A 452,094-nucleotide genomic window follows, 5' to 3' on the forward strand; every position below is an offset into this window, starting at 1 on the left:
AGCAGCAAGTGATGATTCACTCAGACCAAGGCAGTCAGTTCAGTAGCTCAGATTGGCAAAGCTTCCTGAAGGCCAACAATGTGATCAGCAGCATGAGCCGACGGGGAAACTGCCACGACAATGCCGTAGCCGAGAGCTTTTTCCAGCTTTTGAAGCGGGAGCGAATCCGACGAAAGATCTACGCAACGCGTGACGAAGCCCGAAGTGATATTTTCGATTACATCGAGATGTTCTATAACCCCAAGCGTCGACACAGCAGTGCTATGCAGCTGTCTCCAGTAGAGTATGAGAAACGCTATTTCCTGAGCTTGGAGAGTGTCTAGGAAACCAGGGGCGATTCAAATCGCCGGTTTTTTTCACCAAGCTTTGGATCAATTGATTGCTCGCGACGGGTGTAAATCAGCCAAGATTCGGCGATAGACACTTTATCGCGAGGTGCATAATCTAGGCTTCGAAGCCACGATAGGGAAAAGGATATGGCAGGAGGGAACATCATCTGCGGCACCTTCCAAAGTGCCGACAAATCGGGATCAGCCTTGGAGGCAGTGTTAGATGCACTCCCATTGCAGGCTCACGAACTGGTCGAAAATGTCAAACAGCAACTCGATACAGCCGAATTTGTCCTTATAGAAGTAGAGCAGGCGAAACGCTTGCTTCCATTTTTAAAGGTCTACCAGGCGCAATTGATCGTTGAGATCGGGCACGATGATTGGGCTCGGGCAACGAAGGAGGAAGAGTCTTCGCTTGAAACTGTCGAGGCAAAGTGGGGATCGGGTAAGGGATGGAGACTTTACTGCGTGCGAGATCTCGTAGGTGCTTGTGAAAATGCGCAGATAGAGATGGAACCAGTGTGCATTGCGTTTAGTTAACTGCCTCCAGCCCGTTTTCACACAGCCTGGGTCGAAAGCGGCCAACTGAGATTTACCATTTGCAATTCAGTTGGTGCGAGCAACTGACCATCAAACCATAGACGTAAACGGCTCTGAACAACCCGCAGTCACGGATTTCGATGTACTAAGCAGCCCACCAAATCTAATCAACATCTCGGTGGCGCAAAAAGTGGGGTAAATTTCTATCAGCGGCAAAAAACGAAGGCATAAAAAAATCCAGCCACCGCTAAGTGACTGGATTCTTTGGAGTATTTTGGTCGGGACGGAGTGATTCGAACACTCGACCCCTTGCACCCCATGCAAGTGCGCTACCGGGCTGCGCTACGCCCCGACATCATTCTCAATACCGCTGAGAACGTTGAAGAATGTAACCTAACCTTTTGAATAATGGAAGCTTTTTTTCAAAAATTTCCACTCGTCGCCAACCAGGTCACTTCTTCAACACCACCAACACATCCTCCAACTCCGCAATCATCTGCCGAATCAGCTGCTTGTACTGGCTGGACTCATCCTTGACCTCATCACTGGAGAGCCGTAACCGCGCTCCGCCAATGGTAAAGCCCTGGTCATACAGCAAAGCGCGGATCTGGCGGATCATCAGCACATCCTGGCGCTGATAATACCGCCGGTTGCCACGGCGCTTCACCGGGTTGAGCTGCGGAAATTCCTGCTCCCAGTAGCGCAGCACGTGCGGTTTTACCGCACAGAGCTCGCTGACTTCACCGATGGTGAAGTAGCGTTTGCCCGGGATGGGGGGCAGCTCGTCGTTATGGCTTGGTTCCAGCATAGGCCTCTACCCGGGCTTTCAGCTTCTGCCCTGGACGAAAGGTGACGACGCGGCGCGCGGTGATCGGGATCTCTTCCCCTGTTTTAGGGTTGCGGCCCGGCCGCTGGCGTTTGTCGCGAAGGTCGAAGTTGCCGAAACCGGACAGCTTGACCTGCTCGTTGTCTTCAAGCGCGTGCCGAATTTCTTCGAAAAACAGCTCGACCAGCTCCTTGGCCTCACGCTTGTTAAGCCCCAGCTCCTCGTACAGCCTTTCGGCCATCTCAGCTTTCGTCAGAGCACCCATGCCGTTATTTCCTTAACGTGGTGTTCAACCTTTGTTCAAGCGAGGTGAGGATGGTTTGCAGGGTTTCATTCACCTCATCGTCGTTAAGAGTGCGCGATGGATGTTGCCAGGTCAAGCCGACGGCCAGGCTTTTTCTATCAGGATCAATGCCTTTACCCTGGTAGACGTCAAACAGCCTGAGGTCTGTGAGCCATTCGCCTGCATTGTCACGAATTACTTCAAGCACGGAGCTCGAAGCTACATCACGACCTGCGATCAAGGCCAGGTCACGGCGGGTTTCCGGGAACTTGGACAGCTCGCTGAACTTCGGCAGGCGGCCTTCGACTACATCACCGAGCACCAGCTCGAAGACGAACACCGGGCGGTCGAGGCCGAGGGTCTTGGCCAGCTCCGGGTGGATGGCGCCGAGGTAGCCGACTTCCTTGCCGTCGCGCTCGATGCGGGCGGTCTGGCCTGGGTGCAGGGCTGGGTGCTTGCCGGCGACGAAGCTGAAGTCGCTCAGGGCGCCCGAGTAACCCAGCAGGGCTTCCACGTCGGCTTTGACGTCGAAGAAGTCGATGCCGTCGCGACCGTTGGCCCAGCCTTCTGGCAGGCGGCTGCCGGTGACGACACCGGCGATCATCGGCTGCTGCTTGAGGTCACCGAGCTGGCCGACGAAGCGCAGGCCGCTTTCGAACAGGCGCACGCGGTCTTGCTGGCGGTTGAGGTTGTGCTGCATCGCCTTGACCAGGCCCGGCCACAGCGAGGCGCGCATGGCGGCCATGTCGCTGGAGATGGGGTTGGCCAGCAGCAGCGGCTCGACGCCTGGGGTGAACAGCTCGAACAGTTTCGGGTCGATGAAGCTGTAGGTGATGGCTTCCTGGTAGCCGCGGGCGACCAGCAGACGGCGCAGGTTCGGCAGCTCGCCGCGGGTTTCCGGGCGGGCTTGCGGGGCCAGGCGGGCCTGCGGGTAGCGCACCGGCAGGTTGTTGTAGCCGTACAGGCGGGCCAGCTCTTCGATCAGGTCGACTTCCAGGCTGACGTCGAAGCGGTGGCTTGGGACGGTGACCGTCCACTGCCCTGCCCCATTGGCGCTGGTCTTCAGCTCCAGGGCGTTGAGCAGCTGCTCGACCTGGGCGGCGTCCATCTCCATGCCGAGCATCTGGGTGATGCGTTCGGCGCGCAGGATGATCGGCGCGATATTCGGCAGGTGCTGCTCGCTCACGGTCTCGACGATCGGACCGGCTTCGCCGCCAACAATCTCCAGCACCAGGGCGGTGGCGCGCTCCATGGCTTCGCGGGCCAGTTGCGAGTCCACGCCGCGCTCGTAGCGGTGCGAGGCGTCGGTGTGCAGGCCGTAGGAACGGGCCTTGCCGGCAACGGAAATCGGCTCGAAGAAGGCGCTCTCGAGGAACAGGTCGCGGGTCTTCTCGGTGTTGACGCCGCTGTGCTCGCCACCCATCACGCCGGCAATGGCCAGGGCGCGGGTGTGGTCGGCGATCACCAGGGTATCGGCGCGCAGGGCGACTTCCTGGCCATCCAGCAGGACGAGCTTCTCGCCCTCCTCGGCCATGCGTACGCGGATGCCGCCGTTGATTTCGGCGAGGTCGAAGGCGTGCATCGGCTGGCCGAGTTCGAGCATCACGTAGTTGGTGATGTCGACGGCGGCGTCGATGCTGCGCACGTCGCTGCGGCGCAGGCGCTCGACCATCCACAGCGGGGTCGGCTTGCTCAGGTCGACGTTGCGGATCACGCGGCCCAGGTAGCGTGGGCAGGCGGCCGGGGCGCTGACTTCGACCGGGCGCACTTCGTCGTGGGCAGCCGGTACGGCCGGCACGACCGGGCGGGTGACCGGCACGTCGTACAGGGCGCTGACGTCACGGGCAAGGCCGGCCAGGGACAGGCAGTCGCCGCGGTTCGGGGTCAGGCCGATCTCGATGCTGGCGTCGTCCAGGTTCAGGTACTTGCGAATGTCTTCGCCAACCGGGGCGTCAGCCGCCAATTCCAGCAGGCCGTCGTTCTCTTCGCTGATCTGCAGCTCGGAAGCCGAGCAGAGCATGCCGAACGACTCGACGCCGCGCAGCTTGGCCTTCTTGATCTTGAAGTCGCCCGGCAGTTCGGCGCCGATCATGGCGAACGGGATCTTGATGCCTGGGCGGGCATTCGGGGCGCCGCAGACCACCTGGAAGGTCTCTGCGCCGTTGCTCACCTGGCATACGCGCAGCTTGTCGGCGTCCGGGTGTTGTTCGGTGGTGAGGATCTCGCCCACCACGATGCCGCTGAACTGGCCGGCAGCGGGGGTCACGCTGTCGACTTCGAGGCCGGCCATGGACAGGCGGGCAACCAGTTCGTCACGGGAGACTTGCGGGTTTACCCAACCGCGCAGCCACTGTTCACTGAATTTCATGCTGTTCTCCTGAAAGTTGCGTCGATTGGGCCTAGCGGAATTGAGCCAAGAACCGCAGGTCGTTGTCGAAGAACAGACGCAAATCGTTGACGCCATAGCGCAGCATGGCCAGGCGCTCGGCGCCCATGCCGAAGGCGAAGCCCTGGAACTCTTCCGGGTCGATGCCGGACATGCGCAGCACGTTCGGGTGGACCATGCCGCAGCCCATCACTTCCAGCCAGCCGGTCTGCTTGCACACGCGGCAGCCCTTGCCGGAACACATCACGCACTGGATGTCGACTTCGGCGGAAGGCTCGGTGAAGGGGAAGAACGACGGGCGGAAGCGCACGGCCAGTTCTTTCTCGAAGAACACCCGCAGGAACTCTTCGATGGTGCCCTTGAGGTCGGCGAAGTTGATGCCACGATCGATCAGCAGGCCTTCGACCTGGTGGAACATCGGCGAGTGGGTGATATCCGAGTCGCAACGGTACACACGGCCTGGGCAGACGATGCGGATCGGCGGCTGGGTGCTTTCCATGGTGCGCACCTGTACCGGCGAGGTGTGGGTGCGCAGCAGCATGTTGGCATTGAAATAGAAGGTGTCGTGCATCGCCCGGGCCGGGTGGTGGCCGGGGATGTTGAGCGCTTCGAAGTTGTGGTAGTCGTCTTCGACCTCGGGGCCTTCGGCGATGCCGTAGCCGATGTGGGTGAAGAACTGCTCGATGCGCTCGAGAGTACGGGTGATCGGGTGCAGCCCGCCGGTGGTCTGGCCACGGCCTGGCAGGGTCACGTCGATGCATTCGGCGGCCAGGCGAGCGTTGAGCTCAGCCTCTTCAAAACCGGCCTTGCGTGCGTTGAGCACGTCGGTGACGCGTTCCTTGGCGTCGTTGATCAGCGCGCCGACCTTGGGGCGCTCTTCGGCTGGCAGGTTGCCCAGGGTCTTCATCACCTGGGTCAGTTCGCCTTTCTTGCCGAGGAATTGAACCCGGATCTGTTCCAGGGTAGTGATGTCTTCAGCGCGTTCCACGGCCTCGAGGGCTTGGGCGACCAGCGCGTCCAGGTTTTCCATGTACAGACTCCAGATACGAAAATAGGGGAAGAGCTTTTGAAGGCTCTTCCCCTATCCGATGACGTTTTACACCCGACGGCGCAGGCGCCGCCGGATGATTGTCGTGGGTACTTAAGCCAGTACGGCTTTAGCCTTCTCGACAATCGCAGCAAACGCCGCTTTTTCGTTCACTGCCAGATCGGCCAGAACCTTACGGTCGATTTCGATCGACGCCTTTTTCAGGCCAGCAATCAGACGGCTGTACGACAGACCGTTGGTGCGGGCACCGGCGTTGATACGAGCGATCCACAGTGCGCGGAACTGACGCTTCTTCTGACGACGGTCGCGGTAGGCGTATTGGCCTGCCTTGATGACCGCCTGCTTGGCAACGCGGAATACGCGCGAGCGTGCACCGTAGTAGCCTTTAGCCAGTTTCAGAATTTTCTTGTGACGCTTACGAGCGATGACGCCACGCTTTACACGAGCCATGAGTAACTTCCTCTATCTTTGACCGAAATTAACGTACGCGCAGCATGCGCTCGACTTTTGCCACGTCAGACGGGTGCAGCAGGCTGGCACCGCGCAGTTGACGCTTACGCTTGGTCGACATTTTGGTCAGGATGTGGCTCTTGAAAGCGTGCTTGTGCTTGAAGCCGGAAGCGGTTTTCAGGAAACGCTTCGCAGCACCGCTCTTGGTTTTCATTTTTGGCATGTTGGAACTCCGCATTCGATAAAATTACACAATAATCATCAGGCCTGCCGTGCCCGGGAGATTACTTCTTCTTTTTGGGGGCGATGACCATCATAAGCTGGCGTCCTTCCATCTTCGGATGCTGCTCAACGGTGCCGTATTCGGCGAGGTCGGTTTCGACCCGCTTCAACAGCTCCATGCCCAGCTCCTGGTGGGCCATCTCACGGCCGCGGAATCTCAGAGAGATCTTGGCCTTGTCCCCATCGCTAAGGAAACGTACCAGGTTGCGTAGTTTTACCTGGTAATCCCCTTCTTCCGTCCCTGGACGAAACTTGATTTCTTTGATCTGGATCTGCTTCTGGTTCTTCTTGGCTTCGTTGGCCTGCTTCTTCTTCTCGAAGAGGTGCTTGCCGTAGTCCATCACCTTGCAGACGGGCGGTTGCGCGTCTGCAGAGATTTCCACCAGATCCAGCTTCGCTTCATCAGCGATACGCAGCGCTTCATCAATCGAGACGATGCCAATCTGCTCGCCGTCAGCACCAATTAACCGAACCTCGCGTGCCGAGATATTCTCGTTGATCGGGGCTTTCGGTGCAGTTCGTTTATCGTTTCTCATTTCACGCTTAATAGTCATTACTCCGATTCTTGGCGACCACGCCGGGAAACCGCTTGCGACAGCAGCTCAGCGAACTGCGCGACGGGCATCGAGCCCAGGTCTGCGCCTTCGCGGGTGCGCACAGCGACGGTTTGCGTTTCGACTTCGCGATCCCCTATAACCAAAAGGTAAGGGACACGCAGCAACGTATGCTCGCGGATTTTAAAGCCGATCTTCTCATTTCTCAAGTCCGACTTGGCACGGAATCCGCTACCGTTCAGGGCTTTTTCCACCTCGAGGGCGAAATCGGCCTGCTTGTCGGTGATGTTCATGATCACGGCTTGGGTCGGGGCGAGCCAGGCCGGGAACACGCCGGCGTAGTGCTCGATGAGCATGCCGATGAAGCGTTCGAACGAGCCGAGGATGGCGCGGTGCAGCATCACCGGGCGCACGCGGCTGTTGTCTTCGGCGATGTAGCTGGCGTCCAGGCGCTCCGGCAGGTTCGGGTCGTACTGCAGGGTGCCGCACTGCCAGTTACGGCCGAGGCAGTCGCGCAGGGTGAACTCGATCTTCGGACCGTAGAACGCGCCCTCGCCCGGCTGGTATTCCCACTCCAGGCCCGACTCGTTCAGGGCGTCGGCCAGCGCGCCTTCGGCGCGGTCCCACAGCTCTTCGGAACCCACGCGCTTGGCGGGGCGGGTCGAGAGTTTCATGGCGACCTCGGTGAAACCGAAGTCCTTGTACACATCCAGGGTCAGCTTGATGAAGTCGGCGGCTTCTTTCTTCACCTGGTCTTCGGTGCAGAAGATGTGCGCGTCGTCTTGCACAAAGCCACGCACGCGCATGATGCCGTGCAGGGCGCCGGACGGCTCGTTACGGTGGCAGGCACCGAACTCGGCCAGGCGCAGCGGCAGGTCGCGGTACGATTTGAGGCCCTGGTTGAACACCTGCACATGGCACGGGCAGTTCATCGGTTTTACCGCGTAGTCGCGGTTTTCCGACGAAGTGGTGAACATGTTCTCGGCGTAGTTGGACCAGTGGCCGGAACGCTCCCAGAGGATGCGGTCGACGACCTGCGGGGTCTTGATCTCCTGGTAGCCGTTTTCACGCTGGACCTGGCGCATGTACTGCTCGAGCACCTGGCACACGGTCCAGCCGTTGGCGTGCCAGAACACCATGCCCGGGGCTTCTTCCTGCAGGTGGAACAGGTCGAGCTGCTTGCCGATCTTGCGGTGGTCGCGTTTTTCGGCTTCTTCGATGCGCTGGATGTAGGCGGCCAGCTGCTTCTTGTCGGCCCAGGCGGTGCCGTACACGCGTTGCAGCTGCTCGTTCTTGGCATCGCCGCGCCAGTAGGCGCCGCTCAGCTTGGTCAGCTTGAATGCCTTGAGGAAACGAGTATTCGGCACGTGCGGGCCACGGCACATGTCGACGTATTCTTCGTGGTAGTACAGGCCCATGGCCTGTTCATCCGGCATGTCCTCGACCAGGCGCAGCTTGTAGTCTTCGCCACGCTGGGTGAACACGTCGATGACTTCGGCGCGCGGGGTCATCTTCTTGACGACGTCGTAGTCCGTGTCGATCAGCTGCTGCATGCGCTTTTCGATGGCGGCGAGGTCGTCCGGGGTGAAGGGACGCTCGTAGGCGATGTCGTAATAGAAGCCTTCGTCGATCACCGGGCCGATCACCATGCGGGCGGTCGGGTACAGCTGCTTCACCGCGTGGCCGATCAGGTGGGCGCACGAGTGACGGATGATCTCCAGTCCCTCTTCATCTTTAGGGGTGATGATCTGCAGGGTGGCGTCGTGGTCGATCTTGTCGCAGGCATCGACGAGCTTGCCGTCGACCTTGCCGGCCAAGGTGGCCTTGGCGAGGCCCGCACCAATGGATGCGGCGACTTCGGCTACGGATACCGGCTGGTCGAACGTGCGTTGACTGCCATCGGGAAGAGTAATAACGGGCATGGCGCCTCCTCTCCTAGTGGTGACCCCTACCAAAGGTCACGTGGGTTGGGATGAGCCAGTACAAGATCCGCCCTGCCTTTCCCGCGGGAAAGCCTGCCTCACAGTGGCAGAGACCTTTCGGCCTGCCAGGGTCGAACCAGAGTGACTGGAAGGTAAAAGTTGCAGGCTGCCGGTGGCGAGCCGCAAGCCGAGCATGCTAGCACGCGGGTTGCACCGGGTCGCGGAAATATTTGGAAATTACGCCGCCGGGGTGAACTTGTACGGAAAATTTCCTATCAGACCTTCTGAAGCAACCTACTCTTGATGAGACCTTTACCCAAGGAGTGTCCGGTTATGCGACTTCAGTCCCTTCTGGCTGCCTGCGCCGCAAGCGCCCTGCTGCTGCCTTTGGCTGCCAATGCAGGCAATTTCCCCGCCGGTAAGGAAGCGCACTACATGACCCAGTGCCAACAGGTGGCGAGCGGCCAGGGCGTGGACGCGGCGATGGCGAAGAAGCACTGCGAGTGTGGCGCCCAAGCCATCAAAAAGAACTTCAACGATAAGGAGATCGAAGACCTCGACAGCCAGGACGGCGTTGACGCCAAGCTGATGCAGAAGGCCCAGCAGGTGGTTCAGGCCTCCTGCAAGCCGAAATAACCAGGGTTAGCGGGCCATTTCACGCATCTTTTGCGCTGGATCAACATCCTGCGAAGGTAAAAGGCGCTAGATGCGTAGAAATGGACTATAGTGTCGTCGGTGCCACTGAAGCTTCGCGACATTGCACCCCGATAAAAAATCATGTTTCTGGAGATTCACCCCATGTCCAATCGCCAAACCGGCACCGTCAAGTGGTTCAACGATGAGAAAGGCTTCGGCTTCATCACTCCTCAAGGCGGCGGCGACGACCTGTTCGTACACTTCAAGGCTATCGAAACCGACGGTTTCAAAAGCCTGAAAGAAGGCCAAACTGTTTCCTTCGTCGCCGAAAAAGGCCAGAAGGGCATGCAGGCTGCGCAGGTTCGTCCGGAGTAATTTTCGGATAGCTGCAAAAAAACCCGCCACTTGTGGCGGGTTTTTTATTGCCTGCCAGAATCACGCAGTACCTTTGTGGGAGCGGCCTTGCGTCGCGATAGGGCCGCAAAGCGGCCCCGGCGATCTGTGTTGTGGCGACGAACTTGGGGCCGCTGCGCGCCCCTATCGCGACACAAGGCCGCTCCAACAGGGCGCCAATTCTGGGCTTGGATCAACCGCAGTTGACGCGGGTAACCACACCCTTGTCGTCGACATTCAGGTTCAGCCGCTCGGAGCGGTATTCCAGGGTGATCATGTCGTAAGGCTTGAGGATGCGCGCCATCTGCGAGCCACTAGCCTTGCGCGCCTGCTCCAACAACTCTGGCGAGGCCAGCTTGCCGATGGTGAAGTCGGCGCCACTGGCTTCGCAGCGGCCATCATTGCCGGCCGGGGTGGCCTGGGTACTGCTGCCGCCCGAGGAGCCACCGGTGCTGCAACCTGTCAGAACGGAAGCCACCAGCAAGGTCGCCAGGGAAGCGCGGGTACGGAACATGAATCCTCCTAAATAAATCCGGGAACTGCCTGATGCGACAATTCCTCCAGGCATTTGTTGCACAACCGCACGATTCTGCCTGACTCGGCCACTTGACGCGAAAGGCAATCGTCACCGGATTTTGCACCGAACCGTCGGTTCGGCCAACCGCGCCTCTTATGCTTAAGTCGCAGGTGCCGTCACGCAAAGGCATGATTTACTGCAAGAAGCGGAGCGCGAAACGCCTCCCCTTCGAACGCCAGGACGCGGTATTCGACCTTTCACCCAGGCCCAGCGAGAACCGCCCCATGAGCAGCCATAGCATCGACGCCGATATCAAGGTCAAGTGGGACGAGGGCCAGAGCGCCTACAGCCCGAGCACACCTGAAGAACTGATGCTGATCGCCGTCGACCTGCTAGTGCGCGACCGCGGGGGTGACGCGGCGCGCAGCTTCATCGAGCAAGTGCTCGAGCGCCACGCGCCGCACGAGGCTATTTCAATCGCGCCAGGCGGGCGCTGAGCAGGTCGAAGAAGCCCTGGGCGTCGCCCTCCTCGATCCACATCACGTTGGCCGGCTGCTTGAGCACGCCGTACCAGTCGGCGATGGTCTGACCGAAGGTCGGGCCTTCACGGCTGTCGACTACCATGTGCACCTGGCGGCCCTTGAACAGTTCGGGCTTGAGCAGGTAGGCGATGACGCTGGCGTCGTGCACCGGGCCGCCGGGCATGCCGTAGTTGTCCATGTCGAACTTGATGTAGGCGTTGAGGATGTCCACCACCAGCTTGCTGGCATTGTTGTTCACCGCCGCCAGCTGCTTGAGGCGGGCGTCGCTGGTGAGCACCTTGTGGGTGACGTCCAGCGGCAGGTAGGTCAGCTTGACGCCGCTGGCCAGCACCACTTCGGCGGCGTGGGGGTCGGCGAACAGGTTGAATTCGGCGGCCGGGGTGATGTTGCCGCCGTTGAAGTGGGCGCCACCCATCACCACCACTTCCTTGATGCCGTTGACGATCTCGGGTTTCTGGATCAGCGCCAGGGCCAGGTTGGTCTGCGGGCCGAGCATGGCCACGGTGATGCTGTGGGGCTCAGCAGCGCTCAGGGTGTCGATCAGGTACTGCACGGCATTGCCGTTGGCCAGGGGCTTTTTCGGTTCGTGGACCTGGACGCCGGTCAGGCCTTCCTCGCCGTGGACGTTGGCGGCGTAGATCGGCGTGCGCACCATCGGCCGCCCTGCCCCGGCGTACACCGGGATCTCTTCGCGGCCTGCCCATTCGCGGGCCAGACGGGCGTTGCGCGAGGTCTTTTCCAGACGCACGTTGCCAGCCACGGTAGTGATGGCGCGGATCTTCAGTTCCTCGGGCGAGGCCATGGCCAGCAGCAGGGCCACCACGTCATCGGCGCCGGGGTCGGTATCGATGATCAGGTCGCGGGGCGCGGCCATGACGGCAGTGGCGGCTAGCGCGGACATGAGGACGGCTCCTTGGAGCAGGGATTTGAGGGACATTTAGCACTCCTTGTTGCTAGGGGATGGTTTCAACGGGAGCCGCTTTGCGGCCCTTTCGCCGGCAAGCCGCCCCCACAACCCAACCCGTGGGGGCGGCCTTGCGCTGCGACCGAGGGCAAAGCCCTCGCATTCGGTCTAAAAGGTAACGCCCGCCACCAGGGCAATATTGCTGTAGGGCTTGCACTCCCCCGTACGCACCACGGCCCGGGCCTGGCGACACAGGGCCTTGAAATCGGCATGGCTGAGCACCTGGCGCTGGCCCAGCTCGCCGCCGGCATGCAGCCGCTCGACCTCGGCCAACCCTGGCGGCAAAGCCTGGAACACCTCCTCGGCCAGCACATGGCGCTCGACCTGCATTTCGCTCAGCACCACGCGCAGCACGCTGGCGAAGTCCGGGATGCCCGGCGTCAGCGCCAGGTCGATCAGCTCCACGCCCGACGGCACCGGCAGACCGGCATCACCGATCACCAGGATGTCGCCATGGCCCAGCCCGGCGATGGTCCGCGACAGGGCGATATTCAACAGTGGCGTCTTCTTCATGGCGCCAGCTCCTTCAGGTAAGGGATCGAAGGCTGCGCGCCGACACGGGTCACCGACAACGCGGCGGCGCGCTGGCCGAAGGCGATCGCCTCGCCCTCGGGCAGGCCGCGCGCCAGGCCAGCGGCAAAGCCGCCGACGAAGGTGTCGCCGGCCGCCGTGGTGTCCACCGGCTGCACCCGCGGCGCCGGGAAGTGCCGGCTGCCGGCGGCATCGACCAACAGCGCGCCGTCACCGCCCAGGGTGACAATCACCTTGCCCGCGCCCAGCTGACGCAGACGTTCGGCCGCCCGGCGGGCGCTGTCCTGATCCTCTACCTGCACCCCGGCCAGGGCCTCGGCCTCGCTCTCGTTGGGGATCAGGTAGTCGATGTAGGCATACCACTCCGCCGGCAGCGGCCCGCTGGCCGGCGCCGGGTTGAGGATCACGGTCTTGCCCAGCTCGCGGCCACGGGCCAGGGTCCAGGCCACGGTGGCGGTGGGCACCTCAAGCTGGCAGATGATCACCTCGGCGCCCTGCAGCAGGTGGTCGAAGCGGCTCACCGACTCGGGCCCGAGCAGGCCGTTGCCGCCGGGAATGACGACGATGGCGTTCTGGCTGGCGGCATCCACCACGATCAGCGCCACACCGCTGGACACGCCCTCGCACAGGCTCACGCCCTGGCAATCGACACCCTCGCGCTTCAACGCCTGGCGCAACTGCTGGCCATATGCGTCATCACCGACGTTACCGACCATTGCCACGCTGGCGCCCAGCCGCGCGGCGGCCACCGCCTGGTTGGCGCCCTTGCCGCCGGGCGCGGTGAAAAAGCTTTCGCCGGGCAAGGTCTCGCCGCCCCGGGGCAGGCGCTGGGCGCGGGCCACCAGGTCCATGTTGAGGCTGCCGACCACCACCACCTTGGCATCCATGGGTATTCCTTAACGGTAATCGTTGAACAGGTCCGGGCGCGGCCCGGTGGATTCACGCAAAACGATGCGCGGGGCGACGATGCGCTGCTCGGCGCCGCCTTCGCGCCGTGGCGTGACGATGCGCGACAGCAACAGGCCGGCGGCGCTCTCGCCCAGTTCACGGATCGACTGGCCGACCGTGGTCAGCGCCGGGTACACATAGCGGCTCAGCTCGATATCGTCGAAGCCGATCACCGACAGCTCCCCGGGCACGTCGATGTTGCGCTCGGCGGCGGCGCGCAAAACGCCGAAGCCGATCATGTCGTTACCGGCGAAGATCGCCGTGGGCCGCTCGCCGTCGAGCAGGCGCGCCGCGGCGGCATGCCCGCCAGGGCTGGTGAAGTCGCTGTGCAGCACATGGCCGGGGGCAACGCGCACGCCGGCCTCGGCCATCGCCCGGCGGAAACCGGCCATGCGCAGCTGGCTGACACCGGTGTCCACCGGGCCGCCGATGGTGGCGATCTCGCGGTGCCCCAGCTCCAGCAGGTGGCGGGTGGCCAGGTAGGCGCCCTGCTCGTGGTCGATGCGCACCAGGTCGGCCTCGACGCCGTCCAGGGCGCGGTCGACGATGACCATCGGCGTGCGCACGCCGCTGAGGCTGTCGAGCAGGTCCTGGTCCTCGCCCACCGAGGCGACGATCAGCCCGTCGATGCGCTTTTCCAGCAACACACGCAGGTAGCTGCGCTGCTTCTGCGGGTCGTCGTCGGAGTTGCACAGGATCACGCAGTAGCCATTGCGCTCGCAGGCGTCCTCGATGCCCCGGGCCAACTCGGCAAAGTACGGGTTGACGCTGTTGGGCACCAGCAGGCCGATGGTGGCGGTGCTGCGCGCCTTGAGCGAGCGGGCCACGGCGCTGGGCACGTAGTCGAGCTCGGCGATCGCCGCCTCGACCTTCAGGCGCACGTGCTCGCTGACCGGGCGGGTCTTGTTCAGTACATGGGACACGGTGGTGTAGGAAATCCCCGCCAGTGCCGCGACGTCTTTGATGGTTGCCATGGTTTCAGTTCCGCCGGTTCGCGCGCCGGCTGCGGTAAGTGTCGAGTACCACGGCGATGACGATCACCGCCCCGGTGATGATGCGTTTGGTCGGCTCCGAAGCGCCGATCTGGGCCAAGCCTGCGGCCAGCACCGAAATGATCAGCACGCCGAAGAAGGTGCTGATGACCGAGCCGCGGCCTCCCATCAGGCTGGTGCCGCCGATCACCACGGCGGCGATCACCTGCAGCTCGAGGCCGGAGCCGGCGTTGGGATCGGCGGCTTCCAGACGGGAGATCTGGAACAGCGCGGCGAGGCCGGCGAGCACGCCCATCAGGGCGAATACCAGGATCTTGTACGGACGCGGGTCGATGCCGGCCAGGCGCACGGCCTCTTCATTGGTGCCGATGCCGATCAGGTAGCGGCCGAACACGGTGCGGGTCAGCACCAGCTGGGCGGCAACGATCACCAGCAAGGCGATGATGAAGGCCGGCGAGATGCCGAAGGCGATGGGGTTGGAGAACCACGCAAAGGCGTCGCCGATGTAGGCGGTACGCGAGTCGGTGAACTGGTAGGCCAGGCCACGGGCCATCTCCAGCACGCCCAGCGAGACGATGAACGAGGGGATGCGCCAGGCCACAGTGATGCTGCCGGTGACGGTGCCGGCCAACGCGGCCACGGCCATGCCCAGCAGCGCGGCAGGGAGCACGCTCCAGCCCCAGCCGAGGATCGCCACGCTGACCGTCGAGGCGGCCAGAGCCAGCACCGAGCCCACCGACAGGTCGATGCCGCCGATGATCAGGACGAAGGTCATGCCCACCGCCAGCACCATCAAGTCGGGGATCTGGTTGGCCAGGGTGCTGAAGGTGGCGTAGGACAGGAAGTGGCTGCTCAGCATCGAGAACAGCACGATCATCGCCAGCAAGGCGCCGGCCAGGCCCAGGTAGGTGCCCAGGCCGAAATAGGTGCCGCTGCGGCGCACGGGCGCGGCGCCCGATGTATTTGTTGTGGTTTTCATGCGTCCATCCTGGGGGCTGCGTCGTGCAGCAGGGCATCACGTTTCTGGTAGCCGGCGAAGGCGGCGGCAAGCAGTTGGTCCTGGGTCCAGTGATCACGGTCGAAGGTGTCGATCAGACGACCGGCGCTGAGCACGGCAATACGGTCGCAGATCAGCATCAGCTCGCGCAGGTCGCTGGACACCACGACGATGGCCTTGCCCTGGCGGGCGAGCTCGGCGAGCAGGCCATAAATGTCGAACTTGGCGCCGACGTCGATACCGCGGGTGGGCTCGTCGAACAGCAGCACCTGGCAGTTGCGCTCCAGCCAGCGGCCGATCACCACCTTCTGCTGGTTGCCGCCAGACAGCTCGCCCACGGCTTGGGCAGGGCTGGCACTGCGGATGCGCATGGCGCCGATCTGGCGCTCGGCCAGCGCGCGCTCGGCGTCGCGGTCGAGCACGCCGGCGCGGGACACGGCACCGAGGTTGCCCAAGGCGATGTTGGCGCTGATCGACTGGCTCAGCAGCAGGCCTTCGCCCTTACGGTCCTCGGTGATCAGCGCAATGCCGGCCTTGACCGCGGCCTTGGGCGAATCGATGACCACCGGCACCGGCGGCTGGCCGAGGGCGACCTGGCCGCTGTCGGCGCGGTCGGCGCCGTAGATCAGGCGCAGCAACTCGGTGCGCCCGGCGCCGATCAGGCCGGAGATGCCGAAGATCTCCCCTGCCCTGACCTCGAACGACACCTCGCGCACTTTGTCGCCACGGCTGAGCTTGTCGACCTTGAGCAGCGGCGCGCCGATGCTGCGCTGGCCGAGGTCGATATGCTCGCCCAGCTCGCGACCGACCATCAGGTTGACCAGTTGCTCGCTGTTGTAGCGCTGGATCGGCTCGGCGCACACCAGCTTGCCGTCGCGCAGCACGGCGATGCGCTGGGCCACGCGTTGCAGCTCTTCGAGGCGATGGGAGATATAGACGATGGCCACGCCGCGCTGGCGCAGGCGCTCGACCTGGGTGAACAACAGCTCCACCTCGCGGGCGGTGAGCATGGCCGTGGGTTCGTCGAAGATCAGCACATGGCAGTCGCCGATCAGGTTGCGGGCGATCTCGACCATCTGCTGGTGGCCGATGCCCAGCTCGCCCACAGGGGTGTCCGGGTCGATGGCGTCCAGGCCGACCTGGGCCATGGCCGCGCTGGCCAGCTGGCGCAGGCGCTTCTGGCTGACCCAGCCGAGGCGGCTGGGCAGGTTGTCGAGGAACAGGTTCTCGGCCACGGTCAGGGTGGGCAGCAGGTTGAGCTCCTGCATCACCATGCGCACGCCAAGGCGCTCGGCCTCGGCGCGGTTGCCGGGGCTGTAGGGCTGGCCGCGATAGCGCATCTGCCCGGTGGTGGGGATCTCCAGGCCGCTGATCAGCTTGGACAGGGTCGACTTGCCCGCGCCGTTCTCGCCGGTCAGGGCCAGCACCTCGCCGCCGCGCAGCTCGAGGGTGACATCACCGAGCACGGGCTGGGCGTAGGTCTTGCCCAGACCGCTGACGGCTAGCACGGTTTCATTGGCCGATACTGACATGGCCATACTCTCCTAGGTTGGCACAACACCCCGGTAGGCGCGGGCTTGCCCTGCGAAGCCGTCGACGCGGCGCATGGCACCGGTCAGGCCGGTGATCACGGGGCAAGCCTGCTCCTACAGGGATCACAACATCACTGGGTAATCAGCTCGACCGGCGTCTGGATGACATTGTCGGCATCCACGCCCGGCTGCTCGCCCTTGAGCATCTTCAGCGCCGCCTGGATGCCGAACACCGCCTGCTGGCTGGCCGCCTGGTCGAGGGTGGCGAGCACACGGCCATCCTTGAGCATCGGTTTGATGGCGTTGATGTTGTCGTAGCCGACCACCTGCACCTGGCCGGTCTTGCCGGCGGCGCGCACGGCCGAGACGGCCCCCAGGGCCATGCTGTCATTGCCGGCAAGCAGCGCCTTCAGCTCGGGGTATTCGTTGAGCATCGAGGCGGCCACGGCGTTGCCCTTGTCGATCTCCCAGTTGCCCGACTGCACCGAGACGATCTTCATCTGCGCGGCTTCCATGGCGTCCTTGAAGCCGGCGGTGCGCTGCTGGGCGTTGGTGGTGGTCGGCACGCCTTCGATGATGCCGACCTGATCGCCGGCCTTGAGCTTCTGCTGGGCCAGGTAGTCGCCGACCAGGCGCGCGCCCTTGCGGTTGTCCGGGCCCACGAACGGCACGCTGATGCCCTTGCTCTTGAGCACGGCAGGGTCGAGACGGTTGTCGATGTTGATCACGGTGATGCCGGCGTCCATGGCCTTCTTGATCACCGGCACCAACGCCTTGGAGTCGGCCGGGGCGATGACCAGGGCATTGGCGCCGGTGGCGATCATCTGCTCGACGATGCGGATCTGGTTGCCGGTGTCGGTCTCGTCCTTGATGCCGTTTGCCACCAGGGTGAAATCGTTCGGGTGCTCTTTCTGGTAGGCCTTGGCGCCGTCCTCCATGGTGCGGAAGAACTCGTTGGCGAGGGATTTCATCACCAGGGCGACCTTGGGCGCTTCCTCGGCGTGGGCAGTGGAGAGGGCGAAGATCAGCGAGGAGAAAACGGCGAGGGCCAGTGGACGGCCGGGGAACGGCAGTTTCATGGAAATGACTCCGAATCTTGTGGTTTTTATCGGATCGCAAACGTTTGCGGTGATCAACTATGGAAACAGCCGTAGGTTTTGTCAAATCCATTGCGTAGGCAGCCACAGCTCCACGCGTCGGATTATCCGCAATCCATCCGAAAAACCGAACATTTTTCCTACATAAATTCGGCCAGCCGAACAAAGACTACCTTCCTGACCCTGCGGTCGATTCGAGTACCCCCAGTCAAAACAGGGGTTTCAAGATGAAATTCGACGAACGGTAGTTGCTGGTACGAAATCTGCCTTATCCCAGTGCGACATAACGCACATCTCCTCCAGGAAGAGAGAAGCAGAAATGATGAAAACCGCTATCAAGACCTTCGCACCGAGCGCCCTGGCGCTGCTACTGGTACTGCCGACCACCGTTTCCGCCAAGGAAGCCGCGCAACAACAGAAACTCGCCAACGTGGTGATCCTGGCCACCGGCGGCACCATCGCCGGCGCCGGCGCCAGTGCCGCCAACAGCGCCACCTACCAGGCCGCCAAGCTGGGCATCGACAAGCTGATCGCCGGCGTGCCGGAGCTGCAGGACCTGGCCAACGTGCGCGGTGAGCAGGTGATGCAGATCGCCTCGGAGAGCATCGGCAACGACGACCTGCTCAAGCTGGGCAAGCGTGTCGCCGAACTGGCCGACAGCAAGGACGTCGATGGCATCGTCATCACCCACGGCACCGACACCCTGGAAGAAACCGCCTACTTCCTCAACCTGGTGGAAAAGACCGACAAGCCGATCATCGTGGTCGGCTCGATGCGCCCGGGCACCGCGATGTCCGCCGACGGCATGCTCAACCTGTACAACGCCGTGGCCGTGGCCAGCAGCAAGGACGCCCGCGGCAAGGGCGTGCTGGTGACCATGAACGACGAGATCCAGTCCGGTCGTGACGTGAGCAAGGCGGTCAACATCAAGACCGAAGCCTTCAAGAGCCAGTGGGGCCCATTGGGCATGGTGGTGGAAGGCAAGTCGTACTTCTTCCGCCTGCCGGCCAAGCGCCACACGGTCAACTCCGAGTTCGACATCAAGACCATCAGCAAGCTGCCGGCCGTGGACATTGCCTACGGCTACGGCAACGTGACCGACACCGCCTACAAGGCGCTGGCCCAGGGTGGCGCCAAGGCGATCATCCACGCCGGCACCGGCAATGGCTCGGTATCGTCGCGCGTGGTACCGGCGCTGCAGGAGCTGCGCAAGGACGGCGTGCAGATCATCCGTTCGTCCCACGTCAACCAGGGCGGCTTCGTGCTGCGCAACGCCGAACAGCCTGACGACAAGAACGACTGGGTCGTGGCCCACGACCTGAACCCGCAGAAGGCGCGGATCCTGGCGATGGTCGCGATGACCAAGACCCAGGACAGCAAGGAGCTGCAGCGGATCTTCTGGGAATATTGATCGGCCTGCGCCTCGGGCTGGTGTGTTGAACATAGCGGCCCTATCGCGGGGCAAGCCCGCTTCCACAAGTCTGCAACGACTTTGTGGGAGCGGGCTTGCCCCGCGATGCTTTCGATGGAACCAATCCCTCTACCACGGTCTTATACGGCTTTCATCCTACCTGCTGTTGCGAAACGGCTTACAGTGAAATACTGTATGCACATACAGCAAAACAAGGAACAGCCCCGTGGCCAAACCCGCCTCCGCGTCGCCAAGCAGTTATGAACTCCTGGGTCAGCGCATCCAGAAGATCATCAACAGCCCCACCGCCCAGCGCAGCCGCGCCGCCTTGATCTTCCGCCTGGAGCACGAGTCGCCCGACGACTGGGCAACCCTGCTCGAGGAAATCGCCGAGAACGACAACGTCACCCTCGCCCACCGCGACGATGGCGGCGTACAGATTTTCTGGACCGTGCCGAAGGAAGACTGACCGCGCATGAGAGTTTCGCTTTTCGCCGCCTGCCTGCTACTGCTTGCCCCCCTCGCCCACGCCGACGCCCCGCGCACCTTCCAGGAGGCCAAGAAGGTCGCCTGGAAGCTGTACGCGCCGCAGTCCACGGAGTTTTATTGCGGCTGCAAGTACAAGGGCAACAAGGTCGACCTGGCCTCCTGCGGCTACGCGCCGCGCAAGAACCTCAACCGCGCCTCGCGCATCGAATGGGAGCACATCGTCCCGGCCTGGCAGATCGGCCACCAGCGCCAGTGCTGGCAGGATGGCGGGCGCAAGAACTGCTCGCGCCACGACAAGGTCTACCAGCGCGCCGAGGCCGACCTGCACAACCTGGTGCCGAGCATTGGCGAGGTCAACGGCGACCGCAGCAACTTCAGCTTCGGCTGGCTGCCCGAGCAGCATGGCCAGTACGGCAGCTGCCTGACCCAGGTCGACTTCAAGGCCAAGAAGGTCATGCCGCGCCCATCGATCCGCGGGATGATCGCGCGCACCTACTTCTATATGAGCAAGCAGTATGACCTGAGGCTGTCCAAGCAGGACCGCCAGCTGTTCGAGGCCTGGAACAAGACCTACCCGCCACAGGCCTGGGAGCTGCAGCGCAACCAGCAGGTGGCATGCGTGATGGGCCGTGGCAACGAGTTCGTCGGGCCGGTCAATCTCAAGGCCTGTGGCTGAGCAGGGTCAGGCCAGCGTCTGCAGGTAGGCGCTGGCCTGCCGGTACCGGGACAGCCGGGCCAGGTCGGCCGGGCCAGGATGGGCAATGCGCGAGAGGTCGCTGTTGTCGGCCAGGTCGGCGAGCTTGACCTGGCGCGCCAGGGGGTCGACGCCAAGTCGGATGACGAAGGCCTCGTAGCTCTCCCCTTCGCGGCGGCTCAGCGCCAGCAGCGCGGCGAGGATCTTCAGCGGGAAACCTTCGCGGGCGAGGTCGGACAGGGTCAGCGGGGTGTCTTCCAGCACGTCGTGCAGCACCGCGACGATGCGCTGTTCCGGGGTGATCACTCGCTCCATCACCCGCAGCGGGTGGAGGATGTACGCCGCACCGCCTTTGTCGAACTGCCCTTCATGTGCCTTGATGGCCATCGCGATGGCCCGCTCCAGCGTCGCCATGAAGTCATCCCCTCTTTGAACCCCCGCACTAGACAGCATAGCCGCTGTGCGCCCTCACTGCAGCGGACTGCCAACGGGAGCGGACGTGCCGCGTGATCACCCACGCAGCCAGTGCCATGTTATTGCGCAGCGCGCACCACAATGGACCTTTCACGACCCGAAGGCGCTGTGCAGCCCCCGCCCGCCAAGGCCTCCGGCCACCTGGCATCCTCCTTGCTGCCGTCCCCCGCTTAACCTTTTGCCAGCCTTAGGTTTTTTAAGGTTCATGAGCACAAATTTACTAATTTCTCGATACCCGCCCACCCCGCATCATCGCTCCAACAAGAACGCGTCGCCCCTTGCCGGCACGCACCCGGGCTTCCCCCGATGCCCCACCTTGCCTTGGAGTCAGTCATGACCAGTGCAGCCAATTCGGCACCCCTCATCGAGAAACACACAATCGGCTACGTGCCGCCGCAAGACCGCCATGGAAAGGTAAGGGATCTGTTCACACTGTGGTTCGGCGGCAATATCGCGCCGTTGCCCATCGTCACCGGCGCGCTGGGCGTGCAGCTGTTCCACCTCAACCTGGTCTGGGGCATCGTCGCCATCCTCGTCGGCCACCTGGTCGGCGGTGTGCTCATGGCCCTGCACTCGGCCCAGGGCCCGCAGATGGGCATCCCGCAGATGATCCAGAGCCGTGCCCAGTTCGGCTCGCTCGGCGCCCTGCTGGTGGTGGTGATCGCCGGGGTCATGTACATCGGCTTCTTCGCCTCCAACATCGTGTTGGCCGGCAAGTCGCTGCACGGCGTGGTCGACAGCGTGCCGGTGCCGGTGGGCATCGTCATCGGCGCCCTGGGCTCGGGCATCATCGGCATCATCGGCTACCGCTTCATCCACGTGCTCAACCGCATCGGCACCTGGGTGCTGGGCATCGGCATCGTGGTCGGCTTCGGCTACATCTTCAGCCATGTGCAGAGCGACGACTTCCTCACCCGCGGCGGCTTCAACCTGGCCGGCTGGCTGGCCACCGTGTCGCTGGCGGCGCTGTGGCAAATCGCCTTCGCGCCCTACGTTTCGGACTACTCGCGCTACCTGCCGGCCGACGTCAAGGTGTCCTCGACCTTCTGGACCACCTACCTGGGCTCGGCCCTGGGCTCGAGCCTGTCGTTCATCTTCGGCGCGGTCGCGGTGCTGGCGATCCCGGCCGGGATGGACACCATGGACGCGGTCAAGCTCGCCACCGGCACCCTTGGCCCGCTGATGCTGGTGCTGTTCCTGCTCAGCGTGATCAGCCACAACGCCCTCAACCTGTACGGTGCGGTGCTGTCGATCATCACCCTGGTGCAGACCTTCGCCTACCGCTGGATCCCCACCGCCAAGAGCCGCGCCGTGCTGTCGCTGATCGTCCTGGCCGCCTGCTGTGTGGTGGCGGTGTTCGCCTCGGCGGACTTCATCGGCCACTTCGTCGACATGGTGCTGGTGTTGCTGGTGGTGCTGGTGCCGTGGACGGCGATCAACCTGATCGACTTCTATGTCATTCACAAGGGCGACTACGACATCGACTCGATCTTCAAGGTCGACGGCGGCATCTACGGCCGCTACAACCCACAGGCGCTGATCGCCTACGCGGTGGGCATCGCGGTGCAGATCCCGTTCATGAACACGCCGCTGTATGTCGGGCCGGTATCCGTACACATCAATGGCGCCGACCTGTCGTGGCTGGTGGGGTTGGCGATCACCTCGCCGTTGTACTGGTGGCTGGCCACTCGCGACAGCGCATATCGCCGTCGCCAGGTGAGTGCAAAGCTGGCGGCGGGGGTCTGAATCCGCCGGGCTGATGATCGACAGGAAGACCCGCCACGGCGGGTCTTCTGCCCTTGCCAGGCCTACTCAAGGTTCATCAAGAAACGTCCTACATCGCAAGCGGACCCAGCTGACTACTTCAGGCAAAACACCTTGGCGAGCATGCGCACTTCCCGCACAAGGAGTGTCCCATGCAAAAATTGCCAGCCCCCGACTTCCCGGTCCAACAAGCCAGCCCCGCATTGGGAGTTTCAGGTACCAATGCGGGGACCAGTGGCCAGATTTTTACTCAAGGCGTCTTGAGGTCCAGCACCAGATCCCTCGCCGCCTTGGTCGCGAGCACGCTTATCAGTTTGCCCATCTCGTCCTGACGCCCAAGCCCCGCGTCGGAGCCTCCCATCATCACGCTGGGCACCGGCGCCTGGGCTGCTGCGTTGGCGTGGGTCATCTGGCCCGCTTCGTTGTAGAAGAACACTTCGTTGAACACGGCAGCGATGGCGCCGAGGGTGAGCCCGTTCAGGCGTGCAGCCGAACCTGAGCGGGCGGGTCACGATGTTCTTCAGTGCCCGCTACGCAACATCTCCTTCGGCACATACTTGCCAATCTCATACTTGCCGATCGCCGCCCGGTGCACTTCATCCGGCCCGTCGGCCAGGCGCAGGGTGCGTTGCATCGCATACATGTACGCCAGCGGGAAATCACCGCTCACCCCGGCCCCGCCATGAATCTGGATGGCCCGGTCGATCACCTTGAGCGCAACATTCGGCGCCACCACCTTGATCTGGGCGATCTCGCTGCGCGCCACCTTGTTGCCGACGGTGTCCATCATGTAGGCGGCCTTGAGGGTCAGCAGGCGGGCCATGTCGATCTCCATCCGCGAGTCGGCGATCTTGTCGACGTTGCCGCCCAGCCGCGCCAGGGGCCGGCCGAAGGCGGTGCGCTCGACCGAACGCTTGCACATCAGCTCCAGGGCGCGTTCGGCCATGCCGATCGAGCGCATGCAGTGGTGGATCCGGCCTGGGCCGAGGCGGCCCTGGGCGATTTCGAAGCCGCGGCCCTCACCCAGGAGCACGTTTTCATAAGGCACGCGCACGTTCTCGAACAGCACCTCGGCATGGCCGTGGGGCGCGTCGTCGTAGCCGAACACCGGCAGCGGGCGGACGATCTTCACCCCGGGCGCGTCGGTGGGCACCAGGATCATCGAGTGCTGCTGGTGGCGCTGGCCGTCCGGGTTGGACAGGCCCATGAAGATCATCACCTTGCAGCGCGGGTCGCAGGCGCCGGAGGTCCACCACTTGCGGCCATTGATCACCCATTCGTCACCGTCGCGCACGGCGGTGGCGGCCATGTTGGTGGCGTCCGAGGAGGCCACGTCCGGCTCGGTCATGGCGAACGCCGAGCGGATCTCGCCGCGCAGCAGCGGCTCGAGCCACTGGCGTTTCTGCGCCTCGCTGCCGTAGCGCACCAGCACTTCCATGTTGCCGGTATCCGGCGCCGAGCAGTTGAACGGCTCGGGCCCCAGCAGCGAGCGGCCCATGATCTCGGCCAGTGGCGCGTATTCGAGGTTGGTCAGCCCTGCGCCGTACTCCGATTCCGGCAGGAACAGGTTCCACAGCCCCTCGGCGCGGGCCTTGGCCTTGAGTTCCTCGACGATCGCGGTGGGCTGCCAGCGGTCGCCCTCGGCGACCTGGCGCTCGAACACCGGCTCGGCCGGGTAGACGTATGCATCCATGAATGCGCTGACGCGCTCGCGCAGTGCCTGGACCTTGGGCGAATAGGCGAAATCCATCGGGGCTACCTTCAGTCAATGAAGAACATGGGCCTGAGCCTAGAACAGCCACCCTTCATCCACCTAGTCTATTTTCTACGTGTATAAACATTCATAACCAATATATGATCACCCGATAATTCCAACAAAGAGCGGCGCCCATGAACCTCAGCAAGGTCGACCTCAACCTGTTCATCGTCTTCGACGCCATCTACACCGAAGCCAACCTGACCCGCGCCGGGCAGATCGTCGGCATCACCCAGCCGGCGGTGTCCAACGCCCTGTCGCGCCTGCGCGAGACCTTCAACGATCCGCTGTTCGTGCGCACCGCCCAGGGCATGGTGCCCACGCCCATGGCGCAGAACATCATCGGCCCGGTGCGCAACGCGTTGTCGCTGCTGCGCACCTCGGTGCAGGAAAGCCGCATCTTCACCCCGCTGCAGGCCAGCAAGACTTTTCGCATCAGCATGACCGACCTCACCGAGGCGGTGATCCTGCCGCCGTTGTTCCAGCGCCTGCGCCGCCTGGCCCCGGCACTGGTGATCGAGAGCTTCCTGTGCAAGCGCCGCGAGACCACCAAGGAACTGGCCGCCGGGCGCCTGGACTTCGCCGTCGACGCGCCGCTGAATACCGACCCACAAGTGCGCCACGTCAAGCTGATGCAGGACCGCTACGTCTGCGCCATGCGCCCCGGCCATCCGCAGGCCGACGGCAAGCTGACCCTGGACAGCTACCTGGCCATGACCCACATCCATATTTCCAGCCGCCGCAACGGCTTGGGCTATGTCGACCTGGCCCTGGGCAAGATGGGCGTGCAGCGCCGTGTCGCGCTGCGCTCGCAGCACTACCTGATGGCTTCGCAGGTGCTGCAGCAGACCGACATGGTCATGACCGTGCCCGAGCGCTTCGCCCGCCGCCATCAGCTGCGTCACCAGCCGCTGCCGGTGGAGGTGCCGGCGCTGGAGACCCACCTGTACTGGCACGAAAGCACCGACCAGGACCCGGCCAACCGCTGGATGCGCGAGCAGATCATCGAGCTGTGCGAACGGGTGGTGGCCCAGGATGAGCAGGAGCAGGCGGATTCGTCCATAGCCTCGGCCTGAGTCGCCTACACTGTGGGGGATTGCCTCTGAACCCGGGAGCCACTCATGGACGACCACCAACACGGCAAGCCACCGACCTTCTGGCAGATGCTGCAAAGCATCCTCGCCGCCGCCTTCGGCGTGCAGAGCGGCAAGAACCGCGCGCGCGACTTCACCTACGGCAAGGCCAGCCATTTCATCGTGATGGGAACGCTGTTCACGCTGATCTTCATCTTCGTGCTGATTGGCCTGGTGCAGCTGGCGCTGCACCTGACGGCGCGCTAGCCGCGCCAGGGCCAGCCCCTGCACAAGGCCGCTCCTACAGGGGTATGCATTAGCTGGCCCAAACGCAACCCGCCCGCGGATATCCCTTCCGCGGGCGGTTCAGGTGTTACTCACGGTCTCGAGCAGTTTTACGCTACGGGCTACTGATGGCTGACCCAATACACCGCAGTGACCACCACCAGCACGATCAGACACAGGATCGCCCAAGCATCGACACTGCTGTCAGCTTTGCGGACCTTGGTAGAGTTTCCCATTGCATTGCCTCTTGTAGTGGTTATGGGAATGCACTTCACAAGCAGCAGTTAAGTCCAGCAATGCCCTTCCCTCAAGCAGGGGTTTTCAGTAGTCGACGGGTGACGTGAGAAAGGGGTAGCGAAAGTCCGTCGGCCTGCCCTCGGCACTGAAGCGGTGGAAGTCGATGCCGTGGTTGTCCTGTTCCAGCAGCTTGAGCCAGCGCCGGGCCTTGTCCGCGTCGATCAGTTGCAAGGCCGGCACGCTATGTTCCCGCTGGCCGTCGCGCCCCACTGCCAACCCCTGGGCATCATCATGCAACATGACCATGGCCCAGCCGCCGAGGGTGAAATGCCCGCCCATCAGCACGCTCAGACGCCCGTCGATCCGCGCCCGCAGGGCCTCGGGCGAGCTGTTGACCGCGCTGAACAGGGCATCGCGCCCCGGCACCTTGCCCAGGGCCTCGAACGCTTGCATGGCGCCGAACGCCATCTGGTCGTTGGCCGACCACACCAGGCGCGTGTCGGGGTAGCGCTCGAGCAGCATCTGCGCCTGCTCGAAGGCGCGTTCGCGGCGCCAGCCGCCATACACCACCTGGCGCAGGCGCACCTGGGGGGACTCCGCCAGCGCCCGGCGCATGCCCTGCACCCGCAATTGCGAGGCGGGCGTGGTCTTGATCCCGGCGAAGGCCAGCAGGTCAACCGGCCCTGCGTCAGTCGGCACCTGCGCCACCATCGCCTTGAGCATCTGGTAACCGGCCTCCTCGTCGTTGCTGACCAGGGTGCCGAGCACTTCAGGATACTTGTCGGGCTGTGCCTGGACGCTGTGCGCCTGGCTGTCGGTGAGGCCGTTGTTGACCAGAAAGAGCTTGACCCCGGTGCCCCGTGACAGGCGGATGATCTCTGGCGCGACATACTGCTCGTTGACCAGCACCAGGTAGTCCGGGCGCTGCGGTCCTTGCAGCACTTCGCGGGCCTGGGTCAGCGCGAGGTCGGCGCGGCGCTCGCTGTACTGCACGCGCAAGGCCATGCCCAGGTCCTGGGCGGCGGCCTGCATGAAGCGCGAATAATCGACCCAGAACGTCTCATTGGAATAGCCCGGGTTGAGGAACACCACGGACGCTGCCTGTGCGCTCGCTGCCAGTGGCAGGCTCAGGCACAGGCTCTGGCACAAGGCCTTGAGCATGCTGATACTTCCCTGCGGAGCAAACCCCGGATTATAGCGCCGCGATGTACTGGCGCGGACAAATGCCAGTCAGTCTCACTTAGTCCAAACGGTTCTTTTCATATGCAAAAACATCACTTTAGCGCATAAACCCACTCTGCTATCGTGCCTCGGCTCCGACCTGGAGTGCGCGGCCGTGCGCGCGATTAGCTGCATGCTAGCCTGAGACAGGACTTATATGTACGTATACGACGAGTACGATCAGCGGATCATCGAGGACCGCGTCAAGCAGTTCCGTGATCAGACCCGCCGCTACCTGGCCGGTGAGCTGAGCGAAGAAGAATTCCGCCCTCTGCGCCTGCAGAACGGCCTGTATATCCAACGTTTCGCGCCGATGCTGCGTGTCGCCGTGCCCTATGGCCAGCTGAACGCCCGCCAGGCCCGCATGCTGGCGAAGATCGCCCGCGACTACGACAAGGGTTACGCGCACATCAGCACCCGCCAGAACGTGCAGTACAACTGGCCGGCGCTGGAAGACATCCCGGAAATCCTGGCTGAACTGGCCACCGTGCAGATGCACGCGATCCAGACCAGCGGCAACTGCCTGCGCAACGTCACCACCGACCAGTTCGCCGGTGTCGCCGCCGACGAGCTGGTGGATCCGCGCCCGTGGTGCGAGATCGTCCGCCAGTGGACCACCTTCCACCCGGAATTCGCCTACCTGCCGCGCAAGTTCAAGATTGCCGTGAACGGCTCCAGCGACGACCGCGCCGCCATCGAAGTGCACGACATCGGCCTGGAGCCGGTGCGCAACGCCGCCGGTGAGCTGGGCTTCCGCGTGCTGGTCGGCGGCGGCCTGGGCCGCACCCCGGTGATCGGCTCGTTCATCAACGAGTTCCTGCCCTGGCAGGACCTGCTCAGCTACCTGGATGCCATCCTGCGCGTGTACAACCGTTACGGCCGCCGTGACAACAAGTACAAGGCGCGGATCAAGATCCTGGTCAAGGCCCTCACCCCGGAAGTGTTCGCCGAGAAGGTCGAGGCCGAGATGGCCCACCTGCGCGGTGGCAGCACCACCCTGACCGAGGACGAGGTGCAGCGCGTTGCCCGCCACTTCGTCGACCCCGAGTACCTGGCCCTCGACAACGTCGACTACAGCGCCCTGGACGCCGAGCACCCAGGCTTCGCCCGCTGGCGCTCGCGCAACACCCGCGCGCACAAGAAGCCGGGCTACGTCGCCGTGACCCTGTCGCTCAAGCCCACCGGCGTCGCCCCGGGCGACCTGACCGACAAGCAGCTCGACGCCGTCGCGGACTTCGCCGAGCGCTACAGCTTCGGTTTCCTGCGCACCTCCCACGAGCAGAACATCATCCTCGCCGACGTCGAGCAGCGCCAGCTGCACGCGCTGTGGCTGGAACTGCGCGAGCAAGGCTTCGCCACTCCGAACATTGGCCTGCTGACCGACATCATCTGCTGCCCGGGCGGTGATTTCTGCTCGCTGGCCAACGCCAAGTCGATCCCGATCGCCGAGTCCATCCAGCGCCGCTTCGACGACCTGGACTACCTGTTCGACATCGGCGAGCTCGACCTGAACATCTCCGGCTGCATGAACGCCTGCGGCCACCACCACGTCGGCCACATCGGCATCCTTGGCGTGGACAAGAAGGGCGAGGAGTTCTACCAGGTCTCGCTGGGTGGCAATGCCGCACGCGACGCGAGCCTGGGCAAGATCCTCGGCCCCTCCTTCGCCCAGGACGACATGGCCGACGTGATCGAGAAGCTGATCAATGTGTACGTCGAGCAGCGCACCGAAGACGAGCGCTTCATCGACACCTACCAGCGGATCGGCATCGACCCCTTCAAGGAACGCGTCTATGCAGCGAATCATTAAGAACAACCAGATCGTCGACGAAACCTGGCACCTGCTGCCCAAGGACGTCTCGATCGACGAGCTGACCAACTGCGACGACTACATCGTGCCGCTGCAGCTGTGGCGTGACCATCCGAGCCTGCTCAAGGCCCGCGACGGCGGCCTGGGCATCTGGCTGGACAGCGACGAGGAAGCCGAGGAAATCGGCGAAGACGTCGAGCACTTCCAGGTCATCGCCCTGAACTTCCCGGCCTTCACCGACGGGCGCAACTACTCCAACGCGCGCCTGCTGCGTGACCGCTACAAGTTCAAGGGCGAGCTGCGCGCCATCGGCGACGTGCTGCGCGACCAGCTGTTCTACATGGCCCGCTGTGGCTTCGACGCGTTCGCCATCCGTGCCGACAAGGACCCGGAAGACGCGCTGCAGAGCCTGAAGGACTTCTCGGTGACCTACCAGGGCGCCACTGACGAGCCGCTGCCGCTGTTCCGCCGCCGCTGATCGCTCCTGGCCCTACGCAACAGCCCGCCAATCGGCGGGCTGTTGCGTTTGGGGCCGACCGTGCTTTAGCGCAACGGCACGTAGATATCGGTCTGCCACTGCTCCAGCGGCGTCTGCGGGTAGATGCTCAGGTAATGGAAGAACAACGGATGATCGCGCAATTCCTCGCCACTGGCCGGCAGCCAGTCGCGGTAGAGCGGATAGATCGTCTCGCCGATATGGTCCGGCGAGCCGACATGCCGCACCACCGCGCAGCGTCCGGCGGGCAGGCTCGACTCCCGCACGCCCTGGGCGTTCGGCGCCACCGCCTCGTGGATTTCCCCGCAGATGGCGAAGCGGAAGTCTTCCGGCGCCGTGGTGTCCGGGTTGTTGTAGGGAATGCCGAAGCTGCGGCTGCTGGCCACGGGCGACTGCCCGCTGCTCATGCGCCAGTCGATGAAGTGGCGCACTGTCTCGCTGACCCGATTGGCCGGCCCACGGTGCTCGAGCGCCGCAAGGCGCACGGCAGCGAAATCGACGATTCGTACCTGCATGGTGATGCTCCTGGAAAAATGAGGAATGGCAAACACCGTATTCCATACCTGCCAGTCAGGCCGGCGGCGGAACGCGCTGGGCGCATGCCCGAAGGCCCGGCGGAACGCCCGGCTGAACGCTTCCGGGCTTTCGAAGCCCGCCTCCAGCGCCACCGCCAGCACCGAGTGGCCTGGCTGGCCGAGCAGCCGCTGGGCCGCGCGACGCAGTCGCATCAGTTGCACGTAGCGGGCAACCGGCACGCCCACATAGGCGCTGAACTGGCGATGGAAGTGGAACACCGAAAAGTGCGCCACCGCGCTCAGGGCCTCCACCGACAGGTCGCCTTCCAGGTTGTCCTGGATATAGGCGAGCACGGCGTCGAAGCGGGTCTTGTAATGAACGTTGACGGGCAAGGTCAGTGTGCTCCTGGAAATACGGCAGGCCACAGCTTCGTCGATCCGCGCTCGGGCCTGCCTAGCCGCATTTGCTCAATCACAACCACCTGCAGGTTTGCCATGATGCCGGATGCATCCCCCTGCTTGATACCCCTATTGCCTAGCCACCAATCACAACCCACCCTCCCATTCATGACTCCAAGTCAAAGGACCTTGACTCACCGGCGTCTTAATCAATCCCGCCGAACAGCGCAAACTGCGCTCACTTGTTCGAACCCGCACCCCACTGTCCGGGCTTCGATCCCCTCACTAGACAGGAGCAAATCCATGAGCATTCCAACCTTCGGCCTGGGTACCTTCCGCCTCACCGGCCAGGCCGTCATCGATTCGGTCAAGTCGGCGCTGGAGCTGGGCTACCGCGCCATCGACACCGCGCAGATCTACAAGAACGAGGCCGAAGTCGGCCAAGCCATTGCCGAAAGCGGTGTGCCGCGCGACCAGCTGTTCATCACCACCAAGATCTGGGTCGACCACTACGCCGCCGACAAGCTCATCCCCAGCCTGCGCGAGAGCCTGGCCAAGCTGCGCACCGACCATGTCGACCTGCTGCTGATCCACTGGCCGGCACCAGGCAACGGCGTCGAGCTGCCCGAATACATGCAGGCCCTGGCCGAGGCCAAGCACCAGGGTCTTACCCGCCAGATCGGCATCTCCAACTTCAACATCGAGCTGACCCGCCAGGCCATCGCCGTGGTCGGCCAGGGCGAGATCGCCACCAACCAGATCGAGCTCAGCCCGTACCTGCAGAACCGCAAGCTGACTGCCTTCCTCCAGGAGCAGGGCATCACCACCACCTCCTACATGACCCTGGCCTACGGCAAGGTGCTGAAGGATCCGCTGCTGGCGCAGATCGCCGCCAAGCACAAGGCCACCGTGGCCCAGGTGGCCCTGGCCTGGGCCTTGCAACTGGGCTACGCGGTGATCCCGTCGTCCACCAAGCGTGAGAACCTGGCCAGCAACCTGCTTGCCCAAAGCCTGCGCCTGGACGCCGACGACATGGCGCGCATCGCCCCCCTGGAACGCAACGGCCGCGAAGTCAGCCCGGACGGCCTGGCGCCGAACTGGGACTGATCTGCACCGGGCATGGAAGCCCACCCCCGTTCTCAACCGCTTTTTCGGAGCTCCCAATGAGCACGCTTTCCCCCAAACGGGTGCTGTTCGCCCTGGCCATCGGCGCCTTCGGCATCGGCACCACCGAGTTCACGCCCATGGGCCTGTTGCCGGTGATCGCCGATGGTGTCGGCGCCAGCATTCCCAGCGCGGGCATGCTGATCACCGCCTACGCCATCGGCGTGATGGTCGGCGCGCCGATCATGACGTTGCTGTTCAGCCGCTTCGGCAAGCGCGCCGCACTGATGATGCTGATGGGCATCTTCACCCTCGGCAACCTGCTCTCGGCCCTGTCGCCGGACTACTACACCCTGCTCCTTTCACGCCTGATCACCAGCCTCAACCATGGCGCCTTCTTCGGCCTGGGCGCGGTGGTGGCCGCCAGCGTGGTGCCCCGGGACAAGCAGGCCAGTGCCGTGGCCACCATGTTCATGGGCCTGACCATCGCCAATATCGGCGGCGTGCCGGCCGCCACCTGGCTCGGCCAGCAGGTCGGCTGGCGCATGGCCTTCGCTGGCACCGCGGTGCTCGGCGTGCTGGCCATCGCGGCGCTGTGGTACGCCCTGCCCAAGGGCGAGCGCGGCAGCGTGCCCCATGTGCGCAAGGAACTGGCGGTGATTGCCCGCCCCAACGTGCTGCTGGCCATGGCCACCACGGTCCTGGGTGCCGGCGCCATGTTCACCCTGTACACCTATGTCGCCCCGGTGCTGGCCGAACTGACCGGTGCCTCCGACAGTTTCGTCACCCTCGGCCTGGTGCTGATCGGCGTCGGCTTCACCCTCGGCAACAGCCTGGGCGGCAAGCTGGCCGACTGGTCGCTGGACGGCGCCGCGCGGATCTTCCTCGGCGCGCTGGCGGCGATCATGCTGCTGATGCCGCTGGTACTGGGCAGCCATGTCGGCGCCGCCCTGGCGCTGCTGGTGTGGGGTGTGTTCACCTTCGCCGTGGTGCCGCCGCTGCAGATGCGGGTGATGACCGCCGCCGCCGAGGCGCCGGGGCTGGCCTCATCGATCAACGTGGGTGCGTTCAACCTGGGCAATGCCGTCGGCGCCGCCCTGGGTGGCGCGGTGATCAGCCTGGACCTGGGCTATGCGGCGGTGCCAATGGCCGGTGGCCTGCTGGCCGCGACCGGCTTGCTGCTGGTGTGGCTGGGCGGGCGCGGCAAGGCCAGCGACCAGGCATTGGGCAGCACTGCCTGATCGCTGTCGCCGCAGCGGGTCGGCTCCGCTATCACTCATACCCTGGGTGATGCGTGCAGGCCCGGCTCGCGACGGCGGCAGTGATTGCTTAAGCCCGACGCTTTACCTAGGCTAGTGGCCTTTTCCTCGCAACGAGACAGGGCCATGTCAGAACACGAAACCATCGGCGAAGGCCGTTTCAGCAGCATCGAGATCCGTGTGCTCGGTTCGCTGATCGAGAAACAGGCCACCAGCCCGGAAACCTACCCCCTGACCCTCAATGCCCTGGTCCTGGCCTGCAACCAGAAGACCAGCCGCGAACCCGTCATGAACCTGACGCCCGGCCAGGTCGGCCAGGCCCTGCGCAACCTGGAAAGCCAGGAGATGGCGCGCCTGCAGATGGGCAGCCGCGCCGACCGCTGGGAGCATAGAGTGGACAAGGCCCTGGAGCTGGTGCCGGCGCAGCTGGTACTGATGGGGCTGATGTTCCTGCGTGGCCCGCAGACCCTCAGCGAGCTGCTGACTCGCAGCAACCGCCTGTACGCCTTCGAGGACGTCGATCAGGTCCAGCACCAGCTCGAGCGCCTGGTCTCGCGCGAGCTGGCCCTGCACCTGCCGCGCCAGGCCGGCCAGCGCGAAGACCGCTACACCCACGCCCTGGGCGACCCGGCCGAGATCGAGGCGATTCTCGCCGCCCGCCAGCAGGACGGCGGCCACCGCTCCACCAGCGCGGCGGACGAGCGCATCGAGGCGCTGGAAGCCCGAGTGGCGGCGCTGGAAGCACGCCTGGCCCAACTCGAAGGTTGACTCAGGGCTTTTCGGCATCGGGAAAGTGACGGCAGCTCTTGCGTTCGGCCAGCTCCCGCTCACTGGGGCGCTGGTCGACGAACACGGTGCGGCCGTCGGCGTAGATTTCCAGGTAGCCCCAGTGCAGGTCCTGCTCGGTCTGCCCGGGCTTGGGCGGGACGAGCCACCAGGGTTCGCGGCTGATCAGGGTCATGAGTGGGCTCCAGTGGGGCTGGGGGTCGCTTGTGCGGTAACTATAGACAGCCAGGCCTGACACTCCCGCCCGGATTGTTCCTCCGAGGACAATTATGAAGTGCCCGGTATACCGATTCTCCCTGCCCTGCGATGGGTCTAATCTCGGTCCTGCAAACCCACTCCCTGCAAGGAACGACCACGATGTCCCGCCCACCACTGCCCCCCTTTACCCGTGAAACCGCCATCGAGAAGGTGCGCCTGGCCGAAGACGGCTGGAACAGCCGCGACGCCGCCAAGGTGGCCCTGGCCTATACCCTCGACACCCACTGGCGCAACCGCGCCGAGTTCTGCACCAGCCGCGAAGAGGCCCAGGCCTTCCTCACCCGCAAGTGGAACCGCGAGCTGGAATACCGCCTGATCAAGGAACTCTGGGCCTTCACCGACAACCGCATCGCCGTGCGCTACGCCTACGAGTACCGCGACGACAGCGGCCAGTGGTACCGCGCCTACGGCAACGAGAACTGGGAGTTCGCCGAGGACGGGTTGATGCGCAACCGCCACGCCAGCATCAACGAACAGCCCATCAGCGAGGCCGAGCGCAAGTTCCGCTGGCCGCTGGGGCGCCGCCCGGACGATCATCCGGGGCTGAGCGAGTTCGGTTTCTGAACAGTGACGCCGGATTTGCGGGGCCGCTCAACGGCCCCGAACAACCGGCGGGCACATAGCGGGATTACCGAGCAGACGAGACAGGTCGTACGCAGCCTCCAGAACTTTTTCCGTTTTCCCGGTCTATTGGGTGAGTGCGCTCCACGGTTGTTCCAGCAACCACCGAACGCACCTTCAATTGCCAATCAGAGGTTGTCTTCACTCATGAACTTCCCTGCCCCATGCCTGCTGCTCGTTGGCCTGTTCGCACTTGTGGCCGCAGGCTCGGCATCCGCCGCCCCCATGAAGACTTCGACACCTCCCGCCCACAGCCTCGACCTGGCGGACCGCCAGGCCAGCGAACGCCCTTGGCCAAGCCTGGCCAGCACGCCGTCCGCACCGCTGCTGGCCCACGACGAACGCTACCGGCACGACGAACGCTGGCATGACCACCGCGACGACTGGCGTCGGGAACAGTGGCGGCGAGAACAATGGCGCCGGGAACAGCACCGTCGGGAAATGCAACGGCAACGCTACTGGGAGCGCCATCACGAGCGTGCCCTGCGTCATCGCTATGACGACGACCACCGCTACTATCGTCGCTGAACAGTTCACAGGCTGCCTGCCTCGGGCAGGCAGTACCTTCGCCTCTCTCTCCTGAACCACACCCCTGCCATCGCGCAGACGGGCTTGCTATTTACATATGGGAATCCGCATATTCGGCCTTCCACATGTATAGACCATCATCATGCTCACGCCCCGAGGTATTCAAATGCTTCGCCGGCGAGACCATCGGTGCCCTGTCGATCCAGGCCAGCGATGCCCAAGGCCTGGTGCGCGAAGCGATGATCTACGCCAATGTCATCGGCTGCGACCTGGGGCCCAAGCCCCCCCATCGGCAGCCTCGCCACCCTGCTCTGGCTGCACGTACTGGAGCGCAAGGGCATGTGCGTCACCTGGGGCGACTACTTCAAGGTCGGCATCCTGAACGCCGGAGAAAGCCTGTAGGCGCTCAAAAGCACCTGGCCTCATCGGTTCGCTCAACTACCGTGGGCTGATCATCTTCGGCCCACTGGACGAGTAGCCAGAATCGCCCTAGCATCGGCGCCCCCACGGCCTCACTCACGGACGATCATGCCCTCCGCCACCCGCCTGCTTGCCCTGTTCGCCCTGTCCACCCTGGTCAGCGCCTGCAGTATCAATGGCACCTACATCGACAGCACCCGCCCTGATGCAGCCAAGCTGCGCTACATCTCGGGCAATGGCAGCGCCACCCTCGACCTGTTCGACAGCGCGCGCTGTGAAGGCCGGACCAGCGGCATCCTCAACAACCTGTTCGTGCCCGACTCTCGCCGACGGGCCGACATGAGCGTGCCGCCGCCGGCAAACAGCAACAGTTACTACGAGATCCGCCTCGAACCCGGTCAGCCGATACATGTTCGCGCCAACACCCAGAGCGCCAACACGGTCTGCTCGGCCTCGTTCACCCTGACACCGCAGGCAGGCTCCGAATATGAACTGCGCTTCGACCAGTCGCCTGGCTACTGCCAGGCAACGCTGGTGCGCCTGCAAAGGGTCGAGGGCAAGGACCAACGCCTGCCCTATCCGATGATCGACACCATCCCGAGCGCCTGCTGGGGTACCTCGGCGTTATTCCCGAAACAACCCACACCGCTGCCCGACACCGCCCGGCGCACCGCGTTGATCGACAGCATCATCCGCGACAGCGTCACCCCGGAGATGGAGCAATTGACCACGTTGCGCAAAGCCGTCGCCCTGACTCGGCAAGCCTCCCCCGAAGTCCAGGTAGCAGCGCGCAAGCGGGAACTGGGCCTCGATCTGCCAGAGGCCTACTGGCAGCAGTACCAGCAGAACCTGCAAACCTTCGCCGAGGCGCTCGCCAACCTCAAGGCACGCACGCTGGAACGCTACGACGCCGACAGCCGCGCCTACCTGCGCAGCGTGCGCGACGAGCAGTTGCAGGTCTGGGCCGGTGGCACCAACGATGCGCGCCTGCCGAGCAAGGCCCAGCGCATGCGCGACATGGCCTACTACTACAACTATGTCCTGCAGGAGACGATCGCGCAGATCAGCCTCGAACACTTGCGCAACATGGCTGAACTGGATCAACGCGAAGGGGTTTGCAAGCGCTTCGCCGGATGCTGGAAACTCTAGGCCGTCACCGAGCGACGGTCTGCCCCATGCTATCGGGGCATGACGGTCACGGTCTGCGACCCGGACCTGGCAGGGGCGCTGAAGCTGCCGACGGTTTGCTTGTCCGCAGGTAGTGTGCCGCGCCCCCGAGCCTGTGTATGCTGCACGGGCGCGGCGAGCGGCCCCCGGCGGCTTGCAGGACCTCGCGCGGCCGCCCTGCGTGATCGGACCATGACCGGGCTACCCGTTTCGGACACTTCTGCCCTATGCCCGTCGATCTGCAAGCGCTCTACCCCAGGCTGATCCACCTGATGCTGGACACCGTGTTCGTGGTCGACCGGGACGACACCATCGCATTCGTGAGCAACGCCTGCGAGGCCTTGCTCGGCTACCGCGCCGACGAACTGACCGGCACCCCGATCACCCGCTACATGCACCCGGATGACCTGGAAACCACCCGCGCCTCGATCGCCCGGGTCATGGACGGCACCCCGCACTTCGACTTTCGCAACCGCTATGTACGCAAGGATGGCGAGATCGTGCATATCCTCTGGGCGGCCTTCTGGTCCGACGAGGTGGGCGCGCGGATCGGCGTCGCCCGCAACATCACAGCCCTCACCCAGGCCGAGCAGGAACTGCGCTTTCTCGCCCATCATGACCCGCTGACCAAGCTGACCAACCGCTCGCTGTTCAACGACCGCCTGGCCACCGCCCTGCGCGCCGCCCGCCAGCAGCAGCGCCGGCTGGCCCTGCTGTTCCTCGACGTCAACGACTTCAAGGGTATCAACGATGTACACGGTCACGCGGCCGGCGACCGCGTGCTGTGCACCATCGCCCGACGCCTGCAGGACAGCGTGCAGGAAGCGGACACCGTGGCGCGGATCGGCGGCGACGAGTTCATCGTGCTGCTGACCGATGTACCGTCGGAGGACGCCGTGTACGAGGTGGTCGAGCAGATCGCCATGGTCATGGAGGAGCCGCTCGGCGCCGAGTTCGGCGACGTCAGGATGCCGTCCTGCAGCATCGGCGTGGCCTGCTACCCCACCGATGGCGAGGATGCCGACACCCTGCTCAGCCATGCCGATGGCGAGATGTACCGCAAGAAGCGGCGGCGGGCGCGGGTGGGGTGATGGCCAGGTGTTATCTGGTCTTGCCCGCGATGTGGCCCGCACACTTGCTCAGCCCTTCCAGGCTTCCACCACCACCCGCGTCGCCGCCGCGATCGTCTCGCTGTTCCACGGCGCATCCTGTTTCGTGCCACGGCTGAACACCACCAGGATCCACGGCGCCCGGCCCTTGGGCCAGATGACCGCGACATCGTTGGCCACGCCATAGTCGCCCGAACCGGTCTTGTCGCCCACCACCCAGTCCTTCGGCAGCCCGGCGCGAATACGGGCATCACCCGTGGTGTTGCCCTTGAGCCAGGCCTGCAGCTGTTGTTGCGCGCCGGCGGGCAGGCCATCGGTGAGCAGCAGGCGCTGCAAGGTCACGCCCATGGCCAGGGGCGTCGTGGTGTCACGCGGATCGCCCGGCAAAGCGGTGTTCAGCGTCGGCTCGTTGCGATCGAGGCGGAAGGTCGGATCGCCCAGGCCACGGACGAACGCCGTCAGCCCGGGCGGGCCACCGACCAGCTCGAGCAGCAGGTTGCCAGCAGTGTTGTCGCTGTACTGCACGGCGGCGGCGCACAGTTCGGCGACGGTCATGCCGGGCCCGACATGCTTTTCGGTGACCGGTGAATAGACCACCAACTGCTCGGCGCCATAGGCGATGCGCCGCGCCAGCAAGCCCGGCTCGGCCTCGTTGCGGTGCAGGACGGCACCGGCGAGGACGGCCTTGAAGGTGCTGCAGAAGGCGAAGCGCTCTTCGCCGCGCCAGGCCAGCTGCCGACCGCTGCCGGTGTCCAGGGCCCACAGGCCGATGGTACTGCCGCTGGCCGCCTCGAGCTGTTGCATCGCCTGACGCAGCGGATCGTGCGCCCAGGCGGGCAAGGTCAACAGGGCCGAGCAGCCGAGCGCGCCCTGGAGCACGCGGCGGCGGCTGAGGGTTGAAATCATGCAGGCATCCCTTGTGAAAATAAGCAAAACGCGAAGGCTAGAACGTTTTAGCACCCGAGCCAAGCACCTCCTTACCGCTCCGGCAGGCGAGCATAGGCCGTGGGCAAGCGGATTCTTTTCGCGCCACTGCCCTGGCCACCCTTGCGTTGACCGGCAAAAGGCAGGACAGTAACCGGGTGTTCCCGCAATGAAACGGAGATTCGCCTTGACTACCGATCGCCTGAGCCTGCTCCAGTTCGAGCAACTCAGCCTGAAGCCCGCCGCCGCCAGCCAGTTCGCCCTCTCGCTGAAGGAGCTCGAACAGCTGACACTCCCCGAGCGCTACGCCTATCGTGCAGCCCACTACCTGGGCGACATGGCCGAGGCAGAGAACAACCAGCAGCTGGCTGTCGCCAAGGACCAGGGCATCGGTTTCACCCAGGGCCTGCTCACTGCAGCGGCCATCGAAGATGCCCTGGCGAAAAGGCTGATCGAGGTCTTCAATAACGCGAGCGAGCGCGCCTCCAAGCTGCTGCCACAGTAACGGTAGTTGCCTTCCCGAGCCCGGCGCCTGTCCGGGCTCATACCTGATCCTGCCGTACCAGCTTCTGCGTCTCGCCTGGCCATCGTCCAAGGAGTCCACATGCCACTGGTACGCATCGATATCAAGCGCCACCCCGACCCTAACCATCTGCGCACACTCGGCCAGATCGTCTACGCCTGCATGCGGCGCACGATCAATGTGCCCGAGCACGACAATTTCCAGATCCTGACCGAACACGACGGCGACGGCCTGGTGAGCGACCCACAGTACCTGGGCATCCAACGCTCCGACGGCCAGGTGTTCATCCAGATCACCCTCAACGAAGGCCGCACCCTGGAGCAGAAGAAGGCGCTGTACCAGGCCATCGCCGAAGGTTTCGAGCACGATGCCGGGGTGCGACCGCAGGACGTGTTCATCAACCTGGTCGAGGTGCGCAAGGAGAACTGGTCGTTCGGCAACGGTATCGCCCAGTACGCCAGTTGATGTAAGGCCGCGCCCGGACAACGGCAAGGACAATGCTCCGGCTTCGCTAATCGCCAACGTAGAATTCAATCCTCCGTTTGATCGGTGAACCCTTTCATGGCAAGCGCGCCATTTTTCCCCTTGCAAGCCCTGGCGGCCCAACTGCTGTCCTATCTGCCCGCCGACGGTAACGACGGCTCCCACGACCTCGCCCATCTGCAACGGGTCTGGCGCAATGTCCAGCGTATCCAGGCCAAGGAAGGCGGCGACCTCGACGTACTGCTCGCCGCCACCGTGCTGCACGATTGCGTGGCGGTGGAAAAGAACTCGCCCCTGCGTGCGCAGGCCTCGACGCTTTCGGCCGAACGCGCCGCCGCGATCCTCGCCGACATGGGCTGGCCGCTACCGCGCATCGAACAGGTGGCCCATGCAGTGATGACCCACAGCTACTCGGCAGGTTTGCCGCCACAGAGCCTGGAAGCGAAGATCCTCCAGGACAGCGATCGCCTCGACGCCATCGGTGCCGTCGGCATCGCCCGCTGCTTCTATGTGGCCGGGCGCACGGGGTCGGCGCTCTACGACGTCGAGAACCCCACCGCCGCAGACCGGGACTATCGCGACAACCGCTTCGCCATCGAGCACTTCCCGACCAAGCTGCTCAAGCTCGCCTCAGGCTTTCAGACCGGCGAAGGTGCGCGACTGGCCGCGCTCAGGCATCAGCGGCTGGCGTCGTTCCTCGCCGAATTCATGGAGGAAATCGGGGTAGACTGACAGCCTTTGCGCCTCCCACCCTTGCCATGGACAGCAAACCCGATGCGACTGCTCTATCCCTGCGAACCCTTCAACCTGAAACAGCCCGATGAACAGTACGCCGAGGAGTACAACGCGGCGCTGGCGGCCGGACTGGACACCCTGCTGTTCTCATTCGAAGCCCTTCAAGCCGGTCTGCTCGAAACCTCCCGCGCCCTTAATCCGGGCGATTGCATTTTGTACCGGGGCTGGATGCTGACGCCCGAGGCCTACGCCGTGCTGGTCGACCTGCTGCATGGTTGTACCGCGGTCGCGCTGACCAGTCCCGAGCAATACCGGCAGTGTCATCACCTGCCGCAGTGGTACCCGTTGCTGGCCGCGCATACAAGCGAAACGGTGATACTGCCCGACGACGCCGATTTCGAGCAGGCGCTCGCCGGCCTGCAATGGCCGGGCTATTTCATCAAGGACTATGTGAAATCGCTGAACACCGGCAACGGCAGCCTGGTGGACAGCCCTCGGGAGATCGCGCCGCTGGTGGCCCAAATGCGCCAATACCGCGGCCAGGTCGAGGGCGGTATCTGCGTCAGGCGGCGGGAAAGCTACCTCGAGGAAACCGAGCGTCGTTACTTCGTACTCGATGGATGCGCCCACGGTGCGGATGGCAAGGTGCCCGAGCTGGTGCGAGAGTGCGCAAAGCGGATCGACAGCCCGTTCTTCTCGGTCGACACGGTGATGCGCGCCGATGGCGTGCTGCGGCTGGTGGAGCTGGGCGACGGCCAGGTATCCGACCTCAAGGAATGGCCCACAAAGCGCTTCGTGGGCCTGTTGAAGAGCCGCTGAGAAAACATCCTTCAAGAGCACGCCGGCGCTGCCTGTGATCACAGGCAACCCCGATCTCAAGAAACGCCTGTTTCTTTAGAAACCCGCTTTACCTGTCTATAGCTTCATAGTTCATCATCGCCCCACTGCATGAGGGGAAGACCGGTGTATCGCATCTCCGAATTGGCGGCGAAGGTGGGCCTGAGCCGCTCCACGCTGCTCTATTACGAAAAACTCGGACTGGTGTCCTCGCGGCGCCAGGCCAACGGTTATCGCACCTACGGCGAGCAGGACCTGCAGCAACTGCGGCTGTTGCAGCAACTGCAGGCCGGCGGGCTGAGCCTGAAGGAGTGCCAGGCCTGCCTGGAGGCGCGCCTGGACCGCGCGGCCCTGCTCGAACGCCTGCACACCCTGGACGAAGAGATCGCCGCCCGGCAACGCTCGCGTGACCTGCTGGCGGCGATGCTCGGCATGACGTCCATGCGCCCCTGGCACGAGGCCCTCGAGCAGCAGGCGCCCGGCGCCCACCTGGCGTGGCTGCGCCGGCAAGGATTCAATGAGAAGCAGGCCCTGCGCCTGAAATGGCTGTCCCGCGACATGAACGAACACGACCGCTACATGGCCGACTTCGAACGCCTCTTCGATGGCCTCGAGTACCTTGGCCCGGGCTCGCCAGAGGATTCGCTCAAAGCACTGCACGCCCTGCCCCACGCCCCCGCGACACTGCTGGACATCGGCTGCGGCCGTGGCGCCTCCAGCGTGCTGCTGGCCGAACACAGCCAGGCGCACATCACTGCGCTGGACAACGACGAGCACAGCCTTGGCTGCCTGCGGGCGACCCTGTTCGACAAGGGCCTGCAGGCACGGGTCACGCCGATTGGCGCGAGCATGACCCAGCTGCCGTTCGCGCCTCGGCACTTCGACGCGATCTGGGCCGAGGGCTGCGCCTACATCATGGGCTTCGACAACGCCCTGGCGTACTGGCGTACCTTCCTCAAGCCCCAGGGTTACCTGGTGGTCAGCGACCTGGTGCGGGTGGCCGACAGGCTCGCCCCTGCGGCCGAGGCGTTCTGGCAGGCCGCCTACCCCGACCTGCACAGCGTCGACACGCGCCTGGCCGCAATCGCCCGCCTGGGCTATCGCACCCTGTCGCACTTCCCCTTGAGCGCGCAGGCCTGGGCCAACTATCTGGAGCCGCTGCGCGCACGCGTGGCCAGCCTGGCGGACGAGGACTTCGCCTCCCAGGCCCTGGCCGACATCCGCCGCGAACTCAAGATCCACGAAAACCACCTGGGCGAGTATGGGTATCATCTGTTCGTCATGCAGACGCGCTGAACCCGCCCCAGGACATGGAGCCACCATGAACATCGAAAAACTGCAGAACCGCCTTGCCTTCCTGCGCCAGGCCGAACAACTCAAGAGCGTGATCCGCAGCGCCCACACCTCCAGCGGCCGCGCCGAGAGCACCGCCGAGCACACCTGGCGGCTGTGCCTGATGGCCATCACCTTCGCCGACGAACTGGGCGACCTCGATCTGCTCAAGGTGTTGAAGATGTGCCTGGTCCACGACCTGGGCGAGGCCATCAGCGGCGACGTCCCGGCCGTCAGCAAACAGGGCTTCCCCGACAAGAGCCGGCAGGAACGCGAAGACCTGCTGCAGCTGATGGCGAGTCTGGACGCCGCCCTGCGCGAGGAGATCATGGCGTTGTGGGAGGAGTACGAGGCCGCCACCTCGGCCGAGGCACAGGCGGTCAAGGCCCTCGACAAGCTGGAGACCCTGCTGCAGCACAACCAGGGGCGCAATCCTCCGGGCTTCGACTATGCCTTCAACCTCGACTACGGCAAGCGCTACACTGCCGCCACGCCGCTGTTCGAGGCCCTGCGCGGCCTGATCGACGCCGACACGCGCCGGCATCTCGACAATGGCATCAGCCTGCGCGACGAGCGCCCGGAGGACGCCACCACGATCGGCCAGCTGACCGAAGCCGCCTTTGCCAACGCCGAACACAGCAGCCACACCGAGCAGTTCATCGTCAGCGCCCTGCGTCAGGCCGGAGCGCTCACGGTATCGCTGGTGGCCGTGGAGGCCGGCGTCATCGTCGGCCATGTGGCGATCTCCCCGGTGACGCTGTCGTCGGGTGCCGAGGGTTGGTACGGGCTGGGGCCGGTCTCGGTGCTGCCGCGGCGTCAGGGCCAGGGCATCGGCTCGGCGCTGATCAACGCCGCGCTGGCCCGCCTGCACGGGCTGGGTGGCCAGGGCTGCGTGGTGTTGGGCGACCCGGGGTACTATGGCCGCTTCGGTTTCAAGGCCCAACCGGGCCTGAGCTTGCCGGGCGTACCGGCCGAATACTTCCAGGTCCTGTCCTTCAGCGGTGATGTGGCGCAGGGCAGCGTGCAGTACTGCGCGGCGTTCGAGGCAACCTCCAACGCGTAAAACGCGGTCACTGCAGGAGCGGGCTTGCCCCGCTCCCGGAGGTTGCGCATCACCCCGCGAGCCGACACGAACAAATGTGCTCCGCAGCCAGCGACCATCGTCTACCTGAACGTTTCGAACGCGCCTTTCCTTCGCACCAGGTTCCCCGATGCAAGCACTCCTGCAAGAGATCCTCGACCACGTCCGCCCCCTGCTCGTCCAGGGCCAGGTGGCGCAATACATCCCCGCCCTCGCCCAGGTCGACCCGAACCAGCTGGGCATCGCCGTGCAGAGCCTGGACGGCCAGTTGCACTGCGCGGGCGATGCGCACACGCCGTTCTCGATCCAGAGCATCTCCAAGGTGTTCAGCCTGGTGCAGGCGATCAACCACAGCGGAGAGGACATCTGGTCGCGGCTGGGCTACGAGCCGTCGGGCCAGGCGTTCAATTCGCTGGTGCAGCTGGAGGTGGAGAAAGGCCGGCCCCGCAACCCGTTCATCAATGCCGGGGCGCTGGTGATCTGCGACATCAACCAGTCGCGCTATGCCACCCCCACCCTGTCGATGCGCGACTTCGTCCGCCGCCTGGCGGCCAACCCGCGCATCGTCAGCGACACCGTGGTGGCCGAGTCGGAATACCAGCACCGCGCGCGCAACGCGGCCATGGCCTACCTGATGCAGGCCTTCGGCAACTTCCACAACGATGTCGATGCGGTGCTGCGCAGCTACTTCCATCACTGCGCGCTGTCGATGAGCTGCGCCGACGTGGCCCGCGGCTTTGCCTTCCTGGCCAACAGCGGCTACTGCCCGCACAGCGGCGAGCAGGTGCTCAGCCCGCGCCAGGCGCAACAGGTCAATGCGATCATGGCCACCAGCGGGCTGTATGACGAGGCCGGCAACTTCGCCTACCGGGTCGGCCTGCCAGGCAAGAGCGGCGTGGGCGGCGGCATCGTCGCGGTGGTGCCGGGGCGCTACAGCATCTGCGTGTGGTCGCCGGCGCTGAACGCCTCGGGCAACTCGCTGGCAGGGCTGCGGGCGCTGGAGCTGCTGAGCGAGCGAATGACCGGGTCGGTGTTCTCGGCGGTCTAAGCGAGGGCGTTGCTGGCAAGCGCCTGGTTACACACATAACCTGCGTGGGAGCGGGCTTGCCCTGCGATGACGCCATGCCGAGGACTCGCCCCGCCCAGCGCTTGTTCGTACAAAGCCTAGAGTTCAATGTCCACAAACAGATCGTTAGACCGAGGAAAGACAGCGTTAAACCTCCAGCTGAGCGGCTTGTTTCGCCACTCTCCAGGCCAATGGCCCTTGCCATAATTGAAAATGATGTCTGGACAGTTATTTCTGCTCAGCAACAAAGCGATCAGATCAAAGTCAGGGTGGTTATGCTTCGCGCCACTCGTGCTGATCAAGAATCGCCGACAGTTGATCCTGTCCAGCAAATCCCGGTCTGTGTTGCGCTTGCTGCCATGGTGGGAAACCTTCAAAAGGTCAATGGGTCTTAGACCGGGCAGATGCATCTTGAGACCGCTGGTGACCACTGAAGCTAATGCATCGGCCGCCAGCAATACCCGCTTGTTGTCGAAGGTCAGAAGCAAAGCAATGCTACTTCGATTGGGCGTCGATCCATCAGCGGTGAACCCCCCGATGCGGTAATCACGATAGTCATTCAGCGGCCAGCGATCATTCGGGCCTAATCTATCACCGTGCACTACGCCCTCATCGGGCGGCGGTGATTGAGGGTTCGTCCATACTCTGGCGAGCGCTTTCAAACCTGGCTCATCGGGAGAAAGCACACGCACTTCAAGCCCTCCTGGCAGGGTTACTGGCAAGACGCCCTGGTGGATCGCCCCTCCTTCGCCGCCCGCCCTGTCATTTGGAAAAGATGCATTCCAGGGTAATCCAAGGGATCGAATCAACCTGCTCAACTTATCGCCCTGCGCAGGGCCAAGTTTGTCCGCGGGCTGCAGGTGCTCGTAACCGTTGAACCAGACATCACCGATCTCAAGCCAGGACGGTTTCTGCTGCAACAGTTCGATCACGCCTTCGATGTGGTCAAGGTCATAATGCGTGACAACCAGTGCCTCAAGGCGAAGCCGGCCATTCACACCTTCTTCCCCGAGTACCTTTTTCAACACCTTCTGCAAGGTCTTAGAGGGATTTGCCGGACCACCGTCCACGAGAAGATGACGGACATGGCCATCGCTGGTGTAGCTGACCAGCAGCGAATCACCGTGGTCAACCTGTATAGACCTGACTCTGAACATGCTCATCTGACCTCCTTGCCCAGGGCGATATCGGCATCACCGAAGGCGACCACGGCAAGCCCCAGCGCCACGCCTTCGATCAACAACTGGCGGCGCAACGCACTGATGATCTCTCCAATATGAATGGTGCCCCATGCGCTGGCCGCCTGACGCAAGTGCTTGGCCAGATCACGGGCCACGCGGTTGGCATGGCGGCCGAGCACGCTGGTCATGGCCGCGATCACTACACTCGCACCACAGTTGCGCAAAATTGCCGGCAAACTGCTCCCGGGCATTTCGCCCAACCCAGTCGAGCACCCAATTGCGATCACCAGGGGAGCACCGCCTACATGCTGCTCGCTCATGCCGCCAAGTGAGAGTGAATCTTCCGCTCCTGTGTACAGCCAGTTTTTGTCCTTGTGCAGAATCATGAGCAACATCGAAGGTGATTCCAGCTCCAGCCTGTAAGTCCAATCCTCCCACGTTGCCACTCGCTTGACCGCAAGTGCTGTTTCAATCGTCTGGAGCCGCACGACCTCTTGTTCGACATCACCGTCCCAGAACTCATCGGCCCGGTCACTCGCCGTAAAGACCACCTTCGACAGGTCATCGATCCGATGCCTTCCGGGCTGTTCAACGGGAGGTCTGTTCCATAGGTTCGGCGCTTGTCCCGGCGTCCAGGAGTGCCGCTCAATGATGCCCGATATACCCAGGAACCCCATTGGGCATAGTTGCTCACGGGCCTTTCGGATTCCACAGCCTGGCTCGGCACTTCCTCGTTTGAGGCACGTCACGCGTTGACTACACAACGGAGCCTTTCTGGACGGTGGGATGGGCCCATCGTATAGATACTCGATCGGGAAGAACGCGTGATCTTGCGAAACCAGCTGCAAGCGCCCTTCACTGCCCGGCCACTGCGGTTCGCGCTCTATCAAAAATCGCTGAAGCAGCGCGCCGTCGTTTGCCAGGTCCATCATTAGTGGGGCCAGATCTGCATTGGCGTTATCCACTGCACTCTGCAACTTAAATAGCAGTTCTTTACGGGCCTCTGCGATTTCATCATCGCCCAACGGCACAAATAGCGGTTTCCCTGCTTGGGTGATGATAGAAACGCTGGGCTGATTCCCCAGACTTTCGTTGACCAGCAAGGCAAGGTCGAACGTCTTCTTTTCACGATGCAGCGGTGTGACCACATTCTCGATAAAGAAATTGATGGTTTCATTCGGCTTGGCCTGCAACCGGGCGGTTTGAAGGATTTGCGCGCCGTCGCATACCACAAAGCGCAGGTCGACCTCGCCACATCTCCCCTCCCGGATAAAGGTAACGACTCCTGACTCATCAGTCTTTGGCAAGTACAGCGAACGAGTCACGGGGGCTTGCCCAAACTCGAACAAATGGATCTGCAGCCCCTTGTAATCATCTACCCACTCGATTCTGTCTTCAGGGAATGTCGGGGTGCCGGATTGCAACGGCGTCTTTACCACAATCGCAAGATCCAACTCGACCTGGCCTGTTGTCGGCCAGTAATCGACTGGGTTCTGGCCCTGTCGGGCCGATGCAGTCAGCACCCTTTCGATCGGCGGGGACGGCCTCGGTTTCACTGTACGCCGAGGCCGAGAAACGGCCTCACTGGAGGGAGAATGCGGCCGAGTATCAGTCATTGGGCGCGAAACAGGAACGCGGTATTCCTCGACTGGCCGCTCTGTAACCTCCGGCGGCAACACCTTTGGCGGGGGCTCCTTGGGCGGCACGATGGGCGGCGTCTCCTTGACGAGCTCTTTCGATACGGAATCGATAACCCCAGGCGTAAGTTGATCCGGACCTGGATCGCGACGTACAGGGTCAGGAACCCTCCGTGCCTTGATCATTGAGTCTTCGGGAAAACCACCACGAACATTCATGAAGGATTGCGTAGAAGAAAGAACTTGGAACTGCAGACCACGCTCATCCGTTGCCTGCCTGACTGCCTGGACGAAGGTCATGCCTGCATAGGACCATAACCACAGCACACTATGTAGCCAACGAATGACGCCGTGGTTATCAGCGTTAATCTGCAACACACACTGTGCACTCAGGTCATCACGCAAACGGCTGACATGTGCGAGCACGCTACCCAGTGGATTGCCCTGAATGATGACCAGCCTTGCAGCAGTGACCGCACGCAAGGACTCGAGATTGCTGACTACGAGAATGTCGACCGCATCGTCACGACGCGTGGCCAGCTCCCAGGACAGTTGCTCCGACTCCCCCTCCAGTAGATTCTCTAAGGGTAAATCAGGACCAGCGGCCATATAGGATAGTGGTCGCTCCTTGTGAATACGCGGAAACCGAGGTTTGGCATTACGCTGCCATTCTGGAAAGACATAGCCCGGCCCCAACAGCAGGGAAAGCTCGCTTAAGACCGAGGCGATGGTGTCGGCTCCCCCCTCCCAATTCCATACCGATCTTGAAAGCTTGATCGCTGGCATCTCTCGCCACGACAAGTTCTCAAAAGCCCGACCAAGTGCGATGGCCCGCAGAGGATCGATCCACTGCTCCGCATCGAGCACGCTGGCATCGCCCCCCCAACTGACCGGCCCGTTGCGCCGAACAGCTTTCTCCAGGTGGACCGGTATCAGCGCTCGAGCATCCCACCACCCCCACTCACCGCGCTCCAGCAGGATACCCAATGCCGCACGTACTGCCGGCCCAAGCGAGGCGTACTCCTCTCCCAACCACAGGATGTCTTTTTCCTTTCGATTCATTCCTGGCGTCCTTCCATTCGACGCAACGCCGTGCCGTATCGAGTCGGCGTGGGTCGCAAAAGCAAAATTGGAGAGGAAGATAACGCTTAACGCTGGCCTAAAGCCATCTCTGCATCATTGATCGGACTACAAGCACCGCGCCCAAATGCAAAGCAACAAAAAGGGGCGCAAAGCGCCCCGGACCTCATTGGTGTGAATGGAAGACGTTCAGCCTTCGATACGCCCTTCGACCGTCACCGGCCCAACCTTCAGCTTGCCACCCTCCAGTGACGCGCTCGGCAGGCCAGCCTCCGGCAGCTTGGGCAGGTCGAGGGTGGCCTTGACCTGGTAGCCGAGCGGTTTCACATCGGCACCGAGCGTGGTACCGCCCTGCTCCACGCCCTTGACCTGCAGACCCAGCCCACGCTGTGCCGAGATGCCCGAACCCTGCGTAACCCCGGCCTTGCGCACGAACTCGCCCTGGGCATTGAACGACGGCGTGTAGTCGAAGCCTGGTTTCTCCTGGCCCTCCTTCGCCTCGCCCGGCTTGCCGGCCAGGCCCGCGCCCAGGTCGACCCGTACCGAGGTGGTGGTGTCCTGGCGTTCCGCGACCGTCAACCCGCCCGCCAGCTTGCCGCCGACCTGCTGGCCGTCGACCCGTGCGCCGCTGAGTTGCGCCGCACCGGCACTGTTCAGGGTCACATCGCCAGCGGTGATATGGCTGTTCTGCTGGGTGGTGGCCTGCAGATGGTCAACCTGCACCTTGCCGCCCAGGTCGAAGTCATGGGACGAGCTGACCTCTTGCCCCGCGTCCGCCGGCGTAGTGCGGCTCAGGTTGCTCCCGGCCTTCACCTCGACGCCCCAGTTGGTGCGGGCCTGAGTGGACTGCGCCGACTCCAGCGCCAGGCCACCCTCGCCTGCGCTGACGTTGACGCCCGTGGCACCGACCTGCGTACCCTGCAGATGCACCGACTGGCCGGCCAGGTCCACGTTGCCATGGCTGTTCAGCTGGCCGCCGGCCAGGGTCTGCGCGCGTTCGCTGGTCTGGCCCACATTGAAGTTGCCGCCCAGCTTGCCGCTCAGATCACGGCCTTGCTCACCGGTGGCAGCCTTGCCGCCGAGGTTGAGGCCGCCGCCCAGATGGCTGCCGCTGACAGTCCGGGTGTCGCTGGCGGCCTGCAGGTCGAGGGCGCCACCGGCCTTGAGTTCGACCGGGCCGTTCGCGTCGATGCGCGTGCCCTGCAGGGTCTGGTCGCCACCACTGCCCAGTCGCACCGGGCCGTTGCCGCTGATGCTCGCCACCTGGGCCTTGCTGTCGACACTGTGCTCGCCGGCATGGTCGAGCTGGAACCCGGCGCCCAGGTCGACCTTGTCGCCCACCGGCAAGGTGCCCACGGTCAACGAACCGCTGCCACCTAGGCTGCCGGTGTCGCGACGCGCCTGGTTGCTGGCCTGGTCCAGTGCCAGCTTGCCGCCAGTGTTGACCGCCACCGCGCCCTGGCCACCGTCGAGGCGGCTGCCTTCGAAGCGGGCATCGCCACCGACCTGGATGTTCAGGCCCTGGCTGCCACTGAAAGTACCGACCACGGCAGTGGATGTATCTTCGCTCAAGTGCTTGCTGCCACCGGAACCATTGGCGGTCACGTTGAGGTCTTCGCCGGTCTTGGTGTAGATCCGGGCGGACACATCGGCGTTCACCTGCTGCTCGCTGCGGCTGTGGGTGTTGCTGGCCGCGTCGGCCTGAAGCGAACCGGCCTTGATGTCCAGCGCGCCGCCGTTGGCGTTGTAGCGGGTGCCCTGGTCCTTCAGCGCACCGGCCACGTCCAGTTGCACACCCTGGCCATTGAACTGGCTGACCACCGCGGTGCCGGTCTGCTCGCCCTGTTGCTGGCTGGCATGGCCCACGGCCAGGTCGACGCCCAGGTTCGGCGTGCCAAGCTTACCCAGGGCGGCGGTCAGCGAAGTCTTGCCGTCCAGCACGTCCTTGACGTCATTAAGCGGCAGCTTGCCGTCGAGCGCATCCTTGACCGACACCTTGCCGTCCACCACATCCTTGACCGCCCCGGCGATCGGCCGGGCAATGTCCTTGTACTCGACGTTGACACCGACATCCGCCGTCCAGCTGCTCTGCTGATGGCTAGTGTTGGTGGTGTCGCGGGCCGCGCGGTTGTCCACCTGGCCTGCGCTGATGCTCAGGGTACCGGCGCTGTTCACCTGCGCGCCTTCGCTGGCCAGTGTGTCGGCCTTGATTTTCAAGCTGCCGGCGCTGTCGAGGCCGGTGGTCTTCGCCGTGGTGCTGCTCGAGGCGTCCTGCTGGGTGCCATGGGCGAAGTCGACCCCGGCGCCGGCACGGTCGAGGCCAGCGGTAAGGTAGACGCCACCGCCGGTGTGGCTGCTGTCGCGGGTCTCGCTGCGGCTGTCCTGCTCGGCCAGCAGCGACACCTGCTTGCCGACCAGGATGGTATCGCCCGCGGTGGACTTCACCGCGGCACCCTTGACGGTCAGGTCACCGCCGGCGGTCAACTGAACTTCGCTGCCGCTGAGGCTGGAACCCTGCTGGCTGACCTGGCTGCCACTGGTGCTCTGACGATCGCTCGCATAGCCGACGCCAGCACGATACTGCCCGGAGCCCGGCGCGGTTTCCTTGGCCGACGCAACGAAGCCACGGCTGCTGCTGGCGCTCTTGTGCTCTCGGGTGTCCTGGGCCGAGGCGACCTTCAGATCCCCCGCCGCATCAGCGTTCAGCGCACCGCTGGCCTTGACCGTCGAGCCGACCACGTCGATGCCCTCGGCGCTGCTCAGGCCGACGCTGCCACCGGCCACCAGCTCGCTGCGCACCGCGGTGCTTTCCCGGCTGTTCTGCTTGGCTTCGTTGTGGCTGACGCCGAAGAACTTGCTCTGCTGGTTCTGGCTGTCACGCTGGTCGGTGCGCGAGGCGTTGCTGATCTGCACCTGCTTGCCGGCGATGCGGATGTCCTGGCCACTGGTCAGCTGGGCACCTTCGGCCAGCACCGAGGCCTTGGCGTGCAGTGCGATGTCGCCACCCTTGAGCTGGCTGGTGACGCTGCGCTGGGTTTCGTTGCGGTTGTCCCAGTCGGCCTTCCAGAAACCCTTGGTGTGCTTGCCCTGGTCGGTCTGCACCTGGCGCTCGGTGGCGGCGGTCAGACGCAGGTCGGCGCCGCTGTCCAGGCTCAGCTTGCCGGGCGCCTCGAGGCTGGCGGCGCTGAGGGTGAGATCCTGGCCGGCGTTCAGCCCGGCATCACGCTGGGCCACGACCCGGGTGGCGTGCTCGCGGGTGTCGCTGTCGGTCTGGGTGCGCTGGTAGGTCTCCCAGTCGATGCCCAGCGCGCCGCTGCGCCAGTTCTCGCGTTTTTCCTGGAGCTTGCGGCTTTGCACGGTGCTCAGGGTGAGGTTGCGTCCGGCGTCGAGCTTCACATCGCGCCCGGCCACGTCGGCGGCGGCCAGGGTCAGGTCCTGGGCGCCACGCAGTTCGACATCACCCTGGCTGCTGCGCACGCCGGCACGGGTCGCTTCCAGCGAGTCGGCCACTGCAGCGCCGCTGACGTTCAGGTCTCCCGCCGAGTCGATGCGCACGCCGTCGCGGCCGTCGACCTGCCCCGGCCCAACCCGCACCCCGGCACCTTGCGCGGTGCTGACGATATTGATGCGTCCGGCCTGCATCGCGCCGAACAGGCTGGCGTCAATATGCTGCTCGCCACTGGCCGCGCCGCGGTCGACGACCTGGACTTGGCCACTGGCGTAGTCCACCTGGTTGCGGCCCACGGTGAGGTTGAGCTGGTCACGGGCATCCAGACGGCCCTGGCTGTCAATGCGCGGGGCGATCAGGTTGACCGAGCCGCCATCGTTGCGCAGGCCGGCGCCCTGCACCTGCAACTGGCCGCTGGCGTCCTGGGTGCCCAGGGCCTTGAGCCGGCCCGCGTCCAGTTCAGGGCGGCCCACCACCAGGCTGGCATTGGGCGCGTTGATGAAGCTGGCGCCGTTGACCGAAATGCCGTTGGGGTTGGCCAGCACGTAGTCGGCGGCGCGGCCGAAGATTTCCTGTGCGCCATTGATGGCGGAGGCGTTGCGGCTGACCACTTCGTTGAGGATCACGCTCGCCGCCTGGCCCTGGAACTGCGGGTTGGCCGCCAGCTCACCGGCCAGCTGCGAGTGGCCGGCCTGCAGGGCGTTGTTCAGCACCAGGCCCTGGCGGTCGACGTTGTAGTCGAGAAACTGGTTGTGCGACAGGCCCGCGCCGTTGGGCGCGACGATATTGACGATGGGCACGCCGCCCTGGGTCTGCAACTGTGCCGTGCCCCCGGGGCCGGGGGCGACCACGACGCCGCCGGCCAGCGCCTGGGGCAGGCTCGTGGCCAGGAACAGGCTGGCTATCGCCCAGCGCAGCTTGCCTTGCGGGGACAGGTTGAAGGTAAAAGGGGTCTTGGGCATAGGTCACTCTCCATGTCGGTACTGCTAATTCGGTGCGCTCAAATCTGCACGGCGGCCCTGAACAGCCAGACTTCGGGCTCGCGGTGGTAACCGCTGGGGGTGGTCAGGCTGCGCTGGTAGTCGACATCCAGCTGCAGGGCCTTCCAGCTCAGGTTCAGGCCCAGGCTCGCGCCGCTCAGGCGCTGGCTGGCAGCGCCGTGGTCGGCCTTGATCCAGCCGTGGTCCAGCCCCAGCCGCGGGGTGATGGTCAGCGGCCCCTGGGGCTGCAACGGCAGGCGCAGGGTGTTGCGCCACACCGCTCCGCTGGCCCCGGACAGGCTGCTGAGGCGGTAGCCGCGCACGGCGGAATCGTCGGTACCGAGCAACTGCTCGATGGCCGGCAGCGGGTCGGGGCTGTACTGCAGGTTGAGCTGGCTCTGCCACTGCCAGGCCTGGCCCAGCAGGTGGCCATTGCGCCACTGGCCGAGGCCGGCGCGGTACTTGCGAAACTGCGCCATGGGCAGGTCGGGCACTGGCCGATCGGCATCGTCGTCGGCGCCAAACCAGTGCAGTCCCTGGGCGTAGTTGAGGTCCAGGTTCCACACCGCGCTGTCGAGCCAGAACAGGTTGAGCCCGGCTTCGGCCACCGTCAGCGTCGGGCTCTGCACATCCAGGCGGACCTTGGCGAATTCGCTGTCGACGTCCTTGTGCGCCAGTTGCAGGCTGGCGCTCAGTTGATGGCGCTGGTCGCGCCACAGCACGCGCTCGCCGCGCAGGCTGAGCTGATCGGTGATGCCGGTGCTGTGCAGGGTCAAGGTGCTGAGCTTGATCGGCGAGCGGTACTCGGCATGGCTGGCGAACAGGCTGAAGGTCCAGTACCCATAGGGAATGGCGTAATACAGGCTGGCATTGCGGCTGTAGCGATCGCCCTGGTTGAGGGTATCGCTGGCCGACAGGCTGAGCAGGTCGTTGAGCGCCAGCGGGTTGTCCAGGCTCAGGCTGAGCACGCTGCGGTCGCGCCCCGTGCTGGCGCTGCCGAGATTGTCCAGGCCCAGGCCCACGGAAACCCGCGGTTGGCCGGCGCTGCGTGGGCGCAGGATGATCCGTGAGGCACCCGGCTGGCTGCCGGGGGCGATGTCGGCACTGAGGTCTACCGAACGCAGGCGATTGAGCTGGTCCAGGCCCTGCTCCAGGTCGCGCAGGTTCAGCGGCTCGCCGAGCATGCCGGGGAAGGCCCCGGCCAGGGACACCGGCAGGCGCTGGTCGGCCAGCTCGATGGCCTCCAGGTAGCCTTCGTCCACCAGGATGTCCAGCGACTGCCCGGCCGTCGGGGCGCTGCTCAGGTAGGGGCGGCTGGCGATATAGCCCTTTTCCAGGTACAGCGCGGTGATGCCCGCCAGCAGCTGGTTGATCTGCCCCACGCCCATGCACGCGGCCACCAGCGGGTCGATGCGGGCATCGAGGGTGGCACGGTCGATCAGCGTGACACCGCCGATGCGCACCCCGGCCAGCGGCCAGCAGCGCGCATCCGCAGCCGAGGCCTTGGGTGTCTGCGCAGTGTTGTCGGGTGCGGTGAATGCACCGCGTTGCAGTTGCCGGCGGCGTTGTTCCAACTGCAGTTGCTGCAGGTCGTGTTGCTGCTGTTGTTGTTGGCGCAGCACTTCCTGACCGGGCGTAAATGTCTCGGCATGCAGGTTGCCAACACACAGGCAAGCCAATGCGACAGACAGCGTTAATTGACGACGATCAACAGCAGACAGGTACGACATACAACACCCATTCGCAGGCAAAGGCACAGCGAGAATCGCAGTACTTGGAACTTCCCAGCACGGTCACCGAGGGTTATCGGCACACGCGCAATAACTTTAGAAAGTTGAGCGTTGTTTGTTGAAACGCTCGCGGAAAAGTTAACGACTGCTAATTACCACATGGCGCCAGGCATGACCGCATGGTCACTGGCTAGCCCGTGGCAGAGCGGGTAAAGGGGTTGACGAGATCTAATTGTCCAACAATCGAACTTGATGACTGTCTGGCCCCACGGTACTTGTAGACACGAACGGGAGACACCGGACTTTAGTCGTACGGGCGGGAGTGGAACAAGATTCTGCTTTGTCGGTAGATTGACCGAGAGACAAGTGGGTTGAAAATTGCGCAAAAGTTGCGCCATATAATTAAGAGCGATTTGCTCTGGAATGTATGTTTTCCAGGTGTTCGACGAGCGTATTGCAGCGCCTGCAAGATGGAGCGCCGCCCGCGCGGCGCATCGCGGGACAAGCCCGCTCCCACATCTGTTTCGGGCCAATCAGTCCTGTGCCAGTACCTGATCCGCCTTGTTGGTACGAAGCTGTTTCAGCATGGGCATCACTGACGTTTCACCTGTTTCAAGGTATGCGCCAAGGCGAACAGCGATAACCTAACAGGATTGGCTGGCCCGAAACAGATGTGGAAGCCTCCTTGCGCTGATCGGGTCGATCAACCATCCATACTCTTGGTCAGCGCTTCGCTGCCCTTGGGCGGGTAGACCACCTCTCGGGTGTCGAGGTCGCGAATCTCGGAGGTGATGGTGATGGTCATCGTCTCTCGCCCGGGCGGGCCGTTGATGGCATCGACGGTATCAAAGTCGACGATGTAGCGCTTGCCTGCACGGAACTCGACGTCGCGCGCGGTGAAACCGCATTTGCCGCCACCGGTCCCCAGCGCATTCATCGAGGCCCAGCACCAGCTCAGCGAGTGCTTGCCCGGCGTCAGCCGTAGCGCCTGCTTGCCCGCGATATCGAGGATCGAGCGGCGCCCGGCGCCTTCGAGCAACTGGTCATCGACATGGGTGGCCAGCAGCAGGCGATGGAACGGCACGCCCAGGGCGCGGTAACGGACGGTAGCGAAGTACACGACCGGTGCGTCGGCCTGGTTGCCGGACAGATCATAGGGCGTCATCGTCTCAGGCGCCCAGTCACCCTGGTACTCCTTGTAGTGGTAGTTGGAGCAGGCACCGAGCAGGCTGGCAAGTGACAGGGCTACAAGCGATTTGAGGCGGGACGACAGACGCATGGTTCTTCCTTGATGAATGCAGGCGCGAGGATAGCGGCTGCGTGCCCTTAAAATCAAAACGCTATCATCCTCGTCGATCACGCACTGCGGTGTATGCTTCGCGCAAAGCTCCACCCCTCCTGCCCCTGAAAGGACATCGTCATGCTCCGCCTGGACTGGCTGAAACACCATATGGCCCACAGCGACACCCTCGCCAAGTGGCTGCACCAACAGTTCCACTATGAGTACGCGGACGTGCCGCTGGCCGACTGGCAACGCGAATTCGCCGAAGGTCAGCACAACGGTCAATGGCAATGCCTGGTCGCCCTGGACGGCGACCGCCTGCTGGGCAGTGCCGCCCTGGCCAGCGACGACCTGCCCGGGCGCAGCGACCTCGGTCCCTGGCTGGCCTGCGTGTTCGTCGCCCCAGAGGCGCGCGGGCAAGGCCTGGCGGAGCGGCTGATCGAAGGTGTCTGCGAGCATGCCCGCAGCAACGCAGTCACCACGCTCTACCTGCATACCCACGACCAGGACGCTTACTACGCCAAGCGCGGCTGGACGCGCATGGAACCGTTCGAGGCCTGGGGGCATAGCCATTGGTTGATGTCTCGCACGCTCTGACCAGCGCCGCTCCTACAGAAATCGCGCATGGTTTACCCACGCAAATGACCCCGCAGGGAATTATTTAGCGCGCCGTTGTATCTGACCCTAGGTACAAGGCTGGCCAAACCATGGCCACGCCCCAAGCCTTCAAGGACAACGGCCCATGAAATCACGCAGGAAACCCGTCAAGCCCATCGGTTTGAAGGACATCACCATCGTCGACGACGCCAAGATGCGCAAGGCCATCACCGCCGCCGCCCTGGGCAATGCCATGGAGTGGTTCGACTTCGGTGTCTACGGCTTCGTCGCCTACGCCCTGGGCAAGGTGTTCTTCCCCAACGCCAGCCCCGGCGTGCAGATGATCGCCGCCCTGGCCACCTTCTCCGTGCCGTTCCTGATCCGTCCGCTGGGCGGGCTGTTCTTCGGCGCCCTGGGCGATCGCTACGGACGGCAGAAGGTGCTGGCCGCGACCATCGTGATCATGTCGCTGAGCACCTTCGCCATCGGCCTGATCCCCTCCTACGCCAGCATCGGCATCTGGGCGCCGATCCTGCTGTTGCTGGCGAAGATGGCCCAGGGCTTCTCGGTGGGCGGCGAATACACCGGAGCGTCGATCTTCGTCGCCGAGTACGCCCCGGACCGCAAGCGCGGCTTCCTTGGCAGCTGGTTGGACTTCGGCTCGATCGCCGGCTTCGTCCTTGGCGCCGGGGTGGTTGTGCTGATCTCGACGGTGCTTGGCGAGGAACAGTTCCTCGAATGGGGCTGGCGCCTGCCGTTCTTCCTGGCCCTGCCGCTGGGCCTGATCGGCCTGTACCTGCGCCACGCCCTGGAAGAAACCCCGGCGTTCCAGCAACACGTCGACAAGCTCGAACAAGGGGACCGCGAAGGCCTGGCCAGCGGCCCGAAGGTGTCGTTCAAGGAAGTCGCCACCCAGCACTGGCGCAGCCTCTTGACCTGCATCGGCGTGGTGATCGCCACCAACGTCACCTACTACATGCTGCTCACCTACATGCCCAGCTACCTCTCGCACAACCTGCACTACAGCGAGGACCACGGCGTGCTGATCATCATCGCGATCATGGTCGGGATGCTGTTCGTGCAGCCGATCATCGGCCTGCTCAGCGACAAGTGGGGACGCAAGCCGTTCATCATCATTGGCAGCGCTGGCCTGTTCCTGTTGGCGATCCCGGCGTTCATGCTGATCACCAGCGGCAAGCTGGCGGTGATCTTCGCAGGGCTGTTGATCCTCGCCGTGCTGCTGAACTTCTTCATCGGCGTGATGGCCTCGACCCTGCCGGCGATGTTCCCCACCCATATCCGCTACAGCGCCCTGGCCAGTGCCTTCAACATCTCGGTGCTGATCGCCGGCCTGACCCCGACCCTGGCCGCCTGGCTGGTGGAGACCACCGACAACCTGTACATGCCGGCCTACTACCTGATGGTCATTGCCGTGGTCGGCCTGCTCACCGGCCTGACCATGAAGGAGACCGCCAACCGCCCGCTGCGCGGCGCCGCCCCGGCCGCCTCGGATATCGAGGAAGCCCGCGAGTTGCTGCAGGAGCACCACGACAACATCGAGCAGAAGATCGAGGACATCGACGCACAGATCGCCGAGCTGGAGGCCCGGCGCCAGACGCTCGCACAACAGCATCCGCGCATCGATTGAAGGCTACTTGCGCATTCCGCCGGATTGCTTGCCTGATCCTCTGAATCTGTGGGGTGTATCGGTTGCGCAATGGGCCTCTGTGCTAGCGTTTCCGGATTGGGGAACAGCGTATTCCCCGCTTCCACAACCGATGATCAGCAGGTGAGCCCATGGAATTACGAATCAACCAGCAGACTTACCAGGTCGAGGCTGACGCCGACACGCCCTTGCTCTGGGTGATCCGCGACGATTTGGGCCTGACCGGCACCAAGTATGGCTGCGGCCTGGCCCAGTGCGGCGCCTGCTCGGTGCTGGTGGACGGCAACGTGGTGCGCGCCTGCGTCACCCCGGTGGCCGGCGTGGTCGGCCGCGAGATCACCACCATCGAGGCCATCGAGCACGATGCCGTGGGCAAACGCGTGGTCGCCGCCTGGGTCGAGCACCAGGTCGCCCAGTGCGGCTACTGCCAGTCCGGCCAGGTGATGGCGGCCACCGCGCTGCTCAAGCACACGCCCAAACCCAGCACTGCGCAGATCGACGCGGCGATGGTCAACCTGTGCCGCTGCGGCACCTACAACGCCATCCATGCCGCCGTGCAGGATCTCGCCGAAGGGGGTAAAGCCTGATGAGCACACGCATCGATACCCCCGAAGACTTACTCAAACTGCCCGCAGGTGAAACCGTCAACCTGTCGCGCCGGCGCTTTCTGGTCGGCACCACCGTGGGCGCGCTGGTGCTCGGCTTCGGCCTGCCAGTAGGCGCACCACGCGTACAGGCCGCCAGCGCCCCAGAGCGCGGTACCCAGGTGCCGGCCTTCCTGGAGCTGCGCCCGGACGGCAGCGTGCGCCTGCTCAGCCCATTCATGGAGGGCGGGCAAGGCGTCAACACCGCCATGGCGCAGATTGTCGGCGAAGAACTGGACCTCGATCCTGCCCGCTTCCTGGTCGAAAGCGCGCCCGCCGGCGAAGCCTACGTGGTGATGGAAAACGGCCTGCGCATCACCGGTGGCAGCATGTCGGTACGCATGAGCTACCCGACCATGCGCCGCCTCGGCGCCCTGGCCCGGGCCATGCTGCTGCAGGCCGGCGCCCAGCGGCTGGGCGTGCCGGTGAGCGAGCTGACCACCGAGCCGGGCAAGGTAGTGCATGCCGCTTCGGGCCGTTCGCTCGGCTACGGTGAACTGGCCGAAACGGCCATGGACCTGCCGGTGCCGGACCCCGCCAGCGTCACCTTGCGCGACCCCAGCCAGTTCCGCTGGATCGGCAAGCCGGTAAAGCGCCTCGACGCCTACGACAAGTCCACCGGCAAGGCCCTCTACAGCATCGACATCAAGGTCGACGGCATGCTCCACGCCGCCGTGCAGCATGCGCCGCGCCTGGGCATGAGCGTCGGCGGCCTGCGCAACGAGGAACAGGTCAAGGCCATGAAGGGCGTGCATTCGGTGCATCAGCTGCCCGGCGCGGTGGCCGTGGTCGCCGAACGCTGGTGGCACGCCAAGCGCGCCGTCGAAGCACTGCAGGTGGACTGGAAGGAGGCGGCTGCCGACAGCCAGGTGCGTGCGATGCCCGCCGATTTTTCCAGCGACGGCTGGCGCGACCACCTGGCCGCCCAGACCGGGCCAAGCCGTGACGAGGAAAACCAGGGCGACGTGGCAGGCGCCCTGGCAGGCGCCAAGACCACGGTCGAGGCCACCTACCACAACCAGTACCTCAACCATGCGCAGCTGGAGCCGCCCTCCGCCACCGCCCGTTTCAATCCCGACGGCAGCCTGGAGGTGTGGCTGCCGAACCAGGCCCAGGACATGTTCCGCGACGACATCGCCAAGCGCACCGGCCTGGACCCGGCGCGGATCACCCTGCACTCGCCGCTGCTCGGCGGCTTCTTCGGCCGCCACTTCCTGTACGACTCGGCCAACCCCTACCCACAGGCCATCGCCCTGGCCAAGGCCGTGGGTCGGCCGGTGAAGCTGATCTGGAGCCGCGAGGAGGAGTTCCTGCGCGATGCCATGCGGCCGATGGCCGTGGTCAAGTTCCGCGCCGGCCTGGACGAAAAAGGCCTGCCGGTGGCCATCGAGGCGATCAGCGCCACCGAAGGCCCGACCGAGTCGCTCGCCGGCAAGCAGGGCGACAAGGTCGACCCCACCGCCCTGGAAGGGCTGTCGGGCAAGGCCTACGCCATCGCCAACAAGCGCACCGCGCAGATCTATGTCAAAGGCCCGGCCATGCTCGGCTACTGGCGTTCGGTGGGCAACTCGCTGAACGACTTCTTCTACGAGTCGTTCCTCGATGAGCTGGCCGACAAGGGCGGCCACGATCCCTTCGAGCTGCGGCTGCAACTGCTGCAGGGCAACCCGCGCCTGACCACCCTGCTGCAGGCGGTGGGCGAGTTGTCCGGTGGCTGGAAACGCGGCCCGTTCACCGCCGAGGACGGCAGCAAGCGCGCCCGCGGCGTGGCCATGGCCTCGCCGTTCGGCTCGGAGGCGGCGGTGATCGCCGAAGTGTCGCTGGAGGGCGGCCAGGTCAGGGTGCACGACATCTGGCAGGCCATCGACCCGGGCAGCATCGTCAACCCGGCGATCATCGAGGCCCAGGTCAACAGCGCGGTGTCCCTGGGCCTGTCCCAGGTGCTGCTGGAGGAATCGGTGTGGCTCAACGGCATGCCACGGGCGCGCAACTACGACCTGTACCCGGTACTGCCGCCGTCGCGCATGGCCCGGGTGCATGTGCGCATCGTCGAGAGCGGGGCGAAGATGGGCGGCATCGGTGAGCCACCGCTGCCGGCGGTGGCGCCCGCGGTGGCCAACGCCGTGGCGCAGCTCACCGGCCAGCGCGTGCGCAGCATGCCCCTGAGCCGCCATACCTTCAGCTGACACGACAAGGACAGCCCATGAACAACCGCCGATTCGCAAGAACCGCAGGCTGGCTGGCCTTGCCGTGCCTGGTCGCGGCAGGCCTGCTGGCCTGGTACGTCACCCGCGAGCCCGCCTCGCCCTTCAGCGCCACGGACAGCGCCGACGCCGCCCTGGTCAGCCGCGGCGAATACGTCGCCCGGCTCAGCGACTGCGTGGCCTGCCACAGCCTGCCGGGCAAGGCGCCGTTTGCCGGCGGCCTGGAAATGGCCACGCCGCTGGGCGCCATCCATGCCACCAACATCACCCCGGACCGCGAGCATGGCATCGGCGCCTACAGCCTGGCCGACTTCGACCGCGCCGTGCGCCAGGGCGTCGCGCCGGGTGGGCGACGGCTCTACCCGGCCATGCCCTACCCGTCCTACGTCAAGCTCAGCGACGACGATGTGCGGGCGCTCTACGCGTTCTTCATGAAGGGCGTGCAGCCGGCCGCCGAGGCCAATGTCCCCAGCGACATTCCCTGGCCGCTGAACCTGCGCTGGCCCATCGCCCTGTGGAACGGCCTGTTCGCGCCGACCAGCGCCTATGCGCAGAAGGCCGACCAGGACCCGCTGTGGAATCGCGGCGCCTATATCGTCCAGGGCCCCGGCCACTGCGGCAGTTGCCACACGCCTCGGGGCCTGGCCTTCAACGAGAAGGCCCTGGACGAAAGCGGCGCGCCGTTCCTCGCCGGCGCCCTGCTCGATGGCTGGTACGCGCCGAGCCTGCGCCAGGACCACAACACCGGGCTCGGGCGCTGGAGCGAGCCGGAGATGGTGCAGTTCCTCAAGACCGGGCGGAACAAGCACGCGGTGGTGTACGGCTCGATGACCGAGGCGTTCAACAACTCCACGCAGTTCATGAGCGACGACGACCTGAACGCGATCGCCCGCTACCTCAAGTCACTGCCCGGCGACCCGGGGCGTGACGGTGCACCCTGGCAGTATCAAACGACTGCTGCGCAGCCCGACACACCGGGGGCGCATACCTACGCGACCCGCTGCGCCAGCTGCCATGGCCTGGACGGCAAGGGCCAGGCCGAGTGGATGCCGCCACTGGCGGGCGCCACCTCGATGCTGGCCACGGAGAATGCCTCGGCGATCAACATCACCCTCAACGGCTCGCAGCGCATCGTCGCCGCCGGGGTGCCGGACGCCTACCGCATGCCGGCATTCCGCGAGCAGTTGTCGGACCAGGAGATCGCCCAGGTGCTGAGTTTCGCCCGCAGTGCGTGGGGCAATCACGGCGGCGCGGTAGAGGCCAAGGCGGTGGGCACGTTGCGCGGGCATACCGACCCGGCCAGCAGCAGCCCGATCATCCTGCATATGCGCTGATACCGCTCCCACGGGTAAAGCGCGAGCTACGGACTCACGAGGACACCATGGAAAGCATCGACCTGCTGGTCCTGCGCACCACCCATGACTGGCTCCAGGCCGGCCATCGCGTGCTGCTCGCCACCGTCGCCCGCACCTGGGGTTCGTCGCCGCGCCCGGTCGGCTCGATGATGGCCCTGCGCAACGACGGCCGGGTGGTCGGCAGCGTGTCCGGCGGTTGCATCGAGGACGACCTGATCCACCGCTACACCACCGCCTACGGCGGCCCCGGCCTGCTCGAGGGGGCGCCCGAGGTGATCCGCTACGGCATCAGCGCCGACGACGCCCACCGCTTTGGCCTGCCATGCGGCGGTACGTTGGAACTGATTCTCGAGTTCATGCCCGCCATCGCCTCGTTGCGACACCTGCTGGAGCAGCTCGACAACGGCCAGCTGATGCGTCGCCAGCTGACCCTGGCCGACGGCGCGGTCGAGCTCGAACCCACCGCCACCCCGGAACAGTTCTGCTTCGATGGCCGGCAGATGACCAACACCCTCGGCCCCGGCTACCGCATGCTGCTGATCGGCGCCGGCGCGCTGGCCGAGTACCTGGCGACCATGGCCCTGTTCAACGGCTTCCGGGTGGCGGTGTGCGACCCCCGGCCCGAGCACATGGCCACCTGGTCGGTCGCCGGCGTCGACTACCTGAAGGGCATGCCGGACGATGTGGTACGCGACTTCAAGGCAGATCTGCGTACCTGCATCATCGCCGTCAGCCACGACCCCAAGCTCGACGACCTGGCGCTGCTCGAGGCCCTGCACGGCCCGGCGTTCTACATCGGCGCCATCGGCTCGCGGCGCAACAGCCAGCTGCGCCGCGAGCGGCTGATCGAGCACTTCGGCGAAACCGAACAGTCCCTCGAGCGCCTGCATGGGCCCATTGGCATCTACATCGGCAGCAAGACCCCGGCGGAAATCGCGGTGAGCGTGATGGCCGAAGTGCTGGCGGCGAAGAACGCCGTGAGCTTGCCGGGGGCGGTGAGTGTGTCCGGGGCCAAGCGCCAGCGTGACCATCAACCTTTCTAGTGCCTGAACCTGCCGCACACCTGCCAACCAGTGTCTATGCTTCCTCTCGCATGCACCCTCGACCACAAGGAAGACAGGCCAATGAACCCGATCCGCGCCATCGCTCTCACCTCGCTCATCTTTGCCGCCAGCCTCACCGCCCACGCCGCCGAACTGCCCATCGCCAGTGAGGCGCTGGAAAGCCATGTCACCACCGAAGTGACCAAGATCGACCTGACCAATCGCCAGGTCACGGTGAAGGGTCCCCACGACAAGGACGTGACCTTCCAGCTCACCGAACAGGCCAAGGCCCTGCCCAACCTCAAGGTCGGCGATCAGGTCGACATCTACGTGACCCGCGCCGTGGCCTACGTGCTCAACACCAAGGAAGGCGGCGCACCGAAAGCATCAGAGGAGTCCGGCACCATCCGCGCCACCAAGGACAACCCCAACCCCGGCGGCGAAGCGTTCCGCCAGGTAAAGGTCACCTCGCAGATCAAGAAGATCGACCTTAACACCCATGAGGTCACCCTGCTGCCGCCTGAAGGCAAGGTACAGGTCGTCAAGGTCGAGGACCCGGACCTGCAGGCACGCATGAAGAGTCTCAAGGTCGACCAGACCGTCGACGCCATCTATACCGAGATCTTGCGCGTGGAAACCTCGCGCCCAGCCCAGTAAAACCTTTGGCCGGCCCGCGCATCGAATATCATGTGAGCCCTTTCCCCCTTCAGGAGGTTTTCCATGACGATGCGCCTGGCCGTGCCATTTTACTGCTGCCTCACCCTCGCGTTCACGGGCTGCACCAGCGCCCGCGACGAGCCGCCGCCTACCACGCAACAGATAGAACTGCAGCGCTACCAGGGCACCTGGTACGAACTGGCGCGCCTGCCGATGTTCTTCCAGCGCAACTGCGTGCAATCCGAGGCCCATTACGGCCTGCGCGAGGACGGTCGTATCGATGTGACCAATCGCTGCCTGGAGAAGGACGGCCAGTGGAATGAGGCCCACGGCCTCGCCGAGCCACAGGTGGCCGGACGCACCGACAAGCTCTGGGTGCGCTTCGACAACTGGTTCAGCCGCCTGGCCCCCGGCCTGACCAAGGGCGAGTACTGGGTGCTCTACCACGACCCGGACTATCGCGTGGCGCTGGTCGGCCATCCGAACCGCGAGTACCTGTGGCTGCTGTCGCGCTCACCGACCGTCAGTGCCCAGACCCGAGAACAGCTGCTGGAGCTGGCACGCCAGCAGGGCTATCCCACCGACCAACTGATCTGGCGCCAGCCAGCCCCCCAGTGACGGCCGCCATCCGCCCCTGTAAGGTGAGCCACCCGGCTCACCCAAAGGATTGCGTGCAATGATCACCTGCCACCTCAAGTACATCATCGACCCCTACCAGATCCCAGCCTTCGAGGCCTATGGCAAGCTGTGGATCGGCCTGGTCAACCGCATGGGCGGCACCCACCACGGCTACTTCCTGCCCAGCGAAGGCGCCAACAATGTCGCCTACGCCCTGTTCAGCTTCCCCAGCCTGGCGGCCTACGAGCAGTACCGCACTGCCTCGGAAACCGACCCGGAATGCATCGCCGCCTTCGCCCTGGCCAGCGAGCAACGCTTCATCCTCAGTTACGAACGCAACTTCCTGCGCCCTGTGCTCGACTGAGCCAGGGTCATTTGCGCCACATCACAGCTCTTTTATCAGTTGGTCGGGGCGTGTGCCGCCGTGAACCATGCCCTGTGCCGGGCTTGCTTCATGGCGGCAGCCGACCAGGTTCACAAAACAACAGAATCTCCCAGCGAAACCGGTATTTTTTCTGTAACGAAAATGTAAAATTCGTTTTCGCATACCTATAACAAGTTGGGAGCTTCACATGTTTGCCTTCTTCCGCCCTGCCGCGCACCAGGCGCCGCTGCCCGACGAGCGCGTCGACAGCACCTATCGCCGCCTGCGCTGGCAAATCTTCGCCGGGATCTTCTTCGGCTACGCCGGCTACTACCTGCTGCGCAAGAACTTCTCACTGGCCATGCCCTACCTGATCGAGGAAGAGGGCTACACGCGCGGCCAGCTGGGCGTGGCGATTTCCGCCATCGCCATCGCCTACGGCCTGTCCAAGTTCCTCATGGGCCTGGTCTCGGACCGCTCCAACCCGCGCTACTTCCTGCCCTTCGGCCTGCTGATCTCGGCCGGGGTGATGTTCATTTTCGGTTTCGCGCATTGGGCCACATCTAGCGTGACGATCATGTTCGTGCTGCTGTTCATCAATGGCTGGGCCCAGGGCATGGGCTGGCCGCCGAGCGGGCGAACCATGGTGCACTGGTGGTCGCAGAAGGAGCGCGGTGGCGTGGTGTCGGTGTGGAACGTCGCTCACAACGTCGGCGGCGGCCTGATCGGCCCGCTGTTCCTGCTGGGCCTGGGCTGGACCAACGACTGGCATGCCGCCTTCTACGTGCCCGCCGCCGTGGCCGTGCTGGTGGCTGTGTTCGCCTTCGCCACCATGCGCGACACCCCGCAGTCGGTCGGCCTGCCGCCGGTCGAGCAGTACAAGAACGACTACCCCGAAGGCTACGACGAGAGCCACGAGCAGGAATTCAGCGCCAAGCAGATCTTCGTCGAGTACGTGCTGCGCAACAAGCTGCTGTGGTACATCGCCATGGCCAACGTGTTCGTCTACCTGCTGCGCTACGGCGTGCTCGACTGGGCGCCGACCTACCTGAAGGAAGCCAAGCACTTCAGCGTCGACACCACCTCGTGGGCCTACTTCTTCTATGAGTGGGCCGGCATTCCCGGCACCCTGCTGTGCGGCTGGATGTCCGACAAGATCTTCCGCGGCAACCGTGGCCTGACGGGGATCGTATTCATGGCCCTGGTGACCGTCGCCACCTTGGTCTACTGGCTCAACCCGCCAGGCAACCCGACCGTCGACATGATCGCGCTGTTCGCCATCGGCTTCCTGATCTACGGGCCGGTGATGCTGATCGGCCTGCAGGCGCTGGAGCTGGCGCCGAAGAAAGCCGCCGGTACCGCAGCCGGCTTCACCGGGCTGTTCGGCTACCTGGGCGGTTCGGTCGCGGCCAGCGCGGCGATGGGTTACACCGTCGACCACTTCGGCTGGGACGGCGGCTTCGTGCTGCTGGTGAGCGCGTGCGTGCTGGCGATCGCGTTCATGGTGCCGACCCTTTGGCACAGCAAGGCGGCAAGTGCAGGTCGCGAGGCGATCGCCTGATAGCCCCCTGAATCGGCGACACGTACCGTAACGACACTGCCTGGACGACCAGGCGGTGTCGCGGTCGCCTCCTGAAGGAGCGTCCTTACTCCGCCCGGAAACTCCAGACAATCTCGACCACTCGCGACGCCAGGATGAGATAGAGCAGGCACAGGATGACCTGCAGTACCGTGTGGTATGGCAACTTCGCCAGACGATGCAGCGTGTCGCTGATGTTCAACAGCAACAGCAACGCCGACACCAGGATCAACCCCCAGCCGGTGAAACTGGACACCCACAAACCCAACAGCATCTGCTGGTTGCCATGGATCGCCTCGGTGCCCGCGGCGAACAGCAGCGCGCACACCAGCAGGTTCTTGAAGTTGTCGAAGACCTTGTTACTGAGGTCCGCATCCAACAGTGCGAGGTACCTTCGCCACAGTCTGCGCATAGCTTCCCCATGAATTCGGATCATCAGCAGGTGTCAGGGACACGCAAGCGCGCCTGACGCCCGGGCCAGGCCGCAACGGCGTCTTGCCCTAGCGCTTGGCGTTCTTCTTGACGATAGCCTTCATTCGCGAAGCCGCCCGCTGCACGGTCGCCATCTTCTCCGGGCGCTTCATGCCCCGCCATTTGCGAATCTCATCCCGGGTTCGGCCACAGCTCACGCACAATTCGCCATTGAGTTGGCACAGCGAGACGCAGGGGTTGTCGATGTCCTTGGCCATGGGGCGCTCCAATATCGGGGGGCGCATGATAACGGTTCGACAATCGCCCTTGAACCGGCCAGTCCCGAGGGCACGGCTCCCTGCGCGCCGATTAATCGCTACTTCCCATCCAAAGCCTCTACAATGCCGCTTCCAGCCTGAACGGAATCAAGCGATGCCCGCCTCCCTGATGCGCCCCTCTCACGCCCCTCTGCTCGCGCCAGGGGAAACCGTGCTGCTGTTCGATGGTGTATGCAAGCTGTGCAACGGCTGGGCGACGTTCGTTATCCGCCACGATCGCCACCAACGTATCCGCCTGGCCACGGTGCAGTCAGCCGAAGGCCAGGCATTGCTGGCCTGGGCAGGCCTGCCCGTGATGGCGTTCGACACCATGGCGGTCATTCGTGACAACCACTACTGGGTGCGCTCCGAGGCATTCTTCGAGGTAGTACGCCAACTGCCCGGCGCCTGGCCACTGCTGCGCATGCTGCGTCTCTGCCCTCGCAGGTTGCGGGACGGGTTGTACGATCGTGTGGCGCTCAACCGCTATCGGCTGTTCGGCCGATATGAGCAATGCCTGATGCCCAGCCCAGACCATCAACGTCGTTTTCTCGGGCAGCAGCCATGAACCGTCTTCACCAGGTCCACTGGCTGGCCCGCGCCAGCCTGGCCTTTGTTTTCGCCTATCACGGGCTGGTGCCCAAGCTGATCGTCCTGAGCCCCGGTGAGCAAGTACTGTTGCAAGCCCACGGCCTGGCACACGCCACCTGGTTGTCACAGGTTGCCGGCGTGGCCGAGCTGGCGCTTGCCGCCCTGCTGCTGATGCCACGGCTGGCCTGGCCGTTGCTGGTCGCAGCCGCGGTGCTGCTGGGCCTTCTGGTGGATGTGGCGGTCATGCAACCGGCAATGTTGGTGGATGCCTTCAACCCGGTCTCGCTCAATGTGGCGGGGATGGCGCTGTGTGCCGTGGCCTGGCTTTCTCGCCAGCCCCCAGCAGGCCAGCAAGCATGAGCAGCCCGAGCCACCATAGGACAGTGGCTGCCGAGGGCGCGAGACAGCCCGCTCACCCCAGCCAACGCACCAGGGCAAAACCGGCGAAGGTCATCAACAGCGAACCGAGCACATGGGTCAGCACCGTCGCCATCGCCCAGCCAGCGCGGCCGTGCATGAGCATCGACAGCACTTCGGCGCAGAACGTCGAAAAGGTGGTCAGCCCGCCGCAAAAGCCCGTGGTGATCAGCAGCCGCCAGGCCGGATCGAGATTGGGGAAGCGCAAAAAGAAGGCCATCGCGCCGCCGATGACGAAACCACCGACGAGGTTGACCAGCAAGGTGCCCCACGGCATCCCGGGAAACAGCGAGTTCAGGCGCAGGCCAAGGATCCAGCGCAATACGCAACCGGCACTGCCACCGACGACAACGGAAATCAACGAGAGGTTCATCGACTAGCTCCAGGAAAGGTCCGAAAGACCCCCATGGAGAGAGACAGGCACAGGCCTACGCGCCCTCCAATGGGGTTGCGCAGGCATCATCAGCGCTGAGGCGGTTCAAGGAGGAATGCCATCTCCTGAGGAGCGATGCTACGGGTCGAAACCTTCGCTTGGCAACATTTCGATGCAAAAATGCAACACAAACCTTCGACTGCACAGCTAGAATGGCCGCCTGGCGTGTGCTGCGTGCGCCCGGGAGCCTTCCCGAATACGGAGAACATTCATTTGTTTTCCGTGAGATCCGTCCATGTTGCACGCATGCCTCCATTCCTCATGGCCCTTCCTGCCCCGTGTCCTCACGGCGTGGGTCGCTGCGCCGCATTTTCCATCCTTCTTCTCGCCCTTCGCCGCAGTGGCCCGTCTTGCCCGGAGCCAGCGTCCCGCCGTGCCCGTTGCCCGTCGCGACACTGCCACCGCGAGGGTGATGCCATGAACGAGGAGCGTTATATGACCGCACCCCTTCCACCCCTCAAGCCGCGCTCGATGCTGCGGCACCTGCTGGCCACAGAGGCGGCCGGTGGCGTCTTGCTGATGTTCACCGCCGCGCTGGCCATCGTCATCGCCAACAGCCCCTGGGCCAGCGCCTACCAGCACCTGCTGCACCTGCCCGTCGGCCCGGTGCTGACCGACAAGCTCGGCCCAATGACCGTGCACATGTGGATCAACGATGGCCTGATGGCGATCTTCTTCCTGCTGGTGGGCCTGGAGATCAAGCGCGAGCTGGTCGACGGTCGCCTGGCCAGTTGGGAGCAGCGCCGCCTGCCGGCCCTGCCGGCACTGATGGGCATGGCCGTGCCGGCGCTCATCTACCTGGCGGTGTCCCGTGGCGAGCCGGGCCTGGCCGACGGCTGGGCGATCCCGGCCGCCACCGACATCGCCTTCGCTGTCGGCGCCCTGGCCCTGCTCGGCCGGCATGCGCCGCTGTCGCTCAAGGTGATGCTGGTGTCGGTGGCGATCATCGACGACATGGGTGCGGTGGCGATCATCGCCGTGTTCTACACCTCGTCGCTGAACCTGCTGGCCCTGGCCGGCGCCGCCGGCATCGTCGCGGTGCTGCTGGCCTGCAACCGCCTGCGCGTGGTCAGCCTGTGGCCCTACCTGATCGGCGTGGCCGCACTGTGGTACGTGACCCTGCTGTCGGGCGTTCACGCCACCATCGCCGGCGTGGTCGGCGCCCTGCTGATCCCCTACAGCACCGGCGGCAGCGAGGCCCGCGAAGCCAGCCCGCTGCTCAAGCTGGAGCATGGCCTGGCGCCCTGGGTCGGCTTCCTCATCGTGCCAGCCTTCGGCTTCGCCAACGCCGGCGTGTCGTTCGGCAATCTGGGCCTGAGCGACATCTTCGCTCCATTGCCACTGGCCATCGCCCTGGGCCTGCTGCTGGGCAAGCAGCTCGGCGTGTTCGGCGGCGTGCTGCTGGCGGTCAAGACCGGCCTGGCCAGCAAGCCCCATGGCGCCAGCTGGCTGCAGATCTACGGCGTGGCGATGCTGTGCGGCATCGGCTTCACCATGAGCCTGTTCATCGGCGAGCTGGCCTTCCCCGGCCAGGCCGATAAGATCGACGCAGCCAAGATCGGCATCCTGCTGGGCTCGCTGCTGTCGGCGGTGATCGCCTGCCTGATCCTGCGCTTCGCGCCCAAACCGGCGGATTGATGCAAGCGCTCGGGGCTGCCTGGCAGCCCCGTTCAATCTACTGGTAACTGAACTTGCGTGTAGTAACTGGACTTGCGTGGGCTTGCCCCGCGATCATTTTAAAGGGCCACGCGGAACCTGCAGCCCACCTCACCCCCGCACCACCGACACCCCGCCATCCACCAGCATGGCCGCCCCGGTCATGAAACTCGATGCCTCCGACGCCAGGAACAACGCCGCCTCGGCGATCTCCTGCGGCCGGGCCAGACGCTTGAGGGCATGCAGCCCTTCGACATGGGCCCGGGCCTCGGGGCTGTTCATCGCACTACGGCCCATGGGCGTATCGGTACCGCCGGGCAGCAGCGCATTGGCGCGTATGCCACGGCAGCCCTGCTCCGCCGCAATGACCTGGACCAAGCCGACCAGGCCGGCCTTGCTCGCCGCATAGGCGGCCATGCCCGGCATGCCCACGCTGTGGCCGACAAAGGTTGAGGTGAAAATCAGCGAGCCGCCACCACGGGCCAGCAACGCCGGAATCTGCGCCTGGGCGCAGAGGAAGGCGCTGGTGAGGTTGGTGTGCAGGGTGTGTTGCCAGCCCTCCAGGGACAGCTCGGGGACGGCGGCCAGTTCACCGAGGGTACCGGCATTGTTGAAGGCGATATCCAGGCCACCGAAGCGCGCCACCGCCACGTCCACCAGTTCCCTGACCAACGCCGCATCGGTGATGTCGCCAGCCACGGCGATAGCCCGGCCTTGCCCGGCCGCCGCGATGTCCGCCGTCAATTGCTCGAGTTCGGCCTGGCGCCGGGCCGTGAGCACAAGGTTGGCGCCGTGGCGGGCGAACAATGTCGCCGCGGCTCGGCCGATACCGGAGCTGGCGCCGGTGATGATTGCCACTTTGCCGGCCAGTTGCATGATGAGTACCTCGTCCTGAAGATGATTTGCAGGGTGCGCGGGTACTATCGGGTGCGGTACAAGGGGGATGCTCTCCGTTTCTTGCGGACTGTGGTCAGCCGACAGCAAGATGAGGATTCGACGAGTCAGCGGGAGCACTGGTCAAGGGCGAGGCAAACTGATTGCTTCAGGTGAAGATGGGACACGGCGAACACGAGCGCTGTGCCCCCCTGGTAGGGCCACCATCTGGCGCCTGCGCAAGCTTGCATGCAGTCATCGAACCCATGCCCAGATATCGGTGGCACCGCTACCGACACTTCGCTACGAACTGCCGCGCGAATCTCTTCGAAGAGCTTCTTTGTAAGAAGGCACTTAGCATGGCTCACGAACAATGCTTGTTCGGATAGCGGGGTCACCTCTTCTTCCATCACTTCTCCTCCTGCGACGATCGGATTGCGCACGGTGCGCATCCCAGCCTCAAGTTGTTCGATGGCCTGGGTGCAGTAATGCAAAGCTTGAACTCGCCCTTCCTTTTGTATCGCCCACTCCTTACATGACAGGTGCGATCGTCTGTCCGACCAGAGCCACACTGGATGTCTGTTGCAGCAACCCGCGCGGCAAGCGGAAGCCTTTGAACGGTTGTTGAGTAATTGGGTTGAAGGCCTTCTCTGCGCTGAGTCGGTAGCGCATCACACCATCACCAGTCCTGAAACTCAGATCCACGCTGGTCGCCGTCCGCCCATTGAGCGAACCGCGACTGAGCAGGCGAAACATGGACCATGGCCCTCGGTACTCCAGGCTGCTGCTGTTGCCGTTCTGCCTGAGCAGTGTCAGGTTGCTACGCACATGTTGCCCAAGCGTATTGGGCCAGATAATGCCGGTGATCTGGCTCGTGCCATGGGTGTAGGAAATCAACTGACCGTCCAGATCCAGCAGGCTGGTGCGCTGGTTCGCACTCAGCCCTAACGGCTCGATACTGAACTGCACACTCAAGTTGCCGCGTTGATCGAAGAACGTTTCGCGAATGCGGTCTGCCAGTTCCAACTGCTCGATCACATCGCTGCGGATCAGGGACTGCCCCTGCTGGCCGGTTTGCAGGGCTTCGAGGTTGTCCTTCAGGAACACCTTCAGATACTGCTCATTGAACTGCTTCAGCCGGCCCTTCGGCCCGAAGAACGCCTCGAAGTCATCCAGGGACGCGTCGGGCGCCCTGGCCACGAAGGGGTATCGACCTGCCAGGCGCTGCTGGAAGAAGCTGTACACCTCGGCGTCCCAGCGCCGTTCCAACTCGCGCAGGGCTTCAACGTTCAATACCTGCGCCGTTTGATCAGCCACCTTTCGGACCTGGTGGTTGATCGGCTCAGGCAAGCCGGTGGATACCCGTTGCAAGGTGCCGATGGGGTCATGCCCGATCATCGAGAAACGCTGATGCACGGCCTGCAGAGCAGCCTTGCCTCGGTCCGGGCTGTCCTGCACCGCCTTGGCGTAGTCGTGCACGTCTGCGATAGCAGCCAGGGTTTCATCGTAGTAGCTAGGCTTCTCTGCCGTTGCCTGCAGCATCGCGCTCAGCCCGGCAAAGGCCCTTTGAATAGTCCACGCCTGCTGATGCCCAGGCTTACTACTTGTCGGTGGCACGGTCTTGGCTTCATCTGCCACCTCAACAACACCAGTCGATGAGAGCGACGTGTTGTCCCTTACCGTATCGAGCAATCGATGCAGCGGCGCCGCAGGCCCCGTCAACTGCTGCAGGATCGCGACAGCATGGTCCAGGTCACGGAAATCAGCCACGCTGAAAGCGTTGAGGGCACGGCGCCAACTGTCAATGTAATCGGCGCTGTACAAGTTGCGCAGCCGTTCGCTCAGCGCCTCCCTGTCGGCGTCCGAATAATCGAGCTGGCTACGCTCGCCCAGCGCCCATTGGTCAATCATCGCCAAATCGGCGAAGCTCTGACTGCGTGGCTCGAAGTACTCCTTGAAACCTTTGGCAGTGAGCATCGGCGCTAACAGCACATCATTACCCATCCTGGCGCCCATGGATGGCTGATACACCACGTCGAAGGCAGGCCCAACCTGATGACGCAAGTCCAGCCCGGTGTGCAACTGCTCCCCAGCCTGTTGTTTCAGGCCGGCGTAAACCCGCTCGGGTAGCGGCACCTTGCGCAGCGCTGCCTGCGCCACCGCGACACGTTGGTTGTACTGCGGCAGGTCGGTATCGGCGTAGGCCAAGGCGTACTTAAGGTGACGCATGAGGTCACGCTGCAGTTGCCCCTGGCCAGGGAATTTCTGCTGCCATTGTCGGGCCATCCACTCTTCGACCCATTCGGTGCGGCGGTTCTGACGGTCTTCCAGCATGCGGTAAACCCTGAGGGCAGCCATTTGCTGCTCACTGCCTGGCGGCGCCGCATCCATGGCATCGATCACACCACTGGCCAAGGCCGGCAGAAACCGCTTGGAGAGCAAGCTGAGATATGCCTCATCGACACGCGGGCCTATAGCGCGCCCCTGATACAGGCCAAAATCGGAAACACCCGGCCATGCAGCGCGGTAGTCGCCAAAAACCGATACCGCATCGCGAATCTGGTCCAGCGGCTCCAGCAGGTTGCGTCCGGTAGGATCTAGACGTTGGTCCACCTCGTGATGGCTGTACTCCCTGCTTTTGGCAAGCACGTTGGCGGCTTTGTCGCCATTGATGTCGAAAAAGCGCTGCCAGCCGGCGATGGCGACACAAAAAGCCAGCATGCCTACCCCTGAGCCCACCCATAGGAGTTGGCGCTTGCTGCGTGCCACCTTGATGTTATCCCCAGCAAGTCCGGCTTCCTTATAGATGACGCGCCCGAACGCATGCTGGATGAAGTACGGCAGCGCCTTGGTTTGCGCCTTACCCTCGAGCAGAGGGAGCTTCGTCTTGTAGGGTTGCGCGGCCTCGCGCACGAACGCATTAATCATGTCACCTTGCTGGATGACCGAGGACCAGTACACCCCGCGTACCAAGGCTGGCGTGGTGTAGCGATCACTGGCCAGCGCTTCTTTCAGGAATTCCAGCAGTATTGGGCGCAAGCCGATCAATTGGGCATGCAATGAGAACAGGCGCGCGCGCTGCGCAGCACTGTCCAGCGCATCGAGCCGATCCACCACCTGCTCGAACAGCTGGCTGATCAACTGTTCGTAGTGATCGCCATACTCCTCCAGCCAAGCGTCGAACGTACCGATCGCATCCAGCTTGAACGTGAAACCGAGCATTTTTTCCCGCATGGGGACGGAAAGCCCGGCATAGAACTGGTCGAACCCGTCCAACAGGTCGAACTTGGTCAGCACCACATACAGCGGCAGCCGCGAACCCAATTGACTACTGACCTCGTACAGACGGGCGCGCAACACATGCGCCAAGGCAATGCGCTGCTCGGGTGTGCCATGCAATAGCGCGGGTAAGTCGACTACCAGCAATATGCCATTGAGGGCTCTCTGGCTGCGGCTGCGCAACAACCAGTCCAGCAGGTGCTGCCACAGCCTGGCCGAGGTTGCAGGTGGCACTTGCTGTGTGGCTGATTCGTCGACGGGCGAGCCTGCCAGCGACTCCTGCCGGATGAACGCCCCTGGCGGATCGATGATCACCGCATCATTGCTGACCCACCAACCTATCGGAAAGGCTAGCGTTTGGGCCTGCCTGCCCCGAGCCTGTGCCTTGTCGATGCGGGTCAGGGAAAAGCTTTGTTCTGTGCGATCGATGAAGCTGGTCTTGCCAGCATGCTGGTCACCTATCACCAAGTACCAGGGCAATCGATACAACGCACGTCGCCCGCCTGCGCCATCGAGAAATCGCGAAAGTCCTTGGTCCAAGGCTTTCTCTTGCGCCTGAACCAGCGGCAATACGCTGTCCAGCTCAGCGTCCACCGCCTGCTTGCGCTCAGCCTGCAGGCGAACGTATCGCCTGCGCAGCACCACTAGCCAGCATAACAGCGGCACCAGCACGAGCACCAGGCTGGCCAAGCTGCGATGCGCCATGCTGGCCAGCGGGTGCTGTTCACGCCACGTCCACTGCGGCCCGAGCCACCAGATGGCGACCAGCATCAGCATGGTACCCAGCACAAGCAGCAGCGGCATGGCCAGGCCGATCCGAGTCATCAGGGGCAAACCCCAACGTTTCAATAGCTTCCATAGTTGATTCACGGGGGGCCTAGTCCTTGTTCTGATCAGCCAACACATGGGCAGAGGCATACTGTTGCAGTCGTCGAAACACCTCTGGCTCCCAAACGGCGGCCGTGGTGTGCTGCATGGTCCGTGCGACGCTGGCGCACAGGTCCTGAGCCAGCCAGGACACGCCTCGCGCTGCCAAGAGATCGGCCGCAATGACGGTGGTATGGCTGCGCTCACGCGGAGCACGAAGGTCCGCCTGCATGGCCTGCAACTTGAGCAAGACCGGCTCTACCCCACCTGCGTCCAACTGACCGGCCAACTCTTCGCGCAGGCCTGCGAACTCGTGGGCAGATTCGGCTTGCGTTTGCCCAGCTGCGCCTCTGAGCCAAGCCATGCTTTGATCGTCCACGAACGACCTGCCGTCGCTGAAACACAATTGCTGGAGCGCGGGCATGCGCTGGACGAATCGGGCAGTCGCTGCGCGGATTGCCTCAGCTACCTCCCCCATCGCCAGTCGTGTCGCCGCACTGGCCGCGAGGAAACTGCCGCGTACCCAAAAGGGGCAAGCCGTCACGCTCTTTTCGATCCGCTGAAGCAACACCGCGTCGATCGCGGTGCCAGCAATCGCCTCTTCATAGTCGCTGGCGATATCCAGCGGCACCGCCATCAGTTCCGTGCGATTGCCTTGCTTGATTTGAGGCGCCGCCTGGATATGGGACCACAGGCCGAATCGACGCAACTGGTAGCCCGTCGGGTCGTAGGGGTCTTGTTGATTGATCATCTCGGCCATGGCCAGCACGGCCCGTCGTGATTCACGCTCGTTGCCTAACGACACACGAGGCATTGGGGTGGCAATGACCTCGGCCAGCGGTGCAGACTTGGCCGCCGCCGACGACTTCGCCGCAGCAGGCTCGCCAGCGCCACTCGCCTGCTCCGCCTGCTTGCGCAGCAGTCGGTCGACAGCATTCAGAATGGCTCCATCCAACTGAGCAACGGCTTGCTGCTGTCGCAGGCGCTGCAATGCCTCTTGAGCTACGGCCGCATGAGCAGGGCTGAATGTGTAGCGGTCCAGGCGCGGCAGCGCTTCGTTCAAGCGATCGAGCACAAGGCCAACCAGCTTGCGCTTGCCCAGGAAACCTTTGGGGCCAGGCTTTGGATGCGCAACCTCCCAATAGCGCTCGACCATGCCGGCCAGCAACGCCAAGGTAAAACCCCATCGCTCCCAACATCCACTGCGAAGCCACGCAGCACTCAGGTGCGCGACGATACGCAAGTGCTTGCACTGCTGCGCCAGATACTGTCGTGACGCTTCCTCGATATAGGCCCAGTCGATGGTGGATGCCTGCAGCCCGCCCAGCTTGACCATTTCCTGGTCAATGGCCTGATAGGTTTCGTCCTCCACATCAAACAGACCGACCGGTGCCTGCGCATCGATGGGTGCGAGCAGCCGGGCAATTTCCTGTGCGTTGACCTCTGCTACCAGCGACATGTTTTGCGCGCCTCGTCGATGAGCGGGTCCAGGCCTTGGGCATCGAAGACCAATCCATCAATGGAAGGGTTGTCGCTTTGGACCTGAATGCGATGGGCCCCAATAAGTTGCTTGATCTGCTCGATTCCGGGCAAGCCCCGGCCCGCATCGAGTACCTGACCGTTCTCCGTCACCTGCCAAGGGGTTGCGACGGTGGTGCTCTGCTCCCCCTGCAATCGCACCGTCACCCGACCAGCATCAATGGGTTGCGCGGCGACCAGTTGCAGCCTGGAGATGTTCTGCAAACAACTGATCACCAAGTAGGGATGCGACACGGCCGAAGCGATTGCAGGTGCAGAGATCGTCAGCCCGTCGTCTTCAGGCGTGAGTCGAAACGTTAGGTCGTCGGGATGGCGTCCTGCTTCGTGAGTCAGCACCCGGCGCACCGTGGGTGAGTCCTGTTCTGGCGGCGACCACTGCATGGGCACCGAGTGTGCAGGCGTTCCGGCGGCCTCATCAAAACACGCCAAACGCTCAAGGTTGGACACGATCCGCGAACAATCCTGATCGGAATACACGGGTGTTGGCATACACCCGAGCACCAGCCAAAGACTTACGCCACAATTTTTATTACCAAGCATCGCAAGTAAATACCTTTCATATAGTGCATATGACCTATTCAAATCAGTGGATCTGAAACAGCCCTCCCAGGCACTCAAATTCCCGCAAACAGCAAGAGCCTAGCCCATCGGGACAGCAACAAACAAAAAAATATTTTTTTACATTTTCATACTCGACGACATGATAAAACCAAGCGCAATGTTTTTACGCGACGCACAACCAATCCCGCACCTTGTTTACACCTCCAACAAGTAATTAGGAAATTTCCCACACACTAATTTGCAAATAAAAACTCAATACGGACAACTCTTACTAGAACACGGAGAGATTCTGCGATGGCAAAATCCACAGGATCGGTTGCACCCAAAGAACGCATCAACATCAAATACGTACCCGCCACCGGCGATGAACAGGCCGAAGTAGAGCTGCCGCACAAGATGTTGGTAATGGGCGACTTCGGCCTGGATGACACCCGTGCGCTGGAAGACCGATCGGTCATGCGCATCGATAAACACACCTTCAACAACGTGTTGAACGACGCCGATGTCAGCTTGGCCATGTCGGTACCGTCCATGCTCAGCACGGCCATCGACGCGGAGCTGGCGGTCAATCTGCAGTTCAGATCGATCAATGACTTCGGGCCAGACGGCATCGCCCGCCAAGTACCAGAGCTCAGCAAGCTTCTGGAGCTGCGTGAGGCGCTGGTGGCACTGAAAGGCCCGCTGGGCAACGTGCCCGCTTTCCGCAAGCAATTGCATCACCTGTTGAACAACGAGCAGGCCCGCAAACAACTCGCCGAAGAATTGGACCTGGTGCTTGAGGCGCCAAAAGAAGACTGAGACAACGGAGCGTCCCCATGCCAAAGCCAACCAGCACCTCCCTCGCCGCTGAACTATCTGGCGAGACATTGAGCCATGCCACTCTGCTCGATCAGATCATGGCGCAAACACAACTAGTGCCCACTCAAGAGGGCTATCAAGTCGCTCGTCAAGGCGTATCGGCTTTTATTGCAGAAATACTCAAAACTGGTGATCCAGATCAACTAATCAATAAACATCGCGTCGACCAGATGATTGCAGAACTGGATCGAGTGCTCAGCAAGCAAATGGATGCCATTCTTCATCAGCCGGAATTCCAGGCGCTCGAATCATCGTGGCGCAGCCTCAAACTTCTGGTGGACCGCACGGACTTCCGCGAGAACATCAAGCTTGAAATCCTGCATGTCAGCAAAGAAGACTTGCTCGACGATTTCGACAATGCCGCCGATATCACCTGCAGCGGTATGTACAAACACGTTTACACCGCAGGCTATGGGCAGTTCGGTGGTGAGCCGGTGGCGGCCATGCTGGGAAACTACAACTTCGGCCCCTCTTCGCCAGACATAAAGTTACTGAGCTACATGGCCTCTGTCGGTGCCATGTCGCATGCCCCGTTCCTGGCCGCCCCCGCCCCCGATTTCTTCAATCTGAGCAGCTTTGAAGAGCTGCCAAACCTGAAGGAAATCAAAGACATTTTCGCAGGGCCGCGACATGCCAAATGGCGCGCCTTCCGCGAAAGCGAAGATGCCCGCCACACAGCGCTGACCGGGCCACGCTTCATGCTTCGCTCGGCCTACCACCCCCAGGAACAGCCGATCAAAAGCTTCAACTACGAAGAAAGTATCGACGGGCGACACGACAATTACCTGTGGGGCAATTCCGCCTTCCTGCTGGCCAGCTGCATCAACGACAGCTTTGCCCGCTACCGCTGGTGCCCGAACATCATCGGCCCGCAGTCCGGTGGCGCCGTGGAGGATCTGCCAGTGCATCTCTACGAGGCGCTTGGGCAGTTGCAAGCGAAGATCCCAACCGAGGTGCTGATTTCCGACCGCAAGGAATTCGAGCTGGCCGAAGAAGGCTTCATTGCGCTGACCATGCGCAAGGACAGCGACAACGCCGCGTTCTTCTCGGCCAATTCGGTACAGAAACCGAAGAACTTCCCCAAGACCCCGGAAGGCTTGCAGGCTCAAACCAACTACAAGCTGGGCACACAGTTGCCTTACCTGTTCATCGTCAACCGGCTGGCCCATTACATCAAGGTGCTGCAACGCGAGCAGATCGGCAGCTGGAAGGAGCGCCGCGACCTTGAGTCCGAGCTGAACAAATGGATCAAGCAGTACGTCGCCGACCAGGAAAACCCCTCGGCCGACGTGCGCAGCCGCCGTCCCCTACGTGCCGCGAAGGTCGAGGTTTCAGACGTTGCCGGCGATCCGGGTTGGTATCAGGTTTCGCTCGCAGTACGCCCGCACTTCAAATACATGGGCGCGAACTTCGAGATCTCCCTGGTAGGCCGGCTCGACACCCAATGAGCGGATTTTTCGACCGCTTGGTTGCCGATCAGTCCGTGATCTGGGCGCCGTCCAGGCAAGAGAACGCGTCCCACAAGTTCGCCGCCATCAAGCGCCACTTGGAAACGCTGCTCAACGCTCGCCAGGGTTGCTCACAGAGCAGCCCTGAGCTGGGCCTGCGCGATTTCAACGGGCATGACGTGAGCAGTGGCGACCTCCTGAAACTAGTGAGCGCCGACATACGCCGCACCATCCAGCGTTTCGAGCCTCGCGTGCAGGTACGTTCACTCAAGGCCGTGCCCGCTTGTCACGCCCCTCAGGAGCTGCATTTCAGGCTGGACTGCCAAGTGCAGGTGAATAACCACACGGAGCAGTTGCAACTGGAGTTGCTGGTCAACGGCCATAACCGCCATACCCGAGTGAGGTAATCGATGTCGCTCAAAGATCGATTCAGCGAAGAGTTGCGCTACCTCCATGAACTTGGGGACGACTTCGCCCAGGACAATCCACAACTTGCCCGGCTGCTGGGCAAGAGGGGTAGCGACCCCGATGTGGAGCGCTTGATGGAAGCCTTCGCCTTCCTGACGGCCAAGCTGCGCCTCAAGTTGGAGGACGACCTCCCAGAGCTGACGCACCCCATGTTGCAACTGCTGTGGCCCAACTACCTTCGCCCGCTGCCGAGCGCCACGATCATCCAGTTCACACCGTGCAAACAGGCGCTCAGCCAGTCGCAACGCGTGCCAAGGGGGGCACGCCTGTTCTCCAAGCCTGTCGACGGAATTCCCTGTGAGTTCCGCACCTGTACCGCCGTGGACATTCATCCGTTCGAGATCGACGCGGTGGGCTCAACCCAAACGCTCGACAGTTCAGTGGTTCGCATCGACCTACACACGTTGGTCGAGCGCCCATTGAATACGCTCGAATGCACCAGCCTCGACTTTCACCTGAGCGGTACCACCCGAACAGCGCGCACACTGTACCTATGGATCGCTCACTATCTCAGCCATGTCAGCGTGACCATCAATGGTCAGGCTCGCCGGCTGCCGGCCAGCAGCATCGTCTTCCCAGGCTTCAGCCCGGACGACGCGTTGTTGCCTTATCCGCAGAACGTCTTCGACGGTTACCGGATCCTGCAGGAATACTTCATTTTTCCTGAGCGCTTTCACTTCTTCGCCCTGACAGGCCTGGAGAAGATCTGGCCTGGTCAGACGACTCAGCAAGTGGGTCTGGAATTCCACTTCACCCGTCAGCTACCAGACTCGCTGCGCATTGGCAAAGCGGATTTCAACCTGTTCTGCGCCCCTGCGGTAAACCTGTTCAAGCACAGCGCCGACCCCATTGACCTCTCCAACGAGGCCGCCCAGGTCGAACTCACACCCAAAGGTGCCGAGCGCCACGCCTACGAAATCTTCAGTGTCGATCAGGTGATCAGCACCCGTACGACAAACGACGGAAGTACTGGTAAACACCTGCGAACCTTCCGCCCCTTCGAATCGTTCGCCCATGAGATCGAGCATGTTCAAGGGCGCACGGCGCTGTATTACCGCTACACCCTCGAAGACTCACTGCGAGGTGATGGCGTCACGCATCGCATCGCCTTCGTGCGTGCCGACGCCAATACCTATATCGGTGAGCTGGAAACGGCGTCCATCGACCTGACCTGCACCAACCGCGATCTACCCCTGGCTCTGGGCATCGATGACATCAATGTGCTCAGCGAAGTCACCCCGCCACTGACCACCTACACCAATATCTGTGCACCGACCCGTCCCTTTCGGCCGGTGCTGGACGGCCAGTTGCAATGGTCCTTGATATCCAACATGTCGCTCAACTACTTGTCGCTGCTCTCAGCCGAGCCATTGAAGGCGGTTATTCGCGCTTATGACTTCGCGGCATTGCACGACATCCAGCAGACACGCACCACCCGCAAACGCCTCGACGGCATCCGGGATATCCAAACGGCGCCTCTGGATTGGCTGATCAAGGGGCAGCCCATTCGCGGCCTGCGCACGCAACTGAAGCTCGACCAGGCTGCATTCCTCTGCGAAGGCGACCTGTACCTGTTCGGCTGTGTGCTCGCGCACTTCTTCGCCTTGTACTCCAGCATCAATTCCTTCCATCAGCTGGAAGTGATCAACATCACCAACAACGAGCATTACACATGGCCCATCCAGACCGGCAAGCAACCGCTGATCTAGCCGACAAGTTGCTCGCGGGCGCGCACCGGTACAACTTCTACCAGTTGCTCGAGCGCCTCCACGGGCTTCACGGAGACGATCTTGAACCCCGTTGGCCCAGCAAAGAAGCCCGCCTGCGCGTGCGGCTTGGCAGCGACCCACGCCTGAGCTTCCCCGTTTCGGATATCTGCAAGGCCGAACGCATGCCCGAAGCACAAGATCGCTATCGCGTGTGCACCACGTTCATGGGCCTGCACGGCACTGATTCGCCTTTGCCCTCCTATTACCTGGAGCAGGTGGCATACGAGCATGCACAGGGGATCGGCGTGCGTCCGGCGTTCTTCGACTTCTTCAATCACTACCTGCTCAGCCTGCTACACCGCATCTGGCGCAAGTACCGCTACTACATTCGTTTCCAGCCGGGTGCCAGCGATGGATTCTCCCAATACATCTTTGCCCTGCTCGGGTTGAATGACAAACAGCTACGCGGCGACACGGCGTTGCCCTGGAGCCGGCTGCTCAGCTTCGCCGGCGTCATCGCCAGCCGCAGCCGCGCACCGGGTACCGTCGCCGGCATCATCGCGCACTGCTTCGACCTGAAGCAGGTGCAGATTCGCGAGTTCGAAACCCGCTTGGTACCTACGACAATCCAGCAACAGGTAAGCCTTGGCCGCAACAATGGTGAGCTGGGCAATTCCTTCATGGTCGGCAGCCGCACGCGAACTCGCAGCAGCAAGTTCACCATCGTGATCAGCGAGCTCGACCAGGCACAGCTGCGTTACCTGCTGCCCAGCGGCATCAACTTCAACCGCTTGCGTGCTCTGATCGACTTCCTGTTGCGCGACGGCTTGGCCTACGACCTGGAGCTGCGGCTGAAGCAGCACGCGCTGTCGCCCTTCTGCCTGCACCCCAGCCGTGGCGCCCAGTTGGGCTGGACCAGCTTCGTCGATGACCGCCGCGGCCAGATCAGCCCCGTCGTGCGGTTCCGGGGGCGCTCATGAGCACGTTGATCTTGAGCATCACCAACCTCGACCAGTTGCAGCACAACGTCACCGCCCGGCACGAATTCGATCGTGCAGGTGGCACCGTCGGCAGCGCGGGAACCACGTGGCTGATCAATGATCGTGAGCAGGGCGTGGCGCCGATCCATTGCGAGATCCGCTGGATCGAAGGCGGCTTCTGCGTGATCGACCGCTGCGAGCGCACCTACCTGAACGACAACCTCGATAGCCTGGGGCCGCTATCGGCCAGGCGTTTGCTCGAGGGTGACCGGCTACGTGTTGGCGCTTATCGACTGTTGGTTCAGCTTTCACAAGCTGATGCCCGTTCGCTGGAAGAGCTGTTCAACACTGACTTGCGGGTGCTCGAGCGACTCATCATGGATGCACCCGCGCAGCGTTGGCTGCACAAGCCCACGGCTGCCCCAGTCGTCGCTGAGATCTGCTCGGCCTTCGATCCGGGCATGGGCAACGATCCCTTGGCGGCCCTGGAAGCAGTGACGCGGCCAGTGCAAGAGAACCCGCTGGATCGACTGATCTCAGGAGAACGCTCATGACGCGCCATTCACTCATGGCCGGCCTTCTGGCAACACTGATCGGGTCCTCGGGCTGCACCGCCCTGAGCAAGATGGGCCAAGTGGCGATGGACCCCTCGATACCCGTCGGCGCGACCAAGGATCAGCCCACCGAAATCGCGTTCAGCATCAACGCGAGCCCCACGCTCAACAGCAACCCCAACAGCCTGCAAGCAGCGACTGAGCAAGAAAGCAGCCTGGAATACAGCCCCTACGCGGTCAGCTTGAGCGCGGGCGACCCCTATGCCCTGACCGAGAAAGTCGAGACCCTGCTCGAGTTTCTTAACGAGCAATTCCCGGCCTTCTCGCCCGTCGAACTGCCAGAGGACGAGGCCGATGAGCCGGCTCGTTCTCCCTTGGAGGAAAGTACGCCGGGCCACTACGAAGACTCGAATGTGGTGCTGACCTTACCGCGTACAACCACAGTGGCCTCCGAGCCGGCCGCCACCCCAATGGCCATCAAGATCCTGCAACTGCGCGACGACTCGCTGCTGCGCAACAGCATTTATGAGCTGTTGGACAAGGATCCCGCCAAGGTGCTGCGCAGCACCTACATTCGTGATGACGACTATCTGCTACGCCCCGGGCAATTCAAGTTCATTCCGTTTGCCGCTATCGAGGCCGAGACCCGGTTCATCGCGGTGATCGCCGACTACCGCCACCAGGAAAACGCGACCTGGAGCCAGGTACTGCGCATTCCACCGCGCGGCCAACACATGATCTTGTCGGTCTTGCTCAACGACACGCAGATCCTGCTCAAGGAGGAGGACTGATGGCGCCTGCAACCCTGCCCTTCTCACTTACTCACGCTGACATGGAGCGCTCATGAGTTCACGTAATCCCGTCCTGTGGCCTGAAGGTCTGTTCGTCAAACCGCAGCATTTCCAGCAGGCTGGCCGTGCCGCTGAAGCGGCCCTGCATCAACGCCTTGGCAGCCTGAACGCAGCTTTCTATGGATTCAGCGAACTGCAACTGAACGACGAATATTTGAGCCTGGGCAAGATCGCCATCACCCGCGCACGCGGCATCATGCCGGACGGCACCGTGTTCGATATCCCGGCAGATCTGCCACCGCCGCCGCCGCTGGAAATCGAGGACAACGGCGCGAAAGACAGCGAGATCTATCTCTGCCTGCCACTGCGCACCGAGGGTGGCCGAGAGGTGAGCTGGCCCGACAATGCCGCCAACTTCCGCTACAGCGCACAGGCTCAGGAAATCAAGGACACCCATAGCGCCGACGGCGACTTGGCGCAGGTCGATCTGGCAGTGCCCAACCTTCAGCTCAAACGCAAGGCCGATGACAGCAGCGCTTACACCCGCCTTGCCATGGCGCGCATTCTGGAGCGCCGGCCCGATGGCAGCCTGCAACTTGATGAAGGGTTCTACCCGACCAGCGTCTCGGTACGGGCGGTGCCGGCACTCCACCGTTACCTCGAGGAGATCACCAATACCCTGCGCGAGCGCTCGCGCAACCTAGCTAGCCGGATAGGCGCATCGGGCCAGTCCGGTATTGCCGACATCCGCGACTTCAACCTGCTGCAGGCCATGAACCGCTGGTGGCCGTGCTTCCAGCACTTGGCCAGGCAGGGGCAGACACACCCCGAGCAGTTGTACCTGCATATGAGCCAGGCCTGTGGCGAGTTCGTGACCTTCACCGACGAAAGCCGGCTGCCTCCAGAATTCCCCGCCTATCAGCACACGGCTCTGCGCACGTCATTCAAGCCACTGCAGGACACCTTACGCCGCGCCCTGGGTACGGTCCTGCAACCGCGGGCCATCTCGCTGCCGCTGGACGCGCTGGATTACGGCGTGATGACGACAACGCTCGAAGACCGCCGCCTGATCGATGACGCGGACTTCATTCTTGCCGTGCGCGCGGACCTGCCGCCGCCAACATTGCGCCGGCTGTTCCTGCAGAAAGCCAAGGTCACATCCCTGGACACCTTGAATGACCTGGTGCACAAGCAGTTGCCCGGCATTGCGCTAAATCCGCTGCCTGTTGCCCCTCGCGACCTGCCCTTCCATGCAGGGTTCAGCTACTTCGAGCTCGACCGCCGCGACCCGGCCTGGGTCTGCATGAAGACGGCCAACGGTTTCGGGATTCATATCGCGGGGGAGTTCCCTGGGCTTGAGTTGCAGTTCTGGGCGATCAGGAGTGAGTGAGATGCAAGAGAACCACCTCACACGCAATGAAACCGCATCAGCTCAAACTGAGCAGTTGCCATCGAAGCTTGGAAAGGCTTTACCCACTGGCGCCGAGGCCTGCGAGGCAACCACACCAAAGCCCGCCCCTGTTGACAAAGGCTACCCCGCCGATCCCGACTTTCAGCTACGGGGCGGCTACGACAACCTGATGCTGGACGCAGCCACACCACTGCTTGGACTGGTCATGCGTCTACGCACGCTCGATGCGCTGCCCAACATCGAGGAAGTGCACCAACAGGTACGCATCCAGATTGAAAACATCCAGCAAGAGATGCGTCAGCATGGCTACGAGACCACGCAACTTCTGGCGTATTCGTACGGCCTTTGCCTGTTCATCGATGAAGCTGTGATGGAGCGCCCCTGGGGGCAGACCAGTTACTGGAGCCAAGAGCCCCTGCTCAGCATTTTCCACAGCGAAACGTTCGGCGGCGAAAAGATCTTCACCGTTATCTCGCGCCTGATGCAAGAGCCCCAGCGCTACAAGGACGTGCTGGAGTTCATGTACTTCATCCTGTGCCTGGGACTCAAAGGCAAGTACGCCCTCGCGCCCAAAGGCGAAGAAACGCTGAATACCCTCATTCACCAACTCCACGGAATCATCCGTGAACTACGAGGGCCCACGCCGACAACGGTCTCTGACCCCTACACCAACGTTGCCCCGCGCAACTTCCGCATGAATCGGCAGTGGCCCTGGTGGAGCCCATTGGTGATTTCCGCCATCGCCATGGCCACCGCCTACGGCATCTACAGCTACCGCCTGCACCTGATCACCAGCGAGGTGCTGCAGTCGCTCAACGGCATCTTGCAGCAATGAACAGCCGGCAGTCGGCACAACCGTATTCAACGAATTGACGCGGCGTTTGCTGCGTTGAAAAAGCCCATCGATTCCGATGGCCACGCTGCCGCTCATGCGCGTGCTTATCCACATGGACGCAGGAGAAACTGCCATGCCAACACCCGCTTACATCAAGATCGAAGGCCAGACCCAAGGCAACATCACCGCGGGCGCCTTCACCTCCGATTCGGTCGGCAACGTGTTTGTCGAGGGCCACGAAGACGAGATTCTGGTGCAAGAGATCAAGCACCAGGTGACCGTACCCACCGACCCGCAAAGCGGCCAACCTGCAGGCCAACGGGTCCACAAGCCTTTCATCTTCACCAGCGCCCTGAACAAGGCGACACCGCTCATGTATCAGGCCCTGTCCAGCGGCGAAATGCTGCCGACCGTTGAAGTCAACTGGTACCGCACTTCGGTAGAGGGCAAGCAGGAGCATTTCTTTACCACCAAGCTGGAGGACGCCACCATCGTCGACATCAACACCACCTTGCCTCATGCACAAAACAAGGAGAACGCTGACTTCACCCAGTTGATCGAGGTCTCGATGTCATACCGCAAGATCTCCTGGACACACGTCACCGCTGGCACCGAAGGCTCCGACGACTGGCGTAAGCCGGTCGTCTAACCCGGCTGAACATCCCTGGCAGGCAGGCCCTGCCGGGGGCGTTTGAACTCTCGGACGGCGGAAGGACATTTCATGCCCAGCCAATCTGATTTTCGGTACACCTTTGAGCCACTCGTTGGCAATGCCGAGTTTGAAGTGGTGTCGTTTGAACTCCAGGAAGAAATCAGCGCGCCTTTCACGCTCGAGCTGGAATTGATCAGCTTCGAGCCCGACATCGATTTCGGCCAACTGCTGGATAAACCCATCGTATTCACAATCTGGGATGGCAAAGGTCCGCTGCGCCACGTGCATGGGCTGGTCAGCCGATTCAGCCAGGGTGAAAGCGGCTTTTACCGTACCTACTACCACGCCTTGGTCGAGCCCATCCTGGCCCGCGCTGGACTGCGCTCGAACTGGCGCATCTTTCAGCAAAAGACCGTCCCGCAGATTATTGAACTGATGCTCCAGCGTCAGGGCATCGATCAATACGAGCTTCGCGCGAGCCTGAACCACCAGGTGCGCGAATTCTGCGTGCAAGCGGGCGAGACCGACCTCGACTTCATCGCCCGGTTGGCGGCTGAAGAGGGCTTCGTCTATCGCTTCGAGCACAGTGAAAAACTGCATAAGTTGATCATTACGGATCAACTGCAATCCCTTGGATTGATCAGCCATGGCGCGCTCGAGACCGACAACAATGACCTCTTCGATAGCGAGGACGTTATCGATCCCAACACCGTCCTGTATCAATCCAACAGTGGCGGCGATCAAACCAGGCCTTGCCTACGGCGCTTGCGCTACAGCGAGCAGGTCCGAACCTCGCGACAGGTCCAGCGCGACTACACCTTCACTCACCCGGCGTATCGCCAGGAACACCGTGCTTACGGCCCTTTCCTGGAACACCAGTCCACCGAGTACGAGCGTTTCGACTATCCCGGCCGCTACAAACGCGATGCCGTGGGCAAACCGTTTACCGAAAACCGGATCACTGCCCTGCGTCATGATGTGCGCATTGCACAAGTTCAGGGCGATGACGTCAGGCTGCAGCCTGGGCTCAGCTTCACGCTCACCGGCCACCCACGTGATGATCTGAATGCGCATTGGCGCGTGAACAGCGTGTTGCACAAGGGCAGCCAGTTCACCAGTCTGCAGGAAGAAGCCGCTGGCCTCGACCAGAGCACGCACTACGAGCAAACCGCTCAGCTGGTACCCGGCAGAACCGAGTGGCGCCCTGCTCCGCTCAAAAAGCCCCGCGTCGACGGTCCCCACATGGCCACCGTGGTCGGCCCGCCAGGTGAGGAGATCTATTGCGACGAATGGGGCCGGGTCAAGGTCAGTTTTCCCTGGGACCGGGAGAGCAACAACAACGAGTTCAGCTCCTGCTGGGTCCGGGTATCCCAAGGCTGGGCAGGTGGCAGCTGGGGCTCGATGGCCATCCCGCGGATCGGCCAGGACGTGATCATCCAGTACGTCAACGGCGACCCCGATCAACCCATGATCACCGGGCGCACCTATTGCGGTAACCAGTTGCCGCCCTACGACCTGCCCGATCACAAGACCCGCATGACCATCAAGAGCCAGACTCATAAGGGGGATGGGTTCAATGAGTTGCGGTTTGAGGATGAGCTGGGCCGGCAGGAGGTGTTCATCCATGCGGAGAAGGACCAGAACAACGTCGTCAAACACAACGAAACCACTTTCGTCGGCAATGACCGCAGTGAACAGGTCGATCATGACGAGACGCTCAGTATCGGCCATGACCGCAGCCAAACGGTGGGCAATGATGAGCGGGTCCGGATTGGCCAGGATACGTTTGTCGATATAGGCCGAAATCAGAAAATAAACATCGCCAAAGACCGTATAGAAGCCGTCGGCAACCATCGCCACGACAAGATCACAGCCAATCACCACATCAGCGTCGGCGGCAATCTTGAGCAGCAGGTCGAGGGCCATGCAGAGCTGGAGGCGGGACTGGAAATCCGCAGGCGCACTCGACGCTACGACCTTCGAACAGCGGAAGCTGTGATCATCCAAGGGCCTGGAGGCTCCATCCGGATTGATGACACGGGCATCACCCTGGACAGCCCGAACCTACACATCAACGGCGTCCTGCTCCAATCTCCAAGCGGTAGCACCAACCCCTTTTCCATCAGCAGCACACCCATCACTGGCAAACCTCTGGACCGCCTATGCGGGCGGCGCCCCGATGGCACCTGCCCGTTGCCCGACTGCCGCTGTATCAAAGGGCCAGTCCAATGAATACAACACCCTCGTATCTGTCCGGCGAACCTCTCGGACATCCCTATCGCTTCATGCTGCTCATGACCCGCGAGCTCGAGTACTGGGCCTACCGGCCCATACCGCAAGAAGGCGAATTGGTGCCGGCCTATGCCCCATCAGTACTCGACCTCATCCATAACGTCAGCCGAAATACTCAACATGCATGGCTATGGAAGCGCAGCGCGCTGGACGACCGCCACGAATTTGGCCCTTTGCTGGTCGACGTTTCAGAAGCGCCCGAACTCCTTGCCCATGCAATCACCACCTGGATGCCCGTTGGAGGGGCCATAGCACTGGATAGCGAAGCGTGCCTCGCCGTGCTAGCGGACCATTTCACCAGCCTTACTCAGGTCACGCTCCCGGATCAGGGAGCAGCCACTTTTTATTTAAAGCCGGATCATCTTGCAGCCTGGCTCGATGCCTTGGACGAGGATCATCGCGCCACCTGGCTTGGGCCTGTGTCGTCACTAGCCTGGCGAGTCAACTGGGGGCCGGCCCATGAATGGAAAACACACGAACACATCCCGACCACTGCCCGCCTGATATCGCAAGTACCGCTGCGCCTTCGCGTACATGAACTGGACCGGCTGCACGCAGGTATACGCGAGCACTTCATCCTCACGCTGGCGCACGAAGTCTTGGCCATGCCACCCCATGCCGCCCAAACGTTAGCCGCCATTAGGAAATGGATTGAAGCCCTGTTGCCGCAGCTGGAATCCCTCAACTTTCGCGACGAGGAAACCGCAGGTCAGTTCATTCGGCTGATGGCCGGGCACATGTGGCTGATGAGCAGTGACCAGGCTACGAAGATCTACACCAACCTCAACGAGTCGCCCCAGGCCCGTCTTCGCGAGCTACACGCACTGGTCCAAATCAAGGAATCCACCCATGACTAGCCCCGCCGTCGGCAGCGCCACCTCCGGCCCCGCCTGCAGCCCACGCGTGCCCATCCTGCCAGTGCGTTATGCCATCGTGCCGCGTACGGGCGATGCCCCTGCCTGTCGCTACGCAGGCGCAGGCTTCAATCTGGAACAAGGCTTCGCCCCGCTGCAGCACTCATCCTACACCCTGCGCGCGCTGCGCCCAGGCTACATCTACGTGTTCATGAAAGGTCCTCAGGGCGAAAAGCTGATCATTCATGAGTACGACGGCGAAGGACATTACCGGGAGCTGCGCTACCATGGCCTGGAAGGCTACCACTTGCGCGAACGCTACCTGGCCAGCCAGAGCATGGGCTGGGTATGGGCCGACACCTGCCCGGATACCGCCAAGGAAGTGTGGATCGGCTACAGCCCGCACCTGTGGACCAACGCCACGACTGCCCGCATCACCGCTTCAGCAGCCCTGCGCAAACGGCATATGCGCCAGCTGGACATGGCCGAGCTGATTGACGGCAACCCGGCCCGCTCCACCCAGCCTCATGTACTGCCGCTCAGTGCGCTGCAAAACTGGGTCGAAGACTACAAACCGGCAAGCCGGCGTATGTCCCTGACCTGGAGCAGCCACGCGTCCACAACCACCTTGTCCGTCGGCAGGCTCAACGCCATTGCCCGGGACTATCCCAGCACTCAGCCGAAAATACCGGTGGTGGCGCTGGCTGATGCTGAAGGCGTGGCCCTGGACCTGAGCCTGTCGGTCTCGGCCTACCAGCACCAACTGCACGACCTGATGCCCGCCGAACAGCTGGAACACACCAAACCTGCACAAGGCTCCGAGCAGGCATGCGTACCGGCGTGCTACCAGCTGGATGCCGAACGGCTCAGCCAGCAGAGCCGCGATTTTCACCATCGCAACCTGGTCGCCCTGTTGCTGAACAAAACCCTGGAGACGATGTATCCGGCGGATATGCCCGCTACCGAAGTGGTCGAGATAAGGCTGCAGTCCACCCGCACCGGACGCCCTTTCCCCCCGGCCGAGGCACGTTATCGGGCCCTCACTCACGAGGACTATTCCCCAAACGGTGCGCGTTTGGCGCTGCGCATCGATACCGACAAATACCTGCAGTTCCTCGCCGAACGCGATGAGCTGGAGCAGCGCATTGCAGGCCTGCGCAACCTTGCCCTGCAAGCCAGTCATGATCACGACGCGTGGCTGGCCACGGCCGAAGCTGCGCATATCGATGACCCCTACAGCCTGGCCGCCGCACTGGCGTGCTATGACCGCAACGAACGCATCTCGGCCCGTGGCCTGGAAATCGCCCTGGCCCTGCTGATTTACCCGATGGGCCAGCCGACACCCGGTACCGAAGACCGAGACCTGCGCTTCAAACGCCTGGAACAGTGGCTGGACCAGCACGACAGCCCGCTCTACACCGCCCTGGCGCCGTTCAACCCCTTCAAGGACAAAGCCGATGCGGCCGGCGGTGTGCTGGGGGGCAGCGACAATGTCATCGAAGGGCTGGCCGGGCGTTTTCCGGCCATTGCCGACATCACCGATCTCACTGCCCAGTCCGTCAACGCCGTGGTGCTCAAACGCCTGCGCGGCCAAACCCGCTGGGATGCCAGCCATACCCTGCGTCAGCAAGTGCTGCTGGCGGCGCGTGAAGCCAATGCCGAGAAAGCGCTGGGGCTGTTGGCGGCGCGTTACCAGATCACCGACCAGGTCATCCGTGAAAACCCGTTCAGCCAGGAGGTGGAGCGGTACTTGAAGAGCGGCATGGCGCAGGTTGAGGAAATGAAGCAGCTGCGTGTTTCGGGCAATCGGACGGTGGCGGTTGAGTTGACCACCACTGCGCGGGTTAAACCCAACTTGCTCGGGTTGCTTACGTCGGGCGGAGGCGGTGGTCTGAACGCCGGGATGCTGTGGTTCAACGTGATCTCGCTGAAGACGGCTTACAACAGCCTGCAGAAAAGCAATGCGCCGGAATACACCTTGGGGTTTGCGGCGTCGATTTTCGGGGTGATCGGTGCGGCTGCGGCGACATTGGTTAGCGTGAGAAAAACGCAGCAAGCAGCAATGCTGCGATTGAGTTCGACGGCGCCGGGGATGGCGTTTGGTAACGGCGTAATCAAGTTCTTGGGGAGCAATCTGTTTGCACGATTATCCGGTTACCCTGCAATTTTTCTAGGACTCGCTTCAGACTTTCAAAAATCAAAAAGACAAAAACGACACGGCAACACGGAAGCATCTGACTTGACACTTTATGGCGGAAGCGCTGTCGCGGCAGGCTCCGTTTTAGTACTGGAGGGCGGACTCGCGGTTGCGGGAGTTACATCAGTTGTACCCTTTGCCGGGTGGGGCGCAGCAGCGCTTGTACTCCTGGGAGCAGTGATTATCGCTGGAGGCTTATACCTTCACGCCAAGTCGTATGAACACCTCCATACCCCTATTGAACTGTGGGCAGCAAGGAGCATATTCGGCAATCGTAAAAACGATGGAGAGGTGCATCCCGAAGTCGTTCTGGATCATGAAAAAAAAACTTCCTACATTCCCGTCTCTGCAAGACGAACTTAAAGCCTGGCATGATGAGCATTACGGACCAAGGTTAATAACCGCAGAAGAAGCGCGATCCTTTGGTATAACCGGGGTCGACAGTGGCTGGCATGAAAATAAATATTGGGCACCAGCAAACTGGACTGCCATCACCCATAACGAAGTCACCACTACACAACCCACCGTGGAATTCACAGTATTCCTACCGGGTTTCATCGTAGGTACAAGCGAATGGTCAGGTAGCTTGAGCAGTCTTCGTGAAGACGGAGAAATGGTCGTCTTTCCACTTACCACTATTTGCTACGTTATAGGCGCCGGCTTAATTCTGAACTTTAAAAATACGATAAACAACCAAAACCATGCCTCACTGCATCTAGCCTATATTTCCAACCAAGGCTTGAGTGAAGACAACAAGGTTAATTCAATTTTTCGTCTCGAGCGCTAATCATGGCAGTCATATGGATATTCAATAAAAACTCAAGCTCTGGATACAAGCCAGCAATTAATGGACAGCTAGAAAACTTGTCCACAGACACATTAACCTTGCGAAACCCGTGGGTATCCGATTCTATATTCATGGCAAAACTATACACCGCCATGACATTAGCCCTGGCTCTTTCTTTCTACCCAGACATTGCAGACCCCGAATACAGACCCATACTACTAGAACGCACCCAGTCCGTGATCCAGTATATTTTTGCACCACTAATATTTACACCTTTCCTCGCCTATAGAATCTATTTCATAAAAAAACTTTCAAACTTCCACTTCATCCGATCAACCAAAAAAATTTACTACCAGCGCGGCAAAAAACTTATCACTTTTGACTGGAACAAGACCCATGGTGGCGTATTCAAACGTACCGAATTTGGAGGCTCATCCTTTAGCACCAGTTATGCACTTGCCTTCGCCCCACCTAGAGAGGATGGCAGCCTGCACCAGAAAGATTGCTTATGGGTCGACAGCAACGAACCCACCGAATCCGACATCAAACACGTCGCCGAAGTCTGGGAATACATTCGCCAGTTCATGAACCACGGCCCATCCAAACTCCCTCCTCCCGGCGACCCCAACTGGTGGCACCGGCCGCTTCATGCCATCTGCCTGACCCCGGCAGAAGCCTGGCGCCACTACGCCCCTTGGCGAACCGGCGAGCCCGGTGAAATGCAGGGCAAGAAAAACTGGCAACTGCCGTTCTGGGCCGTGTTGTTCCCCTACAACCTCGGCCTCGCCATCGGCTGGTACGCCGTGTGCCGCCTGTTCAATGTCCGGGCAGCACCGCCTCCGCCAGAGGCTTTCGACGAAGCCCCTGTTCAACTAAAAAAAGGAAAGCGCAAATGAAACCCATCGTACTCGTAGGCCATCGTCATAGTTGCCCTATCCATGGCGAAGGCACCGTAGAAACAGGCGCAAGCGCAGCATTCGTGGATGGCAGGGCAATAGCACGCGTCGGCGACCGAATCAGTTGTGGCGCTGTCATCGAAACCGGTGCTGGCAGCACGATCATCGAGGGCCAACCGGCGGCAAGGGAGGGAGACACCACCAGCCATGGCGGAACCTTGGTCGAGGGTGATCCGGGTTGGTTGATTGATTGACAGCAAAGCCGGCAGATGGCTTTGACAATGTCTAGCCCTGAAATAGATTTACACCTGTTCAGGTAGGCCGATAGGCCTTAAAACGCCCGATGCACCGCATCGGGCGTTTTGTTTTTCAGGGCCATGTTAGGCCGATCTGTGTTGTAGATCTGCACGGCTCAGCAACCATCTTCCTTGCCTGTTCCAGACTTTCAGGGCTACTTAGCAGCAGCTCTGTTTTGAGGATTCCGTTGATGCGCTCAGCTAGGTGTTCTGTTCTGCAAGGTTTTGGGTGCGGCGCTGATGCCGGCGATGCGTGCAAGGGTTGGTGCCTTGGGCGATCAGCCGCCGCGCTTCATAGCGCAGTGAGCGCGCCTGACACAGGCCGACGTCGGGGTAGGTACCGAGGCATGCGATCGGAGTGGCTTTGACTGGAACGAAAAAAGACGCCGAAGCGTCTATTTTCAATGATCTAAAGAATCCCATGAAACTCTGTAGATCTATATTTGGAGCGGGAAACGAGACTCGAACTCGCGACCCCGACCTTGGCAAGGTCGTGCTCTACCAACTGAGCTATTCCCGCGTCGTGATGGGTGCCATTCTAGCGATTTCCAGAACGGCGTCAACCCCTTGATTCAAAAAAACTTTTACTTCTGCTCCGAACCTTCGCGCAGGTGCGGCCAGGCGGCCAGCAGGTAGTGCACCATCGAGATCAGGGTCAGGCCCGCCGCCACCAGCAGCAGCCCATAGCCCAGCACCACCCAGAAGGTCAGCAGCGGCGGGTTGGCCAGCAGGATCACCAGCGCCAGCATCTGCGCGGCGGTCTTCCACTTGCCCAGGTTCGACACCGCCACGTGGGCGCGGGCGCCGAGCTCGGCCATCCACTCGCGCAGCGCCGAGACGACAATCTCGCGGCCGATGATCACCGCCGCCGGCAGCGTCAGCCAGAAGTTGGCGTGCACCTGCACCAGCAGGACCAGGGCCACGGCGACCATCAGCTTGTCGGCCACCGGGTCGAGGAAGGCGCCGAACGGGGTGCTCTGCTGCAAGCGACGCGCCAGGTAGCCGTCGAGCCAGTCGGTGGCGGCGGCGATGGCGAACACCGTGCTGGCGGCCATGTAGCTCCAGTGATAGGGCACATAGAACAGCAGGATGAAGATCGGGATGAGCAGGACGCGTAGAACGGTGAGCAGGTTTGGAATATTCATCGGTACGACTGGCTGCGAGTTGAACCCGGCATTCTACTCGCTATGCAGGCTGGCATAAATCGACTCGGCAAGCTTTTTACTGATGCCGGGGGCTTTGGCGATCTCGTCGACACTGGCGCGGTTGAGCTCCTGCAGGCCGCCGAAATGTTTCAGCAGGTCGCGACGGCGCTTGGGGCCGACCCCGGCGACGTCCTCCAGGCTCGATGTGCGCCGGGCCTTGCCGCGCCGGGCGCGGTGGCCGGTGATGGCAAAACGGTGGGCTTCGTCGCGAATCTGCTGGATCAGGTGCAGGGCCGGCGAGTCGCCCTTGAGGGTGAACTCGTGGGCCACGTCGTTCAGGTACAGGGTCTCGAAACCGGCCTTGCGGGTCACGCCCTTGGCCACCCCCAGCAGCGTCAGGTCAGCAAAGCCCAGTTCCTGCATCACGTCGCGGGCCATGTTCAGCTGGCCCTTGCCGCCGTCCACCAACAATACGTCGGGCAACTTGCCCTCGCCGTCCTTGATCCGCCCATAGCGGCGCTGCAAGGCCTGGTGCATGGCCGCGTAGTCGTCGCCAGCGGTAACGCCTTCGATGTTGAAGCGGCGGTAGTCGGACTTGAGCGGGCCTTCGGGGCCGAACACCACGCAGCTGGCCACGGTGGCTTCGCCGCTGGAGTGGCTGATGTCGTAGCACTCCAGGCGTTGCGGCACCTCGTCCAAGTCGAGCACCTGGGCCAGCGCCTCGAAGCGCGCGGCCATGTGCTGGCGGTTGGCCAGGCGGGCATTGAGGGCCTGCTCGGCGTTGGTCACCGCCAACTGCTGCCAGCGCGCGCGGGTGCCGCGCACCCGGTGGCTGATGCTGATTTCGCGGCCGCGCAGGGTCTGCAGCGCCTCGCTGATGGCGGCGAAGTCGTCGTGCACCACGTTGACGATCAGCTCGCCCGGCAGCTCGCGCTCGGCGTTGCCCAGGTAGTATTGGGAGAGGAACGCGGCCATGACTTCGGCCACCTCCTCCTCGATGCCCACCTGGGGAAAGAAGTTCTTGCTGCCCAGCACCCGGCCGCCACGCACGCTGATCAGGTGCACGCAGGCGCCGCCCGGGTTGACGAAGGCCGCCACCACGTCGACGTCGCCGGAGCCGCCCTCCATGTACTGCTGGTCCTGGACCCGGCGCAGCAGGGCGATCTGGTCGCGCAGCTCGGCGGCCTTCTCGAAGTTCAGGGCCATGGCGGCCTTTTCCATCTCGGCGCTGAGCTCGTTGCCCAGTTGCTGGCTGCGGCCTTCGAGGAACATCACCGAATGGCGCACGTCCGCGGCGTACTCCTCGGCGGCGACCAGCCCCACGCACGGACCCTTGCAGCGCTTGATCTGGTACTGCAGGCACGGGCGGGTGCGGTTGGCGTAGTAACTGTCCTCGCACTGGCGCACCGAGAACGCCTTCTGCAACAGGCTCAGGCTCTCGCGGATGGCACCGGCGCTGGGGTAGGGGCCGAAATAACGGCCCTTGGCCTTCTTCGCGCCACGGTGGATGCCCAGGCGCGGGAATTCACCGTCGGACAGGAACACGTACGGGTAGGACTTATCGTCGCGCAGCAGGATGTTGTAGGGCGGCCGCCACTCCTTGATCAGCGTCTGCTCAAGCAGCAGCGCCTCGGTCTCGTTGGCAGTGATGGTGGTTTCGACCTGGGCGATGCGCCCCACCAGGGCAGCCGTCTTCGGCGCCAGCCCGGTCTTGCGGAAATAGCTGGCCAGGCGCTTCTTGAGGTTCTTGGCCTTGCCCACGTACAGCAGCCGGGCCTCGGCGTCGAACATCCGGTACACGCCCGGGCGACCGCTGCAGGTCGCCAGGAACGCGCTTGCATCAAAAGGTTGTGACATGAGGTGTGCTTACAGACTTGCGTCGACCATACCGTGGCGGACGGCCAGCAAGGTCAGTTCGACGTCGCTGGTGACCGAGAGTTTTTCGAAGATTCGATAACGGTAAGTATTGACGGTCTTGGGGGACAGACACAACTTGTCAGAGATGATCTGCACCTTCTGGCAGCCGACGATCATCAGCGCAATCTGGATTTCCCGCTCGGACAGCGCGTCAAACGGCGAGCCCTGGGGCTGGAACGACTTGAGCGCCAGCTGCTGGGCAATCTGCGGGCTGATGTAACGCTGGCCGGCGAAGGCCAGGCGAATCGCCTGGACCATTTCGTCGAGCCCGGCACCCTTGGTGAGGTAGCCCGCGGCACCCGCCTGCAACAGGCGGGTGGGGAACGGGTCTTCCTCGCACACGGTTACCGCGACCACCTTGATGTCCGGATGGCTGCGCAACAGCTTGCGCGTGGCTTCCAGACCACCGATCCCTGGCATCTTCACGTCCATCAGGACCACATCCGGCTTGAGCTCGCGGGCCAGCTTGAGGGCGGACTCGCCAGAGTCCGCCTCCCCCACCACCTGCAGCCCGTCGATGTCGGCCAGCATGCGTGTGATGCCGGTACGCACCAGATCGTGATCGTCGACCACCAGGACCCTAATCAAGCAGACACCTCGTCAGTGGGGCGATTGGATCCGCCACCTTAACAAAATTTTTCACAACGAACCTAGCGCAAAGCGTCATGGAAATATGCCTGCCGGTCAGGCCGCCGAATGCGCAGCACTTGCGCCCCCCCCTCCTCGCCCGCCAGGCGGTTGAGCAGGTGCCAGACCGCGGCTTGGTCGGCCGAAGGTAGGCGGCGGAACGCGTCGAGCAGACGGTTTTCGTCGGACGTGAGGCTGTCCAGCGGCGCGGGGGTGTGCACGCCGCTCAGCACATAGAGCGCATCGACGCCCTTGCTGGCGACGGCCGCGAGGTAATCCATGCGCGGCGTGCGTTCGCCGCTCTCGTATTTGCCCTGGGCGTTGGGCTCGACACCGCCGATATCGCCAAAGATACGCTGGGTCAGCCCCAAGCGTTCGCGCTCTTCTCTGAGTCGCGGACCGAATCCGTTCATCTGCTTGCCTCCTTTGCATGAATGGAAGACGGGTGCATCCCGCACCCGAGTGAATGCTTGCGCAGTCGTCCGGCACTATGCCAATTGGATCCAATCCTTGCAAGCCATCATTGCGCCACAGCCGGACGGCTGGTGGACATGGAAGCGCCCGACGACAGACGAAAATAGCACTTCCAAGAATCAGAAAAATCACCCAAGTCAGTAAGAAAGCGTACATCGAAGCACGACTGAAACGGCGGGAAAAGTGTCGAAAAACGCCATTTTGGCGTCATTTTATCGGCACAAACAAGCATATCATTTTTTTGACGCCCAACTTTTATCTAACTTTAACTAATTGTTTTGCAAGTAATTTTTAACTTTCTCACAGCACACTTAGAATTTATCAAAACAACAACACAACAAAGCTTGCCGAACTATCAGAAAACTCCTTAGGATGTAAAAAGACCACCAAGAAACAGCCTGCATCGCTATATATCTAGCGCGGCCTGATCCTGCGCGTCTGGCATTTTCACAACTTCTTGAACTGAGTATCTCGGCCGGCCTTGCGCCGCGCCTGGGGAGAGGGATCTATGAACATCAGTATCTTCGGACTTGGCTATGTGGGGGCGGTCTGCGCCGGCTGCCTGTCGGCACGCGGGCACCAGGTACTGGGGGTGGACGTCGCCCAGGCGAAAATTGACATGATCAACCAGGGCCGCTCGCCCATCGTCGAGCCAGGCCTGGAACAGCTGCTGCTCGACGGCGTGCGCCAGGGCCGCCTGCGCGGCACCACCGATGTCCAGGCGGCGATCCTGGCCACCGAACTGTCGCTACTGTGCGTCGGCACGCCAAGCAAGGCCAATGGCGACCTCGACCTGGTGTACATGGAAGCGGTGTGCCGGGAGATCGGCGCGGCCCTGCGCGACAAGGCGAGCCGTCATACCGTGGTGGTGCGCAGCACGGTGCTGCCGGGCACGGTGAAGAACGTGGTCATCCCGCTCCTCGAACAGGCCTCGGGCAAGCAGGCCGGGCGTGATTTCGGCGTGGCGGTCAACCCGGAGTTCCTGCGCGAGAGCACGGCGATCCAGGACTACGACTTCCCCGCCATGACCGTGATCGGCGAACTCGACAGCCGCTCGGGCGACCTGCTCGCCGCGCTGTACGAAGGCCTCGACGCCCCGGTGATCCGCAAGTCGATCGAGGTCGCCGAGCTGATCAAGTACACCTGCAACGTCTGGCACGCCACCAAGGTCAGCTTCGCCAACGAGATCGGCAACATCGCCAAGGCCTCGGGGGTCGACGGCCGCGAGGTGATGGACGTGGTCTGCCAGGACTACAAGCTCAACCTGTCGCGCTACTACCTGCGCCCGGGCTTCGCCTTCGGCGGCTCGTGCCTGCCCAAGGACGTGCGCGCCCTCACCTACCGCGCCAGCCAGCTGGACGTGGCGCACCCACTGCTGGCCTCGATCATGGACAGCAATCGCAACCAGGTAGAGAACGCCTTCGACCTGGTGACCCGGGCCGGCAAGCGCCGCATCGCCCTGCTCGGGCTGGCCTTCAAGGCCAACAGCGACGACCTGCGCGAAAGCCCGCTGGTGACCCTGGCCGAACAACTGATCGGCAAGGGCTACGACCTGCGCATCTTCGATGCCAACGTCGACCACGCCCGTCAGTTCGGCGCCAACCGCCAATACATCGAGCAGCAGATTCCCCATGTCAGCGCCCTGCTGCGCAGCGACCTGCAGCAGGTCATCGACGAGGCCGAGGTGATCGTGCTGGGCAACAACGACGAGCGCTTCGTCCAGGCCCTGGACGTCGGCAACGGCAAGCAGGTGATCGACCTGGTCGGCTTCATGGCCGGCAGCAGCGACGCCCAACGCCACGGCATCTGCTGGTAAGGCACGCCGCCGCCCGCCGTCACGGCGGGCCCCGACCCAAGGAGCTACAACGCCATGGAACGACAGCAACAGCGGCCTTTCGCGGCCCCGGCGTACATGCGCGCGGCGGCCGGCTTCTGCGCCTGGGCGCTGCTCGCCGGGCTGATCGCCCTGGCCGCGCAGATGGTCGCGCCACAGTACCTGGACCCCAGCCACCACCAGTTCATCTTCATCATCGGCACCCTGGGCATGTGGCGCTACGGCAACGCCATCGTCCACTACCTGCGCGGCATGTACTTTTTGCACTGGCGCTTCCCACGCCTGCGCCGCCGGGTCGAGCGCCTGGGCGACGCGGCCTTGCCGTCGCACATGTTCATGGTGGTGACCAGTTTTCGCATCCCCACCCATACCACCTTCAAGGTGTACCAGTCGGTGTTCCAGGAGGTGCAGCGGCTCAAGGTGCCGTGCACGGTGATTGCCTCGATCGTCGAGAAGGGCGACGAGCAGTTCATCAAGGACATCATGCGCGACGAGGTGCAGGGACGCGACGACATCGACCTGGTGATCGTCCGCGCCCGCGGCACCGGCAAGCGCGATGGCCTGGCCCATGCGTTCCGCGCGCTGTCGCGGCAGATGCCGCTGGACGACGCGGTGGTCGGCGTGGTCGACGGCGACACCATGATGCTACCCGGCTGCGTCGAGCGGGCGGTCAAGCTGTTCGCCGTGCTGCCCGACGTCGGCGGCCTGACCACCAACGAGTTCTGCGAGGTCGAAGGCAGCCGCTGGATGCGCCAGTGGCACTCGATGCGCTTCGTCCAGCGGCACATCAACATGTGCTCGATGGCCCTGTCGCACCGGGTGCTGACCCTCACCGGGCGGCTGTCGTTCTTCCGCGCCAGGGTGATGACCGACCCTGGCTTCATCCGCGATGTCGAGGCGGATTTTCTCGAGCACTGGCGCCTAGGCCGCTTCCAGTTCCTCACCGGCGACGACAAGTCGAGCTGGCTGAGCCTGATGCGCGCCGGCTGGGACACCTTCTACGTGCCCGACAGCCACACCCTGACCGTCGAGCACCCGCCCAGCGACAGTTTCTGGGTGGCCACCCGCCAGCTGATGTTCCGCTGGTACGGCAACTCGCTGCGCCAGAACTTTCGCGCCACCGCCCTGCTCGGCCGCGCGCGCCTGGGACTGTTCACCCTCTATGTACTGCTCGACCAGCGGGTGTCGATGTGGACCTGCCTTATGGGCCTGACCGCCTCGGTGGTGGCCGGCCTGGTATTCGGCATCCAGTACCTGCTGGTGTACCTGTTCTGGGTGCTGGTCTCGCGCAGCCTGGTGACGGTGCTGTTCGTCTTCGCCGGGCACCCGGTCAGCCCGATGTACCCGTTCGTTCTCTATTACAACCAGATCGTCGGTTCGCTGATGAAGGTCTACGCGATGTTCCACATGGACCAGCAACGCTGGACGCGGCAGAAGACCACCCTGGCCACCGGCAGCGTCGACTTCGACGCCAGCCTCAACCGCTGGTCCTCGAAGGCGATGCTGTGCTCCTCGATCGCCATCTTCTTCGGGGTCATCACCGTTCTCCTGGAACTCACGCAACGTTAAGGAAAGGCGCCTGCACATGAGTACTTCGAATACCCCGGCGGCCCCGGGCAAGACCGCGGCCAACATCGTCCACGAGGCCATCGACGAGCGTCAGTACGTGCGCACCCGCATGCACGCCCGGGTGCGCCTGTCCGGCGCCGGACGCGAACCGTTCGAGGCCGACCTTGCCGATATCTCGCTGGGTGGCATCGGCCTGCTGCACGAGGCGCCACTGACCGTCGGCGCGCTGTACGACGCCTCGATCCAGCTGCGTCTGAACCAGGTGGACCTGTCGATCGACGGCAAGGTGCGCATCGTCTCCCAGCGCGGCAAGGAGGTCGGCGCGCAGTTCGTCGACCTCGACGCGCAAAAGCGCGACATCCTGCGCTACCTGATCAGCGCTTATCTGTCGGGCGAAGTCGCAGACATCAATGGCCTGTTCAACGTGATGCAGCGCGAGAACTACATCAAGGCGCGCAAATACCAGCAGGCCAGCGCCCGCACCCCGGCCGAGCGCCTCAAGGCCGTGGCCGGCACCGCGCTTTACGCCGCCGCCGGCCTGGCCGCCCTGGGCTTCGTTGGCTACAAGGGCTACCTGCTGTTCTTCCGCATCCCGGCGCTGCAGGCCACGGTCGCCGGCAATGCCCAGGTCATCAGCATGCCGGACAACGGCTACGTGAAGTACCTGCTGCCGGACGGCGCCAGCGAGGTGCAGGCCGGCCAGCCGCTGGCGAACATCTCCACCCAGTTGGCCACCAGCTTCACCAGCCCGGCGGACATGAAGGCCCTGGCCGACCTCGCCCCGGGCGACCTGCAGGCGCTGCTGGGCCGCGCCAGCGTCGAGACGGTGATCAACAGCCCGTGCGACTGCCAGGTCTGGTACCCGTCGCCGCCGCTGAACGGCTATGGCTACAAGGCCGCGCCGATGATGCACCTGCTGCCGAAGAACGAGGGCTTGTTCGTGCGCGCCAACGTGCCGTTCGACAAGCTCGCCGATGTCGGCCGCGTGCGCTCGGTGGACATGCAGGTGTTCGGCCTCGACCAGCACTTCAGCGGCACCGTGGTCGACGCCCGCTCCGACGAGCTGAACCACAACCTGGCGCTGACCATCCAGCCGGACAGCCCACTGCCGGCGGCGGCCTACCAGAAGGCCGTGGCGGTCGACCTGTACCTGGGCCTGCCGTTCGGCAACGGCAACTGAGGGCCGCTCATGAACGCCAAGAACGCCCCGCGCCTGTTGCTGGCCGGTCTCGGCCTGGCCTGGGCCGGCAGCGGCTGGGCCGGGCAGAGCCTGGAGCAGATCCGCTACGCGCTGTACAAGGACCCAAGCGCCGACGTCACGAGCGACCTGCGCGCCCTCGCCGAGCGTGGCGACCTGGCCTCCAAGCAGCTGCTCGGCGATGTGCTGGCCAACGGCGACAGTGTCAACCGCCAGGACATCGTGAGCCTGTACCAGAAGGCCTTCGCCGATGGCCGCGGCCAGATCCCGGCGCTGGCCTCGCTGGCACGCCTGCTCGACCGCACCCCGCGCCTGCAGCGCAGCCACGAGGCGTGGGTGCGTCAGGCCCTGGCCCGCTACCCCAACGACCGTGATCCGCGCAGCACCAGCACCAGCCTGGAGGTGTTCCTGGTCTATCCGCAGCTGTTCCCCGGCGAGCGCGCCGCCGAACTGCTGGCGCTGTACGAACAGAGCTGCCTACTCAACTGCCGCCCCGAGCTATACCGCGCCGTGGTCGCCGAGCGCCAGGGCGACCGAGCCGCCGCCGAGCGCTGGTACCAGCAGGCGGCACGCATCGACCCGCGCGGCATCGAGCGCTACTACCGCTTCCTCGGCGAGCGCCAGGACCCGGCCTTCCTCGCCTTCGCCCGCAGCCTGGAGCCAGAGATGGCCAGTCTGCCGGTGGAGGTGGTGCAGCGCATCGGCGCGCTGCTGGACAGCATCCACGGCACCACCCGCGCCGAGCTGGATGCCGAGCGCGAGCAGCGCCAGAGTCGCGCCATGGGCCCCAAGGTCGAGCCGACGCCCGAGCAACTGGCCCGCGACAAGGCCGACGACCAGCTGCGCGCCGACGGCATCGCCGAAGCCCAGCGCTGGCTGGACAACGCCGTCGCCCGCGGCTACCTGCCGGCGCAGGTGTCCAAGGCCAACTTCATGATTTCCAACCCCACCGAGCACAACGCCGAGCAGGCCCAGGCGCTGATCGCCCAGGTGCGGGCCAAGGACCCGACCCGGGCCAAGGCGCTGGACGCGGCGTTCTACATGGTCAACAACTGGCTGACCCTGGATCCGCAAAAGTCCCAGGCGCTGATCGACGAACTGATCGCCGCCCATTACCCCGACGCGCAACTGCTGCTGGGCGACCTGTACAGCAAGGGCGGCCTCGACCAGCCCGACCAGGAACGCGCCCTGGCCATCTGGCAGCGACTGGCCGAACAGGGCTCGACCGCGGCCTGGTACCGCATGGCCACTGTGCACCTGCGCGGCCGGGCCATCTGCCACGACCCGGTCAAGGCCTACACCTACGCCCGCATCGCCCTAGACCTGGGCGAGACCCGTGCCCGTGGCCTGATCAAGCGGTTGGACAAGACCTTGCCCAAGGATGACATCGAGCGCGCCCTGGCCGCGCGCAACGATCTGTTGAAGGAGGCCACCCTGTGAAAGCCCATCCACCCCTGCTCGGCGCCCTGCTCGCCCTGGCGCCCCTGACAGTGCTGGCGGGCGAGGAAGTCACCGGCCCCGAGGCCGACAACAGCGCACCGGTGCGCGTCGCGACCGTTGACGGCAGCGAGCCGGTGATCACCTCGGAGTTCTTCAACAAGCTCACCGTGCAGACCGGCTACGGGCCTCAGGACGCCCAGGTCGGCCGCGAGCGCGAAAGCTTCTACAGCCTGCGCTACGAGCCGTCGTTCGCCTGGTACTCGCCGGAAAAACGCTGGGCCAGATGGATGGTCTACGGCCGCCTGTGGCTGAACTACGACTCCAGCCAGTCGAGCAACCTGGCCAACGAGTCGACCAACAACAATGAACGCGAGCAACCCGAGGGCTGGTACGCCGAGCTGCGCGAGCTGTACGTCAAGCGCAACCTGATCGGCGATGACCCGCGTTTTTCGCTGTCGTTCGGTCGCCAGCGCTTCTACGACGACTACGGTATCTGGTGGGACGACAGCCTGGAGTCGCTGCGCTTCAACTACCAGGACACCTTCAGCGATGCCTTCGTCGCGGTCGGACAGAAATTTCGCAACTACAACACCGACGTCAATTCGCTGGCCGCAAGCGAAGCGCGCACGCTGTACCTGATGGGCCAGTACGCCTATCGCTGGAGCCCGAACAACCAGGTCGGCATGCGCCTGATGCAGGAGAACGACCGCAGCGGCCACGACGTCGACGACCGCTACGACTTCAAGGGTTGGCGCTACGGGTTGTTCTTCAAGGGCGACAACCTGCCGCTGGCCAGCGACTACCACCTGGAACTGGCGGCACTGGACGGCACGATGGACAACACCGCCGGCAACGGCGTCACCAGCACCGGCCACGGCAGCCGCGGCTGGGCAGCGCTGGGCGAGGTCGGCAAGCGTTTCGAGACCTTGCCCTGGACCCCGCGCGTGGCCCTGCGCGGCGGCCTGACCGACAAGCCGGACGACGACAACGACGGCTTTCGGCTCAACCCGATCCAGTCCGACCGCATCACCCGCCAGGGCTCGTACAGCACGCGCCTTGCCAGCTCGTTCGTCGCCCTCGACCTGCGCAACCTGAGCTACTACGGCTTGGCCCTGGAGACCCGGCCCACGGCGCGCAGCGCCCTGGACCTGCGGGTGACCCAGCTCAACCTGCGCGATGAAGGCGGCGCCCTGCCGATCCGCATGGCCGCCGATGCCCGCGCCCGGCGCCAGAGCGAACTGAACGCCGGCCTGCATGGCAAGGGCGACAACGTCGGCCAGATGATCGACCTCAACTACTACTGGAAGATGTTCCCGGTAGCCCTCGACGGCAAGCACCTGGACGTCAACACCCTGGTCAGCGCCAGCTACCTCAACGCAGGCAGCGCGCTGGACAGCGGCGACGACTACCAGCTGAGTGTCGGCGTGGTGATCAGCTACTAAGGACCGGCCAGCATGATCTTCGCCTCCAACGTCTTCCTGTTCCTCTACCTGCCGCTGTTCCTGGTCATCTACTACCTGGCCCGGCCGCAGTGGCGCTCGCTGGTGATCGTCGCCGCCAGCTACGTGTTCTACGCCTGGTGGCGCCCGGACTTTTTGCTGCTGTTCGTCGCCATCACCGCCTGGAACTACGGCTTCGGTCTGCTCATCAAGGCGCGCCTGGACGCCGGCGACAAACGCCGCGCCCTGCGCCTGCTGTGGCTTGGCGTGGTCGGCAACCTGGCCACGCTCGGCTACTTCAAGTACGCCAACTTCGGCGCCGAGGTGCTGGCCCTGCTGCTGGCGCCGCTGGGCATCAACACCTGGACCCTGGAAAACATCTTCCTGCCGCTGGGTATCTCGTTCTACGTGTTCCATGCCCTGAGCTACATCGTCGACATCTACCGCAAGGATGCCACGCCCACCCGTAGCTTCATCGACTTCGCCGCCTTCGTCGCGCTGTTCCCGCACCTGGTGGCGGGGCCGATCCTGCGCTACAGCCAGCTCGCCCCGCAGCTGCGCCAGCGCAGCCACTCGCTTGAGCTGTTCTCGCTGGGGGTGTGCCGTTTCATGCTCGGCTTCATCATGAAGGTGCTGATCGCCGACCGCCTGGCGCCGATCAACGTGCTGTTCGTCGGCGAAGGCACCCTGCAGTTCAGCGATGCCTGGTTCGGCCTGGTGGTCTCGACCCTGCAGCTGTACTTCGACTTCGCCGGCTACAGCCACATGGCCCTGGGCCTGGCGCTGATGATGGGGTTCCGCTTCCCGGAAAACTTCAACCAGCCCTATGTGTCGCAGAGCATCACCGAGTTCTGGTCGCGCTGGCACATGACCCTGGCGCATTTCTTGCGCGACTACGTGTACCTGCCGCTGGTACGCAAGCGCGTGGCCGGCGCCCTGCCGGCGCTGGTGTGGACCATGCTGCTGTCGGGCCTGTGGCACGGGGCCAGTTTCGCCTTCATCTGCTGGGGGCTTTTCTTCGGCATCGGCATGGTGCTGGAGCGCAGGTTCAACCTCGCGACCAAGGTCACCACGCCCTATCACCTGGGTCGCAACCTGCGCACCGCGCTGCTGATCATCCTGAGCATGCCGCTGTTCTTCACCATGGACCTGCGCCACAGCCTGCAGATCTACCAGGCGCTGCTGGGCTTCAACGGTTTCGGTTCGCTGGAGCTCTACGTGCTCGGCGCCTCGAAGATGGCCATGGCCTTCGCCCTGGTGGCGGTCGCCTGGCTGATCCTGGCCGGGATCAACAACGTGCGCTTCTACGCCGGCAACAAGGAAGGCTACTTCATGCGTCACGTCGGCGTGCTGCACAGCCTGCTGCTGTGGGGCGGCTTCCTGCTGGCGCTGAGCAGCCTGGCGGCCAGTTCGTTCTCGCCGTTCCTGTATTTCCAGTTCTAGGAGAGTGCCATGTACCCGGTGATGAATTCGGCCGGCAAGGCCAACGGTGTGGTCTTCGCCCTGGCGCTGGCGGCGATGTTCGTCTATTCGCTGCCGCCTGTGCTGAGCTTCGCCCGCGCCCAGACCGACAGCTGGAACCTGTTTGTCGATGGCAAGCTGCTGCGCAAGTTCGAACAGGTCTACGACAAGCGCCTGTTCCTGCGCGCACCTTCACAGCGGCTGTGGGCCGACGCCCAGTTCCAGCTGTTCGGCGAAGGCACCAAGGGCGTGGTGCTGGGCAAGGACGGCTGGCTCTACACCAACCAGGAATACCGCGTGCCCAACGACCTGGACGCCAGCCTGGCGAGCCAGCTGGAGCAAATCGTCAAAGTCCAGAGGCAACTGGCCGAGCACGGCAAGCACCTGGTGCTGCTGCCGCTGCCGATGAAGCTGGATATCTACGCCAGACACGCCGAGCGCGCCTTCGATCCGCGGGTGCACAGCCTCTACGACCGCTTCGTCGCCGACCTGCAGCTACGCCGGCTGGACGTGGTGCCACTGCGCGACGCCTACCTGCGCCACCTGGCCGGCCCACGGCTGTTCCTCAAGTCCGACACCCACTGGAGCCCGGACGGCGCGCGCCTGTCGGCCTATGAACTGGCCCGCCAGCGCCCGCAGCTGCTCGGCGACCAGGTGTACGTCTCGCACAAGGCCGGTGACAAGACGGTCAAGGGCGACCTGATGAACTACCTGCAGTTCGACCATGCGCGCCTGGCGCCGCAGTTCGGCCCCAACCCGATCGAGCTGTACGAGACCCTCCAGGCCGAACAGGACAGCGACGCGCTGTTCGCCGAACAGTCGCAAAGCCTGCTGCTGGTAGGCACCAGCTACAGCAAGATCGACGACTGGAACTTCGTCGGGTTCCTCAAGGAGGCGCTCAAGCGCGACCTGCTGTCCATCGCCGTGGAGGCCCGCGGGCCGTTCGAGGCGATGAACCAGTTCCTCGCCGGCGACCAGTTGCAGAACCCGCAGATCGATACCGTGGTCTGGGAGTTCCCCCTGCGCACCCTGTTGGCCCATCGTCCCGGCGCGCTGACCCGCAGCGCCCAGCCCGGGCATTTCTGACGTCCCTAGGAGAACCTGATGAAGCTTTCACCCCTGTTCACCGCCCTGGCGCTGGCCGCCGCCAGCCACACTGCCCTGGCCGCCGAAGGCAACGCCGACCTGTACGACGCCGTGGCCCCGGCCGATTCGGCGTTCGTGCGCGTACTCAACCTGTCCGACAGCAATGTCGAGGTGGCCCTGAGCGGCAAGCTCAACGCGCAGAAGGTCGCCCCCGGTCAGCTCAGCGGCTACCGCTTCGTGCCGGCCGGCGTGCACAGGATCGGCATCGGCGCCAAGGCCATCGAACCGAACCTGGCGGCCAACGCCGCCAGCACCGTGGTCTATGACGGCAAGCAGTTGCAGTTGATCGCCGACCAGTACGTCAACGAGCCGAAGAAGGCCCAGGTGGCCTTCTACAACCTGACGCCAGCCCAGGCCACGCTGCGCACCGCCGACGGCAAGCACGAGGTGGTCAAGGCCCTGGCCAGCGGCCAGACCGGCGCGCGCATGGTCAACGAGATCAAGATCGACTTCGCCGCCTATGTCGGCGACCAGGAAGTGGCCAGCTTCGACGAGCTGTTCCTCAAGAAGGGCCGCTCGTACAGCTATGTGCTGCTGCCAGGCAACCGCAGCCTGAGCCTGGCCAACAGCATCGACCCGACCGAGTGACGCCGTGCCGCACGCAAGGATGACTGGCCCATGAACACCCTCCTCCCCCTCGGCCTTGCGGCCACCCTGGCCCTGCTCGGCACGCAGGCAAAGGCCGCCGAGCCCGCCCGGCCCGGCTGCGAAAACCTGCAGTGCATGGTCTGCCCGGCCCTGGCCGAACCGCAGCACTATGCCGAAGGGCGCATGAAGCTGATGCGCCAGATCGTCCCCGGCAAGGAGCGCTGGCTGTTCCGCTCGATGGTCGACCTGACCAATGACTTCGGCATTCCCGCGCCCATGCGCCCGGAGTTCGCCCGACTGATGAACGCGTTCCACCGCCAGGGCATCCAGGTGGCCATGGCGATCCAGCCGACCCGCGGCCTGATGCACCGCGACAAGCTCTACCCCGATCAACTGCACGGATTCGACTACCCGCGCGCCAGCCGCAACCTAGACAGCTACCTGGGGCAACTCCGTCAGGCCGGTGCGGTGGTGGCGCCGATGATGCAGTTGGTGCGCCAGCCACCCCAGGCTGAGTACTTCTTCCGCCGCGACCACCACTGGACGCCGAGCGGCGCCGAGGCGACGGCCAAACTGATGGCCGAAGAGATCCGCCGCCAGCCGTTCTACGACAGCCTGACCAAAAAGCGCTACAGCACCGAGCCCGGCGTGATGGTGCCCAAGGACGGCACCCTGAACCTGGCCCTGAGCTACATCTGCGGCAACAACTACGGTTTCCAGTACGTGCGCGGCTACCAGACCGTGCCGCTGACCGACAGCAGCGACGCCCTGTTCGACGAGGCGCCCGACCCCGAGGTGATCCTGGTCGGCGACAGCAACGCCGCGGCTCGCGAGGACGAGAGCAAGCAGTTCAACTTCGACGGCTACCTGAAACAGTACCTGGAGGCGGATGTCCTCAACTACGCCCTGCCCGGCGTGGGCGAGGACGGCTCGCTGCTGGAGTACCTGCTGTCCGCCGACTACAAGCCCGAGGCGCCGCCCAAGCTGATCGTCTGGGAACTGCCGGCCAACTACCGCCTGGATTCGCCGTTGATGTACCGCCAGTTGGTGCCGGCGATACACGGCGGCTGCAAGGCGTCCAGGGAAATCCTTGGCACGAAATTGCAGCGTCCGCCACTCAAGGTCGGCGAGCGCATAGAGTTGCTGAGCAATGCTGGCGGCGCCCGGCAGGCCGTGTCCAAGGGCTTTCTCGATATCCGCCTGAGCGACAGGAGCGTCAAGGACTTCTACATCATCGTCTATTACGACAATGGCGCCCGCGACAAGGTGTGGTTCCGCCGCGAGGCGGCCGTAAGCGGCGGCCAGTACTACCTGGAACTGAGCAAGGCCCCCGAGTTCGCCGGCGCCAACCTGCTTTCGGTGTTCCTCGAACCAACCAAGGCCGGCACCGCCGCCACCGATGTGGAGACCCGCCTGTGCCTGTGAAACCGGCCCCTGGGGTGCTCCTGCTACTTGCAATCGCCCTGCTGCCCCTCCCCACCCACGCAGCTCAATCGATCTGGCCCGCCCGCGCCACCGCGCAATCGGCCATGATCGGCGACTACCGCACCCTCACCTGCAGCAAGGCGCCGCCACCGCCCTACACCGCCAGCCTGCACCTGCAAAGCAAGTACGACCCGCGCGACGCCAGCAAGTCCACCCTGCGCGCCAGCCCCGATGCCGACAGCGAGCGCGTCGCCCGGCAGATCAAGCAGTTCGTCGGCGGCCTGATCCAGGCCGGCAAGCGCTTCCAGAACGCCAGCAAGCCGCAGCAGGCCAACATGGCCCTGGCCTGCCAGGACCAGTGGCTGGAACACTGGGCGCAAGCGGGCGCCCTACTCGACCCGGACGCCAGCAACACCGGCATGGCAGCGCGCAAGTGGGCCCTGGCGGCCATGGCCGGCGCGGTGCTGCTGACCCAGGCGGCAGCCGACGGCAAGGCGCCGCTCAGCCCCGCGCAACGACGCTGGTTCAACCAGCTCGGCGAGCAGGTGATCCGCGAATACGACCCGCGCCGCCAGTCCACCACGGTCTACTTCAACAACCACGACTACTGGGCCGCCTGGGCGGTGGCCGCCGCCGGCATGCTGGTGGACCGCGACGACTTCATCCGCTGGGCCGACGGCAACCTGCGCCGGGGCCTGGCCCAGGCTGTGCGCAGTGGCGACCAGGCCTACCTGCCGCTGGAAGTGGCGCGCAGCAAGCTGGCCGCCAACTACAGCCAGTACGCCTTGGTGCCGCTGGTGCTTCTTGGCGAGTCGGCCCGGGCCAACGGCCTGGCCTGGAGCGAGGACGACCAACGCACCCTCGACCAGCTGGCCACCTTCGCCGCCCGCAGCGTGCTCGCCCCGGACTCCCTGCCCCAGCTCAAGGGCCAGCGCCAGGCCGACGTCGCACCCTACAAGCTGGCCTGGCTGATCCCGTTCCTGGCCCGTCGACCCGAGCATGCCCTCGCCCGCCAGCTCTACGACAGCGAGGACGGCGAAGTGGACAACTACAGCCAGATCGGCGGCCCGCTCAAGCCGGCCTACCCCAACCTGCCTTGATCAAGGACGCTCCCATGGCACCGTTCAGCCGCTTTTCTTTCACCTGCCTGGCCGCCCTGCTGCTGGCGACAACCACCCAGGCCGCGCCGGTGCTGGACACGTTGCCCCAGGCGCAGCACCAGCAGCAGCTGGAGCAACTGCGCCACCAGGCCCGTCAGGCGGTGACCTTCGAGCAGGCGCGCCGCCCGCCACCTGCGGGCCGCGCCAGCGTCAGCCTGCAACCGATGTTCTCGTCCCAGGCCGGCAGCTGGCCGTTCGAGCCGTTCGTCAACAACGGCCTGTTCCGCGCCATCGCCGGCTACCAGGCGCATCACCCCCAGGCCGTGGTGCTGCGCGGTGGCAGCATCACCCTGGCGCAGCTGTACGATGCGCTGCACGACCCACGGGTGCTCAAGCGCTACAAGGACGGCTACCTGCTGAGCTACCCGTTGATGATCGGCGCCGATGCCGGGCTGCGGCTGGAGGGCACGCGCCTCTACCTGTACAGTTTCTCCGGTACCGCACTGATCAACCAGGGCTGGCTGGGGCTGAACCAATCGACGCTGGAAAGCGTCGCCGGCGACAAGCCCGGCAACACCGACCGTGCCTGGCGGCCCTTCGTGGTGGCCTGGGCGGGCAGCCATACCGAGGTGATCGGCTCGACGCTCAAGCGCCTGGGCTACAACGCCAACCTGTCCCGCGGCCTGAGCACCGCGCTCAGCACCCAGCAGGCGGCCAGTACGCGTCCCGCCACGCTGCTGGTGGAAGCCAGCCATTTCAGCGAGCTGTCCAGCGCGGTGGAGCTGCAGCACAGCCAGGCGACCATCATCGACAGCCGTTTCGAAGGCTCGCAGCAGTATGCCATCGACACCCGCGACAGCCAGCTGAGCCTGCGTGGCAACCAGTTGCGCGGCGTCGACAACAACAGCGGCGTGCGCCTGCGTGGCCAGACCCGGGCATTGATCGAAAACAACCTGATCCTCGGCGCCGCCAAGGCCGCCATCGAGATCAGCGACCAGCACGGCACCGTGCTGCTGGCCGGCAATCGCATCGGCGACAGCCGTGGCCATGGCATCCAGCTGCGCAACCTCGCGCCGACGGCCGAAGCCCAGTTGCTGATCGACGACAACCTGCTGGCCAGCAGCCAGGGCAGCGCGGTGGATGCCAGCGAGGTCACGGGCCTGACGCTGGTGGGTAACCGGATCGGCAATACGCCGGAGTACGCCATCAGCTTGCGCAATGCCACGCCGCAGCCCGGGCCGCTGGTGATCAGCGGCAATCGCCTGGGGCAGGTGGGCAAGGCCGTGGTGCGGGTCGAGGGGGTGCGCGAGGTCGAGTTGGGGGGCAATCGCTTCAATGGCAAGGCACTGCTGCAGAACCTGCTGGCCGGCGACCTGCTGGCGTTGCAGGGGCCGGTGCTGGAGGCAATGCTGGTTCAGGAACAGATGGTCAGGGTGCGCCAGGACTGAAAAATACACGGCCCCTGAGCGGCCTTGTGTCGCGAAAGGGGCGCGGAGCGGCCCCAGGACTTCAGCGTAAAAGCAAAGATCGCCGGGGCCGCGTTGCGGCCCTTTCGCGACGCAAGGCCGCTCACACAGGATGGTGTCAGGGCACCGGGCGCTGCATCCGCACAAAGCACTCGTCCATCCCGACCTCGACGAACCCTCGGCGCTGATACAGGCGCCGCGCCGGGTTGCTGCTGAACACCATCAGCCGCAGCCACGGCAACCGGCGCTGTACAGTCCAGCCAGCCAACTGCTCCAGCACCCAGCCGCCCACGCCCCGGCCACGATGCTCGCGCAGCAGATGCAGCTCGCGGATATACAGCGCCTGGCGGTCCTGGCTGAGGCTGCAAAAGCCCAGCACCCGATCGTCCTCGACCACCAGCCACTGTTCGCGCCAGCACCAGGCTTCATCGAAGGCTTCCTCGATCCACAACAGGTCGAATTCGCGGTAATACGGCAGCATGGCGCGGCGCGTGAGGTCACGGGCAAACGTGAGGTGTTCGTCGGTCGCAGGGATCAGTTCAAGGGGCATAACACACCGGCGAACTGGCCGGCCCACGGCGCTCCAGTTCGTCCTCAAGCCACCGGGCCAGCACCTGGGCGTTGTTGTGCTCGGAGTCCTTGCCGGCGTACAGCAAGGTCAGGTCGCCTTTGCCGGCCAGGTCCAGCAGCGGATACCAGTGCTCGGGGTGGGCGGCCAACTCCTGCTGGTAGCGCTGGGTGAAACCGGCAAAGTCGAGCTCGCCGGCGTGAAACGCCTTGCGCAGTGCGTCGGACGGCGCCACTTCACGCAGCCACTGCCCGTGCAGGTCCTCCTTGCGTTTGTTGCGCGGCCAAAGACGATCGACCAGCACGCGTTGGCCATCCCCGCCCTCGAGCGCCTCGTAGACGCGTTTACAGCGAATCATGCAGCACTCCTGCGACATCGTTCCCCAGACAGCCTAGGGCCTTCATTGATCGAGGTCACGCCCTGGTAACGAATTGTTTCTATGCTGAAGACCTTCGGCACCACCGCCCGACGCCAACCGGAGCCCTCATGGCAACCCCGTCCCTGGCCAGCCAGTCCGACCTGACCCTGCCCAGCCCGCGCCCTCACCTTGCCCACAAACCCGGACGCGCCACCCTCACCCTGTTCTTCGGCCTGCTGCTGGCCGGCCTGGCCTACACCTTCTGGAGCCTGAAGCAGGATGTCAGCGCCAGCGGCACCGTGGTCACCACCGTCACCCCCTTCCTGCTGCTGGGCCTGGCCCTGCTGATCGCCCTGGGCTTCGAGTTCGTCAACGGCTTCCACGACACCGCCAATGCCGTGGCCACGGTGATCTACACCCATTCGCTGCCGGCGCCGGTGGCGGTGGTCTGGTCGGGGTTGTGCAATTTCCTCGGCGTGCTGCTCTCCAGCGGCGCGGTGGCCTTCGGCATCATCGCCCTGCTGCCGGTGGAGCTGATCCTGCAGGTCGGCTCGTCGACCGGCTTCGCCATGGTCTTCGCCCTGCTGCTGGCGGCGATCATCTGGAACCTCGGCACCTGGTGGCTGGGCCTGCCAGCGTCGTCCTCGCACACCCTGATCGGCTCGATCATCGGCGTGGGCGTGGCCAACGCGCTGATGCACGGGCGCGACGGCACCAGCGGCGTGGACTGGACCCAGGCCAGCAAGGTCGGCTACGCCCTGCTGTTCTCGCCGCTGATCGGCTTCGCCTGCGCCGCCCTGCTGCTGCTCGCCCTGCGCGCGCTGGTCAAGCGCCGCGAGCTGTACCAGGCGCCAGAAGGCCAGACGCCGCCGCCCTGGTGGATCCGCGGCGTGCTGATCCTCACCTGCACTGGCGTGTCGTTCGCCCACGGCTCCAACGATGGCCAGAAAGGCATGGGCCTGATCATGCTGATCCTGGTCGGCACCCTGCCGATGGCCTATGCGCTGAACAAGACCATGCCCAACGAGCAGGCCCTGCAGTTCTCGGCGGTCGCCGAGGTCACCCGCCAGGCCTTGGCGCGCGCAGTACCGTCCCCTGCCCCGGCCGATCCACGCCAGGTCCTGACCACGTTCATCGGCGAGCCCAAGGCCAGTGCCGAGCTGATCCCGGCGCTGGCCGCGCTGACCGGCATGATTGGCGAGGAAGTCAAAGGCTACGGCTCGCTCAAGCGCGTGCCGGCCGAGGCCATGGCCAACGTGCGCAACGACATGTACCTGACCAGCGAGGCCATCCGCCTGATCGACAAGCACCAACTGGCCCGCTACGACGCCGATACCCGCCGCCATGTGCAACTGTTCAAGCGCCAATTGGACGACGCAACCCGCTATATCCCGCTGTGGGTCAAGGTGGCGGTGGCCATCGCCCTGGGCCTGGGCACCATGGTCGGCTGGCGGCGCATCGTGGTGACGGTGGGCGAGAAGATCGGCAAGACCCACCTGAGCTATGCCCAGGGCGCTTCGGCCGAGGTGGTGGCGATGTGTACCATCGGCGCCGCGGACCTGTTCGGCCTGCCGGTGTCGACCACTCACGTGCTGAGTTCAGGCGTGGCCGGGAGCATGGTGGCCAATGGCTCGGGGATTCAACGCAAGACGCTGGTCAACCTGCTGATGGCCTGGGTATTGACGTTGCCGGCTGCAATGTTGCTGGCGGGTTGCTTGTACTGGTTGCTGAACCAGATCCTCTGAGGACTCGCGACGGGGGCGCCTTGCGCCCCCAGCAAGGTTATTCCGGGATCTTCAGGCCACGCTGTACAGCCGGGCGTTCAAGGAACTTCGCCAACACCCGCTGTACTTCCGTGAAATCATCGAACCCCACCAGCTCGCGCGCGTTGTAGCGCTCCACCAGGTTGCGCACCCAGGGGAAGATGGCGATATCGGCGATGCTGTACGCATCGACCATCCACTCCCGCCCCTGCAGGTGCCGGTCGAGCACGCCCAGCAGGCGCTTGGACTCATTGACGTAGCGATCCCGGGGCCGCTTGTCCTCGTACGCCTTGCCGGCGAAGAAGTGAAAGAACCCCACCTGGCCGAACATCGGCCCGATGCCGCCCATCTGGAACATCAGCCACTGCAAGGTCTGGTAGCGCTGGGCAGGGTCCTGGCTGAGCAACTGCCCGCTCTTCTCGGCCAGGTACTGCAGGATCGCCCCGGACTCGAACAACGGCAGCGGCTGGCCACCAGGGCCATCGGGGTCGAGGATTGCCGGAATCTTGTTGTTGGCGCTCAGGGAGATGAACTCGGGGCTCAGCTGGTCGTCGTTGTCGAAACTGATCTTGTGCACCTCGTAAGGCAGGCCGATCTCTTCGAGCATGATCGAGACCTTGACGCCGTTGGGCGTGGCCAGCGAATACAGCTGCAGGCGCTCGGGATGCCGGGCCGGCCATTTGCAGGTGATGGGGAATACGGAAAGACCGGTCATGTTCGCGCCCTGAAGGTAGAGGGACTCAATTTAAAGACTGTCGGGCGTCCTGACCATCACCCAGTCTCGGTGTCGCTCGTCACCGCAGGGAAAGATCGCCTCGCCCACCTTGCGAAAGCCATTGCGCCCGTAGAACCGGATGGCCCTGGCGTTGAGTTCGTTGACGGTCAGGCGGACCGGGCCACGGGTATGGGCCAGGATAGCCTCGAGCAGTGACTGCGCGGCACCCGTGCCGTGGGCGGCGGGCAGCACATAGCAACGGGAAATCTCCACCAGATGATCGGCCGCGGCGATCCCCAGCTCACCGGGCGCCAGGTCGAGCATGCTGTAGCCCAGCACCTGGCCTCCCTCCTCGACCACCAGCAGGCGCTTGTGCGGGTGGCGCAGGTGCGCCTGGAAATGCTCGGGCTGCAGGTTGTGGGCGATGTAGTGCTGCTGCGCCGCCGGAGCGCTGTCGGGCGGGCTGGCCAGGGCGAAGGTGGCCTGGCCGATGTGGCTCAAGATTACGCAGTCGTCGCTGCGCGCCGGGCGGATCTGGTAAGGCATGACAACATCCTGTCGGGCAGCCGGTTCGCCCTCGACAATGCCAGCCTTGCCCGGCCCTGTCCATGTGCCGCCAGACAACAAGGTTTTCCCTATGGCCTGTTATTTTTGCCAGTAGACGCCCTTGCAGCGGCCCTCCATCTTCGCAGGACGAAAATCATCCGCGCAGCCCATTGGAGAAAAGATATGACCACCGAATCAGCTCAGGAGATCGGCGTCACAATCTATGGCCAGAACAGCACCTCAGCCAGCGTTTTGAAGGTGTATCGCCAGGATTGGTTCGATGATGATTTTGGCTTTACCATCGAAGCCGTCAGCGACGGAAATCCAGCGCATGCACAATATTGGCTGAAGTTAACCGGCTACTGGAGTCCCAGAGCTGGCGACTACCTGCTAACCGCTGAAGATCAAGGCGAAAAACCACATATCCTGGTCGAATTCGGTTATTTCGAGAAATCTATCAAGGCTATTGAAGCAGGAACGTTCGAACTTCATATGATTGATTACAAAGAGCGTTCGTTGACCGGCCGATTCGAATTCCCGGTGGAACTGGACGATGCTGAGTTTGACATCGAAAGCTGGGAGTTCGACGTAGCAGCCGGTACCTGATCATCCCTGCTGATGAGCCTGGCGCTTGAGTTTCTCGGTATCGACCCGCACGAACACCGAGTCAGCGGTGACAGTCAGCACATCCCCGGCCCAGACCTCGCAGATCACCCGGCTCTTGCGCCCTACCTCACCCTCGACCCGTGCCTTGAGCAGCAGCTCGACGCCCATCGGGGTGGGTTTGAGGTAGGTCAGGCTCAGTTGGCCGGTAACGCAGTCGATACGCGGCAGGCTGCCGGGCTCGCGGCCTTCGGCGCGGTAGTGGTGGGCCATGGCGGTCCAGTTGGAATGGCAATCGACCAGCATGGCCAGCAGGCCGCCGTAGACCAGGCCGGGCCAGCCGATGAAGGTCGGGTCGGGGGAATGACGGCACAGCAGGTGGACGCCGTCGTCATCCCAGTGACTCTGCACATGCAGGCCGCTGGGGTGGGAGCACCCGCAACCGTAGCATGTGCCATCAGGGGCGGCGAGTTGTTGCAGGGAGGGGGCTTGTTCGGTCATACACGTCCTTGGCTTGTTGGAATTGGGAAGGAGGCTGACTGCCGATGGTAGCCCCATGCTTCCCGGCCGCCAAATGGAGGGGGCCGCCATATGCCCCCTGAGCGTATCAGGCCGCCTGCCACGCCGAGCCCCGCTTGCGCCGCTGGGTCAGCGAAACCAGCAGGATGAACAGGGTCACCCCCGCGGTCATCAGTGTTTCATAGCGGTAGGCATCGCTGAACAGCATGTAGCCCAGCACCATGACGATGGTGCCGATCACCAGCCAGGTCAGCCACGGGAACAGCCACATCTTCAGCTCCGGCGTGCGCCCCTCGCGCTCGGCACGGGCCCGCATGCGCAGTTGCGACACGGCGATCACCAAGTACACCAGCAAGGCGATGGCGCCGGTGGTAGATAGCAGGAACCCGAACACCTTGCCGGGAAACACGTAGTTGACCAGGCAGCCGGCAAAGCCCGCCAGGGTCGAGAGAACGACCGCCACGGTGGGCACGCCCGCGCCGGAGATCCGCCTGGTCATAAGCAGTGCCTGGCCACGGGCCCCCAGCGAGTAGAGCATGCGCGAGGCGGTGTACAGCCCTGAGTTCATGCAACTGGTGACCGCCACCAGCACGACGATGTCGACCAGCAGCTTGGCGCCGGGCACGTTGAGCACTTCCAGCACCCGCTGGAACGAGCCCACCGCCTTGAGCCCCGGATCGTTCCAGGCCACCAGCGACACCACCAGGAAGATCGACGCCAGGTAGAAAATGGCGATGCGGTACACCACCAGGTTGGTGGCGCGGCGGATCTTGTCCTTGGGGTTGGCTGTCTCGTCGGCGGCGATGGTGACGATCTCGGCGCCGAAGAACGAGAAGATGGTGATCAGCACGCCGCCGAGCACGGTGCCGAAGCCATTGGGCATGAAGCCGCCGGCGTCCCACAGGCGACTGACGCCGGAGACGTCGGCCAGTGGCCAGACGCCGAACACCGCCAGGCTGCAGACCACGATGAAGGCAATGATGGCCAGTACCTTGACCAGGGCGAACCAGTACTCGAACGCGCCGAAGTTCTTCACGCTGACCAGGTTGGTGCCCGACAGCACGATCATGATCAGGAAGGCGAACAGCCAGGACGGCACCTGCGGGAAGTAGGCATGGAGGATATCCGCGCCAGCGATGGCCTCGACCGGGATGATCAGCACCCAGAACCACCAGTACAGCCAGCCGATGGTGAAGCCGGCCCAGGGGCCGATGGCTTCGCTGGCGTAGGTGGAGAACGAGCCGCTGTTGGGGTTGGCGATGGCCATTTCACCGAGCATGCGCATCACCAGCAGCACCAGCAGGCCGGTCATGGCGTAGGAGATGAGAATAGCCGGGCCGGCGGTGGCGATGGCGTTGGACGAGCCAATGAAAAGGCCGGCGCCGATGATGCCGGCAATAGAGATCATCGATACCTGACGTGAAGTCAGGCCATGCTGTAAGGACCGCTGTTTTTTGTTGTCTGGCGATGCCATGGAGAACCCTCGAGTGGGTCGGCCGCAACGAAGGCGGCTGAAAGTGGCGGCAGCGTTCCTGTGGGGGCGGGCATGCCGGCAAGGGCATCGGCACGCGTCTCCCACACGTCTCGGACTTGTTGCGGGAATTGGCTACCGGCGTATTTTTGTATTGATGGACCTGTCGGTTGCCAGGGTCCAGCCAGGCCAGTATTCATCTCCAGGCAGGTCACAACAAACGACCTTTTCGCAAAACATCATTCCAACTAGGAATCAATACGCTTCACATCCTGCTCAGAATCTTCTGTCATGAAGCTTGCAGAGAGAGCCTTCAGACATCAGGAATTAAACGAATGAGAGCAATCGAATAATTCGTTTGCGCCACCGATTCCCGACGCGCTTGGATACGACCTGACTCGAACAACAGGCCGCGTGCAGATGAATCAGGAAAATATCAGCCAGTCCATCGCCATCGTTCACCCGATCACCCTTTCCCATGGACGCAACGCCGAAGTCTGGGACACCGCCGGCAAACGCTACATCGACTTCGTCGGCGGCATCGGCGTGCTCAACCTGGGCCACTGTAACCCGGCGGTGGTCGAGGCGATCCAGCAGCAGGCCGCGCGCCTGACCCACTATGCCTTCAACGCCGCGCCCCACGGTCCGTACCTGGAACTGATGGAGCGCCTGTGCCAGTTCGTCCCGGTCAGCTATCCGCTGACGGGCATGCTGACCAACAGCGGCGCGGAAGCGGCGGAAAACGCCCTCAAGGTCGCCCGCGGCGCCACCGGCAAACGGGCCATCGTCGCCTTCGACGGCGGTTTCCACGGCCGTACCCTGGCCACCCTCAACCTCAACGGCAAGGTCGCCCCGTACAAGCAGCGCGTGGGCGAACTGCCCGGCCCGGTCTATCACCTGCCCTACCCCAGTCCGGACACCGGGGTGAGCTGCGAGCAGGCGCTCCAGGCTATGGAGCGCCTGTTCAGCGTGGAGCTGGCGGTGGAGGACGTGGCCGCGTTCATCTTCGAGCCGGTGCAGGGCGAAGGCGGTTTCCTCGCCCTCGACCCCGCCTTCGCCCAGGCCCTGCGCCGCTTCTGCGACGAGCATGGGATCCTGATCATTATCGATGAGATTCAGTCCGGCTTCGGTCGCACCGGCCAGCGCTTCGCCTTCCCACGGCTGGGTATCGAACCGGACCTTCTGCTGCTGGCCAAGAGCATCGCCGGCGGCATGCCGCTGGGCGCGGTGGTCGGGCGACAGGCGATCATGGGCGCGCTGCCCAAGGGCGGGCTGGGCGGCACCTACTCGGGCAACCCGATCGCCTGCGCGGCGGCGCTGGCGAGCCTGGCGCAGATGACCGACACGAATATCGCCACCTGGGGCGAACGGCAGGAACAGGCCATCGTGGCGCGTCACGCGCGCTGGAAAGCGTCGGGAAGGTGTGCCGCGCTCGGTCGCCTGACCGGTACAGGGGCCATGCGCGGGCTGGAGTTGGTCAACCCGGACGGCAGCCCGGCGCCGACGCAACTGGCCAAGGTGCTCGAGGCGGCGCGTGGCAAAGGCCTGCTGCTGATGCCCAGCGGCAAGGCGCGGCATATCATCCGCCTGCTGGCACCGCTGACCATCGAGCCCGAGGTGCTCGAGGAAGGGTTGGATATCCTCGAGCAGTGCCTCATGGAGCTGGGCTGAGGGTTACAGGCCCAGCTCTTCGGGGGTGGGCATGTCGCATTCGAAGGCGATCCAGCCGCCTTCGAGCTCGGCGTGGCCGTTGACGATCGGGCCGTAGTAACTCAGGCCGTTCTCCAAGGTGACGCAGATGTGCGTGGCGCCTTTTTCCGGTGCCCCGAGGGTACCGACGAAATGCACTTTCTTCAGCACCTCGGTCACCGCCTCAAGGCCCACGCGCATGTTGGTGTTCTCCGAGGCCTCGGTATCGCCCCCACGGTCTTCGGCGCTGATGGTCACGGTGGCGGTGTACGGGTACTTGGTACTCAAGCGGGGTTACCTCAACAGGTGTATTAGGCGTATGGGCGCGTAGAGTACGGCAGGCGTTCCCGGTTGTCTCTACCGACCTCATCGCGGGGCAAGCCCGCTCCCACGCTGGCCATCGAGCATGGCCTCCCCTGCCCCGATCTGTTAGGGTGCCCGCCGATGCACGCCATACCACGCGAGGATACCGAGTGAGCGCCGAACAACCCCTGATCGCCGACCTGTTCGAGGTCGACAAACGCCTGACCCTCAAGCCCGTCGTGGACTTCAACGCCTACCTGCGCAACGCTTTCGGCGACGGCCCCTGCCGCTGCCACCGCTGCGTCGAGGGCAGTGGCGACGAAAACGGCTACGAACACCGTCACAGCTTCGAGCTGGAAGGCCGCACCCTGCACAGGCGCTTCGCCAGCACCGCCGGCAGCGACGTGCTGATGGTGCTGAAAAAAGCCTGGTTGTCGTACACCAAGGCCGAGCTGATCACCGTCGGCGTGCTAGACATGACCACCCTCAAGTCATTCACCGAAGCCGCCCTGCACGAACGCCTGCTGGCCCTGCTGCCGGCCAGCGGCCTGGCCCGCGAAAGCGAAGGCCAGTGGCAGTTGCAGGTGCTCGCCGACTGACGGTCGCCCCGGCAGGATTCTCCCGCTCTGCTACCTTGGGAGAATCCTCACCCACAGGTGACCGACCATGGCCCGCACGACCCCCATCGAGCTGTACCGCAACATCGGTATCGTTGCCCACGTGGATGCCGGCAAGACCACCACCACCGAGCGGATCCTGTTCTACACCGGGGTCAACCACAAGATGGGCGAGGTGCACGACGGCGCCGCGACCATGGACTGGATGGCCCAGGAGCAGGAGCGCGGCATCACCATCACCTCGGCGGCCACCACGGCCTTCTGGCAAGGCTCGACCAAGCAGTTCGAGCACAAGTACCGCTTCAACATCATCGACACCCCCGGCCACGTCGACTTCACCATCGAGGTCGAGCGCTCGCTGCGCGTGCTCGATGGCGCGGTGGTGGTGTTCAGCGGCGCCGACGGCGTCGAGCCGCAATCCGAGACCGTATGGCGCCAGGCCAACAAGTACCATGTGCCGCGCCTGGCCTACATCAACAAGATGGACCGCCAGGGCGCGGATTTTCTGCGGGTGGTGAAGCAGATTGACCAGCGCCTGGGCCACCATCCGGTGCCGATCCAGCTGGCCATCGGCAGCGAGGAAAACTTCATCGGCCAGATCGACCTGGTGAAGATGAAGGCCATCTACTGGAACGACGCCGACCAGGGCACCAGCTACCGCGAAGAAGCCATTCCCGCCGAACTGCAGGATCTGGCCGACGAATGGCGTGCCCATATGATTGAGGCTGCGGCCGATGCCAACGAAGAGCTGACCCTGAAATTCCTCGAAGGCGAAGAATTCACCACCGAGGAAATCAAGGCCGCCCTGCGCCAGCGCACCATCGCCAACGAGATCGTGCCGACCATCCTCGGCTCATCGTTCAAGAACAAGGGCGTGCCGCTGATGCTCGACGCCGTGATCGACTACCTGCCCGCCCCCAGCGAGATCCCGGCGATCAAGGGCACCGACCCGGACGACGAGGAAAAACACCTGGAGCGCCACGCCGACGACAACGAGCCGTTCTCGGCCCTGGCCTTCAAGATCGCCACCGACCCGTTCGTCGGCACCCTGACCTTCGCCCGGGTGTATTCCGGCGTGCTCAGCTCCGGCAACGCCGTGCTCAACTCGGTCAAGGGCAAGAAGGAACGCATCGGCCGCATGGTGCAGATGCACGCCAACCAGCGCGCCGAGATCAAGGACGTGTGCGCCGGCGACATCGCCGCGCTGATCGGCATGAAGGACGTCACCACCGGCGACACCCTGTGCGACATGGACAAGCCGATCATCCTCGAACGCATGGACTTCCCCGACCCGGTGATCTCGGTGGCGGTGGAGCCCAAGACCAAGAGCGACCAGGAGAAGATGGGCATCGCCCTGGGCAAGCTGGCCCAGGAGGACCCGTCGTTCCGGGTCAAGACCGACGAGGAGACCGGCCAGACCATCATCTCCGGCATGGGCGAGCTGCACCTGGACATCATCGTCGATCGCATGCGCCGCGAGTTCAACGTCGAGGCCAACATCGGCAAGCCGCAGGTGGCCTACCGCGAGAAGATCCGCAACACCTGCGAGATCGAAGGCCGCTTCGTCCGCCAGTCCGGCGGGCGTGGCCAGTATGGGCATTGCTGGATCCGCTTCGCCCCGGGCGACGAAGGCAAGGAAGGCCTGGAGTTCATCAACGAAGTCGTCGGCGGCGTGGTGCCACGCGAGTACATCCCGGCGATCCAGAAAGGCATCGAGGAGCAGATGAAGAACGGCGTACTTGCCGGCTATCCGCTGATCAACCTCAAGGCGGCGGTGTATGACGGCTCGTACCACGACGTCGACTCCAACGAGATGGCCTACAAGATCGCCGCGTCCATGGCCACCAAGCAGTTGTCGCAGAAAGGCGGCGCGGTGCTGCTGGAGCCGGTGATGAAGGTCGAGGTGGTGACCCCCGAGGAGTACCAGGGCGACATCCTCGGCGACCTGAGCCGGCGCCGGGGGATGATCCAGGATGGCGACGAGACCCCGGCCGGCAAGGTGATCCGTGCCGAGGTACCGCTGGGCGAGATGTTCGGCTACGCCACCTCGATGCGCTCGATGACCCAGGGGCGGGCCAGTTTCTCGATGGAGTTCACCCGCTATGCCGAGGCGCCGGCGAGCATTGCCGATGCCATCGTGAAGAAGAATCGCGGGGAAGCCTGAAACTTCGCGGTGGAGCCTAATGAAAAAAGGGGCGATCCTTGCGGATCGCCCCTTTTTTGATTTGGTAGGCACAATTGGACTCGAACCAACGACCCCCACCATGTCAAGGTGGTGCTCTAACCAACTGAGCTATGTGCCTGTCGTGTGGGGCGCATTCTACGCGATCCAAATGCCCTGTCAACCGTTTTTTTCACGCTAAGCTACTGAATCTTAAAATATTTATAGAAGGCCAGGGTTCAGCGTCAGGTAAAGGATTTTCACCGGACGACTAGCGGGTGTTTATTATTATTGATAGCATCGGTACATTCGTTAAAAATATAAAACACGAGGTTCCTCGAGCATGGCCAACACCCCCTACCCCCAGTCCTACTACGCCGCCTCGGCCAACCCGGTGCCGCCACGTCCGGCGCTGCAGGGTGAGGTGGAAACCGATGTGTGCATCATCGGTGCCGGCTACACCGGCCTGTCCAGCGCCCTGTTCCTGCTGGAGAACGGCTTCAAGGTGAGTATCGTCGAAGCCGCCAAGGTCGGCTTCGGCGCTTCGGGCCGCAACGGCGGCCAGATCGTCAACAGCTACAGCCGCGACATTGACGTCATCGAACGTACCGTCGGCCCCAAGCAGGCACAACTGCTGGGCCAGATGGCCTTCGAGGGCGGGCGCATCATCCGTGAACGCGTGGCCAAGTACAACATCCAGTGCGACCTGAAGGACGGCGGCGTATTCGCCGCGCTGACCAGCAAGCAGATGGGCCACCTGGAATCGCAGAAGCGCCTGTGGGAACGCTTCGGCCACACCCAGTTGGAGCTGATGGACCAGAAGCGCATCCGTGAAGTGGTGGCCTGCGACAACTATGTGGGCGGCATGCTCGACATGAGCGGCGGCCATATCCATCCGCTGAACCTGGCCCTGGGCGAAGCTGCCGCGGTCGAGTCCCTGGGCGGCATCATCTACGAGCAGACCCCGGCCGTGCGCATCGAGCGTGGCGCCAACCCCGTCGTGCACACCCCGCAGGGCAAGGTCCGCGCCAAGTTCATCATCGTCGCCGGCAACGCCTACCTGGGCAACCTGGTGCCGGAACTGGCGGCCAAGTCGATGCCGTGCGGCACCCAGGTCATCACCACCGAGCCGCTGGGCGACGAACTGGCGCGCACCCTGCTGCCGCAGGACTACTGCGTCGAGGACTGCAACTACCTGCTCGACTACTACCGTTTGACCAGCGACAAGCGCCTGATCTTCGGTGGCGGCGTGGTGTACGGCGCGCGCGACCCGGCGAACATCGAGGCGATCATCCGTCCGAAGATGCTCAAGGCCTTCCCGCAGCTCAAAAACGTCAAGATCGACTACGCCTGGACCGGCAACTTCCTGCTGACCCTGTCGCGCCTGCCGCAGGTCGGCCGTATCGGCGACAACATCTACTACTCCCAGGGCTGCTCGGGCCACGGCGTGACCTACACCCACCTGGCGGGCAAGGTGCTGGCCGAGGCCCTGCGCGGCCAGGCCGAGCGCTTCGACGCCTTCGCCGGCCTGCCGCACTACCCGTTCCCGGGTGGCCAGATGCTGCGTGTGCCGTTCAGCGCCATCGGCGCCTGGTACTACAGCCTGCGCGACCGCCTGGGCTTCTGATCCAGCGCCATCCGGAAAGCCCGCTCCCCTGAGCGGGCTTTTTCGTTTCCACACGGCACGCTCTCAACCCGCTTCACGGTAGGGATTGCGCGGATCCTGGGTCCAGTTCATGTACGGCTTGCCGGTCTCCTGCGCCTGCATGTCGATGCAGCCCTCCACCGGGCAGGTGATCTGGCACAGGTTGCAGCCGACGCACTCAGCCTCGATCACGCTGTAGGCGTGGGTGCCGTCAGCCTTCGGGGTGCTGGCGATGGCCTGGTGCGAAGTGTCCTCGCAGGCGATGTGGCAGCGCCCACAGCCGATGCAGGCGTCCTGGTCGATGCGAGCCACCGTCTTGTAGTTGATGTCCAGGTACTTCCAGTCGGTGGTGTGCCCCACGGCCTGGCCGCGAAACGCCTCGAGGCTGCGATGGCCGTGCTGGTCCATCCAGCGCGCCAGGCCGTCCTTCATGTCGTCGACGATGCGAAAACCGTGCAGCATCGCCGCCGTGCACACCTGCACCGCGCCACTGCCCAGGGCGATGAACTCGGCGGCATCGCGCCAGGTGCCGATACCGCCGATACCGCAGATCGGCAGGCCGTGGGTCTCGGGGTCGCGGGCAATTTCGGCGACCATGTTCAGGGCGATCGGCTTGACCGCCGAACCGCAATAGCCGCCATGGGTGCTCTGGTCGCCGACGATGGGGTGGGCGACCATGCGGTCGAGGTCGACGCTGGTGATCGAGTTGATCGTGTTGATCAGCGACACCGCGTCCGCCCCGCCCCGGTGCGCGGCGCGTGCCGACTGACGAATATCAGTGATGTTGGGGGTGAGCTTGACGATCACCGGCAGCGCGCAGTGGGTCTTGCACCAGCGGGTGACCATTTCCACGTACTCCGGCACCTGGCCGACGGCCGCGCCCATGCCGCGCTCGGGCATGCCGTGGGGGCAGCCGAAGTTGAGCTCGATGCCATCGGCACCGGTGGCTTCCACCAAGGGCAGGATGAACTTCCAGGACTCTTCCACGCACGGCACCATCAGCGACACGATCAGCGCACGGTCGGGCCAGTCCTTCTTCACCTGGGTGATCTCGCGCAGGTTGATCTCCAGCGAGCGGTCGGTGATCAGCTCGATGTTGTTGATGCCCTGCACCTGGCGGTTGGCGCCGAAGTGCGCCGAGTAGCGCGACGACACGTTGACCGCCGCCGGGTCCTCGCCCAGGGTCTTCCACACCACCCCGCCCCACCCGGCCTCGAAGGCGCGGACCACGTTGTAGGCCTTGTCGGTGGGTGGCGCGGAGGCCAGCCAGAACGGATTGGGCGCCTTGATGCCGGCGAATTCGATGGACAGGTCGGCCATTTACGCAGCCTCCACGTTGAGCATGAGTTGGGCATGGATGGCTTCGGCGGCCAGCTTGCCATGTTGCACGGCCTGGACGGTGAGGTCCTGGCCCAGCGCGGTGCAGTCGCCGCCGGCATAGATACCGGGGATGGAGGTCTGCATGTGCGCGTCCACCTGGATGCGCTCACCGTCGCGGGCCAGTTGCGCCGCCAGCGGGTCGGCCAGGCTTGCGTCATCGAAGCCTTGGCCGATGGCCTTGAAGATCGCGTCGGCGGCCAGCTCGAAGGTTTCGCCGGTATCGCCCAGGCGCCCATCGACCAGTTGCGTGCGCGCGAAGCGCATGCCGCGCACGCGCCCGGCATCATCCAGCAGCACGGCCTCGGGCCTGGCCCAGGTGTGCAGACGCACCTGGTTGTGCTTGGCGATTTCCTGTTCATGAGCGGTGGCGCCCATGTCGGACACGCCACGGCGGTAAACCAGGTTGACGTCGCGGGCCCCCAGGCAACTCATCTGCACGGCCATGTCGATGGCGGTGTTGCCGGCGCCTAGCACCAGGCAGCGGTCGGCCAGCGGCAGCTGGGTGAGGTCGTCGGCCTGGCGCAGCTCGCGGATGTACGTGGTGGCGGCGAGCAGGCCCGGGGCGTCCTCGTCCGCCAGGCCCAGCTGGCGCGCGGCATCCAGGCCCAGGCCGAGGAACACCGCGTCGTGCTGGGCATGCAGCTCTCCCAGCGACAGGTTGGCGCCCAGGCGCTGGCCATGGCGGATCTCGATACCGCCGATGCCCAGCAGGAACTCCACCTCGCGCTGGGCGTAGTCGTCCACCAGCTTGTAGCGGGCGATGCCGTACTCATTGAGGCCACCGGCTTTCTCCCGCGCCTCGAAGATCACCACGTCGTGGCCGTGCATGGCCAGGCGGTGCGCGCAGGACAGCCCGGCGGGGCCGGCGCCGACCACGGCGATGCGCTTGCCGCTGGCCGGCGAGCGCTGGAACGGATGTTCGGTGAAGCCGGCGTGGTCCAGGGCGTAGCGCTGCAGCTGGCCGATCAGCACCGGCGCGCATTCCTGGGCGTTGTTGCGCACGCAGGCCTGCTGGCAGAGGATCTCGGTGGGGCACACCCGGGCGCAGCTGCCGCCGAGGATGTTGGCCGAAAGAATGCGTTCGGCGGCGCCCTGCAGGTTCTCGTCGCTGATGCGGTGGATGAACGAGGGGATGTCGATCTCGCTGGGGCACGCATTGACGCAGGGCGCGTCGTAGCAGTACAGGCAGCGCGCGCTCTCGACGGCGGCCTGGCGGGCGGTGAGTGGGGGCGCGAGGTCGCTGAAGGCCTCGGCCAGCTGGTCGGCGCCGGCCCGGGGGCGCGGCAAGTGGTTCAGGGCGTCGATCACGGTTGTAGCCTCTCGCTTTTTTATGGGCTCAGGCGGCGGTCACTCGCCTGTCCGTTCTGGGGGATGGCAGTCAACAGGAGCATGGGTGTTGTTATCAGGGGGCGCTTGCGCCCCTTTCGCGACACAAGGCCGCTCCCACAGCCAAAGCACCGATCCCTGTGGGAGCGGCCTTGCGTCGCGATGGGCTACGAAGCGGCCCCAATGGCCTCAGCGCTGAACCGGTGTCGGCCGCTGATGCTCGGCACGCCGCTCCAGCACCTCGTACACCGACGGGTACGCCGGCCGCTCCACATAGCGCCCCGCGCCCGGCTCGGCGCGCAGGTCGCCATCGGCCCAGAGCACCTTGCCCTGGCTGATGGTATGGCTGGGGATACCGCGCACGGTGCGGCCTTCGAAGATGTTGAAGTCGACCCGCTGGTGATGGGTCTGGGCGCTGATCGTGCGCGTGCCCTGCGGATCCCACAGCACCAGGTCGGCGTCGGCGCCGACGCGGATGGCGCCTTTGCGCGGGAACAGGTTGAAGATCTTCGCGGTGTTGGTGGAGGTGAGCGCGACGAACTCGTGGATCGACAGGCGCCCGCTGTTCACCCCGGCATCCCACAGCACCGCCATGCGGTCCTCGATGCCGGCGGTGCCGTTGGGGATGCGGCTGAAGTCGTCGCGGCCCATGGCCTTCTGCTCGGCGCAGAAGCAGCAGTGGTCGGTGGCGGTGGTGTGCAGGTTGCCCGACTGCAGGCCGCGCCACAGCGCCTCCTGATGCTCGCGCGGCCGGAACGGCGGGCTCATCACGTAGCCGGCGGCTGTGGCCCAGTCCGGGTCGCGGTAGACGCTGTCGTCCAGCAACAGGTGGCCCGGCAGCACCTCGCCGTACACCGGCTGGCCCTTGGCCCGGGCATAGGTGATCTCATCCAGCGCCTCGCGGCTGGAGACATGCACCAGGTACAGCGGCGTGCCAAGGGTCTCGGCGATGCGGATGGCGCGGCTGGCGGCCTCGCCCTCGACCTGCGACGGGCGCGACAGCGGATGCGCCTCGGGCCCGGTCAGGCCCTGGGCCAGCAGCTTCTTCTGCAGGTGATAGACCAACTCGCCGTTCTCGGCGTGCACTGTCGGCACCGCGCCCAGTTGCAGGCAGCGTTCGAAGCTGGCCACCAGGGTGTCGTCGGCGGCCATGATCGCGTTCTTGTAGGCCATGAAGTGCTTGAAGCTGTTCACCCCGTGCTTGGCCACCAGCTCGCCCATCTCCTCGGCGACCTGCTCGCTCCACCAGGTGATGGCGACATGGAAGCCGTAGTCGCTCGCGCTCTTCTGCGCCCAGCCACGCCAGGTATGGAAGGCCTCGAGCAGCGATTGCTGCGGATTGGGGATAACGAAGTCGATGATCGAGGTAGTGCCCCCGGCCAGGCCTGCGGCGGTGCCACTGAAAAAGTCCTCGCTGGCCACCGTGCCCATGAACGGCAGTTGCATGTGGGTGTGCGGGTCGATGCCGCCGGGCATCAGGTACTGGCCTGAGCCGTCGAGGACTTCGCAATCGGTGGGGGTTTCGAGGTGGCTGCCGATGGCGCGGATCAGACCATCGACACACAGGACATCTGCACGGTAGCTCTCTTCATGGGTAACCACGGTGGCGCCACGGATCAACAGGGACATGCCGTTTTCCTCGCAGGCTGACCGGTCTTCTGGCCGGTTCTTGGAATAGTTTCGGGCCGGGCGCTGGAGGTGACGCGTTCAATCCTGTCAGGCCTGACAAGAATCGAGGCTAGTATCTGATCGGATATTCATCAAGAAAAAATATATGCAAATATTATATTTTGTAACTGTTTGATTTTTAATAAAAAATTTAACAATTAACCAAAATGTGACACCCCTTCACCATTTTGACGCACTTGACAGGAAGCCAAATTGGTCAAGATTTTCTACGCAAAATCAGCAATTTGTTTCCTGGCTGGAAGGCGCAGGCCGCGCCAGTGGTTTTCCAGGTTGCACCCGTTTGAACCACGCGGGTGGCGGACCTGCCAGACAGACGGCGCACCAGGGTGCCCACCCCACCCTCGTCGTCGCGCTGAAGAATGCCCTTGCAAGACAGTGAGTTACCTCCGTTTGGCGGCGGCCGCCGGGAAGGCGCGGGCTTTCCCGGCACGTTTGTTGAAAACGCAGGCCACAACCGCCTGGCCGGACCGGAGGAGCAGTACTGCTGGTGTGTGTACTCCGGCCATCGCGGCAGCCCGATGAGCGACAACTACAAGAAAAAAGACCTGGAGAACCCCATGCAACAGAGCAGATCGCAAGTGGTCGAGCAGCATGGCCTGTTCGAGCTCGACGCCGGCAGCGACGTCCTCGACAGCCCCCGCTACAACCACGACATCGCCCCGACCAAGGTGCACCAGCGCACCTGGAACAAGTGGCACATCACCGCGCTGTGGGTGGGCATGTCCATCTGCGTGCCCACCTATACCCTCGGCGGCGTGCTCACCGCCTACTTCGGCCTGAGCGTGAGCGAGGCGCTGCTGGCGATCCTGCTGGCCAACCTCATCGTGCTGATTCCACTGACCCTCAACGCCTTCCCCGGCACCAAGTACGGCATCCCCTTCCCGGTGCTGCTGCGCGCCTCGTTCGGCATCTTCGGCTCCAACGTGCCGTGCCTGATCCGCGCCGTGGTGGCCTGTGGTTGGTTCGGCATCCAGACGATGTTCGGCGGGCTGGCCATCCACCTGTTCCTCGGCTCGCTGTTCCCCGAGTGGAAGGCACTGGGCGGCACCGGCGAGGTGATCGGCTTCATGCTGTTCTGGTCGCTGAACCTGTGGGTGGTGCTGCGCGGCGCCGAGTCGATCAAGTGGCTGGAGACGCTATCGGCGCCGCTGCTGGTGGCGGTGGGTGTCGGCCTGCTGTTCTGGGCGCTGCCGCACATGTCGATGAGCGAACTGCTGGCGCAGCCGCCCAAGCGCCCCGAGGGCGCCAGCGTGGTCGGCTACTTCTGCGCCGGGCTTACCGCGATGGTCGGCTTCTGGGCCACGCTATCGCTGAACATCCCCGATTTCAGCCGTTACGCGAAGAGCCAGAAGGACCAGATCCTCGGGCAGATCTTCGGCCTGCCGCTGACCATGTTCCTGTTCGCTTCGCTGGGCGTGATCATGACCGCCGCTTCCGCCTCGCTGGTGGGCCAGACAGTGTCCGACCCGGTGAGCCTGATCGGCCATATCCAGAGCCCCGGCTGGGTGGCCCTGGCCATGGCGCTGATCATCATCGCCACGCTGTCGACCAACACCGCGGCCAACATCGTCTCGCCCACCAACGACTTCCAGAACATTGCCCCGCGGCTGATCGGGCGCAGCCGCGCGGTCTGGCTGACCGGCTTCATCGGCCTGGCGCTGATGGGGCACGAGCTGCTCAAGAAGCTCGGCTGGATCGTCTCCGACCTGAGCCTGGAGAGCGTGTACTCCAACTGGCTGCTGGGCTACTCCAGCCTGCTCGGGCCAATTGCCGGGATCATGGTGGTGGACTATTTCCTGGTCCGCCGCCAGCACCTGGACCTGGCCGGGCTGTACCGCGACGACGTGTACCCGGCCTGGAACTGGGCCGGGTTCGTCGCCTTCGGCGTGCCGGTGGCGCTGACCGTGATGGCCATCGGCAACAGCAGTTTCAGCTGGTTCTACGACTATGGCTGGTTCACCGGCTCGCTGCTCGGCGGCGGGCTCTACTACGCCCTCGGTGGCCTCGCGGTGCGCGGACCGGCGCGGCTGGCCAAGCCGTTGCCTTGATGCACTGCAGCTCCCACGTGATGCCAAAAACAACAGCCTGAGGAGATACCCATGACCACCCTCGCCAAGGAAGTCCTGCAATCGAGCAAGCAGCACATCGACAGCGCCCGCCTGTGGCAGTCACTGATGGACCTCGCCCGCCTCGGCGCCACGGCCAAGGGCGGCGTCTGCCGCCTGGCGCTGACCGACCTCGACCGCCAGGCCCGCGACCTGTTCGTGCAGTGGTGCGAGGCGGCCGGCTGCACGGTGAGCATCGATGCGGTCGGCAACATCTTCGCCCGCCGCCCCGGGCGCAACGCCAAGCTGCCGCCGGTGATGACCGGCAGCCATATCGATACCCAGCCCACCGGCGGCAAGTTCGACGGCTGCTTTGGCGTGATGGCCGGGCTGGAGGTGATCCGCACCCTCAACGACCTGGGCGTGGAGACCGAGGCGCCGCTGGAGGTGGTGGTGTGGACCAACGAGGAAGGCTCGCGCTTCGCCCCGTGCATGATGGGTTCGGGGGTGTTCGCCAACAAGTTCACCCTCGAGGAGACCTTGGCCAAGCGCGACGCCCAGGGCGTGAGCGTCGGCGAGGCACTGAACGCCATCGGCTACGCCGGCAGCCGCGTCGCGACCGGCCACCCGGTGGGCGCCTATTTCGAGGCGCACATCGAACAGGGCCCGATCCTCGAGGACCAGCACAAGACCATCGGCGTGGTGCTCGGCGCCCTCGGCCAGAAGTGGTTCGACCTGACCCTGCGCGGCGTCGAGGCCCACGCCGGTCCCACGCCGATGCACCTGCGCAAGGACGCCCTGGTCGGCGCCGCCGCCGTGGTCGAGGCGGTCAACCGCACCGCCCTCGCCCACCAGCCCCATGCCTGCGGCACGGTCGGCTGCCTGCAGGCCTATCCAGGCTCACGCAATGTGATCCCCGGCGAAGTGCGCATGACCCTGGACTTCCGTCATCTCGAAGGCGAGCAACTGGACGCGATGATCGCCGAAGTGCGCCAGGTGATCGAGGCTACAACTGCGAAACACGGGCTGAGCTACGAGCTGGTACCCACCGCCGACTTCCCGGCCCTGTACTTCGACAAGGGCTGTGTCGAGGCGGTGCGCGACTCGGCGCGCAACCTGGGCCTGGCGCACATGGACATCGTCAGCGGCGCAGGCCACGACGCGATCTTCCTCGCCGAGCTGGGCCCGGCCGGGATGATCTTCGTGCCCTGCGAAGGCGGCATCAGCCACAACGAAATCGAGAACGCCGCCCCTGGGGATCTCGCGGCCGGTTGCGCGGTGCTGTTGCGGGCGATGCTGGCGGCGTCGGAGGCGATTGCCGGCGGGCGTTTGGCGGCCTAGCAGGCGATAAAAGGACCGCGCGGGCTTGGCCCGCGACGCAGGCAACGAGGTGCATGGCACAGGCGGTGCCGGTGTTGGCGGGGCAAGCGCGTGTTACACATGCACCTTCCAAGAACCTTGGCTGAGCCCGGAGCAGGCCACTGGCCGCAAAATTCCCGCGTGCGGCGGTATACTCGCCAGCTTTCGAACCGCGCCCGGGAATCCGCCATGCAGCAAGTCCTGCTCATCGTCGATGTGCAATCCACCTTCAGCCCCTCCGAGAAACTGGTGGATGGCATCCGCGTGCTGTCGGCGCACATTCCCACCATCGCATCGATCGAGCTGCACGACGAGCAGGCCACCCCGTTCCAGCGCCAGCTCGGCTGGCACCCGGCCGCTGAGGATGTGGCCCTGGTCGAGGCGGACAAGGTGTTCATCAAGCATGGCTATGGCCAGACCGCCGAGACACTGGACTACATCAAGCAGCTGGGCGTCGAACGCGTGCTCGTGTGCGGGCTGCAGACCGAAACCTGCGTGCTGGCTGCCGGCTTCGCCCTGTTCGATGCAGGCCTGACGCCGACACTGGTCACCGACCTGACCATGGGCTCCTCGCTGGACCGTTCCGGTCAGCTGGGCATCGACCTGTGGAAACACCACTTCGGCCACGTCACCACCGCCGCCGAAGTGCTGGCAGGGCTGCGCGCCCCGCGAGACAACCCATGACCCCCAAGCGCGTATTGATCGTCGAGGACGACGCCGATGGTGCAAGCATCCTGGAGGCCTACCTGAAGCGCGACGGTTTCGAGGTGGACATCGCCGAGGACGGCGCCCGCGGGCTTGCCCTGTTCCGTCAGCGCACGCCGGCGATCGTGCTGCTGGACATGATGCTGCCAAAAATGTCCGGCCCGGAGCTGCTGACCGAGATCCGCCGCAGCGCCGACACCCCGGTGATCATGGTCACCGCCATCGGCGACGAGCCGGACAAGATCGGCGCCCTGCGCTACGGCGCCGACGACTACGTGGTCAAGCCTTGCAACCCCAAGGAGGTGGTGGCCCGGGTACACGCGGTGCTGCGCCGCTACGGCACGCCGGCAGACAATCGCCAGCGCCTCGAGTGCCAGGGCGTCTGGGTCGACGCCGAGCGCTTCGTGGCCGGAGTACGGACCTGCGATGGCGAGGAGCAGGTGCTCGACCTGACCCGTTCGGAACTGCTTCTGCTCGCCGCGCTGCTGCGCACACCGACCAAGGCCTTCAGCCGCGAGGAACTGCTTGAGCTGTGCATGCCCGAGAGCGATGCGCTGGTGCGCATCATCGACACCCACGTGCACAACCTGCGGCGCAAGCTCGAAGCCCTGGGCATCAGCGGCGTGCTGGTGACCGTGCGCTCCGTTGGCTACCGGTTCCGCTGACCGCTTATGCGCAAACGTCCGCTGTGGCTGTGGGTCGGCCTGAGAATGACCCTGCTCGCCGTCGGCGCGGTGATCACCATTACCGTGTGCATGTACCTGTACTTCTGGATCAGCGACTACCTGGTGCTGCAATCGATGCGACCCGAGGACCGCGCCGCGCTGGTGGCCGGCCTGGCCGATGTGCCGCGCAACGAGTCCAGGCTGTGGCACTTGCTGCAGACCTACTACGACATCCACGACTTTCTTCCCGGCCCCGGTAACAGCATCGACTGGCTGGTGCTCTACGGCTTCGTCATCGTGATCATTCCGTTCACCTTGATGGTCGGCCTGTACCTGTCCAGGCCGCTGTCCCGGCAGTTCCGCCAGATCGCCGTAGGGGCACGGCGGGTGGCCGAGGGCGACCTCAGCGTGCGGGTCAGCCAGCACCCGCGCCAGCCCAAGGAAATGCAGCGCCTGTGCACCGACTTCAACAAGCTGGTCGAACGCCTGGCGCTGTATGAAAGCGAAGTGGCCGAGTCGAGCTCCAACCTGGCCCATGAACTGCGCACCCCGCTCAATGCCGCGCTGGGTCGGGTGCAGGGCATGCTCGACGAGGTGTTCCCGCTGTGCCCTGAGCAATTGCGCCTGGTGCAGAACCAGCTGTACAACCTCAACACCCTGGTGGGCGACCTGCACCTGCTGTCCCTGGCCCATGCCGGGCAGCTGCCCCTGCACATCAGCCTGTTCTCCCCGGCCAGGCTGGTCGAGGAGCGTCTGGCCTGGTTCGCGCCGCAATTCGAGGCCGCCAGGATGCAGTTGCACACGGCGCTTGCCGATGACGTGGTGATCGAGGCCGACCCGGCGCGGATCGGCCAGTTGATCAACATCCTGATCGAGAATGCCCTCAAGTACGCCTCCGACGGCCGCGAGCTCAGTGTCGCCGTGCGCCAGGCCAAAGACTGCGTGCAGCTGGAATTCCTCGATCGTGGGCAAGCGGTCGAGCAGAAGGACCTGGGCAACATGTTCGTGCGCTTCTGGCGCGCCGAACAGTCGCGGGCGCGGGTCAGCGGCGGCGGCGGCCTGGGCCTGTCGATCGCCCAGGCGATCTGCGAGGCCCATGGTGGCCGCATCACCGCACATCGCCGGAGCGAGGGCGGGCTGGCACTGCAGGTGACATTACCTCTGGTCACGACAGCCTGAAGGCTTGACACGTTGTCGTGTAGAAGCAGCCTTGCACCGCGAAAGAGCTGCGCAGCACCGCAAAAACGCACCCGATCACCAACGCAGCAGTCGAGGCCCTGCCACCGCCCCGACGACGGTCGGCAACAACATCCCCAACAGGTACCACAGCCCCCAGAACGGTACACCCATTTCCGGGCAGTGCAGGCAGTACACGAGGGTCGCGGTGGATCCAGCGAGCAGCCCGCCAGCTGCGCCGGCCTGGCGCAGCCGGGTCGGTGCCAGGCCGCGCAGGGCCCAGAACACGGCGGCGAATACGGGTGCCGAGAGCAGGGCTATGTTCAACGCGCAGGTGCGCCAGGTGCGGCCGAAGATAAGGTCGGCGCGGGCCTCCACCGGCGCGCCGGCCAGGCTGACGGCTGCCCCCAGCCACACCAGCAGCAGCGGCAGGCCGAGCAATCCCCACAGCGCGCCACCGCGCACACCCGGCCTGGCCAGGCGCTGGGTCAGCCACAGGGCCAGCAGGCCCAGGCTGGTGGGCAAGGCCAGCTTGGCCCAGAACAGCGGCGTGCGCGCCACCTCGGCCAGATCGCTGCGCACGCCGTAGATGGCAGCGGTCATCAGCAATGCGCCCAGCATGCCGGCCAGCAGCGCCAGCAGCAGCCGTCGCGCCAGCACGTGACGATCCACCGGCTCTGCGGCGGTCGCCAAAAGGCTGATCAGCTCATCGGTCTTCATGGTCGTCTTTACCTCGAATCAACCTTCCCAGGGCCTTGAGCCCCCGGTGTATGCCCACCTTCACCGCCGAACTGGACAGCCCGGTAAGACGCGCGGTTTCCTCCACCGACAGCCCTTCCAGCTTGACGTGGACGATGGGCAGTCGCTGGCGGTCGGGCAACTGTCCGAGCAGCTTGTTCAAGTCCCGGCGGGCCTCGGCCGGCTCTTCGTCGCCACAAGCGAACAACTCGCTGTCATCCTCCAGCAGCTCGTGACGCGACTCGCGCCGGGCCTGGCCGCGCCAGTGGTCGGCCAGCTTGTAGCGGGCGATTGCCTGCACCCAGGCGGTCAGCGGTTGCTGCGCCTGGTAGGTGTGACGGGCATTGTGTACCGCCAGCAGCACCTCCTGCAGCAGGTCCTCGACCTCGGCCGGTCGCTGCGCCAGGCGCCGACGCAAGAAACCACGCAGGTGCACCGCCAGCGCCGCGAGAAATTCGCGATAGGCCCCGGCGTCACCGGCCAGCCCAAGCAACAGCAGGGCCTGCAAGTGTGACTCGCGTGCACTGAGCACATCCTGTGGGTTAGTTCGTTGCATCGGCCGCCAGGGTTACACCGTCTGTGGGTTTCTTTTTTATCCAACCATCGCCGCAACGCCCTACGCAAGCACCGACGCCACCTCCTTACCTTAGGAGGCCGGCGCAGGTGGCGAAAAATATTTTCGCAGGCGCTGTAACCGCCTCGCCCATCACCGCGAACTACTCCATGAGCCGCCGGTACATCACCACGGCCCCACCTTCTGGAGACGACCCCATGAAAACCCTCGCCCTCGCCACCGCCGCCCTCGCCCTCGCCTCCCTGGCAGGGGCAGCCGTGGCCGACGACACCACCAAGGCAGCCACCATGGAGAAATGCTACGGCGTGGCCATGGCCGGCAAGAACGACTGCAAGGCCGGCGCCGGCACCACCTGCGCCGGCAGCGCGAAAAAGGACTACGACGGCATGCACTGGAAAAACGTGCCGACCGGTACCTGCACCTCGATCAAGACCCCCAACGGCATGGGTTCGCTGACCCCGGTCAAATCCTGAGCAGAGGCCATCGACCATGAACGGGAATCAGCCGATGGGCGCAGGGCTCGGCTTGAAGGCCGAGCACTATGACCAGGCCTGGGCCTGCCACGCCGAAGGGTTGTGGTTCGAAGTCCATCCGGAGAACTACATGGTCGGTGGCCCTCGCCTGGCCTGGCTGGAGCGGATGGCCGAGCGCCATCCGCTGTCGCTGCACGGCGTGGCACTGTCACTGGCGGCGGATGCCGAACCTGACGCCACGCACCTGCGGCGCCTGCGTACCCTGATCGACCAGGTACACCCGGCCCTGGTGTCGGAACATCTGGCCTGGTCGACCTGGCGCGGCCAGTACCATCCTGACCTGCTGCCCTTTCCACGCAGCGACGAGGCCCTGGCCCGTATTGCCGACAACATCCAGCGCACCCAGGACGCTTTGGGCTGCCGCATCTCCATCGAGAACCCCAGCCACTACCTGCATCTGCAGGGTCATGACCTGGATGAGATCGACTTCCTCGCCGAGCTGGTGCGACGCACCGGCTGCGGCCTGTTGCTGGACGTCAACAATGTGTACGTCAGCGCCCACAATCTCGGCTTCGATGCCGCCGACTACCTCGCCCGCTTCCCTGCCCAGGCCATCACCGAGATTCACCTGGCCGGGCACAGTCACGACGACCAGGGCGCACTGCTGGTCGATTCCCACGATGCCGCCATCGCTGCGCCGGTGTGGTCGCTGTACCAGCAGTTGATCGCCCGCATCGGTCCGCGCCCGACCTTGATAGAACGCGACGGCAACATCCCGGCGTTCGACGAACTGCTCGCCGAACGCGCCTTCGCCCAGGCCACCCTGGACCTGGCAGGAGCCTTGCCATGAACCTCAGCCTCGGACAGTTCCAGAACGCCTTCATCGACGCCCTCTATCAGCGCCCCGCGCCTGAGCTGGCGACACTGACGGCGCAGCCCGCGTTCGCGGTGTATCGCAACACGGTGCTGGCCGGTTGCGTCGAGGCCCTGCGCGCCAACTTTCCCAGCGTCGAGACCCTGGTCGGGCAGCAATGGATGCACGACGCCGCCGCGGAATATGCCCGGCAATCGCCGCCCTGTGATGTGCGGATGATCCGCTATGGCGCGGCGTTTCCGGCATTTCTCGAGGCGTTGCAGCCCGTCCATGGACTGTGCTACCTGGCGGATGTCGCACGGCTGGACTTCGCCTGGTGCGAAGCATTCAGCGCCGACGACGATCCCTGGCTGAGATTGGCCGACCTGGCCGGCATGACCGCCTCGGACCTCGAACACAGCCAGTTGAGCCCGCGCTCCGGCGTGCGCTGGCACTGGTTCGACCAGCATCCTGCCTACAGCCTCTGGCAGCACGGCCGCGATGGCAGGCCCTGGCCCGAGGACCAGCCCTGGGTGGCCGAAGGCGCCCTGCTCAGCGGCGACCGCGAAGGCGTCGTCCACCAGCCGTTGAGCCTGGGGGGATGCATCTTCCTCGATGCCTGTGCCGCCGGCTACCCATTGGACAAGGCCTCGCAGTTGGCCCTGCACGCCCAACCCAACCTGGACTTCAGTGACCTGCTGGGCAGGCTGCTGAATGCCCGGGCCTTGCGCCCGCTCGCCTTCACCTGAGGAAAACGCCATGGACATCAGCCACGCCAGTTCATCGCCCCACGGCCTGCGTTTCTACTGGAACCGCCTCGCCGAACAGCTGCAACGCCTGCTTGGCGACAGCGTCCTGTGCCTGGTCGCCCGCCTGGGCATCGCCTCGATCTTCTTTCTGTCCGGTCGGACCAAGGTCGAAGGCCTGCTGAGCATCACCCCCGGCACCTACGAGCTGTTCCAGAGCGAGTACGCCTTGCCGCTGGTGTCACCCTGGCTGGCGGCGCACCTGGCGACCTACGCCGAGCACCTGTTCCCATTGTTGCTGGTGCTCGGCCTGTTCACCCGGCTGTCAGCCCTGGCCCTGCTGGGCATGACCCTGGTGATCGAGATCTTCGTCTATCCGGACGCCTGGCCCACCCACCTTTCCTGGGCCGGCCTGCTCCTGCTGCTGATCGCCCGGGGCGGCGGTGCACTGTCCCTGGACCGGGTATTGCGCTTGCGTTAAGAAAAAAGGGTCGCCAAGCGACCCTTTTCATTCATTCGAGCGACTCGGCTCAGAGCCCTGCCGCCCGCGCCCGCGCCGCGTGCAGCTTCTTGTAGCTCTCCACCAGGCGCAGGTGGCGATCCAGTCCCTCGAGCTGCAGGTTGGTCGGCGTCAACCCATGGAACCGGACGCTGCCGTCCACCGAGCCCAGCACCGCGTCCATCCGCTCATTGCCGAACATGCGACGGAAGTTGTGCTCGTAGTCGGCCATCTCCAGCTCATCGTCCAGCACCACCTCCAGCACCACGTTCAACGCCTGGTAGAACAGCCCGCGCTCGACAGTGTTGTCGTTGAACTGCAGGAACATCTCGACCAACTCCTTGGCCTCCTCGAAACGCTGCAGCACCAGGTGGATCAACAGCTTCAGCTCGAGGATGGTCAGCTGGCCCCACACCGTGTTGTCGTCGAACTCGACGCCGATCAGCGTGGTGATGGTGGTGTAGTCATCCACCTCGGCGTTGTCCAGGCGCTTGAGCAGCAGCTTCAGCGAACGATTGTCCAGCTTGTGCAGGTTGAGGATATCGGCACGGAACCCCAGCGCGCGGTTGGTGTTGTCCCAGATCAGGTCCTCGACCGGGTAGATCTCGGAATAACCCGGCACCAGGATACGGCAGGCAGTGGCGCCAAGGTCATCGTACACGGCCATGTACACCTCCTTGCCCAGGTCCTCGAGGATGCCGAACAGGGTCTGCGCCTCCTGCTGGTTGGAGTCCTCGCCGTGGCCCGAGAAGTCCCACTCGACGAACTCGAAGTCGGCCTTGGCGCCGAAGAAGCGCCACGACACCACGCCGCTGGAGTCGATGAAGTGCTCGACGAAGTTGTTCGGCTCGGTCAGCGCGAGGCTGTCGAAGGTCGGCTGCGGCAGGTCGTTCAGGCCCTCGAAGCTGCGGCCCTGGAGCAGTTCGGTGAGGCTGCGCTCCAGCGCCACCTCGAAGCTCGGGTGGGCGCCGAACGAGGCGAACACGCCGCCGGTGCGCGGGTTCATCAGGGTCACGCACATCACCGGGAACTCACCGCCCAGCGACGCGTCCTTGACCAGCACAGGGAAGCCCTGCTCCTCCAGCCCCTGGATGCCGGCGACGATGCCCGGGTACTTGGCCAGCACCTCCTGCGGCACGTCCGGCAGGCACAGCTCGCCTTCGAGGATCTCGCGTTTGACCGCTCGCTCGAAAATTTCCGAAAGGCACTGGACCTGTGCCTCGGCCAGGGTGTTGCCGGCGCTCATGCCGTTGCTCAGGTACAGGTTCTCGATCAGGTTGGACGGGAAGTACACCGTCTCGCCGTCCGACTGGCGCACGAACGGCAGCGAGCAGATGCCACGCTCCTTGTTGCCCGAGTTGGTGTCGTACAGGTGCGAGCCGCGCAGCTCGCCGTCGGGGTTGAAGATCTGCAGGCAGTGCTCGTCGAGGATCTCGGCCGGCAGCGCGTCCTTGGGTCCTGGCTTGAACCACTGCTCGTTGGGGTAGTGCACGAACGCCGCATTGGCGATGTCCTCGCCCCAGAACTGGTCGTTGTAGAAGAAGTTGCAGTTCAGCCGCTCGATGAACTCGCCCAGCGCCGAGGCCAGCGCCGCTTCCTTGGTCGCGCCCTTGCCATTGGTGAAGCACATCGGCGACTGCGCGTCGCGCACGTGCAGCGACCAGACATTGGGCACGATGTTGCGCCAGGAGGCGATCTCGATCTTCATCCCCAGGCCCGCGAGGATCGCCGACATGTTGGCGATGGTCTGCTCCAGCGGCAGGTCCTTGCCCGGAATGTAGGTGCTGGTATCCGACACCGGCATCAGCAGCGCCTGGGCGTCGGCGTCGAGGTTGTCGACCTGCTCGATGATGAACTCGGGGCCGGTCTGCACCACCTTCTTCACGGTGCAGCGGTCGATGGAGCGCAGGATGCCCTGGCGGTCCTTCTCGGAGATGTCCTCGGGCAGCTCGACCTGGATCTTGAAGATCTGGTTGTAGCGATTCTCGGGGTCGACGATGTTGTTCTGCGACAGGCGGATGTTCTCGGTCGGAATATCGCGGGTCTGGCAGTACAGCTTGACGAAGTACGCCGCGCACAGCGCCGACGACGCCAGGAAGTAGTCGAACGGCCCCGGGGCCGAGCCGTCGCCCTTGTAGCGGATCGGCTGGTCGGCGATCACCGTGAAGTCGTCGAACTTGGCTTCGAGACGAAGGTTGTCGAGAAAATTGACCTTGATTTCCATGCGCAGGGGTACCAAAAGCGGGCGGGAACGGATAAATGGCGGGCATTATCCGGGATTTTTGCCGGAAAGTGTTGGCCTGCGACGAGCTGGGGATTGCTGCCCCTCGCAAAAGCCAGCCGTGCTTACTACGCTGGGTCATCGACAGGGAGAGCGAGACGACAATGCCCCATCACGCGACACTTCAGCAGGCCGGTTACGTCCTGCTTCGCCAGGCCGTCCCCCAGGGATGGCTGGAAGAACTGCGCCATGTGTTCGAGGCCGGGGTGAAACCTGCGCGGCAGTGGCCAGTGCCGCGCGCCGGCGACTGGCGTCACTCGCAACTGGACTGCGCCAAGCGGGTCCAGGCGGTCTGCCGCCTGCCGCAGTTGCTGGCAGCGGTGGGCGCGCTGATCGGCGAACGGTTCTTTCTCTACCAGGTGGAGGGCCGTGCCCCCGTGGCGGGTGGCGGCCACCAGGCGCTGCATCGCGACCTGTCGATGCAGCGGCCGGGCGACCTGGTGGGTGTCATGGTCTATCTGGACGACTACGGCCCGCACAACGGCGCCACCCGCATTGTCCCTGGCAGCCACCGGCCTGAACCGGGCGAGACGCCCTTCGACTACAGCGACGAATCCCGGAGCCTTCACCTGTCGGGGCGCGCGGGGGATGCCCTGGTGTTCGATGTAGACCTGGTGCATGCCGCCAGCCTGAATGCCAGCGGCGCGCCGCGCCGCGCCTTGCTCATCGGCTATGCCGCCGAACCGCTCCAGGTGGCACTTCAGCAAACCGAGCATTTGCGCAATGTGCACATGAACACGCAGGAATGCTTCGAACCCTCGGACTACGTGTTCACGGCACCATGACCGGGAGCCTGCCATTCACCCGACCGATCCTCGCGATGTAGGGGCTGTAGGCCGCTGCAACCAGGACGGCAACTTCATCGGCGTCGTCGAGCATGGCCCGGCGCAGGCGGATTGCAGCATCCATGTCCGTCTCAGTCCCTGACTACCGGCCACAGCACCGCTTGAGCAGCCACTACATGTCCCTTGCTGCTATCGAAGGTCACACTGGGCGACCCATGAAGCTGATAGCCCAAGGCCAGGCTCTCGGAAATACGCTGGCAGAAACTGGCGTCGTCCTTGCCGGTGATCAGGCGATAGACCGGCAGGCCGTTGGGTGGGGTCGAGGGCATCTGAGTATTCCTTTCATGGCAGGCGTCTATCGCGTGCGAGGCCGGGCATCATGCCATAGCTATCGTGTTGATTCGCTTCGGTGTGGGCTGAGCGGGCATGCTCCATAAGGATGGCACCGGCTGCGCCGGTTCGGCCATGAGTGGTGTTTCTTAACCAACCCCTGCTGAAAAGAGTGTTACCGAAACGCAGAGTGAACCCTCGAATAATGCAGAAGATCGCATTCAAACCACAATGGATGAGTTGAAGGCTCACACGCCACCCCATTAACTCATTAGACGACATCTACGAATTCGCTGACCAATTAAGGGACACCGTGGGCTACTACGAGTAAAGAAAAGACGCCCTCGCCACTGGAGTGCCGCCGGAGCAAGGATAACCCTACCGTCTCACCATCAACTGCCCCCCGCCCGATCCCGCACCGGACACTGCGCCCGGTGCAGGTTCAACGCCGTATTGATGATCCCGATATGGCTGAACGCCTGCGGGAAATTCCCCAGCATGCGCTTGCCCGCCGGGTCGTACTGTTCGGCCAGCAGCCCCACGTCATTGCACAAGCCCGTCAGTCGCTCATACAGCACCTGCGCCTCGTCCTGCCGCCCCAGCAGCACATACACATCCGCCAGCCAGAACGAACACACCAGGAACGTCCCCTCCCCCGGCGTCAGGCCGTCGCTGCAACTGTCGCTGTCGTAGCGCAGCAGCAGGCCGTTGCGCAGCAGGCGCCTTTCGATCTGTTCCAGGGTGCGCAGAAAGCGTGGATCGTCGGCCGGCAGAAAGCCGGTCAGGGCGATCTGCAGCAGACTCGCGTCCAGCTCCGTCGAGCCGTAGGCCTGGACGAAGTGCCGGCCGCCGGCGTCCAGCCCGCGCCGGCAGACCTCGTCACGGATCTCGTCCGCCACCTGGCGGTAATGCCGACTGCGCTCTCGCCCCTCCTCGGTGGTATCGGCCAGGCCCGCCGCCCGGTCGAAGGCAACCCAGGCCATGACCTTGGAGTGCACGAAGTGCTGGCGGCCGCCCCGCACCTCCCACAGCCCCTCGTCCGGCTCTCGCCAGATGCCTTCCAGGTACGGCAGGATCGCACGGGCGATGGCTGCGCCGCGCGAGTGGCGCGGCAGCCCGCCCTTGATGGCCTGGGTCATGGCGTCGGCCAGTTCGCCGTAGATGTCCAGCTGCAACTGCCCGGCGGCGGCATTGCCGACCCGAACCGGTTGCGAGCCCTCGTAACCCGGCAGCCAGGGCAAGGTGAACTCGGGAAGATCCCGCTCCCCCGCCAGGCCGTACATGATCTGCATCTGCTCGGGGTTGCCGGCCACCGAGCGCAGCAGCCATTCGCGCCAGGCCTGGGCCTCGTCGAAGTAGCCCAGGTTCATCAACGCCAGCAGGGTCATGGTGGCGTCGCGCAGCCAGCAGTAGCGGTAGTCCCAGTTGCGCTCGCCGCCGACGCGCTCGGGCAGCGAGGTGGTGACGGCGGCGACCATGCCGCCGGTGGGCGCGTAGGTCATGGCCTTGAGGGTCAGTAGCGAACGACGTACCCGGTCGGTGTAAGGCCCGACATCAGGGCAGCGGGCGGCGAAGGCACGCCACTGCTCCAGGGTCTGTTCGAAGTCGTGGTCAATGTCGCAATCGGGCTGCACGGGCAGGTGCGAGGCCTGGTGGCAGAGGCTGAATACCTGGCGCTGCCCCGCGCCCACGCGAAAACGGGCGACGCTGTGGTGGTCGCGGCCATGGATTTCGGTGCTGCTGCGCAGGATCAGCCGATCGGGACCGGCGACGGCGCTCAGGGTCAGCGGGTCGATCTTTTCCACCCAGGGCACACTGCGGCCGTAGTCGAAGCGCAGCACCAAGTCCATCTCGAAGGCCGTTTCGCCGGCCAGGCCCTCGACGATGCGCAGCACGGCGTTGCGCTCGCCTAGGGGCATGCAGTCGAGCACCCGGGCGCGGCCACTGGCGGTGGTCCAGGTGGTATCCAGTACCAGGGTGTCGTCGAGGTAGCGGCGCGCACTGTGCTCGACCGGGTCGCTGGGGGCGATGCGCCAACGGCCGTTTTCCTCGTTGCCCAGCAGCGCGGCGAACACCGCGGGAGCATCAAAGCGTGGCAGGCACAGCCAGTCGAGGGCGCCGTCGCGGTTGATCAGGGCGGCGCTACGGCAGTTGCCGATGAGAGCGTAGTCTTCGATGTGGGCGGGCATCTCGGAGCCTCGGGAGGGAGGTTGAGGTTGGATGCCGGAGAGGGATTCAGGGTTCCGCTGAAGTGCTCTCGGGGTGGAGTAGAAGTTGTCGATATCGATGCCCAGGAACATTGATCCACGACATTGAGCCACTCTTTTCCTGTGCTAGAAATAGCGGGCCAGAGGCTGCTTACAGGAATGAGCATGCCTCTGCCAATGCGTAGCCATTACGCAGGATCAATCCCCTCAACAAGGACGTTATATGAAGATCGTCGGACTTTCCGCAATACTGCCGTCACGCCAAGTCACCAACCAGGACGTCATCAACCTGGTCGAACAACACTCCAGGGACACCTTCCAGGAGGACTTGCCGAAAACCTTGAAGACCATCGGCAAGTTGCTGGAGAAAAGCGGCAGCGACACCCGCCATTGGCTGGCGGCTGACGAGACGCCGATGGCCCTGATGGAAGCGGCGTTCGACGCGGCGCTGGCCCAGGCCAATATCAGCAAGGCCGACCTGGACCTGCTGATCTATCCCAACGTCACCCGTGGTTTCATCGAACCGGCCAACAGTACCTTCATCGCCAAGGCGCTGGGCCTGAACTGCCGCAACTTCGATGTGGTCGATGCCTGCAACGGCTGGGTGACGGCCATGGACGTCATCAACAGCAAGATGCAAGCCGGTGAAATCCGCTACGCCGCCATCGTCAACATGGAGTTCGGCATGTCGGAAGGCGGGCCGGTGATGCCCAAGAACTTCTCGTTGCAGTCGCCGGCCGAACTGGCCTACAAGTTCCCGAGCTTTACCATTGGCGAGGCCGCCGTCGTCACCATCCTGAGTAACGAGGCACCGGGGAACTTCAAGTTCTCCTATATCAACCGACCTGATCTGAGTGACTTGTCGACGATCTCCTTGCCGGACTGGAAGCTGTTCTGCAACGAGGCCGATATCGCCAAGATAGAACCGACCGGTGGCCAGTACCAGTTCAACTCCTATGCCGCCGCCTTGCATGAAGACGGGCGCAACGAAGCGATGAAAGTCTTCAACATGCAGAACCTCACCGCGGACGACGTGCACAAAGTGTTCATCCATACCGGCTCGCCAAAGATGTGGGAACACATTGGCCAGATGATTGGCGTCGATCACAAGTTGCATCACGTCGGGCACAAGACCGGCAACATCATTACCGCGTCGATCCCCTTCGGCATCTTTGATGCCATGAGCCGCGGCGAAGCCGAGCCAGGCCAGTTCTGCATGGGCTGGGCGGGCAGTGGCGGGATGGTGTTCTCGGCGCTGTCGTTTACCTTGTAGGGCTGCTCTGAAGACCTGCCGCCGTGCTGCAACGGCGGCAGGTTGCTATCCCCGCTGGCGTCACCCCAGCGTGTGCCACTCGCGCTTGTCCCGCGCCAGCAGCTCGTCGCCAGCCTCGGGGCCATCCTCCCCCGCCGCATACCCGTGCACTTCACCGCCCTCGGCCGCCCAGGCATCGAGGAACGGTTGCACCGCGCGCCAGCCGTTCTCGATGTTGTCGGCTCGCTGGAACAGGGTCTGGTCGCCGGTGAGGCAGTCGTAGATCAGCGTCTCGTAACCGGTCGCCGGGGTCATCTTGAAGAAGTCCTTGTAGGCGAAGCCCATCTCGACATTTTCCATCACCAGCTCCGGCCCTGGGCGCTTGGCCTGCAGGTCGAACCACATGCCTTCGTTGGGCTGGATCTGGATCTTCAGGTAGTTCGGCTTGGGCCGCTCCAGCTCGCTTTCGCGAAACTGCGCGTAGGGCGCCGGCTTGAAGCAGATGGCGATCTCGGTGTCGCGCACGCTCATGCGCTTGCCGGTACGCAGGTAGAACGGCACCCCGGCCCAGCGCCAGTTGTCGATCATCACCTTGAGGGCCACGTAGGTCTCGGTCTGGCTGTGCGGGGCGACGTTGGCCTCCTCGCGATAACCGGGCAGTTGCTTGCGGCCCTGCTTGCCGGCGCTGTACTGGCCACGCACGGAATTGCGCAGGGCCATCTTGTGCGACCAGGGGCGGATGGCGCCGATCACCTTGGCCTTTTCACCGCGCACGGCGTCGGCGCCGAAGGCCGCCGGTGGCTCCATGGCGACCATGGCCAGCAACTGGAACAGGTGGTTGGGCACCATGTCGCGCAGGGCGCCAGTGTTGTCGTAGAACGCCCCGCGCGTCTCGACGCCGACAGTTTCGGCGGCGGTGATCTGCACGTGGTCGATGTAATGATTGTTCCAGAACGATTCGAACAGGCCGTTGGAGAAACGGCTGACCAGGATGTTCTGGACGGTCTCCTTGCCCAGATAATGGTCGATACGGTAGATCTGCCGCTCGTTCATCACCTTGAGCAGGCGGGCGTTGAGCGCCTCGGCGCTGGCCAGGTCAGTGCCGAAGGGCTTTTCCACCACCACCCGGCGAAAGCCACCGCCCGACTCGTCGAGCAGGCCGGCATCGCCCAGGCGCTGGGCCACCTCGGGGAAAAAGCGTGGCGAGGTGGCCAGGTAGAAGATGGCGTTGCCGTGGCGCGTCTTGTCGATGCGCCGGGCCAGGGCCTGGTAAGTCTGCGGATCGAGGAAATCGCCGGTCTGGTAGTCCAGGCGCTTGGCCAGGCGTGCCCAGAGCTTCTCGTCCAGGCACTTGCCGGCATCGCGCTCGGCCATGAAGGCATGCAGGCGCTCGGCGAAAGCCTCGGCCGTGGCGGCATTGTGGTCGACTCCGACGATGCGCATGTTGCGATCGAGCAGGCCGTCACGGCTGAGGTTGTACAGCGCCGGCATCAGCAGGCGCTTGACCAGGTCGCCGCTGGCGCCGAACAGGAATAGGGTGCAGGGCGGCGCAGCGGGGATGGTCGATTTGCTCATTCAGTCCTTCTTCTTCTCGACGTGGCCGCCAAAGCCCAGGCGCATGGCGGAAAGGATCTTGTCACCGTAGGTGCCCTGCTGCTGGCGCGAGCGGAAGCGGGCGAACAGCGCGCTGGACAGCACCGGCACCGGCACGGCCTGCTCGACGGCGGCGTCGATGGTCCAGCGGCCTTCGCCGCTGTCGGACACCGAGCCACTGAACTCGGTCAGTTGTGGGTCGGCGACCAGCGCGTCGGCGGTCAGGTCCAGCAGCCAGGAGGTGACCACGCTGCCGCGGCGCCACACTTCGGCGATCTCGGCCACATTCAGGTCGAAGCGCTGGTCCTCCGGCAGTTCCGGGCCGCCCTTGCTGCGCAGCAGGTCGAAGCCTTCGGCGTAGGCCTGCATCAGGCCGTACTCGATGCCGTTGTGCACCATCTTCACGTAGTGGCCGGCACCGGGCGGGCCGGCGTGGATGTAGCCGTGCTCGGCGCGCTCGTGCTCGCCGCTGCGGCCCTGGGTGCGCGGAATGTCGCCGACGCCCGGGGCGAGGGCCTCGAACAGCGGTTCCAGGCGCTCGAACACCGCCTTCTCGCCGCCGATCATCATGCAGTAGCCACGGTCCAGGCCCCACACGCCGCCGGAGGTGCCGACGTCGAGGTAGTGCAGGCCACGCTTGCCCAGCTCGGCGGCGCGGCGCACATCGTCCTTGTAGAAGGTGTTGCCGCCATCGATGATGGCGTCGCCCGGCTCGAGCAGGTCGGCCAGCTGGGCGATGGTCTGCTCGGTGATTTCGCCCGCCGGCAGCATGACCCACACTGCCCGCGGCGCCTTGAGTTTCTGCACCAGCGCACCGAGGTCGTGGGCGCCCACGGCACCTTCGCCTTCCAGGGTGGTGATGGCTTCGCGGTTGCGATCGTGGACCACAGTGCTGTGACCTGCGCGCATCAGGCGCCTTGCGATATTGCCGCCCATGCGGCCAAGCCCGATGATTCCCAGTTGCATGTGACGACGCTCCCGTTGGTTTTGCTTTACAACAATTGACGATTTCAGATTAGTCCAGCGTTCTGGCGGAGGGTTCACCGACGAACGGGGCGACAACGATAAACAAAAAAGTTCCCAAGGGCCTGCGAAGAATTCAGAATGCGCGCCGCGCGAAGCGACTACGCTTCAAATTGTCACCAGCCATGCGAGGTGTGCCATGGGTACCCTGATGCCAGCCACTCCCACCCAGACCCTCTATGTCACCGTGCGCCGCGACGAGCTGCGCCAGTTGAAGGACGAACGTGACCAGTTGCGTCAGCAGGTCGCCCAGCTGAACCTGCTGCTCGAGCAGGCCCGCGTGCACGGCAAGGCCGCCGGTCTCTGATTCACCCTTCCTGTGTGGGAGCACCTTGGCTCCCACCCGCTCACTGACGCCCTTCCTTGTTGCCGTATCGCGCCCGTCGCGGGTCGAACCCGTAACGTAGCGCTGCGACCCTCATATTTTGCAACAACTCGCCAACGTTTGCGCGGGCAAACGTCCGCGAGAAACATGACCAACGGGTCACTTTTCTTGCATTTGGTCTCCTACACTGCAGTTTCGGCCCGCGTTTTGCTCATAAAAAAAGTGACGTAAAAAAGTCGAACTTTGCAAAGCACGGGCAGGTCAGGACTTAAGTGGGCCGGTGCAAAAGGACTTCCTCACGCCAGGCCCGCCCACCCCAACCAGTCAATACGTCTTTCGGCCGGAATGCCGAACGTGCCGTGCCTGCGCGCACGAATCTGGGGCAAGGACCGCACTACGAAGATGCAACAACGATCAGAGAGCACACCCACGAGCCAACGTTAAGCACACACCAGAACAAGGGACGGAGAGAAGTATGATCAGTGCCGCTGTCGAACCTCACGTAGAATCATTCAACCCGGATAGCCGCGAGCCGCTGCCAGCGGCGCTCGCTCCGACAGTCAAGGCACCCGGCGCCCAGCGCCAGCACAATCCGAACAAGCGCAAGATCCTGTTCGTCACCTCGGAGATCGCCGACCTGGTCAAGACCGGCGGCCTGGGCGACGTGTCCTCCGCCCTGCCCCGCGCCCTGGCGCATTTGCACGATGTGCGGGTACTGATCCCCGGTTACCGGCAGGTAATGGAAAGCGACAACCCCATCCATATCGTCGGCGAACTGGGTGGCCACGCAGCCCTGCCACCGTGCAGGATCGGCCGCATGGACCTGGCCGACGGCCTGGTGATCTACGTGCTGATCTGCCCCGAGCTGTACCAGCGCGACGGCACGCCCTACGGTGCCAACAACGGCCGCGACTGGCCCGACAACCATATCCGCTTCGCCCGCCTGGGCTTGGCGGCGGCGGAAATCGCGGCTGGCGAAGGCATGGCCCACTGGCGCCCCGACCTGGTGCACGCCCACGACTGGCCGGCCGGGCTGGCCCCGGCCTACATGCACTGGCGCGGCTTGAGCACCCCGACCCTGTTCACCATCCACAACCTGGCCTATCAGGGCGTGTACAGCCGCGGCTGCAGCCCGGAGCTGGCGATCCCCGACCACGCCATGCAACAGGAAGGCATGGAGTTCTACGGCAAGCTGTCGTTCCTCAAGGCCGGCCTGGCGTACTCCAGCCACATCACCACGGTCAGCGCCACCTATGCCCGGGAGATCACCACCCCCGAGTTCGGCTGCGGCCTGGACGGTTTCCTGGCCAGCAAAGCGCAACAAGGGCTGCTCGGCGGCATCCCCAACGGCATCGATGAAAGCTGGGACTCGGCCACCGACCAGCACCTGCACCACAATTTCAGCCTCAACGACTGGGCCGGCAAGGCGCGCAACGCCCAGCAGGTACGTGAGCTGTTCGAACTGGAGCCGTCGGACGGTCCGCTGTTCGCCGTTGTGTCGCGGCTGGTCTACCAGAAAGGCCTGGACCTGACCCTGGGGGTGGCCGACTACATCGTCCAGCAGGGCGGCCAGATCGCCATCATCGGCCGCGGCGAACCCGAGGAGGAACAGGCCATGCGCGAGCTGGCCCTGCGTCATCCGGGCCGTATCGGCGTGCGCATCGGCTTCAACGAGACCGACGCCCGGCGCATGTTCGCAGGCAGTGACTTCCTGCTGATGCCGTCGCGCTACGAGCCTTGCGGCCTGAGCCAGATGTACGCCCAGCGCTTCGGCTCGCTGCCAGTGGCGCGCAACACCGGTGGGCTGGCCGACACCATCGAGAACGGTGTCACCGGCTTTTTGTTCGACGATTCGACCGTCGACAGCTACCGCGAGGCCCTGGCCCGCGCCTTCTACGTGTACGGCAAGAAGAGCCTGTTGAACGCCATGCGCTGCCTGTCGATGACCCAGCCGTTCAACTGGTGCCAGGCGGTGGAGCCCTATGCACGCCTGTACGAGGACTTGGTCAAGCAGGCGCAGCACAGCCACTACTGAGCGGGGAATTGAAGATGCACAGGCATGGCGCACACCTGCTGGACGCCACGTCGGCGCGCTTCGCCCTCTGGGCGCCGGATGCGCGCAGCGTGAGCGTGGAACTGGAGCAGCAGCCGGCGATCGAGCTGTTGCCCGACGGTGACGGCTGGTACACCGGCGTGGCCCCGTGCCGGGCCGGTGACCGTTACCACTACCGTATCGACAATGCACTGAAGGTGGCCGACCCGGCCTCGCGCTATCAGCCCGATGGCGTACAGGGGCCGAGCCAGGTGGTGGATGTGGCCAGCTACGCCTGGCGACACCCCTGGCAGGGCCTCCCCTGGCACGAAGCGGTCATCCAGGAGCTGCATGTCGGCTTGCTAGACGGCTACGTCGGGGTGGCCCGGCACCTGCCGCGTCTGGCCGAACTGGGCATCAGCGCCGTCGAACTGATGCCGCTGGGACAGTTCCCTGGCGAGCGGAACTGGGGTTACGACGGCGTGCTGCCCTATGCGCCGCAAAACACCTATGGCAGTCCCGAGCAATTGTGTGAGCTGGTCGACCAGGCACATGGCCAGGGGCTGATGGTGCTGGTCGATGTGGTGTACAACCATTTTGGCCCCGACGGCAATTACCTGCAGCAGTACGCCAGCCCGTTCTTTCGCGAGGACCGGCAGACTCCCTGGGGTGCAGCCATCGACTTCCGTCGCCCGCAGGTGCGCGAGTACTTCATCCAGAACGCCCTGATGTGGTTGTGCGACTACCGCATTGATGGCCTGCGCCTGGATGCCGTGCACGCCATCGATCAGCCCGACTTCCTGGTCGAGTTGGCGCAACGGGTACGCGCGGCCGTGGAGCCGGGCCGTCACGTATGGCTGGTGCTGGAAAACGAGCACAACCAGGCCGCACTGCTGCAGCAAGGCTTCGACGCGCAGTGGAACGACGATGGCCACAACGCCCTGCATGTGTTGCTGACCGGCGAGACCGAAGGCTACTACGCCGACTACAAGGACCGACCGATCAACCAACTGGCCCGCTGCCTGGCCGAAGGCTTCGTGTTCCAGGGCCAACCCGACCGCCACGGCACGCCCCGCGGCGAGCCCAGCGGCCACCTGCCACCGAGCGCCTTCGTGCTGTTTTTGCAGAACCACGACCAGATCGGCAACCGCGCCCTGGGTGAACGCCTCACCCGCCTCTGCCCACCGCCGGCCCTGCGCGCCGCCACCGCGCTGCTGCTGCTGGCGCCGATGATCCCGCTGCTGTTCATGGGCGACGACGACGGCAGCCGTGAGCCGTTCCTGTTCTTCACCGATTTTCACGATGAGCTGGCCGACGCCGTGCGTGAGGGCCGCCGCGGCGAGTTCGCCCATTTCGACGCCTTCGCCGATCCGCACAAGCGCGAGCAGATACCCGACCCGAATGCCGAGGCGACCTTCGCCTCATCCAGGCCCCGGCAACGGAATGTACTGGCCGGCTGGCACGGTCTGTACCAGCAATTGCTCGACCTGCGCCGGCGCCATGTCGTACCGCACCTGCCCGGCGCACGCGCCCTCGGCAGCGAGGTGCTCGGCGACCAGGCGCTGACCGCCCGCTGGCGCCTGGGCAATGGCGACGAGCTGCGCATCGACCTCAACCTCGCCGCCCAACCCCAGCCGGTCGCGCTGCCCGCCCTTCAGCGGCGCCTGTACGACAGCAGCGACAACGCCCACCCCGACTCGGCCCTCGCCGCGCACAGCTGCGTGGTCAGCCTACTGCCCCCCGACCAGGAGACGCCATGAGCGAACAGCCCCTCCACCGCCTGGCCGCGCGGGTCGGCCTGGCCCGCGACTGGATCGATGCCAACAACCGCCCGCAGCAGGTCAGCGACGAGGTATTGCGCCGAGTGCTCGCAGGCCTCGGCCACCCGGCCGGCGATGCCGCCGCCATCGCTGCCAGCCTGCGCGCCGTCGAGCAAGCCGAGGACAGCGAGCACCTGCCGCCACTGCTGACCGTCGATATCGGCCAGCCCCTGGACCTGCGGCGCTATTTCACCGCCGACCGCCAGGCGCACTGCACACTGGAGGACGGCAGCCTCCGCCACCTGGCCCTGGACACCCAGGCGCGGTTGCCGGGCGAGCTGCCGCTGGGCTACCACCGGGTTGACATCGATGGCCGCAGCTTCAGCGTGGCCGTGGCGCCGCCGCGCTGCCATGCCCTGGAGGACCGCGTCGAGCAGCAACCGCCGCGCTGCTGGGGCATCGCGGCGCAGCTGTACAGCCTGCGCCGCCCCGGCGATGGCGGCTACGGCGACTGCCTGGCCCTGGAGCAACTGGCGCGCAACGCCGCAGAGCGCGGCGCCGATGCCTTGGCGATCAGCCCGATCCACACCCTGTCGGCGTTCGATCAGCACCACTTCAGCCCCTACTCGCCCTCCAGCCGGCTGCTGCGCAACGTGCTGTACGCCAGCCCCGGTGTGGTCTTTGGCGAGCGCGAGGTGCGCATGGCCATCGAGGCCTGCGACCTGCAGGCGACCCTCGACACGCTGGAGCAGCAGGCGCTGGTGGACTGGCCACGGGCCGCCGATGCCCGCCTGCGCCTGCTCGAGGCGCTCTACCGGCAGTTCAGCCAGGGCGAGCATCCATTGCGCGAGGACTTCGAGAGTTTCCGCGCCAGCGCCGGCGAGCGACTGGAGCACCATTGCCGCTTCGAAGTGCTGCAGGCGGAAGCTGTCAGTACGGGCCTGGGCGCCGACTGGCGCCGCTGGCCCAAGGCCTGGCACGACCCCTACCACCCCGAGGTCGAAGCCTTCGCCAACGCCTATCCGGCGCGGGTCGAGTTCCACGCGTTCTGCCAGTGGCTGACCGAGCGCAGCCTGCAGCGGGCCCAGGACGCGGCGCGCGGCAACGGCATGGCGGTAGGCCTGATCGCTGACCTGGCGGTGGGGGCCGACGGCGCCGGCAGCCAGGCCTGGAGCCGCCAGGACGAACTGCTGGCCGAGCTCAAGGTCGGCGCGCCACCGGACATCCTCAACCGCTCCGGCCAGGATTGGGGCATCTGCGCCTTCTCCCCCGAAGGCCTCAGGCGCAACGGCTACCGCGCGTTCATCGAGATGCTGCGGGCCAACCTGGCCCATGCCGGTGGCCTGCGCATCGACCATGTGATGGGCCTGCGCCGACTGTGGCTGATCCCCCGCGGCGCCAAGCCGAGCGAAGGCGCCTATCTGGACTATCCGCTGGACGACCTGCTGCGCCTGCTGGCGCTGGAATCGGCGCGACACCAGGCGATCATCCTCGGCGAGGACCTGGGCACCGTGCCCGAGGGTCTGCGCGAACGCCTGGCCGACAAGGCCGTGCTGGGCATGCGCGTGCTACCGTTCGAGCAGGCCGCGCCCGGACAGCTCAAGCCGATCCTCGACTGGCCGGACAATGCCCTGGCCACCACCGGCACCCACGACCTGGCGCCCCTGGCCGGTTGGCTGGCGGGCCGCGACATCGACTGGAGCCATCGCCTGCAACTGATCGACGCCGCCACCGAGCTGCACTGGCGCCACACCCGGGCCCTGGAACGCGACGGCCTGCGCCGCACCCTGGAGCAGAACTACGGGCCACTGCGCGGCGACGACGCGCTGATCGACGCGGCGATCCGCTATGTTGGCCACACCCGCGCCCCCCTGGTACTGGTGCCGCTGGAAGACCTGCTGGGCAGTGACGAGCAGGCCAACCTGCCCGGCACCACCGAAGGCCACCCCAACTGGCGCCGGCGCTTCAAGGCGCCAGCATGCGACCTGCTCGACGACGAGGACGCCGCCCGCCGCCTGGAGCTGCTGGCCCAGGCTCGCGAACAGGCCTGGGAGCGTGACCGATGAAACCGTTGACCGCGACCCTGCGACTGCAACTGCACAGCGACTTCACCCTGGATGACGCGGTGCCGCTGGTGCCCTACTTCGCCCGCCTTGGCATCAGCCACCTGTACGCTTCGCCGATCCTCACCGCCCGCGCCGGTTCCCGGCATGGCTACGACGTGGTCGACCCGACCCGGGTCAACCCGGAGCTTGGCGGCGAGGCGGCGCTCGAACGCCTGGTGGCCGCGTTGCGCCAGCACGGCATGGGGCTGATCCTCGACACCGTGTCCAACCACATGGCCGTCGGCGGCGCCGACAATCCCTGGTGGCAGAGTCTGCTGGCCTGGGGCCGGCGCAGCCCCTATGCGGAATTCTTCGATATCCAGTGGCATTCCAGCGACCCGTTGCTGGCCGGGCAACTGTTGCTGCCGTTCCTGGGCAGCGATTACGGCGCGGCCCTGCAAAACGGCGAGATCCCGCTGACCTTCGAGGCGCCACAGGGGCGTTTCGAGGTGGCCCACCATGAACATCGCTTCCCGATCTGTCCGCTGGACTACGGGCGCATCCTCGATCAGGCCGAGGATCCGCGCCTGCAGGCACTGGCCGCGCACTTCAGCGCCCTCGGCGAGGCCGACGACCCACTGGCCGCGGCCCTGTCCCTGCAGCACGAGCTGGCGCGCCTGGCCGCCGCCGGCGCGGACCTGCAAGCGGCCCTCGGCGCCTTCGACAGCCGCACCGAGGCCGGTTTCAAGCGCCTGCACCTGCTGCTGGAACGCCAGACCTACCGCCTGGCCAGCTGGCGCACCGCCGCCGACGACATCAACTGGCGGCGCTTCTTCGACATCAACGAACTCGGTGGCCTGCGCGTCGAGCGCGCGGTGGTGTTCGAGGCCACCCATGCCAAGCTGTTCGAGCTGATCGAACGCGGCCTGGTGGACGGCCTGCGCATCGACCATATCGATGGCCTGGCCGATCCGCGACGCTACTGCCGCAACCTGCGCCGCCGGGTCGACCGCTTGCTGGCGCGACGGCCACTGGATGCCGCACTGGCGCACTTCCCGATCTATGTGGAGAAAATCCTCGGCACCGACGAACACCTGCACCGCGACTGGCTCACCGACGGTACCACCGGCTACGAGTTCATGAACCAGGTGTCGCTGCTGCAGCACGATCCCGCCGGCGAGGGGCCGCTGGGCGAGTTGTGGAACAGCGTCAGCGAGCGCCCCGAGTTCGCCGAGGAGGTGCGCACTGCCCGCCACCTGGTACTCAACGCCAGCCTGGCCGGCGACTGCGAGTCGGTGGCCCAGGCCCTGCTGCAAGTGGCTCGCGACGACCTGATGACCCGCGACCTCACCCTCGGCGCCATTCGCCGGGCGCTGCAGGCGCTGGTCGAGCATTACCCGGTGTACCGCACCTACATCAACGCCTGTGGCCGCCCCGCCGAGGACGAGGCGTTTTTCCAGCAGGCGTTGGCTGGGGCGCGGCAGTCACTGGGCGAAGCCGACTGGCCGCTGCTCGAGCAGCTAGAGCGCTGGCTCGGTGGCCAGCCGTGGCGCCGCTTGCCGCCGGGCCGGCCGCGCAAGCACCTGCGCCATGCCTGCGTGCGCTTCCAGCAACTGACCGCGCCCAGCGCCGCAAAGGCCGTCGAGGACACCGCGTTCTATCGCTCGGCCCGCCTGCTGTCGCGCAACGACGTGGGCTTCGACGCCGAGCGCTTCAGCGCCGCGCCGGCCTGGTTCCACAACGAGGCCCAGCGCCGCCTGCGCGACTTCCCCGACAACCTGTTGGCCACCGCCACCCACGATCACAAGCGCGGCGAGGATTGCCGGGCGCGCCTGGCCGTGCTCAGCGAGCACGGCCCCTGGCTGGCCAGCCGCGTCGAGCACTGGCGCGAGCTGGCCGCGCCGCTGCGCGAAGCACTGGACGATGGCGAGGCCCCCAGCCCCGCCGACGAACTGCTGCTGTTGCAGACGTTGGTCGGCAGCTGGCCGCTGACCCTCGACCTGCATGACCCAACGGCCCTGCGCGCCTATGCCGAACGCATCCGCCAATGGCAGCGCAAGGCCCTGCGCGAAGCCAAGCTGCGCAGCAGCTGGGCCGCGCCGAACGAGCGCTACGAGCAGGCCTGCGCGGCCTATGTCGACGGCCTGCTGCTGAACGACGAAAACCAGCAGTTGCGCCAGTCCCTGCACGAAGCGGCGCGCCTCCTGGCCTGCCCCGGCGCCTTGAACGGCCTGGTGCAGTGCCTGTTGCGCATGACCACGCCCGGCGTGCCGGATCTTTACCAGGGCAACGAGTACTGGGACCTGTCGCTGGTCGACCCGGACAACCGCCGCCCGGTGGACTACCCTGCAAGACGGGCCAGCCTGGACGACGCAACGCCCCTGGCCGACCTGCTCGCCCACTGGCGCGACGGCCGCCTCAAGCAGGCCCTGGTGGCCCGGGTGCTGGACGCCCGCCAGGCCCACCCCGAACTGTTCCAGCGTGGCGCCTACCTGCCGCTTGCCGTGCGCGGGCGCCATGCCGACAAGGTGCTGGCCTTCGCCCGCCTGGGCGAGGACGCCCGCGCCATCATCGTCGTACCGCGGTTGGCCAGCGCCCTGCTGGGCCCGGCCACCACCCCGTTGATCCCGGCACAGAACTGGGACGACACCCGGCTTGTCCTGCCGTTTGCCTTGTCGCCTGCCAACTGCTCGGGACTTTTCGGCGGCGGTGCTGTCACCCCTTCAAGGGAACTGATGTTGAGCGCCGTGCTGATGGAGTTTCCAGTCAATGTGTTGATTGAACATGCCTAACTGCATTCAGGAGTGTCGAGATGAGCGTCGAAGAAAAACGAATTCGCGAGTTCGCCTATCAGATCTGGGAGTCGGAGGGTAAGCCCGAGGGGCGCGAAGAGGAACATTGGGACAAGGCCCGCAAGCTGGCCGAAGCCGAGGCGCTGGCCCCCAAGGCGCCACCACGCAAGAAGACCGCGGCCAAGCCCAAGCCACCGGCAGACCCCAAGGTGGCGTCGTTGGCGGGCGTGAAGCCGGCTGCTGCGGCTAAAAAACCGCGAGCGGCGAAGAAGCCTGCTGCTGGTTGAGGCTTTTGCAAGCCTGTACCGGCCTCATCGCGGGGCAAGTCGCATCGGCGCACCGCCGCTCCCACGCCTCAGTCACTGAGTGCTCTTGCATGAGAGCGGCGGTGCGCCGATGCGACTTGCCTCGCGATCCCTCCCTACATACACCACAAGGATCGCCATGAACCCCCGCACCCCGAAGAAAACCCGTTCCGTCGCGCCGTCACGCATCCGCGAAGGCCTGCCTTTCCCCCTCGGCGCCACCTGGGACGGCCTTGGGGTCAACTTCGCGCTGTTCTCGGCCAACGCCACCAAGGTCGAGCTGTGCCTGTTCGACGCCAGCGGCGAAAACGAAATCGAGCGCATCGAGCTGCCCGAGTACACCGACGAGATCTACCACGGCTACCTGCCCGACGCCCACCCGGGCCTGGTCTACGGTTACCGGGTGTACGGTCCCTACGAACCGGAGAACGGCCACCGCTTCAACCCCAACAAGCTGCTGATCGACCCCTATGCCAAGCAATTGGTGGGCACGCTGAAATGGTCCGAGGCGCTGTTCGGCTACACCATCGGCCACCCCGATGCCGACCTGTCGTTCGATGAGCGGGACAGCGCGGCATTCGTGCCCAAGTGCAAGGTCATCGACCCGGCCTTCACCTGGGGTCGCGACCAGCGCGTGTCGATCCCGTGGGAGCGCACCATCATCTATGAAGCCCACACCCGCGGCATCAGCATGCGCCACCCGGCGGTGCCCGAGCACCTGCGCGGCACCTTCGCCGGGCTGGCCAACGACGAGCTGCTGGCGCATATCAAGGAACTTGGCGTATCGAGCATCGAGCTGCTGCCGATCCACGCCTTCGTCAACGACCAGCACCTGCTGGACAAGGGCCTGAACAACTACTGGGGCTACAACAGCATCGCCTTCTTTGCCCCCCATCCGCGCTACCTGGCCAGCGGCAAGATCGCCGAGTTCAAGGAGATGGTTGCGCACCTGCACGACGCCGGGCTCGAGGTGATTCTCGACGTGGTCTACAACCACACCGCCGAAGGCAACGAGCGCGGACCGACCCTGTCAATGCGCGGCATCGACAACGCCTCGTACTATCGTTTGATGCCCGACGACCGGCGCTTCTACATTAACGATTCGGGCACCGGCAATACCCTCGACATGAGCCATCCACGGGTGCTGCAACTGGTCACCGACTCGCTGCGCTACTGGGCCGGCGAGATGCACGTGGATGGCTTTCGCTTCGACCTGGCGACCATCCTCGGCCGCTATCACGACGGCTACAGCGAGCGCCACGGCTTCCTCGTCGCCTGTCGCCAGGATCCTATGCTCAGCCAGACCAAGCTGATCGCCGAACCCTGGGACTGCGGCCCGGGCGGCTACCAGGTGGGCAACTTCGCCCCGGGCTGGGCGGAATGGAACGACCGCTTCCGCGACACCGTGCGCAGCTTCTGGAAAGGCGACGAAGGCATGCTCGCCGACTTCGCCGCGCGCATCACCGCCTCGGGCGACCTGTTCAACAACCGCGGCCGGCGGCCCTACGCCTCGGTCAACTTCGTCACCGCCCACGACGGTTTCACGTTGCGCGACCTGGTGTCGTACAACGACAAGCACAATGAGGACAACGACGAGAACAACCAGGACGGCACCGACAACAACCTATCGTGGAACTGCGGCGTCGAAGGCCCCACCGACGACCCGGCGATCAACGCCCTGCGCATGCGCCAGATGCGCAACTTCTTCGCCACCCTGCTGCTGGCCCAGGGCACGCCGATGATCGTCGCCGGCGACGAATTCAGCCGCACCCAGCACGGCAACAATAACGCCTACTGCCAGGACAGCGAGATCGGCTGGGTGAACTGGGACCTGGACGAGGACGGCCAGGCGCTGATGGCCTTCGTCAAGCGCCTGACCCGGCTGCGCCTGGCCTATCCGATCCTGAGGCGCTCGCGCTTCCTGGTCGGCGACTACAACGAGGCGATTGGCGTCAAGGACGTCACCTGGCTGGCCCCGGACGCCAGCGAGATGACCGTCGAGCAGTGGGAAGACCCGCACGGGCGCTGCCTGGGCATGCTGATGGACGGTCGCGCCCAGGTCAGCGGCATTGCCCGGCCGGGCGCCGAGGCGACCATGCTGCTGATCGTCAATGCCTACCACGACGTGGTGCCGTTCACCCTGCCGGCGGTGCCGGAGGGCGACTACTGGAGCTGCCTGGTGGACACCGACCGGCCCGAGTTGCGCAAGCCGCAGCACCTGGCGTTCGACACGGTGTTCGAGGTCACTGGACGGTCATTGCTGTTGCTGGTGCTGCAGCGCGAGGAGGACTGAACCCCAAAGGGGAAGGCCTGTCCTAGACTGTGTTGTGTCAGTAAAAACCTGGGGTTGCTGCGCAGCCCATCGCGACACAAGGCCGCTCCCACAGAGGCCGCGATCTCCTTTGGGAGCGGCCTTGTGTCGCGATGGGCCGCAAAGCGGCCCCGTCAGCCAGGAGCACCCGTGAACCTCGAAGCCGGCAGTCCAGGTTTCGCCAACGTCAACCAGGCGCCGGCCGTGCACCGGGTCAAGGTACTGACGGTCAACACCCACAAGGGCTTCACCGCCTTCAACCGACGCTTCATCCTGCCAGAGCTGCGCGAGGCGGTGCGCAGCACCGGGGCCGACATCGTGTTCCTACAGGAGGTGCTCGGCAGCCATGACCGCCACGCCGCGCGCTACCCCGGCTGGCCGCGGACCTCGCAGTACGAATTCCTCGCCGACAGCATGTGGAGCGACTTCGCCTATGGCCGCAACGCGGTCTACCCCGACGGCCACCACGGCAATGCGCTGCTGTCGAAGTACCCGATCATCGAGCACCGCAACCTCGACGTGTCGATCACCGGCCCCGAGCGCCGCGGCCTGCTGCATTGCGTGCTGGACGTACCCGGGCGGCGCCAGGTGCATGCCATCTGCGTGCACCTGTCGTTGCTCGAGCGCCACCGCCAGCAACAGCTGCACCTGCTGCGCCGGCTGCTCGACGCCCTGCCCGCCGACGCCCCGGTGATCATCGCCGGCGATTTCAACGACTGGCGGCTGCGCGGCAACCACACCCTGGGGCTGCAGCATGGTCTGCACGAGGCCTTCGAGCGCCACCATGGCCTGCTGGCCCGCACCTACCCCGCGCGCCTGCCGCTGCTGCGCCTGGACCGTATCTACCTGCGCAACGCCGAAAGCCACGCACCGAGAATCCTTGGCAACAAACCCTGGACCCACCTCTCCGACCATCTGCCGCTGGCAGTGGAAGTGCGGTTGTAGCAACGATTCGGCATAGCCGCCGCACGGCAAATCACCATTTTCGATATGCACGCTTAAAAATCACATAAATTCAATAGGTTGAGCTGTCAAACAGTAATTTTGCAATCCATTCACGCTTTCTTGACGCAAGCGCTGTCCTCTCCTTAGCTGAACAGTAATCACCAGACGTAAAAACTCGTGCCGGGCCTCTAGCGCGCGCCTTCGTGCGCTCTCCAGAAGGTTGGTGCGCTGGTTCGTGTCGCCCCTGTTCTTGTCGTACAGCACGTGACATCAGGCCAGGTCTTGGGCTGTTCACTTCACACACCAACAGGAGATCCGCCATGAAAAGCACCTCGAATCCTTCGCGCTTCGACGCTTTTTTCTGTGCGGTTTCCACGTCGCTGCTCTTGGCAACCCCGGTGGAAACCTTCGCCTTCGAAACCCAGGAGGGCGAACCCTTCGCCCCCGTCCTGGCGCAGCCCGAGGTGCCGCGATTGTCGCTCGATCCGGTCAGCGTCAGCGGCCTCAACCAGGGCCTGCTCAGCGCCTTCTCCGAGCGCATGGATGAACGTCATGGCCAGCCCGACACCAACCCTATCGCCAGCCAGTGGGCGCAGTTCTTCCCCGGCACGCCGCGCCCGGGCGCCCAGCCGCCAGCGCAGGTGGAGGCACCCAGCCAGCAGATGCTGATCGGCCCGGACCTGTTCGTGCGTGAAACCAGCGGCGGCAACGTGCACCGCGCGGGGATCTTCGTCGGTCACAACAACCTGCAGAGCAGCTTCAACGGCATGCGCCCGCTGCTGGGCGACAAGCAGCGTGACGCGGTAAACCTCAGTGGCGAGAGCCTCGGGGTGTACTGGAGCATGACCCATGAACAGGGCTGGCACGTGGATGCACTGGCCATGGGCACACGCATCGATGTCAACGGCCGCTCACAGGCGGGGCAGCGCGTCGACGACAGTGGTCATGCCATGACGCTCTCGGTGCAAGGCGGCTATCCCATCGGCCTGGGCGCCGGCTGGGTGATCGAGCCCCAGGCGCAGTTGATCAACCAGCAGTTCTTCCCGGGTAGCCAGGTACAGGAGGAAACCCTGCAGGCCTTCGACAGCCAGCCCAGCTGGAGTGGCCGGGTCGGTGCCAAGCTGTCGGCGCGCTACGAAGTGCGCGGCATGCCCATCGAACCCTATGTGCGCACCAACGTCTGGTACGACTTCAGCAATGCCGATTCGGTGAAGCTCGACCAGGTCGACAAGATCTCCAGTTCGCGCAGCGCCACCACGGTGGAACTGGGCTTGGGCCTGGTGGCCCGGGTGACGCCGAACGTGGCGCTGTTCGTCAGCGCCGACTACAGCTCCGACGTGGATGACAACGACCTCAACGGCTTGATCGGCAGCCTTGGCGTGAGAATGCGCTGGTAGACGGGTTCGGCCTCATCGCCGGTTTGCGATGAGGCCGTGCGTCGCGTTGTCGATCAGGCCTGGTCCACCTTGTGCCGCGCCGCATACAGGCACAGCATCTCCATCGCCAGCGTTGCCCCGGCCAGCGCGGTGATATCGGCATGGTCATAGGCCGGCGCCACCTCCACCAGGTCCATCCCCACCAGGTTGATCCCGCGCAAGCCGCCGAGAATTTCCAGTGCCTGCACCGTGCTCAGCCCGCCGCATACCGGCGTGCCGGTGCCAGGCGCGAAGGCCGGATCCAGGCAGTCGATATCGAAGGTCAGGTAGACCGGCCTGTCCCCCACCCGCTGACGGATCGCGGCGATGATCGCCTCGGTGCCCTGGCGATGCACCTGACGGGCATCGAGGATGGCGAAGCCCTGGCTGTCGTCATTGGTGGTGCGCAGGCCGATCTGCACCGAATGCGCCGGGTCCACCAGGCCTTCGCGCGCCGCGTGCCAGAACATGGTGCCGTGATCGATGCGCTTGCCCTCCTCGTCCGGCCAGGTGTCGCTGTGGGCGTCGAAGTGGATCAGCGCCAGCGGACCGTGCTGGCGGGCATGAGCCTTGAGCAGCGGGTAGCTGATGAAGTGGTCGCCACCGAGGGTGAGCATGGCGCAGCCGGCCCCGAGGATGTGCTCGGCGTGTGCCTCGATGCTGTCCGGCACCGAGGCTGGCGTGCCGCTGTCGAACGCGCAGTCACCGTAGTCGATCACCGCCAGGTGATCGAACGGGTCGAACGTCCAGGGCCAGTGGCGGGCCCACGCCTGCTGCACCGAGGCGGCGCGGATCGCCCGCGGGCCGAAGCGCGCGCCGGGGCGGTTGCTGGTGGCGGTGTCGAACGGCACCCCGTTGACCACCACGTCGACACCGCGCAGGTCGCGGCTGTAGCGGCGCCGGGAAAAACTGGTAATACCGGCGTAGGTGCTCTCGGCGGCGGTGCCGTAGAGGCTGTCACGGGTCATGGCCTGGTCGTTGTCCTGGGCGAGGTCCACGGTCTGTCTCCTGTCGTTGTTGTTCACTGGCGGCTGCGGAAGGTGGTCCACAGGCGGTTGCGCTGGCGCAGGTCGGACAACGCCATGCTGCGGTCGGCAAACAGGCGCTGGCGCACCTCGGCCGATGGGTAGATGTCCGGGTCATTGCGGATTGCCGCGTCCACCAGCGGCGTGGCGGCCTGGTTGGCGTTGGCGAAGAACAGCGTGTTGGTCAGTGCCGCCACCGACTCGGGGCGCAGCATGAAGGCGATGAAGGCGCGGGCCGCCTCGGGGTGCGGCGCGTCCTTGGGGATCACCAGGTTGTCCTGCCAGACCAGCGTGCCCTCGCGGGGAATGCGGTAGATCAGCTCGAACGGCTTGCCGGCGCGTCGGGCCTGGTCGGCGGCCATGGCCGCATCGCCGTTGTAGGTCAGCGCCAGGCACACGCTGCCGTTGGCCAGGTCGTTGATCTGGCGACCGTTGGCCACGTAGCTGATCGATGGCTGCAACTGCTGCAACAACGCCTGGGCGGCGTCCAGGTCGGCCTTGCTCTGGCTGTACGGGTCCTTGCCCAGGTAGTTGAGGGTCACCCCGATCACCTCCTGGGGCGAGTCCGGCATGGCGATCCCGCAGTCCTTCAGGCGACTGGCGTATTCGGGCTTGAACAGCAAGTCGAGGCTGTCCAGCGGCACGTCACCGAGGCGCTGGCGCACGGCCTCGACATTCACCCCCAGACCCAGCGTGCCCCAGGTGTACGGCACGGCATGGCGGTTGCCGGGATCTGCCTCGGCCAGCTTGGTCAGCAGGTCCGGGTCAAGGTTGGCATAGCCGGGCAGCGCCTGGGCATCGAGCGGCTGCAGGGCACCGGCCTTGAGTGCCCGGGCCAGCACCGTGGCCGACGGCACCACCACGTCGTAGCCACTGCCGCCGGTGAGCAGCTTGGTTTCCAGCACCTCGGTGGTATCGAAGGTGTCGTAGCGGACCTTGTAGCCGGTCTCCTGCTCGAACCGCGCCAGGGTTTGCGGGGCGACATAATCGGCCCAGCTGTACAGGTTGACGACCTTCTCCTCGGCCTGCAGTGGCAGGGCGATCAGCAATGAAAGCAGGCACAACGTTCGACGCATGGCGGGCACCTCGGCTTGGGGGTGGATGCCGCCAGCATGCCTGCCGGGTTACATTGTAAAAATGACAACTATTCAAAGCTGACATTCACCAGGATCAATGTAATGCTCGGACAATTGCACGACCCCGACCTGCACCTGCTGCGGCTGTTCGTCACTGTAGTCGAGGCCGGCGGCTTCAGCGCCGCTCAGGGCGTGCTGGGGCTCAGCCAGCCCAGCATCAGCCAGCAAATGGCCAGGCTCGAGACCCGCCTGGGTTATCGCCTGTGCAGCCGTGGCAAGGGCGGCTTCCGGCTGACCGAGAAAGGCGAGCTGCTGCTCCAGGCGACCCGCGGCCTGCTGCTGCAGATCGAACAGTTTCGCCAACAGGCCAACGGCGTGGCCGGGCGTTTGCTCGGCACGCTGCGCATCGGCCTGGCCGAGAACCAGGACCGCGAGGTCACCTTGCGCCTGGCCCGGGCCATCGCCCGGTTCCGTCAACGCGACGAGCAGGTGCGCCTTGAATTGACCAGTGCGCCACCCGCCGAGCTTGAGCGGCTGTTGCTGGAGCAGCGCCTGGATTGCGCCATCAGCTACTTTTCCGGCAACCAGGCGGCGTTCGATTACCTGCCGTTGTTCGAGGAACGCCAGCGACTCTACTGTGGCCTGGGGCATGAACTGTTCGACCGGTCCCTGGTCAGTCGCGAGCACTTGCTGGAGGCCGACCAGGTCTGTCATCCCTATCGTTTTCTCAAGCAAGGTGAACCCTTCCAGAGCCGCCACAGCCTGGCGGTGGCGGAGCAGATCGACAGCGCGCTGACCCTGATCCTGTCAGGCCAGCATATCGGCTACCTGCCCTGCCACTGCGCCGCGCCCTGGGAAGCCCAGGGACTGTTGCGGGCACTGGACCCGACACTGGATTTCGTGGTGCCGTTTACCTTGGCGCGGCACCGTGGGCAGGAGCCCGGTGAGGCGCAGCAGGCGTTCATGGAGGATCTGCACCGTGTCTTTGTCGAACAGGGAACGCACTGAGCCCCGCTTTCCTCGCCGCCGCGCATTTGCCACACTGCGGACTCGCCCGTGCCCCGAGGTCCCGATCACCATGCATGCCCGCGTCTGTCTGATCCTGCTGCTGACCCTTGGCCTGAGTGCCTGCGCCCTGTTCCAGGCGCGTGATCCGCTGAACATCAGCGTGATCGGTATCGATCCTCTGCCCGGCCAGGATCTGGAGCTGCGCATGGCGGTGAAGATCCGCGTGCAGAACCCCAACGAAACCCCCGTGGACTTCAATGGCATCGCCCTCAACCTGGAAGTCAACGACCAGCCCCTGGCCGCCGGGGTGAGCGACCAGCGCGGGCATATTGGCCGCTACGACGAAGCGGTGATCGTGGTGCCGGTGAGCATCACCGCCTTTGCCTTTCTGCGCCAGGCCTATGGCCTGAGCCGGGTGGAGTCCCTGCAGGGCCTGCCCTATGTATTGCGCGGCAAACTGGCAAGCGGCCCGCTGGGCACCGTACGCTTCACCAACAAAGGCAAACTGGACCTGCCCGCAGCCACAAGCGCCGGATGGTGAACCTGTTGTCGAGCAAACGAACGATCACTTGCCAGCAGTGGCTTGACCGACAAAGCGCACGCCGGGACGCGGACACTCGTCCACGCTGAGCTCGAACACGTCCGGCCGCGCATAGTGGCCGACCACATCGAAGTCGTAGCGCGCACGCACCAGCTCGTCGGTATCGATTTCGGCGCAGAGCAGGCCGCGCTCGCCCACCAGCGGCCCGGCCAGCACCTCGCCGAGGGGGCCGACGATCACGCTGCCACCGTTGATCAACGGCCGCTCGGCCGGCCAGTTGGCCACCTCAAGACCCAGCGCCGCCGGAGAATCCTGCACCTGGCAGGCGCTGATGACGAAACAACGCCCTTCGGCGGCGATGTGGCGCATGCTGATCTGCCACAGTTCGCGCTCATCCACCGTCGGCGCGCACCACAGTTGCACGCCCTTGGCGTACATCGCGGTGCGCAGCAGCGGCATGTAGTTCTCCCAGCACACCGCCGCGCCGATGCGCCCGGCGCGGCCCTCCACCACCGGTAGCGTGGAGCCGTCACCCTTGCCCCAGATCAGCCGCTCGGTGCCGGTGGGCATCAGCTTGCGGTGCTTGGCCACAAGACCGCCCACGGGCTCGAAGAACAGCACGGTGCAGTACAGGGTGTTGCCGCTGCGCTCGATCACCCCGAGCACCAGGCTCGCGCCGGTCCGTGCCGCCAACCCGGCCAGCGCTTCGGTCTCGACGCCCGGTACATCGATGGCGTTGGCGAAATAGCGGGCGAAGGCTTCGCGCCCTTCAGGCAGGCGATAACCGAGCTGGGTGCCAAACCCCTCGCCTTTCGGATAACCGCCGAGCAACGCCTCGGGCATCACCACCAGGCTGGCGCCGGCCTCGCGGATGGCCTGCTCGTAGTCGAGGATCTGCGCCAGGGTAGCGGCCTTGCCCGCCGGCAGCGAACCGATCTGCAAGGCGGCAACGATGGATCTTGGCATCTTGGAGACTCCTGTCAGAAGAAAGCCGAAAGGTGCGCGCCGCCTCAGCGCAAGTGTTCGCCTGACTCAGCGGTTGGCGCTGGCGGCGGCCATCATCTTGTTCACTTCACTGCGTACCAGCTGGTTGAACTCCACTGGCGACATGCCGTCGAGTTCGGCGCGCACCCATTCGGCCCACTTGCCCTTGCGCCGCGGTTTCTCCGCGATCAGCCGCGCGGCCTCGCCCTTGGCCTTGGCCAGGTTGTTCTGCCAGTACTCGAACAAACGCGCCTTCTCTGCCTCGATCTGCGCCCGTTCCTGGAAGCTCATGTTGGCCAGATTGAAACTCATGGGGGTATTACCTGCCGCTGGAAAATGGACGCTATCTTACACTTAGCGACGGGCCATCGGTACGCCGCTGCAACTTTCCCGGCGCCGTGGCATCCACTGTTCAACGCCCAACCCTTCATGAGGATGTGTACATGGCCAGGAAAACCGCCGCGCAAGCCGACAACGACCAGATCAAGGATCAGGTATTCAGCGAACTGCAGGCATTGATCGAGGAGTCGGAGAAACTGCTCAGCGACAGCGCGTCGCTGGTCGGGGAAGAAGCAGAGGGCCTGAGGGCGCAACTGGGGCTGAAACTGCGCCAGGCACGCGAAGCCACTGGCCGGCTGGGGGAGAAGGCGCAGCCGGTGGTCGAGGCGACCCAGGAATACATTGGCGGCCATCCCTGGCAGACGGTGGCGATCTCCGCGGGCTTCGGCCTGGTGGTCGGCCTCTTGCTCGGACGCCGGCAATAGCTCAGGCGGCTTGCGCCATCGGGATCCCACTGTGGAAGCGCAGTTCCTGGTCGGGTGAGGTAATCAGCCCGGCCTCGGCCTCGCGCACCTGCTCCACTACTTTGGCGATATCCGCCTCGTCACCGTACTGGTGAGCCAGTTTCAGATAGCCCTGATAGTGCCGTGCCTCGCTCTTGAGCAAGCCGTGGTAGAACGTGCCGAGCTCTTCATCCAGGTGCGGCACCAGGGCGGCGAAGCGCTCGCAGCTGCGCGCCTCGATGAAGGCGCCCACCACCAAGGTATCGACCAGCTTGACCGGCTCATGGGCACGCACCAGCCGCCGCAGGCCCGAGGCATAGCGCCCGGCCGAGACCGGACGCAGCGGCACGCCACGGCGCTTCATCAGGCGCAGCACCTGCTCGTGGTGCACCAGCTCCTCGCGGGCCAGGCGCGACATCATGTTGATCAGGTCCAGGTGGGTGTTGTACTTGGCGATCAGGCTTAGCGCAGTGCTGGCGGCCTTGAATTCACAGTTCTTGTGATCGATCAGCAGCGTCTCCTGGTCGGCCAGCGCCGCCTCGATCCAGGCATCAGGGGTACGGCAACCGAGGAAGGCGTCGATTTCGGGAATCAGGGACATGGCACTCACAATCACACAGGACATCGGCAGGACCGGCGATTATACCGGCGACCGCGTCGAGCACCAGTGACTATGCTTGATACATATCAAGCGGCGGCGGCAGCGGCGCCGTCTATAGTCAGGCATTGGCCGCCATTCTGAACGGAGTTCACGCCCATGCAAGCCGTACGCAGCATTCTTGTCGTCCTCGACCCCGAGCACGCCCACAGCCGTGCCCTGACACGGGCCAAGCTGATCGCGGGGGTGACCGGCGCGCGCCTGCACCTGCTGATGTGCGACAAGAAACAGGATCATGACGCGCTGCTCAGCCTGCTCAGCAGCCAATTGCATGACGACGGTTACGACAGTGTCACCCACGAGCAGCACTGGAAGGACAACCTGCACAAGTCGATCATCCATGTGCAGCAAGCCGAAGGCTGCGAACTGGTGATCAAGGAGCACCGGCCGGACAATCCGCTGCGCAAGGCCTTGCTCACCCCCAGCGACTGGAAACTGCTGCGCGAGTGCCCGTGCGCGGTGCTGATGGTCAAGAGCGAGCGGCCATGGACGGGGGGCAAGATCCTGGCGGCCGTGGATGTCGGCAACCAGGATGAAGCCCATCGCCTGCTGCATGCCAGCATCATCGACCATGGCTATGACATTGCCAGCCTGGCCAAGGGCGAACTGCACGTGATCAGTGCCCACCCCTCGCCCATGCTGTCGGCGTCCGACCCGGTCTACCAGCTGACGGAGACCATCGAGAAACGCTATCGTGAGGCATGCCTGGCGTTCCAGGCGGAGTTCGATATTACCGATGACCGACTGCATATCGCCGAGGGGCCGGCGGATGTGTTGATTCCCCATACCGAGAAGAAGCTCGATGCCGTGGTGACCATTATCGGCACCGTGGCACGAACAGGTATCTCGGGGGCCTTGATCGGTAACACCGCGGAGGTCGTGCTGGACTCGCTGGAAAGCGATGTACTGGTGCTCAAGAGCGAGGAGGCCAAGTCGCACCTGGCCGAGCTGGCGCGGGGCTAGACCCGCTTCGGGCAGAAGCCTCCAGGGTAGTGGCGAAATGCCTGGCATGCGCAGTCATCCAGGCATCGGTCGCCCCATCTCGGTGCAAAGTCACTAGAATGGGCGGTCTCTCCAGCCACAGAACCTTCCCATGGACATCGATCAGGCCCGTACCTTCCTGGAAATTGTCCGCTGCGGCAGCCTGGTCGCCGCCGCCGAACGCCTGTTCGTGTCGCAGACCGCGATCACCGCCCGGGTCCAGCGCCTGGAGCAGCAACTGGGCTGCCAGCTGTTCGTGCGCAGCCGCAATGGCGCCAGCCTCACCAGCGACGGCGAGGCGTTCGTCCCTTATGCCAACCAGCTGGTGCAAACCTGGGAAGCAGCACGCCGTGACCTGCCGCTGCCCCAGGGCTGCCAACAGGTGCTGCACGTGGGCGCCGAAGTGAGCCTGGGCAATCCGATGCTGCTCGACTGGGTCAGCGCCCTGCATCACGAGCTGCCCAGCCACGCCATCCGCAGCGAGGTCAGCGACGGCGAATCGCTGCTGCGCAAGGTGCAGATGGGCCTGCTCGACGCCGCGCTGGTCTACCAGCCGACCTATGGTCCGGGCCTGCAGGTCGAGCAGTTGATGGAAGAGAAGCTGATCCGCGTGCGTCGGGCCGATGCGCCCGATCCCTATGTCTACATCGACTGGGGCGAGGCCTTCCGTCGCCAGCACGATGCGGCCCTGCCCGAGCTGTCACGCCCGGCCCTGAGCTTCAACCTTGGGCCGCTGGCTCTGCAGTTCATCCTCGACCGTGGCGGCAGTGGCTATTTCCGTACGCGCGTGGTGCAGGCCTACCTGCAGAACGGCGTGTTCGAGCGCGTGCCCCAGGCGCCGGAGTTCACCTACCCGACCTTCCTGGTGCATGCCCGCGAGCGCGACAGCGAGGCTTTGCAGCAGGCCTTCAACGTGCTGCGCCGGCTGGTGGCCGCTGGCGAAAGCGACTGGTCACAACGCTGGGATCCGTTGATCTGAGCCCGACGCGGCGGCGCTAAGCAGGTGTCGCTTGAGGCCGGCGATCAGGTCGGTCTGGGTGATCACCCCCACCAGACGCTCGCCGTCGAGCACCGGCAGGCAGTGCAAGCCTTGCTCGCCGAGCAACGGCAACAAGCGCTCCAGGGGCTGCCCGCAGTCGACACTGACCACCCGGCGACTCATCACCTGTTCCAGACGCACGGGCTGGCGACGGAACAGGCCACGCCAGCTGAATCGCCCACGGGCCATGGCCGCGCCGACCAGGTCGCTGAGGCTGACCATGCCGACCAGGTGGCCATCTTCCAGCACCGGCAAGGTCTTCAGGTGGTGATCGGCCAGCATCCGCCAAGCCTGCTCCAAGGTGGTGGCCGGAGTGGCGGCCTGAATATCGCGGGACATCACCAAGCACGCGGTGATGCCGCCCAGGCTGCGCTGCAGGGCATGCTGCTCGGTGGCCAGGATGATGCGTTCCAGCTCATCGCGGGTGACATCGACGAACTCGCCAATCTCTGCCAGGGCCTGGTCTAGGTCTTCGCCCCGGATACCGACCCGCTCGCCCGGCAGGGGATCGTGGGTATGGTGCGGGTCCTTGCGCGGCGCCGCATTCTTGGGATAGCGCACGCCGGTCAGGCGGTTGTATAGCACCGCCACCGCCACCAGCACCAGCGCGTTGAGCAGCACCGGTTCGAGCAGATGGTCCCCCATGGCCACAAGGCCCGGATCGGCCAGCACCGCGCTCACCGCCACGCCGCCACCAGGCGGGTGCAGGCAGCGCAGCAGGCACATCGCCAGGATCGCGACACCCAGCGCCGCCGCCGCCACCCACAGGCCATCACCGAAACCGTGGCGCATGGCCAGGCCCACCACGCCAGCCAGGGCATAACTGCCCAGCACCGGCCAGGGCTGGGCCAGGGGCCCGGAGTGCACGGCGAACACCAGCACCGCCGAGGCCGCCAGCGGCCCGAGCAGGTGCAGGGCGATGGACGGGCCGTAGGCCAGGCTGCACAAGTAGCCGGCGAGAAACAGGCCCAGCAGCGCGCCGAAGCCAGCGCGCAACCACTCTTTGCGAGGAATGTTCAGGGGCGCCGGGAGCAGGCGCTGCAAGCGGGATTGGGGACGCGAGGCAGGCATCGAGGTATTCGGATCGTGTTCTTGTGCGAAAAAAGAAAGCCCAGCGCGACCGGCCTGGGCCCTGTGTTGCGCAGTGCAATCGCGCAAGGGGCTCCGTCCATGGAGAGATGGAAACCGCAGGGTTTCGTGGGGAATGATTGTGCCGGGCGCGGGTGACCATGGGCCAATTCAAAAAACTGCGGCTGTACTGCAATTTTTTTGCAGGGTTGATCCGCCTTTCTTCAAGGCATACGCCATCCCTGTGGGAACGGCCTCGCCGATCAACGCCCCTTGCGCGGCAGGTCAATGCTGACCCGCAACCCGCCCTGGGGGCTTTCCAGCAGCGCAATCCGCCCGCCCCAGGCCTCGACGATATCGCGCACGATGCCCAGCCCCAGGCCATGGCCATCGACCTGCTCGTCCAGCCGCGAACCGCGTTCAAGCACCTGCAGGCGCTGCGTCTCGGGGATGCCCGGGCCATCGTCGTCCACCCACAGCCGGTAACCCTCGGCGGTCGGCGCGATACCCAGGCGCACCTCGCTGTCGGCCCATTTGCAGGCGTTGTCCAGCAGGTTGCCGAGCAGTTCCAGCAGGTCTTCGCGGTCCCAAGGCAACAACAACCCGGGCGGTACATCGCGCTCGAGCAGCAGGCCCTCGCCATGGATCATGCCCAGCGTCGCCAGCAGCCCGGGCAACTCAGCGTCGCAGTCGAACTGCGCCCCCGGCAGCGCATCGCCGGCCAGGCGCGCGCGGTTGAGCTCGCGGGCCAGGCGCTGCTGGATCTGCTCGAGTTGCTCGCGCATCTGCGCACGTACCTCAGGCAATCCTTGGAGGCGCTCGCTGGCGGCCAGGCTGAGCAGGACCGCCAACGGTGTCTTCAAGGCATGGCCGAGGTTGCCCAGGGCATTGCGCGAGCGGCGCAAACTGTCCTCGGTGTGGGCCAGCAGGTGGTTGATCTGGTCCACCAGCGGTTGCAGCTCGCTGGGCACCTCGGCGTCCAGTTGCGAGCGCTGGCCCTGCTGCAACTGGGCGATCTGCTGACGCGCCCGTTCCAGTGGACGCAGCGAACGGGTCACGGTGATGCGCTGCAGCACCAGCACCAGCAGCAGCGCCACCAGGCCCAGGCCCAGGCCGATCTGCTGCATGCGCCGAAAGCCCTCGCGCACCGGCGAATAGTCCTGGGCCACGCTGATCGAGATGTCCTGCCCCAAACGCCGGTAATCGCCGCGATAGGCCAGCAGCTGCTGGCCCTCGGGCCCCAGCTCGTGACCATCGTCCAGCCCCGGCTTGCCGGGCTTGGGCATGTCCATGTCCCACAACGAACGCGAGCGCCAGGTGCCCTGGTCGAAATCGATGCGAAAGTAGTAGCCCGAGAATGGCTGCTGGTAGGCCGCCGACAGCCGTCGCTCGTCCAGTTGCAAACCGGACGGGCCGCGCACCAGCGCCACCAGCAGGTTCTCGCTTTCCTTGCGCAGGCCGGCTTCCAGGTAGCGCTGCAGGCCGGCTTCGAACAGCCACAGGGTCAACTGCGCCAGGACCAGCCCCACCACCACCAGCACCGCCACCAGGCCCAGGCTCAGGCGCGCCTGGATCGACTTCACGCGGTGCTCCCGGCGTACACGTAGCCCTGACCGCGACGGGTCTCGATCACGCTGCGCCCAAGCTTGCGCCGCAGATGGTTGACGTGAACTTCCAGCACATTGGAATCGCGCTCGGTTTCACCGTCATACAAGTGCTCGGCCAGGTGGCTCTTGGACAGCACCTGCCCCGGGTGCAGCATGAAGTAGCGCAGCAGGCGGAACTCGGCGGCGGTGAGCTGGACATCGACGCCTTCGCGGCTCACGCACTGGCGCGATTCGTCCAGGTGCAGGCCGGCCGCTTCCAGCTTCGGCTGGTTGGCCACCCCCTTGGCCCGGCGCAGCAGGGCCTGGATGCGCAGTTGCAGCTCCTCGGGGTGGAAGGGCTTGCTCAGGTAATCGTCGGCGCCAGCCTTGAGCCCCTCGATCCGCTCGGCCCAGGAACCGCGGGCGGTGAGGATCAGCACCGGAGTGGCCAAGCCGCCCGCCCGCCACTGCGCCAGCACCTCGAGCCCCGGCAGACCGGGCAGGCCGAGGTCGAGGATGATCAGGTCATAGGGTTCGCTCTGGCCCTGGTACACCGCGTCGCGGCCATCGGCCAGCCAGTCCACGGCGTAGCCCTGGCGTTGCAGGGCGGCGGTCAGTTCATCGGCCAGGGGGACATTGTCCTCGACAAGCAACAGGCGCATCTCAGTCGTCTTCCTCGTCTTTGAGCAACTCGCCGGTGCGGGCATCGAGCTTGATCTCGCGTACCACGCCGGCCGGGGTCAGCAGTTCGACCTCGTACTCGTAGCGCTCGTGCTTTTCTTCCAGCTCCGCCTCCAGCAGCCGCGCCCCGGGGTAACGCCCCAGGGCGGACTCGAGCAGTTGCTCGAGCGGCAGGATGATGCCCTGTTGCCGAAGCGCCAGGGCTTCATCCTGATCCAGGTCGCGCGCGGCGGCCAGCGAGCAGACGGTCATCAATGCGAAGGCAAGATAGCGCGTCGTTCGCGGTAGATCGCTCATCAGTTGTCCCGGGCGTCTCGCAGCACTTCACCGGTCTTGGCATCGACGTCCACGTCCCACTCTGCCTTCTGCGCATCACGCAGCTCGACCTTGAGCACGTAGCGGCCATAGGTGTTTTCCAGCTCGGAATCCGTGATTGTGGCGTCTGGGTGTTTGGCCTTGGCGATGTCTGCGATTTTTTGCAGCGACTGAACGGTACCCGCCTTTTCCAGGGCACTGATCTCGTGAGCCGGCACATCGGCCAGGGCAACACTGGCGCCAAGTGTCAGGGCGGCGGCAGTAACAATGGCAGTCAAAGTTTTCATGAGGTTCTCTCCAGCGAGATGTGTAATTTGTCTACGGGGTTAAGATTAACCACCGGCCCTTAACTCAACCTGAAAACAGCTGGCCGCATGATAGCGCAGCTCTTGATGCCCATGCGCAGCCCCTTGCAGGAGCACCTCGGCAAGGCCGCCAAATCCCCTATACTGCCCGCCTGCCCCACCCGAGACCCCGCCATGAGCGCGATTCACATCAAGTACCCCGCCCTGACATTCAAGGCCGGCCAGCGTGCCCTGCGGCAGATCCGCGAACGCGGCCTGCGGGCCGAAGATGTCGGTGTGTTGCCGGGCGCCGCCGGTGGCCCCAAGCCGCTGGGGATCCAGGGCCTGGACCTGGCGTTGTTCGGTGAATGGCTGACCAGCGCGCCGCGCCAGCGTGCGCTGATCGGCGCCTCGATCGGTGCCTGGCGCTTCGCCAGCGCCTGCCTCGACGATCCGGTCGCCGGCATCCGCCGCCTGGGCGAGCTGTACACCGAGCAGGACTTCGCCAAGGGCGTGACACCCAAAGAGATCAGCCAGAGCTGCCAGCGCATGCTCGACGACCTGCTGCAAGGCCGCGACGGGCAGGTCCTGGCCAACCCGCACTACCGCCTGAACATCCTGGTGGTGAAGAGCCATGGCCAGCTCGCCCACGACCACCGCGGCCGTCTGGGCATGGGCCTGTCCTCGGTGATCGCCAGCAACCTGCTGGGACGCGCGCGCCTGGGCCGGCATTTCGAGCGGGTCATCCTCCACGACCAACGCGCCGCGCCGCCGCTGGAGCCACTGACCGACTTCCCGTCGCGCAGCCTGCCGCTGGACCTGGCCAACCTGCGCCACGCCCTGCTCGCCTCGGGCTCGATCCCCATGGTCATGGAAGGCGTGCGCGACATCCCCGGCGCCGGGGCCGGCACCTACCGCGACGGCGGCCTGCTCGACTATCACCTGGACCTGCCCTACCAGGGCGACGACCTGGTGCTCTACCCGCACTTCACCGACAAGGTGGTGCCCGGCTGGTTCGACAAGGCCCTGCCCTGGCGCAAAGGCGACGCCACGCGCCTGCAGAACGTGCTGCTGATGACCCCGTCACCGCAGTACCTGGCCGCCCTCCCCTACGGCAAGCTGCCAGACCGCAACGACTTCAAGCGTTTCATGGGCGATGCGTCGGGCCGCAGGCGCTACTGGTACCAGGCCATGGCCGAAAGCCGGCGCCTGGGCGACGAACTGCTGGAACTGATCGCCACCGGGCGGTTGCAGGATCGGTTGCAAGCCTTGTAGCGGGCATGCTGGTAGACTGCGCGCATCGTTGATTCACACAGAGTTATGCCAGCGTGGAAATCTTTAAGGAATTTACCTTCGAATCGGCTCACCGCCTGCCCAACGTCCCTGCCGGCCACAAGTGCGGTCGCCTGCATGGCCACTCGTTCAAGGTTGCCCTGCACCTGACCGGCCCGCTCGATCCGCACACCGGCTGGATCCGCGATTTCTCCGAGATCAAGGCGATCTTCAAGCCGATCTACGAGCAGTTGGACCACAACTACCTGAACGATATTCCAGGCCTGGAAAACCCCACCAGCGAAGTGATCGCCAAGTGGATCTGGGACCAGGTCAAGCCGCTGCTGCCGGAGCTGTCGAAGGTGCGGATCCATGAGACCTGCACCAGCGGGTGCGAGTACACCGGCGACTGATCTGCACCGACCTTTTCGCGGGTAATCCCGCGAAGAGGCCAGCACCGTTACCCCAGAGCTTCAGCCCTGCCCGCGGTCCAGGGCGTCTCGCAAAAAGCTCGGCGCGATATAGCGCTGGTAATGCGCCTCCGACAACAGGAAAAACTCCCGGTCGATGGCATCGCGCAACTGCGGCAGTTCCCAGTCGCGAAACTCCGGCAGCAGCGCCATCCCGTACGCCTCCAGGTCACGGATCATCCGCGCCCCACGGGCGATCAGCTGATACGCCCAGCAATACTCGGACTGGTGCGCGACGAAGCGGACCGAGCGCTGCTCCAGCTGCTGGCGCAGCAGCGCTTTGTCGAACACTTCCAGCTTGGCCATCATCACCTGCACCAGCAGTTGCTCCAGGCGCAGCCACACCGCGCGCTTCTGCTCGTCGTCGTAGCCGTTCCAGTGGATCACTTCGTGGTGAAAGCGCTTGCAGCCGCGGCACACCAGGTCGCCGTAGACCGTGGAGCACAGGCCGACGCAAGGGGTCTTGATGGATTGGTTGGACATGTAGAAACAACAGCTTGGCGGTGGAACACCGGTTCATGTTAGCCCTTTGTCTAACCAGGGTCACCCGTTAAAGTCATCTACGCCGCCTTACTTTCGGCTTATTTTTGCCGTAGAATCATCCCGCCTTTTCAAGGCAACAATGTCCGTTGGAAGCTGTTTTCAAAGCGTCACGAGCACAGTTAATCCGGTAGAACGGCGTTGGCCCTGTCCATGCAAGCGTGCATGGCCATGGCCAACCCCTCATCAGCCTTCCGTTCTACAGGCGTAAAACTTTGAAAGCAGCTTCTGTAAGGATTCTCTGCGACCCTGGCTTGCCGGCCCAAAAAGCCGTCTTGAGCGCATGGGTGCATGGGAATGCTGGATGAGCGTCCCGGACTCCCTTTAGGGACCACTGATGAGGGTAATAACTGTGCTTGAAGCCTACCGCAAACACATCGAAGAGCGTGCCGCTCTGGGTATCGTGCCCCAGCCGCTGAACGCCGAACAAACTGCAGGCCTGGTCGAGCTGCTGAAAAACCCGCCGGCCGGCGAAGAAGCCTTCCTCGTAGACCTGATCACCAACCGCGTTCCGCCAGGAGTGGACGAAGCCGCCTACGTCAAGGCCGCGTTCCTCTCCGCCGTCGCCAAGGGTGAAGCCAAATCCCCGCTGATCGACCGCAAGCACGCCACCGAGCTGCTGGGCACCATGCAGGGCGGCTACAACATCGAGACGCTGGTCGCGCTGCTGGACGACGCCGAACTGGGCGCCGTCGCGGCCGAACAGCTCAAGCACACCCTGCTGATGTTCGACGCCTTCCACGATGTGGCCGAAAAAGCCAAGGCGGGCAACGCCCACGCCAAGGCCGTGCTGGAATCCTGGGCTGCCGGCGAGTGGTTCACCAGCCGTCCGGCGATCGCCGACAAGTACACCCTGACCGTGTTCAAGGTGCCTGGCGAAACCAACACCGACGACCTGTCCCCTGCTCCGGACGCCTGGTCGCGCCCTGACATCCCGCTGCACGCCCTGGCCATGCTGAAGATGGCCCGCGACGGCATCGAGCCTTCGCAGCCAGGTTCGGTCGGCCCGCTGGCCCAGATCGAAGCCATGAAAGCCAAAGGCTTCCCGGTTGCCTACGTCGGTGACGTGGTCGGCACCGGCTCCTCGCGCAAATCCGCCACCAACTCGGTGCTGTGGTTCTTCGGCGACGACATTCCGTACGTGCCGAACAAGCGCGCCGGTGGTTTCTGCTTCGGCACCAAGATCGCCCCGATCTTCTACAACACCATGGAAGACGCCGGCGCCCTGCCGATCGAGTTCGACTGCACCAACCTGGCCATGGGCGACGTCATCGACGTCTACCCGTTCAAAGGTGAAGTGCGCCGCCACGGCAGCGACGAACTGGTCACCCACTTCGAGCTGAAGACCGAAGTACTGCTCGACGAAGTCCGCGCCGGCGGCCGTATCCCGCTGATCGTCGGCCGTGGCCTGACCGAGAAGGCCCGCGCCGAACTGGGCCAGGCCCCATCGGACCTGTTCAAGAAACCCGAGCAGCCAGCCGCTTCGACCAAGGGCTTCACCCTGGCGCAGAAGATGGTTGGTCGCGCCTGCGGCCTGCCGGAAGGCCAGGGCGTGCGTCCAGGTGCCTACTGCGAGCCGAAGATGACCACCGTCGGTTCCCAGGACACCACGGGCCCGATGACCCGCGACGAGCTGAAAGACCTGGCGTGCCTGGGCTTCTCCGCCGACCTGGTGATGCAGTCGTTCTGCCACACCGCGGCCTATCCGAAGCCGATCGACGTCACCACCCACCACACCCTGCCAGACTTCATCCGCACCCGTGGCGGCGTGTCGCTGCGCCCGGGCGACGGCATCATCCACAGCTGGCTGAACCGCATGCTGATGCCTGACACCGTGGGTACCGGTGGCGACTCGCACACCCGCTTCCCGATCGGCATCTCGTTCCCGGCAGGTTCCGGCCTGGTGGCCTTCGCCGCCGCCACCGGCGTCATGCCGCTGGACATGCCAGAATCCGTGCTGGTGCGCTTCAAGGGCAAACTGCAGCCAGGCATCACCCTGCGTGACCTGGTCCACGCGATCCCTTACTACGCCATCCAGAAGGGCCTGCTGACCGTCGAGAAGAAAGGCAAGAAGAACATCTTCTCCGGCCGCATCCTCGAGATCGAAGGCCTGAACGAGCTGACCGTCGAGCAAGCCTTCGAGCTGTCCGACGCCTCGGCCGAACGTTCCGCCGCCGGTTGCACCATCAAGCTGCCAGAGAAGGCCATCGCCGAGTACCTGCAGTCCAACATCACCCTGCTGCGCTGGATGATCGGCGAAGGCTACGGCGATGCCCGCACCCTGGAGCGCCGCGCCCAGGCCATGGAAGCCTGGCTGGCCAAGCCTGAGCTGCTGTCGGCCGACGCCGACGCCGAGTACGCCGAAATCATCGAGATCGACCTGGCCGACGTCAAGGAGCCTGTGCTCTGCGCGCCGAACGACCCGGACGATGCCCGCCTGCTGTCCTCGGTACAAGGCGAGAAGATCGACGAAGTGTTCATCGGCTCGTGCATGACCAACATCGGTCACTTCCGCGCTGCCGGCAAGCTGCTGGACAAGGTCAAGGGCGGTATTCCGACCCGTCTGTGGCTGGCTCCGCCAACCAAGATGGACGCCCACCAGCTGACCGAAGAAGGCTACTACGGCATCTACGGCAAGGCTGGCGCGCGCATGGAAATGCCAGGCTGCTCGCTGTGCATGGGTAACCAGGCACGTGTGCAGACCGGTTCGACCGTGGTCTCCACCTCGACCCGTAACTTCCCGAACCGTCTGGGCGACGCCACCAACGTGTACCTGGCCTCGGCCGAGCTGGCTGCTGTCGCTTCGATCATCGGCAAGCTGCCGACCGTCGAGGAGTACATGCAGTACGCGAAAGACATCGACAGCATGGCTGCCGACGTCTACCGCTACCTGAGCTTCGACCAGATCGCCGAGTTCCGCGAAGCGGCGGCCAACGCCAAGATCCCGGTGGTTCAGGCGTAAGCTGAGCAGGACGTTGTAGAAGAAAGCCCCGGTAGCGATACCGGGGCTTTTTTGTTGGATTTACGATCCTGTCGCGGGGCAAGCCCGCTCCCGCGTCAACATGAATTTCCCCACGCGGGAGCGGGCTTGCCCCGCGATTGTCGTCAGATCACGAACAGATCAACGAACCTGTGCACCGGCATCACCTCCAGCGCCTGCTGATCCTTGCACACGTCCAGGATCGCCTCACAGCGCTGCCGCGCGAACCGCGTCGCCAGGTTCTCGCGGAACTTGGCCTCGAGCAACGGCATCCCCTCCTCCCGCCGCCGCCGATGCCCGATCGGGTACTCCACCACCACCTGCGGCGTGTGCGAGCCATCCCTGAAGAACACTTGCACGCCATTGGCGATGGAGCGCTTGTCGGGCTCCAGGTACTCGCGAGTGAAGCGCGGCTCCTCGACGATCACCATCTTCTCGCGCAGGCGGTCGATGCTCGGGTGCGCGGCGTGGAAGGCATCCTCGTAGTGCTCCGCCACCAGGTCACCGAAGATCAGCGGCACGGCGGTCATGTACTGCAGGCAGTGGTCGCGGTCGGCGGCGTTGGCCAGCGGCCCCTCCTTGGAAATGATGCGGATCGCCGACTCATGGGTGGTGATGACGATCCGGTCGATCTCGTGCAGGCGGTTGCGCACCTGCGGGTGCAGGGTCACTGCAGCCTCGCAGGCGGTCTGGGCGTGGAACTCGGCGGGGAAACTGATCTTGAACAGCACGTTTTCCATCACGTAGCTGCCCAACGGCTGCGGCAGGCGCAGTTCACGCAGCGGCTCGGGCTTGAGCGCCAAGTCCTTGTTGGTGTGGCTGAACGACACATCGTAGAAGCCCCACTGTCTGGCGGTCAGCGCACCGGGCACGCCCATCTCGCCACGCAGGGCAATATCGGCCAGGCGCACGCCGCGACTGGAGGCATCCCCCGCCGCCCACGACTTGCGCGACCCGGCGTTGGGCGCGTGACGGTAGGTGCGCAGGGCCTGACCATCGACGAAGGCGTGGGACAGCGCCGACAGCAACTGCTCGCGATTGGCGCCCATGAGCCTGGCGCAGACCGCCGCGGAGGCGACCTTGACCAGCAGCACATGATCCAGGCCGACCCGGTTGAACGAATTCTCCAGCGCCAGCACGCCCTGGATCTCGTGGGCCATGACCATGGCATCGAGTACCTCGCGCATGACCAGGGGCGCCTCGCCATTGGCCACACGCTTTTGCGAGAGGTGGTCGGTGACCGCCAGGATGCCGCCGAGGTTGTCCGAGGGGTGGCCCCACTCCGCCGCCAGCCAGGTGTCGTTGTAGTCCAGCCAGCGGACGATGCAGCCAATGTCCCAGGCGGCCTTGACCGGATCGAGGCGATAGCTGGTACCAGGCACGCGGGCGCCATGGGGGACAAGGGTGCCCTCGACCAGCGGGCCTAGGTGCTTGGTGCATTCAGGAAAGCGCAGGGCCAGCAGGCCGCAGCCCAGGGTGTCCATCAGGCAATAGCGGGCGGTGTTCAGGGCTTCGGCGCAATCGACGCGGTAGCCAAGCACGTAGTCGGCGAGGGTCTGCAGGACCTGGTCGTAGTCGGGGCGGGTGTTGAGGTCTACGTTTGCGCTCATATACAGCTCCCTTCTGGATTGCCGGGGCCGCTTTGCGGCCCCAACCAACGAAAGCCGAACGCTAGATGCCTTAGAAACTATCACCGGGCACGCGCACCCAGCCCTCCATCAGCACCCGAGCGCTTCGGCTCATGATTGCCTTGGTCACGGTCCACTGCCCATCCACCTGACGCGCCTCGGCCCCGACCCGCAACGTCCCGGACGGATGACCGAAACGCACGGCACTGCGTTCACCGCCACCGGCGGCAAGGTTGACCAGCGTCCCCGGGATCGCTGCGGCGGTGCCGATGGCGACCGCCGCGGTGCCCATCATCGCGTGGTGCAGCTTGCCCATCGACAACGCACGCACCAGCAGGTCGACGTCCTCGGCTGCGACAACCTTGCCACTGGAGGAGGTATAGCCGGTCGGCGCCGCGACGAACGCGACCTTCGGCGTGTGCTGGCGCCCGGCGGCCTGGTCGATGTGCTCGATCAGCCCCATGCGCACCGCGCCATGGGCACGGATGATCTCGAAACGCTGCAATGCCGCGGCATCGCCGTTGATCGCGTCCTGCAGCTCGGTTCCGGTATAGCCGATATCGGCGGCATTGACGAAGATGGTCGGTATGCCGGCGTTGATCAGGGTCGCCTTGAAGGTGCCGACACCCGGCACCTCGAGGTCGTCGACCAGGTTGCCGGTAGGGAACATCGCCCCGCCGTCACCGTCCTCGTCGGCGGCCGGATCAAGGAATTCCAGCTGCACCTCGGCGGCCGGGAAGGTCACGCCATCGAGCTCGAAATCGCCGGTTTCCTGCACCTCGCCTTCGGTGATCGGCACATGGGCGATGATGGTCTTGCCGATATTGGCCTGCCAGATCCGCACGGTGGCGATACCATTGCGCGGAATCCGACTGGCATCGACCAGCCCGCTGCTGATGGCGAACGAGCCGACCGCGGCGGACAGGTTGCCGCAGTTGCCGCTCCAGTCGACGAAGGCCTTGTCGATCGACACCTGGCCGAACAGGTAGTCGACGTCGTGGTCGGGCTTGATGCTCTTGGACAGGATCACCGTCTTGCTGGTGCTGGAGGTGGCGCCGCCCATGCCGTCGATCTGCTTGCCGTACGGGTCGGGGCTGCCGATCACCCGCAGCAGCAGGGCGTCGCGGGCAGGACCAGGAATCTGCGTCTGCTCGGGCAGGTCCTGGAGGCGGAAGAACACGCCTTTGCTGGTGCCGCCGCGGATATAGGTGGCGGGAATTTTGATCTGGGGTACGTGAGCCATTGTCTTGGGCATCCTGATAGTCCGGTGAAGTACCCTGGGGCTGCCCTGCTGCCCTTTCGCGACACAAGGCCGCTCCCACAGGTACTGCGCCGCTCGTTGTGGGAGCGGCCATGTGTCGCGAAAGGGCCGCAAAGCGGCCCCCGTTTCATGCTCAGGCCGCCCCCTCCAGGAAGTCCTGGGCAAAGCGCTGCAACACCCCACCCGCCTCGTAGATCGATACCTCTTCGGCGGTATCCAGGCGACAGGTCACCGGCACCTCGACACGCTCGCCATTGCGCCGCGTCACCACCAGGGTCAGCGTCGCCCGTGGCGTGCGCTCGCCGAGCACATCGTAGGTCTCGCTGCCGTCCAGGCCCAGGGTCTTGCGGTCGGTGCCCGGCTTGAACTCCAGCGGCAGCACGCCCATGCCCACCAGGTTGGTGCGGTGGATACGCTCGAAGCCTTCGGCGACGATGGCCTCGACACCTGCCAGACGCACGCCCTTGGCCGCCCAGTCACGGGACGAGCCCTGGCCGTAGTCGGCACCGGCGATGATAATCAGCGGCTGCTTGCGCTCCATGTAGGTCTCGATGGCCTCCCACATGCGGGTCACCTTGCCTTCCGGCTCGAGGCGCGCCAGCGAACCCTGCTTCACGCTGCCGTCGTCCTTGCGCACCATTTCGTTGAACAGCTTGGGGTTGGCGAAGGTGGCGCGCTGGGCGGTCAGGTGGTCACCGCGGTGGGTGGCGTAGGAGTTGAAGTCCTCCTCCGGCAGGCCCATCTTCGCCAGGTACTCGCCGGCGGCGCTGTCGAGCATGATGGCATTGGACGGTGACAGGTGGTCGGTGGTGATGTTGTCCGGCAGCACCGCCAGCGGGCGCATGCCACGCAGGGTACGCTCACCGGCCAGGGCGCCTTCCCAATACGGCGGACGGCGGATGTAGGTGCTCATCGGGCGCCATTCATACAGCGGCGCGACTTTCGGCCCCTTGTCTTCCTCGATGGTGAACATCGGGATGTACACCTGGCGGAACTGCTCAGGCTTGACCGAGGCGCGCACCACGGCGTCGATCTCTTCATCGCTCGGCCAGATGTCCTTCAGGCGAATCTCCTTGCCGTCGACCACGCCCAGCACATCCTTCTCGATATCGAAGCGGATGGTGCCGGCGATGGCGTAGGCCACCACCAGCGGCGGCGAAGCCAGGAACGCCTGCTTGGCGTACGGGTGGATGCGCCCGTCGAAGTTACGGTTGCCCGACAGCACGGCGGTGGCGTACAGGTCGCGGTCGATGATTTCCTGCTGGATCACCGGGTCCAGCGCGCCGGACATGCCGTTGCAGGTGGTGCAGGCGAAGGCGACGATGCCGAAGCCCAGCTGCTCCAGTTCCTGCTCCAGCCCTGCTTCCTTGAGGTACAACTGCACGGCCTTGGAGCCCGGCGCCAGCGACGACTTGACCCATGGTTTGCGGACCAGGCCGAGCTTGTTGGCGTTGCGCGCCAGCAGGCCGGCGGCGATCACGTTGCGCGGGTTGCTGGTGTTGGTGCAACTGGTGATGGCGGCGATGATCACCGCGCCATCGGGCATCTGCCCAGGCACTTCTTCCCATTGGCCGGCGATGCCCTTGGCCGCCAGGTCGCTGGTGGCCACGCGGGCGTGCGGGTTGGACGGGCCGGCCATGTTGCGCACCACGCTCGACAGGTCGAAGCTCAGGGCGCGCTCGTACTCGGCCTTGGCCAGGCTGTCGGCCCACAGGCCGGTGGCCTTGGCATAGGTTTCCACCAGCTGCACTTGCTGGTCATCGCGGCCGGTGAGCTTGAGGTAGTCGATGGTCTGCTGGTCGATGGCGAACATCGCCGCGGTGGCGCCGTATTCCGGGGCCATGTTGGAGATGGTGGCGCGGTCGCCCAGGGTCAGCGCGCTGGCGCCGGCGCCGTGGAACTCCAGGTAGGCGCCTACCACCTTCTGCTTGCGCAGGAACTCGGTGAGCGCCAGCACCAGGTCGGTGGCGGTGATGTTCGGCGCCAGGCGACCGGTCAGCTCGACGCCGACGATCTCCGGCAGGCGCATCCACGAGGCGCGGCCGAGCATCACGTTCTCGGCCTCCAGGCCGCCGACGCCAATGGCGATCACACCCAGGGCATCCACGTGCGGGGTGTGGCTGTCGGTGCCGACACAGGTGTCCGGGTAGGCCACGCCGCGATCGTTGTGGACCACCGGCGACATCTTCTCCAGGTTGATCTGGTGCATGATGCCGTTGCCCGGCTGGATCACGTCGACGTTCTTGAAAGCCTGCTTGGTCCAGTTGATGAAGTGGAAACGGTCTTCGTTGCGGCGATCCTCGATGGCACGGTTCTTCTCGAACGCCTGCGGGTCGAAGCCGCCGCACTCCACGGCCAGCGAGTGGTCGACGATCAGCTGCACCGGCACCACCGGGTTGACCTGGGCCGGGTCGCCGCCTTTATCTGCAATGGCATCGCGCAGGCCGGCCAGGTCGACCAGGGCGGTCTGGCCGAGGATGTCGTGGCAGACCACGCGGGCGGGGAACCAGGGGAAGTCGAGGTCGCGCTTGCGCTCGATCAGCTGTTCCAGCGAGGCGTTGAGCGTGGCCGGATCACAGCGGCGCACCAGGTTCTCGGCCAGCACGCGGGAGGTGTACGGCAGGCCGTCGTAGGCGCCGGGCTTGATCGCCTCGACCGCGGCACGGGCGTCGAAGTAGTCCAGGGCGGTGCCTGGCAGGTTCTTGCGGAATGCGGTGTTCATATCGTTATCGGGCTCGGTCACGGTGTTCAGTAGGCAGGTCTGGCCTTGGGGGGCGCTGCGCGCCCCTTTCGCGACACAAGGCCGCTCCTACAGGGACTGCGCCGCACCTGTGGGAGCGGCCTTGTGTCGCGATAGGGCTGCACAGCAGCCCCAGCGCTCTATCAGTCAACGCTGCTCGATCGGCACGAACTGGCGTTGCTCGACGCCGACGTACTCGGCGCTCGGGCGGATGATGCGGTTGTTGGCGCGCTGTTCGAACACGTGCGCGGCCCAACCAGTCAGGCGCGAGCAGACGAAGATCGGGGTGAACAGCTTGGTCGGGATGCCCATGAAGTGGTACGCCGAGGCATGGTAGAAGTCGGCGTTGGGGAACAGGCGCTTCTGCTCCCACATGGTCTTGTCGATGGCCTCGGAAACCGGGTACAGGACCTTGTCGCCGACTTCATCGGCGAGTTGCTTGGCCCAGCCCTTGATCACCTCGTTGCGCGGATCGGACTCTTTATAGATGGCGTGGCCGAAGCCCATGATCTTGTCCTTGCGCTCGAGCATGCGCAGCAGCTCGGCAGTGGCTTCCTGCGGAGTCTGGAAGCGTTCGATCAGCTCCATCGCCGCTTCGTTGGCGCCGCCGTGCAGCGGGCCGCGCAACGAGCCGATGGCCGCGGTCACGCAGGAGTACAGGTCGGACAGGGTCGAGGCGCAGACCCGGGCGGTGAAGGTCGAGGCGTTGAACTCGTGCTCGGCGTAGAGGATCAGCGAGACGTTCATCACCTTGACGTGCAGCGCGCTCGGCTTCTTGCCATGCAGCAGGTGCAGGAAGTGGCCGCCGAGGGTGTCCTCGTCGCTGGTGCAGTCGATGCGCACGCCGTGGTGGGTGAAGCGGTACCAGTAGCACATCACCGCCGGGAACAGCGCCAGCAGGCGATCGGTCTTCTCACGCTGGGCGTCGAAGGTCAGTTCCGGCTCCAGGGTGCCGAGCACCGAGCAGCCGGTGCGCATCACGTCCATCGGGTGGGCATCGCGCGGGATGCGCTCGAGCACTTCCTTCAGCGCTTGCGGCAGGTCACGCAGCCCCTTGAGCTTGCGCTTGTAGTCGGCAAGCTCCGCCTTGCTCGGCAGCTCGCCGTACAGCAGCAGGTAGGCGACTTCCTCGAACTCGGCGCCGGCGGCCAAGTCGCGCACATCATAGCCGCGGTAGGTCAGGCCGGCCCCGGCCTGGCCGACGGTCGACAGCGCGGTCTGGCCGGCCACCTGGCCACGCAGGCCAGCGCCACTGAGTACTTTTGCTTCGGCCATGGTGTTTCTCCTTTCTTGAATTTGTTATCGAAGTCTTTTCTGGCTAATCGGGTATCGGGCCTGTTCGCCGGCAAGCCGGCTCCTACAGGGCGACGTGCGCTTGAATCATCCCTTCTTCTGCGCGAACAGCGCATCGAGGCTCTGCTCGAAGGCGTGGTAGCCGATGGCATCGTAGAGCTCCATGCGGGTCTGCATGGTGTCGATCACGTTCTTCTGCGTGCCGTCACGGCGCAGTGCGGTGTAGACGTTCTCGGCCGCCTTGTTCATGGCGCGGAAAGCCGACAGCGGGTAGAGCACCAGCGACACGTCGACCGAGGCCAGCTCCTCGGTGGTGTACAGCGGCGTGGCGCCGAACTCGGTGATGTTGGCCAGGATCGGCGCCTTCACCCGGTCGGCGAAGGTCTTGTACATCGACAGCTCGGTAATGGCTTCCGGGAAGATCATGTCGGCGCCGGCCTCGATGCAGGCGGCAGCGCGGTCCAGGGCGGCGTTCAGGCCTTCCACCGCCAGCGCGTCGGTGCGCGCCATGATCACGAAACTGTCGTCGCTGCGGGCATCCACGGCGGCCTTGATGCGGTCGACCATCTCCTGCTGCGAGACGATCTCCTTGTTTGGGCGATGGCCACAGCGCTTGGCGCCGACCTGGTCCTCGATATGAATGGCCGCGGCGCCGAACTTGCTCATCGACTTGACGGTGCGGGCGACGTTGAAGGCCGAGGCGCCGAAGCCGGTGTCGACATCCACCAGCAGCGGCAGGTCGCATACATCGGTGATGCGCCGTACGTCGGTGAGCACGTCGTCCAGGCCGCTGATGCCCAGGTCCGGCAGGCCCAGGGAGCCGGCGGCGACACCGCCGCCGGACAGGTAGATGGCCTTGAAGCCGGCACGCTTGGCCAGCAGGGCGTGGTTGGCGTTGATGGTCCCGACCACCTGCAGCGGATGTTCGGCGGCGACCGCGTCACGGAAACGCTGGCCGGGCGTGCTCTTCACTGTCATGACTCACCTCGTGGGCTATTGTTGTCGGCACCTTGGTAGTGGCGCTCGATATTGCGTTTGGACGCGCCGATGTGGCGGCGCATCAGGAGTTCTGCCAGTTCGCCGTCGCGGGCTTCGATCGCATCGAGGATGCGGTGGTGCTCGGCGAAGGCCTGGCGCGGGCGGTTGGGCGTGCTGGAGAACTGGATGCGGTACATGCGCACCAGTTGGTACAGTTCGCCGCAGAGCATCTTGTACAGGGTCTGGTTGCCGCTGCCCTGGATGATCCGGTAGTGGAAGTCGTAGTCGCCTTCCTGCTGGTAGTAGCCCTGGCCGGCCTGGAACGCGGCGTCACGCTCGTGGGTGTCGAGCACATGGCGCAGCTCGTCGATGGCCGCCTGGCTCATGCGTTCGGCGGCCAGGCGGCAGGCCATGCCTTCGAGGGATTCGCGGATTTCGTACAGCTCGATCAACTCGGCATGGCTGAGCGACACCACCCGGGCGCCGACATGGGGCACGCGCACCAGCAGGCGCTGGCCCTCCAGGCGGTGGATCGCCTCGCGCAGCGGGCCGCGGCTGATGCCGTAGGTGCGCGCCAGCTCCGGCTCGGAGATCTTGCTGCCGGGGGCGATCTCGCCCTTGACGATGGCGGCCTGGATGCGCCGGAAGACGTGCTCCGAGAGGGTCTCGGTCTCGTCCTGAGGCAGCGTGGTGGCCGGGGCTGTGTCCAGCATGATTGTCGACACCTTCAAAATCAGTGACGCCAAAACTAGCCAAATAGAGGAATGAAGTCAAAGACAAAAAGAATATTGTCGACAATCGTCTAATAACGAACTTACCCCGCCTTCATGGGGTCTGATCGCGGGCGCGCTGGCGTCAAGACATCGGCGTGATAGAATGCCGCGCTCCTTCGGGAGCATGGATAGTGTGTCTGTCATCATTTCATGTTGTTGACAGATCAATGAGGACGCTTGGCCAGTCGCCTTGCCCTGAAACCTGCACAGCACCGCGCCAGGATTATGAGACTCAAACCCGCTTTATTGCTGCTCTGCCTGACCCTGCTGCCGGCGCTCGCGCCCGCGGCCGAGAAAACCGTGTACGGCCTGAACGAATATGCCCGCCTGGGCGACCTTGACCTGGAAGTGGCGGCCAAGCTCGACACCGGCGCCAAGACCGCCTCGCTCAGCGCCCGCGACATCAAGCGTTTCAAGCGCAACGGCGAGAGCTGGGTGCGCTTCTACCTGGCCATCGACGCCGCGCACAAGCACCCCATCGAACGCCCCCTGGCCCGCGTCAGCAAGATCAAGCGCCGCGCCGGGGACTATGATGCCGACTCGGGCAAGGCCTACACTGCCCGCCCGGTCATCGAACTCGAGATCTGCATGGGCCAGACACAACGCACCATCGAGGTCAACCTCACCGACCGCAGCGCCTTCCAGTTCCCGCTGCTGATCGGTTCCGAGGCCCTCAAGCACTTCGGTGCGCTGGTCGACCCAAGCCTTAAATACGCGGCCGGCAAACCTGCCTGCGCCACCGAAGCTCCCAAAGCAGAGTAATTCCGATGCGCTCTCTTACCCTTCACCTGAAAGTCCTGATCACCGTCCTGGTGCTGCTGGGCATCGCGATCACGGCCTACCAGATCTTCGCCCTCGGCATCCCGGTGACCGAGGACGAGACCGACGACCTGTGGAACATCGACGCCAAGGTCGAGTTCGTCGCCAGCGCCAAGGACCCGGTCAAGGTGCAGATGTTCGTGCCCCCGCTGAACCGTGACTACGTGAGCCTCAACGAGAGCTTCATCTCCAACAACTACGGGGTCAGCGTCAACCGCGCCGACGGCAACCGCAAGGTGACCTGGTCGGCCCGTCGCGCCAGCGGCAACCAGACCCTCTACTACCGCCTGGTGCTGACCAAGCGCTACAGCAACGAAAAGACCAAGATCAAGGGCCCGACCTTCCGCGACAGCCTGGCCGTCGAGGGCCCGGAGAAGATCGCCGCCGAAGCGCTGATGGCACCGATCCGCCAGCACTCGGCCGACGTCGAGACCTTCGTCAGCGAGACCATCAAGCGTGTCAACAATGTCAACGACGACAACGCCAAGCTGCTGCTGGCCGGCGACAACTCACCGCTGAAGAAGGCCCAGGTCATCGACCTGCTGCTGTCCATCGCCCACGTGCCGCTGGAGAAGGTTCACACCATCCGCCTGGTGGCCGACACCCCGCAGAGCCCCGAACTGTGGCTGCGCAGCTTCAACGGCAACGACTGGCTGTACTTCAACCCGGAGACCGGCGAGCAGGGCCTGCCCAGCGACCGCCTGCTGTGGTGGACCGGTGACGACAACCTGATCACCGTCGATGGCGGCAAGAAGGCCACCGTCACCTTCAGCATGAACAACAGCGAGATGAACGCCATCCGCCTGGCCAAGCTGACCGACGAGAACACCGACGCCGACTTCCTCGAATACTCGCTGTACGGCCTGCCGCTGCAGACCCAGCAGACCTTCATGATCATGGTGATGATCCCGATCGGCGTGCTGGTGATCCTGGTGCTGCGCAACCTCATCGGCATCCAGACCCTGGGTACCTTCACCCCGGTGCTGATCGCCCTGGCCTTCCGCGAGACCCAGCTGGGCTTCGGCATCATCCTGTTCACGGTGATCACCGCCCTGGGCCTATCGCTGCGCTCGTACCTTGAGCACCTCAAGCTGCAGATGCTGCCGCGCCTGTCGGTGGTGCTGACCTTCGTCGTGGTGCTGATCGCCGCCATCAGCCTGTTCAGCCACAAGCTGGGCCTGGAGCGCGGCCTGTCGGTGGCACTGTTCCCGATGGTGATCCTGACCATGACCATCGAACGCCTGTCGATCACCTGGGAAGAGCGTGGCGGTGGCCATGCCATGAAAGTGGCCGTTGGCACCCTGTTCGCCGCCTCCATCGCGCACCTGCTGATGACCGTGCCGGAAGCGGTGTACTTCGTCTTCACCTTCCCGGCGGTACTGCTGATCCTGGTGGGCTTCATGCTGGCGATGGGTCGCTATCGCGGCTACCGCCTGACCGAGCTCGTGCGCTTCAAGGCATTCCTGAAGAAGGCTGACGCCTGATGTTCGGCCTGATCAAGACGTGGAAAGCCCTGGAGGCCCGGGGCATCATGGGTATCAACCGGCGCAACGCGGACTACGTGCTGAAGTACAACAAGCGCCACCTGTACCCGATCGTCGACGACAAGATCATCACCAAGGAGCGTGCCCTGGCAGCCGGCATCCATGTGCCGGAGATGTACGGCATCATCGAGACCGAGAAGCAGATCGAGAAACTCGACGAGATCATCGGCGGGCGCAGCGACTTCGTCATCAAGCCGGCCCAGGGCGCCGGCGGTGACGGCATCCTGGTGATCGCCGACCGCTTCGAGGACCGCTACCGCACGGTCTCCGGCAAGATCATCAGCCACGAGGAGATCGAGCACCAGATCTCCAGCATCCTTACCGGCCTGTACTCGCTGGGCGGGCACCGCGACCGCGCGCTGATCGAGTACCGGGTCACCCCGGACCAGATCTTCAAGAGCATCAGCTACGAAGGCGTGCCGGACATCCGCATCATCGTGCTGATGGGCTACCCGGTGATGGCCATGCTGCGCCTGCCGACCCGCCAGTCTGGCGGCAAGGCCAACCTGCACCAGGGCGCCATCGGCGTGGGCGTTGACCTGGCCACCGGCCTCACCCTGCGCGGCACCTGGCTGAACAAGATCATCAGCAAGCACCCGGACACCACCAACGCGGTGGACGGTGTGCAGTTGCCGAACTGGGACGGTTTCATGAAGCTTGCCGCCAGCTGCTACGAGCTGTGCGGCCTGGGCTACATCGGCGTGGACATGGTTCTGGACCAGGACAAGGGCCCGCTGATCCTCGAGCTCAACGCCCGCCCCGGCCTGAACATCCAGATCGCCAACGACTGCGGCCTGACCCAGCGCACCCACGCCATCGAGGCGCACCTGGAGATGCTGGCCAAGGAAGGTCGCAGCGAGGATGCCGAGCAGCGCGTGAAGGTCTCGCAGGGATTGTTCGGGCACGTCAATCCGCTATAGCCCAGGCCCTGCGCAATCCCTGCAGGAGCGGCCTTGTGTCGCGAAAGGGCTGCAAAGCAGCCCCAGAATTTCAGCGTTTATGCAGAGATTGCCGGGGCCGCTTTGCGGCCCTTTCGCGACACAAGGCCGCTCCTACAGGGGGACTGCGCAGAACCGGACGATGAATGTCGTTGCCAGTGCTAGGCGCATTTCCCGCACGGGTCTACAATCGCCCACCTCGCTTGTTCATCGCCGTCCATCCTGATGCCGACCTGTACGCTCCACCCCCTGCCTTACCAGCCCGACCCCGCCTTCTACTTCGAACGCCTGCGCCGCGCGCCCGGTGCGATCCTGCTCGACAGCGCCCGCCCAGGTGCCGAACGCGGTCGCTACGACCTGCTCAGCGCCTGGCCTTTGCAGCAGTTGCAGGCAAATCCCGAGGAGGACGGTCGCGACTACCTGCAGCGCCTACGCCAGGCCTTGGCCGAGCTGGGGACGGCACAACTGCCCGAGGGCATCGAACTACCGTTCGCCGGTGGCCTGATCGGCTACCTGAGCTACGACTTCGGCCGGCGCCTGGAGCAGTTGCCGACACACGCGGTCGACGATCTCGGCCTGCCCGATGCCCGGCTGGGGCTGTATGCCTGGGCACTGGTGTCCGACCATCGGCTAAGCAGCAGCCAACTGGTCTTTCACCCGAGCCTGCCCCAGACCGAGCGGCAACGGCTCATCGCGCTGTTCGACGCCAGCGCCCCGGGCGACACCGGCGACTTCCGCCTGCTCGCGCCCATGACCGGCGATCTTCGCCCCGAGCATTACCGGGCGGCGTTCGACCAGGTGCAGCGCTACATCCAGGCCGGCGACTGCTACCAGATCAACCTTACCCAGCGCTTTCGCGCCCCCTGCCTGGGCGACCCATGGCGCGCCTACCTGGCCCTGCGCGCTGCCTGCCCGACGCCGTTCTCCGGCTACCAGCAGTTGGATGAAGGCACTGCGCTACTGAGCTTTTCCCCCGAGCGCTTCATCCGTGTCAGCCAGGGCGAGGTCGAGACGCGCCCGATCAAGGGCACCCGCCCGCGCGCCGCCGATCCGGTGGAGGACGCACGCAACGCCGCCGAGCTGCTGGCCAGCCCCAAGGACCGCTCGGAAAACCTGATGATCGTCGACCTGCTGCGCAACGACATCGGCCGCACCTGCCAGACCGGCTCGGTGAAGGTACCGGAGCTGTTCAGCCTGGAGAGCTACCCCAACGTTCATCACTTGGTCAGCAGCGTGGTCGGCCGCCTGGCCGCCGGCAAGGACGCCCTGGACCTGATCGCCGGCAGCTTCCCCGGCGGCTCGATCACCGGTGCGCCGAAGATCCGCGCCATGCAGATCATCGACGAGCTGGAGCCGGCGCGCCGGGCGCTGTACTGCGGCTCGCTGCTGTATGTCGACGTGCGCGGCGAGATGGACAGCTCCATCGCTATCCGCAGCCTGCTGGTCAAGGATGGCCAGGTCAGTTGCTGGGGTGGCGGCGCGGTGGTGGCCGACTCGCACTGGCAGGCCGAGTACGAGGAGTCGATCGCCAAGGTGCGGGTGCTGATGGAAACGCTGCAGGCCTTGTAAGACTCGGTGGGAGCGGGCTTGCCCCGCGATCGCCAGGCGTCTGCCCCGCCATTTTTTGTTACCATCTGACCACTACGAGCGCACAGCGCCACTCAACCGATGGAAACCGCCTGATGAGCCAACCCTTCGACGTCGCCGCCCTGGCCGCGACCTATGCCAGCAAGTCCCCGCAGGAGATCCTCAAGCTCGCCTTCGAGCATTTTGGCGACGACCTGTGGATCTCCTTCAGCGGCGCCGAGGATGTGGTGCTGGTGGACATGGCCTGGAAACTGAACAAGCAGGTCAAGGTGTTCAGCCTCGACACCGGCCGCCTGCACCCGGAAACCTACCGGTTCATCGACCAGGTACGCGAGCAGTACAACCTGCCCATCGAGATCCTCAGCCCGGACCGCGACAAGCTCGACCCGTTCGTCAAGGAAAAAGGCCTGTTCAGCTTCTACAAAGACGGCCACGGCGAGTGCTGCGGCATCCGCAAGATCGAGCCGCTGCGCCGCAAGCTGGCCACCGTCAGCGCCTGGGCCACCGGCCAGCGCCGCGACCAGAGCCCCGGTACCCGCAGTCACGTGGCTGCCCTGGAGATCGACAGCGCCTTCTCCACCCCGGAGCGCACCCTGTACAAGTTCAACCCGCTGGCGCAGATGACCAGCGAGGAAGTCTGGGGCTACATCCGCATGCTCGAGCTGCCCTACAACAGCCTGCATGAGCGCGGCTTCATCAGCATCGGTTGCGAGCCGTGCACCCGCCCGGTGCTGCCGAACCAGCACGAGCGCGAAGGGCGTTGGTGGTGGGAAGAGTCGACGCAGAAGGAGTGCGGGTTGCATGCCGGCAACCTAATTACCAAGGCTTGAAATAGCCGGGGCCTGTAGGAGCGGCCTTGTGTCGCGATGGGCCGCAAAGCGGCCCCGCTATTTCAAATCAGTGCACCGGCAGCTCGACACCCTCGAACAGCTCTTCGAGCTCCTGCTTGTTATGGCACTGGATCGCCTTGGCCATCACCTCACGGGTCAGGTGCGGCGCGAACTTCTCGATGAAGTCGCACATGAAACCGCGCAGGAAGGTGCCGCGACGGAAGCCGATCTTGGTGATGCTGGCCTCGAACAGCTCGCTGGCGTCCAGGCACACCAGATCGCTGTCGAGCTTCGGGTCGACCGCCATCTTGGCCACGATGCCCACGCCCAGACCCAGACGCACATAGGTCTTGATCACGTCGGCGTCGGCGGCGGTGAACACCACCTTCGGCGTCAGGCCACGGTGATTGAACGCCTCGTCAAGCTTGGAGCGACCGGTGAAGCCGAACACGTAGGTGACGATCGGGTACTCGGCCACCGCTTCCAGGGTCAGCTTCGGCAGCTTGGTCAGCGGATGGCCCTGGGGCACCACCACGCAGCGGTTCCACTTGTAGCAAGGCATCATGATCAAGTCGCCGAACAGCTCCAGCGCCTCGGTGGCGATGGCGAAGTCGACGGTGCCGTCGGCCGCCATCTCGGCGATCTGCATCGGCGAGCCCTGGTGCATGTGCAGGGCGACTTCCGGGTACTGCTTGATGAAGTTGCTGATCACCGGCGGCAGCGCGTAGCGCGCCTGGGTGTGGGTGGTGGCGATCGACAGGGTGCCCTTCTTCTCGTTGGAGAATTCCTGGGCGATCTGCTTGATGCTCTCGACCTTGCGCAGGATCTCGCCGGCGGTGTTGATGATGCGCTCGCCGGCCGGGGTGACGCGGGTCAGGTGCTTGCCACTGCGGGCGAAGACCTCGACGCCCAGCTCATCCTCGAGCAGGCGGATCTGCTTGCTGATACCTGGTTGGGAGGTGTACAGACTCTGCGCCGTCGCGGAAACGTTGAGGTCATGGTGCGCCACTTCCCAGATGTAGCGCAGTTGCTGAAGCTTCATAGATTTCCCTCAAAGGCGGTAGGTCACCGGCGCGCCGGCAGCGACGAGTTATAACTATATTAGTGGCTTGAGAAATAAATCTAGAACTATTTTGTTACGTTAGCTGTAAAAAGTCCTACCGTGAGGCTCACGATTTCCTACGCCCAAGATGGTGAGCCAATGGCACCATGTACACCGGCACCGGTGACAGCTGCAGCAGCCGCACCGCCGTGCGGCCGATCGGCACATCCACCCCCGCGCCGGCGCTGTGGCTACCGAAGATCAACAGGTCAACCGACAACCGCTGGGCCTGCTCGAGGATCACCTGGGCCGGGTCGCCCTGGCGCACCCGCACCGCGCGGATCAATGCCAGGTCGGCCGGTTCGGTCATCTCGTCGCGAAAGTTCTCCAGCACCCGCTGCTCGATATTGGCCATGACCGTGTTGACGCCCTCGCTGTGCAGCGCATCGAGGGTCTGCTCGTCGAGGTAGCTCTGCAGCAGCGATTCGGCGAACTGCCCCATGGGCTCCACGGCGTGGATCACATACAGCTCTGCGTTAAAGGTCCGCGCCAGGGCCAGGGCGTGCTGCATGACAAAGGGCGCATAGACACCGAGGTCAGTGGCAAACAGCATGGAACGGATCATTCGACCTCCTCGACTGCCGCGACGGCAGAGCAAGCTTGAGCTTAGCAGCGCCATAGCCGGTCGCCTGGCCGTCCGGCGCACAGCCGCCGCGGGCTTCAGGCCTGCCGGCTACGCCGGTCGATGAACGCCAGGGCCTGGTACAACGCCTCCATGCGCGGCAGCGCGCAACCGGCCGCGCGGGCGCGGGCCAGGGGTTCGGCATAGATCGCTTGCAGCTCCAGCGGCCGCTGCTGCACATGGTCGTGGTACATGCTCGGCCAGTAGTCCGGCATCTTCTCGGTGATGCGAAACAGGTGCTCGGCATAACCCGACGGCAGCTCGCGGCCACAGGCCTTGGCGCCCGCCACCACTTCGGCCATCAGCGCCTGGATCAGCGCGCGGCTGTCGGCATCGCCCATCAAGGGCGTGGTGCTGGCCTGCAGCAACACCGAGAGGCCGTTGTAGGGCACGTTCCACACCAGTTTCTGCCAGCGCGCCTGGTCGAGGTCGGCCATGGCCTGGGAGTCGATGCCCGCAGCCCGGAACAGCCCGGCGCCCTCCTCCACCACGGCGGCCCCGCCGTCCTGCGCCGGGCCACTGTGATAGCCCAGGTTCACCGCGCCCAGCGACTGGTGGCGGATTTCGCCGGGCCCCTCGCGATTGACGCAGATGAAGCACAGGCCGCCGAGCAGGTGCAGGTCCGGGCGCAAGGCCGGGCGCAACTGCTCCTCGACCCCAAGGCCGTTCTGCAGCAACACCACCCGGGCCTCGGGCGCCGCTGCCTGGACGATCAAGGGCGCCAGCTCCGCGTTGCTGGTGGCCTTGGTCCCCACCAGCAGCCAGTCGCAGGGCAGCATGTCGGCGGCACGGGCGTATGCCTGCACCGGCATGTGCACCTGACCATGCACCGCGCTGTCCAGGCGCAGCCCCTGCTCGCGCACGGCCTGGTATTCGCTGCGCAGCAGGAAGTGCACGTCGTAGCCGGCACGGGCCAGCATCAGGCCGTAGAAGCCACCGATTGCGCCGCTGCCGATGATGCCGATGCGGGGATTGCCACTGCGAGAGTCAAGGGACGCCATGCCGTGCTCCTGGTCGAGAGTCATTATTGTGAGTCAGCCACTATACCCGCGTGCCGGCCATCGCGGCCAAATCCTCCCCATAGGCGCGGCGCTTGCCCGCAAATGCCGTCAGATGGGTAAAAACCCCGTATCGACGGGCCCCAGCCCATTGTCGCGCCCCTGCTAACGCGCTAAGGTTCGGCCTCCCCGCTGCGAATATTCTGCTGCTGGGCCGCACGGGGAACGCTGGCGGCCGGCACCCGTGACCTGACGAGTAACACGATGGCTGATTTACCGATCGATGACCTTAACGTTGCCTCCAACGAGACCTTGATCACCCCCGATCAGCTCAAGAAGGAAATCCCCCTCAGCGCCAAGGCCCTGCAGACCGTGACTGCCGGCCGCGAAGTGGTGCGCAACATCCTCGACGGCAAGGACCATCGCCTGTTCGTGGTGGTCGGCCCCTGCTCGATCCACGACATCAAGGCCGCCCACGAGTATGCCGAGCGCCTGAAGGTGCTGGCCGAGGAAGTCTCCGACACCCTGTACCTGGTCATGCGCGTGTACTTCGAGAAGCCGCGGACCACCGTCGGCTGGAAAGGCCTGATCAACGACCCGTACCTGGACGACTCGTTCAAGATCCAGGACGGCCTGCACATTGGTCGCCAACTGCTGCTGGACCTGGCCGAGAAGGGCCTCCCCACCGCCACCGAAGCGCTTGACCCGATCTCCCCGCAGTACCTGCAGGACCTGATCAGTTGGTCGGCCATCGGCGCCCGCACCACCGAATCCCAGACCCACCGCGAGATGGCCTCGGGCCTGTCCTCGGCGGTCGGCTTCAAGAACGGCACCGATGGCGGCCTGACCGTGGCCATCAACGCCCTGCAGTCGGTGTCCAAGCCGCACCGTTTCCTGGGCATCAACCAGGAAGGCGGCGTGTCCATCGTCACTACCAAGGGCAACGCCTACGGCCACGTGGTACTGCGCGGCGGCAACGGCAAGCCCAACTACGACTCAGTCAGCGTTGCCCTGTGCGAGCAGGACCTGGTCAAGGCCAAGATCAAGCCCAACATCATGGTCGACTGCAGCCACGCCAACTCCAATAAGGACCCGGCCCTGCAGCCCCTGGTCATGGAGAACGTCGCCAACCAGATCCTCGAAGGCAACCAGTCGATCATCGGCCTGATGGTCGAGAGTCACCTGAACTGGGGCTGCCAGGCTATTCCGAAGAACCTCGACGAGCTGCAATACGGCGTGTCGGTCACCGATGCCTGCATCGACTGGGCGGCCACCGAGAAGACCCTGCGCAGCATGCACGCCAAGCTCAAGGACGTGCTGCCCAAGCGCCAGCGCGGCTGAAATCCTGCGCAAACGAAAACGCCGGGCAATGCCCGGCGTTTTTCATGTGTACGGCCGTTCAGACCTTGCTCGAGTGGCGCTGCTGGCGCTCCATATAGCGCTCGACGTAAGAGCAAGAGGGAATCACGGTATAGCCCATCTGCTCGGCATAGGCCAAGGCCTGCTCGGTGAGCGCCGCGGCGATCCCGCGACCGCGCAGGGCATTGGGGACGAAGGTGCGATAGATGTCCAGCGTCTGCTTGCCCAGGTCCATGTACGTCAGATAGGCCCGGTGACCGTCCACGGTGGTCTCGAACTGATGACCGGCCTGGTCATGGTGGATGGTCAGCGTTTCGCTCATCACTACTCCTCGTAGGTCTTGTCGGCAGACCCTTACCTTACCGATGTGGTTTATCCGGCGGAGGAACCTCTACGCCACCTGTTGCCCCTTGGACAGCAGCCCGACCGGGATCGTTCTGCGTCGAGGCACCCTCAAATAGTAGGCGGCGCCAGCGAGAATGCTCAAGCTGCGCAGAATGAAAATACTGACAGCCACCCGCCCGAGGCCCGGCAACAGCAACCGGATGTTCTTGGGCTATGACGCTCGTCGACAGTTAAAGTCACCCTTAGTTCAACAAAAAGTTCCTGTACTACAATCGCTTGCGAACGCTGCTCAGGATTTTCACACTTTGTTTACAAACCCCGTCGCCGGGGCCGCCCAGAGCATTTTTTTTGCAGTTCTTGCGCTCAGTCAGTTTACTTACTACAAGTAATGGGTACTATGTACGCCGGCCAGTTTCTCTTTTCCGAGAGATGGCTATTTAATAGAAAGTCCTTGAAGGGGAACACGATGAACAACGTTCTGAAATTCTCTGCTCTGGCTCTGGCCGCAGTTCTGGCTACCGGTTGCAGCAGCGTATCCAAAGAAACCGAAGCTCGCCTGACTGCTACCGAAGACGCAGCAGCTCGCGCCCAGGCTCGTGCAGACGAAGCCTACCGCAAAGCTGACGACGCTCTGGCAGCTGCTCAGAAGGCTCAGCAGACCGCTGACGAAGCCAACGAGCGCGCTCTGCGTATGCTGGACAAAGCCAGCCGCAAGTAATAATCCTCACGGATTGTTATGGAGCCGACCCACTTGTGGGTCGGCTTTTTTATTGCCTGGGAGAAAAGCAGACGATGCCGGCCAAACAACTGGGGCCGCCTTGCGACCCATCGCGGAACAACCCTGCACCCAAAGGCATGGCGTTCGCCGTACCTGCAGGAGCGGGCGTGTCCAGCGATGGGCCGCCGGGCGGCCCCAAAGTGCACCGCTAGTTGCCAGCGGGCAATCGCTTACTGCAATTCTGGCGGAATGCTCGACACCATCGGCGCACTCGAGCCATTGACCGGCACGGCAATTTCGACTGGCATGCCGTCTTCGGCCGCCACCACATCGCGAACCATGTCCCAGTTCATGCGCAAGTTGTTGGCCAGGTCTTCACGCTTGAGCAAGGCGTTGATGACCGCAGTATGCTTGTCGACCACCGACGGGTTGCCGTGATCGTCCAGCGGCGTGTGCGCCTCGAGGTAGACCTTGCCGGCGCTGATGCCAAACTTGTAGGGCTCGTTGATGATGCGCACCGGCGTGCCCACAGGGACCATCTTCGACAAGGTCAGCACGTTGTTGTTGAGCATGCGGAAGCAGCCGTGACTGGTACGCATGCCGATGCCGAACTTCTTGTTCGAGCCATGGATCAGGTAACCCGGTACCCCCAGGGTGAACTTGAATGGGCCCAGGGGGTTGTCCGGCCCGGCCGGGACCACGGCCGGCAAGATGTCGCCATCGGCGGCATGCTCGGCGCGGATCGAGGCCGGCGGCGTCCAGGTCGGGTTCGGCGTCTTGGCGGTGATCTTGGTATTGGCGATCGGCGAACCCCAGCCCTCGCGACCGATGCCCAGCGGGAAGGTGTGCACCACGTTCTGCCCTTTCGGGTAGTAGTACAGGCGGTACTCGGCCAGGTTGATGACAATGCCCTCACGCGGGCCTGGCGGCAAGATGTAGCGGGTCGGCAGGACGATCTCGGTGCCGGCGCCTGGCAGCCAAGGGTCGACGCCCGGGTTGGCGGCGATCATCTCGAGGTAGCCGAGGTCATTGGCGGTGCCGATGTCGGCGAAGGTGTCCTCGTACTTGGCCTTGATGGTATGAACCTGGCCGACGACGTCTTCACCGGGAGGTGGCAACGGCAGTTCCAGCGCAACAGCGGGGCCTGTCGCCAGCATGGCGGCCAGGGTCAGGCTACGAGTGACGGCGGGAAAGCGCGGCAACATCCGGGAAATCCTTCGAAAGATCAGTCAAGAAAACGATTGTACACCCGCGCCGAAACGAGCGGGAGGCGCATGCGTTTCAGATGATGAAAGGCGCTCAGAGTTCCGGCCATACCGGGCGCATGCCGCGCCGCTGGGCATCGAGGATCGCCCGGCACAGCGGGCACAGGCGCTCGTCGCGGTAGATCGCGCGCTCCACCCCCGACCAGCGCGGCTGCGCTGGCAGCAGGCCACCGCACAAGGTACGGTCGACCGGCACGCCCAGTTCGAGCTGGCGGGCGGCCAGGTGGATGCGCACTTCCTGGCAGGCAAACAGGTCGAGCTGCTCATCAGGCTCGATCAGTTGGTAGGCGTACAGGGACCAGGCGGGGCGCGGCATCGGGGGCACTCGAAACGGGGGGCGCAACATTAGCCGAAAGCGGCCCCCGATAAAAGCGTCACAGCAAGGGTTTTATCGTCGGCCAGGCATTTTCCAGCAGGCGCTGCTGGGCGGCCGCCGCCGGGTGGATGCCATCGGCCTGCATCAACTCCGGCACCCCGCCCACGCCATCGAGGAAGAACGGCACCAGCGGTACCTTTTTATCGGCGGCCAGCTGCTCATAGACCTGGGCGAACGCCGTGGTGTAGCGCACGCCGTAGTTCGGCGGCAGGCGCATGCCCAACAGCACCACCTTGGCACCGGCCTGGCGGGACTGGTCGATCATCGCGGCAAGATTCTGTTGCAATTGTTGCGGCGATTGCCCGCGCAGGCCGTCGTTGCCTCCAAGCTCCAGCACCACCAGGTCCGGCTTGTGCGCCGCAAGCAGCGCCGGCAGCCGCGCCTGGCCACCTGCGCTGGTGTCGCCGCTGATCGAGGCATTGACCACCTGATCGTCGAAACCCTCCTTCTTCAGCTGCTGTTGCAGCAGGCTGACCCACCCCTGGCGGGTATCCAGGCCAAAACCGGCGCTGATACTATCGCCGACGACAAGCAGCGTTCCCGCCGCCGCGCCCTGGGCCAGGCAACACAGGGCCAGGCCGGCACTCAACCACCACATTCGCATCGGATTCTCCATGGGCCCCAGCATTCTCGTTGCGCAGAACCTTAGCAAAGTGGTCCCCAGCGCGGAAGGCGACCTGACCATCCTCCACGCCCTCTCCCTCGATCTCGCCCAGGGCGACAGCCTGGCCATCGTCGGTGCCTCCGGCTCCGGCAAGTCCACGCTGTTGGGCCTGCTCGCCGGGCTCGACCGCCCCAGCGCCGGCAAGGTGATCCTCGCCGGCCACGATCTCGGCCCCCTCGACGAGGACCAGCGCGCCCGGGTGCGCGCCGAGCACGTGGGTTTCGTGTTCCAGTCGTTCCAGTTGCTCGACAGCCTCAATGCCCTGGAGAACGTCATGCTGCCGCTGGAGCTCGACGGTCGCCGCGATGCCCGCGAGCACGCCCGCGGTCTGCTCGAACGGGTCGGCCTGGGCAAACGCCTGAGCCACACCCCGCGCCAGCTCTCCGGCGGCGAGCAGCAGCGGGTGGCGATCGCCCGCGCCTTCGCCGCGCAACCGGCCGTGCTGTTCGCCGACGAGCCCACCGGCAACCTCGACAGCCACACCGGCGAGCGCATCAGCGACCTGTTGTTCGAACTGAACCAGGAGCGCGGCACCACCCTGGTGCTGGTGACCCACGACGAACGCCTGGCCAAGCGCTGCCGCCGCCTGATCCGCCTGGATGCCGGTCGCCTGGTCGCGCCCCTGGAGCCTTGATGACTCGCCTATCGTTCCCGCGACTGTGTGTCCTGGCCCTGCGCCAGTTGCTGCGCGATGCCCGCGCCAGCGAAGTGCGCGTGCTGTTCTTCGCCTTGCTGGTGGCGGTGGCGGCGAGTACCGCCATCGGCTACTTCGGCGCCCGCCTCAACGGTGCCATGCAACTGCGCGCCAGCGAGTTCCTCGGCGCCGACCTGGTCCTGCAGGGCAGCGCCCCGCCCAGCGCGCAGCAGATCGCCGAAGGCACGGCGCTGGGCCTGGGCCATGCGCGGGTAGTGGAATTCACCAGCGTGGTCGGCGGCGACAGCGGCATCCAGCTGTCCAGCATCAAGGCCGCCGACCCCGCCTATCCCCTGCGCGGCCAACTGCGCAGCGCGGCAGCGCCCTACGCCGAGGAAACGCTTGGCGGCGGCCCCGCGCCGGGCGAGGCCTGGGTCGAGCCGCGCCTGCTCGCGGCGCTGGGCCTGGCCATCGGCGACAGCATCGACGTGGGCATGAAGACGCTGCGCATGAGCCGCGTACTGACCTACGAGCCCGACCGCGCCAACAATTTCTACAGCCTGACGCCACGGGTGCTGATGAACCTCGCCGACCTCGACGCCACGGGGGTGATCCAGCCCGGTAGCCGGGTCAGCTACCGCGACCTGTGGCGCGGCGATATTGATGCCCTGCAGCAGTACCGGCAGACGGCGGAAAAAAGCCTTGCCGCCAACCAACGCCTGCTCGATACCCGCGACGGCAACCGGCAGATCGGCGGCGCCCTAGGCAAAGCCGAGCGCTACCTGAACATGGCGAGCCTGGTTGCGGTGCTGCTGGCCGGCGTCGCCGTGGCCCTGTCGGCCAGCCGCTACGCCGCGCGGCGCCTGGACGCCAGCGCCCTGCTGCGTTGCCTGGGGTTGTCCCGCCACCAGGCCCTCGGCCTCTACAGCCTGCAACTGGCCATGCTCGGCGTTGTCGCCGCGCTGGCCGGCGCCCTGCTCGGCTGGCTGGCGCAGCTTGGGCTGTTCCGTCTGCTCGAGGGCCTGTTGCCCAGCCAGGTGCCGCCCGGTGGCCTCACCCCGGCGCTGGCCGGCATCGGCACCGGATTGGTAGCCCTGGCCGGCTTTGCGTTGCCGCCACTGGCAGCCCTGGGTCGCGTGCCGCCGCTGCGAGTGCTGCGCCGCGACCTGCTGCCGCTGCCACCGAGCAGCTGGTTGGTGTACGGCGCCGCCCTGTTCGCCCTGGGCCTGATCATGTGGCGCCTGAGCCTGGACCTGCTGCTGACCTTCGCCCTGCTCGGCGGGGGGCTGATCGCCGCCTTGCTGCTGGGTGGATTGCTGTTGCTCGGCCTGCGCAGCCTGCGCCGGTTGCTGGCCGGCGCGCCGCTGGCCTGGCGGCTGGGGCTTGGCCAGTTGCTGCGTCACCCGCTGGCCGCCGCCGGCCAGGCCCTGGCCTTCGGCCTGATCCTCCTGGCAATGGGCCTGGTCGCCCTGCTGCGGGCGGAACTGCTCGACACCTGGCAGGCGCAGTTGCCCAAGGACGCACCCAATCATTTCGCCCTGAACATCCTGCCCGACGAGCGCCAGCCGTTCGCCGAGCGCCTGGCCCAGATCAACGCCACCGCCGCGCCGCTGTACCCGGTGATCCCTGGCCGCCTGACACATATCAACGAGCAGCCGGTGCGCCAGCTGGTCAGCAAGGACTCCACCGGCGAGCGCGCCATCCAGCGCGACCTCAGCCTGACCTGGGCCGCCGAGCTGCCCCAGGGCAACGCCCTGAGCGCGGGCCAATGGTGGCAACAGGCGCCCGCCAGCGATGACGTGCCTGGGGTTTCCGTGGAGGCGGAACTGGCGCAGAGCCTGCACCTGCAACTGGGTGACCTGCTGACATTCGATATCGGCGGCCAGCAGCGCCAGGCCCGGGTCAGCAGCCTGCGCAGCGTGCACTGGGACAGTTTCCAGCCCAACTTCTACATGATCTTCCAGCCAGGAACGCTACAAGGCCTGCCCACCACCTACCTCACCAGCTTCTATCTGGCACCGGGCCACGACCAGGAGATCGTCGCGCTGTCCCGCGCGTTCCCGGCGGTGACCGTGCTGCAGGTCGACGCGTTGCTGGCGCAACTGCGCAGCATCCTCGCCCAGGTCACCCTGGCGGTGGAGTACGTGCTGCTGTTCGTGCTGGCGGCTGGGCTGGCGGTGCTGTTCGCCGGCCTGCAGGCAACCCTCGACGAGCGCATCCGCCAGGGCGCCCTGCTGCGGGCGCTGGGGGCGGCGCGCCAGCTGCTGGTCAAGGCTAGGCGCATCGAGTTCGGCCTGCTCGGAGCGGCAAGCGGCGTGCTCGCGGCACTGGGTTGCGAGCTGATCACCTGGGCGCTGTACCGCTATGCCTTCGACCTGCACTGGGCACCCCATCCGTGGCTGCTGGCGCTGCCGCTGGCCGGGGCGGTGCTGGTGGGCGGAGCCGGGGTGATCGGTACACGTCGCGCGCTCAATGCCAGTCCGTTGGCGGTGTTGCGCGAGGGGTGAAGAAATGAAGCATTGCGAATGATCGAGGGTTTGCGCTTTTCCCTGTAGGAGCGGCCTTGTGTCGCGAAAGGGCCGCGCAGCGGCCCCAGCAATCGTTGCCTTGATGCTGATATCCCGGGGCCGCTATGCGGCCCTTTCGCGACACAAGGCCGCTCCTACAGGGATCGAGTATGGCCTTGAGTTCTGCGCCAGCTAGAGGTTGTAGCGGATGCTGTTCACATACCAGGTCGCCTCACCGGTGGGCGTGTGCACCACCACCTCGTCGCCCTCCTCCTTCTTGAGCAAGGCCCGGGCCATGGGCGAGTCGATGGAGATGTAGTCGTTGCGCCCGTGGATCTCGTCATAGCCGACGATGCGAAAACGCAGCTGCTCGCCGTCATCGTTCTCGATTTCCACCCAGGCACCGAAGAACACCTTGCCTTCCTGCTGGGGCGAGTACTCGACGACCTTGACGTCTTCCAGGCGCTTGCGCAGGTAGCGCACGCGGCGGTCGATCTCGCGCAGCAGCTTCTTGTTGTACTGGTAGTCGGCGTTCTCGCTGCGATCGCCCAGCGAGGCCGCCCAGGTGACCTTCTGGGTGATCTCCGGGCGATAGACCCGCCACAGGTGATCAAGCTCCTGCTTCAGCGCTGCATGGCCTTCGATGGTGATGATGTTGGTGCTCAACGACTGTCTCCTCAGTGCATCCGCGGCGGACGACAGGCGCCCACCGGGAGACCGAGCTTAGCGAAAAACGGCTGGACGCGACACGCCGCTCAACGGCGGGTAATCAGGCCCTGGCGGGCAATGCGGGTGAGCTGGCCGATAACCTCGGCGGCCACTTCGGCCTCAGGCGCCTGGATCACGGCCAGGTCGAAGCGGTCGTTGCCGTACTGGTCGAGCTGTTCACAGCTGTCGGAGAACTGGATAAGGAAGGCACAGGCCTGGCCCTTGCGTCGGGAAAAGCCATCGAGATTGCGCAAAAGCGTGGGTTGATGCTGGCCGCCGAGCAGGATGCGCGGGGTACGGGAAGCCTGGTTCTTGGCCAGGGGGGTCAAGCAGACACTGGTACGTGGGCAACTCATGGAGTCTCTCTCCGCCTCGCTGTTCCCGCTGGGCAGCGGTGGGAGGCGTCACCGAACCAGCGCTTTAGCGGTATTTCGGATGACCCGTCGGGGCCTCTCCTGCGCCCCGCAAGTAGCTGTTTAAATCGGCGCAATCGGTATGCTAGAGGCTGACGCTTGAAGTTACAAGCGCTTGTGCAAAAGCAATCGCGGGGCCAGCCCACTCCCACACGCTTCGTGGGATTGGCCTGGCCCCGCGATTGCCGATCAGCGTGCGATCAGACGGTCCAGCGACAGCCGGCCCGCGCCCTCGATCAGCACCGCCACGGTACCGGCCATCAGCGCCAGGGCGAACTCATAACCGTTGTTGGACATGAACAGCCCGTTGCCGATATGCACCGAGAAGATCGCCACCACCAGGGTCACGCTCAGCGCCAGCGCCGCCGGGCGGGCCAGCAGGCCGACCACCAGGGCCAGGCCGCCGAAGAACTCGGCGCTGCCGGACAGCAAGGCCATCAGGTAGCCCGGGGTCAGGCCGATGCTTTCCATCCACTGGCCGGTGCCTTCCAGGCCGTAGCCGCCGAACAGGCCGAACAGTTTCTGCGCGCCGTGGGCCATGAAGATGACCCCTACCAGGATACGCACGACGCTTAGGCCATAACCGGCGCGGGTAGTGAACAGGGCTTTGAGGGAGTTGTTCATGTTTGCTTCCTTGTTTGAGCAGGTGTGTGTTGGATGAGCGCCATCTTAATCAAATCATCGAATAAGAAAATCGCAATAATCACGTAAATTCTATCGAATTATTGGATTTATCTAGCGCTTCGCCACACGCTCCAGGGAAGCCCGCTCGCGGTTGAACGCGAGGAAGTACTTGTTGACGCTATTGACGAAGTTCACCGGCCCCATGCCCACCTGCTCCATGGCGATGCGTTCGGTCTGGAAGAACCACTGGTTGCCATTGAGCCCACGCCGCCGGGCCTCGGCACGCATGGCCTGGACCCGCTCCGGCCCGAGGTTGTAGGCGGCCAGGATAAACGCCATGCGCTCACGCTCGTTGAGCTGGGGGCTGGCGAAGAACTTGCGGCGGATCAGCGCCAGGTAACGGGCGCTGGCCTGGACATTGCCGTCCACCGTGGCGGTGTTGCTCACTCCCACCTGCTGGGCCGCCGACGGGGTGATCTGCATCAGCCCGTGGGCGCCACCGGTGCCGCGCGCCTTGGGATCGAGGGTCGACTCCTTGAACGCCAGGGCGGCCAGGTTGAGCCAGTCGAACTGTTGGTCGCCACCGTGCTTCTGCAGCACCGAGCGCACCGACTCCAGACGCTGGCGGTCCCCGCGGGCCAGCGGGTTGTGCACCCTGTACTGGCGCCGGTAGATGCGCTCGAAGGCCGCGTCCTGGTTGTCCGGCGCGCGATAGGTGGCGAGGAAACGATCCACCGCCGCCTGCAGCATCGGCGCATCCTGGCGCACATACCAGCGCATGGCCTGGGGCTGGGCCAACTGCAGCTTGCTGTCCACCCGCAGACGCGGCATCACCCGCGCCCAGCGCTGGGCGATCGGCCGCTCAACTACTGTCAGCGGGTAGATACCGGCCTGGACCATTTCCAGCACATCCTCCACCGCCAGCGTCGGGTCGACCCACTCCACCTTGATCGGTGCCCGCTTGCGCAAGGCCAGCCGCTGGTTGATCGCCTGGATCGCCGCGCCCGCGGCACTGGCGGTGGTCAGGGCGACGGTACGCCCGGACAGCTGCTCGGGGCGGCTGTAGCCGCGCTCGCCCTTGCGCCCGACCAGTTGCAGCGGCACCTGGTCGACCACCGGGGCGCTGACGCCGACTCCGCGCACCACGCTCGGGTCGAGCAGCTCGCCGGGGGCGGCGAGATCACCCTCGCCGCGTTGCAAAGCCGCAAGCAGCTGCTCCTTGGCGCGGGGGATGATCTTCAGGGTGATTTCCTGGCCGTCGGCGACCCGGGCATTGAGGGCGTGTTCCAGGGCGCGCAGGCGATAGTACTCGACGCCTACCGGCTCGCCCTTGACCTCGCCGGAGCTGTTGCGGCTCTGGTTGACCAGCACCCGCAGCACCTTGCTCGAGCGGATCTGCGCCAGGTCGCGCACCTGGCTGGCCGGCACATGCTGCTGCGGCCCGGCTTCGCCGGCAGCGACCTGCCCGGCGGCCAGCAGCCCGGACAGCAACAGGCACGTCAAAAAGGTTCGCAACATGGGGAAAAGGGTCCGAGAGCGGTTGGCGGGCACCATGGTGCTGTGATCGATCCGTGACAAATGACCGCAACAGACCACGGCAAACGTTTGAAGTTCTTGGTTTTTTCTCGATATCCCGGTTTTTGCTATGCTGGCCGCCCCCGCGGCACGAGGTAGCACCATGCAACTGATCGATATCGGCGTCAACCTGACCAACAGCAGTTTCCACGACCAGCAGGCCGCCATCGTCGAGCGCGCCGTGGAGGCCGGCGTGGCACAGATGGTCCTTACCGGCACCAGCCTGGAGGTCAGCGCCGAGGCCCTGAAACTGTGCCAGCACCTGGACGAACCCGGCCAGCGCCTGTTCAGCACCGCCGGCGTGCACCCTCACGACGCCAGCCACTGGAACAGCGGCAGCGAACGCCAGCTGCGCGAACTGCTCGCCCAGCCACGGGTGGTGGCCGTGGGCGAATGCGGCCTGGACTTCAATCGCGACTTCTCCCCACGCCCGGCCCAGGAAAAGGCCCTGGAAGCGCAGTTGGCGCTGGCGGTCGAGCTGCGCCTGCCGGTGTTCCTCCACGAGCGTGAGGCCAGCGAGCGCCTGCTGGCAATCCTCAAGGACTACCGCGACCAGTTGCCCGCCGCCGTGGTGCACTGCTTCACCGGCGAGCGCCAGGCGCTGTTCGCCTACCTCGACCAGGACCTGCACATCGGCATCACCGGCTGGATCTGCGACGAGCGCCGCGGCACCCACCTGCATCCCCTGGTCGGCAACATCCCCGAGGGTCGCCTGATGCTCGAAAGCGATGCGCCCTACCTGCTGCCCCGCAGCCTGCGGCCCAAGCCGAAGAACGGCCGCAACGAGCCGGCCTTCCTGCCCGAGGTGCTGCGCGAGGTGGCCCTGCATCGCCATGAAACCGCAGCGCACACCGCCGCCCACACCAGCGCCTGCGCCCGCGCGTTCTTTGGTCTGCCTGAGGTTTCTTGACGCATATCAACAAGGCCCCTGGCGTTGGCGGGCACAATGATGGCACCTTGCCAATAATGTTTCCGCCAACTCAGAGAAGACCTACCATGGGTGCCTGGCTTAGCAACGTTTCCCTCAAATACAAGTTCTGGGCCGTCAATGCCGTGGCCTTCGTCACCACCCTGCTGCTGGTGCTCTACGCGGTGTACCTGGAGCAACAGGCCCGCGCCACCGGCGCCCAGGCGCAAGCCCAGGCCCAGGCCGAACTGCTGGCGGCATGGCCCGCCGGGCAGGCCCTGCCCACCCAGGCCAACCTGATCACCTGGCGCAATGGGCAAACGCCGCAGTTCGCCGGCGAACCCCTCGAGGCCCTGCGCGATGGCCAGGGCTGGGTCGAACTGTCCGGTGCCTGGATCCTCGGCGACAACCCGCTGCGTGGCGCCCAGGTGCTGCGCCGGGGCGACCAGCAGCTCGCGGTAATCGCCCAGTCGCCGAGCCTGCGCCAGGTCTATTTCGATCGGTTCAGCAACTACGCCGTGTGCGTGCTGATCCTGATGCTGGCGATGCTCTGCGCTTCACAGTTGTTGATCCGTTTCCTGCTCAGCCAGCTCAACACCCTCAAGGATGTGATGCTGCACGTGGAGAAGACCGGCGACCTCTCGGCCCGGGTGCCCCTGGCCTGCGGCGACGAAGTCGGGCAGATGGCCGGCGCGTTCAACGCCATGCAGACCACCTACCACCGCGTGGTCAGCACCGTGGCGCGCACCGCCGCGCAGTTGGACTCCGGCGCCGCGCGCCTGGCCGGCAGCATGGATGAAGTGCGCCACGGCATGATCGGCCAGCAGAGCGAGACCGACCAGGCCGCCACCGCCATCAACGAAATGACCGCCACCGTCCACCATATCGCCCAGCATGCCGGCGCCACCCGCGACCTGTCGCAGACCGCCGACACCCTGGCCGGCAGCGGCCAGGCCGTGGTCAGCCGCGTGCAGGACTCGATTGCCGGGCTCTCCAGCGGTGTGCAGCAGACCGCCGAGATGATCCGCCAACTGGCCGACGACAGCCAGAAGATCAATGGCGTGGTCGGCGTCATCCACAGCATCGCCGAACAGACCAACCTGCTCGCCCTCAACGCCGCCATCGAGGCGGCCCGGGCCGGTGACCTGGGCCGGGGCTTTGCCGTGGTCGCCGACGAGGTGCGCAACCTGGCCAAGCGCGTGCAGACCTCCACCGACGAGATCACCACCATGGTCGCCGACCTGCAGGCCGGCACCCGCGACGCGGTGGATTTCATGCAGGAAAGCTCATTCAAGGCCGACGATTGCGTCAAGCAGGCCCGCGAGGCCGGCGAGGCCCTGGCCGAGATCACCAGCGCCGTGGCACAGATGCGCGAAAGCAACACCCAGATCGCCGTGGCCGCCGAGCAGCAGAGCCAGGTGGCCGAGGAGATGAACCGCGCCGTGGTCAGTATCCGCGACGTGACCGAGGAGACCGTGCAGCAGACCGTCGGCTCGGCCACCACCAGCAGTGAGCTGGCGACCCTCGCCGGCGAGCTGAACAAGGCGATCGGCCAGCTCAAGCTGTGACCGGCGCCGGCTATGGCCACCATAGCCAGCCTCGATTGGCCCCCGCCCGGGGGCCGCACTAAGCTTTGGACAAGCCCCAGAGGATCTGTCCATGAGCAAACGACTGCCCAATCTGCCCGCCTGGCAATGGCGCGGCTACCACCACAACCATCGCCACCCCGCCAATCTGGTGCTGCACCTGATCGCCGTGCCGCTGTTCATCCTGGGCGCGCTGCTGGTGTTGTCGGGGCTGTTTGGACTGGACCTGTCGCAGATCGCCGTGGGTATCATCGCCCTGGTGGCCGGGCTGGGCCTGCAACGCCAGGGGCACCGCCTGGAAGCCGAGCAACCCGAGCCGTTCACCGACCGCAAGGATGCCGTACAACGCCTGCTCACCGAGCAGTTCATCACCTTCCCGCGCTTCGTGCTGAGTGGTGCCTGGTGGCGGGCCTGGCGCGAGCGCCACAAGCACCGCCACTGACTGAAAACATCACCCGGCGTGGGAGCGGGCTTGCCCGGCGATTGGCTTGATGAAGATGGCTCAGGCGAACACAGTCACCGTCTGCCGGCTCAACGCCAGCAACTCCCCTTCAGACGTCCACAATGCCGCGGCCGCATGGCCATAGCCATCACGGGCATACTCGGTCTCGACCACATAGCGGCACCAGTCGAGGGTTGACAGCTGCGGCGTGGGCTGCACGAACTCGATGGTCCAGGTCAGCGTGCTGCCGGCGGCGGGCTGCTTGAGATAGGGAAGCAGACTGGGCGGCCAGGCATCGACCAATGCCAGCAGGTGCGCCACCCCGACCGGCTCCTCGGCGACATCGCGCAGGCGTACCCAGCCCCCCATATGGCGCGAGTCGTTGCCACTGAACGGCAGGCCGCCCACCGCCCAGCGAAACGCCACATGCTGCATGAACGCCGGTGTAATGCCCTTGATAAAGGGCAACTCCGGCGCCGCCTCCTGCAGCGGCTTCATCGGCATCGCGGCAGGCGCGTCGACCGCCACCACCGAAGGGCGACCAGCACCGAAGCTGCCCTGCACCAGGGTCACCACCTGGCCATCCTGCACGGCGCGCCCCAGCAAGGTGCTGACCGCTTTGCCCTCGCGCAGCACCTCCACCTCCAGGCTGATTGGCATATCCGGCGCCGCCGGGCCGACGAAGGTGATGGCCAGCGAACGCACCGGGCGGTCTTCGCCCAGCTTCTGGCGCATCGCTTCGTGCACCATTGCCGCCATCAGGCCGCCGAACACCGCGCGTCCCTGGGCCCAGCCGGCGGGTACGCTGATCGCCTCGGGGTGTGTGCGGGCGGCAGTCAGCAATTCTGTGAAGTTCATATGCCAGGGCTCCTGCGCAAAAAAGAACCGATAGTAACCAGCGATCACGCCAGCCACAGCCCGCATATCGGTCATTTGCCGGGACTAACGGTGCGCCAGAGCCTTTTGCAGCGCTTCGAGGGTGAGGTCGGAACGCGCCTCGGCAGCATGCAGCTCATGCTCCCAGGCCACCTTGCAGCCGAGCAGGTCGCTGTGCTCGCGCACCTGCAGCAACCACTGTACGCGGTCGTGCCAGTCACCCAGGTCACCCTGGGCCGACTTGAGCAGGCGCTGCAGCTTGCTGCCGGCGTGTTCGAGTTGCGGGTAGGCCTGGTCGCCATAGCGCACCCGCTTGATCAGCAGGCGCAGGCGGTGGCGGTCGTGGCCAGGGTCCGACAGGGCCACCTGCAGCTTGTGCCATTGCTTGTGCAGGCGCTTGTCGATGCGCTGCCCCAGCTTCTGCGCCAACCCCTCACGGCCGGCGGCACGCAGGAACATCGGGAACGCATCGAGAATCGCCAGCACGCGATTGAGCTGGGCACTGGCCGCGACACTGGCATAGGTGCGCGCCCTGCCCTCCTGGCGACGCTGGCCTGCCTGCGCACGCCCACGGCCGATCAGTTGCGCCGCCAGCACCTCGCGGTCACGCAGCGGCGTGGTCAGCGTACCCAGCGCCCCAGCCGCCTGCTCGAGCTGTTCGACGCCCGGCAAGCCACGCAACGGCCGCAGCAGGCTGCGCAGACGCCGCAAGGTGATGCGCAGGTCGTGCAACGCCTCGCGGTCGGTGTCGGCGGCCAGGCGTTCGCGGCAGGCCAGCAGGCGCACCTGCAGCGCCAGAACCTGGCCGACCACATGATCGAGCATGGCGGACATGGGCAGCTCCTCGGTCAACGCCCGGCGCGGGATTCACGAATGTAGAAACGGGCCTTCTCGGCCTTGTGGGTACAGCCTTCGAAGCCTTCGAACTGCTGCTGGGTCTTGGCGCCGGTCAACAGCGACAGCGCCTTGGAATAACTCACGGTACCGGCAAAGCCTTCGGCCTTGGCCAGGTCCAGTTCCTTCCAGGCGGCATCGAGCTGGGTCGCGCAACTGTCACGATAGGCCGTCTTGCCCGCGCAGCCGACCAAGGCCAGGGCAATCAGAGGAAGGGTGATCCAGGCTTTCATCGGTAATACCTCGAGGGTGAAAAACTAAGGTGGCCGTTCGACGGCAAAGCAAACGAAAAGTGCCCTGCTCAGCGTAGCCCAGCACGGGCTACATTGAAGCACAGGTGGCAATGGGTGCATTGTTGGACCATGGTGGCACAGCCACAGGGGGAAAAGTCATGGGCAAACGCGTGGCATTGGTGCTGGGCTCCGGTGGCGCCCGAGGGTACGCGCACATCGGCGTGATCGAGGAAATCGAACGGCGCGGCTACGAGATCGGGTGCATCGCCGGCTGCTCGATGGGCGCTGTAATCGGTGGCATCTACGCCGCCGGCAAGCTCGACGAATACCGCAGTTGGATCGAGAGCCTGGACTACCTCGACGTGCTGCGCCTGGTGGACGTCAGCTTCCGCCTGGGAGCGATCCGCGGCGACAAGGTGTTCGGTCAGATCCGCAAGATCGTCGGCGAGATCAACATCGAGCAGTTGCGCATCCCCTACACGGCGGTCGCCACCGACCTCACCAACCAGCAGGAGATCTGGTTCCAGGAGGGCTGCCTGCACCAGGCCATGCGCGCCTCGGCGGCCATTCCCAGCCTGTTCACCCCCGTGGTGCAAGGCAACCGCATGCTGGTCGATGGCGGCATCCTCAACCCGCTGCCGATCGTGCCGGTGGTGTCCAGCCACTGCGACCTGATCATCGCCGTCAACCTCAACGCCACCAACCAGAAGCAGTACCAGTTGCCGGTGATCGAGCGCCCGGCGGCGTTCAAGATGCGCTTCGATGCCTTGATCAGTTCGCTCGGCTCGCGCCTGCCGTTTCGCCGCAAGCCGGCCGAACAACTGATTCGCCTGGAGCAGGAAATCACTGCCGAGGGACTGGCCAGTCCCAATCCGTGGCTCGCGGACAGCGCCGCCCCCGAGGGCCAGCAGCCGGCGGCTGCGCCGCAGAGCGAGGGAGCGCCGAAGTCGGCCACCGGGTCGTTCATCGTCGACAACGTCGGCCCTGCCTCCCTGCTCGACCTGATCAACCAGAGTTTCGAGGTGATGCAGACGTCACTGGCGCAATACAAGATCGCCGGCTATCCGCCGGATGTGCTGATCAACGTGCCCAAGCGCGTGTGCCGGTTCTTCGAGTTCTACAAGGCACCGGAGCTGATCGCCCTGGGGCGGGAGATTGCCCGGGATACACTGGACAATCATGAGGGGGTTCAGCGATAGGTCTCTCTTCAGGCCGCGTGCAGTCCCTGAGGGAGATATGCGAAGGTCTTGATCATCGGAAACGAAACAGGCCGCATACGCGGCCTGTTTCGTGATCAGCGCGCCACTCAGTAGCGCGTGATGTCGGCACTGCCCTCAAGCAGCTTGCGATAGGCCGCGAAGTCCTGCGAACCGGCACGCGACGCGAGGTAGCGACGGATCTGCGCCTTCTCTTCGTCGGTGGCGGCGGCGCCCTCGTTGACGCCCTTGAGCTGCAGGACCACCAGGCTGCCGTCGCCCAGGACCACGCTGCCGTAGACCGGCTTGTCCTTGGACGCAGGCTTGCCGAGACGGAACACCGCCTGCAGCTCGGCCGGGTCGATACCGTCCTGGCCACGGGTGACCGCTTCGTGGACCTTCCAACCCTGACCTTCGGCCTTGGTCGAACCCTCGCGCAGGCCGGCGATCAGCTTGTCAGCCTTGGTCTTGAGCTCGGCAATCGCCTTCTCCTTGGCCAGGTGCTGGCTGATGTTCTTGGCCACGGCCTCCAGCGGCAGTTGCTCAGGCTTGCGATGCTCCTTGACGCGCAGTACCACCACGGTCTCCGGATCCAGCTCGATGGCGTTGCTGTTGGCGCCCTCTTCCAGCACCTGCTCGCTGAACGCGGCCTGGATCACCGCACGGTTGGCGGTGATGCCTTCACCACCCTCGCGACCGAAGGCTGCCGAGGTGTGTACCTTCAGGCCCAGGTCCTGGGCCGGCTGGGCCAGGTCGGAGGCTTCGAAGGCGGTATCCTCGAGCTGCTTGGTGGCCTCGACGAAGCGCTGCTCCACCTGCTGGGTCTTCAGCTCGTGGGTCAGCTTGTCCTTCAGGCTGGCGAAGCTCGGCACGTCCGGCGCCTGCACACCCAACAGCTTGATCAGGTGGTAGCCGAACTCGGTGCGCACGGGTGCGGACACCTGGTCCTTGTTCAGCTTGTACAGCGCGTCCTCGAAGGCCGGGTCGTACACGCCGGGGCCGGCGAAGCCGAGGTCGCCACCGGTATTGGCCGAACCCGGGTCCTGGGAGAATTCCTTGGCCAGCTTGGCGAAGTCCTCACCCTTGTCCAGGCGCTGCTGTATCTCTTCGATACGGGCCTTGGCCTTGGCATCGTCGGTCTTGTCGTTGACCTCGATCAGGATGTGCGCGGCATGGCGCTGCTCGCCAAGGTTGGCGATCTCCTTCTCATACAGGGCCTTGAGCTCGCCGTCATCGACCTTGACCTGGTCAAAGAAAGCCGACTTCTTCAGCTCAAGGTAGTCGATGACCACCTGGTCCGGGGTCATGAATTCCTTGGCGTGCTGGTCGTAGTGCGCCTTGACCTCCTCATCGCTCACCTTGACTGCGGCCGGGTCGGCCTTGAAGGTCTGCGAAGCGAAATCACGGGTCTGCTTCTCGAGGCGGGCGAAGGCCTCGACCTGCTTGTCGGTGACGAAGCTGCTACCGGCAAGGCCGGTGCGCAGCTGGCCGATCAGCATTTCCTGGGCGAGCATCTCGCGGAACTGCATGCGGCCGTAACCCATCTGGCGGATGACCGAGTCAAAGCGCTCGGCGCTGAACTTGCCATCGACCTGGAATTCAGGCGTCTGCAGGATCAGCTGATCCAGCGCAGCCTCGGAAAAAGCGAACTTGGCGTCTTCGGCACCCTGCAACAGCAGCTTGCGATCGATCAGCCCCTTGAGCGCGGCTTCGCGCAGCATCTTCTCGTCCAGCAGCGCAGGGTCGAAATCCTTGCCCAGCTGTTGCATCAGCTGGCGGCGCTGCATGTCCACGGCCTGACTCAGCTCGTTCTGGCTGATGGTCTGGCCGTTCACCTTGGCGGCGTCCTGGCTATGGCTGGCGGCCTGGAAAATGGCCTCGAAGCCGGTCAACGCCATCAACACGACGATAAGGCCGATGATGGTCTTGGCAATCCAACCTTGTGAATTGTCCCTGATATTCTGCAGCATGCGTCCCCCAGAAACGGCTGTACCACTGCGTCGACAACCGCGGAGCGTGGGTAGAATCCTGATAGAAGAAAGGCGCATCCAGTGGATGCGCCTTTTCGAAGCGAGCGTGCCAGCGGGAACGTTTGCGACCCGCCGTCACGCGGTCGGCCCTGACGATGCCCGGGCCGGCTGAAAGACGACTTAGTTGACGGCGTCTTTCAGGCCCTTGCCAGCCTTGAAGCCTGGAACCTTGGCGGCAGCGATCTTGATCGCCTTGCCGGTTTGCGGGTTACGGCCGGTGCGCTCGGCGCGCTCCTTGACCGAGAAGGTACCGAAACCTACCAGTACCACATCGTCACCTTGCTTCAGGGCGCCGGTGACGGATTCGATGACTGCGTCCAGCGCACGGCCGGCTACAGCTTTCGGGATGTCAGCAGATGCGGCGATAGCGTCAATCAGTTCCGACTTGTTCACTCTAAGTCCCCTTATTTCTCTATTGAGTTTGTTTCTAAGTATGTAATGAAAAGCTTATGAAACGAGCGCTGGGTGGCCTGTTGACACTGGCGTGCCGTTTTATAGCAAGGGCCGGAAAATACTGTCAACCAACGCCCCCCAGCGAAATACGTACTAGTGCGTGCTGATTCTTTCCTTAGCATCGCCGTCGCGCTTCTCATCTTTCGCGACAATCTCCGGAGCCACATCTGGCAAGGGCTCCGGGGCGTATTGCAGCGCAATTTGGAGGACTTCGTCAATCCATTTGACCGGTTTGATCTGAAGATCCTGTTTGATATTTTCCGGAATCTCCTTCAAGTCGCGAACATTCTCCTCGGGAATGATCACCGTCTTGATCCCACCGCGGTGTGCCGCCAGCAGCTTTTCCTTGAGGCCACCGATGGCCAGGACTTGGCCGCGCAGAGTGATCTCACCGGTCATCGCCACATCGGCGCGCACCGGGATCTGGGTCAGGGCCGACACCAGCGCGGTACACATGCCGATACCGGCACTCGGGCCGTCCTTGGGCGTGGCGCCTTCGGGCATATGGATGTGAACGTCGCGCTTCTCGTGGAAATCTGCAGCGATTCCCAGACTCTTGGCGCGGCTGCGCACCACCGTCTGCGCGGCGGTGATCGACTCGACCATGACGTCGCCGAGCGAGCCGGTCTTGATCAGTTGGCCCTTGCCCGGGATCACCACGGCCTCGATGGTCAGCAGTTCACCGCCCACCTGGGTCCAGGCAAGACCGGTGACCTGGCCGATCTGGTCCTGCTGCTCGGCCAGGCCATAACGGAACTTGCGCACGCCCAGCAGTTGCTCGAGCTGCTCGCCGCTGACCTTCACCTTCACCTGTTTGGCCCCGGTGTGCTCCTTGACCACCTTGCGGCAAACCTTGGCGATCTGGCGCTCCAGGCCACGCACGCCAGCTTCGCGGGTGTAGTAACGAATGATGTCGCGGATGGCCGATACCTCGACCTCCAGCTCGTCCTTCTTCAGGCCGTTGGCCTTGACCTGCTTGGGCACCAGGTACTTGACCGCGATGTTGATCTTCTCGTCCTCGGTGTAACCCGGCAAGCGGATGACTTCCATGCGGTCGAGCAGCGCCGGCGGGATGTTCATCGAGTTCGAGGTGCACAGGAACATCACATCCGAGAGGTCGTAGTCGACTTCCAGGTAGTGATCGTTGAAGTTGTGGTTCTGCTCGGGGTCAAGCACTTCCAGCAACGCCGAGGCCGGATCGCCGCGCATGTCGCTACCCATCTTGTCGATTTCGTCGAGCAGGAACAGCGGATTGCGTACACCGACCTTGGTCATTTTCTGAATCAGACGACCGGGCATCGAGCCGATGTAGGTGCGGCGGTGGCCACGGATCTCGGCCTCGTCACGCACGCCGCCCAGGGCCATGCGCACGAACTTGCGGTTGGTGGCGGCGGCGATCGATTCGGCCAGCGAGGTCTTGCCCACGCCGGGCGGACCGACCAGGCACAGCACCGGACCGCGGATTTTCTTGACGCGTTTCTGTACGGCGAGGTACTCGAGAATGCGCTCCTTGACCTCTTCCAGGCCATAATGGTCGGCATCGAGGATCTCTTCGGCCTTGGCCAAATCCAGGCGTACCTTGCTCTGGGCCTTCCACGGCACCTGTACCAGCCAGTCGAGGTACGAACGCACCACGGTGGCCTCGGCCGACATCGGCGACATCTGCTTGAGCTTGTTCAGCTCGGCCTGGGCCTTGGCCAGGGCGTCTTTCGGCAGGCCGGCGGCGTCGATGCGCTTTTTCAGTTCCTCGACTTCGTTGTGGCCTTCGTCGCCATCGCCGAGCTCTTTCTGAATGGCCTTCATCTGCTCATTCAGGTAGTACTCGCGCTGGCTGCGCTCCATCTGCTTCTTCACCCGGCCACGGATACGCTTCTCGACCTGCAGCAGGTCGATCTCGGCGTCCAGCAGCGCCAGCACGTGTTCCACGCGGGCCTGCAGGTCGACGATCTCGAGGATCTCCTGCTTCTGCTCGATCTTCAGCGCCATGTGCGCGGCCATGGTGTCGACCAGGCGGCCTGGCTCCTCGATGCTGTTGAGCGAGGACAGCACTTCGGCCGGGACCTTCTTGCCCAACTGCACGTACTGCTCGAACTGCGACAGCAAGGTCCGCACGAACACTTCGGACTCGCGCTCGGCGGTCTCGGTTTCGTCGATCAGGCTGACTTCGGCGCGGATATGGCCGTCGACTTCGTTGAAACGTTCCACGGCGCCGCGCTGTTCACCCTCGACCAGCACCTTGACGGTGCCATCGGGCAGTTTGAGCAGTTGCAGCACGGTGGCGACGGTGCCGACGCGATACAGGGCGTCTTCGCCCGGATCATCGTCAGCCGGATTCTTCTGGGCCAGCAGGAGGATCTGCTTCTCGCCCGTCATCGCCGCCTCGAGGGCTTCGATGGACTTCTCACGCCCCACGAACAGTGGGATGACCATGTGCGGATAGACGACGACGTCGCGCAATGGCAAAAGAGGCAAGTCGAGGGTGGTCTTCATGATTTCGCCTCTACAGCGGCCTTGGTGGCCGGAAACCGTTGGAAATTGTGCTTGGGGCTAATGTGGGGGCAGGCCTGGCAAATTACAAGCGCCCAGGCCATGAAATGCAAAAAGGGGCCAAAAAGGCCCCTTCGTGCGTGCTGCCCCTTGCCCGATCAGGCGTCGGGGGCGGCCTTGGCCTGCGGCTCGCTGTTCTCGTAGATGAGCAGCGGCTGCGACGAGCCTTCGATGACGCTTTCGTCGATCACCACCTTGCTGACATCCTTCTGCGAAGGGATCTCGTACATGGTGTCGAGCAGCACGCCTTCGAGGATCGAACGCAGGCCACGGGCGCCGGTTTTGCGCTCCAGTGCCTTGCGCGCGACGGCCTTGAGTGCATCGCTGCGGAACTCGAGGTCGACGTCTTCCATCTCGAACAACTTGGCGTACTGTTTGGTCAGCGCGTTCTTCGGCTCGGTGAGGATCTGCATCAGCGCAGCCTCGTCCAGCTCGTCCAGGGTCGCGAGCACCGGCAGGCGGCCGACGAACTCCGGAATCAGGCCGAACTTGACCAGATCGTCCGGCTCGACCTCACGCAGCGACTCACCGACCTTCTTGCCCTCTTCCTTGCTGCGTACTTCGGCACTGAAGCCGATGCCGCCTTTGGTCGAGCGGTTCTGGATGACCTTTTCCAGGCCCGAGAAGGCGCCTCCGCAGATGAACAGGATATTGCGGGTATCGACCTGCAGGAACTCCTGTTGCGGGTGCTTGCGGCCCCCTTGCGGCGGCACGGAGGCCACGGTGCCTTCGATCAGCTTCAGCAGCGCCTGCTGCACGCCCTCGCCCGAAACGTCACGGGTGATGGACGGGTTGTCCGACTTGCGCGAGATCTTGTCGATCTCGTCGATGTAGACAATGCCCATCTGGGCCTTTTCCACATCGTAGTCGCACTTCTGCAGCAGCTTCTGAATGATGTTCTCGACGTCCTCACCGACATAACCAGCTTCAGTCAGGGTGGTGGCGTCGGCAATGGTGAACGGCACGTTCAACAGGCGCGCGAGCGTCTCGGCGAGCAGCGTCTTGCCCGAGCCGGTCGGCCCGATCAGCAGAATGTTGCTTTTGCCCAGTTCGACTTCGTCGCCTTTCTTGTCACGCTGGTTCAGGCGCTTGTAGTGGTTATACACCGCTACTGCCAGGACCTTTTTCGCGCGCTCCTGACCAATCACGTACTGGTCCAGGATGCCGCTGATTTCTTTCGGCGAGGGTAACTTGTGCGCGTTGCTCTCGGCCTGGGCTTCCTGCACCTCCTCACGGATGATGTCATTGCACAGGTCGACGCACTCGTCGCAGATAAATACCGAGGGGCCGGCAATCAATTTACGCACTTCATGCTGGCTTTTGCCGCAGAAGGAGCAGTAGAGCAATTTGCCGTTGTCCTCGCCGTTACGGGTGTCAGTCATTCGATCGATCCAATCCGGTAGGCTTGAAACACAAGATGAAGGCAATCGCTGGCTTTTTCAAGTCCGCGCTCGGGCGCAATCCGCGCCCGAACGCTCTGGCGCATTGCTTCAGGATGCCAGTTGCCGCTTGTCGTAGACCGAGTCGATCAGGCCGTACTCGGCCGCGCGCGCGGCGCTCATGAAGTTATCGCGCTCGGTGTCGCGCTTGATGGTCTCGAGGTCCTGACCGGTGTGATGGGCCAGCAACTCGTTCAGGCGCGCCTTGATGTTGAGGATTTCCTGGGCGTGGATCTCGATGTCGGTCGCCTGGCCCTGGAAGCCGCCCAACGGCTGGTGAATCATTACGCGCGAGTTGGGCAGGCAGTGGCGCTTGCCGGCGGCACCGGCCGCGAGCAGGAAAGCACCCATGCTGCAGGCCTGGCCGATGCAGATGGTCGAGACATCCGGCTTGATGAACTGCATGGTGTCGTAGATCGACATGCCGGCAGTTACCGAGCCGCCCGGGGAGTTGATATAGAGATGGATATCCTTGTCCGGGTTTTCCGCCTCAAGGAACAGCAGCTGCGCCACCACCAGGTTGGCCATGTAGTCTTCTACGGGGCCAACCAGGAAGATCACGCGCTCCTTCAGGAGGCGCGAATAGATGTCGTAGGCGCGTTCGCCACGGGCGGACTGCTCGATAACCATCGGGACCAGGCCGCCTGCGGCCTGGATGTCAGAGCTCTGCTGAATATAAGAATTGCGGGACATGTCCTGCACTCACTCCCAAATAGTCATGGCTTGAATACGCACAAGCCAGCGCGAAGGCTGGCTTGTGGGGGTTTCCTACGAGAGTAGCCTGTTACTCAGCGTCGGCAGCAGCCTGTGCTGGCTTGACGGCTTCTTCGTACGAGACCGATTTGTCAGTCACAGTCGCTTTCTGCAGGACAGTATCTACAACTTGCTCTTCCAGCACAACCGAACGGACTTCGTTCAGTTGCTGGTCGTTCTTGTAGTACCAGGCGATGACCTGCTCAGGCTCCTGGTAGGCCGAGGCCATCTCTTCGATGACTTCGCGAACCTTGGCTTCGTCCGGCTTCAGGTCGAACTGCTTGACCACTTCGGCGACGATCAGGCCCAGCACGACACGGCGCTTGGCTTGCTCTTCGAACAGTTCGGCTGGCAGTTGGTCAGGCTTGATGTTACCACCGAACTGCTGGACGGCCTGCACGCGCAGACGATTGACTTCGTTTTCCAGCAGGGCCTTAGGCACGTCGACCGGGTTGGCGGCCAGCAGACCGTCCATGACCTGGTTCTTGACCTTGGCCTTGATGGCCTGGCGCAGTTCACGCTCCATGTTCTTGCGAACTTCGGCGCGGAAACCTTCCAGGGTCGATTCCTTGATGCCGAACTGGGCGAAGAAGGCTTCGTTCAGCTCAGGCAGCACAGGGGCGGAAACGCTGTTGACAGTGATGGTGAACTCGGCGGCCTTGCCGGCCAGATCCAGGTTCTGGTAGTCCTCTGGGAAGGTCACGCTGACCACGCGCTCTTCACCGGCCTTGGCGCCAACCAGGCCTTCTTCGAAGCCCGGGATCATGCGGCCGGAACCCAGCACCAGCTGGGTGCCCTTGGCCGAACCGCCGGCGAAGGCTTCGCCGTCGATCTTGCCAACGAAATCGATGTTGACCTGGTCATCGTTGGCAGCAGCGCGCTCGACGGCCTCGAAACGGGTGTTCTGCTTGCGCAGGACTTCCAGCATGTTGTCCAGGTCGGCGTCAGCCACTTCGGCGCTCAGGCGCTCGACGGCGATCGACTCGAAACCGGCAACGGTGAATTCAGGGAAGACTTCGAAGATGGCGACGAACTCGAGGTCCTTGCCTTTCTCGAACGATTTCGGCTCTACGGCAGGGGCGCCAGCCGGGTTCAGCTTCTGCTCGACAATGGCTTCGTAGAAGGAAGCCTGGACCAGGTCACCGAAAGCCTCTTGACGGGCATCGGCTTCGAAACGCTGGCGGATCACGCTCATCGGCACCTTGCCCGGACGGAAGCCGGCAACCTTGGCGCGCTTGGCAGTCTGCTGCAGACGCTTGTTGACTTCGTTCTCGACGCGCTCGGCCGGAACGGCGATGGTCATGCGGCGCTCGAGAGCGGAAGTGTTTTCAACAGAAACTTGCATGGATATTCCTCGTTGCACAGACGTTAGCCGGCGATAGCCCGACTCCAGAATCAAGGGCAAACATTCTAGTGACTCATCAAGCAGAAGTCACCCCACCCGGATTGTCGGCGAGCCGCGCCGGTCGATTTCCTTGAAAGGCCCGCCCGCCTTGGCGTCGAGCCTGTTTCATTCACGGCCGCGCAGGCCCTTGTGGCCCGCACGGTTGTAAAACCTTGTCAAACAAACAACAGCCAGAAAGATCGTCCGGCTTACTGCGGATCGAGGTCGTTGAACTGGCAGTATTCTTCCCAGGCCATGCCCAGCGCCTCGGCCACCTCGCGATGAGTCTCCAGGCGCATGGCCTGCAGTTGTTCCGGCGACTCGGCGATCAGTTGCAAGGCATACTCCCAGGGCTCGACGCCCTGCTCCTGCGCCGCATCCTCGAACGCCCACTCGATCTGCTGGGCCTGCTCGCGGGCATCCAACTCGCGGATCTCCTCGAGCAGTTGCGGATTGGCCTCGGCGAAACGTTGCAGCGCCAGGGCCTGGCGCGCTTCTTTTGCAATCATCTGCGCTATTCCTCTGCCGGCATCTCGGCCAGCCCTTCAACCGGCTGAAATCTATCAGCTTTTATTGCTCCGCCACCAGTAGCCACAAGGCCCGTACGGCAGAAACGAAAAAGGCGCCCGATCATCCGATGCGGGCGCCTTCTTCAAATATGGGGTGGACGATGGGAATCGAACCCACGACAACCGGAATCACAATCCGGCGCTCTACCAACTGAGCTACGCCCACCATAATGCAGTGTTGCGGTACAGCCTTACAGAAACATGGTGCGGACGAAGAGACTCGAACTCTTACAGCTTGCGCCGCTGGAACCTAAATCCAGTGTGTCTACCAATTTCACCACGTCCGCATGAAACTCAAAAACAAAGGCGCCGGATCATTCAATCGAGGCGCCCCTGCAGAATCTGGGGTGGACGATGGGAATCGAACCCACGACAACCGGAATCACAATCCGGCGCTCTACCAACTGAGCTACGCCCACCATATTGCGGTACTGCTTACTTGCCCAGGCCTTAATGGCGCACCCGGCAGGACTCGAACCTGCGACCATCCGCTTAGAAGGCGGATGCTCTATCCAGCTGAGCTACGGGCGCTTAAGCTTACAGTCCAGCCGAACAAACGAACCGCTTATTCTGCCCGACTTTGCCAACCCGTGCCAGGCAGTGCCCGACAAGTGCGGCGAATCTTATAGGCGACCCTGCAGGTCGTCAACACCTTTCGCAAAAAAATTTAAATTATTGAAGGGGTTAGGGGATTTGCCCGACCACTCGCCTTTGCCCTTGGGCCGTGTCGTGCGAGAATGCGCGCTTCTTATATATGTTCCCTTCTCGATGGTTAATCACGCGTCTATGACTGCACACCTAATCGATGGCAAGGCGATCGCCGCCAACCTGCGCCAGCAGATCGCCCAACGTGTCGCCGAGCGCCGCCAGCAGGGCCTGCGCACGCCTGGCCTGGCGGTGATCCTGGTCGGTACCGACCCGGCCTCCCAAGTCTATGTCTCGCACAAGCGCAAGGACTGTGAAGAGGTCGGTTTCATCTCCCAGGCATTCGACCTGCCCAGCGAGACCACGCAGCAAGCCCTGACCGACCTGATCGATCGCCTCAACGATGACCCGGCCGTCGACGGTATCCTGCTGCAGCTGCCGCTGCCCGAGCACCTGGACGCCTCCCTGCTGCTCGAGCGCATCCGCCCGGACAAGGACGTGGACGGTTTCCACCCCTACAACATCGGCCGTCTGGCCCAGCGCATCCCGCTGCTGCGCCCGTGCACGCCGAAGGGCATCATGACCTTGCTGGAGAGCACCGGCCAGGACCTGTACGGCATGAACGCGGTGATCGTCGGCGCATCCAACATCGTCGGCCGGCCAATGGCCATGGAGCTGCTGCTGGCCGGCTGCACCGTCACCGTCTGCCACCGCTTCACCAAGGACCTGGCCGGCCACGTCGGCCGCGCCGACCTGGTGGTGGTCGCCGCCGGCAAGCCGGGCCTGGTCAAGGGTGAATGGGTCAAGGAAGGCGCCATCGTCATCGACGTCGGCATCAACCGCCAGGACGACGGCAAGCTGGTCGGCGACGTGGTCTACGAGACCGCCCTGCCCCGCGCCGGCTGGATCACCCCGGTGCCGGGCGGCGTAGGCCCGATGACCCGCGCCTGCCTGCTGGAGAACACCCTGTATGCGGCTGAAGAGCTGCACAAGTAGGTTGTTCCGGCAATGACGCAACGGCGCCTCTCGAGGCGCCGTTTTCGTTTGAATGCCCGTCTCCACGGAGCCGCAGCCGATTCGGCTGGCAACCCATCCATTTCAGCTGGACCGGCTGCCCACCTCTCACGCTTCAGCCGGGATTGCCTCGCGATCCCCCTGACAATGGTCACACAGCCCACCCGTGGATGCGTGCCCAATGCAAACAACAAATACCGTCCTCATGATTCGCCCGGCGCGGTTCGCCTTCAACCCCGACACCGCCGCCAACAACCGCTTCCAGCAGGCGCCGTCGGACCCTCAGGCCGCCAGCGAAAAGGCCCTGGAAGAATTCGACGGCTACGTCGACACCCTGCGCCAGCATGGCGTCGATGTGCTGGTGGTGCAGGACACCCCTGAACCTCACACCCCCGACTCGATCTTCCCCAACAACTGGTGGAGCAGCCACGCCGACGGTAGCCTGGTGCTGTACCCGATGGAGGGCGAGAACCGCCGCCTGGAGCGCAGCAAGGGCGTGCTGGGCGTGCTGCGGGAGCGCTTCGCCATCCAGCGCACCATCGACCTGAGCCCGCTGGAACAGCAGAATCTGTTCCTCGAGGGTACCGGCAGCATGGTCCTGGACCGCGAACACCGCATCAGCTACGCCTGTCACTCCGGGCGCACCCACGAACACGCCCTGCGCCAGTTCGCCGAGCGCCTGGACTATCGCCTGTGCCTGTTCCACGCCGTGGACCGCCACCAGGCGCCGATCTACCACAGCAACGTAATGATGAACGTCGGCCGCCAGCTCGCCGTGGCCTGCCTCGACGCCCTGCCCCACCACGATGAACGCCGTGCCCTGGAGCATTCGCTGCGCGATACCGGCAAGCAGGTGCTGGCGCTGAACTTCGACCAGCTGGAGAACTTCGCCGGCAACATGCTTGAAGTCCACGACCGTGACGGCCGCTCCCTGCTGGTGATGTCTCGCAGCGCCTGGAATGCGCTCGACGCCGCCCAGCGCCGCCAGGTCGAGCGGCACAGCCATCCACTGGTGGTGAACATCGACCATATCGAACGCATCGGCGGCGGCAGCGCGCGCTGCATGCTCGCCGAAGTCCACCTGCCCTCGCGTCACTGACTCGACAAGGAAAATCATCATGACCCGCTACATCGACGTGCACGACCTCGCCCACCTGGTCAACCGCAAGGGATTGCCCACCTGCCTGGCCGAGATGGCCGAGTACATCCGCCAGGACTACCTGCGCTGGCATGACTTCGAGAAATGCCCGCGCCTGGCCAACCACTCGGCGGACGGGGTGATCGAGCTGATGCCGGTATCCGACGCCAACCTGTACGCCTTCAAGTACGTCAACGGCCACCCGAAGAACACCCATGACGGCCTGCTGACGGTCATGGCCTTCGGCGCCCTGGGCGATGTCGACACCGGCGCGCCGGTGCTGCTCAGCGAGATGACCCTGACCACCGCCATCCGCACCGCCGCCACCTCGGCCCTGGCCGCCCGCTACCTGGCGCGTCCGGACAGCAAGCGCATGGCGCTGATCGGCAACGGCTCGCAGAGCGAGTTCCAGGCCATCGCCTTCCATGCCTTGCTCGGCATCGAGGAAATCCGCCTGTTCGACATCGACCACAAGGCCTCGGCGAAACTCGCGGCCAACCTGGCCGGTTTCCCGCAACTGAAGCTGATCATCGCCAACAGCGTGGCCGAGGCGGTGCGCGGCGCCGACATCGTCACCACGGTCACCGCCGACAAGGCCTACGCCACCATCCTAACCCCGCAGATGATCGAGCCGGGCATGCACCTCAATGCCGTGGGCGGCGACTGCCCGGGCAAGACCGAGCTGCACCGCGACATCGTCGAGCGGGCGCGGGTGATCGTCGAGTACGAACCGCAGAGCCGGATCGAGGGCGAGATCCAGCAGATGCCAGCGGACTCGCCGACCACCGAGTTCTGGCAGGTGGTCGAGGGGATCGCCGCCGGGCGCGAGAACGCCGCGCAGGTAACGCTGTTCGACTCGGTCGGCTTCGCCCTGGAGGACTACTCGGCGCTGCGCTATGTGCTGGATGTGGCCAGGGCGCTGGACATCGGGCGCGACATCGCGCTGGTGCCGCAGTTGGAGAACCCGAAGGACCTGTTTGCCCTGCTGCAGCCGAAAGTGGCGCAACGCAAAGCCAGCGCCGCCTGACCGGCTATACGCAACCCTGTGGGAGCGGCCTTGCCGAGGCGTCGGACCGGTCGGAAAGGGCTGCGCAGCGGCCCCAGGGTTTGAGCTACGCAGCCGATATTGCCGGGGCCGCTCTGCGGCCCTTTCCGACCGGTCCGACGCCTCGGCAAGGCCGCTCCAGGGCCCGCGTAAACAGCGACCGACAAGCATGGCAGCCTCTCGGCCTGACAGAAACCGCTGTCGCACTTCCATAAAACTTTGTCGCAGCAGCCGATTCGGCTGCAGAAAGAAACTTTACAGCCGAATCCGGCAGCCCATGCGCAGGCAAACGACACAAAAAACCTGTCTATCTCGCGCATTCTGAGCCCGACCCATGAGTCACCGACGGACCTACACGCGCTAATCGCCCTACTACCAATAACAACACCCAGGGACCAAAGACCATGCCCTCCATGCGAAAACGCCTCGGCGTGCTGCTGTTCTCGTTGTGCGCCACCACCCTCACCCAGGCCAAGGAGTGGACCGAGATCCGCTTCGGTGTCTTCCCCGAATACCCACCGTTCGAATCCGTCGCCGCCGATGGCAGCCTGCAAGGCTTCGACATCGACCTGGGCAATGCCATCTGCGCCAAGCTGCAGGTCAAGTGCACCTGGGTGCACAACGAATTCGACGGCATGATCCCCGCCCTGCGCGCGCGCAAGTTCGACGCCATCATGTCGTCCATGGCCGTGACCCCGGCGCGGCTGAAACAGATCGATTTCAGCAACCGCCTGTTCCTCAGCCCCACCTCGGTGATCGTGCGCAAGTCGGCCGACTTCGGCGACAGCGCCGAATCGCTCAAGGGCAAACAGGTCGGCGTGCTCCAGGGCTCGCTGCAGGAGGCCTACGCCCGCGCCGTGCTGGCGCCGCTGGGCGCGCAGGTCAAGGCCTACCAGAGCCAGGACCAGAACTACGCCGACCTGCTCAACGGCCGGCTCGACGCCACCGTCACCGACAAGCTCGAAGCCCAGTTGAACTTCCTCTCCAAGCCCGAGGGCGCCGACTTCAGGAGCGGTCCGGCGATCAAGGACCCGACCTTGCCGCTGGATATCGCCATGGGCCTGCGCAAGACCGACCCCGAGCTCAAGGCCCTGCTCGACAAGGGCATCGCCATGATCCACGCCGACGGCACCTACGCCGAGATCCAGAAGAAATACGTCGGCAACCTGGACATCTACAACGAGTGACCCGGCAGGCCGCCCCTCCCTGTGGGAGTGGGGCGGCCCCGCGATAGCCTCCCCGCGAGACCCCTCTCATGCACGACTTCCTCACAAGCGGCCTGCAAGGCTTCGGCCCGCTGCTGGCCCAAGGCACCTGGATGACCGTCAAGCTGGCCTTGCTGTCACTGGCGTTGAGCCTCGCGCTCGGCCTGATCGGCGCCAGCGCCAAGCTGTCACGGTCCCGGCTGCTGCGCTTGCCGGCCACCCTCTACACCACGCTGATCCGCAGCGTCCCCGACCTGGTGCTGATCCTGCTGATCTTCTACAGCATGCAGATCTGGCTCAACGACCTGACCGAGGCGCTGGGCTGGGACTATGTCGAGATCGATCCGTTCGGCGCCGGGGTCATCACCCTGGGCTTCATCTACGGCGCGTACTTCACCGAGAACTTTCGCGGCGCCATCCTCAGCGTGCCCGCCGGCCAGCTGGAGGCCGCCACCGCCTACGGCCTGAGCCGGGCGCAGCGGTTTCGGCTGGTGCTGTTCCCGCAACTGATGCGCTTCGCCCTGCCGGGGCTGGGCAACAACTGGCTGGTGCTGCTCAAGTCCACCGCGCTGGTGTCGATCATCGGCCTGGCCGACCTGGTCAAGGCCGCGCAGAACGCCGGCAAGAGCACCAACGACGTGTTGTTCTTCCTGTGCCTGGCGGGCCTGGTGTACCTGGTCATCACCACCTTGTCCAACCGCCTGCTCAAGCACCTGGAGCGGCGCTACAACATCGGCATCAAGGAGCTGGCGCGATGATCGAACTCCTTCAGGAATACGGCCTTGCTTACCTGTACCACGATGGCAGCGGCCTGTCGGGCCTGGCCATGACCCTCTGGCTGTTCCTGGCCAGCATGGTGCTGGGCTTCGCCCTGTCGCTGCCGCTGGCCCTGGCACGCACCTCACGCCACGCCTACCTGCGCCTGCCGGTGCAGCTGTACACCTTCGTGTTCCGCGGCACGCCGCTCTATATCCAGCTGCTGATCTGCTATACCGGGCTCTACGGCCTGCAAGTGGTGCGCGAGCATGCGCTGCTCGACCAGTTTTTCCGCAATGCGCTCAACTGCACCCTGCTGGCGTTCGTGCTCAACACCTGCGCCTACACCGTGGAGATCTTCGCCGGGGCCATCCGCAACCTGCCCGCCGGCGAATTGGAAGCGGCCCAGGCCTACGGTCTGCGCGGCTGGAGGCTCAACCTGTTCCTGGTCCTGCCGGCGGCCCTGCGCCGTTCGCTGCCGGCCTACAGCAACGAGTTGATCCTGATGCTGCACGCCACCTCGCTGGCCTTCACCGCCACCGTCGCCGACATCCTCAAGGTGGCCCGCGACGCCAACGCCGCGACCTTCCTGACCTTCCAGGCCTTCGGGGTCGCCGCCCTGCTGTACATGCTGCTGTCCTTCGCCCTGGTCGGCCTGTTCCGCGTGGCCGAACGTCGCTGGATGCGCTTCCTTGACCCTGCACGAGGCTGAACCCATGACCGCTACCGCACTGCCACTCACCACCTTCGAACAGGCCCCCAAGGTACGTGCCCATGCCGGCACCCTCAAGCTCAGCGTCGACGGCCTGCACAAGCACTACGGCGAGCACCAGGTGCTCAAGGGCGTCTCGCTGCAGGCGCGCAAGGGCGACGTGATCAGCCTGATCGGCGCCAGCGGCTCGGGCAAGAGCACCTTCCTGCGCTGCATCAATTTCCTCGAAAAGCCCAACGCCGGCAGCATCACCCTCGACGGCCAGACCCTCGACCTGAGCAAGGGCACTCCGCCAGCGGCCCAGTTGCAGAACCTGCGCACGCGCCTGGCCATGGTGTTCCAGCATTTCAACCTGTGGAGCCACCTGACGGTGCTGGAGAACATCTGCCTGGCGCCGCGCAAGGTGCTGGGCATCAGCGCCGGCGAAGCCGAGGCGCGGGCGCGCAAGTACCTGGACAAGGTCGGCCTGCCGGCCCGCGCCGCCGACCAGTACCCGGCGTTTCTCTCCGGCGGCCAGCAACAGCGCGTGGCCATCGCCCGGGCGCTGGCCATGGAGCCGGAGATCATCCTGTTCGACGAGCCCACCTCGGCGCTGGACCCCGAGCTGGTCGGCGAAGTGCTCAAGGTGATACAGACGCTCGCCGAGGAAGGACGTACCATGCTCATGGTCACCCATGAAATGGGGTTCGCCCGCCAGGTGTCGAGCCAGGTGCTGTTCCTGCACCAGGGCCTGGTCGAGGAAAGCGGCAGCGCCGAGATCCTCGACCGGCCACAGAGCGAGCGCCTGCGGCAGTTCCTCTCCAATCGTCTGAAGTGAAGTCACGCCGCCTATGGATAACAAGGCCATCACCCCCGCAGCTACACCGCTGGATCGCATCGACGAAGCGATCATCGACGTGCTGCGACACCAAGGAAGGATCACCTACGAGAAGCTCTCCACCCTCGTGCACCTGACCCCCAGGCCCTGCCTGGAACGGGTGCGCAAGCTGGAGCGGCGCGGGGTGATCCGCGGTTACGGGGCAATCATCGACCTGCAGCAGGTCTCCCCCGGGTTGTCGTTGCTGGTGCTGGTGGCCTTGTCCAACCAGAGCGGGCGCTCGGCGCAACGTGCCTTCGAAGCCACCGTGCGCGCCTGCCCGCAGGTCTACGAGTGCCAGCTGATCAGCGGGCACTTCGACTACAGCCTGCGTATGCGCTGCCGCGACATGGAGCACTACCGGGTGCTGACCGAGACCTGGATGAACAACGACGAGCTGCATATCGACAAGCTCGTGGCCCATCCGGAGCTGGCGGCGGTGAAGAGCACGGCGCCGCAGGCGTGAACAGGCACGGCCCCTGCAGGAATGGGTTAGTCCGTTCCTGCAGGGAGCAAGCTCAGCGCCACGCCTGTGGCTGCCGGTAGCCCGCCACCCACTGCGCCACCGCCTCCACCGGCATCGGCCGGGCAATGCCATAACCCTGGGCCAGTTCGCAGCCCAGCCCCATCAGCACCCTTCCGTGCTCGACAGTCTCCACGCCCTCGGCGATCACTTCGCGCCCGAACGCCCGCGCCAGGCCGATCACCGCGCCAGTAAGAGTCAGGTCGTCATGGTCATGAAGGATGTCGCGCACAAAGGACTTGTCGATCTTGATGGTCTGCGCCGGCAGGCGCTTGAGGTAGCTCAGCGAGGAATAGCCAGTACCGAAGTCGTCCAGCGAAAAACGCACGCCCAGGGCTCGACAGGCATCCAGGCAACGGCCGACCCGCGGCAGGTTGTCGATCGCCACCGATTCGACGATCTCCAGGTCCAGGCGCCCGGGCGACACCCCGGGATGACGCGCCAGCAGGCGCTCAAGGCGCTGGGCAAAGTCGCCGCGCTGCAGCTGGCGGGCGGCGATGTTGACGCTCAGTGACCAATCGCGCCCGGACAGTTGCCACTGCTGCAACTGGGTCAAGGCCTGGTCGATGACCCACTCGCCCAGCTCGACGATCAGGTCGGTCTGCTCCACGAAGGGCAGGAACTCCCCCGGCGGCACCGGCCCCTTGGATGGATGCATCCAGCGCAGCAAGGCCTCGAAGCCGATCACCTGACCGCTGCGCATGTTCACCTTGGGCTGGTAGTGCAGGCACAGTTCGCCCTGGCGCAGGGCCTGGCGCACCCGCGCCACGGTCTGGTGGGTGGCCTTGAGCTCGAGCTCCTGGGACACGTCGAACAGGTGGTAGCGGTTGCGTCCGCGCTGCTTGGCCACGTACATGGCCTGGTCGGCGTGGCGCACCAGGGTGTCGGCATCCTCGTCATCCTGCGGGAACAGGGTCACGCCGATGCTCGCGCTCAGGCTCAGCGACTGCTCGCGCACCACATAGGGCGCAGCTAGCGCCTGGAGGATACGCTGCAACGCGGCATGCAACTGCTGCGGGCCTTCGATATGGCGCAAGATCAGCACGAACTCGTCACCCGACAGCCGCGCCACCGCATCACCGCCACGCAGGATGTCCTGCAGGCGTTGGGCGACCTCCACCAACAGCAGGTCGCCGGTGGCATGGCCGTAGCCGTCGTTGACCGCCTTGAAGCCATCGAGGTCGAGCATGCATACCGCCAACGGAATACTTTCCCGCCGGGAGAACGCCAAGGCCTGGTTGAGCAGGTCGGACAGGTAGGCGCGGTTCGGCAGGCCGGTCAGCACGTCATGCCCCACCCGCCACTGCAGGGTGTGCAGCAACTGGCGCTTCTCGGTGACGTCGAAGCGGATCGACACGTATTTGCGCACCCGGCCGGTGTGCGGGTCGATCAGCGGCACCATGGTGCTGTCCACCCAGTACAGCGAACCGTCCTTGGCTCGGTTGCAGATCTCGCCTTTCCACACCCGGCCGGCGGCCAGGGCGCGCCACATTTCGAGGAAGAAAGTCGGCTCGTGCAGCCCGGAATTGAGGATGCGGTGGTTGGCTCCCAGCAGTTCCTCGCGACTGTAGCCGGAGATGCTGCAGAACTGCTGGTTGACGTAGGTGATGCAACCGCGCAGGTCGGTCTCGGAAAAGATCGCGGCCGCATCGACGGCCGCGCGGTAGTTGTCGTCCATAACCCTCGCAACCTAGCGGTTGAAGCGCTCCACCAGGGCGCGCAGCCCGGCGCACACTTGCTCCAGTTCTGCGCCGCGCACGGCTGCGGCATTGGCGCGGCGGGCGCTCTGCTGCACCGTGCCGGCCACACCGTTGATCTGCCGCGAGACATCCTCGGCCACGCTGGACTGCTCCTGCGAGGCCGCGGCCATCTGCTGGCTCATGTCGCTGATACGCTGCACCGCGTGCTGGATGCCCTGCAGCGCCTCCTGGGTCAAGGCAACCTGGGCCACACCCTGCTGCGCGCCCTCCAGGCCCTGGCTGGCGATGCTTACCGCCTGCTCGGCACCGCCGCGCAGGCTGTCGATGATCGACTGGATATGCAGGGTCGACTGACGGGTCTTGTCGGCCAGGGCGCGGACCTCGTCAGCGACCACCGCGAAGCCACGCCCCTGCTCGCCGGCGCGCGCCGCCTCGATGGCGGCGTTGAGCGCCAGCAGGTTGGTCTGCTCGGCGATGGCGCGGATCATTCCGGCTGCCTCGGCAATTGCACCGGTCTGACCGGCCAGGTCGTTGACCGCCTGGTTGATCTGCCCGACCGTGCCGGCCAGGCTCTGGATCGCCGCGCCGGTGGCGTCAGCCACCTGACTGCCCTGACCGGCCAGCAGGTGCGCGGTATGCGCCTGCTCGGCGGTCAGTTGCACGTGGCCGGCGACCTCGCCAATGGAAGCGGCCATCTCGGTCATGGCGGTGGCGGTGAGGTCAGTCTCGGCACGCTGTTCGAGCAGCGCCGACTCGGTACTGCGCGACAACCGTCCGGCATCCTGGGCGGCGCCGGCCATCTGCACCGCGAGGTCGCTCAGGCGGGTGAGCGCGGTCTTCAAGCGCGCCTCCTCGCTGACCAGGATCAGCTCCAGCTGCCCGGCGGCACCAGGCAGGTCGCTATAGGTCAAGGCCGCAACCGGGTCGCTGAAGGTGTTGTCCGCAACCTGAACGATGCGCCGCAAGTGGCGCCCCATGCGGCTTTGCGCCCACAGGCCGACGCCGGCGAACAGCGCCAGGGTCAGACCTTGGGCGGGCAGGTCCGGCAATACCTGGCCGGCGCCAATGGCGACGGCCCCCGCCAGCAGCGGCAACGCCATGGCCCGCCCCAGCAGGGCCAGGCGCCGGGTCGGCGATAGCGCCGCCTGGCCCTCACGCAGCCGGGCGTACAGGGCTTCGGCACGGGCCACCTGCTCGCGGGTCGGACGCACGCGCACCGACTCGTAGCCGACCACCTGGCCGTTGTCGAGCATCGGCGTAACGTAGGCGTTGACCCAATAGAAGTTGCCGTTGCTGCAGCGGTTCTTGACGATACCCATCCAGCTGCGACCGGCCTTGAGGTACTGCCACATCAGCTCGAACACCGCCTCGGGCATGTCCGGGTGACGCACCAGGTTGTGCGGGCTGCCGATCAGCTCCTCCTGACTGTAGCCGCTGATGGCGGCGAACTCGGCGTTGCAGTAGGTGATCAGGCTGGCCGTATCGGTTGCCGAAATCAGCCGCTGGTGCTCGGGGAAGCTTTGCTCGACCGGATTGACCGGCAGGTTCAGACGCACGATGAGACTCCATTCATATACGGGCCGACGCATGGCCTGACAGGAGGCCAGGTGCGCCGGAACCGGTCATCCTGGATCAGTTCCAATGTCCGACAACGCTTGCACACGGGCCGGCAAATGGCCGGATCGCCTTGGACGACGACTTGAATGACTGATCAATCAAAGCGGCGAATTCTACGAATTCCATCACATTTTGCAAATAAAGGTGACGAATCATGGCGTTGCGCCATATCGACATATATCGTTAAGTGCTTGATTCTAAATGGGAATTGAGCGATGACGAGAACAGGTCTAGGTCCAGCCCTGCGCCGCTACCGCAAACTGGCGGGCCTCACTCAGGCGCAACTGGGCGAGCGAACCGGCTTCGACCCCAAGACCATCAGCCGCTTCGAGACCGGCACCTATACCCCCAGCGTCGAGTCGTTGGTGGGCTTCGCTGATGCCCTGGGGGTCAAGCCAAAAGTGTTCTTCAGCGACCCCGAAGACGAAGAAGAACAACGCGCCTACCTCTTCGGCGTGATCCATAACGCCCCCCCCAAGGACCTCGGCAAGCTGATCGCCGCCGTCGATCAGGTGCTGGCAAAGCCATGAAATCTCCCCCGGCACCACGCTAGAGCAGAAGCCGCGTCAGTGCACCTCAACTGGTAAGACCGGTAAGGCCAAAATCGCTTGCATTGTAGGAAATTTCGGAGTTTTATGGCTCGGCAGTGAACAAACCGGTAAGACCACAATAATTAAGTCCTGCGCTCTTTCGCTCCGTGTGGCTTGGGGGGCAAGGACACCGACCAGAGACTCCTCCCATGCTCAAATGGTGTTCGCGTTCGATCTTCCTCCAGGTTGTGCTCGGCCTTGCCCTCGGCATTGTCTGCGGCCTGAGCTTCCCCGACCTGTCCCTGCAACTCAAACCCCTGGGCGACGGCTTCATCAAGCTGATCAAGATGCTCATCGGCCTGATCGTGTTCTGCGTGGTGGTCAGCGGCATTTCCGGCGCCGGCGACCTGAAGAAGGTCGGGCGCATCGGCCTGAAATCGGTGATCTACTTCGAAGTGCTGACCACCCTGGCCCTGGTGATCGGCCTGGTGTTCGCCTTCTCCACCGGCATCGGCAGCGGCGCCAACATCCACCTCGACCAGCTGTCCAGCGCCGACGCTGGCGCCCTGGCCGAGCGCGGCGCGCACATCCACAACACCACCTCCTTCCTCATGGACCTGATCCCCACCTCGGTGGTGGGCGCCTTCGCCGACAACAACATCCTCCAGGTGCTGCTGTTCTCGGTGCTGTTTGGCAGCGCGCTGAACCTGGTGGGCGAGTCGGCCTCAGGCATTTCGCGGCTGATCAACGAGCTCAGCCACGTGATCTTCCGCATCATGGGCATGATCGTGCGCCTGGCGCCGATCGGCGTGTTCGGCGCCATCGCCTTCACCACCAGCAAGTACGGCCTGAGCTCGCTGCAGCACCTGGGCGGTCTGGTGGCGCTGTTCTACCTGACCTGCGCCGGTTTCGTGCTGATTGTCCTCGGCACGGTGATGCGCCTGTCGGGCCTGAAACTGCTGCCGTTCATCAAGTACCTGCGCGAGGAGCTGTCCATTGTCCTCGGCACCGCCTCCTCCGACGCCGTGCTGCCCCAAGTGATGCGCAAGCTCGAACACCTCGGCATCGGCAGCTCCACCGTCGGCCTGGTGATCCCCACCGGCTACTCGTTCAACCTCGATGGCTTCTCCATCTACCTGACCCTGGCCATCGTGTTCATCGCCAATGCCACCGGCACGCCGCTGGCGATGACCGACCTGTTGACCATTCTTCTGGTGTCGCTGGTGACTTCCAAAGGTGCCCACGGCATCCCAGGCTCGGCCCTGGTGATCCTTGCCGCCACCCTGACCGCGGTACCGGCGATTCCGGTGGTGGGCCTGGTGCTGGTACTGGCCGTGGACTGGTTCATGGGCATCGGCCGGGCGCTGACCAACCTGATCGGCAACTGCGTCGCCACCGTGGCCATCGCCCGCTGGGAGAAAGACATCGACCTGGAACGCGCCCACAACGTGCTGGCCAACAAGCCTGGCTTCGCCCCGATCACCCGCAAGCAGGGCCAACCCCATCAACAGGAATTCTAAGCCCAAGGCCGCCGGCGCCCAGCGCCGGCCGGCCAAGCGCAAAGATGCCGCGTCAACCAAGGAGCGAACCGTGATCAGCTCTTCGACCGTAGTCAATTCAGTGGTGGAGAAACTCCGCCAGGCCCTGGCCCGTGGCCAGTGGCGCAGCGGCGACATGCTGCCCGGCCAGCGCGAGCTGGCCGAACAACTGGGGATCAGCCGGCCAAGCCTGCGCGAGGCGGTGATTGTCCTGGAAACCCTGGGCCTGGTGCGCTCGATGCCCGGCAAGGGCGTGCTGGTGCTGGATGCCGACGTCACCCAGGCGCAGGAGGCGGACACCGTCGCCGAGGCCAGCCTGGCCGACGTGCTCGAGCTGCGCTACACCCTTGAACCCTTCATCGCCGGGCTGGTGGCGCAATCGGCCGGCAGCCAGGACATCGGCCAGCTGCGCCTGACCCTGATGGACATGCGCGAAGCCCTCGAGGCCGGTGACAGCGAGGCGGGGATCAACGCCTACATCACCTTCCACGAGGCGCTGTTCGCCCTGACCACCAACCCGATCTTCCAGAGCGTGGTGCAGCAGACCGGCAATGCCCTCAAGCAGAGCGCCGCCATGCTGCGCAACTCGCCCGAGCACCTGGCCGCGCGCCTGAGCGAGAACGAAGCGGTGGTGCGCGCCATCCGCGAACGCAACAGCGCCAAGGCCAGCCAGCAAATGCGCCAGCACATCCTCGCCGAGGGGCAGCGCATGGGCATTGCCCTGAACATCCCGGACGACCAACCAGGCACCTGAACAAAGAAGGAGAGCGACCATGACCGCCTGCGCCCCAGCCGCCCCCCGCCTGCCTGCCCTGCTCGGTGCCGGCGAGACCCGCCTGTCGGCGGAGCAGATCTATCCACGGCTGTTCGACGCCATCCTAGAACAGCGCCTGCCGCCCGGCAGCGCCCTGCCCGAGCAGGCGCTGGGCAATGCCTTCGGTGTCAGCCGCACGGTGATCCGCCGGGTGCTCGGGCGCCTGTCCGACCAGCAGGTGGTGGTGCAGCGCCCCAGCCATACCGCGCACCTGGCCGCGCCCGACCCCGAGCAGGCGCGCCAGGTACTCAGCGCCCGGCGCCTGGCCGAGACCACCTTGATCGGCCTGGCCACCCAGCGCGCCCGACCGGCGCAGATCCGCCAACTGCGCCAGCTGGTCGAGCGCGAGCGCCAGCACCATGAGCGCGGCGAACGCTGCACGGCGATCCGCCTGGGCGGCGAGTTCCACATGAAACTGGCGCAGATGGCCGCCAACGCACCACTGGCGCGCTTCCTCAACGGCCTGGTGCCGATGACCTCGCTGATCATCGCCCGCTATGAGTCACCATGCTGCGAGCACTGCGCGTGGCAGGAGCATGCGGCGATCATCGATGCGGTGGAAAGCGGCGACGGCGAGGCTGCGCTGGCGCTGATGCATGATCATCTGGACCGCCTTGAGGCCAAACTCGATCTGGATCCGACTGGCTGAATCGGGCGAACGCCACCGCCTCGACATCCGGCAGGACCACCACTTCATCACCCAACGACCATTCCGCCGCCCGCGCCGCCAAGGCGGCGGACACGCCGGGTGAACCGCCCGGGCCGGGCGGCACGTCGTACGTGGCGTGGGCATCGTGCGCCAGCAACACTTCGAAGCCCCGTTGCAGCGCGGCGCGGGCGGTGGCGGCCAGGCACATTTCCGAGAGCAAGCCGCACAGGGCCAGGCACTGGACACCCAATTCGTGCAGCAAGGCCTGCAGGCCAGTCTCGACGAAACCATCGTCCTCGGTCTTGAACAGCACGTACTCGCCACGACCCGCCGGAAAATACAACTGCCAGCCGGCTGTGTGCGGGGCGTCCGGGGTGTCGGGCGCGCCGTCGTTCTGCAGGAAGATCACCGGCACGCCGGCCTGCCGCGCCCGCGCCAGCAGGCGGGCGATGCTCGTCTGCAGGGCGAGGTGACCGGGGACGGCGTCGGCCCCTTCCATGAACGCGCATTGCACGTCCACCAGCAACAGGGCCTCGGCCCGGGGGATCGGTTCAGCGGACATGCGACGTTCCAGGACGCGGGATGAAACGTCGAGCATAGCGCAGCACCAGGGCACGCCGTACCATACCCGTCGAATCATCACAGTGCCCCGGAGGCCAACATGCAGCACACTATCGCGCCAGCGGGCGCGGAACACTTCGATCGGCTGGCCGATCTGTGGGAAGCCTCGGTACGGGCGACCCATGATTTTCTTCCCGACGGCTACATCGAGCGCCTGCGTCCGCTGGTGCGCGAGCAGTACCTGGGCTTTGTCGAGCTGCGTGCCTGGCGTGACCAGGAAGGCCATATCCGGGGGTTTGCCGGGGTGCATGACGGCAAGCTGGAAATGCTCTTCGTCGACCCCGCCTGCCGCGGCCAGGGCATCGGCAAGGCGCTGCTGGCCAGCGTGGTCGAGGAGCTGGGCGTGCGTGAGGTGGACGTCAATGAACAGAACCCGCAGGCGGTGGGGTTCTACCTGAAACAGGGGTTCGTTCAGGTCGGCCGCTCCGAGGTGGATGGTCAGGGCGATCCGTACCCATTGCTGCATTTGAAGCTGGAGGGGTGAGCATGTCGTCATTCACGCCTGCAAAGGGGGCCGCTCTGCGGCCCATCGCGGTGCAAGCCCGCTCCCACAGGTACTGCGTGGCGGTCCCTGTGGAAGCGGGCTTGGCCAAGACAAACCTATACTTCGGGTAATCACCCAGCCTCTCGCCAAGGGGGCAATCCGCGTGAAATCAATCCTCGTGATGTTTGCGCTCTGCCTCCTGCTGGCCCTCGCCGGCTGCGCAGGCAAACGTCCCCCGGCCCCGCCACCCCCGCAGAATCTGCCCCCCGCCGCCTGGCAACGCATCGACCAGGACATCATCGAAGCTTCGGTCGCCGCAGCGGACTCGGCCAACGACTACGCCCGGCGCTCCATGCGTGTGTGGAAGGAGCAGGTACAGCAGCGTACCGAGAACGATTTCATCCCCTGGTTCACCGGCTACTGGACCCAGCAATGGCTCACGCTCAAGGTGGCCTGGTACACGATGAACAGCGGCAACGGCAACGAGCCGCCAGAGAAGCGCCTGGGCCTGTACCTACAAGCGCAATACCGCGAACGGGTGATCGACCCGGTGGCCGAGCAGATCAACCCCGAGGGCATCCGCGACCGCGCCAGCGAGCTGTACCTGCAACTGCTCGGCCAGCAGCTGGCGGCGATCATCCAGCGCTACAACGCGCCGCCCGAGCAGTTCAGCCAGCGCCTGAATCGCATCCCGATCATCGCCCTGGGGCCGCCGGACGCACGCAACGCGTCGCTCTATCAACTGCTGCGGGCCAAGTCGCTGGACCAGCAACCGGCCTGGCAATCCCTGCGCCAGCACCTGCACCAGCAGGCCGCCAAGGCCCCCGGGCAGACCGAGGCAGGGCTGTCGTCGGTGGCCACCCAGGCCAGCGAAAAACTCGGCGCCACCCTGGCCCCGCGCGGCGCCGCCAGCGCGATCGCGGCGGCGGTGGGCAAGGCGGCGGGGGCGTTGATCTCGGTGGCGGCAACTGGCTACGGCATCATCACCCATGACCGCGAACAGCCGCAGATGGTCGAGCAACTGCGGGTGATCCTCAATGTGGCGCTGAACCAGGAATGGCAGGAGCTGATGGAGAACCGCCAGAGCGGGGCCATGGCCGGGGTGTACTACCTGTCGGGGCAGGTGGAGGACAGTTTGCTCGGCTACCGATCCCCCTGAAGCGAAGTCGACGCGCGCCTGCAAAAGGCTCAGGCCGTCGCCATTGCCGAGGTCGGCAAGCCAAAAATCCGGTCGAACGCCCAGTTATAGAGGAACGTGTAGCACGGCACCAGGATGATGAACGCCAGGTCCACCAGCAACGCCTCAAGCAGCGTCATGTCCAGCCACCAGGCGATCAGCGGGATCAAGTACACCACCAGGGTCAGCTGGAAGCCGATGGCATGCGCCACCCGTCGGCCCAGGCTGCGGCCGCGCTTGGCCTGGCGGCTCTCCCAGCGCTCGAACAAGGTGTTGTAGATGAGGTTCCAGAGCATGGCGATGGTGGTGATCATCACCGCCAGGGGCCCGGTGTGCGAAGCCTGGGTGTCGGACAGGTAGGCCAGGCCCAGGGTCGACATGCACAGGCCGATCAGTTCATAGAAGGTCACGTAGACCAGTTTGCGTTTGAGTCCTTGCACGAAGTTACCTTGCTGCGGGTATGACGAAGGCGCGCAGGATGAATCAATAAATTTGACAGGAAAAGTAAGTAGCCTTCAGATTTGCTGAAAGGAGACTGCCATGAACTTTTCCAGCGATACCATCCTGCTGTTCCTTGCCGTGCTCGACCGCGGCTCGTTTTCCGCCGCCGCGCGGGCCCTCGGCCGCGTGCCTTCGGCGGTGAGCATGGCTATCGGCAACCTCGAGGCGGAGCTTGGTTACCCGTTGTTCGAACGCGGCTCGCGCGAGGCGCGCCCGACCGCGCAGGCCCAGGCCCTGGAACCCCATGCCCGACTGATTGCCGAACAGCTCGGGCTGCTGGAGGTGCACGCGCTGGAGCTGTCGCGTGGGCTCGAAAGCAGCCTGGCCATCGCCGTGGTCCCGGACATCGACCAGCGCCCGTTGCTCGAAGCCATTACCCGCCTTGGCGAGCGCTATCCGCTGCTGGACATCGAACTGCTCGCCGCGCCCCAGGAAGAGGCCCTGCAGTTGCTCGACAGTGGCCGCGCCGGCCTGTGCCTGGCCTTCGCCGGATTGCAGGTGGATCCGCGGCGCAGCTTCCAGCACATCGCCATCGAATCGCTGGTGGCCACGCTGTCGCCGCAGCACCCCGCCCTGCGTGAAGGGCGCATCCGTCACCTTGAAGACCTGGTAAACCTGCGACAGATCCTGGTACGCAGCCGCGACCTGCCACTGTCCGACCCGCGCTCGCTGATCGGCACCTCGCACTGGCGCACCGACAGCCTGGACCTTGCCGTGCAGATGGTCGAGGCGGGGCTGGGCTGGGGTGATTTGCCCCTGTCACGGGTCGCACCGCTGATCGACGCCGGGCGCCTGGTGCGCCTGGAATTCCACAACACCCGCAACGAACTGCAACTGCCGGTGAATGCCTTCTGGCTCAAGCAGCAACCCCTCGGCCAGGCGGCCAGGATGTTGGTGAGCCTGTTGGCTTCGAAATGATTTGTCACCCTGTTAGGGCAATTGCGCCAAGCATTGCGACATTTAGTCTTTCAACATTTTTCAGACTCGGCCGATAGCGTTGCAACAGGCTCCGCCATCCGTGCCACAAGCACGCGGCGCCCTCCTTTCACTGGCTCAAGGTCTCGAAACATGAACCTGAAATTCCGCCACAAGATCCTGCTCAGTGCCTGCGCCGTCGTCGTACTGGCCTTCGCGCTGTTCACCCTCTACAACGACTACCTGCAACGCAACACCATCCGCCAGAACATCGAGTCCTCGGTGCGCCAGGCCGGCGCGCAGACCGCCAGCAGCGTGCAGAACTGGATGAGCGGCCGCATTCTGGTACTGGAGAACCTGGCCCAGGACATCGCCCAGCAGGGTGCCGGCAGCAACGTGCCGGGCCTGGTCGACCAACCGTCGTACACCAGCAACTTCCAGTTCACCTATTTCGGCCAGAACACCGGCCTGTTCACCCAGCGCCCCGACGCCAAGATGCCCGATGGCTATGACCCGCGTCAGCGCCCCTGGTACACCCAGGCCGTGGCCGCCAACCAGACCATGCTGACCCCGCCCTACATGGCGGCGGTAGGTGGTCTGGTGGTGACCATCGCCATGCCGGTCAAGGCCAAGGGTAGCGGCGAGCTGATCGGTGTGGTCGGCGGTGACCTGAGCCTGAACACCCTGGTCGACATCATCAACGCCGTCGACTTCGGCGGCATCGGCCACGCCTTCCTGGTCGACCGCAATGGCCAGGTGATCGTCAGCCCCGACAAGGACCGGGTGATGAAGAACCTCAAGGACATCTACCCGGGCTCGCCGCTGCGCGTGGAAACCGGCATCCAGGAAGTGAGCCTCGACGGCAAGGAGCGCATCATCTCCTTCGCACCGGTCGACGGCCTGCCGTCGGCGCAGTGGTACATCGGCCTGTCGATCGACAAGGAAAAAGCCTACGCCCCGCTGAGCCAGTTCCGCACCTCGGCCATCATCGCCATGCTCATCGCCGTGGCGGTCATCGCCGGCCTGCTCGGCCTGCTGATCCCGGTGCTGATGCGCCCGCTGACCACCATGGGCCGCGCCATGCAGGACATCGCCGAAGGCGAAGGCGATCTGACCCGCCGCCTGACTGTCGAGCAGAAGGACGAGTTCGGCGAGCTGGCCATCTCGTTCAACCGTTTCGTCGAGCGTATCCACGCCTCGATCAGCGAAGTGTCCTCGGCCACCCGCCTGGTGCATGACCTGTCGGAAAAGGTCGTGGTCGCCTCCAACGCCTCGCTCACCGGCTCCGAAGAGCAGAGCATGCGCACCAACAGCGTCGCTGCCGCCATCAACGAACTGGGCGCCGCCACCCAGGAAATCGCCCGCAACGCCGCCGATGCCTCGCAACACGCCAGTGGCGCCAGCGAACAGGCCAACGGTGGCCGCCAGGTGGTCGAAGAGGCCATCAGCGCCATGACCGCCCTGTCCGAGCGCATCAGCGAGTCCTGCGAGCAGATCGAGACCCTCAACGCCAGCACCGACGAGATCGGCAAGATCCTCGACGTGATCAAGGGCATCTCCCAGCAGACCAACCTGCTGGCGCTCAACGCCGCCATCGAGGCCGCCCGTGCCGGTGAGGCCGGCCGTGGCTTCGCCGTGGTCGCCGACGAAGTGCGCAACCTGGCCCACCGCACCCAGGAGTCGGCCGAAGAGATCCACCGCATGATCACCAGCCTGCAGGTCGGCTCGCGCGAGGCGGTGCACACCATGAACACCAGTCAGGTCTCCAGCGAAGAGACCGTGCAGGTGGCCAACGAGGCCGGTGAGCGCCTGGCCAGCGTCACCCAGCGCATCGGCGAGATCGACGGCATGAACCAGTCGGTGGCCACCGCCACCGAAGAGCAGACCGCCGTGGTCGAGAGCCTGAACCTGGACATCACCCAGATCAACGCGCTGAACCAGCAAGGGGTGGAGAACCTCAACGAAACCCTGCGCCACTGCGACGCCCTGAGCCAGCAGGCCGGGCGCCTGAAGCAACTGGTCGGCAGCTTCCGTATCTAAGGCGTGCTCTTCGCCGACAAGTCGACTCCTACTGCAGGAGCCGGCTTGTCGGCGAACCGGCCGCTCAGGCCACCTCAATCTCCCCTGCCCCGCCGCATCAGCCCATCGTCCTGACCGCCTAGGACGGTGCCGCTGTCATTCCTGCCCGACGAAGGCCTGCACCTCGATCTCCACATCCACGCCCAGGGCCAACGCCGAGGCCACCGTGGAGCGCACCGGCAACGCCGCGCCGAAGAACGTCTTGTACACCTCGTTGAAACCCGCGAAATGACTCATGTCCGACAGCCATACGGTGCACTTCACCACCTGGTCGAAGCGCGCCCCGCAGGCCGCCAGGCTCTCGCCGATCCGCTCGCAGGCCGCGCGGGTCTGTTCCTGAATATCGCCCTTGACCACCTCGCCGGCCGCATTCATCGGAATCTGCCCGGAGAGGAACAGGAACCCTCCAGCCTTCACCGCACGTGAAAATGGAAACGGCAGGCTGCTGGGAAAACGCTGGATGTCATTGCTCATGGAACACTCCTTTCAGGGTTGGTTGGAACGTGCCGCCGGACAGCGCGCGAACTCATCGAGATTGCAGCACGCCCGTCGCACATCTTGAACAGGCCAGCGGTTATAACCTAATAACGAACAAGTCTATTTGGCTATAAAAAAATCTATATGCTGGCAGCATCCGATCACGGGCAAGCTGGGCAGTCGAGTAGCGTATGGATGTAGGTTCTTTCGGTTTCACCATTGCGGGCCTGGTTGTGGGCTTCATCGTCGGCATGACCGGCGTCGGCGGCGGTTCGCTGATGACCCCGATCCTGCTGTGGTTCGGCATCAACCCGGCCACCGCCGTGGGCACCGACCTGCTCTATGCCGCCATCACCAAGGCCAGTGGCGTCTGGGTGCATGGCCGCAACAAGAACATCGACTGGAAGATCACCGGCTGGCTGAGCCTGGGCAGCGTGCCCGCCGCCGCCCTCACCCTGTGGTTCCTCAGCACCCTGCACACCGATACCTCGGCGCTGAACGCCATCATCAAGCAAGGCCTGGCGGTGGTGCTGATCCTCACCGCCCTGGCGATCCTGTTCAAATCGCGCCTGCAGGCGTTCGCCAGCAAGCATGCCGGCGATCACTACCACCTCAGCGACCGCACCCTGAACATCCTCACCGTGATCACCGGTGTGGTGCTGGGGGTAATGGTCACCCTCACCTCCATCGGTGCCGGCGCGCTGGGGACCGTGGCGCTGTTCCTGCTGTACCCGTTCCTGGTCACCCGCCGTCTGGTCGGCACCGAGATCGCCCACGCCGTGCCATTGACCCTGGTGGCTGGCCTCGGTCATGCCGGCATGGGCAACATGGACTGGTCACTGCTGGGCTACCTGCTTCTGGGTTCGCTGCCGGGGATCTACCTGGGCAGCCACCTGACCGGGCGCATCTCTGACCGCGTGCTGCGGCCTTGCCTGGCGACCATGCTGCTGCTGATCGGCTACAAGCTGGCGTTCTGAACCACACCTCGCGCCCTTCTGAGCGGCCTTGCCGAGGCGTCGGACCGGTCGGAAAGGGCCGCAGAGCGGCCCCGGCAATATCAGCTTGATGCACAGATCTGGGGGCGCTTTCAGCCTGCGCGGCCAGTGGCGCCATGAGCGCCAGCAGCAGTGCCGCACGGTAGTGTTTCATCCATTGCATGGTGTTGCCCCGGACGTCCCTTTCACGCTTTCAGCCTTCGCTGCGCCATAGTACCGGCCAACTGTCAGTGCCCACTTCGGCGCACCGGTCCATCCGCGCCAACCTGACCAGGCGCATGCGCATGCCGTCGTAGCGCCAGCTTTCCTCGACCCCGCAACTGCCGGGATAGTCGTCCTTGGCATAGCTGTGGAGCTCGCCTTTTTTGGGGTAGAACTCGATGGCATCGCGCATCCGGCTGATCAGCACCGGGCTGGACGGTGCCTCGAACTCAAGCGGCCCAAGGGTGTAAGGCGCCTTACGCGACACCTTGTACAACGCGTAGAGGCAATGGAAGTCGTTGCAGTTGTAGCTGAGCAACGCCAGGGCGTGCTGGCCGTCCAGGGCGTGCAGCTCAAGCTTGGGAGCGACATCGTATTCGTTCTTCAACTGGTCTTCGGCGGCCGCCTTGGCCATCACTACCGGGTTGATGCCCGCCAGTTCCTGCTCGCTAAGCGGCGTTGCTGCCACAAAGGCCGGCCCCTTGGGCTTGGCCGGGATGGGCAACTGGGTGTCGGCGACGCTGTCACCGGGTCGCATCAGCGCGCTGTAGTGACCGACCCGGCCCTGCACCGCATCCATCAGCAGCAAGACGGCGCTCAGGCCCTGCAGCGAACTCACGCGCTCCCCTGGCCGGGTGTCGTCCACCAGGCGCTGGCCGTTACGCAATTGCTGCAACACGGCGTAGGCATCGGCGCCCTCCAGTTCCAGGGTGGTCTCGGCGCCGCGGGTCATGCGCCAGGGGGCGACCAGCAGTTGGCCGTCGAGCAGGGGTTCGCCCGACCAATCGGTGCTGCCCACCAGGGTCAGGTGCAGGTTGCCCCAGGCGCCCGCCTCGCGCTGCACCAGCATGCCCACCCGCATCTTCTCCGGATGATCGGCCAGCACCGCGGTGCAGAAACGCGTGTTGTCGCAGCCCACCACCCAGTCCTTGATCTCCCGGTACACCGGTACCGGCTCTGGCTCCGCCGCGCCGACCAGGCCCGGTAGCAACGCCAGCCCCAGGGCCAGCCAGTTCCTTGTTGTTGCGCGCATCGTGCTGCATTCCTGTCTTAGCCGTGAAAGCCCCACTCCAGAGGCGGCGCAATGATTCCACAGATCAAATGCCAGGTGCGGAAAATCGGCAGTGGTGATTGCGCCATGGGATCTGGCAGTATCGGTGGCGTCCTGTTCAGAGCCTGCGCCATGTCCGCTACCGTCAGCCCGCTGTTGCTTGCCTTGCGCGAGGGTACCCGCGCCTGCCACGAAGGGCTGGAGGCGCGCCTGCCGTTCTTCAGCGAAGGTTTCGACCGGGCGGCCTATGCGCGCCTGCTCGGGGCCTACCATGGCTTCCACGCGCCGCTGGATACCTTGCTGGCCGAGTACCAGGGCACCGAACGCAACAAGACACCCGCCTTGTCACGCGACCTGGGCGCCCTGGCCATCGATGTCGAATCGCTGCCCTTGTGCCACACCCTGCCTCGTATCGACGACGAAGCCAGCGCACTCGGCGTGATGTATGTACTGGAAGGCTCCACCCTGGGCGGCCAGGTACTCAAGCGTGCCATGGCTGAACGCCTGGGGATCGACGCCGACAACGGCGGTGCGTTTCTCGATGTCTACGGCCCGCAGACCGGCGTACGCTGGCGCAGCTTCCTCGATCGACTGGCTGGCGCCGATCCGGAGCCTGCCGCTCAGGCCCGGACGGTAAAGGCAGCGGTCGAGACCTTCACCTGCTTCGAACGATGGCTCGAAGAGCGACGCGTGCTGGTCTGCTGATCCTCTGCGCTTGGCCACTCACCTGCGGCACCTGTTCAACAGCGATGTCACCGTGGGCGTCATGCTGATCGCCGCCCCGCACAAACCAGCGCATAGCAGCGCGAAGCCCAGCGCCCGCAACGGGTGCAAGGTATTGAAGAACGCCAACACCAAAAGCACCAGCAACAACGCCAGCGCGTAGCGGATTGACGCTCTTGGAATGGCCACCATCAGCAGGTTGAAGAGCACGAAGGCGTAGAACACCATCATCGTCGCCAAGCCGGCGCTGACGCCTCGCGCCATGGGCGGGCCAACATGCTGCCGATAGAAATCGAAGCCCTGGCTCAAGAGGAAGGGAAACGCCACACAGGCCAATGCGTGCAGCAGGAAACGGGAAAGCAACGGCAACATTCGTCCTTGATCCTGGAGCCGGCCGCAGGGCCGTGAGTGAGGAAAGCGGATGCTAATGGCCTGAATGGACGCCAGCAAGCCGCAGCATTGGCTGGCAACCCCTCGTGACCGAAGCCGCAGAGTCCCGGAGCAAGACCGGTTTGTCCCAGCTGAAGTTCGCCGAGCTGCTCGGCGTCTGCGTACGTACATTGCAAGAGTGGGGAACCACGCCGGCGCACGCCTTCGGGAGCTGCACATACGCTACTGCATATCGCATCTGTACGGCCGGATGTGTTTCATGAAATCCTGCAGGATCGCCCCACATAGCAAGGGCGCTGGACAGCCTGATAGCGAGCCCCGACATGAACGTCATTGCCTGTGATCTGCACCACCTGGACGCCGCCGCGGACCTCTTCAACCAGTACCGGATGTTCTACCAGGAAGCGGATGACCTCCCCGCTTCCCGCGCATTCCTCAAGACCAACCTGGAGACCGGCAACTCGCGCATCTACCTGCTGCTGGACACCGACGGCCAGGCCATCGCCTTTGCCCAGCTGTACCCGGCCACCTGTTCGCTGGCGATGAAGCGCTTCTACTGGCTGTATGACCTGTTCGTTGCCCCGCACGCCCGCAGGGGCGGCCATGCCCGCTTCCTGATGCAGCAACTGACCGATATTTTCCAGGCCGAGGGCGCGCAGCGGTTGAGCCTGGACACCGCCCGGACCAACCTTGCCGCCCAAGCGTTGTATGAATCGCTGGGGTATGTGGCCGAGCAGGACTTCGTGACCTATCACAAGATGCTCGATCACTGACGGGCAGGTGCAGGGTCGGGCCGCACAGGGGGCCCTCGCTGCCATCGACTATCCTCGCTCTATCCCGTCCAGCACCGCCGACGCCAAGGCCAGCCCTTTTTCCAGGGAGTTCTCCGTCGCCACCAGCAGGCTGCGCAGTGGTTCGCTGGCTTTCTCCAGGGCCATGGCATTGGTTTCGTAGGCCGCCTGCAAGGCCGCTACCGCGCACACCAGCGCATCCTCGCCATCAATACCAGCATGCACCGAGAACATCGGTGGATGGGCGTCGTGGCAGGTGCCAAAATGGGCGTGGGCCGTGGTGGGGCGGGAGGTTCGAGGGGTCGTATCGAGGGTCATGGGCGAACCTCCCGGGGCAAGACACGGGGTGGATCGGGCACGATTTTCAGCATGGTTCAGCACTCCTACATAGCCAGTGGAGCTGCCGATATCCGCTTGCACTCGGAACGATGGAGGCAGCTGTACGTGGGTGTGCAAGACCGTGGATGTAGGAACCCGGCAGGCCCGAAGGCCTCCCACGTACAGCCGCCATTGAGCGACTTGAACCACATCCTCGGGCTTGCACACCCGGTCGTTGAATCAGCAACGACAGGGCGAGACTAAGGAATGCGACTGGCCAGAACAACAGCTAAAAGGCCGTAAAAGCATGCTTGGGAAACGTCCCACATGAAATAGGGAAAGTCTTAGTAATCCGCTTGAAACAACTGTCCTGGACTTATCGCGGGGCAAGCCCGCTCCCAAGCACCTCCTCCTATTTGCCCCACTACTTGCCCTGAAAGTCAGGACAATTTCTTATTTTCCTGTACACGAAACATCTACTAAAGGTTTATATTCCGCCCGCTGAAACAAAAAAGGTAGCAAGTGGCCACCAATCCATCGAAGCGGCCATGTACACCCTTCACTCTCACGGATGGGCGTCACCATGAAAATAAAAAACAAACTGATCCTGGCCTTCGTACTGGTGGCCTTCATCCCAGTGGCGTTGGTTGGCGGGATCTCGGTGCTGAACATCCGCAGCGAGGCGGTGGACCAGTTCCTCGACGGCAGCACCCGGGAAATCCGCCAGATCGACGGCAACATGCGCCAGTTCTTCGATGGCACGCTGCAGAACGTCGATCAAATGGCCAAGGATCCTGTATACACCTCGGTCACCTCGCTCAAGGACTACACCGGCGCCGACGCCGCCAACCAGCCGATGCCCGAGGCCGCGCAGCGGGTGATCGACGCCTTCGCCCGCTACGGCACCACCCACCCGGCGGCGGCGATCCTGTCCATCGGCCTCGAGGACGGCAGCTACGCCAAATGGCCGGACGACCCGCAACTGGCCAAGTACGACCCACGCACCCGCCCCTGGTACAAGGCCGCCATGGCCAGCCCGGACAAGACCGTGCGCACCACCGCTTACTACTACGACAAGGACGATGTAGCCCTGGTCGGCACCGCCCGGGCGCTGCTCGATGAGGCCGGCAAGGCCAAGGGCGTGTTCGTGGTCAGCGTGTCGCTGAAGAACCTCACCGAGCTGGTCAAGAGCATCAAGCTGGGCGACAGCGGCTACGTGATGCTGATCGAGGACGGCACCGTGCTGGTCGACCCGCGCAACGCCAGCCACGGTTTCAAGCAGCTCAAGGAGCTCGGCGCGCCCTACGCGCAACTGGCCGCCACCACCCAGGGTTCCACCGAGGTGGTGATCGACGGCGTGCGCTACATGGCCAACGTATGGACCTCACCGGGCCTGGGCTGGCGCTTCGTCGGCCTGATCGAATACGACGAGGTAATGGCCGCGGCGACGCGCATGACCTATGTCACTGCGCTGATCGTGATAGTGCTGGCTCTGGTCTTCGCCCTGGTCGCCGCAGCGTTCTCGCGGGTGATCGTCAAGCCGATCGGCCAGGTCAGCATCGGCCTGCAGTCGATCGCCGAGGGTGAAGGCGACCTGCGCCGCGACCTGCAGGTCCTGGGCAAGGACGAAACCGCCGAACTGGCCGGCTGGTTCAACAAGTTTCTCGCCGCCATTCGCCAGCTGATCCAGCGCATCGGCGCAGCCTCGACCAACCTGCATGAAGCCTCGCGCAGCAACAGCGAGATGGCCGGCAACATGAACGAGGCCGCCGGGCGCCAGCGCGAGGCGGTGGAGCTGGTGTCCACCGCGTTCAACGAGATGGTCGCCACCGCCAACGAAGTGGCGCGCTCATGCAGCAGCGCCGCCGACGCCGCCGAGCATGGCCATCGCCGGGTGGCCGAGGGCAAGCAGCAGATAGAGGCGACCACCGACAACGTCAATCGCCTGGGCCGGCGCCTGAGCGAATCGTCCCAGGCCATGGTCGAGCTGGAAGAAGGCAGCCGCAGCATCAACCAGATCCTCGGCACCATCCGCGCCATCGCCGAGCAGACCAACCTGCTGGCGCTCAACGCCGCCATCGAGGCGGCCCGGGCCGGCGACCAGGGCCGTGGTTTTGCCGTGGTGGCGGACGAGGTGCGGGCGCTGGCCAAGCGCACCGCCGACTCCACCGGCGAGATCGACCAGTTGCTCAACACCCTCGGCGGCAAGACCCAGGAGGTCTCGCAAAAGATGGAAAGCTGCCTGGACCTGTCGCGCGCCAGCGTGTCGTCGATCGAGAGCGCGCGGGACAGTTTCGAGGGCATCCAGCTCTCGGTGAACGAGATCCGCGACCAGAACCTGCAGATCTCCGCCGCAGCCGAGGAGCAGCACAGCGTGGCCGAGGAGATCAACCGGCATATCCAGCAAATCTACGACGAGGCACGGCTGGTGGAGGGGCTGGCCAGCTCCGCCCAGGCTGACTCCGGCAGGTTGGCGCAGTTGTCGGATGAGTTGAATGGGCTGGTGGGGCGGTTCAAGTCGTAACTTTTGGCTTGAGCCTGTACGCGGGCCCTGTAGGAGCGGCCTTGTGTCGCGAAAAGGGCTGCGCAGCAGCCCCAGGATTTCAGCGTTGATGCAAAGATTGCCGGGGCCGCTTTGCGGCCCTTTCCGACCGGTCCGACGCCTCGGCAAGGCCGCTCCACAGAACTTGCGCATGGCTCGACTACAGTGAACTTGACGCCATCCTCGAGAGCACCATGCCCAACCAATGAATACGGTTTGTATTCAGGCGCCCTCTACGCATCAACGCAGGGCGTTCACTGTTCGCTAACTTTCAATCTTAACCGTTAAGCGAAAAGTGCACCGAAACGTGTACAGATTTATTTTCCCTACTCTAATTTCGACCTACCCTGCCTGACAGCTAGATCCCTACGCTCCAGGAACCGAATGTAAATCAGCTCGCGGAAATCGGACTTCACTTGATTGCCGACAAACCCAGGGATTGGTGAAAAATACGCTCCAGCGCCGAAGATCATAGGGTGGCAGACTGAATTCGATCTCGCTCGCGGCCAACTCGGAGAAGTCCCGCTCGGCCCTGCACAGCTCCTCGTCATCATGAATACCGAGCCGATTGCGCAAAACCGAGGTGCCGGCATAGCAATATGCATCCTGCCCGACCCCGTATTTATCCAACGTCAGCTCTGCTTACGGTATTTACGCAGCAGTTCCTCCCGGGTGGGAAGCTCTCGCTCAGCCGCGTCCGGCGACACGGTGAACCCCTCTAGCCGCAGGCTGGCCACATAGTTAGAGCGACGTGTCTTGGCACAGTAAGCCTTCTTGGTTTCCAGGCTGATCCCTTTCACCTTTACACACCTTGATGGGTGAACACATCGCGATTATAGCGGATCGAAAGAAGCATCGTGCTACGTATAGACGCTAGGCAGGCACCTCCGTCGCAGGCTGCTGCTCCAGCAACGACCATCCCCCCTGCCCGTCCACCTCCAGCCGATGGGAATGGAACCCCGCCAGGGTGCTGCGGTGCCCGACACTGACCAGCAGCGTCGCCGGCAGCTCCGCGCGCAGCAGCGAATACAGCGCATGCTCCAGCCCTTCGTCCATCGCCGAGGTGGACTCGTCGAGGAACACCACCTGTGGCCGGTTGAACAGCACCCGGGAGAACGCCAGGCGCTGCTGTTCGCCCAGCGACAAGATCCGCGACCAGTCGCGCTGCTCGTCCAGCCGTTCGGCCAGATGAGCGAGGTTGACCTGGCGCAGGGCCTGCTGCATGCGCGCATCGTCCCCGGGCGCACCCTGTGCCGGGTAGGCGATGGCGGTGCGCAAGTCGCCCAGCGGCAGGTACGGGCGCTGCGAGAGGAACAGTGCCTGCGTCCCCAACGGCCGCCTGACCTCACCCTCGGCATAAGGCCACAGGCCCGCCAGGGCACGCAGCAAGGTGGTCTTGCCGCTGCCCGATGGTCCTTTGATCAGCAGCGCCTGGCCGCTGTGCAGATTCAGGTCGAGATCGGCGATCAGCGCGTGGCCGTCGGGGCGACGCACCTGCAAGCCCTGAATCCCCAATGCGTGTTCCTGATCCACGCTAACTACGCGCGGCAACTCGCTGGCCTGCTGGTTGGCATCGAGGAAACCGGTCAGACGGTCGAGGGTGGCGCGGTACTGGGCGAAGGTGTCGTAGGACTCACGGAAGAACGATAGCGAATCCTGCACCTGGCCAAACGCCTGGGCGGTCTGCATCACGTCGCCGAGCTTGATCGCGCCGCTGAAGAAACGCGGCGCCTGGAGGATGAACGGGAATACCACCGCCACCTGGCTGACGCCCAGGTTGAAGCCGCTGAACTTGAGGTTCCGGAACACCAGCGCCCAAGCGTTGCCGATCAACGCGAAGAAGCGCCCGAGCAAGGTGCCCCGCTCCACCTGCGCGCCCTGGTAGAAGGCAATGTTCTCGGCGTTCTCACGCAGGCGCATCAAGGCGTAACGGAAGTTGGCGGTGAGTTTCTCGTTGAGGAAGTTCAGCCGGATCAACGGCTGGCCGAGGCGGAAGGCAATCCAGGTGGCGATCAGCACATAGACATACACGGCGAACACCATCGCCCGGGGGACTTCGATGCCGGCCACCGCCAGCGGCGCCGACAGGCCCCAGAGGATGCCGGTGAAGGCCACCAGCGACACCAGCGCGCTCACCGCCCCCAGCGCCAGCGACACGGAGCCGGTGACGAAGGCGTTCACATCCAGTTCGATACGCTGGTCGGGGTTGTCCACCGGCTCAGCGAGGAACTGCCCACGGTAGTAGGCATCGCCGTGCATCCAGTCGGCGGTCAGGCGCTCGGTGAGCCACACCCGCCAGCGGATGTTGAACGCCTGGGTGACGTAGAAGGCGAACAGCGAGCGCAGCACATGAATGGTCGCCAGTACCGCGAACACCCCGAGCAGGTACCAGAACGCGGTCTGGTCCAGTGCCTGCAAGGCGCTGTAGAAGCCGTTGTACCAGAACGAGAACAGCACGTTCAGGCGCACCGCGAACAGCGTCAGGACCAGCAGCAGGGCGAAGGCCAGCAACGGTCGCCAACTGCGGCGCAAGCTGAAATAGGGTCCGGCCAGTTGCCAGAACTGCGCCCCCCAACGGGTGTAGCGCACCGCCAGCAAGGCGGTAATGGTGAAGCAGACAAGGGTGACCAACGAGGCGATTGCCAGCCAGCTCAGGCTCTCTTGCAGGGCCTGGTGCCAGTTCATGTCCATGGTGAGATTCCGTGACGGTGTTTTCGCGAGCGTAGCACCGGCCCAGGATTAACCTTGTAAGAATGAAGGACATTTCATCTTGAATCTGTACCGCCCCTTCGCTGGCAAGCCGGCGAAGGGGCGGTACAGGCAGCACTCGGAACGCCTAGCCCAATGCTTCCCTTACCTTCGGGTCCAACCCCTCCCCTGCATGGGCCTCGCTCCACGCCTGCAACTGCCGGCGCATGCCCGGCGTCCAGAAGCTCTGCAGGTGCTGCCTCACCCCCTGCACCGCCTTGGTGTGATCCGGTTCGCTGTCGAAGTAATGGGCGATCTGGTTGGCCATCTTCACCAGGTTGTCGCTGCTCATCGACGCACCTCCGCCGTTTCCGCTTGCCGGCGCTCCTTGAGCAAGCGCCGCTGCTCGTCACTGAAGCGCTGGTAGCGTTTCTGCCACTCCGACGGCTCGAACACCTTGGCCACCTCCACCGCAGTGACCTTGTATTCCGGGCAATTGGTAGCCCAGTCGGAGTTGTCGGTGGTGATCACGTTGGCGCCGGACTCAGGGAAGTGGAAGGTGGTGTACACCACCCCCGGCGCCACCCGTCCGCTGACCCGGGCACGCAGCACGCTCTGCCCGGAGCGGCTGCCGATACCTACCCAGTCACCGTCGCAAATACCTCGACTCTCGGCATCGCTGGGGTGGATCTCCAGACGATCCTCGTCATGCCAGGCGACGTTTTCGGTGCGCCGGGTCTGCGCGCCGACGTTGTACTGGCTGAGGATGCGCCCGGTGGTCAGCAGCAGCGGGTAGCGGCCGTTGACCTTCTCGTCCGTGGGCACATAGCCGGTGAGCATGAAGCGCCCCTTGCCGCGCACGAACTGGTCGATGTGCATGGTCGGCGTGCCGTCGGGCGCGGCGTCGTTGCAGGGCCATTGCAGGCTGCCGTGACGGTCGAGCTCGGCATAGCTGACCCGGCGGAAGGTCGGGGTCAAGCGGGCGATTTCGTCCATGATCTCGGAGGGATGCCGGTAGTGCATGGGGTAACCCAAGGCACCGGCCAAGGCCACGGTGGCCTCCCAGTCGGCCTTGCCGGCCAGCGGCTCCATCACCTTGCGCACCCGCGAGATGCGCCGCTCGGCATTGGTGAAGGTGCCGTCCTTCTCCAGGAACGAGCTGCCCGGCAGGAACACATGGGCGAACTTGGCGGTCTCGTTGAGGAAGATGTCCTGCACCACCACGCACTCCATCGCCAGCAACGCGGCGGTGACGTGCTGGGTGTTGGGATCGCTCTGGGCGATGTCCTCGCCCTGGCAGTACAGCGCCTTGAAGCTGCCGTCCAGCGCGGCCTCGAACATGTTGGGAATGCGCAGCCCCGGATCGGGCTGCAAGGTCACGCCCCAGGCCTGCTCGAACTCGGCGCGCACGCTCTCGTTGGAGATATGCCGGTAGCCGGGCAGCTCGTGGGGGAACGAGCCCATGTCGCACGAGCCCTGCACGTTGTTCTGCCCGCGCAGCGGGTTGACCCCCACCCCTTCGCGGCCGATGTTGCCGGTGGCCATGGCCAGGTTGGCGATGCCCATCACCGCGGTGCTGCCCTGGCTGTGCTCGGTCACACCCAGGCCGTAGTAGATCGCCGCGTTGCCGCCGGTGGCATATAGCCGCGCGGCGGCGCGGATCTGCTCGGCGGGCACGCCGCACACCGGGCCGAGCACTTCGGGGGCGTTGTCGGGCTGGGCGACAAAATCGCGCCAGCGGGCGAAGTCCTCGGGCTCGCAACGGGCGTCGACGAACCGCTGGGCCAGCAGGCCCTCTGTGACGATCACATGGGCCAGGGCGTTGAGCATGGCCACGTTGGTGCCCGGACGCAGTTGCAGGTGCAGCTCGGCGCGGGCATGGGGCGAATCGACCAGGTCGATGCGCCGCGGGTCGATGACGATCAACCGCGCGCCCTGGCGCAGCCGGCGCTTGAGCTGCGAACCGAACACCGGATGGGCGTCGGTGGGGTTGGCGCCGATCACCAGCACCACGTCGGCCTGCATCACCGAGTCGAAGCTCTGGGTACCGGCGGACTCGCCCAGGGTCTGCTTGAGGCCATACCCGGTCGGCGAATGGCAGACTCGCGCACAGGTGTCGACGTTGTTGTTGCCGAAGGCCGTGCGCACCAGCTTCTGCACCAGGTACGCCTCTTCGTTGGTGCAGCGACTGGAGGTGATGCCACCGATGGAATCGCGCCCGTACTTAAGCTGGATCCGCCGGAACTCGCTGGCGGCATAGGTGACCGCTTCGTCCCAGCTGACCTCCTGCCACGGGTCTTCCAGGCGCTTGCGGATCATCGGCTTGGTGATGCGGTCCGGGTGCGTCGCGTAGCCCCAGGCAAAACGCCCCTTGACGCAGGCATGGCCATGGTTGGCACCGCCGTTCTTGTCCGGGACCATGCGCACCAGCTGCTCGCCCTTCATCTCGGCGCGGAACGAGCAACCCACGCCGCAGTAGGCGCAGGTGGTGATCACCGCCCGCTCGGGCTGGCCGAGCTGTATCAGGCTCTTCTCGCTCAGGGTGGCGGTCGGGCAGGCCTGCACGCAGGCGCCGCAGGACACGCATTCGGAACTGAGGAAATCGTCGCCGCCGGCCGCCGCTACCCGCGAGTCGAAGCCACGCCCGGTGATGGTCAGGGCGAAGGTGCCCTGGATCTCCTCGCAGGCGCGCACGCAGCGGTTGCAGACAATGCACTTGCTCGGCTCGTAGTCGAAGTACGGATTGGACACGTCCTTCTGTTCGCTCAGGTGATTGGCGCCGTCGTAGCCGTAGCGCACCTCGCGCAGGCCAACCTGGCCAGCGACGGTTTGCAGCTCGCAGTTGCCGTTGGCCGAGCAGGTCAGGCAGTCCAGCGGATGGTCGGAGATGTACAGCTCCATCACGTTGCGCCGCAGGTCGGCCAAGCGCGGTGTCTGGGTGCGCACCACCATGCCTTCGCTGACCGGCGTGGTGCACGAGGCCGGGTAGCCGCGCATGCCGTCGATCTCGACCATGCACATACGGCACGAGCCGAAGGCCTCAAGGCTGTCGGTGGCGCACAGCTTGGGAATGCTGGTGCCGAGCATGGCGGCGGCACGCATGACCGAGGTGCCGGCGGGCACGCTGATCGAACGGCCATCGATGACCAGGCTGACCTGCACTTCGCTGATCCGTTCCGGGGTGCCCAGGTCTATGTCGTTGCGGGGATCGAAGTAGTTGATCATTGCGCGGCCTCCAGGCCGAAATCGGCGGGGAAGTGCTTGAGGGCGCTGACCACGGGGTACGGGGTCATCCCGCCCATGGCGCACAGCGAGCCGTACTGCATCGTGTCGCACAGGTCGCGCAGCAGGCCGGCCTGGCTGGCGCGGTAGGCCGGGTCGGTACTGGCGATCAGCCGATCAACCACCTCAACACCGCGGGTCGAGCCGATCCGGCAGGGCGTGCACTTGCCGCAGGATTCCTCGGCGCAGAACTGCAGGGCGAAACGGGCCATGCCCGCCATGTTCAGGGTGTCGTCGGCCAGCACCACGCCACCGTGGCCGAGCATCGCGCCCAAGGCGGCGAAGGCCTCGTAGTCCAGCGGGGTGTCGAACTGCGCGGGCGGTACCCAGGCGCCCAGCGGGCCGCCGACCTGCGCCGCCTTGATCGGCCGACCACTGGCGGTGCCGCCGCCGTAGCCTTCCACCAGCTCGCGCAAGGTCAGGCCGAAGGCGCGTTCCACCAAGCCGCCATGGCGGACATTGCCGGCCAGCTGGAACGGCAAGGTGCCCGTCGAGCGGCCCATGCCGAAATCGCGGTAAAACGCCGCGCCCCTGGCCAGGATGATCGGCACCGAGGCCAGGGTGAGCACGTTGTGCACCAGCGTCGGCTGGCCGAACAGGCCTTCGAGCGCCGGCAGCGGCGGCTTGGCCCGGACGATGCCACGCTTGCCCTCAAGGGATTCGAGCAGCGCGGTTTCCTCACCGCAGATGTACGCGCCCGCCCCCACCCGCACCTGCAGGTCGAAGGCCACGCCGTTGCCGGCGACATCCAGGTACCCGGCCTCGCGGGCCAGCAGGATGGCTTCGTTCAAGGTCCGCACGGCATCCGGGTATTCCGAGCGTACATAGATGTAGCCCTTGCTCGCCCCCACGGCGAGGCCGGCGATGATCATGCCCTCGATCAGCAGGAACGGATCGCCCTCCATCAGCATGCGGTCGGCGAAGGTGCCGGAGTCGCCTTCGTCGGCATTGCACACCACGTATTTCTGCTCCGCCGGCGCCTGGCGCACGGTGCGCCACTTGATGCCCGCCGGAAACGCCGCGCCGCCCCTGCCGCGAAGCCCGGAGTCGAGCACCGCGGCGACCACTTCATCGCCGTCCAGCAGCGTGGCCTGGCGCAGGCCATCGAAGCCGCCGTTGGCATGATAGTCGTCCAGCGACAGCGGCCGGGTGATGCCGGCGCGGGCGAACAGCAGGCGCTGCTGGGACTTCAGGTAGGGAATCGCTTCCACAGGCCCCAACGCCAGGGCATGGCTGCCGGGATCGCCTGCCAGGGCGTCGAGCAGCCCGGGCACATCCTCAGGGGTGACCGGCCCGAAGCCCACGCGGCCTTGGGCGGTGTCCAGCTCCACCAGCGGCTCCAGCCAGTACAGGCCACGGGAGCTGGTGCGCTTGATATGCAGCGGCAGGCGCCGCTGCGTGGCTTCGCGGGTAAACGCCTCGGCCACCTCGTCGGCACCGACGGCGCGGGCCAGCGAATCGCAGGAGATGCACAGGTTCAGCATGCCTTCACCTCCTCGCGGCAAGCGTCCACCAGCGCTCGCAGGCGTTCGGGGGTGACGCGGGCGTACAGCCGGCCATCAAGCTCCAGGGCCGGCGAGCAGGCGCAGGCACCCAGGCAATACACCGGGCGCAGGTCGAGCGCGCCATCCTCGGTGCGACCGAGATCATCCAGCCCGAGCTGCTCGCGCAACTGCGCGGCCAATGCCTCGGCGCCACGGCTCTGGCAGGATTCGGCGCGACACAGGCGCAGGGTATGGCGGGCCGCCGGCGTGGTGCGAAAATCGTGGTAGAAGCTGATTACCCCGCGCACCTCGGCCTGGCTGAGGTTGAGCGCGTGGGCGATCTCGGCGACGGCGCAGTCGGGGATGTAGCCGGCGCCGGCCTGGATGGCGTGGAGGATCGGCAACAGGGCGCCGGCGGTATCCTGCTCACGGGCCAGGACGCGTTGGATCAAGGGCAGGTGGTTCAAGTCATCAGGCATACAGCAGACCTCGGCATCCCGGGGCAGCCCGTTGGCGGGCGGCGGTCCGGCGGTGTTCAGCTGTGGTGCGCGGGCCAGCTCACGGTGGCGGCAGGCCGGGCACCTTCCTTGTCCATGGCCGGGCGTCTAGCTGCGCTCGGTCCACGGGCATCCTCAGAGCATGGCAGTTATTGCACGAGGGGGTTGTGCGCGGGCGACCCGGCGCGTCCTGAAACCGACCACCGGGAAGTGCCATCATCGAAGGTACAAAACGTAACTTTGTGATCAGGCTGGAACTGCGTGGGAGCGCAGCCGATCAGTCCAGCACTACATGGGGCAGGAAACGCGAGCTGTCCTTGGTGATCAGCGTGTCGTCTTCACGAATGCCGATCCCCGAGGCCAGGTCACCGATCACCCAGGAGCCGATCAGGGTGTAGCTGTCGCCGAACTTCGGCAACGGCGCAAAGCCCTGCAGGATGTACGGTGCATCGTCGTAGGGCCCGTCCTCGAACACCCGCTGGTCATCGGCGGTGCGGATATCCACGTTGGCACCCTCGCGGGAGAAGTACGGCTTGCGTACCCAGCCCTTGGGCACCGGGCGTCGCGGGTCTTGGTCGAGAAACGCCGGCAGCAGGTTCGGGTGCCCTTCGTGCCATTCCCACAGCAGCGGCAGGATGCCCTTGTTGGAGATCAGCGCCTTCCACGCCGGCTCCACGAACTGGGTATCGCAGCCGGCGATGGCCTGGCCGAAGTCCTCGTGGAAGATATGCTCCCAGGCGTGCAGCTTGAACAGGCGCGGGATCGGCCGGCCTTCGAGATCGACGAAGCGCCCTTCGCCGTTCAGGCCGATGTCCTCCAGGTCGATATGCCGGGTGCTGATACCCACGTGCCCGGCCATCTTGCGCAGAAAATCCGTGGTGCCACGGTCTTCGACGGAACCGGCGATGGCCGAGAAGTAGAACGGGCTTTCGCGCTCGAAGGCGCCGAAAGCCCGCACCAGGTCCTCGGCCAGGGTGTTGAACTGGCTGGCATGGGCCGGCAGCACGCCGCGCTCGATCTGCTGCTCCAGCCAGATCAGCTGGAACGCCGCCGCCTCGTACAGCGAGGTCGGCGTGTCGTAGTTGGCCTCGATCAACTTGGCCGGGCCGTGGCCGTCGTAGCTGAAATCGAAGCGCCCGTAGAGGTGCGGATGCCCCTCTTTCCACGAACGGCGCACCAGGTCGAAGAACGCCGGCGGGATCGCCAGGCGGGTCATCAACGCCTCGCTGTCGACGATGCGCTCGACCGCCTCCAGGCACATGGCATGCAGCTCTTGCGTGGGCGCCTCCAGGTCACGGCTGACCTGGGCCTCGCTGAACTGGTAGTAGCCGCGCTCGTCCCAGTAGCGCTCGCCGTCGATGGTGTGGAAGGCGAAACCTTCACGTTCGGCGGTGGCGCGCCAGTCCGGGCGTTCGTCGATGCTGATCTTGCGCATGCTCAACCGCCGAAGCTGAAGCCGCCGCTGCTCTTGCCGCCCCAGCCGCTGCGCGCAGTGGCCTGGCTGCCGAAGCCGCCGCGGGAGATCGACGAGGACACACTGGAGCGGGTCGAGGTGCTGGATTTGTAGCTGCGCCCGCTCGAGCTGCCGGAGTAGTAGCTGGAATAGCTGCCGCCGCTCTGCTGGGCCTGGTCGGAGCGCTCGAAGCGCTTGCCCTGGTCGATCTGCTGGCCGAGCGTGGTGCTGCGGTATCCGCCGCTGCTGTCACGGTACTGGTAGACCGGCTGCGAGTAGTACTGGCGATTGCCGCCGCTGAGCACTTGGCCGAGCAACAGGCCGGTAAGCAGGCCGTTGAAGTTGCTGCCGCCGCTACTGGCCTGGCCGCTGTTCTCGACCTGGGCGCGGGCCGCGTCGACCTGGGACTGGCTGACCTCGCCCGACACCGCCAGCTCGAAGCCGCCGAGGCGCGGCATGTAGCGGCCGTCGCTGGTGACCTGGCAGTAGTCCGGCACGAAGTCGGCCTCGCAGGCGGCCTTGTCGCCATAGGTCGGGGCGATGCGGCGGTGGTCGGCCAACGCCTGCATGTAGGCGTCGGAACACACGTCCACCGGCATCTTGTCATCGACGCAAGCCTGGACGGTGGTGTAGTTGCTGCGCTTGCTGACCGTGTAGGTCTCCTCGGGCGCGCTGCACGCGGTAAGCGCCAGCGGCAGGGAGCTGGCCAGCACCAGCTTGACGGAACTTCGTCTCATGTAGGGCTCCTTGCGCGCAAACGGCTCAGACCGACGGGGTCATGCAGGCCGAGTTGAGGAAGCCCACGCTGATCGCCACGGCGGCGGCGTAGATCGCGGCGGCCATCTCGCCCTTGGCGATACGGCTGGCCAGGCCCTTGAGCACCAGGCTGGTGATGCCGAAAGCCAACAGCTGCACCACCGCGGCGATCACCACCCAGACCACGAAATCGAGCAGGCTGACACTGTAGGCGATGATGTTGCTGGCCGGCAGCGAGAAGCCGATCAGCGCGCCGCCCAGGGCGATGGCCGCGGCGCTGTTGTTGTCGCGGATCAGGGCGAACTCGCGGTGCGGGGTGAGGTGCGTGTAGATGAACTGGAATACCCAGAACAGCACCAGCGCCACGCTGATGTAGAGGATGAAGCCGATCACTGCCTGGGCGTTGAGCGACATGCGAAGAGCGTCGAGCATGGTGAATCCTTGTCAGATGACGTTGAAGTCCGTTGATTGCAGGGTGACACCCACCGAAGTGGTCAGGCTGACATTGCCTTGTTCGTCCTCCTCCACCGACAGCAGGAGGAACTCGCGGCGATCGGTCAGGCCGGTCTCGCGGGCATACAGCATGGACAGGTGCTGGATGCGGTAGCTGGTCTCGGGGCTGGTGACCCGCTCGCTGATCGGCGTCAGCTCGGTCTGCCCCTCTTCGCTGCCCCACTGGCGGACGAACTCATAGCCTTCGTGCTCGTAGTACGGCAGGCCGATGGTCGACTCGGGGCCCACCAGGCGCTTGAGTTCGGCGTCACTGTTGATCGGCAGCACGCTGTAGTAGCCGAACAGGATGATATCGCGCACGTCCTCGGCAGACGTGCCGTTCATCACCACCTGCAGCCAGTAGTCTTCGTCTTCCATGTAGAAGCGCGCCAGGCGCACCGACTGGCCGAGGTCGACCTCGCCGACAGCCCAGACCACTTCCTGCTCGGGGACTTCCAGTTCAGAGTGACCGTCGAGCAGCAGCTTGAGCGAGGGGTCGAGCTTGAGCATGCGCCCGCTGCCCAGGCCAAACGGCAGGTTGCCTTGGGCCTGGCTGCCGGCGGCAGGTTTGGGGGCTTCGAAGCCCATGAAGCGTTTCAACCAACCCACGGGGCATCTCCTGGGTGAGAGGGTGACGGAACCGGAGCCAATGCAGGTGCTGAAGCGAACAGGCAGGGCCTGTGGGGAGAAGGCGACATTGAAGATCCCTTGGGTCGCGGCAGTCCTTTGGCGGGGGCGACACGATACTGCTTTTCGTGCGCCCCGCCAACGGGTCTGGGGCAAGGTTTTGCGCCAGCCGGACCGGCCTCATCGCGGGGCAAGCCCGCTCCCACAAAGCCGCTGCAGATTTTACCCGTGGGAGCGGGCTTGCCCCGCGATGAGGCCGGCCCGATCAGCGGATCACTCCGCCGGCTTCGCCGCCTTGGCCTTCAAGCGCGCCAGCACATCATCGGCGCCGCTGTTGCTGGCGCCGATCCCGGCCGCCTTCAGGCGTGCCTCCAGGTCGCTGCCATCGGCCTTGCCGGCCAGCTCCGCCGCCGCTTCCAGCTCGGCCGCGCGTTCGCTCTGGCGCTTCTTGATGCGGTCCAGCGAGCCGACCGCCGTCTCCAGGCTGCCATTCGCGCCGCCGGTGGCCGACGCCGCGCTCACCTGGGCGCGCTGCACGCTCTCGCGGGCCTTGACCAGGTCCACCTGCTGCTTGAGGCCCTTGATCTGCGCCTCGGTCTTGCTCACGGTGGCGGTCAGGGTCGCCACCGACGCACCGAACTGGTCGGCCAGCGCCTGCTCGGAATCGCGCTGGTTGGTCAAGTCGGCGATGCGCGCCGCGCACTCGTGGGCAAGCCCTTCCTCGCCCTTGTCCAGGGCGGCGATGGCCTTCTGCTCCCAGTCACCGATGGTCTTGTCGAACTCGGTGATGCGCTGCTGCGCGGTCTTGTGCTTGGCCATGATCTTGACCAGCTGGTTGCGCGCATCGATCAGGTTGTTGTCCGCGTCGCGGATCTCCTGGTCGAGGATGCGCAGGGCCTGGGAGTCGACGATCGCCTCACCGACTTCCGAAGCGCCGCCACGCAGGGCGGTGACGATCTTTTTCAACAGGCTCATGGGGCAATCTCCGGAATCAGTGGGTGAAGTAGTCTTCGAAGTCTTCGGCGGCGGTGATGACGTTGTCGGCCAGGGTGTGGATCTCCTGGACGATGTTGTCCAGCGACGAGGCCGCGCTCAGGGCGCCGAACATGGTGTACACCGACTCGCCCGAGGGCAGCCTGTGCAGGCCGATGGACGACAGCGGGAACACGTCGCGGGTGCGCAGCACCGCATCGTTGAAGGCGGCCGCGTCCTTCACCTGGCTGGCTTCGACCAGCAGCGTGTCGACCAGGATCTGCTCGCCGGCCACGGCGATGTACAGCGGCAGGCCGTCCAGCTCGTGCATCACCAGCTTCAGGCTGGGTTCGGCGCCCTGTTGCAGGGACAGGCCGATCGCCCCGCCACGCACATCCTCCAGGCCCTGGAGGGCGCCGTGCAGCGATTCGATCGTCCAATGGTTGTGCTCGGTCATGAAATCCTCCGTTCTGACCTGTTTGCCCGCGAGGGGCTGACGTAAAGCCTTCTCGATACCGCGCAAGGCGGCGGCATGCTCTGGCAGGATCCACAGCTCACGCTTGACCAGGCCGGCGGCCTTGAGCCGGGCACGCATGTCGCGCATGTAGTCGGTGGAGCTTTTCTTGCCTGCCATCGAGGGGTGTCCTTGTCTCACATGTGAGGTACGTTACGCCTGGATTATGACGTTCGCAAGTCTCACATGTGAGCCACGATGCGACCGCTACCCCGCCACTCGCACCAACCGCTGCAACACCTCGATCACCTGGGGATCGCGCACTTCGAGCACATCCATCTGGATCCGCGCAATCACCGCCTTGAGCAGCTCGGTCTGGCTCATCCGGGTCTGCTGCAGCAACGCCAGAAAATCCTCGGCCATGTGCGGATTGACCTTCATCGACAAGCGCCGGGTGGCCCCCGATGCCTGCAACCCACGCTGACGCCGCTGCGCCTCCAGGGCCGTCACGAAGGCCTCGTGGCCGGGCTGCAATCCCATGCCCTGGCGCGCCTGCACCAGCCACTGGAAGTAATGGGCCAGGAACAGCTTGCGCAGGTGCGCGCCCGCCTCGCTGCACACGGCCTGCATCGCAGCATCCAGCACATCGAGATAGACCGCCGGCAGCCGCGCCTCGATGGACTTGAGCTGCTGCTTGCGCGCCTCGCGGATCGCCGGGGTGGACTGCGGCGGGATGGCCACCACCGTGTCGCAGCCATCGCACACGCCCACCAGGATGTCCCGCGCAATGCCCTGGCCATCGCTGAAGGGCACATCACGCCGGATGTAATGCATGCCGACGAGCGCCTGGCAGTGCTCGCACAGGGCCTGGCCGGTATCGCCTTCGAACAGGATCTTCATGGTCGGAATACTCACTGGTGAACGCTGATGAACCACGTCTGGGGTTCGATGAAATAGAACTTGATGTACCAGCCAAGGCGCTTGAGCACATGGACCTCGATGGCCGGCACGGCATGATGCGGACTGCTGCTGTAGTGGCTACCGTCGCAGGAATGGATGATGTCGATGACTTCACCTGCGCCGACCTCTCCAATGGCCAGCAGGTTCTTGACCTCGATATCGCCCCTTGAAACATGCAGATAATTGCCGGATTCGAGTGCGGCGACTACCGCGCTCCTGACTGCCCTGAAACCTTTTGGCATGATCCTTCCCTGCTATTACGAAAATCATCGTACAAAACCTCGACAGAATCCACCCTTGCAGTTGATTCAGCCGACCGGCGGCGCTGCTGTTGCTCCGGGATGCGGAAAACGCCTGGGTAAGCACTATGGCTTGCCAGGGAAAGGCGTGTCGGTTGAGGGTGTAACAGGTACTTTCAGGAAGGAGATGGTTCCCACGCATGGGAACCATCGGACGCCACAACGCTAGAACGCGTAGACCAACGTCGCCGTGGCACTGCGCGGTGTGCCATACCAGCCACGTGCGCCGATCGCCGAGTAATACTTCTCGTCCAGCACGTTGTTGAGGTTCAGCGAAACGCTGGTCTGCGGCGTGATCGCGTACTGCGCCATCAGGTCGACCACGCTGTAGGCGTCCTGGGTGAACGTCTCGCCATGGGGCCCCGCTTTCTTCTTGTACTCCATGCCCTGCCAGCGCACGCCGCCGCCGACTTTCAGCTGCGGCAGGGACTGCAGTTGATAGCTGGTGAACAGCTTGAAGGTGTCGCGGGGTACTTCGGTGAGCAGGCGCTTGCCATCGGCGTCCTCGGCCTGGGCATAGGTGTAGCTGGCAGAGACTTGCCAGTCGGGCAGGATCTGCCCGGCCGCCTCCATCTCGAAACCACGGGTCTTGGTGCCGGACTCGGCGCGGTAGGCCTGGTCGCCGTTCGGCGCCAGCTTGTCGCCGTCGGCCACGGCCAGGTTGTCCTGCTGCACTTCGAAGACACTGAAGGCAGTGGTCAGGCGCTTGTCCCAGAACTCGCTCTTGATACCCAGTTCGTAGTTCACCCCCTCCAACGGTTCGATATAGCCACCACTGGCATCCTGGCTGCTCTGCGGCTTGAAGATGGCGGTGTAGCTGGCGTAGGCCGACCAGTTCTCGGCGAAGTCGTAGACCAGCCCCACGTAGGGCGTGACCACTCCGGTCTCGCTGCGCGAGGTGCGTGTGGTCGCGCCGGTCGACAGGGTCGTCCCGGTTTCATTGCGCTTCCAGTCGATCACCCGCGCACCGGTAATCAGCGACAGGTCATCGTTCAGGCTCCAGCGCACCGACGCCACCAGGCCGTCCTGGGTTTCGTCCAGCGCGTCTTGCGAATACTTGGTGTGGATGGCATCCGGGATCGCCAGCGAACCGTCCCAGGTATGGATGTTGTCGATCGGCTGGATCGTCCACAGCTGGTAGCCGGGGTTACGGTAGTAGGCCCGGTAGTGGCTGGCACCAAGGTACGCCTGGTGCTCACGGGACAGCAGCTCGAACGGGCCGGTGGCCGAGAGGTCGAACGACGTCTGCCGCGGCTCGCCCGCCCAACGGCCGGTCCAGGTGCTGATGCCGCTGCCATCGGGATTGACGGTGCCGCTGGCGGCGGTGGCGAAGGTGTCGTCGTAGCTGCGACGGCTGTGCTCGGCGTTCAGCTTCAGTTGCCAGCCGCTGTCCAACTGATGCTCCAGGGTGGTGAACAGGGTTTTCGTGCGGCGCTTGTGGTAGCTCCAGTCCGAGGCCGAGTTGAACGAACGCGACGGGTTGAAATGGCTACCATCGGCGTTGTACATCGGGAAACCGTGGTTGCCCGCGCCATCGTTGTCCATCTCCTGGTATTCCGCGCCCACGGTCAGCATCGTGCTGTCGGTGACGTCCCATTCCACCACGCCGTAGGCCACCTGCCGCTCCAGCGACTGGCGGTCGACGTTGCTCTGGCTGTCGGTGGTCGAGGCCACGAAACGGCCACGCACATGGCCGCTTTCAGACAGCTTGCCGGACAGGTCCAGTTCGGTACGGTAGCTGTCCCACGAGCCGGCCTTGAGGGTCAGCTTGCGCTGGGTTTCGACGGTCGGCTTCTTGCGAATCAGATTGACGGTGGCACCGGGATCGCCGGTGCCCGACATCAGGCCGGTGGCACCGCGCACCACTTCCACGCGGTCGTAGGACACCATGTCGGCCAGGTCGTCGCGAAAGCCGAAGGTATCGGGGCGGTTGACGCCGTCGACCTGGATGCTGCCGACCTGGAAGCCCCGCACGTAGATATGGTTGGCGTCGCTACCGGCTGGCCCCATGCTGTCGACGACCACGCCCGGCGTCTGCTCGAGCACCTGGGTCACATCCGTGAGGTTCTGGTCCTCGATCTGCTGGCGGGTTACCACGCTGACGGACTGCGGCGTCTCCCGCGCCGACAGGCGCAGACCGGTCGCGGTGTTAGCGGAGCCCGTGGTGTAGCTGCCGGTGCCTTCGGTGGTGCTGCCCAGGCCCAACGCATCGATGCTGGTGGCGCCCAGCTCGACGGCGCCGTCGTTCTGTACCTTGCTCAGCACATAGCGCTTTTCGCCCACCTGCTGTACCCGCAATCCGGAGCCCTGCAGCAATGTGGCAAAACCTTGCTCCAGTTCGAAGCTGCCCTGCAGCCCCGATGAATGCAGCCCGGTTGTTTCGTCGTTGCTGAAGCTGATGGTCACGCCGCTGGCGGCGGCGAACTGGCTGATCGCAGCAGCCAGGCTGCCGGCCGGGATATCGTAGCGCTGCGCGGCCGCCCAGGCGGTCGAGGTGGCCAATGCGGCACCGCAAAGGCCAAGCGCAAGGGTCGCCTGGCGAATGCTGCAGGCTAGCGAGGTACGGCGTGCGGACATGAAAAGGGGTTCCTGTGCTGGTTGGCTTGGGCACGCTTGAAGCGCGCGCCCTGAAGAGCCGAAGCAGCGCGAAAAATCTGCTACCCCAAATGCGAAAAATTCTCGAATGTTGAGAAAGGATGAGCAATCACCCACGAAAAAATTTCAGAAGGGTGTGTTCTACCTACCCCATCCCAAGTGGCTCCAGGCGCACCCAATAGCGCGTCACGCGCCGCGCTCGAACCGGCAACGCGTCTTCCAGACTGGCCAATGCGACATCGGTATCATCAAGATTGAACGCCCCCGACAGGCGCAATCCGGCAACCTCCTGCGCGCACCCCAGATAACCAGGTCGATAGCGCGCCAGTTCACGCACCACATCGCCCAAGCACCAATCGACGCTGACCAGCATGCCCTGCGCCCAGGCTTGGGCGCCGGCAGCCAGGGGACGCAGCGGCCCGAGGCTGTCGGCGCCGAAGCTCAGCCCATACCCGGCAACGATACGCACCACTCGCGACGTTTGCCCTGGCCGCACCTCCACGGCATGGGCGGCCACCGCCACATGGCTCATCCCGGCGTCCTGGCGCACGCTGAATCGGGTGCCGAGGGCAAGGATCACGCCTTCAGCGGTGCGTACGCTGAGCGGACGCGGGTCCTTGGCGGTTTCCACCAGGATCTCGCCCTGGCGCAGGTGGATCAGCCGCTGGCCAGCGTCGAAGCGGATATCGACGCGGCTGTTGGTATTGAGGTCCAGGCGCGTGCCATCGGCCAGGGTCACTTGGCGCCGCTCGCCGGTCCGGGTCGAGTAATCGGTGCTCCACGGCGAGCTCCGGTAACCCCGCCAACCCACCACACCGGCCCCCAGCAACAGCGCCAGGGCCTTCACGGCATGGCGCCGATCCCGTCGGGCGATTTCCAGGGTCTGCGCGGCGCCGCTGGGGGCGTTGCCCAGGCGGCCTTGCAGCGCCTCCAGCCGCGCCCAGGCGGCGGCATGGCGAGGATCGGCGGCGCGCCAGGCTTGCCAGGAGGCGCGGGTGGCGGCGTCGACGTTGCTGTCGTGCAAGCGCACGTACCAGTCCACGGCCTCGGCAAGAATGGCCTTCATGCACCCTCGACCAGCAGGCAGTGCATCAGCCCGCGCGCCAGATGCTTGCGCACGGTGCTCACCGAAACACCGAGGCGTTCGGCAGTCTTTTCGTAGCTCAATCCGTCCAATTGCACGGCGAGGAAGATCGCCCTCGTGCGCGGACCGAGGCCGTCGAGCATCCGGTCGATGGCCATCAGGGTATCGAGGATGACGGCGTGGGTCTCGGCGGAAGGTGCGTAGTGCTCCGGCTGCAGCGCCAGCGCTTCGAGATAGGCGGTTTCCAGGCTGCGGCGGCGATAGAGGTCGATGACCAGGCCACGGGCGATGGTGGCCAGGTAATGACGTGGCTGGTTGAGGGTGCCGGCGGTGCGCGCCAGCAGCACGCGGATGAAGGTGTCCTGGGCCAGGTCGGCGGCATCGGCGGAGCTGTTCAGGCGTTGGCGCAGCCAGCCGTGGAGCCAGGTGCTGTGCTCGCGGTAGAGCGTTTCCAGGCCGCAGTGGACAGTGCTGGCGGGAACAACGGTGGACATCACGCCCTCCCCCAAAAGATTACCAGGTGCAAATAAGAATTCGTCGCAAGTGTACTCAGTGAGGGCGGGATTGGGAATGGTGGCAGGTACGCTCACATTGCTGGATAGCCTTTCATGAACGGATCGATTGCCTGCTTCAGCTGCGCATCAATTGATCCGCCCATGATGGATCGTCGTCAGTTGTGAAATGACTGCGCCAGAAACTCGGTGATCTGCAAGGCAATCTGCTGCTGGATCAACGCCCGTGGTCGAGCGTTATCGCCATCCCGGCATATGACGCCATTCCCATAAGCCAGTTGCTCTCAATCGGCTCACGCAGGATCGCCGCTCAGAACAGCCCGCCCAAGGTAAATGTCCCACCTACCCCAGCCTGCAACCCCGCGTTCACGCCGCCTGTGAGGATCACACCCTTGGCCGAGCGCAGCAGGCGCTCGGTGGTGTCTTGCGGAAGGAGCAGTTGGCCCACCGGAATCACCGTGGCCGCAGTCATGGCCAGCAGCTTGGTGTCCAGACCGAACAGCATGCCCGAGAAGCTGGCGCCGCCTATCAGCCCTAGCCCCCCTTCGATGAACACACAAGCACCCTTGAAGTCCTCGCGGTTCAGGCCGCGCGCCGCGATCGAGTCAGCTACCAGCACTTTGCCCCTGGCATAGAAGCCTTCAGTCGCGCCTGCCGCCCCGACGCTCTTGCCCCGCACCTGCAAGTTGACCTTGCCGTACCGTGGCAGGCGGGCACCGGCACCAGCGCCGACGCCGGCCGAGCCATAGCGATACTGATGCAGGGCACCGGTGGGATCTTTCAAGGTAAGCATGCCACCACTGGCCGCTGCGAACATCACCGTCAATCCGCCACTGCTGGCAGTCTCGTACTCCCAGTCGCTGGTACTGAGGGTCAATGGGAATTGCAGTCGCATCAGAATCTCCTTGTATGGGGCCGCGCCGGGTAGCGGCGGCAAGTCCATGCGACCCGCTGATGGCCGCTCCCTGGGATGGGCACGATGACTGGCTGAGGCACCAGCAGGCTTGCGCCACACGCTTCTATGGGTGCAATGCTGGAAAGTCCGGACAGGAAAGCGGAGCCGGTCCTTGACCAGCCAGCGGAGAAACAGAGCAGATTGCTCTGGGCGAGCGATAGCGTCCTGGCCATGACAAGTCCCTTGCATCGTCCGTGACATGCCGGGCCATTGCAACGAACCTCTGGGGTAGTGTCAACCCTGTCGAATCTGTGAGGCACCCGGTTCAGTCAGAAACCTGAACGTCGCAGTCGAGCGCCGAAGCTGCCAGCTTCGCCATCTCAAGTCTGCTGTCCGGCTCGACACCGTCCTCGATCATCCAGGTCGCCCACAACCCTGCCCATGCCAACACCCATTGCAAAATCCTGCGCCGATCAATACCGGCAGCCGTCGAGATAATCGCTATCCGACGCGCAAAGGCCCCCGGTGCCAACGCGCTTGCATCGTCGGGGTTGCAGAGGATGTTGGCGTAATCGAAGCCGCGCTCGCCGTACAGCCCCTTGGGATCGATGGCGAGCCATCCAGCCGGCCCGAAATCCAGCACGTTGCCGTGATGGATATCGCCGTGCAGCACTGCCACATCCTGCGGTTCGGCCGAAAGCGCCCTCGCCGCCCTGGCACTGTGTTCCAGCACCCCACCGTGAGTTGCCGCCGCACTCCACAATGCTTCGAACCATTGCGCCAGCGGAACCAGCGCAGGCATTGGCTCAGCGCGTGGGGCGTGTAGGCGGGCTACCACCGCGCAGAGGATGCGCGTGGCTTCATCATCCCGGCCATCGGCAACCATCTGCGCCAGGGATGCCGAGCCTTGCGCCCGCTTCATCAACAATGCCTCGCCATCGTGAGCCAGTACCGAGGCCGCACCATCACCGCTCCACCAGGCCATGAGCTGGTTGCCGGCCTGCTCTTCGGGTGAATGCGCGATTTTCAGCATGGCGGGTGTATCGCCCTGGCGAACCGGGAGAAGATGGCCGTTCAACGAAACGAACGCGTCCCCGTCGAGGGTAAGCGCCCATCGTTTCAGGTAGTGGTCAAACATGGTTTCATTACTCGCGATTCACTTGTGAACGGGGCTCTATGAGCCGGTGAACATCCATCGATGCCGTTCATTCGGAAATGACTATCCTGACGCGACGATTACTCGAGTACCAGTAGATGCTATCCGCACACCAAGCCAGCGCCATCGTCCTCGACTTTCTTAAAGACGTCATCCGAGACGGCCGCCCGGAACGGTTCGTCATTCAGTCCTGTGAACTCACTGCGAAGGGTGACTACTGGGTAGTTCGTTGCAACAGCGAGGACTGCGTGGTGCATGGCAAGACCGAGTATTGCTATGTCGGCGTCAACGCCCATCTGGTCGATGTGGAAAGCGGCGCGCTCGAAACGGTCGCCAACTGCTTCACTATCGAGGAGTACCTACAGGACAAGGACGATCTCCATGCCGCAGCGGGCAAAACCTATGTGCTGGCGCCTTCGTTTACTCGTGAAAACAGAACGGCGGTGATCAATCTGCGACAGAAGCTCGCCTACTCCTATCCCGATACTCTGTTCCTTCTGAAGGGGGCAGGCAGGCTGTGGTTCAAGGGTATCCGCCGGCATCTTGAGGATGCCCGGCAACTGCTCGCCAGCGAAGGTATCACGACACAGATCGAGCTACATGCCGAACCTCTGGACGCCATCCTGATCGGGCCGGAAACCTGGCACACCGAGGCGGTATTCAATGCGCTGCGCAGGAAGCCACTTCACCATGGCGAAGCTGCTGAATGACGCCAGCCCTGCAACTGCCTCAACGGGAGAAGTCTGCCAGTAACGTCTTGACCGTCCCAGGCCCCATGGCACTCAAAACCTGCGTGGCTGCCTCGCGCATCGGTTGCCAGTGGCCGCGCTGAAAGATCGACCGATCATGGCAAGGCAGGTCGCCGTCGCCCATCGACGCATAGAGCGCCCATACACGGTTCAATGGCGCCGCAATCGAATCAGGCAAGGCATTACCGACGACCTGAAGCGCGTCCTGTACATGACGCATCCTGGCGCTCCACACCTCGCAGGCCAGGCAACCCGGCAGCGCTTGCTCCTGCTGTGTTGCGGTCATGGCAACGAACTCCAGCGCCGGAATCAAACGCGCTATCGCGTCGACAGACTCAAGTTCGTCTGCGCCATACCACTGGCAAATCAGGTCGACAAAATCAGGCATCTCGCTGCCCTCTGAGGTTGAGGTGTATCAGCAGGAACACGGGTGTTCGGCATGGAACACTACATTGCATGCGATGTACACCCATTGCCCAAGCCCTTTGCCAGTCACTACTTATAGAACGCTCAGAAATGCAGCGAGAATCAGATTAAGCCCCTTCCTTGTAGTCCATTTCCCAAACATACTGCTGCCCGCCATTTTCCGTTGCGACCACCCTGCCAGGGCTCTAGTCTCGGCCTGTCGTTGCCTATCAACGACACAGCTTTGACAGGCTGTGACGGTAGAATCACGCAGGCAGTCTCCGCTCAATGGTGGCTGTACGTGTGGGCACGCTTGCGTGCGCCGGAACTTTTGCGTGATTTACCACCGGTCTGTCAACCCACGTACAGCTGCCGCCCTTCTGTTTGACAGCAGGCTGGTGGTGGCACCGCCAACGGTAAATCACCATGTTAAAGATCGTCCCCGACCCACCCCACAATCACCACTCCCTCGAAGACACCCTCATCCAGGCCACCGAGTACGCCCTGTGTGCACAGAGCGTGGCGCATCAGGCCGTGTTACTGCAGCCCAAGTCACCCGCCTCGATTCTGATGCTGGCCTCCATGCATGAGATGGATGCACTGCGCGTGCTACTGGAGTCGGCGCTGATCCAGGTGCAGATCCCGAACGCGCAGCCGCGTCCGTTGCACTAGATCACAAGGCATGTGGCGCCTGAGCTGACGTCATCGCCTCCCACCGTGGGAGCGGGCTTGCCCCGCGATAGCGTCAGACCAGGCAGCGGAACACTTCAGGGAGATTCAATGATGACCACAGATACCACCACACCCCACACCACCGTGGGCAAGACCAAGTTCTACCAGGGCGAAGGCCAGACCGACCCGCTGTTCTGCATCGAACCCGGGATCCCTTGCCAGCATGCGCGGGACCAGGCCTCGGAATTGATGGGTTGCGTGCGCGACCTGACCATCACCGGGATCATGGAGGAGAAGCCGCAGATGCTTTGGGCGGCGTATTACCTGAGTGCATTGGCCAAGGCGCTGATGGATGATGCGGAGTTGGGGATGAGCCGCTAGGCAAAACGGCTGATCGGCCGGTGCCAGAAAGCCAAGGCACCGGCTTCGCTGAGTTCGCGCCCCACACTTTTGCATTCTCAAGTAGCCCCGCCACCCCGAGCCGCTCCGCCGCTTCTCCGTGGCGCCGATGATGGATTGGGCATATTTTTCTTGAAGCCTTCAATATACAAAGTCTAAGGGTGGTCGCCTAACGGCGCGTACCATTTTCGTACCAACCACTCCCAATTTCTCCCAGCCAGCGATGCCCAATCCAGCCTTGGCCACGGAGCATCAGCATTCGGCCGGGGATGAGGGATCACTCATCAAGGGAACCCTATCATTCTCACGTCATCCTAGTAGATGAAGCTGCGAGCCCCTTGTGGACGCCCCGCGCCCAGTGCCATCATCGTGCCTGCCTCGAATTTGTAGCCCCGCAGCTAGGTACCACGGATGACACGAAAGCGAATTGCCAGCCTTGTGCAACTAGATTATAGTTGCTTAGGTGAGGTTCGGAGTAACCTCCTGTGAGCCAGATCGACAAGCTTCTCGAGAAGCTCACCAAAACCCCGGCGCCCAGGGATTTCGCATGGGCGCAGCTTCAAAAGGTGATGAAGCATTTTGGTTACAAGGAGTTGGAAGGTAATGGATCAAGGAAAAAATTTGTGCATCCGGAGACCAAACACAAGGTTTTGCTGCACAAAAGGCACCCAGATAGCACGCTGATCGGTGCGCAAATCGAAGATATTATTGAAGCATTGAAATCACAAGGCTACCTAAAATGACTATTAAGACACTTGAGTACAATGGATTTCAAGGGTCAGTCGAGGTTGACACACAGACTTTTGAAATGCATGGCAAGATATTGCATATCAACGACTTGGTAACTTACGTAGCTGATAACCCAAAAGACCTCAACACCGAGTTCCAGTTAGCGGTCGACGACTACATTGAAACTTGCCGCGAGCTTGGCGTTGAACCCGAGAGGCCTTATTCCGGCTCATTCAATGTCCGCATTGGCATACAGCTACATAAAGACCTTGCGAGATTCGCAAGCAAGCATGATCTATCTATCAATGAAGTGGTAAAAGACGCGATTAATTGCCATATCAATGGCAAGCACAACGAAGTGCATCACCACCACTACCCTGATAGCGATTATCGCTCTGATGTGATTACAATTAAGCCCGCGCTTCCAAAGCCAAAACTGGCGGTAGTCAAATGAGCTTGCAACTTGTATCTCTGAAATACATCAGCATCAGAAATATTCACGGCGATTCGTTTGGCCCGGACCAAGTAAGCGAAGAGAATGCCTTTCAAGCCCGATTTGGTCTATCAATCGAAGTCCCCGAAGATCAAGCGGACCCTGAAGAATTCGAATTCCTCATCGGTCAACGTTTTGAAGCCATTTTACCAAACAATAAAGATGAGCCATTTTTCAAGCTGGAAATTGTTGGTCATTTTTCTTCAACCGAAAAAGAAACCATATCACAGTGGATCAACACTACCGACGGGGCATACGCACTTGGGGCAACACTATTCCCTTACTTACGCGGATATGCCAAACCGTTGCTAGAGGGGCTCGGCGCATCTCAAATTGACTTCCCTTGGAGCACCCCTCCGATTGCTAAAGTTGGTCTCTCAAAAAAAAGAACAGTACAACGCAGGAAGAGCCCGAAGACCAAGTAAGACTTAGAGCCACTGCCAAAACTCAATGCCCGGTCAACCATTGCGGAACTGGGCTTTTTTTTGCCTAAAGGAGGAGCGAGGGAGACAAGGTTAGCCCACGCCGCAGGCATCATAGAAGACACACATCTTATCCAAGATGAACTCATCAAAATTAAAATCATCTAAAATCTAAAAGCCAACATGAAAAAGCACATCTCAACATTCGGTATTGGCATAGCTTTCCCAGTCCTATTATTTTTGGCATCTCCCTACTGGAGCAATTTTTTTTCAGATACGAAAAAGCTTGAATACAAGGTAGTCAGAAGCACAAGCATTTCTCAAATTGATAGTGAAGACCCACTTAAAAATGAACTAAAGATCGAATACAAAGGCAAGGAAATTGCCAACGGAACCTCCACAATCATCGCCATATCCAACACGGGAGAAGTCCCGATAAAAAGAGAAGACTTTGACACCCCTATAAATATTGATTTCAAGGGGGGAACATTAATTGCTGGACGAGTAATCAGTACAAACCCTCCAGACCTCAATGTCGACATCAGCCACAGCGGCAATCGAGCTATTATTCAGCCCTTACTGCTCAACCCAAACGACTTAATAGTCCTCAACCTGCTTTCTGACAATGACACTGAGCTTGACAGAGTTACTTCACGGATCGCTGGCATTGCTTCAGTAGATAAAATCTCAGAACGCATGAATGAAGGTTTTGCAATAAAATATATCCAGCCAGGAGATCGAGAAGGTAGCACCATAGAGTTACAAGTCATGAAGATTTCAAAGAGTGTCGCCACCATATTAAGCATGGTCCTTCTTATTGCATCATGTTACTTATTTTTTACAGTATTCAAACAAGACTCTTTACTAAAGAAAATATTACAAGCACTCTTGGCACTAACATTAGAATTACTAGCAGCCACTATTCTTGAGATCCCAGCAACGTATCTGGCAGAGAATCTCAATCTAGCATCATGGGTAATTTTTTCTCTCAAGCTCTTAACTCTTGCCGCATCCATGATCTTTGCATTAAAGCTTCGACGCATTTTAGAAAATAAAAGCATTGAAGCGAGCGTCAACAATTTATCCAAAGCCGGACGCCTATAAATTTTTATCAGCCACTCATAACGGCAGCCGTCCCAGCTATCTTTATGAGTGGCTTTCTATCGCGAACAGACCTTCCACAGCTGATCAATCCGCGTCGTATACGACTGGCTGATCATTTCACGGCACATACCCCGATTGTGCTGGAGTATTGACGAGAAGATGCGCCCAAGCCCCATACGCAAAGGGCTTGGGCGTATTTCTCTACCTACCGGTGAAGAGTCCAAAGGGCATAGAGGGGCATGTAATGGCGCTCAGTTTGCCCCATTTTTGCCCCATGACCTGGGCTGCCTTCCTACCGGACTCGCCATAGCTGATCGATCCGCGTGGTGTACGAACGACTCATCATCTCGCGCCGCATCCCCCAGTCAGGAGCGTCGGGGACGCTGGCCGTACGCATCGTCCCTCGGCCGTACTTGCCGTTGATTTCGTCCAGCATCGACATCAGCCGATCGCAAGCCACCGGCTGCGTCACGGCGAACAGATCATCGCTGAACTCCCCCGGCTGCCGCAGATCCATCAACAAAACTTCGGCCTTGCTATAGCGGAAACCCGAGCGGTAGACCTGCCCCGCCGCTTCGGTGGCGGACCTGGTGAGCAGCAGCGTGTCGTTGGTTGGGTATGGCAGCTCGACCAAGGCCCCCTTGGCATACTTTGCTTCGTCCGGATTGAACATCCCAGTACGGATGCTGACTCGCATGCGCTTGCATACCGATCCCTGGGCGCGAAGCTTCTCCGCTGCACGCGCCGTGTAGGTGGCCACCGCCTGCTTGATCGGTGCCAGCTCCGTCAACCGCTTGCCAAACATTCGACTGCAGCAGATCTCCTGCTTCGGCGGGTCAGCCTCATCCAGCTCGAGGCACGGTGTGCCGGCGAGCTCGCGCGCGGTCTTCTCCACCACCACGCTGAACTTGTCGCGCAGCATCCGCGGTTCTGCCTTCGCCAGGTCCATAGCCGTGTGGATGCCCATTGCCTCGAGGTGCGCCGTCATTCGCCGGCCAATGCCCCACACCTCTTTCACCTCCGTGTTGCGCAGCACCCAGTCGCGCTTGAAGTCTTCGGTGATATCGACCACCCCACCCGTATGCGCCTGCAAGCGCTTCGCGGTGTGATTGGCGAGCTTTGCCAGAGTCTTGGTGCGGGCGATCCCAACACCCACGGGGATGCCGGTACAGCGCAGCACCTTGGCGCGCACATCCCTGCCGAACTGGGTCAGGCTCCCCTGCACGCCCGTAAGGTCAGCGAAGCATTCATCGATCGAATAAACCTCGGCCGCAGGCACCATCGACTCGATCAGCGACATGACCCGCTCGCTCATGTCGCCATACAGCGCATAGTTGGGCGAGAACGCCACGATGCCATGCCGGCGCAGCTTCTCCTTGGCCTGGAAATAGGGCTCGCCCATCTTCACGTAGGGCTTGGCGTCGTATGACCTGGCGATCACACAGCCGTCGTTGTATCTGAATGGCACTAACCATTAGTTACCAGTAAAACACTGATTTATAAATATTTTCTCTAACTAACATTTTTTCGAATTCACACGATATTGGTCAAAACCCGGATCAAAAACGGGAGTCCTGGCCAGGACATTCACAGACGCCTAGGCTCTGTACGAAAAGAGATGTCGCAAACACCGCATGGAGCAAGCCAGTGAGACCATCGCGGCATAACTTTTCGCGAGCTTGTCGAAGCGGGTCACTATCCGGCGGTTCTCTTTCAGCCAGCCAAACATGCGCTCAATGATGTTGCGCTGTCGGTATTTGGGCCGGTCAAACAGTCTTGGTAAGCCAGGCTTGGGCTTGCGCTTCATCGAGCGCAACGGGATGACGGGCTGCATTCGATATTGATCGCAGTAGCGGCGTAGTGCTTCGGCGTCGTAACCCTTGTCGGCGAGCAGCCATTTGCAGCGCTTGCGCGGGCGGCCACGTTGGGTCGATGGAATGCTGACCTCGTCCAACAGTGGTTGCGCATGCCGGCAGCCAGCATGAACAATCGGATCAGCCAGGCGAACAGGCCCAACGCCGCGACACTGCCAGCCCAGATCAACGCCAGCCAGGCCAGTCTGCGCCACAGAGGCTGCTTCACGCTCGAGGTCATCACCTTATGCTCCTAGTGGTAGCCGTCTTCATGGGTTACCTTGCCGCGGAACACGTAGTAGCTCCAGAACGTGTAGCCGAGGATGATGGGCAGGATGAACAGCGTGCCCACCAGCATGAAGCCTTGGCTTTGCGGCGGCGCTGCGGCATCCCAGATGCTGACCGAAGGCGGGATGATGTTGGGCCACAGGCTGATGCCCAGCCCGCTGTAGCCCAGGAAGATCAGCGCCAGGGTTAGCAAGAACGGCGTGTAGTGCGCGTTGCGTGCCACGGCACGTAGCAGCCCGTAGAACGTCACCAGTACCAGGATCGGCACCGGTATGAACCAGAGCAGGTTGGGCATGCTGAACCAGCGGGCGGCGATTTGCGGGTAGGCCAGCGGTGTCCACAGGCTGACCACGGCGATCACCACCAGCAGCACCAGCGCCAGGGGCCTGGCAACATCGTGCATGCGCTGCTGCAGCGCCCCCTCGGTCTTCATCACCAGCCAAGTGCAACCGAGTAAGGTGTAGGCGACCACCGGGCCCAGCCCGCAGAACAGGCTGAACGGCGTGAGCCAGTCGAGCGCACCTCCAGCGTACTTGCGCTCGACCACCCTGATGCCTTCGATGAAGGCGCCCAGGGCAACACCTTGGGAAAAGGTCGCGACCAGCGAGCCCCAGATGAAGGCTTTGTCCCAGAGATGGCGCTTGGCGGGTTTGGCCTTGAAGCGAAATTCGAAGGCTACGCCCCTGAAGATCAGCCCGATCAGCATCAGGATCAGCGGCAGGTAGAGCGCTTCGAGCACCACCGCATAGGCCAGGGGAAAGGCACCGAACAGTGCCGCCCCGCCGAGGATCAACCAGGTCTCATTGCCGTCCCAAACCGGGGCGACCGTGTTCATCATCACATCACGGTCACGCTCGTCCTTGACGAAGGGGAAGAGCATGCCGATTCCCAGGTCAAAGCCATCCATCACCACATACATCATCACGCCGAAGATGATGATCACCGCCCAGATCAGTGGAAGGTCGATGCCCATGTCAATTCACCTCTGCCTGGTAATCGTCGGCGGCGGACAGCGGCCGCGCCGGGGTATGTTGCTGGCCGGGACCACCTGGGGTGTGATGGTCGCCCTCGCCAGGTTTTGGCCCTTTGCGCACCAGGCGCATCATGTAGCCAAGGCCGGTACCGAACAGGGCGAAATACACCACCACAAACGCCACGAGGGTAATGCTGAGTTGGGTGGCGTCATGGTTCGAGACCCGTCGGCCGTGCGCAGCAGGCCGTAGACCACCCATGGCTGGCGGCCGATTTCGGTGGTGAACCAGCCGGCGAGGATCGCCACGAGCCCGGACGGGCCCATCCACAGGGTGAGGTAGAGGAACGGGCGCGAGGTGTAGAGCGTGCCGCGCTTGCGCAGCCACAGGCTCCAAAGGCCGACGAAGATCATCAGCAAGCCGAGGCCGACCATGACCCGGAACGACCAGAAGACAATGGTCGAGTTGGGCCGGTCCTCAGGCGGGAACTCCTTCATTGCCGGTACCTGCTTGTCCAGGCTGTGGGTCAGGATCAGGCTGCCGAGGGCAGGGATCTCGATCTTGAAACGGGTGGTTTCACCGCCACGGCACCGGCGTGATCGCGGGCGAACGACATCAGCAGCTCTTGAAACCGCTCCAGTTCACGCGGCATGGCCAGTCTCCTCGGCGAGCACTGGGAAACCCAGCCTTTGGAACACGCCGGCTCGGGTCAGGGCGTCGAAGCTATAGCCGATGTTTCCGGCGAATACCTGGGGGCGTTGATCGTAATAGCGACCCCACTGGCCCATCTGTCCCAGCAGGCGGCCGGGATCGGCTGAGGCCAACACACGGGGCGTCAGTCCAAGCCGTTGAAAGCTGTTTATCAATGTCGCCGCCCCAGTGAACGTGACCCACTCAAGGCCACGGTTGGCCAACAACCATGTGACCGCGATGATCATGATGGGAGCACTGCCAGCGCTGAGGGAGGCCAGGTTTCCTACTTCGACTATGCAGGTACGATCCAATGAAATGCCCGCAACTTGAGAAACGGCGGTTTCCAAAGGCACGTCCAGGTACCGTTCGAGAAATACTGGACCCTGGCTGGCCGGGCGCATGCCGGCCGCGGCGATCAGGCGGCCGTGGCTGTCATGCAATGCCAAGAGTTCTGGTAGGTCATGCTGCACATTCGCTTGATGCACGGCGGCAAAGCACGCGTGGATGAATTGCTCAAGATCCTCACGTGAAGCATCTCCCTCCAGATGAAGCGAAAGCTGCGCGCGGTGGTCGGCATGGCTACCGATTGGTAGCGGGAGCATAGAATCTGAAGTGACGTTTTCGACTTTAGGTGAATTCGGCCTGACGGCTAAATGCTGCAAACACCCACCTTTGTGGGCGTTCGAATTCGAAAACCTGTCGCTCGGCAACAGGCTGTGGGCTGATCAAGCACCGGCAGCACGATGTTTATCCTCCAGGCGCTGGGACTCATGTCCCTCAGAACGGCCCTGTGCCGTTTTGGGTGATTCAAAATACTGCTCGATTTGCTCGAAGCATCCTTGGATCACCTGGACCAAATGCGGATCAAAATGCTGCCCTGACTGCTCCAGGATGAAGGCTTGGGCGCGTTGCGCGCTCCAACTGGGTTTGTAGGGGCGGGGCATGCGCAAGGCGTCATACACATCGCAAAGCGCCACGATGCGCGCTTCAAGAGGGATTTGCTCACCAGACAGCCCACGCGGATAGCCGGTGCCATCCCATTTTTCGTGATGGCAGTATGCGATTTGCGCCGCCATCTCGGTCAGTTCATCCATCGTGCCATCATGCAGGATGCTATAGCCAATTTCTGGATGGCCCATGATCACTTGACGCTCTTGCGCCGTAAGGACGCCCTCCTTGAGCAAGATGTGGTCGGCAATTCCGATTTTGCCCAGGTCATGCATCGGCGCCGCCATTCTCAAGCGCTCGCACCAGTTGGCCGGCTGCCCCATAGCTTGAGCGATCAATGCCGATGCGTCGCCGATGCGCTGAATGTGCTCGCCCGTTTCGTTATCCCGATAGCTCGCGGCTCTGCCCAGGGCACGGATCGCCGCACGATAGCTTTCTTGCAACTGCATCGTGCGTTGCAGTACCTGTAACTCAAGATCCAGGTTGGACTCCTGCAGACGGCGCGTCGCCTGTGCCAGTCGCAGGCAGTTGCGTACCCTGAGCACGAGTTCCGGCAGATCCAACGGCTTGGGCAGGTAATCGTTAGCACCTAGCTCCAGCCCTCGGCGTCGACTGGCAGCGTCGGTCAAAGCGGTGAGTATGATGATTGGCTGCCGAGACCGATCACGCCCACTCAGGTGTTCAAGAATCTGAAAGCCATTCGGCTCTGGCATGTCTAGGTCCAGCAACAGTAAATCCCACGGCTTTTCGTTTAACCACCGTAAACCTTCTGCCGACTCTGAAAAACACACAACATTCGAAAGTCCAAACGCTTTCAGGCTCGAAGTGAGCAAGCGCAAGTTGGCGGCAACATCATCAATCACCACAATGCGCACATCATCCGGGATATCAGTGAACATTCGTAGGCTCCTGTTCCAGCAATGCGCTCAGCAATTCGGCGAGTTCTTCACGGCTTACGGGCTTTGAGACCACACCTTGGAATTCGATCCCCAGCAATGCCAGTTTGCGTGGTTCACTGCCGATCACAATCAGTGACATCAGTTCCGATCCAGAAGTCCGACGGATTCGGCCCAATAGGCTCAACCGCTGCTCCTCATCCTCGTCACAATCAAGCAGCAGCACGTGTGGCGCTCCACGTTCGCGGGCGTGTATGAGACACGCCTCCAAGGTGCCGTGGTCGAATTGGACACGCCGGGCGAGCAACATTGGCACTTGCGCAACAATCTCGGCATCACGCCCTGCATAGAACACATACGGATCGACCTCGTCCACGGGGAACTCCAACTGCGCAACGTCGAGTAATTCGATCCAGAAGCGACTGCCTTCTCCGGGCACGCTGCGCAATCCCATCGACCCGCCCATCAGCCCGGCCAACTCGCGGCACAGGGCCAGGCCAATACCGGTGCCCTGAATCGATGTGTTTTCCTTGCCCAGGCGCTGGAAGGGCTCGAACAGCTCCGCTTGCAATTGGGGCTCGATGCCCATGCCACCATCTTCGACGTACAAACGCACTACACCCGGCAGCGCTTCAGCGCCGACCAGCAATTTGCCCTCGGGTCTGTTGTACTTGATGGCGTTGGACAGCAGGTTAAGCATCACCTGCCGCAAACGCCTGGGCTCGGAGCGCACCCATAATTGCTGTGGTACCGGGCACAAGCTCAGCTTCAGCCCGGCTGCCTGAGCTTGAGCGGCCATCATCTCCGAACACTCCTCCAGCACGCTGGAGACCTGAACCGGCAACAGGGTGAGGTTTTGGGTTTCTGCCTGCAGGCTGGACCAGTCGAGCAGGTCATCCACCAAATTGGTTAGGTGGCTGCTGGCACCCAAGATCTCCTCAACCTGATCTTTGGCCACCGCATCATGCACCTGCATATGCAGGAGTTGCCCAAAACCATGGATGGCGTTGAGCGGGGTTCGCAATTCGTGGCTGATACTGGAAATGAAGCGAGACTTAGCCTGATTCGCGGCCTGCGCCTGATGGGTGCGCGCTTTGAGGTCAGCCTCAGCCAACTTGAGCATATCAATGTCGACCAAAGTGCCAAGTGCCACTCGGCTGGTCTCGGCTGAGACGTCCAGCATACGGCCTTGGCACAGCACCCATAAGGCGTGGCCATCGGCTTGGTACACCCTCAGCTCCAACTCGATACGCTGGGTATTTCCTGAGCGAAGGCCGTCAAGCACGTTCTGGAATTGCCGGGCGCTCGTCAAGTCAAGCCTTTCCAGGAAGGCTTCCCGGGAAATCTGGTTACCCGGCCAGCCCAAGCGTTCGCACAAACCGCCGTGCAGGCTCAGGCAGTCATCGTCCGGGTGATACTCCCACATGCCCGAGGTTGGGTAGTCCATGATCTGCATCAACCGACGCTGCGCGATACGCCGATGCAAATCGCTGGTCGCCAATTGCGCCCCCATGGTCAACACATCACCAGCTATCTCGTCCAGCTCTTGAATCTGCGATTCGGCGCGTTGTGGCTGCCAATGGCCTCGACCGATTTCACTGAGCATACCGCTGATATCAGCAATGGTTTTGCGCAGGCGTTCACTGAGCTTTTGCGAGCGTATCCAGAGCACGCTGAAATAGCCCAGGTAGAAAATCACCAGACCGGCGATCATGAGATAGCCAATGTCGCGGTAGTGCTCCGCCAAGGCATTGGTCGCGCTCATGACCATTTCCTTGTCGACCACCGCCAGCAGGTGCCACCCCGTGCTGCCAATGGCACTCCAGGCAATCAGGTGATCACGCCCCTTCAGGGCCAGTTGCGTATTGCCCGAGCTGGACGTATTCAACTGCTCAGCCAGTTGGCGTGTGTCGTCGCGCCCCCCTAGGTTGAAGTTCTGTGGCTTAAAACGTTCACTGCTGATTTTGTTCTGGCTAGGGGCATGGAGCAGTTCCCGCAGATCGAAGTCGTGCTCGGCTTTTTCGGGCATGGCCATGATCGTCCCGTCGCGCCCGACAAGCAGCAGGTATCCATCCCAAGGGACTTTCAATTTCTCAAGCTGTGGCAATACCCCGCCGATGGTGACATCAATACCGACGACGCCTTCGAGAAAGTCTCCGGTGTAGACTGGAGCCACCGCCGACATCATCCACCCATGCCCTGCCGGATCTAGGTAGACGTCGGTCCAGCGTGTGCGGCGTTCCGGATTATGGGCCGCATCCGCCAAGTAGTAAAAGTTGAATTCTGGAATGCGCATGTCGGGCGGATACTGCTCGTCAGTACGGAACCAGGGGTAGATTCGGTTATAGCTGTCCCAACTATTGAAATACAGGCTGGCAATGATCGGGTCATTGTTCTTGATTTCCATGAACAGCGGATCAAGGGAAGCCAGCCGGTTTACCTTGTTCAGGTCCTGATGATCCAGCGGCGTCGCAGAAGAGTAGAAAGAGGCTGCACCGCCTCGGTCCACCGGGCTGAACCTGGCGCCCTGCGCAGACACCGACAGGTTTTCCACGGCACCTAGGGCTGGCCCCTGCAAGGCACGCTCTGTCAACCTCGCCAGCAAGCTCGCGGTATCGCCAATGTGGTCGAGCTGGTTCTGGATGATCAGTGCATTCTGTTCGGCGCTAGCCGCCAGGCTGTCGATTGCACTGCGGTCGAGGTAGCCCAGTTGCGCATCGCGGATGGCCTGATTGCTCAGCAGGTAGCAACCGACCAGAACCGTCTCGACCAGAATCAAGGGAATTAGCGCGCTGCGCATGAAAGCCCGCCACATCCACTGTCGCAACAGGATCCGGCTCACCGCTTTGCTCATTTGGCCTCCGTGCATGCCCCAGGTCTCAACCAATAGTGGCGTTAAGGCACTACTGGTTTATAGCCCACCGGCTCAAAACACAAACTCCCTTCATCGCTTCAGTTTAGAAAAATATTGGGCGTTGCCAAATAACCGTTTAGATGAATCGCGATCGCACAAATAGCAATTCACTGCAAATTTAAATTGTTCTCAGCAGCATTTGAGTGGCAACTGAAAGTAACTCTCCTTTACCAGTCATTAGCCCGCTAAACACTGATCCAGATCATGGACTAAAGCGAAAAAGACACATGTAACAAGATTCTTCTGTCCGGCCGATTGACATCAAAGAGCCACCAATTAGCCTGCAACTCATCACTGACCTGAGTACAGGTTCCCACGCCCAGACCAGCCCCCCGGACCGACTCGCGAAGACAGCAGGACGCTGCGATTAGCTAATGGACAGCCATTAACAAAAAATTGCCTACAGCGTTCACAGAGGTTTGCATCATGCGGACTAATCTTCCGGTCACTCAAAAAGAACTCGAATTTTCGGCAGGCCAGCGCCTGATCTCCGCCACTGATTTGCACGGTAAGCTTACCTACTGCAACGATGAGTTCGTGGCGGTGAGCGGCTACACCCGCGAGCAGTTGCTCGGCAGTCCGCACAACATCGTTCGTCATCCGGATATGCCTAGCGCGGTGTTCGCGCACATGTGGTCCTACCTCAAGGAAGGCAAGAGCTGGATGGGCGTGGTGAAAAATCGCTGCAGCAATGGCGACCACTACTGGGTTAACGCCTATGTCACGCCCATCTTCTCTCAGGGGGCCCTGACCGGCTATGAATCGGTACGGGTCAAGCCGGATCGGGATCAGGTCCAACGTGCGATCCAGCTGTATGCCCGGCTCAAAGACAACAAGCAGAGCCAACCTTTTCGCGAGCGCCTGGGCTTCTGGGTACGCATGACCTTGCCACCGACTTTGGTCGCCGCTGCCAGTGCCGGGGTCTTCGAGTTGGCAGGTACACTGCCAGGCGCACTCACTGCCGCCGTGGGGATGTTCGCGCTGCAAGGGTTGGCCGAAATGTTGACTCGCAAGACCCTCAACGCGATCCGCAGCGTCTCGGCGGGGAGTTTCGACAGTGAGTTGATCGCCCGAACTTATACCGACGAGCGTGGTATGGCCGGGCAACTGCAGATGATCCTGATCAGCGAACAAGCCAAGATTCGCACCGCACTGAGTAGGCTGGGCGACTTCGCCAACCAAACCGCAGCCCTTGCCACACAAAGCCAGTCACTTTCGCGTCAGTCGGAGCAAGCCCTGACCAAACAACGTGACGAAGCCGATATGGCAGCCACCGCTATGAACCAGATGGCGATGTCGATTGCCGAAGTGGCGGTGCACATCAATCACACCGCCAAGGCGGCCGATGAAGTGAACCTGTTGACCCAGACTGGTTCGCAGGAAGCGCAGAAGACCCGTCACGTGATCGAGAAACTGGCCGAAACGGTCGAGGCGGTAAGCCATTCCGTGGAGGGTCTGGCCAACGAAACACAGACCATACAGCAAGCGGCAAACATGATCCGCTCAATTGCCGAGCAGACCAACTTGCTCGCGCTCAACGCTGCGATCGAGGCTGCACGGGCAGGTGAACAAGGCCGAGGCTTCGCGGTGGTGGCAGACGAGGTGCGCGCCTTGGCCTCCAAAACTCAGGAGTCCACCCAGACCATCCAGCGCATCATCCAAACCCTGCAAGATGTAGCAAACCAAGCGGTGGCCGTTGCACGCCAAGGAAGTGGCGAAGCGGTCAGCGGTGTGGCTCAGGTAATCAGCACCCAGCAAGCGTTGGACGGCATAAACACGGCCGTCAGCCGTATCCATGAAATGAGTCAACAAATGGCCACGGCCTCCGAAGAGCAGGCACACGTCGCAGAGGAAATTTCTCGGCAGATCACCAGCATCGCGCACGTATCGGACCAGAACGCCGACATCGCCGAAAACTCTTGCGCTCTGGGCGGAGATCTTGAGAACACGGCTCATGCACTTAACGCATTGGTCACGCGGTTCAACGGCTGAATACGCGCTCTGAGAAATCGATGAGGTGAAAAATGGCTGGTCTATTGGAAACCGTCGACAGTCGGACGCAGCTGGCTGGCAAAAATCGCCTGGAACTATTGCTGTTCCGCTTCGACGAAAAGCAGCTGTATGGCATTAACGTGTTCAAGGTACGGGAGATTCTCAAGTGCCCCCCTATGTCGCGACTACCAGGATCCCATCCAGTGGTATGCGGCGTAGCAAACGTACGCGGCAAATCGATCTCGATCCTCGACCTAGCGTATGCCACCGGGCTGCCAGGGCTCCGAGACCGCGAAGCGGCCTTTGTGATCATCACCGAATACAACGGCCGCACCCAGGGCTTTTTGGTCAGCGAAGTCGAGCACATCGTCAACTTGAACTGGGAAGGGATTCACCCTCCACCTCGGGGGAGCGGTCGACACCATTATTTGACGGCGGTCACGAATGTAGACGGTGAGCTGGTTGAGATTATCGATGTCGAAAAGGTTCTCAACGAGGTGTCACCCATCTGCGAGCAACTCAGCGAAGGCACCCTGGATGCAGACATCCGTCGACAAGCCAGCCATTTCAAGGTGCTGATCGTGGATGACTCTTCGGTGGCTCGCCTGCAGGTCAGTCGTTGCCTGCAAGCCGTGGGGGTTCAAGTGCTGGCATGCAACGACGGCAGCCAAGCACTGTCTTTGCTGGAAACGATGCTAGAGGACGGAAAACAGCCAAGCCATGAGCTGCTGATGATGATTTCAGATATCGAAATGCCGGAAATGGACGGCTATACGCTGACGTCCGAGATTCGATCAAATCCCCTTATGTCCAGTCTACATATTGCGCTGCACACATCGCTGTCCGGTGCGTTCAACGAAGCTATGGTAAAGAAGGTTGGCGCGGACGAGTTCCTAGCCAAGTTTCGCCCCGATGAGTTAGCAGGGTTGGTGATGGCCCGAATCAGGACATTTGCTCTACATGCCTAATCGAAAACAAGCGCCAGGAATGTCTGAACCTCCAAGACGCATTCAGGCGCTGTAAAAGGGGATCAGCTCGGGTTGCTAAGGCTGGCTGCGACACAATGACGCCGACGGGAACTTTTACAGACCACCGTCAATGCGGCTTAATGCGCAGCTTACTTCATGGGGCGGTCCATGCTGGCACACGTACGCACTTACCTCTGGCTGCTCGCCTGCTTCGCAGTGTTGTTCAACCTGCTGGCGATGCCGCTCGACCGTTCGTTGCGTGCCCCCGTTCTCGATGAATCCCTTATCCTTGGCAGTTTCTGCAGCCTGCACGGCACGCAGAGCCTGCCCAAATCGCTGCTGGCACAACTGAAACTCGACCAGCCCGAGCTGGCGGACCATGCCGACAGCAAGCTTCAAGCCGGTGATTGCTGCTGTGGCCACGCTGGGCAGGCTCTGTTGGCCGGCGACTATTTCAAACACCTGTTCCCGCGTTTCTGGCCTGCAGAGCTGTTGCACGGCCATGCCCCACGCTTGCCACTGCCCCGTGAGCAGTGGCCGAACCTGAATCCACGCGCTTCCGGGGTACGGCTGTCGCACACCGCACCCTGGCTTCGCTAGGTTGCGGCCCTTCGGGCTTCCATCCTCACGCCTCTGGCCCGTCCGGGGCCGGCGCGCTCCGCTTGCTTGGGACTGCTCCATTACAACTGAAGCCAAGAGACTGGTGATTAATCCGCACGGGGTTCACGAGGGCTAGGATAAGGGGGCGTTATCAGGTCAAGATCAAGAAAGCCGCTCAATCAACGGCAATCCATTCACCTGCGGTCGAGCGAACAGATACCCTTGCATCAAATCAATCCCCAGCGCCAACAGCGCTTGGCACTCTTCGTCAGTCTCAATCCCCTCGGCAATAAGCGTAATGCCCAACCGCTCGGCCACCAAAACGATACCGGCGACGATGGCCTGGCGAACCGAGTCCTGGTTGATTCCCCGAGTGAGAGCCATATCCAGCTTGAGTACAGCAGGCTGAAATTCTGCGAGTAGATTCAGCCCTGAGTACCCCGAGCCGAAATCGTCTATTGCAGTGGTGAAGCCCTGCCGCTCGTACTCCTTGAAGATCGATTTCAAGTGTTCAGTGTCTTCTATCCGCTCGCCCTCGGTCACTTCGAACATGAGCAGATTGGCGGGGAAGTCGAATCTTCGAGTAGCCTCTAAGGTAGCCCGGATACAGGTGCTAGCACGGTAGACGGCGTTGGGCAGAAAATTGATGCTCAATTTACACTCTTTCTGCCGACCCAAGCCCAGCCCAGCCGCTTGTTCGATGGCCTTCACGCGACAGGCCTGATCAAAACGGTACAGATTGTCGGGCGATACCTTGGCCAAAATGTCCGCAGCGCTTTCACCGTTCACTCCGCGAACCAGTGCCTCATAGGCAAACGGCCTACCTGAAGGCACATGGATTATAGGCTGGAACGCCATGGTAATTTCGAAATTCAGGCTAGCAAGGTCACGACATTGGGAGCATCCAATCGCTAAAAAGGGCTGAGGGAAAACAGGTTTGCTCATGGGATATCGTCGAGGTTACGGAGTATGGCTTTGCAGAATGCTTGAATCTGCATCTCAAGCCAATCTCCCCCTACCCAATCCATCTCAGTGGATTGATCGGCCTAGCGTACCGGCCTTGTGTAACAGGTAATCGATGACGGTTTGACACAGATGATCAGCCTCGTGACGGAGCGTTTCGATCTCCTCGGCTGGCCTCCCTTCATCCACCGCATGCTGATGGGCCCGGATCGCTTGGAGAGCCTGCTGCAATAGCGGCTAGCCAGGGCGCTTGTGCTCAAGGAATGTAGACATCCAACCACTACACGCGGAAGCTTGAGCGGTGTAATGGCGGACGCCCAATCCAAGATCTACAGGTTTACTGCATTGTCCTGTAAAATAACGCTTCCGCGCTTTCCTCTCGCTAAAAGCAACGATAAAAGCTAGTCCGTTAAAACTTGACGGGCTCTCTTGTCTTCCAAAGCGACAGCAATACACCGCCAATCAGAAGACCAATTGTAACGCTCAGAGAAATCTCTGCGGGTACCTTGCCCACGATATCGTGAAGGAAAATCTTCGTACCTATGAAGACAAGCACCAAGGCCAAGGCATACTTAAGATAAGCGAAGCGGCTTATCATCGCCGCCAGCGCAAAATACAGCGCCCGCAATCCGAGTATGGCAAAAATGTTAGAGGTATAGACAATGAAGGGATCCTGAGTGATAGCAAAGATTGCGGGAACGCTATCAACAGCGAAGACCAAGTCAGCACACTCAATAAGAATCAAAGCAAGAAATAGCGGTGTTACCCACAACACCTTTTTACCTGAGGCATTGGGCAGCCGCACCAAGAAATTCTGACCATGCAACTCCTTGGTTATGGGCAAATGACTACGGAGATACTTGACGAACCGGTTATTCTCCAGATCAGGTGCATGATCCACACGAGCGAATAGCATCTTTATCCCAGTGAAAACCAAGAAAGCTCCGAAAACGTAAAGTATCCAGCTGAACTGCGCAATAAGCGCGGCCCCCAGGCCTATCATAATGCCCCTCAAGACGATGACTCCCATAATCCCCCAGAACAGCACTCTATGCTGAAACTCTCTAGGGATGGCCAGGAAGCTAAATATTAATGCGATAACGAATACGTTATCCATCGACAGGGACTTCTCAATCAGGAAACCAGTCACATAGTCCATACTTGCGTCGCTGCCTTTCTGGAAGTAAACCCAAACAGCGAACAGTAGGCCCATGCTGATGTAGCCAGCTGACAGCAGCAAACTCTCTTTGACGCCAATCTCTCGATTCCCTCGATGGAGAACCCCTAAGTCAAGCGCTAGCAGAGTTAAAACCACAGCAAAAAAGGAAAGCCAGAGCCACAGATCAGTGCCCAGGAAATCCTGAGCGAGATACGCATTTAGGGCAGTCATGAGCCCCTCCTATATAGTCGTAGTTCAACAACTATGACTCCGACATGGCGGCTAATTAACCGTCAGAGGGGCCCGGCGTCACACATTAAGATTTTATCCAATCAAACAACCTTGCAAGAGGAAAAATTTTACTAATTATTTCTCCAGCATACTCGGCATTGGATCATCCCGAGCTGCCGAATTACACATCAAAGGTAACTCATTGATGGGCTGCAAGCCCGCCAAGAGCTAGACCGATTAGTTAGCAAGCGCCTCTGGCAAGCGAAAGCCCTAAAAGCCGTCACGCACAGGGCTGACCTAGTCTAGGTGGTACCGCCTCAACGGTTGCCCAGCAGCTGCCATCGGGATAATGAGCTCAATCAAAAAAAGACAGTACAAGCGCACCAATTAGCAAACACACACTTGCGACTATGGTTAAACGTACTCGCATAGGCCAGTACCACCCAGGCAAAATATTGACCAATTTGCGATCTTGCCACAGATGTACAATGAAGCCACAGGCTAATACCAAGCAGCCCCATGACACAGGTAGCAACATGCTAACCCAACCGATGAGGGCGGGAATAACACTCCACACGAGCCTCTCCTGTCGCCCATTTGCAGAAAAGCCCTGTAACGTCATAGCGAAACCCCAATGCAAGGCCCCGACAAAGCTCAGTATCACAGCCCCATAGCCCACCAAAGCAACAGATAGAAAATCTCGGTAATCAGTCGCTAAACAAATCAGCAGTGCCACACCAACAAACGGCAGCAAGCCACTATAGCCAAATACTTTAAAACGACTTGGAGATAACGTATTGAAAACTGCACTCATGACCACGTTCTTCCTATGCGGCTAGTATCATATTTCAGATATGTCGCCCAATGAGGTTAAGGAATTCGTGCCGGGTAGTCGGGGAGTCTCGGAACTCACCTAGCATTACCGATGAAATCATCACTGAGTTCTGCTTTTCTACACCTCGCATCATCATGCACATGTGCTTGGCCTCGATAACGACGCCAACACCTGCCGCATCAGTCACTTCCTGCATGGCACATGCAATCTGTCTAGTCAAATTCTCTTGAATCTGCAAACGGCGGGCAAACATATCAACTAAACGCGCCACTTTGGAAAGCCCTAATACTCGTCCTGTTGGCAGATAGGCGACATGCGCTTTCCCAATAAACGGCAACATGTGATGCTCGCACAATGAGTACAACTCAATATCGCGAACGACCACCATCTCATCATTCTGACTTTCGAACAAAGCGCCATTGACTATCTCAGCTAGGCTCTGGGTATAGCCATTGCATAGATATTGCATCGCTTTGGCAGCACGCTGGGGTGTGTCCAAGAGCCCTTCTCGCTGAGGGTTTTCACCAACGCCAACAAGGATTTCACGATAATGCTCGGCTAGCGAATGTGACATTGGGATTCCTCACCTTTGCAACGTTGCCTACCCTCGGGATGGGGTAACCAGGCCAAATTTGGTCTCAAACGACAGAAAAACCTGTACAAAACTGAAAGCAAAGGACGTAGCGGACGCCAAGCCAGTGGAGCGGCCCACATCCCAACACCGGCAGCACGCCAGCTACAAAGGGTAGCGTCCAAGCCTGTTACCCAATGATCGTTCGCGAACCTTGCGTGCAAGCACGATCTCATTTGCTCAATCGACAGGCCAAGCGCTATGGGATCGAAGTCATCGCAATCAATATCGATCAGGATGAGCTTTGCTGCAGTTGAACGCCTGCGCAGGAAGGCCACCTCCCTGGCGCACAATGGGCAGGCACCGTCAAAATAAAGGGTCAAAGGCCACTGGCAATACATGTACAACACCTCGATCTTGTACAGGTTTTGTATAAGTTAGCGGAACCCGCGAAATTAGCAATGGCCTCGATGAGGGATCACCTCGGAAGCGCCCATCCGCCTGACGCTGGCGGGGTCTGTGCCGTTTACAGATTGCGGTAGGCGGCTGGAGTCATCAGATGTCAGTCGAGATCGGAACGTGCTGGTTTACACCAGGGTGCGATAGTTGCATCGCTTTTGAGACGTTGCGAAAGCCAGCTAGGGGAAACGAAGATTGGAGGAGTGGTCTAGAAACGGAGTGATAGAGGAATACACCTTAGGCAGGAGGGTGTCAGAAATTTTGTGTTCGGGCATAATACGTTGTTCACTTGAAAGATCCGCACGCGTCTTTGCATTGCATTCTTGTATCCTTCCCTGAGGTCGTAATCTTGCCAAAAGCCGTCGTATGCTGGCATGGATCCGATGGCTGCCCCGCATCGCCTACGTCGGCTGGGCAGCCGCATCTTGCATTGATGGCGCCTTTGGTCCGTCTCTGGGGTTGCTGTTTTCAGAAAGCCAACGCACGCATGGCCCGGCGCTCATGGGCGCAGTCACGCCAGCCGCGTGAATGCACCCATCTTCTCACAGTTTCATGTTAAGAGAGACGAAGGCCGAGCGCCCGGGCGCCGGAGAGAACATCGGCTGGTCGTCACCGCCCCAGAAGAAGTTGTCATACCAGACGTATTCGTACTCGCGATCCAGCAGGTTTTTCACCTGCAGGTCGACGCTGGTGGTGCTGGTTAGGCGGTAGCTGACGCTGGCGTCCATCACCACGAAACCGCCGTACTTGCCCTGCTCGTTCACCTCGTCGATGTAGTAGCTGCCCTGCGCGCGGCCCTGCAGGCCGAACTTCCAGTCATCGTTGTAGCGGTAATCGACGCCGACGTTACTGATGTACCGCGGCGTAGAGAAGACCTCCTTGCCCGACAACGACTGGCCGGTCGCAGTGTAGGCCTTGACCACCTTGGCTTCCTGGATCGCATGGGAGGCCCATACTGTCCACTTCTCGTCCAGTTGCGCGGTGATCTGCATGTCCACACCGCGACGACGGGTTTCGCCCAGGCCCACCGTGGTGCCAGTGCTGGGCATATTTGCCACCTCGTCGGTGGCGTCCTGTTGCCATACCGCGACACGCGCTTGCGCGCCCTCGAACGGACGGAACTTCCCCCCTACTTCTTTGCCGGTATTGATCGACGGGTCAAACGAACCCTGCCCTTGGGTCAAATAGGCCGGCGCGGTCGAGCCAGTGAGAATCTGGAAAGTCCGGCCCCAGTTGGCGTAAAGGTCGATCTCGGGGGTGAGGCTATAGACCACGCTCAGCTTCGGCTGACGGATCCAGCCATAGTCCTGCAGTGACGCCTTGACGCCATTTTGCAGCTCGGTGGTGCCGGAGAACTTGTCCACCCGCATGGCCGGGATGATCTTCAGCGACTCGATGGGTTGGATGACGGCCTGCACGTAGCCACCGATGGTGCGAAGGGTGTACCGGTCATCGTTCTGCACCCGCGCCGGGGCGATATCGAAGTCGGTCGGAACGCTGTAGTTGTAACGCAGGCGGCGGTAGCTGTTGTTTTGTTCCTCGTAGTTGATGCCGCCGTCGAGGGTCAGCAGGTTGTTGGCGCGCCAGGTCAGGTTGCTCAGCACACCAGTCTGCTGTTCGTCCCACTGGCGGCGCTGACGAGGTGCATTGCCTGGCTGATAGTCGGTGAAGGTGATGGTACGGTCATCGTTGTAGCTGTTGTAGTACAGCTTGCTGCTTAGGTTTAGGTCATCGTTGAGCTGCCAATCGGTGTGCAAGCTGAGGTGCTTCATGTCGCGATCATCGCCATCGTTGGCGTTCTTCGCTGGTGACTGGGTACGGCTGTCGTGCATCTGCTCGCGGGTAAGAAAGCCGGACTCCTGCGCCTGATGATGGTACAACCGGGCGATCAGTCCGACCCGGAAATTCTGTTCGTCGTTGCTCACGAACCACTTGCCGCCGAGCGCGTACTTGTTGGACTCGCTGTGATCGCGGTAACCGTTGCTGTCCTGTTTGGCGAGGAAGTAGTTCTGGGCGATGTTGCCCTCCTCGTGACCGATTGCCAGCTGCACCTCCCTGGTGTCGAAGCTGCCATAGGTCAGGCGGCTATCGAGATAGTTGCCGCCTTGTCGGGTTGCGAAGTTGATGTTTCCGCCAATGTTGTGCAAACCATAGCGTGGATCGTTGGTACCCCGCACCACTTCGATGTAGTCAATGTCCAGCGGGAAGATCATGTCGATGAAGCGCTGGTTGCCGCTGTTGACGTTGCTCGGCACACCGTCGATTAGGGTCTTGATGCCATTGATGTAGCCCTCCCCATTAAATGCGCGGAACGTGGCCTTGCCCGACTCCGCTCCTTGACCAGTTTCGGTCAGTTGTATACCTGGCATCTGCCCCAGTAGTTGCCAGCTATTCATCACGTTCTTGTCTTCCACCTGATCGCCGCCCATGACGTCGACTGATGTCAGTACGTTTTCTGTGCTCAGGGCCACGCCTGCTTTTTGCGTAATGCTCACTTCGCCTAGGGTGATGGTGGAGTTGCCAGTTTGGTCGGCAAAAATTTCAGGGGTGAACAATGCCGTAAATGCGGCAATGGAGGCCGACGTGAATCTCATGAAAGCTCCTGAACTGCGGGTCTGAGTCTGCTTGCTTATAATATGTTATATCATATCAAAATCATGAAGATAGGCTTCCGCGCGTTCATAGGCGACACCGATACGTTCGCCCCTTGGTCGCACCTACGGCTCTAGAATCAGAATGAGCGACAGGCCACTCAGATTCGCGGTGAATCGGGGCTCGCCTTTTCACCGACGCCTCAATTTTTGATGGCAGATAGCCTGTCGTGCTAGCTACGATGAATCTCAGGTATCTGGATTGGAAACCGTATGAAGCAAACCGAAATCGAGCCGCTTTTGGCGACGGTGTACGCTGTTTTGCGGGCAGAGGGTGCTGATGAGGCGGCTGAGATTGTCCGCGGTCATCCTGCGACCGCGGAACTGACTGGCAACGATAATTGGAATGGTGGGACCAACTACTGGGACATCCGCTTGACCATTCCTGCGTTGGAGTACGCCAAGCTCGGGCTCAAGCGGGCCTCACTCCAGGAACAAATCACGACTGCACTGAGGATGGTGACTGAGCACGAGCAAGACGTTGCCTATTCGGCGCTGATCATCCCCGCCCGTGAGTTCCAAGCTGATTGGCGATCCGGGAAATCTTCCAATCTGCCGAAATCAGTGCGGCAGAACATTGCAGATGGTCTACGTCTGGAGAACGTTAAGTGGCATGGGGAGCTCAACGATGTTGAGTTTCTCAGTCGGCTGTACGAGCTTGAAAATCTCCCGTCCACCGATAGTCGCTACAAAGACGCCGCCGGCGACATTTGGCAGCATCGCTATAACAACGACGATTGGGAGGATGAATGGATCTTCAGCGACCCCCGATTCAACCTCTTTGACGGGAGTGCTGAGGCGTTTCTCCGGTTCCTCTGTGAAACGGTGCACCCAGTCGTTCGCCCACAACGTGAAGAGGCAATCAAACTTGTTGAGCATTTCAACGATCAGTTGCATGACGCCGGCTGGGAGTTGTACCAAGAGCAGCAGATTGCCGGTCGCCCTCGCTTTTCCTACCGACTGATGAGCAGCGATTCAGCAGAGGCAAACGCAGGCAGGTCTGTCATGCGAGCGAAAGTAGTTGTCGAGGCGCTGAGCGCCGGATGGATGGCGAAGCAGATTGAGCGCATGGAATATGCCGTCGAGTCAGATCCAGAATTGGCGATCGGGACGGCCAAAGAGCTTATCGAAAGCTGCTGCAAATCCATCCTCACGATTCGAGAAATTCCGTTCACGAAGGCCGATGACCTTGGCAACCTGACGAAGAAGGTGACCAAAGCCCTACAGCTGGTTCCTGATGGCGTAAGTGATGCAGCCAAGGGGGCTGAAAACATCAAGAATGTACTCCGCAACCTTACCCAGTTAACCAGCAATCTCACGCAGTTGAGAGGATTGTACGGTACCGGGCATGGGAAAGATGGACAGCACCGAGGATTGCAACCGAGGCATGCTCGGCTTGCAATAGCTGCTGCGGTGGCATTTGTCGATTTCGTTTCGGAAACGCATCGATACCGAGAGTCTACGCAGCTAGAGGTAAAGCGGTAGCTACGCTCCGATCATCACCAAAAATTGACGTTTTCATTGCCCTTAGATGGCTTGTGTCAAACTATGTTGTAAAAATTTGAGGGCTTTATTCGGTGTGCCTCAGGGATGTGTCAATCTATTTTGCGACACCGCCGGCAAGAAGACTTCCTCCAGGTCACATATTTCAGGGGGTGCTGTGTCAAACTATGATGTCAGCACCCATTACGCCCTTTACGGAGACATCAGCAGTCGAGTCATGACCATCATTGAGCAGATGGCACCCGCGACTGAGGTGTACAGCCTCGATGAGGCGTTTGCAGAGCTGACAGGCCTGCAAGGTGACCTCCAACAATATGCCCATCTGATCAAGGATCGAATTCTGCGCTGTACAGGGATTCCGGTCGGCATCGGGATTGCCAGCTCGAAGACCTTGGCCAAGCTTGCTAACCATGGTGCAAAAAAGTGGGATAAAACAAAGGCAGCGATACACGGTTTAGAGCTAATCTACCAGCCTGGATTTGCCTTCATGAAGGCAGAAGTTCTGCTCCTGAACATCTGCCAGTCAGGTGAGTACACCCCCGACCTTTTCGCCAGCGAGCAGCCAGCAACGTCGCAAAGGCTTATGGAGGTAATGGATCAGATCAACGCAAAATGGGGCCGAGGCACGATGCGTCCAGCTCGCATTCCTGCCAGCCCCGAATGGGCTATGAACCGTGATTTTCTAAGTCCGAGCTACACCACCCGATTAGACCAGCTCTGGAAGGTACAATGTCGATAACCCCCTCATATCGTTGGCTTGGAACCCAGGGCAGTAACTTTTCCACTGGACAGCGCTTTCAATTCCGCAACCTCAAAAATCAAACGTTGGTTTACAGAAGCTAACTGAGCGAGCTCGGCCAACAACTGTTCGTTTTCAGCACGGAGTTGTCTGTTTTTTTCCTTCTCGTCCATCAGTGCCTGGTGCTTCGAATCACGTTGGGCACGCACGGACTTCCCCATGAGGACGCGAATTTTTTCCGCAACGGCTGGGTAGGTATTATGTATCAGGCCAGGCGTCACGTTCGCTACCCGTGCTACCGAAGCGATGGAGATCTTCTCATTGCTTGAGACCAGGCTATCAATAGCTTTATCAAGGGTCTCTAGAGTCTTCAATCTTGAACGGCCTGCAGTCTGCTTAGTAGCCATTGGTAGCCTCCACCGTATCGTCATTGAGCGGGGAAAGGCCAAGACTGGTGATAACATCTAGCGCGACCTGCAAATCCCGCTCAGCTCGTTGCCTCACAGCAGGGCCTGCATCAACAATTGTAATCAGCTCTAACTGTTGACTGTAAATATCCTGCCAAGTTTCCGCAAAAAACTCATCGATCACCGAATGTTTGCAACCTGGGCACCGAGTAGCTTCGTAGAGACCAGCGCCGCCGCAGCCGCGCTCAGTCGCGATACACCAGCCATGGCCAGTTCCACGTATATTTGCATGCGGTGCCGTCTGAGAAAGAAGAGAAGTCCTATCCTTGATTGGAATTGCACGTAACTCAACAATTTTTTCGCCAGCGCCACCTGCAAGAGGTTGATCGTCTAGCCACGACTCAATCAAATCAATTTTAAAATCAGTCATCTGTTGCATGATTTCGTCAAAAAGAGTCATGTCTTGCTTCGGATTAGAAGCGTAAAGCTGGGTCATGCTCATGCTAGTGTGCTTGAATTGCCACTTAAGCCAGACAAGAGAAGTCCGCCCCATGCGCGACTCCACGAAGCACCTTGCGTAAGTGCGGCGGCACTGGTGGGTGCGGAGAGGCCAATCACTACCTGCCGCCTTTGCAATTCGGTCAAAAGCGCGATTAGAACCCCCGCCGCTGAGTGCCTCGATATGCCTCCCTCCAGATAACCCAGTTTTTCGCTGCCTAGCCAGGAAAAGCTTTTTAGAATCCCGCCGTGCCTTCTCAAGCCTTAAGATATGTTCAGCAGGATCAATCGGATTCATATCCTTTTCAAGCGCTCGAATCTCTTGACCAAGATCCTTCCTAACATAGGCAGAGTAACGTGCCAATAGGTCTAATGCCTCTAAGGTTAACTCTGGAACAAGATATTCAACTCGCCCTTTTCCTGTTTTGTGCTCCACAGTGGATACCCAGCAGAACAACACCCCTCCCTTGTACTCGCGGCGCCACTGGTCAACCTCAATACCAATTGCTTCATCGTTTCGCATACCGCTAGTAATTGAGACTATATAAAGCACAGAGTCACGTACACGGATAAACATTGCCTCGTCACAAGGCTCGTATCCTATGCCATTTACCGCAATCTCAGCCTTAGCTTCCGAAACTACAGATTCGCAATAATTGAAAATTTTTGACTGATCCTGTGAAGGTATAATGCCAGTTCCTCCAACATTCCTATCGATGGATTCAGCGCCTTTGATCTTACCTATACCGCAGACGCGCCACAGACTGGAGTCACCCCATGGACAGCTCTGGAGCGGGAACAGCATTTCGGCAGAAAAGACCCAAAGAAAGTCGATAATTCTTAACCGACCATATAGTGGTAGCGGTCTTAATTTCAGCTCATGCTTGCAGTGATGCACGTAGTTACTAATATGAATAGGACGAACATCACTAAACCTAGTGACACCTAAGTTGTTTAACCACCTTACAAATGGCATAACACTTGCAACTGCAAGCGTAGTAATTCCGCGTGCGATGGGAGGCTTTGAGCCTGGCAGCCCCCTCTTAAACCAAGCGTAGACTACGGCCTTGCAGTCGTCCACCAAGGACTTAGGCATGTCCGCGCCCCAATTTATATACTTGTAAGATTCCGAGACGTTAGCTTGATCAAAGTAAGGACGCAGATCCCATTGATCATCACGCAACCTGCTAAGGATCAAAATCCTATCATGACTGCCAATTATTGCACTTATAACTATATTGCCACGCTCTTCTTGGCTCAGGCCACTGGCAGTTACAGGCTGAGCTACGAGGACGTCATAGGCCTTTAGTAGAGAATTATATGTTCTAGAGCTCACACTGCACCGCTAGCTTTCTTTTTCATGAATTTTATTTTCGCACCCCAGAATGGATGAGGTTCCTCTAGGGTTTTCGCCTTTGCTTGGGCTATTAGCTCTGAGTCAAATTTTCGATGTGTAAACTCATCAATCAAACGAATGTAATTATACTGACGACTGCGCCATGCCTCCCACTCATCGGTAAGGAAGTATCCAATCTCAGCATGCAGGAACTGCTGGTAGCTGAACAGACGATATAGGTCATCCAATGTGCCTACGATTGCATAGCTAGGGCACCCCAAACAGTGGATAAACTCATCGCAATGATTCACCCCATCTTTAGGAGCCCTAGCGCCGTAAAGGGTGTCCTTGCAGCCACCTGGTGGCGTTGGGATGACGTTGATGCCTCGCAGCTTGTCAGGAAAAGCATCTCCAACGAAAGTAGCTCCTTCAACTTTAATTTCATCATTGATTTTTAGATAATGGTTATCTGCCACAGCAGGGGTATGCCCCATCACGGAGGCCACTTCAAGTATGTCGCCGCCACTCAGTTTCCAAAGCCGACTTTCCATAGTTTTACGAAGCTGACTGAGTGTCACATGTAGGCGTGTACCTTCATCACTTTCAATCGCATGTCGCTCGCAAATATTTTTGGTTGATACATATACCGCCCCCGGCGTGAGCACCACAACTTTATTCTCACCCCCGCGCTGCCCTGAACGATACAACCACACATACGAGCTGATTTCATCCGATGCGAGCTCCACAAGTGGCTTGCTTATTTCCAGGGCCTTATTCAGCACTGCAACACCATCTAGAGGTATCGCACTATATTCGTCTACTAGGTTGGTTTGACGAATGGTTTTAGCCTGCGCACCTTTACCACGGCGCTTAATGGTATTAATAACTCTCAAATTCGGAATAAATGGGTGAGGCCTCAACGCATCTCTTGGCATTTCAAGGAGCGGAGTAGTGTTGATACCTGACCTTGCCGCTGTAATTAACAACAAGACTGACATCGCTTCCGCGCCATTACCAGAAAAACTACCCTTATGAATAGCGATTAGGTCAGATTTCAATGCAACCATTAGCCTCTTCATCTCTCCCAGCGAAAGAGGCTCTGCGTCCTTCGTTCTCTGGGAGTTTTTTGGAAACACATTGAGAGGCAATAAGCCTTTAACATCGCACTCAATAAATCCGTAGCTACCCAGGGTGATCAGTAACGACTTAAAGCTTGTGTAATAGTTTTTGGCTGTTGAGCCATTCGGGTACTTTATCTTCAGCCAAGATATATAGCGCTCCACATCGCGTTTCGTAAGGTTGTTTGGCGTTAAAGGAGGCGCCGCCAGCACCCCACTACGCAGAAAGCCGAAGAAGAATCTTAGCCCATTAACTGAGTAGCCGATCAGAGTGGAGACGGAAAGTTTTCCGCCTTGAAGTAATGCCCTGATCACATGCATGCTCTGTACAGCCCACGCATCAAATCCCAAGCCTAAATATTGGGAATGATCAATCTGCCTGTGATTTCTAGGGTTTCTCGGTAGATCAATCCTAATAGCGTCATCTACAGCTTCAACCCCCTTGGTAACCGAAGGCATGACAGCCTTGTAATCTTTTTTACGCGCCACGGATATCACCTAGAGCCTGGCTAGAGGAATCAGCCATGAACATCATGTCAATCTCATCTTCATGCGCCAATACAGATTGGGCTTCAAGTTGATTTATAAGGTGAAGATAGATCATAGTAGTTTGCACATCAGAATGACCCAGTCTATCCCTTACATACAACAATGGCTCCCCCTCAAATTCTTTGCTCTTACGGAGTGCCAGCAGTGTATAAGTCCCATAAGTATGACGCAGCATGTGAGCTCTAACATAGAAGCCGCATTTCTGCTCATACGACTTCATCACATCCACGATAGAGTCTTTGGAATAATGCCTTCCATTGTTGGTCAGAAGCAGCGCACTGACATTACCATCACCACAGGACTTGCGCAGTTCTCGTTGATGAAGAGAGTAAGACCACATATCCTCCATAAGCGACCAAGGGACATCTATTACTCTCGGACGGTCATATTTTATGTGCATATCCAATGGATCTAAGGCAACACTAATCATCTGCCCTTTACGCAGTCCCTTTTGCAGCTTCGGATTGAATACATACTTTATGGGAAATGACCTTGCCTCACAGGAACGAAGACCGGTTCTCACCATGAGGTGAAACAAAATTTTGTGGCTAGGATCTGTTTCTACAGCAAGACACTCTTTGACTTGATCCTTGGTCAAGAACTTCGTCATACGGCGTCGCTCCCGCACCATGACGGAAACTTTCGTTCTCTCGGGTCCAGGCTTAGCAACATGGGCAAGCAAGCCGGAGTGCGGCGCTACTTTGATCTTTTTTTCACCGAAAGGCAGAGCAGCTATCAGATCGCGCTGCTTAGCCCAACGGTAGAACCTGACAATCAAGGCTAGGCGTTTGTTAACCGTGCCAGGATCAAGCCCTAACTCCCCGATAGACCAATCCGCGTACCTTGAAAGGATGCTCAGGCCGTGCGCAGGGCTCTCATCGCTCCAGGACAACTGGTTAGCCTCAAGGAAGGCGAAATAGTCGTACAGACGACGACCATAAGCCTCCCACGTCAGATCGCTGAGGGACTCACCAGATTCGACAAGCACATGCCAGAGGAAGCTTTGTACTGGCTCCACTGGCCAGCCATCTGCTCCGAGCAATAGGGGGAACCCTTCAAAAGATCGACCTGACAGGACTAGGTCTTTTGTTGCGAATACAAGCCTCATGCCGCGCCTTAGGGATTGCCAATGGAACCTATGAAGTCTGGAATGGCTCGTCCAGAGCGGTTCAGATCAAGGCGCGGACTGTACAGGTTCTACTAACGATTACCACCCCTCAGATCATTGTTGCTCAGCACCACTATGGGCGTCTTGGCCAGATCGGGCCGGAACACGCGCTCGCAGCTCGCGTAGAACGAGTTGCAGTCGATCAGCGCGAACACCTGGTCACTGGGCATGATCGCGCACGCTGTAGCGAACCACACCCCAGATGACCAGGTCGTCGCCTTCCATGACGTGCCGCGGTGGGTAGGCGGGATTCTCCGACCGAAGGATCAGCACGCCATTGCGCCGGTACAGGCGCTTGCAGACGGGCTCGGCGTTGATCGCGGCGATCACGATGTCGCCGTGCTCAGCCTCCTTGCTGCGGTCTACGATGAGAAGGTCGCCCGAGAAAATGCCGGCGCCCTGCATGCTGTCGCCCTCCACCTGCACCAAGTACACGTGAGGAGCACGCAGGTCGAAAAGCTCGTCGAGGGAGATATGGCGCTCCAAATGATCCGCCGCTGGCGAAGGGAATCCGGCCGGCACACGGAACGAGTACACCGGCAGCCGCGTAGGGCCGCACGTCGGCGCGCCCAGGAAGGTGATGGTCATGGCAGATCAACTCAAATGAATATCTGTATATTCATACAGTAAACTGTCAGACCGTTCCTACGTCAATGCGCGGACGCGAGGCAGCCGACAAACGAGCGAGGTGGTTTATGTGCGGGAGGCTAAGTCAGTACAGCGGCATCCATGACTTCGTTGACACTCTGAGCATGCCGGAGGTCTGGCGAAACAACGTCAGCGACCAGCCTCTTGGCCGGTACAACGTCGCGCCAACGACGAATGTGGCGGTGCTTCGAGTAGATGACGCAGGCCCGCGCGCGGACCTGGTGAGGTGGGGGTGGCGGCCGCACTGGGCGGCCGACCGGGCGGCGCCGATCAACGCCAGGGTCGAAAAGGTGGCGCACGGCCCGTTCTTCCGCGCGATCTGGCCGCACCGGGCAATCGTACCGGTGGACGGCTGGTATGAATGGGTGGATGAAGGAGGACCGAAAAAGCAACCCTACTTCATCCACCGACGAGATGGACGCCCTGCCCTATGCGCTTCCATAGGTCAGTTCGCAGGCAACGAGCACGACGGGTTCGTCATCATCACCGCCGACGCACAGGGCGGGATGGTCGACGTGCATGATCGGCGACCAGTCGTACTGTCGCCCGATCTGGCTATCGAATGGGTTGCGGCCGGCATGCCCAGCGAGCACGCTGAACAGATGGTGCTCAACCTGGGCGAGCCGGCCGAGGCCTTCGAGTGGTACCGCGTAGGAACTGCCGTGGGCAACGTGCGGAACCAGGGGCCAGCTCTAATCGAGCCGGCTCAGTGACGAATCAGGGCTTGATGGCCAAGCGCATACAACTGGTAGTCGGAGACCGCCTTAAATGAGGACTCTGCTATCAATCGCAGGCGCTCAACCTCCTCTGCCGGCGCTCCCGAGTCCTGCGCCCTGTGGTAAGCGCGCATGTCCTCAAGAGCCACATTCATCAGCGGCTCACCTGCCTGGATCATTCCTTCGATGGTTCGCTTCACGACACTGCCCTGATGTTTAGATTAGGGCAGTATAAAGTGCCAGCCAGAGATACGCGCAGGCCTCAGAACAGCTGTCCCAACCGTTCCGGCTCCCAGTTCATGATCACCAGCTCACCAGTGACATCGGCCTTGCCCTGCCGCTGGTTGGTGTTGCTGTAGCGGATGTCCAGGCACTCGAAGCGGAAACCGTCGAAGGCTCGCCGGATGTCCGGGTGATCGTTGATGCTGACCATCACCCTACCCTTGCAACGCCGCATGAAGTCGGCCATGCGCTCGTACTCCTCGAACGGGAAGTCGACACCGTAGCCGGCTGTCTGCCAGTAAGGCGGGTCCATGTAGAAGAACGTGTACGCTCGATCGTAGCGCTCGGCGCAATCGAGCCAGGACAGGTTCTCGACATAGGTGCCGGCCAGGCGCTGCCATGCGGCCGAGAGATTCTCCTCGATGCGCAACAGGTTGATGGCCGGTCCCGTGGTAGCGGTACCGAACGTCTGCCCGGTGACCTTGCCGCCGAAGGCGTGCTGCTGAAGGTAGAAGAAACGGGCGGCACGCTGGATGTCGGTCAGCGTCTCGGGGCGAGTCATCTTCTGCCACTCGAAGATCTGGCGCGAACTGAGCGCCCACTTGAACTGGCGGACGAACTCCTCGAGGTGGTTCTGCACCACCCGGTAAAGCGTCACCAGGTCACCGTTGAGGTCGTTGAGCACCTCGACCGGGGCGACCTGGGGACGCATGAAGTACAACGCGGCACCGCCGGCGAAGACTTCGACATAGCATTCATGAGGGGGAAAGAGGGGAATCAAGCGGTCGGCCAGGCGGCGCTTGCCGCCCATCCAGGGAATGATTGGAGAGGTCATTGATTGCAAGTCTTTACTGTATGGATAAACAGGTGTTAGGCTCGCCGCGCTTTGTGCACAAGGCAGGGGCCACGGCTGGACTTGCAGGAAGGGTCTGCGGGTTCGGCGGGCCGGGCTGGATGTTGACGCATCCGCCCGGCTCGCCTCTTTACTACTTCGTGACTTCGCGCACGTAGGCCTGACAGGCCTTGAGCGCGATCAGTCCTCGATCGCCTTCGTCGGTGATGGCGATAATTCGTCGAGCATGCGCTGGGTCAAGTTGGGCGCGTAGGGCTCCAACCACCACGCCTCCGGTGCCGGCGGGCGCTCGCACCCCACCGCCACAACCCTGGGCGGCAAGGGATCCGGCGTCGACCAGGACTGACAACCGCAGATCAGCAGTAGCAAGCCGGTCGCGCAGGCGAGCCTGAGCTTGTTGAGCATCGTTCATCTCCTTCCAGTGGGTTTTGTCTTGGGCCTGCAGGCGATCTTCCAACGCGCGCCTTGCTGCCTGCTGCTGTTCGAGCTGGCCGAGCGCCGCCACTGCTGCAGCCTCCCGCTCCCGACCATGCTCCAGATCCTTTGTCGCCAGCTGCTGCTCGTAGCCCGCCGCCTGCGTGGCCAGCTCGTTGGCCTGCCACCACCAGGCAAACCGTGCGCCGACCACGGCCCCGAACACCAGGGCCAGCAGCGCAAGCCGCGATTCCAGGCCCATCAGATCAGCACCTGCTCGGCACGCCTGTAGATCGTCAAGCGATCCTCCAGGCCATTCAGGCCGCCGTTAATACGGCGCGTGATGGCTTCGAACGCCGTCCGCCCCTTGTCAGCCAGCGAGTTGAGGTTGGCCTGGTGCCAGAACCAGCCGGCCGAGTCGGCCGCATGCTCGGGGCGCTCGAGCAGTTCGGGACAGGCGAGCAGGTCGAGACCCAGGGCTTCACCGCAACGCTTGTAGTTGTCATGTCCGGTAATCTGAACCAGGCCACGGCCGCGATACTTTTGGCCGTCGCCGTCGGCCTCGGGCGAGTTGCCCAGCCGGGCTGCGAGCTTGCCCGTGTCGTACCTCGCCAGGTACTGGTCGTTGCCCAACTCCCGGACATAGCGCAGTTGGCCAGACTCATGCCCGATCTGGGCGAGGAAGGCACGCTTACGCAGCGGGGTGACAATCCCCCACTTGACCATTGCCGCATTCAGTACAGGAAGAAAAACGCCGGCTTGAGTGCCGGCGTTGGGGAGGATGTGTTGCAGCTGCTTGAGAGTGACAGTCATCATGAATCTCCTGCTGTGGCCTGACGGCCTGAATCATTTGTAAAGGCCATTCAGCCAGAGCCGGGGCCGCAGAACCGAGCGCTCGTCAAGGTAAATAGCCTTCAGGTAAACTCGCCACCGCATCGCTTTCGATTGACTTATTGACTAGGCTACGGATGAGCAACCCAAATATTAAATATCGGCCCGACATCGACGGGCTTCGCGCTATTGCAGTACTTAGCGTCGTACTATTCCATGCGTTCCCCTCCTTACTCAGGGGTGGATTCATTGGCGTAGATATTTTCTTCGTGATCTCCGGCTTCTTAATCACTTCCATTATTTTTAAGAGCCTGGACAACAAGACTTTCCGCTTTGCCGATTTCTATGGCAGGCGGATCAAGCGTATTTTTCCAGCACTTATCCTGGTACTGGCAGCCACATATATAATGGGCTGGCTCAGTCTAACGGCTGAGGAATTTTCGCAACTCGGCAAGCATATCACCTCCGGTGCGGCGTTTATTTCTAACTTCGCACTCTGGAGCGAATCAGGCTACTTTGACACCTCAGCACAACTCAAGCCCCTACTGCACTTGTGGAGCTTGGGAATAGAAGAACAGTTTTATATTTTCACTCCACTTGCGATTTACGTTTTTTATCGCTTCGGAGTGAGCCCTGCGGCCCTACTCGTCTGCGCAGCCATCGCCTCATTCGCATTGAATGTAAAACTTATCGGTTACGATCCGACGGCAACTTTCTACTCGCCGCTTACGCGTTTCTGGGAGCTTTTGGCGGGTAGCTTGCTTGCATGGTTCACGACCTACAAAGATACCTCTATTTCCACCACAACCTGGGCCACGCTAAGCAGCAAGCAAAAACGTCTGCGAAGCCTGTTTTCATTCCTGGGCCTTGCACTGCTGATCTTTGGCCTTCTACACATTAAGAAAGGCGCGAGTTTCCCAGGCACCAAAGCACTCATTCCGGTGATCGGTGCGGTTTTTCTTATTCTTGCCGGGCCAATGGCCTGGGTTAACAAGAACCTGCTGTCAGCTAAACCCATGGTGTGGTTCGGTCTGATCAGCTTCCCGCTGTACCTGTGGCACTGGCCACTGTTCTCTTTGTTGCGCATTACCGAAGGAGAGCCCACCGCACTGGTAATGGCTGCCGCGATGCTGCTTTCAGTAGCGCTTGCCTGGGTAACCTACCGCTATCTTGAACTCCCAATTAGAAGCTTCAGCTCTGAACGCCTCAAGGTAATCATGCCTTCTGCCGCGATGGTAGTTATCGCCGCAGTAGGCGGCGCAACTTACATGGCGGGTGGGCTGCCAGAGCGACAAGCCAACAAGGCACTGGAATCCTACGCAAACAGCATCGTAAGGTCAGATGCAAAAAGCCAGGCCGAATGTATTGATGTTCTGCACGCCTACAAAAAAGAAGGTAACTGGCATTGCCAAGTAGGCGCCGCGAAACCGACGCAAGACATTTTTGCTTTCGGCGATAGCCATGCATACAGCCTGCTCCCCGCATTTGAAAAGCTAGCTGCAGAGCACTCGCTGTCAATCGCTTTTTCCTCCGCCTCCGGTTGCCCTCCATTACTGGGAGTCCAATCCATGCGTGGCGAACTTGAGATTGAAAAACGCAATTGCCAAGCGCTCAATGAACGTATTTTCTCGTATATAAAGTCCAAGCAGATCAGCACTGTCGTACTGATGGGGCGGTGGTCCTATTACAGCGGCGGGACTACAAAGCCCGCAGACTATAACCTCATCGCAAAAGATCCGACTATCGAACCCACGCTCTCCCAATCTGCTCAAGACTTGCAGTGGGCAATCGGCAACACGGTTAAGCGCTTCCGCGACATTGGCGTCAATGTCTATTTTGTGGAAGACAATCCCCAGCAACTCAGTAACGCTAAAGAGATTCTGCGCACCGGGAAAGGCAGTGAAGCGGTATACAATTCGCTTTCAGTATCACGGGCAGAGCATGAGTCGAATAGTGCATTCTCAGTAAATGCACTTCGCGAATCACAAGCGACGGTGATCAGCCTAGATCCCATCCTCTGCCAGGGGTCTATCTGTCCCCTGACCAGAGACGGGAAATTCTGGTACTTCGATGACAACCACCTGAGCGCAAGCGGCGCACTTGCCGTGTACCCTGCGATAGAGAGCGCCCTGATGAACGCTGCTCAACCGCCTATGACCGCCCGGTAGGCACTGGAGCCCGCCTCCCTGGTCTTGATGACACTAAGCCACTCCGGGTCTAGCTCAACTGAACTACCCGGAGTGGCTGCTGTGACTTCCTCTTTTTTCCCCTGGCTTTCGCCTTGCCCTTCTTTCCGCCGTTGCACTCCACCGCAGTCGACCAGCCCGAGGCGTCGAACGTCTGCTCGACGCTGTCTACCAGGTACTCGCCATCCAGGCCGATCTTGAAGCCCTGGGCATTGATGACCCGTTCGGCGAAAAGATCGGTGCGCCCGGTCATCTGCAGGCGCACGCTCGCCGTGCTGCGGTTGAATGCCGCGAGCTTGGCTTTGGCCGCCTGCTGGGCTGCCGACTTGTTCGGGTAGATGTGGCGATCGGTATGCACGCCCGGCAAGCCGGAGGGGGCGTCGTCGTTGCTCAGCTCGATGACGGCCAGTTCTCCAGTCTTCTTGTCCTGGTGCGTGGTCTTCACGGCCGCCTGCGCGTTGCGATCGCCGAGCCGGAACTGCCACCGGCTCACATCTGCCGGGGTGATTGTGACCGTGCCAAAGGCCTTGCCGCTGGCACTCAGGCTGGCTTCACGGGGCATGACCAGCAGCTTTCCGTCGGCCACTTTCGCCGTGCAGTCGTACTGCTTGGCCAGGCGGGTGATGAAGTTGAAGTCGGATTCGTTGCGCTGGTCGACGCGATCGACCTTCGTCTGCACCGGACAGACCGGTGTCCAGCCGTTGCGGGCGGCGATGTCGCGGACAATCTGCGACAGGGGCACGCCTTCCCAACTGCCACTGCGCGTGGTCTTGCCGGTGCCGCGCATGTCGCTGGCCTTGCCGCGGATCACCATGGTGCGTGGCGGCGCCGAGACCTCGATCTCGTCGACGGTGTATCGGCCCAGACGAGCCAGCGGCTGGCCAACGTAGCCCAGGTGGACCTCGATCCTGGCGCCCCTGGCAGGCAAAGCCACCGCCGCGTCGCGATCATCGATCCGCAGCTCGAACTCGTCGGAGTCCATGCCGGGCTTGTCGGTGGTTCTCAGCAGGATCAGCCGGTCGTTGATCAGCATCGTGATGTCCCTGCCATCAGCGACGATGCGGAAAGTGGGTTGCATAGGCCCTCCAGAATGAAAGAGCCCCGCACTGGGCGGGGCTCGGTGTGTGGCGGTGGGTCATCCCCACAGCTCGATTGTCTCGATCGAGGGCGTTGCCAGCTCGGGCAGTACGATGATGACCCCGGCACGGTAGGGTTGCGGCTCATCCGCCAACCCAGGGTTCTCCTGCAGCACCAGCTCGACCGTGCCGTTGAGGTGCCCGTAATGCTGGTAGCACAGCGTGTCCAGCAGATCCCCGTCAGACGTTCTGCATGTCGTTGCCATACTTCACAAACTCCAGTGAGAAACCCTGCTTGCGCGGGATGCCGCCGGCCAGCAGCGCGCCCTGCTCTTCGTCCAAGTTGGTCAAGCACCAGGTGCCCAGCACGTCGCCGTAACCGGTCACCAGGCTGACCGGCTGTAGCCGGCGGACGATTGTGCGCAGCGCATCCAGCTGCTTGATCCCGCCCCTGCTGGTGAAGATCACTCCCTTGAGCGTGATCTTGTCCTCTCCCTGCCCGACCGCCTGCTGCGCAATGTCCCGCGTGAGGCGCTCTTGGCCGGCCCAACGCGCCGACGTCTGCCGGCGGAGCTCGTCAAAGGCTGCGGTATCCAGGTTGAAGTAATACGGCTGCAGCTTGGCGTCGAGCGGCTGCAGTATCAGCAGGTGCGGGAAGGGCTTGATTGCCTCGGCTGCCGTTGTGGCCAGCGGCGCAAGCGCACTGGTCGGCAGGATGTTGGCCAGCGTAGGGCTTGCCTGCCCAGCAATGCGGCTGATCGCTGCCGAGGCCCTGCCGGCCTGTTCCTTCAGCGAGCCGATGCGGTCTTGCACCGCTGCCGCTCCGCTGACCAACTGGCTGTAGGCCGATGCCACCTGGCCCACCGTGGACTGGGCAGCATTGATCGCCCGCATCGTGCGCTGCAGCTTCTGGCCGAGGGCCGGGCCAAGGACTGGCAGGCTCTCCAGCTCCGAAGCGGCGCCGGTCATGTCACCGACAGCACCGGTCAGCGGGCCGAGCATCCCATCGAGACTGGTACGGCCAGCCTCCCCCGCCGCAATTAACGACGACAGCGTCGACTGCATGGACGCCATGTAGGCCATGGCACCTCCTTAAACGTGAGGTTGATCGAAGAGCTGACCAGCGGCCTGACGAGCCAGGCTTTCCCGTGACCAGGTTTCCCAACTGTTGCGGATCATCCCCTCGAGCGAGCGAAACACCTGCTGCGGATCCTTGACGTCGCCTTGAACGGTGATCGGCATGTTGGGCATGTAGGAGAACTGCTGGTCGACCTTGGGCGGGTCCGCTTTGGGCTTGGCCTGCTCGAGCGCCTGGGCCACGACGGGCGCCGTGGGAGCGGGTGCGGCGGCGGCGATCGACCGAGCCACATCACCAGGGGCCGACTTATCTTTGTCCGCCTTCGCCACCTGCTCGTCCTCGCCGAACAGTTTCTTGCCCAGCCAGCCGCCCAGGCCCTCACCGCCAAGGCCGCCGATCGCGGCCCCGATAGCACCACCAATCGCCGTGCCCAACACGGGCACAACAGAACCGAGCGCCGCACCTGCAGCACCGCCCGCCAGCGCGCCGGCAAACCCGCCCGCCGCGCTGCCGTAGCCCTCGGCTTTCTCGTCCTGGGTTTTCGCGTTCATGGCCGTCTCGACCACGGTCATGCCCGCATCGAGCACCTTCCCGCCTGGGAGTTTGCCGACCACCTTCGACACCTTGCCGACTGCGCCCATCACCCGGCCTATCCGACCGACCTCGGCTGCAGCCGTCGCAGCGCCTGCGCCCGCCGCACCTGTCGTAGCACCTGCTCGAGCGACTCGGCCAACAGCACCCGAAGGAGCGGATCGACGCGGCGCAGGTCCACCCCGGCCCCTGCGCTGCCGGCGGCGCCGTCGACCACCCGGCGCCCCCACGTCGGCCGATGAGCCAAACCCGCCGAGGTCCTTGGCGTTGACGACAAACACACGCTGTGGCTCGCTCCCGAGGCCACCACGATCATCGTTCGCAGCACCCGCACCGAACACCTTGCCTAAGGCGCCGAGGCCTGCGTCGACCACCGGATTGCCCGTCTCCGGCAGCTCTCCCTCTCCACCGGCGCCGCGCCCCATCCTGCGGCCCCGTGCGAGGTTGAGCACCCCACGCCCAACCTTGATCGCGCTGCGTGCCGTGAGGAAAGCCATCACCGCCGCAGCAACGCCCGAAATGCCCAACACCAGCCCAGGCAGCTTGTCCGACAGATAGGTGATGCCATGAGCGACCTTGGTCAGCCCTGAAGCCAGCAGATCAGTGGCCGGGCGGATCGCATCGCCAATGCTGCGCATCGAGTCATCCACGGCCTGGCCCAACTCGCTCCACTGCTGCTTGGACGTTTCTCGACGCTCGGCCAGGTTCTTGTCGAGGATGCCCCCTACCTTTTTCGCATCAGCCGAATCGGCCTTGAGGGTGTTGTACAGCCCCCGATTCTGCGCGTAGGCCGTAAGGGCTGCCTTGACTTGCATGTCGGCGAACACATCACCGGTGCGCAGGCTTCTTTCCAGCGCCTCGAGCGACGCCTTGACCTTCTCCGGGTTAGCCTCCTTATCGATGTTGGCCTGGGCGTCCTTCATCGCCTGGGCCTTCTTCGGGTCGGTCTTCTCGACGTACTGCATGGCCAGGCCCATGGACGCCTCAATGACGTTCATGCCCTTTTGCAAGCCGGTGTTCAGCGACTTTTGGTAGTCGATCCCGGCCTTTGCATAGTTCTTCTGGATATCGCCAGCGCCGATCTTCTCTATCCAGTTCTTGAAGTTGTTCGCCGCCTCGTCGGCGCTGCCTGCAGTCTTCATCTGCACCTGCAGCATCGAGCCCAGCGACGTGACCGCATCTAACCCGGTGACGCCGTTTTTCTCCATGCCTGCCAGCAGTTGCGGGAACCACTTGGCCATGTCGGACGCCTCGAAGCTGCCCGCCTGCCCCTGATATGCGATGGCCTCCAGTGCCTGCTGCATGACCTTCGGGTCGGTGATCTTTGCGTTCTGCTGCAGCGCTTGAATCATCGCCGCCGTGTCGACGCCCGAGGAGCCTTGGCCCACGGCGAACTTCGCCGCCGTCGGCGCATAAGCCATGGCCTTGTCCACCTCCATACCGGCGCCGACCAGCTGGTTGATGAGGTCCGCCACATCGTTGCGCGACATCCCCGTATCACGCGCGGTATCGATTACCGCCCTGCTGAGCTGGGCCTCTTGCGGCTTGTTGACGATGTCCGACTTGATCGCGATGTCACGGATGATAGCTTGGTAGTCGGCACTGATCTTCGTCGGGATCGCAGCCAGACCGGCGCCGACCACAGTGGCACCGATGTTGGACTTGAGCGACGATTTCCCCGCATCGATCTGTTGCCGGCCTTTCTGCTGCAGATCTGCAGCTTTCGCTTCACGCCCGAGTCGCTGGTACTCCTTGGATAGCCGGCCGACCTCGACGCCCTGTTTCTTCAGAGCATCGAGATTGCCCTCCAGGCGCCGCAGCAACCCGGAGGCCGCCGCCGCGCCGCTGTCGTGCGCCTTCTTCCATTCCTCCCGGAGCTTGATCGTTTCGCCGATGGTGTTCTTCAACACCTTCGCGCGGCTGCCGCTCTCCTCGAGCTTCTTGATATGACCCTTGGCGGTACCGAATGCCGAACCAAGCGATGCGGCAACGGCCCCGCCGATTTCCAGCGCGATCGCCAGCTTTGCCATGCGCTACCCTCCTGCAGGCTCAATCCGTGAGCCACCAGACGATGTCCATCCAGGGCATCGCAGAGATCTCTGCCGCCGAGAAACCCAACTCCTTTGCCAGCCGCTTGGCCAGCTGCTTCTGATATCGCGGGTCAAAGCTCGTCGTCTTGCACCAGGCGAAAATAGCCGGCCTGCAAGCGGCTATAGTCCTTCAGGGTCAGGCCTTCGAGGTCCTTCAGGCCGACCTCGGCCAGCGAGGCGAACAGGTTCAGTTCGCGCTGCTCATCGTCTCCGTTGGTGAGCTGCTGTGCAGCACGGATGTCGCGCACCGTCGGCGCCCGCAGGTTCAGCTTGTCCACCTGCACGCCATTGCACTCGGCGGGCCTGCTCAAGGTGACGATGACGCGGTCGGTTTCAAGCTGCAGGTAAGTGGGTATCTTCTTGCTCATGAGGTGTTGTCCTTATCTGTGAGTACGTTAGAGACCCAGGGCCTGGCGTTGCTGGGCGAGCTGGTCGACGCCGTCGATCACGCGCTTCATGCCCAGGGCATCGATCTCGTAGATCAGGCGCCCCTCGACCTCGAGCTTGTAGTAGGTCACCGCAACGTTGTGCTTGATCTCGGCCTTGTCGCCCGCCTTCCAGTCGCCCATGTCGACCTCCTTCAACGCGCCGCGTAGGGTAACGATCACTGGAGTGACCTTGCCCTTCAGGCCCTTGAAGGCGCCGCGGAACGTACCGTTGAAGGCGGTACCGTCGGCCAGGCCGAAGAACTTCAATGACTCGCGGCGCACGCCGGTTGTGGTGAAGGCAGCCTCTTGCTTTTCCATGCCCTGCTCCATCTCGATCGGCATGTCCATGCCGCCCGGGCGGTGCTCTTCCATCTTCAGGGTGAGCTTGGGCAGGGTGAGGCTGGGCACATCGCCCTGGAAGCTGACGCCATCAACGAACAGGTTCAGGTTGGCCAGCGTTTCGGGAATCATCGCCATGGGGTTCGCTCCTTATGCGTTGGCGTCGAGAACTTCGGTCAGCCATTGGTTGGTGACCTCGACGCGGAAGTTGGGGTTTTCTGCCGGCGGGACATCGGTGAAGCGGATGTTCCAGTACACCTTGCCCTGCTCCAGCTGGCTGGCAGTGTTCAGCTCGGGATCGGCGAACACCTCGAAGTTGATGATTGCGCCCTGATTCTTCAGGTCGCGCATGAACGCCTGCAGGCCCTCGGTCACGTCCTTGACGTAGGTAGCCGTGATCGAGCGGTCCACGGCCCACTTGTGGCCGTAGAGGATCGCGTCCATGACGATGTCCATGGTCCGCACGCGGGTGACGAACGCCCACTTCGGATCACTCGACAGCGTGCGGTTGCCCCACAGGCGGTAGCCGTCGTCGCGAATGATGGTGGTGATGTTGGCGTTGTTGAGCTGGTTGGCCCGGCACGTTTCGTCACCGTCCAAGAACTCCACCGGCCGCGAGGTGCCGGTGATGCCGACGAACTCCTTGTTGGACGGTGAGGCCCAGAATCCATACTCGCTGTCGGTCCAGGCGAACAGGCCGGCCACCCAGGGCGAGCCCGGCGCATCGACCGTGGCGCTCGCCTCGGTGTCCCAGTACCGCACGCCGGGGTCGACCATGTAGGCGCGCTTGGCGCCGAACTCGCCGGCATACGCCAGCGCGGCCTCGTCGGTGGTGTTGGGGCCGTCGATGATGGCGATGCCACGCAGCTTGTCAGCCAGGGCCACCAGGGCGGTGCCGACGGCCTGGGTCGCACTGTGCTTGGGCGCGATCAGCAGCCGCGGCTGGGCGTTGAACCGGCTTTTGCCGTCCAGCAGCGCTTGCAGGCCGGTACGCTTGCCGTCGGCCAGGGTGCCGCCGATGATCGCCGAGGTTTGCTCGGGGAGCGTTTCCAGCTTGGCCACGCCACAGGCGACGATGACCGCCTTGGCGCGGGTGTAGATCGCGCGGCAGGCCTTGGTGATCGCCGCATTCGGGCCGAACGCGGCAACCGCCTCGCGCTCGCTGGTGATCATCACCAGATCATTCGCCTTGGCCGTGACATCAGGCCCAGGGGTGAACGTGTCGACCAAGCCAATGATCGAGGACGACGGCAACGCGATTACGCGCGCGCCGGTGTCGACGTTCGTTACGGTAACGCCGTGAAAAAAGCCACTCATGCAAAGTCTCCAGATACGAAAAGGCCTAGGCCTGGGGTGCAGCGGAAAAGAAAAGCCCCGTCAATGCGGGGCTTTAGTGGGTAAATTCGGTAAGCCAGTCGGGTGGCACCGGGCGATGCTCAACCGCTGGGAACAGTTCTGACTGGGGCCAGTCGCGCAAGGCCTGCAGCAGCGCAAGCAGCTCCGCATACTGCGCGCTGGTCAGCGTCGTACCCCGCCCAAGCTCGATCTCATCACGGTGTCGATCACGCAATGCGCCGTAGACGGGCAACAGCTCATCACGCCATTTCCGCTCATCCTCCGCAGATGGAGGCAGGTAAAAGGCCTGTAACTCCGCATCCCAGTAATACTTCGTACTTTCCGGGGCGCTGGGGACTTCGATGTACCCCCGCTCTGAAAGCTCATTGTGGTCTTTTTCTGGATCACCCAGCCAACTGCCATAAAACTGGCCACTTGGGAGGCAGTAGAAAAGCTGAACAGCACTCATGTTTTAATCCTTATGCGTGCACGCCAGTAGGCGAGATTCATCGTGACGGCTGCGCCAGTACCCTTCGCGGGCAGGGCCCAAACAGATGCAGACGGCCCAAAACCGATAGTGACCGTTGATGCATTTACGTCGTATGCATATGCCCCCGTAGTTGAAGCTACAGATGTGTTGTCTTGCATCCATGTCAAAACCTTGAAACTTTCACCAGGCTGCCAGCCACCTTGAGCGGTCACGCACTCCCAAAAGACCTCTACAGAGTCCAGAGACGGCACATAACCTAAGTTGTGACTGACAACCACCGGCGCACCGGCCGTGATCTGGATATAGCCAGACAAGAAACCCGCCCCGGCTTGCTTTGTGAGCAGTTCGTTACCATTCCACTTCAGCTTCCCGAGAGAATCCATGAACAACTTCCCGGCGACCTTACCGGCCCAGTGAAACGCTATACCAGGCGCCCATTGATCGCCCGTCTCAGTCGGAGCCCACTCGCTCACTTGCTTCGACTCTCGAATTTCTAACGCTGCAGAGTTCCAGTCTGCAGTGTTAGTTGGTGAGGAAAGGCTCGGGCGCTGTTGACTCACCGCGCCGACCAGCAACCGCTTCCCCAACTCCGCAACCATGCCGGCATTGTCAGCCTTAGTTGTCAGCGCATTGAGCACAGTGGTCGAAAAGTTCGGATCATTGCCCAGCGCCGCCGATAGCTCTTTCAGCGTATCCAGCGCAGCAGGTGCTGAGCCGACTAGATCCGCAATGGCCTTATCAACCGTGTTGGCCACGAACAGACAGTTGGCCAACTGGGAGGTTCTCGCCCCCAGGTTAGCGGTCTCTGCGGTTGGAGTTCCAGAGAACGCCGGACTATCCAGGGATGCCTTGTTGGCATCTATCCACGACTTGGTGTAGGCGTCTCCGATGCCGTAACCGCCCAACGTGGTGGCCTTGTTCGCCTTGCCACCAAGAGCGGCATCAACCGCTGCCATGGTATAGGCGTCTCCAATGCCGTAGCCACTCAGCGTGGTGGGGTTAGCCCCCTGCTGGACAATACCTCGATCATCAATCGTGACCCTTGTATAAGAGCCCACCACCTTATTTTTGGGGAGCACACTCAGAATCGCGGTATCAACATAGCCTCGAGTAGCCAGCACAACCGCCGGGTCGATCTTGAGTTGCACGTTACTGGAGCTGCTGACGATCAGGTTCATGCGAACAACTTGGGTTCGCCCAGAGCCTTGGCTGAGCAGCGGCTTGTAGGTTGGCGCACAATTCGCCACCGCGACCATATCGCCGTCGGCGTCATAGAGTGCGATTTCGCGAATCCAATGGCCGCCCACGTCCGCCGGAATAACCTGCTCAGCAACAATGATCGCCGGATCTTGGTCGTCCACCTTCAACAGGTTGAGTGGCGCCCGGCGCCATTCATTGATCAGGTTGGTTTGGGTCGCGTTGGGGGTCGGGTCGGTGCCGTTGGCATCGCCGACCGCCATCTGCGTGATTTTCCATGGCACGCCCAGGGCGTCCGCGTTTGCTTGCTTCGCCGCCCCCACCTTCGTGAGGATCGCGTAGAACTGGGAACTTTGATCAACCATGTGCAATGTCCAGGGTGTCGATAGTGGTTTCACGGCCACCGCGCCCGATAGCGCCTGTGACCTCAATGTCCAGCTGCACGGGCGGGTAAACGTCCAACACGTCGCCTTCGCTCAATGCCCCGACTAGGAAGAAAGCGCCGTTGCTCTCGAGACTGATCTGGAGGGCGGTGAGGTGTCGGCTTACAGGACGAGCGTCATCCAGCAGCGAGGCCAGCTCCCGGTAGGTTTCCTCATCGATGCCCCCATCCGAAACGCCGATCTTCAACCCGAAGGTGCCCGGCGTGGCCGGGGGCAGCTCCTGCCACCATTCGCTGACCTCGATCAGGTAACCAAACGGCTCGACCACCCGGCGAAGCGCGCCGATCGTGCCCTTGTGCGCATGTACGAAGAACGCAGAGCGAATCACCGACCGCTTGACCGCTTCCGACCAGGTGTCGTCCCAGCGGTCCACCGACCAAGCCCAGGCCAGCTGGTACAACAGGTGCGCCGGGCAGGTGTCGGGGTTGTACAGGGTCCGCAGGGGGATGTCGGTCAGCTCGTCCGTGGCGACCTCGACGGCGCGTTCCAGCTGGGTGCTGTTCACGGGGAGCAGACTTTTCATGTCAGCCACCCCATGCCACGTCGATCGCCTCACACCAAGCCGCCTGTTCCTTCGTCGGGCGGATGTCCGTCCACCCCACCAGTTCCACCCGGCTCACACCGTCTATGTGCAACTGCGCATCGATCCCGGACCGCGAGACCTCCAGCCCCAGCCGGCGACGGGGGTTCACCCAGGTCTGCAGCCGAGCCTTGCATGCCGCCAGGATGGCTTCGTTCTCCGGTCCCGTGCCGGCCTTGTACAGCACGGCCTTAACTCGGTACGGCAAGATCTCGGCAGACTGGACCGTGAGCCGATCGGCCACCGGGCGCACGTCGTCATCGCTCAGATGTGCACGTACCGTCTCCAGTAGCTCTGGCTGGGCGAGGCCTGTGCCCTCCAGATCCAGCACCGTGACCACCACCTCGGCCGGGGCCGGGCTCTCGGCTGTCGCGTCCGCCACCCGGCCGGAGGCATTGCGCGCATGCAGGATGTAGCTGTTCCTCGGGCCGGCGGTGGTCAGGCCCTCATAGACCAACTGCACGCGTTCACGCAGTGCATCGTCAGCCTCGAGGACGCGCTCGACCGGAGGTACCGCATTGAGATCCTCGGTCTGCACGACCAGCCGCTGCAGGTTCACATTGGCGGCCAGCTGGTCCAGGTCCGCGCCGCGTGCATAGGCCAGCATCAAGGCTTTGGCGGCGTCGTTGACCCGCGCCCGGTTCTGCATGCGCCGGTAGGCGCCCAGCTCGAGGAGCTTGGTGATCGGGTCACTCTCGAGCAGCGCGTCCCATTTTTCCCCCATGTACTGGCGAAAGCGCTGCAGCTCTTCGTCGTACACCCCCTCGAAATCAAGGCTCTCCAGCACCTGCGGCGCCGGGAGCTGCGACAGATCCACTACGCTCATGCACTCACCTCCAAGACTGCGCTGTCACCCAGGTACGTGCCGGTCAGCTGCAGGTCGATCTTGCCGTCGATGACCGCAAGCACCCGTACCCGCTCCAGCTGCAGCCGCGGTTCCCAACGCCCCAAGGCACGGGCGACCTCGGCCTGCACCGCACTTTTCCAGCCTTCGTTCACCGGCAGGTCGACGTAGCGGCGCAACTGGCAACCGTACTCAGGACGCATCCGGCGGCTGCCTACCGTGGTGGTGAGGATGTCCTCGATGGACTGCCGCAGGTGGCCCAGGCCGGCGACCGGCTGGCCCGTTCGACGATCCATGCCGATCACGGTCAGGCCTCCTTGAAGTCGGACCGGTTGCGCATGTAGGCCAGGCCCACCGCGTCATCGCCGCTGATCGTGACCTGGCCCTGTACCACCTCAAGCTCCACCCAGTCGGGCAGGATCAACTTGCGGCGGGTGTACTCCTGATCGATGAATGTCACCGGCCCGCTCGGCACCGGTGCCGCCTCGCTGCCCTCTTCAGGCTCTTTCTGTGTTCTGGCCATGCTTTCCTCCAGGCATGAAAAAGCCCGCACTAGGCGGGCTCTGGTCAGTGTTTGTAGTTTGCCGTGTTGCCGGCGGTGTCGATGATCCGCGCCCCGCCGTTGATGTCACCTGTGACCATCAGTGTTCCGTTGATCGTGACCGCGCCGGTCAGCGTGATCGTGTCGCCCTGGGCGGTAATGCTCGAGGACTGTGCCGTGATGGCGTCGTCCGTCAGCACTGCCTGGGAGGCTCCTACCTTCACCGTGACCGTGCCGCTGGGCAGCTCGATCGTGTAGGTCTTGGCCTGCCAGTCGTAGACCAGGGAGCCACCGTCGTCGAAACGCCAGACCTCGACATGGCCGCGGTTGTCCGGCGCCGGGCCGGCGTTGCCGTACAGCCCTGGCACGAAAGTGCCCTGCGCAGGCTCGCCGCTGGGACTGATCAGCACGCCCTGCTCTTCCAGGCTCGGCGCCCGCCAGTGGCGCGCCTTGCCGGCGGCCTGGCTGTGCCAGCGGACCCAGGCGCTGGTCCAGCCGCTGCCGTCCGACACCCGCACCATCGCGGCGGCCAGGTCGACGGCGACCACCCGGCAGGGGATCACCAGGCTGGCCAGCATCCGATCGTGCATGGCTGATGCGTAACTCATGACAGTTCCTCCGGGCTGACGGGCTCCGCGTCTGGGCCAACCTTCAGCACCAACGAGCCGGGCGGCTCTATTGGCCATGGCCACTCTTCCTCGCCGAGGTAGATGACCTGCGTCCACTCGACCACCCAGACCGCCATGCTGTCCAACTCGGGGCGACTCCAATCCCGCTCCGCCCGGACGAAATGGGCAGGCTCGACTTCAATGCCCCAAGTCTGCAGCCGCAACAGCACTGCCAGCTGTGCAGCAATGAACGCCACGACATGCAGGTGATCAACGTCCTCGACGCCAACAATCGGCCGCGCCTCGAAGCGAGCCTCAACAGCCACTTCCCCCGTACCAGGATCACGCTCTGCAGCGTCGAACCCCGCCAGCTCGATCACCACCGCCGGCACATCCACAACGGTGAGCATTCCGGGCATCGTGCCCACATAGCACAGACCCGGTATCGCCTGCGTGATGGCTTCCTCCATCGCCGCATACACCCTGGCCAGGGGGATTGGATCGTCAGCCATTTCCGATCCTCCGTGTAAGCTTGACCATCTCGAAGTTCAACTCCTGCTCCATCACCACCAGCAGGCGCTGGTGGGCCTTGTTCGTCCATGACTCAAAGTGAGGTCTGACGTCCTCCAGCGAGATCTTGGCCTTGGCCAGGGGGAAGCGACTGTCGTTCTCGGCGATCCAGCCTGAGCTGGCCCCACCGGCCTTTGAGACCTCGCTGTCAGGGTAATCGCTGGGATCAAAGTGCTTGCTGGCCGTGCGGATCCAGATATCGGCCTTGCTGCCGTACACCTGGCGATAGAACGCGCCTTGATAGCGACGCCCTGCCACAGACACGCCCGCACGGGTCTGCCGAGGCCGCCCGGCCCGGCTGGCCTCGATCGGATTGAGACCGAACCAGAGCTTGCCCTGGCCATTGCTGCCGGCCTTGTAGGCCCGCAGGCGCTGCCGCACCGCCTTGATGGCGATGCGTTCCTGCTGGCCCACCGAACGAGCGACGCGCCCCTGAAGCCAACGCAGCGTCTTGTTGATGGCTCGACGCTCAGCAGCGGCAACCGCCTTGGGCACCAACCCAGCGAAATGTTCAAACCCCTTGACCTGTCGGGGATTGGTTTGCAGTGTGATCAACCCCGTGCTGCCGGACTGCTTGTAATAGCTGCCGACGCTCATTTCACCTCCCGAAGGGCAAAGTTGATCCAACCGCCACCATCCGGCTCCCGCTTGGCGATGACGTACCGTCCGCCGCCATCTGCCGGGGCGAGATCGCACACCAGGTGCAGCCCCTCCCTGATGCCATTGGCCTGAGATACGCGCACCGAGAAGACAGGCTGCCGCAAGCCGGTGTTGATCGAGCCGACCCGTGGCTGCTGCCACGGCACCGACATGAACCCATGCACCGGCTCAGCGAAGCCCTCGATCTCAACTTCGTCACCCAACTCCTCGAGCAAGGATTCATCCATGTCCGACATGGCCTCGCGAAAGGACATGATCAGCCCTCCCCGCCGCCGCCGTCGTCTTCGTCTTCCTCCTCTTCCTCCTCTTCGTCTGGGTTACCACCACCAGGGGCTGGAGCAGGGGCCGGCGCGGGCGGCCCCGCCGAAGGCGAGCGACCAGAGGAACGACCACCGGTACTCAGCTTGCCGCGAGCAACGATAGCCCCCTCTTCAAGCAGCAGCTCGCGGATCGCAGCCGAAGACGGAACGAAGACCTCACCCGCCTTCACGACCTTGCCGCCGTCCTGAATGCAGCCATCCACCACCACGTATTCGACTTTGGCCATGTCACACCACCTTGGCGAAGAGGAAGGCGTTCGGCTCCAGCAGTCCAGCCAAAGGAGCGGCCTGCAACTTCAGCCAACGCTGGCTCGGCTCTTTGGTGACCCAGCTTTTGGGGAAGCGAGACGCCTCGACCAGACCGCTCTCGATGGCTTCCATGTCCTGAATCGCCGCGTACAGCATCGCGTTGCGCGTCCCAGTAGAACCCAGGATCAAGCCACCGGCTGGCACCAGAGGCTTCTCGCCGTCCTCGTCATCCAGGTACCACTCGTCATAGGCGTAGAGGTCAATGCCCGGATCGTTGAGGTAGCCCAGGTAGGTCACCCCGTCCGGCAGCAACTCTGGCTTGATCAAACCGAGGTCGACGCGGCGGTTGTTCAGTTGCTTGAGCACAGATTCGTTGTTGTGGAAGGAGTCCTGCGCTTCCGCACTCAACACTGCCACGTTGGCGGAGCGCCCCGAGTCCTTGGCAATCAGGCGACGCCACTGACGCAGGTTGCCGATCGGGTCAGAATCGCTGGTGTTCCAGCGCCCGGTGGCCAGCGTGACCTTGTGAGTGTCCTCCATGCGGAAGTCGATGGTGTCATCTACACCATCGCCGACAACGCGCAGACGGCCAGTCGTCAGCACTTGAGCGCACATCCACTCTTCCCGCCGAGTGATCTCGTCGTCGAGTTCGACCAGGTCCCGGCCGAGCCGCTCGCCTGCACGCTCCAGCGCAGTGCGGGTCGAGAACGGGTTCTCGCCCGCGCCACGCTTCAGGATCAGCTCGGCACGGGTGACGCGCTTCGGTTGGATATAAGGCGGCTTGTAAGTCGACGAGCTGATGCCGGTGCGCTGCGACACACTGCCTGGCAGGGTCGGGTGAACGAACGGCGCCATTTTGCGCTGGCCCTTCACGATGTCGATGGTGACCGTCTCGGTACCGAAGGTCTCAGGCATACCCGCGTTGAAGAAGGTGTCCATGAGGAAGCGCCGCGGCGTCGGCATCTGCTCGATGGCTTCAAGCATGGTGAGGGTGTCAAAGATATCCATTGGAACTCCGTTATCGAATGAAGATGCTGAGCGGCCGCAGGGCAGCCTTCGCGGCGGCAAGGGTCAAGCCTTCGCCGTAAGTGAGCTGACCGCCGAGTACTTGGCCGGTCAGACGGATCGGTGCGCTCTTGGCGCCCTCGGTGGTGTCGACGTCCTGGTCAAGGATCGCGCAGGGCGCCTGCGAGCCGTCCTCGGCCGCCGCCTTGCACAGCACGTACTCATGACTGGCCGTGATCTGGCCCAGCACCGCGCCACGGGTCAGCTTCTGGCCGGCAGCGATCAGGCCGGTATCCATTACGATGGGGAAGTCGCCCGCCGAGAGTTGGCTCGGCAGGTAGGAACTGCGGGTAGGGTTTGGCATTGGAACCTCCTAGTTAGCGGCGCGAGGCGCCTGCAACGATTGCGCTGACGGCGGCCTTGCGCTCGCCCTCCTTGCCACCGGCAGGTGCAGCAGTGCCGGTAACGCCCTGGGCGTCGCTCTTGATGCCGGCCAGCGAGATACCACGATCCTGCGAAGCCTTGAGCAGCATCAGGGCCGTGGCCTCTACGGACGAGCCGTCGTCGATCGCCGCGCTGATCTCCTTCTCGAAGCCCTTGGCGCCCAGGGCGTTGATGCCCTTGATGCGGTCACGCTCAGCGGTAGTGGCCTCGGCGCGGATCGCAGTGGTGTCGACCTGCTCAGCCTGGGCAATCTCGATGGTGTTGGGGTCAGTGCCCGCCGCTATCGCGGTGCGCAGTTCTGCCGTGGTCTTGACGGTGGTCATGGTTTGTATCCTTGGGGAGTTGATGGCCGGCTTGGCCAGTTCGGTGATCAGGGATTCCAGCGAGCCCGTGCGGTGGGCCAGGCCGTGCTTGACGGCGTCCGCACCGACGCGGATGCCGCCGTGATCGCCCATCTCGGGCACCTTCTCGACAGCGACGCCGAGGTTGCGGGCAACCTTGCCCACGAAGACTTCGGCCATCGCGTCGATGGTCTCGCCCACCTTGGCGCGCCCTTCTTCCGTACCGAGGTCGGGGCGCTTGTTCGGCGCATTGCGGCTGACAATCTGGTAGCGGGCTCGCCCGGCCTTCTTGTCGTCCTCGACCACAGCCTCGACGACAACACCAATGCTGCCGGCCAGGCTGGCCTCATCGATGACGATCTCGCTTGCCGCCGAGGCGATCCAATAGGCCGCGCTCGCGCCCATCCCGCCGATGTACGCCACGATGCGCTTGCGGGCGCGGCCCGCGTAGATCATCTCGGCGAGCTCGTTGATGCCCGAGGCGACGCCACCAGGGCTGTCGATGTTCAGCACGATTGACTTGACCTTGGGGTCGTCCAGGGCACGCTGTATGTCGGTGGCCAGGACTTGGGTGCTGGTGGCACCACTGATCTCGGTGAACAAGTTGGCGTAGCGGAAGATCGGCCCGGTGACCGGTACCACCGCCACGTTGCCGCGCATGGTGACGCGCCGGGTTTCTTCCAGCCGCTCGCCGCGCTTGGTCGCCAGCGCCACCGGATCGCCCATGCGGTCGGAGATGGTCAGCAGGTTGTCCAAGGCGTCGGGCATCATCAGCCAGGGCTGCGAGGCAGCCAGCTCAAGTGCTCGAGGCATTTCTATTCCTCTTTGGGTTCGGGATCTGGCGGGTTTTCAAGGCCACCCTTGGGCAGGGCCTGTATGTTGTGCTCCCGCCGGTACGCGACTTCACGGGTTCGCTGGCGGATCACCTGCTGCCAGGGCTCGCCGGTCATGGCCGCTGTCTCCAGCGTCTCGTTGCTGACTCCGATCTCGATGCGCTTGCCGGCGGCGTTGGCCTCCTTCAGCTCGTCGATCGCGCCCCGCGCCGGACCTATCCAGAGCGCCTGGCAATACGCCTTGCGCTTGGCGGGCTCGCTGTACCCAGGCAGGTCGATCAGCCCCCTGGCCACGGCTTCATCGATAATCAGCTCGCGGCTTGGCTGGCAGAAGTCGCAGGCCAGCCACCAACGCCGCAGGCTGTAGAACCGCCAGGCCTGGAGCATGGCGGCGCGGGCGGCGCTGTAGCTGCTGCTGTAGTGCAACAGCAGCTCCTCCAGTGGCAGCTCCAGCGCGGCACCGATCTCCTTCACCACCGCGGTGAAGAACGGGTCGAATTGAGCGTTGGGCCGGCTGGGGTTGGCCACCATCGGCTCTTCACCCACACCGAGGTCGACAATGGCCCCCTCGCCCAGCGCGAGCGCACCATCAGAAGTGTCATCGCCGCCGGGCTGCTCTTCGCTGAGCGCGGACATCGGCAGGTTGCCTGGGTTGAAGCCGTCACTCTTCTTGATGAACACGGTGAACATCGCCGAGATCACCGCCGCCATCAGCTCGGCGCTGCTGTAGCGCTCCAGCTTCTGCAGCGGCTCCAGCACCGGTGACAGGTACGGCGCCCCGCGCTTCTGTCCAGGCCGTTCCTTGTCGGCCATGACATGCAGTACACGGCGCCGTCCGGTCTCGGCGCCGAACACTGGCAAGCGCTCCCACTGCAGCGGCTTGCCCTGCAGGTGCTCACCGGGGTAGCCAGTGCACACGTGGTACGCCACCGGCGCGCCAAGGCCGTCAAACTCGACACCCTCCACCAGGTCAACACGATCCAGCCCGCTGTTGGGGTTGCCGACACGGTCGGACTCGATCAGCTGCAACCGCGTACTGAAGAGGCAGCCGGGTCGTTCCTGATCCGGGCTAGCGACGAATACGTCGCCCGCCACCATCGACGACACCAGTACCAGGGCCTGCAGCTGATAGTGGTTGAGCGTCGCTTCTGCATCGCACTCACGAGGGTCATCGGCATACAACGACCACAACCGGTCCAGCTGACCATTGAGATGCTCGGCTTCTTCTTCGGTGATACCCAGCGCCTCATGATCAACTTGCGCCCGACAGACCAGCCCCGTGCCCACCACGTTGGTGCGCAACCGCATGATCGCCGCGCGGGCTACCAGGTGGTTGCGCATGGCATCGCGGGAACGCGCCGCCAGCGTGCGGCGCTCGCTCTGGTTGAAGTCGCGCCGTGGGCTGCCGAGACCAGGCAGCCAGCTGGCCATGCTACGCAGCACGCGCGACGCACCGCGCCAGCGGGTTTCAACCCCGCCGCCACCGCCTTGGGCCGAGATCTGCTCACCGTCGACCGACGCCCTCGCCACCCGGATAGCTTCGGTCATCAGCTGCTCGGCAGCCGACTCCCGTTTGCTGAACGGCCACACGGTCATATCCCCACGTAGGCAATGCGGTTACGGCCCCTGCCCACAAGCGCTGCCCGCTCTTGGGCGACCTGTTCGGCGTACTGCTTTTCCAGCAGCCGCAGGCTATTGAGCTCGGCCAGTTGAACCTCGCGATCCTGCCGACGCAGCCGCTGGCCATTCTTCAGGACGCGCGAGATCGCCGCCCGGACCTCGTCGAGGCGTTGTTGTGCTTCAGTCATGGAGACCTCGGTTAGTGGACGCGGCTCCGCGTACCCCGGCCGCGCGTGACCGCCCGGCGAGGAACCGGCGCCACCGCCTGTTCAGTTGTGAAGAGGGTGGGCTGCAGCAGTTGCTGCTCCAGCTGGTCCCATTCGTGATCACGCAGCAGGTGCGTCTTGAGACTGCGTGCCGCATGCAAGGCATACACCTCGCAGTCCAGCGCTTCGTTGCGCCGGCCGGCCTTCTTCTGCCAGACCATCTTGCTGGGGTTGCGCGGGTGCGGGGCCAAGACCTCGTTGGTCACCTGCTCGTAGTAGTCCGAGCGGATCTCGCTGTACCAGTGCATGCGACCTGGCCCTGAGCCTTTGAGCTTCATCCGGCCATCGATCAACGTCTTGGCCTTGTGGGTGCCGACGATGAACACACGCAGGCCATACTTCGAGGCCTTGGTGTTGTCCTGGCTGGTGTCCGCCGACTGGGCCGGCTTGGTGAAGATCTCCCGATCCCGGCTGTCGATAGAGGCGCCCTTGATCGCCATGATGTTGAAGCGCTGACGATCCCGAACGTAGGTGTACACCGCGTCGCTGGTGTTACCGTCCGAGCTGTCGATGCTGACCGCCGACACGGCGATCTGGGCACCGCTCTCGATGGGGATCGGTGTAGCGATCATCTTGTCCAGCTCGGTCCACACCGGGTCATGGGGATCGATGGGGTTGCCGGGTAACTCGCCCCAGTACAACCGCCAGGACTCCTCCCCCCGCCCCCAGCCCGTGAACAGCACGGCAAGGCGGTCGCCCTGGACGTCGACACCGACCGTCACCAGCAACACGCCCTTAGGCGCCGTAAGTTCGGCGTAAGGCTCGGCGCGCTTCTCCAGCTCGTCGGTCTTGGGCGCGTCGCTCTTGTACTCGTAGCTTTCGCCCATCGAGCTGTTGGTAAAAGCGATCATCGGGCCGATGTTGCCCTGACGCTGGGCGTACTCGGCCTGCAGCTTCTTCTCCATCAGCACTTCGAAGCGGGAGCCGGGGAACGTGGCATACAGCTCGTTGATGATGTAGCCGGCAATGCCGCGGAACTCTGCCGTAGCCTCCCAGCGACAGCGAGGGTCGCCCAGGTTGGCATTCTTCTGGTGGTCATCCCAGATCTCGCCGCAGTGCGGGCAGGCGTAGTACGCCGTCTCCGGGCGCCGCTTGCCATACACCTCGTGGAAGTAATGCTCGTCTTCGTCGCAGTGCAAATGCTCGAAGCTCGGCGTATGCAACTGTCCGCATCCATGGCAGGGGACCAGGCCCACGCGCTTGTCTGAAAGCTCAAGCTCGGCATCGATCGCCGACAGGCCCTTGATGGTGGGGGTGCCGCCGATGATGATCTTCGACCGCAGGAACGTCTTCAGACGCTCCTTGGCAAGCTTGATACTGTCTCCCTGCCCACGCAGGTTCAGGTTGCAGTCGTCGGGCTCCTCGATCGCGACCCGTGGGACCGGTGTCGACTTCACACTGGCCGGGCTGTTGGAGCCAACCATCTTTAGGAACCCGCCAGGAAACCGCTTGAAGTCCTGCCGCTGCTGTAGCTTGCGGCTGCGAAGGTCGACCTTTTTGCGCAGGCGCTTGGTGGCCTGGATCATCGGTTCGAGCTTCTCGGCCACGTACTGCTTGGCCGCTTCGGCCTTGGGGAACAAAACCAGAATGGGTGACGGATCGAGATCGATCCACTTGCCCAGGGCGTTCCCCAGTACGCCCGACGTCCAGGCCACCTGGGCCGACTTGCGCGCCACAATCTCGGTGACGTTTGGATCATCCAGCGCCTCGAGCGGGCCGCCTGGCCAGATCAGATGTGGCGTTTTGTCAAATCGGTATTTACCTGGTGCCGCCGACTCTTCGGGGGCTAGCCAGCGGAACCGGTCAGCCCATTCGATGATGGACATGCGTGGCGGCGGCGCCCACTTGCGGCAGACGCGGCGCATCGCCTTACTCGCCGTCTTCTTCAGAGCCCTCCTCGTCGTCTGGCTCGTCAGGATCCCCGGCGAGATCGTCGTCCTCGTCATACGCGGACAACCTCCTCAGTATGGATTCGATGGGATCGCGGATCAGCTGGTTGTCCACCGGTACGCCGTACTTGGCGGTCAGCGTCATCGCCAGCTCATCAGGGAAGGTGTTCAGCAACTCGATCTTGGCGGCGGTGATCACCGCCTCGAAGCGCTCGACCATTTCGGCCTCGACCACCACCTCGCCCAACTCCCGAGCCAGCGCGATCTCTTCGCGGTCGCCGCGCAGCCTGTCAAGCCGGTCCCGTGAGGACTCCTTCTTGCCGTTCAACGAGGCCTGGCGCATCAGCCATTCGATCACCGCCTGGGTGTCGTACTGGTTCTCGTTGCCGCGCCCCACGCCAAACTCGTTCACCGGCATGCCCTCGTTCTGCCACCGGCTCAGAGTGCGTTCATCCCGCCCGACGATCTCGCTCAGCTCAAGCTTGCTGACTGTCTTCCCCATTGCTAAGCCCTTGAAAAGACGGACATCCCTGCCAGATTTCCAGCTGCAGGGAAACCGCGAGTCTGCGCACCCGTGTAGGGGGCGGCCCGGGGGGAGGACCCAGAAAGCCGGCTCCCACCCCCTGCCCCCGGCCGGGTCACTGGCCTGCCTCGGTGCCAGCTGGCGGCACCTGGGCCAGCCCCAGCCGCTTGGCGGCCCAGCGCTCGTAGAGATTGATCGCCACATCGGCGCCGGCCATCGCGGTGAGGCAGCCGACTGCAGCCGACATCAACACCGATACGCCGAGCGCGAGCAGCAACATGTTCGCCGAGAGCCCACAGGTAACGCAGGCCCCCGAGCGCAACGCAAGCCGGCGAATCAATCCCCAACCGCGAGCCCCCGCCTTGTCCGCCCTCCACATCTCACCTGAAACCCCACCGACCAGGGACAGTACGATCACCATCCATATCGGCATCTCGACTAATGCTTGTTGCTCGCTGTTCATGCAGGCCTCAATTGGCAAAGCACGGCGCCGAAAAAAGAAAACCCCGCCATATGGCAGGGTTCTCGATGCACCGACAGGTCGGAGCGGTTGCACAGCACAGTGCTTGTGGGGGAAGCGCCTAAGCGCACTTTTCATATCGTGGCGCCTTTTTACATGCCACCGGAAAAACCGAAAAGGGGCAATTATCGGTACGCCACAATGTGGTCGCTATGTAGCATCCATGTTGCAGGAAAGTTGCATAGTGACCCGACGAACGGTAGACAAGCGGACCCGCCCCGCCCTTGCCCCCAGGATGGCCAGCACCTGCAAATGCAGTGCTTTCACCCAGTTGCGATAGGTGCGATCCGCGTCCTCGGCCAGCCCTACTTCGCGCATTTGCTCACGCACCGTCACACCGTGCAGGTAGCGCAGCTCGGCCAGCTTTGCCAACGTGGCGCCCCGAGCATCACGCCGCGCCAGTTCCGCCACTGCAGCGTCGACCTCGGCGGCGGCATGGTCGAGGCCCGCACCCGACACCAAAATGCGCGCCCCCGACGATCCCGTGCGCGGCGCCGCCCCTTTCCACTCCATGATCGTGCCCATCTGGCTGCCCAAGCTCGCGTCCAGCCCCAGCTTCCCGCGCTGCTCCCCCCAGTGACGCATCAGTTCGCCCACCAGGCGCACACGCTCGACCGGGTCGATCAGTGCTGACATATCCATCCGGTGCTGCGCCAATCGCACCAGGAGCTGAAGGCGCATTCCATGGTCCATCGTCATCACCATTCCTCCGAAATCAGCACCCAACACATATTTAGCCAACCCAACACAAACCCAACACACTCAAACCCCAACAAATTCAATGGATTGGAAACATGTGTGTTTAGTGTGTTGGGTGTGTTGGGTTTTTCAGGGGTCGCATAGAGATTCATCCGCCCTTCGATCCCAGCGCTTGAAGAAGATCGCATGCGCGTGCGCGTGCGCGAACCCAACACACCCAACACACATAGCCGCCAAGCCACGGATTCCGGGACCTGAGCCTGTGTTGACTTGCGTAATCCAACCCAACACAAACCCAACACACCCAACACACTTACCGGCGGAGTCATGCTGCAACCCTCTTGATGTGGTCCCAGGCTTCCACGTTCCAACCTGCGAGCTTCGCTCGCTCACGCCACTCGATGACGTTCTTCCCCAGCACGGCCGCATTCAGGGATGGGGGTAGGGAAGGATCTCCATCGTTGGGCATGAAGAACGCAGCGAAACGCCTGGTGTCCTTCGCCGTGGAAGGGTCCGTCCAGGGAATAGCCCTCGTCTTCTCCACCTTCGCGCTCAACATCAGCGAGAACTTGGTTTGGCTCATGGCGTGCTCTTTGTTGTGGGCGCACCACTCGATGAACATGGCGTACACATCCGAGGTCAGGCAGCAGCCCCACAGACCATACCCAAGCTCGCCGTTTCGCCAGAGGTAGAAGAAGGTCTGCCAGGCCGTGCGGCTTAGCTCGACCAAGCGTTGCCGGGCCTCGGTCTTCGGTGGACGCGTGCGCTGGTTGAAGTCCTCAAGGTCGACGTCCAGCAGCCAACCGTACAAGGCGGCCACTCCACCGTTGGCCAGCTCTCGGGCGATTGCCTTCTGCCGCTCAGGCGGCAAAGTCTCCAGGGGCCACATCACCAGCATCCGGCGATCGTCTTCGCTGATCGGCCAAGGCATGATCTCGTTGCTCAGGAACGCCGAGTTCATGTGGTTGGCCTCTTCCCAGCCGTTGATGAACTTGGACTCCATCCGCACCGTCTTGCCTGTGATCATGTGCTTGATCTTGCCGACTTGGTTGTAGCGCTGGTCGCGGCTCACAACCTCTTCGAACACCGCCCACAGCTTGCCGCTTTGCCAGGCGTTGAAGTTGCCTTCCAACTGCGCCTGGCCAACCGTCGCGCTGTACCGCCCGTAAAGCTCACCCATGATGTCCGCGAACAGCAGGCTCTTACCCGAGCCTTCCATGGTCGAGTGGAACAGGATCGCCGTGTCCATCTTTGCGCCCATATGCTGCAGCGGGTAGGCCAACCACTTGATCAGCCAGTCCAGCGCTTCCGCTTCGTTGTTGCAAAGGAACGCGATCAGCCAGCGCAGGTTCTCGCAGGCAGCATCATCGCGCACCGGCGTGAGCGGCAGCCCCTCGAAGGTGTTGATGTAGATCGCCGGATCTTTGGTCATAGTCGGGTCGAATACGATGTGGTCGACGTCCACCACCCGCCGATCCGGGCTGTTCAGCCATAACTGATAGGCATCACCCAGGGCCATCTTCACGCTACCCTCGGGCAGGCGACGTTTCTTCTCGCGGTCCCAGGCCTCCTTCGTTCCGTCGATGTAGATGTACCGGTCGAGCGGCTCCAACTTCAGCGCCCCGCCCTTCTTGCTGGACATCTTCCGGGCGTGCTCAAGCTCTGACACCTGCTCGGAGGCAATCAGCTTCTTGTCGGTCCGCTCTATCCACTCCTTGGCCAGCGGCTTGCCAACCAGGGCTTCGAAGCCCGCCCGCTTCATCGCCCGCCCCTTGTCCAAGTCCCACACGCTGGTGGTGCCTTCGACCAGAGCGAAGCGGCGCATTGCACCGTCAATGTCCAGGGCGTCGCCCCCTGCCCCCCCAGTGGCCGAGGAGCCGGCCGGGCTTCCCGCCTCGACGTCCGATGGGGTGTGGGGAAGGTGCTCGACATTGCCGTCGCCGATCGGCGCCAGTTCGGCCTGCTCGGAGACCGATGGGGTGTGGGGAAGCTCACCCAGCGGCGGCGGCTCTGGCGGGCGGGACTTGGCGTCGATACCGAGGATCCGAGCTGCCGCCCTGGTCGCAGCCCTCTGGTCGCCGTCGTGCATCAGAATGCAGAACACGTCGAAGGCATCATTTTTGTGTCCGTTCGCCAGCGGGTCCGACGTGTGATGGGAAAAGAGCTTGCCATCGGTGATCGTCACCCCAGGCATGCCGGAGCTGCTGTGTGGGCTCAGCCACTTCCCGTCGATGCGCTTGTAGCCATGCGCCTCGATCATCGTGGCGATGTCATGGATGCGGTTGAATTCCGGGATGACCTCCGGGAGCTTTTCACCAGATCGAGCAGCAGCGGGTGATTGCCTTGGCAGGGGGCGAGCCGCGGGCATAGCCGGCTTCGGCCTCCACGGGCAAACGGCCTCCCCTTTGGGCTTGAACTCGTCCCAGCCCAGCCAGATCGCCAGCAGTTCGGGTGGAAGCTCCGGCAAGCCGCCCGCGACTGGCGCGGTGCGCCATGTGTAGGGCTTGCCCGTACCTGGGTGAATAGAAGGCGGCAGCACGTCCTGCACCAGGCCACCCCGTAACTCGAAGACGGTCACTTTCTTGAAGGGCTCAGCCGCTAGGCGGAAAGCCGCTTCGCGGTCGGCATCTTCCTGGTCTACCGCTGCTTGGACCTGCGCCATGAGCCCCTTGTAGATGGTGCCATCGGGGTCGTTCTTGTTGGGCCACACCAAGGCGTGACGGCTCAACTCCACACCCTCGGGGACGCGGAACATCACACGGAAACGCTCTGGGTTACCCACGGAGGTCGGGTATGCGTCTGCAAGGGCGTCAACGTCGAGTCCAAGCGTCTGCTGCAGGACCTGCCGCGTCAGCTCGACATCATCAACGTCCAGCGAACAGACTCGACTAGGCCCGAGCACCACCCCTAGGTTGTGACTCGGGCGCTTCGTCCAGAACGCTTCGGCATCAGCGGCGACAGTGAAGTAGCGACCGGGTAGGTTCCAACCCTTACCCTTTGGCCCCTTCTCGCCTGGCTCGATGGGAACCAGGGCCAAACCAAAGGTTTCAATGTAACGCCGCGCCCAATCAGCTGTGGTAGGAGTTGGGCGCGTGCTCATCTGCGACGCTCCCTCAGTCCTTGGCAGTCGATACAGGTTTCACAACCTGCGACCGACTGCTGGCGGGCCAACGGAATAGGCTCATCGCAATCCTCGCAGAAATGGGCACTCGGCTTTTCAGGAAGGCGCGCAAGGCGCTGCAACGACAACTGCAGGAAGTACTCAGCATGATCGTTGGCGAAATCGACGGCATCAGCCATGGCTTGAGTCCTCCATGGCCTCGCGGGCACCTGCCATGATGGCGAGCACCTGCCGGATAACCTCCATACCACGCTGCTCCAGGTCCAACACCTCTGGCAAAGTCCAGACGTTGTCGGAGGCACCATCATGCAGGCTACCCACGAACTGTCCCGACTCGTCGAGCAGCTTTGCGACCGCCTGCAGCGCGTCGTTGGTGGCCGGCACCGGCTCGGGGCGATACCAGACCGCACCGGCAGGACGGACCAGCGCGTCGAGTAGCCGCGAATCACCAGTCCACTGGACGATCTCTTCGAGCTCGTCGGGAGTTGGCCAGCGGCGGTCGTCGGTGTGGTGTAGCTTCTTCTGAAGGGTATCCACCTCAAGCCCCATGTCGAAGGCCAGCTTGGTGATACCACCGTGATAATCACGACCAGCGCGATAGAGCGCCTGCCGCAAGGTGAGGACTGGGCCAACGCCCGGCAAAAGATCAATCCTGCTCATAACCGTAAAACCTCGGTTTACGGTGTAGCCAGAGAATGGGGTAGGCCCTATCCTACAGCCACGACCGTACTGTGCTGTGCGTCGTCGTAGCTGGACTGGGGAGGTGAGAGTCCCCAGTCCAGCACCTTACTTTTTTGTCTGTCTCAAGTAGGCCCAGTCGATGTCCGGCCGCATGGCCTCACAACGAATGACCCCTTTTGTTTCCCGTTCCAGGCTTACAGCCAAACCAGCGCTAGCGCGACGGTTGCCGTAAGCCACCTGCTTCAACTGGCCTGGCGACGTCCCGCAGTGCTCCGCGAAAGCCTTAAGCCCTTCCCTGTCCATCGTCTTCAAGTACTCGCTAAGCGTCATAGACACCTCCATGGGCGGCGAGATTAGCAATTGCTAATGACCAAAACAATAGCATGTCGTAATTTACTGTTTGCTAACGGACAGCAATCATCGCCGTATGGATATCAACGAAAGGCGTATCGCCTCCCTCCGCAGAATCATGGGTACCCTGAGCCAGAAGGAATTCGCCGAGGCTCACGACCTGGACGCGTCGTATCTGTCACAACTACTGAACGGACATCGCAAGCTGGGGGAAAAGGCTGCGCTGAATTTGGAGCTCAAGATCGGGCTCGCAGCAGGGACGCTGACATCTCCTCCCTCGGAGGAGCCCCCCACCAAAGCCCCAGACAATGTGGTTCGCCTACCCACCCGCGTGGTCAAGGACAAGAACTTCTTGCTGATTCCGCATCTCGACATAGCGGCATCAATGGGGCCAGGCAAGGCAGCCCCAAACATGCACATTGAAGTCATTCGCGACATGACGGTTCATCTGGATTGGCTCAGGATGCAGGGCCTGACCTTCTCCAAGATCGACAATCTGGCGATCATCACCGGAGATGGAGACAGCATGTCGGGGACCTTCGCCGACGGGGACGCGCTTCTGGTGGATCGAGGCATTAACGAGGTTAAGACCGACGCCATCTATGTCTTCACCCTTGACGGAGACCTCTACATTAAGCGCCTTCAGCGTCTCACCGGCGGTACGCTCCGGATGATTTCTGATAACCCAATCTACCCTCCAATCATCATCGACGAGTCGATGATCGATCGCATGCACATCCAGGCCCGAGTTCTGCTCGCCTGGAACGCTAAAAAGCTCTAACACCACTTCGCTGTGCATCACCGGCTTGTGCGCCGGGCACAGTCATGCCCGATAAATTTAGCATTTGCTATTGATGAACGAATTAGCTTTTGCTAATTTCTTGTTGCGTCAGCTCTCACATCAAGGACATGACCCTCATGAAATTTGCACAGCACAACGGACCCAGCGCGGTTCTACTACACCCAACCACCTGCAGCAGCCTTGCGAAAATCAGGGAGTTCCAGCACCGCACGGGTATGCAAGTTGTCGTATCCCAGGCAGGCAAGGCCCACGCCGTTCCCTACTCCGGAGGTGCCGCGTGAGCGAGTTCACTATCCCTTTGAGTCGGATCATGGTGCTGGAGCGCACGCTGGAGCACGGCGGAAACGCGACGTGCAAACTTCAACGCCCCGAGACATCGTTGGACGCCCAGGTCTACGTCGAGAATGACAGCACCACTCACCACATCAAGGTGACGATGGGGCCGCTCACCAGCTCTCTATCCCTTCCCCGCAGAATGGCCACCAAGTGCCAGTCCTTACGCTACTTCCTGCAGGATCTGGCCAATGGCCGAGCTGACTCCGGCGCAATGTCGGAAGAGGCTCTCGCCCTGCTGGAGGCGCAAGACAGCGTGGATGAAGTCCTACTCGTCGGCCAGATCGCGTATGTGATCAATACCGTCAACCATGCGCTGCCCTTCGGCGCAGTTGTGACCAATGACCAGGGCGAGGTCTGCGCAGCGGTTACCGCCTCGAGCAAGCAGCAACTCGCTGCTGCCCTGCGCGCAAAGCTCAAGCCCGGCCATGAGGGGCTTGGGGAGCGCACATGAGCACCCTGGAACAACTGCGCAGTGAGTGGGCGACGCCCTGCCCTACGTTGACCGCCGTGCGGGAGCGCTACTTCCCGCACATAGGCTCGGACAGACGACTCAGGGAGCTGATCAACAAAGGGGCGATCCCGCTGACGTTGAAAAAGCTGCACAACTCAGCGAAGGCGCCCCACGTGATCTACCTGCACGACCTCGCCCAATACCTCGACCGTCAGGCGCAACAAGACTCGCAAATCGCGTGAACCAGGCGGCCCCGGCCATCAGGGGCAACAGCCCGCCACCGGCTCTCAAATCCACGGTGGCGGGTCAATTTGGAGCACACCATATGCAACCACATCAGCAAGTCCTCGCTGTGGGGATTCTTTGGCTTGTCACCTTGATTGTCGCGCCGTACTTGTTCACGAAGGCTCGCAGCCGCGCCTTCAGTCGTGGCGTGGAAATCGGCAAGGAACATCATAGAGCCGATCTGAAGCTGCAGCTCAAGACCCTCCGAGAGGAGCTGGACGAAGCCCGCGTCCAGACCGAGGCAGACCAGCGTAAGCACCACCTGGCTGTAGCGTCCCTCAAGCGAACTATCACGGAGCTTGAAGAGCGGATCATGTCCTACACAGGCATGCCAGTGACCAGGGCCGACTACGACCTGATGATCAACGCTGTCGAGACGCTGGCCCTGGCTGAGAAAACGTGGAAGGTCGTCCAGGGGACCGAGCCATGGTGCAAGCGTGCTCTGCAACAGCAGCAAGACATCCAGGCCCTCGCAGTACGCGTGCACCATCAACTGCGTAGCACACCGGCCAGCGCCGCAACAGCGGGGGCTGCAGCATGACCCTGCGCAAGCACACATTAAAGCACTTCCACATGTGCTGCGGCCTGGGCGGCGGCGCCAAGGGGTTCAATCGCTCCAAGCCTATCGTAGGCAACCTGCAGGCCGACTGGCAGTGCATCGGCGGCGTCGACGTTGACCCGGCCGGCCTGGCCGACTTCGAGCGTTTGTCGGGCGTCAAGGGCACCCTGATCGATCTGTTCACCCGCGACCAATACATCCGCTTCCACGGCAAAGAACCGCCACCAGGGTGGCGCGAAGCTACGCCGGAAGACATCCGCCGCGCAGCTGGTGGCCACCGCCCCGACGCAGTGTTCATAAGCTCACCGTGCAAGGGCGCTAGTGGGCTGCTGTCGGAAACCATGAGCCTGACACCACGGTACCAGGCCTTGAACGAACTGACACTGCGCTGCATCTGGCTGTTCTGTGAGGCCTGGGCCGACGACCCTGTTCCGCTGCTAGTGTTCGAGAACGTACCACGCCTCGCCACTCGCGGCCGGCACCTGCTCGACCAGATCAACAGCCTGCTGGGCCAATTCGGCTACGCAGTCGCCGAGACCACTCACGACTGCGGCGTTATCGGCGGGCTGGCCCAGAGCCGCAAGCGCTTCCTGCTGGTGGCCCGCCACGTCGAGAAGGTCCCTCCGTTCCTGTACGAGCCAGAGAAGAAAAGCCTGCGCGCCGTGGGCGATATCCTTGGGCGCATGCCACTGGCCGGCGACATCGAGGCCGCCGGCCCCATGCACCGTGTTCCCGCACTGCAGTGGAAGACCTGGGTACGCCTCGCCCTGGTCGAGGCCGGCAAAGACTGGCGCAGCCTTAACGACCTCGCGATCGAGGATGGCTACCTTCGCGACTTCGTAATCGTCCCCGAAGCCTACGCAGGCTATCTGGGCGTGAACGACTGGGAGAAAGCCGTGGGCACCGTCGCTGGAAAGTCCAATCCAACGAACGGCGCATTCTCGATCGCGGATCCTCGCGCTCAAGCCGGCGCCTTGCAGTACCAGCAGTACGGGGTGCGCCGCTGGCAAGACACAAGCGGCGCGGTAATCGGCGTCAAGAGCCCAGGGCAAGGCACGTTCAGCGTGGCCGACCCACGACGAGCAGGCGGCGGCTTCGGCAAGTATCAGGTCACCCCTTTCACCAGCCCAGCCAACACCGTGATTGCTGGAAGCACCACCGGCCAAGGCGCCTTTGCGGTACAGGACCCGAGGTACCACAACTGGCACCCCGGCGCATCGAGCCGCAAGCTGAACGTGGTCGGAATGAATCAAACCGCTGGCACTGTGACCGGCTCGCAACAGGTCGCCAGCGGCGCCATGGCGATCGCCGACCCCCGGCCCGGCATGCGCCGCACCAAAGGCGATGCTTACCTGACTGGCGGGCATTACGGCGTGGTGCCGTGGGGCGGCCCGGCCGGTGCCGTGTCCGCCAGCGCGATGCATGACAACGGCCGCTGGAGTGTCGCCGATCCGCGTCTACCGGCCGCCAACGAACGTCTGACCTGCGTAATCGAATCGATGGACGGGACATGGCACCGCCCCTTCACAACCTTTGAGCTGGCCGCCATCCAGAGCCTGGTTGAACCCGAGGAGCAGCTGGAACTGGACGGCCTGAGCGACCAAGCCTGGCGGGAACGTATCGGCAACGCCGTCCCACCAGCTGCTGCAGAAGCCGTAGCGGATGTGATGGGCACCACCCTGTTGTTGGTCGCCCAAGGGGAAACCTTCGTGCTTAGCAGCATGCCGATTTGGGTACGCCCCATCGCCGTAGGCCTGAGCGTCGCTCAGCGGGAGGCCGCATGAAAAGTCACCACCACGACACCCCAGCGCCGGACGCTGAGCACAGCGCCGCCGCTTGGCTCGGCCAGGCCGGGCTGTACCGCACTCGACTGGAAGCCGTGCATAACGGCGAGCAGCACCTGGAACCAGTTTCTGCCGACGAGCTGTTCGAACTTGCACGCTGCCACGTTCGCGAGGACCACATCCATGCCTAACCCTACCCGTACCTGGCAGCTGGTCAGCCTGGTCTTGGCCTGCGCGCTGATCGCTGCCCTGATCCAACTGCACCAGCCAGCCCCTGTTAACGCACAGGGAGGCACGTCACCGACTGTAAACAAAATCACCGACTACGAGCACTTGGCCCTGAGCCCTAACGCCCGACGCGCCCATGAGAGGTATTCGCTGTGACTACCACACAGACTTACATCCCACGCACCCGGACGCCGAAAGGCATGCAGCCAATGTCGGGCCGCAACATGTCGTTCATCTGCGACGCCTGCAACCAAGCTCGCAACAAGGGCAACCATAATCACTGCTCCAAGAATCCGCCAGGCAGCTGGCTTCTTCATTATCCGAAGGACTACGGCATGACCATTGATCTTTCGAAGTTGAAGGCACTCACTGAAGCCGCCAAGCGCGATCCGTACGATAATCTGCCGGCCAATGACTACGGCATGTCGATGCCGCAAGGTATGGCGCTGGAGCTGATCAACGGGATCGAGCGCCACCGCCAGGTAACCGCCGAGGGCTGTAAGCCCGGAAGCGATATCCTGCTCGCCGGCCTCCCCCGCGGAGGCGTAGCGCCTTGCCGCAGCCTCGACGAAGCGGAGGGTTGCAAGCCCGATTACAACACTCATCCGACTACCAGCATCAACACCATGGCTGTAGATCGCCCGACCCGAGCCTATCAGGAGAACCAAGCATGAACACCGCCTTCGTGCTGATGGCGCAATACAACGGCCTGGCGATCATTTCGCTTGAGCAAGTTTGCGCTGACTACTTCACGCACCTCACTCCGCTCGTGTTCCAACGCAAGGTGTTGGCAGGAGAAATCAAGCTGCCCATCACCCGACTTGAACCGAGCCAGAAGAGCGCCCGAGGCATCCACATTACCGACCTGGCTCTATACCTAGATCAGCAGCGGGATGCTGCGCGCAAAGAGTGCGCGCAATTGAACAAGACGCTAAGGACAGGCTAATTAGAAAATGGCGATCACTTGATCAGTTATTGTCGCCCGCTTTGCATTGGACCCAGCCAATCGCATCCGCTTTGATCACCCTGCATCGATAGCCGTCAATGATCGGCGGCTATCGTCAACAGCGGACAGTCACTTACTGATACATGGGATGGTCGGCGTATTTCATCCGAGATAAGAATGGGCCAAAGACGAAACCCAAAATGGAGAATGACATACCAATCTGTACCTCAAAGCCCAACTAGGAACTTGGATTCAGCTATGCAAATCCTGCAAGCACTCCACCATTGATAACATTGTTTGAAAAATTATTACCACCAACCGCCAAATTATTCATACCGCCATAGACATTAAATCCGAGCACTCGCAAGTCAAGCTCAGTAATCAAGGCCTGATCATGACCAGTTTGCTCTACCCGCAGTACCGTTGCCCCATTGACTTTCACAACTATCTGCCTACCAATTTCTTCGACTCTGACCATAGGGTGCCGTGAGATCGACGACTCAACCAGTGATATTAGCTCTCGACTATTAGGCGCCGTAACCGCACGCAACCAAATCTGCGGCTTGAAGCCCGAGCCTATAAGTATTGGAAAAGAATTCCCAACAGCCATTATTTTTGCGCCACCATACAACCTATTGCTGCAAACGCTCAAAAGCGAATAAGGAGTATAACCCATCGGAAGCTGATCAAACCTTTCCATGCTGACTCCCCACTCGCTGCCTGACTTTTGGAGAAATTTTGAAGTGATTTTTAATTGATTTCATAATTTCTTTTCGATCATTCGGCAATAGGCAACCGATAATCCAAAGTAAAACTACAATAGCACACCCAACGCTAAGAGTAATCCACTCGGCAATACTAATAGGAGTTCCAGTCCCATCTAGAGCAACTGAAATAAATTTTGGCAGAATACTAAGAGCAAAACCCAGCGTAACAAAAAATATATTTACAGCCCACACATGCATGGAAACCCAAGTACTTTTAAGCATCATATACTCGGCGGCACTCAATGAATAATCAGCCTGTACAGTAGCAAACAATGTGCTACCGCTGTAAAGATCATCAGATTTTAACGGCTGAAAATCTTCCCCTGCTCCAGTTTTGTTCTGTGTCATGCTTGCTTAGTCGTCAATGCCAACGATGTCAATACAATATCACGCCTGCGTGATTGGCATCAATCATTGCTAACTCATCAGACTACAAGCCATTCGTGGCCTCCCGCGCTCCACCAAAAGCGGCGAATCGCGGGGAGGAAATCATGACCAAACACGCCGCTTACCCCATTCATTGCATTCATCGAGTCGAATGCAAACAGCCAAGTAGGGTCAACCCAGTGTATTGCCAACTCGGGCGCCAAGGGTAACGGGGGCACGTACAATCCGCTCAAGCCAAATCCATTCCTTATATCTATCGTCGCGCCCGCGCAGATGGGTATAACGACGCAGTGAGTTCCAGTCACGGTGACCGGAAACACTCGATACCCTCGGGATATCCCAATCCATTTCGAACAAGCGACTGACGCCTTCGTGTCGGAGATCGTGAAAGTGCAGATCAGTCACACCGACCATCTTGCACGCCTGGGACCAGGCCTTACCGATTGAGTCACTGTTGTATGGGAAAATCTCAGCACACTGACGCGGCATGCTTTGCACGATCTTCCACGCTTCATCGGGGAGATGGCACCAAACATCGTTGCCAATCTTCTGACCCGGGTTCTTCATGTCCCGCACCTTCACCGCCTGGCGGTGCTCATCCAGATCCTCCCACAAGATGCGGGCAATCTCGTCCATGCGCCGAGTAGAGAAAATGGCAAAGGCCGCCACTTTGGGCATGTGAATGACCGTCGGCCGCCGTGAAAGCATCTCGAAGAAATGCTCAAGCAGCTTGTCGAGCTCCTCGAGAGTCGGCCGGCGATCACGCTCCCGGCTTTTCATGTTGTAGCCGAGGCGCTTCAAGACCAGGCGCGCGTCGGGCATGGCTTGCGGGTTGATTTCGTACCCCCATGCCGCCCTGGCCAGCGACAGCACTGAGCCCAGGTGGGCTAGATCATTGCCCGCTGTCTGCGGTTTGATGCCTCCCCCTTCTGGGCTCATACGCCACAAGGCATAGTCCACCAGCACCTGCTGAGAGATGTCGGAGTCGACCACCTCACCGAGGTAACTGTTCTTGATGGCCAGGAGGGTCTGCCGCTTCGTCTTGCCCAGCGGCCGGGCTTTCTCGGCTTCCACCAAGTAGCGATCGATCATGTCCTTGACGGCGTGCCCACCGCGGTTGGCCCGCTCGATCGCGCCTGGCTCCGCCAACTCGGTCTCCCGTCGCTTCGCCCAGGCTTGAGCTGCCTGCTTACGGGCGAATGTCTGGGACTCTTGGTAGACTAGGACACCCTTTTTCTTGAGGCGGATCTGGACGGTATAGCTGACCGTTCCATCGGCCTTTTTCCTTGCTCTGATCGTTGCCATGATTTCCGGTGGTACAAGCCTGATTGGCGGTGGTACATCGTACCACTGTCACTCCAGAAACGCCCCAAAACCGCGAAAAATGGTACAAGAATGTGTAGACCAGAATGCCCCTAGAAACAGCCTCAAAGCCACATAACACGAGCCCTGAGCCATCCCGCCGCTTCTCCGTGGCGCCGATGATGGACTGGACCGACCGCCACTGTCGCTTCTTCCTGCGCCTGCTCTCCCAGCACGCCCTGCTCTACACCGAAATGGTCACCACCGGCGCCCTGCTGCACAACGACGCCCAGCGTTTCCTGCGCCATGACCAATCCGAGCACCCGCTGGCCCTGCAACTGGGCGGCAGCGTGCCGGCGGACTTGGCCGCCTGCGCCCGCCTGGCCGAAGAGGCTGGCTACGACGAGGTCAACCTCAACGTCGGCTGCCCCAGCGACCGGGTGCAGAACAACATGATCGGCGCCTGCCTGATGGGCCATCCGGGTCTGGTGGCCGATTGCGTCAAGGCCATGCAGGACGCGGTCGGCATCCCGGTCACGGTCAAGCACCGTATCGGCATCAACGGCCGCGACAGCTACGCCGAGCTGTGCGACTTCGTCGGCCAGGTGCGCGACGCCGGGTGCCGCAGCTTCACCGTCCATGCGCGCATCGCCATCCTCGAAGGCCTGTCGCCCAAGGAGAACCGTGAGATCCCACCGCTGCGCTATGACGTGGCGGCGCAGTTGAAGGCCGACTTCCCGGACCTGGAGCTGGTGCTCAACGGCGGCATCAAGACCCTCGACGAGTGCCGCACCCACCTGCAGACCTTCGACGGCGTGATGCTCGGGCGCGAGGCGTACCACAACCCGTACCTGCTGGCCGAGGTCGACCAGCAGCTGTTCGGCAGCGCGGCGCCGGTGGTCAGCCGGGCCGAGGCGATGGAAAAGCTGCGTCCGTACATCGTCGCGCACATGCAAAGCGGCGGCGCGATGCATCACATCACCCGGCATATCCTCGGGCTGGGCCAGGGCTTCCCGGGGGCGCGGCGCTTCCGGCAGTTGCTGTCGGCGGACATTCACAAGACCAGCGAGCCGCTGAAGGTGCTGGACCAGGCTGCCGAGCTGTTGCAGGGGCGTTGAGGGAACCTGGGGCGGGGTTGGCACTCGAAGGGTTAGCCTTATACCGCAGCCCTGGCGTTGGCCGGGGCCGCTTTGCAGCCCTTCGCGGGGCAAGCCCGCTCCTACACAGGGGAGCGCGCTGCTTCCAAGGGTTTCCCGATACGCCTGCGACGGGCCTTGAGTGGCTGTCGGGGCTCGGGTAATGTCGAGTCATTGCACAGGACAGAGCACGCCCATGACCTCCAAGCTGGAACAACTCAAGCAGTTCACCACCGTCGTCGCCGACACCGGCGACCTGGACGCCATCACCCGCCTCAAGCCGGTCGACGCCACCACCAACCCTTCGCTGCTGCTCAAGGCCGCGGCCATCCCGGGTTACGCCGACCTGCTCAAGCAGGTCAAGGCCGATGCCAAGGGCAATGTCGACCTGGCCTGCGACAAGTTCGCCGTGTCGGTGGGCTCGGGCATTCTCAAGGTCATTCCGGGGCGCATCTCCACCGAGGTGGACGCGCGACTGTCGTTCGACGAGCCGGCGCTGCTGAAAAAGGCCCGTCAGCTGATCGAGCTGTATGAAGCGGCCGGCGTGCCGAAAGACCGCGTGCTGATCAAGCTGGCCTCCACCTGGGAAGGCATCCGCGCCGCCGAGAAGCTGGAGAAGGAAGGCATCCAGACCAACCTCACCCTGCTGTTCTCCTTCGCCCAGGCCCAGGCCTGTGCCGATGCCGGGGTGTTCCTGATCTCGCCGTTCGTGGGGCGCATCTACGACTGGTACAAGAAAAGCACCGGCAAGGAATACGTCGGCGCCGAGGATCCGGGCGTGCAGTCGGTCACCCGCATCTACGACTACTACAAGACCAACGGCTACAACACCGTGGTCATGGGCGCGAGCTTCCGCAACATCGGCCAGATCGAGCAACTGGCCGGCTGCGACCGCCTGACCATCAGCCCCGAGCTGCTGCAGCAGCTGTCGGACGACCAGGGCGAACTGCCGCGCCTGCTCAAGCCGGGTAATACCGGCGAGGCCAAGCAACAGTTGAACGAAAGCCAGTTCCGCTGGGCGATGAACGAAGACGCCATGGCCACCGAGAAGCTGGCCGAAGGCATCCGCCAGTTCGCCCGCGACCAGGAGAAGCTGGAAGCCCTGATGGCTGGCTGACAAAGCCTGATACATCTTCGGCTTGATCGACGGGCGGTTAATGCAGAGCATTTCCCGCCCGTTTTTCGTTGGGGTGGCCATTCCCCGCGATAGGGCCATCAGCATCACACGAACCTGAGCCATCCATGCCCGCCACCGCTTCGCTCCCCCTCGTCCTCGCCGGCCCCATCCTGCGCCGCCTGGAACCGCAACACCTGGCCATCTGGCTGGTCGGCTCGCAACCGCTGCAACCCGAATTCCTGCTCGAGCACACCGGCATCAACGCCACGATGCACGCTGAGGTGATCCCGGTCGGACAGCACGCCTTCATCCACCTGCTGGACATCCGCTTCGACCACCCGCTGCCCTGCAATGTGGCGCTCGAATACGACCTGCGCCTGGCCAACGGCCAGGGCATCGCCGACTGGGCCCCGCACCTGCTCTACTCCGGAGCCAGCCGCCCCAGCTTCGTACTGCGCGATCGTCTCGACCAGTTGCTCCACGGCTCCTGCCGCAAGCCCCACCACCCGGCCGCCGACGGTCTGCTCTGCGCCGACCGCCTGCTTGCCGCCAACCCGCGCCCAGAAGCACGCCCCGCCGTGCTGCTGATGAGCGGTGACCAAGTCTATGCCGACGATGTCGCCGGCCCCATGCTGCGTGCCATCCACACGCTGATCGAGCGTCTGGGCCTGTTCGACGAGTCCCTCGATGGCGCCCTGGTCGACAGCGGCGCCGCGCTCTATCGCCATCCGGCCTGCTACTACCACCGCGCCGACCTGCTGCCGGCCCAGGAAGGCAACGAAACCCTGCGCGAACGCTTCTTCGGCGGCAAGCGCAAGCCGATCTTCTCGTCCAGCAACGCCGACAACCACCTGGTGACCTTCGCCGAGATCATGGCCATGTACCTGCTGGTCTGGTCGCCGCTACCGTGGACGCTGGCGGGGTTGGAGATGCCGGAGGGCCTGACCGAGCAGCGCCAGGCTCGTTATCAGCGCGAACTGCCACTGATCGAGGCCTTCCGTGACGGCCTCGGCCAGGTGGCGCGGGTGATGGCCCACCTGCCCTGCCTGATGATCTTCGACGACCACGACATCACCGACGACTGGAACCTGTCGGCGCAATGGGAACAAACCGCCTACGGCCACCCGTTCTCGCGGCGCATCATCGGTAACGCTTTGCTCGGCTATCTGCTGTGCCAGGGCTGGGGCAACGATCCGGACGGTTGCGCGGTGCTGGTCGGGCAATGCCGGCAACTGAACGAGGCAAGGGATGAGCTGATCGGCGAGCTGCTGCGCTTCCAGGGCTGGCAGTACGCGCTGCCCAGCGACCCGCCACTGCTGGTGCTGGACACCCGCACCCGCCGCTGGCGCAGCGAAAGCAACCTGGGCAAGCCCTCCGGCCTGCTGGACTGGGAGGCGCTGAGCGAACTGCAGCAGGCGCTGCTCGACCACCCTTCGGCGATCATCGTGTCGCCGGCGCCGATCTTCGGGGTCAAGCTGATCGAGACCGTGCAGCGGGTGTTCAGCGCCCTGGGCTACCCGCTGCTGGTGGATGCGGAGAACTGGATGGCCCATCGCGGCGCGGCGCAGGTGATCCTCAACATCTTCCGCCATTCGCGCACGCCGGGGCACTACGTGGTGCTGTCGGGCGACGTGCATTATTCGTTCGTCTACGAAGTGCTGATCCGCCACCGCCAGCGCAGCCCGCACCTGTGGCAGGTGACCAGCAGCGGGATCAAGAACGAGTTTCCCCGGCGCCTGCTGGATGTGCTCGACCGGCTCAACCGCTGGCTGTACTCACCGCGCTCGCCGCTCAACTGGTTCACCAAGCGCCGGGAAATGCAAGTGGTGCCGCGCACGCCTAGCCGCAGCAAGGCCGGGGAGCGGTTGTGGAACAGCGCGGGGCTGGGGCAGGTGTTCTTCGATGGCCAGGGGCGGCCGGAGCGGGTGTTTCAGCTGAATGCGGATGGCTCGCCGGCTACGGCGTTCATCCAGGACTGACACCATCGAAAGCTCCCGCGATGGTGTCGGCAGGTTCAGCGCAGGTTCAGGACCGCTCGAGCGCGCTCACCAGGTCATGAAAAGCTTCACGGTTGGAGTCGTTCAAGCCCATGAGGATCTTGTGCGCCTCCAGCACCTTGGAACGCACCACGCTCTCGTCCTGGTCCTGGGACGGCAGATCGGTCAGGCATTCCGGGCACGGCACCGGGCGGTCGACGATGTTGAACACCTGGTCGAAGCCCATGGACTGCAGCAGGCGGGAAATGTCCGGGTTGGTGGTGACCAGGGTGGGCAGCAGGCCAACCTTCTGCCGGGACAGGATCGACAGCTTGGCCAGCAGGCCGAGGGTGGTACTGTCGATGCTCTCGGTTTCGGTCAGGTCGATGACGATGGCCGAGAAGTTCAGCGCGGTGAAGATCTTCTCGATCGTCGCATCCAGCGCCGAACACAGGGTCAGGCGCACTTCACCGACAAATTTCAGAACGAAGGTCCCGCTCTGCTCGGCGAACTGGATTCTACCAGTACTCATTCAAGGTTCCTGCTCAACACCAATAGGGCGATATCATCCGGCATCTCCCCAAGCGTAGCCAATTCGAATCGTTGGCGCAGCCCCTCCAGGCTACCACCTGCCGCCTTGACGATTTCCGGCAAGGCCGCTTCCTTATCTTTGAGTGTGTCCCCGGGCAAAAGGTCCAGAATGCCATCGGACATCAGGGTGAGGCTGAACTGCGGTGGCAGTTCCAGCACCTGGTCCTGGTAGCTGGCCTCGTCGAACAACCCCACCGGCAGGCCGCGGCCTTCGAGGTAGCGGGCCTGGCCCGGGGTGTACAGCACCGGCAGCGGCAAGTGGCCGCCGACGCTGTAGGTGAGCAGGCCGGTGTCCTCGTCGATGACGCCACCGACCATGGTCACATGCTTGCCCAGCTTGCAGTTGATCAGCCCACGGTTGATGTGGCTGAGCACCTGCGAAGGCTTGAACTCGCGCATTTTACCGCCACGCTTGAATTCGAACAGCAGGCGCGTGGTCATGAACTTGAGTAGCACCGTGACGAACGCCGACGAGGCGCCGTGACCGGAGACGTCCGCCAGGTAGAAGGCGATGCGCCGGTCATCCACACGGAAGTAGTCGGCGAAATCGCCCGACAGGTACAGCGACGGAATGATCTGGTGCTCGAAGGCGAACTCGCCAGCCACCCAGGGGTTTTCCGGGAGCATGTTCATCTGCACCTGGCGACCGGCGGTCTGGTCCTCCTGCAGCAGGTGCAGACTGGCCTCCAGCTCGCGGTTGGCCGCTTCGAGCTTCTCCCGGTAGCGCTGGTTTTCCAGCACCAGACGCGAGCGATCGAGGGCGCGGCGCACCGAGTGCTCGAGCACGGCCAGGTCTTCCAAGGGCTTGATCAGGTAGTCCGCCGCGCCCAGGCGCAAGGCTTCGACCGCGTCGCTCATGACGCCGGCACCGGACACCACGATCACCGGCAACTGCGGCGCGCGCTCGCTGATCCGGCGGATCAGTTCAAGGCCGCCCATCTGCGGCATGCGCAGATCGCAGATCACGAGGTCGGGCTGGTGTGCTTCGAAGACCTGGAGGCCCTGCTGGCCGTTGCCGGCCTGAAGGACGCTGAAGCCGCTGTCTTCCAGATAGGCGGCGAGACTGGCACGGACCACCTCGTCGTCATCGATGATCAGCAGCGTTGCACTGGGTTTCTGCATGTGGGCGAACGGCGCCAGATTTGGGTTGGCGTAGCGACTGTGGAAGACCGACAGACGGCTACTGGAATGCTCTTTAGCCACTCTCTATTTGAGTTGTAGGACAAGAAGACTGGTCCGGCAAATAGCGAGGTGCCCTGTAAGGCGCTGACGGTACTCCCATCCGCCTGGCGTTTCAAGCATGGCAAGGAAGACTCCCCCGCACTTTACAGGGCAAATCACCCGGCGTTATAAGAAAGCACATCGGCGCAACCTGACGAAAGGATGCAAGCATGTCCCAGCCCCCCGTGGATTACAGCGAAAAACGCGATTTCATACGCATGCGCATTGAAGCCGAGGTCAGCCTGCTGCACGCCGGCCAGGTGATCAGTGCCGTGTGCATCGACCTCTCCAGCAGCGGCATGCAGGTCCAGGCACCGCAGCGATTCAAAGTGGGCGACCAGCTCGAGGTGCGCATCGACTCCGACCACGCCGCCCTCGCCGGCCTGCATGCCAGCACCGAAGTGGTGTGGATCGCCGACCAGCCCGGCGGCGCGCAGAAGTTCGGCCTGCGCATCCTGGCCATGCATTGAACTGTTACGAAAAAGGCGACCCGAAGGTCGCCTTTTTCGTAAGCCGGTCGATCAGAAGTCGTCTTCGACCTGGCCGTCCTTGACCTTGAACTCGCGGTTCTGCAGGTAGGCATTGCGCAGGAAGATGTACTTGTCGCCCTGGATCAGCTTCTCCGCCGACAGCAGGCTGGCGCGGGTGTCGATCACGTCCATCGCGAAGATCGAGTTGCGGGTCGGCACATGGTCGATGTAGCGGTAGGGTTCGGTGTAGGTGTCCGGGTACTTGGCCAGGCCGTCACGCACGGTGCTCGGGCCAAGGAACGGAATGACCACGTACGGCCCGCTGGGCACGCCCCAGTAGCCGAGGGTCTGGCCGAAGTCCTCGTCGCTGCGCTGCAGGCCCATCTTGGTGCCGACGTCGAAGAAACCGCCCAGGCCGAAGGTGGTGTTGACGATCAGCCGCGCCGTGTCGATGCCCGCCGCTCGAGGCTTGAGCTGCAGCACGTTGTTGGCCAGGTTGGTGACGTCGCCCAGGTTGCGGAAGATGTTGTGGATGCCATCCTCGAGGAACTGCGGGGTGACGTACTGGTAACCCTGGGCCAGCGGCTTGAGGGCATAGGTGTCGAGGACATCGTTGAACCTGAAGATCGGTCGGTTGACCGACTCCCACGGATCCTCCTCGGTTGCCGCCTGGGTGGCTGCCACGGGCGCCAGCAGCAAGCTGGCGCAGACACAGGCCTGGGTGACTCGCTCGATCACTCCGGCACCGATCCTACGCATAGATGTTTCTCCATCGGATTTCACGGCGGCAACGGCCTATGGCGCGCTGCTCGATAGGGCGCAAGTATACTGGCTTGCTGGCTGAACGGTAGTTTTACATATCTCTGTCAAGATTTCGTGAACAACTGTAGTCGTCATCCCTTGGTCACAATCGCCGGGTAGCTTGCGGGGTATTTAGGGACGTTGCCATGCAAGACGCACCCGCCTTCACCGCCGTGCTGTTCGGACTGCGCGGCTGCCTGGTCCAGGCAAACGACGGCAGCCCCATGCCCGCCCCCGGCGCCCTCGACTCCCTTCACCGCCTGCGCGCGCAGGCGGTGCCGTGCATCTGGCTCGACGAGCTCAGCGCCGCCCAGGGCAAGCGCCTGAGCAGCGTGCTGCCCGGCTGGCTACCGGGCCATCTGGTCAACGGCTGCAAATGGCCGGCGCCCAACGCCTGCTGGCAGGCGCTGATGAGCCTCGACAGCCAGCGCCTGGAAGGCTGCGTGCTGGTCAGCGGTGAGCCACGGTTGCTGCAGGCCGGGCTCAACGCCGGCCTGTGGACGGTGGGCCTGGCGGCCTGCGACCTCGGCCCCAGTCAATGGCAGGCCATGACCCGGCAGGAACAGGAGCGCACCCGTGGCAAGGCGACCCTGGCGCTATTCGGCCTGGGCGTGCACTCGGTGATCGATCACCTGGAATCCCTCGACACCTGCCTTGCGGACATTGCCCAGCGCCGACACAGGGGCGAGAAACCCTGATACATCCCCGTTGATGCGGGTCATGCAAAGCTGCGGCAGGTGGATTACGCTAGAAGGCAGGCCAGAACCTTTACCGTGTCGCCGAGGTCCATGGCTTGCCAAGTCATTGATGGAGAACGAACAATGCCTGCCCGCGAACTGCAAGAGCAACTCGATAGCCTGCGCGAGCAACTGGACCGCAATCCACCGCTCTCGCTGGAAGAGCGCGAACACCTGCATGAACTGATGCAGCAGATCGAAGCCCAGATCAAGCTCGAGGAAGCGACCAACGACAACAACCTGGTCGATGGGGTCAATACCGCCGTTGAACGTTTCGAGGCCGATCACCCAGACCTTACCGCCATCCTGCGCAATATCGCCAATCACCTGCACAGCATGGGGATCTGAACCGAATGGGGCCGCAAACGCGGCCCCATTACATTACTGACGCACCAATCGCAGGTTCTGCGGGCTGATCGCCCCAGTGCTGCGGTACGGGTTGATATCCAGCCCACCGCGGCGCACGTAGCGTGCATACACCGTCAGGTGCTCAGGCTTGAGCAGGTTCTTCAGGTCCAGGTAGATCCGCTCCACGCATTGTTCGTGGAAGTCGGCATGCTGGCGGAAGCTGATCAGGTAGGTCAGCAGGCTGGCATGATCCAGCGCCTGCCCCTTGTACTCCACCACCACGCTACCCCAGTCCGGTTGGCCGGTGACCGGGCAGTTGGATTTGAGCAGGTGGCTGTGCACGGTCTCTTCCACCACGCGCTCCGACGCGCAACGCAGCAGCTCCGGTTGCGGCTGCTCGTAGTTGCTGATGTTCACATCCAGCGCGTCGATGCACTGGCCCGGTAGCGTGGTCACGCCCTGCCCCTCTACCTCGGCCAGGGTGCTGACCTTGACCCCGACCGGCTTGCCGGCTGCGGCGGACAGGTCCTGCACCAGGCACGCCTGCAACGCCGCTACCGACTCGAACACCGTCTGGTTCAACGAGTTGAGGTACAGCTTGAAGGACTTGGACTCGATGATGTTCGGCGAATCGCACGGGATGGCGAACTCACCGATGGCCACCACCGGCTTGCCCGAGGGCAGCAGCCAGGACAGTTCGAAGCAGTTCCAGAAGTCCACGCCCTGCCACGGCAGCGCGTCGCCACTCACGCCCAGCTCGGCCCATTTGGCCAAGCGGGGAATCGGGAACAGCAGCGAAGGGGTGTAGGTGGCGATGTATTCGCTGGACTTGCCCAGCGGGGAGTGTTCGGCGGCGGGATGCATGGAAACTGACCTGAAGGTTCGAAATTGCCCTAGTCTACCGGTTTTGCACCCCGCCTTGGAGCCGATGTCACTCGATGGTCAGCGGCCCGACCATGCCCGCCTGGTAGTGGCCAGGCACGTTGCAGGCGAACTCGATGGGCGCCGACTTGCGGAAGGTCCAGGTCAGCTCGGCGCGCTGGCCGGGCTGTACCAGCACGGTGTTGCCACCCGCATGACCGTGGCCAGCGCCCATCTGGCCGTGATCCATCTGGCCATGGTCCATGCCTTCGTGGTTCATGCCGGCGGTGAACATCTTGCCCTGCATGGCGATCATTTCCTTCTGGTGCTCGGCGTGCATGGCCTTGTCGCCCAGGTTGAACTCGTGGGGCAGCTTGCCTTCGTTGACCAGCACGAAGCGCACGGTCTCGCCAGCCTTGACCTTGATGCTCTTCGGTTCGAAGGCGATGTCCTTGAGTACCACCTCGATGGTGCGGGTGGCCTTGGCCGCCTCGGCCGGCTCGCCGAAGGCGAAGGGTTTGCCGTTGTCGGCAAAGCTCGGCAGGCTGACCAGTGCGAGGGCGGCAGCGATGAACAGGTGTTTCATGGGTGACTCCGGGTCGTTCTGGGAGAATGAGACCATTCTCGAAAAGGCTGGCTGGCAGCTGGCTGACGGGAAGATTACAACGTTGTCAGCTTGGGCAGGCCGCCAGATCGTCACGTATGATTTCGGCATCACGCTGATCCGAACATTGGTAAACACATGAAACTGCTGATCGTCGAAGACCAGGCCAAGACCGGCCAGTACCTGAGCCAGGGCCTGAGCGAAGCCGGCTTCGTCACTGAGCTTGCCAACGATGGCGACACCGGCCAGCACCTGGCCCTGACCGGTGACCACGACCTGCTGATCCTCGATGTGATGCTGCCGGGGCGCAACGGTTGGCAGATTCTCCAGGCCGTGCGCCAGGCCGGGCTGGAAACGCCGGTGCTGTTCCTCACCGCCCGAGATGCCGTCGAGGACCGCGTCCACGGCCTGGAGCTGGGCGCTGACGACTACCTGGTCAAGCCATTCGCCTTCTCCGAACTGCTGGCCCGGGTGCGCAGCCTGCTGCGCCGAGGCGCCAGCGCCAGCCAGGACACCTGCCTGAACCTGGCCGACCTGCGCCTGGACCTGATCCGCCGCCGCGCCGAACGCGCCGGCCAGCGCGTCGACCTGACCGCCAAGGAATTCGCCCTGCTCGAACTGCTGCTGCGCCGCCAGGGCGAGGTGCTGCCCAAGTCGCTGATCGCCTCGCAGGTGTGGGACATGAACTTCGACAGCGACACCAACGTCATCGAGGTGGCCATCCGCCGCCTGCGCCTGAAGATCGACGACCATCACGCCACCAAGCTGATCCATACCGTGCGCGGCATGGGCTACGTGCTCGAGGAGCGCCAGGACTGATGCGCCGCCTGTCCCTCGGCCGTCGCCTGGCGCTGCTGTTCGCCGCCTGCACCGCCAGTGTTTCGCTGGGCGCCGGCCTGCTGTTCAGCCGCGCCAGCGAGCAGCACTTCGTCGAGCTCGACCAGCAACTGCTCAGCGGCCGCCTGTCGCTGATGCGCAGCCTGCTCGACGGCGTCACCACCCCCGAGCAACTGGCCACGCGCCTGCCGGGGCTGCTCAACGAGCTCAGCCACCAGTCCGACCTGGCCTTGCGCGTGCGCGCGGTCGACGGCACCACCTGGTTCGCCAGCCGCGGCGACCTGCCGGACGCCCCGGCCCAGCCCGGCCTGGCCACGCTGCATACCCAGGGCAACGACTACCGCGGACTGAGCCTGCCGCTGGACGAAACCCGGCCCGACTCGCCGCAGTTGACCTTGTTCCTCGACATCACCCATCACCAGCACTTCCTGCAAGGCATGCAGCGCCTGATCTGGCTCACGGTCGGCCTCAGCGCGCTGGCCACCGCGCTGCTGGGTGCCTGGGCCGTGCGCCGTGGCCTGAAGCCGCTGCGGCGGATGGGCAAGGTCGCCGCCAGCGTCAACGCCCGCTCGCTAACCACTCGCCTGCCGGCCGCCGAGATGCCCGAGGAACTGGCCGAGCTGGCCGGCGCGGTCAATGCCATGCTGCAGCGCCTGGACGATGCTTTCCAACGCCTGTCGGCGTTCTCCGCCGACATCGCCCACGAGTTGCGCACACCGCTGTCCAACCTGCTGACCCACACCCAGGTCACCCTCACCCGCCCACGCAGCCTCGAGGAGTACCGCGAGGCCCTGCATGGCAATCTCGAGGAACTGCAGTGGATGGCCCAGCTGGTCAACGACATGCTCTATCTGGCCAAGGCCGACCACGGTCTGCTGATGCCCAATAGTCAGGCGCTGGACCTGGCGATCGAGGTCGATGCGCTGCTGGAGTATTACGCGCCGCTGGCTGAGGAAGCCGAGGTCAGGCTGTCTCGCGAGGGCCAGGCGCATGCCGAGGGCGACCGACACATGCTGCGCCGGGCCTTGTCGAACCTGCTGGACAATGCCCTGCGCTTCACCCCGGCGGGGGGCGAGATTCGTGTGAGCCTTGCGCCGGGGTTGCGCATCGAGGTGGCCAACAGTGGCCCGGCAATCGCCCCGCAACTGCTGGAGCGGCTGTTCGACCGTTTCTATCGGGCAGACCCGGCGCGCCAGGAGGGCAGCAGCGAGCATGCGGGCCTGGGGCTGGCCATCACCCGCTCGATCGTGCAGGCGCACGGTGGGAATATTCGGGCCCAGTGCGAAGGTGGGTGGACGCGCTTCGTGATCGAGTTGCCTGCCTAGAGGGCTGCTGCGCAGCCCATCGCCGGCAAGCCGGCGAAAGGGGCGCAAAGCGCCCCTGCCTTACTCGTAACGCAACGCCATCGCCGGTTCGATCTGCGAAGCGCGGTACGCAGGATAGAGGGTCGCCAGGAAGCTCATCACCAGCCCAGCCACGCAGATGATCGCCACATCGCCCCACTGCAGCTCCGAGGGCAGGCTGCTGATGAAGTAGATGTCGGAGGTGAAGATGTGCTGCCCACTGACCCGCTCGATCCAGCCGACCACGGCGCTGACGTTCAGTGCCAGGATCACCCCGAGCACGCCACCGATCAGGGTGCCGACGATGCCGATCAGGCTGCCCTGGACCATGAACGTGCCCATGATCTGCGCCGGCGTCGCGCCGATGGTGCGCAGGATGGCGATATCCGCGCCCTTGTCGTTCACCACCATCACCAGGGTGGCGATGATATTGAAGGCAGCCACAGCGATGATCATCATCAGCAGCAGGCCGATCATGGTCTTTTCCATTTTCATGGCGCTGAACAGGCTGCCCTGGGTGTGCGACCAGTCATCGGCACGGTAGCCGTCGCCCAGCCCCGCAGCGATGGCCTTGGACACCTGCGGCGCAGCGTACAGGTCATGCAGCTTCAGCCGCACGCCCTGCACCTGGCCCGGCGCCCAGCGCTGCATCTCGCCGGCATCGGCGATATGGATGTAGGCCTGGGAGCCATCCAGTTCGGCGCCGACCTTGAAGATGCCGACCACGGTCAGGCGCTGCATGCGCGGGGTGATGCCGCCCGGCTCCTTGCTGATTTCCGGAACGATCAGGGTCAGCTTGTCGCCGGTATTCAGGCGAAAGCGCCGGGCGGTCAATTCACCGATGACCACGCCGTACTCGCCCGGCACCAGGTCCTGCAGGCTGCCCTGGACAATATGCTGGGTGACGATGGAGACCTTGCCCTCCTCGGCCGGGTCGATGCCGGCGACCTGGATCGGCTGCATCGCCCCCTTGTACGAGAGCATGCCCTCCATCTCGGTGATCGGCGCCGCGGCCATCACCGCCGGGTTGCTTTCGGCGGCGCTGGCGACCTTGCGCCAGTCGTCCAGCGGCTGCGCGCCGAGAATCGCGGCATGGGGCACCAGGCCCAGCACGCGTGAGCTCATCTCGCGCTGGAAGCCGTTCATCACCGACAGCACCGTGATCATCGCCAGCACGCCGAGCGACAGGCCGATCATCGAAGTCATCGAGATGAACGAGATGAAGTGGTTGCGGCGCTTGGCACGGGTGTAGCGGGCACCGATGAACAACGACAAGGGTCTGAACATGAACGAGGACACCCAAGTGAAAAATGAATCGGGGCCGCCTCAGGCCGCCCCATGCAGGCGACTCAGATCGCCACCAGGTGCCCGTCTTCCAGGCGCAGCACACGGTCCATCTGCCGCGCCAGGTTGAGGTCGTGGGTCACAACCAGGAATGCGGTCTGCGAGTGATTCGACAGCTCCTGCATCAGTTCCTGGATACCCTGGGCGGTGTGGTGGTCGAGGTTGCCAGTGGGCTCGTCGAGCATGACCAGGCCCGGGCGGTTGACCAGGGCGCGGGCGATCGCCACACGCTGGCGCTCACCACCGGACAGCTCGGCCGGCTTGTGATTCAACCGATGCCCCAGGCCAACGCGCTTGAGCAGCGCCTCGGCACGCTCGCGGGCCTCGGCGATCGGCGTCTTGCCGATCAGCAGCGGCATGCAGGCGTTTTCCAGGGCGGTGAACTCCGCCAGCAGGTGGTGGAACTGGTAGACGAAGCCCAGGGCGCGGTTGCGCAGCAGGCCGCGGGCCCGCTCGCCCAGCGCCGACAGCTCCTCGCCGGCCAGCCAGACGCTGCCCTGGCTCGGGGTGTCGAGGCCGCCGAGCAGGTTGAGCAAGGTACTCTTGCCCGAGCCCGAGCTGCCGACGATGGCCACCCGCTCGCCCGGGTGCAGTTCGAGGTTCAACCCCGACAAGACCTGGACCGACTCCGGGCCTTCCTCGTAGCTCTTGCCCAGGTTGCGGCAGCTCAACACGGCTTTATCACTCATGCGCGACTCACTCATAACGTAGCGCCTCCGCCGGCTGGGTGCGCGAGGCGCGCCAGGCCGGATACAGGGTGGCGAAGAAACTCAGGACCAGCGCCGCACCACAGACCATGTACACGTCCTGGGCCTGGATCTGCGACGGCAGGTAATCGATGAAGTACACATCGGCATTGAGGAACTTGTGCCCGATCAGGGTCTCGATGCCGGCGATGGCCGCGCTCACGTTAAGCGCGCCGAGGATGCCCAGGACCGCGCCGATCAGCGTGCCGACCACGCCGATCACCGTGCCCTGGACCATGAAGATGGCCATGATCTGCCCGGGCGTGGCGCCCAGGGTGCGCAGGATGGCGATGTCGCCGCGCTTGTCGTTGACCACCATCACCAGGGTGGAAATGATGTTGAACGCCGCCACCGCGACGATCAGCAGCAACAGCAGGCCGATCATGGATTTCTCCATGCGGATCGCCTGGTACAGGTTGCCGTGGGTGCGGGTCCAGTCACGCGGGTAGAACTCCTGCTCGCCCAGCTGCTGGGCGATGGCCCAAGAGGCCCGCGGGGCCTGGAACAGGTCGTCGAACTTCAGGCGCACGCCCTGGACCTGGTCGGCCTTCCAGCGGTGCAGGCGCGACAGGTCGGCGATGTTGGTCAGGCCCAGATAGCCGTCGATCTCGCCGGCGCCGACATGGAAGGTGCCGACCACGGTAAAGCGCTTCATGCGCGGGAACATCCCCGCCGGGGTGACGCTGACCTCGGGGGCAACGAAAGTCAGCTTGTCGCCGATGCCCACGCCCAGTTTCTGCGCGGCCTTGTCGCCGATCATGATGCCCCACTCGCCCGGGGCCAGCTTGTCGAGGCTGCCGTCGAGGACGAACTTGTCGATGATCGACACCTCGCGCTCGCGGGCCGGGTCGATACCGTTGAGCAGCACCTTCTGCACCTTGCCTTCATGGGTCAGCAGGCCCTGCATCTGTGTGAATGGCGCGACCGCCAGCACCTGCGGATTCTGCTTTACTTTAGAGGCGAGGGCCTGCCAGTCGTCGATCGGCTGGCCGGTCTCCAGCGTTGCATGGGGGATCATACCCAGCACGCGGGTACGCATCTCGTGGTCGAACCCGTTCATCACCGAGAGCACCACGATCATCACCACCACGCCCAGGGCGAGGCCGATCATCGAGGTGAGCGAAATGAACGAGACGAAGTGATTGCGGCGCTTGGCACGGGTGTAACGCGTACCGATGAATACGAATAGAGGTCTGAACATGTCGGGGCTTGTTCGGATGAAAGGGAACGTCCTTGTGGCGAGGCGCCTACGGCGGCTTTACACTCGGACCACCGCCGTAACCTTGGGTTCGCCATGACGACATTAGACGAAGAAGATCGCCGCGAATACTACCGCATCGAAGATCGGATCGCACTTCAAATCAGCCCCCTTAGCGCGGCCGAAGCCCTTGAAACAGAACTGTTGCAGGATGATTCCGAGCTGTTCAACCTGCTCAGCGAACTGCACCTTTCGGACTTCGAGTCGCAGCACCTGTTGCGCCAGCTGAGCGAAAAAGACCGCACCCTGGCCGCCTTCCTGCGCGCCCAGAACAAACGTCTCGACTTGCTCAGCGCCGTGGTCGCCCAGACCCTGATCGGCGAAATCGGCCAGCCGCAGCCGGTGATCATCTCTGAAGGCGGCATCGAGTTCGCCCAGGCGCAGAAGATCGACCCCGGCACCCGGGTCAAGGTGAAGATGGTGCTGATGCCCCGCGCCCATGGCCTGCTCCTACGCGGCCGGGTCACCCACTGCGACCCGCGCCCGGATGGCGATTACGAGGTAGGCACCGAGTTCATCGACATGACCGACGCCCAGCGCCAGCTGCTGGCCCGCTACATCCTGCAGCGCCAGCAACAGCAACGACGCCAGGCGCTGGAACAGAACGCCCCCGCTTCCTGAAGCCCTTTTCTCTCTGATTTGAAGGAACGAACGTGACCTTGATCTATGGCCACCGCGGCGCCAAGGGCGAAGCGCCCGAGAATACCCTGCAGAGCTTTCGCCAGTGCCTGTCCCATGGCGTGACCCGCTGCGAACTCGACCTGCACCTGTCGGCCGACAACGAGCTGATGGTAATCCATGATCCGACCCTCAAGCGCACCACTGGCCGGCGCGGCAAGGTGGTCGAGCACACCGCCGCCGAGCTGGTCACCTACGATGCGCGCAAGGGCGGCCCGGGCCATGTGCAGCCCTGCCCCATCCCGCGGCTCGAGGAGTTGTTCGAGAAGTGCCCGTTCGAGCACTGGCAGCTGGAGGTCAAGAGCGCCTCGCGCACCCGCGCCGCCAGCACCGTGCTGGCGATCCGCGAACTGGCCCAGCAGCATGGCCTGCTGGACAAGGTGACCATCACCTCGAGCTCACGGGAAGTGCTGGGCGCCGCCCAGGAGCTGGTACCCGACATCAAGCGCGGACTGGTTGCCGAGTACGCCTGGCTCGACCCGCTGAAGGTCGCGCAGAACTACGACTGCGAGATGCTGGCGTTGAACTGGACGCTGTGCACCCCCGAACGCCTGATCAAGGCGCAGCGCCAGGGCCTGCATGTGTCGGTATGGACGGTCAACGAACCGGCGCTGATGCGCCGGCTCGCCGACTTTGGCGTGGACAGCCTGATTACAGACTTTCCCGGTTTGGCCAGGACCACCCTCGGGTAGGGCTGAAATCGGTCTCCCCGACCGGCTCAGGCCACCGGTCGGAGCCGCTCAAAAAAGCCGGTTCAGTCCATCGTAGGCAGCTACCCGATAGGCCTCGGCCATGGTCGGGTAGTTGAAGGTGGTGTTGACGAAGTACTTCAGGTTGTTCTGTTCGCCCGGCTGGTTCATCACCGCCTGGCCGATATGGACGATCTCCGAGGCCTGGTAGCCGAAGCAGTGCACACCGAGGACTTCCAGGGTCTCGCGGTGGAACAGGATCTTCAGCATGCCCTGCGGCTCGCCGGCGATCTGCGCGCGGGCCATGCTCTTGAAGAAGGCCTTGCCCACTTCATAGGGCACCTTGGCCTGGGTCAGCTCCTGCTCGTTCTTGCCGATCGAGCTGATCTCCGGAATGGTGTAGATGCCGGTTGGCACGTCGTTGACGAAGCGCCAGCTGCCGTTGTCGACGATGCTGCCGGCGGCCGAGCGGCCCTGGTCGTGGGCGGCGCTGGCCAGGCTCGGCCAGCCGATCACGTCACCGGCGCCATAGATGTTCGGCACGCTGGTGCGGTAGGTCTCGTCAACTTCGATCTGGCCACGGCTGTTGACCTTGATGCCGATGTTCTCCAGGCCCAGCTTGTCGGTGTTGCCGGTACGGCCGTTGCACCACAGCAAGGCGTCGGCCTTGATCTTCTTGCCCGATTTCAGGTGCAGGATCACCCCGTTGTCCAGGCCTTCGACGCGGTCGTATTCCTCGTTGTGGCGCACGGTGATGTTGTTGTTGCTGAAGTGGTAGCTCAGCGCCTGGGAGATTTCCGAGTCGAGGAAGCTCAGCAGCTGGCCGCGGTTGTCGACCAGCTCGACCAGCACACCCAGGCCGCTGAAGATCGAGGCGTATTCGCAACCGATCACCCCGGCGCCGTAGACGATCAGCTTGCGTGGGGTGTGGCTCAGGCTGAGGATGGTGTCGCTGTCGTAGACCCGCGGGTGGTGGAAGTCGATGTCGGCCGGGCGATACGGACGCGAGCCGGTGGCAATGATGATGTGCTTGGCGTTGAGCTTCTCGACCACGCCGTTGGGGCAGACCACTTCGACGGTCTGCTCGTCGGCGAAGCTGCCGGTGCCGACGAACACATCGACGCGGTTGCGCGCGTAGTAGCCGGTACGCGAGGCAACCTGCTTGCTGATGACTTTCTCGGCGCTCTTGAGCACGTCGGGGAAGGAGAACCAGCGCGGCTCGCCGATGGCGCGGAACATCGGGTTGGTGTTGAACTGCATGATCTGCCGCACGGAGTGACGCAGCGCCTTGGACGGGATGGTGCCCAGGTGGGTGCAGTTACCGCCGACCTGGCGACGGCTGTCGACCATGGCCACCTTGCGCCCTGCTTTGGCGGCGTTCATTGCCGCGCCTTCTCCGGCCGGGCCGGAACCCAGCACCACTACGTCGTAGTTGTAGACAGCCATGCGTACTCCTTCAGAACTGGCCCGCCGGCCGGATGGCCGCGGGGCGCGATCATGTCGCCGGGGCGCCATGAGAAAATTCGGGTGCAGTCTAATCAAGCGTGAACGCCGCGCACATTAACCCTTGGTCGCGTCGTAGGCCATTATTGCCTGCACTACATGTCGTTTCACCGCTTCCCTGGCATTGATCATCCGTGGCTTGCCTTTCACTCGCCTTTCACCACCCGCTCGAAGGCCGGCGTGGAACGGGAGACGAAACCACCCTCGACCCGGGTCACCAGTACCGCGGCAATGCCGTGGGCGACGGCGAAATCCCAGCCCTGCTGCGGCCCGAGGATCAACAGCAGGGTCGAGTAGCCGTCGGCCTGCAGCGCCGAGCCGTCGAGCACCGTCACCGCCGCCAGGTCGTGCTCGACCGGGCGCCCGAGATGGGCGTCGAAGGTGTGCGAATAGCGCCGGCCATTGTCCTCGAAATAATGCCGATAGTCACCCGAGGTCGACACGGCCATGTCCTCCACGTCGATGACCTGGCGGGCGATCTGGCGATCCTCGCGCGGCAGCTCCAGGGCCACCCGCCAGGCACTGCCGTCGGGCTTGCGGCCCACGACCTTGAGCTCGCCGGTGGCTTCGGCGAGAAACGCCTCGATGCCCATGCCGCGCAGGCGCTGGGCGATCAGGTCGACGGCGTGGCCAGCGGCGATGCTGTTGAAGTCCAGCTCGATGGGGGCGTCCTTGCACAGGGCGTCACCCTCGATGCGCAGGTGCCGGTAGCCCACACGCTCACGTGCACGTGCCAGCGCCTGCGGGTCGGGCACGTGCATCTCGCGGGCCTGCGGGCCAAAGCCCCAGAGGTCGAGCAGTGGCTCAACGGTGAGGTCGAAGGCACCCCGGCTCTGCTCGGCCAGGTGCTGGCCGAAGCTGGCCAGCTCGAACAGGTCGGCGTCGATGGGCAGGCACTGATTGGCCGGGAGCTGGTTGAAACGGCTGACGGTAGAGTCGCCGCGGTAGGTGGAGTAGCGGGCGTCGATGGCCTGGAGGATGGCCTCGACCTCGGCCTGGACCTGGTCGGGCGCAGGGCCGCCGGGTTGGCGCACGTACTGGATGCTGTAGCTGCTGCCCATGGTCGGGCCGCCGAAGCGCTCGAGGGTGGGGCCTTGATTGCAGGCTGACAGCAACAACAGGCAAAGCAGAAGAACTGTGCGCAACTTAGATCTCTCGATTGACCTGCCCACGCGGTCGATGTGGGAGCGGCCTTGTGTCGCGAAAGGGCCGCAAAGCGGCCCCGGGATTTCTGCAACGCCACCACAATTGCCGGGGCTGCTGCGCAGCCCTTTCGCGACACAAGGCCGCTCCCACATCGATAGCAGCGAGGCGGAAAGAAAAAAAACGGGAACCCGAAGGTTCCCGTTTTTTCAACGCATTACAAGCGGATCAGCGTGGAAACGCTGGCGGGTTCACACCAGCCATGTCTTCCATCACGCGTACCACCTGGCAGCTGTAACCGAACTCGTTGTCGTACCAGACGTACAGGACAACGCGGTTGTCGTTGCAGATGGTCGCCTCGGCGTCGACCACACCGGCGTGGCGCGAGCCGACGAAGTCGGTGGACACCACTTCCTGGGAGCTGACGTAGTCGATCTGCTTGTGCAGCTCCGAGTGCATGGCGGTCTGGCGCAGGTACTCGTTCAGCTCTTCGCGGGTGGTGGCCTTCTCGAGGTTCAGGTTGAGAATGGCCATCGACACGTTCGGCGTCGGCACACGGATGGCATTGCCGGTCAGCTTGCCCTTGAGCACCGGCAGGGCCTTGGCGGCGGCGGTGGCGGCACCGGTCTCGGTGATGACCATGTTCAGCGGCGCGGCGCGGCCACGACGGCTGCCCTTGTGGAAGTTGTCGATCAGGTTCTGGTCGTTGGTGAACGAGTGAACGGTTTCGACGTGGCCATTGACGATGCCGTACTGGTCGTTGATGGCCTTGAGCACCGGCACGATGGCGTTGGTGGTGCAGGACGCCGCCGAGATGATCTTGTCGTCGGCGCTGATGTCGCCGTGGTTGATGCCGTGCACGATGTTCTTCAGCGCGCCCTTGCCAGGTGCGGTGAGGATCACGCGAGCAGCGCCCGGGCAGGCCAGGTGCTGGCCGAGGCCGTCGGCGTCACGCCATACGCCGGTGTTGTCGACGATCAGCGCATCGTGGATGCCGTACTGGGTGTAGTCGACTTCGCTCGGGCTCTTGGCGTAGATCACCTGGATCAGGTTGCCGTTGGCGGTGATGGTGTTGTTGGCTTCATCGATGACGATGGTGCCGTCGAACGGACCGTGCACCGAGTCACGGCGCAGCAGGCTGGCGCGCTTGACCAGGTCGTTCTCGGCGCCCTTGCGCACGACGATGGCGCGCAGGCGCAGGCCGTCGCCACCACCGGTCTTCTCGATCAGGATGCGCGCCAGCAGGCGGCCGATACGGCCGAAGCCGTACAGGACGACGTCGGTGCCCTTGCGTGCGGAAGCGTTCTGCTGACCCACGACGTCGGCCAGTTCGTCACGGACGAACTGCTCGGCGCTGCGGCCGTTGCCTTCGGCCTTGAACTTGTTGGCCAGCTTGCCCAGGTCCACCGAGGCGGCACCCAGTTTCAGCTCGCTCATGGCCTTGAGCAGGGGGAATGTCTCGTGGACGGACAGCTCGGTCTCGTCGGTCTGACGGTGACGGGCAAAGCGGTGGGCTTTGAGGATCGAGATAACCGAACGGTTGATCAGGCTGCGGCCATAGATCGAGCTCACCACGTTGTTGTTGCGGTAGAGCTGACCGATAAGCGGGATCATCGCTTCAGCCAGGGCTTCACGATCGATCCACTCACCAAGACACTGGTCGGGCTTCTGAGTCACGGTAACCTTCCACATGTAGGGGAACAAAAAAGGGGCTACATTATGACGCCCCTCGGCGTATCGGGCAATGAGCGCCTGTCGCCGACGCCAGACCCCGTCGTCATGCCCTCGCGAGCCTGACAGCGAGCCCCGGCACCGGTACAATCGACCTCTTTGCCGCATCGCTTGGAGTCCGATCTCCCGTGTCAGTTCTGCGCCTACCGCAAATGTCGGCCACGGCCGGCAAACAAACCTGGGGCAACCTGCCCGGCGCCGCCTTGAGCCTGGCCATCGCCGAGGCGGCCAGTACCGCCGGTCGCTTCACCCTGTTGCTGACCGCCGACAGCCAGGCGGCCGACCGCCTCGAGCAGGAGCTGCGCTTCTTCGCGCCGGCGCTGCCGGTGCTGCCGTTCCCAGACTGGGAAACCCTGCCCTACGACCTGTTCTCGCCGCACCAGGACATCATCTCCCAGCGCATCGCCAGCCTCTACCGGCTGCCGGAGCTGGACCACGGCATCCTGGTCGTGCCGATCACCACCGCCCTGCACCGCCTGGCCCCCACGCGCTTCCTGCTGGGCAGCAGCCTGGTGCTGGACGTCGGCCAGAAGATCGACGTCGAGCAGATGCGCACGCGCCTCGAGGCCAGCGGCTACCGCTGCGTCGACACGGTCTACGAGCATGGCGAGTTCGCCGTGCGCGGCGCGCTGATCGACCTGTTCCCCATGGGCAGCAAGCAGCCGTACCGCATCGACCTGTTCGACGACGAGATCGAGACCCTGCGCACCTTCGACCCGGAGTCGCAGCGCTCGATCGACAAGGTCGACTCGATCCGACTGCTGCCGGCGCGCGAGTTTCCCATGCAGAAGGACGAGGTGACGCGCTTCAAGGCGCGCTTCCGCGAACGCTTCGACGTGGACTTCCGCCGCAGCGCGATCTTCCAGGACCTCACCAGCGGCATCATCCCCGCCGGCATCGAGTACTACCTGCCGCTGTTCTTCGAAGAGACCGCCACCCTGTTCGACTACCTGCCGGCGGACACCCAGGTGTTCTCCCTGCCGGGCGTGGAGCAGGCCGCCGAGCATTTCTGGAACGACGTGCGCGGGCGCTATGAAGAGCGCCGCGGCGACCTCAGCCGACCGCTGCTGCCGCCGGCGGAGCTGTTCATGCCGGTGGAGGACTGCTTCGCCCGCCTCAAGCAATGGCCACGGGTGGTGATCGGTGCCGACGACGTCGAGCCCGGCGTCGGCCGCGAGCGCTTTCCGGCCCGCGCCCTGCCCAACCTGGCCATCGAGGCCAAGGCCAACCAGCCGCTGGCGGAACTGGCGAACTTCCTCGACCAGTTCCCCGGCCGGGTGCTGTTCACGGCGGAATCGGCGGGCCGACGCGAAGTGCTGCTGGAGCTGCTCGAACGCCTGAAGCTGCGCCCGCACACCGTCGACGGCTGGGCCGACTTCGTCAATGGCGGCGAACGCCTGGCGATCACCATCGCGCCGCTGGACGACGGCCTGCTGCTGGACGACCCCAGCCTGGCCCTGGTCGCCGAAAGCCCGCTGTTCGGCCAGCGCGTGATGCAGCGCCGGCGCCGCGAGAAACGCGGCGAGGCGGCCAACGACGCGGTGATCAAGAACCTCACCGAGCTGCGCGAAGGCGCCCCGGTGGTGCACATCGACCATGGCGTGGGCCGCTACCTGGGCCTGGCGACCCTGGAGATCGACGGCCAGGCCGCCGAGTTCCTCACCCTCGAATACGCCGAGGGCGCCAAACTCTACGTGCCGGTGGCCAACCTGCACCTGATCGCCCGCTACACCGGCAGCGACGACGCCCTGGCGCCTTTGCACCGGCTGGGCTCCGAAGCCTGGCAGAAAGCCAAGCGCAAGGCCGCCGAACAGGTGCGCGACGTCGCCGCCGAGCTGCTTGACATCTATGCCCGCCGCGCCGCGCGCAAAGGCTATGCCTTCGCCGACCCGGCCGCCGACTACGCCACCTTCAGTGCCGGCTTCCCGTTCGAGGAAACCCCCGACCAGCAGGCCGCCATCGAGGCGGTACGCGCCGACATGCTCGCTGGCCAGCCCATGGACCGCCTGGTCTGCGGCGACGTCGGCTTCGGCAAGACCGAAGTGGCCATGCGCGCCGCCTTCATCGCCGTGCACAGTGGCCGCCAGGTGGCGGTGCTGGTACCCACCACCCTGCTCGCCCAACAGCACTACAACAGCTTCCGCGACCGCTTCGCCGACTGGCCGGTGAAGGTCGAGGTGATGAGCCGCTTCAAGTCGGCCAAGGAAGTCGCCAGCGCCGCGGCGGAACTGGCCGAAGGCAAGATCGACATTCTCATCGGCACCCACAAGCTGCTGCAGGATGATGTGCGCTTCAAGGACCTGGGCCTGGCCATCATCGACGAGGAACACCGCTTCGGCGTGCGCCAGAAAGAACAGCTCAAGGCCCTGCGCAGCGAAGTGGACATCCTCACCCTGACCGCAACGCCGATTCCCCGCACGCTGAACATGGCGGTGTCGGGCATGCGCGACCTGTCGATCATCGCCACTCCGCCGGCCAGGCGCCTGTCGGTGCGCACCTTCGTCATGGAGCAGAACAAGAGCACGGTCAAGGAAGCGCTGCTGCGCGAACTGCTGCGCGGCGGCCAGGTGTACTACCTGCACAACGACGTCAAGACCATCGAGAAGTGCGCCGCGGAACTGGCCGAACTGGTGCCCGAGGCGCGCATCGGCATCGGTCACGGGCAGATGCGCGAGCGTGAACTCGAACAGGTGATGAGCGACTTCTACCACAAGCGCTTCAACGTGCTGATCGCCTCGACCATCATCGAGACCGGCATCGACGTGCCCAGCGCCAACACCATTGTCATCGAGCGCGCCGACAAGTTCGGCCTGGCCCAGCTGCACCAGCTGCGCGGCCGTGTCGGGCGCAGCCACCACCAGGCCTATGCCTACCTGCTGACGCCGCCGCGCCAGAAGATCAGTGCCGATGCCGAGAAACGCCTGGAGGCCATCGCCAACACCCAGGACCTGGGCGCGGGCTTCGTCCTGGCCACCAACGACCTGGAGATCCGCGGCGCCGGCGAACTGCTTGGCGAAGGCCAGAGCGGGCAGATCCAGGCCGTCGGCTTCACCCTGTACATGGAAATGCTCGAGCGCGCGGTCAAGGCCATCCGCAAGGGCAACCAGCCGAACCTCGAGCAGCCGCTGGGCGGCGGCCCGGAGATCAACCTGCGCCTGCCGGCGCTGATCCCCGAGGACTACCTGCCCGACGTGCATGCACGCCTGATCCTCTACAAGCGCATCGCCTCGGCGGCCGACGAAGAGGGCCTCAAGGACCTGCAGGTGGAAATGATCGACCGCTTCGGCTTGCTGCCAGAGCCGACCAAGAACCTGATGCGCCTGACCCTGCTCAAGCTGCAGGCGGAAAAGCTCGGCATCAAGAAAGTCGACGCCGGCCCCAACGGCGGCAAGCTCGAGTTCGAGGCCGAGACCCCGGTCGACCCGCTGACCCTGATCAAGCTGATCCAGGGCCAGCCCAAACGCTACAAGTTCGAAGGCGCGACCCAGTTCCGCTTCCTGGTGCCGATGGAACGCCCCGAAGAACGTTTCAACACCCTGGAAGCGCTGTTCGAGCGCCTCACTCCACAAAATCCATAAGGAAGCTTCATGCGTGCCATCCGTTGCCTGACCCTGCTGCTGGCCCTGCTCGCGCCGGCTGCCTTCGCCGCAGGCCCCTACCAGGTAGAAATGATCCTGGTGCGGCAGAACGCCGTGCCGGCGATCACCAGCCCCTTCGCTCCGGAAGACTGGAGCGCCGGCGCGCCGCGCCTGGAAAAAGGCGCCGAGCGTCCAACCGGTTTAGGTGATGAAGTCACCCGCCTGCAGGCCACCGCCGACTACACCGTGCTGCTGCACAAGGCCTGGCAGCAGGACACCGAGACTGTCGCCCTGGGCGTCGGCGACGAACAGTTCGGCCACTTCCCCATCGAGGGCAACCTGAGCATCAGGGAAGATCGCTTCATCGCCGTCGACGCCAACTTCTGGGTCAACCAGCTCGATGGCAACGGCAGCGTGCTGCAGAGCGAACAGCTCAAGCAGAACAACAGCAACATGAAGGCCGGCCAGCTGACCTTCTTCGATGGCGGTCACCTGGCGCTGCTGCTCAGGGTTTCGCCGGCCGGCATGCGCAAGATCCCACTGCCGGACCCGGAAATGATGGAGCAGTGACGTGAACGCCGATGTGCAGAAGCTGGCAGCCGAGAACCCGAGCTGGAAGCGCGACTTTTCCGCAGCCACCCTGCAACGGGGCGAACGGTACGCCGAACAGGGCCTGGTGCAGATCCAGTCCCACGGCGACTCGCGCATCGAATCCACCTGCCACGGCAGCGGCGGCAACGTCTACCGCCAGCGGATCATCATCACTGCCGGCCCCTCCGGGCAGTGCCATGTGCGCGGCGACTGCTCCTGTCCGGTCGGCACCAACTGCAAGCACTGCGCCGCCGCGCTCTATACCCTGGCCAACCGCTACGGACAGGTCGCGGCCAACGGCGACCAGCTGCCCCATCACCTGCAGCACTGGCTGCAGGGGCTGGAGCCGCCTGCGCCGCGACAAGACGCCACGCAAGACAAGCGCGGCCGCATGGTCTGCTACCAGCTGATACTCAACGACGACCAGAGTTGCGCGCTGCGTGTGCGCAAAGGCACCCGCGAAGAGCACGGCATTCGCTACAGCCGCGTCCAGTCGCTGTACGAACTGCTCTACGAGCCGCCAAAGTTCGTCAAGGACGAGGACCTGCGCATCCTGCGCCAGCTCTCGGCGCAGACTGCACCCTACGGCCATGAGCGCGGCTATCCACTCAAGGGACACGAAGGCGGCGAGCTGCTGCAACGGGCACTGGACACCGGGCGCATGATGTTCATCGAAGGCCTGCCCATGCTGATCCCGGGCGCGCCCCGCCAGGCAGCGTTCCGCTGGGTACGCCTGGACAACGGCGACTATCGCGGCCTGTGGTACAACGGCGAGGTACCGCTCGATTGCGTGCTGCCGCTGGTGCCGCTGTACTACTTCGATATCGACACCCAGGAAGTCGGCACCGTTTCCCACGACCTGGATCCGCACACCGCCCTGCAGCTGTCCCTTGCTCCCGATGTACCGGAACACCTTATCGTGCCCCTCAGCCACAAGCTCAACGCCCTCAATCATCAGCTGCCGACGCCCACTACCGTGCAACAGGAACAACTCGACAACATCGAGCCGATCCCGCACCTGACCCTCGGCAGCCTCGAGTTCAGCGCCTACACGCCCAAGACCGGACGCATGCAACGGCAGATGCAGCACCGCGCCGCGCTGGCGTTCGACTACGACGGCCTGCGCGCCAGCGGCGGCGACGACAAGCCGCTGAGCCGCCTGGTGGGCAGCACCAGCCAGCGCATCCGCCGCCAGCCCCAGGCCGAGCAGGCCCTGCGCAAGGCATTGCGCGAGCAGGGCTTCAAGCCCGCCACCCGCCAGAGCAAGGCCCTGCCCGACAGCGCCGGCGAAATGTACCAACTGCCCGACGACGAAGCCTGGCTGCGCTTCGCCCGCGAAGGCCTGCCGCGCCTGCGCGAGGCCGGCTGGGCCATTGACGTGCACCGCGACTTCGCCTTCAACCTGCACGAGGTCGACGACTGGTACGCCACCATCGACGAAGCGCCGGGCCATGAATGGTTCGACCTGGAGCTGGGCATCGTCGTCGACGGCCAGCGACACAGCCTGCTGCCAATAGTCCTGCAGCTACTGCGCGCCAGCCCCGAGCTGCTGCGCCCCAGCGAGCTGGCGCGGCGCAGTGACGATGAACACCTGCTGATCGACCTCAACCGCGCCCGCCACGACAGCCCGGCGCTGCGAGTCGCCCTGCCCTACGGGCGGATCAAGGCGGTGATGGGCACCCTGGGCGAGCTGTACCTGCATGAGGACGCCAGCGGCCCGAGCCTGCGCCTGGAGCGCGCCGACGCCGCGCGCCTGAACGACATCGACCACCTGCCACTGCAATGGCAAGGCGGCAACCATGTCCGCGACCTGGGCCGGCGCCTGCGTGACGCCCGCGACCTGCAGGTGACGCCGCCCAAGGGCCTGAACGCCACCCTGCGCCCCTACCAGCAGCAAGGCCTGAACTGGCTGCAGGCCCTGCGCGAAATGGGCACCGGCGGCATCCTTGGCGACGACATGGGCCTGGGCAAGACCCTGCAGACCCTGGCCCACCTGCTGCTGGAGAAGGAAGCCGGGCGCCTGGTCCACCCGGCACTGGCGGTGATGCCCACCAGCCTGGTGCCCAACTGGCTCGACGAGGCCCGGCGCTTCGCCCCCGACCTGCGCGTCCTGGCCCTGCACGGCCCCGGCCGCAGCAAGCACTTCGCCAACCTGGCCGACTACGACCTGGTACTGACCACCTACGCCCTCGTCCCTCGCGATCTTGAACACCTCAAGGCCCAGTCCTGGCACCTGCTGGTACTGGACGAGGCGCAGAACATCAAGAGCAGCACCAGCAAGGCCGCCCAGGCGGTGCGTGAGCTGCAGGCCAGTCAGCGGCTGTGCCTGACCGGCACCCCGATGGAGAACAACCTCGGCGAACTGTGGTCGATCTTCCACTTCCTGATGCCCGGCTGGCTGGGTGACAGCAAGCGCTTCACCCAGGACTACCGCACCCCGATCGAGCGCCACGGCGACGCCGAGCGCATGGCCCACCTGGCCAGCCGCATCCGCCCGTTCCTGCTGCGCCGTACCAAGGAGCAGGTGGCCACCGAGCTGCCGGCCAAGACCGAGATGATCCACTGGGTCGAGCTCAGCGACGCCCAGCGCGACACCTATGAGGCGGTACGGGTGGCGATGGACAAGAAGGTCCGCGACGAAATCGCCCGCAACGGCGCCGCCCGCAGCCAGATCGTCATCCTCGACGCGCTGCTCAAGCTGCGCCAGGTGTGCTGCGACCTGCGCCTGGTCAAGGGCACCGAGGCCAAGGGCACATTCGCCGACAAAGGCAAGCTGGGCAGCCTGCTGGAAATGCTCGAGGAGCTGCTCAGCGAGGGGCGCAAGGTACTGCTGTTCTCGCAGTTCACCTCGATGCTGGCGCTGATCGAGTTCGAACTGGAGAAGCGTGGCATCCGCTACAGCCTGCTGACCGGCGACACCCGCGACCGCCGCGCGCCGGTACAGCAGTTCCAGAATGGCGACAGCGAGGTGTTCCTGATCAGCCTCAAGGCCGGCGGCACCGGACTGAACCTGACCGCCGCCGACACCGTGATCCACTACGACCCGTGGTGGAACCCGGCCAGCGAAAACCAGGCCACCGACCGTGCCTACCGTATTGGCCAGGACAAGCCGGTGTTCGTGTTCAAGCTGATCACCCGGGGGACGGTGGAGGAGAAGATCCAGCAGTTGCAACAGGAAAAGGCAGCGCTGGCGGCCGGGCTGCTCGATGGCGGGCAGGCCGGGCAATGGCGGCTGGGGGATGACGAGATCGAGGCGCTGTTCGCGCCGCTGCCAGGCAAACGAAGTAAGTAAAAGCCCGCCCCACGAGCCCTGAGGGCTTCTTGGGGACGGGCCTGCCCCGCGATGAGGCCGGCGAGGTTAATCGACCAGCTGGGCTTCCTTCAACGCCCCCAACGCCTCCAGCCAACGCGGCTGCTGTCGGTAATCGGTACGCGCAAAGCCCTGCCCGCGCATCCGCGCGATGCGCGGCGACGGCTTGACCTTCATCCGCTGCGCCGCGCTCAGCGCCAGCTCCGCCGCCGCTCGGTCGTTGCACACCAGGCCCATGTCGCAGCCGGCGCTCAGGGCCGCCTCGATACGACTGGCGGCATCACCCACCACATGGGCGCCGGCCATGGACAGGTCGTCGCTGAAGATCACCCCGTCAAAGCCCAGTTCGCCCCGCAGAATGTCCTGCAGCCAGCGCCGGGAGAAGCCGGCCGGCTGATTGTCGACCTGCGGATAGATCACGTGGGCCGGCATCACCGCCGCCAACTGGCCACCCAGGCGGGTGAACGGCACCAGGTCGGCCGCGCGCAACTGCTCCAGACTGCGCTCGTCGACCGGGATCGCCACATGGGAGTCGGCCTCGGCCCAGCCGTGGCCGGGGAAATGCTTGCCGCAGGCAGCCATGCCCGCGGCGTTCATGCCGCGGATGAACGCACCAGCCAGCGCGGTGGCACGCTGTGGATCGCCTTCGAAGGCGCGGCTGCCGACCACGGCGCTGCGCTGGTGATCGAGGTCCAGCACCGGAGCGAAGCTCAGGTCCAGGCCCACCGCCAGCACCTCGGTGGCCATCAGCCAGCCGCACTGCTCGGCCAGGTACTCGGCGTTGGCGTTGTCGGCGATCGCGCGCATGGCCGGCAGGCGCACGAAACCCTGGCGCAGACGCTGGACCCGCCCGCCTTCCTGGTCCACGGCGAGGATCAGTTCGGGGCGGATGGCGCGGATCGACGCGCACAGCTCGCGCACCTGACGCGGGCTGTCGATGTTGCGGGCAAAGATGATCAGGCCGGCCACTTCGGGCTGGCGCAGCAGATGGCGGTCTTCGGCGGTCAGCCATTTACCGGCGATATCCACCATCAGGGAGCCTTGCAGGCTGGAAGTCATAGGGAGTCCTTCATGGGAGGAGGTCCAGGGGCGCTTCGCCGTGGCGCGGGCGCACGCAACCATCGGACAACGAACTGCCCGATGGTTCAGTGGCGAAGCGGCCGTGGTGGCGGAAAATGCGGCGGGAGACAAGGTCTGGCATGGGCGTTAGCTTAGCGCAAGCGCCCTGCCCCGCCCAGTGCTCAGGCCTTGGCGGGGGCGGCGGACTTGCTGCGCGGACGCAACTGCGCCGTGGCCATGGCCTCGTCGGTAACGCCGCTGTCGGCGCGCATGCCGGCGGCCAGGAACGGCACCATCAGGCGCATGACCTGCTCGATCGAGGTGTTGATGCCGAAATCGGTCTCGGCGATGGCCCGCAGGGCCTTGATCCCCGACATGCTGAACGCCGCGGCGCCAAGCATGAAGTGCACGCGCCAGAACAGCTCCAGCGGCGGAATACGCGGCGCGGCCTCGTTAACCAGCAGCATGTAGCGGCGGAACACCTTGCCGTACATGTCTTCCAGGTAACGTCGCAGATGACCCTGGCTCTGGCTGAAGGCCAAGCCCAGCAGGCGCATGAAGATCGACAGGTCGTTGTTGCTGCGCGGCTGCACGGCCAGGGCCTGCTCCACCAGCATTTCCAGCAGCTCCTCGAGCGAGGCCTTCTGCTCGGGACGCGCCTGGCGGCGTTCCAGCTCGCGCTCCAGGCTCGCGCAAAACGGCCCCAGGAAGCGCGAGAACACCGCCTGGATCAGGGCTTTCTTCGAACCGAAATGGTAGTTCACCGCCGCCAGGTTGACCCCGGCCTTGCTGGTGATCAGCCGCAATGAGGTTTCCGCGAACCCGCGCTCCGCGAACAGCTGCTCCGCCGCATCGAGGATGCGTTCAACGGTTTCCGATTGGGCCATGACTACTCCGCCTGACAAACAGTTGTTTGAAACATACGTTTCAGACCTGCCAATGTCAAGGCTGGGTGACCGGTCGGTCGCCATTTAAAAGCGCCAAGAGTCAGGCTGCAAGCGACAAGATGCGTCGGCCATCCGATCTTTCTTGGTCCGGGTGGGTTGCAGGCTGCGAGCCACTGTATATAATCCCAGTCACTGTATAAAAAGACAGAGCCCTCGCCCATGCTGAAACTGACGCCACGCCAAGCCGAGATTCTGGCCTTCATCAAGCGCTGCCTCGAAGACAACGGCTTCCCGCCGACCCGCGCCGAGATCGCCCAGGAGCTGGGCTTCAAGTCGCCCAACGCCGCCGAGGAACACCTGAAGGCCCTGGCCCGCAAGGGCGCCATCGAGATGACACCCGGAGCTTCCCGCGGCATCCGCATTCCCGGCCTGGAGCCGAAAAGCGACGACAGCGGCCTGCCCATCATTGGCCGGGTCGCCGCCGGCGCACCAATCCTCGCCGAGCAGCACATCGAGGAATCCTGCAACATCAACCCGGCCTTCTTCCATCCCCGCGCCGACTACCTGTTGCGCGTACACGGCATGAGCATGAAGGACATCGGCATCTTCGACGGCGACCTGCTGGCCGTGCACACCACCCGCGAAGCCCGCAACGGCCAGGTGGTGGTGGCCCGCATCGGCGACGAAGTGACCGTCAAGCGCTTCAAGCGCGAAGGCAGCAAGGTCTGGCTGCTCGCCGAAAACCCCGAATTCGCCCCCATCGAAGTCGACCTGAAAGAACAGGAGCTGGTGATCGAGGGCTTGAGCGTCGGCGTCCTGCGCCGCTGAACCAGGAGGCGCCATGCAGCCGTTCACCCATGCACCCCAGCAAGCCCAGCTGCCGCTGTTCGAAGCCTTTCTCGCCCAGCCGGTGCTGCCTGGCCTCAAGCCCGCCCCGACGCCGCGCAAGAGCAGCCAGCCCGAGCTGTTCAGCGAACTAACCCTGCGCGGCGCACCCGGGCATTGCCAGAGTCTGCTGGCACCGGTCCTGCGCGAACTCAGCGAAGAAGACGACAGCCGCTGGCTGACGCTCATCGCCCCGCCCGGCAGCCTCACCCAGGCCTGGCTGCGCGATGCCGGCCTGAACCGTGAACGCATCCTGCTGCTACAACCCGGCGGCAACCAGACCGCCCTGCAACTGGCCTGCGAAGCCTTGCGCCTGGGCCACAGCCACACGGTGGTCAGCTGGCTAGGCACCCTGAATAGCAATGCTCGTCAACAGCTCCAGCGCGCCGCCGCCAGCGGAAACGCACAAAGCCTGAACATCCGCCTCGGCTGATGTTCAGGCTTTGCCTGTCAAACGCTTGAAACCCTGGGCCTGTAACCTGCCTCAGTGAAGGACGCGTGGCCCCTCTTCACGCTCGAAGTCACCCTCGACGAGGCGACCGGCCATCTGCACGCCGACGCTGAGCATGGCCTTGGCCACTTCCACATGCTGTCCTTGCAGGAATGCCTTGGCATCCTCGGAGAAATCCAAGGTCACCAGGGAGCCTTCATCTTCGGCGCGGCGCAGCTCGATCCGGCCATCAGGCAACTCGACAATTTCTAGAAAGGACGTTGACATAAAGGGCCTGCTTTTCACGAAAGGCCAGTAGTGTACCAGCCATGGCGGCAGTCAGCACTCACTCAGCGCTTCGCGGAAGCGTCTCACCAGGCTTTTCAGATTCTGCCGCCAGGCTTCGAGCTCCTCGCGGGAAAGCTCGGCTGGCTCGCGCGCGTCCAGATTGACGGCTTGGATCAGCGGTTGGGTGACGTCGCCCTTCACGGGTTTCTGCGCGACCGGCGGTCGGAACAAATCGGCATAAGCGGCCAGCAGACGCGCCAGCCAGGTTTCCGGTTGACGGGCGAGCTCCAGCAGCTCGGCCATTTCCGGGATCGCCACGCTCTGCAGCACCTCGTCACTGAACAGCAGCTCGGCCCGTGGCGCTGAAGCCTGCGGCAAGCGGTAGAAGCCGGCGATCTCGTGGCACAACCCCAGCAGTGCGCCATACAGGTGGAACAGCGCCGATTCGCGCTCGGCCTGGAGCAGGCCCTGGGCGTTCATGGCCTGGCTGTCGGCGGCCTTGGCCATGGATTCCAGGGCGAGGCCGGCGAAGAACAGTTTCTGGTTGGTGCGGGTGTAGAGTTCCTGGGCCATTTCGGCTGACTCCTGAAGGCTGCAAGACGATTGCCTGCAGTTTCAGGGATTGCGCTTTGCTTGTCATCAAATGACTGGGACCGCTTCGCGGCCCCAGTCACAACTTAGATCAGCGCTTGTCTTCGACCTTCCACGCCTTGCCGTCGTAGAACGCCTTCCAGCCGGTCGGCTTGCCGTCGACCTCGGACTGCACGTACTGCTCCTTGGTCTTGCGGCTGTAGCGAATCACCGCCGGGCGCCCATCCGGGTCCTTCTGCGGCGCTTCGCAGAGGAAGTGGTACTTCGGATCGATCTCGTGCTTGTGCGGAACGATCTCCAACACCAGCGGCGCACGGGTCTCGCGGTTCTTCGGGAACTGGCTGGCGGCCAGGAACAGCCCCGAAGCGCCGTCGCGCAGCACGTAGGTGTCGTCGACCTTCTCGCACTTGAGCTCCGGCATGTCCACCTTGTCCATCTTCGGCGGCGCTGCCTCGCCGCTCTTGAGCAGCTTGCGGGTGTTCTTGCAGGTAGGGTTGGTGCAGCCGAAGAACTTGCCGAACCGGCCGGTCTTGAGCTGCATCTCACTGCCGCACTTGTCGCACTCCAGGCTCGGGCCTTCGTAGCCCTTGATGCGGTAGCTGCCCTCCTCGATCTCGTAGCCAGCGCAGTCCGGGTTGTTGCCACAGATATGCAGCTTGCGCTTCTCGTCGAGCAGGTAGGCGTCCATCGCAGTGGCGCAGATCGGGCAACGGTGCTTGCCGCGCAGCACCAGCGACTCGGACTCGCCCTCGTCGTCGGCGGCGATCTCGTCGCCCGGCACCAGGTTGACCGTGGCCTTGCAGCGCTCCTTCGGCGGCAGGCTGTAACCCGAGCAACCAAGGAACACGCCGGTGGAGGCAGTACGGATCATCATCGGCCGGCCGCATTCCTTGCAGGCGATGTTGGTCAGGGTGGGCTGGTTGGCCCGCATGCCGTGCTCGGTGGACTCGGCAGTCTGCAGCTTCTTGCTGAAGTCGCCATAGAACTCGTCAAGGACGTTCTTCCAGTCACGCTCACCCTGGGCCACGTCGTCGAGGTTCTCTTCCATGCCTGCGGTGAAGCCGTAGTCCATCAGGTTGGCGAAGCTCTCGGACAGGCGCTCGGTGACGATGTCGCCCATTTTCTCGGAGTAGAACCGACGGTTGTGCAGGGTAACGTAGCCACGGTCCTGGATAGTCGAGATGATCGCCGCGTAGGTCGACGGTCGGCCGATGCCGCGCTTTTCCATTTCCTTGACCAGGCTCGCTTCGGTGAAGCGCGCCGGTGGCTTGGTGAAATGCTGGCTGGGATCGAGCTGGATCAGCTTGAGCGCCTCGCCCTGGGCCATTTCCGGCAGCACGTCGTCCTCGCCCGGCTTGCTCTGCTGCGGCAGGACGCGGGTGTAACCGTCGAACTTGAGGATGCGGCCCTTGGCACGCAGCTCGAACTCGCCAGCCACCACGGTGACGCTGGTGGACAGGTATTGCGCCGGCGGCATCTGGCAGGCCAGGAACTGGCGCCAGATCAGCTCGTACAGGCGCTCGGCGTCACGCTCCATGCCGCTGAGCTTGGTCGGATGGGTGTTTACATCCGACGGACGAATCGCCTCGTGCGCCTCCTGGGCGCCTTCCTTGCTTCCGTAGACGATCGGCGCGGCGGGCAGATACTGCTTGCCGAATTCTTTCTCGATGTAGCTGCGCGCCATCTCGACCGCGTCGGTCGACAGGTTGGTCGAGTCGGTACGCATGTAGGTGATGTAGCCGGCTTCGTACAGACGCTGGGCCATCATCATGGTCTTCTTCACCCCGAAGCCCAGGCGGTTGCTCGCGGCCTGCTGCAGGGTGGAGGTGATGAACGGCGCCGAAGGCTTGCTGCTGGTCGGCCGGTCCTCGCGCTTGCTCACGCTGTAGCTGGAGGCCTTGAGCTTCTCCAGCGCGGCCATGGCCTGGGCTTCGTTGAGCGGCTTGAAAGCTTCGCCCTTCTCGCGAGCCACCTCGAAACGCACCTTGGCGTTCTTGGCGGTGCCCAGGTCGGCGTGGACTTCCCAGTACTCTTCCGGATTGAACGCGCGGATCTCGCGCTCACGCTCGACCACCAACTTTACCGCCACCGACTGCACACGACCTGCGGAGAGGCCGCGGGCGATCTTGGCCCACAGCAGCGGCGAGACCATGTAGCCGACCACGCGGTCGAGGAAGCGCCGCGCCTGCTGGGCGTTGACCCGGTCGATATCGAGCTCGCCCGGCTGGGAGAAGGCTTCCTGGATAGCCTTTTTGGTGATCTCGTTGAACACCACGCGCTTGTAGCGGCTGTCGTCGCCGCCGATGGCTTCGCGCAGGTGCCAGGCAATGGCTTCCCCCTCGCGATCCAAGTCGGTTGCGAGATAGATGGTGTCGGCATCCTTGGCCAAGCGGCGCAGTTCCTCGATCACCTTCTCCTTGCCGGGAAGGATCTCGTACTTGGCCTTCCAGCCCGCTTCCGGGTCGACGCCCATGCGCGCGACCAGGGTGCGGCGCGCCTTCTCCTTCGGCGACAAGGCCGGGGCCTGGGCCGCGGTCTTGCCGCGCTTGGCCGCCGGTTCCTTGCTCGCACTGGCGGAACCGCTGGTGGGAAGGTCACGGATGTGGCCGATACTCGACTTCACCACGTACTGGCTGCCCAGGTACTTGTTGATGGTCTTGGCCTTGGCCGGGGATTCCACAATGACCAGCGATTTGCCCATGGATCGGAGTATTCCTGAATCTGAAGATGAAAAACGCGTCAGGTGCCGGACGCGGCACCGCTATATATAGTGGCAAAAGAGTGAGGTCAAGCGTGGTCGATCACTCGTGCGCCTTGCCAAGCCGCTCGCCCAGCCCCTCTTCGGCCTTGACCAAAGCAAAGCGTGGCACCTGCTCGCCGTCAACCTCGACGGACTCCTGGAACATCGAAAGTGGCCTGACCCAGTAGCTGTAGTCACCATACAGGCACTGGTAGAAGACCATCCATTCTTCGCTTTCGGAATGCCGCGCCGCACTGAACACGCGGTATTCAGGGCCTTTGTAATGCCGGTACACACCAGGTTGTATCTGCATGTCACTCGCCCTCTTGAACAAATCCTGTAAAAAACAAAAGCCGGGGCACATGGCCCCGGCTGCTGTCCCGCAACGCGATCAGACGCGTTCGAAGACAGTGGTGATGCCTTGGCCCAGGCCGACACACATGGTGGCGACGCCCAGGGTACCGCCATTTTGCTTCATGACGTTGAGCAGGGTGCCGGAGATCCGCGCACCGGAGCAACCGAACGGGTGGCCCAGAGCGATGGCGCCGCCGTGCAGGTTAACCTTCTCATCCATCTTGTCGAGCACTTTCAGGTCCTTCAGCACCGGCAGGGCCTGTGCGGCGAAGGCTTCGTTGAGCTCGAAGAAGTCGATGTCGGCGATGGTCAGGCCAGCGCGCTTGAGGGCTTTCTGCGTCGCCGGGACCGGGCCGTAGCCCATGATCGCAGGGTCGACACCGGCCACCGCCATCGAGCGAATCACCGCCAGTGGCTGGATCCCCAGGTCCATGGCGCGCTGGCCGGACATGACGATCATGCACGAGGCGCCGTCGGTGATCTGCGAGGAGGTACCCGCGGTGACGGTGCCACCTTTGGGGTTGAACGCAGGCTTGAGCGACGCCAGGCCTTCGAGGGTGGTTTCCGGGCGAATGGTCTCGTCGTAGTCGAAGACCTTCAGGAAGCCGTTCTCGTCATAACCCTGCATCGGGATGATCTCGTCCTTGAACTTGCCCTCGACCGTCGCCTTGTGGGCGAGCTGGTGCGAACGCAGGCCGAACAGATCCTGTTGCTCACGGGTGATGCCGTGCATCTTGCCGAGCATCTCGGCGGTCAGGCCCATCATCCCGGAAGCCTTGGCGGCGTGCAAGGACATGTGCGGGTTGGGGTCGACGCCGTGCATCATGCTGACGTGGCCCATGTGCTCGACGCCACCGACCACGAACACATCACCGTTACCGGTCATGATCGCCTGGGCGGCGGTGTGCAGCGCGCTCATCGACGATCCGCACAGGCGGCTGACGGTCTGGGCGGCGGAGGTGTGCGGGATCTGGGTCATCAGCGACGCCATGCGGGCGATGTTCCAGCCCTGCTCCAGGGTCTGGTTGACGCAGCCCCAGATCACGTCCTCGACTTCCTTCGGATCGACCTTGTCGTTGCGCTCCAGCAGCTTGCTGATCAGGTGCGCGGACATGTCCTCGGCGCGGGTGTTGCGGTGCATGCCACCCTTGGAACGACCCATCGGCGTGCGACCGAAGTCGACAATCACCACGTCTCTTGGATTCAGGCTCATATCAATATTCTCGCTCTAGCTCGTTGGGCGCTCAGTTGAAGAAGCGCTGGCCGTTCTTGGCCATTTCGCGCAGCTTCGCAGTGGGGTGGTACAGCGGCCCCAGGTCGGCGTACTTGTCGGCCAGTGCGACGAACTCGGCGACCCCGATCGAATCGATGTAGCGCAGCGCGCCACCGCGGAAGGGAGGGAAACCGATGCCGTAGACCAGGCCCATGTCGGCTTCGGCGGCGGTCTCGACGATGCCGTCTTCCAGGCAACGCACGGTTTCCAGGCACAATGGCACCATCATCCAGTTGATGATGTCCTCGTCGCTGACTTCACGCTGCTCGAAGATCACAGGCTTGAGCACGTCGAGCACGCTGGCGTCGGCGACTTTCTTCGGTTTGCCGCGCTTGTCGGTCTCGTAGGCGTAGAAGCCCTTGCCGTTCTTCTGACCGAGGCGGTTGGCCTCGTAGAGGGCGTCGACGGCGGAGCGACGATCGTCCTTCATGCGGTCCGGGAAGCCTTCGGCCATCACATCGCGGCCGTGGTGGCCGGTGTCGATGCCGACCACGTCCATCAGGTAGGCCGGGCCCATCGGCCAGCCGAACTTTTCCATGACCTTGTCGATGCGCACGAAGTCGACGCCGGCGCTGACCAGCTTGGCGAAGCCGCCGAAGTACGGGAACAGCACGCGGTTGACCAGGAAGCCCGGGCAGTCGTTGACCACGATCGGGTTCTTGCCCATCTTCTTGGCGTAGGCCACGGTAGTCGCGACCGCGACTTCACTGGACTTCTCGCCGCGGATGACTTCGACCAGCGGCATCATGTGCACCGGGTTGAAGAAGTGCATGCCGACGAAGTTTTCCGGGCGCTTGAGCGCCTTGGCCAGCAGGTTGATGGAGATGGTCGAGGTGTTGGAGGCCAGGATGGCATCTTCCTTCACCTGGCCTTCCACTTCAGCCAGTACCGCTTGCTTGACCTTCGGGTTCTCGACCACGGCCTCGACGACGATGTCGACGTTAGCGAAATCGCCGTAGGACAAGGTCGGACGAATGGCGTTGAGTGCCTCGGCCATCTTCGCCGGGGTCAGGCGCCCCTTCTCGACGCGCTTGCCGAGCAGCTTGGAGGCCTCGTTCAGGCCCAGCTGGATGGCTTCCTCGCGGATGTCCTTCATCAGGATCGGCGTGCCCTTGACCGCCGACTGGTAGGCGATGCCGCCACCCATGATGCCAGCGCCGAGCACGGCGGCCTGCTTCACGTCGTGGGCGATCTCGTCATGGGCCTTGGCCTTGCGCTTGAGCTCCTGGTCGTTCAGGAACAGGCCGATCAGGCTCTCGGCGACCGAAGTCTTGGCCAGCTTGGCGAAGCCGGCGGCTTCGACTTCCAGGGCCTTGTCACGGCCGAAGTTGGCAGCCTTCTGGATGGTCTTGATGGCCTCGACCGGCGCCGGGTAGTTCGGGCCGGCCTGGCCGGCGACGAAGCCCTTGGCGGTCTCGAACGCCATCATCTGCTCGATGGCATTGAGCTTGAGTTTTTCCAGCTTGGGCTGGCGCTTGGCCTTGTGGTCCAGCTCGCCGCTGATGGCGCGCTTGATCAGGTCCAGGGCACCGGCCTGCAGCAGCTCGGGCGCCACCACGGCGTCGACGGCGCCGACCTTCAGGGCGTCCTCGGCACGGTTTTCCTTGCCCGAGGCGATCCACTCGATGGCGTTGTCCGAGCCGATCAGGCGCGGCAGACGCACGGTGCCGCCGAAGCCTGGGTAGATGCCCAGCTTGACTTCCGGCAGGCCGATCTTGGCGCTGCTGGACATGACCCGGTAGTCGGCGGCCAGGCACATCTCCAGGCCGCCACCCAGGGCAATGCCGTTGATGGCGACGACGGTCGGCACCTGCAGGTCTTCGAAGTCATTGAAAATGCGGTTGGCTTCCAGGTTGCCGGCGACCAGTTCGGCCTCGGGCAGCTTGAAGTTGTCGACGAATTCGGTGATGTCGGCGCCGACGATGAACACGTCCTTGCCGCTGCTGACGATCACGCCCTTGATCGAGGCATCGCCCTTGATCACGTCCACGGCCTGACGCAGCTCGTTCAGAGTGAGACGGTTGAACTTGTTGACGGACTCACCCTTGAGGTCGAACTTCAGTTCGACGATGCCGCTTTCAAGAGCCTTAACCGTGATGGCTTTACCTTCGTAAATCATCAACTGATCTCCACGATATGGAAGCTGAACAGTACACGTCGAACGCTGGCGCAAGAGCCGGTCTACCGGTCACTCGCTCCAGGCACACCCGTCGACGCGCTAATCGGGATTCTGTAAGAGCCGTCTGACATACAAACGCTCAATTCATACGCCCGTTTGACTTGGGTGTGCACACATTCTCCGAAATGAACGGCGTTGTCAAATGCTCGCGAACACCGTGAAAACGCGACTTTCCAGTCATCTTCTACCCACCGGGTACGAAACATGATGACAGTGATCGCCGACCATTCATGTCAGCGATAGACCATCACCGACGGCGAACGGCGCTTTTTTCTAAACGCATTCGCCAACGATGGCTACACTGGGCCTGCATGAAAGTGTTTCCGGCCTGCCTGGCCCTTTTCTGCACTGCAGAACGCAAAACGGCGCGCAAGAGCATGGTTGCTCCTGCGCGCCGTTTTGCGTTGATCAGGTTAGGCGAGGGTATCGAGGGCCTGGGCAATATCCTGCAAAACAGATTTATCGCCCCGCTCGCTCCAGTACAGGGCGATCATGCGCCGGTCGGCCTCGACCTTGTAGACGGTTGCCGGCAGACGAGCGAAGACCTCGGCCAGACGCGGCTCCTCGCAGGGTTCGCGCCACTGGTTCCACCACACGCCCGGACTGATCTGCCAGTAGCACCAGCAGTCCTCGCGGCCCTTGCGCCGCGCCCGGTGGTATTGCGGACAGGGGCTGGGCGGCTCCTTTTCCAGCCAGTGCGGCCACTGCTGCGGTGCCAGCTGCATGGCCAGCCCCATGCGCCGCCCCTCCAGGCGCAGGTTCATCTGTTCGCTCTGCTTGCGCGACTGACGCAGCCAGGCCAGCGGGCTGAGCATCAGCGCAAGGATTGACACCACTAGCCATACCGTCATATCTGTAGACCTTATAAAGCGTTGCAAATGAGCGGGTTATCCAGGTTTCACGCACGCCCGGCCCGAAAGCGACCATACTTCTACTATCGCGATTGTCAGGAGTACTGCACATGTCCTACGAACATCTTCTGGTCGCCGTCGACCTGACCGAAGAATGCGACCCGGTGATCAAGCGGGCCAAAGCCATCGCCCTGGCCAGCGGCGCCAAGGTATCCCTGGTGCATATCGTCGAACCCATGGCCATGGCCTTCGGCGGCGACGTGCCAATGGACCTTTCGCAGTTGCAGCAGCAACAGTTCGACCAGGCCAAGGAGCGCATGGACCGTCTGTACAACAAGTATCCGGACATCAATCGTGGCGATTCCCACCTGGTCTACGGCCAGCCGCGACAGGAAATCCACCAGTTGGCCAAGGATCAACACTGCGACCTGATCGTGGTGGGCAGCCATGGCCGCCATGGCCTGGCGCTGCTGCTGGGCTCCACCGCCAATGACGTGCTGCACGGCGCGCCGTGCGACGTACTGGCGGTGCGGTTGCAGAAGAAGGCCGAGTAAGCCTGTAATCGCGGGGCAGGCCCGCTCCCACACAGCTCGCCAGACGGGGCTGCGTGGGAGCGGGCTTGCCCCGCGATGCGTTCAGCCTTCCAGCTCGGCCCAGCGCTCCACCAGCACGTCCAGCTCGCCCTGCAGCTTCTCCAGCTTGGCCAGCACTGCGGTGGTTTCATCGATAGGACGCTGGTAGAAGTTCGAGGCATTGACCTCTTCCTGTACCTCGGCCATCTGCTGTTCCAGCGCATCGATCTGCCCTGGCAGCGCCTCCAGCTCGCGCTGCAGCTTGTAGCTGAGCTTCTTCTTGCTGGCATCGGCAGCAGGCGCGACGGCAGCGGCAGGTGCCTGCTCTTCCACCGTCTTGGCTACCACCGCGCTGTTGAGCTCGGACTTGCCGCCCTTGCTCTCGGTCACGCCCAGCAGTTTCGGCGAACCACCCTGGCGGATCCAGTCCTCGTAGCCACCGACGTACTCGCGCACACGGCCCTCACCCTCGAACACCAGGGTGCTGGTCACCACGTTGTCGAGGAAGGCCCTGTCGTGGCTGACCATCAGCACCGTGCCCTTGTAGTTGGACAGCACTTCCTCGAGCAGCTCCAAGGTCTCGACGTCGAGGTCGTTGGTCGGTTCGTCCAGCACCAGCAGGTTGGCCGGCTTGCTGAACAGCTTGGCCAACAGCAGGCGCGCGCGCTCGCCACCGGACAACGCCTTGACCGGCGTGCGCGCACGCTGCGGACTGAACAGGAAGTCGCCGAGGTAGCTCAGCACGTGGCGGTTCTGGCCATCGATCTCGATGAAGTCGCGGCCTTCGGCCAGGTTGTCGATGACAGTCTTTTCCAGGTCCAGCTGATGGCGCATCTGGTCGAAGTAGGCCACTTCCAGCTTGGTGCCGCGTTCGACCTTGCCAGACGTCGGCTCCAGGTCACCGAGCATCAGCTTGAGCAGCGTGGTCTTGCCGGTACCGTTGGCGCCGAGCAGGCCGATGCGGTCCTGGCGCTGCAGTACCATGGAGAAGTCCTTGACCAGTTTCGGGCCATCCTTGTGGGCGAAGCTGACATCTTCCAGCACCATCACTTGCTTGCCTGACTTGTCAGCCACTTCGATCTGGATATTGGCCTTGCCCTGGCGCTCACGGCGCTCGCTGCGCTCCACGCGCAGCGCCTTGAGCGCGCGTACGCGGCCTTCGTTACGGGTACGCCGGGCCTTGATGCCCTGGCGAATCCACACCTCTTCCTGGGCCAGGCGCTTGTCGAACAGCGCGTTGGCAGTGGCCTCGGCGGCCAGCTCAGCCTCCTTGTGCACCAGGAAGCTGGCGTAGTCGCCGTTCCAGTCGATCAGCCCGCCACGGTCCAGCTCGAGGATGCGTGTAGCCAGGTTCTGCAGGAAGGAGCGGTCGTGGGTGATGAACAGCACCGCGCCGTTGAAGCCGCTCAGGGCCTCTTCCAGCCAGGCAATGGCGCCGATATCCAGGTGGTTGGTCGGCTCATCGAGCAGCAACAGGTCGGGCTCGGACACCAGTGCCTGGGCCAGCAGCACGCGACGGCGCCAGCCGCCGGAGAGCTCGGCCAGGGTCTTGTCGGCCGGTAGCTGCAGGCGGCTCAGGGTGCTTTCCACCACTTGCTGCAGGCGCCAGCCGTCGCGGGCCTCCAGCTCATGCTGGACGTGCATGAGCTTTTCCAGGTCGTCATCGCCGTGGATGTTCTGGCTCAGGTGGTGGTACTCGGCCAGCAGCTCGCCCACGCCATCCAGGCCTGCGGCCACCACGTCGAACACGCTGCGCTCGTCGGCCACCGGCAGTTCCTGCGGCAGCTCGCCGATCTTCAGCCCCGGCGCGCGCCAGATATCGCCGTCGTCGGGCTTCTGCTCGCCCTTGACCAGGCGCAGCATGCTCGACTTGCCCGTGCCGTTGCGGCCGATGATGCACACCCGCTCGCCACGGGCGATCTGCCAGGACACTTTGTCCAACAGCGGCATGGCGCCGAACGCGAGGGACACATCGCTGAATTTGAGCAGGGTCATGATCATCTCCAAAAACCGGGCGCGCATTCTACCTGACTTGCCCCTTCACGGCATCAAAAGCCCATCGCCGGCAGCAGGGCGTCGGATAACAACTCGATACAAGCACAGTGCTTTCACCCGCCACCGGCAAACGGCTAAGCTAGACACTAATACCCAACAGTGCTGGCTCCGCCGTCACTTTCCATGGTTCTACTGCCCGGACGTATCATGCGCAGCCGCCTGTTACAAATTGCTTCCTGCCTGCTGCTCACCGCCACCGCCGCGAGTGCCGCACAGGCCGTCGACATCACCCAGCAGCGTCAGTACTACGACGAGGCCAAGCGCGCCCTGGCCAAGGGCGACAAGGGTCCTTACCTGCGTTACGCGCAGGCGCTGCGCGATTATCCGCTGACACCCTACCTCACCTATGACGAACTGACCGCCCGCCTGAAGAGCGCCAGCAACGAGGAGATCGAGGGCTTCCTCAAGGCCCACGGCGACCTGCCCCAGGCCAACTGGATGAAACTGCGCTGGCTGCGCTGGCTGGCTGAACGCGGCGAGTGGAACACCTTTACCCGATACTACGACCCCAAGCTCAACTTCACCGAGCTGGATTGCCTCAACGGCCAGTACCAGCTCTCCCACGGCCTGCGCGCCGAAGGTTTTGCCACCGCCGACAAGCTGTGGAACGTCGGCAAGTCGCAGCCCACCGCCTGCGACACCCTGTTCGCCATGTGGGCCGCCGAAGGCCAACTGACCGAGGCCAAGCGCTGGCAGCGCGCCAAGCTGGCGGCCCAGGCGCGCAACTATGGCCTGGCCAACAGCCTGGTCAAGACCCTCACCACCCTCGCCCCCCAGGGCAAGCTACTGATCGACGTGGCGCAAAAGCCGGAGTTGCTCAACCAGCCATCGCGCTTCACCCCGGTCAACGAAGCCATGTCCGACGTGGTCAGCCTCGGCCTGCGCCGCTTGGCCCGCCAGGACCCCGAGCAGGCCATGGCGCTGCTCGACGACTACGCCCAGCGCATGCACTTCTCCCGTGACGAGAAGGTCGCCATCGCCCGCGAGATCGGCCTGACCCTGGCCCGGCGCTACGACCCGCGCGCCCTCGACCTGATGACCCGCTACGACCCCGAGCTGCGTGACAACACCGTCAGCGAATGGCGCCTGCGTCTGCTGCTGCGCCTGGGCCGCTGGGAGGACGCCTACGAGCTGACCAGGCGCCTGCCCCAGGACCTGGCCAGCAGCAACCGCTGGAAGTACTGGCAGGCACGCAGCCTGGAACTGGCACAGCCGAACAACCCGCAGATTCCGCTGCTGTACAAGACCGTCGCCCGCGAGCGCGATTTCTACGGTTTCCTCGCCGCCGACCGGGCGCAGACGCCTTACCAGTTGAACAACAAGCCGCTGGCACTCAGCCAGGCGGTGATCAACAAGGTCCGCAACACCCCGGGTGTGCGTCGCGCCCTGGAGTTCCATGCCCGCGGCCAGATCGTCGAGGGCCGGCGCGAGTGGTACCACGTCAGCCGTCACTTCAACCGTGACGAGATGGTCGCCCAGGCCCGCCTGGCCTACGACATGCGCTGGTACTTCCCGGCCATTCGCACCATCAGCCAGGCCCAGTATTGGGACGACCTGGACATCCGCTTCCCCATGGCCCATCGCGACACCTTGGTGCGCGAAGCCAAGGTCCGCGGCCTGCATTCAAGCTGGGTTTTCGCCATTACCCGCCAGGAAAGCGCCTTCATGGAAGACGCCCGCTCCAGTGTCGGCGCCAGCGGCCTGATGCAGCTGATGCCAGGCACGGCCAAGGAAACCGCGCGCAAGTTCAGCATCCCGCTGGCCTCGCCGGCCCAGGTATTCAACCCGGACAAGAACATCCAGCTCGGCGCCGCCTACCTAAGCCAGGTGCACAGCCAGTTCAACGGCAACCGCGTGCTGGCCTCGGCCGCCTACAACGCCGGCCCCGGACGCGTACGCCAGTGGCTCAAGGGCGCCAAGCACTTGAGCTTCGATGTGTGGGTCGAGTCGATTCCGTTCGACGAGACGCGCCAGTACGTGCAGAACGTGCTGTCGTATTCGGTCATCTATGGGCAGAAGCTCAATTCACCGCAACCGCTGGTGGATTGGCATGAACGGTATTTCGACGATATGTGATCGAACCCTTTCGCGAGGCAAGTCGCATCGGCGCACCGATGTGACTTGCCTCGCGATGGCACTAATCGAGGACCTGGACGTCCATTCCCACCTGCAGCTGCCCCTCGCCATCCACCGCCAGGTTCTGGCCAAACAGCACATCCCCTTCCTTCTCGCGAAACGTCTTGAGCGTGGTCAACGGCTCGCGGTCCGGGCTGCGCTCGCCCGTGACGGGATCAAGGGTGGTGAGGATGCAGCGCACGCTCGGCTTGAGCACGCGGAAGGTCATGTCACCGATACGGATACGCTTCCAGCGGTCCTCGGCGAAGGCCTCGGCCCCCTCGACCACCAGGTTCGGGCGAAAACGCAGCATCTCCATGGGGCGCCCCACCCGCTGGCTCAGCTCATCCAGTGAGGCCTGACCGATCAGCAGCAACGGAAAACCATCGGGAAACGCTGCCCGGTCACTGTTGAGGCCGTAGCCGCTGGGCAGGTAGCGGGCCCGCTGTTCGGGGCAGTACACCAGCCTTACCGCCTTGCCCAGCAGGTCGCTGAGCCAGGCTGCAGCCGCATCGCCGGCATCGGGTACGCGCAAGGTGTCCCGCCAGATGGTGACGCCGCGCAGGGCCTCGTCGGCCGGCGGCACGGGCACCTCCAAGGGTGCCTGTCCCGGTGCCTGCAGCAGCAACTGGCCCTGCTCGCCGTAATCGGCGCCGACCTGCCCCAACCGGGGCCAGGCCCGCTGGGTCAGGAAGCGGCCATTCTCCTCCTCCACCACCAACCAGCGGCGGTCACCGTCCAGGCCAAGATTGCCGACCGCGGACGCTTGCAGGCCTTGGGCCCGCCCCGATTTTACCGGGTATCGATACAACGCACTCAGAAACATCCCTGCTCACCTGGTTGCCATTTAAAAACCAAGCTTACACCTAGGCGTGATCCATGTTCAGACGCTGACGCACCACATCCACCAGACGATCGGGCTGGAACTTGGACAGGAAGTTGTCGCAACCGACCTTCTTGACCATGGATTCGTTGAAACTACCCGACAGCGAGGTGTGCAGCACCACGTAAAGGCCACGTAGGCGCGGGTCGTTGCGGATCTCGGTGGTCAGCCGGTAACCGTCCATCTCTGGCATTTCGGCATCGGTGAAAATCATCAGCAACTTCTCGCAGACATTCTCCCCGGCGTCGGCCCAACCCTTGAGCAGCCGCAGGGCCTTGAGGCCGTCGCTGGCCACGTGCAGCTTCACTCCCAATTGCGACAGGGTGTCGCGCAACTGCGCCAGGGCCACGCTGGAGTCGTCTACCAGCAGCACTTCGCGGCCACGGGCGCGGGCCAGTACCGGGTCTTCCAGCTTGTCGCGGGACACCTTGGCGTTGTATGGCACGATCTCGGCCAACACCTTCTCCACGTCGATGACCTCCACCAGCTTCTCGTCGACCTTGGTGATCGCGGTGAGGTAGTGCTGGCGACCAGCGCTGGCCGGTGGCGGCATGATGGATTCCCAGTTCATGTTGACGATACGATCGACACCGCCTACCAGGAACGCCTGCACCGAACGGTTGTATTCGGTGACGATGATGGTGCTGTCAGGACCCGGCTGCAGCGGGCGCATGCCGATCGCCTGGGACAGGTCGATCACCGGCAGCGTCTGGCCGCGCAGGTTGACCACGCCGCAGACGAAGGAATGGCGCTGCGGCATGAGCGTCAGCTTTGGCAGCTGCAGCACTTCCTGGACCTTGAATACGTTGATGGCGAACAACTGTCGGCCGGCCAGACGGAACATCAGGATTTCCAGGCGGTTCTCACCCACCAGTTGCGTGCGTTGGTCTACCGTGTCGAGAATGCCAGCCATTGGAAAGCCCCCAGGCGTGAGTCGGTAAAAATGAATGCATCCCCCTGTATCGGCGGATGCGCGCGTAGCTTGACCCCTGATGGAAAAAGCCGCTCCAGGTGATTGATATCACTTTACCATCATGCTTTACTGCTGCCACATCCCGCCGCGTCCCTCGCTCGCAACGAACGAACCACCTGAATCCTCATCAGGGAAACCCCTAGTAGCAATCGGGTGCAACCTGATGTTCGCAATATCCATTAGCCATTAATGTGACGCCATTCTCACTGCATGAACGGAGTCAGGCTTTTGCGAGCAATCATCTTGGTACGGCCAATCCCTGACCACGGGGCGCCATGATGGATAGCACACCACTGCACAACGCCGCCGTGGCGGCCTTTTTGCAGGACGCGCAGGTCCTGCTGGCCAGATCCCAGGAATGCCTGCAGCACCTGGAGCTGATCGCCAACGACCCGGACGCCTGCCACAGCCTCACCACTGCACTCGACACCCTGGCCCGCCGTGCAGACACGCTCGGCCTGCTCGAGGTCGCCCACTATGCGTTCGCCTTGCAAAAGCTGCTCGCACCCACCTGCGCCCAGCAGCACCTGCACGGCAGCAGCCTGCCTGCACTGGACGCCTGCCTGACCCTGCTCGACTGGCAACTGGAGTTGCTCGACCCACACACCGGCCAGCTAGGCATGGACACCGATGAACAGCGGCAGCTGCTGGGTGAACTGGCCACCGCACTGGGCCAGCCGTCCGTGCAGCTGTGCGCGGACTGCCAGCAGACGGGGGTGTTCTGCGCTCACCCCCATACAGTGGATAACGGTACCGAGGCTTGCGACCTGCAACACTAAAGCGAGCAACTGAGTCCCAACTAAGCCCGCACCCGGGTTAAACTTGCAAAGTTGGCCAAGTTTTTCCAAATGTGTTGGCAAAGACGAATTGTTAGTTATTCCACACCCAGCGGAAACATCATTTAATAATGGCACTCTGCTAGCCATCCCCTCGCCCGACAGGCCCGCCACAGCCCGGAAAATACGAGCTTTCAAGCAGTTATCCCCCCGCGACCAAACTCAATCAAAGTGATAACATGCGTGCATTCGAACATGCGCGCCCAGGTTATCGGCCGATTGGATCCGCATCCGACACTTGATGAGTGGTGGAGCGGAAAAATCTCGGGGCAGACGCGTGCAATGCTAAAAACCGCTATAACTCAGTGGCTTCCTTATCTATGCTCCCACGCTTGAAGTTTCTCCAGCGTTGTCGCCCCCCCGTTGCCCTGCTGCGCTGGACGACCGCCCTGCTGTGCGTTGCATCGCTGGCGGCGAACCTGGTGGTGTACCTGAGCACTCAGCCCTTGTCGGCCAGCCAGCTGCTGCTGCAACTGCTGGCGATGCTCGGCGTCGGCTGGCACCTGCGCCACTGGGCGCGCTCGATCAGCCTGCGCCCGGCGGAATTGGCCACGCGCATGCTCAAAGTGCAGGAAAGCGAGCGCCAGCGACTGAGCCGCGAGCTGCACGACGATATCGGCCAACTGCTGACCGCCGCCAAGCTCCAGGTCGACTGGCTGCAACGCCGGGTACCGGCCGAGCTGCAGGAGCACTGCAGCACCCTGCGCAGCACCCTGGACCTGACCCTGAGCAACGTGCGCGACGTTTCCACCATTCTCAACCCGCGCCAGCTGGCCAGCCTGGGCCTGGAGGCAAGCCTGCGCGCGCACCTGCTGCGCACCCTGGAGAACACCGAGGTACACTGGAGCCTGGAATGCAACCAGCGCCTGGGCGGCATCAGCGAAGAAGTGGCCATGGCCGCCTTCCGCATTACCCAGGAGGCGGTCACCAACATGCTACGCCACGCCGACGCGCGTAATCTGGTGGTTAGGTTGCAACGCACCCCGGCCGGCCTGGCCCTGTCGATCCACGACGACGGCGGCGGCTTCGTTCCGGCCCAGTTCCCCGCAGAATACGGCCAGCGCGGCATGGCTGGCATGCAGGAGCGGGTGACCGCGCTGCAAGGCAGCCTGACCATCACCAGCCAGCCCGGCCAAGGCACCCAGATAGAAGCCCTCTTTCCGTGGCCACCCCGCAGCCAAGAACGCGCCAGGACCCCTGCCCCCGATGACCTGTAGATTACTGCTGGTGGACGATCACTCCCTGATTCGCGCAGGCGTCAGGGCACTGGTATCGGACATCCCCGGTTACACCGTGGTCGGCGAAGCCGACGACGGCAGCCAGCTCCTGGACCACGTGCTGCGCCTGGCGCCAGACATCGTCCTGCTGGACATTTCCATGCGTTCGACCAGCGGTCTGGACGCGCTGACGCAATTGCGCGCAAACGGTTGCACCTGCAAGGTCCTGATCCTGTCGATGCACACCGATCCGGAATTGATCATGCGTGCCTTGGAAAGCGGCGCTCACGGCTACCTGCTCAAGGACACCACGGCCACCGAACTGGAACAAGCGCTCACCGCGCTGCGCAACGACGAACGCTACCTCAGCCCGGCCATCGCCCACACCGTCATCAACCAGGCGCTGCTGCGCGCCCAGAACGGCCGCCAGCCGAGCAGCGAAGGCCATAACCTGACCGGTCGCCAGCTGGAGATCCTGCGCCTTATCGTGCGCGGCAAGTCGACCCGAGAGATCGCCGCCGGCCTGGGCCTGTCGATCAAGACCGTGGAGACCCACCGCTCGCAGATCATGAAACGCCTGCAGATCTACGACGTGGCGGGCCTGGTACTGTTCGCCGTGCGCGAAAAGATCATCAGCCTGGACGACTGAGCAGCGGCGAGTCCGCAGGCAAATGCACGCGCAACGCCTGCGGCATGGCCTCGAAACGCAGGCTGGCGGCCTGCAGCGGCTCGCCGTCGAGGTTCATGTCCAGCCCCTGGGCACCCTTGATTTCCACCCATGGCAACCGCGCACGAACGAACAGTCCGTCGCCGGCCAGCAAGTCGCGCAAGGCCCCCGCCACCTCCTGCGGCGCCGGCAGAATGCCGATATCCAGCAGGCCGTCATCCACCGTCGCCTCCGGGCACAGCACATGCCCGCCGCCGGCCTGGCGGCCGTTGCCGATGCCCAGCGCCAGCAATTCGCCCTGCCACTGGAAGCCGGGCCCCTGCAGTTCCACCGAGGCGGCCTGCAGCTCGCTGAAGCGTGACAGGCCGGTGAACAGGTAGGCAGCCGCACCCAGCACTTTCTTCAGGTCTTCCGAGGTGTTGGCCGTGACCTGGCTGCCGAAGCCCCCGGTGGCCATGTTCAAAAACAACTGGTCGCCCACCCGCCCCAGGTCGATCGGCCGCGCCGGCACCTCCAGCAGGTCGAGAGCCGCCTGCGGCTCGAGGGGCACGCCGGCCGCCCTGGCGAAGTCGTTGGCGGTACCCAGCGGCAACAGTGCCAGGCTGGCCTGGGTCGCGGCCAGGCCCATGGCTTCGGCCACATCACGCAACGTGCCGTCACCGCCACCGGCCACCACCTGGCCATAGCCCGCGGCCAGGGCCTCGCCGACCAGGCGCTGGGCGTCGCCGCCCTCCCAGGTCAGGCGCACATCCAGGGTCCAGCCCCGCTCGCGCAGCTGGCCCACCGCGGCTCGCACCTCTTCGTTGCCGGCCTGTTTGCCATGCAGGATCAACAGTGCCTTGCGCTCGCTCATGCCGTTCTCCCCGAATAGAAATGCCCTACCGCAATCTCGACCACTGCGACGAGCAGATTGCTCCCCGCTACGCCGAAAAACCGCCGCTTCACACAAATGCCATTGAAAGCCGAGCATCACAGGTGCATCATCTGACAAATATTTGGCCATCACGGACGAAGCCGACTCGAAAAGTCATTTTATTGACTTTGTGCCGACAGACGCCTGACAGGTCGTGATTTCCGTGCATTGCGCCGCCCCCGGCGCCCTGATTCGAGGCTGTGACTATGAGCGTTCTGATCCCCTGCATCATCGCTGGCGGCGCCGGCACCCGATTGTGGCCGGTCTCCCGCGAGGCCATGCCCAAGCCCTTCATGCGCCTGCCCGATGGCATGAGCCTGCTGCAGAAGACCTTCAGCCGCGCCAGCAGCCTGCCCGGCGTCGAGCGGGTACTCACGGTGACCAACCGCGAAGTGGTGTTCCGTACCCAGGACGAGTATCGCCAGGTCGGCAGCCAGCGCATCGCCTTGGACTTCATCCTCGAACCCTTCGGTCGCAACACCGCCCCCGCCATCGCCGCCGCAGCGCTGCACTGCGCCCGCCTGCATGGCGAGGACAGCCTGCTGCTGGTACTCCCCGCCGACCACCTGATCCAGGACCAGGACGCCTTCGAGGCGGCTGTCCAGCGGGCCATGGCCCTGGCCGCACAAGGCTGGCTGACCACCTTCGGCCTGCTGCCGACCCGCGCCGAGACCGGCTTCGGCTACATCGAACTGGGCCAGCCGCTCGACGGCGACAGTTACCGGGTCGCCCGCTTCGTCGAAAAGCCAGACACAGACACCGCCCAGGCCTACCTGGACGGTGGCCGGCACCTGTGGAACGCCGGCATGTTCTGCCTGCGCGCGGGCACGGTGCTGCAGGAGCTGCAGGCCCACGCCCCCGAGCTGCTGCACAACGTGACCCACTGCCTGGTGCAGAGCGCGTTCAAGGAGGGGGCGTGCGGCCAGCAGGTGGAACTCGACGCCGACAGTTTCGCGCTCGCGCCTGATATCTCAATCGACTACGCGCTCATGGAGCCCTCCACCCAGGTGGCCGTGGTGCCCTGCGCCATCGGCTGGAGCGATATCGGCAGCTGGGAAGCGGTGCGCGAGCTGCGCCCGGCCGACAGCCAGGGCAACCACTGCAACGGCGAAACCGTGCTGCATGACGTGAGCAACTGCTACATCGACTCGCCGCGACGGTTGGTGGGCGCGGTGGGCCTGGACAACCTGATCGTCATCGACACCCCCGACGCCCTGTTGATCGCCGACGCGGCGCGCAGCCAGGAGGTCAAGGTGATCGCCCAGCAACTCAAGCGACAGGGCCATGACGCCTACCGCCTGCACCGCACCGTGACCCGCCCCTGGGGCCTGTACACCGTGCTCGAGGAAGGGCCACGGTTCAAGATCAAGCGCATCATGGTCCGCCCCGGCGAATCGCTGTCGCTGCAGATGCACCATCACCGCAGCGAGCACTGGATCGTGGTCAGCGGCATGGCCTGCGTGACCAACGGTGAAGAGGAGTTTCTGCTCGACACCAACGAGTCGACCTTCATCAAGCCCGGGCGCAGCCATCGCCTGACCAACCCCGGCGTCATCGACCTGGTGATGATCGAGGTGCAGAGCGGCGAGTACCTGGGCGAAGACGACATCGTGCGCTTTACTGATATCTATGGACGCGCCCCGGCAGCAGCATCTGCTTGACTGCCAGCGGGCGCGTCTTGCCATCCAGGGCCGACACCCGGCCAACCGCGAGGATTCGGGCTCATGCGCATACTCTGGACCCTGCCCTACCTGCCCTGGCCCACCACCAGCGGCAGCAAGACCCGGCAATACCACCTGCTGCGCGCCCTGGCGCAGCATGGCCACCGGATCACCTTGCTGGTGCAGTCGAAGATCCCTTTGAGTGACGCTGCGCGCGAGGCCCTGGAGCCCTTGGTGGAGCGCCTGCTGGTGCTGCCCCGGCGCCCACTGCACAGCCCGCTGAACCTGTTGGCCTCGCCCATTATCGACTACCCCATGCGGGCCATCATCAACGGCCTGGCACCGTGCCTGAGGCACCGTTTCGAGCAACTGCTGGACGAACCCTGGGATGTGATCCAGATCGAGCACAGCTACAGCTTCCAGCCGTTCGAGAAGGCCTTGCAGGCCCGCGGCCTGCCCTACATGCTCAGCGAGCACTACCTGGAATCGGTGACGGGCGCCGCCTGCCACGACCGCCTGCCCTTGTGGCTACGGCCATTGAACGCCTTCGACCGCTGGCGTTACCGGCGCTGGGAACAGCGGGTGCTGCGCCAACCCACGGAGGTGGTGGCGGTCAGCGCCCACGATGCCGAGCTTATCAGCCAGATCAGCGGCCGCCCGGTGAACGTGGTGGTCAATGGCGTGGACTGCGACCACTATCAGGACGTGCGCCCCACGCCGCACAGCCAGCGCCTGCTGTTCGTCGGCAACTTCGAGTACGGCGCCAACCTGGAGGCCATCGAATGGGCGCTGGAGGAGATCCTGCCCCAGGTGTGGATGAGCAATCCGGCGGTGCGCCTGGCCATCGCCGGCCACGCCCTGCCGGCCAGCTGGAAGCTGCACTGGAACGACCCGCGCATCGAGTGGGTGGGCTATCGTGCCGACCTGCGCGAGCTGCAACGGCGCTCGGCGCTGTTCTTCGCACCGCTGCGCCATGCCGGCGGCTCCAAAGTAAAAATCCTTGAGGCGATGGCCGCCGGATTGCCGGTAATCACCACCAGCAAGGGCGCCTCGGGCCTGGCCATGAATAACGGCGAGCACTACCTGGGCAGCGACGACAGCGGCCAGCTGGCGCTGCTGGTCACCCAACTGCTCAACCAGCCATGGCGCATGTGCCAGCTCAGCGAGGTCGGGCGCCAGTTCGCCCGCCAGCGTCATGACTGGAGCGTCGCCGCCCAGCAGCTGGAGAACGTGCACATGCGCCTGACCCAACTGGCGCCGACCGGCGCGGCGGCCACCGGTAGCGTACTAGCCAAGTAGTTCGCTGAACGGGATGAATGTCACCGCATCGTCCTGTTGCGGTGTCGTGCCTTCGAGCACTTCCACCACGCCGTCGGCCCATGCCGCGCTGCGCAGCACACCGGAGCTCTGGTTCTTGTAGATGCGCACGCGACCGTCCTCGATGCGCGCCCGCAGGTACTCTCGGCGGGTTCCGGCCTTGGGCCAGTCGAAGCCCGCCGGCACGCTGAAGCGCAGCGGCGCGACATGGGCCACGCCCAGTCGGCGCAGCAGATAGGGCCGGGTCAGCAGGCCGAAGGTGACCAGGGTCGAGGCCGGATTGCCCGGCAGGCCGATCACCGGTACCCCTTGGTAATGACCGAAGGTCAGCGGCTTGCCCGGCTTGATCGCCAGCTTCCACAGCGCCAGCTCGCCCACCTCGCGCAGGGCCAGGCCGAGGAAATCGGCTTCGCCCACCGACACGCCGCCGGTGGACAGGATCAGGTCGACATCGCCCAGCCCGCCCAGGCACTGGCGGGTGCGCTCGAGATCGTCCGGGAGGATGCCGGCATCGACCACCGTGCAGCCCAGGCGTTGCAGCCAACTGACCAGCAGGCGTCGGTTGCTGTTGTAGATCTGCCCAGGGCCCAGGGCCAGGCCCGGCTCGACCAGTTCATCGCCGGTCGACAGCACCGCCACCCGGGGCCGGCGCCGCACTTCGAGCGTAGCGAAGCCCAGAGTCGCGGCCAGGCCGAGCTGGATCGGACCCAGCCGCGTGCCGGCGCTCATCACCTGTTCGCCGACACGGGTTTCCTGGCCCTTGGGGCGAACGTTCTGCCCCAGCGCCAGGGGCTCAAGAAAGCGCACCCGGCCGTCTTCAAGCACCTTGGTGTTTTCCTGCATCTCGACGCAATCGGCGCCTTCCGGCAGCGGCGCGCCGGTGAAGATCCGTGCGCAGGTGCCAGGCTCCAGGGGCTGTGGCGCATGCCCGGCGAAGATGCGCTGGGTCACCCGCAGCGGTTCGCCCTGCCAGTCGGCCAGGCGCAGGGCGTAGCCGTCCATGGCGCTGTTGGGCCACGGCGGCAGGTCGAGGCCGGCCACCAGCTCATGGGCCAGGACCCGCCCTTCGGCCTCGCCCAGCGCTACGTGTTCGGTCTCGGCGATGGGCGCCGTATCGGCCAGCGCCAGCAGGCGCTCCAGGGCCTCTTCCACCGGCATCAAGGGCCGGGCCACCTCAACCACGGCTGTCACAGGCCGCCGCCTGCTTCAGGTGCGGCACGAAATTGCACGGCCGGTGACGGGCGTCCAGCTGCTCGGCGAGGATGCCGTCCCAGCCGGTGCGCACAGCGTTGGTCGAGCCCGGCAGGCAGCAGACCAGGGTGCCGTTGGCAAGCCCCGCCAGGGCGCGGGACTGCACGGTGGAGGTACCGATGTCGGCCACCGAGATCTGCCGGAACAGCTCGCCAAAGCCCTCGACCTGCTTGTCCAGCAGGCACGCCACGGCTTCCGGGGTGCTGTCGCGGCCAGTGAAGCCGGTACCGCCGGTGATCAACACCACCTGCACCTGGTCATCGGCGATCCAGGTCGCGACCTGGGCGCGGATCTTGTACAGGTCGTCCTTGAGCAGTACGCGCTCGGCCAGGCGGTGCCCGGCGGCGCCCAGGCGATCGACGAACAGCTGGCCGGAGGTGTCGGTGTCGAAGGTGCGGGTATCGCTGACTGTCAGCACGGCGATGTTCAGCGCAACGAATGGGGTATCTGCCTTGGCTTTCATGGGAGTCCGTCGCAGGGTAACTGGGAATGTGCGCTGTTATATCACAGGCGGCCTGCGGCGTTGTTCTTGGTCAATGCCGCCGCGATGGCGCTATGCTGGACTGTGCAAGGAACTTGCGTGGACGCCCTGCGTCTTAATGACATCTAGCACCATCGCACTGGAGAAACACGATGATCCAACGGACCCTTCCCGCCTTCCTGCTTGCCCTGGGCCTGGGCGCCCTCGCCGGCTGCGCCTCGCCAACCGTCATCACCCTGAACGACGGCCGCGAGATCCAGGCGGTGGACACCCCATCCTATGACGACGATTCCGGTTTCTACGAATTCGAGCAGCTCGACGGCAAGCGCACGCGTATCAACAAAGACCAGATCCGCACCGTCAAGGAGCTGTGATCCGGGAATGCTTTTGGACGCAACTCCTTTTTGCAACAAGGGGTTGCGTTGAAAAAAGCGATGCAGTAGCATTTTGGACATCGGAGTGTAGCGCAGCCAGGTAGCGCGTCTCGTTCGGGACGAGAAGGCCGCAGGTTCGAATCCTGTCTCTCCGACCATATCCCGCAAAAAACCCGCCTAGAGCGGGTTTTTTGTTGCCTGCGAAAAGGCCCGGAGTAAGACAGGCCCGTGCCGTGACGCTGCATGGCACGGGCTTCTACTGCTTTACTCCGGCAACACCGGCACGTACAGCAGTTGCAGGCGCGCACTGCTCCACTCACGGGTCTTGTTGGTCAGCTCAAGGTCGTTGTTCAGCTTCTGGCCGTAGGTGGGCACGATCTGCTTGAGCTTGGCTTGCCACTCGGCGCTGTTGATCCGGTCCTTGAAGGTCTTCTCCAGCACGCTCAGCATGATCGGCGCGGCGGTCGAGGCACCGGGCGAGGCGCCCAGCAGCGCGGCAATGCTGCCGTCCTTGGCGGCCACCACTTCGGTGCCGAACTGCAGCACGCCACCGTGCTCGGGATCCTTCTTGATCACCTGCACGCGCTGGCCGGCCTGGAGCAGCTTCCAGTCTTCATTCTTGGCGTTGGGGAAGTACTCGCGCAGCGCTGCCATGCGGTCATCGAAACTCAGCATCAGCTGGCCCATCAGGTAGGTGCTCAGGTCAATGTTATCGATCCCGGCATGCATCATCGGGCTGATGTTGTGGGTGGTCAGCGAGCTGAACATGTCCAGCAACGAGCCGTGCTTGAGGTACTTGGTGGAGAAGGTCGCGAACGGGCCGAACAGCAGCACTTCCTTGCCATCGATCACCCGGGTGTCCAGGTGCGGCACCGACATCGGCGGCGCGCCGACCGAGGCCTTGCCGTACAGCTTGGCCTTGTGGCGGGTGACCAGGTCGGCATTGTCGGTCATCAGGAACTGGCCACCGACCGGGAAGCCTGCATAGCCTTCGGCCTCCGGAATACCGGATTTCTGCAGCAGTTTGAGCGCACCGCCACCGGCGCCGATGAAGACGAATTTGGCTTTGACCGCCGACTCCTTGCCACCGTTGGCCAGGTCGGCCACCACCACATTCCAGCTGCCATCGTCATTGCGCACAATGTCGCGCACTTCATGACTCAGGTGCAGCTGCACATTGGGGTTGCGGGCCATCGAGGCGAACAGCTGGCGGGTGATCTCGCCGAAGTTCACGTCAGTGCCGATGGCCATGCGGGTCGCGGCCACCTTCTGCCCGGGGTCACGGCCTTCCATCACCAGCGGCACCCACTTGCGGATCTGCTCGTGGTCCTCGGTGATCTCCATGCCGCGGAACAGCGAGCTGTGTTGCAAGGCTTCGACGCGCTTGTGCAAGAAGGCGACGTTGTCATCACCCCAGACGAAGCTCATGTGCGGCACGTTGTTGATGAACGAACGCGGGTTGCTCAGCACGCCCTGCTCGACCTGGTAGGCCCAGAACTGCTTGGATACCTCGAATTGCTCGTTGACGTTGACCGCCTTGCCGATGTCGATGCTGCCGTCCTTGCCGACGCTGGTGTAGTTCAGCTCGCAGAACGCCGAGTGGCCGGTGCCGGCGTTGTTCCAGGCGTTGGAGCTTTCCTCGGCGACCTGCTCCATGCGCTCGTAGACGTCGACCTTCCAGTTCGGTTCCAGCTCGGTGAGGTAGGTCCCAAGGCTTGCACTCATGATGCCGCCGCCGATCAGCAGGACATCGACGGACTTCTGTGGCTCCGCGGGCTTGGAGCAGCCGATGACGCCCAGGCACAGGAGCGTCAGCAGGATTTTTTTCATTAGCTCAATCCAATTGAAGTGAAGGACTGGCAGTCGTTGCCCCCGGCGTGCACGCCCGGATGTTGTTGTTCTGGTCAGCAGGAGTCTTGCGAAATCGGGGCACGATCGCCTCGGGCCGTGGCCCGGGGCGGCGTAAAGCAGAGAGTGTGCCAGGTTGGCCTGGGCCACGGCTGATACCGCCCCTAGCGTTCCCGGCTACCCAGTGGATGGCGACAATCCGCCACAGGCATCTGATACCGCATGCGAAACTGGCGGATTTCCCCACCCGCGAAGGCGATTTCAAGCGCTCAGGCGGGAAGTGACCTCGCCCAACTGCCCCGACAATCCGTGCAAGCGCTGCCCGGCCTGTTCGGTGTGCTGCACGGCCTCCTGGTTGGCGGTGGCGATGCGGGTGATCTCGACCAGGTTGCGCGAGATGTCCTCGGCGACGCTGGTCTGCTCCTCGGCAGCGGTGGCGATCTGCCGGTTCATGTCGCGGATCGCTTCAACCGCCGTGGTGATGCGCTGCAGCATCTGCCCGGCCTGCTGCACCTGCTCAGCGCCCTCCTCGCTGCGCTGCTGGCCGCTCTCGATGGCCTTGACCGCCTCCACCGCGCCCGACTGCACGGCCTCGATGATCTGGTGGATCTCGGCGATCGACGCGGCGGTGCGCTGGGCCAAGCTGCGCACCTCGTCGGCCACCACCGCGAAGCCGCGCCCGGCCTCGCCGGCACGGGCGGCCTCGATGGCGGCGTTGAGCGCCAGCAGGTTGGTCTGCTCGGCGATGCCGCGAATCACTTCGAGTACCTTGCCGATGCGCGTGCTGTCGTGCTCCAGGTGACGGATCACCGTCGCGGTACCGGCGATTTCGCGGTTGACCACGGCGATGGTGTCGATGGTCCGCTGCATGACCTGCTCGCCGGCCTGGGCACTGTGGTCGGCCTCGTCCGCGGCGCGGGCGGCGTCGGCGGCGTGGCGCGCCACTTCCTGGGCGGTGGCGGACATTTCGTGCATGGCCGTGGCGACCTGGTCGGTGCGCTGGAACTGATCGTGGGTGCCGTGGGCCATGTCGCCGGCGATGCTGCGCAGCCGGCCGCTGGCTGTTTCGAGCTCCTCGGCATTGTCCTTCAGGCGTCCGACGGTATCGGCGAGGAAGTCACGCAGCGTATTGGCGGCCAGCGCCAGGCGTCCCAGTTCATCCTCGCGGCGGCTGTCGACACGGGCGGCGAAACGCCCCTGGCTGAGCTGGGCGACATAATCGATCAGTTGGCGGATCGGCTCGACCAGACTACGGTTGACCAGCCACAGGCTGAACAGCCCGACCAGCACGGCTGAACCCAGCATTACCAGCACGCCCAGCCACACCGTGCGCTCGGCGCTGGCGCTGATGGCGGCGGCACGCCCGAGGGCATCGGCGCGCAACTGCTCCACCAACGCGCTCATCTGGTCGCTGGTGGCACGGTCCACGCCCTTGACCGCCAGGTCGCCCGCCACCGGGTCGCCGCCGGCGGCCAGGAACGCCTGGCGACCTTGCGCGTAGGCCGAGCCCAGCTGCCGGTGGCTGGCCTTGAGCTGCTCCAGGCGCGCCCTGAGCGCTGGCTCGCTGCTGTCGATCAGTTGCCCCAGCAACTGCTGCACCTGCTGTTCGCGGGCCTGGAACTGCTGCCAGTACTTGTCCAGCTCCGCTGGCTGGCGACCACGCAACAGCACGTTCTTCCACTCCTGCACCTGGATCTTGAACTGCAGATTGGCTTCGTCTATCAGTTGCGAGGCACGCAACGGCCCGTCCACCAGCTCGGCATAGCCGCGCACGCTGGACGACAGGAACTGGAAGCACACCAGGGCGATCAGCAGGATCGCCAGCAGGCTGCCGCCGAGCAGGGAGAGAATTTGCACTCTGAGGGATTTACGCAAGATTGCGGATCTCGGAACAAGGAAGAGGGAAAACGGCACACGACGGCACCGCCGACGGAGGCATCCTTGTCCTCTTTCGCTGGCCCGAAAACGCCGCCATCGGGCGATGGCAGCGAGGGCGAGCAGCTGCGCAACAGCGAGGCAGATAGTCTCAGGCAATTGCTACAGAATTGTTACAAAACTGCGACAGCCATGGCCGCTCAGGCCGGGTTGAACTGCAGCGCCGCCAGGCGTGCGTAGAGTGGGCTTTGCTCGATCAGTTGTCGATGGCTGCCGACTGCCGCCAGTCGGCCTTTGTCGATCACCGCGATACGGTCGGCATGCTGCACCGTCGCCAGGCGGTGGGCAATGACCAGCGTGGTGCGCCCGGCCATCAACAGCGGCAAGGCCTGCTGGATCAGGTGCTCGCTCTGCGCGTCCAGGGCGCTGGTGGCCTCGTCCAGCAGCAGGATCGGCGCATCCACCAACAGCGCCCGGGCAATCGCCAGGCGCTGGCGCTGGCCGCCGGACAAGCCCACGCCGCCCTCGCCCAGCAGCGTCTGGTAGCCCTGGGGTAACTGGGCGATGAATTCATCGGCATGGGCGCTGCGCGCCGCCGCCTCGACCTCAGCCAGGCTGGCGTCGGGCCGGCCGTAACGGATGTTGGCCTCGACCGTGCCACGGAACAGTGCCGGTTGCTGGGCCACCAGGGCGAACTGGCGGCGCAGCTCGGCAGGCTCCAGCCCGGTGATCGGCTGGCCGTCGAGCAGAATCTCGCCCTCCTGCGGGTCGTAGAAACGCAGCAACAGGTCGAACAGGGTCGACTTGCCGGCCCCCGACGGCCCGACCAGGGCCACGGTCTCGCCTGGGCGGATGTGCAGGCTCAGACCATCGATGGCCGCCGCAGTGGGGCGCGACGGGTAGGCGAAGCGCACGTCGCACAACTGGATGTCACCCGTCGCGCGCCCCTGCGCCAGCCCCTGCGCTGGCACTGGCGCCAGGATCGCCGTCTGCGCCGCCAGCAGCTCGGCGATACGTTCGGCGGCACCCGCAGCCCGTTGCAGTTCGCCGATCACCTCGCTCAGAGTGCCAAAGGCACTGCCGACGATCAGGCTGTAGAACACGAAGGCGGCCAGCTCGCCACCAGAGATGCGCCCGGCAATCACATCCATGCCGCCGACCCAGAGCATCACCCCCACCGCCCCAAGCACCAGCACGATCACCAGGGTGATCAACCAAGCGCGCTGGGCGATGCGCCGGCGCGCCACGCCGAACGCCGCCTCCACGGTCTCGGCGAAGCGCGCCTGGTCATGCCCCTGATGGTTGTAGGCTTGCACCGTCTTGATCTGGCCCAGGGTCTCGGCGACATAGCTGCCCACGTCGGCCACCCGGTCCTGGCTCTGCCGCGACAGGCTGCGCACACGCCGGCCAAACAGCAGGATCGGCGCCAGCACCAGCGGCAGTGCCAGCACCACGATGCTGGTCAGCTTGGGATTGGTGACAAACAGCAGGATCACCCCGCCCAGCACCATCAACGCGTTGCGCAGGAACATCGACAGCGACGAGCCGATCACCGACTGCAGCAAGGTGGTGTCGGCGGTCAGCCGCGACTGGATCTCAGAACTGCGATTGTCCTCGAAGAAGCCCGGATGCAGGCCGATCAGGTGGTCGAACACCGCCCGGCGGATATCGGCCACGCAGCGCTCACCGATCCACGACACCAGGTAGAAACGGGCGAAGGTCCCCACTGCCAGCGCCACCACCAGCAGCAGGAACAGGCCGATGGTCTGGTTGAGCTGGTGCGCCGAGCCGGTCATGAAGCCCTGGTCGACCAGCAGACGGATGCCCTGGCCCATGGAAAGGGTGATGGCGGCGGTGACCACCAGCGCCAGCAAGGCCAGCAGGGCCTGGCGGCGATAGGGACGAACGAAGCGCCAGCCCAGGTACAGGGCGCGGCGCTGGCGGGCAGAGATAGGATCGGGCATGGCGAGGGTGGTTCCATACGGAGACAAGACCAAGACTACCACTCGTCGGCCCTGTGCAACGTCCGGGAATACGACGCCGTCCCATGAACGAAGAGAACGACAGTGACTATGCCCATTCGTTCTAACCTGCGACTAGAGCTTTACCACCGTTTCTGTTGGACTGATCCGGCATGACGCCGAAAACTGTCACAGACCAGTCACGGCGAAGCGCTACCTTGAGCTTGAACCTGAAAGAGGAGACAGGACATGAGCTTGCAGCACAGCACCGACACGCCCAAGACACAGAACCGTCCGCAACCTCAGGTCTGCGGCTCGATCATCGATGCCCAGGGCCGTGAGGTCCCGATCACCGAGCAGATGATCCAGAAGGCCTGCAAGGACCTGGAAGAGAGCCGGGTCAAGAAAACCGGCAAGGCCTGACCCCGAATTGCGTGCAACCCGGCGCTTGCGCCGGGTTTTTATTGGCCGGCCGTCAGGCCAGCACCGCCCCCAGAGCACTGACCAGTTGCGCCAGTTGCGGCGCCTGCCCACCTACACGCACTGCCAGCCCCTCGATCTCACGCCGTACCGGATAGTGCTTGCGCAGCAGGTCAAACGCCGCACGCTGTTCGGCTGGGTCTTCGCTGAGGCTGCGACGGAAATCCGCATCGTCACGGCGGGGGTCATAGACCGCCCGGCACAGGGTGGCCAGCGCCCAGGCCGGGTCCGCGCTCGCGTCAAACTCGATCTGAGCCAGGCCCGGAGCCGGCAGAAGATCGGCCAGGTATACCTGCTCGGGTTCCCCGCGCCAGCGGCAGAAGGCCTGGTAGATCTGTGCCGTGCCCCGCTGCTTGCCATCCAGGCTGTAGCCGGCGATATGCGGCGTGGCCAGGGTGCAAAGATCGGCCAGTTGCAGGTCCACCTGCGGCTCGCCCTCCCACACATCGAGCACCGCGTGCACATCCTCGCGGTCCAGCAGCAATTCGCGCAGGGCCGCGTTGTCCACCACCGGTCCGCGGCTGGCGTTGATCAGCCAGGCGCCGGCACGCAGCCGCGCCAGGCGCGAATGGTCGAGCAGGTGCCAGGTCGGGTGCTCGCCGCCGCGCTGCAGCGGCGTGTGCAGGCTGATCACGTCGCACTGATCAAGAATCGTCTCAAGGTCGACAAAGTCGCCGCCCTCGCCGGCCTGGCGCACCGGGTCGCACACCAGCACCTTCCAGCCCAGGCCGTGCAGCACCCGAACCAGACGGCCACCGACCTCGCCGGCGCCGACCACGCCATAGACCCGCTTGCTTAGGTCTGCCCCTTCAAGCTCGGCCAAGGTCAGCAAACTGCCCAACACGTAGTCCACCACGCCCCGGGCGTTGCAGCCCGGCGCGCTGCTCCAGTGGATACCGGCCTGGGCGAAATATTCGAGGTCAAGGTGGTCTGTGCCGATGGTGCAGGTGCCGACAAAACGCACCCGGCTGCCTTCGAGCAGTTGCCGGTCGACGCGGGTCACCGAGCGTACCAGCAGCACATCGGCATCCTTGACGCAGGCGGCGTCGATGGCCCGGCCGGGGTAACGGCGGATCTCGCCGAAACCGGCGAAGAAGGCATCGAGCAGCGGGATATTCTCGTCGGCAACTATCAGCATGGCGCTCTCCTGTCAGGGGGAGCGCAGTGTAGCGCGATCACAGGCGGCTCAGTCGGCCTTCTTGCGGATCCAGTACAGGTAGGTGCCGGACTCTTCCTGCTGGCCGAGCAGCTCATGGCCGAGGAAGATGCAGAACTTGGGAATGTCGCGGCGGGTCGACGGGTCGGTGGCGATCACCTTGAGCACGCCGCCGCCGGCCAGCTCGCGCACGTGCTTGTGCAACATCATCACCGGCTCCGGGCAGTTCAGGCCGGTGGCGTCGAGGATCGCATCATGGGTGAAATCGGTCATGTAGGGCTCCGCAAAATGATCGTCATTGTGGCGCATGAAGCGGGGCTGTCACAGCCCCCGCGCTGGCCTCAGCGCGGTTTCAGGTCCAGCCGGCGCAGGTGGCAGGTCACTTCCTCGCGGTCGTGATACAGCTGCTTGCAGGCGATCGATACCTTCACCTTGCGCGCCTTGAACCCGGCCTCGATGCGCTCGAGCAGCTTGCGCACCTCAGCGTGGCGCTGCTTCATCGGCAGCTTCAGGTTGACCACTGCCTCGCGGCACAGCCCTTCGCCCAGCCAGGTCTCGATCAGCGAAGCGGTGCGCGCCGGCTTCTCGACGATATCGCAGACCATCCAGTCGACGGTCTGGCGGGGCTTCCAGGTGAAGCCGTCGGCCATCAGGTGGGTGACCAGGCCGGTGTCCATCAGGCTTTCGGCCATCGGCCCGTTGTCGATGGCGGTCACCAGCATGCCGCGCTTGACCAGCTGGTAGGTCCAGCCGCCGGGCGCGGCGCCCAGGTCGACGCCGGTCATGTCGTCGTTCAGGCGCTGGTCCCACTGCTCGCGGGGAATGAACTGGTGCCACGCCTCCTCGAGCTTGAGGGTCGAGCGGCTGGGGGCCTCGCGGGGGAATTTCAGGCGCGGGATGCCCATCGGCCACAGCGCCGAGTTGTCGGCCTCGGCAAGCCCCAGGAACACCCGCCGGCCGCTGATGAAGGTCAGCAGCAGGCGTGGCCGCCGGGCGTCGTCCACCAGCCGCCCGGCCTTTTCCAGGGCCTTGCGCAGCGGCACCTCGAACTTGCGGCAGAAGGTCGACAGCTCCTTGCCATCGTTACTGTCGAGCACTTCCAGCCACAGGCTGCCGCACACAGGCAGCGCGGCCAGGTGCTCGAGCAGCACGCTGATGCGGTCGGTCTCCGGCAGCTCGACGTAGGTGCCGCGGGCCCACTGGCGCGGGAAGATCAGCTGCGAGAAGCGCAGTGTCTGCATCATGCGTTCGGCACCGTCCGGCTCGCTGCAGACGAACTCGGCGCAGGCGCTCTGCGGCTTGCCCTTGGCATAGCCGGACACACCCAGGTGGGCGGCGTGTTCGCTGATTTCGGCGCAGACCTCGCCCTCGAAGCCGGGCCGGCAATGCATGAACAGGGTATTCATTTCTCACTCCACATCACTGGCGCAGACGGCGCCAGGGCGGCGAATGATAAAGGAAGATCGGAACCGACGACACGCCCCATCGGTCCAGAAAAGGGTCAGGCCAGACAAACCGGTCTAACCTGACTGTTCAGCCAGGTCCGTGCCGTGCGGACCGGTCCAGAGCGGTGACACCGGCGAGCGACACGCAATCGCCGGGCACCGGAGCACAAGGAGTTGTAAATGCCCTCGCTCGATAGCCTGAAAACCCTCAAGACTCTCCAGGTGGCCGACCGTGTCTACCACTATTTCAGCCTGCCCGACGCCGCGCGCCAGCTCGGCGACCTGCAGCGCCTGCCCATGTCACTGAAGGTGCTGCTGGAAAACCTGCTGCGCTGGGAAGACGGCAAGACCGTCACCGGCGACGATCTGCGCGCCCTGGCCCAGTGGCTGCAGGAGCGTCGCTCCGACCGCGAGATCCAGTACCGCCCGGCGCGGGTGCTGATGCAGGACTTCACCGGCGTGCCGGCGGTGGTCGACCTGGCCGCCATGCGCGCGGCGATGGCCAAGGCCGGTGGCGACCCACAGCGAATCAATCCGTTGTCGCCGGTGGACCTGGTGATCGACCACTCGGTGATGGTCGACCGTTACGCCAGCCCCAATGCCTTCGCTCAGAACGTCGACATCGAGATGCAACGCAACGGCGAGCGCTACGCCTTCCTGCGCTGGGGCCAGAGCGCCTTCGACAATTTCCGCGTGGTACCGCCGGGCACCGGCATCTGCCACCAGGTCAACCTCGAGTACCTGGGGCGCACCGTGTGGACCCGTGAGGCGGACGGCCGCACCTACGCCTTCCCCGACACCCTGGTCGGCACCGACTCGCACACCACCATGATCAACGGCCTGGGCGTGCTCGGCTGGGGCGTCGGTGGTATCGAGGCCGAGGCGGCGATGCTCGGCCAGCCGGTGTCGATGCTGATCCCCGAGGTCATCGGCTTCAAGCTCACCGGCAAGCTGCGCGAGGGCATAACCGCCACCGACCTGGTGCTGACGGTGACACAGATGCTGCGCAAGAAGGGCGTGGTGGGCAAGTTCGTCGAGTTCTACGGCGACGGCCTGGCCGACCTGCCGCTGGCCGACCGCGCCACCATTGCCAACATGGCCCCTGAGTACGGCGCCACCTGCGGTTTCTTCCCGGTGGACCAGGTGACCCTGGACTACCTGCGCCTGTCCGGGCGCCCCGAAGAGGCCGTGCAACTGGTCGAGGCCTACAGCAAGGCCCAGGGATTGTGGCGCCTGCCAGGCCAGGAGCCGCTGTTCAGCGACACCCTGGCACTGGACATGAACGACGTCGAAGCCAGCCTCGCCGGGCCCAAGCGGCCGCAGGACCGGGTTGCTCTGGGCCAGGTCGCCCAGGCCTTCGACCACTTCATCGAACTGCAGCCCAAACCCCTGGCCAAGGAGGTCGGCCGCCTGGAAAGCGAAGGCGGTGGTGGGGTGGCGGTAGGCAATGCCGACCAGGCCGGCGAGATCGACTACAGCCATGCCGGCCAGACCCACACCTTGCGCGACGGCGCCGTGGTGATCGCCGCCATCACCTCCTGCACCAACACCTCCAACCCCAGCGTGATGATGGCCGCCGGGCTGGTGGCGAAAAAAGCCGTGGAGAAGGGCCTGACCCGCAAGCCCTGGGTCAAGAGCTCGCTGGCCCCAGGCTCCAAGGTGGTGACGGACTACTTCAAGGCCGCCGGTCTCACGCCTTATCTGGATCAGCTCGGCTTCGACCTGGTCGGCTATGGCTGCACCACCTGCATCGGCAACTCCGGCCCCCTGGACGAGGCGATCGAGAAGGCCATCGGCAGCGCCGACCTCACCGTGGCTTCGGTACTGTCGGGCAACCGCAACTTCGAAGGCCGGGTGCACCCATTGGTCAAGACCAACTGGCTGGCCTCGCCGCCGCTTGTGGTGGCCTACGCCTTGGCCGGCAGCGTGCGCGTCGACCTGACCCAGGACTCGCTGGGCACCGGCAAGGATGGCAAGCCCGTGTACCTGCGCGATATCTGGCCCAGCCAGCAGGAGATCGCCGAGGCCGTGGGCAATGTCGACACGCGCATGTTCCACAAGGAATACGCCGAAGTATTCGCCGGCGACGCCCAATGGCAGGCCATCGAGGTGCCCAAAGCGGCCACCTATGTCTGGCAGGACGATTCCACCTATATCCAGCACCCGCCGTTCTTCGACGACATCAGTGGTCCACTGCCGGAAATCGGCGATATCCACGGCGCGCGCATCCTTGCCCTGCTCGGCGACTCGGTGACCACAGACCATATCTCCCCGGCTGGCAACATCAAGGCCGACAGCCCGGCCGGCCGCTACCTGCGCGGCAAGGGCGTGGAACCGCGAGACTTCAACTCCTACGGCTCACGGCGCGGCAACCATGAGGTGATGATGCGCGGCACCTTCGCCAACATCCGCATCCGCAACGAGATGCTCGGTGGCGAGGAAGGTGGCAACACACTGTACGTACCCACTGGCGAGAAACTGTCGATCTACGATGCCGCCATGCGCTACCAGCAGGATGGCACGCCGCTGGTGGTGATTGCCGGACAGGAATACGGCACCGGCTCCAGCCGCGACTGGGCGGCCAAGGGCACCAACCTGCTGGGGGTCAAGGCGGTGCTGGCGGAAAGCTTCGAACGCATCCACCGCTCCAACCTGGTGGGCATGGGCGTGCTGCCGTTGCAGTTCAAGGCTGGCGACGACCGCAAGCGCCTCGGGTTGACCGGCAAGGAACGCATCGATGTGCTGGGCCTTGGCGGCGCGCAGATCCGCCCGGGCATGAGCCTGCCGGTGCGCATTACCCGCGAGGACGGACGCCAGGAGCAGATCGAGGTACTGTGCCGGATCGATACCCTCAATGAGGTGGAGTACTTCAAGTCGGGAGGGATCCTTCATTATGTGCTGCGGCAATTGATCGCAGGGTAAGGCCCCATCGCGGGGCAAGCCCGCTCCCACGCAATGTGGGGGCTTGCCCCGCGTGGCTGATTTCAGGTGTCCTGACGGCCAAACGAGGAGTCCTACCCTCCTCGGATTCACCGGCACTAAGGAAATGTCATGCCTCTTCCCCATTGGATCGCCCTGATCCTGCTCGCCCTCGGCTATGCGATCGCCCTGACCTACGGCAGCCTCGGTCTCGCTGCCCTGCCCGCCTTGCTCGCCCTGCTGTGCAGTGCCCTGCTCGCTCGACGTCCGGTACGCTGGCAACAAAGCCTCGGCCACCTGTTGTTCATCCTCCTGGCCATCGCCCTGGCCTTGCACTGGCTACCCGGCTTCCACAGCGCCAAGGTGATCGACAAGGCCGTGCTCAGCGACGGCGCCGTGCCCTTCTCCCTGTACCTCAACCTCGACAAGCCCCTGATCGGCCTGTGGTTGCTGCTGGCCTGCCCGTGGCTGATCATGCTGCGCCCACGCGGCCTGTTGCCGGGCCTGGCGCTGACCCTGCCCCTGACCCTGCTCGCCTGCCTGGGCGGCGCCTGGGCCCTGGGCATGGTGGCCTGGGCACCGAAATGGCCCGACCAGGCCTGGCTGTGGCTGCTGAACAACCTGCTACTGGTAAGCCTGACCGAGGAACTGCTGTTCCGTGGCTACATCCAGGGCGGCCTGCAACGTCTGTTCAGGCACGAGGGGCTGGCGTTGCTGGTGGCCGCGCTGTTGTTCGGCCTTGCGCACCTGGCCGGTGGCTGGCAATGGTTCTACCTGGCGACCCTGGCCGGAGTGGGGTATGGTCTGGCCTATCGCCATGGCGGGTTGGCGACGGCGGTGCTCTGCCACACCTGCGTCAACCTGGCGCACTTCGCCGCTTTCAGCTACCCGATGCTGGCCCCGCATTGAACAATCGGTCATGATCAGACCTATTCGTCATCATTTATAAAGAAAACTGCAATATTGGCGGCAACGGCTGCGATCAGGTGGGCTGCATTAGCTCAGCGGCACTGATGGCACCTTGCCCCAGATCAAGCCAGTTAAATATTCATTCAATAAAACCAGAGGCTTGCCGATACCCGTCGAAAGCCTTGCGGATTGAACAGCCAATGCGTAACAACCAGCCGATTACCCAGAGAGAACGGACTTTCCCTGCCCAGCAGCGGTTGATCTCCACCACCAACGCCAAGGGCGTGATCACCTACTGCAACGATGCCTTCATCGAGATCAGCGGTTTCACCCGCGAGGAATTGATGGGCGCGCCGCACAACCTTGTGCGCCATCCCGATGTGCCGCCGGCCGTGTTCGCCCACATGTGGCAGACCCTCAAGCAAGGCCTGCCGTGGATGGGCATCGTCAAGAACCGCTGCAAGTCGGGCGACCATTACTGGGTGAATGCCTACGTCACGCCGATCTTCGACAACAACCAGGTAATTGGTTATGAGTCGGTGCGGGTCAAGCCCACCGCCGAGCAGATCCGTCGCGCCGAGGCGCTGTACCAGCGCATCAACCAGGGCCGCTCGGCCATCCCGAAACGCGACAAGTGGCTGCCGGTGCTACAGGACTGGCTGCCGTTCATCCTGGTCAGCCAGATCGGCTTCCTGATCGGCAACTGGCTCGGTCACTCCTGGGGCTTCGCCCTGGCCGCCGGCCTGTCGGTGCCGCTCGGCCTGCTCGGCCTGAGCTGGCAGCAGCGCGGCCTCAAGCGCTTGCTGCGCCTGGCCGAACAGACCACTTCCGATCCGCTGATCGCGCAGATGTACACCGACAGCCGCGGTGTCCAGGCACGCCTGGAAATGGCCATGCTCAGCCAGGACGCACGGATGAAGACCTGCCTGACCCGCCTGCAGGACAGCGCCGAGCAGCTCAGCGACCAGGCACGCCAGTCCGACGCCTTGGCCCACCAGAGTTCCTCGGGCCTGGAGCGCCAGCGGGTGGAAACCGAGCAGGTCGCCGCCGCCGTCAACCAGATGGCCGCCACCACCCAGGAAGTGGCCAACCATGTCCAGCGCACCGCTGACGCCACCCAGGAAGCCAATCGCCTGACCAGCCAGGGCCGTAACATCGCCGGCGAAACCCGTGACGCCATCGAGCGGCTGTCCGCCGCCGTGGGCGAGACCGGGCTGACCGTCACCCAGCTGGCCAAGGACAGCGACGAGATCGGCGGCGTGGTCGATGTGATCAAGGGCATCGCCGACCAGACCAACCTGCTGGCGCTCAACGCCGCCATCGAAGCGGCACGCGCCGGCGAGATGGGCCGCGGCTTTGCCGTGGTCGCCGACGAGGTCCGTCAGTTGGCCCAGCGCACCGCCGAATCCACCGGGCAGATCCACACCCTGATCGCCAAGCTGCAACAGACCGCCAACAACGCGGTGCAGACCATGGAGACCGGCCACCGCCAGGCCCAGGAAGGTGTCGAGCGGGTGATGGAGGCCGACCAGGCGTTGGTAGGCATCAGCGAGGCCGTGGCCAACATCACCGACATGGCGACCCAGATCGCCGCCGCCACCGAAGAGCAGAGCGCGGTGGCCGAGGAGATCAGCCGCAACATCAGCACCATCGCCGACCTGGCCGACCAGACCTCCGGCCAGGCCCAGCGCTCGGCGCTGCTCAGCGAAGAACTGACCAGCACCGCGGGTACCCAGTACTCGCTGGTGGAACGCTTCAACCGCTGAGTCCACAGAGCGCCGCTTACGCGGCGCATCGCCGGCAAGCCCGCTCCCACACCGGCCGCACCGATTTCCAGACCTGCGCCGTACCTGTGGGAGCGAGCTTGCCGGCGATGTTTCTACCAGTCGAGCGTCAGCCGGCTCTCGAAATACCGCACCTCACCCGTCAACGGATCCTCGAAGCGCAGGCTGTGGGCCAGCAGCTTGAGTGGCCGCGCGTAATCATCCTGCTCGTTGACCAGCTGCGGATAGAACGGATCGTTGCAGATCCCCGCGCCCAGCGCCGCCATGTGCACCCGCAACTGGTGGGTCTTGCCGGTGACCGGTGACAGGCCATAGCGCCACAGCTCGCCGTTTTTCTCCAGCACACAGGCATGAGTTTCACTGTTATCGGCCCCTTCCACTTCATGCATGCGAAAGAACGGCTCGCCATGCACCAGGCGGCTGCGGTGCACCAGCGGGTAGTCATGCTGCGGCATGGCCGCGGCGATGGCCTGGTAGTGCTTGTCGATACGCCGCTCGGGAAACAGACGCTGATAGACGCCACGGCTTTGCGGGTTGGCGGAAAACAGCACCAACCCGGCGGTGTGTCGGTCGATGCGGTGCAGCGGCACCAGGTGCGGGTTGTCCAGGCGCCGGATGAGCCGGCGCAGCAGCGTCTGTTCGACGTACTCGCCGGTGGGGGTGACCGGCAAGAAGTGCGGCTTGTCCGCCACCACCAGGTGCTCGTCGACATGCAGGATCTCTTCCTGCACCGGGATCACTTTTTCATTGGGTACTTCACGGAAATAGTGCAGGCGCATGCCTTGCCGGTAGCGCGTATCCGCCGCAATGGGCTGGCCGTCGGCATTCAACACCCGACCACGGGCAAAGCGGTCGAGCCATTGCTCACGGTCGATGCCCTTGAAATGATCACACAGACAGTCAAGCACAGTCGTCCAGAGGCCCGCAGGCAGGCATACTGTACTGGCTTGCTGGCGGGAGGGGTCGAAAGGCGTGGTCATCGTCGGGCTCGGTTCTGCGGGGCAGGCATTATCCCCCAGCTCGCGCCCCTCAACCAGCCTCGCTGACCGGCTCGCAGCGCGCCTTGAGCCAGCGCAGCACTTGTACCGCGTCCCAGCGCCCCGGATCGTAGAGGGCGTAGCTCAGGCCCTGGTAGCCCACCACGTCCAGCGGACGGTGGAAGCCGGCGCGCTGGAACAGCGCCTCGATCTCGGCGAAGCAGGTATTGAAATGCACCTTGCCGAACGGCGTGCGCTCGTCGGTGACGATGCCGTCGAGGCGCAGTTCCAGCACGGCCTCGCACACACGCTCGGGAGCCATGTGATTGATGCTGTACTTGAGTTGCTCGACATTGAGCATGGCTTCACCTCGTATACTGTATTTATATACAGCATACGGAGCGAGGCCCCTGCTCGTCAATGTGCGACTCAGCCGAGGAAGGCCACCACCTGCTCGGCATCGAACGGCCAGCCCAGCTCGGCACCGGTGTCGCAACGGCGTAGCACCGGGATGCTCAGCCCGTAGCGTTCGAACAGTGCCTCGCTGTCGGCGATATCGACCAGCTCGACCAGCAGACCGTGCTCGACGAGAGGCATCAGCACGGCCTCGGCCACTTCGCACAGGTGGCACCCCACGGTGCCGAACAACTGGGTTTCAGGGAGCATGCAGACATCCGTAATTCGCATGAATGGATGCTCATTCTAGGTCCGAGCCCGCCGGCGCGCACCTGACCTGGCTCAATCCTGACTAGTGGCGCCGATCCTGTGCACGGCCAGGTCCGCCCCCTGAAACTCCTCTTCGTGACTCAGGCGCAGGCCATGCAGCGCCTTGATCAGGCCATACACGGCAAAACCCCCGGCCAGCGCCACCAGCACGCCCGCCAGGCTTCCCAGCAGCTGGCTGACCAGGCTGACGCCGCCCAACCCACCCAGGGCTGCCTGGCCGAACACACCGCAGGCGATGCCACCCCACACGCCGCACAGGCCATGCAATGGCCACACCCCCAGCACGTCGTCGATCTTCCAGCGATTCTGCGCGGCGGTGAAGCACCAGACGAACAGTCCACCGGCCACCAGCCCGGTGACCAGCGCGCCCACCGGGTGCATCAGGTCGGACCCCGCGCACACCGCCACCAGGCCTGCCAACGGGCCGTTGTGCAGGAAGCCCGGATCGTTGCGCCCGGCCAACAAGGCCGACAACGTGCCGCCAACCATCGCCATCAGCGAGTTGATTGCCACCAACCCACTCACCCCCTGCAGGGTCTGCGCACTCATGACGTTGAAGCCGAACCAGCCGATGATCAAGATCCACGAACCCAGCGCCAGAAATGGAATACTCGACGGCGCGAACGCCACCAGGCGCCCGTCGCGGTAGCGGCCCCGCCGCGCACCGAGCAGCAGCACCGCCGCCAGCGCCAACCAGCCACCCATGGCGTGCACCACCACGGAACCGGCGAAATCATGGAACGGCGCACCGAAACGCGCCTGCAACCAGGCTTGCAGGCCGAAGTTGCCATTCCACACCACGCCTTCGAACAACGGGTAAATGAACGCCACGATCAATGCCGTCGCGCATAGTTGCGGCGCGAAGCGGGCGCGCTCGGCGATACCGCCGGAGATGATCGCCGGAATGGCTGCGGCAAAGGTCAGCAGGAAGAAGCACTTGACCAGGGCATAGCCGTGATCGTTGGCCAGGGTCGCCGCCGGCTGCAGGAAACTCACGCCGTATGCGACCCAGTAACCGATGAAGAAATACACCAGAGCCGAGATGGCGAAGTCGCTGATGATCTTCGACAAGGCGTTGACCTGGTTCTTGTGCCGCACCGTGCCAACCTCGAGAAAGGCGAACCCCGCGTGCATGGCCAGGACCAGGATCGCGCCCATGAGGATGAACAAGGTGTTGGAGCCATGGACCAGTGAGTCCATCGCGCTGTGCATGTTTTCCATGAAGTGGCAGACCTGCAAAAAGGCACCAGGACAGTTCAAGAACCGGCATCCGTGCACCGGATCGGTGCCAGGCCCCTGCCCTGTTTCGGTGAACCGGGCGGAACCTGCGTGGTTTTTTCTTGGGTTTGTCGTGGATTGAGTTAAGGTTTAGCGGTATCCGCAGCGCTGGCGCATGGTTTCGGCGCAAGTCTTGGCGGACACGCACCGCTTTTTAGCAAGCGCTGTACCAACATATTCCGCTGAACCTTCCGCGGCACCGATCACTCGAAATAGCCAGTACACATTCACAGGGAGGCCCCTCCATGGCCAGCAAATCGGCAAAGACTGCACAGGAAATATTGATGGCTGACTTCCAGGCCTTGGTCCGCGACACCGAGAAGCTGCTCGCCGACACCGCCAACCTGGCCGGCGACCAGGCTGACGAACTGCGCGAGCAGATCCACGAACGCCTGGTGCAGGCCCGCGAGACCCTGCAACTGACCCAGGATTCGGTGCGTGCCCGCGGCCAAGCGGCCTTTGGCAACGCCGAACAGTACGTACAGGAGAACCCGTGGCAGGCCATTGGCATCGCCGCCGGCGTCGGCCTGCTGATCGGCCTGCTGGCCAAGCGCTGAGGAGCCGGCATGGATAACGACGCCATCGGCACGGGCGCCTCCGGTCGGCGCCTGGGCGCGGCCATATTGGGTCTGCTGCACAGCCATATCGAGCTGTTCGGCATCGAGTTGCAGGAGCAAAAGGCCCGCACCCTCAGCCTGCTGTTGTTCGCGGGCCTGGCCTTGGTGTTCGCCCTGCTGCTGCTGACCGCGCTGTCGGGCCTGCTGCTGGTGCTGCTGTGGGACAGCTATCGCCTGGCCGGGATCATCGGCCTGTGCGTGTTCTACGGGGTCGCCGCGCTATACTGCGGCCTGCGTCTTAAGGCCGCTGTGTTCGATGAGTCCTCGCCGTTCAACGCCACCCTCCAGGAGTTGGCCAAAGATCGGGAGCGCCTGCTGCCATGAGTCTGCCCGAACTGCCCAATACCCGTAACCCGCGCGAGCTACGCAAGGCGCTGCTGCGCCTGCGCATGGAAATGCACCGCCAGGAAATCCGCCACGAGTCCGGCCAGTTGCTTGAACCGGTCCGCCGCCTGCGCGGGATGGGCAACTCGTTCGGCGAGGGCCTTGGGGTCAAGCATGGCTCACTGTGGGGCATCGGCGCCGTCGTTGCCCTGGGTTTTCTCACCGGCAAGGGCGTGCGCAGCGGCAACCTGACGCGCTTGATTCGGGTGGGGACCAGCCTGGTTCCACTGATCCGCCTGTTCCTCGGTAACAGCCGCCGCCCCTGAAGCCAAGGTGCGCCCGACGCTTGCACGGGCGCGCCGGACGCAGGAAGCTATCCCGACTCTACGATGGGAGAACACGCCTTGGACTGGCACACCCTGCTAACCCGCGAACGACTGGGCAAAGCCCTTTACAGCCCCGAGGAGCTTGGCCGCAGCCCCTTCCACAAAGATCACGACCGCATCATCTTCTCTGGCGCGTTCCGTCGCCTGGGGCGCAAGACCCAGGTGCACCCGGTATCCAGCAACGATCACATCCACACACGCCTGACCCACTCCCTGGAGGTCAGCTGCGTCGGTCGCTCGCTAGGCATGCGCGTCGGCGAGACCCTGCGCGAGCAACTGCCGGCCTGGTGCGAGCCGAGCGATCTGGGAATGATCGTGCAGTCGGCCTGCCTGGCCCATGACATCGGCAACCCGCCGTTCGGCCACTCCGGCGAGGACGCCATCCGTCACTGGTTCCAGCAGGCGGCCGGGCGTGGCTGGCTGGACGACATGAGTGACGACCAGCGCGCCGACTTTCTCAACTTCGAAGGCAACGCCCAGGGCTTTCGCGTGCTCACCCAGCTCGAATACCACCAGTTTGACGGTGGCATGCGCCTTACCTACGCCACCCTTGGCGCCTACCTCAAGTACCCATGGGCGGCACGTCACGCGGATGCCTTGGGCTATAAGAAGCACAAGTTCGGCTGTTACCAGAGCGAACTGGGGCTGCTCGAGCAGATCGCCGGCAAGCTCGGCCTGCCGCAGCTAGAGCACCAACGCTGGGCCCGTCACCCGCTGGTGTATCTGATGGAGGCCGCGGACGACATCTGCTACGCCCTGATCGACCTCGAGGACGGGCTGGAGATGGACTTGCTGCAGTACGCAGAGGTCGAGGCTCTGCTGCTGGACCTGGTGGGCGACGATCTACCGGAAACCTATCGCCTGCTGGGGCCCGGTGAATCGCGCAGGCGAAAGTTGGCGATCCTGCGCGGCAAAGCCATCGAGCACCTGACCAACGCCGCCGCCCAGGCCTTCGTCGAACAGCAGCAGGCCCTGCTCGTTGGCCGGCTGACGGGCGACCTGGTCGAGCACATGCACGGGCCGGCGCAACGCTGCGTGCTGCAGGCCAAGGACATGGCACGCAAGAAAATATTCCAGGACAAACGCAAGACCCTTCACGAGATCGGAGCGTACACGACCCTGGAGATCCTGCTCAACACCTTCTGTGGCGCGGCGCTGGAACAGCATGGCGGCCGCGTTCCGTCCTTCAAGAGCCGGCGGGTTCTGGACCTGATCGGCAACAACGCTCCCGACCCTCACGGTTCACTGCACAGCGCCTTCCTGCGCATGATTGACTTCATCGCCGGGATGACCGACAGCTACGCCAGCGAAATGGCGCTGGAAATGACCGGGCGCTCAAGTCCGAAGTAATGACGGAACGAGGTGGCAGGCGTCTGTTTGCCACCGACGTTTAATATGCGTGAAATTTCCCACGCAATATCGCTTGATATTAAACACGTCCACCAACAACACCGACAAAAACGATCAAATCCTGATAAATCCCTACCAACATCCACATCACTCGTAGCAATGCTTCGTAAGTGCTGTAAGTAAATTCCTATATCCCCGATTTGGCAACCACTTCCCTGCCCGTCGACATTCAACTGAGCTAATGTGCCGGCTGCCTTCACGCGCAGCATGGAATGTTGAATATGCACTCAGTCTTTATAGTTGATGACCATCCCGTCATACGCCTGGCAATACGGATGTTGCTGGAAAACCAGGGATACAAGGTAGTCGGTGAATCGGACAATGGCGTGGACGCCATGCAGATTATCCGTGAAACCCCGCCCGATCTGGTTATCCTCGACATCAGCATCCCCAAGCTGGACGGTCTGGAAATGCTTTCGCGCCTGCAGGCCATGGCCATTCCGCTGAAGGTTCTGGTACTGACCGCCCAAGCACCGGCCCTGTTCGCCGTGCGCTGCATGCATTCCGGCGCTGCCGGGTATGTGTGCAAACAGGAAGACCTCAGTGAATTGCTCAGCGCCATCAAGGCCGTACTGTCGGGATATAACTATTTTCCCAGCCAGGCGCTCAATCCACCTCCAACAGGTAGCAACCAGGAGCTGGAGCTGTTTCGCCAAGTCAATGACCGGGAACTCATGGTCTTGCAACTATTTGCTCAGGGACGCAGCAACAAGGAGATCGCCAAGGGCATGTTCCTCAGCAACAAGACTGTCAGCACCTACAAGAAACGCCTGATGCACAAGTTGCGCGCCAGCACATTGGTGGAGTTGATCGACGTCGCCAAGCGCAACGCGCTGGTCTGAGGTCATGATGTGGAGGTGTATCGTTACATCGCTGCTCTGCCTCGGGCTGGGTACGCCACTGCAAGGCGCCGGCGTGACCGTCGACACGGGCCGGACCTATACCCTGCTCAGCCGCTCGGCGCCTGCTTCCGTCCAGCCGTCCCTGACACCCGCCCAGCGCGAATGGCTCGCAGAGCGCCAGGAACTGGTACTGGGTACCTCGGCTCCCGACTACCCACCATTCGACATTGCAACCGGTGGGCGCGAGTACCAAGGACTGACCGCCGACTACGCCGGCCTGGTCGGCAGCGCCTTGGGCCTGCCGGTCCGGGTGCAGCGTTTTCCCAGCCGGCCGGCCGCGGTCGCCGCACTGAAAAGCGGCCATATCGACCTGCTGGGTAGCGCCAACGGCTATGAGGCGGTGACCCAGGGTCTTGCATTGTCGCTCCCCTACGCCATTGACCAACCGGTGCTGGTAACCCGCGAGGATGAAACCCGGGCGCTGGACACCGGTCTCGCAGGCATGCGCCTGAGCATGCTGTATCACTACCTGCCGCCCGGGGAGATCCGCGCCAACTATCCAAAGGCCGAGTTACTTACCTTCGAGTCGTCCACACAGGCACTGAATGCCGTGGCCTTCGAGCAGGCCGACGTGTTCATCGGTGACACCATCTCTACTCATTACCTGATCAGTCAGGGCCACCTGCCGCACCTGCGCATGGCCAACTTCGGTAAGCACGAAGCCGTGGGCTTCAGTTTTGCCATGCGCGAGGACGCGCGCATCCTTCAGTCCCTGGTGGACGCCGCGCTCGACGCCCAGCCCAACGCCACCCGCAACGACATCTTCAAGCGCTGGAGTGCCAGCAGCGGCAGCCTGCTGACTGACCGCAAGCTACAGCTATCGGTACGCGAGGAAAAGTGGCTGAGCGAGCACCCGATCATGCGGGTGGTGGTCAACGATACTGCAGCCCCCCTGACATTCTTCGACAACAATGACCGCCTGCGAGGCATTGTCGCCGACCTGCTCGAACTGATCCGCCTGCGTACCGGCCTGCGCTTCGAGATTCGTCGCGCGAGTGGCGATGGCGACATGATCGACCAGCTTGAGTCTGGTCGTGCCGACATCATCGCCAGCCTCTCCACCGATGCCCGTCGGGTCAATCCACTGCAGGTCAGCCGCCCCTACCTGGAAAGCGCCTACGTGCTGGTCAGCCACACCGGCAACGACCAACCCAGCAGCCTGAAGCAACTCAAGGGCAAGCGTGTCGCCGTGCCTCGCGACAGCACGGTGGCCACCCTGCTGACGACACGCCACCCAGGCATCCACCAGGTCGCCACCGAAAGCACCTACTACTCCATGGTGCTGCTCGGCAGCGGCGCGGTGGATGCGGCGATCGCCACCCTGATCGATGCCAACCACATGCTCGCTACCAGCAACGATCTGGTCATCCGCAGCACCGTGGGCACGGAGCCAGCGGCGTTCTCCATGGCGACCGCCGCTGACGCCAGCGAACTGGGTGCAATACTCGACAAAGCATTGCTGAGCATTTCGCCGGAAGAACTGGGCGTGATCAACAGTCGCTGGCGGGACCACGGCCTGCAGGACGACGCCTACTGGCGCAACTACCGTCGGGTAATCCTGCAGGTGGTGGGGGTGATTGCCGTCCTGTTGGTGCTCGCACTGGTATGGAATGCCCGGCTGCGCCGCCAGATCAAACAGCGCCAGCGGGCCGAGCGGGCGCTGAACGACCAGTTGGAGTTCATGGGCGCGTTGCTCAACGGCACGCCTCATCCGATGTATGTACGCGATCGTGAAGGACGCCTGCAAAGCTGCAACGACAGCTACCTGCAGGCGGTCGGCGCCGACCTCGAGCAGGTTCTGGGCAAACGCCTGGAGGATGCGCCCTACAGCGACTGCGACTACACACTCCAAGTCCAGGACGACTACCAGCGGGTAATGGCGCAGGGTAAGCCGTTGATTCTCGACCGCCCGCTGCGCCTGAAGGACCGCGACCTGACGATCTATCACTGGATCCTGCCCTACCGCGATTCGCTGGGCGAAATGCAAGGCATCATCGGTGGCTGGATCGACATCAGCGAACGCCGCAACCTGGTCCAGGACCTGCGCCTGGCCAAGCAGCAGGCCGATGATGCCAACCGAGCCAAGAGCACTTTCCTGGCCACCATCAGCCATGAGATCCGTACTCCGATGAACGCACTCATCGGCATGCTTGAGCTGGCCCTTAGACATGCCGATCAGGGCAAGCTGGACCGCCCGGCGCTGGAGGTCGCCCATCATTCGGCCAGTGACCTGCTGGGGCTGATCGGCGACATCCTGGACATCGCCCGTATCGAGTCAGGACAAATGTCCCTGGCCCCCGAACCTGTAGACCTCGCGGCCCTGATCGAGTCGGTAGGACGTGTGTTCGATGGCCTGGCCCGACACAAGGGCCTGGTACTGGACATCGTGATCGCCAGCGAGGCACGCTGCCATGCGATGCTTGACCCGCTGCGTTTCAAGCAGGTGCTGTCGAACCTGGTGAGCAATGCGATCAAGTTCACCGAACAAGGACAGGTGCGCATCACCGCCAGGGTGCGCAACGACTGCGAGCAAGACTTGCCGACGCTCGACCTCGAAGTCCGTGACAGCGGTATCGGGATCCACGAGCAAGACCTGCCGCGCCTGTTCTCTCCCTTCGTGCAAGCCAACCCCCATAGCGTCGGTGCCCGAGCCGGCACCGGGCTCGGGCTGGTCATCAGCCGCGATCTGTGCGCGATGATGGGCGGCGAGCTCACCCTGCAGAGCCTGCAGGGTGTCGGTACCCGCGTGCGCTTGGTGATGCCCTTGCAATGTGTCGAATCAGTAGCGGTCCTGCCGCGACTCGCCACGGACATCCTGCAACCCGAGCAGCAGTTGAACATCCTGGTGGTAGACGACCACCCGGCCAACCTGCTGTTGATGGCCCAGCAACTGAACTACCTGGGGTTGAGCCAGGAAAGTGCCGAAGAGGGATGCGAAGGGTTGCGCAAATGGCGCGAGGGCTGCTTCGATGTACTCATCGTCGATTGCAACATGCCGCAGATGAATGGCTACCAGCTGGCCAGAGCTGTGCGCATGGAAGAGCGCCTGCAGGATCGGCCACGCTGTACCATCCTGGGCTACACCGCCAATGCCCAGCCCGAGGTGCGTCAGCAGTGTCTCGACGCCGGCATGGACGACTGCCTGCTCAAGCCCATCGGCCTGCAAGTGCTGGGGCAACGCCTGAAGGGCATTGCACGGATCCCCCGACAGGACCACGGCAAGTCTGCCCCGCCCCCACGCTTCGACCTTGAAGGCCTGTCCGTGATCGTCGGCGACAACCTCGCCGATCGCGACCGCATTCTCGACACTTTGCTTCTGAGCCTGCGCCAGGACCTGAAAATTCTGATGGCCATAGATCCGCAACGTGAAGGTGCCGAGCTGTCGCTACAGGCACACAAGATCCTCAGCGCGGGGCGAATGCTGGATGCGCAGGCATTGATCGAAGCGTGTGAAGCGCTGGAGGAGACGAACTTGTCACAGGCAGAACTGAAAAGGCGTCGCCAGGTGCTGGCGCGGCACATGCGCCGCGTGGAGAAGGCCCTGGCCAGGCAGCGGGAGCGCCTGGCCGAAGCCAAATAAGGGTGGTACAGGCCGTACCGCCCTTATTGATCAGGAAGCCGGATTGACCGGTTTTTCCGGGTACCAGGCGTCCAGCAGCGGGCTGACTTCGATCTTGGTCAGTTCGCTGCGGCCTTTCAGCCAGGCTTCGACAGCGGCGCGCTGTTCTTCGCTGACCGAACCGCGGGTAGCCTTGCAGACCAGGCCGAAGTCGTCACCGCCGACGTAGTCCAGGCCGTTGGCATCCATGGCTTCAGCCAGGAAAGCGTCGAGGAAGGCATCAATGGCTTCATCGGACAGGTCTTCCTTGAAGTCCAGGTTCAGTTCGAAACCCAGCTCCTGGAATTCGTCCACGCACAGTTTCTTGCGCAGGCGACGGGAACGGTTGGTAGCCATGAAACAATCCTCTCAATTAATTACGCGCGGCACTTTACCAGTTTCCGGCGCCTAACGGCGCTTTTCCGTCGAATGAAGCCCATGCACGTTCTGCTTGGGGCATAATGCGCACTACATTTTGTCCTGGGGCCATCACTTCCTACAGCCCCGTTGTCTTTTCCCCTCGCCTGCAGGGTTTGTCCATTTATGATCAAGACGCTCCGCCCACTGCTGCTCGCCAGCCTGTTCCTGCCCCTTTCGCTGTCCGTGCAGGCCGCCACCGTCAACACCAGCCTGCCACCCAAGGTGCAGCAGGCGCTCAAGACCAACAAGCTACAGGACTCTGCCCTGTCCCTGGTCATGCTGCCACTGGATGGCCCGGGCACGGCAACCGTGTTCAACGCCGACGTGTCGGTCAACCCGGCCTCGACCATGAAACTGGTCACCACCTACGCCGCGCTGGAACTGCTGGGGCCGACCTTCCAATGGAAGACCGAGTTCTATACAGACGGTACCCTGAGCAATGGCGTGCTCAACGGCAACCTGTACCTCAAGGGTGGCGGCGACCCCAAGCTGAACATGGAGAAGCTCTGGCTGCTGATGCGCGATCTGCGCGCCAACGGTGTGCGCACCGTGACCGGCGACCTGGTCCTTGACCGTAGCCACTTCGTGCAGCCCAACCTGCCGCAGTTCGATGACGACGGCGGCGACGAGAACAAGCCGTTCCTGGTCAAGCCGGACTCTTTGCTGGTCAACCTCAAAGCCCTGCGCTTCGTCGCCCGCAACGACGGTGGCAAGGTCAATGTCTCGGTCGAGCCGCCGATCGCCAGCATCCGCATCGACAACCAGGTCAAGGCCGTGGCCGGCAAGCAGTGCACCGGCGATGTGCGCTACAACCCGGTAGTCCAGCCGGACGGTGTCAGCGTGACGATCAGTGGCCAGCTCGCCGATGGCTGCAACTCGCAGACCTATCTGTCACTGCTGGACCACCCGACCTACGCGGCCGGCGCCGTGCGGGCGATCTGGAACGAGCTGGGCGGCAGCATCCAGGGCCGTGACCGCATCGAGAACGTGCCCAAGAGCGCTCGCCTGTTGGCCCGCGCTTTCTCGCCAGACTTGGTCGAAGTCATCCGCGATATCAACAAGTACAGCAACAACACCATGGCCCAGCAGCTTTTCCTGAGCCTTGGCGCGCAGTTCCGCACCGACGCTGACGGCGACGACGCCCGTGCCGCCCAGCGTGTGGTGCGACAGTGGATGGCCAAGAAAGGCATCACTTCGCCGCACCTGGTGATGGAGAACGGCTCGGGCCTGTCCCGTGCCGAGCGGGTCAGCACCCGAGAGATGGCGGCACTGTTGCAAGCGGCCTGGAAGAGTCCTTACGCGGCGGAGTTCATCAGCTCGATGCCGCTGGTAGGGATGGACGGCACCATGCGCAAGCGGCTCAAGCGCACGGCCGTGACCGGTGAAGGGCACATCAAGACCGGGACCCTGAATACCGTGCGGGCGATTGCCGGGTTCAGCCGGGACAGTAACGGGCACACCTGGGCGGTGGCGGCCATTCTCAATGATCCCAAGCCTTGGGGGGCTTCCCAGGTGCTGGACCAGGTGTTGCTGGATCTTTACCGGCAGCCGAAGGCGGGGAATGGGACTGTTGGGGTGATGCCTTGATTTGAGTGGGCTTGGGCTTTCAGGGTGGTGGTTTTGAGGGTTGTAAGCTCATTCATTGGCGATGGTGACGCATAGTCACCTTCTCGCCCTTACGGCCAGCCCTTTCAAGGTGTTGAAAATTAGCGTTCGACTTGGAATTGCCGGGGTCGCTTTGCGACCCCGGCAATATTGAGCTGAAAACGTCATATCTCAAAAATCGCAAGACCTTGAAAGGGCTGGCCGTAAGGGCGCAAAGGTGACTAAGCGTCGACATCAAAAATGAATGCGCATAAAACCTTCAACACAAACAATCAAACAACAGACCAAGCTTAACTCAAGACAACTCCCCCTCAACCCGATCCCTCCCCCCCTGCTTGGCCACATAAACCCCAGCATCCGCCCGCAACAACAACGCATCCGCCCCCTCCCCAACCCGCCACCCCGCCACACCAAAGCTCGCCGTCACCCGCCCCACCCCCTCCACCGGCACACTCCGCACCCCCTGCCACAATTCCTGTGCCAACATCCGCGCCTGCTCGGCATTGCTCCCCGGACACAACACCATGAACTCCTCCCCCCCCAACCGACAAAACACATCAGTGCGCCGCAACCGCTGCCCGATCCGTTGGCACAGGCTGCGCAGCACATGATCCCCCACCGCATGCCCGTACTGATCGTTGATTCGCTTGAAGTGATCGATATCCAGCATGATCACCGCCAGGTCCAACCCATCCCGTTGCGCTCGATCCAGTTCATTACGCAGCCGCTCCTGGAAGTAGCGCCGGTTGTAGATCCCAGTCAGCGCATCGGTCACCGACAACGCCCGCAGCTCCTCCTCCACCCGCTTGAGGTCCGAGATATCGGTCAGGTACCCATGCCAGAGCGTGCTGCCGTGCTCACCGATCTCCGGCGTTGCCTCCCCCCGCACCCAACGCAACCCCGCCCGTGGCAGGCACACCCGGTACTCTTCACGCCACGGCGTCAGGTACTCGGCGGAGTAACGCACCGAGCGCCGCACTCGCTCCAGGTCGTCCGGATGGATGCGCTCGAACACCGCCGCGGCGTCCTGGCGCAGCAACGCCAGGTCCACCTCGTAGATGTCGTGCAGGCCCTGGCTGGCGTAGGGGAAACAGGAATGTCCATCGGCGTTCAGGCGATACTGGTAGATCCCACCAGGCACCTCGGCACTGAGCTTTTCCAGCAGCCGGTCGCGGGCCGCCAAGGCCTCGTGCACCCGGCGCCGCTCGGTGACATCGATGCAGATCGCCAGGTAGCCCACCCACAACCCCTGCTCGTCCAGCACCGCCGTTACCAGCATATTGGCCAGCAGGTGGCTGCCATCCTTGCGCACCAGCGTCCAGTCCGCTGGCTCCGCGCCGCCCTCCTGCACGGTCTCGGCGAACATCGCCTGACCCGCGCCAACCTCGCGACCAAAGCGCACGCTCAAGGCATGGGCCCGCTGGTGCAACTCTTCGGGCAAGACCAGATCTTCCAGCCGCAATTGGCCCAGCGCTTCGCCGGCCGAATAGCCCAGCATGCGCTCGGCGCCCGCATTGAACGTACCGATCACTCCGCGCAGGCTGGTGGCGATGATCGCCACCTGAGTCGCGGCATCGAGCACGCTACGCAACTGGTTGTGGGTTTCGCGCAATGACTGCTCGCTGATGCGCAGCTCGGCGGTGCGCCGAGCCACCAGGCCCAGGGCGCGCTGGCGCTGACTGAACAGGCTGTACAGCAGTAGCGCCAGCAACACACTGAGCAGACCGCCGAGCAACGCCACCACCGGCACCGCCGATGAGCGGTTGGCGGCGAGAAAACCCTGGCTGGGGTGAATATCGAGTTGGTAGTGGTGATCGGCAAGATGCAGCAGGTGACTGCTGGTAAAGCCCATGCGCACTGGCGCCATCCCCGAATCAAAAAGCAACTCGTGCCCACCCTCCGTGGACAGGTCGACAATGCGCACCACCAGGTTGTCGTCGGCCACCGTCGGCAGGCTCTCGGCGATCAGCTGATGCAGACTCAGCAAGGCCATGACATAACCCCGGGGAGGCTCATCCCTGGGCGCCCCGTCAGTGAACACCGGGGCGACAATCAACAGGCCACGAGTATAGTCCGGCTGGACATTGATCATGTCCAGCGGCGCCGACACGGCCATGCTGCCGGGGCTCGCGGCCCGGGCCAGGGTCGCGGCGCGCAGGACCTGTCCACCCAGGTCGAAACCATAGGGCTGGGCCTGGCGGCTCGCCGCCTGGGTGTACAGGACCGGATAGTAATGATCGCGCGCAGGCGCTGCCTGCCAAGCACCGTGGTCGTCCAGGTCGCGTATCTGGTAAGGCTGGCCGAGCGAGGCACTCGCGCGCCGCTCGAAGTCCTCGCGCTGCGCCGCCTCTACCCGCGGTGCCCAGGAGTAGGCTTGGGTGCGATGCAGCAAAGGACGTGCGTAGCCATCGAACTCGCGGGGGGTGATGTCAGTGGAATAGGTGAAGAACCGGCGCAGGCCATCCAGGCGCTGCGCCTGTTCCTCGAAACGCTCGGCGATACGGCTGTAGCGCTCGCTGGCCAGCAGCTCGAAGCGCTGGCGCAGTTGCTGCTGGTAGAAGGTCTGGGTGGCGATTGCCAGAGCCGCCGTGAGCAACGCCCCGGCGACCAGCGCCGCCAGGGCCACGCCCCAGGCCGACAACTCGTCGCCGACCAGGCCAAGCCGCTTCACAGGTACGCCCGGGTTCGACATAGAGGACTCCAACCAAGGTCAGCGTCCTGCGTATTGTCCCGCCCTGTCCTGATTTATAGCCACTGGCCAGCAGGCGTGCCACGTACCTCGTCGGTTCAGCGCAGACGCAGCTGCCAGGCGCGGTGGATACGGTTGTTTCGGGCGAAGTCCGGGTCCAGGGTCTGGGCGCTGATCTCTTCCACCACGTACCGCGTCGCCAGGTGCTCGTCGAGCTGGAACTTGCGGAAGTTGTTGGAGAAGTACAGCACACCGCCCGAGGCCAGGCGCGCCATGGCCAGGTCGAGCAGCTGCACATGGTCGCGCTGCACGTCGAACACCCCTTCCATGCGCTTGGAATTGGAGAAGGTCGGCGGGTCGATGAAAATCAGGTCGTAGCTGTCCTGGGCATTCTCCAGCCAGGCCATGACATCACCCTGCTCCAGGCGGTTGCGCTCGGAGAAACCGTTGAGCGACAGGTTGCGCCGTGCCCAGTCCAGGTAGGTCTTCGACAGGTCCACGCTGGTGGTGCTGCGCGCGCCGCCCTTGGCTGCATGCACGGTGGCCGTGGCGGTGTAGCAGAACAGGTTGAGGAAGCGCTTGCCCGCCGCCTCGCGCTGGATGCGCATGCGCATCGGGCGGTGATCGAGGAACAGCCCGGTGTCCAGGTAGTCGGTGAGGTTGACCAACAGCTTGACGCCGCCCTCATTGACCTCCTGGAAGCGTCCTTCGGTGGCCTGGCGCTCATATTGGCGGGTGCCGGTCTGGCGTTCCCGGCGCTTGAGCACCACGCGCTGCGGATCGACACCGAGGGCCTGGGGAATCGCGCTCAGCGCATCGAGCAGACGTGCCTGGGCCTTGTCCGGATCGATCGAACGCGGCGCCGCATACTCTTGCACGTGCACCCAGTCGTGATACAGATCGACCGCCAGGGCATACTCGGGCATGTCAGCGTCGTATACACGGTAGCAATCGACCTTCTCGCGGCGAGCCCATTTGCCCAGTTGCTTGAAGTTCTTCTGCAGGCGGTTGGCGAACATCTGCGCGCCTTCCGACAGGCGCGCCGGCTCACTGGCCACCGGGGCCTGACGACGAGGCTCGCCCTCAGTCGCCTCGGCCTGGACCGAACGACGATCACCGGTGACGAACTGGTCGGGCTGGACCTTGAACAGCAACAGCTTGCACGGCAACGCGCCGTTCCAGAAGGCATACTGCTTGTGGCTGCGGATACCCATGCGCTTGCCCAGCTCCGGCGCACCGGTGAACACCGCCGCCTCCCAGCCCATGCAGGCCTGGCGCAGGCGCTCGCCGAGGTTCTGATAGAGGTACAGCAGGCTGGCTTCGTCGCCCAGGCGCTCGCCGTACGGCGGGTTGCTGATCACCAGGCCTTTCTGGTTCTGGTCCGGACGCGGTTCGAAGCTGGCCACCTCGCCCTGGTAGATTTTCACCCAGTCGCCGAGGCCCGCGCGCTCGACGTTGTTGCGCCCGGGCTGGATCAGTCGCGGGTCGGCCTCATAGCCGCGGATCCACAGCGCTGGCTTGGCCAGGCCGGCTTGGGCACGGGCCTGGGCCTCATCGTGTACCTTGCGCCACAGCGCCGGCACATGGCCGAGCCAGGCGCTGAACCCCCAGCGCTCGCGCTTGAGGTTGGGGGCGATATCGGCGGCGATCATTGCCGCCTCGACCAGGAAGGTGCCCACGCCGCACATCGGGTCGGCCAAGGCGCCGCCCTCGGCCGCGATGCGTGGCCAGCCGGCGCGGATCAGCACCGCCGCCGCCAGGTTTTCCTTCAGGGGCGCAGCGCCCTGCTGCAGACGATAGCCACGCTGATGCAGGCTGTGGCCGGACAGGTCGAGGGACAGAATCGCCTCGCCGCGGTCCAGGCGCAGGTGTACGCGCACATCCGGGTCGACCTTCTCTACCGACGGGCGCAGGCCTTCGCGGTTGCGCAGCTTGTCGACGATCGCATCCTTGACCTTGAGGGCGCCGAAATGGGTGTTGTCGATGCCCGAGCCATGGCCGCTGAATTCCACCGCCAAGGTGCCATCGGCCGCCAGATGGTCGGCCCAGTCGACGGCGTGTACGCCGTCGTACAGGTCGTCGGCGTTTTTCATCGAGAAGCGCTTGAGCACAAGCAACACGCGGTTGGCCAGGCGCGACCAGAGGCATAGGCGGTAGGCGGTTTCCATGTCGGCATCGCCGCGAATGGCCGAGGTGTGCTCACGCACCTCGTTCAACCCCAGTTGGCGGGCCTCCTCGGCGAGCAGGCCTTCAAGACCCTTGGGGCAGGTAAGGTAAAGTTCGAAACGGTCCGACATGTGCAATCCAGAGCCTTTGGCTAGGTAAATGGCAAGCCGACGCATCGGCTGCCGCTGTTTGCCCGGACGCCTTTCCAGCAGGCGTCCGGGTGGCCCGGCGAAACGCTCGCCAAGCCTGGCCGCCCGGTCGATCACTCCTTTGCCGGGTGGCGCAAGAAGCTTTGATCGTCGGGCAGTATGAAAATTGCGTGGACGTGGGGCTCAGATGTGACCCTTCGTCGCATTACCAAATATTACTGTGATCATCCAGCAACGCTGGCCAATTGACGTCAAGGTTGACTAAACCCTGATCATAGCGGGCTCAACGGCAAACAAGGTTGAGTCGCATTTATTTACTTATCCCCTCACCCTCGGAAAGGTTACGTCCTTATGACAAATCGATCATTCACACTGTGACTCGCATTCGTTAGAACTGATCTCAGGCCGCACCGCAACGGGGCGGCACTTCCAGCCCGCGACGCCGGCAGCGGGCGCACACCGGCAGAACGATTCTGCCCGGCCTCGGAGAGGCCGACGGGACATTACAGTCAACAAGTGAGGGCAACACCCTATGAGAAGACTTAAGCGTGATCCGTTGGAAAGAGCATATTCACGTGGCTACCAGTATGGGGTCACCGGCAAATCCCGCGAACTTTGCCCCTTCAATCTACCCTCTGTACGCCAAGCCTGGATCAACGGCTGGCGCGAAGGTCGCGGCGACAACTGGGATGGCATGACCGGCACCGCTGGCATTCATAGACTCAACGAAAATCACGCCGTTGGCTGAACGAGGACGCTGAATTCGAGTCACCATGCGCGCCCTATCCGGGCGGCGGGCTGCGGCCCAGGGGCCCCTTTGAAGGGGCCCTTTTTTATGCCCTTGTCCTGCATCAATGCGCGAAATGTCCCTCGAAACTACCTTGGCATCGCGGCGATGGCATCCACCGCTTCGCGGATCAGCGCCGGGCCTTTATAGATGAAGCCCGAATAGATCTGCACCAGGCTCGCCCCTGCGGCAATCTTCTCAGCCGCATGGCGCCCCTCGGTGATCCCGCCCGCAGCGATAATCGGCAGCTTGCCGCCCAGCTCACCAGCGAGCACCTTCACCGTGTGGGTACTCTTCTCCAGCACCGGCGCACCCGACAAGCCGCCGGCCTCGCCGCCATACGGCAGGCCTTCGACACCCTCGCGCCCCAGGGTGGTATTGGTGGCGATTACCGCATCCATCCCCGATTCGACCAGCGCCGCAGCCACCAGGGCGGTCTCCTCGTCACTCATGTCCGGCGCGATCTTGATCGCCAGCGGTACGCGCTTGCCGTTCGCCTGTGCCAGTTTCTCACGGCGCTCGGCCAAGGCATCGAGCAGTTGCTTGAGCGAGTCGCCGAACTGCAATGAACGCAGGCCCGGGGTATTCGGCGAGCTGACGTTGACGGTGATGTAGCTGGCGTCGTTGTAGACCTTCTCCAGGCAGATCAGGTAGTCGTCCTGGGCCCGCTCGACCGGGGTGTCGAAGTTCTTGCCGATGTTGATGCCCAGCACACCGGTGTACTTCGCGGCACGTACCCGCGCCAGCAGGTTATCGACGCCCAGGTTGTTGAAGCCCATGCGATTGATGATGGCGGTGGCCTCCGGCAGGCGGAACAGCCGTGGCTTGGGGTTGCCCGGCTGCGGACGCGGCGTCACGGTGCCGATCTCGACGAAGCCGAAGCCCAGCTGGGCAAAGCCGTCGATGGCCGCGCCGTTCTTGTCCAGGCCGGCGGCCAGGCCAACCGGGTTGGCGAAGTTCAAGCCCATCACCATTACCGGCAACGCCGCCGGCTGCTTGCACAGCAGGCCGTTGAGCCCAAGGCGGCCACCGGCGCCGATCAGGTCCAGCGAGAGGTCGTGGGAGGTTTCCGGGGAGAGCTTGAACAGCAGCTGGCGGGCCAGGGTATACATGGGCGGGCGGACTCGCGGTGTGTGAGGGGGCGATTATAGCCAGCGCGCCGCCGGGGCGACAGGGCCATGGCACATGGGTTGCTAAGTCTGTTGCATGCAGCCATCCGCGATCGCCCGAGGATTTTCGTGAACACAGCCCTCCCGACAACGCCCCTGGCCTGGGTCAACGGCAGCGACGCGCCGGAAAAGCCCAGCCTGGACATCGGCTTCATGGCCCTGACCGACTGCGCCTCGGTGGTGGTCGCTGCCACCCAGGGCTTCGCCCAGCAGTTCGGCCTGACCCTCAACCTGCGCCGCCAAGCCTCCTGGGCCGGGCTGCGCGACAGGCTGGTCAGTGGCGAGCTGGACGCCGCCCACTGCCTCTATGGCCTGGTGTACGCAGTACACCTGGGCATCGGCGGCGTACCTGCCAGCCCTTTGGCCGTGCTCATGGGCCTGAACCAGAACGCCCAGGCCATCAACCTCTCCCCTGCACTGCAACGCAAAGGCGTGACCAGCCCCGAGGCACTGGCGCGGCTCGTGCACCAGCAGGGTGCGCGATTGACCTTCGCCCAGACCTTTCCCACCGGCACCCATGCCCTTTGGCTGTACTATTGGCTCGCCAGCCAGGGCATCCACCCGCTGCACGACGTCACCAGCGTGGTAGTGCCGCCGGCGCAGATGGCCGCCCACCTGCAGGCCGGGCGCATCGACGGCTTCTGTGTCGGCGAACCCTGGTCAGCGGATGCCCTCGCCAGGGGGCAGGGCTTCACCCTGGCCACCAGCCAGTCGATCTGGCCCGATCATCCGGAAAAAGTCCTGGCCAGTGCCCACGGCTTCGTCGAACAGTACCCCAACAGCGCCCGGGCACTGATCAAGTCGGTACTCGCCGCCGCGCGCTTCATCGAGCAGAGTCAGGAGAACCGTCGTGGTACCGCGCAACTGCTCAGTGGTAGCGCCTACCTGAACACCCCGGTCGGCAGCATCGAGCCGCGCCTGCTCGGCGACTACCAGGACGGCCTGGGCCATCGCTGGCACGACCCTCACGGCCTGCGCCTGTTCGACCAGGGTCGGACCAACCTGCCTTACCTGTCCGACGGCATGTGGTTCATGACCCAGTTCCGCCGCTGGGGCCTGCTGCGTGACGACCCGGACTACCTGGCAGTCGCCAGCCAGGTGCAGCAGTTGGCGCTGTACCGCGAGGCTGCCACGGCGCTGGGCGTACCCTGCGCCGACCCGCCCATGCGCAGCAGCCTGCTGATCGACGGCAGCCGCTGGGACGGCAGCGACCCCCATGGTTATGCGCGCAGCTTCCACTTGCACGCCCTGGACGCGGCGCCCGACGCCCGCGTCCGTCGCTGAGGACACGGGCATGTTGCGCATCCTGCTGATCGACGACACGGAAAAAAAGGTCGGCCGCCTCAAGGCTGCCCTGATCGAGGCCGGCTTCGAAGTCATCGAGGCCGGCAGCCTGAGCATCGACCTGCCCGCCTGTGTCGAAACAGTGCACCCGGACGTGGTGCTGATCGATACCGAGTCACCGGGCCGTGACGTGATGGAGCAGGTGGTGCTGGTCAGCCGCGACCGCCCGCGCCCTATCGTGCTGTTCACCGACGAGCATGACCCCGGCGTGATGCGCCAGGCGATACAGGCCGGGGTCAGCGCCTACATCGTCGAGGGCATCCAGGCCACGCGCCTGCAACCAATCCTCGACGTGGCCATGGCCCGCTTCGAAAGCGATCAAGCGCTCAAGGCCCAACTGCTGGCCCGCGACCAGCAGTTGGCCGAGCGCAAGCGCATCGAGCAGGCCAAGGGCTTGCTGATGAAAATGAAGGACTGCAACGAGGAACACGCCTACACCCTGATGCGCCGCCAGGCCATGAGCCGTCAGCAGAAGCTGATCCAGGTGGCGGAACAGATCATCGCGATGTCGGAGATACTGGGCTGACGCCAGCAGACTTGGCCCGGCTCTTGCTGAAATCGCCCCGGTAGCCAACGGCGGTTGCCCCCATACCCCCGACAAAGACGTCGCTCGCCCTTCCACGGCCGTGGACCGGGCAGCGGCGTCTTTTCGTTTCCGCGCCCAACGAGGTGTTCGATGAATACGAGCTTCTGGAAATCCGGGCATGTGCCCACGCTGTTCGCCGCCTTCCTGTATTTCGACCTGAGCTTCATGGTCTGGTACCTGCTCGGCCCCCTGGCGGTGCAGATCGCCGCCGACCTGCAGCTTAGCGCCCAGCAACGGGGGCTGATGGTGGCCACGCCGATCTTGGCCGGCGCGGTGCTGCGCTTTGCCATGGGGCTACTGGTCGATCGCCTGTCGCCCAAGACCGCCGGGCTGATCGGCCAGTTCATCGTGATCGTCGCCCTGGCCTGCGCCTGGCACCTGGGCGTTCACAGCTACGAGCAGGCGTTGCTGCTGGGCGTGTTCCTCGGCTTTGCCGGTGCCTCGTTCGCCGTATCCCTGCCGCTGGCCTCGCAATGGTATCCGCCCCAGCACCAGGGCAAGGCCATGGGCATCGCCGGCGCCGGCAACTCCGGCACGGTGTTCGCCGCGCTGCTGGCCCCGGCGCTGGCGGCGGGCTTCGGCTGGAACAATGTGTTCGGCTTCGCCCTGCTGCCCTTGCTGCTGACCCTCGTCCTGTTCGCCCTGCTGGCGCGCAATGCACCGCAACGTCCAAGGCCCAAGGCAATGGCCGACTACCTCAAGGCATTGGGTGATCGCGACAGCTGGTGGTTCATGTTCTTCTACAGCGTGACCTTCGGCGGCTTCATCGGCCTGGCCAGCACCCTGCCCGGCTACTTCAGCGACCAGTACGGCCTGAGCCCAGTGACCGCGGGCTACTACACCGCCGCTTGCGTGTTCGCCGGCAGCCTGATGCGCCCCCTCGGCGGTGCCCTGGCCGACCGCTTCGGCGGAATTCGCACCCTGCTGGCAATGTACGGCGTGGCCACCGTGTGTATCGCCGCAGTGGGCTTCAACCTGCCCAGCGCTGCGGCGGCCCTGGCCCTGTTCGTCAGTACCATGCTCGGGCTGGGCGCCGCCAACGGCGCGGTGTTCCAACTGGTACCACAGCGCTTCCGTCAGGAGATCGGCGTAATGACCGGGCTGATCGGCATGGCTGGCGGCATCGGCGGTTTCCTGCTTGCCGCAGGCCTGGGCACCATCAAGCAGCATACCGGCGACTACCAGCTCGGCCTGTGGCTGTTCGCCAGCCTCGGCCTGCTGGCCTGGGTCGGCCTGCATGGTGTCAAGCAACGCTGGCGCACCACCTGGGGCTCGGCGGCGATCACCGCCGCGCGGGTCTGAGGCCGCGCCATGAGCCTGCAACTGAGCTTCGCCCAGGCCAGCGCCACCGGACCTCGCCCGGAAAACCAGGACGCCCTGCGCCTGGTGACCCCCGCGCCGGAGCTGGCCGCCAGCAAAGGTTACTTGTGCGCACTGGCCGACGGCGTCAGCCAGTGCGCCGATGGTGGCCTGGCGGCGCGCTCCAGCCTGCAGGCCCTGGCCTTGGACTACTACGCCACGCCCGCCACCTGGGCCGTGACGCAGGCGCTGGAGCGCCTGCTCACGGCGCAGAACCGCTGGTTGCGTGCCCAAGGCAATGGCCAGCCACTGCTGACCACCCTCAGCGCCCTGGTGCTGCGCGGGCGGCGATTCACCCTGGCCCATGTCGGCGATTGCCGGGTGTATCGCTGGCAAGCCGACCAGCTGCACTGCCTGAGCCAAGACCATGTCTGGGACCAGCCCGGCATGCAGCACGTGCTCAAGCGCGCGCTGGGGCTGGACCAGCAACTGCTGGTGGACTACCTGGAAGGCGACCTGTGCGAAGGCGAGTGCTTCGTGCTGCTCAGCGACGGCGTGTGGGCCAGCCTGGGCGATGCGCACATCCGCGCGATCCTGCGCGAACAACCCGACCTGCAGATGGCCGCCGAAACCCTGGTTGCCAGTGCCCACCATTGCGGCAGCCAGGACAACGCCAGCGCCTTGCTAGTGCGAGTAGATCAGCTGGGCGCCAGCAATCTGGGCGACACGCTGGCGCAACTCCAGCACTGGCCGCTGCCAGGTGCGTTGCGTGACGGCCAGTCGATCGATGGCTGGCAAGTCGACGGCCTGCTGGCCCAGAGTCGGCAATCGCTGCTGTACCGGGTCCGCGACCCGCACGGCCAACCCTGGCTGCTCAAGACCCTGCCGCAGTCACGCGACCAGGAGCCCGGGGCCGCCCAGGCGCTGCTGCTGGAAGAGTGGTTCCTACGCCGTGTCGCCGGCCGTCACTTCCCTGAGGTGCACCCGGCCAGTCAACGCCAGCATCTGTACTACCTGATGCGCGATTACCCCGGCACGCCCCTCAGCGGACAGCCCCCGCTGCCGCTGGCGCAATGGCTGGAGGTCGCCCGCCAGCTGCTGCAAGCCGTCGGCGTGCTGCATCGGCGCAACCTGCTGCACCGCGACATCAAGCCGGAGAACCTGCACTACGGCAGCGATGGCCAGTTGCGCCTGCTGGACTTTGGGCTGGCGTACTGCCCTGGGCTTTGCGAAGACCCGCCCCATGCCTTGCCGGGCACACCCTCGTTTCTCGCCCCGGAAGCCTTCGACGGCCAGCCCCCCGCGCCGCGCCAGGACCTGTATGCAGTGGGCGTGACGCTTTACCACCTGCTCACCGGCCATTACCCCTACGGCGAGGTCGAGGCGTTCCAGCGGCCGCGTTTCGGTACGCCAGTGAACCCGGCGCGTTATCGGCCGGATCTACCGGAATGGTTGCAGCGTAACCTGTTGCAGGCGGTGGCCGCCGACCCCGCGCAGCGGTTCGAGACCGCAGAGCAGTGGTTGCTGTTGCTGGAGCGGGGAGATCGCCAGGAGCTGACCGAGCGGCCACGGCCGCTGCTGGAGCGCGAGCCGTTGAAGGTATGGCGAACGATTGGGTTGGTGTCACTGCTGTTGAACATGGTGTTGTTGCTGGTGCTGCTCAAGCCCTGAGCGCATTCGCGAGAAATCGCAGGCAAAGAAAAACCCGGCCAAGGCCGGGTTTTTCGTGAAGCGTCAAACCAATTACTTGGCCTGGGCTTCTACCTGAGCTTCTACGCGACGGTTGACGGCGCGACCAGCTTCGGTGGCGTTGTCGGCGACCGGACGGGTCTCACCGTAGCCAACCGAGTCAACACGGCTCGATTCGATGCCGTACTGCTGGGTCAGGACTTGCTTGACAGCGTTGGCACGACGCTCGGACAGCTTCTGGTTGTAAGCGTCTGGGCCGACGGAGTCAGTGTGACCTTCCACGGTGGTGGTGGTCTGTGGGTACTGCTTCATGAAGTCAGCCAGGTTCTTGATGTCGCCGTAGCTGTTTGGCTTGACGACCGACTTGTCGAAGTCGAACTTGACGTCCAGTTCAACGCGAACGACTTCGGCAACAGCCGGGCAGCCATCAGCGTCAACGGTAACGTTGGCTGGGGTGTCAGGGCACTTGTCGACGTTGTCGCAGACGCCATCGTTGTCGCTGTCGGAGCAGACTTCGGCGACCGGAGCCGGCGCAGGAGCGGCTTTCTGGCCACCGCTACCACCGAAGTTCAGACCCAGACCGACGGTCGGGCCCCACTCGGTGTTGCCGTTGTCGATGTTGTACATGGCTTCGACGCCGGCACGGGCGAAGAACATGTCGGTGATGTACCACTTGGCGCCAGCGCCAACGTTGGCGAAGGTGGAGTGGTCACGGCCGTTACGAGTGGCCTGGCCCAGGCTCTCGTGAGCGAAACCAGCGGAAACGTACGGACGCAGGGCGTCACCGACGGTACCGAAGTGGTAGGTGGCGTCCAGCTTGGTCTTGGAGCCTTTGATGTCTTTGTTGAAGACTTCGCCACGCGCGTTGTGGGTCTCGTTGTAGCCCAGGTCCAGGGAGACGTCGTCGGTCAGGAAGTAACCGAGGCGGACACCTGGGTTGGTGCCGTCGTTCTTGAAGTTACGTTCGCTGTCGTAGTACTGCTTGGTGACGTTGCCTTCGATTTCGACAGCGCCTTGGCCTTGAGCCAGAACGCCGAACGAAGTAGCGGCCACGAGCGAGCCAATGGCCAAGCCCAAGGTGTTTTTCAATTTCATCCGTTAAATCCCCATCTGGTGATAGTTAAGCAGTCCCACCAAAATCCGGGGGGACAACTCGACGGCAAGTCTAGCAGAACTTGCCGATTGGTTAGAGGTATTTGCTGACAACTAAGTTTCAGCCAGGCCTGCAAATTTCTCTCTAAGCTTGTCGAGCGCACGCTTGTAGCGCATCTTCGTGGCGCTCAGGCCCATGTGCATGATGTCCGCGATCTCCTGGAATTCCAGCTCTGCGACAAATCGCAGCACCAGGATTTCCCGGTCGATCGGGTTCACATGCACCAGCCATCTGTCCAGCCCGCCTTTTTCCTCCGGCTTCGGTGCCTTGTCCTCGGACGCCTCTTCGACAGGGTCCAGACTCAGGGCATCCATCAGCCGGCGCTTGCGACGCTCCTTGCGGTACTGGGTGATGCATTCGTTGTAGGTGATGCTGTAGAGCCAGGTCTTGAACTTGGACTTGCCCTCGAAGTTCTTCAACCCGTAGAGCACCTTGAGCATCACCTCCTGACAGACATCGTCGGCATCCCGATCGTTCCCCAGGTAGCGCGCGCAGACGTTGAACAGCGTGCGCTGGTAGCGGCGCATCAGCTCCTCGTAGGCGCGGGTGACGTGAAACAGCTCCTCATGCGATCGCGCCACCAACTCCTCGTCGGTGAGCTCGCGGGGGTCATAGCGCATGGGCGGCGAATGAACTTTATTCAAAACGGATCTGGCCGACAGTCAGGTCAATGTCGCCGCTCGGCCCCTGGGCCGATTTTTGCGGCGGCATACATTAACAGCTTTTGCGCGGTTAGCGGCTATTCACGCGCTGCTCGAGCAGCTCGCGATTAGACAGCGACACCAGTTCGCCCTCATCGGTCAGCAGGGTCGTCTTGACCGTGCCGATCTCCTCGATGTGGCCTTCGACCTCGCCAATGCGCACCTGCTGGCCGACCTGGTACAGCTCGCGCACATAGATGCCGGCCAGGATCTGCCCGGCGATTTCCCGGCTGCCCAGCCCCATCGCCAATGCAATTGCCAGACCAACGGTAATCAAGCCAATGACGATCACGTGGTTCAGCAGGTCGGTCTTGACCTCGAGCTGGCTGATGGCCACCGAGATGCTGATGATGATCACCAGGCCCTGGGCGATGCGCCCGACGCCGGCGGCGTATTCCAGGCCAATGCCCTCGGCGGCACCGCGCACCAGGCCGTTGACCAGTTGCGCCAGAAGCACGCCGGCCAGCAGCACCAGGGCCGCGCCAAACACCTTGGGCAGGTACAGGGCGAGCATGTCGAGGGTCGCCGAGACCCGCTCGAGCCCCAGGGATTCGGCGGCCGAGACCAGGAAGATCAGCAGCACGAACCAGTAGACGATCTTGCCGATCAGGGTCGAGATCGGCACCTGGATGCCGACCCGGGCGAGCATCTTGGTCAGCCCGGTGCCGCTCATCAGGCGATCCAGGCCGAACTTGGCCAGCACCTTGGACAGCAGGGTGTCGAGCAGCTTGGCCACGACGAAACCAAGCAGCACCACCACCAGCGCGCCGAACAGGTTGGGGATGAAGTTCGCCACTTTGGTCCAAAGGGCAGTCATGGCGGTGACCAAGCTCTGGGTCCAGAGATCGAGTTCCATATTCAATCGGCCTTATCTGCGTTGCTGCCGGCGGCAGGTTTGCGGGTAGAGTTGCGACGGACCGGCGCGACGTGCGCCGAACCATTGTTCACGGCGATCAGCAGCGCCTGGCTCCAGCGGCCAAGCAGGCTGAACAGATCGCCCGCGCCGACCTGGCGGTTGGCGGTCTTGAGCACGCGACCCAGGCAGGCGGCGTCGTCGCGGTCCTGGCCGGACGGCGACGCCTTGAGCAGGTCGCGCAGGGATTCTTCAAACGGATCGTGCATGGGCACCTCGCGCAATGTCAGTCAAAGACGAGGGCTGGTGACGACAGGTCACACCTGCCACTGGGACGAATGTTTCAAATTGCCTCCGCTGGCCACTACTCAGGGACCGCTGCGCGCCCCATCGCGACACAAGGCCGCTCCCACAGGCAAACGCGATCCCTGTAGGAGCGGCCTTGTGTCGCGATGGGCTGCGCAGCGGCCCCTTCGATGTCAAACCCACCGCAACCGCCGAAACATCCACCACTGCCCTGCCGCCAGCCCCAGCACGACGATGCAGGCGAACAGGAAGCCGTAGGGGTTTTCCGCCCCCGGAATTCCGCCGACATTGATGCCAAGCAGCCCGGTAACGAAGCTCATGGGCAGGAATATGCAGGTGATGATGCCGAACCGGTACATGGTCCGGTTCATCCGCTCGCTGCGCCGCCGGTCCTCGCTTTCCAGCACCAGCGCGGCGCGCTCGCGGGCCAGCTCGAGCTCTTCGAGGTAGCGGATCAGGCTGTTGTTCAGCTCGTTCCAGTAGTCCCCATCGGCATCGGCGAACCAGCTGTATTTATTGCGCGACAGCTGGGCATAGATGTCGCGCTGGGGGGCGAGGAAACGCCGCAGGCCGGCGGCGCGGCGACGGATCTGCTGCAGGCTGCCCTGGGCCGGAGAATACCGTTCGTCGGATTCTGCCTTTTCTTCTTCCAGATCGACCGCTTCTGACAGGTCACTGACCAGCGCCTGGACCTTTTCGGTCAACAGCTCGCCCATCAGCAACAGCAGTTCGGAGGCAGTCTTCGGCCCCCTGCCCTCGTCCAGTTGCTGCAAGACCTCGTCACTCGCCCGCAGGGGCCGCAGACGCAGGGAAATGACCCGCCGCGCCTCGGCGAAGATGCGCACCGAGACCATGTCCTCGGGCTCGGCGCCCGGGTTGAGGTTGACCCCGCGCAGGAACAGCAGCATCTGCTCGTCGGCCAGCGGCAGCAGGCGTGGGCGGGTGTTTTCCTCCAGCAGCAGCTCGCAGGCGAACTCGCTGAGGCCACTGTCGTGGAGCAACCAGGTGCGGGTCTGCGGGTGACTGCGATCCCAGTGCAGCCACAGGCTCTCCTGGGGCTGCAGCTGCAGGTCGTCCAGCTCGGTGCGGGCGATCGAGCGCGCGCCACCCTTGCCATCGAGCACCAGGGCATGCACCAGGCCCCACTGCGCGTTGTCTTCCTCGAACATCAAAGCTCCATCGGTGTACGGCGCGTCACTCGGGCATCTTCAGCGGGCTTGGCGAGACCAGCACGCCGTTGTTGTCGGCATACACGTACTCGCCCGGGCGGAAGGTCACGCCGGCGAAGGTCACCGCGACATTGAGGTCGCCGATGCCGCGCTTGTCGGTCTTCATCGGGTGACTGGCCAGGGCCTGGATGCCGACATCGGTCTGCGCCAGCACGTCCACGTCACGCACGCAGCCGTAGATCAGCAGGCCTTCCCAGCCATTCTTCGCGGCCTTCTCGGCGAGCATGTCGCCCAGCAGCGCGCGGCGCAGCGAGCCGCCGCCGTCGACCACCAGGACCTTGCCCTTGCCGTCGAGTTCGACCTGCTCCTTCACCAGCGAGTTATCCTCGAAGCACTTGATGGTGACGATCTGGCCACCGAACGAGTCGTGGCCGCCGAAGTTGCTGAACATCGGTTCGAGCACCTGGACCAGGTCCGGGTAGGCGTCGCACAGGTCGGGCGTTACGTAATGCTGCATGGGAAACTCCTGTCAGTCACAACGAAAGCGGATGTGGAGCAAGGCTACACCGCAGGAGGCCGGCAGTCATCCGGGACCGAGCAGTCAGTTCGCCTTTACCTGCGAAGATGCCGACACGCAATCAATTGGCGGGCACCGGCTCCATCACATCCGTCGAGGCATGCACCGGCACTCGCGGATCCCTCAACCAGCGCTCCACCAGCGGCCACACCTGGGTTTGCGCCGCCTTGCTGACCAGCATGTCGACATGTCCGAAGGCCTCGAAGCCCTCCTCGCGCCCCAGGCGCAGGAACTGCCTGGCGTCACCGCCGAACTGCTCGAACAGCTTGCGACAGGCCCACACCGGGTCCTGGAAGTCGCCGGCCCCGGCCACCGCCAGTAGCGGCACCTCGACCTCGGCCAGGCCCGCCCACCAGTCCTTGTCCTTGTCGCCGAAGCGGCCGAACAGGCCATTCCAGCGCAGGCTCTCCAAGGCCAAACCGATAGGTTCGTCCTCAGGGCCACGCTTGAGGCGCGAGCCCGAGATCTGCGCGAAGCGCTTGAGCAACACCCGCGCGCCCCACTCCACCGGCGGCACTTTCAGCGGCCAGTAGACCCGGCTGACCTGGGTGCCGAACAGCGCCGCACTGGCCACCAGCGCGGTATCCAGGCAACCGCTGCCCAGGGCCGCCGCCAGGGTGGTGCCACCCAGCGAGTGGCCGACCCAGTGCGGCGCCTGCCCGGCCTGCTCACGAACGAAAGCGCCGATTACCGGCAGGTCGTAGCGGGCATAGTCGGCCACGCGGTTCTGCCGCCAGTCGCGGTTGCGCGGCGACAGGCCATGGCCGCGCATCTCCGGGATCCACACATCGAACCCGGCGCGGGCCAGGTAGGCGCCCAGGCCGACGCCCTTGGGCGAGTACCAGAAGCGCCGATTGGAGAAACTGCCGTGCAGGAGGATGACCGGCACGCCCTGCGCGCGATCCTGGTCGGCCAGGCCCAGGCGGGTGACGGCCAGCTCGACGCTCGGGTCGGGGCTGTTGCCGGCCTTGATCCGATAGACATCTTCGCTGAGGTCGCCGCGGCGCTCGGCACTGAGCAACGCGACTGGGAATTGGGTGGAGCTGCTTTGCATGGGTTCACGAAAAAACAGGTGACTTGAACGTGGGAGCGGGCTTGCCCCGCGATTGAGCCAGACCTGCAGACACTGCTGTCCCATCTGGCGCTATCGCGGGGCAAGCCCGCTCCCACAGTGTGTTGCCTTCAGCGCATCAGGCCGCGCCCTGGCCCTCGGCCAGGAAGAACCAGGTCTCGAGCACCGAGTCCGGGTTCAGCGACACGCTCTCGATGCCCTGCTCCATCAGCCACTTGGCCAGGTCCGGGTGGTCCGACGGGCCCTGGCCGCAGATGCCGATGTACTTGCCGGCCTTGTTGCACGCGGCGATGGCATTGGCCAGCAGCTTCTTCACGGCCGGGTTACGTTCATCGAACAGGTGGGCAATGATGCCAGAGTCGCGGTCCAGGCCCAGGGTCAGCTGGGTCAGGTCGTTGGAGCCGATGGAGAAGCCGTCGAAGTACTCGAGGAACTCTTCGGCAAGGATGGCATTGGACGGCAGCTCGCACATCATGATCACGCGCAGGCCGTTGTCACCGCGGGCCAGGCCATTCTCGGCGAGCAGGTCGACAACCTGGCTGGCTTCGCCCAGGGTACGCACGAATGGCACCATGATCTCGACGTTGGTCAGGCCCATCTCGTTGCGCACCCGCTTCAGCGCACGGCACTCGAGCTCGAAGCAGTCACGGAACGACTCGCTGATGTAGCGCGAGGCACCGCGGAAGCCCAGCATCGGGTTCTCTTCTTCCGGCTCGTAGAGCTTGCCGCCGATCAGGTTGGCGTACTCGTTGGACTTGAAGTCCGAAAGGCGCACGATGACCTTTTTCGGGTAGAAGGCCGCAGCCAGGGTGCTGATGCCCTCGACCAGCTTCTCGACATAGAAGCCGACCGGGTCGTCATAGCCGGCGATGCGCTTGTCGACGCTTTCCTTCAGCTCCGGCGGCAAGCCGGCGTAGTTGAGCAGCGCCTTGGGGTGCACGCCGATCATGCGGTTGATGATGAACTCCAGGCGCGCCAGGCCGACACCGGCGTTGGGCAACTGGGCGAAGTCGAAGGCGCGGTCCGGGTTGCCGACGTTCATCATGATCTTGAACGGTAGCTCCGGCATGGCATCGACCGAGTTCTGCTTGACGTCGAAGCCCAGCTCACCTTCGAAGATGAAGCCGGTATCGCCTTCGGCGCAGGATACAGTGACGCCCTGGCCGTCTTTCAGGACCTGGGTGGCGTTGCCGCAGCCGACGACAGCCGGGATGCCCAGTTCACGGGCGATGATCGCCGCGTGGCAGGTACGCCCGCCGCGGTTGGTGACGATGGCGCTGGCGCGCTTCATCACCGGCTCCCAGTCCGGGTCGGTCATGTCCGAGACCAGTACGTCGCCCGGCTGGACCTTGTCCATTTCCGAGACATCGTTGATCACGCGAACCTTGCCGGCGCCGATGCGCTGGCCGATGGCGCGGCCCTCGACCAGCACGGTGCCTTTCTCCTTCAGCAGGTAGCGTTCCATGACATTGGCGCTGGAGCGGCTCTTCACGGTCTCAGGGCGGGCCTGGACGATGTACAGCTTGCCGTCGTCACCGTCCTTGGCCCATTCGATGTCCATCGGGCGCTGGTAGTGCTGCTCGATGATCATCGCCTGCTTGGCCAGCTCGTTTACCTCGGCGTCGCTCAGGCAGAAGCGCGCGCGCTCGGCACGCTCGACCTCGACGGTCTTGACCGAACGACCGGCCTTGGCCTCGTCGCCGTAGACCATCTTGACCGCCTTGCTGCCCAGGTTGCGGCGCAGGATCGCCGGGCGGCCGGCCTGCAGCGTCTGCTTGTGCACGTAGAATTCGTCAGGGTTGACCGCGCCCTGCACCACGGTCTCGCCCAGGCCGTAGGCGCCGGTGATGAACACCACATCGCGAAAACCCGACTCGGTGTCGAGGGTGAACATCACGCCGGCGGTGCCGGTCTCGGAGCGGACCATGCGCTGCACACCAGCGGACAGGGCCACCAGCTTGTGGTCGAAGCCCTGGTGCACGCGGTAGGAAATGGCGCGGTCGTTGAACAGCGACGCGAACACTTCCTTGGCCGCGCGGATCACGTTGTCGACGCCACGAATGTTGAGGAAGGTCTCCTGCTGGCCGGCAAAGGAGGCATCCGGCAGGTCTTCGGCGGTGGCCGAGGAACGCACGGCCACCGCCATGTTTTCATTGCCGCCGGCCATCTCGGCGAAGGCCGTACGGATTTCCGAATCCAGGCGCGCCGGGAAATCGGCTTCCATCACCCACTGGCGGATCTGCGCGCCGGTCTTGGCCAGAGCGTTGACGTCATCGACGTCCAGCGCATCGAGCGCCGCGTGGATGCGGTCGTTGAGGCCACTTTGTTCGAGAAAATCGCGGTACGCCTGAGCCGTAGTGGCAAAGCCGCCCGGCACCGAGACACCGGCACCTGCGAGGTTACTGATCATCTCGCCCAGGGATGCGTTCTTGCCCCCCACATGCTCCACATCATGGACGCCGAGCTTATCGAGGGAAACTACGTACTCTACCAAGGTGATCTCTCCACTAACTGTATTGGAAAAGCTCAAGGGCGCCCGCCTGCCTGACTGACTGGGCCGGACGCTTGTGGCCTGGACCTGGAAAATAAGTGAGAATGCCGAGCAACCGCGTTCGGCAAACCGAACCTATCATATCCAGAAATCTTCGGCAGCTTAAGGCCCCCAGGTGCAAATGAAACGAACCGCGTTCTTCATCTCCGACGGTACCGGCATCACTGCAGAAACGCTGGGCCAGAGCTTGCTCGCACAATTCGAGAGCATTCCGTTCAATAAATTCACGCGCCCCTACATCGACACGCTGGACAAGGCCCGGGCCATGGTCCAGCAGATCAACGCCGCGGCCGAGCGCGACGGGGTGCGTCCGATCATTTTCGACACCATCGTCAACCAGGACATCCGCGAGGTCATGGCCACGTCCAATGGCTTCATGATCGACATCTTCTCGACGTTTTTATCCCCGCTCGAGCAGGAATTGACCGCCCATTCGTCGTATTCCGTGGGCAAGTCCCACTCGATCGGCGGCAATTCCAACTACATGGAGCGCATCGAGGCGGTCAACTTTGCCCTCGACAACGACGACGGCGCGCGCACCCACTATTACGACAAGGCCGACCTGATCCTGGTCGGTGTGTCGCGCTGCGGCAAGACCCCGACCTGCCTGTACATGGCCATGCAGTTCGGCATCCGCGCCGCCAACTACCCGCTGACCGAGGACGACATGGAGCGCCTGCAACTGCCGGCGGTGCTGAAGAAGCACCACAGCAAGCTGTTCGGCCTGACCATCGACCCCGACCGCCTGACCGCCATCCGCCACGAGCGCAAGCCCAACAGCCGCTACTCGAGCTTTGCCCAGTGCGAGTTCGAGGTGCGCGAGGTGGAGAACCTGTTCCGTCGGGAGAACATTCCCAACATCAACTCCACGCATTTCTCGGTGGAGGAGATCTCGGCGAAGATTCTGGTGGAGAAAGGCGTGGAGCGCAGGTTCAAATAACACACCGTTCCCACAGAGATTGTGCCAGCAGATATGAAAAAGCCCCGGCATCACTGCCGGGGCTTTCTTTTACCTCAACGCCAGGCTCAGGACGGAATCACCGCCGCCTGCCCGCTCATCGCCAGGTCGACCAGCTCGCGGTTGGCCACCGCGTACATCGCATAGTCGGTGCCGCTGGCATTGCGCAGGTCGTCGAGCATGGCGCGCCAGCGCTCGACCATCACCCGGTGCTGCTCGCACCACAGCGCCACCCGTGCATCCATGTCTTGCGGCGCGTCGGCCATCTGCAACACCGAGATGGTGATCGCCCGCTGCTGCAGGTCGATGTCGTCGCGGAACGCCTCACGGGCCAGGGCCTGCCAGTTGTTCTCCACCGGCAGGTTGCTGATTTCCTGCAGGTACCAGGTCAGGTCCAGCGAGCTGCCCACGGCGAAGAAGGCCTTGGCCACCTGCGCCGGATCGTGACCGGTGACGTCCGAGGCCTCGATGATCGGCAACAGGGTGTACAGGTGGGTGGTGCCCGCCACCATGCGCGCCAGCAGTTCCGGCACGCCGGCCTCGACGAAGCCTTGGTAGCGGACCATCCAACGCTCACGGGTCGGACCTTCCAGCAACTCGTCCAGCTTCAGGCCCAACTGGGCGATCTTCGGCCCGAAGTGGGCGACATCGCGACCCGCGTCCTGCTCGTTGCGACGGCTGCGCAGGAACCAGCGGGTGGCGCGGCGGCCCAGGCGCATCAGCTCGTCCATCAGGGTCAGCTGGATCTCGGCAGGGACTTGGTAGTCCAGAGCCTCGATCTGGCGGAACCAGTGCGGCAGGTGGAAGATGTCGCGCACGATCACATAGGCGCCGGCGACGTTCGCCGGGCTCATGCCGGTGGACTCCTTCAGGCGCTGAACGAAGGTGATGCCCATGTTGTTGACCAGATCGTTGGCGATCTGGGTGCTGACGATCTCGCGCTTGAGGCGATGGCGGCGCATCGAGTCGGCGAACTTGCTTACCAGCGACGGCGGGAAGGCCGTTTCCATGTCACGGGTCAGATAGTCGTCGTCCGGCACCAGCGACTTGAGCAGTTGCTCCTTGAGATCGATCTTGCTGTACGAGATCAGCACCGACAGCTCAGCGCGGGTCAGGCCGTGACCGGCGGCCAGGCGCTCGGCCAGTTGCTCTTCGGTGGGCAGGAACTCGATGGCGCGGTCCAGCTTGCCACGGGCCTCGAGGTCGGCCATCAGGCGCTTGTACTCGGCGATTCGCTCTCGGGCGCGACGGGCAGCCAGCGACAGCGCTTGCGTCTGCTTGTAGTTGTTGCCCAGCACCAGCTCTGCGACTTCGTCTGTCATGCTGCCCAGCAGCTGGTTGCGCTGCTTCTCGGTCATGTCGCCACCCTGCACCACTTCGTTGAGCAGGATCTTGATGTTGACCTCGTGGTCGGAGCAGTCCACGCCGCCGGCGTTATCGATGAAGTCGGTGTTGGTGGCGCCGCCGTTGAGGCCGAACTCGACCCGGCCGAGCTGGGTCATGCCCAGGTTGCCGCCCTCGCCCACCACCTTGCAGCGCAGCTCGTTGCCGTTGACGCGCAGGGCGTCGTTGGCCTTGTCGCCGACATCAGCGTGGCTTTCGCTGCTGGCCTTGACGTAGGTGCCGATACCGCCGTTCCACAGCAGGTCCACCGGCGCCTGCAGCAACGCGTGCAGCAGCTCGGTCGGGGTCAGGCGGTCGGCCTCGATGGCGAAGCGTTCCTTCATCTGCGGGCTGATGGCGATGCTCTTGGCGCTGCGCGGGAAGATCCCGCCGCCTTCGGACATGATGCTGGTGTCGTAGTCGCTCCAGGCCGAGCGCGGCAGGTCGAACAGACGCTTGCGCTCGACGAAGCTGGTGGCTGGATCCGGATTCGGATCGATGAAGATGTGCAGGTGGTTGAACGCGGCCACCAGTTGCAGCTTGTCGGACATCAGCAGGCCGTTGCCGAACACGTCGCCGGCCATGTCGCCGATACCGACCACGGTGATCGGGTCTTCCTGCACGTTGATGCCGCGTTCGCGGAAGTGACGCTGCACGCCGACCCAGGCACCACGGGCGGTGATACCCATCTTCTTGTGGTCATAGCCAGCCGAGCCGCCAGAGGCGAAGGCGTCGCCCAGCCAGAAGCCATAGTCGATGGCGATGCCATTGGCGATGTCGGAGAAGGTCGCGGTGCCTTTATCGGCCGCCACCACCAGGTACGGATCGTCCTCATCGTGACGCACCACGTTGGCCGGCGGCACCACGCCACCGTCCTTGAGGTTGTCGGTGATGTCGAGCAGGCCGGAGATGAAGATGCGGTAGCACGCCACGCCTTCGGCGGCGATTTCATCACGGCTGCCGCCCAGCGGCAGGCGGCGCGGCAGGAAGCCGCCCTTGGCGCCCACCGGCACGATCACCGAGTTCTTCACCTGCTGAGCCTTGACCAGGCCGAGCACTTCGGTGCGGAAGTCCTCTTCGCGATCCGACCAGCGCAGGCCGCCGCGGGCGACGTTGCCGAAGCGCAGGTGCACGCCCTCGACCCGTGGCGAATAGACGAAGATCTCGAATTTCGGCACCGGTTTCGGCAGTTCCGGGATCAGCTTGGGGTTGAACTTGAAGCTGAAGTACGACTTGTTCTGGCCGTTGGCGTCCGGCTGGTAGAAGTTGGTGCGCAGGGTGGCCTTGATCAGGTCCAGGTAGCGACGCAGGATGCGGTCCTCGTTGAGTACCTGGACCCCGTCCAGGGCGCTGAGAATCGCCTGCTCCAGGCGCTGTTGCTTGTCGTCCAGGTCCTCCTGGGTCAGCTTGCGCGCCAGGTAGAAGCGGGTCTTGAACAACCGGGTCAGCTCGCGGGCGATGTCGGTGTGGTTGTTCAGGGTGCTGGCGATGTAGCCCAGATCGAAGCCCAGGCGAATTTGCTTGAGGTAGCGGGCATAGGCGCGCAGCAGCGCCACGTCGCGCCACGGCAGACCAGCAGTCAGCACCAGGCGGTTGAAGGCATCGTTTTCGGCGTCGCCCTTGACGATATGGACGAAGGCGTCCTGGAAGGTGTCGTTGAGCTGCTGGATATCAAGATTGAGGCCTTCGCTGTAGGTGAAGGCGAAGTCGTGGATCCAGAACTCGCGGCCGCTGGCGTGGCGCAGGCGGTACGGGAACTCGCCGAGCACGCGCAGGCCGAGGTTTTCCAGGATCGGCAGCACGTCCGACAGCGCCAGCGGCGTATCGGCGTGGTACAGCTTGCAGTGCAGCTGGCGCTCGCCCAATTGGGTCAGCGGCTGGTAGAAGCTCATGGCCAGCGGCTTGGCTTCGGACAGGTTCAGCACATGCTGCATGTCGACCACGGCCGAGTGCGCGGCGAAGCGCTCACGGTAGCCGGCCGGGAAGCCTTTCGGGAAGTCGGCCAAAATATTGGTGCCGTGGGCCTCGCCGAAGTTCTCCACCACCAGCGCCGAGAAATCGTCCTGCCACGAACGGCAGGCCTGGATCACTTCGTTTTCCAGCTGCTGCGGATCGATGTCGATGCGGTTCTTCGGGTCCACCCGCAGGATCAGCTGCACGCGGGCCAGCACCGACTCGGAGAAGAAGGTCCAGAACTCGCAGTCGGTGGCCTTCAGGCGCTCCATCAGCACCTGCTGGATCTTCTGCCGCACCTCGGTGGAGTAGATCTCACGTGGCACGTAGGCCAGGCAGTAGCAGAAGCGGCCGTACGGGTCCTTGCGCAGGAACACGCGGATCTTGTTGCGCTCCTGGATCTGCACGATCGACATGACAGTGCTGAGCAGTTCGTCGACCGGGGTCTGGAACAGGTCGTCGCGCGGCAGCACCTCGAGGACCTGGGCCAGCTCCTTGCCCAGGTGGGCTTTGGGGTCGAAGTTGGAACGGCGTTCGACCTCGGCGACCTTGCCACGGATGTACGGGATGGTGTGCACGCTCTCGCCGTACACCGACGAGGTGTACAGGCCCATGAAGCGGCATTCCTTGATGACCTTGCCGTCCTGGTCGATCTGGCGGATCGACACGTAGTCCGGGTACGCCGGGCGGTGCACGCGGCTTGGCTGCGAGGCCTTGGCGAACGACAGCAGGCGCGGCTCGCGCAGGTAGGCGACGGCGTAGTCCTCGATGCGCAGGTCGTCGGCGCCCAGGCCTGCGCGCAGCAGGCGGGCCAGGCCCAGGAACGAGGCCTCGTCGTAGACCAGGTGGCCGCCGTCGGCATCGGACTCGACAGTAAACTCCTCGTAGCCGAGGAAGGTGAAGTGGTTGTCCAGCAGCCACGACAGGAAGCTCTTGACCTCGGCCTTGTCGTTCTGCGCCGGGCCGAAGGCGTTCTGTTCCACCAACTCCAGCAGCTCGCGGATCTTGGCTTTCATCGGCTCGAAGTCGGCGACCACGCCGCGCACTTCGGCCAGCACCTGCTCCAGCTCCATGCTCAAGGTATTGAGCTCGGCGGCATTGGCGCAGCGGTCGATCTCCAGGTACATCAGCGACTCATGACGGACGCCCTCGCCCTGGGTGCCTTTTGGCAGCAGCTCGACCAGCTCGCCCTTGGCGCCGCGGCGCACGCTGAGCACGGTGGTCTGCAGGGTGTGGATGCTGTAGCCGCGGCGGTTGAGTTCGGTGCGCACCGAGTCGACCAGGAATGGCAGGTCGTGGTGCAGCACCTCGACCACGGTATGGGTCGATTGCCAGCCGTGGCGTTCGTAATCAGGGTTGTAGACCCGCACCTGCGGGTGTTCGGGGTCGAAGCGCTCGATGATGCGCCAGGCGGACAGCGTGCAGCCGGCAAGGTCCGACAGCCTGCGCTGAGTGAGTTCGTCCAGAGAGATGATGCCGAAGAACTGCTCGGCGAACAGCGCCACTTGTGGCAGGGACTGTTCGCTGATGT

421 protein-coding genes, 8 tRNA genes, 16 pseudogenes and 1 riboswitch (1 of these 446 only partly in view) are annotated in these 452,094 nt (G+C 63.6%); of the genes and pseudogenes, 202 read left to right on the plus strand and 243 right to left on the minus strand.

Features of this window, described 5'->3' with window-relative positions; all coding sequences use genetic code 11:
- A partial coding sequence (locus AC25ND_RS00005; RefSeq protein WP_143075306.1) for an IS3 family transposase occupies window positions 1-323 on the plus strand: 323 nt, incomplete at its 5' end.
- Window positions 324-476: 153 nt separating this feature from the next.
- A complete protein-coding gene (locus AC25ND_RS00010; protein ID WP_186711847.1) occupies window positions 477-869 on the plus strand; it encodes a hypothetical protein in 393 nt (130 codons plus the stop codon).
- A 275-nt stretch (window positions 870-1,144) separates the two neighbouring features.
- On the opposite strand, the gene AC25ND_RS00015 is transcribed toward AC25ND_RS00010, so the two are convergent.
- The 9 genes from AC25ND_RS00015 to thrS form a co-directional block, all read right to left on the minus strand.
- Window positions 1,145-1,221, minus strand: a tRNA-Pro gene (locus tag AC25ND_RS00015).
- 99 nt (window positions 1,222-1,320) lie between these two features.
- Window positions 1,321-1,677 (minus strand): MerR family transcriptional regulator, encoded by a 357-nt coding sequence (locus tag AC25ND_RS00020; protein ID WP_011533210.1) that lies wholly within the window; start codon window positions 1,675-1,677, stop codon window positions 1,321-1,323.
- Complete coding sequence (ihfA, locus tag AC25ND_RS00025; protein ID WP_009394049.1) at window positions 1,658-1,960, minus strand: integration host factor subunit alpha; 303 nt, start codon at window positions 1,958-1,960, stop codon at window positions 1,658-1,660. Before ihfA ends, AC25ND_RS00020 begins: the two co-directional genes overlap by 20 nt.
- Before the next feature lie 4 nt (window positions 1,961-1,964).
- Complete coding sequence (pheT, locus tag AC25ND_RS00030; protein WP_486972532.1) at window positions 1,965-4,346, minus strand: phenylalanine--tRNA ligase subunit beta; 2,382 nt, start codon at window positions 4,344-4,346, stop codon at window positions 1,965-1,967.
- Between the two features lie 31 nt (window positions 4,347-4,377).
- Window positions 4,378-5,394 (minus strand): phenylalanine--tRNA ligase subunit alpha, encoded by a 1,017-nt coding sequence (gene pheS, locus AC25ND_RS00035; protein WP_028691467.1) that lies wholly within the window; start codon window positions 5,392-5,394, stop codon window positions 4,378-4,380.
- 111 nt (window positions 5,395-5,505) lie between these two features.
- Window positions 5,506-5,862 carry a 50S ribosomal protein L20 gene (gene rplT / locus AC25ND_RS00040; RefSeq protein ID WP_003250671.1) on the minus strand — a complete coding sequence of 119 codons (357 nt, stop codon included), beginning with the start codon at window positions 5,860-5,862 and terminating at the stop codon, window positions 5,506-5,508.
- A gap of 28 nt (window positions 5,863-5,890) precedes the next feature.
- A complete protein-coding gene (rpmI, locus tag AC25ND_RS00045; protein WP_003250667.1) occupies window positions 5,891-6,085 on the minus strand; it encodes a 50S ribosomal protein L35 in 195 nt (64 codons plus the stop codon).
- A gap of 61 nt (window positions 6,086-6,146) precedes the next feature.
- Window positions 6,147-6,698: a translation initiation factor IF-3 gene (gene infC, locus AC25ND_RS00050; RefSeq protein ID WP_011533207.1), complete on the minus strand. Its 552-nt coding sequence runs from the start codon at window positions 6,696-6,698 to the stop codon at window positions 6,147-6,149.
- Window positions 6,698-8,620: a threonine--tRNA ligase gene (gene thrS, locus AC25ND_RS00055; RefSeq protein ID WP_486976006.1), complete on the minus strand. Its 1,923-nt coding sequence runs from the start codon at window positions 8,618-8,620 to the stop codon at window positions 6,698-6,700. The genes infC and thrS overlap by 1 nt, the downstream gene beginning before the upstream one ends.
- Before the next feature lie 333 nt (window positions 8,621-8,953).
- On the opposite strand from thrS, the gene AC25ND_RS00060 reads away from it, so the two are divergent.
- A complete protein-coding gene (locus AC25ND_RS00060; protein ID WP_028691464.1) occupies window positions 8,954-9,256 on the plus strand; it encodes a hypothetical protein in 303 nt (100 codons plus the stop codon).
- 162 nt (window positions 9,257-9,418) lie between these two features.
- A complete protein-coding gene (locus AC25ND_RS00065) occupies window positions 9,419-9,631 on the plus strand; it encodes a cold-shock protein (protein ID WP_007956027.1) in 213 nt (70 codons plus the stop codon).
- A gap of 211 nt (window positions 9,632-9,842) precedes the next feature.
- Here the strand turns inward: AC25ND_RS00065 and AC25ND_RS00070 are convergent, their stop codons facing one another.
- Window positions 9,843-10,163, minus strand: coding sequence for an I78 family peptidase inhibitor (locus AC25ND_RS00070; RefSeq protein ID WP_486976007.1), 321 nt, complete (start codon window positions 10,161-10,163; stop codon window positions 9,843-9,845).
- A gap of 287 nt (window positions 10,164-10,450) precedes the next feature.
- Between AC25ND_RS00070 and AC25ND_RS00075 the strand changes: the two genes are divergently transcribed.
- Window positions 10,451-10,663 (plus strand): hypothetical protein, encoded by a 213-nt coding sequence (locus AC25ND_RS00075; protein ID WP_028691462.1) that lies wholly within the window; start codon window positions 10,451-10,453, stop codon window positions 10,661-10,663.
- On the opposite strand, the gene AC25ND_RS00080 is transcribed toward AC25ND_RS00075, so the two are convergent.
- The 7 genes from AC25ND_RS00080 to AC25ND_RS00110 all read right to left on the minus strand — a co-directional run bounded on the left by AC25ND_RS00080 (window position 10,635) and on the right by AC25ND_RS00110 (window position 17,751).
- Window positions 10,635-11,645 (minus strand): nucleoside hydrolase, encoded by a 1,011-nt coding sequence (locus AC25ND_RS00080; protein ID WP_088851930.1) that lies wholly within the window; start codon window positions 11,643-11,645, stop codon window positions 10,635-10,637. The two genes, AC25ND_RS00075 and AC25ND_RS00080, sit on opposite strands and share 29 nt — an antisense overlap.
- Before the next feature lie 135 nt (window positions 11,646-11,780).
- A complete protein-coding gene (gene rbsD / locus AC25ND_RS00085; RefSeq protein WP_028691460.1) occupies window positions 11,781-12,185 on the minus strand; it encodes a D-ribose pyranase in 405 nt (134 codons plus the stop codon).
- Window positions 12,182-13,090, minus strand: a complete 909-nt coding sequence (gene rbsK, locus AC25ND_RS00090; protein ID WP_069017411.1) for a ribokinase — start codon at window positions 13,088-13,090, stop codon at window positions 12,182-12,184. The genes rbsD and rbsK overlap by 4 nt, the downstream gene beginning before the upstream one ends.
- Before the next feature lie 9 nt (window positions 13,091-13,099).
- Window positions 13,100-14,125: a LacI family DNA-binding transcriptional regulator gene (locus AC25ND_RS00095; RefSeq protein WP_062361001.1), complete on the minus strand. Its 1,026-nt coding sequence runs from the start codon at window positions 14,123-14,125 to the stop codon at window positions 13,100-13,102.
- Between the two features lie 4 nt (window positions 14,126-14,129).
- Window positions 14,130-15,122 carry an ABC transporter permease gene (locus AC25ND_RS00100; RefSeq protein ID WP_028691457.1) on the minus strand — a complete coding sequence of 331 codons (993 nt, stop codon included), beginning with the start codon at window positions 15,120-15,122 and terminating at the stop codon, window positions 14,130-14,132.
- Window positions 15,119-16,672 carry a sugar ABC transporter ATP-binding protein gene (locus AC25ND_RS00105; RefSeq protein WP_486976008.1) on the minus strand — a complete coding sequence of 518 codons (1,554 nt, stop codon included), beginning with the start codon at window positions 16,670-16,672 and terminating at the stop codon, window positions 15,119-15,121. Before AC25ND_RS00105 ends, AC25ND_RS00100 begins: the two co-directional genes overlap by 4 nt.
- 131 nt (window positions 16,673-16,803) lie before the next feature.
- Entirely contained in the window at window positions 16,804-17,751 is a 948-nt protein-coding gene (locus AC25ND_RS00110) for a sugar ABC transporter substrate-binding protein (RefSeq protein WP_028691455.1), read from the minus strand.
- Window positions 17,752-18,091: 340 nt separating this feature from the next.
- Here AC25ND_RS00110 and AC25ND_RS00115 point away from each other — a divergent pair, with 340 nt between their 5' ends.
- From AC25ND_RS00115 to AC25ND_RS00125, 3 genes are all read left to right on the plus strand, one after another.
- Window positions 18,092-19,180, plus strand: a complete 1,089-nt coding sequence (locus AC25ND_RS00115) for an asparaginase (protein WP_028691454.1) — start codon at window positions 18,092-18,094, stop codon at window positions 19,178-19,180.
- A 226-nt stretch (window positions 19,181-19,406) separates the two neighbouring features.
- On the plus strand, window positions 19,407-19,649 hold the full coding sequence (locus AC25ND_RS00120; protein ID WP_028691453.1) for a DUF1654 domain-containing protein: 243 nt from the start codon (window positions 19,407-19,409) through the stop codon (window positions 19,647-19,649).
- A gap of 6 nt (window positions 19,650-19,655) precedes the next feature.
- Window positions 19,656-20,345, plus strand: a complete 690-nt coding sequence (locus AC25ND_RS00125; RefSeq protein ID WP_028691452.1) for an endonuclease — start codon at window positions 19,656-19,658, stop codon at window positions 20,343-20,345.
- 6 nt (window positions 20,346-20,351) lie between these two features.
- On the opposite strand, the gene AC25ND_RS00130 is transcribed toward AC25ND_RS00125, so the two are convergent.
- Window positions 20,352-20,777: a GTP pyrophosphokinase gene (locus AC25ND_RS00130; protein ID WP_062360999.1), complete on the minus strand. Its 426-nt coding sequence runs from the start codon at window positions 20,775-20,777 to the stop codon at window positions 20,352-20,354.
- A gap of 393 nt (window positions 20,778-21,170) precedes the next feature.
- Here AC25ND_RS00130 and AC25ND_RS00135 point away from each other — a divergent pair, with 393 nt between their 5' ends.
- On the plus strand, window positions 21,171-22,583 hold the full coding sequence (locus tag AC25ND_RS00135) for a purine-cytosine permease family protein (protein ID WP_028691450.1): 1,413 nt from the start codon (window positions 21,171-21,173) through the stop codon (window positions 22,581-22,583).
- A 268-nt stretch (window positions 22,584-22,851) separates the two neighbouring features.
- Here AC25ND_RS00135 and AC25ND_RS00140 read toward each other — a convergent pair.
- Window positions 22,852-23,001, minus strand: a pseudogene (locus AC25ND_RS00140) (SPFH domain-containing protein); the annotation flags it as partial.
- Between the two features lie 120 nt (window positions 23,002-23,121).
- Window positions 23,122-24,351: an acyl-CoA dehydrogenase gene (locus AC25ND_RS00145; protein ID WP_062360997.1), complete on the minus strand. Its 1,230-nt coding sequence runs from the start codon at window positions 24,349-24,351 to the stop codon at window positions 23,122-23,124.
- 140 nt (window positions 24,352-24,491) lie between these two features.
- Between AC25ND_RS00145 and AC25ND_RS00150 the strand changes: the two genes are divergently transcribed.
- Complete coding sequence (locus AC25ND_RS00150) at window positions 24,492-25,433, plus strand: LysR family transcriptional regulator (protein ID WP_236180555.1); 942 nt, start codon at window positions 24,492-24,494, stop codon at window positions 25,431-25,433.
- A 45-nt stretch (window positions 25,434-25,478) separates the two neighbouring features.
- A complete protein-coding gene (locus tag AC25ND_RS00155) occupies window positions 25,479-25,697 on the plus strand; it encodes a DUF2970 domain-containing protein (RefSeq protein WP_028691446.1) in 219 nt (72 codons plus the stop codon).
- 339 nt (window positions 25,698-26,036) lie between these two features.
- Here AC25ND_RS00155 and AC25ND_RS00160 read toward each other — a convergent pair whose 3' ends face one another.
- Complete coding sequence (locus tag AC25ND_RS00160; RefSeq protein WP_182324400.1) at window positions 26,037-27,113, minus strand: ABC transporter substrate-binding protein; 1,077 nt, start codon at window positions 27,111-27,113, stop codon at window positions 26,037-26,039.
- A gap of 217 nt (window positions 27,114-27,330) precedes the next feature.
- Between AC25ND_RS00160 and AC25ND_RS00165 the strand changes: the two genes are divergently transcribed.
- Complete coding sequence (locus AC25ND_RS00165; protein ID WP_062360993.1) at window positions 27,331-28,983, plus strand: nitrite/sulfite reductase; 1,653 nt, start codon at window positions 27,331-27,333, stop codon at window positions 28,981-28,983.
- Window positions 28,967-29,461, plus strand: a complete 495-nt coding sequence (locus AC25ND_RS00170; RefSeq protein ID WP_028691443.1) for a DUF934 domain-containing protein — start codon at window positions 28,967-28,969, stop codon at window positions 29,459-29,461. Before AC25ND_RS00165 ends, AC25ND_RS00170 begins: the two co-directional genes overlap by 17 nt.
- Before the next feature lie 65 nt (window positions 29,462-29,526).
- On the opposite strand, the gene AC25ND_RS00175 is transcribed toward AC25ND_RS00170, so the two are convergent.
- Complete coding sequence (locus AC25ND_RS00175; RefSeq protein WP_062574440.1) at window positions 29,527-30,387, minus strand: AraC family transcriptional regulator; 861 nt, start codon at window positions 30,385-30,387, stop codon at window positions 29,527-29,529.
- Between the two features lie 309 nt (window positions 30,388-30,696).
- On the opposite strand from AC25ND_RS00175, the gene dkgB reads away from it, so the two are divergent.
- From dkgB to AC25ND_RS00190, 3 genes are all read left to right on the plus strand, one after another.
- Window positions 30,697-31,500: a 2,5-didehydrogluconate reductase DkgB gene (gene dkgB / locus AC25ND_RS00180; protein WP_486976009.1), complete on the plus strand. Its 804-nt coding sequence runs from the start codon at window positions 30,697-30,699 to the stop codon at window positions 31,498-31,500.
- A 56-nt stretch (window positions 31,501-31,556) separates the two neighbouring features.
- Window positions 31,557-32,738, plus strand: a complete 1,182-nt coding sequence (locus tag AC25ND_RS00185; RefSeq protein WP_036986217.1) for an MFS transporter — start codon at window positions 31,557-31,559, stop codon at window positions 32,736-32,738.
- A 144-nt stretch (window positions 32,739-32,882) separates the two neighbouring features.
- Window positions 32,883-33,524 (plus strand): YceH family protein, encoded by a 642-nt coding sequence (locus tag AC25ND_RS00190; RefSeq protein ID WP_062360989.1) that lies wholly within the window; start codon window positions 32,883-32,885, stop codon window positions 33,522-33,524.
- Window position 33,525: 1 nt separating this feature from the next.
- Here the strand turns inward: AC25ND_RS00190 and AC25ND_RS00195 are convergent, their stop codons facing one another.
- Window positions 33,526-33,717 (minus strand): hypothetical protein, encoded by a 192-nt coding sequence (locus tag AC25ND_RS00195; RefSeq protein ID WP_069017408.1) that lies wholly within the window; start codon window positions 33,715-33,717, stop codon window positions 33,526-33,528.
- 182 nt (window positions 33,718-33,899) lie between these two features.
- On the opposite strand from AC25ND_RS00195, the gene AC25ND_RS00200 reads away from it, so the two are divergent.
- The 5 genes and pseudogenes from AC25ND_RS00200 to AC25ND_RS00220 all read left to right on the plus strand — a co-directional run bounded on the left by AC25ND_RS00200 (window position 33,900) and on the right by AC25ND_RS00220 (window position 37,627).
- Window positions 33,900-34,364: a nuclear transport factor 2 family protein gene (locus AC25ND_RS00200; RefSeq protein ID WP_062360986.1), complete on the plus strand. Its 465-nt coding sequence runs from the start codon at window positions 33,900-33,902 to the stop codon at window positions 34,362-34,364.
- A gap of 204 nt (window positions 34,365-34,568) precedes the next feature.
- On the plus strand, window positions 34,569-34,949 hold the full coding sequence (locus tag AC25ND_RS00205) for a hypothetical protein (protein WP_028691436.1): 381 nt from the start codon (window positions 34,569-34,571) through the stop codon (window positions 34,947-34,949).
- A 185-nt stretch (window positions 34,950-35,134) separates the two neighbouring features.
- Window positions 35,135-35,351, plus strand: a pseudogene (locus AC25ND_RS00210) (ArsB/NhaD family transporter); the annotation flags it as partial.
- Between the two features lie 126 nt (window positions 35,352-35,477).
- On the plus strand, window positions 35,478-36,518 hold the full coding sequence (locus AC25ND_RS00215) for a hypothetical protein (RefSeq protein ID WP_197866189.1): 1,041 nt from the start codon (window positions 35,478-35,480) through the stop codon (window positions 36,516-36,518).
- A 245-nt stretch (window positions 36,519-36,763) separates the two neighbouring features.
- Entirely contained in the window at window positions 36,764-37,627 is an 864-nt protein-coding gene (locus AC25ND_RS00220) for a sensor domain-containing diguanylate cyclase (protein WP_028691434.1), read from the plus strand.
- Between the two features lie 48 nt (window positions 37,628-37,675).
- Here the strand turns inward: AC25ND_RS00220 and bla are convergent, their stop codons facing one another.
- Window positions 37,676-38,551 carry a class A beta-lactamase gene (bla, locus tag AC25ND_RS00225; RefSeq protein ID WP_186595297.1) on the minus strand — a complete coding sequence of 292 codons (876 nt, stop codon included), beginning with the start codon at window positions 38,549-38,551 and terminating at the stop codon, window positions 37,676-37,678.
- A 205-nt stretch (window positions 38,552-38,756) separates the two neighbouring features.
- Between bla and AC25ND_RS00230 the strand changes: the two genes are divergently transcribed.
- From AC25ND_RS00230 to glsB, 8 genes and pseudogenes are all read left to right on the plus strand, one after another.
- Window positions 38,757-39,074 carry a hypothetical protein gene (locus tag AC25ND_RS00230; RefSeq protein WP_084941257.1) on the plus strand — a complete coding sequence of 106 codons (318 nt, stop codon included), beginning with the start codon at window positions 38,757-38,759 and terminating at the stop codon, window positions 39,072-39,074.
- A 99-nt stretch (window positions 39,075-39,173) separates the two neighbouring features.
- Window positions 39,174-39,557 (plus strand): tautomerase family protein, encoded by a 384-nt coding sequence (locus AC25ND_RS00235; RefSeq protein ID WP_186595299.1) that lies wholly within the window; start codon window positions 39,174-39,176, stop codon window positions 39,555-39,557.
- Window positions 39,558-39,653: 96 nt separating this feature from the next.
- Window positions 39,654-40,307, plus strand: coding sequence for an HD domain-containing protein (locus tag AC25ND_RS00240; RefSeq protein ID WP_186595301.1), 654 nt, complete (start codon window positions 39,654-39,656; stop codon window positions 40,305-40,307).
- A 42-nt stretch (window positions 40,308-40,349) separates the two neighbouring features.
- Window positions 40,350-41,129: an ATP-grasp domain-containing protein gene (locus AC25ND_RS00245; RefSeq protein WP_486976010.1), complete on the plus strand. Its 780-nt coding sequence runs from the start codon at window positions 40,350-40,352 to the stop codon at window positions 41,127-41,129.
- A 144-nt stretch (window positions 41,130-41,273) separates the two neighbouring features.
- The gene (locus AC25ND_RS00250; protein WP_486976011.1) at window positions 41,274-42,443 is read left to right on the plus strand and encodes a MerR family transcriptional regulator; all 1,170 of its coding nucleotides are present in this window, start codon (window positions 41,274-41,276) and stop codon (window positions 42,441-42,443) included.
- A 25-nt stretch (window positions 42,444-42,468) separates the two neighbouring features.
- Window positions 42,469-43,026 (plus strand): annotated as a pseudogene (locus AC25ND_RS00255) (HD domain-containing protein); the annotation flags it as partial.
- A 9-nt stretch (window positions 43,027-43,035) separates the two neighbouring features.
- Window positions 43,036-43,542 (plus strand): GNAT family N-acetyltransferase, encoded by a 507-nt coding sequence (locus tag AC25ND_RS00260; protein WP_241776332.1) that lies wholly within the window; start codon window positions 43,036-43,038, stop codon window positions 43,540-43,542.
- A 148-nt stretch (window positions 43,543-43,690) separates the two neighbouring features.
- Window positions 43,691-44,608: a glutaminase B gene (gene glsB, locus AC25ND_RS00265; RefSeq protein WP_028691427.1), complete on the plus strand. Its 918-nt coding sequence runs from the start codon at window positions 43,691-43,693 to the stop codon at window positions 44,606-44,608.
- 116 nt (window positions 44,609-44,724) lie between these two features.
- Here the strand turns inward: glsB and AC25ND_RS00270 are convergent, their stop codons facing one another.
- The 5 genes from AC25ND_RS00270 to AC25ND_RS00290 all read right to left on the minus strand — a co-directional run bounded on the left by AC25ND_RS00270 (window position 44,725) and on the right by AC25ND_RS00290 (window position 55,961).
- On the minus strand, window positions 44,725-45,789 hold the full coding sequence (locus AC25ND_RS00270; protein WP_186595303.1) for a ComEC/Rec2 family competence protein: 1,065 nt from the start codon (window positions 45,787-45,789) through the stop codon (window positions 44,725-44,727).
- A complete protein-coding gene (locus AC25ND_RS00275) occupies window positions 45,786-48,506 on the minus strand; it encodes a hypothetical protein (RefSeq protein WP_186595305.1) in 2,721 nt (906 codons plus the stop codon). Before AC25ND_RS00275 ends, AC25ND_RS00270 begins: the two co-directional genes overlap by 4 nt.
- A 207-nt stretch (window positions 48,507-48,713) precedes the next feature.
- Window positions 48,714-52,934 (minus strand): hemagglutinin repeat-containing protein, encoded by a 4,221-nt coding sequence (locus tag AC25ND_RS00280; RefSeq protein ID WP_236180545.1) that lies wholly within the window; start codon window positions 52,932-52,934, stop codon window positions 48,714-48,716.
- A 38-nt stretch (window positions 52,935-52,972) separates the two neighbouring features.
- A complete protein-coding gene (locus tag AC25ND_RS00285) occupies window positions 52,973-54,682 on the minus strand; it encodes a ShlB/FhaC/HecB family hemolysin secretion/activation protein (RefSeq protein ID WP_062360974.1) in 1,710 nt (569 codons plus the stop codon).
- A gap of 703 nt (window positions 54,683-55,385) precedes the next feature.
- Entirely contained in the window at window positions 55,386-55,961 is a 576-nt protein-coding gene (locus tag AC25ND_RS00290; protein WP_062360973.1) for a hypothetical protein, read from the minus strand.
- Window positions 55,962-56,102: 141 nt separating this feature from the next.
- On the opposite strand from AC25ND_RS00290, the gene AC25ND_RS00295 reads away from it, so the two are divergent.
- The 10 genes from AC25ND_RS00295 to glpT all read left to right on the plus strand — a co-directional run bounded on the left by AC25ND_RS00295 (window position 56,103) and on the right by glpT (window position 66,673).
- Complete coding sequence (locus AC25ND_RS00295) at window positions 56,103-56,561, plus strand: GNAT family N-acetyltransferase (protein ID WP_062574459.1); 459 nt, start codon at window positions 56,103-56,105, stop codon at window positions 56,559-56,561.
- Between the two features lie 145 nt (window positions 56,562-56,706).
- Window positions 56,707-58,209 (plus strand): glycine betaine/L-proline transporter ProP, encoded by a 1,503-nt coding sequence (gene proP / locus AC25ND_RS00300; protein ID WP_028691421.1) that lies wholly within the window; start codon window positions 56,707-56,709, stop codon window positions 58,207-58,209.
- A 149-nt stretch (window positions 58,210-58,358) separates the two neighbouring features.
- On the plus strand, window positions 58,359-58,814 hold the full coding sequence (locus AC25ND_RS00305; protein WP_062360968.1) for a (2Fe-2S)-binding protein: 456 nt from the start codon (window positions 58,359-58,361) through the stop codon (window positions 58,812-58,814).
- Window positions 58,814-61,057: a xanthine dehydrogenase family protein molybdopterin-binding subunit gene (locus AC25ND_RS00310; protein ID WP_186595309.1), complete on the plus strand. Its 2,244-nt coding sequence runs from the start codon at window positions 58,814-58,816 to the stop codon at window positions 61,055-61,057. The genes AC25ND_RS00305 and AC25ND_RS00310 overlap by 1 nt, the downstream gene beginning before the upstream one ends.
- Window positions 61,058-61,074: 17 nt before the next feature.
- A complete protein-coding gene (locus tag AC25ND_RS00315) occupies window positions 61,075-62,409 on the plus strand; it encodes a c-type cytochrome (RefSeq protein ID WP_028691418.1) in 1,335 nt (444 codons plus the stop codon).
- Between the two features lie 47 nt (window positions 62,410-62,456).
- Window positions 62,457-63,473 (plus strand): XdhC family protein, encoded by a 1,017-nt coding sequence (locus AC25ND_RS00320; RefSeq protein WP_186595313.1) that lies wholly within the window; start codon window positions 62,457-62,459, stop codon window positions 63,471-63,473.
- Between the two features lie 81 nt (window positions 63,474-63,554).
- Window positions 63,555-64,130 (plus strand): hypothetical protein, encoded by a 576-nt coding sequence (locus tag AC25ND_RS00325; RefSeq protein WP_186595315.1) that lies wholly within the window; start codon window positions 63,555-63,557, stop codon window positions 64,128-64,130.
- A 63-nt stretch (window positions 64,131-64,193) separates the two neighbouring features.
- Window positions 64,194-64,748: a lipocalin family protein gene (locus AC25ND_RS00330; protein ID WP_186595317.1), complete on the plus strand. Its 555-nt coding sequence runs from the start codon at window positions 64,194-64,196 to the stop codon at window positions 64,746-64,748.
- A 58-nt stretch (window positions 64,749-64,806) separates the two neighbouring features.
- Window positions 64,807-65,112 (plus strand): NIPSNAP family protein, encoded by a 306-nt coding sequence (locus tag AC25ND_RS00335; protein WP_028691414.1) that lies wholly within the window; start codon window positions 64,807-64,809, stop codon window positions 65,110-65,112.
- A 208-nt stretch (window positions 65,113-65,320) separates the two neighbouring features.
- Window positions 65,321-66,673, plus strand: a complete 1,353-nt coding sequence (gene glpT / locus AC25ND_RS00340; protein WP_028691413.1) for a glycerol-3-phosphate transporter — start codon at window positions 65,321-65,323, stop codon at window positions 66,671-66,673.
- An 85-nt stretch (window positions 66,674-66,758) separates the two neighbouring features.
- Here the strand turns inward: glpT and AC25ND_RS00345 are convergent, their stop codons facing one another.
- Window positions 66,759-67,103, minus strand: a complete 345-nt coding sequence (locus AC25ND_RS00345; RefSeq protein WP_028691412.1) for a hypothetical protein — start codon at window positions 67,101-67,103, stop codon at window positions 66,759-66,761.
- 88 nt (window positions 67,104-67,191) lie between these two features.
- Complete coding sequence (locus AC25ND_RS00350) at window positions 67,192-67,380, minus strand: DUF1289 domain-containing protein (RefSeq protein WP_028691411.1); 189 nt, start codon at window positions 67,378-67,380, stop codon at window positions 67,192-67,194.
- A 154-nt stretch (window positions 67,381-67,534) separates the two neighbouring features.
- On the opposite strand from AC25ND_RS00350, the gene AC25ND_RS00355 reads away from it, so the two are divergent.
- Both AC25ND_RS00355 and AC25ND_RS00360 read left to right on the plus strand, forming a co-directional pair.
- Complete coding sequence (locus tag AC25ND_RS00355) at window positions 67,535-67,987, plus strand: thiol-disulfide oxidoreductase DCC family protein (protein WP_028691410.1); 453 nt, start codon at window positions 67,535-67,537, stop codon at window positions 67,985-67,987.
- Window positions 67,984-68,370, plus strand: coding sequence for a DoxX-like family protein (locus AC25ND_RS00360; protein WP_182324371.1), 387 nt, complete (start codon window positions 67,984-67,986; stop codon window positions 68,368-68,370). The genes AC25ND_RS00355 and AC25ND_RS00360 overlap by 4 nt, the downstream gene beginning before the upstream one ends.
- 52 nt (window positions 68,371-68,422) lie before the next feature.
- Here the strand turns inward: AC25ND_RS00360 and crcB are convergent, their stop codons facing one another.
- A complete protein-coding gene (gene crcB / locus AC25ND_RS00365; protein ID WP_182324369.1) occupies window positions 68,423-68,800 on the minus strand; it encodes a fluoride efflux transporter CrcB in 378 nt (125 codons plus the stop codon).
- A gap of 73 nt (window positions 68,801-68,873) precedes the next feature.
- Window positions 68,874-68,935, minus strand: a riboswitch (Fluoride riboswitch).
- 360 nt (window positions 68,936-69,295) lie between these two features.
- Between crcB and nhaA the strand changes: the two genes are divergently transcribed.
- Window positions 69,296-70,498: a Na+/H+ antiporter NhaA gene (gene nhaA / locus AC25ND_RS00370; RefSeq protein ID WP_028691409.1), complete on the plus strand. Its 1,203-nt coding sequence runs from the start codon at window positions 69,296-69,298 to the stop codon at window positions 70,496-70,498.
- A gap of 129 nt (window positions 70,499-70,627) precedes the next feature.
- On the opposite strand, the gene AC25ND_RS00375 is transcribed toward nhaA, so the two are convergent.
- The 4 genes from AC25ND_RS00375 to vasI form a co-directional block, all read right to left on the minus strand.
- Complete coding sequence (locus AC25ND_RS00375; protein WP_186595319.1) at window positions 70,628-71,392, minus strand: SDR family oxidoreductase; 765 nt, start codon at window positions 71,390-71,392, stop codon at window positions 70,628-70,630.
- A gap of 528 nt (window positions 71,393-71,920) precedes the next feature.
- The gene (gene tssM / locus AC25ND_RS00380; RefSeq protein ID WP_186595330.1) at window positions 71,921-75,538 is read right to left on the minus strand and encodes a type VI secretion system membrane subunit TssM; all 3,618 of its coding nucleotides are present in this window, start codon (window positions 75,536-75,538) and stop codon (window positions 71,921-71,923) included.
- 7 nt (window positions 75,539-75,545) lie between these two features.
- On the minus strand, window positions 75,546-76,994 hold the full coding sequence (tssA, locus tag AC25ND_RS00385) for a type VI secretion system protein TssA (protein ID WP_186595341.1): 1,449 nt from the start codon (window positions 76,992-76,994) through the stop codon (window positions 75,546-75,548).
- Entirely contained in the window at window positions 76,982-77,563 is a 582-nt protein-coding gene (gene vasI / locus AC25ND_RS00390) for a type VI secretion system-associated protein VasI (protein WP_186595343.1), read from the minus strand. The genes tssA and vasI overlap by 13 nt, the downstream gene beginning before the upstream one ends.
- Before the next feature lie 366 nt (window positions 77,564-77,929).
- Here vasI and tssB point away from each other — a divergent pair, with 366 nt between their 5' ends.
- From tssB to AC25ND_RS00465, 15 genes and pseudogenes are all read left to right on the plus strand, one after another.
- Window positions 77,930-78,433: a type VI secretion system contractile sheath small subunit gene (gene tssB / locus AC25ND_RS00395; RefSeq protein WP_186595355.1), complete on the plus strand. Its 504-nt coding sequence runs from the start codon at window positions 77,930-77,932 to the stop codon at window positions 78,431-78,433.
- A gap of 17 nt (window positions 78,434-78,450) precedes the next feature.
- Window positions 78,451-79,941 carry a type VI secretion system contractile sheath large subunit gene (gene tssC, locus AC25ND_RS00400; RefSeq protein ID WP_186595364.1) on the plus strand — a complete coding sequence of 497 codons (1,491 nt, stop codon included), beginning with the start codon at window positions 78,451-78,453 and terminating at the stop codon, window positions 79,939-79,941.
- A complete protein-coding gene (gene tssE, locus AC25ND_RS00405; RefSeq protein ID WP_186595366.1) occupies window positions 79,938-80,348 on the plus strand; it encodes a type VI secretion system baseplate subunit TssE in 411 nt (136 codons plus the stop codon). The genes tssC and tssE overlap by 4 nt, the downstream gene beginning before the upstream one ends.
- A gap of 3 nt (window positions 80,349-80,351) precedes the next feature.
- Entirely contained in the window at window positions 80,352-82,118 is a 1,767-nt protein-coding gene (gene tssF / locus AC25ND_RS00410; RefSeq protein ID WP_186595374.1) for a type VI secretion system baseplate subunit TssF, read from the plus strand.
- On the plus strand, window positions 82,082-83,098 hold the full coding sequence (gene tssG, locus AC25ND_RS00415) for a type VI secretion system baseplate subunit TssG (protein ID WP_186595376.1): 1,017 nt from the start codon (window positions 82,082-82,084) through the stop codon (window positions 83,096-83,098). Before tssF ends, tssG begins: the two co-directional genes overlap by 37 nt.
- Complete coding sequence (locus tag AC25ND_RS00420; RefSeq protein WP_186595378.1) at window positions 83,095-83,652, plus strand: FHA domain-containing protein; 558 nt, start codon at window positions 83,095-83,097, stop codon at window positions 83,650-83,652. The genes tssG and AC25ND_RS00420 overlap by 4 nt, the downstream gene beginning before the upstream one ends.
- Entirely contained in the window at window positions 83,649-84,443 is a 795-nt protein-coding gene (gene tssJ / locus AC25ND_RS00425) for a type VI secretion system lipoprotein TssJ (protein ID WP_186595380.1), read from the plus strand. Before AC25ND_RS00420 ends, tssJ begins: the two co-directional genes overlap by 4 nt.
- 52 nt (window positions 84,444-84,495) lie before the next feature.
- Window positions 84,496-85,833 (plus strand): type VI secretion system baseplate subunit TssK, encoded by a 1,338-nt coding sequence (tssK, locus tag AC25ND_RS00430; RefSeq protein WP_186595388.1) that lies wholly within the window; start codon window positions 84,496-84,498, stop codon window positions 85,831-85,833.
- 1 nt (window position 85,834) lies between these two features.
- Window positions 85,835-86,689, plus strand: coding sequence for a type IVB secretion system protein IcmH/DotU (gene icmH, locus AC25ND_RS00435; RefSeq protein ID WP_186595390.1), 855 nt, complete (start codon window positions 85,835-85,837; stop codon window positions 86,687-86,689).
- 133 nt (window positions 86,690-86,822) lie between these two features.
- The gene (locus AC25ND_RS00440) at window positions 86,823-87,338 is read left to right on the plus strand and encodes an Hcp family type VI secretion system effector (RefSeq protein ID WP_102682902.1); all 516 of its coding nucleotides are present in this window, start codon (window positions 86,823-86,825) and stop codon (window positions 87,336-87,338) included.
- A gap of 72 nt (window positions 87,339-87,410) precedes the next feature.
- Window positions 87,411-89,573, plus strand: a complete 2,163-nt coding sequence (locus AC25ND_RS00445) for a type VI secretion system Vgr family protein (protein ID WP_186595400.1) — start codon at window positions 87,411-87,413, stop codon at window positions 89,571-89,573.
- Window positions 89,570-90,490 carry a DUF4123 domain-containing protein gene (locus AC25ND_RS00450; RefSeq protein ID WP_238348089.1) on the plus strand — a complete coding sequence of 307 codons (921 nt, stop codon included), beginning with the start codon at window positions 89,570-89,572 and terminating at the stop codon, window positions 90,488-90,490. Before AC25ND_RS00445 ends, AC25ND_RS00450 begins: the two co-directional genes overlap by 4 nt.
- Window positions 90,483-93,471, plus strand: a pseudogene (locus AC25ND_RS00455) (T6SS effector BTH_I2691 family protein). The gene AC25ND_RS00450 and the pseudogene AC25ND_RS00455 overlap by 8 nt, the downstream one beginning before the upstream one ends.
- A 2-nt stretch (window positions 93,472-93,473) precedes the next feature.
- On the plus strand, window positions 93,474-94,367 hold the full coding sequence (locus tag AC25ND_RS00460) for a DUF6708 domain-containing protein (RefSeq protein ID WP_486976012.1): 894 nt from the start codon (window positions 93,474-93,476) through the stop codon (window positions 94,365-94,367).
- Window positions 94,364-94,621, plus strand: coding sequence for a PAAR domain-containing protein (locus tag AC25ND_RS00465; protein WP_139670126.1), 258 nt, complete (start codon window positions 94,364-94,366; stop codon window positions 94,619-94,621). The genes AC25ND_RS00460 and AC25ND_RS00465 overlap by 4 nt, the downstream gene beginning before the upstream one ends.
- Window positions 94,622-94,698: 77 nt before the next feature.
- Here the strand turns inward: AC25ND_RS00465 and AC25ND_RS00470 are convergent.
- The 7 genes and pseudogenes from AC25ND_RS00470 to AC25ND_RS00500 form a co-directional block, all read right to left on the minus strand.
- Window positions 94,699-94,883: pseudogene (locus AC25ND_RS00470) on the minus strand (integrase core domain-containing protein); the annotation flags it as partial.
- Window positions 94,865-95,086, minus strand: coding sequence for an integrase arm-type DNA-binding domain-containing protein (locus AC25ND_RS00475; protein ID WP_213883003.1), 222 nt, complete (start codon window positions 95,084-95,086; stop codon window positions 94,865-94,867). The gene AC25ND_RS00475 and the pseudogene AC25ND_RS00470, both read right to left, overlap by 19 nt.
- A 21-nt stretch (window positions 95,087-95,107) precedes the next feature.
- Window positions 95,108-95,183 (minus strand) — tRNA-Gly (locus AC25ND_RS00480).
- 64 nt (window positions 95,184-95,247) lie between these two features.
- Window positions 95,248-95,808, minus strand: a complete 561-nt coding sequence (pgsA, locus tag AC25ND_RS00485) for a CDP-diacylglycerol--glycerol-3-phosphate 3-phosphatidyltransferase (RefSeq protein ID WP_028692524.1) — start codon at window positions 95,806-95,808, stop codon at window positions 95,248-95,250.
- 33 nt (window positions 95,809-95,841) lie between these two features.
- Window positions 95,842-97,665, minus strand: a complete 1,824-nt coding sequence (uvrC, locus tag AC25ND_RS00490) for an excinuclease ABC subunit UvrC (RefSeq protein ID WP_028692525.1) — start codon at window positions 97,663-97,665, stop codon at window positions 95,842-95,844.
- 9 nt (window positions 97,666-97,674) lie between these two features.
- Window positions 97,675-98,313, minus strand: coding sequence for a response regulator transcription factor GacA (gene gacA, locus AC25ND_RS00495; RefSeq protein ID WP_028692526.1), 639 nt, complete (start codon window positions 98,311-98,313; stop codon window positions 97,675-97,677).
- A gap of 62 nt (window positions 98,314-98,375) precedes the next feature.
- Window positions 98,376-98,765, minus strand: coding sequence for a helix-turn-helix domain-containing protein (locus AC25ND_RS00500; protein WP_028692527.1), 390 nt, complete (start codon window positions 98,763-98,765; stop codon window positions 98,376-98,378).
- 569 nt (window positions 98,766-99,334) lie between these two features.
- Here AC25ND_RS00500 and AC25ND_RS00505 point away from each other — a divergent pair.
- Genes AC25ND_RS00505 through AC25ND_RS00555 form a run of 11 tightly spaced genes read left to right on the plus strand, consistent with a single transcriptional unit; the run spans window position 99,335 to window position 113,474 of the window.
- Window positions 99,335-100,642: a nucleotide sugar dehydrogenase gene (locus tag AC25ND_RS00505; protein ID WP_028692528.1), complete on the plus strand. Its 1,308-nt coding sequence runs from the start codon at window positions 99,335-99,337 to the stop codon at window positions 100,640-100,642.
- A gap of 54 nt (window positions 100,643-100,696) precedes the next feature.
- Window positions 100,697-102,229, plus strand: coding sequence for a glycosyltransferase (locus AC25ND_RS00510; RefSeq protein ID WP_486976013.1), 1,533 nt, complete (start codon window positions 100,697-100,699; stop codon window positions 102,227-102,229).
- Window positions 102,230-102,245: 16 nt separating this feature from the next.
- Window positions 102,246-103,409, plus strand: coding sequence for a PilZ domain-containing protein (locus tag AC25ND_RS00515; RefSeq protein WP_486976014.1), 1,164 nt, complete (start codon window positions 102,246-102,248; stop codon window positions 103,407-103,409).
- 9 nt (window positions 103,410-103,418) lie between these two features.
- Window positions 103,419-104,867, plus strand: coding sequence for a tetratricopeptide repeat protein (locus AC25ND_RS00520; protein WP_486976015.1), 1,449 nt, complete (start codon window positions 103,419-103,421; stop codon window positions 104,865-104,867).
- Window positions 104,864-106,309: an alginate export family protein gene (locus tag AC25ND_RS00525; RefSeq protein ID WP_088852441.1), complete on the plus strand. Its 1,446-nt coding sequence runs from the start codon at window positions 104,864-104,866 to the stop codon at window positions 106,307-106,309. The genes AC25ND_RS00520 and AC25ND_RS00525 overlap by 4 nt, the downstream gene beginning before the upstream one ends.
- 12 nt (window positions 106,310-106,321) lie before the next feature.
- Entirely contained in the window at window positions 106,322-107,749 is a 1,428-nt protein-coding gene (locus AC25ND_RS00530; RefSeq protein ID WP_182324471.1) for an MBOAT family O-acyltransferase, read from the plus strand.
- A 9-nt stretch (window positions 107,750-107,758) separates the two neighbouring features.
- On the plus strand, window positions 107,759-108,853 hold the full coding sequence (locus AC25ND_RS00535; protein WP_213882999.1) for an alginate O-acetyltransferase: 1,095 nt from the start codon (window positions 107,759-107,761) through the stop codon (window positions 108,851-108,853).
- An 18-nt stretch (window positions 108,854-108,871) separates the two neighbouring features.
- Complete coding sequence (locus AC25ND_RS00540) at window positions 108,872-109,501, plus strand: alginate O-acetyltransferase AlgF (protein WP_062359420.1); 630 nt, start codon at window positions 108,872-108,874, stop codon at window positions 109,499-109,501.
- Between the two features lie 30 nt (window positions 109,502-109,531).
- Entirely contained in the window at window positions 109,532-110,926 is a 1,395-nt protein-coding gene (locus AC25ND_RS00545; protein WP_062359422.1) for an alginate O-acetyltransferase AlgX-related protein, read from the plus strand.
- Window positions 110,917-112,026, plus strand: coding sequence for a polysaccharide lyase (locus AC25ND_RS00550; protein WP_028692537.1), 1,110 nt, complete (start codon window positions 110,917-110,919; stop codon window positions 112,024-112,026). Before AC25ND_RS00545 ends, AC25ND_RS00550 begins: the two co-directional genes overlap by 10 nt.
- A gap of 14 nt (window positions 112,027-112,040) precedes the next feature.
- Window positions 112,041-113,474 (plus strand): right-handed parallel beta-helix repeat-containing protein, encoded by a 1,434-nt coding sequence (locus tag AC25ND_RS00555; RefSeq protein WP_236248154.1) that lies wholly within the window; start codon window positions 112,041-112,043, stop codon window positions 113,472-113,474.
- 136 nt (window positions 113,475-113,610) lie between these two features.
- Here AC25ND_RS00555 and AC25ND_RS00560 read toward each other — a convergent pair whose 3' ends face one another.
- A complete protein-coding gene (locus tag AC25ND_RS00560; protein WP_186595433.1) occupies window positions 113,611-114,042 on the minus strand; it encodes a GNAT family N-acetyltransferase in 432 nt (143 codons plus the stop codon).
- Window positions 114,032-114,418 (minus strand): DUF488 domain-containing protein, encoded by a 387-nt coding sequence (locus tag AC25ND_RS00565; protein ID WP_028692539.1) that lies wholly within the window; start codon window positions 114,416-114,418, stop codon window positions 114,032-114,034. Before AC25ND_RS00565 ends, AC25ND_RS00560 begins: the two co-directional genes overlap by 11 nt.
- A 128-nt stretch (window positions 114,419-114,546) precedes the next feature.
- On the opposite strand from AC25ND_RS00565, the gene AC25ND_RS00570 reads away from it, so the two are divergent.
- Window positions 114,547-116,163, plus strand: a complete 1,617-nt coding sequence (locus tag AC25ND_RS00570) for an inorganic phosphate transporter (protein ID WP_062359428.1) — start codon at window positions 114,547-114,549, stop codon at window positions 116,161-116,163.
- A 37-nt stretch (window positions 116,164-116,200) separates the two neighbouring features.
- Here AC25ND_RS00570 and AC25ND_RS00575 read toward each other — a convergent pair whose 3' ends face one another.
- A complete protein-coding gene (locus AC25ND_RS00575) occupies window positions 116,201-116,896 on the minus strand; it encodes a glutathione S-transferase N-terminal domain-containing protein (RefSeq protein ID WP_186595435.1) in 696 nt (231 codons plus the stop codon).
- 30 nt (window positions 116,897-116,926) lie between these two features.
- Entirely contained in the window at window positions 116,927-117,442 is a 516-nt protein-coding gene (locus AC25ND_RS00580) for a GNAT family N-acetyltransferase (protein ID WP_186595437.1), read from the minus strand.
- Window positions 117,443-117,625: 183 nt separating this feature from the next.
- On the opposite strand from AC25ND_RS00580, the gene AC25ND_RS00585 reads away from it, so the two are divergent.
- A complete protein-coding gene (locus AC25ND_RS00585; RefSeq protein ID WP_182324482.1) occupies window positions 117,626-118,048 on the plus strand; it encodes a hypothetical protein in 423 nt (140 codons plus the stop codon).
- Here the strand turns inward: AC25ND_RS00585 and AC25ND_RS00590 are convergent, their stop codons facing one another.
- The gene (locus AC25ND_RS00590; protein WP_182324484.1) at window positions 118,049-118,546 is read right to left on the minus strand and encodes a PaaI family thioesterase; all 498 of its coding nucleotides are present in this window, start codon (window positions 118,544-118,546) and stop codon (window positions 118,049-118,051) included.
- Window positions 118,547-118,652: 106 nt separating this feature from the next.
- A complete protein-coding gene (locus AC25ND_RS00595) occupies window positions 118,653-120,038 on the minus strand; it encodes an amino acid permease (protein ID WP_028692544.1) in 1,386 nt (461 codons plus the stop codon).
- Window positions 120,039-120,455: 417 nt separating this feature from the next.
- Between AC25ND_RS00595 and AC25ND_RS00600 the strand changes: the two genes are divergently transcribed.
- Window positions 120,456-121,706 carry a 2-aminoadipate transaminase gene (locus AC25ND_RS00600; RefSeq protein ID WP_280093085.1) on the plus strand — a complete coding sequence of 417 codons (1,251 nt, stop codon included), beginning with the start codon at window positions 120,456-120,458 and terminating at the stop codon, window positions 121,704-121,706.
- Window positions 121,707-121,709: 3 nt separating this feature from the next.
- Here AC25ND_RS00600 and AC25ND_RS00605 read toward each other — a convergent pair whose 3' ends face one another.
- Complete coding sequence (locus tag AC25ND_RS00605) at window positions 121,710-122,012, minus strand: hypothetical protein (RefSeq protein WP_062359438.1); 303 nt, start codon at window positions 122,010-122,012, stop codon at window positions 121,710-121,712.
- Between the two features lie 185 nt (window positions 122,013-122,197).
- On the opposite strand from AC25ND_RS00605, the gene AC25ND_RS00610 reads away from it, so the two are divergent.
- Together AC25ND_RS00610 and fusA are read left to right on the plus strand one after the other, a co-directional pair.
- Entirely contained in the window at window positions 122,198-122,626 is a 429-nt protein-coding gene (locus tag AC25ND_RS00610; protein WP_236180105.1) for a hypothetical protein, read from the plus strand.
- A 67-nt stretch (window positions 122,627-122,693) separates the two neighbouring features.
- On the plus strand, window positions 122,694-124,808 hold the full coding sequence (gene fusA / locus AC25ND_RS00615) for an elongation factor G (RefSeq protein ID WP_486976016.1): 2,115 nt from the start codon (window positions 122,694-122,696) through the stop codon (window positions 124,806-124,808).
- 62 nt (window positions 124,809-124,870) lie between these two features.
- Here the strand turns inward: fusA and AC25ND_RS00620 are convergent.
- A tRNA-Val gene (locus tag AC25ND_RS00620) sits at window positions 124,871-124,947 on the minus strand.
- A 201-nt stretch (window positions 124,948-125,148) separates the two neighbouring features.
- On the opposite strand from AC25ND_RS00620, the gene AC25ND_RS00625 reads away from it, so the two are divergent.
- On the plus strand, window positions 125,149-126,432 hold the full coding sequence (locus AC25ND_RS00625) for an NAD(P)/FAD-dependent oxidoreductase (RefSeq protein WP_028692549.1): 1,284 nt from the start codon (window positions 125,149-125,151) through the stop codon (window positions 126,430-126,432).
- Between the two features lie 63 nt (window positions 126,433-126,495).
- On the opposite strand, the gene preA is transcribed toward AC25ND_RS00625, so the two are convergent.
- The 3 genes from preA to hydA all read right to left on the minus strand — a co-directional run bounded on the left by preA (window position 126,496) and on the right by hydA (window position 130,785).
- Window positions 126,496-127,770, minus strand: coding sequence for an NAD-dependent dihydropyrimidine dehydrogenase subunit PreA (gene preA, locus AC25ND_RS00630; RefSeq protein WP_486976017.1), 1,275 nt, complete (start codon window positions 127,768-127,770; stop codon window positions 126,496-126,498).
- Window positions 127,771-129,138, minus strand: coding sequence for an NAD(P)-dependent oxidoreductase (locus AC25ND_RS00635; RefSeq protein WP_236180107.1), 1,368 nt, complete (start codon window positions 129,136-129,138; stop codon window positions 127,771-127,773).
- A 207-nt stretch (window positions 129,139-129,345) separates the two neighbouring features.
- Complete coding sequence (hydA, locus tag AC25ND_RS00640; protein WP_028692552.1) at window positions 129,346-130,785, minus strand: dihydropyrimidinase; 1,440 nt, start codon at window positions 130,783-130,785, stop codon at window positions 129,346-129,348.
- A gap of 617 nt (window positions 130,786-131,402) precedes the next feature.
- On the opposite strand from hydA, the gene AC25ND_RS00645 reads away from it, so the two are divergent.
- The 5 genes from AC25ND_RS00645 (at window position 131,403) to AC25ND_RS00665 (ending at window position 136,798) form a co-directional block, all read left to right on the plus strand.
- Entirely contained in the window at window positions 131,403-132,893 is a 1,491-nt protein-coding gene (locus AC25ND_RS00645) for an NCS1 family nucleobase:cation symporter-1 (protein WP_062359641.1), read from the plus strand.
- Between the two features lie 51 nt (window positions 132,894-132,944).
- Window positions 132,945-134,231 carry a Zn-dependent hydrolase gene (locus AC25ND_RS00650; protein WP_084941475.1) on the plus strand — a complete coding sequence of 429 codons (1,287 nt, stop codon included), beginning with the start codon at window positions 132,945-132,947 and terminating at the stop codon, window positions 134,229-134,231.
- Window positions 134,232-134,438: 207 nt separating this feature from the next.
- The gene (locus AC25ND_RS00655) at window positions 134,439-134,933 is read left to right on the plus strand and encodes a cysteine hydrolase family protein (RefSeq protein ID WP_062359445.1); all 495 of its coding nucleotides are present in this window, start codon (window positions 134,439-134,441) and stop codon (window positions 134,931-134,933) included.
- A complete protein-coding gene (locus AC25ND_RS00660) occupies window positions 134,930-135,619 on the plus strand; it encodes a response regulator transcription factor (RefSeq protein ID WP_182323657.1) in 690 nt (229 codons plus the stop codon). Before AC25ND_RS00655 ends, AC25ND_RS00660 begins: the two co-directional genes overlap by 4 nt.
- Window positions 135,620-135,625: 6 nt before the next feature.
- Window positions 135,626-136,798: an ATP-binding protein gene (locus AC25ND_RS00665; protein ID WP_062359448.1), complete on the plus strand. Its 1,173-nt coding sequence runs from the start codon at window positions 135,626-135,628 to the stop codon at window positions 136,796-136,798.
- A 75-nt stretch (window positions 136,799-136,873) separates the two neighbouring features.
- Here AC25ND_RS00665 and AC25ND_RS00670 read toward each other — a convergent pair whose 3' ends face one another.
- The gene (locus AC25ND_RS00670; RefSeq protein WP_069016343.1) at window positions 136,874-137,515 is read right to left on the minus strand and encodes a DUF1109 domain-containing protein; all 642 of its coding nucleotides are present in this window, start codon (window positions 137,513-137,515) and stop codon (window positions 136,874-136,876) included.
- Entirely contained in the window at window positions 137,502-138,089 is a 588-nt protein-coding gene (locus AC25ND_RS00675; RefSeq protein WP_062359452.1) for a sigma-70 family RNA polymerase sigma factor, read from the minus strand. The genes AC25ND_RS00670 and AC25ND_RS00675 overlap by 14 nt, the downstream gene beginning before the upstream one ends.
- Before the next feature lie 215 nt (window positions 138,090-138,304).
- Between AC25ND_RS00675 and AC25ND_RS00680 the strand changes: the two genes are divergently transcribed.
- Genes AC25ND_RS00680 through AC25ND_RS00695 form a run of 4 tightly spaced genes read left to right on the plus strand, consistent with a single transcriptional unit; the run spans window position 138,305 to window position 140,660 of the window.
- Window positions 138,305-138,580: a BufA1 family periplasmic bufferin-type metallophore gene (locus AC25ND_RS00680; protein ID WP_028692560.1), complete on the plus strand. Its 276-nt coding sequence runs from the start codon at window positions 138,305-138,307 to the stop codon at window positions 138,578-138,580.
- A gap of 16 nt (window positions 138,581-138,596) precedes the next feature.
- A complete protein-coding gene (bufB, locus tag AC25ND_RS00685; RefSeq protein ID WP_069016344.1) occupies window positions 138,597-139,430 on the plus strand; it encodes an MNIO family bufferin maturase in 834 nt (277 codons plus the stop codon).
- Window positions 139,427-140,182, plus strand: a complete 756-nt coding sequence (locus AC25ND_RS00690; protein WP_069016345.1) for an HvfC/BufC N-terminal domain-containing protein — start codon at window positions 139,427-139,429, stop codon at window positions 140,180-140,182. The genes bufB and AC25ND_RS00690 overlap by 4 nt, the downstream gene beginning before the upstream one ends.
- Before the next feature lie 10 nt (window positions 140,183-140,192).
- Entirely contained in the window at window positions 140,193-140,660 is a 468-nt protein-coding gene (locus AC25ND_RS00695) for a DoxX family protein (protein ID WP_096049848.1), read from the plus strand.
- Window positions 140,661-140,709: 49 nt separating this feature from the next.
- Here the strand turns inward: AC25ND_RS00695 and AC25ND_RS00700 are convergent, their stop codons facing one another.
- Window positions 140,710-142,902: an OsmC domain/YcaO domain-containing protein gene (locus AC25ND_RS00700; protein ID WP_028692564.1), complete on the minus strand. Its 2,193-nt coding sequence runs from the start codon at window positions 142,900-142,902 to the stop codon at window positions 140,710-140,712.
- 161 nt (window positions 142,903-143,063) lie between these two features.
- Here AC25ND_RS00700 and AC25ND_RS00705 point away from each other — a divergent pair, with 161 nt between their 5' ends.
- Window positions 143,064-143,744, plus strand: coding sequence for a phytanoyl-CoA dioxygenase family protein (locus tag AC25ND_RS00705; protein WP_069016346.1), 681 nt, complete (start codon window positions 143,064-143,066; stop codon window positions 143,742-143,744).
- On the opposite strand, the gene AC25ND_RS00710 is transcribed toward AC25ND_RS00705, so the two are convergent.
- The 3 genes from AC25ND_RS00710 to AC25ND_RS00720 all read right to left on the minus strand — a co-directional run bounded on the left by AC25ND_RS00710 (window position 143,731) and on the right by AC25ND_RS00720 (window position 146,263).
- The gene (locus tag AC25ND_RS00710; protein WP_155721672.1) at window positions 143,731-143,868 is read right to left on the minus strand and encodes a hypothetical protein; all 138 of its coding nucleotides are present in this window, start codon (window positions 143,866-143,868) and stop codon (window positions 143,731-143,733) included. The genes AC25ND_RS00705 and AC25ND_RS00710 overlap by 14 nt on opposite strands.
- Before the next feature lie 7 nt (window positions 143,869-143,875).
- Window positions 143,876-144,073, minus strand: coding sequence for a DUF1737 domain-containing protein (locus AC25ND_RS00715; protein WP_062359459.1), 198 nt, complete (start codon window positions 144,071-144,073; stop codon window positions 143,876-143,878).
- Between the two features lie 393 nt (window positions 144,074-144,466).
- A complete protein-coding gene (locus AC25ND_RS00720; RefSeq protein WP_186595446.1) occupies window positions 144,467-146,263 on the minus strand; it encodes a glycoside hydrolase family 15 protein in 1,797 nt (598 codons plus the stop codon).
- A gap of 241 nt (window positions 146,264-146,504) precedes the next feature.
- On the opposite strand from AC25ND_RS00720, the gene AC25ND_RS00725 reads away from it, so the two are divergent.
- A complete protein-coding gene (locus tag AC25ND_RS00725; RefSeq protein ID WP_186595447.1) occupies window positions 146,505-147,554 on the plus strand; it encodes a 3-oxoacyl-[acyl-carrier-protein] synthase III C-terminal domain-containing protein in 1,050 nt (349 codons plus the stop codon).
- Between the two features lie 60 nt (window positions 147,555-147,614).
- Here AC25ND_RS00725 and zwf read toward each other — a convergent pair whose 3' ends face one another.
- Both zwf and gnd read right to left on the minus strand, forming a co-directional pair.
- Complete coding sequence (zwf, locus tag AC25ND_RS00730; RefSeq protein WP_062359462.1) at window positions 147,615-149,108, minus strand: glucose-6-phosphate dehydrogenase; 1,494 nt, start codon at window positions 149,106-149,108, stop codon at window positions 147,615-147,617.
- On the minus strand, window positions 149,109-150,128 hold the full coding sequence (gene gnd, locus AC25ND_RS00735) for a phosphogluconate dehydrogenase (NAD(+)-dependent, decarboxylating) (RefSeq protein ID WP_277815863.1): 1,020 nt from the start codon (window positions 150,126-150,128) through the stop codon (window positions 149,109-149,111).
- A gap of 160 nt (window positions 150,129-150,288) precedes the next feature.
- Here gnd and AC25ND_RS00740 point away from each other — a divergent pair, with 160 nt between their 5' ends.
- The 9 genes from AC25ND_RS00740 (at window position 150,289) to AC25ND_RS00780 (ending at window position 164,061) form a co-directional block, all read left to right on the plus strand.
- Window positions 150,289-150,456 carry a DUF6026 family protein gene (locus AC25ND_RS00740; RefSeq protein WP_172402379.1) on the plus strand — a complete coding sequence of 56 codons (168 nt, stop codon included), beginning with the start codon at window positions 150,289-150,291 and terminating at the stop codon, window positions 150,454-150,456.
- Window positions 150,457-150,949: 493 nt separating this feature from the next.
- Entirely contained in the window at window positions 150,950-152,509 is a 1,560-nt protein-coding gene (gene glgA / locus AC25ND_RS00745) for a glycogen synthase GlgA (RefSeq protein ID WP_028692576.1), read from the plus strand.
- 14 nt (window positions 152,510-152,523) lie between these two features.
- Window positions 152,524-154,266 (plus strand): malto-oligosyltrehalose trehalohydrolase, encoded by a 1,743-nt coding sequence (gene treZ / locus AC25ND_RS00750; RefSeq protein WP_028692577.1) that lies wholly within the window; start codon window positions 152,524-152,526, stop codon window positions 154,264-154,266.
- Window positions 154,263-156,332, plus strand: coding sequence for a 4-alpha-glucanotransferase (gene malQ, locus AC25ND_RS00755; protein WP_486971687.1), 2,070 nt, complete (start codon window positions 154,263-154,265; stop codon window positions 156,330-156,332). Before treZ ends, malQ begins: the two co-directional genes overlap by 4 nt.
- Window positions 156,329-159,103: a malto-oligosyltrehalose synthase gene (locus tag AC25ND_RS00760; protein WP_062359465.1), complete on the plus strand. Its 2,775-nt coding sequence runs from the start codon at window positions 156,329-156,331 to the stop codon at window positions 159,101-159,103. Before malQ ends, AC25ND_RS00760 begins: the two co-directional genes overlap by 4 nt.
- Window positions 159,104-159,123: 20 nt before the next feature.
- The gene (locus AC25ND_RS00765; RefSeq protein ID WP_062359467.1) at window positions 159,124-159,390 is read left to right on the plus strand and encodes a DUF2934 domain-containing protein; all 267 of its coding nucleotides are present in this window, start codon (window positions 159,124-159,126) and stop codon (window positions 159,388-159,390) included.
- 157 nt (window positions 159,391-159,547) lie between these two features.
- Window positions 159,548-161,701 (plus strand): glycogen debranching protein GlgX, encoded by a 2,154-nt coding sequence (gene glgX, locus AC25ND_RS00770; RefSeq protein WP_069016351.1) that lies wholly within the window; start codon window positions 159,548-159,550, stop codon window positions 161,699-161,701.
- Window positions 161,702-161,869: 168 nt separating this feature from the next.
- On the plus strand, window positions 161,870-162,664 hold the full coding sequence (locus AC25ND_RS00775; protein ID WP_028692582.1) for an endonuclease/exonuclease/phosphatase family protein: 795 nt from the start codon (window positions 161,870-161,872) through the stop codon (window positions 162,662-162,664).
- Between the two features lie 320 nt (window positions 162,665-162,984).
- Window positions 162,985-164,061 carry an autotransporter domain-containing protein gene (locus AC25ND_RS00780; RefSeq protein WP_062359470.1) on the plus strand — a complete coding sequence of 359 codons (1,077 nt, stop codon included), beginning with the start codon at window positions 162,985-162,987 and terminating at the stop codon, window positions 164,059-164,061.
- Window positions 164,062-164,114: 53 nt separating this feature from the next.
- Here the strand turns inward: AC25ND_RS00780 and speB are convergent, their stop codons facing one another.
- Both speB and AC25ND_RS00790 read right to left on the minus strand, forming a co-directional pair.
- Window positions 164,115-165,077, minus strand: coding sequence for an agmatinase (gene speB / locus AC25ND_RS00785; protein WP_028692584.1), 963 nt, complete (start codon window positions 165,075-165,077; stop codon window positions 164,115-164,117).
- A 23-nt stretch (window positions 165,078-165,100) separates the two neighbouring features.
- A complete protein-coding gene (locus AC25ND_RS00790) occupies window positions 165,101-166,180 on the minus strand; it encodes an extracellular solute-binding protein (RefSeq protein ID WP_028692585.1) in 1,080 nt (359 codons plus the stop codon).
- A 102-nt stretch (window positions 166,181-166,282) separates the two neighbouring features.
- Here AC25ND_RS00790 and AC25ND_RS00795 point away from each other — a divergent pair, with 102 nt between their 5' ends.
- Together AC25ND_RS00795 and AC25ND_RS00800 are read left to right on the plus strand one after the other, a co-directional pair.
- Window positions 166,283-167,188, plus strand: a complete 906-nt coding sequence (locus AC25ND_RS00795) for a LysR family transcriptional regulator (RefSeq protein WP_028692586.1) — start codon at window positions 166,283-166,285, stop codon at window positions 167,186-167,188.
- Between the two features lie 70 nt (window positions 167,189-167,258).
- Window positions 167,259-167,729, plus strand: a complete 471-nt coding sequence (locus AC25ND_RS00800) for an LEA/WHy family protein (RefSeq protein ID WP_486976018.1) — start codon at window positions 167,259-167,261, stop codon at window positions 167,727-167,729.
- 24 nt (window positions 167,730-167,753) lie between these two features.
- Here AC25ND_RS00800 and AC25ND_RS00805 read toward each other — a convergent pair whose 3' ends face one another.
- Both AC25ND_RS00805 and AC25ND_RS00810 read right to left on the minus strand, forming a co-directional pair.
- The gene (locus tag AC25ND_RS00805; protein WP_069016352.1) at window positions 167,754-168,695 is read right to left on the minus strand and encodes a carbon-nitrogen hydrolase family protein; all 942 of its coding nucleotides are present in this window, start codon (window positions 168,693-168,695) and stop codon (window positions 167,754-167,756) included.
- A gap of 66 nt (window positions 168,696-168,761) precedes the next feature.
- A complete protein-coding gene (locus tag AC25ND_RS00810; protein ID WP_028692589.1) occupies window positions 168,762-169,025 on the minus strand; it encodes a hypothetical protein in 264 nt (87 codons plus the stop codon).
- Between the two features lie 131 nt (window positions 169,026-169,156).
- Here AC25ND_RS00810 and AC25ND_RS00815 point away from each other — a divergent pair, with 131 nt between their 5' ends.
- Window positions 169,157-169,477, plus strand: a complete 321-nt coding sequence (locus AC25ND_RS00815; RefSeq protein ID WP_028692590.1) for an ElaB/YgaM/YqjD family protein — start codon at window positions 169,157-169,159, stop codon at window positions 169,475-169,477.
- A 1-nt stretch (window position 169,478) separates the two neighbouring features.
- Here AC25ND_RS00815 and AC25ND_RS00820 read toward each other — a convergent pair whose 3' ends face one another.
- The gene (locus AC25ND_RS00820; protein ID WP_028692591.1) at window positions 169,479-170,096 is read right to left on the minus strand and encodes a MiaE family protein; all 618 of its coding nucleotides are present in this window, start codon (window positions 170,094-170,096) and stop codon (window positions 169,479-169,481) included.
- A 156-nt stretch (window positions 170,097-170,252) separates the two neighbouring features.
- Here AC25ND_RS00820 and AC25ND_RS00825 point away from each other — a divergent pair, with 156 nt between their 5' ends.
- Both AC25ND_RS00825 and AC25ND_RS00830 read left to right on the plus strand, forming a co-directional pair.
- Window positions 170,253-171,116 (plus strand): universal stress protein, encoded by an 864-nt coding sequence (locus tag AC25ND_RS00825; protein ID WP_028692592.1) that lies wholly within the window; start codon window positions 170,253-170,255, stop codon window positions 171,114-171,116.
- A 130-nt stretch (window positions 171,117-171,246) separates the two neighbouring features.
- Window positions 171,247-172,113, plus strand: coding sequence for a LysR family transcriptional regulator (locus AC25ND_RS00830; protein WP_028692593.1), 867 nt, complete (start codon window positions 171,247-171,249; stop codon window positions 172,111-172,113).
- Here AC25ND_RS00830 and AC25ND_RS00835 read toward each other — a convergent pair.
- The 5 genes from AC25ND_RS00835 to AC25ND_RS00855 form a co-directional block, all read right to left on the minus strand.
- Entirely contained in the window at window positions 172,087-173,244 is a 1,158-nt protein-coding gene (locus AC25ND_RS00835) for an HPP family protein (RefSeq protein WP_028692594.1), read from the minus strand. The two genes, AC25ND_RS00830 and AC25ND_RS00835, sit on opposite strands and share 27 nt — an antisense overlap.
- Before the next feature lie 260 nt (window positions 173,245-173,504).
- On the minus strand, window positions 173,505-174,824 hold the full coding sequence (locus AC25ND_RS00840; protein WP_062359480.1) for a sensor histidine kinase: 1,320 nt from the start codon (window positions 174,822-174,824) through the stop codon (window positions 173,505-173,507).
- Window positions 174,821-175,489 carry a response regulator transcription factor gene (locus AC25ND_RS00845; RefSeq protein ID WP_028692596.1) on the minus strand — a complete coding sequence of 223 codons (669 nt, stop codon included), beginning with the start codon at window positions 175,487-175,489 and terminating at the stop codon, window positions 174,821-174,823. The genes AC25ND_RS00840 and AC25ND_RS00845 overlap by 4 nt, the downstream gene beginning before the upstream one ends.
- A gap of 1 nt (window position 175,490) precedes the next feature.
- Window positions 175,491-175,805: a PepSY domain-containing protein gene (locus AC25ND_RS00850; protein WP_062359482.1), complete on the minus strand. Its 315-nt coding sequence runs from the start codon at window positions 175,803-175,805 to the stop codon at window positions 175,491-175,493.
- Window positions 175,805-176,110 carry a PepSY domain-containing protein gene (locus AC25ND_RS00855; RefSeq protein ID WP_062359484.1) on the minus strand — a complete coding sequence of 102 codons (306 nt, stop codon included), beginning with the start codon at window positions 176,108-176,110 and terminating at the stop codon, window positions 175,805-175,807. Before AC25ND_RS00855 ends, AC25ND_RS00850 begins: the two co-directional genes overlap by 1 nt.
- A gap of 192 nt (window positions 176,111-176,302) precedes the next feature.
- Here AC25ND_RS00855 and AC25ND_RS00860 point away from each other — a divergent pair, with 192 nt between their 5' ends.
- Window positions 176,303-177,382, plus strand: coding sequence for a patatin-like phospholipase domain-containing protein (locus AC25ND_RS00860; RefSeq protein ID WP_028692599.1), 1,080 nt, complete (start codon window positions 176,303-176,305; stop codon window positions 177,380-177,382).
- A gap of 53 nt (window positions 177,383-177,435) precedes the next feature.
- Window positions 177,436-177,792: a 6-carboxytetrahydropterin synthase QueD gene (queD, locus tag AC25ND_RS00865; RefSeq protein ID WP_023630589.1), complete on the plus strand. Its 357-nt coding sequence runs from the start codon at window positions 177,436-177,438 to the stop codon at window positions 177,790-177,792.
- 60 nt (window positions 177,793-177,852) lie between these two features.
- Here queD and AC25ND_RS00870 read toward each other — a convergent pair whose 3' ends face one another.
- A complete protein-coding gene (locus AC25ND_RS00870) occupies window positions 177,853-178,332 on the minus strand; it encodes a DUF1289 domain-containing protein (RefSeq protein ID WP_028692600.1) in 480 nt (159 codons plus the stop codon).
- 409 nt (window positions 178,333-178,741) lie between these two features.
- Here AC25ND_RS00870 and acnB point away from each other — a divergent pair, with 409 nt between their 5' ends.
- The gene (gene acnB / locus AC25ND_RS00875) at window positions 178,742-181,351 is read left to right on the plus strand and encodes a bifunctional aconitate hydratase 2/2-methylisocitrate dehydratase (protein WP_062359486.1); all 2,610 of its coding nucleotides are present in this window, start codon (window positions 178,742-178,744) and stop codon (window positions 181,349-181,351) included.
- 143 nt (window positions 181,352-181,494) lie between these two features.
- Here acnB and prpD read toward each other — a convergent pair whose 3' ends face one another.
- From prpD to AC25ND_RS00905, 6 genes are all read right to left on the minus strand, one after another.
- Entirely contained in the window at window positions 181,495-182,979 is a 1,485-nt protein-coding gene (gene prpD / locus AC25ND_RS00880; RefSeq protein WP_028692602.1) for a 2-methylcitrate dehydratase, read from the minus strand.
- Window positions 182,980-183,049: 70 nt separating this feature from the next.
- Window positions 183,050-184,240: a 2-methylaconitate cis-trans isomerase PrpF gene (gene prpF / locus AC25ND_RS00885; RefSeq protein ID WP_062359488.1), complete on the minus strand. Its 1,191-nt coding sequence runs from the start codon at window positions 184,238-184,240 to the stop codon at window positions 183,050-183,052.
- A gap of 151 nt (window positions 184,241-184,391) precedes the next feature.
- The gene (acnD, locus tag AC25ND_RS00890) at window positions 184,392-186,980 is read right to left on the minus strand and encodes a Fe/S-dependent 2-methylisocitrate dehydratase AcnD (RefSeq protein WP_028692604.1); all 2,589 of its coding nucleotides are present in this window, start codon (window positions 186,978-186,980) and stop codon (window positions 184,392-184,394) included.
- Window positions 186,981-187,145: 165 nt separating this feature from the next.
- Entirely contained in the window at window positions 187,146-188,273 is a 1,128-nt protein-coding gene (gene prpC / locus AC25ND_RS00895; RefSeq protein ID WP_028692605.1) for a bifunctional 2-methylcitrate synthase/citrate synthase, read from the minus strand.
- A 105-nt stretch (window positions 188,274-188,378) separates the two neighbouring features.
- A complete protein-coding gene (gene prpB / locus AC25ND_RS00900; RefSeq protein WP_028692606.1) occupies window positions 188,379-189,269 on the minus strand; it encodes a methylisocitrate lyase in 891 nt (296 codons plus the stop codon).
- Window positions 189,266-189,982, minus strand: coding sequence for a GntR family transcriptional regulator (locus AC25ND_RS00905; RefSeq protein WP_028692607.1), 717 nt, complete (start codon window positions 189,980-189,982; stop codon window positions 189,266-189,268). The genes prpB and AC25ND_RS00905 overlap by 4 nt, the downstream gene beginning before the upstream one ends.
- Window positions 189,983-190,267: 285 nt before the next feature.
- Between AC25ND_RS00905 and rloA the strand changes: the two genes are divergently transcribed.
- The 5 genes from rloA (at window position 190,268) to AC25ND_RS00930 (ending at window position 195,760) form a co-directional block, all read left to right on the plus strand.
- Window positions 190,268-190,804: a retropepsin-like aspartic peptidase RloA gene (gene rloA, locus AC25ND_RS00910; protein ID WP_028692608.1), complete on the plus strand. Its 537-nt coding sequence runs from the start codon at window positions 190,268-190,270 to the stop codon at window positions 190,802-190,804.
- Between the two features lie 5 nt (window positions 190,805-190,809).
- Entirely contained in the window at window positions 190,810-192,345 is a 1,536-nt protein-coding gene (gene rloB / locus AC25ND_RS00915) for an osmotic stress tolerance membrane protein RloB (protein ID WP_062359491.1), read from the plus strand.
- Window positions 192,345-193,325 (plus strand): alpha-L-glutamate ligase-like protein, encoded by a 981-nt coding sequence (locus AC25ND_RS00920; protein ID WP_028692610.1) that lies wholly within the window; start codon window positions 192,345-192,347, stop codon window positions 193,323-193,325. The genes rloB and AC25ND_RS00920 overlap by 1 nt, the downstream gene beginning before the upstream one ends.
- Before the next feature lie 243 nt (window positions 193,326-193,568).
- Window positions 193,569-194,912 carry an aminodeoxychorismate synthase component I gene (gene pabB, locus AC25ND_RS00925; protein ID WP_069016186.1) on the plus strand — a complete coding sequence of 448 codons (1,344 nt, stop codon included), beginning with the start codon at window positions 193,569-193,571 and terminating at the stop codon, window positions 194,910-194,912.
- Between the two features lie 113 nt (window positions 194,913-195,025).
- Complete coding sequence (locus tag AC25ND_RS00930; RefSeq protein ID WP_069016187.1) at window positions 195,026-195,760, plus strand: phosphoadenylyl-sulfate reductase; 735 nt, start codon at window positions 195,026-195,028, stop codon at window positions 195,758-195,760.
- Between the two features lie 67 nt (window positions 195,761-195,827).
- On the opposite strand, the gene cysB is transcribed toward AC25ND_RS00930, so the two are convergent.
- From cysB to AC25ND_RS00945, 3 genes are all read right to left on the minus strand, one after another.
- Window positions 195,828-196,802, minus strand: coding sequence for an HTH-type transcriptional regulator CysB (gene cysB / locus AC25ND_RS00935; protein WP_011533140.1), 975 nt, complete (start codon window positions 196,800-196,802; stop codon window positions 195,828-195,830).
- 127 nt (window positions 196,803-196,929) lie between these two features.
- Entirely contained in the window at window positions 196,930-197,427 is a 498-nt protein-coding gene (locus AC25ND_RS00940; RefSeq protein ID WP_028692613.1) for a universal stress protein, read from the minus strand.
- A gap of 95 nt (window positions 197,428-197,522) precedes the next feature.
- Window positions 197,523-198,485: a putative 2-dehydropantoate 2-reductase gene (locus tag AC25ND_RS00945; RefSeq protein ID WP_186595454.1), complete on the minus strand. Its 963-nt coding sequence runs from the start codon at window positions 198,483-198,485 to the stop codon at window positions 197,523-197,525.
- A gap of 261 nt (window positions 198,486-198,746) precedes the next feature.
- On the opposite strand from AC25ND_RS00945, the gene AC25ND_RS00950 reads away from it, so the two are divergent.
- The gene (locus AC25ND_RS00950) at window positions 198,747-199,823 is read left to right on the plus strand and encodes a 3-deoxy-7-phosphoheptulonate synthase (RefSeq protein ID WP_028692615.1); all 1,077 of its coding nucleotides are present in this window, start codon (window positions 198,747-198,749) and stop codon (window positions 199,821-199,823) included.
- 58 nt (window positions 199,824-199,881) lie between these two features.
- Here the strand turns inward: AC25ND_RS00950 and AC25ND_RS00955 are convergent, their stop codons facing one another.
- Window positions 199,882-200,163: a GNAT family N-acetyltransferase gene (locus AC25ND_RS00955; protein ID WP_028692616.1), complete on the minus strand. Its 282-nt coding sequence runs from the start codon at window positions 200,161-200,163 to the stop codon at window positions 199,882-199,884.
- 489 nt (window positions 200,164-200,652) lie between these two features.
- On the opposite strand from AC25ND_RS00955, the gene oprI reads away from it, so the two are divergent.
- On the plus strand, window positions 200,653-200,904 hold the full coding sequence (gene oprI, locus AC25ND_RS00960; protein ID WP_003259780.1) for an outer membrane lipoprotei OprI: 252 nt from the start codon (window positions 200,653-200,655) through the stop codon (window positions 200,902-200,904).
- 230 nt (window positions 200,905-201,134) lie between these two features.
- Here oprI and AC25ND_RS00965 read toward each other — a convergent pair whose 3' ends face one another.
- From AC25ND_RS00965 to AC25ND_RS00975, 3 genes are all read right to left on the minus strand, one after another.
- The gene (locus AC25ND_RS00965) at window positions 201,135-202,109 is read right to left on the minus strand and encodes a L,D-transpeptidase family protein (RefSeq protein ID WP_028692617.1); all 975 of its coding nucleotides are present in this window, start codon (window positions 202,107-202,109) and stop codon (window positions 201,135-201,137) included.
- Window positions 202,110-202,203: 94 nt separating this feature from the next.
- Window positions 202,204-202,485: a hypothetical protein gene (locus tag AC25ND_RS00970; protein WP_028692618.1), complete on the minus strand. Its 282-nt coding sequence runs from the start codon at window positions 202,483-202,485 to the stop codon at window positions 202,204-202,206.
- Window positions 202,486-202,543: 58 nt separating this feature from the next.
- Window positions 202,544-203,149 (minus strand): arylesterase, encoded by a 606-nt coding sequence (locus tag AC25ND_RS00975; protein ID WP_028692619.1) that lies wholly within the window; start codon window positions 203,147-203,149, stop codon window positions 202,544-202,546.
- A gap of 10 nt (window positions 203,150-203,159) precedes the next feature.
- On the opposite strand from AC25ND_RS00975, the gene AC25ND_RS00980 reads away from it, so the two are divergent.
- Window positions 203,160-203,843: an ABC transporter ATP-binding protein gene (locus AC25ND_RS00980; protein WP_028692620.1), complete on the plus strand. Its 684-nt coding sequence runs from the start codon at window positions 203,160-203,162 to the stop codon at window positions 203,841-203,843.
- Window positions 203,843-206,350 carry an ABC transporter permease gene (locus tag AC25ND_RS00985; RefSeq protein WP_186595456.1) on the plus strand — a complete coding sequence of 836 codons (2,508 nt, stop codon included), beginning with the start codon at window positions 203,843-203,845 and terminating at the stop codon, window positions 206,348-206,350. The genes AC25ND_RS00980 and AC25ND_RS00985 overlap by 1 nt, the downstream gene beginning before the upstream one ends.
- A 192-nt stretch (window positions 206,351-206,542) precedes the next feature.
- Here AC25ND_RS00985 and greB read toward each other — a convergent pair whose 3' ends face one another.
- The 4 genes from greB to AC25ND_RS01005 all read right to left on the minus strand — a co-directional run bounded on the left by greB (window position 206,543) and on the right by AC25ND_RS01005 (window position 209,613).
- Window positions 206,543-207,016, minus strand: coding sequence for a transcription elongation factor GreB (gene greB / locus AC25ND_RS00990; RefSeq protein WP_028692622.1), 474 nt, complete (start codon window positions 207,014-207,016; stop codon window positions 206,543-206,545).
- An 89-nt stretch (window positions 207,017-207,105) separates the two neighbouring features.
- Complete coding sequence (locus AC25ND_RS00995; RefSeq protein ID WP_028692623.1) at window positions 207,106-207,414, minus strand: hypothetical protein; 309 nt, start codon at window positions 207,412-207,414, stop codon at window positions 207,106-207,108.
- 246 nt (window positions 207,415-207,660) lie between these two features.
- The gene (locus AC25ND_RS01000; protein WP_062359501.1) at window positions 207,661-208,095 is read right to left on the minus strand and encodes a DoxX family protein; all 435 of its coding nucleotides are present in this window, start codon (window positions 208,093-208,095) and stop codon (window positions 207,661-207,663) included.
- Window positions 208,096-208,206: 111 nt separating this feature from the next.
- A complete protein-coding gene (locus AC25ND_RS01005; protein ID WP_186595458.1) occupies window positions 208,207-209,613 on the minus strand; it encodes an MltF family protein in 1,407 nt (468 codons plus the stop codon).
- Between the two features lie 160 nt (window positions 209,614-209,773).
- Between AC25ND_RS01005 and AC25ND_RS01010 the strand changes: the two genes are divergently transcribed.
- The 3 genes from AC25ND_RS01010 to AC25ND_RS01020 all read left to right on the plus strand — a co-directional run bounded on the left by AC25ND_RS01010 (window position 209,774) and on the right by AC25ND_RS01020 (window position 212,605).
- Window positions 209,774-210,580: a TatD family hydrolase gene (locus tag AC25ND_RS01010; RefSeq protein ID WP_062359504.1), complete on the plus strand. Its 807-nt coding sequence runs from the start codon at window positions 209,774-209,776 to the stop codon at window positions 210,578-210,580.
- An 86-nt stretch (window positions 210,581-210,666) separates the two neighbouring features.
- Entirely contained in the window at window positions 210,667-212,145 is a 1,479-nt protein-coding gene (locus tag AC25ND_RS01015; protein WP_028692627.1) for a methyl-accepting chemotaxis protein, read from the plus strand.
- A gap of 91 nt (window positions 212,146-212,236) precedes the next feature.
- Window positions 212,237-212,605 (plus strand): Mpo1-like protein, encoded by a 369-nt coding sequence (locus tag AC25ND_RS01020; RefSeq protein ID WP_028692628.1) that lies wholly within the window; start codon window positions 212,237-212,239, stop codon window positions 212,603-212,605.
- Between the two features lie 60 nt (window positions 212,606-212,665).
- On the opposite strand, the gene AC25ND_RS01025 is transcribed toward AC25ND_RS01020, so the two are convergent.
- The 3 genes from AC25ND_RS01025 to AC25ND_RS01035 all read right to left on the minus strand — a co-directional run bounded on the left by AC25ND_RS01025 (window position 212,666) and on the right by AC25ND_RS01035 (window position 214,608).
- Window positions 212,666-213,463, minus strand: coding sequence for an acyl-CoA thioesterase (locus AC25ND_RS01025; RefSeq protein WP_182323706.1), 798 nt, complete (start codon window positions 213,461-213,463; stop codon window positions 212,666-212,668).
- Between the two features lie 84 nt (window positions 213,464-213,547).
- Window positions 213,548-214,315: a CHAD domain-containing protein gene (locus AC25ND_RS01030; protein ID WP_062359506.1), complete on the minus strand. Its 768-nt coding sequence runs from the start codon at window positions 214,313-214,315 to the stop codon at window positions 213,548-213,550.
- Window positions 214,316-214,329: 14 nt separating this feature from the next.
- Entirely contained in the window at window positions 214,330-214,608 is a 279-nt protein-coding gene (locus tag AC25ND_RS01035; protein WP_028692631.1) for a hypothetical protein, read from the minus strand.
- A 158-nt stretch (window positions 214,609-214,766) separates the two neighbouring features.
- Here AC25ND_RS01035 and AC25ND_RS01040 point away from each other — a divergent pair, with 158 nt between their 5' ends.
- Window positions 214,767-215,807, plus strand: a complete 1,041-nt coding sequence (locus AC25ND_RS01040) for a patatin-like phospholipase family protein (protein WP_028692632.1) — start codon at window positions 214,767-214,769, stop codon at window positions 215,805-215,807.
- A 107-nt stretch (window positions 215,808-215,914) separates the two neighbouring features.
- Here the strand turns inward: AC25ND_RS01040 and AC25ND_RS01045 are convergent, their stop codons facing one another.
- The 11 genes from AC25ND_RS01045 to AC25ND_RS01095 form a co-directional block, all read right to left on the minus strand.
- Window positions 215,915-217,774, minus strand: a complete 1,860-nt coding sequence (locus AC25ND_RS01045) for a SurA N-terminal domain-containing protein (RefSeq protein ID WP_062359508.1) — start codon at window positions 217,772-217,774, stop codon at window positions 215,915-215,917.
- Window positions 217,775-217,954: 180 nt separating this feature from the next.
- Window positions 217,955-218,227: a nucleoid-associated protein HU-beta gene (gene hupB / locus AC25ND_RS01050; RefSeq protein WP_011533117.1), complete on the minus strand. Its 273-nt coding sequence runs from the start codon at window positions 218,225-218,227 to the stop codon at window positions 217,955-217,957.
- Window positions 218,228-218,380: 153 nt separating this feature from the next.
- Window positions 218,381-220,777: an endopeptidase La gene (lon, locus tag AC25ND_RS01055; RefSeq protein WP_028692634.1), complete on the minus strand. Its 2,397-nt coding sequence runs from the start codon at window positions 220,775-220,777 to the stop codon at window positions 218,381-218,383.
- Between the two features lie 155 nt (window positions 220,778-220,932).
- Complete coding sequence (gene clpX / locus AC25ND_RS01060; RefSeq protein ID WP_028692635.1) at window positions 220,933-222,216, minus strand: ATP-dependent Clp protease ATP-binding subunit ClpX; 1,284 nt, start codon at window positions 222,214-222,216, stop codon at window positions 220,933-220,935.
- A 108-nt stretch (window positions 222,217-222,324) separates the two neighbouring features.
- Window positions 222,325-222,966, minus strand: a complete 642-nt coding sequence (gene clpP, locus AC25ND_RS01065) for an ATP-dependent Clp endopeptidase proteolytic subunit ClpP (RefSeq protein WP_043213484.1) — start codon at window positions 222,964-222,966, stop codon at window positions 222,325-222,327.
- A 91-nt stretch (window positions 222,967-223,057) separates the two neighbouring features.
- Window positions 223,058-224,371, minus strand: a complete 1,314-nt coding sequence (tig, locus tag AC25ND_RS01070) for a trigger factor (RefSeq protein ID WP_028692637.1) — start codon at window positions 224,369-224,371, stop codon at window positions 223,058-223,060.
- A 248-nt stretch (window positions 224,372-224,619) separates the two neighbouring features.
- Window positions 224,620-224,919, minus strand: coding sequence for a DUF6388 family protein (locus AC25ND_RS01075; RefSeq protein ID WP_028692638.1), 300 nt, complete (start codon window positions 224,917-224,919; stop codon window positions 224,620-224,622).
- Window positions 224,920-225,069: 150 nt separating this feature from the next.
- Window positions 225,070-225,145 (minus strand) — tRNA-His (locus AC25ND_RS01080).
- 36 nt (window positions 225,146-225,181) lie between these two features.
- Window positions 225,182-225,266: transfer RNA gene (locus AC25ND_RS01085), tRNA-Leu, on the minus strand.
- 56 nt (window positions 225,267-225,322) lie between these two features.
- Window positions 225,323-225,398: transfer RNA gene (locus AC25ND_RS01090), tRNA-His, on the minus strand.
- A 35-nt stretch (window positions 225,399-225,433) separates the two neighbouring features.
- A tRNA-Arg gene (locus tag AC25ND_RS01095) sits at window positions 225,434-225,510 on the minus strand.
- 255 nt (window positions 225,511-225,765) lie between these two features.
- Between AC25ND_RS01095 and folD the strand changes: the two genes are divergently transcribed.
- The 8 genes from folD to AC25ND_RS01135 all read left to right on the plus strand — a co-directional run bounded on the left by folD (window position 225,766) and on the right by AC25ND_RS01135 (window position 232,816).
- Window positions 225,766-226,620 (plus strand): bifunctional methylenetetrahydrofolate dehydrogenase/methenyltetrahydrofolate cyclohydrolase FolD, encoded by an 855-nt coding sequence (gene folD, locus AC25ND_RS01100; protein ID WP_028692666.1) that lies wholly within the window; start codon window positions 225,766-225,768, stop codon window positions 226,618-226,620.
- A 199-nt stretch (window positions 226,621-226,819) separates the two neighbouring features.
- Window positions 226,820-227,737: a citrulline utilization hydrolase CtlX gene (ctlX, locus tag AC25ND_RS01105; protein WP_028692667.1), complete on the plus strand. Its 918-nt coding sequence runs from the start codon at window positions 226,820-226,822 to the stop codon at window positions 227,735-227,737.
- A 19-nt stretch (window positions 227,738-227,756) separates the two neighbouring features.
- Window positions 227,757-228,803, plus strand: coding sequence for an ornithine cyclodeaminase (locus tag AC25ND_RS01110; protein WP_186597366.1), 1,047 nt, complete (start codon window positions 227,757-227,759; stop codon window positions 228,801-228,803).
- Between the two features lie 422 nt (window positions 228,804-229,225).
- Window positions 229,226-230,008 (plus strand): ABC transporter substrate-binding protein, encoded by a 783-nt coding sequence (locus AC25ND_RS01115; RefSeq protein ID WP_420917110.1) that lies wholly within the window; start codon window positions 229,226-229,228, stop codon window positions 230,006-230,008.
- A gap of 68 nt (window positions 230,009-230,076) precedes the next feature.
- Window positions 230,077-230,784: an ABC transporter permease gene (locus AC25ND_RS01120; RefSeq protein WP_028692670.1), complete on the plus strand. Its 708-nt coding sequence runs from the start codon at window positions 230,077-230,079 to the stop codon at window positions 230,782-230,784.
- Window positions 230,781-231,494 carry an ABC transporter permease gene (locus tag AC25ND_RS01125; RefSeq protein WP_028692671.1) on the plus strand — a complete coding sequence of 238 codons (714 nt, stop codon included), beginning with the start codon at window positions 230,781-230,783 and terminating at the stop codon, window positions 231,492-231,494. The genes AC25ND_RS01120 and AC25ND_RS01125 overlap by 4 nt, the downstream gene beginning before the upstream one ends.
- Before the next feature lie 4 nt (window positions 231,495-231,498).
- On the plus strand, window positions 231,499-232,311 hold the full coding sequence (locus AC25ND_RS01130) for an ABC transporter ATP-binding protein (protein ID WP_238348164.1): 813 nt from the start codon (window positions 231,499-231,501) through the stop codon (window positions 232,309-232,311).
- Window positions 232,312-232,324: 13 nt separating this feature from the next.
- Complete coding sequence (locus AC25ND_RS01135; protein ID WP_028692673.1) at window positions 232,325-232,816, plus strand: Lrp/AsnC family transcriptional regulator; 492 nt, start codon at window positions 232,325-232,327, stop codon at window positions 232,814-232,816.
- Between the two features lie 52 nt (window positions 232,817-232,868).
- Here AC25ND_RS01135 and AC25ND_RS01140 read toward each other — a convergent pair whose 3' ends face one another.
- The 3 genes and pseudogenes from AC25ND_RS01140 to AC25ND_RS01150 form a co-directional block, all read right to left on the minus strand.
- The gene (locus tag AC25ND_RS01140) at window positions 232,869-234,551 is read right to left on the minus strand and encodes a putative bifunctional diguanylate cyclase/phosphodiesterase (protein ID WP_028692674.1); all 1,683 of its coding nucleotides are present in this window, start codon (window positions 234,549-234,551) and stop codon (window positions 232,869-232,871) included.
- A 12-nt stretch (window positions 234,552-234,563) separates the two neighbouring features.
- Window positions 234,564-235,673 carry a methyl-accepting chemotaxis protein gene (locus tag AC25ND_RS01145; RefSeq protein ID WP_371349884.1) on the minus strand — a complete coding sequence of 370 codons (1,110 nt, stop codon included), beginning with the start codon at window positions 235,671-235,673 and terminating at the stop codon, window positions 234,564-234,566.
- A 174-nt stretch (window positions 235,674-235,847) separates the two neighbouring features.
- A pseudogene (locus AC25ND_RS01150) lies at window positions 235,848-236,162 on the minus strand (PAS domain-containing protein); the annotation flags it as partial.
- Between the two features lie 243 nt (window positions 236,163-236,405).
- Here AC25ND_RS01150 and AC25ND_RS01155 point away from each other — a divergent pair.
- From AC25ND_RS01155 to AC25ND_RS01170, 4 genes are all read left to right on the plus strand, one after another.
- Window positions 236,406-236,720, plus strand: coding sequence for a helix-turn-helix domain-containing protein (locus AC25ND_RS01155; protein WP_028692676.1), 315 nt, complete (start codon window positions 236,406-236,408; stop codon window positions 236,718-236,720).
- 209 nt (window positions 236,721-236,929) lie between these two features.
- Window positions 236,930-238,240, plus strand: coding sequence for a C4-dicarboxylate transporter DctA (locus AC25ND_RS01160; RefSeq protein ID WP_028692677.1), 1,311 nt, complete (start codon window positions 236,930-236,932; stop codon window positions 238,238-238,240).
- Between the two features lie 70 nt (window positions 238,241-238,310).
- Window positions 238,311-239,012 carry a FadR/GntR family transcriptional regulator gene (locus AC25ND_RS01165; RefSeq protein ID WP_028692678.1) on the plus strand — a complete coding sequence of 234 codons (702 nt, stop codon included), beginning with the start codon at window positions 238,311-238,313 and terminating at the stop codon, window positions 239,010-239,012.
- A 19-nt stretch (window positions 239,013-239,031) separates the two neighbouring features.
- On the plus strand, window positions 239,032-239,721 hold the full coding sequence (locus AC25ND_RS01170; RefSeq protein WP_062359518.1) for a GntR family transcriptional regulator: 690 nt from the start codon (window positions 239,032-239,034) through the stop codon (window positions 239,719-239,721).
- Here AC25ND_RS01170 and AC25ND_RS01175 read toward each other — a convergent pair.
- The gene (locus AC25ND_RS01175; protein ID WP_186597372.1) at window positions 239,618-240,283 is read right to left on the minus strand and encodes an isochorismatase family protein; all 666 of its coding nucleotides are present in this window, start codon (window positions 240,281-240,283) and stop codon (window positions 239,618-239,620) included. The genes AC25ND_RS01170 and AC25ND_RS01175 overlap by 104 nt on opposite strands.
- 99 nt (window positions 240,284-240,382) lie before the next feature.
- Between AC25ND_RS01175 and AC25ND_RS01180 the strand changes: the two genes are divergently transcribed.
- Together AC25ND_RS01180 and AC25ND_RS01185 are read left to right on the plus strand one after the other, a co-directional pair.
- The gene (locus AC25ND_RS01180) at window positions 240,383-240,826 is read left to right on the plus strand and encodes a GNAT family N-acetyltransferase (RefSeq protein WP_186597374.1); all 444 of its coding nucleotides are present in this window, start codon (window positions 240,383-240,385) and stop codon (window positions 240,824-240,826) included.
- Window positions 240,827-241,007: 181 nt separating this feature from the next.
- Entirely contained in the window at window positions 241,008-241,985 is a 978-nt protein-coding gene (locus AC25ND_RS01185) for a hypothetical protein (protein ID WP_182323783.1), read from the plus strand.
- Window positions 241,986-242,014: 29 nt separating this feature from the next.
- On the opposite strand, the gene AC25ND_RS01190 is transcribed toward AC25ND_RS01185, so the two are convergent.
- The gene (locus AC25ND_RS01190; RefSeq protein WP_069016195.1) at window positions 242,015-242,443 is read right to left on the minus strand and encodes a PACE efflux transporter; all 429 of its coding nucleotides are present in this window, start codon (window positions 242,441-242,443) and stop codon (window positions 242,015-242,017) included.
- 100 nt (window positions 242,444-242,543) lie between these two features.
- Between AC25ND_RS01190 and AC25ND_RS01195 the strand changes: the two genes are divergently transcribed.
- A complete protein-coding gene (locus AC25ND_RS01195; RefSeq protein ID WP_028692684.1) occupies window positions 242,544-243,422 on the plus strand; it encodes a LysR family transcriptional regulator in 879 nt (292 codons plus the stop codon).
- A 150-nt stretch (window positions 243,423-243,572) separates the two neighbouring features.
- Window positions 243,573-245,459, plus strand: coding sequence for a methyl-accepting chemotaxis protein McpA (gene mcpA, locus AC25ND_RS01200; protein ID WP_028692685.1), 1,887 nt, complete (start codon window positions 243,573-243,575; stop codon window positions 245,457-245,459).
- 135 nt (window positions 245,460-245,594) lie between these two features.
- Here mcpA and AC25ND_RS01205 read toward each other — a convergent pair whose 3' ends face one another.
- The gene (locus AC25ND_RS01205) at window positions 245,595-245,972 is read right to left on the minus strand and encodes a RidA family protein (RefSeq protein WP_062359526.1); all 378 of its coding nucleotides are present in this window, start codon (window positions 245,970-245,972) and stop codon (window positions 245,595-245,597) included.
- Window positions 245,973-246,166: 194 nt separating this feature from the next.
- On the opposite strand from AC25ND_RS01205, the gene AC25ND_RS01210 reads away from it, so the two are divergent.
- Window positions 246,167-246,952, plus strand: coding sequence for a sulfite exporter TauE/SafE family protein (locus tag AC25ND_RS01210; RefSeq protein WP_023630744.1), 786 nt, complete (start codon window positions 246,167-246,169; stop codon window positions 246,950-246,952).
- Between the two features lie 211 nt (window positions 246,953-247,163).
- Here AC25ND_RS01210 and AC25ND_RS01215 read toward each other — a convergent pair whose 3' ends face one another.
- A complete protein-coding gene (locus tag AC25ND_RS01215) occupies window positions 247,164-248,204 on the minus strand; it encodes a DUF1176 domain-containing protein (protein WP_186597376.1) in 1,041 nt (346 codons plus the stop codon).
- Window positions 248,205-248,354: 150 nt separating this feature from the next.
- Between AC25ND_RS01215 and AC25ND_RS01220 the strand changes: the two genes are divergently transcribed.
- A complete protein-coding gene (locus tag AC25ND_RS01220) occupies window positions 248,355-248,927 on the plus strand; it encodes a biliverdin-producing heme oxygenase (RefSeq protein ID WP_028692687.1) in 573 nt (190 codons plus the stop codon).
- Window positions 248,928-248,945: 18 nt separating this feature from the next.
- Here AC25ND_RS01220 and AC25ND_RS01225 read toward each other — a convergent pair whose 3' ends face one another.
- The gene (locus AC25ND_RS01225) at window positions 248,946-249,317 is read right to left on the minus strand and encodes a hypothetical protein (protein WP_028692688.1); all 372 of its coding nucleotides are present in this window, start codon (window positions 249,315-249,317) and stop codon (window positions 248,946-248,948) included.
- A 104-nt stretch (window positions 249,318-249,421) separates the two neighbouring features.
- On the opposite strand from AC25ND_RS01225, the pseudogene AC25ND_RS01230 reads away from it, so the two are divergent.
- Together AC25ND_RS01230 and AC25ND_RS01235 are read left to right on the plus strand one after the other, a co-directional pair.
- Window positions 249,422-249,623, plus strand: a pseudogene (locus AC25ND_RS01230) (helix-turn-helix domain-containing protein); the annotation flags it as partial.
- 35 nt (window positions 249,624-249,658) lie between these two features.
- On the plus strand, window positions 249,659-250,108 hold the full coding sequence (locus tag AC25ND_RS01235; RefSeq protein ID WP_088852056.1) for a GNAT family N-acetyltransferase: 450 nt from the start codon (window positions 249,659-249,661) through the stop codon (window positions 250,106-250,108).
- A 48-nt stretch (window positions 250,109-250,156) separates the two neighbouring features.
- Here AC25ND_RS01235 and AC25ND_RS01240 read toward each other — a convergent pair whose 3' ends face one another.
- The gene (locus tag AC25ND_RS01240) at window positions 250,157-250,444 is read right to left on the minus strand and encodes a hypothetical protein (protein ID WP_036986696.1); all 288 of its coding nucleotides are present in this window, start codon (window positions 250,442-250,444) and stop codon (window positions 250,157-250,159) included.
- Between the two features lie 583 nt (window positions 250,445-251,027).
- Here AC25ND_RS01240 and AC25ND_RS01245 point away from each other — a divergent pair.
- Window positions 251,028-252,968: a methyl-accepting chemotaxis protein gene (locus AC25ND_RS01245; RefSeq protein WP_062359646.1), complete on the plus strand. Its 1,941-nt coding sequence runs from the start codon at window positions 251,028-251,030 to the stop codon at window positions 252,966-252,968.
- Window positions 252,969-253,451: 483 nt separating this feature from the next.
- On the opposite strand, the pseudogene AC25ND_RS01250 reads toward AC25ND_RS01245, so the two are convergent.
- The 20 genes and pseudogenes from AC25ND_RS01250 to AC25ND_RS01345 form a co-directional block, all read right to left on the minus strand.
- A pseudogene (locus AC25ND_RS01250) lies at window positions 253,452-253,616 on the minus strand (cell filamentation protein Fic); the annotation flags it as partial.
- Between the two features lie 2 nt (window positions 253,617-253,618).
- Window positions 253,619-253,786 (minus strand): YhfG family protein, encoded by a 168-nt coding sequence (locus AC25ND_RS01255; RefSeq protein ID WP_156329610.1) that lies wholly within the window; start codon window positions 253,784-253,786, stop codon window positions 253,619-253,621.
- Window positions 253,787-253,859: 73 nt separating this feature from the next.
- Window positions 253,860-255,677 carry an ABC transporter ATP-binding protein/permease gene (locus AC25ND_RS01260; protein WP_088852600.1) on the minus strand — a complete coding sequence of 606 codons (1,818 nt, stop codon included), beginning with the start codon at window positions 255,675-255,677 and terminating at the stop codon, window positions 253,860-253,862.
- A gap of 145 nt (window positions 255,678-255,822) precedes the next feature.
- Window positions 255,823-256,026, minus strand: coding sequence for a formate dehydrogenase subunit delta (locus AC25ND_RS01265; protein WP_028692692.1), 204 nt, complete (start codon window positions 256,024-256,026; stop codon window positions 255,823-255,825).
- Complete coding sequence (gene fdhF / locus AC25ND_RS01270) at window positions 256,023-258,899, minus strand: formate dehydrogenase subunit alpha (protein ID WP_186597378.1); 2,877 nt, start codon at window positions 258,897-258,899, stop codon at window positions 256,023-256,025. The genes AC25ND_RS01265 and fdhF overlap by 4 nt, the downstream gene beginning before the upstream one ends.
- Window positions 258,896-260,440, minus strand: coding sequence for a formate dehydrogenase beta subunit (locus AC25ND_RS01275; protein WP_236180800.1), 1,545 nt, complete (start codon window positions 260,438-260,440; stop codon window positions 258,896-258,898). The genes fdhF and AC25ND_RS01275 overlap by 4 nt, the downstream gene beginning before the upstream one ends.
- Complete coding sequence (locus AC25ND_RS01280; RefSeq protein WP_232853426.1) at window positions 260,434-260,919, minus strand: formate dehydrogenase subunit gamma; 486 nt, start codon at window positions 260,917-260,919, stop codon at window positions 260,434-260,436. Before AC25ND_RS01280 ends, AC25ND_RS01275 begins: the two co-directional genes overlap by 7 nt.
- 295 nt (window positions 260,920-261,214) lie before the next feature.
- Window positions 261,215-262,372 (minus strand): glutathionylspermidine synthase family protein, encoded by a 1,158-nt coding sequence (locus AC25ND_RS01285; protein WP_486976019.1) that lies wholly within the window; start codon window positions 262,370-262,372, stop codon window positions 261,215-261,217.
- A gap of 2 nt (window positions 262,373-262,374) precedes the next feature.
- Entirely contained in the window at window positions 262,375-263,127 is a 753-nt protein-coding gene (locus AC25ND_RS01290) for a DUF1190 domain-containing protein (protein WP_486976020.1), read from the minus strand.
- Window positions 263,128-263,152: 25 nt separating this feature from the next.
- Window positions 263,153-263,578, minus strand: a complete 426-nt coding sequence (locus AC25ND_RS01295; RefSeq protein WP_028692698.1) for a DUF350 domain-containing protein — start codon at window positions 263,576-263,578, stop codon at window positions 263,153-263,155.
- A 12-nt stretch (window positions 263,579-263,590) separates the two neighbouring features.
- Window positions 263,591-264,247, minus strand: coding sequence for a DUF2491 family protein (locus tag AC25ND_RS01300; RefSeq protein ID WP_028692699.1), 657 nt, complete (start codon window positions 264,245-264,247; stop codon window positions 263,591-263,593).
- 291 nt (window positions 264,248-264,538) lie between these two features.
- Window positions 264,539-265,240 carry a PspA/IM30 family protein gene (locus AC25ND_RS01305; RefSeq protein ID WP_028692700.1) on the minus strand — a complete coding sequence of 234 codons (702 nt, stop codon included), beginning with the start codon at window positions 265,238-265,240 and terminating at the stop codon, window positions 264,539-264,541.
- A 16-nt stretch (window positions 265,241-265,256) separates the two neighbouring features.
- Window positions 265,257-265,871 carry a YjfI family protein gene (locus AC25ND_RS01310; RefSeq protein ID WP_051555763.1) on the minus strand — a complete coding sequence of 205 codons (615 nt, stop codon included), beginning with the start codon at window positions 265,869-265,871 and terminating at the stop codon, window positions 265,257-265,259.
- An 87-nt stretch (window positions 265,872-265,958) separates the two neighbouring features.
- Entirely contained in the window at window positions 265,959-266,591 is a 633-nt protein-coding gene (locus AC25ND_RS01315; protein WP_186597387.1) for a hypothetical protein, read from the minus strand.
- An 11-nt stretch (window positions 266,592-266,602) separates the two neighbouring features.
- Window positions 266,603-266,893: a hypothetical protein gene (locus AC25ND_RS01320; RefSeq protein ID WP_062574583.1), complete on the minus strand. Its 291-nt coding sequence runs from the start codon at window positions 266,891-266,893 to the stop codon at window positions 266,603-266,605.
- 222 nt (window positions 266,894-267,115) lie between these two features.
- A complete protein-coding gene (locus AC25ND_RS01325) occupies window positions 267,116-269,527 on the minus strand; it encodes a TonB-dependent siderophore receptor (protein WP_486976021.1) in 2,412 nt (803 codons plus the stop codon).
- Between the two features lie 163 nt (window positions 269,528-269,690).
- Window positions 269,691-270,611, minus strand: a complete 921-nt coding sequence (locus tag AC25ND_RS01330) for a FecR domain-containing protein (RefSeq protein ID WP_486976022.1) — start codon at window positions 270,609-270,611, stop codon at window positions 269,691-269,693.
- The gene (locus tag AC25ND_RS01335; protein WP_186597396.1) at window positions 270,608-271,123 is read right to left on the minus strand and encodes a sigma-70 family RNA polymerase sigma factor; all 516 of its coding nucleotides are present in this window, start codon (window positions 271,121-271,123) and stop codon (window positions 270,608-270,610) included. Before AC25ND_RS01335 ends, AC25ND_RS01330 begins: the two co-directional genes overlap by 4 nt.
- Before the next feature lie 328 nt (window positions 271,124-271,451).
- The gene (locus tag AC25ND_RS01340) at window positions 271,452-272,036 is read right to left on the minus strand and encodes a hypothetical protein (protein ID WP_069016209.1); all 585 of its coding nucleotides are present in this window, start codon (window positions 272,034-272,036) and stop codon (window positions 271,452-271,454) included.
- A 325-nt stretch (window positions 272,037-272,361) separates the two neighbouring features.
- Window positions 272,362-273,174: an aminoglycoside phosphotransferase family protein gene (locus AC25ND_RS01345; protein ID WP_186597398.1), complete on the minus strand. Its 813-nt coding sequence runs from the start codon at window positions 273,172-273,174 to the stop codon at window positions 272,362-272,364.
- 116 nt (window positions 273,175-273,290) lie between these two features.
- Here AC25ND_RS01345 and AC25ND_RS01350 point away from each other — a divergent pair, with 116 nt between their 5' ends.
- On the plus strand, window positions 273,291-273,902 hold the full coding sequence (locus tag AC25ND_RS01350; RefSeq protein ID WP_186597400.1) for a hypothetical protein: 612 nt from the start codon (window positions 273,291-273,293) through the stop codon (window positions 273,900-273,902).
- 19 nt (window positions 273,903-273,921) lie between these two features.
- On the opposite strand, the gene AC25ND_RS01355 is transcribed toward AC25ND_RS01350, so the two are convergent.
- On the minus strand, window positions 273,922-274,329 hold the full coding sequence (locus tag AC25ND_RS01355) for a hypothetical protein (RefSeq protein ID WP_051555764.1): 408 nt from the start codon (window positions 274,327-274,329) through the stop codon (window positions 273,922-273,924).
- A 443-nt stretch (window positions 274,330-274,772) separates the two neighbouring features.
- Between AC25ND_RS01355 and AC25ND_RS01360 the strand changes: the two genes are divergently transcribed.
- From AC25ND_RS01360 to AC25ND_RS01385, 6 genes are all read left to right on the plus strand, one after another.
- Window positions 274,773-275,018: a hypothetical protein gene (locus AC25ND_RS01360; protein ID WP_486976023.1), complete on the plus strand. Its 246-nt coding sequence runs from the start codon at window positions 274,773-274,775 to the stop codon at window positions 275,016-275,018.
- A gap of 111 nt (window positions 275,019-275,129) precedes the next feature.
- Window positions 275,130-275,399 (plus strand): DUF3077 domain-containing protein, encoded by a 270-nt coding sequence (locus AC25ND_RS01365; RefSeq protein ID WP_028692711.1) that lies wholly within the window; start codon window positions 275,130-275,132, stop codon window positions 275,397-275,399.
- A 503-nt stretch (window positions 275,400-275,902) separates the two neighbouring features.
- Window positions 275,903-276,160, plus strand: coding sequence for a type II toxin-antitoxin system HicA family toxin (locus AC25ND_RS01370; RefSeq protein ID WP_486976024.1), 258 nt, complete (start codon window positions 275,903-275,905; stop codon window positions 276,158-276,160).
- The gene (locus tag AC25ND_RS01375; protein WP_486976025.1) at window positions 276,157-276,600 is read left to right on the plus strand and encodes a type II toxin-antitoxin system HicB family antitoxin; all 444 of its coding nucleotides are present in this window, start codon (window positions 276,157-276,159) and stop codon (window positions 276,598-276,600) included. The genes AC25ND_RS01370 and AC25ND_RS01375 overlap by 4 nt, the downstream gene beginning before the upstream one ends.
- Entirely contained in the window at window positions 276,597-277,064 is a 468-nt protein-coding gene (locus AC25ND_RS01380) for a hypothetical protein (protein ID WP_486976026.1), read from the plus strand. The genes AC25ND_RS01375 and AC25ND_RS01380 overlap by 4 nt, the downstream gene beginning before the upstream one ends.
- 180 nt (window positions 277,065-277,244) lie before the next feature.
- The gene (locus AC25ND_RS01385; RefSeq protein ID WP_486976027.1) at window positions 277,245-278,165 is read left to right on the plus strand and encodes a hypothetical protein; all 921 of its coding nucleotides are present in this window, start codon (window positions 277,245-277,247) and stop codon (window positions 278,163-278,165) included.
- Window positions 278,166-278,221: 56 nt separating this feature from the next.
- Here the strand turns inward: AC25ND_RS01385 and AC25ND_RS01390 are convergent, their stop codons facing one another.
- The 9 genes and pseudogenes from AC25ND_RS01390 to AC25ND_RS01430 all read right to left on the minus strand — a co-directional run bounded on the left by AC25ND_RS01390 (window position 278,222) and on the right by AC25ND_RS01430 (window position 286,668).
- Window positions 278,222-278,341, minus strand: a complete 120-nt coding sequence (locus AC25ND_RS01390; RefSeq protein WP_486976028.1) for a DUF4113 domain-containing protein — start codon at window positions 278,339-278,341, stop codon at window positions 278,222-278,224.
- 116 nt (window positions 278,342-278,457) lie between these two features.
- Window positions 278,458-279,624, minus strand: a pseudogene (gene umuC / locus AC25ND_RS01395) (translesion error-prone DNA polymerase V subunit UmuC); the annotation flags it as partial.
- Window positions 279,625-279,762: 138 nt separating this feature from the next.
- A pseudogene (locus tag AC25ND_RS01400) lies at window positions 279,763-280,134 on the minus strand (transposase); the annotation flags it as partial.
- Window positions 280,122-280,259 (minus strand): annotated as a pseudogene (locus tag AC25ND_RS01405) (DUF2474 domain-containing protein); the annotation flags it as partial. The pseudogenes AC25ND_RS01405 and AC25ND_RS01400, both read right to left, overlap by 13 nt.
- A 12-nt stretch (window positions 280,260-280,271) precedes the next feature.
- On the minus strand, window positions 280,272-281,279 hold the full coding sequence (gene cydB / locus AC25ND_RS01410) for a cytochrome d ubiquinol oxidase subunit II (protein WP_096049780.1): 1,008 nt from the start codon (window positions 281,277-281,279) through the stop codon (window positions 280,272-280,274).
- A 1-nt stretch (window position 281,280) separates the two neighbouring features.
- Window positions 281,281-281,855, minus strand: a pseudogene (locus tag AC25ND_RS01415) (cytochrome ubiquinol oxidase subunit I); the annotation flags it as partial.
- 63 nt (window positions 281,856-281,918) lie between these two features.
- A complete protein-coding gene (locus AC25ND_RS01420; protein WP_096049779.1) occupies window positions 281,919-282,572 on the minus strand; it encodes a thermostable hemolysin in 654 nt (217 codons plus the stop codon).
- A gap of 123 nt (window positions 282,573-282,695) precedes the next feature.
- Window positions 282,696-283,817: an HD-GYP domain-containing protein gene (locus AC25ND_RS01425; protein ID WP_096049778.1), complete on the minus strand. Its 1,122-nt coding sequence runs from the start codon at window positions 283,815-283,817 to the stop codon at window positions 282,696-282,698.
- On the minus strand, window positions 283,807-286,668 hold the full coding sequence (locus AC25ND_RS01430; protein WP_096049777.1) for a sensor histidine kinase: 2,862 nt from the start codon (window positions 286,666-286,668) through the stop codon (window positions 283,807-283,809). Before AC25ND_RS01430 ends, AC25ND_RS01425 begins: the two co-directional genes overlap by 11 nt.
- 486 nt (window positions 286,669-287,154) lie before the next feature.
- Between AC25ND_RS01430 and AC25ND_RS01435 the strand changes: the two are divergent.
- The 4 genes and pseudogenes from AC25ND_RS01435 to AC25ND_RS01450 all read left to right on the plus strand — a co-directional run.
- A pseudogene (locus AC25ND_RS01435) lies at window positions 287,155-287,475 on the plus strand (PAS domain-containing protein); the annotation flags it as partial.
- 132 nt (window positions 287,476-287,607) lie between these two features.
- Complete coding sequence (locus tag AC25ND_RS01440) at window positions 287,608-288,720, plus strand: methyl-accepting chemotaxis protein (protein WP_420875188.1); 1,113 nt, start codon at window positions 287,608-287,610, stop codon at window positions 288,718-288,720.
- Between the two features lie 32 nt (window positions 288,721-288,752).
- Window positions 288,753-289,688, plus strand: coding sequence for a chemotaxis protein CheV (locus AC25ND_RS01445; protein ID WP_096049775.1), 936 nt, complete (start codon window positions 288,753-288,755; stop codon window positions 289,686-289,688).
- Window positions 289,689-289,856: 168 nt separating this feature from the next.
- Window positions 289,857-290,288 carry a DUF2946 family protein gene (locus AC25ND_RS01450; RefSeq protein WP_096049774.1) on the plus strand — a complete coding sequence of 144 codons (432 nt, stop codon included), beginning with the start codon at window positions 289,857-289,859 and terminating at the stop codon, window positions 290,286-290,288.
- 162 nt (window positions 290,289-290,450) lie between these two features.
- Here AC25ND_RS01450 and AC25ND_RS01455 read toward each other — a convergent pair whose 3' ends face one another.
- Both AC25ND_RS01455 and AC25ND_RS01460 read right to left on the minus strand, forming a co-directional pair.
- Window positions 290,451-291,233: an EAL domain-containing protein gene (locus AC25ND_RS01455; RefSeq protein WP_096049773.1), complete on the minus strand. Its 783-nt coding sequence runs from the start codon at window positions 291,231-291,233 to the stop codon at window positions 290,451-290,453.
- A gap of 427 nt (window positions 291,234-291,660) precedes the next feature.
- A complete protein-coding gene (locus AC25ND_RS01460) occupies window positions 291,661-292,641 on the minus strand; it encodes a TerC family protein (RefSeq protein ID WP_096049772.1) in 981 nt (326 codons plus the stop codon).
- Window positions 292,642-292,851: 210 nt separating this feature from the next.
- On the opposite strand from AC25ND_RS01460, the gene gvpC reads away from it, so the two are divergent.
- Window positions 292,852-292,947 (plus strand): gas vesicle protein GvpC, encoded by a 96-nt coding sequence (gene gvpC / locus AC25ND_RS01465; RefSeq protein ID WP_486976094.1) that lies wholly within the window; start codon window positions 292,852-292,854, stop codon window positions 292,945-292,947.
- Between the two features lie 49 nt (window positions 292,948-292,996).
- Here the strand turns inward: gvpC and AC25ND_RS01470 are convergent, their stop codons facing one another.
- The 4 genes from AC25ND_RS01470 to AC25ND_RS01485 form a co-directional block, all read right to left on the minus strand.
- Complete coding sequence (locus AC25ND_RS01470; RefSeq protein ID WP_096049771.1) at window positions 292,997-293,455, minus strand: DUF3429 domain-containing protein; 459 nt, start codon at window positions 293,453-293,455, stop codon at window positions 292,997-292,999.
- A gap of 34 nt (window positions 293,456-293,489) precedes the next feature.
- Window positions 293,490-294,050 (minus strand): GTP cyclohydrolase I FolE, encoded by a 561-nt coding sequence (gene folE / locus AC25ND_RS01475; protein ID WP_096049770.1) that lies wholly within the window; start codon window positions 294,048-294,050, stop codon window positions 293,490-293,492.
- Window positions 294,035-294,448: a thiol-disulfide oxidoreductase DCC family protein gene (locus AC25ND_RS01480; RefSeq protein ID WP_096049769.1), complete on the minus strand. Its 414-nt coding sequence runs from the start codon at window positions 294,446-294,448 to the stop codon at window positions 294,035-294,037. The genes folE and AC25ND_RS01480 overlap by 16 nt, the downstream gene beginning before the upstream one ends.
- A 600-nt stretch (window positions 294,449-295,048) precedes the next feature.
- The gene (locus AC25ND_RS01485; RefSeq protein WP_096049768.1) at window positions 295,049-297,100 is read right to left on the minus strand and encodes a TonB-dependent receptor; all 2,052 of its coding nucleotides are present in this window, start codon (window positions 297,098-297,100) and stop codon (window positions 295,049-295,051) included.
- Window positions 297,101-297,370: 270 nt separating this feature from the next.
- Between AC25ND_RS01485 and AC25ND_RS01490 the strand changes: the two genes are divergently transcribed.
- The gene (locus AC25ND_RS01490; RefSeq protein WP_096049767.1) at window positions 297,371-298,642 is read left to right on the plus strand and encodes an abortive infection family protein; all 1,272 of its coding nucleotides are present in this window, start codon (window positions 297,371-297,373) and stop codon (window positions 298,640-298,642) included.
- 193 nt (window positions 298,643-298,835) lie between these two features.
- Window positions 298,836-299,399, plus strand: a pseudogene (locus AC25ND_RS01495) (DUF4113 domain-containing protein); the annotation flags it as partial.
- Window positions 299,400-299,404: 5 nt separating this feature from the next.
- Here AC25ND_RS01495 and AC25ND_RS01500 read toward each other — a convergent pair.
- From AC25ND_RS01500 to AC25ND_RS01525, 6 genes and pseudogenes are all read right to left on the minus strand, one after another.
- Entirely contained in the window at window positions 299,405-299,806 is a 402-nt protein-coding gene (locus tag AC25ND_RS01500) for a TetR family transcriptional regulator (RefSeq protein WP_096049765.1), read from the minus strand.
- Window positions 299,796-301,400 (minus strand): site-specific integrase, encoded by a 1,605-nt coding sequence (locus tag AC25ND_RS01505; protein ID WP_240523135.1) that lies wholly within the window; start codon window positions 301,398-301,400, stop codon window positions 299,796-299,798. Before AC25ND_RS01505 ends, AC25ND_RS01500 begins: the two co-directional genes overlap by 11 nt.
- A 236-nt stretch (window positions 301,401-301,636) precedes the next feature.
- A complete protein-coding gene (locus tag AC25ND_RS01510; RefSeq protein WP_288521891.1) occupies window positions 301,637-303,247 on the minus strand; it encodes a hypothetical protein in 1,611 nt (536 codons plus the stop codon).
- The gene (locus AC25ND_RS01515; RefSeq protein ID WP_096049762.1) at window positions 303,237-304,415 is read right to left on the minus strand and encodes a tyrosine-type recombinase/integrase; all 1,179 of its coding nucleotides are present in this window, start codon (window positions 304,413-304,415) and stop codon (window positions 303,237-303,239) included. Before AC25ND_RS01515 ends, AC25ND_RS01510 begins: the two co-directional genes overlap by 11 nt.
- 113 nt (window positions 304,416-304,528) lie before the next feature.
- Window positions 304,529-304,645, minus strand: a pseudogene (locus AC25ND_RS01520) (Y-family DNA polymerase); the annotation flags it as partial.
- Window positions 304,635-305,063 (minus strand): LexA family protein, encoded by a 429-nt coding sequence (locus AC25ND_RS01525; RefSeq protein WP_486976029.1) that lies wholly within the window; start codon window positions 305,061-305,063, stop codon window positions 304,635-304,637. The pseudogene AC25ND_RS01520 and the gene AC25ND_RS01525, both read right to left, overlap by 11 nt.
- Window positions 305,064-305,170: 107 nt before the next feature.
- Here AC25ND_RS01525 and AC25ND_RS01530 point away from each other — a divergent pair, with 107 nt between their 5' ends.
- Window positions 305,171-305,836 carry an SOS response-associated peptidase gene (locus tag AC25ND_RS01530; RefSeq protein WP_486976095.1) on the plus strand — a complete coding sequence of 222 codons (666 nt, stop codon included), beginning with the start codon at window positions 305,171-305,173 and terminating at the stop codon, window positions 305,834-305,836.
- On the opposite strand, the gene AC25ND_RS01535 is transcribed toward AC25ND_RS01530, so the two are convergent.
- The 4 genes from AC25ND_RS01535 to AC25ND_RS01550 all read right to left on the minus strand — a co-directional run bounded on the left by AC25ND_RS01535 (window position 305,830) and on the right by AC25ND_RS01550 (window position 308,141).
- A complete protein-coding gene (locus AC25ND_RS01535) occupies window positions 305,830-306,018 on the minus strand; it encodes a hypothetical protein (RefSeq protein ID WP_084941429.1) in 189 nt (62 codons plus the stop codon). The two genes, AC25ND_RS01530 and AC25ND_RS01535, sit on opposite strands and share 7 nt — an antisense overlap.
- An 83-nt stretch (window positions 306,019-306,101) precedes the next feature.
- Window positions 306,102-306,896: a DNA adenine methylase gene (locus tag AC25ND_RS01540; protein ID WP_486976030.1), complete on the minus strand. Its 795-nt coding sequence runs from the start codon at window positions 306,894-306,896 to the stop codon at window positions 306,102-306,104.
- Window positions 306,897-307,047: 151 nt separating this feature from the next.
- Complete coding sequence (locus AC25ND_RS01545) at window positions 307,048-307,590, minus strand: lysis system spanin subunit (protein ID WP_486976031.1); 543 nt, start codon at window positions 307,588-307,590, stop codon at window positions 307,048-307,050.
- Entirely contained in the window at window positions 307,590-308,141 is a 552-nt protein-coding gene (locus tag AC25ND_RS01550) for a glycoside hydrolase family 19 protein (protein ID WP_099431141.1), read from the minus strand. The genes AC25ND_RS01545 and AC25ND_RS01550 overlap by 1 nt, the downstream gene beginning before the upstream one ends.
- A 155-nt stretch (window positions 308,142-308,296) precedes the next feature.
- Between AC25ND_RS01550 and AC25ND_RS01555 the strand changes: the two genes are divergently transcribed.
- The gene (locus AC25ND_RS01555) at window positions 308,297-310,327 is read left to right on the plus strand and encodes an acyltransferase family protein (RefSeq protein WP_336196793.1); all 2,031 of its coding nucleotides are present in this window, start codon (window positions 308,297-308,299) and stop codon (window positions 310,325-310,327) included.
- Window positions 310,328-310,376: 49 nt separating this feature from the next.
- On the opposite strand, the gene AC25ND_RS01560 is transcribed toward AC25ND_RS01555, so the two are convergent.
- The 31 genes from AC25ND_RS01560 to AC25ND_RS01710 all read right to left on the minus strand — a co-directional run bounded on the left by AC25ND_RS01560 (window position 310,377) and on the right by AC25ND_RS01710 (window position 336,056).
- Entirely contained in the window at window positions 310,377-311,423 is a 1,047-nt protein-coding gene (locus AC25ND_RS01560) for a phage late control D family protein (RefSeq protein ID WP_486976032.1), read from the minus strand.
- 57 nt (window positions 311,424-311,480) lie between these two features.
- The gene (locus AC25ND_RS01565) at window positions 311,481-311,687 is read right to left on the minus strand and encodes a tail protein X (RefSeq protein ID WP_486976033.1); all 207 of its coding nucleotides are present in this window, start codon (window positions 311,685-311,687) and stop codon (window positions 311,481-311,483) included.
- Window positions 311,662-312,504: a phage tail protein gene (locus AC25ND_RS01570; protein ID WP_486976034.1), complete on the minus strand. Its 843-nt coding sequence runs from the start codon at window positions 312,502-312,504 to the stop codon at window positions 311,662-311,664. Before AC25ND_RS01570 ends, AC25ND_RS01565 begins: the two co-directional genes overlap by 26 nt.
- A gap of 9 nt (window positions 312,505-312,513) precedes the next feature.
- Window positions 312,514-315,120 carry a phage tail tape measure protein gene (locus tag AC25ND_RS01575; RefSeq protein WP_486976035.1) on the minus strand — a complete coding sequence of 869 codons (2,607 nt, stop codon included), beginning with the start codon at window positions 315,118-315,120 and terminating at the stop codon, window positions 312,514-312,516.
- Between the two features lie 131 nt (window positions 315,121-315,251).
- Complete coding sequence (locus AC25ND_RS01580; protein ID WP_486976036.1) at window positions 315,252-315,548, minus strand: phage tail assembly protein; 297 nt, start codon at window positions 315,546-315,548, stop codon at window positions 315,252-315,254.
- Between the two features lie 27 nt (window positions 315,549-315,575).
- Window positions 315,576-316,085, minus strand: a complete 510-nt coding sequence (locus AC25ND_RS01585; RefSeq protein WP_486976037.1) for a phage major tail tube protein — start codon at window positions 316,083-316,085, stop codon at window positions 315,576-315,578.
- 12 nt (window positions 316,086-316,097) lie between these two features.
- A complete protein-coding gene (locus tag AC25ND_RS01590; RefSeq protein ID WP_486976038.1) occupies window positions 316,098-317,264 on the minus strand; it encodes a phage tail sheath subtilisin-like domain-containing protein in 1,167 nt (388 codons plus the stop codon).
- A gap of 73 nt (window positions 317,265-317,337) precedes the next feature.
- Window positions 317,338-317,751: a phage tail protein gene (locus AC25ND_RS01595; RefSeq protein WP_486976039.1), complete on the minus strand. Its 414-nt coding sequence runs from the start codon at window positions 317,749-317,751 to the stop codon at window positions 317,338-317,340.
- A complete protein-coding gene (locus tag AC25ND_RS01600) occupies window positions 317,748-319,334 on the minus strand; it encodes a phage tail protein (RefSeq protein ID WP_486976040.1) in 1,587 nt (528 codons plus the stop codon). Before AC25ND_RS01600 ends, AC25ND_RS01595 begins: the two co-directional genes overlap by 4 nt.
- Window positions 319,327-319,935: a phage tail protein I gene (locus tag AC25ND_RS01605; RefSeq protein ID WP_486976041.1), complete on the minus strand. Its 609-nt coding sequence runs from the start codon at window positions 319,933-319,935 to the stop codon at window positions 319,327-319,329. Before AC25ND_RS01605 ends, AC25ND_RS01600 begins: the two co-directional genes overlap by 8 nt.
- Window position 319,936: 1 nt before the next feature.
- Complete coding sequence (locus AC25ND_RS01610; RefSeq protein ID WP_486976042.1) at window positions 319,937-320,818, minus strand: baseplate assembly protein; 882 nt, start codon at window positions 320,816-320,818, stop codon at window positions 319,937-319,939.
- The gene (locus AC25ND_RS01615; protein WP_262950385.1) at window positions 320,815-321,141 is read right to left on the minus strand and encodes a GPW/gp25 family protein; all 327 of its coding nucleotides are present in this window, start codon (window positions 321,139-321,141) and stop codon (window positions 320,815-320,817) included. Before AC25ND_RS01615 ends, AC25ND_RS01610 begins: the two co-directional genes overlap by 4 nt.
- 2 nt (window positions 321,142-321,143) lie before the next feature.
- On the minus strand, window positions 321,144-321,359 hold the full coding sequence (locus AC25ND_RS01620; RefSeq protein WP_062361320.1) for a hypothetical protein: 216 nt from the start codon (window positions 321,357-321,359) through the stop codon (window positions 321,144-321,146).
- 44 nt (window positions 321,360-321,403) lie between these two features.
- A complete protein-coding gene (locus tag AC25ND_RS01625; RefSeq protein ID WP_486976043.1) occupies window positions 321,404-321,985 on the minus strand; it encodes a phage baseplate assembly protein V in 582 nt (193 codons plus the stop codon).
- Window positions 321,982-322,497: a hypothetical protein gene (locus AC25ND_RS01630; RefSeq protein WP_486976044.1), complete on the minus strand. Its 516-nt coding sequence runs from the start codon at window positions 322,495-322,497 to the stop codon at window positions 321,982-321,984. The genes AC25ND_RS01625 and AC25ND_RS01630 overlap by 4 nt, the downstream gene beginning before the upstream one ends.
- Window positions 322,490-323,152 carry a hypothetical protein gene (locus tag AC25ND_RS01635; protein ID WP_486976045.1) on the minus strand — a complete coding sequence of 221 codons (663 nt, stop codon included), beginning with the start codon at window positions 323,150-323,152 and terminating at the stop codon, window positions 322,490-322,492. The genes AC25ND_RS01630 and AC25ND_RS01635 overlap by 8 nt, the downstream gene beginning before the upstream one ends.
- Complete coding sequence (locus AC25ND_RS01640; protein WP_486976046.1) at window positions 323,149-323,469, minus strand: head-tail joining protein; 321 nt, start codon at window positions 323,467-323,469, stop codon at window positions 323,149-323,151. The genes AC25ND_RS01635 and AC25ND_RS01640 overlap by 4 nt, the downstream gene beginning before the upstream one ends.
- A 2-nt stretch (window positions 323,470-323,471) precedes the next feature.
- On the minus strand, window positions 323,472-323,762 hold the full coding sequence (locus AC25ND_RS01645) for a hypothetical protein (protein WP_486976047.1): 291 nt from the start codon (window positions 323,760-323,762) through the stop codon (window positions 323,472-323,474).
- 1 nt (window position 323,763) lies between these two features.
- Entirely contained in the window at window positions 323,764-324,792 is a 1,029-nt protein-coding gene (locus AC25ND_RS01650; RefSeq protein WP_486976048.1) for a major capsid protein, read from the minus strand.
- Window positions 324,793-324,802: 10 nt separating this feature from the next.
- The gene (locus AC25ND_RS01655) at window positions 324,803-325,153 is read right to left on the minus strand and encodes a head decoration protein (protein WP_486976049.1); all 351 of its coding nucleotides are present in this window, start codon (window positions 325,151-325,153) and stop codon (window positions 324,803-324,805) included.
- A gap of 13 nt (window positions 325,154-325,166) precedes the next feature.
- Window positions 325,167-326,387 carry a S49 family peptidase gene (locus AC25ND_RS01660; RefSeq protein ID WP_486976050.1) on the minus strand — a complete coding sequence of 407 codons (1,221 nt, stop codon included), beginning with the start codon at window positions 326,385-326,387 and terminating at the stop codon, window positions 325,167-325,169.
- A 2-nt stretch (window positions 326,388-326,389) separates the two neighbouring features.
- Complete coding sequence (locus tag AC25ND_RS01665) at window positions 326,390-327,955, minus strand: phage portal protein (RefSeq protein WP_486976051.1); 1,566 nt, start codon at window positions 327,953-327,955, stop codon at window positions 326,390-326,392.
- 44 nt (window positions 327,956-327,999) lie between these two features.
- The gene (locus tag AC25ND_RS01670) at window positions 328,000-328,215 is read right to left on the minus strand and encodes a hypothetical protein (protein ID WP_486976052.1); all 216 of its coding nucleotides are present in this window, start codon (window positions 328,213-328,215) and stop codon (window positions 328,000-328,002) included.
- Between the two features lie 11 nt (window positions 328,216-328,226).
- Window positions 328,227-330,158 carry a phage terminase large subunit family protein gene (locus AC25ND_RS01675; RefSeq protein WP_486976053.1) on the minus strand — a complete coding sequence of 644 codons (1,932 nt, stop codon included), beginning with the start codon at window positions 330,156-330,158 and terminating at the stop codon, window positions 328,227-328,229.
- A gap of 4 nt (window positions 330,159-330,162) precedes the next feature.
- On the minus strand, window positions 330,163-330,684 hold the full coding sequence (locus AC25ND_RS01680) for a terminase small subunit (protein ID WP_414535056.1): 522 nt from the start codon (window positions 330,682-330,684) through the stop codon (window positions 330,163-330,165).
- A 136-nt stretch (window positions 330,685-330,820) separates the two neighbouring features.
- Complete coding sequence (locus tag AC25ND_RS01685) at window positions 330,821-331,168, minus strand: phage holin family protein (RefSeq protein ID WP_260271163.1); 348 nt, start codon at window positions 331,166-331,168, stop codon at window positions 330,821-330,823.
- A 207-nt stretch (window positions 331,169-331,375) separates the two neighbouring features.
- Window positions 331,376-331,924: a hypothetical protein gene (locus tag AC25ND_RS01690; protein WP_486976054.1), complete on the minus strand. Its 549-nt coding sequence runs from the start codon at window positions 331,922-331,924 to the stop codon at window positions 331,376-331,378.
- Window positions 331,925-332,249: 325 nt separating this feature from the next.
- Entirely contained in the window at window positions 332,250-335,024 is a 2,775-nt protein-coding gene (locus tag AC25ND_RS01695) for a bifunctional DNA primase/polymerase (RefSeq protein WP_486976055.1), read from the minus strand.
- Window positions 335,021-335,224 carry a TraR/DksA C4-type zinc finger protein gene (locus AC25ND_RS01700; protein ID WP_486976056.1) on the minus strand — a complete coding sequence of 68 codons (204 nt, stop codon included), beginning with the start codon at window positions 335,222-335,224 and terminating at the stop codon, window positions 335,021-335,023. Before AC25ND_RS01700 ends, AC25ND_RS01695 begins: the two co-directional genes overlap by 4 nt.
- Window positions 335,217-335,705, minus strand: coding sequence for a phage regulatory CII family protein (locus tag AC25ND_RS01705; protein ID WP_475259607.1), 489 nt, complete (start codon window positions 335,703-335,705; stop codon window positions 335,217-335,219). Before AC25ND_RS01705 ends, AC25ND_RS01700 begins: the two co-directional genes overlap by 8 nt.
- A gap of 126 nt (window positions 335,706-335,831) precedes the next feature.
- The gene (locus AC25ND_RS01710; protein ID WP_331831885.1) at window positions 335,832-336,056 is read right to left on the minus strand and encodes a YdaS family helix-turn-helix protein; all 225 of its coding nucleotides are present in this window, start codon (window positions 336,054-336,056) and stop codon (window positions 335,832-335,834) included.
- 97 nt (window positions 336,057-336,153) lie between these two features.
- On the opposite strand from AC25ND_RS01710, the gene AC25ND_RS01715 reads away from it, so the two are divergent.
- The 9 genes from AC25ND_RS01715 to AC25ND_RS01755 all read left to right on the plus strand — a co-directional run bounded on the left by AC25ND_RS01715 (window position 336,154) and on the right by AC25ND_RS01755 (window position 341,468).
- Window positions 336,154-336,858, plus strand: a complete 705-nt coding sequence (locus AC25ND_RS01715) for a S24 family peptidase (protein WP_331831886.1) — start codon at window positions 336,154-336,156, stop codon at window positions 336,856-336,858.
- A 298-nt stretch (window positions 336,859-337,156) separates the two neighbouring features.
- Entirely contained in the window at window positions 337,157-337,666 is a 510-nt protein-coding gene (locus AC25ND_RS01720) for a hypothetical protein (RefSeq protein ID WP_486976057.1), read from the plus strand.
- On the plus strand, window positions 337,663-337,908 hold the full coding sequence (locus tag AC25ND_RS01725) for a pyocin activator PrtN family protein (RefSeq protein ID WP_099431178.1): 246 nt from the start codon (window positions 337,663-337,665) through the stop codon (window positions 337,906-337,908). Before AC25ND_RS01720 ends, AC25ND_RS01725 begins: the two co-directional genes overlap by 4 nt.
- A gap of 83 nt (window positions 337,909-337,991) precedes the next feature.
- Entirely contained in the window at window positions 337,992-338,492 is a 501-nt protein-coding gene (locus tag AC25ND_RS01730) for a hypothetical protein (protein ID WP_486976058.1), read from the plus strand.
- Entirely contained in the window at window positions 338,489-340,294 is a 1,806-nt protein-coding gene (locus AC25ND_RS01735; RefSeq protein ID WP_486976059.1) for a DNA cytosine methyltransferase, read from the plus strand. The genes AC25ND_RS01730 and AC25ND_RS01735 overlap by 4 nt, the downstream gene beginning before the upstream one ends.
- The gene (locus AC25ND_RS01740; RefSeq protein WP_486976060.1) at window positions 340,291-340,485 is read left to right on the plus strand and encodes a hypothetical protein; all 195 of its coding nucleotides are present in this window, start codon (window positions 340,291-340,293) and stop codon (window positions 340,483-340,485) included. The genes AC25ND_RS01735 and AC25ND_RS01740 overlap by 4 nt, the downstream gene beginning before the upstream one ends.
- Entirely contained in the window at window positions 340,478-340,678 is a 201-nt protein-coding gene (locus AC25ND_RS01745) for a hypothetical protein (RefSeq protein ID WP_486976061.1), read from the plus strand. The genes AC25ND_RS01740 and AC25ND_RS01745 overlap by 8 nt, the downstream gene beginning before the upstream one ends.
- Window positions 340,679-340,731: 53 nt before the next feature.
- Window positions 340,732-341,196 carry a hypothetical protein gene (locus AC25ND_RS01750; protein WP_486976062.1) on the plus strand — a complete coding sequence of 155 codons (465 nt, stop codon included), beginning with the start codon at window positions 340,732-340,734 and terminating at the stop codon, window positions 341,194-341,196.
- The gene (locus AC25ND_RS01755; protein ID WP_486976063.1) at window positions 341,193-341,468 is read left to right on the plus strand and encodes a pyocin activator PrtN family protein; all 276 of its coding nucleotides are present in this window, start codon (window positions 341,193-341,195) and stop codon (window positions 341,466-341,468) included. Before AC25ND_RS01750 ends, AC25ND_RS01755 begins: the two co-directional genes overlap by 4 nt.
- A 256-nt stretch (window positions 341,469-341,724) precedes the next feature.
- Here AC25ND_RS01755 and AC25ND_RS01760 read toward each other — a convergent pair whose 3' ends face one another.
- From AC25ND_RS01760 to AC25ND_RS01770, 3 genes are all read right to left on the minus strand, one after another.
- Entirely contained in the window at window positions 341,725-342,168 is a 444-nt protein-coding gene (locus AC25ND_RS01760; protein ID WP_486976064.1) for a hypothetical protein, read from the minus strand.
- A complete protein-coding gene (locus tag AC25ND_RS01765) occupies window positions 342,155-342,583 on the minus strand; it encodes a hypothetical protein (protein WP_486976065.1) in 429 nt (142 codons plus the stop codon). Before AC25ND_RS01765 ends, AC25ND_RS01760 begins: the two co-directional genes overlap by 14 nt.
- A gap of 210 nt (window positions 342,584-342,793) precedes the next feature.
- On the minus strand, window positions 342,794-343,927 hold the full coding sequence (locus AC25ND_RS01770) for a tyrosine-type recombinase/integrase (protein WP_486976066.1): 1,134 nt from the start codon (window positions 343,925-343,927) through the stop codon (window positions 342,794-342,796).
- 104 nt (window positions 343,928-344,031) lie between these two features.
- On the opposite strand from AC25ND_RS01770, the gene dusA reads away from it, so the two are divergent.
- From dusA to AC25ND_RS01785, 3 genes are all read left to right on the plus strand, one after another.
- Window positions 344,032-345,042: a tRNA dihydrouridine(20/20a) synthase DusA gene (gene dusA / locus AC25ND_RS01775; RefSeq protein ID WP_486976067.1), complete on the plus strand. Its 1,011-nt coding sequence runs from the start codon at window positions 344,032-344,034 to the stop codon at window positions 345,040-345,042.
- A 214-nt stretch (window positions 345,043-345,256) separates the two neighbouring features.
- Entirely contained in the window at window positions 345,257-346,177 is a 921-nt protein-coding gene (gene tal / locus AC25ND_RS01780) for a transaldolase (RefSeq protein ID WP_186597065.1), read from the plus strand.
- Between the two features lie 125 nt (window positions 346,178-346,302).
- Window positions 346,303-348,156: an alkaline phosphatase D family protein gene (locus tag AC25ND_RS01785; RefSeq protein WP_186597067.1), complete on the plus strand. Its 1,854-nt coding sequence runs from the start codon at window positions 346,303-346,305 to the stop codon at window positions 348,154-348,156.
- 46 nt (window positions 348,157-348,202) lie between these two features.
- On the opposite strand, the gene rssC is transcribed toward AC25ND_RS01785, so the two are convergent.
- A complete protein-coding gene (gene rssC, locus AC25ND_RS01790; protein WP_028692715.1) occupies window positions 348,203-348,685 on the minus strand; it encodes an anti-sigma factor antagonist RssC in 483 nt (160 codons plus the stop codon).
- A complete protein-coding gene (gene rssB, locus AC25ND_RS01795; protein WP_028692716.1) occupies window positions 348,682-349,866 on the minus strand; it encodes a two-component system response regulator RssB in 1,185 nt (394 codons plus the stop codon). The genes rssC and rssB overlap by 4 nt, the downstream gene beginning before the upstream one ends.
- A 269-nt stretch (window positions 349,867-350,135) precedes the next feature.
- On the opposite strand from rssB, the gene AC25ND_RS01800 reads away from it, so the two are divergent.
- A complete protein-coding gene (locus AC25ND_RS01800) occupies window positions 350,136-350,435 on the plus strand; it encodes a PilZ domain-containing protein (protein WP_028692717.1) in 300 nt (99 codons plus the stop codon).
- A 51-nt stretch (window positions 350,436-350,486) separates the two neighbouring features.
- Here the strand turns inward: AC25ND_RS01800 and AC25ND_RS01805 are convergent, their stop codons facing one another.
- Window positions 350,487-351,194, minus strand: coding sequence for an MlaA family lipoprotein (locus tag AC25ND_RS01805; RefSeq protein WP_028692718.1), 708 nt, complete (start codon window positions 351,192-351,194; stop codon window positions 350,487-350,489).
- A 188-nt stretch (window positions 351,195-351,382) separates the two neighbouring features.
- Here AC25ND_RS01805 and pcrP point away from each other — a divergent pair, with 188 nt between their 5' ends.
- Together pcrP and AC25ND_RS01815 are read left to right on the plus strand one after the other, a co-directional pair.
- Window positions 351,383-351,934 (plus strand): HAD superfamily inactivated hydrolase PcrP, encoded by a 552-nt coding sequence (gene pcrP / locus AC25ND_RS01810; protein WP_186597069.1) that lies wholly within the window; start codon window positions 351,383-351,385, stop codon window positions 351,932-351,934.
- 123 nt (window positions 351,935-352,057) lie between these two features.
- Entirely contained in the window at window positions 352,058-352,321 is a 264-nt protein-coding gene (locus AC25ND_RS01815; protein ID WP_186597072.1) for a DUF4404 family protein, read from the plus strand.
- Between the two features lie 33 nt (window positions 352,322-352,354).
- Here AC25ND_RS01815 and queF read toward each other — a convergent pair whose 3' ends face one another.
- Both queF and AC25ND_RS01825 read right to left on the minus strand, forming a co-directional pair.
- Entirely contained in the window at window positions 352,355-353,185 is an 831-nt protein-coding gene (queF, locus tag AC25ND_RS01820) for an NADPH-dependent 7-cyano-7-deazaguanine reductase QueF (RefSeq protein WP_186597074.1), read from the minus strand.
- A gap of 67 nt (window positions 353,186-353,252) precedes the next feature.
- Window positions 353,253-353,768, minus strand: a complete 516-nt coding sequence (locus AC25ND_RS01825; RefSeq protein ID WP_062574603.1) for a cupredoxin domain-containing protein — start codon at window positions 353,766-353,768, stop codon at window positions 353,253-353,255.
- A gap of 156 nt (window positions 353,769-353,924) precedes the next feature.
- On the opposite strand from AC25ND_RS01825, the gene AC25ND_RS01830 reads away from it, so the two are divergent.
- Both AC25ND_RS01830 and AC25ND_RS01835 read left to right on the plus strand, forming a co-directional pair.
- The gene (locus tag AC25ND_RS01830) at window positions 353,925-354,605 is read left to right on the plus strand and encodes a heavy metal response regulator transcription factor (protein WP_028692723.1); all 681 of its coding nucleotides are present in this window, start codon (window positions 353,925-353,927) and stop codon (window positions 354,603-354,605) included.
- Window positions 354,605-355,948 carry a heavy metal sensor histidine kinase gene (locus AC25ND_RS01835; RefSeq protein ID WP_186597076.1) on the plus strand — a complete coding sequence of 448 codons (1,344 nt, stop codon included), beginning with the start codon at window positions 354,605-354,607 and terminating at the stop codon, window positions 355,946-355,948. The genes AC25ND_RS01830 and AC25ND_RS01835 overlap by 1 nt, the downstream gene beginning before the upstream one ends.
- Window positions 355,949-356,008: 60 nt before the next feature.
- Here the strand turns inward: AC25ND_RS01835 and AC25ND_RS01840 are convergent, their stop codons facing one another.
- The 3 genes from AC25ND_RS01840 to AC25ND_RS01850 form a co-directional block, all read right to left on the minus strand.
- Window positions 356,009-357,253, minus strand: a complete 1,245-nt coding sequence (locus AC25ND_RS01840; RefSeq protein WP_028692725.1) for a lipoprotein-releasing ABC transporter permease subunit — start codon at window positions 357,251-357,253, stop codon at window positions 356,009-356,011.
- Between the two features lie 62 nt (window positions 357,254-357,315).
- Window positions 357,316-357,999, minus strand: coding sequence for a lipoprotein-releasing ABC transporter ATP-binding protein LolD (lolD, locus tag AC25ND_RS01845; RefSeq protein WP_175406177.1), 684 nt, complete (start codon window positions 357,997-357,999; stop codon window positions 357,316-357,318).
- A gap of 7 nt (window positions 358,000-358,006) precedes the next feature.
- Entirely contained in the window at window positions 358,007-359,257 is a 1,251-nt protein-coding gene (locus AC25ND_RS01850) for a lipoprotein-releasing ABC transporter permease subunit (RefSeq protein WP_028692727.1), read from the minus strand.
- 93 nt (window positions 359,258-359,350) lie between these two features.
- On the opposite strand from AC25ND_RS01850, the gene AC25ND_RS01855 reads away from it, so the two are divergent.
- Window positions 359,351-359,935, plus strand: coding sequence for a PilZ domain-containing protein (locus AC25ND_RS01855; RefSeq protein WP_028692728.1), 585 nt, complete (start codon window positions 359,351-359,353; stop codon window positions 359,933-359,935).
- Window positions 359,936-359,967: 32 nt separating this feature from the next.
- Entirely contained in the window at window positions 359,968-360,684 is a 717-nt protein-coding gene (locus AC25ND_RS01860) for a glycerophosphodiester phosphodiesterase (RefSeq protein WP_028692729.1), read from the plus strand.
- A gap of 48 nt (window positions 360,685-360,732) precedes the next feature.
- On the opposite strand, the gene sthA is transcribed toward AC25ND_RS01860, so the two are convergent.
- From sthA to AC25ND_RS01875, 3 genes are all read right to left on the minus strand, one after another.
- Window positions 360,733-362,127 (minus strand): Si-specific NAD(P)(+) transhydrogenase, encoded by a 1,395-nt coding sequence (sthA, locus tag AC25ND_RS01865; RefSeq protein WP_023631920.1) that lies wholly within the window; start codon window positions 362,125-362,127, stop codon window positions 360,733-360,735.
- Window positions 362,128-362,330: 203 nt separating this feature from the next.
- Window positions 362,331-363,329: an FAD:protein FMN transferase gene (locus tag AC25ND_RS01870; protein WP_186597079.1), complete on the minus strand. Its 999-nt coding sequence runs from the start codon at window positions 363,327-363,329 to the stop codon at window positions 362,331-362,333.
- Window positions 363,330-363,555: 226 nt separating this feature from the next.
- Complete coding sequence (locus AC25ND_RS01875; protein ID WP_036986701.1) at window positions 363,556-365,019, minus strand: glyceraldehyde-3-phosphate dehydrogenase; 1,464 nt, start codon at window positions 365,017-365,019, stop codon at window positions 363,556-363,558.
- 167 nt (window positions 365,020-365,186) lie between these two features.
- Between AC25ND_RS01875 and mfd the strand changes: the two genes are divergently transcribed.
- The 3 genes from mfd to AC25ND_RS01890 are packed head-to-tail and all read left to right on the plus strand — an operon-like array spanning window position 365,187 to window position 372,519.
- Entirely contained in the window at window positions 365,187-368,636 is a 3,450-nt protein-coding gene (gene mfd, locus AC25ND_RS01880; protein ID WP_486976068.1) for a transcription-repair coupling factor, read from the plus strand.
- A gap of 9 nt (window positions 368,637-368,645) precedes the next feature.
- A complete protein-coding gene (locus AC25ND_RS01885; protein WP_028692733.1) occupies window positions 368,646-369,206 on the plus strand; it encodes a CsiV family protein in 561 nt (186 codons plus the stop codon).
- 1 nt (window position 369,207) lies between these two features.
- On the plus strand, window positions 369,208-372,519 hold the full coding sequence (locus tag AC25ND_RS01890) for a DEAD/DEAH box helicase (protein ID WP_083242040.1): 3,312 nt from the start codon (window positions 369,208-369,210) through the stop codon (window positions 372,517-372,519).
- A 66-nt stretch (window positions 372,520-372,585) separates the two neighbouring features.
- Here the strand turns inward: AC25ND_RS01890 and nagZ are convergent, their stop codons facing one another.
- Window positions 372,586-373,584 (minus strand): beta-N-acetylhexosaminidase, encoded by a 999-nt coding sequence (gene nagZ / locus AC25ND_RS01895; RefSeq protein WP_175406179.1) that lies wholly within the window; start codon window positions 373,582-373,584, stop codon window positions 372,586-372,588.
- Between the two features lie 194 nt (window positions 373,585-373,778).
- Window positions 373,779-374,483, minus strand: coding sequence for a TetR/AcrR family transcriptional regulator (locus tag AC25ND_RS01900; RefSeq protein WP_028692735.1), 705 nt, complete (start codon window positions 374,481-374,483; stop codon window positions 373,779-373,781).
- Window positions 374,484-374,702: 219 nt separating this feature from the next.
- Between AC25ND_RS01900 and lexA the strand changes: the two genes are divergently transcribed.
- The gene (gene lexA, locus AC25ND_RS01905; protein WP_028692736.1) at window positions 374,703-375,311 is read left to right on the plus strand and encodes a transcriptional repressor LexA; all 609 of its coding nucleotides are present in this window, start codon (window positions 374,703-374,705) and stop codon (window positions 375,309-375,311) included.
- 13 nt (window positions 375,312-375,324) lie between these two features.
- Window positions 375,325-375,801 (plus strand): SOS-induced cell division inhibitor SulA, encoded by a 477-nt coding sequence (gene sulA, locus AC25ND_RS01910; protein WP_062359586.1) that lies wholly within the window; start codon window positions 375,325-375,327, stop codon window positions 375,799-375,801.
- Window positions 375,802-375,852: 51 nt separating this feature from the next.
- Here sulA and AC25ND_RS01915 read toward each other — a convergent pair whose 3' ends face one another.
- From AC25ND_RS01915 to AC25ND_RS01945, 7 genes are all read right to left on the minus strand, one after another.
- Entirely contained in the window at window positions 375,853-376,086 is a 234-nt protein-coding gene (locus AC25ND_RS01915; RefSeq protein ID WP_023630868.1) for a hypothetical protein, read from the minus strand.
- Between the two features lie 51 nt (window positions 376,087-376,137).
- Window positions 376,138-376,659 (minus strand): DUF6586 family protein, encoded by a 522-nt coding sequence (locus AC25ND_RS01920; protein WP_028692738.1) that lies wholly within the window; start codon window positions 376,657-376,659, stop codon window positions 376,138-376,140.
- Window positions 376,660-376,768: 109 nt separating this feature from the next.
- The gene (gene topA / locus AC25ND_RS01925; RefSeq protein ID WP_062359588.1) at window positions 376,769-379,378 is read right to left on the minus strand and encodes a type I DNA topoisomerase; all 2,610 of its coding nucleotides are present in this window, start codon (window positions 379,376-379,378) and stop codon (window positions 376,769-376,771) included.
- Between the two features lie 100 nt (window positions 379,379-379,478).
- The gene (locus AC25ND_RS01930; RefSeq protein WP_028692740.1) at window positions 379,479-379,730 is read right to left on the minus strand and encodes a DUF1653 domain-containing protein; all 252 of its coding nucleotides are present in this window, start codon (window positions 379,728-379,730) and stop codon (window positions 379,479-379,481) included.
- Window positions 379,731-379,808: 78 nt separating this feature from the next.
- Window positions 379,809-380,984 carry an acetyl-CoA C-acyltransferase FadA gene (gene fadA / locus AC25ND_RS01935; RefSeq protein WP_050704829.1) on the minus strand — a complete coding sequence of 392 codons (1,176 nt, stop codon included), beginning with the start codon at window positions 380,982-380,984 and terminating at the stop codon, window positions 379,809-379,811.
- 31 nt (window positions 380,985-381,015) lie between these two features.
- Entirely contained in the window at window positions 381,016-383,163 is a 2,148-nt protein-coding gene (gene fadB / locus AC25ND_RS01940) for a fatty acid oxidation complex subunit alpha FadB (RefSeq protein ID WP_050704828.1), read from the minus strand.
- A 473-nt stretch (window positions 383,164-383,636) separates the two neighbouring features.
- Window positions 383,637-384,074, minus strand: coding sequence for a hypothetical protein (locus AC25ND_RS01945; protein WP_028692743.1), 438 nt, complete (start codon window positions 384,072-384,074; stop codon window positions 383,637-383,639).
- A gap of 110 nt (window positions 384,075-384,184) precedes the next feature.
- On the opposite strand from AC25ND_RS01945, the gene AC25ND_RS01950 reads away from it, so the two are divergent.
- Window positions 384,185-384,628: a universal stress protein gene (locus tag AC25ND_RS01950; protein WP_028692744.1), complete on the plus strand. Its 444-nt coding sequence runs from the start codon at window positions 384,185-384,187 to the stop codon at window positions 384,626-384,628.
- Window positions 384,629-384,709: 81 nt separating this feature from the next.
- Here AC25ND_RS01950 and AC25ND_RS01955 read toward each other — a convergent pair whose 3' ends face one another.
- A complete protein-coding gene (locus AC25ND_RS01955; protein ID WP_028692745.1) occupies window positions 384,710-386,641 on the minus strand; it encodes an ATP-binding cassette domain-containing protein in 1,932 nt (643 codons plus the stop codon).
- Between the two features lie 207 nt (window positions 386,642-386,848).
- Here AC25ND_RS01955 and AC25ND_RS01960 point away from each other — a divergent pair, with 207 nt between their 5' ends.
- A complete protein-coding gene (locus AC25ND_RS01960) occupies window positions 386,849-388,777 on the plus strand; it encodes a transglycosylase SLT domain-containing protein (RefSeq protein WP_028692746.1) in 1,929 nt (642 codons plus the stop codon).
- Between the two features lie 61 nt (window positions 388,778-388,838).
- On the opposite strand, the gene AC25ND_RS01965 is transcribed toward AC25ND_RS01960, so the two are convergent.
- Window positions 388,839-389,642, minus strand: coding sequence for an MOSC domain-containing protein (locus AC25ND_RS01965; protein WP_028692747.1), 804 nt, complete (start codon window positions 389,640-389,642; stop codon window positions 388,839-388,841).
- A gap of 40 nt (window positions 389,643-389,682) precedes the next feature.
- Window positions 389,683-390,612, minus strand: coding sequence for a chemotaxis protein CheV (locus AC25ND_RS01970; RefSeq protein ID WP_186597081.1), 930 nt, complete (start codon window positions 390,610-390,612; stop codon window positions 389,683-389,685).
- Between the two features lie 338 nt (window positions 390,613-390,950).
- Here AC25ND_RS01970 and AC25ND_RS01975 point away from each other — a divergent pair, with 338 nt between their 5' ends.
- The 3 genes from AC25ND_RS01975 to AC25ND_RS01985 all read left to right on the plus strand — a co-directional run bounded on the left by AC25ND_RS01975 (window position 390,951) and on the right by AC25ND_RS01985 (window position 393,374).
- On the plus strand, window positions 390,951-391,451 hold the full coding sequence (locus tag AC25ND_RS01975) for a hypothetical protein (RefSeq protein ID WP_036986768.1): 501 nt from the start codon (window positions 390,951-390,953) through the stop codon (window positions 391,449-391,451).
- A 377-nt stretch (window positions 391,452-391,828) separates the two neighbouring features.
- Window positions 391,829-392,725: a sensor histidine kinase gene (locus tag AC25ND_RS01980; protein WP_028692750.1), complete on the plus strand. Its 897-nt coding sequence runs from the start codon at window positions 391,829-391,831 to the stop codon at window positions 392,723-392,725.
- Complete coding sequence (locus AC25ND_RS01985) at window positions 392,715-393,374, plus strand: response regulator (protein ID WP_062359593.1); 660 nt, start codon at window positions 392,715-392,717, stop codon at window positions 393,372-393,374. Before AC25ND_RS01980 ends, AC25ND_RS01985 begins: the two co-directional genes overlap by 11 nt.
- Here AC25ND_RS01985 and yegS read toward each other — a convergent pair.
- Window positions 393,358-394,245, minus strand: coding sequence for a lipid kinase YegS (gene yegS / locus AC25ND_RS01990; RefSeq protein ID WP_028692752.1), 888 nt, complete (start codon window positions 394,243-394,245; stop codon window positions 393,358-393,360). The two genes, AC25ND_RS01985 and yegS, sit on opposite strands and share 17 nt — an antisense overlap.
- Before the next feature lie 266 nt (window positions 394,246-394,511).
- On the opposite strand from yegS, the gene AC25ND_RS01995 reads away from it, so the two are divergent.
- Together AC25ND_RS01995 and AC25ND_RS02000 are read left to right on the plus strand one after the other, a co-directional pair.
- A complete protein-coding gene (locus AC25ND_RS01995) occupies window positions 394,512-395,966 on the plus strand; it encodes a mannose-1-phosphate guanylyltransferase/mannose-6-phosphate isomerase (RefSeq protein ID WP_028692753.1) in 1,455 nt (484 codons plus the stop codon).
- A 63-nt stretch (window positions 395,967-396,029) separates the two neighbouring features.
- On the plus strand, window positions 396,030-397,265 hold the full coding sequence (locus tag AC25ND_RS02000; protein ID WP_062359597.1) for a glycosyltransferase family 4 protein: 1,236 nt from the start codon (window positions 396,030-396,032) through the stop codon (window positions 397,263-397,265).
- On the opposite strand, the gene AC25ND_RS02005 is transcribed toward AC25ND_RS02000, so the two are convergent.
- Both AC25ND_RS02005 and moaB read right to left on the minus strand, forming a co-directional pair.
- Window positions 397,254-398,474 (minus strand): molybdopterin molybdotransferase MoeA, encoded by a 1,221-nt coding sequence (locus AC25ND_RS02005; protein WP_028692755.1) that lies wholly within the window; start codon window positions 398,472-398,474, stop codon window positions 397,254-397,256. The two genes, AC25ND_RS02000 and AC25ND_RS02005, sit on opposite strands and share 12 nt — an antisense overlap.
- A complete protein-coding gene (moaB, locus tag AC25ND_RS02010; RefSeq protein ID WP_028692756.1) occupies window positions 398,458-398,997 on the minus strand; it encodes a molybdenum cofactor biosynthesis protein B in 540 nt (179 codons plus the stop codon). The genes AC25ND_RS02005 and moaB overlap by 17 nt, the downstream gene beginning before the upstream one ends.
- Window positions 398,998-399,167: 170 nt before the next feature.
- Here moaB and AC25ND_RS02015 point away from each other — a divergent pair, with 170 nt between their 5' ends.
- Together AC25ND_RS02015 and AC25ND_RS02020 are read left to right on the plus strand one after the other, a co-directional pair.
- Entirely contained in the window at window positions 399,168-399,389 is a 222-nt protein-coding gene (locus AC25ND_RS02015) for a YgdI/YgdR family lipoprotein (RefSeq protein ID WP_023632528.1), read from the plus strand.
- A gap of 81 nt (window positions 399,390-399,470) precedes the next feature.
- Window positions 399,471-399,547, plus strand: a tRNA-Pro gene (locus AC25ND_RS02020).
- Between the two features lie 106 nt (window positions 399,548-399,653).
- Here the strand turns inward: AC25ND_RS02020 and mqo are convergent.
- The 4 genes and pseudogenes from mqo to AC25ND_RS02040 all read right to left on the minus strand — a co-directional run bounded on the left by mqo (window position 399,654) and on the right by AC25ND_RS02040 (window position 405,076).
- Window positions 399,654-401,219: a malate dehydrogenase (quinone) gene (mqo, locus tag AC25ND_RS02025; RefSeq protein ID WP_028692758.1), complete on the minus strand. Its 1,566-nt coding sequence runs from the start codon at window positions 401,217-401,219 to the stop codon at window positions 399,654-399,656.
- Window positions 401,220-401,498: 279 nt separating this feature from the next.
- Window positions 401,499-402,266 (minus strand): methyl-accepting chemotaxis protein, encoded by a 768-nt coding sequence (locus AC25ND_RS02030; protein WP_371877805.1) that lies wholly within the window; start codon window positions 402,264-402,266, stop codon window positions 401,499-401,501.
- Window positions 402,267-402,431: 165 nt separating this feature from the next.
- A pseudogene (locus tag AC25ND_RS02035) lies at window positions 402,432-402,641 on the minus strand (methyl-accepting chemotaxis protein); the annotation flags it as partial.
- Window positions 402,642-403,312: 671 nt separating this feature from the next.
- Window positions 403,313-405,076 (minus strand): ABC transporter transmembrane domain-containing protein, encoded by a 1,764-nt coding sequence (locus AC25ND_RS02040; RefSeq protein WP_186597083.1) that lies wholly within the window; start codon window positions 405,074-405,076, stop codon window positions 403,313-403,315.
- A gap of 246 nt (window positions 405,077-405,322) precedes the next feature.
- Here AC25ND_RS02040 and AC25ND_RS02045 point away from each other — a divergent pair, with 246 nt between their 5' ends.
- Window positions 405,323-405,496 (plus strand): PA1571 family protein, encoded by a 174-nt coding sequence (locus tag AC25ND_RS02045; protein ID WP_167388413.1) that lies wholly within the window; start codon window positions 405,323-405,325, stop codon window positions 405,494-405,496.
- A gap of 52 nt (window positions 405,497-405,548) precedes the next feature.
- Here AC25ND_RS02045 and pdxB read toward each other — a convergent pair whose 3' ends face one another.
- The 3 genes from pdxB to rlmM form a co-directional block, all read right to left on the minus strand.
- Window positions 405,549-406,691: a 4-phosphoerythronate dehydrogenase PdxB gene (gene pdxB, locus AC25ND_RS02050; protein WP_186597085.1), complete on the minus strand. Its 1,143-nt coding sequence runs from the start codon at window positions 406,689-406,691 to the stop codon at window positions 405,549-405,551.
- 48 nt (window positions 406,692-406,739) lie between these two features.
- Window positions 406,740-406,982 carry a sulfurtransferase TusA gene (tusA, locus tag AC25ND_RS02055; RefSeq protein ID WP_028692762.1) on the minus strand — a complete coding sequence of 81 codons (243 nt, stop codon included), beginning with the start codon at window positions 406,980-406,982 and terminating at the stop codon, window positions 406,740-406,742.
- Between the two features lie 68 nt (window positions 406,983-407,050).
- Entirely contained in the window at window positions 407,051-408,115 is a 1,065-nt protein-coding gene (gene rlmM, locus AC25ND_RS02060) for a 23S rRNA (cytidine(2498)-2'-O)-methyltransferase RlmM (protein WP_062359604.1), read from the minus strand.
- A gap of 219 nt (window positions 408,116-408,334) precedes the next feature.
- Between rlmM and acnA the strand changes: the two genes are divergently transcribed.
- From acnA to AC25ND_RS02075, 3 genes are all read left to right on the plus strand, one after another.
- Window positions 408,335-411,076, plus strand: a complete 2,742-nt coding sequence (acnA, locus tag AC25ND_RS02065; RefSeq protein WP_062359607.1) for an aconitate hydratase AcnA — start codon at window positions 408,335-408,337, stop codon at window positions 411,074-411,076.
- 129 nt (window positions 411,077-411,205) lie between these two features.
- Window positions 411,206-411,982 (plus strand): CPBP family intramembrane glutamic endopeptidase, encoded by a 777-nt coding sequence (locus tag AC25ND_RS02070; protein WP_028692765.1) that lies wholly within the window; start codon window positions 411,206-411,208, stop codon window positions 411,980-411,982.
- 200 nt (window positions 411,983-412,182) lie between these two features.
- Window positions 412,183-413,748, plus strand: coding sequence for a methyl-accepting chemotaxis protein (locus tag AC25ND_RS02075; protein ID WP_028692766.1), 1,566 nt, complete (start codon window positions 412,183-412,185; stop codon window positions 413,746-413,748).
- A 113-nt stretch (window positions 413,749-413,861) separates the two neighbouring features.
- Here AC25ND_RS02075 and AC25ND_RS02080 read toward each other — a convergent pair whose 3' ends face one another.
- From AC25ND_RS02080 to AC25ND_RS02095, 4 genes are all read right to left on the minus strand, one after another.
- On the minus strand, window positions 413,862-414,746 hold the full coding sequence (locus AC25ND_RS02080) for a pseudouridine synthase (RefSeq protein ID WP_186597089.1): 885 nt from the start codon (window positions 414,744-414,746) through the stop codon (window positions 413,862-413,864).
- 49 nt (window positions 414,747-414,795) lie between these two features.
- The gene (locus AC25ND_RS02085) at window positions 414,796-415,104 is read right to left on the minus strand and encodes a hypothetical protein (protein ID WP_062359612.1); all 309 of its coding nucleotides are present in this window, start codon (window positions 415,102-415,104) and stop codon (window positions 414,796-414,798) included.
- Between the two features lie 68 nt (window positions 415,105-415,172).
- Complete coding sequence (locus AC25ND_RS02090) at window positions 415,173-415,409, minus strand: glutaredoxin family protein (protein WP_028692769.1); 237 nt, start codon at window positions 415,407-415,409, stop codon at window positions 415,173-415,175.
- A 72-nt stretch (window positions 415,410-415,481) separates the two neighbouring features.
- Window positions 415,482-416,690, minus strand: coding sequence for an ammonium transporter (locus AC25ND_RS02095; RefSeq protein ID WP_028692770.1), 1,209 nt, complete (start codon window positions 416,688-416,690; stop codon window positions 415,482-415,484).
- A 302-nt stretch (window positions 416,691-416,992) separates the two neighbouring features.
- On the opposite strand from AC25ND_RS02095, the gene AC25ND_RS02100 reads away from it, so the two are divergent.
- From AC25ND_RS02100 to AC25ND_RS02125, 6 genes are all read left to right on the plus strand, one after another.
- Window positions 416,993-417,304 (plus strand): ElaB/YgaM/YqjD family protein, encoded by a 312-nt coding sequence (locus AC25ND_RS02100; RefSeq protein WP_186597091.1) that lies wholly within the window; start codon window positions 416,993-416,995, stop codon window positions 417,302-417,304.
- 9 nt (window positions 417,305-417,313) lie between these two features.
- On the plus strand, window positions 417,314-417,688 hold the full coding sequence (locus AC25ND_RS02105) for a phage holin family protein (protein WP_028692772.1): 375 nt from the start codon (window positions 417,314-417,316) through the stop codon (window positions 417,686-417,688).
- Window positions 417,685-418,014 carry a hypothetical protein gene (locus AC25ND_RS02110; RefSeq protein WP_028692773.1) on the plus strand — a complete coding sequence of 110 codons (330 nt, stop codon included), beginning with the start codon at window positions 417,685-417,687 and terminating at the stop codon, window positions 418,012-418,014. Before AC25ND_RS02105 ends, AC25ND_RS02110 begins: the two co-directional genes overlap by 4 nt.
- A 78-nt stretch (window positions 418,015-418,092) precedes the next feature.
- On the plus strand, window positions 418,093-419,424 hold the full coding sequence (locus AC25ND_RS02115) for a deoxyguanosinetriphosphate triphosphohydrolase (RefSeq protein ID WP_069016683.1): 1,332 nt from the start codon (window positions 418,093-418,095) through the stop codon (window positions 419,422-419,424).
- Window positions 419,425-419,705: 281 nt separating this feature from the next.
- Window positions 419,706-420,326 (plus strand): response regulator transcription factor, encoded by a 621-nt coding sequence (locus AC25ND_RS02120; RefSeq protein ID WP_028692775.1) that lies wholly within the window; start codon window positions 419,706-419,708, stop codon window positions 420,324-420,326.
- Between the two features lie 7 nt (window positions 420,327-420,333).
- Window positions 420,334-423,966, plus strand: a complete 3,633-nt coding sequence (locus tag AC25ND_RS02125; protein WP_028692776.1) for an ATP-binding protein — start codon at window positions 420,334-420,336, stop codon at window positions 423,964-423,966.
- A gap of 30 nt (window positions 423,967-423,996) precedes the next feature.
- Here the strand turns inward: AC25ND_RS02125 and AC25ND_RS02130 are convergent, their stop codons facing one another.
- Entirely contained in the window at window positions 423,997-424,341 is a 345-nt protein-coding gene (locus tag AC25ND_RS02130) for a YggL family protein (protein ID WP_028692777.1), read from the minus strand.
- Between the two features lie 186 nt (window positions 424,342-424,527).
- Between AC25ND_RS02130 and dacB the strand changes: the two genes are divergently transcribed.
- Window positions 424,528-425,991, plus strand: coding sequence for a D-alanyl-D-alanine carboxypeptidase/D-alanyl-D-alanine endopeptidase (gene dacB / locus AC25ND_RS02135; RefSeq protein WP_062359614.1), 1,464 nt, complete (start codon window positions 424,528-424,530; stop codon window positions 425,989-425,991).
- Window positions 425,992-426,304: 313 nt separating this feature from the next.
- Here dacB and AC25ND_RS02140 read toward each other — a convergent pair whose 3' ends face one another.
- Both AC25ND_RS02140 and rlmKL read right to left on the minus strand, forming a co-directional pair.
- Window positions 426,305-428,701, minus strand: coding sequence for a sensor domain-containing diguanylate cyclase (locus AC25ND_RS02140; protein ID WP_028692948.1), 2,397 nt, complete (start codon window positions 428,699-428,701; stop codon window positions 426,305-426,307).
- Between the two features lie 95 nt (window positions 428,702-428,796).
- A complete protein-coding gene (gene rlmKL, locus AC25ND_RS02145; RefSeq protein ID WP_186597686.1) occupies window positions 428,797-430,995 on the minus strand; it encodes a bifunctional 23S rRNA (guanine(2069)-N(7))-methyltransferase RlmK/23S rRNA (guanine(2445)-N(2))-methyltransferase RlmL in 2,199 nt (732 codons plus the stop codon).
- Window positions 430,996-431,545: 550 nt separating this feature from the next.
- Here rlmKL and rmf point away from each other — a divergent pair.
- A complete protein-coding gene (gene rmf / locus AC25ND_RS02150) occupies window positions 431,546-431,761 on the plus strand; it encodes a ribosome modulation factor (protein ID WP_003248687.1) in 216 nt (71 codons plus the stop codon).
- A gap of 128 nt (window positions 431,762-431,889) precedes the next feature.
- On the opposite strand, the gene AC25ND_RS02155 is transcribed toward rmf, so the two are convergent.
- Complete coding sequence (locus AC25ND_RS02155; protein ID WP_186597688.1) at window positions 431,890-432,912, minus strand: quinone-dependent dihydroorotate dehydrogenase; 1,023 nt, start codon at window positions 432,910-432,912, stop codon at window positions 431,890-431,892.
- A 66-nt stretch (window positions 432,913-432,978) separates the two neighbouring features.
- On the opposite strand from AC25ND_RS02155, the gene AC25ND_RS02160 reads away from it, so the two are divergent.
- From AC25ND_RS02160 to AC25ND_RS02175, 4 genes are all read left to right on the plus strand, one after another.
- Window positions 432,979-434,253, plus strand: coding sequence for a CmpA/NrtA family ABC transporter substrate-binding protein (locus tag AC25ND_RS02160; protein ID WP_088852825.1), 1,275 nt, complete (start codon window positions 432,979-432,981; stop codon window positions 434,251-434,253).
- A gap of 10 nt (window positions 434,254-434,263) precedes the next feature.
- Complete coding sequence (locus AC25ND_RS02165; RefSeq protein ID WP_062359624.1) at window positions 434,264-434,839, plus strand: ANTAR domain-containing response regulator; 576 nt, start codon at window positions 434,264-434,266, stop codon at window positions 434,837-434,839.
- 150 nt (window positions 434,840-434,989) lie between these two features.
- Window positions 434,990-436,201, plus strand: a complete 1,212-nt coding sequence (locus AC25ND_RS02170; protein WP_028692943.1) for a nitrate/nitrite transporter — start codon at window positions 434,990-434,992, stop codon at window positions 436,199-436,201.
- A gap of 9 nt (window positions 436,202-436,210) precedes the next feature.
- The gene (locus AC25ND_RS02175; protein ID WP_062359628.1) at window positions 436,211-437,869 is read left to right on the plus strand and encodes a bifunctional protein-serine/threonine kinase/phosphatase; all 1,659 of its coding nucleotides are present in this window, start codon (window positions 436,211-436,213) and stop codon (window positions 437,867-437,869) included.
- 72 nt (window positions 437,870-437,941) lie between these two features.
- Here the strand turns inward: AC25ND_RS02175 and AC25ND_RS02180 are convergent, their stop codons facing one another.
- The 8 genes from AC25ND_RS02180 to ppsA all read right to left on the minus strand — a co-directional run bounded on the left by AC25ND_RS02180 (window position 437,942) and on the right by ppsA (window position 446,212).
- The gene (locus tag AC25ND_RS02180) at window positions 437,942-438,982 is read right to left on the minus strand and encodes an OmpA family protein (RefSeq protein WP_028692941.1); all 1,041 of its coding nucleotides are present in this window, start codon (window positions 438,980-438,982) and stop codon (window positions 437,942-437,944) included.
- A gap of 111 nt (window positions 438,983-439,093) precedes the next feature.
- A complete protein-coding gene (gene sigX, locus AC25ND_RS02185) occupies window positions 439,094-439,660 on the minus strand; it encodes an RNA polymerase sigma factor SigX (protein ID WP_036986838.1) in 567 nt (188 codons plus the stop codon).
- A gap of 112 nt (window positions 439,661-439,772) precedes the next feature.
- Entirely contained in the window at window positions 439,773-440,597 is an 825-nt protein-coding gene (locus AC25ND_RS02190; RefSeq protein ID WP_028692939.1) for a mechanosensitive ion channel family protein, read from the minus strand.
- 2 nt (window positions 440,598-440,599) lie between these two features.
- The gene (locus AC25ND_RS02195) at window positions 440,600-440,863 is read right to left on the minus strand and encodes a hypothetical protein (RefSeq protein WP_028692938.1); all 264 of its coding nucleotides are present in this window, start codon (window positions 440,861-440,863) and stop codon (window positions 440,600-440,602) included.
- 210 nt (window positions 440,864-441,073) lie between these two features.
- Complete coding sequence (locus AC25ND_RS02200; protein ID WP_028692937.1) at window positions 441,074-442,069, minus strand: zinc transporter ZntB; 996 nt, start codon at window positions 442,067-442,069, stop codon at window positions 441,074-441,076.
- A gap of 25 nt (window positions 442,070-442,094) precedes the next feature.
- A complete protein-coding gene (rraA, locus tag AC25ND_RS02205) occupies window positions 442,095-442,586 on the minus strand; it encodes a ribonuclease E activity regulator RraA (protein ID WP_023630330.1) in 492 nt (163 codons plus the stop codon).
- A gap of 121 nt (window positions 442,587-442,707) precedes the next feature.
- Window positions 442,708-443,700, minus strand: a complete 993-nt coding sequence (locus tag AC25ND_RS02210) for an alpha/beta fold hydrolase (protein WP_307942176.1) — start codon at window positions 443,698-443,700, stop codon at window positions 442,708-442,710.
- 136 nt (window positions 443,701-443,836) lie between these two features.
- The gene (ppsA, locus tag AC25ND_RS02215) at window positions 443,837-446,212 is read right to left on the minus strand and encodes a phosphoenolpyruvate synthase (RefSeq protein WP_186597692.1); all 2,376 of its coding nucleotides are present in this window, start codon (window positions 446,210-446,212) and stop codon (window positions 443,837-443,839) included.
- 178 nt (window positions 446,213-446,390) lie between these two features.
- Here ppsA and ppsR point away from each other — a divergent pair, with 178 nt between their 5' ends.
- Entirely contained in the window at window positions 446,391-447,209 is an 819-nt protein-coding gene (gene ppsR, locus AC25ND_RS02220) for a posphoenolpyruvate synthetase regulatory kinase/phosphorylase PpsR (protein WP_028692934.1), read from the plus strand.
- 86 nt (window positions 447,210-447,295) lie between these two features.
- Here the strand turns inward: ppsR and AC25ND_RS02225 are convergent, their stop codons facing one another.
- Window positions 447,296-452,094: the 3' portion of an NAD-glutamate dehydrogenase gene (locus AC25ND_RS02225; protein WP_486976069.1), read on the minus strand. Its footprint extends 67 nt past the window's final position; 4,799 of the gene's 4,866 nt are visible here — the last part of the coding sequence; its start codon lies beyond the right edge, outside the window; its stop codon occupies window positions 447,296-447,298.

This window comes from Pseudomonas sp. P110(2024) (genome assembly GCF_057480795.1).

Excerpts from the sequence above, each read along its gene's own strand:
- AC25ND_RS00830 (WP_028692593.1), top strand. The coding sequence starts at position 171,247 with ATGGACATCGATCAGGCCCGTACCTTCCTGGAAATTGTCCGCTGCGGC.
- AC25ND_RS01760 (WP_486976064.1), bottom strand. The coding sequence starts at position 342,168 with ATGGAAAGGTTTGATCAGCTTCCGATGGGTTATACTCCTTATTCGCTT.
- AC25ND_RS01850 (WP_028692727.1), bottom strand. The coding sequence starts at position 359,257 with ATGTTCAGACCTCTATTCGTATTCATCGGTACGCGTTACACCCGTGCC.
- AC25ND_RS00565 (WP_028692539.1), bottom strand. The coding sequence starts at position 114,418 with ATGATTCGCTGTAAACGCGTCTACGAGGCGCTCGAGGGCGGGGATGGC.
- AC25ND_RS01565 (WP_486976033.1), bottom strand. The coding sequence starts at position 311,687 with ATGGCAACGACATGCAGAACGTCTGACGGGGATCTGCTGGACACGCTG.
- AC25ND_RS01020 (WP_028692628.1), top strand. The coding sequence starts at position 212,237 with ATGAGCAAACGACTGCCCAATCTGCCCGCCTGGCAATGGCGCGGCTAC.
- AC25ND_RS00680 (WP_028692560.1), top strand. The coding sequence starts at position 138,305 with ATGAAAACCCTCGCCCTCGCCACCGCCGCCCTCGCCCTCGCCTCCCTG.
- AC25ND_RS01470 (WP_096049771.1), bottom strand. The coding sequence starts at position 293,455 with ATGAGTGCAGTTTTCAATACGTTATCTCCAAGTCGTTTTAAAGTATTT.
- AC25ND_RS00350 (WP_028691411.1), bottom strand. The coding sequence starts at position 67,380 with ATGGCCAAGGACATCGACAACCCCTGCGTCTCGCTGTGCCAACTCAAT.
- AC25ND_RS02170 (WP_028692943.1), top strand. The coding sequence starts at position 434,990 with ATGAATACGAGCTTCTGGAAATCCGGGCATGTGCCCACGCTGTTCGCC.
- AC25ND_RS00590 (WP_182324484.1), bottom strand. The coding sequence starts at position 118,546 with ATGACCGAACAAGCCCCCTCCCTGCAACAACTCGCCGCCCCTGATGGC.
- rlmKL (WP_186597686.1), bottom strand. The coding sequence starts at position 430,995 with ATGTCGGACCGTTTCGAACTTTACCTTACCTGCCCCAAGGGTCTTGAA.
- proP (WP_028691421.1), top strand. The coding sequence starts at position 56,707 with ATGAAATCACGCAGGAAACCCGTCAAGCCCATCGGTTTGAAGGACATC.
- AC25ND_RS01000 (WP_062359501.1), bottom strand. The coding sequence starts at position 208,095 with ATGAACAACTCCCTCAAAGCCCTGTTCACTACCCGCGCCGGTTATGGC.
- AC25ND_RS01645 (WP_486976047.1), bottom strand. The coding sequence starts at position 323,762 with ATGGCCAAAGTCGAATACGTGGTGGTGGATGGCTGCATTCAGGACGGC.
- AC25ND_RS00625 (WP_028692549.1), top strand. The coding sequence starts at position 125,149 with ATGGCCAACACCCCCTACCCCCAGTCCTACTACGCCGCCTCGGCCAAC.
- AC25ND_RS01180 (WP_186597374.1), top strand. The coding sequence starts at position 240,383 with ATGCAGCACACTATCGCGCCAGCGGGCGCGGAACACTTCGATCGGCTG.
- AC25ND_RS00315 (WP_028691418.1), top strand. The coding sequence starts at position 61,075 with ATGAACAACCGCCGATTCGCAAGAACCGCAGGCTGGCTGGCCTTGCCG.
- rloA (WP_028692608.1), top strand. The coding sequence starts at position 190,268 with ATGAGACTCAAACCCGCTTTATTGCTGCTCTGCCTGACCCTGCTGCCG.
- AC25ND_RS01125 (WP_028692671.1), top strand. The coding sequence starts at position 230,781 with ATGATCGAACTCCTTCAGGAATACGGCCTTGCTTACCTGTACCACGAT.
- AC25ND_RS01120 (WP_028692670.1), top strand. The coding sequence starts at position 230,077 with ATGCACGACTTCCTCACAAGCGGCCTGCAAGGCTTCGGCCCGCTGCTG.
- AC25ND_RS01945 (WP_028692743.1), bottom strand. The coding sequence starts at position 384,074 with ATGACGGTATGGCTAGTGGTGTCAATCCTTGCGCTGATGCTCAGCCCG.
- AC25ND_RS01755 (WP_486976063.1), top strand. The coding sequence starts at position 341,193 with ATGAACACCGCCTTCGTGCTGATGGCGCAATACAACGGCCTGGCGATC.
- AC25ND_RS00815 (WP_028692590.1), top strand. The coding sequence starts at position 169,157 with ATGGCCAGGAAAACCGCCGCGCAAGCCGACAACGACCAGATCAAGGAT.
- AC25ND_RS01235 (WP_088852056.1), top strand. The coding sequence starts at position 249,659 with ATGAACGTCATTGCCTGTGATCTGCACCACCTGGACGCCGCCGCGGAC.
- AC25ND_RS01015 (WP_028692627.1), top strand. The coding sequence starts at position 210,667 with ATGGGTGCCTGGCTTAGCAACGTTTCCCTCAAATACAAGTTCTGGGCC.
- AC25ND_RS01730 (WP_486976058.1), top strand. The coding sequence starts at position 337,992 with ATGCAACCACATCAGCAAGTCCTCGCTGTGGGGATTCTTTGGCTTGTC.
- AC25ND_RS01360 (WP_486976023.1), top strand. The coding sequence starts at position 274,773 with ATGTTAAAGATCGTCCCCGACCCACCCCACAATCACCACTCCCTCGAA.
- fdhF (WP_186597378.1), bottom strand. The coding sequence starts at position 258,899 with ATGATCAACTACTTCGATCCCCGCAACGACATAGACCTGGGCACCCCG.
- AC25ND_RS00075 (WP_028691462.1), top strand. The coding sequence starts at position 10,451 with ATGAGCAGCCATAGCATCGACGCCGATATCAAGGTCAAGTGGGACGAG.
- folD (WP_028692666.1), top strand. The coding sequence starts at position 225,766 with ATGACTGCACACCTAATCGATGGCAAGGCGATCGCCGCCAACCTGCGC.
- AC25ND_RS01680 (WP_414535056.1), bottom strand. The coding sequence starts at position 330,684 with ATGGGGAAGACAGTCAGCAAGCTTGAGCTGAGCGAGATCGTCGGGCGG.
- lon (WP_028692634.1), bottom strand. The coding sequence starts at position 220,777 with ATGAAGACCACCCTCGACTTGCCTCTTTTGCCATTGCGCGACGTCGTC.
- AC25ND_RS02130 (WP_028692777.1), bottom strand. The coding sequence starts at position 424,341 with ATGGCTACCAACCGTTCCCGTCGCCTGCGCAAGAAACTGTGCGTGGAC.
- AC25ND_RS00270 (WP_186595303.1), bottom strand. The coding sequence starts at position 45,789 with ATGAGCATGTTCAGAGTCAGGTCTATACAGGTTGACCACGGTGATTCG.
- AC25ND_RS00155 (WP_028691446.1), top strand. The coding sequence starts at position 25,479 with ATGGACGACCACCAACACGGCAAGCCACCGACCTTCTGGCAGATGCTG.
- AC25ND_RS01550 (WP_099431141.1), bottom strand. The coding sequence starts at position 308,141 with ATGACTGTCACTCTCAAGCAGCTGCAACACATCCTCCCCAACGCCGGC.
- AC25ND_RS00660 (WP_182323657.1), top strand. The coding sequence starts at position 134,930 with ATGACCCCCAAGCGCGTATTGATCGTCGAGGACGACGCCGATGGTGCA.
- AC25ND_RS01275 (WP_236180800.1), bottom strand. The coding sequence starts at position 260,440 with ATGCTGAACCTGTGCATCTCCTGCGATTCGCTGGCCCGCGCCGTCGGT.
- AC25ND_RS01265 (WP_028692692.1), bottom strand. The coding sequence starts at position 256,026 with ATGAGCAGCGACAACCTGGTGAAGATGGCCAACCAGATCGCCCATTAC.
- prpC (WP_028692605.1), bottom strand. The coding sequence starts at position 188,273 with ATGGCCGAAGCAAAAGTACTCAGTGGCGCTGGCCTGCGTGGCCAGGTG.
- AC25ND_RS00580 (WP_186595437.1), bottom strand. The coding sequence starts at position 117,442 with ATGCCTTACCAGATCCGCCCGGCGCGCAGCGACGACTGCGTAATCTTG.
- AC25ND_RS01610 (WP_486976042.1), bottom strand. The coding sequence starts at position 320,818 with ATGAGCGTAGTGGATCTGTCGCAGCTCCCGGCGCCGCAGGTGCTGGAG.
- AC25ND_RS01930 (WP_028692740.1), bottom strand. The coding sequence starts at position 379,730 with ATGCAGATACAACCTGGTGTGTACCGGCATTACAAAGGCCCTGAATAC.
- AC25ND_RS01765 (WP_486976065.1), bottom strand. The coding sequence starts at position 342,583 with ATGACACAGAACAAAACTGGAGCAGGGGAAGATTTTCAGCCGTTAAAA.
- AC25ND_RS00905 (WP_028692607.1), bottom strand. The coding sequence starts at position 189,982 with ATGCTGGACACAGCCCCGGCCACCACGCTGCCTCAGGACGAGACCGAG.
- AC25ND_RS01345 (WP_186597398.1), bottom strand. The coding sequence starts at position 273,174 with ATGTTTGACCACTACCTGAAACGATGGGCGCTTACCCTCGACGGGGAC.
- moaB (WP_028692756.1), bottom strand. The coding sequence starts at position 398,997 with ATGAAAGCCAAGGCAGATACCCCATTCGTTGCGCTGAACATCGCCGTG.
- AC25ND_RS01030 (WP_062359506.1), bottom strand. The coding sequence starts at position 214,315 with ATGTCCGCCATGCTCGATCATGTGGTCGGCCAGGTTCTGGCGCTGCAG.
- cysB (WP_011533140.1), bottom strand. The coding sequence starts at position 196,802 with ATGAAGCTTCAGCAACTGCGCTACATCTGGGAAGTGGCGCACCATGAC.
- AC25ND_RS01445 (WP_096049775.1), top strand. The coding sequence starts at position 288,753 with ATGGCTGGTCTATTGGAAACCGTCGACAGTCGGACGCAGCTGGCTGGC.
- AC25ND_RS00145 (WP_062360997.1), bottom strand. The coding sequence starts at position 24,351 with ATGGATTTCGCCTATTCGCCCAAGGTCCAGGCACTGCGCGAGCGCGTC.
- bufB (WP_069016344.1), top strand. The coding sequence starts at position 138,597 with ATGAACGGGAATCAGCCGATGGGCGCAGGGCTCGGCTTGAAGGCCGAG.
- AC25ND_RS01515 (WP_096049762.1), bottom strand. The coding sequence starts at position 304,415 with ATGAGGCTTGTATTCGCAACAAAAGACCTAGTCCTGTCAGGTCGATCT.
- sulA (WP_062359586.1), top strand. The coding sequence starts at position 375,325 with ATGCAGCCGTTCACCCATGCACCCCAGCAAGCCCAGCTGCCGCTGTTC.
- AC25ND_RS00165 (WP_062360993.1), top strand. The coding sequence starts at position 27,331 with ATGTACGTATACGACGAGTACGATCAGCGGATCATCGAGGACCGCGTC.
- AC25ND_RS01160 (WP_028692677.1), top strand. The coding sequence starts at position 236,930 with ATGCTCAAATGGTGTTCGCGTTCGATCTTCCTCCAGGTTGTGCTCGGC.
- AC25ND_RS00800 (WP_486976018.1), top strand. The coding sequence starts at position 167,259 with ATGCATGCCCGCGTCTGTCTGATCCTGCTGCTGACCCTTGGCCTGAGT.
- AC25ND_RS00740 (WP_172402379.1), top strand. The coding sequence starts at position 150,289 with ATGGGTACCCTGATGCCAGCCACTCCCACCCAGACCCTCTATGTCACC.
- AC25ND_RS00375 (WP_186595319.1), bottom strand. The coding sequence starts at position 71,392 with ATGCAACTGGCCGGCAAAGTGGCAATCATCACCGGCGCCAGCTCCGGT.
- AC25ND_RS00070 (WP_486976007.1), bottom strand. The coding sequence starts at position 10,163 with ATGTTCCGTACCCGCGCTTCCCTGGCGACCTTGCTGGTGGCTTCCGTT.
- rmf (WP_003248687.1), top strand. The coding sequence starts at position 431,546 with ATGAGAAGACTTAAGCGTGATCCGTTGGAAAGAGCATATTCACGTGGC.
- AC25ND_RS00965 (WP_028692617.1), bottom strand. The coding sequence starts at position 202,109 with ATGTTGCCGCGCTTTCCCGCCGTCACTCGTAGCCTGACCCTGGCCGCC.
- AC25ND_RS00150 (WP_236180555.1), top strand. The coding sequence starts at position 24,492 with ATGAACCTCAGCAAGGTCGACCTCAACCTGTTCATCGTCTTCGACGCC.
- AC25ND_RS02160 (WP_088852825.1), top strand. The coding sequence starts at position 432,979 with ATGGCACATGGGTTGCTAAGTCTGTTGCATGCAGCCATCCGCGATCGC.
- AC25ND_RS02175 (WP_062359628.1), top strand. The coding sequence starts at position 436,211 with ATGAGCCTGCAACTGAGCTTCGCCCAGGCCAGCGCCACCGGACCTCGC.
- AC25ND_RS01580 (WP_486976036.1), bottom strand. The coding sequence starts at position 315,548 with ATGAGCAAGAAGATACCCACTTACCTGCAGCTTGAAACCGACCGCGTC.
- glgX (WP_069016351.1), top strand. The coding sequence starts at position 159,548 with ATGAACCCCCGCACCCCGAAGAAAACCCGTTCCGTCGCGCCGTCACGC.
- AC25ND_RS01980 (WP_028692750.1), top strand. The coding sequence starts at position 391,829 with ATGCTCCCACGCTTGAAGTTTCTCCAGCGTTGTCGCCCCCCCGTTGCC.
- thrS (WP_486976006.1), bottom strand. The coding sequence starts at position 8,620 with ATGCCCGTTATTACTCTTCCCGATGGCAGTCAACGCACGTTCGACCAG.
- AC25ND_RS00290 (WP_062360973.1), bottom strand. The coding sequence starts at position 55,961 with ATGCGTCTGTCGTCCCGCCTCAAATCGCTTGTAGCCCTGTCACTTGCC.
- AC25ND_RS01740 (WP_486976060.1), top strand. The coding sequence starts at position 340,291 with ATGAAAAGTCACCACCACGACACCCCAGCGCCGGACGCTGAGCACAGC.
- AC25ND_RS02000 (WP_062359597.1), top strand. The coding sequence starts at position 396,030 with ATGCGCATACTCTGGACCCTGCCCTACCTGCCCTGGCCCACCACCAGC.
- AC25ND_RS01915 (WP_023630868.1), bottom strand. The coding sequence starts at position 376,086 with ATGTCAACGTCCTTTCTAGAAATTGTCGAGTTGCCTGATGGCCGGATC.
- AC25ND_RS02120 (WP_028692775.1), top strand. The coding sequence starts at position 419,706 with ATGCACTCAGTCTTTATAGTTGATGACCATCCCGTCATACGCCTGGCA.
- AC25ND_RS00570 (WP_062359428.1), top strand. The coding sequence starts at position 114,547 with ATGGCAACCCCGTCCCTGGCCAGCCAGTCCGACCTGACCCTGCCCAGC.
- AC25ND_RS01310 (WP_051555763.1), bottom strand. The coding sequence starts at position 265,871 with ATGGCAGGCAAGAAAAGCTCCACCGACTACATGCGCGACATGCGTGCC.
- rpmI (WP_003250667.1), bottom strand. The coding sequence starts at position 6,085 with ATGCCAAAAATGAAAACCAAGAGCGGTGCTGCGAAGCGTTTCCTGAAA.
- AC25ND_RS01305 (WP_028692700.1), bottom strand. The coding sequence starts at position 265,240 with ATGAGCCTGTTGAAAAAGATCGTCACCGCCCTGCGTGGCGGCGCTTCG.
- AC25ND_RS01485 (WP_096049768.1), bottom strand. The coding sequence starts at position 297,100 with ATGAGATTCACGTCGGCCTCCATTGCCGCATTTACGGCATTGTTCACC.
- AC25ND_RS02140 (WP_028692948.1), bottom strand. The coding sequence starts at position 428,701 with ATGTCGAACCCGGGCGTACCTGTGAAGCGGCTTGGCCTGGTCGGCGAC.
- AC25ND_RS00135 (WP_028691450.1), top strand. The coding sequence starts at position 21,171 with ATGACCAGTGCAGCCAATTCGGCACCCCTCATCGAGAAACACACAATC.
- AC25ND_RS02045 (WP_167388413.1), top strand. The coding sequence starts at position 405,323 with ATGAGCTTGCAGCACAGCACCGACACGCCCAAGACACAGAACCGTCCG.
- AC25ND_RS02190 (WP_028692939.1), bottom strand. The coding sequence starts at position 440,597 with ATGGAACTCGATCTCTGGACCCAGAGCTTGGTCACCGCCATGACTGCC.
- AC25ND_RS00970 (WP_028692618.1), bottom strand. The coding sequence starts at position 202,485 with ATGCCGCGCCCCGCCTGGTCCCTGTACGCCTACCAACTGATCGAGCCT.
- AC25ND_RS00920 (WP_028692610.1), top strand. The coding sequence starts at position 192,345 with ATGTTCGGCCTGATCAAGACGTGGAAAGCCCTGGAGGCCCGGGGCATC.
- AC25ND_RS01385 (WP_486976027.1), top strand. The coding sequence starts at position 277,245 with ATGAAAAAGCACATCTCAACATTCGGTATTGGCATAGCTTTCCCAGTC.
- rssC (WP_028692715.1), bottom strand. The coding sequence starts at position 348,685 with ATGAGTACTGGTAGAATCCAGTTCGCCGAGCAGAGCGGGACCTTCGTT.
- AC25ND_RS01295 (WP_028692698.1), bottom strand. The coding sequence starts at position 263,578 with ATGCTCGACGCTCTTCGCATGTCGCTCAACGCCCAGGCAGTGATCGGC.
- AC25ND_RS01840 (WP_028692725.1), bottom strand. The coding sequence starts at position 357,253 with ATGTTCAGACCCTTGTCGTTGTTCATCGGTGCCCGCTACACCCGTGCC.
- AC25ND_RS02210 (WP_307942176.1), bottom strand. The coding sequence starts at position 443,700 with ATGCAAAGCAGCTCCACCCAATTCCCAGTCGCGTTGCTCAGTGCCGAG.
- AC25ND_RS00715 (WP_062359459.1), bottom strand. The coding sequence starts at position 144,073 with ATGCCCTCGACCCCACCCAACGGCCTGCCGGTCTATCGCCTGATCACC.
- AC25ND_RS01195 (WP_028692684.1), top strand. The coding sequence starts at position 242,544 with ATGAACTTTTCCAGCGATACCATCCTGCTGTTCCTTGCCGTGCTCGAC.
- AC25ND_RS01665 (WP_486976051.1), bottom strand. The coding sequence starts at position 327,955 with ATGACCGAAGCTATCCGGGTGGCGAGGGCGTCGGTCGACGGTGAGCAG.
- AC25ND_RS00670 (WP_069016343.1), bottom strand. The coding sequence starts at position 137,515 with ATGAAGACCGATGAGCTGATCAGCCTTTTGGCGACCGCCGCAGAGCCG.
- AC25ND_RS02085 (WP_062359612.1), bottom strand. The coding sequence starts at position 415,104 with ATGCTCAATGTCGAGCAACTCAAGTACAGCATCAATCACATGGCTCCC.
- topA (WP_062359588.1), bottom strand. The coding sequence starts at position 379,378 with ATGGGCAAATCGCTGGTCATTGTGGAATCCCCGGCCAAGGCCAAGACC.
- AC25ND_RS00600 (WP_280093085.1), top strand. The coding sequence starts at position 120,456 with ATGAATCAGGAAAATATCAGCCAGTCCATCGCCATCGTTCACCCGATC.
- AC25ND_RS00170 (WP_028691443.1), top strand. The coding sequence starts at position 28,967 with ATGCAGCGAATCATTAAGAACAACCAGATCGTCGACGAAACCTGGCAC.
- hydA (WP_028692552.1), bottom strand. The coding sequence starts at position 130,785 with ATGTCCCTGTTGATCCGTGGCGCCACCGTGGTTACCCATGAAGAGAGC.
- AC25ND_RS00995 (WP_028692623.1), bottom strand. The coding sequence starts at position 207,414 with ATGAGTTGCCCACGTACCAGTGTCTGCTTGACCCCCCTGGCCAAGAAC.
- AC25ND_RS00205 (WP_028691436.1), top strand. The coding sequence starts at position 34,569 with ATGAACTTCCCTGCCCCATGCCTGCTGCTCGTTGGCCTGTTCGCACTT.
- AC25ND_RS00645 (WP_062359641.1), top strand. The coding sequence starts at position 131,403 with ATGCAACAGAGCAGATCGCAAGTGGTCGAGCAGCATGGCCTGTTCGAG.
- AC25ND_RS01700 (WP_486976056.1), bottom strand. The coding sequence starts at position 335,224 with ATGGCTGATGCCGTCGATTTCGCCAACGATCATGCTGAGTACTTCCTG.
- AC25ND_RS00125 (WP_028691452.1), top strand. The coding sequence starts at position 19,656 with ATGAGAGTTTCGCTTTTCGCCGCCTGCCTGCTACTGCTTGCCCCCCTC.
- AC25ND_RS01970 (WP_186597081.1), bottom strand. The coding sequence starts at position 390,612 with ATGGCTGGCATTCTCGACACGGTAGACCAACGCACGCAACTGGTGGGT.
- AC25ND_RS00355 (WP_028691410.1), top strand. The coding sequence starts at position 67,535 with ATGCCCGCCTCCCTGATGCGCCCCTCTCACGCCCCTCTGCTCGCGCCA.
- AC25ND_RS00240 (WP_186595301.1), top strand. The coding sequence starts at position 39,654 with ATGGCAAGCGCGCCATTTTTCCCCTTGCAAGCCCTGGCGGCCCAACTG.
- infC (WP_011533207.1), bottom strand. The coding sequence starts at position 6,698 with ATGACTATTAAGCGTGAAATGAGAAACGATAAACGAACTGCACCGAAA.
- AC25ND_RS01130 (WP_238348164.1), top strand. The coding sequence starts at position 231,499 with ATGACCGCTACCGCACTGCCACTCACCACCTTCGAACAGGCCCCCAAG.
- AC25ND_RS00465 (WP_139670126.1), top strand. The coding sequence starts at position 94,364 with ATGAAACCCATCGTACTCGTAGGCCATCGTCATAGTTGCCCTATCCAT.
- cydB (WP_096049780.1), bottom strand. The coding sequence starts at position 281,279 with ATGGGCATCGACCTTCCACTGATCTGGGCGGTGATCATCATCTTCGGC.
- AC25ND_RS01280 (WP_232853426.1), bottom strand. The coding sequence starts at position 260,919 with ATGCCTGATGACTTGAACCACCTGCCCTTGATCCAACGCGTCCTGGCC.
- ihfA (WP_009394049.1), bottom strand. The coding sequence starts at position 1,960 with ATGGGTGCTCTGACGAAAGCTGAGATGGCCGAAAGGCTGTACGAGGAG.
- acnD (WP_028692604.1), bottom strand. The coding sequence starts at position 186,980 with ATGAACACCGCATTCCGCAAGAACCTGCCAGGCACCGCCCTGGACTAC.
- AC25ND_RS01245 (WP_062359646.1), top strand. The coding sequence starts at position 251,028 with ATGAAAATAAAAAACAAACTGATCCTGGCCTTCGTACTGGTGGCCTTC.
- AC25ND_RS01920 (WP_028692738.1), bottom strand. The coding sequence starts at position 376,659 with ATGGCCCAGGAACTCTACACCCGCACCAACCAGAAACTGTTCTTCGCC.
- tig (WP_028692637.1), bottom strand. The coding sequence starts at position 224,371 with ATGCAAGTTTCTGTTGAAAACACTTCCGCTCTCGAGCGCCGCATGACC.
- AC25ND_RS01340 (WP_069016209.1), bottom strand. The coding sequence starts at position 272,036 with ATGCGACTGCAATTCCCATTGACCCTCAGTACCAGCGACTGGGAGTAC.
- AC25ND_RS00805 (WP_069016352.1), bottom strand. The coding sequence starts at position 168,695 with ATGCCAAGATCCATCGTTGCCGCCTTGCAGATCGGTTCGCTGCCGGCG.
- AC25ND_RS02015 (WP_023632528.1), top strand. The coding sequence starts at position 399,168 with ATGATCCAACGGACCCTTCCCGCCTTCCTGCTTGCCCTGGGCCTGGGC.
- AC25ND_RS00720 (WP_186595446.1), bottom strand. The coding sequence starts at position 146,263 with ATGCCCGCCCACATCGAAGACTACGCTCTCATCGGCAACTGCCGTAGC.
- AC25ND_RS01390 (WP_486976028.1), bottom strand. The coding sequence starts at position 278,341 with ATGGGGCTTGGGCGCATCTTCTCGTCAATACTCCAGCACAATCGGGGT.
- AC25ND_RS01175 (WP_186597372.1), bottom strand. The coding sequence starts at position 240,283 with ATGTCCGCTGAACCGATCCCCCGGGCCGAGGCCCTGTTGCTGGTGGAC.
- AC25ND_RS01045 (WP_062359508.1), bottom strand. The coding sequence starts at position 217,774 with ATGCTGCAGAATATCAGGGACAATTCACAAGGTTGGATTGCCAAGACC.
- AC25ND_RS02105 (WP_028692772.1), top strand. The coding sequence starts at position 417,314 with ATGGATAACGACGCCATCGGCACGGGCGCCTCCGGTCGGCGCCTGGGC.
- AC25ND_RS01995 (WP_028692753.1), top strand. The coding sequence starts at position 394,512 with ATGAGCGTTCTGATCCCCTGCATCATCGCTGGCGGCGCCGGCACCCGA.
- AC25ND_RS01115 (WP_420917110.1), top strand. The coding sequence starts at position 229,226 with ATGCCCTCCATGCGAAAACGCCTCGGCGTGCTGCTGTTCTCGTTGTGC.
- AC25ND_RS01735 (WP_486976059.1), top strand. The coding sequence starts at position 338,489 with ATGACCCTGCGCAAGCACACATTAAAGCACTTCCACATGTGCTGCGGC.
- AC25ND_RS01605 (WP_486976041.1), bottom strand. The coding sequence starts at position 319,935 with ATGAAAAGTCTGCTCCCCGTGAACAGCACCCAGCTGGAACGCGCCGTC.
- pheS (WP_028691467.1), bottom strand. The coding sequence starts at position 5,394 with ATGGAAAACCTGGACGCGCTGGTCGCCCAAGCCCTCGAGGCCGTGGAA.
- AC25ND_RS00545 (WP_062359422.1), top strand. The coding sequence starts at position 109,532 with ATGAACACCCTCCTCCCCCTCGGCCTTGCGGCCACCCTGGCCCTGCTC.
- AC25ND_RS01560 (WP_486976032.1), bottom strand. The coding sequence starts at position 311,423 with ATGCAACCCACTTTCCGCATCGTCGCTGATGGCAGGGACATCACGATG.
- folE (WP_096049770.1), bottom strand. The coding sequence starts at position 294,050 with ATGTCACATTCGCTAGCCGAGCATTATCGTGAAATCCTTGTTGGCGTT.
- AC25ND_RS00115 (WP_028691454.1), top strand. The coding sequence starts at position 18,092 with ATGAAAACCGCTATCAAGACCTTCGCACCGAGCGCCCTGGCGCTGCTA.
- clpP (WP_043213484.1), bottom strand. The coding sequence starts at position 222,966 with ATGTCCCGCAATTCTTATATTCAGCAGAGCTCTGACATCCAGGCCGCA.
- AC25ND_RS01035 (WP_028692631.1), bottom strand. The coding sequence starts at position 214,608 with ATGAAAGCCTGGATCACCCTTCCTCTGATTGCCCTGGCCTTGGTCGGC.
- AC25ND_RS01145 (WP_371349884.1), bottom strand. The coding sequence starts at position 235,673 with ATGGCGTTGCCGCTGCTGGCGGGGGCCGTCGCCATTGGCGCCGGCCAG.
- tal (WP_186597065.1), top strand. The coding sequence starts at position 345,257 with ATGACCTCCAAGCTGGAACAACTCAAGCAGTTCACCACCGTCGTCGCC.
- AC25ND_RS00245 (WP_486976010.1), top strand. The coding sequence starts at position 40,350 with ATGCGACTGCTCTATCCCTGCGAACCCTTCAACCTGAAACAGCCCGAT.
- AC25ND_RS01575 (WP_486976035.1), bottom strand. The coding sequence starts at position 315,120 with ATGGCAAAGCTGGCGATCGCGCTGGAAATCGGCGGGGCCGTTGCCGCA.
- dusA (WP_486976067.1), top strand. The coding sequence starts at position 344,032 with ATGCCCCTAGAAACAGCCTCAAAGCCACATAACACGAGCCCTGAGCCA.
- AC25ND_RS01320 (WP_062574583.1), bottom strand. The coding sequence starts at position 266,893 with ATGCCAAAAGGTTTCAGGGCAGTCAGGAGCGCGGTAGTCGCCGCACTC.
- AC25ND_RS01975 (WP_036986768.1), top strand. The coding sequence starts at position 390,951 with ATGGATAGCACACCACTGCACAACGCCGCCGTGGCGGCCTTTTTGCAG.
- AC25ND_RS01440 (WP_420875188.1), top strand. The coding sequence starts at position 287,608 with ATGACCTTGCCACCGACTTTGGTCGCCGCTGCCAGTGCCGGGGTCTTC.
- AC25ND_RS00705 (WP_069016346.1), top strand. The coding sequence starts at position 143,064 with ATGCCCCATCACGCGACACTTCAGCAGGCCGGTTACGTCCTGCTTCGC.
- AC25ND_RS00100 (WP_028691457.1), bottom strand. The coding sequence starts at position 15,122 with ATGAAAACCACAACAAATACATCGGGCGCCGCGCCCGTGCGCCGCAGC.
- AC25ND_RS00700 (WP_028692564.1), bottom strand. The coding sequence starts at position 142,902 with ATGGAAATCAAGGTCAATTTTCTCGACAACCTTCGTCTCGAAGCCAAG.
- AC25ND_RS00790 (WP_028692585.1), bottom strand. The coding sequence starts at position 166,180 with ATGCGTCGAACGTTGTGCCTGCTTTCATTGCTGATCGCCCTGCCACTG.
- AC25ND_RS00575 (WP_186595435.1), bottom strand. The coding sequence starts at position 116,896 with ATGACCGGTCTTTCCGTATTCCCCATCACCTGCAAATGGCCGGCCCGG.
- AC25ND_RS01635 (WP_486976045.1), bottom strand. The coding sequence starts at position 323,152 with ATGAGCGTCGGCAGCTATTACAAGCAGTCCGGCAGCACGGGGTTGATC.
- AC25ND_RS01950 (WP_028692744.1), top strand. The coding sequence starts at position 384,185 with ATGTCCTACGAACATCTTCTGGTCGCCGTCGACCTGACCGAAGAATGC.
- AC25ND_RS00330 (WP_186595317.1), top strand. The coding sequence starts at position 64,194 with ATGACGATGCGCCTGGCCGTGCCATTTTACTGCTGCCTCACCCTCGCG.
- AC25ND_RS02080 (WP_186597089.1), bottom strand. The coding sequence starts at position 414,746 with ATGACCACGCCTTTCGACCCCTCCCGCCAGCAAGCCAGTACAGTATGC.
- AC25ND_RS01380 (WP_486976026.1), top strand. The coding sequence starts at position 276,597 with ATGAGCTTGCAACTTGTATCTCTGAAATACATCAGCATCAGAAATATT.
- AC25ND_RS00475 (WP_213883003.1), bottom strand. The coding sequence starts at position 95,086 with ATGGGATTCTTTAGATCATTGAAAATAGACGCTTCGGCGTCTTTTTTC.
- fusA (WP_486976016.1), top strand. The coding sequence starts at position 122,694 with ATGGCCCGCACGACCCCCATCGAGCTGTACCGCAACATCGGTATCGTT.
- AC25ND_RS00440 (WP_102682902.1), top strand. The coding sequence starts at position 86,823 with ATGCCAACACCCGCTTACATCAAGATCGAAGGCCAGACCCAAGGCAAC.
- rraA (WP_023630330.1), bottom strand. The coding sequence starts at position 442,586 with ATGCAGCATTACGTAACGCCCGACCTGTGCGACGCCTACCCGGACCTG.
- rssB (WP_028692716.1), bottom strand. The coding sequence starts at position 349,866 with ATGCAGAAACCCAGTGCAACGCTGCTGATCATCGATGACGACGAGGTG.
- AC25ND_RS01570 (WP_486976034.1), bottom strand. The coding sequence starts at position 312,504 with ATGGCCTACATGGCGTCCATGCAGTCGACGCTGTCGTCGTTAATTGCG.
- AC25ND_RS00215 (WP_197866189.1), top strand. The coding sequence starts at position 35,478 with ATGCCCTCCGCCACCCGCCTGCTTGCCCTGTTCGCCCTGTCCACCCTG.
- treZ (WP_028692577.1), top strand. The coding sequence starts at position 152,524 with ATGCACAGGCATGGCGCACACCTGCTGGACGCCACGTCGGCGCGCTTC.
- AC25ND_RS02125 (WP_028692776.1), top strand. The coding sequence starts at position 420,334 with ATGTGGAGGTGTATCGTTACATCGCTGCTCTGCCTCGGGCTGGGTACG.
- tssG (WP_186595376.1), top strand. The coding sequence starts at position 82,082 with ATGGCCCATCCAGACCGGCAAGCAACCGCTGATCTAGCCGACAAGTTG.
- AC25ND_RS01770 (WP_486976066.1), bottom strand. The coding sequence starts at position 343,927 with ATGGCAACGATCAGAGCAAGGAAAAAGGCCGATGGAACGGTCAGCTAT.
- AC25ND_RS00650 (WP_084941475.1), top strand. The coding sequence starts at position 132,945 with ATGACCACCCTCGCCAAGGAAGTCCTGCAATCGAGCAAGCAGCACATC.
- AC25ND_RS00360 (WP_182324371.1), top strand. The coding sequence starts at position 67,984 with ATGAACCGTCTTCACCAGGTCCACTGGCTGGCCCGCGCCAGCCTGGCC.
- AC25ND_RS01330 (WP_486976022.1), bottom strand. The coding sequence starts at position 270,611 with ATGAAGGCCATTCTTGCCGAGGCCGTGGACTGGTACGTGCGCTTGCAC.
- AC25ND_RS01505 (WP_240523135.1), bottom strand. The coding sequence starts at position 301,400 with ATGCCTAAGTCCTTGGTGGACGACTGCAAGGCCGTAGTCTACGCTTGG.
- AC25ND_RS01450 (WP_096049774.1), top strand. The coding sequence starts at position 289,857 with ATGCTGGCACACGTACGCACTTACCTCTGGCTGCTCGCCTGCTTCGCA.
- crcB (WP_182324369.1), bottom strand. The coding sequence starts at position 68,800 with ATGAACCTCTCGTTGATTTCCGTTGTCGTCGGTGGCAGTGCCGGTTGC.
- zwf (WP_062359462.1), bottom strand. The coding sequence starts at position 149,108 with ATGAGCAAATCGACCATCCCCGCTGCGCCGCCCTGCACCCTATTCCTG.
- AC25ND_RS00760 (WP_062359465.1), top strand. The coding sequence starts at position 156,329 with ATGAAACCGTTGACCGCGACCCTGCGACTGCAACTGCACAGCGACTTC.
- AC25ND_RS01350 (WP_186597400.1), top strand. The coding sequence starts at position 273,291 with ATGCTATCCGCACACCAAGCCAGCGCCATCGTCCTCGACTTTCTTAAA.
- AC25ND_RS00595 (WP_028692544.1), bottom strand. The coding sequence starts at position 120,038 with ATGGCATCGCCAGACAACAAAAAACAGCGGTCCTTACAGCATGGCCTG.
- tssB (WP_186595355.1), top strand. The coding sequence starts at position 77,930 with ATGGCAAAATCCACAGGATCGGTTGCACCCAAAGAACGCATCAACATC.
- AC25ND_RS00295 (WP_062574459.1), top strand. The coding sequence starts at position 56,103 with ATGCTCCGCCTGGACTGGCTGAAACACCATATGGCCCACAGCGACACC.
- AC25ND_RS00445 (WP_186595400.1), top strand. The coding sequence starts at position 87,411 with ATGCCCAGCCAATCTGATTTTCGGTACACCTTTGAGCCACTCGTTGGC.
- AC25ND_RS02040 (WP_186597083.1), bottom strand. The coding sequence starts at position 405,076 with ATGCCCGATCCTATCTCTGCCCGCCAGCGCCGCGCCCTGTACCTGGGC.
- oprI (WP_003259780.1), top strand. The coding sequence starts at position 200,653 with ATGAACAACGTTCTGAAATTCTCTGCTCTGGCTCTGGCCGCAGTTCTG.
- AC25ND_RS00555 (WP_236248154.1), top strand. The coding sequence starts at position 112,041 with ATGGCACCGTTCAGCCGCTTTTCTTTCACCTGCCTGGCCGCCCTGCTG.
- pdxB (WP_186597085.1), bottom strand. The coding sequence starts at position 406,691 with ATGCTGATAGTTGCCGACGAGAATATCCCGCTGCTCGATGCCTTCTTC.
- AC25ND_RS01535 (WP_084941429.1), bottom strand. The coding sequence starts at position 306,018 with ATGATCCAGGCAGGTGAGCCGCTGATGAATGTGGCTCTTGAGGACATG.
- AC25ND_RS00825 (WP_028692592.1), top strand. The coding sequence starts at position 170,253 with ATGCAAGCCGTACGCAGCATTCTTGTCGTCCTCGACCCCGAGCACGCC.
- AC25ND_RS01885 (WP_028692733.1), top strand. The coding sequence starts at position 368,646 with ATGCGTGCCATCCGTTGCCTGACCCTGCTGCTGGCCCTGCTCGCGCCG.
- mcpA (WP_028692685.1), top strand. The coding sequence starts at position 243,573 with ATGAACCTGAAATTCCGCCACAAGATCCTGCTCAGTGCCTGCGCCGTC.
- prpB (WP_028692606.1), bottom strand. The coding sequence starts at position 189,269 with ATGACAGTGAAGAGCACGCCCGGCCAGCGTTTCCGTGACGCGGTCGCC.
- preA (WP_486976017.1), bottom strand. The coding sequence starts at position 127,770 with ATGGCCGACCTGTCCATCGAATTCGCCGGCATCAAGGCGCCCAATCCG.
- AC25ND_RS01210 (WP_023630744.1), top strand. The coding sequence starts at position 246,167 with ATGGATGTAGGTTCTTTCGGTTTCACCATTGCGGGCCTGGTTGTGGGC.
- tssJ (WP_186595380.1), top strand. The coding sequence starts at position 83,649 with ATGACGCGCCATTCACTCATGGCCGGCCTTCTGGCAACACTGATCGGG.
- AC25ND_RS00820 (WP_028692591.1), bottom strand. The coding sequence starts at position 170,096 with ATGTCCCTGATTCCCGAAATCGACGCCTTCCTCGGTTGCCGTACCCCT.
- AC25ND_RS01660 (WP_486976050.1), bottom strand. The coding sequence starts at position 326,387 with ATGCCTCGAGCACTTGAGCTGGCTGCCTCGCAGCCCTGGCTGATGATG.
- AC25ND_RS01590 (WP_486976038.1), bottom strand. The coding sequence starts at position 317,264 with ATGAGTGGCTTTTTTCACGGCGTTACCGTAACGAACGTCGACACCGGC.
- AC25ND_RS01455 (WP_096049773.1), bottom strand. The coding sequence starts at position 291,233 with ATGAGCAAACCTGTTTTCCCTCAGCCCTTTTTAGCGATTGGATGCTCC.
- AC25ND_RS01815 (WP_186597072.1), top strand. The coding sequence starts at position 352,058 with ATGCCTGCCCGCGAACTGCAAGAGCAACTCGATAGCCTGCGCGAGCAA.
- AC25ND_RS00540 (WP_062359420.1), top strand. The coding sequence starts at position 108,872 with ATGAAGCTTTCACCCCTGTTCACCGCCCTGGCGCTGGCCGCCGCCAGC.
- malQ (WP_486971687.1), top strand. The coding sequence starts at position 154,263 with ATGAGCGAACAGCCCCTCCACCGCCTGGCCGCGCGGGTCGGCCTGGCC.
- AC25ND_RS00535 (WP_213882999.1), top strand. The coding sequence starts at position 107,759 with ATGTACCCGGTGATGAATTCGGCCGGCAAGGCCAACGGTGTGGTCTTC.
- AC25ND_RS01595 (WP_486976039.1), bottom strand. The coding sequence starts at position 317,751 with ATGAGTGCTGTTCAGCTTTTCTACTGCCTCCCAAGTGGCCAGTTTTAT.
- AC25ND_RS00860 (WP_028692599.1), top strand. The coding sequence starts at position 176,303 with ATGAGCGCGATTCACATCAAGTACCCCGCCCTGACATTCAAGGCCGGC.
- AC25ND_RS01955 (WP_028692745.1), bottom strand. The coding sequence starts at position 386,641 with ATGACCCTGCTCAAATTCAGCGATGTGTCCCTCGCGTTCGGCGCCATG.
- AC25ND_RS01540 (WP_486976030.1), bottom strand. The coding sequence starts at position 306,896 with ATGACCTCTCCAATCATTCCCTGGATGGGCGGCAAGCGCCGCCTGGCC.
- AC25ND_RS00420 (WP_186595378.1), top strand. The coding sequence starts at position 83,095 with ATGAGCACGTTGATCTTGAGCATCACCAACCTCGACCAGTTGCAGCAC.
- AC25ND_RS00065 (WP_007956027.1), top strand. The coding sequence starts at position 9,419 with ATGTCCAATCGCCAAACCGGCACCGTCAAGTGGTTCAACGATGAGAAA.
- AC25ND_RS01630 (WP_486976044.1), bottom strand. The coding sequence starts at position 322,497 with ATGGCTGACGATCCAATCCCCCTGGCCAGGGTGTATGCGGCGATGGAG.
- AC25ND_RS00780 (WP_062359470.1), top strand. The coding sequence starts at position 162,985 with ATGAAAAGCACCTCGAATCCTTCGCGCTTCGACGCTTTTTTCTGTGCG.
- AC25ND_RS02030 (WP_371877805.1), bottom strand. The coding sequence starts at position 402,266 with ATGGCCCACGGCACCCACGATCAGTTCCAGCGCACCGACCAGGTCGCC.
- AC25ND_RS00985 (WP_186595456.1), top strand. The coding sequence starts at position 203,843 with ATGACTCGCCTATCGTTCCCGCGACTGTGTGTCCTGGCCCTGCGCCAG.
- AC25ND_RS01260 (WP_088852600.1), bottom strand. The coding sequence starts at position 255,677 with ATGGACATGAACTGGCACCAGGCCCTGCAAGAGAGCCTGAGCTGGCTG.
- AC25ND_RS01800 (WP_028692717.1), top strand. The coding sequence starts at position 350,136 with ATGTCCCAGCCCCCCGTGGATTACAGCGAAAAACGCGATTTCATACGC.
- AC25ND_RS00655 (WP_062359445.1), top strand. The coding sequence starts at position 134,439 with ATGCAGCAAGTCCTGCTCATCGTCGATGTGCAATCCACCTTCAGCCCC.
- AC25ND_RS02075 (WP_028692766.1), top strand. The coding sequence starts at position 412,183 with ATGCGTAACAACCAGCCGATTACCCAGAGAGAACGGACTTTCCCTGCC.
- AC25ND_RS01215 (WP_186597376.1), bottom strand. The coding sequence starts at position 248,204 with ATGCGCGCAACAACAAGGAACTGGCTGGCCCTGGGGCTGGCGTTGCTA.
- rbsK (WP_069017411.1), bottom strand. The coding sequence starts at position 13,090 with ATGGATGCCAAGGTGGTGGTGGTCGGCAGCCTCAACATGGACCTGGTG.
- AC25ND_RS00675 (WP_062359452.1), bottom strand. The coding sequence starts at position 138,089 with ATGCAACGAACTAACCCACAGGATGTGCTCAGTGCACGCGAGTCACAC.
- AC25ND_RS01290 (WP_486976020.1), bottom strand. The coding sequence starts at position 263,127 with ATGAGACGAAGTTCCGTCAAGCTGGTGCTGGCCAGCTCCCTGCCGCTG.
- AC25ND_RS01670 (WP_486976052.1), bottom strand. The coding sequence starts at position 328,215 with ATGACTGAAGCACAACAACGCCTCGACGAGGTCCGGGCGGCGATCTCG.
- AC25ND_RS00460 (WP_486976012.1), top strand. The coding sequence starts at position 93,474 with ATGGCAGTCATATGGATATTCAATAAAAACTCAAGCTCTGGATACAAG.
- AC25ND_RS00310 (WP_186595309.1), top strand. The coding sequence starts at position 58,814 with ATGAGCACACGCATCGATACCCCCGAAGACTTACTCAAACTGCCCGCA.
- glpT (WP_028691413.1), top strand. The coding sequence starts at position 65,321 with ATGTTTGCCTTCTTCCGCCCTGCCGCGCACCAGGCGCCGCTGCCCGAC.
- AC25ND_RS00975 (WP_028692619.1), bottom strand. The coding sequence starts at position 203,149 with ATGCGAATGTGGTGGTTGAGTGCCGGCCTGGCCCTGTGTTGCCTGGCC.
- AC25ND_RS01025 (WP_182323706.1), bottom strand. The coding sequence starts at position 213,463 with ATGAACTTCACAGAATTGCTGACTGCCGCCCGCACACACCCCGAGGCG.
- AC25ND_RS01110 (WP_186597366.1), top strand. The coding sequence starts at position 227,757 with ATGACCCGCTACATCGACGTGCACGACCTCGCCCACCTGGTCAACCGC.
- AC25ND_RS01525 (WP_486976029.1), bottom strand. The coding sequence starts at position 305,063 with ATGACCATCACCTTCCTGGGCGCGCCGACGTGCGGCCCTACGCGGCTG.
- AC25ND_RS01620 (WP_062361320.1), bottom strand. The coding sequence starts at position 321,359 with ATGGCCAGAACACAGAAAGAGCCTGAAGAGGGCAGCGAGGCGGCACCG.
- AC25ND_RS01490 (WP_096049767.1), top strand. The coding sequence starts at position 297,371 with ATGAAGCAAACCGAAATCGAGCCGCTTTTGGCGACGGTGTACGCTGTT.
- AC25ND_RS01825 (WP_062574603.1), bottom strand. The coding sequence starts at position 353,768 with ATGAAACACCTGTTCATCGCTGCCGCCCTCGCACTGGTCAGCCTGCCG.
- AC25ND_RS01985 (WP_062359593.1), top strand. The coding sequence starts at position 392,715 with ATGACCTGTAGATTACTGCTGGTGGACGATCACTCCCTGATTCGCGCA.
- AC25ND_RS01875 (WP_036986701.1), bottom strand. The coding sequence starts at position 365,019 with ATGTGGAAGGTTACCGTGACTCAGAAGCCCGACCAGTGTCTTGGTGAG.
- AC25ND_RS00220 (WP_028691434.1), top strand. The coding sequence starts at position 36,764 with ATGCCCGTCGATCTGCAAGCGCTCTACCCCAGGCTGATCCACCTGATG.
- dacB (WP_062359614.1), top strand. The coding sequence starts at position 424,528 with ATGATCAAGACGCTCCGCCCACTGCTGCTCGCCAGCCTGTTCCTGCCC.
- AC25ND_RS00200 (WP_062360986.1), top strand. The coding sequence starts at position 33,900 with ATGTCCCGCCCACCACTGCCCCCCTTTACCCGTGAAACCGCCATCGAG.
- AC25ND_RS00690 (WP_069016345.1), top strand. The coding sequence starts at position 139,427 with ATGAACCTCAGCCTCGGACAGTTCCAGAACGCCTTCATCGACGCCCTC.
- fadA (WP_050704829.1), bottom strand. The coding sequence starts at position 380,984 with ATGAGCCTGAATCCAAGAGACGTGGTGATTGTCGACTTCGGTCGCACG.
- AC25ND_RS01240 (WP_036986696.1), bottom strand. The coding sequence starts at position 250,444 with ATGACCCTCGATACGACCCCTCGAACCTCCCGCCCCACCACGGCCCAC.
- AC25ND_RS01375 (WP_486976025.1), top strand. The coding sequence starts at position 276,157 with ATGACTATTAAGACACTTGAGTACAATGGATTTCAAGGGTCAGTCGAG.
- AC25ND_RS02165 (WP_062359624.1), top strand. The coding sequence starts at position 434,264 with ATGTTGCGCATCCTGCTGATCGACGACACGGAAAAAAAGGTCGGCCGC.
- AC25ND_RS01745 (WP_486976061.1), top strand. The coding sequence starts at position 340,478 with ATGCCTAACCCTACCCGTACCTGGCAGCTGGTCAGCCTGGTCTTGGCC.
- AC25ND_RS00500 (WP_028692527.1), bottom strand. The coding sequence starts at position 98,765 with ATGAACGGATTCGGTCCGCGACTCAGAGAAGAGCGCGAACGCTTGGGG.
- AC25ND_RS01785 (WP_186597067.1), top strand. The coding sequence starts at position 346,303 with ATGCCCGCCACCGCTTCGCTCCCCCTCGTCCTCGCCGGCCCCATCCTG.
- AC25ND_RS01655 (WP_486976049.1), bottom strand. The coding sequence starts at position 325,153 with ATGCCAAACCCTACCCGCAGTTCCTACCTGCCGAGCCAACTCTCGGCG.
- AC25ND_RS00095 (WP_062361001.1), bottom strand. The coding sequence starts at position 14,125 with ATGGCAACCATCAAAGACGTCGCGGCACTGGCGGGGATTTCCTACACC.
- clpX (WP_028692635.1), bottom strand. The coding sequence starts at position 222,216 with ATGACTGACACCCGTAACGGCGAGGACAACGGCAAATTGCTCTACTGC.
- AC25ND_RS01695 (WP_486976055.1), bottom strand. The coding sequence starts at position 335,024 with ATGAGCACGCGCCCAACTCCTACCACAGCTGATTGGGCGCGGCGTTAC.
- AC25ND_RS00810 (WP_028692589.1), bottom strand. The coding sequence starts at position 169,025 with ATGAGTTTCAATCTGGCCAACATGAGCTTCCAGGAACGGGCGCAGATC.
- AC25ND_RS00105 (WP_486976008.1), bottom strand. The coding sequence starts at position 16,672 with ATGTCAGTATCGGCCAATGAAACCGTGCTAGCCGTCAGCGGTCTGGGC.
- AC25ND_RS01600 (WP_486976040.1), bottom strand. The coding sequence starts at position 319,334 with ATGGTTGATCAAAGTTCCCAGTTCTACGCGATCCTCACGAAGGTGGGG.
- AC25ND_RS01965 (WP_028692747.1), bottom strand. The coding sequence starts at position 389,642 with ATGTTTCTGAGTGCGTTGTATCGATACCCGGTAAAATCGGGGCGGGCC.
- AC25ND_RS00275 (WP_186595305.1), bottom strand. The coding sequence starts at position 48,506 with ATGAATCGAAAGGAAAAAGACATCCTGTGGTTGGGAGAGGAGTACGCC.
- AC25ND_RS00835 (WP_028692594.1), bottom strand. The coding sequence starts at position 173,244 with ATGCCTGCCTCGCGTCCCCAATCCCGCTTGCAGCGCCTGCTCCCGGCG.
- AC25ND_RS01555 (WP_336196793.1), top strand. The coding sequence starts at position 308,297 with ATGAGCAACCCAAATATTAAATATCGGCCCGACATCGACGGGCTTCGC.
- AC25ND_RS01685 (WP_260271163.1), bottom strand. The coding sequence starts at position 331,168 with ATGAACAGCGAGCAACAAGCATTAGTCGAGATGCCGATATGGATGGTG.
- AC25ND_RS00520 (WP_486976015.1), top strand. The coding sequence starts at position 103,419 with ATGAACGCCAAGAACGCCCCGCGCCTGTTGCTGGCCGGTCTCGGCCTG.
- rplT (WP_003250671.1), bottom strand. The coding sequence starts at position 5,862 with ATGGCTCGTGTAAAGCGTGGCGTCATCGCTCGTAAGCGTCACAAGAAA.
- sthA (WP_023631920.1), bottom strand. The coding sequence starts at position 362,127 with ATGGCTGTCTACAACTACGACGTAGTGGTGCTGGGTTCCGGCCCGGCC.
- AC25ND_RS00505 (WP_028692528.1), top strand. The coding sequence starts at position 99,335 with ATGAACATCAGTATCTTCGGACTTGGCTATGTGGGGGCGGTCTGCGCC.
- AC25ND_RS01710 (WP_331831885.1), bottom strand. The coding sequence starts at position 336,056 with ATGACGCTTAGCGAGTACTTGAAGACGATGGACAGGGAAGGGCTTAAG.
- AC25ND_RS00190 (WP_062360989.1), top strand. The coding sequence starts at position 32,883 with ATGTCAGAACACGAAACCATCGGCGAAGGCCGTTTCAGCAGCATCGAG.
- AC25ND_RS02110 (WP_028692773.1), top strand. The coding sequence starts at position 417,685 with ATGAGTCTGCCCGAACTGCCCAATACCCGTAACCCGCGCGAGCTACGC.
- AC25ND_RS00945 (WP_186595454.1), bottom strand. The coding sequence starts at position 198,485 with ATGGCGTCCCTTGACTCTCGCAGTGGCAATCCCCGCATCGGCATCATC.
- AC25ND_RS02155 (WP_186597688.1), bottom strand. The coding sequence starts at position 432,912 with ATGTATACCCTGGCCCGCCAGCTGCTGTTCAAGCTCTCCCCGGAAACC.
- AC25ND_RS01170 (WP_062359518.1), top strand. The coding sequence starts at position 239,032 with ATGACCGCCTGCGCCCCAGCCGCCCCCCGCCTGCCTGCCCTGCTCGGT.
- AC25ND_RS01325 (WP_486976021.1), bottom strand. The coding sequence starts at position 269,527 with ATGTCCGCACGCCGTACCTCGCTAGCCTGCAGCATTCGCCAGGCGACC.
- uvrC (WP_028692525.1), bottom strand. The coding sequence starts at position 97,665 with ATGTCACAACCTTTTGATGCAAGCGCGTTCCTGGCGACCTGCAGCGGT.
- AC25ND_RS01480 (WP_096049769.1), bottom strand. The coding sequence starts at position 294,448 with ATGTATTGCCAGTGGCCTTTGACCCTTTATTTTGACGGTGCCTGCCCA.
- bla (WP_186595297.1), bottom strand. The coding sequence starts at position 38,551 with ATGATTTCAACCCTCAGCCGCCGCCGCGTGCTCCAGGGCGCGCTCGGC.
- AC25ND_RS00325 (WP_186595315.1), top strand. The coding sequence starts at position 63,555 with ATGAACCCGATCCGCGCCATCGCTCTCACCTCGCTCATCTTTGCCGCC.
- AC25ND_RS01545 (WP_486976031.1), bottom strand. The coding sequence starts at position 307,590 with ATGGGCCTGGAATCGCGGCTTGCGCTGCTGGCCCTGGTGTTCGGGGCC.
- prpF (WP_062359488.1), bottom strand. The coding sequence starts at position 184,240 with ATGGCTCACGTACCCCAGATCAAAATTCCCGCCACCTATATCCGCGGC.
- AC25ND_RS02180 (WP_028692941.1), bottom strand. The coding sequence starts at position 438,982 with ATGAAATTGAAAAACACCTTGGGCTTGGCCATTGGCTCGCTCGTGGCC.
- AC25ND_RS01715 (WP_331831886.1), top strand. The coding sequence starts at position 336,154 with ATGGATATCAACGAAAGGCGTATCGCCTCCCTCCGCAGAATCATGGGT.
- AC25ND_RS00515 (WP_486976014.1), top strand. The coding sequence starts at position 102,246 with ATGAGTACTTCGAATACCCCGGCGGCCCCGGGCAAGACCGCGGCCAAC.
- AC25ND_RS01225 (WP_028692688.1), bottom strand. The coding sequence starts at position 249,317 with ATGTTGCCGTTGCTTTCCCGTTTCCTGCTGCACGCATTGGCCTGTGTG.
- AC25ND_RS01075 (WP_028692638.1), bottom strand. The coding sequence starts at position 224,919 with ATGATTGCAAAAGAAGCGCGCCAGGCCCTGGCGCTGCAACGTTTCGCC.
- pheT (WP_486972532.1), bottom strand. The coding sequence starts at position 4,346 with ATGAAATTCAGTGAACAGTGGCTGCGCGGTTGGGTAAACCCGCAAGTC.
- rlmM (WP_062359604.1), bottom strand. The coding sequence starts at position 408,115 with ATGAATACCCTGTTCATGCATTGCCGGCCCGGCTTCGAGGGCGAGGTC.
- AC25ND_RS01650 (WP_486976048.1), bottom strand. The coding sequence starts at position 324,792 with ATGGATATCTTTGACACCCTCACCATGCTTGAAGCCATCGAGCAGATG.
- AC25ND_RS01315 (WP_186597387.1), bottom strand. The coding sequence starts at position 266,591 with ATGAAGATCCTGTTCGAAGGCGATACCGGCCAGGCCCTGTGCGAGCAC.
- mqo (WP_028692758.1), bottom strand. The coding sequence starts at position 401,219 with ATGAAAAAAATCCTGCTGACGCTCCTGTGCCTGGGCGTCATCGGCTGC.
- AC25ND_RS01855 (WP_028692728.1), top strand. The coding sequence starts at position 359,351 with ATGACGACATTAGACGAAGAAGATCGCCGCGAATACTACCGCATCGAA.
- AC25ND_RS00725 (WP_186595447.1), top strand. The coding sequence starts at position 146,505 with ATGAAGATCGTCGGACTTTCCGCAATACTGCCGTCACGCCAAGTCACC.
- AC25ND_RS01530 (WP_486976095.1), top strand. The coding sequence starts at position 305,171 with ATGTGCGGGAGGCTAAGTCAGTACAGCGGCATCCATGACTTCGTTGAC.
- AC25ND_RS01640 (WP_486976046.1), bottom strand. The coding sequence starts at position 323,469 with ATGTCCTTTCGCGAGGCCATGTCGGACATGGATGAATCCTTGCTCGAG.
- ctlX (WP_028692667.1), top strand. The coding sequence starts at position 226,820 with ATGCAAACAACAAATACCGTCCTCATGATTCGCCCGGCGCGGTTCGCC.
- pcrP (WP_186597069.1), top strand. The coding sequence starts at position 351,383 with ATGCAAGACGCACCCGCCTTCACCGCCGTGCTGTTCGGACTGCGCGGC.
- AC25ND_RS00665 (WP_062359448.1), top strand. The coding sequence starts at position 135,626 with ATGCGCAAACGTCCGCTGTGGCTGTGGGTCGGCCTGAGAATGACCCTG.
- AC25ND_RS02200 (WP_028692937.1), bottom strand. The coding sequence starts at position 442,069 with ATGTTCGAGGAAGACAACGCGCAGTGGGGCCTGGTGCATGCCCTGGTG.
- tssK (WP_186595388.1), top strand. The coding sequence starts at position 84,496 with ATGAGTTCACGTAATCCCGTCCTGTGGCCTGAAGGTCTGTTCGTCAAA.
- vasI (WP_186595343.1), bottom strand. The coding sequence starts at position 77,563 with ATGCCAACACCCGTGTATTCCGATCAGGATTGTTCGCGGATCGTGTCC.
- AC25ND_RS00060 (WP_028691464.1), top strand. The coding sequence starts at position 8,954 with ATGCGACTTCAGTCCCTTCTGGCTGCCTGCGCCGCAAGCGCCCTGCTG.
- rbsD (WP_028691460.1), bottom strand. The coding sequence starts at position 12,185 with ATGAAGAAGACGCCACTGTTGAATATCGCCCTGTCGCGGACCATCGCC.
- AC25ND_RS02195 (WP_028692938.1), bottom strand. The coding sequence starts at position 440,863 with ATGCACGATCCGTTTGAAGAATCCCTGCGCGACCTGCTCAAGGCGTCG.
- AC25ND_RS01420 (WP_096049779.1), bottom strand. The coding sequence starts at position 282,572 with ATGCTCCCGCTACCAATCGGTAGCCATGCCGACCACCGCGCGCAGCTT.
- pabB (WP_069016186.1), top strand. The coding sequence starts at position 193,569 with ATGCCGACCTGTACGCTCCACCCCCTGCCTTACCAGCCCGACCCCGCC.
- AC25ND_RS02100 (WP_186597091.1), top strand. The coding sequence starts at position 416,993 with ATGGCCAGCAAATCGGCAAAGACTGCACAGGAAATATTGATGGCTGAC.
- fadB (WP_050704828.1), bottom strand. The coding sequence starts at position 383,163 with ATGATTTACGAAGGTAAAGCCATCACGGTTAAGGCTCTTGAAAGCGGC.
- AC25ND_RS00850 (WP_062359482.1), bottom strand. The coding sequence starts at position 175,805 with ATGAGCGATCTACCGCGAACGACGCGCTATCTTGCCTTCGCATTGATG.
- AC25ND_RS00195 (WP_069017408.1), bottom strand. The coding sequence starts at position 33,717 with ATGACCCTGATCAGCCGCGAACCCTGGTGGCTCGTCCCGCCCAAGCCC.
- AC25ND_RS00020 (WP_011533210.1), bottom strand. The coding sequence starts at position 1,677 with ATGCTGGAACCAAGCCATAACGACGAGCTGCCCCCCATCCCGGGCAAA.
- AC25ND_RS01185 (WP_182323783.1), top strand. The coding sequence starts at position 241,008 with ATGTTTGCGCTCTGCCTCCTGCTGGCCCTCGCCGGCTGCGCAGGCAAA.
- rloB (WP_062359491.1), top strand. The coding sequence starts at position 190,810 with ATGCGCTCTCTTACCCTTCACCTGAAAGTCCTGATCACCGTCCTGGTG.
- AC25ND_RS01365 (WP_028692711.1), top strand. The coding sequence starts at position 275,130 with ATGACCACAGATACCACCACACCCCACACCACCGTGGGCAAGACCAAG.
- queF (WP_186597074.1), bottom strand. The coding sequence starts at position 353,185 with ATGCATCCCGCCGCCGAACACTCCCCGCTGGGCAAGTCCAGCGAATAC.
- AC25ND_RS00845 (WP_028692596.1), bottom strand. The coding sequence starts at position 175,489 with ATGCGCCTGTTGCTTGTCGAGGACAATGTCCCCCTGGCCGATGAACTG.
- yegS (WP_028692752.1), bottom strand. The coding sequence starts at position 394,245 with ATGAGCGAGCGCAAGGCACTGTTGATCCTGCATGGCAAACAGGCCGGC.
- AC25ND_RS00870 (WP_028692600.1), bottom strand. The coding sequence starts at position 178,332 with ATGTCCAACCAATCCATCAAGACCCCTTGCGTCGGCCTGTGCTCCACG.
- AC25ND_RS00130 (WP_062360999.1), bottom strand. The coding sequence starts at position 20,777 with ATGGCGACGCTGGAGCGGGCCATCGCGATGGCCATCAAGGCACATGAA.
- ppsR (WP_028692934.1), top strand. The coding sequence starts at position 446,391 with ATGAAACGAACCGCGTTCTTCATCTCCGACGGTACCGGCATCACTGCA.
- AC25ND_RS01220 (WP_028692687.1), top strand. The coding sequence starts at position 248,355 with ATGTCCGCTACCGTCAGCCCGCTGTTGCTTGCCTTGCGCGAGGGTACC.
- AC25ND_RS00280 (WP_236180545.1), bottom strand. The coding sequence starts at position 52,934 with ATGCCCAAGACCCCTTTTACCTTCAACCTGTCCCCGCAAGGCAAGCTG.
- acnA (WP_062359607.1), top strand. The coding sequence starts at position 408,335 with ATGCCCTCGCTCGATAGCCTGAAAACCCTCAAGACTCTCCAGGTGGCC.
- AC25ND_RS01835 (WP_186597076.1), top strand. The coding sequence starts at position 354,605 with ATGCGCCGCCTGTCCCTCGGCCGTCGCCTGGCGCTGCTGTTCGCCGCC.
- AC25ND_RS00560 (WP_186595433.1), bottom strand. The coding sequence starts at position 114,042 with ATGCCCCTTGAACTGATCCCTGCGACCGACGAACACCTCACGTTTGCC.
- tssE (WP_186595366.1), top strand. The coding sequence starts at position 79,938 with ATGAGCGGATTTTTCGACCGCTTGGTTGCCGATCAGTCCGTGATCTGG.
- lexA (WP_028692736.1), top strand. The coding sequence starts at position 374,703 with ATGCTGAAACTGACGCCACGCCAAGCCGAGATTCTGGCCTTCATCAAG.
- AC25ND_RS01705 (WP_475259607.1), bottom strand. The coding sequence starts at position 335,705 with ATGAGCAGGATTGATCTTTTGCCGGGCGTTGGCCCAGTCCTCACCTTG.
- AC25ND_RS01690 (WP_486976054.1), bottom strand. The coding sequence starts at position 331,924 with ATGACGATGGACCATGGAATGCGCCTTCAGCTCCTGGTGCGATTGGCG.
- AC25ND_RS01005 (WP_186595458.1), bottom strand. The coding sequence starts at position 209,613 with ATGTTGCGAACCTTTTTGACGTGCCTGTTGCTGTCCGGGCTGCTGGCC.
- AC25ND_RS01625 (WP_486976043.1), bottom strand. The coding sequence starts at position 321,985 with ATGAGTTACGCATCAGCCATGCACGATCGGATGCTGGCCAGCCTGGTG.
- tssC (WP_186595364.1), top strand. The coding sequence starts at position 78,451 with ATGCCAAAGCCAACCAGCACCTCCCTCGCCGCTGAACTATCTGGCGAG.
- AC25ND_RS01460 (WP_096049772.1), bottom strand. The coding sequence starts at position 292,641 with ATGACTGCCCTAAATGCGTATCTCGCTCAGGATTTCCTGGGCACTGAT.
- AC25ND_RS02070 (WP_028692765.1), top strand. The coding sequence starts at position 411,206 with ATGCCTCTTCCCCATTGGATCGCCCTGATCCTGCTCGCCCTCGGCTAT.
- AC25ND_RS00080 (WP_088851930.1), bottom strand. The coding sequence starts at position 11,645 with ATGTCCCTCAAATCCCTGCTCCAAGGAGCCGTCCTCATGTCCGCGCTA.
- AC25ND_RS01725 (WP_099431178.1), top strand. The coding sequence starts at position 337,663 with ATGAGCACCCTGGAACAACTGCGCAGTGAGTGGGCGACGCCCTGCCCT.
- AC25ND_RS00765 (WP_062359467.1), top strand. The coding sequence starts at position 159,124 with ATGAGCGTCGAAGAAAAACGAATTCGCGAGTTCGCCTATCAGATCTGG.
- AC25ND_RS00710 (WP_155721672.1), bottom strand. The coding sequence starts at position 143,868 with ATGGATGCTGCAATCCGCCTGCGCCGGGCCATGCTCGACGACGCCGAT.
- dkgB (WP_486976009.1), top strand. The coding sequence starts at position 30,697 with ATGAGCATTCCAACCTTCGGCCTGGGTACCTTCCGCCTCACCGGCCAG.
- AC25ND_RS00585 (WP_182324482.1), top strand. The coding sequence starts at position 117,626 with ATGACCACCGAATCAGCTCAGGAGATCGGCGTCACAATCTATGGCCAG.
- AC25ND_RS01805 (WP_028692718.1), bottom strand. The coding sequence starts at position 351,194 with ATGCGTAGGATCGGTGCCGGAGTGATCGAGCGAGTCACCCAGGCCTGT.
- sigX (WP_036986838.1), bottom strand. The coding sequence starts at position 439,660 with ATGCGCTATGACCCCCGCGAGCTCACCGACGAGGAGTTGGTGGCGCGA.
- glgA (WP_028692576.1), top strand. The coding sequence starts at position 150,950 with ATGATCAGTGCCGCTGTCGAACCTCACGTAGAATCATTCAACCCGGAT.
- AC25ND_RS01585 (WP_486976037.1), bottom strand. The coding sequence starts at position 316,085 with ATGGCGATGATTCCCGAAACGCTGGCCAACCTGAACCTGTTCGTTGAT.
- AC25ND_RS01335 (WP_186597396.1), bottom strand. The coding sequence starts at position 271,123 with ATGTCCACCGTTGTTCCCGCCAGCACTGTCCACTGCGGCCTGGAAACG.
- AC25ND_RS00305 (WP_062360968.1), top strand. The coding sequence starts at position 58,359 with ATGGAATTACGAATCAACCAGCAGACTTACCAGGTCGAGGCTGACGCC.
- AC25ND_RS00980 (WP_028692620.1), top strand. The coding sequence starts at position 203,160 with ATGGGCCCCAGCATTCTCGTTGCGCAGAACCTTAGCAAAGTGGTCCCC.
- AC25ND_RS00930 (WP_069016187.1), top strand. The coding sequence starts at position 195,026 with ATGAGCCAACCCTTCGACGTCGCCGCCCTGGCCGCGACCTATGCCAGC.
- AC25ND_RS00010 (WP_186711847.1), top strand. The coding sequence starts at position 477 with ATGGCAGGAGGGAACATCATCTGCGGCACCTTCCAAAGTGCCGACAAA.
- AC25ND_RS00510 (WP_486976013.1), top strand. The coding sequence starts at position 100,697 with ATGGAACGACAGCAACAGCGGCCTTTCGCGGCCCCGGCGTACATGCGC.
- tssF (WP_186595374.1), top strand. The coding sequence starts at position 80,352 with ATGTCGCTCAAAGATCGATTCAGCGAAGAGTTGCGCTACCTCCATGAA.
- AC25ND_RS00530 (WP_182324471.1), top strand. The coding sequence starts at position 106,322 with ATGATCTTCGCCTCCAACGTCTTCCTGTTCCTCTACCTGCCGCTGTTC.
- AC25ND_RS01430 (WP_096049777.1), bottom strand. The coding sequence starts at position 286,668 with ATGAGCAAAGCGGTGAGCCGGATCCTGTTGCGACAGTGGATGTGGCGG.
- pgsA (WP_028692524.1), bottom strand. The coding sequence starts at position 95,808 with ATGAATATTCCAAACCTGCTCACCGTTCTACGCGTCCTGCTCATCCCG.
- AC25ND_RS00235 (WP_186595299.1), top strand. The coding sequence starts at position 39,174 with ATGCCACTGGTACGCATCGATATCAAGCGCCACCCCGACCCTAACCAT.
- AC25ND_RS02090 (WP_028692769.1), bottom strand. The coding sequence starts at position 415,409 with ATGCTCCCTGAAACCCAGTTGTTCGGCACCGTGGGGTGCCACCTGTGC.
- AC25ND_RS00795 (WP_028692586.1), top strand. The coding sequence starts at position 166,283 with ATGCTCGGACAATTGCACGACCCCGACCTGCACCTGCTGCGGCTGTTC.
- AC25ND_RS01155 (WP_028692676.1), top strand. The coding sequence starts at position 236,406 with ATGACGAGAACAGGTCTAGGTCCAGCCCTGCGCCGCTACCGCAAACTG.
- nhaA (WP_028691409.1), top strand. The coding sequence starts at position 69,296 with ATGACCGCACCCCTTCCACCCCTCAAGCCGCGCTCGATGCTGCGGCAC.
- AC25ND_RS01960 (WP_028692746.1), top strand. The coding sequence starts at position 386,849 with ATGCGCAGCCGCCTGTTACAAATTGCTTCCTGCCTGCTGCTCACCGCC.
- AC25ND_RS00110 (WP_028691455.1), bottom strand. The coding sequence starts at position 17,751 with ATGAAACTGCCGTTCCCCGGCCGTCCACTGGCCCTCGCCGTTTTCTCC.
- AC25ND_RS00285 (WP_062360974.1), bottom strand. The coding sequence starts at position 54,682 with ATGTCGTACCTGTCTGCTGTTGATCGTCGTCAATTAACGCTGTCTGTC.
- AC25ND_RS01355 (WP_051555764.1), bottom strand. The coding sequence starts at position 274,329 with ATGCCTGATTTTGTCGACCTGATTTGCCAGTGGTATGGCGCAGACGAA.
- AC25ND_RS01900 (WP_028692735.1), bottom strand. The coding sequence starts at position 374,483 with ATGGCCCAATCGGAAACCGTTGAACGCATCCTCGATGCGGCGGAGCAG.
- lolD (WP_175406177.1), bottom strand. The coding sequence starts at position 357,999 with ATGAGTGATAAAGCCGTGTTGAGCTGCCGCAACCTGGGCAAGAGCTAC.
- AC25ND_RS01830 (WP_028692723.1), top strand. The coding sequence starts at position 353,925 with ATGAAACTGCTGATCGTCGAAGACCAGGCCAAGACCGGCCAGTACCTG.
- AC25ND_RS00335 (WP_028691414.1), top strand. The coding sequence starts at position 64,807 with ATGATCACCTGCCACCTCAAGTACATCATCGACCCCTACCAGATCCCA.
- icmH (WP_186595390.1), top strand. The coding sequence starts at position 85,835 with ATGCAAGAGAACCACCTCACACGCAATGAAACCGCATCAGCTCAAACT.
- AC25ND_RS00320 (WP_186595313.1), top strand. The coding sequence starts at position 62,457 with ATGGAAAGCATCGACCTGCTGGTCCTGCGCACCACCCATGACTGGCTC.
- AC25ND_RS00160 (WP_182324400.1), bottom strand. The coding sequence starts at position 27,113 with ATGCTCAAGGCCTTGTGCCAGAGCCTGTGCCTGAGCCTGCCACTGGCA.
- AC25ND_RS01285 (WP_486976019.1), bottom strand. The coding sequence starts at position 262,372 with ATGCGCAAGATCAGCATCGACGAACGCCCGGACTGGCGCGCCACCGCC.
- tssA (WP_186595341.1), bottom strand. The coding sequence starts at position 76,994 with ATGTCGCTGGTAGCAGAGGTCAACGCACAGGAAATTGCCCGGCTGCTC.
- AC25ND_RS00185 (WP_036986217.1), top strand. The coding sequence starts at position 31,557 with ATGAGCACGCTTTCCCCCAAACGGGTGCTGTTCGCCCTGGCCATCGGC.
- AC25ND_RS00950 (WP_028692615.1), top strand. The coding sequence starts at position 198,747 with ATGGCTGATTTACCGATCGATGACCTTAACGTTGCCTCCAACGAGACC.
- tusA (WP_028692762.1), bottom strand. The coding sequence starts at position 406,982 with ATGACCGATTTCACCCATGATGCGATCCTCGACGCCACCGGCCTGAAC.
- AC25ND_RS00345 (WP_028691412.1), bottom strand. The coding sequence starts at position 67,103 with ATGCGCAGACTGTGGCGAAGGTACCTCGCACTGTTGGATGCGGACCTC.
- AC25ND_RS01750 (WP_486976062.1), top strand. The coding sequence starts at position 340,732 with ATGTCGGGCCGCAACATGTCGTTCATCTGCGACGCCTGCAACCAAGCT.
- AC25ND_RS02095 (WP_028692770.1), bottom strand. The coding sequence starts at position 416,690 with ATGGAAAACATGCACAGCGCGATGGACTCACTGGTCCATGGCTCCAAC.
- AC25ND_RS01140 (WP_028692674.1), bottom strand. The coding sequence starts at position 234,551 with ATGGACGACAACTACCGCGCGGCCGTCGATGCGGCCGCGATCTTTTCC.
- prpD (WP_028692602.1), bottom strand. The coding sequence starts at position 182,979 with ATGAGCGCAAACGTAGACCTCAACACCCGCCCCGACTACGACCAGGTC.
- AC25ND_RS00855 (WP_062359484.1), bottom strand. The coding sequence starts at position 176,110 with ATGAAAACTTTGACTGCCATTGTTACTGCCGCCGCCCTGACACTTGGC.
- AC25ND_RS01205 (WP_062359526.1), bottom strand. The coding sequence starts at position 245,972 with ATGAGCAATGACATCCAGCGTTTTCCCAGCAGCCTGCCGTTTCCATTT.
- glsB (WP_028691427.1), top strand. The coding sequence starts at position 43,691 with ATGCAAGCACTCCTGCAAGAGATCCTCGACCACGTCCGCCCCCTGCTC.
- AC25ND_RS01010 (WP_062359504.1), top strand. The coding sequence starts at position 209,774 with ATGCAACTGATCGATATCGGCGTCAACCTGACCAACAGCAGTTTCCAC.
- AC25ND_RS01135 (WP_028692673.1), top strand. The coding sequence starts at position 232,325 with ATGGATAACAAGGCCATCACCCCCGCAGCTACACCGCTGGATCGCATC.
- AC25ND_RS01500 (WP_096049765.1), bottom strand. The coding sequence starts at position 299,806 with ATGGCTACTAAGCAGACTGCAGGCCGTTCAAGATTGAAGACTCTAGAG.
- AC25ND_RS00955 (WP_028692616.1), bottom strand. The coding sequence starts at position 200,163 with ATGAGCGAAACGCTGACCATCCACCATGACCAGGCCGGTCATCAGTTC.
- AC25ND_RS00450 (WP_238348089.1), top strand. The coding sequence starts at position 89,570 with ATGAATACAACACCCTCGTATCTGTCCGGCGAACCTCTCGGACATCCC.
- AC25ND_RS01675 (WP_486976053.1), bottom strand. The coding sequence starts at position 330,158 with ATGCGCCGCGTCTGCCGCAAGTGGGCGCCGCCGCCACGCATGTCCATC.
- AC25ND_RS00940 (WP_028692613.1), bottom strand. The coding sequence starts at position 197,427 with ATGATCCGTTCCATGCTGTTTGCCACTGACCTCGGTGTCTATGCGCCC.
- AC25ND_RS00695 (WP_096049848.1), top strand. The coding sequence starts at position 140,193 with ATGGACATCAGCCACGCCAGTTCATCGCCCCACGGCCTGCGTTTCTAC.
- AC25ND_RS01425 (WP_096049778.1), bottom strand. The coding sequence starts at position 283,817 with ATGTTCACTGATATCCCGGATGATGTGCGCATTGTGGTGATTGATGAT.
- AC25ND_RS01040 (WP_028692632.1), top strand. The coding sequence starts at position 214,767 with ATGGGCAAACGCGTGGCATTGGTGCTGGGCTCCGGTGGCGCCCGAGGG.